Raw genomic sequence first — 451337 nt, 5'->3', positions numbered from 1 at the left:
CAGGTTGGGGATGATCGCGATCGGCAGCTTGAAGTCGATCAGCTGGCTTTCGACCTTGCCGTCACGGCGGAAGGTGACGCGGCCGGCCAGCGACAGGTCACGGTCGAACCAGGGCGCCAGCAGCGCGCCGCCGTACACTTCCACGCCCAGTTGCCAGAAGCCCTGGCGTTGCAGCTCGGGTTGCGGCTTGACGCGCAGGCACGGGCTGTCGGTGTGGGCGCCTACCAGGCGGATACCGCCAATGAGCGGCGAGTGGCGGCCCAGTTTGAAGGCGATGATCGAGGAGTCGTTGCGGGTCAGGTAATAACGCCCGCCGGCGACGGTGGCCCAGGTGTCACGTTCGTCGAGACGCTGGTAACCGGCAGCCTCCAGGCGCATGGCCAGGCTGGCGGTGGCGTGGAAAGGCGTGGGGGAGGACTTGAGGAAGTCGATCAGGCCCTGGTTCAAAGCTTCGCGCATAAGTGGCTCCAGACAGCAGTGGCGCGAGTTTAACGTATTGGTTGGGGATTTGTGTTGCCTGTTTCCCGAGCTTCGCTCGGTCCCACACCGTTCGCGGCAGTAGTGTCAGGTAGGCAAAGCACTTAGCCCTTGGGGTGCGCCAGGGCTAAGCGCTTTGCCTACCTGACACCCATGGCCCGAACGGTGTGGGACCGAGCGAAGCTCGGGAAACAGGCGCTGCGAATCAAAACGGCGCCGGGCACTCGAAGCGCACGCGCTCGCCGGTGGCGGGATGGGTGAAGCTGAGCATGCTGGCATGCAGGCACAGGCGCGGATAGGCCGCCAGGGCCTCTGGGTGCGCGTACAGGCCGTCGCCCAGCAGGGGGTGCCCGATGGACAGCATGTGCACGCGCAACTGGTGTGAGCGGCCGGTGATGGGCGTCAGCTCCACACGGCACCAGTCGCCGCAGCGTTCCAGCACTTTCCAGAAAGTCAGGGCATGTTTGCCTTGCTCATGGTCGACCACGTGGCGCGGCTTGGTGGGCGGGTCGTAGCGCAGCGGCAGGTCGATACTGCCACTGTCCAGCTCCGGCTGGCCCCAGGCCAGGGCGGTGTAGGCCTTTTCGGTTTCGCGGTCGTGAAACTGGCGCGACAGCTCGCGGTGAGTATCAGCGTCGCGGGCCAGCAGGATGATGCCGGACGTTTCCCAATCCAGGCGGTGCACGATGCGCGCCTCGGGGTAGCCGTTTTCCTGCAGGCGGGTGATCAGGCAGTCCTTGTTGTCTTCGGCGCGGCCAGGCACCGAGAGCAGCAGGGTGGGCTTGTTGATCACCAGGATGGCGTCGTCCTGGTGCAGGATGTGGATGTTGGACAGCGGCATTGTGTTTCCTTGGGGGCCGGGGTTGCCCTTTTCCCGAGCTTTGCTCGGTCCCACACCGATCGCGGCAGTTGTGTCAGGGGCGCAAAGCACTTAGCCCCTGGTGCACCACAGATCTGGCTGAGGTGCCTCCAAGGGCTAAGTGCTTTGCCTTCCTGGCACACATGGCCCGAAAGGTGTGGGACCGAGCGAAGCTCGGGAAACAGACACCGCGGTCCTACGCCAAACCTATCGGTCAGGCAGGGTGATATTGAGTTCCAGGATCGAGCAGCTGCCCTGGTTTTCCAGCGCTACCTGCACGTCCTCGTTGCCGATATTGACGTACTTGCGGATCACTTCCACCAGTTCCTTCTGCAAGGCTGGCAAGTAGTCCGGGGTACTGCGCTGGCCGCGCTCGTGCGCCACGATGATCTGTAGACGCTCTTTCGCTACCGACGCGGTATTGACCTTTTTGGAACGAAAGAAGTCAAAAATGCTCATCAGTTACCCCCAAAGAGCCGCTCAAAGAATCCTTTCTTCTGCTGTTCGAGGAAGCGGTGTTCCACGTTCTTGCCCAGCAGACGGTCCACGGCATCGCTGTAGGCCTGACCGGCGTCGCTCTGGTCGTCGAGGATCACCGGCACGCCCTGGTTGGAAGCCTTGAGCACGGCCTGGGACTCGGGAATCACGCCCAGCAGGGTCACCGACAGGATCTCCTTGACGTCTTCCACGCCCAGCATCTCGCCCTTGCTCACGCGCTCGGGATTGTAGCGCGTCAGCAGCAGGTGCTCCTTGATCGGGTCTTCGTTGCGCTCGGCGCGACGCGACTTGCTGGCCAGCAGGCCCAGCATGCGGTCCGAGTCACGTACCGACGACACTTCGGGGTTGGTTACCACGATGGCTTCGTCAGCGAAGTACATGGCCAGGTGGGCGCCGGTCTCGATGCCTGCCGGGGAGTCGCAGACCACGTACTCGAAGGTCTCCTTGAGCTCCATCAGCACCTTTTCCACGCCTTCCTTGGTCAGCGCGTCCTTGTCACGGGTCTGGCTTGCGGCCAGCACGTACAGGTTTTCCAGGCGCTTGTCCTTGATCAGGGCTTGCTGCAGGTTGGCTTCGCCGTTGACCACGTTGACGAAGTCATACACCACGCGGCGTTCGCAGCCCATGATCAGGTCGAGGTTGCGAAGGCCCACGTCGAAGTCGACGATGACGGTCTTGTGGCCGCGCAGGGCCAGGCCGGTACCGATGGCGGCGCTGGTGGTGGTCTTGCCCACACCACCTTTGCCGGATGTAACCACGAGAATCTTGGACAAGGTGTATCACCCCTAATGAAAAAGGATTGCTAGTCCCTGAATGAAAGCATGACTTGTAAACAACCGCAGCCGGCAGGCCGTGGTAATGGCCTTTTGCCGACAAGTTTAAAAGTTGTACGGAAAATGGCGGCAGTATCCGTTAAAGGCGGGTGATGTTCAACACATCACCGGACAAGCTGACTTGTACGCCTGCCCCCCACAAGGGGTCGCGACGCAGGTCTTCCGAGACCTTGTACTGGCCGGCGATGGACAGCAGCTCGGCGCCCAGGTGCTGGCAGAAAATGCGTGCCTTGGTATCGCCCTTGATACCGGCCAGGGCCCGGCCGCGCATTTGGCCGTACACATGGATGTTGCCATCGGCCAGAAGTTCCGCGCCGGAGCTGACCGTGGCCATGACCACAAGGTCACCGCCAGGAGCATAGACCTGTTGGCCACTGCGCACCGGCAGGGTGATGATTTTCGTCGGATTGATGACCGGCGCCGGCGGTTTTTCCGGCGGCTTGGGCGCTTCCAGCTCGATCGGCCGCTCGCGGGCGCCCGACGGCGGCAGCACCGGCAGGTCGATGGCGATGGCGGCCGCGATGTCTTCGATACGGCTGGCGCGGATGGCCAGGGTGCGCAGGCCGTGCTGGCGGCACACGCGCATCAGGCCCGGCAGGTCGACCGCGCCTTCGCTGGCCGGCATTTTGTCCAAAGCCAGCACCAGCGGGGTGTTGCTGAAGAAATTCGGGGCCTGGGCAACCTTGGCCGCCAACTGGCGGTCCAGGCCTTCAAGGTTGTTGCGGGCCAGTTCCAGCACGGTGATGGCGAGCATGCTGCCCTTCAGCTGGAACACGTTTTCCTGGTCTAGCGGTTCGGTCTGGCTCATGGTCGGCAAAAAGGCGCCTTGTAACGAAAAGTGCCGAGACTTATAACGAGAACGCCCGCCAGCCGCAAGCCGGGCGAACCCATGTAGAATGCGCGGCCTTGTTGTCTGTCCGGAATCTGTAATGGATCGCCCGCGTTTTAACCGAACCTTTCTCCACCCGCGTTTCTGGCCATTGCTGCTGGGGCTGGGGCTATTGTGGCTGATCGTGCAGCTGCCGTACCGCGTGCTGCTGGTCATCGGCCGTTTGCTGGGCCTTGGCATGTACCGCATTGCCGGGGAGCGCCGCCGTATTGCGGCGCGAAACCTGGAGCTGTGTTTCCCCGAACTACCGCTCGTCGAAAGAACCCGTTTGCTCAAGGAAAATTTCGTTTCCACCGGCATCGCGTTCTTCGAAATGGCCATGAGCTGGTGGTGGCCAAAGGCCCGCCTGGCGCGGCTTGCGCACATCGAAGGCCTGGAGCATTTGCAGGCTGCGCAGCAGGCCGGCGAGGGTGCCATTCTGATGGCCCTGCACTTCACCACTCTGGAAATCGGCGCCGCGTTGCTCGGCCAGCGTCATACCATCGACGGCATGTACCGCGAGCATGGCAATCCGCTGTTCGACTTCGTCCAGCGCCAGGGCCGCGAGCGGCACAACCTTGATTCCCTGGCGGTGGAGCGCGAGGACGTGCGCGGCATGCTCAAGCTGCTGCGCAAGGGCCGCGCCATCTGGTACGCGCCGGATCAGGACTACGGCGCCAAGCAGGGCATCTTCGTGCCGCTGTTCGGCATCCCTGCGGCGACTGTCACGGCCACCACCAAGTTTGCCCGCCTGGGCAAGGCGCGGGTGATTCCCTTTACCCAGCAGCGGCTGGCCGATGGCAGCGGTTACCGCCTGGTCGTCCACCCGCCGCTGGAAGACTTCCCGGGTGAAAGCGAAGAGGCCGACTGCCTGCGCATCAACCAATGGGTAGAAGCCTCGGTGCGTGAATGCCCCGAGCAGTACCTGTGGGCGCACCGCCGCTTCAAGTCGCGCCCGCCGGGCTCGCCTAAACTCTACGAAAAGCGCCGCCGGTAAGGTTTTTGGTGGGAGCGGGCTCTGCCCGCGAAAAGGCCAATGCGATCTTCAGGCAAGACGCGGCGTTCCTTTCGCGGGCAGAGCCCGCTCCCACAGTAGTGTCATAGTGGTCAAGGGGTGCCCATGCAGGCGATCACAGGACTGATCCTCTCCGGCGGCGGCGCCCGCGCTGCCTACCAGGTGGGCGTGCTGTCGGGCATCGCGCAGTTGCTGCCCGCCGATGCGCCCAATCCCTTCCCCGTGATCGTCGGCACCTCCGCCGGCGCCATCAATGCCGTGACCCTGGCCAGCGGTGCCCAGCACTTCGTTGCCACCGTGCAGCGCCTGGAAGCCTTCTGGCGCAGCTTCGCCAGCCATCAGGTGGTGCGCAGTGACTGGCCTGGCGTGATCCGCCAGGCCAGCCGCTTCATCCGCCATAGCCTGTTGGGCATTGGCGGCAGCGTGCCGGTGGCGCTGGTGGACAGCTCGCCGCTGGGCACACTGCTGCGCGAGCGGCTTGATCTTGGCGGCATCGATGGCGCGCTGGCGGCGGGCGCTTTGCACGCGGTGGCGGTGACCGCCTTCGGCTACAGCTCCGGGCAAGCAGTGACGTTCTATCAGGGCAGCCATGCCATCCAGCCCTGGCTGCGCCACCGCCGCATCGGTGTGCCGACCCCCTTGAGCGTCGAGCATCTGCTAGCCAGCGCCTCCATCCCCTTGCTGTTCCCGCCCGTGCGCCTGGGCGAGGATTTCTATGGGGATGGCGCCATGCGCCAGTCGGCACCCATCAGCCCGGCCCTGCACCTGGGCGCCACGCGGGTGTTGGTGGTGGGCGTCAGCGGCAACCCCCGGGGCCCGGATACCGGGGTGGCGGCGGGCAGCGAGCAGCAGCCCAGCCTGGCGCAGATTGGCGGGCACCTGCTCAACAGCGCGTTTATCGATAGCCTTGAGGATGACCTCGAGCTGCTGCAGCGGCTTAACCAGTTGGGGCGGTTGCTGCCGGCAGACGTCAGCAGTGCGCCCCTGGGGCTGAGCCCGGTGGAGGTCATGGTGGTGTCGCCCAGCCAGCCGCTGGACGAGATCGCGGCGCGGCACAGGCATGAATTGCCACCGGCGTTGCGCCTGTTTCTGCGCGGGCCGGGGGCGACGAAAACCAGTGGGGCGGGGTTGCTGAGTTATCTGCTGTTCGAGGCGGGGTATTGCGGGGAGTTGATTGAGCTGGGGCGGCGGGATGCGTTGGCCAAGAAGGCTGAACTGCTTGCGTTTCTAACGCCAGCGCCAAACCCGTAGCCGCTGCCGCGAGGCTGCGCTGGCCCTTGTGTTCGCTGAAAATCTCAAGTGGACGTGGGGGCCAGCGCAGCCTGCGGCAGCGGCTACAGGGGGTCAGGCAGTCAACCGATCATCGCGAAAATCACGCAGCGCCTGCTCGATCTCTTCGCGGCTGTTCATCACAAACGGCCCGTATTGCACGATCGGTTCGTTCAGCGGCTTGCCGGCCAGCACCAACACCCGAGCGCCATCGGCACTGTCGATCTGTACCTGGCCGCTGTCGGACAGACGCACCAACCGGCTGGCCGAGACGCTGTCGGCAAGCCCGGGCAACTGCACCGCGCCTTCGTACACATACAGCATCACGCGATGCCCCTCAGGCAGGCGCGGGCTGATGCTGGCGCCAGCGGGCAGGTGCAGGTCGAACAGGTGCGGCTCGGTGTGCGGCCGCTCCACCGCACCCACCTGTTGCACCTCGCCGTCGTCGAAGGTGCCGGCAATGGCCACCACGTCGATGCCCGCAGGTGTGGTCAGGCGCGGGATGTCCTCTGGCTGGATGTCCCGGTAGCCGGGGGTGCCGAGTTTGTCCTTGCCCGGCAGGTTCAGCCACAACTGGAAGCCGCGCATCACGCCTTCTTCCTGCTCGGGCATTTCGCTGTGGATGATGCCGCGTGCCGCCGTCATCCATTGCACGCCACCGCCTTGCAGCAGGCCGACGTTGCCCAGGTGATCTTCGTGGCGCATGCGCCCTTCGAGCATGTAGGTGATGGTTTCAAAGCCCCGGTGCGGGTGCGGCGGGAAGCCGGCGATGTATTCGTCGGGGTTGTCCGAACCGAACTCGTCCAGCATCAGGAAAGGGTCGAAGCGCTCGATACCGGGGCCGCCGATGACGCGGGTCAGGCTCACGCCTGCGCCGTCGCTGGTGGCTTGGCCAGCCTGGATACCGATGACTTTGCGAAATTGAGACATTGCACAACTCCTGTAGAAGGGGTGGGAATGGCTCTATTGTTGCGCGGAATAATTCGAACGAATAGCGCTGAATTCGGCTAGTAGCTATCAATAAAATTGATTGCTGCTCTGTGGGAGCGGGTTCTACCCGCGAAAAGAACACCGCGTTTTGTCAGAAACTGCGCGGTGTTCTTTTCGCGGGCAGAGCCCGCTCCCACAGGTTTTAGGCGGTTACTCGGCGATCTGCAGCTTGCGCGATTCGGTGTAGATGTAGCGCACCTTCTCGTACTCGAACGGCGAGTCCAGCGAGCCGTAACGGAAGCTGGTGGTGTAGCGCTTGTCCACCGCACGCAAGGCCCAGATTTCCGGGTGGCGGGTGCTTTCGTGGGACACGTTGAGGAAGTTGATCTGCGACTCGGCACCGTAGTCGAACAGCAGGCCCGTGGTGTCACGCAGGTTCGACGGCCCGAACACCGGCAGCACCAGGTACGGCCCGGCCGGCACGCCGTAGAAGCCCAGGGTCTGGCCGAAGTCTTCGCTCTGGTGCGGCAAGCCCATCAGGGTAGCCGGGTCCCACAGGCCGGCGATGCCGACCGTGGTATTGAGCAGCAGGCGCCCGGTGATCTCCAGCGAGCGCTTGCCCTTGAGCTGCAGCGCACTGTTGACCAGGTTGGGCACATCGCCCAGGTTGCTGAAGAAGTTGCTCACGCCAGTGCGCAAAAAGCCCGGCGTCACGTAGCGGTAGCCATTGACCACCGGCAGGAACACCCACTCATCGAAACGGTAGTTGAAGTGGTAGACCCGGCGGTTCCAGTTCTCGATCGGGTCGTACACGTTCAGCGCCGTCAGGGTGCTGCGCTCGAACTCGCGCTGGTCAAGGCCGGGGTTGAACTTGAGCTGCTTGAGCGGCTGGGTGAAGCCATCCAGGTCCGCGTGAGGGGCGTCGTCGGCATAGGCCGTGCCGGCACACAGCAGTGCGGCGGCCAGGAGTAATGTCTTAGCCACGGAAAAACTCCAGCATGGCGTCGGCGTTGACGCGGTAATTGAGGTTGCCGCAATGGCCACCGTGAGGGTAAACGGTCAGGCGGTCGCCAAAGGTCTTGCGCAAAAAGCCCAGGTCGCCAGGGCCGAGGATGATGTCGTCGGCGTTATGCATCACGGCGATTTTCGGGCTGTCGTGCAGGTAGTCCTTGAGGGCGTACAGGCTCACTTCGTCCACCAGTTGCAGCAGGCTGCCACCGTCGGTGCGGGCACGCCACATCGGGATCACCTGGTCAGTCAGGTAGCAATCGAAGTCACACTGCAGCGCGCGCTTGAAGAACGGCGTCAGGCTGGTGCCCTCGGTGATCGGGAACTTGGGCGGGGTAATCAGCCCGCGGCGATTGATCAGGTCCGAGGTAAAGGCGATGTCGGCCGCCGAGAAGCGGAACGAGGTGCCGATCAGCATGGCCATCTGTTCGTTGGACAGGTGCTGCTTGGACTGCTGGATGTCGTACAGCAGGGCATCGTTGAGGTCGATGTAGCCCTTCTGCTGGAAGTAGCGGGTGAGCTTCTGCAGCACCACTTCGTAGAAGGTGGTGGTGTTGTTGATGCCCTTGGCCTGGGCCTGTACCAGCTTGTCTAGGTTGCTGATGGAGGTGTACAGGTTCACCGGCGGGTTGAGCAGCAGCACTTTCTTGAAGTTGAAACTGCGGCGGGTCTCATCCAGATGGCTGACGAAGGCGGCGTCCAGCGCCCCCAGGCTGTAGCCGGTCAGGTAGTAGTCGGTGACCGGCAGCTTGGGGTTCTGCGCGCGCACGGCCTGCATTACCCGGTACAGGTCTTCGGCGTCTTCCTTGGTCACGCCAGGGGTGGCGAAGCGCGAGGCCGCGCTCATGAAGTCGTAGCTGGTAGGCGACGACAACTGCACCACGTGGTAACCGGCCTGGTAGTACAGCTTTTTCAGGTACTCGGTGAGGCTGCTGGTGTAGGGCGCGCCGGTGCCGGCGATGATGAAAATCAGCGGCGCGGCATGGTCCTGATAGGCCAGGCGGTAGCGCAGCTTTTTCACCGCCCAGAAGTTGTCGGGCAGGGTGAAGTCGCGGTCAGGCCGCAGGTTGAGGGTGCGGTCCTCCTGCTTGATGTCTTCATCGGCCGGCAGTTTGGGGCGCAGGTCTGGCGGGGTCGAGGCGATGGTGGCTTCGAACGGGTTGGTCAACGGGAAGCCGTAAGTGGCAACGTCGACGTCCTTGGCCAACGCTGACGCACTCAAAATGAGGCCGCCTACCAAGGCAGCGAAGCGCAATATTCGAAGCATGACGTGTCCCTAAAAGGCGAAAGCTGAGTGAAGTACGCAGGCTCTGACCACCGCATTGGTGGCAAGTTGCCCAGTATGACTGCTTTTGACACGCAAAATATTGTACGTGCGTGATACACCAACGGACACAATAGCTACATCAACGGTTTTCGCCTTGCATAACCACCGCGTGTGGTTATTCTTGGCGCCGTTTTTCCTTTCCGGAGTGTGTCATGTCCCGCCGTGCGTCGCTGATTGTGCTGTTCGTCCTGGTTGCCCTGAGTCTGGCGGCCAGCTATGGCGTGCGCTACGAGTTGATGGAAGATGCCCGCTGGGTAGGGTTGTGCAGCGACCAGGCGGGCCTGTGGCAATGTCAGTTGCGTTCGGCGCTGGGCTACCTGATTCATTTCCGCATGATTTCCATCGCGGCCCTGGTGGCGGCAGTACTCGGTTTTTTTGTGCCGCGTTGCCTGGGGTGGTGGATTGCCGCGCTGGCCCTGGTGCTCGGCATTCCGGGGCTGGTGTTGTACAGCGCCAGCCTGGCGGTGTTTGCGGTGGTGATTGCCGGGTTGCGGTTGGTCAGGGCTTGAGTCAGGCGGCGTCTGCATCGCGGCCAAGGCCAGCTCCTACGCCGATCTGTGTAGGAGCCGGCCTTGGCCGCGATGAGGCCCGTGCTATCAACGTGAAATTCTGAGGCTGCGCACCATCGCCCACACCATCAACCCGCTGACAATCGCCCAGGCCCACGCCTGCTGGTTCTGCACGCCCTCGATCGCCAGTTGCACCGGTATCCCCACGCCCACGATCGCCGTCAGCAACAGCACCTCAGGCCTGCGCACCGCCACCGGTCGCAACAGGTACACCAGCGCCGGCAATACCAGCGCGGCACTGGGGAAGCTGCGATAACGCGCATCGAACACCAACCCCAGCATCATCACCGCTGCTGCAAAACCGGCCGCCGCCAGCCACCAGCCGCCGCGACGGTCCAGCCAGGCGAACAGGCGCTCGCGCCAGCCTTCACGCTTGGCCAGCGCCAGTACGCCGTAGGCCAGCACGATGAAATTCAGGCCCGCCAGCAGCACCGCCCAGACCCACTCCTCGGCAAACCGCGCATTGATGCGCATCAGTTCGCCCCACGCGCCCAGGCTGCCCGCGCCAGCGGCCGCCAGCAGCGGCAACAACCAAGCACTGCGACGGCCGGCCACGCGGCCGGCGAACGCCAGGGCCGCCAGCCACAGCACCACACCAGCACCCAGCCACTGTGGCCAGAACGGCACGTTGGTCACCGGGCCCTGCAACACGCCCTTATCCTGGCGGTCGGCGTCGAACAGGCCCCAGTAGCCGCCCACGGCGCCTTCGCTGGCGCGCTTCCACGGCTGGTCGAAGGCCTCGATCAGGTTGTAGCGCCAGCCGCGCTGCTCGGCCATGGCCACCACGCCGCGAATGAAGCGCGCTTCGTTGACGCGGCTGGGCAGGGCGGTTTCGCGCTGGCGGCCTTCGCTGGGCCAGCCGGTCTCGCCGATCAGGATGTCCTTGGGGGCGAAGCGCTTGGCGAAGTCGTCATGCACCTCGGCCACGTGGGCCAAGGCCTTGTCGATGCCGCTGGGGTTGTCTTCCCAGTAGGGCAGCAGGTGAATGGTCAGGAAGTCCACCTCCGGCGCCACTTCCGGGTATTGCAGCCAGAAGTCCCAGACATCGGCGTAGGTCACCGGTTGCTTGACCTGGCTTTTCACCTGGCGAATTAGCGTAGCCAGTTGCTTGCCGGTGACTTCCTTGCGCAGAAGGGTCTCGTTACCGACGATCACCGCCGACACCACATCCGGGTTGGCGTTGGCCGCCGCGATCAGCGCCTTGATCTCTTTCTGCGTGTCCACCGGGTTGCTGTTGACCCAGGCGCCGATCATCACCTTCAAACCGTGCTTGCGCGCCAGGGCCGGGATGCCTTCAAGGCCGGTCATGGAATAGGTGCGGATGCATTCAAAGCGCGTGGCCAGCAGGGCAAGGTCCGCGTCCATGCGCTCGGGGCGCAGTTTGAACGGCTGGTCGAACGGCGACTGGTCCTTGTCGAACGGGGTGTACGAGGCGCATTGCAGCTTGTGCGTGGCGCTGGCGGCATCGGGCAGCACCACGGGCTTGCCCAGCCCATACCAGAAACCGGCGAGGGCGAGCAGACCGAGCACACAGGCGAACAAATAGGGCAGCAGGATGGAGCGGGACGTGGCGGGCATTGGCTATTTTCGTCAGGCAACAAAGCCGCGCATGTTACCTGTATTTGGGCCTGGCTTACCCGTTCACCATGCAAAGTTCGAGCAGACGACCGTTGGTCGGTGGCGTTAATGGCAAGGTGATGTCGTTTCTCGCTGCCTCAAGGTCGCAGCCAGAGCAGGATGTTCCCCGCGTGAGGTTGATGATCAGTGGGCACTACAAGGCGATTTGCCAGCGCCGTGCACACGATCGATGCTCGACACCCGTCGAGCGCAGCCTTTTGGGGAAGTCTGGATGAAGATGAAGAAAATCCTGGGAGCGGCCGCCGCTCTGGCACTTGCTGCAAGTTCCACCCTGGCCAGCGCCGATAGCAAACCTACGTTGAGCATCGGCTACGTCGATGGCTGGTCCGACAGCGTCGCCACCACTTACGTGGCCGCCGAGGTGATCAAGCAGAAGCTGGGCTATGACGTGAAACTGATGCCCGTGGCCACCGGCATCATGTGGCAGGGCGTGGCCACCGGCAAGCTGGACGCCATGCTGTCGGCCTGGCTGCCCGTGACCCACGGCGAATACTGGGCCAAGAACAAGGACAAGGTGGTCGACTACGGCCCCAACTTCAAGGACGCCAAAATCGGCCTGATCGTGCCGGAGTATGTGGCCGCCAAGTCGGTGGCAGACCTGAAAACCGACAAGACCTTCAAGGACAAGATCGTCGGCATCGACGCCGGCTCCGGCGTGATGCTCAAGACCGACCAGGCCATCAAGGACTACGACCTGACCGGCTACAAACTGCAGGCCAGCTCCGGTGCCGCCATGACCGCCGAACTGGGCCGCGCCTACGACAAGCATGAATCCATCGCCGTGACCGGCTGGGTGCCGCACTGGATGTTCGCCAAGTGGAAACTGCGCTTCCTGGACGACCCTAAAGGCGTGTACGGCGCCGCCGAGACCGTCAACAGCATCGGCAGCAAGGAACTGAGCGCCAAGGCACCGGAAGTGGCGACTTTCCTGAAACAGTTCCACTGGAACTCGAAGGACGAAATCGGCGAAGTGATGCTGGCCGTGCAGGAAGGGACCAAGCCTGAGGCCGCTGCCAAGGATTGGGTTGCCAAGCACCCGGATCGCGTGGCGGAGTGGACCGCTAAATAATCAATCAACCGTTCTATCCAGCAACTTCCAGAACCGCCGAGGTTAACAGCCTCGGCGGTTTTTTATTGTAACCCGGTATATACGCGAAATACGTGTAGCCGCTGCCGCCAGGCTGCGCTTGCCCTATGCCCCACTGAAAATCCGCAGTGTGCTCAAGGGCCAGCGCAGCCTGGCGGCAGCGGCTACACGTTTTATTTCTGTCATAAGTTAGCTATGCAACTATTCAAACTGGCGAAACAGTAATGTCGATCTAATACTAAGGTCGTCTGGAGGCTGTTGCGCAGCAGCCTAAAGTGGAAGCGTCCCACCCATCTGTGCTGCGAGGATAAAAACAATGAACGACAGCATTTACCTCTCGATTCAAAACAGCCCGCGTTTCAAGGAGCTGGTGCAAAAAAGGGAACGATTCGCCTGGATACTCTCGGCGATCATGCTCGGGCTTTATTCGGCGTTCATCTTATTGATCGCCTACGGTCCACACATACTGGGGGCCAAGTTGTCGCCTGAATCGTCCATCACCTGGGGCATACCCATTGGTGTCGGGCTGATTTTAAGTGCGTTCGTGTTGACCGGTATCTACGTGCGTCGCGCCAACGGCGAATTCGATGACCTGAACAGAGAGATCCTCAAGGAGGCACAACAATGATCAAGCGATTATTGGCCAGCCTTGGCCTCGCGGCGTTCGCCCCCGCCCTGTTCGCGGCCGATGCCATTACCGGCGCGGTGCAGAAACAACCCCTCAACGTCTCCGCCATCATCATGTTCGTGGCGTTCGTGGGCGCCACCCTGTGCATCACGTACTGGGCTTCCAAACGCAACAAGTCGGCGGCCGACTACTACGCGGCGGGCGGGCGCATCACCGGGTTCCAGAACGGCCTGGCCATTGCCGGTGACTACATGTCGGCGGCGTCCTTCCTGGGGATTTCGGCGCTGGTGTTCACCTCCGGCTACGACGGCCTGATTTACTCCATCGGCTTCCTGGTGGGCTGGCCGATCATTCTGTTCCTGATCGCCGAGCGCCTGCGCAACCTGGGCAAATACACCTTTGCCGACGTGGCCTCCTACCGGCTCAAGCAGACCGAGATCCGCACCCTGTCGGCCTGTGGTTCGCTGGTGGTGGTGGCGTTCTACCTGATCGCGCAGATGGTTGGCGCCGGCAAGCTGATCCAGTTGCTGTTCGGCCTGGACTATCACGTGGCCGTGGTGCTGGTGGGTATCCTGATGTGCCTGTACGTGCTGTTTGGCGGCATGCTGGCCACCACTTGGGTGCAGATCATCAAGGCAGTGTTGCTGCTGTCGGGCGCCTCGTTCATGGCGCTGATGGTGATGAAACACGTCAACTTCGACTTCAACGCCCTGTTCTCCGAAGCCATCAAGGTGCACCCCAAAGGCGAGGCCATCATGAGCCCCGGCGGCCTGGTGAAAGACCCGATCTCGGCGTTCTCCCTGGGCTTGGCGTTGATGTTCGGTACCGCAGGCCTGCCGCATATCCTGATGCGCTTCTTCACCGTGTCCGACGCCAAGGAAGCCCGTAAAAGCGTGCTGTATGCCACCGGCTTCATCGGTTACTTCTACATCCTCACCTTCATCATCGGCTTTGGTGCCATCCTGCTGGTCAGCACCAACCCGGCGTTCAAGGACGCAGCGGGCGCGCTGTTGGGCGGCAACAACATGGCGGCGGTGCACCTGGCCGATGCCGTGGGCGGCAGTATCTTCCTGGGCTTCATTTCGGCGGTGGCCTTCGCCACTATCCTGGCCGTGGTTGCCGGGCTGACCCTGGCCGGCGCTTCGGCGGTATCCCACGACCTGTACGCCAGCGTGATCAAGAAGGGCAAGGCCAACGAGAAAGAAGAGATTCGCGTCTCGAAAATCACCACCATCGCCCTGGGTATCCTGGCCATCGGCCTGGGCATCCTGTTCGAGAAGCAAAACATTGCCTTCATGGTGGGCCTGGCATTCTCGATTGCTGCCAGCTGCAACTTCCCGGTGCTGCTGCTTTCCATGTACTGGAAAAAGCTCACTACCCGCGGCGCCATGATCGGCGGCTGGTTGGGGTTGATCAGTGCCGTGGGCCTGATGATTCTTGGCCCGACCATCTGGGTGCAGATCCTGGGGCACGAGAAACCGATCTATCCGTATGAATACCCGGCACTGTTTTCCATGATCATTGCCTTCGTGGGGATCTGGTTCTTCTCCATCACCGATAAATCCAAGGCAGCGGAAAATGAACGGGCGCTGTTCCTGCCACAGTTCGTACGCTCGCAGACTGGCCTGGGCGCCAGTGGTGCCGTGGCTCACTAAGTTGTAATGCGCCAATAACAAAGGCAGCCCTGGGGCTGCCTTTGTTGTTATACGCCTTGGTTATATTCTGCCAAGCAATACCAATATCAGCAGCACTACCAGCACCACGCCGATAATACCGGACGGGCCGTAACCCCAGCTTCTGGAGTGCGGGAACACGGGAAGACCACCGATCAACAGCAGGATGAGGATGACGATAAGTATGGTGCCCATGGCGTTTTCCTTTATTCGACTTTTGGGGTGCAGGCTTTTAGCGTCAGTGAAAAACGTGACGGCTTAATAAGTCCGACTCTGGGCGTCTGAAAAAAGTCCGAAATATTTTTCGACATTTCTGTCATCCCCCAACTCGATGGTGGACACGCACTTATGTAGCAGCGGCCGCCAGGTCGCGTCACAGGCGCCGCGTTGCGCCCGGACGCCGCCTGGCGGCAGCTGCTACGGGGCCGGTGCAGTGGCAGCATTGCGGGCATGCCGATAGCCACTCACCGCTTCATACACCGCCTTGCGCAGCCGGTTAATGCCGCCAATCGGCCGATGCGCCTCTACACCATGCCACGGGTTGAACGACAGGTTGTCGCACATCAGGTTCTGCGCCGGGGTGTCGAAGTCCTGGGGCGGTACGCGGATCATGGCCACGGTCTCGAACGGCGCGTCGCTTTCCTTCCATTCCACGCTGGTGTCCTCGATGGGCATGTACTTGCGTGGGTCCTGGCGCTGGATCTGCAACATGAAGCACGCCGGCTGCTGGTCGGCGGTGAGCTGCTGGTGCAGGGCGGTGCGCAGGAAGTTGGGCAGGTCCTGGTTCTGCTTGGCCACGGTGTAAGGCGGGCAGCTGTTGGGGTCGGGCACCACCCGGAACTTGGCGTTGGCGCTGCCGAACTTGTACGGCGACACCGAGTAGTAGGTGGCCAGGGTCGGGCTCAGCGGCGCCTTGGCCAGGGTGGCCTTGGCGATCAGCAGGTGGCGCAGCTGCCAGCTGCGTGGGTCCAGGCTTGGGAAGAAGGCCATCGCCTGCTTGCCATCGGCCTGGGCGTTGATGTTCTGACGGTACTCGGCCACGTCGCTGACGAAGAAGTTGGCGTGGTTGAACATCACGAAGTCCTGTTCGTGACGATCAGCCTGGTCGGCCATCAACTGCTTGCCGGGCACGTCCAGCAGTTTTATGGCCATGCCGCGGGCGTCCTGCAACTGGTCGAACTGCGGGTAGGCGTTGCCGTTGGACAGGCGAATCCAGGCCTGCCACACCTTGCCGGGCTCGGCGAACACGCCCTGGCGCAGGTCGGCGGTCAGGTTCTGCGGCACGCTGACCTGCGCCGTCACGCAACCGTGGGCCTTGGCGTGGGCGTCGCGCAGGTAGCGGGTAGGCTCGCGGTGCTGGTCGACGATGCGGATGGCGGTCTGGATGATGTCCTGGGTCATGGCCGCCTCGCCGGGCGGGATCTGCTCCTCGGCCGGCACGGGGCCGGAAAATTTCCAGGCGTAGTACGCATAGCCAATGCCCAGCCCCAGGCCACCCAGCACCAGCACGATCAACACCAGCTTGAACAGCCCACGGCCCAGGCGCAGCCACAGGCGGCCGAAGAAGCCCGGCAGGCGTGCGGAATCACTGAACATCATGGCAATTTCTCCTCGAGCGGGCCGCCCAGCACTTTCAGGTACTCGATCAGGGCGCGGCGTTCGTCCGGTTGCAGGTAGCGGCCGATCACGCCACGGCCACGGGGGCCATCGCGGAATTCGTGGCCACTGTTGTGGTTGCCGGTGATGGCGGTGTCGTACAGGAAGCCGGCGTCGAACCGCTCGGTGCGATAGCCCAGGTTGACCGCGTCGTACTCCAGGGTGCCGCGGTAGAAGGTGCGCTGGCGCTCGTCCTGGGGGGACAGCAACTGGTACACGCTGGGCACCGAGCCGTTGTGCAGGAAGGGCGGGGTGGCCCACACGCCGTCCAGTGGCCGGGCCTTGTAGGCCAGCACTTCCAGCACGCCGATCGGCAGGCCGAAGCCGTTGTAGCGGGCCTGATCGGCTTCGCTGATACCTGCGGCCTTGTAGGCATGCCGCTCCACGAACGCGGTGACGTAGGCCAGGCCCTGGGCCACTGACACCTTGGTCAGGTCCAGTGGGCCGGGGTCGGGCTGGATGGTCACGTCAAGGCCCTTCAGGTCCTCGGCCGTCCACTTCAGGCTGCTGACATCGTAGCGGTGGGTGGCGATATTGTTGGCGGCGGTAGGGTCGGTGCCGATGGTTTCCGTGGCTACCAGCACCATCTTGCGCACCGGGCGCCCGCTGCTCTTGTCAGTGGGCGGCACATGGCAACCCGCGCAGTTGGCGGTGAACAAGGCGCGCCCGGCGGCGGCCTTCTGCAGGTCGACCTTGCCGAGGATATCTTCAGGCCAGGCTGGCGGCTTGAGGTGCTGCAGGGTCTCTTCGATGCTGTAGAGATCCTTGATGCGCACGCTGGACGCATAGCGATCGTCGCCCGCCACCGGTTGGCCATGCTCGTCGAGCAGCTTCAGCGTAGCGCCCACCCCCAGCGACTCGCCAACGTTGCGTGCCATGGGCTGCTGCGCCGAGCCGGTCCACTGCACCCAGTCGAAGGTCCAGATGTCCCACAGCTGCGGGTAGTCCACCGGCGCATTGGCCACGCGGTAGTTGGCGGGCGAGATGGCGTCGCCGAAGGTGGCATTGGCGATGCGCCCGAAGGCGTCGGTACGGCCCGGCCCCTCCTGGGTCGGGTAGAGGCCGCGGTGCCAGTCGTTCCAGGCGGTGTGGGCGAAGGTGTCGAGCGAAGCCTTGAACTGTTTGCGCAGGGTGTCCTTGTCGCTGTCGTAGCGCTCGCCCAGCACGCGGTGGGCGAAGCGGCTCCACTTCCAGGGGATGTAATAGGTGGCCGCCAGGCTCGACACCAGCGCCTGGCCGAAACTGCCGCCCTTGAGCGTGGGCACGCTGGAAGGCAGCACGTGCTGGGCGGTGCCGCCATCGATACGCACCGCCTGGCCGTTCACCCGCAGCTCGCCGGTGTGGCAGGCAGCGCAGGTGATGTCCAGGTACTCGGCGTTGTCACCGTCATTGCGGTGGCGGGCGAACCCCACCGGCAGGTTGCCGGGGTTAAGCGCGCTGGGCTGCTGATTGGGCTCGGTCAAAAAACCGAAGCGCGCCAGGTATTCGGGCGCGGCGAAGCGGTCCTGGGAGAAAGGCAGCTCAAGGGCGGTGAACCAGTCGTAGTGCAGGCCCTTGACCTGGGTGCCCTGGGGCGTGAAGTAATAGAGCTGGCGGTCAGCCGTGCTCCACTGGTCCAGGTAGCGCAGGTTCTGCACGGGCTCGTAACGGGGCAGATTGGGGCAGGCGGTGTAGTACAGCACCACGGCCAACACGACGAAAAGGACAAAGAGCAGCACCAGCAGGCTGCGGTAGACAAATCGCACGGCAGACATCCATATCAGGGAAACGATGCCCTTTTATGCCTGATTAAATATACAGTGGCAAGTGGCTATTCACGTACACTTTGTAGTTTTTTTAACACGAAATTTTTCTGCTCCTGGACACCGTAGCCGCTGCCGCCAGGCTGCGCTGGCCCGTGTGCCCGCTGAAAATCTCCAGCGAGGCAAAGGCCCAGCGCAGCCTGCGGCAGCGGCTACATTTTGGTGCGTGCGCTGCAAGGCAGTGCGTCCCTGAAGGCCGCCCTGCACAACCCGCCCCGCAAATAGGGCCCTGCGCCAAGCTGGCGCGCCCTTTGCAACTGCTCAAGCATCCGCAATCAACGTCGATTGCCCCCCATCACGACAAAGGCGCCGTGTTGCCCCCGCTCTCAAGAGCGCGGTGGCAACCGGCGCCTTTTTGTTTTTCCAGGTCGAGGCAGGCCCATGAGCAGTACCACGGTTCGTAGCGTGTGCCCTTATTGCGGTGTTGGCTGCGGCATCATCATGAGTGTCACCGACAACCGCGTTACCAAGGTGACCGGCGACAAGGCCCACCCCACCAATTTCGGCCGCCTGTGTACCAAGGGCAGCAGTTGCCATCAGCCGTTGGCCGACAGCGGGCGCATGGAGCACGCCTACCTGCGCCGCGAACGCCAGCGCGACCCGGCGCGCGTGCCCATGGATCAGGCCATCAGTGCCACGGCCGAGCGACTAAATGCGCTGATCCAGGCGCACGGTCCTGATGCGGTGGCGTTTTACGTCTCGGGGCAGATGTCGCTGGAGGCCCAATACTTGGCCAACAAGCTGGCCAAGGGGTTTATCCGCACCCGCCACATCGAATCCAACTCGCGGCTGTGCATGGCCAGCGCCAGCAGCGGCTACAAGCAGTCGCTGGGGGCGGATGGGCCGCCGGGTTCCTATCAGGATTTTGATCACGCCGACCTGTTTTTCGTCAGCGGCGCGAACATGGCCGATTGTCACCCCATCCTGTTTCTGCGCTTGCTCGACCGGGTCAAGGCGGGGGCGCGGCTGATTGTGGTCGATCCCCGGCGCAGCGCGACTGCCGACAAGGCCGACCTGTTTTTGCAGATCCGTCCCGGCACCGACTTGGCGTTGCTCAACGGCTTGCTGCACCTGCTGCATCGCAATGGCCATGTCGACAACGACTTCATCACCCGCCATACCCAGGGCTGGGCGGCGATGCCGGAATTCCTGGCCGATTACACGCCTGCCATGGTGGCGCAGATCACCGGCCTGGCCGAGGCCGATATTCTCAAGGCCGCCGAGTGGATCGCCCAGGCGCCAAACTGGATGAGCTGCTGGACCATGGGCCTGAACCAGAGCACCCACGGCACCTGGAACACCAACGCCCTGTGCAACCTGCACCTGGCCACCGGCGCCCTGTGCCGGCCCGGCAGCGGGCCGTTCTCGCTGACGGGCCAGCCCAATGCCATGGGTGGTCGCGAAATGGGTTACATGGGGCCGGGCTTGCCGGGGCAGCGCTCGCTGCTGGTGGAGCGTGACCGCGCGTTCGTCGAGCAGCAGTGGCAGTTGCCGCCGGGCACGCTGCGCAGCGACACCGGCGCCGGCACTATCGATATGTTCGAACAGATGCGCGACGGCGCCATCAAGGCCTGCTGGATTATCTGCACCAACCCGGTGGCCAGCGTGCCCAATCGCCAGCGGGTGATCGACGCCCTGCAGGCCGCCGAACTGGTGATCACCCAGGACGCCTACCTCGACACCGAAACCAACCGCTACGCCGACATCCTGCTGCCCGGCGCCCTGTGGGCCGAGGCCGAAGGGGTGATGATCAATTCCGAGCGCAACCTCACGCTGATGCAGAAGGCCGTGGACGCCCCTGGCGATACCTTGCCGGACTGGCAGATCATCGCCCGCGTGGCCTGTGCAATGGGCTTCGAAGCGGCCTTCAGCTACGACAGCGCCGAGGCGGTGTTCGACGAGATCAAAGGCTTCCACAACCCCGACACCGGTTACGACGTGCGCGGCGCCGATTACTCGCGCCTGCGCCAGACACCGCTGCAATGGCCGTGCGAACCCGGCCGTGACGACGACCGCAACCCCGTGCGCTACCTGACGCCTGACGGTCCGCGCTTCCCCACGGATGACGGCCGTGCGCGGTTTTTCCCGCGCCCGCACATGGCCCCCGCCGAGCTGCCCGATGACGACTACCCGCTGGTGCTCAACACTGGCCGGGTGCAGCACCAATGGCACACCCTGACCAAGACCGGCAAGGTCGCCAGCCTCAACAAGCTCAACCCTGGCCCCTTTGTCGAAATCCACCCCGAGGATGCCACGAGCAGGGGCATCGCCGAGCGCGACCAGGTGCGCCTGCAAAGCCGCCGTGGTCATGCCGTGCTGCCCGCACGGCTCAGCGACCGGGTGCTGCCGGGCAACCTGTTCGCGCCGTTCCACTGGAACGACCTGTACGGCGATGACCTGGCCATCAACGCGGTGACCAGCGACGCCATCGACCCGGTGTCCTGGCAGCCGGAATTCAAGTACAGCGCCGTGGCGCTGACCCGCGTCAGCGGCGAACGCATCCCCACCGTCGACCTGCCCACCGAGGAAGCCGTGCCCATGGCCACCGAAGAACTGAGCCGCCTGCTGGGCATAGCGCCCCGTTTCGATGTGCAACTGGGCGCCGATGAGCAGCTGTACATGCAGGGCTACCTCACCGGGTTGGCCAGCGTGTTGGGCAAGGCCAACCAAGGCGTGCCGGTGCTGCCGGCCTCGGCGCCCATCGAAGGGCGCAAGCGTGTACTGATCGATGGCCTGTTGGCAGGGCTGTTTTCCCGCACCGGCGCCAGCGCCCAGGCCGTAGCGCAGAAGCCGCGGCAGTGGGTGCTGTGGGCCTCGCAAACTGGCAACGCCGAGGCACTGGCCGGGCTGTGCGGCGAGCAACTGCGCGGTGCCGGGCTTGAGGTGCAGGTCAGCTGCATGGATGACGTGGAGCTGGCCCAGCTGCAACAGGCCGATAGCGTGTTGATGATCGCCAGTACCTTTGGCGATGGCGATGCCCCCGACAATGGCAGCGGCCTGTGGGCGGCGTTGCAGGGCGACGTGGCGGCGCAGGTGGCCGGGGTTCGCTACGCGGTGCTGGCGCTGGGCGACAGCAGTTACGATCAGTTCTGCGGATTCGGCCGCAAGCTCGACGAGCGCCTGCAACACCTGGGGGCGACGCCGCTGGTGCCACGGGTGGACTGCGAGCCCGATTATCAGCAACCCGCCGAAGGCTGGCTGCAGGCCGTCAGCCGTGCCTTGAGTGCCGAGGCGCCGGTCAAGGCAGCGCCCGACTACACCGCCTACAGCCGCCAGCGCCCGTGCCAGGTGCGCATCAAGCACAACATCCTGCTCAATGGCCCGGGTGCCGAGAAGGAAACCCGCCAGATCGTCTTCAATCTGCAGGACACCGGCCTGGTCTACGAGGCCGGCGACGCCCTGGGCGTGTGGCCCACCAACTGCCTGACCCTGGTTGAAGAACTGCTGGCCACCCTGGGCCTGGACAGCGGCCAGCATGTGCAGGTGCCCGACCAGGGTGAAATGCCCTTGGCCCAGGCGCTGCACAAGCATTTCGAGATCACCCGCATCACGCCGGCGTGGCTCGCGCTGGTGGCCGAACGCAGCGCCAGCGAACGGCTGGCCGAGCTGCTGGCGGCGGACAACAAGCAGGCATTGACCCAGTGGCTATGGGGCCGACAGCTGCTCGACCTGCTGGACGAGTTCCCCGTCGAACTGAGCGTGGACGAACTGCTGGGCCTGCTCAAACCCATGCAGCCGCGCCTGTACTCCATCAGCTCCAGCCCCAAGGCCAACCCCGACGAAGTGCACCTGACCGTCTCCACCGTGCGCTACCGCCACAACGACCGGGCGCGCAGCGGCGTGTGTTCGGCGTTCCTGGCCGACCGCGCCAGCCATGGCCTGGTGTCGATCTTCGTGCAGCCGTCGCGGCATTTCAAAGTACCGGCCGATCCCACCGCGCCAATGATCATGGTAGGGCCAGGCACGGGTGTGGCGCCGTTCCGCGCCTTCCTGCAGGAGCGCCAGGCCAGCGGTGCCACGGGCCCCCACTGGCTGTTGTTCGGTGAGCAGCGCCGGGGCACGGATTTCTACTATCAGCAGCAATTGCTGGCGTGGCGTGAGCAAGGTCATCTGCAGCGCCTGGATACGGCGTTCTCCCGTGATCAGGCGCAGAAGATTTACGTGCAGCAACGCCTGCTGGAGCAGGGGGCCTTGCTGTGGTCATGGCTGGAGCAGGGCGCGCACTTCTATGTGTGTGGCGACGCCAGCCGCATGGCCAAGGATGTGGACGCGGCGCTCAAGGCGGTGATCGCCGAGCACGGCGGCGTGGACGCCGAGGCGTACGTGGCGCAGATGAGCAAGGACAAGCGCTACCTGCGCGATGTGTACTGAAACGAGGCACTCAAGGCCCAAACGCACCAACCTGGCCCCGTAGCCGCTGCCGCCAGGCTGCGCTGGCCCTCGCGTACACCCGCATAATTCAGGTTGGCATACGGGCCAGCGCAGCCTGGCGGCAGCGGCTACGGTTGTATCGCGTGTTGGCATGCAACCTGCTTTGAGACTATCAGCCCACCCGCGTTCAACGGCGATCGCACCCAGGGGCAATACACACAGATACCAGGCAAAGGCGCCTGGAGCTTAACGGCTCCAGGCGTCTTTTTTTTGTTCGAGGAAAAACCGCATGAACGCAATCATGACGATCAAGCCACGCCAGCAACTGATCATCGTCGGCAACGGCATGGTCGGCCACCACTGTGTCGAGCAGCTGATTGAACGCGGGGCCCTGGCGCAGTTCGAGGTGCGGGTGTTCGGCGAAGAGCGGCAGCGCGCCTACGATCGCGTGCACCTGTCCGAGTACTTTGGCGGCAAGGACGCTGAAGCCCTGGCCATGGCCGACGCCAGCTTCTATGGCGAGCACGGCGTGACCCTGCACCTGCACGAAGCGGTGCTGGAGATCGACCGCGACAACCGCCAGGTCGTCACCCGCCAGGGCCGTTATGACTACGACCAACTGGTGCTGGCCACCGGTTCCTATCCCTTCGTGCCACCGATCGCCGGCTCCGAAGGCAACGCGCGACTGGTGTACCGCACCCTCGACGACCTGGACGCCATCCGCGCAGCCGCCGCCAACGCCCGCCGTGGCGTGGTGGTGGGCGGCGGCCTGCTGGGCCTGGAGGCGGCCAACGCGCTCAAGTCCCTGGGCCTGGAAGCGCACGTGGTGGAGTTCGCCCCGCGCCTGATGCCGGTGCAACTGGACAACGAAGGCGGCGCCGCCCTGCGCGCGCAGATTGAAGCCCTGGGCGTGGGCGTGCATGTGTCGCGCGCCACCCAGGCCATCGTGGCGGGCGACGAGTACCGCTACCGCATGAACTTTGACGGCGGCGAGTCCCTGGAAACCGACCTGATCGTGTTCTCCGCCGGCATCCGCCCGCAGGACGCCCTGGGCCGCAGCAGCGGCCTGGAAATCGCCCCGCGTGGCGGTGTGGTGGTGGACGAACTGTGCCGCACCAGCGACCCGGCTATCTTCGCCATCGGCGAATGCGCGTCCTGGAACGGCAGCGTCTTCGGCCTGGTCGCCCCCGGCTACAGCATGGCGCGTAACGTGGCCGCCGAGCTGGCGGGGCAGGGCGGTGCGCTGTTCACCGGCGCCGACATGTCCACCAAGCTCAAGCTGCTGGGTGTGGACGTAGGCTCCATCGGCGACGCCCACGCGGCCACGCCGGGCGCCAAGAGCTATCGCTTCATCGACGAGGCCAACGCCAGTTACCGGCGCCTGGTGGTATCGCCCTGCGGCACCAAGGTGCTGGGCGCCGTGCTGGTGGGCGACAACAGCTATTACGACACCCTGCTGCAATACGTGCAGAACGGCATTGCCCTGCCCAAGGATCCGGCCAGCCTGATTCTGCCGCTCAGCGACGGTGCGCCCACCCTGGGCGCCGACGCCCTGCCCGACAGCGCCACCCTGTGCTCGTGCCACAACGTCACCAAGGGCGCCGTATGCGCCGCCATCGACAGCGGCTGCGGCGACCTGCCCAGCCTCAAGGCGCAGACCAAGGCGTGCACCGGCTGCGGCGGCTGCGCGGCGTTGCTCAAGCAGGTGTTCGAGCACGAACTGGTGGCCCGCGGCGTGGCCGTGGACAAGAGCCTGTGCGAGCACTTCGCCCATACCCGTCAAGAGCTCTACGCCCTGGCCCGCGTCGAGGGCATTCACAGCTTCGACGAGATGCTGGCCAAGCACGGCCGTGGCCAGGTCGGCTGCGACATCTGCAAGCCGACGGTAGGCAACATCCTCGCTTCGTGCTGGAACCAGCCGATCATGGACCCGTCGCTGGCGCCCCTGCAGGATACCAACGACACCTTCATGGCCAACATGCAGAAGAACGGCACCTACTCGGTGGTGCCACGCATCCCCGGCGGCGAGATCACCCCGGACAAGCTGATCGCCATCGGCGCGGTGGCGAAGAAATACGACCTGTACACCAAAATCACCGGCGGCCAGCGCATCGACCTGTTTGGCGCGCAACTGCATGAACTGCCGGACATCTGGGGCGAGTTGATCGACGCCGGCTTCGAGACCGGCCATGCCTACGGCAAGTCCACCCGTACGGTAAAAAGCTGCGTGGGCAGCACCTGGTGCCGCTATGGGGTGCAGGACAGCGTGAAAATGGCGCTGTTCATCGAAGACCGCTACAAGGGCCTGCGCTCGCCGCACAAGCTCAAGTTCGCCGTGTCGGGCTGCACCCGCGAATGCGCCGAGGCACAGAGCAAGGACGTGGGCGTGATCGCCACCGAGAAGGGCTGGAACCTGTACATCAGCGGCAACGGCGGTATGCGCCCGCGCCATGCCGAACTGTTCGCCACCGACCTGGACGATGAAACGCTGATCCGCTACATCGACCGCTTCCTGATGTTCTACATCCGCACCGCCGACAAGCTGCAGCGCACCTCGGTGTGGCGCGAGAGCCTGGAAGGCGGCCTGGATTTCCTCAAGCAGGTGATCATCGACGACAGCCTGGGCCTGGGCGCCGAGCTGGAAGCGCAGATGCAGCACGTGGTCGACCGCTACGAATGCGAATGGGCCAATGCCCTCAAAGACCCCGAAAAACTCAAGCGCTTCCGCACCTTCGTCAACGACCGTCGCGACGACCCCGGGGTGCACTTCGTCAAGGAACGCGGCCAGCGCCGACCTGCCACCCACCATGAACTGAAACTGATCCCGCTCGCCGAGGAGGCCCTGTGATGAACAACGCCAATCAAGCCGTGCATGCCCAGACCTGGCAGCCGGTGTGCCAGCGCCACGACCTTGTCGCCAACAGCGGTGTGGTGGTGTGGCTGGACGGCGCCCAGGTGGCGCTGTTCTACCTGCCGGACGACCCGCAGGGGCGGGTGCTGCATGCCATCGACAACCATGACCCGCGCTCGGGCGCCAATGTGATCGGCCGGGGGATCGTGGGTCAGTTGCAGGGCCAGTTGGTGGTGGCGGCGCCGTTGTACAAGCAGCATTACGCGCTGCTCGATGGCCATTGTCTGGAAGAGCCGGCCGAACGCCTGCGCACCTGGCCGGTGCGCCTGCATGGCGACGAAGTCCAGATCGCCCTGAACTAACCTTGCTTTGTGGGAGACTCCAGGGTGTTGAGCAACCTGTGGGAGCGGGTTCTACCCGCGAAAAGAACACCGCGAAGTATCTGACACATCAAGGTGCTCTCTTCGCGGGCAGAGCCCACTCCCACTACACACTCTGGGCGATGTGGTGTTGCAGGGTGGTGTAACATCAGCGGCATGAACCTCGACACCCGCATCAAATTCCGCCACCTGCTGTGCTTTCTCGAAATTGCCCGCCAGGGCAGTTTCGCCAAGGCCGCCGACGCCGTTGCCATCAGCCAGCCGGCCATCTCCAAGACCCTCAAGGAGCTTGAGGACCTGTTGCAGACACGGCTGTTCGAACGCGACAAAAGCGGCGTCGAGCTGACCCCCGCCGGCGTGCGCTTCATGCGCTACGCCGCGCCCTGCGTGCAGGCCCTGCGCGACGGCGTCAGCACCCTGCGTACCGAAGAACACGCCGCGCCGGTGGTCAAGGTGGGGGTGCTGTCTACCGTCGAAAGCCTGCTGATGCCCGAGGTGCTGTGCCGTTTGAACGAGCGCCACGCGGCGCTGGTGGTGAGCGTGGCCACGGGGCCCGGCGCGCACCTGCTATCGCAACTGCACGTTGGCGAACTGGACCTGGTAATCGGCCGCATGACCGACAGCCCGCAAATCCAGGGCCTGATGTTCGAGCACCTGTACAGCGAAGCCATGACCCTGGTGGTGCGCCCCGGCCACCCGCTGCTGGGGCAGGTGCCCACCGACCGCAGCCGGGTCAACCGCTACCCGCTGGTGCTGCCGCTGGCCGGCACCACCATCCGCAAGCACGCCGACAGCCTGTTCGTGCAGTGCGCCATCGAGCCACCGGCGCAGCGCCTGGAAACCCTGTCGCCCACGCTCAGCCGTCGTTACGTGCTCAGTAGCGATGCCATCTGGGTGGCGCCGCGTGATGCGGTGTTGCTGGATATTCGCGAGCAGGCGCTGTTTGAGCTCGACCTGGGCGTGCGCGAGCCGGGTGGTTCGGTGGGGATCTGCAGCAACGCCTCGCTGGCGTTGTCGTTGCCGGCGCAGTGGTTGTGCGATGTGGTGCGCGAGGTGGCGGCCACCTACCGCGAGGCTTGAGGGTAGTGGTGGCCTTTTCCCGAGCTTCGCTCGGTCCCACACCTTTCGCGGCAGTGGTGTCAATGAAGCAAAGCTCTTAGCCTTTGGTGGCACTGCAGGTCTATCTGTGGTGCCTCCAAGGGCTGAGTGCTTTGCCTGTCTGACACCACTGCCGCGAAAGGTGTGGGACCGAGCGAAGCTCGGGAAGCGGTTTCCTCTTCCAAATGTAAGATTTTGGTAAGGTTTGCCATCATTCAGATGAAACCCTTTAAACACCTGAACTTATCTGTATTTTCCGGCTCTCATGCCGGTAGCCATTGGTCGTGGCCGCCTGATAAGCTCGCGGCTTTACTCGATTGCCCATTTGGCGCATGAACAAGGAAATAGCATGAAACAGCATCGGTTGGCGGCGGCGGTTGCCTTGGTCACTCTGGTACTCGCAGGTTGCGACAATCATTCCAGCGTGGAACTGAAAACCCCGGCGCAAAAAGCTTCCTACGGCATCGGCCTGAACATGGGCAAGAGCCTGGCACAGGAAGGCATGGACGATCTGGACTCCAAGGCCGTCGCCCAAGGCATCGAAGATGCTGTCGGCAAAAAGCCTCAGAAGCTCAAGGACGACGAACTGGTTGAGGCCTTCGCTGCCCTGCAGAAGCGTGCCGAAGAGCGCATGACCAAAATGAATGCCGAAGCCGAAGCTTCGGGCAAGAAATTCCTGGAAGAGAACGGCAAGAAGGAAGGCGTGGTCACTACCGCTTCCGGTCTGCAGTACCAGATCATCAAGAAAGCCGACGGCGCCCAGCCAAAGCCGACTGATGTCGTGACTGTTCACTACGAAGGCAAGCTGACCGACGGCACCGTCTTCGACAGCTCCATCGAGCGCGGTAGCCCGATTGACCTGCCGGTCAGCGGCGTGATCCCGGGTTGGGTCGAAGGTCTGCAACTGATGCACGTTGGCGAGAAGGTCAAGCTGTTCATCCCGGCTGACCTGGCCTACGGTGCCCAGAGCCCAAGCCCGAAAATCCCGGCCAACTCGGTGCTGGTATTCGACCTGGAGCTGCTGGCCATCAAGGACCCGGCCAAGGCCGACCAACAGCCTGCCGCTGCTGACGCCGACAAGGCTGACGCTGCCCAGGAAGACAAGGCTGCTTCGAAGTAATTCGCAGCCCTGTGCACAAAAAACGCCCCGCCTAGCGGGGCGTTTTTTTTTGCCTGGCGCACACGGGTAGCCGCTGCCGCCAGGCTGCGCTGGCCCTCGTGTACACTGCGAATCTCCAGCGAGGCATAGGGCCAGCGCAGCCTGGCGGCAGCGGCTACACATCCGATGAAACTGCAAAGGCTGGATGCAGTCACAGTTGCATGCCCTGCCAACGCAGCCGCGCAAACGATTCACCCAAACCTCTCAAGGTGTGTAAAAAACGCCCGATCTAAGCTCGCGCCTTGCAAAACGTGGCTTTCAGCCAGTAAAACGTCCGCTGTTCACAAGGTTATCCACAATAACTGTGGATAACCCGCCGACCCTGTCTCCCCCGGAGGGGCCATGAAAGCACCCTGGAATTTCGCCCGTTTCCTGCCCTTGGCCGAGCGCGTGCTCAAACGCGGCAAACTGCCGACGCTGATCTTTGCCGTGGTGCGCAAAAGCCAAGGCACCGCTGGCCATTTCAGCGAATTGAAAAGCAACGCCAAGCTGCTTCAGGAATTGTGCCTGGCGTACTGGCGTGGCGAATATCGCCATGTCAATCCGCGCTCGCTGTTGATGATCGTCGCCGGCCTGCTGTATTTCGTCAGCCCCATCGATGCCATCCCCGACTGGATACCCGGCATCGGCCTGCTGGATGACATTGCCGTGCTGGCCTGGGTGGTCAACAGCCTGGAGAAGGAGTTGAACGCCTTCAAAGCCTGGCGCGACAGCCTGCGCCCAGAGCGATTGCGCGTGGTGGAACGCCTGCCAGACACGCCCAAGGCGCTGCAACTTGAACACAACAGCGGCGAACAGCGCGGTTTGTAAGCAAGTTGAAATAGGAAATCCCGTTCCGTCCCGCCTACTGTTACTATATTCGGCATAAGGATTATGCCTACAGATTACATATGGTGATCCTACAGGGGGTTGTAATGGGTGTTCAGGTCATCAGTCGTGACGGCCAGCCGGAATATGCCGTGCTGCCGTGGGAACAATATCAAGCGTTGCTGGCCGCTGCTGGGCAACCGGTCGCCGAGCAGCCCGCCGTGATTCAAGCCGCGCCGGCGCCCGCCAATCAGCCATTGCCGGCATTGTCCAGCCTTGCGCAACTGCGCGAAGCCAAGGGCCTGGCCCTGGACAAGCTGGCGCGTACCGTGGGCATCAGCCCGTCGTACCTGGCCATGATCGAGTCGGGCGAGCGCGAACCCGATGCGGCCATTCGACGAAGCCTGGCATGGGAGCTGGGGGTTCCTGGCTGGGGAGAAGCCTCGTGAGCGTGCGCATCAGCCGCCAGCAGTGGGATGGCCTGCTGAGCGAACTGGACCATGCCCGCCGCCAGCGTCATCTGCTGACCTACCGTGCCCTGCTCGAACGTCTGCAATTGCCTACCCCGGCCATGCAGACCCTGACGGCTGCCCTGGAATACCTGGCCGTCATTGATGCCCGCGCCGAGCAGCCGCTGCGCAGTTCCCTGGTCATCAGCCAGGGGGCCAGCCGCTTGCCGCGTACCGGTTTTTTCGAATGCGTGGAACGGCTGGGGCGGTTCTCCGGCCCCTCCGACGGCGTCGCCGCAGCCTCGTGGCACGCCTCGGAAGTGGTACGGGTGTTCGAGTTTGCTTACCCGGAAGAATGCACATCGTGACACGCACTGTGTGGCTGCTCCGTGTGCGGATCAGCTACTGGGTCGCTCGCCAACTGTTCCACTGGCCCTGGTTCGCCCGCCAGCCCCGCGGCTGGCAGTGGCTGGAGGGGCAGTTCTCGCGCATGGCCAACCTGGGTGACCGCGGTGCCATGGGCTTTTACGGGCACATCCTGATGTTTCGTGGCAAAGGCCTGGCGGCCCGTGACGAGGGGCTGCGCCTGTTGCGCCTGGCGGCGGAGCAGGGCGATGCCAAGGCGGCCTACCAGATGGGCGTGGTCAGCCTGGCGGGCAGCCTGCGTGCCGCGCCTGATGCCGTGGCGGCCGTGCACTGGTGGGAAGCGGCATTGGCGGGCGGCCATCCCCTGGCGGCGTTCAAACTTGCGCAGCTGTACCGTCAGGGCGGCCCTGGCCTGGCGCCAGACCTTGAACGGGCAGCGCACTATCAGCAGATTCAAGGCTGAGCGCATCCAGTACATGGATGCTGTAGCCCGGCACCACCTTGGCCTGGTGCTTGGCCTGGGAGGCCAGCTCGGCCAGCAGGCTAGCGTCCAGCCGCGCGCAGTCCTGCGGGTGCAGGTGCACCACGCCAATCGACAGCGATAACAGCGCAAACTCCTGGCGTTGTCCCTGCCGGTTGTGGGCCACGAAACAACCCTCCTCCAGATGCTCGGCGCGATAGAAGCGCCGGCATTGCGCCTGGAAGTCCTCCAGCAGTTCATTCAAACGTTTGCGCCAGTCGCCCGAGCCCAGCACCAGCATGAAGTCATCGCCACCAATGTGCCCGACGAAATCGCGCGCCGGGTCCACCCGTTCGTTCAGGCACTGGGCCAGGCACAGCAGCACTTCATCGCCACGGCCGTAGCCGTAGATATCGTTGAAGGGTTTGAAACTGTCGATGTCCACGTAGCAAATGGCCGCCTCGCGCCCCTGTTGCAACACCCGCGTCAGGCATTGCTGAATCGGCACGTTGCCCGGCAGCAAGGTCAGCGGGTTGGCGTAGCGAGCCTGCTGAATCTTCATTTCGGTGATCAGCTTGAGCACGTCGATCACCCGGCCCAGGCCCAGGTAGCGGCCGTCCAGGGTGATGATGAAATCTTCCTCCATGCGTTGGCGCGCGCGGCTGGTCAGCAGGCGGCTGACCTGCTGCAGCGACTGGCTGAGCTCCACGGCCAGGTAGTCCTCGCTCATCAGCCGGCTGATGGGCTTGCGCGCGAACAGGTCGGTGGCGTAGGGCTTGAGCAGGGCTTCGGACAGCGAGTGCCGGTGGACGATGCCACAAGGCTGCTGCTGGGCATCCAGCACGGCCAGCGAATGCAGGTTGGCCTGGCTGCGAAACGCCTCCAGCACGGCCGCCGTGGGCATGTCCTGCTGCACGGCCATCTGTTCGATCAGCAGGGCGCTGAGGTCGCTGCCTTCCTCGCCCAGCACCTGGGCGCTGGTGTCGAGCTTGGGCAGCAGGGTGCGGGCGTCGTGGGGCGGTTGCTCCTGCGGGCGGGCCAGCAGGTAGCCCTGCACCAGGTCCACGCCCATTTCGGCCAGCACTGCCAGCTCCTCGGGCAACTCGATGCCTTCGGCAATGACTTGCGCGCGTGAGGCCTTGGCGATCTGCAGGATGGAACCGACGAATTCACGCTTGAGGGCATCCTGATGGATGCCATCGATGAAGTGGCGGTCGATCTTCACGTAGTCCGGGCGCAATTCCGACCACAGGCGCAGGCTGGAGTAGCCGGCGCCCAGGTCGTCCAGGGCGATGGAGAAGCCCATGGCGCGGTAGTGATGCAGGGCGTTGTACAGCAGTTGGAAATCGTCGGTGGGGGTCTGCTCGGTCAGTTCGATGACCACGTCGCTGGGCGGGATGCCATGGGCCTGCAGCAACTTGAGGGTCATGCCGGGCTGGTGGCTGGGTTCCAGCAGCGACTCGGGCGACACGTTGAGGAACAGCTTGCCAACCAGCTTCTGCTCGCTGAAACGTCGGCAGGCGGTTTCGCGGCAGGCGATCTCCAGTTCGCTGAGCCTGCCGGCCTGGCGCGCCACGGCGAACAGGTTGATGGGCGAGTGCAGCGCACTGTTGGAGGGCCCGCGGCTGAGCGCCTCGTACCCCAGGATGCGCCGCTCCGACAGCGAGACGATGGGCTGGAACAGGGTGTGCAGGTTGCCCTGGGCCAGGGTGGTGGCCAATGCGCCCAGCTGTTCGGTGATGGTCATTTCGTTGGCTCACTGGGGCACTGTGGGACCGGGCGAAGCTCGGGAAGGCCGCACCGCATACTTCAGGAGTACCGAGGTGTCTTCTTCCCTGGCTTCGCCAGGTCCCACAAGGCGAAAAAAAGGCTGGGCACCTATTACAGTGCCCAGCCCCTTATTTCACGACAGATGGATGACCATTTGATGACAAATGGCCATCAATTCATCAGTGCTTCGCCACAGCCGAATTCAGCTTCAGGTAGTCCAGCAGGATGCGACCGGTCTCGGCCAGGTAGGCGTCGTCCTCAGGCTTGGTCTTGTCCGGCTCGGCCGCCAGGGCGTCCTCGTCTTCCTTCTTCATTTCCTTGAGCGGCGCTTCACCCTTGGCCTTGCGACGGACGTTTTCCAGCGCCAGTTGCTTGGCCTCGATGTCGGCGTGCTGGGCACGGCGATCGGCTTCGTTGAGGCTGACGGTCTTCTCGTTCATCAGCTTCTCGGCCAGGGCCAGACGGTCGCGGATGTAGATGAACTCGGCATCCTTGTCGGTGCGCGAATCGTGGTCAGCCTTGAGCTGGGCAATGAACGGCTTGAACGGGTCCACCGCAGGCTTGATCGAAGGACGGATGGTGTCCCACGGCATGGCCTCGGGCAGGGCGCTCTCGCCAATTTCCTTGGTGTCGATGATCGACGGGAAGGCCACGTCAGGCAGTACGCCCTGGTGCTGGGTGCTCTGGCCGGACACACGGTAGAACTTGGCCAGGGTCAGCTTCAGTTCGCCATGGTTGAGCGGCTGGATGGTCTGCACGGTGCCCTTGCCGAAGGTCTGGCCGCCGACGATCAACGCACGGTGGTAGTCCTGCATGGCGCCGGCGAAAATCTCCGATGCCGAGGCCGACAGGCGGTTCACCAGCAGCGCCATCGGGCCTTTGTAGAAGGCGCCGGGGTTCTCGTCTTCCAGCACGTCGACACGGCCGTCTGCGTTACGCACCAGCACGGTCGGGCCTTTCTCGATGAACAGGCTGGTCAGTTCGGTGGCTTCCTGCAGCGAGCCGCCGCCGTTGTTGCGCAGGTCGATGACCACGCCGTCAACGTTCTCTTTCTGCAACTCGGTCAGCAGTTTCTTCACATCGCGAGTGGTGGACTTGTAGTTCGGGTCACCGGCACGGAAGGCCTTGAAGTCCAGATAGAAGGCCGGGATGTCGATGACGCCCAGCTTGTAGTCCTTGCCGTTCTCGGTCAGGTGCAGGATGGATTTCTTCGCCGCCTGCTCTTCGAGTTTCACCGCTTCACGGGTGATGGACACGATCTTGCTGGTCTGGTCGTTCGGCGCATTGGTGTGCGGGATCACTTCCAGGCGCACCACGGAGCCCTTGGCGCCGCGGATCAGCTTGACCACTTCGTCCAGGCGCCAGCCCACCACGTCGACCATTTCCTTGTCGCCCTGGGCGACGCCGATGATCTTGTCGGACGGGGCAATCTGCTTGGTCTTGTCGGCAGGGCCGGCAGGTACCAGGCGCACCACCTTGACCTGGTCGTTGTCGCTTTGCAGCACGGCACCGATACCTTCGAGCGACAGGCTCATGTTGATATCGAAGTTTTCCGCGCTGTCGGGCGACAGGTAGTTGGTGTGCGGGTCATACGACTGGGCGAAGGTGTTGATGTACGCCTGGAAGATGTCCTCGCTGCGGGTCTGGTCCAGGCGCGCCAGTTGGTTCTTGTAGCGCTTGGTCAGGGTGTCCTGGATCTGCTTGTTGTCCTTGCCGGCGATCTTCTGGCGCAGGACTTCGTCCATCACGCGCTTGCGCCACAGGTTGTCCAGGTCGGCCTGGGTGGTGATCCACGGGGCGTCCTTGCGGTCCACCGCCAGGGTCTCGTGGCCGGTGAAGTCCATCTTGTCCACGCCCTTGCCCAGTTCAGCCAGGGCGAAGTCCAGACGCGATTTCACCCGGTCCAGGTAGCGCTTGTAGATGGTGAAGCCCGGGTCCAGGTCACCGCTCTTGAGGAAGTCGTCGAACTGCGTCTTCCACTTGTCGAACTCGGTGATGTCACTGGCCAGGAAGTAGCTGCGCGAGGGGTCGAGCAACTTCAGGTAGCTGTCGTAGATGATGACGGAGCGTTTGTCATCCAGCGGCGGCTTGCTGTAGTGGTGGCGTTTGAGCAACTCGACGATGTTGAGGCTGGCGATCACCTCGTCACGGTCAGGCTGAAGGTTATCCCAGCTGTTGGCTGCGAAAGTGCGGGCGGACATCGACAGAGCGCCGAGGCCGATGCACAGTGCAAGGGCGGACGTGGGCAGTAGATGCTTCATGCTGATTCGACGTGGGGACAATTGATCACGCATATTAGACCGTCTTTGAATTCGCCGGTTTCACTGAAACCGGTCGCATAATGCAACAAGCCCGGCACCTACGCACCGGGCTCAGTCATGAGTCAACTATGGAGGCACTGTGAAGGCATTGCAAGGCGTTGAAGGACATGTGGAGTGGGTAGACCATCCGAGCGCGGTTTGCGACGTGGGTCAAGTGAAAATTCGGACAGCTGCCGCGGGCCTCAACCGCGCCGACTTGCTGCAACGTGCCGGGCTGTATCCGCCACCGCCGGGTGCCAGCCACATTCTGGGCCTTGAGTGCGCCGGTGTGATCAGTGAAGTGGGCCCCGGTTCTTCCTGGCAAGTGGGCGACCGGGTGTGCACCCTGCTGGCCGGTGGCGGCATGGCCGAGGAAGTGGTGGTGGACGGTCGTCACGTGCTGCCGGTGCCCGCTGGCCTGTCGCTGATCGAGGCGGCGGCCATCCCCGAGGTGTACGCCACGGTGTGGCTGAACCTGTTCCAGCTGGCTGGCCTGAAGCCCGGTGAAAAAGTGCTGCTGCACGCCGGTGCCAGCGGCATCGGCTCGGCTGCCATCCAGCTGTGCAAGGCGTTTGGCAACCCCACCTGGGTCAGCGTCGGTTCGGCCGAGCGCCTGGCCTACTGCGAAGCCCTGGGCGCCCAGGCGGGCGTGGTACGTGGCGATGGCCTGGAAGCGCTGAACGACTTCGGCCCGTTCGACGTGATCCTGGATCCGGTGGGCGCCAACTACGCCGACCTGAACCTGAAAGTGGCGGCGGTGGATGCGCGTTGGGTACTGATCGGCCTGATGGGCGGTACCAAGGCCAACATCGACCTGGGCAAAGTGCTGGGCAAGCGCGTGCAGATGCTGGGCTCGACCTTGCGCAGCCGCAGCGACCAGTTCAAGGCGGATCTGCTCAGCGACCTGGGTCAGCATGTGTGGCCGCTGTTCGAGGAAGGGCGCTTGAAACCGCAGGTGGCGCGGACCTTCCCGGTGCGTGATGCCGAAGCGGCGTTTGCCGAGTTGGCGACGAACCAGGTGTCGGGCAAGGTGGTGTTGGTCATCGATCCGTCCTTGGTTTAATTCGGGTGTCGTTCTTTTCGCGGGCAGAGCCCGCTCCCACAGATGTCGCGCCTGGCGCTGTCATTGTGGGAGCGGGCTCTGCCCGCGAAGGGCGCAACGCGGTCTACCTCTCGCGCAACGCCTCCGTACGCGCCTTCAACACCGGCTTCAACAGATAATCCAGCACGCTCTTCTCCCCGGTAATGATATCCACCGTCGCCGTCATCCCCGGGATGATCACCAACGGCTTGGCGTCCCCGCCCAAATGGTTTTTATCGGTACGCACCTGAATCAGGTAGAAACTGTTGCCCTTGTCGTCGGTGATGGTGTCGGCGCTGATCAGCTCCAGCTTGGCTTTCAACCCCCCGTAGATGGTGTAGTCATACGCACTGAACTTGACCATCGCCGGCTGCCCCGGGTGCAGGAAGGCCACGTCCTGGGGCCGTACCTTGGCCTCGATCAGCAGGTTGTCTTCCAGCGGCACGATCTCGACCATGTCGCTGCCCGGCTGCACCACGCCGCCGATGGTGTTGACCTTCAGCGTCTTGATGATGCCGCGCACCGGCGACACCACGGTGGTGCGGCTGACGCGGTCGTCAATGGCGATGCTGGTGGCGGTGATTTTCGACAGGTCCGTGCGCTTGGTGTTGAGGTCTTTGGCGGCGTCCGAGCGGAACTGCTGGTTCGACTCGTTCATTTTGCTCTTGATCTCGTTGATCGCCGCCTCTGCCCGCGGAATCGCCAGGGTGGTGGCGTCCATCTGGCCGCGTGCTTCCACGGCGCTGCGCTTGAGGCGCAGGATTTCCACCGGTGAAATCGCCCCGGTGCCCACCAGCGGCGTGGACATGTTCAGTTCCTGTTGCAGCAGCGCCAGGCTGGAACGGTACTGGTCCTGCTTGGAGCGGAACTCGGCCAGCTCCTGGGTTTTCTGCCGCAGTTGTTCATTGAGGGTTTGCTGCTCGCTGGCCAGGCGCCGTTGGCGCGACTGGTAGAAGCCCATCTCATCATTGGCCACTTGCGGGGCCTTGGTGCGTACCTCCTCGGACACCACGAACGGCTTGCCGTCGGTCTCGGCCTGCAGGCGTTCCACCTGGGCCATCAGCGCATAGCGGTCGGCCTCGCTCTCGCCCTTGTTGGACAGAAAACGCGTGTCGTCCAGGCGCAACAGGGTATCGCCCTTGCTCACCACCTGGCCTTCGCGCACGAAGATCTCGGTGACGATACCGCCCTCAAGGTTCTGGATAACCTGGACTTTGCTGGACGGGATGGCCTTGCCTTCGCCCATGGTGACTTCCTGCAGTACGGCAAACTTGGCCCAGATCAGGGCCACCACCAGCAAGGCGGCGCACAGCCACACGGTAATGCGCGTCAGGCGCGGTGAATCCTGCAGCGCAGCGCTGGCAAGTTCGGGCATGAACTCGCTCTCGGCGGTTTTGCCGAAACTGCTGAAATAGCCGCGCAAGCCTTGGGAAGCTGACATCAACAACACTCCTAAACAGGCGTCTGGCCGACACGGCCTTTGCGCAGGGCTTCGATAACCGCTTCCTTCGGACCGTCGGCGACGATGCGGCCGTTGTCCAATACCACCAGGCGGTCAACCAGGCTGAGCATCGAGGTGCGGTGGGTGACCAGCAGCACGGTCTTGCCCACCACCCAGTTGTGCAGGCGCAGGCGCAGGGCGTCTTCGCTGGCGTTGTCCATGTGGCTGGTGGGTTCGTCCAGCACCATGATGGGCGGGTCCAGCAGCAGTGAGCGGGCCAGCAGCACGGCCTGGCGCTGGCCACCGCTGAGCAGTTGGCCGCGCTCGCCCACCGGGCGGTCGAAGCCTTGCGGGTGCTGGCGCGCCAGCTCGGTGACACCGGTCATTTCTGCCACTTCCAGCATGCGCGCGTCGCTGACGTAGCGTGCGCCCATGGTCAGGTTGTCGCGCAGGCTGCCGGCCAGCAGGGGCAGGTCGTGGGCCACGTAGCCGATCTGCTGGCGCAGGTCGGCCACGTCCAGCTGGCGCAGGTCCAGGTTGTCCAACAGCAGCTGGCCTTCCTCGGGTTCGTAGAAACCCATCACCAGCCGCGCCAAGGTGCTTTTGCCCGAGCCGCTGCGGCCGATGATGCCGATGCGTTCGCCCGCCTTCATGCTGAAACTGACATTCGCCAGTGCCGGTGCGTTCTGGTTGGCGTAGCGGAAGGTCACCTGGCTGACCGCCAGGGCGCCTTGCAGCTGCGTGCGTTCCAGTGGGCGCTGGGTGGTGTCGCGCTCTTGCGGCAGGGCCATCAGCGCATCGGTGCTGACCATGGTCAGTTGCGCCTGCTGGTAGCGGGTGATCAGCCCGGCGATCTGGCCCAAGGGCGCCAGCACGCGGCTGCTGAGCATGTAGCTGGCCACCAGGGCGCCGACGCTGAGGTTGCCGGCGATGATGGTGTACACCCCGGCGACAATCACCGCCATGCCGGCGAACTGCTGGATGAACATGGTGCCGTTGGTGGCCAGCGCCGCCAGGTTGCGGGCGTGGCTGTCCAGGCGGGTGAGGGCGCCGTGGGTGGTTTCCCACTGGTACTGGCGTTCGCTCTCGGCGCTGCAGGCCTTGATGCTTTCCAGGCCGCTGAGGGTTTCGATCAGCAGGGCCTGGCGCTGGGCGCCCAGGGTCAGGCTTTTTTGCACGGTGTCGCGCAGTTTGCTCTGGATGATCAGGGCAAAGAGGATGGTCAGCGGGAAGGCGACGATCGGGACCAGCACCAGCCAGCCGCCCAGCAGGCCGATCACCGCCAGCATCAGCACGGCGAAGGGCAGGTCGATGATGCTGGTCAGGGTCACGGCGGTGAGGAATTCACGCAGGCCCTGGAAGTCGTGGATGCTCTGGGCGAAGCCGCCGATGGTGGCTGGCTTGGCTTTCATGGCCATGCCGGTGATGCGCTCGAACAGCGTGGCCGACAGGATCAGGTCGGTCTTCTTGCCGGCGGTGTCCAGCAGGTGCGCACGCAGCACGCGCAGCACCAGTTCAAACAGCGTGCCCACCAGCAGCCCGATCACCAGTACCCACAGCGTCGAGGTGGCCTGGTTGGGCACCACGCGGTCGTAGGTTTGCATCACGAACAGCGGCACCATCAGGCCCAGCAGGTTGATCATCAGGCTGGCCAGGATGGCATCGCTGTACAGCCAGCGCGACAGTTTTAACGTGTCGCGGAACCACGCATGCACCCTGGGCATCAGGGGCTGGCGCAGGTCTTCAAGTTCGTGGCGGGGCCGGGCGAACAGGGCTTCGCCACTGTACTCGGCCGCCAGTTCTTCCAGGCTCACCCACTGCTCGCCGCCCTCGGCCTCGCTGGGCAGGATCAGCGCGCGGCCGTCCTCGCCCAGACGCCGCAGCACGGCGCAACGGCCGCCCTTGAGCATCAGCAGCACCGGCAGGTTGAGCGCCGAGATTGTGCTCAGCTCCCTTCGCAGCAGGCGTGCCGACAGGCTGGCGCGGGCGGCGGCGCGTGGCAGCAACTCGGCGCTCATGCGTTGCTGCGCCAGCGGCAGGCCGGCGCTCAGGCTGGCCCGGCTCACGGCGCAGCCATGGAGTTTGCACAGGATCAGCAAACCATCCAGCAGGGGGTCATCGAAACTCAGGCGCGGGTCCGTTGCCGGCCCCGCAGGTTGCATGCTGGTCACGTGCGGTACTCCAAAGCAAAGGTGCAGTTACCCAAAAGACAGTTACTTCATGTCCGGCAGACGTGCCTGGTTTTTCACTTCCGTCTGGGCAACCGCTTCGTTAGGCAGCACCACGCGTTCTTTTTCCAGCAGCACGCCCATGTTGGCCAGCACGCGGTACATGGAGAACTCTTCGGTGTAGCGCACTTCGGTGTAGCGGCTGCTGGCGGTGTACAGCTCGTTTTCACTGTCCAGCAAGTCGAGCAGGGTACGTTGGCCCAGGCCGAACTGGTCCTGGTAGGCGGCGCGCACCTTGGTGGTGGTCTCGGCGTATTCGCGGGCGTAAGGGGTCTGGGTGCGGGCGTTGTTCATGGCGTTCCAGGCCAGCGACAGGTTCTCGTTGAGCATGCGCAGGGCGTTGTTGCGGATGTCCATGGCCTGGTTGATTTTGTGCGCGTCGGACTGCAGGCGCGCCTTGTCGCTGCCGCCCTTGAACAGGTTGTAGTTCATCACCACGCCGGCGCGCCATTCGTTGTCGCGGCCCTGTTCGCCGGAAATGTTGTTGTTGGCGTCCACCGCCAGTTCCGCGTCAAAACGTGGATAGAACGGCGACTTGGCCACCTCGTACTGGCTCTCGGCAGCGGCGACATCAGCCTGGGCCGACTTCAGGTAGGGGTTGTTGTCGAGCATGCCCTGGCGGGCGGCGACCAGGTCGGCGGGTACTTCGCCACGGATGCTGGGTGGTGCTTCCAGCTCGTCGGGCATGCGCCCCACGGTGCTGTAGAAATTGGCCTCGGCGTCCGACAGGTTGACCTGCGCGGTGTTCAGGTTGTTCTCCGCCAGGGCACGACGGGCGCGGGATTGGTCGACGTCGGCGGTGCTGCCCACGCCGCGCTCGCTGCGCAGGCCGATCTGGTCGTTCACGCGCAGGTGCGCCTGCAGGTTGTTCTTGGCCAGGTTCACCAGTTCCCGCGCCTTCAGCACGTTGAGGTACACCTCGATGGTGCGCAGGGCCTGGGTTTCGGCGGTGCCGCGCAGGTAGTACGCACGCGAGTTGACCACTTGCGAGGTGCGCGCCACTTCGTTGGAGGTGTTGAAACCGTCGAACAGCATCTGGCGCAGGCGCAGTTCGGATTGGGTGTAGTTCAGGGTTTCGGTGTTGCTATTTTCGATGGCCCGGGTAGTGGGGCTGTCGGTGCGCGCCCGCCCGTAGGCGGCCACCAGGTCAACGGTAGGGTAGTAACCCCCGCGCGCGACCTTCTCGTCCTCATCTGCGGACAGGCGGTTGTTCAGATTCGACTGGATTTCGGGGTGGTAGCTGATCGTGCTCTGAATCGCCTCTGTCAGCGTCATGCCGTGGGCTTGGGCGCAAGCCATCGCGATCAAGACCGCGCTGCAGATGGGGGTGTAAACGCGCATGGGGTGAATCTCCCTGGAGTCCTAAGTGGTGCTGCAATCGCCAAAAAAATGGCGAAAATATGGGTCAAACCGTTTCAGGCTTGTAACATGAGAGCTAAGAACATCTTTAGAGAAATCTAAGAACTTTTTGGAATAAAACTTATGCGAAAAAAAACTTATGCAGTGTACAGTTTTCGAGACATTGTTCTCCTCAGGTCGCCCGCATGACCGCTTAAACCCAAGAGTTACGGGCGATGACCAAAAGTTCAACAAAATTTTGCAGCACTGGGCGGGGAAGTAGCGAAGGGGAGAACCGAGAAGGAATTTGGCGACAAAATATTGTCACATGCACTGCCAAACGCCTTCTTGCAACTTCACTGGTACACGATTTCACGGATTCCTTTGATTTGATTAAGGTTTTTCACTGTGAAGCGTTTCCAGGATTAGGTAGGGCCTGACATCTAGCGCCGGGCAGTGCTCCCTTCACCGGGAGCCCTCAGCAGACCACAGCCGGACCACACGCGAAGCCATTAGCACTTTTTCTGCAAAACCCCACGCCCACTGGGCAGATGAGGAGTGCATATGGCCACGTTGATTGGTGTAGTCAGTCAGGTAATCGGACACGTTATTGCGATTGGCGCCGACGGCAGCCGCCGCGAGGTGCATCAGGGCGACCGCCTGTTCGTGGGTGAGCAACTGGACACCGGCGCCGATGGCGCGGTGGCCGTGCACCTGCAGAACGGCAAGGAGCTGACCCTGGGCCGCGGCAGCGAAGTGACCCTCAGCCAGCAGATGCTCAATGGCGACATGGCCCCGCACGTGGCCGTGCAGGAGTCGACCGCGCCCAGCCAGGCCGAGTTGACCGATGTGCAGAAAATCCAGCAAGCCATCGCCGCTGGCGCCGACCCGACCCAAGCCGCCGAAGCCACGGCCGCAGGCCCGGCTGCAGCCGGTACCCCGGGCGGGGGTGGCGAGGCGGGCGGTGGTCACAGCTTCGTGCTGCTGACCGAGACCGCCGGTGTCGTTGACCCGGTGGTGGGCTACCCCACCGCCGGTTTCAACGGCGTGCCGGAGTTCGTCACCCAGGAGGTGGCGCCCCTGACCAACACCAACGCCGCCCTGGTGGCGGTGGACAACGACGTCACCCTCGGCGGCCTGGGCGATGGCGTCAGCGTCAACGAAGCCAACCTGGCCGACGGCTCCAGCCCCTCGGGCTCGGCACTGACCCAATCCGCCAGCTTCACCGTCAGCGCGCCTGACGGCCTGAGCAACCTGACCGTGGGCGGCATCACCGTCATCAACAACGGCAACCTGGTGGGCGTTGGCCAATCGATCACCACCGGCCTGGGCAACACCCTGACCATCACCGGCTACAACCCCACCACCGGCCAGGTCAGCTACACCTACACCCTCACCGGCCCCGACACCCAGCCGGCCGGCGGCGGTGCCAACACCGTCACCGAGAACCTGACGGTCAGCGCCACCGATTCCAACGGCACCAACAGCACCGGCTCGTTCACCGTGACCGTGGTCGACGACGTGCCCCAGGCCGTCAATGACAACCCCACCACGGCCGCCACCGAGCAGAACCTGGTGCTGACCGGCAACGTGCTGACCAACGACATCCAGGGCGCCGACCGCATCGCCATCACCGCGACCAGCGGCCCGATCACCCCCGGCACCTACACCGGCACCTACGGCACCCTGGTGCTGGCCACCGACGGCAGCTACACCTACACCCTCAACGCGGCTGGCCAGGCATTCAACAACCTGCACGGCGGCGGCACGGGCACCGACAGCTTCACCTACACGCTCAACGACGCCGACGGTGACACCAGCACCGCGGTGCTGACGCTCAACGTCAACAACCTCAACGACCCGGTCACCTTCAGCTCCCCCACCGTGGGTGGCCTGAACACCAGCGTCAACGAAGCCAACCTGGAGCTGGGCAGCAACCCCACCTCCACTGCGCTGGCGCAAAACGGCCAGTTCACCGTCAATGCCCCCGATGGCCTGCAAACCCTGACCATCGGCGGTGTGTCCATCGTCACCAACGGTGTGGGCATCAGCTCGCCGGTGAATATCGAGACGCCGCTGGGCATTCTGACCATCAACAGCTATACCCCTGCCACCGGCGTGGTCAGCTACACCTACACCCTGACCCACAACGACGTGCACGCCGACGCCCAGGGCCCCAACACCCTGACCGACACCTTCCAGGTGGTGGCCACCGACACCGACGGCAGCACCGCCACCACGCAACTCACCACCACCATCGTCGACGACGTGCCCCAGGCGGTGAACGACAACCCCACCACGGCCGCCACCGAGCAGAACCTGGTGTTGACTGGCAACGTGTTGACCAACGACACCCAGGGCGCCGACCGCATCTCGATCATCAACAACACCGGCCCGATCAGCCCCGGCACCTACAACGGCACCTACGGCACCCTGGTGCTGGCGGCCGATGGCAGCTACACCTACACCCTCAATGCCAATGGCGATGCGTTCAAGAACCTGCATGGCGGCGGCAGTGACACCGACACGTTCACCTACACCCTCAATGATGCCGACGGCGACACCAGCACCGCGCAACTGACGCTCAATATCAACAACATCAACGACCCGGTGACCATCACCGCGCCGGCGGTGGGCGGGCTGGACACGACGGTCAACGAGGCGAACCTTGATCTGGGCACCACCCCCACCCCTGGGGCACTGACGCAAAGCGGGCAGTTCACCATCACCGCCCCCGACGGCCTGAACAACCTGACCATCGGCGGCGTGAACATCGTCACCAACGGCGTGGGCAATACCGCCCCCGTGATCATCGAGACCGGGCTGGGCACGCTGACCATCAATCCGGTCGACCCTACCACCGGCGTGGTCACGTACAGCTACACCCTGACCCACAACGATGTCCATCCGGACGGGCAGGGCATCAATACGCTGCCCGATACCTTCCAGGTGGTGGCGACCGACACCGACGGCAGCAGTGCCGTCACCCAGATCACCACCACCATCGTCGACGATGTGCCCCAGGCGGTGGACGACAACCCCACCACGGCGGCCACCGAGCAGAACCTGGTGCTGACCGGCGACGTACTGGGCAACGATGTCCAGGGCGCCGACCGCATTTCCATCATCAACAACACCGGGCCGATCAGCCCCGGTACCTTCAACGGCACCTACGGCACCCTGGTGCTGGCGGCCGACGGCACCTACACCTACACCCTCAACGCGGCGGGCCAGGCGTTCTACGACCTGCACGGCGGCGGCAAGGGCGTGGACAGCTTCACCTACACCCTCAACGATGCTGATGGCGACACCAGTACCGCCACGCTGACGTTGCAGATCACCAACCTCAACGACCCGGTGACCATCACCGCGCCGGATGTGGGTGGCCTGAACACTCGCGTCAACGAAGCCAACCTGGAACTGGGCAGCCGTCCGAACGAGGCGGCACTGACCAAGAGCGGCCAGTTCACCATCACGGCGCCCGATGGCCTGCAAAACCTGACCATTGGCGGCGTTGCCATCGTCACCAATGGCGTGGCCAATACCGCCCCCGTGGTCATCGAGACCGGGCTGGGCACGCTGACCGTCGACCCGGTCAACCTCACCACCGGGCTGGTCACCTACAGCTACACCCTGACCCACAACGATGTGCACGCTGACGCCCAGGGCCGCAACACCCTCACCGACACCTTCCAGGTGGTGGCCACCGACACCGATGGCAGCAGCGCGGTCAGCCAGCTCACCACCACCATCGTCGACGACGTACCGCACGCGGTGAACGACCGCCCCACCACGGCTGCCACCGAGCACAATCTGGTGCTGACCGGCAATGTGCTGACCAACGACGTGCAGGGCGCCGACCGCATTTCGATCATCAACAGCACCGGCCCGATCAGCCCTGGCAGCTACACCGGCACCTACGGCACCCTGGTGCTGGCGGCTGACGGCAGCTACACCTATACGCTCGACGCGGCGGGCCAGGCGTTCTACGACCTGCACGGCGGCGGCAAGGGCCTGGACACTTTCACCTACACGCTCAATGACGCCGATGGCGATACCAGCACCGCCACGCTGACGTTGCGAATCACCAACGTCAACGACCCGGTCATCATCACCGCGCCCGACGTTGGCGGCCTGACCACCACCGTCAATGAAGCCAATCTGATCAATGGCAGCAGCCCGGACGCAACCGCCCTGGTGCAGCACGGTCAGTTCACCGTCTCTGCCCCCGACGGCCTGCAAACCCTGACCATCGGCGGTGTCGCCATCGTCACTGGCGGCGTGGGCATCAGCTCGCCGGTCACTATCCCGACCGCGCTGGGCACGCTGACCATCAACAGCTACGTGCCGGCCACCGGCGTGGTCAGCTACACCTACACCCTGACCCATGCCGATACCCACCCTGCAGGGGACGGCACCAACACCATCACTGACAGCTTCACCGTTGTGGCCACTGACACCGACGGCAGCACGGCCACCAGCCAGTTGGTCACCACCATTGTCGACGACGTGCCCCAAGCCGTGGCCGATACCGGCGACGTGGTCGAAGGCGATCACATCACCATCAACGTCATCGGCAACGACAAGGTGGGCGCCGACGGTTCCACCGTGGTCAGCGTGCAGGCCGCTGCCAGCAGCAATGCCACTGCCGTCAGTGGCAGCGCCGGTGTCACCGTCGAGGGTACCTACGGTTCCCTGACCATTAATGATCAGGGCGTGGCCACCTACCAGGCCAATCCCAACTCGGTGAACACCGACGGCAAGACCGACACCTTCACCTACACGATCCGCGACGCGGACGGTGACCTCAGCACCACCACGGTCACCATCACCCTCAGCGATTCGGGCCTGAAGGCCACCGACCTGGGCGGCTTCGTGTTCGAGGCGGCACTGCCCACCGGCACCCACCCCGACTCCACCCTGGAAACCGTCAGCGGCAGCGTGCTGAACGCCGGCAGTGGCGGGGTTGGCGCGCTGACCTACACCCTGGCGGGCGCCGATGCCAACGGCAACGTCACCACCCAGTACGGCACCCTGCACCTGGGCAGCGACGGCACCTACACCTACACCCTGACCAATGCGCCGCACATCGTCGGCCTGGGCACCCTGGACATCTTCACGCTGGTGACCACCGACAGCGTCGGCAACCAGACCCAGAGCCAGATCACCATTGCCATCGTCGACGACCGCCCCGTGGCGGTGAACGACGCCCAATCGGTGATCGAGGGTGGCATCGCCCAGGGCAACGTCCTGGCCAATGACGTGGGCGGCGCCGACGGCATCGCCGGGGTCATCGGGGTCAAGGCGGGCTCCAGCAGCTCCACCGCGATTCTGCACACAGGCGTGGGCAGCGTCATTCAGGGCACCTACGGGCAGTTGGTGATCCAGGCCAATGGCGATGCGGTGTATCACGCCAACCCGGATTCGGCGGCGTACGGCCAAGTCACCGACACGTTCAGCTATACCATCGTCGACAAGGACGGTGACACCAACACGGCCAACATTACGATCACCATCAACGACGCCGGGCTGGTGGCGCACACCCCCGATGGCGTCACCGTGTTCGAAGCGGCGCTGGACACCGTGCAGAACCCTGGCGACCTGGCCCCCGGCACGTCCAACGGCAGCCTGGCGTTCCTGCCGGGCGAGACGGCCAATGGCACCGTGGCAGGTTCGGTCACCGGTGGCGTCGGCGCGCTGAGCTACAGCATTGCCGGCACCGCCGATGCCAACGGCAACGTGCAGGGGCAGTACGGCGTCATTCACATGAACGCCGACGGTACTTACACCTACACCCTCACCAATGCGCCCAAGGTCGAAGGCATCGGCACCACTGAAAGCTTTGCGGTGGTCACCACCGACAGCGCGGGCAACCACGCGGTCAGCCAGTTGACCATCAACATCGTCGACGACAGCCCGATCGCCGTGCATGACGCCATTACCGTGACCGAAGGCCTGTTCGGCACCGGTAATGTGCTGGCCAATGACATTGCCGGCGCCGATGGCTTTGGCAGTGTGGTGGGCGTGAAGGCGGGTTCCAGCGCCAGCACCGACAGCCTGTCGGGCGGCGTGGGCAGCATCATCCAGGGCACCTACGGGCAACTGGTGATCCAGGCCGACGGCTCGTCCATCTACCACGCCAACCCGGACGCAGCCTACAGCGGCACCGTCACCGATACCTTCAGCTACACCGTCGTGGACAAGGACGGTGACACCAGTACCGCCAACATCACCATCACCATCAAGGATGCTGGCCTGCAGGCCTGTGACGTGAATGGCGTGGTGGTGTTCGAAGCCGGTCTGGACACCGTCAAGGACGGCGCTGACCTGGGCGCCAGCACGGTTACCGGCAGCCATGGGGACTGGACACTCGAAACCGCCAGCGGCACCGTGGCCGGCTCGGTAACGGGCGGGGTGGGCACGCTCACCTACAGCATCAACGGCACCGCCGACAGCAGCGGCAACATTCAAGGGCAGTACGGCCTCATCCACATGAACGCCGACGGCACCTACACCTACACCCTGACCAGCGCGCCCAAGGTCGCCGGCATCGGCACCACCGAAAGCTTTGTGGTGTTGACCACCGATAGCGCCGGCAACCACGCGGTCAGCCAGCTGACCATCAACATCGTCGATGACAAACCAGTGGCCGTGCATGACGCCATCACCGTGGGTGAAGGGCAGTATGCACAGGGCAACGTGCTGGCCAACGACGTGGCGGGCGCCGATGGCATCTACCAGGTCATCGGGGTCAAGGCGGGCGCACAGATTCAGCCTGTGGCGGGCAACGTGGGCAGCATCATCGTCGGCACCTATGGCCAACTGGTCATCAACGCCGACGGCAGCAGCGTCTACCACGCCAACCCCAACGCGGCCGCTCACGGCGACGTGGTGGATAAATTCACCTACACGCTGGTCGACAACGACGGCGACATCAGCACCGCCACCGTCTCCATCACGGTGACCGATTCGGGCCTGCACATTGTGCCGGGCACAGGCCCCGGCGTGACCGTGGCCGAAGCCGCCCTGGACCTTACCCAGGATGGCAAGGACCTGGCCGCCGGCACCGTGGTGGGCAGCAACCCTGACTCTACCGCCGAAACCGCCACCGGCTCGGTGGCCGGTTCGATTTCCAGCGGTTCGGGTACCGTCACCTACAGCATCGACGGCGCCACCAACGGCCTCTACACCACGGCCCATGGCGTGATCCAGCTCAACAGCGACGGCACGTTCACCTACACCCTGACCTCGGCGCCCAAGACCGATCCGTCGGCCAACAACGGCACCGATACCACCACCGACACCATCACCTACCGCGGCACCGATGCCCAGGGCAACAGCGTCACCAACCAGTTGGTGATCAACATCACCGACGACGTGCCACAGGCAGGTTCCATCGACCGTGCGGCCATCGCGCCACAGGCAAACACCAACGTGCTGCTGGTGATCGACGTGTCGGGCAGCATGAACGATGCCTCGGGGGTCAACGGCCTGACGCGGCTGGAGCTGGCCAAGCAGTCGATCATCACCCTGCTGAACAAGTACGACGCCGAAGGCGACGTCAAGGTCCAGGTGGTGACGTTCAACAACGCCACACAGACCGAGAGCAATGTGTGGGTCGATGTGGCCACGGCCAAGGCCTACATCGCCGGGCTGACCGCCAGCGGCGGTACCAACTATGACTACGCGCTGACGGCCGCCAAGGCTGCCTTCGCCGCCAATGGCAAGTTGGTGGATGGTCAGAACGTGACTTACTTCTTCTCCGACGGCAACCCGACCCTGTCCGATACCCACCCATCCTCGGGCAATGGCCAGTCCACGTCGCAGACCAACACCAACCTGGGCGATGGCATCGACACCACCGAGGAAGCGGCCTGGACCAAGTTCCTCACCACCAACGACATAAAGGCCTACGCGATTGGCCTGGGCAACGGCGTGGAGGCGCAGTACCTGAACCCCATTGCCTACGACGGCACCACAAACACCAACACCAACGCCGTCGTGGTCACCAACCTCAACGACCTCAACAGCGTGCTCAGCAGCACCGTGCAGAACGTCTCCCTGGCGGGCAGCCTGCTGTCCAACGGCACCTTTGGCGCCGACGGTGGCTTCGTCAAGTCGATCACGGTGGACGGTGTCACCTACACCTATGATCCGAAGGCCAAGTCCGGCGCGGGTGACATGAGCACGGCCGGTGGCACCAGCCACGGCACGTTCGACACCAGCACCAACAGCATCACCGTAACCACCAGCAAAGGCGGCACCGTGGTGGTGGACATGGACAACGGGGCGTACACCTACACCTCCAACGGCGCTACCACCACCTACACCGACAAGGTCACCTTCCAGCTGTCGGACAACGATGGCGACCTGTCCAACCCGGCCAACCTGAGCGTGACGGTAACCCCGAACTCGCCACCGGTGGCGGCTGCCGATCATGTGATCACCAACGTCCTGTCCTCGACCATCATCGTGCCCAGCGAGGCACTGACGGCGAACGACACCGATGCCAACGGTGACCCGCTGACCGTGGCCAACACCGGGTTCGCCACCGGCTGGGGCAAGGGCACGGACTTCACGGCCACCAGCAAGCAGACCATCAGCTTCACTGGCCATGGCAACAACTACAGCAACCAGGCCATCAGCCTCGACCGCAGTTCGTTCCAGGCCACGGCTGCCAGCATGACGGCGGCGTTGCTGGTCACCGGCTACCTGGCCAACGGTAGCAGTGCCAATGCCAATGACTACATCACCGTGCACCTCAAAGCCGGGGAAAGTCTGAGCATCACCGACAACAGCAACAGCCATCTGAACTTGAGCTGGTCGTTGGGCAATGGTCAATCCACCGGCCTGGGTGATGGCGGCACGCTGACGGCGAACACCGAGGGCGACTACACCATCCATGTGGCCCATGCCAGCGGGTATAGCGGCAGCAATGTCGAATACACCCTGGGCATGAACATCAACTACGCCGGCGCTGCCGCGGACGCACCTGACCTGAATGCCACCTACACCGTCAGCGACAACCACGGCGGCAGCGACACCGCGGCCGCGGTGATCAGCTACCAGGCCGGGCATACCCTGACCGGCACCTCGGGCGATGACATCCTGATCGGTGACGACAGCGGCAACACCCTGCTGGGCAAGGGGGGCAATGACTTCATGATCGGCGGTGCCGGCAATGACGTCTTTGATGGCGGCACCGGTATCAACACCGTCAGCTACCACAGCGCCAAGTCGGCGGTAACCGTCGACCTGAGTAACACCGGGGTGCAGGACACGTTGGGTGCCGGGCACGATCAGTTGATCAACATCCAGAACCTGCTGGGTTCCGATTATGCTGACCACCTGACCGGCAACGACCAGGCCAACGTCATCAACGGCGGCCTGGGCAATGACGTGATCAACGGTGGTGGCGGCAACGACACCATCATCGGCGGCCTGGGTGACAACACCCTGACCGGCGGCGCGGGGGCCGATACCTTCCAATACCTGGCGGGCAACTCGGGCCACGACACCATCACCGACTTCACCCTGGGCACCGACAAGCTGGACCTGTCGCAACTGCTGCAAGGCGATGGCGCCACCGCGTCCACGCTGGATGATTACCTGCACTTCAAGGTAACCGGCAGTGGCTCGGGGCTGGTGTCCAGCATCGACGTCAGCACCACCGCGGGTGGTGCAGCCACCCAGACCATCGACCTGAAAGGTGTCGATGTGGCCAGCCACTACGGCGTGACGCCAACAGCGGGGGGCGTGGTGTCGGCGCATGACACGGCGACCATCGTCAGTGGGATGTTGGGGGATCATTCGTTGAAGGTGGATGTGGCTTGATGGGGTGTTGCTGGTAAAAAATCCCGCCTTTTTTGGCGGGATTTTTTTTGTGGGGTGTGTGGTGGGGCATGGAGGTGCATGTCTTGAGTTGTATGGTGTTCTTGAGATCGAGCGCCGCCCGCGCGGCGCTTCGCGGCCGCAGGCCGCTCCTACTGTTTGTTTCGGGCCAGTTTTGTCAGTGGCATCTCCCGGGACCGCTTTGTTCTTTCGCTGCAGATTTGGGTGGATGCCAACAAGGCGGTCCCGGGAGATATCACTGACAAAACTGGCCCGAAACAAACGGTAGGAGCGGCCTGCGGCCGCGAAGCGCCGCGCGGGCGGCGCGCGATCTCATGGGCACCGCAACACTCATGCCTGGCACCTGCACACCCAAAAACCCATGCCTGGCCTTAAGGACCTCAAATCTGCGCAGCAGGCGCCCCAATCAACCGCCCCATCGCCCCATGCAGCCCCAACTCCTTCAACACCTCCAACTCCCCAGCCGTCTCCACCATCTCCGCAATCAACGGCATATCAATGCTGTTGGTCGCTCGGTAGATGGCTTCAATGAACAAGCGCTTGTCGCTCTGCTGGTCGATGGCGCGGATGTAGCTGCCGTCGATTTTCAGGTACGCCAGGCCCAGGTGGGTGAAGTTGCCGATCTGGCTGAAGCGGCCACCAAAATGCTGCAGGCCAAAGCGATAGCCGGTGTCGCGGATAGTCTGGCTTAGGGCTTGTAGCTGATCAGCCGGCGGCAGGTGGTGCTCGTCGGCTTCAAGGGTCAGTAAATGCGCCTGGCCGGGGCTGGCTTTCAGCAGCTCCAGGATCGGCCCCAGGTATTCCTCGCGGCGCAGGGTGGTGCCCGACAGGCTCAGGGCCAGTGGGTGAGGGTGTTCCTGCAGGTATTCCAGGGTGTGTTCCAGCATCGCCAGGTCAAAGCGCGCCGACCAGCCCAGGCGTTCGATCCAGGGCAGGAAGTGCGCGGCCGCCACGGCTTCCCCGGCCGGGTCCAGCAGGCGGGCCAGCACTTTGTGGTGCAGGATCTGCCCAGGCTCGGCACACGGCACCACCGGCTGGAAATACAGCTTGAGCTTGCGCTGTTCCAGGGCTTCGTCGATCCAGGTGCGCCACTGCGCCGGGTTCTGGATGGGCGCGCCGTTGAAATGCGCCAGCACCGCCCAGGGTTGCTGCGGATGGTTCTGCGCCTCGGTCAGCGCCTGGTCCAGGTGCATGTACACCGTGTTCAGCGCCTCGCCCGGCTTGTAGGCGGCCACGCCGATATGCGCCACCGGCGACTGGTCGCTGGCGCCGGTCAGGTAGAAGTTCTGCAACTGGGTAGTGAGGTCTTCCGCCAGGCGTTCAGCGTCCTCGGCACTGAGCGCAGGCGCCAGCAGGCTGAACTCACCACCCCGGTTGCGGGCCGCGATCCAGCGACTGCGGCGTGGGTGCTGCAGCAGTTGGCCCAGAACGGTGCCGATTTCGGCGATCAGGGCGTCGGTGCGCTGGCCACCCAGGCGCTGGTTCAAGCCAGCCAGGTCATGGACCCGCACCATCAACACAAAGCCTTCGCTGTTCTGCTCGGTCACCATCAGCTGGTTGGTGAGTTTGGTGTCGAACAGGCGGCGGTTGGCCAGGCCGGTCAGGCTGTCCTGGTAGGATTCCTCGCGCAGTTTTTCGCTGCGTGCAGCTTCTTCGGCAAACAGCGCCTTGAGCTTTTCCACCATCTGGTTCATCGCCAGCACCACCCGGCGCAGTTCCGGGGTGCGCGGGATGCGCGGCAGGGTCAGGAACTCGCGCTGGCTGATGGCATTGGCCTGGTTAACCATGCTGTCCAGCGGCTGCAGTTGCTTGCGCAGCAGCCAGCCCCCGAACACGGCGCTCAGCAGACCGCACAGGGCCAGCCACGCCAGGCTGCCGATGGCGGTTTCCCACAGTTTGGCCAGGGCGAACTGCGGGTTGCTCAGCACCTCGACGCGCGCGGCCTGCTCCCAGCCGCGCATCACCAGCGCATCGCCGCCCTGGGGTTGCAGGTTGACCATGCGCACGAACCAGCCCGGCACCTCGCCGCTGCCAGGTTCGGCGGCACGTTCAACCAGGGTGCTGTTGTCCGCCAGGTTGACCACGCGGATGTTGGAGAAGTAGCCACTGTCGAAAATCGACGACACCATCAGCTCGACCATGGCCGGGTCGTCCACATGGGGCGCCAGCGACAGCCCCAGCGCCGTGGCCGCGTCCTGGCCATGGGAGCGCAGTTGGCTGAGCAGTTGCTCGCGGGAATTTTCCAGGCCCACGAAAAAACTGCCGCTGAAGGCCACCACCAGGAACAGGCAGATCGCCAGGAACAGTTGCTTGAGTAATGACATCGGGCACTCCTATCCGTCGCCAATGGCAAAGCCTTCGGCTTTCATTTTTTGCAACACGTCCTGCCACCGCGACAACTTCTTGCTGTCACTGGTGCGGGCTTTGGCCGAGGCGCCGGGCATGTACACGCCCTCGGCATTGAAGGCATACACCGGCAGCAGGTCCTTGCGCTGGGACGCGGGCCGGATATCGGGTTTGAGGTTGTCCAGCACCAGCGGGTCGGCGCGATCGGTGGCGTAATAGGTGAGTACCATGTGCGCCTGGTTCAACTCCAGGGCCTTGACGTAGGTAATGCGCAATTTGTCGGCCGACACGCCCAGGCGGCGCAGGCTGAAGTACTTGGCGATGGCGTAGTCCTCGCAGTCCCCGGCACCTTTCCACAAGGCCTCCAGGGGCGTGGCCCAGTAATCTTCCACCTGCCACACGCTCATGTCGTCCCTGAATGCCATCTGCCGGTTGAAGAAGGCGTTGACGATGGCCAGCTTTTCCAGCTCTGGCTTGTCCTCGCTGCTTTGCAGCATTTTGCCCCAGGCTTCCAGGCGCTCGCGCGCCGAGCCCAGCCCGCCGTAGTGCTGGTCAGCCTTGTTGATGATTTGCGCGAAGTCCCACTCGGGCCAGTTGTCGCCCGCCACAGTCAATGACAGGCACAGCACCATCCAGCCACAGCAACGCCACAGCCGGGGCGAAAGCCATCCATGTCGACGCGGGCGGTGGGGCATGCCAAAGGCACTCTGGGGTCAGTCGACAGAGTTTAGGAGATGGCGAACGGACAGCACAGGGGAGGGGGATATATATTTTTGTACAGATACACCTGTAGCCGCTGCCGCCAGGCTGCGCTGGCCCTTGCGTACGCTGGAGATTTCCAGTGAGGCACAGGGCCAGCGCAGCATGGCGGCAGCGGCTACATGGGCTTGAATCAGTGGTGGCGCGGCTTGAGGATGGCCGGCTTCTCGTCCGGTGCGTTGCACAGCAGATACAGCGCGGTCAGCGCCTCGGGGATCTGCACGATCATGTCGTCCTGCAGGTTGGCGTCGGCAGCGATGTCGGCAAACTCCGGTTGTTCGTCGAACAGGCCCGAACCCACCATGATCGGCAGCAGCATTTCGCTGACTTCGTCCTCGGCGGTCTCGAACCAGGCCGCTTCACGCATGAACACGCCTTCCATGAAGCCGATGCACCAGCCGCGCAGCTCGGAATCGTCCGGCTCTTCGCCCAGGTCCAGGTCGCATGGCAGCTCGAATTCCTCGTCGCTGGCCAGCTGGCGGGCGATGTGCGCCTTGAGGGCCACCAGGGTGCCTTCGATCTCTTCGCGCTGGGCGGCATCAGTGTAATGCGGCTCTTCGGCGAACAGGGCGTCGATCCACTCGCGCTCCGGGACTTCCTCGGAACAGATCGACAGGGCGGTCAGATAGCCGTGAGCGGCCACGTAGTCCAGCGCTTCCTCGTGCAGCTCATCGGCGTCGAGGAAGGCTTGCAGGCGGTTCAGTTGCTCAGCGAAGGACATTAAAAGGCTACCTTGAAGAATTTACGATAGTGAATTCTAGGCCTTGTTAGGCCCCCCGCGCCACCCAAGCCTGAAAAACATGGCCTTATCAGTGGTGCCCTGCGCAGGCGAGCGCTCGGGTATAATGCGCCGCTTTGGCCGTTTCACGCCCTGAAGGGTTGCCCTGTGTAAAGGGCGCTTACGCATTTTTGCGTGAAACGCGCGCGATTTTCATCCAGCCTGTGGGCCTGGATGGTTCTGCGATTTTTGGAGTTCTTATGCTCGAACAGGCTCAACGCGTCCTTAAGGACATCTTCGGCTACGACAGTTTTCGGGGTCGCCAGGGTGCCATTATCGAACGCGTGGCCAGCGGTGGCGATGCCCTGGTACTGATGCCCACCGGTGGCGGCAAGTCCTTGTGCTTCCAGGTGCCGGCGCTGCTGCGCCCGGGCCTGGCGGTGGTGGTGTCGCCGCTGATCGCGCTGATGGACGACCAGGTGGCCACCCTTGAAGAGCTGGGCGTGGCCGCCGCCTCGCTGAACTCCACCCTCAGCGCCGAGCAGCAGCGTGAGCTGGCCGGGCGCCTGCGCCGCGGCGAGGTGAAAATGCTCTACCTGGCGCCCGAGCGCCTGGTGCAGCCGCGCATGCTGGATTTCCTGCGCACGCTGGACATCTCGCTGTTCGCCATCGACGAAGCCCACTGTGTGTCGCAATGGGGCCATGACTTCCGTCCCGAATACCTGCAACTGGGGCAACTGGCCGAGCAGTTCCCCCACGTGCCGCGCATCGCCCTGACGGCCACGGCCGACAAGCGCACCCGCGAGGAGATCGTCAACCGCCTGCACCTGCAGGACGCCGAGCGTTTCCTGTCCAGCTTCGACCGGCCGAACATCTTCTACCGCATCGTGCCCAAGGAAAACCCGCGCAAGCAGCTCATGACCTTCCTGGCCGAGCGCCGCGGCAACGCCGGCATCGTCTATTGCCTGTCGCGCAAAAAGGTCGATGAAACCGCCGCCTTCCTGTGCGAGCAAGGCTTCCCGGCGCTGTCCTACCACGCCGGCCTGCCGTCGGACGTGCGTGCCGCCAACCAGAAGCGCTTCCTCAACGAGGAAGGCCTGATCATGGTCGCCACCATCGCCTTCGGCATGGGCATCGACAAGCCCAACGTGCGCTACGTGGCCCACATGGACCTGCCCAAGTCGCTGGAAGCCTACTACCAGGAAACCGGCCGGGGTGGCCGTGACGGCCTGCCCGCCGACGCCTGGATGGCCTACGGCCTGCAGGACGTGCTGATGCTCAAGCAGATGCTGCAAAGCTCCGAAGGCGACGAGCGGCACAAACGCATCGAGCAGCACAAGCTCGACGCCATGCTGGCCCTGTGCGAAGAAACCCGCTGCCGCCGCCAGTCCTTGTTGGCTTACTTCGACGAAGAGCTGCCCAACCCCTGCGGGCACTGCGACAACTGCGTCGACGGCGTGCAAACCTGGGACGCCACCGAGCCGGCCCGCCAGGCCCTGTCGGCCATCTTCCGCACCGGCCAGCGCTACGGCGTGGGCCACCTGGTGGACGTGCTGCTGGGCAAGGACACCGAAAAGGTGCGCAATTTCGGCCACGAGAAACTCTCGGTGTTCGGCGTGGGCAAGGCCCGTACCGAGCACGAATGGCGCTCGCTGTTCCGACAATTGGTGGCGCGTGGCCTGGCCGACATCGACTTGGAAGGCTACGGCGGCCTGCGCCTGAGCGACACCTGCCGGCCGTTATTGCGCGGCGAAGTCACCCTGGAACTGCGCCTGGAGCCAAAACCGGCCAAGGGCAGCACCCCGCGCAGCAGCTCCGGCAGCCCCGCCAGCCAACTGGTGCGTGGTGAAGAGCGCGAACAGTGGGAAGCCCTGCGCACCCTGCGTCGCAAGCTGGCCGAGGAACACAGCGTGCCGCCGTACGTCATCTTCCCCGACTCCACCTTGCTGGAAATGCTGCGCAGCCAGCCCGCCAGCATGGCCGACATGGGCCGTGTCAGCGGCGTGGGCGCGCGCAAGCTGGAGCGCTACGGCGAGGCCTTCCTGGCCGTGCTCAATGGTGGCGAGGAACAGGCGCCACGGGCGGTGGCCGACGTGCGTCACGAATTGATCAGCCTGGCACGCGCCGGCATGACGCCGTTGCAAATCGCCGGCCAGTTGCAGTGCAGCGAGAAGAATGTCTATTCGATGCTGGCCGAGGCCATCGGCCAGCAGCAATTGTCCCTGGAACAGGCCCTGGACCTGCCGGAAGAGTTGATGGGTGAAGTGCAGGACGCGTTCCTGGACGGCGAGGGTGAACTGCCGCCGGTCAGTGAAGTCGCGGGCCTGTTCGCCGGCCGTGTGCCGGAAGGTGTGTTGTACTGTGTCAGGGCTGCCTTGCAGTCCGAGTTTGAAATGTGAGCGGTGTGAAGCTGACATTTGTTTATGACGTCATACAAAAACGTTCCGGCATGAGTATTGCCTCTTGGTGAGGGTCATGATTAGCTCACTAACAATTAGTTTTGTCTTTTAACCATGAGTCGCTTATGCCGTTGACCGATCAACACCGTTTCGGAATGCAACTGGCCCAGATGTCCCGGGGCTGGCGTGCTGAACTGGATCGCCGCCTGGCCGGCCTGGGCCTGTCCCAGGCGCGCTGGCTGGTGCTGCTGCACCTGGCCCGGTTCGAGGAAACCCCCACCCAGCGCGAGCTGGCGCAAAGCGTGGGCGTGGAAGGGCCGACCCTGGCGCGTTTGCTCGACAGCCTGGAAACCCAGGGTCTGGTGCAGCGCCAGGCGGTGCTGGAAGACCGTCGCGCGAAAAAGATCGTGTTGTGCGAACCGGCCTTGCCGCTGATCGAACAGATCGAAACCATTGCCAACGCCTTGCGTGCCGAGTTGTTCGTGGGCGTGGACGAAGAAGAAATGCGCACGTGCATGCGCGTGCATCGCCAGATTCTGGACAACCTCGAGAAGAAATCCTGAGCGCGCAGGTGCCCGGTACTTTGAGAAACGCGGGTTCGCAGTCTATAACCAGAAAGACAGGAAGCAGGTTCCTCAAGGGATTCTCATGCTAGAGCGTTCACGGGCCATGTTCGGGGCCTTTTCCACATCGACCACCACGTGTCTGCTGGTTGCCTGCCTGACCGCCTTTGCCGGCCAGGCGCAGGCCCTGGGCCTGGGTGACATCACCCTGCATTCCTCGCTGGGCCAGCCGCTCAACGCCGATATCGCTTTGGTGGATGCCCAGGGGCTGGCCGCCGCCGACCTGTCGGTGAGCCTGGCCACCGCCGAGGAGTTCGCGCGCGCCGGGGTGGATCGGGCGTTTTTCCTCAACGACCTGCGCTTTACGCCGGTGCTTACGGGGCCGAACAAGTTCATCCACGTGACCAGCAGCAAGGCAGTCACCGAGCCGTATCTGGACTTCCTGGTGCAGCTCAACCGCCCCAGCGGGCAGCTGCTGCGTGAATTCACCGTGCTGATCGATCCGCCGGGTGCCGTCAGCCTGCCGCCAGCGCCCAAGTTCGACGATGCGCCGGTCAGCAGCATCGCCAGTGCCGCCAGCACGGCCGCAACCCCTGTGCCAGCCCCCCGTGCCGCTGCACCCCGCGCGCCAGAGGCCCTGCCGCCCGCTACCCAGAACAAGCGCCTGGAGGTGCAGAAGGGCGACACCCTGTGGAGCATCAGCAAGCGCCTGCAGGCCGCCGGCACCACCACGCCACCCAACACCCTGTCCCGCGAACTGCGGGCGCTGAACCCGGGCAAGCTCAAGGCCGGCCAAAGCCTGTTGCTGCCTGACAGCGCCGTGCTGCCGAGCGCCGCGCCTGCCCCGTCGCCTGCCCAGGTGGCCAGCGCGGCGCCGCCTGCCGTGGCGCCGATCACCGATGCGCCAACTGCCCCGCTGCCCACGACGGACGACCTGGCCCTGCACAAGGACGTCGACGAGCTCAACGGCAAGCTGTTGGCCCTGCAAGCGCAGATGGACAGCAAGGACCAGCAACTGCTGCAGTTGCAGCAGCAACTGGCCCAGGCCCGCACGGCCGGCAAGCCGGCCGCACCGGCAGCCCCTGTTGCCCCTGCAGTGCCCGTGACCCCTGTGGTCGATGACAGCAGCGATATACCGTGGCTGCCGATCCTGGGCGTGGTACTGATCCTGCTGTTGCTGGGCGGGCTGGTCTACAACCGCCGCCGTCAGGCAGAGGCCCTGGTGGCGGCCGAGCCGCCGTTGGCGGTCGATGACGACGTGCTGATCAAACCGGCACAAACCGGCCTTGCACCGGCGCTCGAACTGGCCGGGGAAGAGTCGGGCAGTGCCTCGCCGCGTCGCGACAGTGGCCCGGCCACCGACGCCATGGACGGTGCCAGCATTTACATCGCCTACGGTCGTTTCAACGAAGCCTGCGCCATCCTGCGCGAAGGGCTGCAGAAAGAACCCCAGCGCACCGACCTGCGGTTGCGCCTGCTGGAAGTGCTGGGCCAGCAGGGCGATGTGGCCGGCTTTGCCGAGGAAGAGCGCGCCTTGCTGGCGCAGGATTTCAGCGCCGAGAAAATCGACGCCATTCGCGGTCATTACCCCAAACTGCAGCCCGTACCAGCGCCCGCGCCCGCGCCAGTTGCCGCGCCGGCTGCGGCCGTGGTGGTACCGGCGGCGGTGGCTGCGGTAGCCGCCGTGGCGCCGGCCATTGTCGACAAACCGGCAGCGGTGGACGAGCCGATGGACGACTTCCAGCTCAACCTCGACGACCTGTCCATGGACGCTGACTGGGACCTGGTGAGCCCCTTCGACCCGGCCCCGGCGCGCAAAGGCAGCGAAACACCTGCCGAGGCCGCCGAACCGGTAGATGTGGAGTTCGCCAGCAACCTCAAGGAATTTCCCGACGTGTTCGAGATGCCCGACGAGCAATTCCTCAGCGACTTCGCCGAGGAAGAGTCGCCGGTGGCCGATGACGGCCTGGACGACGCCTTCCTGGACAATTTCGTGGCCGGCGCCGACTTGCCCGAGCTGGATTCGCTGACCGTGGACTTCGACAATCAGGACAGTGCCGAGGAATCGGCGCAGAAGCTGGAGCAGGCGCAAAGCTGCATCGACGAGGGCGACCTGAGCAGTGCCTCAGACCTGCTGCATGAACTGCTGCGCGAAGGCGACGAGGCCTACAAACAGGCCGCCCGCCACATGCTGTCGAAAATCGCGTGAGCCAGCCCATGACCGACACCCCGCGCCCACACGTGGTCATCACCTACTGCACCCAGTGCCAGTGGCTGCTGCGCGCGGCCTGGCTGGCCCAGGAACTGCTCAGCACCTTCGCCGACGACCTGGGCCGCGTCAGCCTGGAACCCGGCACGGGCGGGGTGTTTCGCATCACCTGCGACAACGTGCAGATCTGGGAGCGCAAGGCCGACGGCGGTTTCCCGGAGGCCAAGGTGCTGAAGCAGCGGGTGAGGGATTGCATCGATCCGCAGCGGGATCTGGGGCATAACGATCGCTGAGACTGCGGTGGCTGCTTCCCGAGCTTCGCCCGGTCCCACAGGTCAGGGCCTGCGCACGCTCTAACCTGTGGGACCGGGCGAAGCTCGGGAAAAGGCCACCCCCTCTAAAGCCAAACAGCATCCCACAACACATAATCCCCCGCCCGCTTCACCAACCCCGCCCTTATGGGATTGGCAATCACGTACCGCGCAAGGTGCTTCAGGTTTTCTTCCCTGCGCACAGCCCGGTCATGAAACCCCTTCTGCCACAGGCTTCCAGACCTGCCCAGCGCGGCATTGACCGCCAAAGCCGAACGCGCTTTGACCCGGCAGACCATTTCTGAAAGGTTTCCGCTTACCAGTTCGACCAGCCAGTGGAGATGATCAGGCATCAGGACCCAGGTGATGCTGCGTACGTGACCTCGCTGTTCTTCCAGCATCATTTCACGCACCACTAGCCGCCCGGTGGGCCAGTGGGCAAAGGCGGGTTCCCGCCGGACTGTGCGGGTGGTGATCAGGTAGATGCGGCCGGGTTCTGAAACCCGGCCGATGCGTAGGCGGTTTTCCTGGAAGATTGGCATTCCCTTGCCCTGTCCTGGTGGGGAAGGAATACCTTACCTCGCGTAGCGTTCGTAGGGGCTTTGGATGGTTTTCGGGGTGTGTCTGGCCGCTTCCCGAGCTTCGCCCGGTCCCACAGGTGAGGGCAGGCGCGCACGCCGCCCCTGTGGGACCGGGCGAAGCTCGGGAAACAGCCACCACAGAACCTACTTCTGCCCCACCAACGTATCCACCGCCGGCACCCGCGTTTCGCTCTCCATCTGCGCATCATGCTCCAGCTGATGACTGAACCGCTCCAGCGACCCATGCGCCGGCTTGGCATCACTGGCGAACACCGGTGGGCTGAGGATGTAGGCGGTCAAGATCCGCCCCAACGCCTGCAAGCTGTCGATGTGCGTACGCTCATAGCCATGGGTCGCATCACAACCAAATGCCAACAGCGCCGTGCGGATGTCATGCCCTGCCGTCACCGCCGAATGCGCATCGCTGAAGTAGTAGCGGAACAGGTCGCGGCGCACGGGCAAGTCATTGTCCTGGGCCAGTTTCAGCAGGTGTCGCGACAGGTGGTAGTCATAGGGCCCGCTGGAATCCTGCATGGCCACGCTGACTGCGTGCTCGCTGCTGTGCTGGCCGGGGGCAACGGGGGCGATGTCGATGCCGACGAATTCACTCACGTCCCAAGGCAGCGCGCCGGCCGCGCCGGAGCCGGTTTCTTCGGTGATGGTGAACAGCGGGTGGCAGTCGATGGGCGGTTGCTGGCCGCTTTCCACGATTGCCTTGAGGCTGGCCAGCAGGGCGGCGACGCCGGCCTTGTCGTCCAGGTGGCGGGCGCTGATGTGGCCGCTGTCGGTGAATTCGGGCAGCGGGTCGAAGGCCACGAAGTCGCCAATGTTGACGCCCAGGCTTTCACAGTCGGCGCGGGTGGTGCTGTAGGCGTCCAGGCGCAGTTCCACGTGGTCCCAGCTGACGGGCAGTTGGTCGACGGCGGTGTTGAAGGCGTGCCCGGAGGCCATCAGCGGCAACACGCTGCCGCGGATCACGCCGTTGTCGGTAAACACGCTGACGCGGCTGCCCTCGGCGAAGCGGCTGGACCAGCAGCCCACGGGCGCCAGCGACAGGCGGCCGTTGTCCTGCACGGCGCGCACGCTGGCGCCGATGGTGTCCAGGTGCGCCGACACGGCGCGGTCGGGCGAGCTTTGGCGGCCCTTGAGTGTGGCGCGGATGGTGCCGCGGCGGGTCAGCTCGAAGGGGATGCCCAGCTCTTCCAGGCGCTCGGCCACGTAGCGCACGATGGTGTCGGTGAAGCCGGTGGGGCTGGGGATGGCGAGCATCTCCAGCAGGACTTTTTGCAGGTATTGAGTGTCGGGTTCGGGGATCTTGATGCTCATGGCAACTCCTGTAGCCGCTGCCGCCAGGCTGCGCTGGCCCTTGTGTGCGCTGCTGATGTGCAGTGGGGCACAGGGCCAGCGCAGCCTGCGGCAGCGGCTACGTTAGGTCAGGTGAGGACCTGGCAATGGGGGAACAGCAAGTCGATGAACTTGCGCGCGGTGGGGCGTGGCTCGTGGTTGGCCAGGCCCACGCGTTCGTTGGCTTCGATGAACACGTACTCCGGCTGATCGGCGGCCGGCACCAGCAGGTCCAGGCCAACGACCGGAATGTTCAAGGCCCGTGCCGCCGTGACGGCGGCTTCGGCCAGGGTCGGATGCAGGATGTCGGTGACGTCCTCCAGATGCCCACCGGTGTGCAGGTTGGCAGCGCGGCGCACGGCCAGCACCTGGCTTGCCGGCAGCACGGTGTCGTAATCCACGCCGGCGGCGTGCAGGGTGCGTTGGGTTTCGTGGTCCAGCGGGATGCGGCTTTCGCCCTGGGTAGCGGCCTGGCGTCGACGGCTCTGGGCTTCGATCAGGGCGCCGATGCTGTGCTTGCCGTCGCCGACAACCTGCGCCGGACGGCGAATGGCGGCGGCCACGACTTCGAAGCCGATCACCACGATGCGCAGGTCGGCGCCCTCATGAAAACTCTCCAGCAGCACCCGGCTGTCGAACCGATGGGCGTGCTCGATGGCCTGCTGCACATCGTCAAGGTTGTCCAGGTCCACGGCGACGCCCTGGCCCTGTTCGCCGTCTACCGGCTTGACCACGATGCGCCGGTGCTGCTGCAAAAAGTCCTCGTTGTCATCGGCGCTGCCGGCCAGTTGCTGGGCCGGCAGCTTCAGGCCGGCGGCGCTGAGCACCTTGTGGGTCAGGCTCTTGTCCTGGCACAGGTTCATGCTGATGGCGCTGGTGAGGTCGCACAGCGATTCGCGGCAGCGGATGCGCCGGCCGCGGTGGATCAGGGTGAACAGGCCGGCGTCGGCATCGTCGATCTGCACCTCGATGCCGCGGCTCAGGGCCTCGTCGACGATGATGCGAGCATACGGGTTGAGCTCGGCCTGCGGCCCAGGGCCCAGGAACAGCGTCTGGTTGATGCCGTTCTTGCGCTTGATGGCGAAGGTGGGCAGCGTGCGGAAATCCAGCTTGGCGTAGAGGTTCTTGGCCAGGCGGTTGTCGTGCAGCACCGACAGATCCAGGTAGCTGAGGCCGCGGCTCATGAAGTGCTCGATCAGGTGGCGCACCAGCACCTCACCCACGCCGGGGCGGGTGCAGCGCGGGTCCACGGCCAGGCACCACAGGCTGCTGCCATTCTCGGGGTCGTGAAAGGCCTTCTGGTGGTTCAGGCCCATGACGCTGCCGATCACCTGGCCGCTGTCCTCGTCCTCGGCCAGCCAGTACACCGGGCCGCCCTGGTGGCGCGGGGTCAGGCGGGTGGGGTCGATGGGCAGCATGCGGCGCTTGAGGTACAGCTGGTTGATGGCGTCCCAGTCGGCTTCGCTTTGCGCACGACGGATGCGGAAGCCGCGAAACACCCGCTGCGCCGGGCGGTAGTCAGTGAACCACAGGCGCAGGGTGTCGGAGGGGTCCAGGAACAACTGATGCGGCGCCTGTGCCAGCACTTGCTGCGGCGCGGCCACGTACAGGGCAATGTCGCGTTCGCCCTGTTGTTCGTTCACCAGCTCGGCGGCCAGGCTGGCGGGGTCGGGGAAGGTGTGGCCGATCAGCAGGCGCCCCCAGCCGCAATGCACGGCGTGAGGATGCTGGTCGGGCACGCTGCCGTCCTCGGCAAAGCGTGCCTGCAGGCGCTCGTAGGTCGGCGACTGGCCGCGCAGCAGGCGTTGGTTGTAGGCCGTGGCGTGGGGTTTCATCGGTCAGATTCCTTGTTCGCTCAGCCACAGGTTGAGGGCCGCCAGTTGCCACAGCTTGGAGCCGCGCAGCGGGGTGAGCTGGCCCTGGGGATTGGTCAGTAACTGGTCGAGCATGGCCGGCTTGAACAGGCCACGGTCCTGGCTGGGGTCCAGCAGCAGGTCGCGCACCCAGTTCAGGGTGTTGCCCTGCAGGTGCTTGAGGCCCGGCACCGGGAAGTAGCCTTTCTTGCGGTCGATCACTTCGCTAGGGATGACCAGGCGCGCAGCTTCCTTGAGCACCTGCTTGCCACCGTCCGGCAGCTTGAAGCGTGCCGGCACGCGGGCCGACAATTCCACCAGGCGGTAGTCCAGGAACGGCGTGCGCGCTTCAAGGCCCCAGGCCATGGTCATGTTGTCGACGCGTTTGACCGGGTCGTCCACCAGCATCACCGTGCTGTCCAGGCGCAGGGCCTTGTCCACGGCAGCGTCGGCGCCCGGCTGGGCGAAGTGCTCACGCACGTAATCACCGGCAGCGTCGTTCTGCGTCAGCCAGGCCGGTTGCACGGTGGCGGCATAATCGGCGTAGCTGCGGTCGAAAAACGCTTCGCGGTAGGCCGCGTACGGGTCGCTGGCGCCATCCACCTGCGGGTACCAGTGGTAGCCGGCGAACAGTTCGTCAGCGCCCTGGCCGCTTTGCACTACCTTGCAATGCTTGGCCACTTCCCGCGACAGCAGGTAGAAGGCGATACAGTCATGGCTGACCATGGGCTCGCTCATGGCGCGAAAGGCGGCCGGCAGTTGCTCGATGATCTCGGCTTCGTCGATGCGCAATTGGTGGTGACGGGTGCCGTAGTGCTTGGCGATCAGGTCTGAATACTGGAACTCGTCGCCGCGCTCGCCGCCGGCGTCCTGAAAGCCAATGGAGAAGGTCGACAAGTCTTGCACACCCACTTCGCGCAGCAGGCCCACCAGCAGGCTGGAATCCACGCCGCCCGACAGCAGCACGCCCACGTCCACGGCGGCGCGCTGGCGGATGGCAACCGCTTCGCGGGTACTGTCCAGCACGCGATCGCGCCAGTCTTCCAGGGTCAGGTTGGCTTCGTCGGCGTGGGGGCCGTAGGGCAGGGTCCACCAGGTTTTCTGTTCGGTGTTGCCTTCGGCGTCCACCCGCAGCCAAGTGGCGGGCGGCAGTTTCTCGATGCCGGCCAGCAGCGTGCGTGGCGCAGGCACCACGGCGTGGAAGTTCAGGTAGTGGTTGAGGGCCACCGGGTCGAGCATGGGGCTGATGTCGCCGCCCTTCAGCAGTGCGGGTAGCGCCGAGGCGAAGCGCAGGCGGCTGCCGGTACGCGACAGGTACAGGGGCTTGACGCCCAGGCGATCGCGGGCGATGAACAGACGCTGACTGTCACGCTCCCAGATGGCGAAGGCGAACATGCCGTTGAGCTTGGGCAGCAGCGCTTCACCCCAGGCGTGGTAGCCCTTGAGCAGCACCTCGGTGTCGCCGCCCGAATAGAAGGCATAGCCCAGCGCCTCAAGTTCGGCGCGCAGTTCCGGGAAGTTGTAGATGGCGCCGTTGAAGGCCAGGGACAGGCCCAGTTGCTGATCGATCATGGGCTGCGCCGAGCCGTCGGACAGGTCCATGATTTTCAAGCGCCGATGCCCTAAAGCGATGGGCCCCTGGCTGTGGAAGCCCCAGGCATCCGGGCCACGGGGGGCCAGGTGGTGGGTGATGCGTTCGATGGCGGCGAGGTCCGCCGGTTGATGGTCAAAACGAAGTTCACCTGCTAATCCGCACATAATTCCTTACCGGTTGTTCCGTTGGGGAGGGGCGCCCGGTCCAGGCGCGCTTAAGGAACTGACCGGGGTGGCTTGCAGGAGTTTTAGATCAAAAGGTTATAAAGCGATTTTTTCCGGCCGAAGATTTATGAGGATGGAGCACATTTATTTCTGAGTAATTGTTAATAATCAATCGATTTAGAGCTCTGGCTCCAATCGGATGAGTGGGTGCCAGAAAATCTTGGTCACCAGATAGTGCTGATCTATAGTCGAACTAAGTATTATTGGATCCGATTACTGCCTGGAAAAAACATGCAATGGACCCCGACGTGCCTCGACCGGTTTGCTCCTCATAATTCGGAGGATGCGATCTTTGATTCCGTGCTCTGGGCTGCCCGGGAATTAGGCTATGAGCAATGCAGTATCAATATTTTTGTACACCGGCCGCTGGGTCAAAACAAAGTGTACAAACGCAATAATTACTCTTTGGCCTGGAATTGTTTTTATCGCGATAACCATTGCTCAAAAAACGATCCCATGTTGCAAAAAAGCCTGTTGGCGCAACTGCCGATGTTATGGACGGATGAACTGTTCGAGGCCAACCCCGAGTTGTGGGGGGATTATCAACGACACGGTCTGCGGTACGGCCTGACCCAGGCGGTGCACAGCGGGCGCGGGGCCAGTTGCCTGCTGAGCCTGGCGCGCAGCCAGGATGTAATCAGCACGCAGGAATTCAACGACAAGACCGGCGACGTGCTGTGGTTGACCAACCTGGTGCACAGCGCACTGGTGCCTCGCATCGAAGCTCAAGTGCAGCAGCAGATCGTTGACAGCGTCGCGCAGGCCTCGCTGTCGTCCCGTGAGCTGGAAGTGCTGAAATGGACTGCGATGGGGCTGACATCGGTGGACGTTGGCAAGGTGCTGAAGCTGAGCGAGCGCACGGTCAATTTCCATATCGCGCGTTGCATCGAGAAACTGGGGGTGTGCAACAAGCTGTCGGCGGTGGTGAAGACGGTGTTGTCGGGGTTGATCTGAAGCGCTGTACGGTAGCGGCGACGGTCTTGAAACGGCGTCGTCTGCATCGCGACCAAGGTCGGCTCCTACGCCGTACGGGGTCGTCTGCATTGCTACGCGTGATGCTCGACTCAGTAGCCAGTCATCTCCAGGTACCCCCAACCTCCCCGACTGCCCTCGATGCGCACCGGGCCTTCCCAGTACGGTGGCGTGACCTTCATCCAGGCATCGCGATTCAGCGCATCAAGCCGCACGTCCAGGCCGTGATCGGCAATGCGCAGCTGCCACTGGGTGGGAGCAGCGTGGCCGTCCAGGGTGGAGGAGGCCGTCAGCGGCTTCAGTTCGATCTGTTCGCCGTTCAACGCCTGCCCCTGGCCGTTGGCGCTGATCCAGTTGCCGCTGATGAAGTCGGCGCCGCCTTGCTGGCGCAGGCGGAACAGCATGACCTGGCTGCCGTCGTCCAGGTGCAGGGAAAACCAGTCCCAGCCCTGCTGGTTGGCGGCCAGGGGTTGGCTGCTCCATTCGCGGTCCAGCCAGGCCTGGCCGCTGACGTGCCACTGTCGGCCCTGGGCCGTGAGGTGCCCCTGGGCCTGGTAGAACGGTTGGCTGTAGTACCACGAGGCCTGGCCCTGGAGGGATTTGCGACTGTAGCCGTGATCACCCTGCAACACCAGGGGGCGGTCGGTGCGCAGGGTCAGGTCGTAGGCGAAGTCGCTGCCGTGGGCGGTAAGGTGCAGCTGGCCGAGGTTGTCGCCGCTGTCGCCCGTGGCCTCCAGGCGCCAGTCGTCGATCCAGGCGGCGAACGGCACGGCCTGCACGCCGGCCTGACCGATACCGCCACGGGCCAGGGCCTGGGCGCTGTGCTGAAAATCGATACCAGTGACAGCGGCGTGCGCCAGCCAGATGGTTTTATGGCTCCAGCCCGGGGCTTCGGCGCCAGGTGCCAGGGCACTTCGGAACAGGGTCCACTGGGCACCGAAATGCTCGCCTGTGGTGGCGGTGAGGTTGGCGGTCACATACCACCATTCAATGCGGTAGTCGGGGTGCGGGCCGTGATCGCGGGGGAACACCAACGGCGCACCGGGGCGTACCTGGGTAAAGCCGTCCACCTGCGCGCCCAGGCCGGCGAAGCCTTGGGGCGGCGGCGGTGATGGTGCGTCGCAGCCGGCCAGCAGCAGGCAGGCCACCAGCCAGATTTTAACGTTCATCGGCGAATACCCGCAGCAGGTCGGTGGGGCGACTGCGCAGCAGACGGACCATGGGCCAGGCCGAGGCCAGTGCGGTGGCCAGCAATGCCCAGCCCATCAACATCAGCATCAGCATTGGGAATACCTGCAACGGCAAGCGCCAGCCGAACGCCTGGACATTGACCACGGCCACCAGGCACCAGGCCAGCAGCACGCCCAGGGGCAGCGCCAGTGTCAGGGTAAGCAGGCTCATCAGCCAGGTCTGCGCCAGGTTCAGCACCACCAGTTGCCGCCGGTTGACACCCAGGGCCCACAGTGGCGCGAGCTGGCCCAGGCGGTTGTCGCTTTGGGTCAGCAGGCTGATGAACAGCGCCACGGCGGCCACTGTCAGGGTCAGGCTGTCCAGGGCGCTGGTGGCGCTGAAGGTGCGTTCGAATACCTGCACCGCCCAGCCCTTGAGCTGCGCCTGGTCAACCACGCGGTTGTCCTCCAGATGAAACTGCGCCTGCAAGGCTGCCTTCAGCGCGGGCACGGCGTCGGCTTGCACCCGCAGCGCCAGGCGCGTGGCGGGCTGGCCGGGCCACAGGCGTTGCCAGTGTTGGGCGCTGATCAGCACGTGGCCCTTGGGGTTGCCGTAGTCGGCGTAAATGCCCACCACGGTCAGCGGCGGGCCGGCGACCTGGCCGGGCAGGGTCAACTGGTCGCCCAGGTTCAGGTGCAGGTGGCGGGCCAGTTGCTCGCTGAGCATCAGGCTGTCGCTGCCGAACAGGCGGTCCCACGGGTTGCCGGAAACACCCTGCAGCAGGGGCCAGTGCTCACGGTACAGCGCATCATCGATCACCCCATGCACCTCCACCGGCCAGCCCTGCACGCTGACGTCCTGCTGGTTGCCCGGCAGCACCCGGCTGACCTCGCCACGCTGGGCCAGCCAGGTTTGCAGGTGGGCGGTTTGCGCGGCGTCCATGGGGCGCACGTACAACTCGGCCACCAGACGTTGCTCCAGCCAGTGGCTGAACGTCTGGCGGAAGCCTTCAGTCATGCTCGAAGCGCCGACATTGGTGGCCATCGCCAATAGCAGCGCCATCAGGGCCTGGCTCAGGGCGGGTAGTTGCTGGCGGCAATCGGCCAGGAACCATTGGCCGATCGCCGAACGGGGCCGGGGCAGGGCCAGCAGGCGGTCCAGCAGTACCGGCAGGGCCAGGGCGGCGGCCAGCAGCAGGCACGCCAACAGGGCGAAGCCCGCCGCCAGGCTGTTGCCCAGCAGCACCAGCGCCAGGGCCGCCAGCGCCAGCAGGACGGCGATTGCGCCCTGACGACGCAGCCACTGACGGTGGGCGCCCGCCCAGGCTTGATGCGCGGCCAGTGCCAGCAGCGGCAGACGCGCCGCCCGCCACAGGCTCTGGGCGCCGGCCAGCAGGGCGCCGACCAGGCCCAGGCCGATTGCCCCCAGCCACCAGCCGACACCCAGGCTGAGCTGGTTGCCCACCTCGGCGCCATACAGGCCGCGCAGGCTGGCGGCGACGTCAGGCAGCAGCAAACTGGCCAACAGGTAGCCGCTGACCACGCCGGCGCTGGCGCCGATCAGGGCCAGCAGGACCAGTTCCAGCACCAGCGCACCGATCAGCACGCCCAGGGCCACACCGCAGGCACGCAAGGTGCGCAGCAGGCTGCGGCGTTGCTCCAGGGCCAGGCCGATGGCGGCCTGGGCGATGAACAGTCCCACCACGAAGGCCAGCAGGCCCAGGGCGGAGAGGTTCAGGTGCAGGGCCTCGGTGAGGCGCTGCATATCCTGGCCCGGGTCGCTGTGTTGCCAGCGCAGTTGGTCGCTCAGGTTGGCGGGCAGCTCGCCCTTGAAATCAGCTGGCAGCAGTAGGCGCGACAGTTGTTCGCGGGTGCCAAGCAGGGTTTGGGCATGCCCGATGTCCATCAGCAGCACGCCGGGCGCCATGTCGTTGCGCGCGTGCACGGGGGGCAGGCCGGGCAGGGGGCTGGCAGCCTCGCTCAACCCCAGGCTGGTGAGTGTCTGCCGCGCCACCCAGGTTTGGCCGGGCTCGCCGATGAAGGCGTACAGCTGGTCCTGGGACGGCACCTGGCCGGCCAGCGAGGTATTCGGCGGCAGGCTGAGCGGGTCGATCCCCGTCACTTGCAGGCGCTGGCCGTTGAGGGTGACGCTGCCTTGCAGCACGGGCGACACCGGCCAGCCCTGGCGCCGCAGCTCGACGAACAGTGCCTGCGGCAGGCGTTGCCCCTGGGCGGGGGCAAGGCTGGTCTGCGCCCGTCCACCGATCAGTTCGCTGGCCTGGGCGTAACTGGCGCGGGCCTGGCCGTTGAGGGCTTGCACGCCAATCAGCAGCGCGGTGGCCAGCCACAGCCCGGCCAGCACGCTGGCCAGTTGCACCGGGTGTTTGCGCCAATGGCTGAGCAGGGCGGCCAGGGTCCAGCGCAAGCGGTTCATGTCAGCGCGCCTGCACGTGGCCTGCGTGCAGCACCACCTGGCGTTGCAGGCGTGCGGCAATCGCCGGGCTGTGGGTGACCATCAGCAGGCTGCAGCCCGTGTCGGCCTGTAGTTGCAGCAGCAGGTCCAGCACCTGGGCGCTGGTGTGTTCGTCGAGATTGCCGGTGGGCTCGTCGGCCAGCAACAGCGCCGGGCGCGAAGCCAGGGCACGGCCCAGGGCTACCCGTTGCTGCTGGCCGCCGGAGAGCTGTTCGGGGTAGCGGTCGAGCATCGCGGTCAGGCCCAGGCGTTCGGCCAGTTCGGTGTTCCAGGCCGGGTCATGGCGCCCCGCCAGGCGTGCCTGGAAGGCCAGGTTGTCGGCCACGCTCAGGCTGGTGATGAGGTTGAACTGCTGGAAGATCAGGCCGATGCCGGTGCGGCGCCAGTCGGCCAGTTGGCGCTCGTTGAGGTGTTCCAGCGCCTGGCCGTTCGCTTCGATGTGGCCGCTGTCGACGCGATCCAGGCCGGCTACCAGGTGCAGCAGGGTGCTTTTGCCGCTGCCGGACTCGCCCATCAGGGCCAGGCTCTGGCCCTGGGGCAGGTGCAGGTCGACCCCGGCCAGCACGGGGAGGGGGCCTTGGGGGGTGGGGTAGGATTTGTGGAGTTGGTGGATGGTTAGCATGGGGGCCTGGGTGTTGGGCTTTAGGTTTTTGGTGTTCATGCGATCGCGCGCCGCCCGCGCGGCGCTTCCCGAGCTTCGCTCGGTCCCACATTTGTTTCGGGCCAGTTAGGCCAGTGCCATCGCCTGGTCCGCCTTGTTTGCTCACTGCGGATTTGTGTCGAGCCAACAAGGCGGTCGAGGTGGTCTCACCGACAAAATTGGCCCGAAACAAATGTGGGACCGAGCGAAGCTCGGGAAGCGCCGCGCGGGCGGCGCGCGATCTCAGCAGCACCACCCCACCAACGCCCTACCCCTTGCTCTTAACCAAACTACGCACCCAAAACCGATTCGGATGACAAGCCTCCGCCACCCCCCGCGGCAACGGCAGCGCTTCATCATCCACCCACGCCGCAATCAACTCACCACTCAACGGCGCCGTGATCAGCCCGCGTGAGCCGTGCCCACTGTTCACATACAACCCTTCCAACCACGGACAGGCCACGTCCGGCACCTGCCGGGCATCGCGGCTGAGTATGGCGTAGGCCTGGGAAAACGCCTCGCGGTCGGCCACCGGGCCGACGATGGGCAGGTAGTCCGGGCTGGTGCAGCGGAAGGCGGCGCGGCCTTGCAGTTGCTCAACCGGCAGTTGCCGGGCACCCAGGCGCTGGGTCAGGTCGGCGGAGATTTCCTCCAGCATCGCCAGGTTGCCCTCATGCTCGGCCACGGTCGGCGTCAGGTCTTCGTTGTGGAAGTCGAAGCTGGCGCCCAAGGTGTGCTCGCCCAGGCGGGCGGGGGCTACATAGCCTTCGGCGCACACCACGGTGCCCAGCGTGGCGCTGCCGGGCGTTTGCGCCAGGCGGGTGATTTGCCCGCGGATGCGCTTGAGCGGCAGGTCTGCCGTTTGCGCGGTTTCCCGTACCTGCGCGGCTGTGCACAGTACCGCCACCGGTGCGCTGGCCAGCAGTTGATCGCCGTCCCAGGCTTGCCACTGGCCGTCGACCTTGCGCAGGTCCAGCACATGATGGTGGGTAAGCAAGTGCACGCCAGGCTGGCTGGCCTGCCATTGACACAAGGCCGGCGGGTGCACCCAGCCGCCTTCGGGGTAGTACAGGCCGCCGTTGGCCAGTTCCACGCCCGCGCGGGCCTGGGCGGCGTCGCGGTCCAGCAGGTGCAGCAACTGCGCATCGAAGGCGCCGGCCAGTTGTGCCTGGCGCTGCCCTTCCTTGGCGTCGAAAGCCAGTTGCAGCACGCCGCAGTCATCCCAGTCGCGACCGCGTTGCAGCTGTTCGAGCAGCCGGCGGGTATGGCCAAAGCCGCTGACGATCAATTGCGACAGCGCGGTGCCGTGGGCGGACAGCTTGAGGTACAGCACCCCTTGAGGATTGCCAGACGCTTCCTGGGCCACCTTGGCATGGCGCTCCAGCAGGCTCACCCGCCAACCCCGGGCGGCCAGGCTGGCCGCCGTGGCGCAACCGGCCAGGCCGGCGCCGATCACCAGCGCATGGCGCTCGCCCGCAGGCGGCGTGGGGCGCGCAAACCAGGGTTTGACCGTCGACACCACGGCCTCGGTCGGCCCCTGGAACACTCCGCGCGACACCTCCCATTTCTTGCCGATGCCGGGGATGCGTTTCATCTTGTAGCCCACCGCGATCAAGCCGCGGCGCACCCAGCCGGTGCTGGTGAACGTGCCCAGCGTGGAGCCGGGCGCGGCCAGGCGCGCCAGCTGGGCGAACAGTTCCGGGGTCCACATCTCCGGGTTCTTGGCCGGGGCAAAGCCGTCCAGGAACCAGGCATCGATCTGCGCGTCCAGTTGCGGCAACTGCTCCAGCACGTCGCCAATCATCAGCGTCAGCGTTACGCGGCCGCCGTCGAACACCAGGCGCTGGAAGCCAGGGTGGATGCCCACGTATTGCTGCAGCAGCGGCGTGGTGAAGGTGGCCAGTTCCGGCCACAGGGCCAGGGCGCGGCTGAGGTCGGCGTGGCTGAGCGGGTATTTTTCAACGCTGATGAAATGCAAGCGTGCACTGGGCGCGGCGAGCTGATCGAACAGCTGCCAGGCGCAGAAGAAGTTCAGCCCGGTGCCGAAACCGGTCTCGCCGATCACCAACCGCTGGCCATCGCCCAGGGCGCCAAAGCGCGCGGTCAAGTCGTTTTGATCGATGAACACGTGACGGGTTTCTTCAAGGCCTGAGGCCGCAAAGTAGACATCGCCGTATTGGCGGGAAGTGGGGCGGCCCAGTTCGTCCCAGTCGATCTGGGCGTGCAGTGTTTCGGTGCTCATGTTCGGCTCGACTACAGACAGGGGGTCATGATACCGGTGCGGATGCGCTACCCTCTAGGCCTTATTGGTCAAGGAGTAGCTGCCCATGCTCGAGTCCGCCGAAATCGGTCACGCCATCGACAAGGAAACCTTCGAAGCCCAGGTGCCCGCGCTGCGTGAAGCCCTGCTGGAAGCCCAGAACGAACTCCATGCCCAGGCGCGTTTCCCGGTGATCGTGCTGATCAATGGCATCGAAGGGGCGGGCAAGGGCGAGACGGTCAAGCTGCTCAACGAGTGGATGGACCCGCGGCTGATCGAGGTACGCTCCTTCGACCAGCAGACCGACGAAGAGCTGGCCCGGCCACCGGCCTGGCGCTACTGGCGGCAGTTGCCGGCCAAGGGCAAGATCGGCGTGTTTTTCGGCAACTGGTACAGCCAGATGATCCAGGGCCGCGTGCACCGCGAGTTCAAGGACGCGGTGCTGGACCAGGCCATCAACGGCGCCGAGCGTCTGGAACAAATGCTGTGCGACGAAGGCGCGCTGATCTTCAAATTCTGGTTCCACCTGTCCAAGAAGCAGATGAAGGCACGCCTTAAAGCCCTCAAGGACGACCCGCTGCACAGCTGGCGCATCAGCCCGCTGGACTGGCAGCAATCGGAAACCTACGACCGCTTCGTGCGCTTCGGCGAGCGCGTGCTGCGCCGCACCAGCCGCGAGTATGCGCCGTGGCACATCATCGAAGGCGTGGACCCGTATTACCGCAGCCTTACCGTGGGCAAGCTGCTGCTCGAAGGCCTGCAGGCAGCCCTGAAGGCACCCACCGAGCCGGTGCACCAGAGCGTCGCCCCCCTGGGCCACAGCCTTGACGGCAAGAACCTGCTGGACAGCCTGGACCTGAGCAAACAGCTGAGCAAGGACCACTATCAGCAGCAGTTGGTGGAAGAACAGGCACGCCTGTCCGGCCTGCTGCGCGACAAGCGCATGCGCCGCCACGCTCTGGTAGCTGCGTTTGAAGGCAACGACGCCGCCGGCAAGGGCGGCGCCATTCGCCGCGTGGCCGCCGCCCTCGACCCGCGCCAGTACAACATCGTGCCCATCGCCGCGCCCACCCAGGACGAACTGGCGCAGCCGTACCTGTGGCGTTTCTGGCGGCAGATCCCGGCGCGGGGCAAGTTCACCATCTTTGACCGGTCCTGGTATGGCCGCGTGTTGGTGGAGCGCGTGGAAGGCCTGTGCAGCGATGGCGACTGGATGCGCGCCTATGGTGAAATCAACGATTTCGAGGAGCAACTGAGCAACGCCGGCGTGGTGGTGGTCAAGTTCTGGCTGGCCATCGACAAACAGACCCAGCTGGAACGCTTCCAGGCCCGCGAGGAAGTGCCGTTCAAGCGCTTCAAGATCACCGAGGACGACTGGCGCAACCGCAAGAAGTGGAACCAATACCGCGAGGCCGTGGGCGACATGGTCGACCGCACCAGCACCGAGATCGCGCCCTGGACCCTGATCGAGGCCAACGACAAGCACTGGGCGCGGGTGAAAGTGCTGCGCACCATCAACGAAGCGCTGGAGGCGGCGTTCAAGCGCGACAAAAAATAGGTCGTATGCCGAGCACAAAAGGCTGACAACGCCAATCCCACAGGCCATGGTACGTTGCAACCAACGTGGGAGCGGATTCTACCCGCGAAGCGCCGCGCGGGCGGCGCTCGATCTTAAGAACGCCGCAAACACCCAAGACATGCACCTCTTGAATCCACCGCAACCTCGCGGCCGCTGCCGCCGGGCTGCTACGGGATTGCGGTGGGGCTTAAAGGTGCATGTCGGGAGTTTTATGGCGCTGTTGAGAACGAGCGCCGCCCGCGCGGCGCTTCGCGGGTAGAACCCGCTCCCACGTCTGTTTCGGGCCAGTTATGTCTGGGAGATCACCTTGTCCGCCTTGTTGGTTCGCTTTGGATAGGTGGGTAGCCATAGCCTGCCATCAATCGGCTCGATGATTGTCGCGACACCGCACACCCGCGCCTATGCTGGGGTCATTCCGACAATGACATCAAGGAGGTGCGGCATGCGTGAAGTGGTGATCGTCGACAGCGTGCGGACGGGACTGGCTAAGTCCTTTCGCGGCAAATTCAATCAGACCCGCCCCGATGACCTGGCGGCCCATTGCGTCAATGCGCTGCTGGCGCGCAATGGCATCGACCCGGCCAGTGTCGAGGACTGCATTGTGGGCGCCGCGTCCAACGAGGGCGCCCAGGGTTTCAACATCGGCCGCAACGTGGCGGTGCTGTCGAAACTGGGCACCGGCACCGCCGGCATGACCCTTAACCGGTTCTGCTCCTCGGGCTTGCAGGCCATTGCCATCGCGGCCAACCAGATCGCCTCGGGCTTCAGCGACGTGATCGTCGCCGGCGGCGTGGAGTCCATCAGCCTGACCTTGCGCAGCGTCAACCAGGACCGCTTGCTCAACCCCACCCTGCAGGAAAGCTCGCCGGGCATCTACATGCCCATGGGCCTGACCGCCGAGGTGGTGGCCAAGCGTTACCAGGTCAGCCGCGACGCTCAGGACCAGTACGCGCTGCAAAGCCAGCAGCGCACGGCGCAGGCCCAGGCTGACGGGCGTTTCGATGATGAGATCGTGGCCATGAACACCCGCTACCTGGTGGAAGACAAGGCCACCGGCGAGCAGAAGTGGCTGGACGGCGTGGTCGACCGTGACGACTGCAACCGGCCGGACACCACCCTTGAAAGCCTGGCCAGCCTGAAGCCGGCGTTCAGCGAGGACGGTTCGGTGACGGCGGGTAATGCTTCGCAGCTGTCGGACGGGGCGTCCATGACGCTAGTGATGAGCCTTGAGCGCGCCCAAGCGCTGGGCCTGAAACCGCGCGCCATTTTCCGCGGATTCACCGTGGCCGGGTGCGAGCCGGATGAGATGGGCATCGGCCCGGTGTTCGCGGTGCCCAAGCTGTTGAAGACGGCGGGCGTGGCGGTGCAGGACGTGGACCTGTGGGAACTCAATGAGGCGTTCGCCTCGCAGTGCCTGTACTGCCGGGATCGCCTGGAGATCGACAACGCCAAGTACAACGTTAATGGCGGGTCGATTGCCATCGGCCACCCGTTCGGCATGACCGGGTCGCGGCAGGTGGGGCATATCGTGCGCGAGTTGCAGCGGCAGAAACTGCGCTATGGCGTGGTGACCATGTGCGTGGGCGGTGGGATGGGGGCTGCGGGGTTGTTTGAAGCGGTTTGACCTGCCACACCCCCCGTAGCCGCTGCCGCCAGGCTGCGCTGGCCCTCAGCCCCGCTGGAAATATCCAGGGTTAACGCAGGCCAGCGCAGCCTGGCGGCAGCGGCTACGGATCGCGTTGTTTCAGGCGCGACGCTGCATACGATCGATATACGCCTGAGTCTCCTGCGCCGCCATTTCGCGGGTAGGGTAGGGGCCTTCCTGTGTGTTTTCGCGGGTGGTGAAGAAAAACTCGCCGTTGATCATGATCACCCGGTCACTGCGGTAGTGCACGGTGTCCACCGGGTCTTGCGCACGCTTGCCGAACATGGAAATTCTCCCAGGCTGATTGCAGTTATCTTATCCACTTCGCCGACCCTGGCACCTACCGCCGGTCAGTCCCACGCTACCCCCTGTGGGACCGGGCGAAGCTCGGGAACGGGGCACCGCTGACTTCGCGTGGTGCCTTTCCCGAGCTTCGCCCGGTCCCACAAGAAAAGGGGGGCGGGTCAGCCGCTTTTGCCCGATTCAAGCATGTTCTCCGGGCGAACCCACTGGTCGAATTCGGCGTCGGTAAGGTAGCCCAGATCCAGGGCCGCCTGGCGCAAGGTCAGGTTCTCGCCGTATGCCTTCTTGGCAATCTGCGCGGCCTTGTCGTAGCCGATATGCGGGTTGAGCGCGGTCACCAGCATCAGGCCGCGCTCCAGATGGTCTGCCATCTGCACCGGGTCCGGCTCCAGCCCTGCAATGCAATGCGCCTGGAAGTTGCTGCAGCCATCGGCCAGCAGGCGGATCGACTGCAGCAGGTTATGGATGATCACCGGCTTGTACACGTTCAACTGCAAGTGGCCCTGGCTGGCCGCAAAGCCGATCGCCACGTCATTGCCCAGCACCTGGCAGGCCAGCATCGACAGCGCTTCGCACTGGGTTGGGTTGACCTTGCCGGGCATGATCGAACTGCCCGGCTCGTTGGCCGGCAGCTTCACTTCGGCAAGCCCGGCGCGGGGGCCGGAGCCCAGCAGGCGCAGGTCGTTGGCCAGCTTCATCAGGGCCACGGCCAGGGTCTTGAGGGCGCCACTGAGGGTGGTCAGCGGTTCGTGGCCGGCCAGGGCGGCAAACTTGTTAGGCGCGGTGATAAACGGCAGGCCCGACAGCGCCGCCAGTTCCGCGGCGATGGCCTCGGAAAAGCCGTGCGGGGCGTTAAGCCCGGTGCCCACCGCCGTACCGCCCTGGGCCAGTTCGCACACGGCTGGCAGGGCGGCGCGGATAGCGCGCTGGGCGTAGTCAAGCTGCGCCACGTAGGCCGAGACTTCCTGGCCGAAGGTGATGGGCGTGGCGTCCATCATGTGCGTGCGCCCGGTCTTGACCAGGTGGGTGTGCCGCGCCGACAGCTCGGCCAGCCCGGCCGACAGTTCGGCGATGGCCGGCAGCAGTTGCTGGGTCACCGCCTGGGCGGCGGCGATGCTCATGGCAGTGGGGAAACAGTCGTTGGAGCTCTGCGAGCGGTTGACGTGATCGTTGGGGTGCACCGGCGCCTTGCCGCCACGGCCCTTGCCGGCCAGCTCGTTGGCGCGCCCGGCGATCACCTCGTTGACGTTCATGTTGCTTTGCGTGCCGCTGCCGGTCTGCCACACCACCAGCGGGAACTGGTCGTCATGTTCGCCATCCAGCACCTCATCGGCGGCCTGCTCGATCAACCGGGCAATGTCGGCCGGCAGGTCGCCGTTGCGGTCGTTGACCCGCGCCGCCGCCTTCTTGATCAGCGCCAGGGCGTGCAGCACCGCCAGGGGCATGCGCTGGTCGCCAATGGCGAAGTTGATCAGCGACCGCTGGGTCTGCGCGCCCCAGTAAGCCTGCTCGGGAACTTCGATCGGGCCCAGGCTGTCAGTTTCTGTTCGGCTCATGCGGCGGTCCTCTGCAAGGGTGTGATTCGCAGTTTAGGCTGTGGATCACCTTTCAGGTTCCATCAGGTTTCATCTGCCGACCGTGCGCCGGGGTTGAGCCAACGGCTCGCTTGGGCGCAGAATGTTTGATTCCGGGGTACTACCTCGCCTGCTAACTTAAGGAAACTCGATGACCCGTCTTCGTGCCATCTGTACCGCGGTTGCTCTGGTCTGCGCCAGCGGCCAGGTCTTCGCCGACACCGCCAGCCACAACGCCAGTGCTGAATCGTTCCTGATGATGGCGCACGCCGACAAGCTCGGGACCCCGGTCTACATGCAGGTGCAGCAGATGTTTGCCCAGCGTTTCGAACAGACCAAGGCCCCGGACTCCAAGCGCGCCGTGCTGGAAACCTACCAGGCCAAGGCCAACGCCGCCCTGGACCAGGCCATTGGCTGGAACAAGCTGAAGCCGGACATGGTCAAGCTGTACACCGACACCTTCACCGAGCAGGAGCTCAAGGACCTGGTCAAGTTCTACCAGTCGCCGCTGGGCAAGAAAGTGCTGGAGAAGATGCCGTCGGTCACCCAGCAGTCCGCCCAGATCACCCAGCAGAAGCTGGAAAGCGCCGTGCCGGTGGTCAACAAGCTGCTGTCTGACATGACCAACGAGCTGGCGCCGCCGAAAGCCGCACCCGCCGCACCGGCCAAGAAGCCGTAAGCGGGGCCGCCCATGTCCATGCAGCAACGCATTGAACAGGCGCTGGGTGCCCTGCACCCGGCCCATCTGGATGTGCTCGACGAGAGCCACATGCACAGCCGCGGCCTGGAAACCCACTACAAGGTAGTGCTGGTGACCGAGCAGTTCGTCGGCCTGAGCCGCGTCAAGCGCCAGCAACTGGTCTACGCCACCCTGGGTGAGCTGATGGGGCAGTTCCATGCCCTGGCCCAGCACACCTACACCCCCGACGAGTGGGCACAGGTAGGCGCCGCGCCTGCCTCGCCTACCTGCGCGGGCGGGCATTGATCCAGAGCAATACTTCCTGGGCTGGTTTTTGATAGAATTGGCCCAGAAGTAGCTTCCCTCCATTGAGAGGGGTCTGTGGGAGCGGGCTCTGCCCGCGAAGCGAACACTGCGATGCATCAGGCATTGCAAGGTGTCTTCTTCGCGGGCAGAGCCCGCTCCCACAGTTGTTTTATATATCCAACATCAACCCGGTCCGTCCTTTGCGAGGACAACCACCTGGAGTTTTATCCATGACACAAGCCATTGTCGTGGCGGCACTGTACAAGTTCGTCACCCTGGAAGATTACGTTGACCTGCGCGAGCCTTTGCTCAATGCCATGGTCGACAACGGCATCAAAGGCACCCTGCTGATCGCCGAAGAAGGCATCAACGGCACCGTTTCCGGCACCCGCGAAGGCATCGACGGCCTGCTGGCGTGGCTGCGCAGCGACGCGCGCGCCTGGTGGACATCGACCATAAAGAGTCGTACTGCGACGAGCAGCCGTTCTACCGCACCAAGGTCAAGCTCAAGAAAGAGATCGTGACCCTGGGCGTGCCGGGCGTGGACCCCAACCGCAGTGTCGGCACCTACGTCGACCCCAAGGACTGGAACGCCCTGATCAACGACCCCGAAGTGCTGTTGATCGACACCCGCAACGATTACGAAGTGGCGATCGGCACCTTCGAAGGCGCCATCGACCCCAAGACCACCTCGTTCCGCGAGTTCCCCGACTACATCAAGGCCAACTTCGACCCGGCGGTGCACAAGAAGGTGGCGATGTTCTGCACCGGCGGCATCCGCTGTGAAAAAGCCTCCAGCTATATGCTGAGCGAAGGCTACGGCGAGGTGTTCCACCTCAAGGGCGGCATCCTCAAGTACCTGGAAGAGGTGCCGCAGCAAGAGTCCAAGTGGCAGGGCGACTGCTTTGTGTTCGACAACCGCGTCACCGTGCGTCACGACCTGACCGAAGGCGACTACGACCAGTGCCACGCCTGCCGCACGCCGATCAGCATCGAAGACCGCGCCAGCGAGCACTATGCCCCTGGTATCAGCTGCCCGCACTGCTGGGACAGCCTGAGCGAGAAAACCCGCAAGAGCGCCATCGACCGCCAAAAGCAGATCGAATTGGCCAAGGCGCGCAACCTTCCTCACCCGATAGGCCATAATTACCGCAAAGCCGCTGCCACCCAGGACTGAAGCCATGCAAACACGCCTGCTGTACGTGATGGACCCCATGTGTTCCTGGTGCTGGGGTTTTGCCCCGGTCGCCGAGGCCCTGATCGAGCAGGCGAAAGCAGCCGGCGTAGGCGTGCACCTGGTGATGGGTGGCCTGCGTACCGGTGGCGGGGCGGCGCTGGAATCCTCATTGCGCGCCAGCATCCTGCACCACTGGCACGCGGTGCACGAGGCCACCGGCCAGCCATTCAAGTTCGACGGCGCACTGCCTGACGATTTTGTCTACGACACCGAGCCCGCTTGCCGGGCCGTGGTGGCGGTGCGCAGCCTGGACGAAGGCGCGGCCTGGCAGATGGCCAAGCTGATTCAGCATGCTTTTTACGCTGAAGGCCGCGATGTGACCCAGGTGGCGGTGCTGGTGGAGTTGGCCGAAAAAGCCGGCATCCCGCGCATCGAATTCGCCGCCGCCTTCGACAGCGCCGAACAACTGACCGCCACGGCGGACGACTTCAACTGGGTGCGCGACCTCAACATCGCCGGTTTCCCCACCCTGCTGGCCCAGCGTGGCGGGCAGATGGCCCTGCTGACCAACGGCTACCAGCCGCTGGACGCCTTGGCGCCGCTGTTCGCCCGATGGCTGGAAAGGGCTGCCCATGCTTGACCTGCCCGGGCCGACCGAACTGCCCCTGCGGCCCGAGCCGGTCACCCCTGACCGACTGAGCTGGGCGCACATCCGGCAACTGGCCCTGAGGCACCGCAAGGCCCTGTGGATCGCCAACGGCGTGGCCGTGCTGGCGACGCTGTGCAGCGTGCCTATCCCGTTGCTGTTGCCGCTGCTGGTGGACGAAGTGCTGCTGGGCCATGGCGATACGGCGCTCAAGGTCATGGACCAGGTGCTGCCGGGTGCCTGGCAGAAGGCGGCGGGCTACATCGGCCTGATGCTGCTGGTCACCTTCTGCCTGCGCTGCCTGGCGCTGGTGTTCAACGTGATCCAGGCCCGCTTGTTCGCAGGGTTGGCCAAGGACATCGTCTATCGCCTGCGCATCCGCCTGATCGAGCGGCTCAAGCGCATCTCGCTCAGCGAATACGAAAGCCTGGGCGGCGGCACCGTGACCACGCACCTGGTCACCGACCTCGATACCCTGGACAAATTCGTCGGCGAAACCCTCAGTCGGTTCCTGGTGGCGATGCTGACCCTGGTGGGCACTGCCAGCATCCTGATGTGGATGAACTGGAAGCTGGCGCTGCTGATCCTGTGCTTCAACCCGTTGGTGATCTTCGCCACGGTGCAACTGGGCAAGCGCGTCAAACACCTGAAAAAGCTGGAAAACGACAGCACCGCCCGCTTCACCCAGGCGCTGACCGAAACCCTGGACGCCATCCAGGAAGTGCGCGCCGGCAACCGCCAGGGCTTCTTCCTTGGCCGCCTGGGCCAGCGCGCCCGTGAAGTGCGTGACTTTGCCGTGGCCTCGCAGTGGAAAAGCGACGCCTCGGGAAGGGCCAGTGGTCTGTTGTTTCAGTTCGGCATCGACATCTTCCGCGCGGTGGCCATGCTCACCGTGCTGTTCTCCGACCTGTCCATCGGCCAGATGCTGGCGGTGTTCAGCTACCTGTGGTTCATGATCGGGCCGGTCGAGCAATTGCTCAACTTGCAATACGCCTACTACGCGGCCGGCGGTGCGCTGACGCGCATCAACGAACTGCTGGCGCGCGCCGATGAGCCGCAGTACCCCGGCGGCATCGACCCGTTCCGCAATCGTGACACCGTGGGCATCGAGGTGCGCGACCTGAGCTTCGGCTATGGCGAGGATAAGGTGCTGGAGCACCTGGACTTGTCCATCCTGCCGGGCGAAAAGGTCGCCATTGTCGGCGCCAGCGGCGGTGGCAAAAGCACCCTGGTGCAGTTGCTGCTGGGGCTGTACACCCCGCAAAGCGGCGTGATCCGCTTTGGTGGCTCGACCCAGCAGGAAATCGGCTTGACCACGTTGCGCGAGAACGTGGCGGTGGTGCTGCAACATCCCTCGCTGTTCAACGACACGGTGCGCGCCAACCTGACCATGGGCCGCGAGCGCAGCGACGAGGCCTGCTGGCAGGCGCTGGAGATCGCCCAGCTGGACGCCACCATTCGCACTTTGCCGCAGGGCTTGGATACCGTCGTCGGCCGCTCTGGCGTGCGCCTGTCCGGTGGCCAGCGGCAGCGCCTGGCCATTGCCCGGATGATCCTGGCCCAGCCCAAGGTGGTCATCCTCGACGAAGCCACCTCGGCCCTGGACGCCGCCACCGAATACAACCTGCACCGGGCCATGGCGCAGTTCCTCAGTGGGCGGACCACGTTGGTCATTGCGCATCGGTTGTCGGCGGTGAAGCAGGCGGATCGGGTGCTGGTGTTCGATGGCGGGCGGGTGGCGGAGGATGGCGACCATCAGCAATTGATTGCCGATGGTGGGCTATATGCGCGGTTGTATGGGCACCTGCAGCAGGTGTAGCTCGGCGCCGTGTAGCAGCAACTGGCTTGAAATGGCGTCGCCTGCATCGCGACTAAAGTCGACTCCTACACCGTCCGGGGTAGGACCGGCCTTGGCCGCGATGCAGGCGACGCGGTCCTGTAGCAGCTGCCGAAGGCGGCGTCGCAAGCGGCGCGGTGTATCAGGACGTGCGCGGCGTCAGTGACGCGGCCTGACGGCCGCTGCTACAGGTTGTGCAGACCCAAAAATCATGCTTTGAGAAGGATAGCAATGAGTACATTTGTACCAAACTCAAGGCTAGCCATTCGTTTGGATAGGCCTGTAAAGTGCCGGGCTGAATGAAATGTGATGCCTGATCACCAAGAGCTCTGCATTTGCGCCGTTTTGGCCTAATCTTTGCGGATGTGAGTGGAGTTTTCCTGGGTGGTTGTCTGGCTCTGCTGATGCAAGGGACCTCATGAAGCAAAATCGGACTCTCGAAACGCCGAGATTATTGGGCATCGTCTGGCCATTTATCGCAGTTGTATTGTTTCAGGCATTGTTGGGGTGCATCAGCCTTTACGCGTTGTCGGCCGTGCGGGGCTATGTGGCCGGTGAGAGTCTGTGGTCCAAGGGCCAAAAGGACGCCATCTATTATCTGAACCTGTACGCTGACAGTCGTGACGAGCGTATTTTCGCCAAGTACCAGGCCGCCATCGCCGTGCCACAGGGCAGTCACGACCTGCGCGTGGCCCTGGATCGCCCGGCCCCCGACCTTGTGGCCGCACGCCAGGGCATCCTGCAGGGCGGCAACCACCCCGATGACGTCTCCAGCCTGATCTGGCTGTACCTCAATTTCCGTCACTTCAGCTACCTGGAACGCGCCATCGAGCGCTGGACCGTGGGCGACAGCTACCTGGTGCAGCTGGACTCGGTGGCGCAGCAGATGCACGACGGTATCAGCGCCGGTACCGCCAGCGAAGAAGACATCATGCGCTGGAAGGACCAGATCCTGGCCATCAACGACGGCGTCACGCCGGCGGCCAAGGCCTTCAGTGATGCGCTGGGCGAGGGCTCGCGCTTCCTGTGGCGGCTGCTGATGGTGGTCAACCTCAGCACCGCGGTGTTCCTGATTGCCCTGGCGCTGTGGCGCGTGCACCGTCTGCTGGGCCAGCGCCATGCCTTTGCCAACGCCCTGGAGCTGGAGAAAGAGCGGGCCCAGGTGACCCTGGCGTCCATCGGCGACGGCGTGATCGCCACCGACTTCGAAGGCTGCATCGCCTACATGAACCCGGCTGCCGAGCAGCTCACCCACTGGAATGCCGACCAGGCCGCCGGCCTGCCGCTGGCGTCGCTGTTCAATCTGCTGGACGAGAACGCCGAGAAGGACAGCTTCACGCTGATCGAGCACATTCTGGGTGGTCAGCTGACTGGCGGCAGCGAGCACGCCAAGCTGATCCAGCGCCTGGACGGCAGCACCGTGTCGGTCACCCTGGTGGGCGCGCCGATCCGCACCGAGGGGCGCATCAGTGGTACCGTGCTGGTGCTGCACGACATGACCCAGGAACGCCAGTACATCGCCAACCTGTCGTGGCAGGCCACCCACGACGCCCTGACCGGGCTGGCCAACCGCCGCGAATTCGAATTCCGCCTGGAGCAGGCGCTGGGCAATGTCGGCCGCAGCCAGACCCGCCACTCGCTGATGTTCCTGGACCTGGACCAGTTCAAGCTGGTCAACGACACCTGCGGCCATGCGGCGGGCGATGAACTGCTGCGGCATATCTGCACCCTGCTGCAGTCGGGCCTGCGCGACGGCGACACCCTGGCGCGGCTGGGCGGCGATGAATTCGGCATCCTGCTGGAAAACTGCCCGCCGGACGTGGCCGAGCGCATTGCCGAGAACCTGCGCCAGACCGTGCAGAACCTGCATTTCGTCTGGAAAGGCCGGCCGTTCGTCACCACGGTCAGCCTGGGCGTGGTGCACATCTCCCAGGTGCCCACCACCCTGGAAGCCTCGCTGCGGGCCGCCGACATGGCCTGCTACATGGCCAAGGAGAAGGGCCGCAACCGCGTGCAGATCTACCACGCCGACGACACCGAGCTGTCCATGCGCTTCGGCGAAATGGCCTGGGTGCAGCGCCTGCACATGGCCCTGGAAGAGAACCGCTTCGTGCTGTACGCCCAGGAGATCGCCTCGCTGGGCCGCACCGAGAACGCCGGCGGCCATATCGAGATTCTGTTGCGCCTGTACGATGAAACCGGGCGCATGATCATGCCGGAAAACTTCATTCCGGCCGCCGAGCGCTATGGCCTGATGACCGCCCTGGACCGCTGGGTGGTGCAGAACGTGTTCAAGATCATCCAGCAGTGCATGAGCGAAGGCGCCAAGGGCCCGCTGGCGATTTGCGCCATTAACCTGTCGGGCACCAGCATCGGCGACGAGGCGTTCCTGGAGTACCTGCGCGAGCAATTCCAGCGCTTTGCCATTCCGCCCGAGTTGATTTGCTTCGAAATTACCGAAACGGCAGCTATCTCCAATCTGGGTAGCGCCATTCGCTTCATCAACGAGCTCAAGGGCCTGGGTTGCCGCTTCTCGCTGGACGATTTCTGCGCCGGCATGTCCTCGTTCGCCTACCTCAAGCACCTGCCGGTGGACTTCCTGAAAATCGACGGTAGCTTCGTCAAGGACATGCTCGATGACCCCATCAACCGTGCCATGGTTGAGGTGATCAACCATATCGGTCACGTCATGGGTAAGCAGACCATCGCCGAATTCGTGGAAACCCCCTTGATAGAGCAGGCCTTGCTTGAAATCGGGGTAGATTATGCCCAGGGTTATCTGATAGAACGTCCACAGGTATTCACCTGCGAAAGTCTGCAGCGTCACGAGGTACGGCCGCGGCCCCTGTTGTTCAAGGCGCCCGGCACGTTCCGTTGACGCGTGTAGCTGTGACCGTCACTCCAAAAAGAAGGAATCTGAAAAGTGATCGAGGCGTTCGTCCGTACAGGCCCCCTCATGGAAGCCACCAGTTACCCGCTCTGGGCCCAACAGCTGATCCGTGATTGCAGCGACAGCAAGCGCCGCGTGGTGGAGCATGAGCTGTATCGCAACATGCGCGATGCCACGCTCAGTGCCAAGACCATGCGCCAGTACCTGATTGGCGGCTGGCCGGTGGTAGAGCAGTTTGCCCTGTACATGGCCCAAAGCCTGACCAAGACCCGCTTTGGCCGCAGCCCGGGCGAGGACATGGCGCGCCGCTGGCTGATGCGCAACATTCGCGTGGAACTCAACCATGCCGATTACTGGGTGCACTGGTGCAATGCCCACGGCGTGACCCTGGAAGACCTGCAGAACCAGGATGTGCCTGCAGAGCTTCTGGCGTTGAGCCACTGGTGCTGGCAGAGCACCTCGGCAGACTCGCTGATCGTGGCCATGGCCGCCACCAACTACGCCATCGAAGGTGCCACCGGCGAGTGGGCCGCGGTGGTGTGCGCCAACGACGTGTACGCCAACTCCTTCCCCGAGGAAGGCCGCAAGCGCGCCATGAAGTGGCTGAAGATGCACGCCCAGTACGACGATGCCCACCCATGGGAAGCGCTGGAAATCATCTGCACCCTGGCCGGGCACAACCCCAGCAAGGCGTTGCAGGCCGAAGTGCGCCGCGCGGTGTGCATGAGCTACGACTACATGTACACCTTCCTGGAGCGCTGCCTGGCCCTGGAAACGGAGCAACGCAGCGTGCGTCGCGAGCGCCTGACGGCCGTGGCCGCCCAGCACTGAGGCTAATTACTGGGCGTTGAACGCCTGGCCGTTCACGCCCTGGCTGTCCGGGCCCATCAGGTACAGGTAGACCGGCATGATGGCTTCGGGCAGCGGGTTTTTCTCCGGCGCTTCCGCCGGATACGCCTGGGCGCGCATGCTGGTGCGTGTGGCGCCCGGGTTGATGCTGTTGGCGCGCAACGTGCCCATGCCATCCAGTTCGTCCGCCAGTGTCTGCATCAGGCCTTCGGTGGCAAACTTCGACACCCCATAAGCACCCCAGTAGGCCCGGCCCTTGCGCCCGACGCTGCTGGAGGTGAACACCAGCGAACCATCGTTCGACAGCTTGAGCAGCGGCAGCAGCGTGCTGGTCAGCATGAAGGTGGCGTTGACGTTGATGTGCATCACCCGCATGAAATGCTCGCCCGACAATTGGTCGACGGGGGTGCGCGGGCCGATGATGGAGGCGTTGTGCAGCAAGCCGTCCAGGCGTCCGAATTCGTTCTCGATCATCACAGCCAGTTCGTCGTACTGGTGGGGCAGGGCGGTTTCCAGGTTGAAGGGGATGACCACGGGCTGCGGATGGCCGGCGGCTTCGATCTGGTCATAGACCTGGGTCAGGTTGGCTTCGGTTTTGCCCAGCAGCAGCACGGTGGCGCCGTGGGCGGCGTAGGTCAGGGCGGCGGCAGCGCCGATGCCACGGCCGGCGCCGGTTACCAGAATGACGCGGTCTTTGAGCAGGGCGGGTGGGGCGGTGTAGTCGAACATGGACAAAAGGCTCCCATGGTTAGTGCTATTCGTGGGAGCGGGCTCTGCCCGCGAAAAGGGCGGTGCGTAGCGTCAGGTGGAACGCGGTGTCCTTTTCGCGGGCAGAGCCCGCTCCCACGCATTGATTGGCGGCTGATCAGCAGCTGCACATAGCCTGATCCAGCACCTTGCGCAGCTCCAGCGGGTGATCCACCACCACATCGGCGCCCCAATGGCTGGGGTTGTCGTGCGGGTGGATGTAGCCATAGCGCACGGCAGCGGTGCGTGTGCCGGCGTCACGGCCCGACTCGATGTCGCGCAGGTCATCGCCCACGAACAGCACGCTGGCCGGGTCCAGGTCGAGCATCTTGCACGCCAGGGTCAGCGGCTCGGGGTCCGGCTTGCTGTGGGTGACGTGGTCCGGGCAGATCAGCAGTGCCGAGCGCTCGGCCAGCCCCAGCTGCTGCATGATCGGCTCGGCAAAGCGCACCGGCTTGTTGGTCACCACGCCCCAGCGCAGGCCTGCGCGTTCGATGTCCAGCAGCAGTTCGGCCATGCCGTCGTACAGGCGGCTGTGCACGGCGCAGCCGACCTGGTAGCGCTCCAGGAACTCCAGGCGCAGGGCCTCGAATTCCGGCGCCGAGGGCGACAGCGCGAACGCTGCCGACACCATGGCTTTGGCGCCGCCCGAGACTACGTCGCGAATCAGTTGGTCATCGACGGCCGGCAGGTTGCGTTCGGCCAGCATCGCCTGGCAGATGGCGATGAAGTCCGGCGCCGTGTCCAGCAGGGTGCCGTCCATGTCGAAAAGAACCGCTCTCAAGCGCATCGATCACTCCTCCCGCAGGGTCTGGACCATGTAGTTGACGTCGACGTCGGCGGCCAGCTTGTAGTGCTTGGTCAGCGGGTTGTAGGTCAGGCCGATGATGTCTTTCACCGACAGGCCGGCGGTGCGCGCCCAGGCGCCCAGCTCGGAAGGGCGGATGAATTTCTTGAAGTCGTGGGTGCCACGTGGCATCAGCTTGAGGATGTACTCGGCGCCGATGATCGCGAACAGGTACGACTTGGGGTTGCGGTTGATGGTGGAGAAAAACACCTGGCCGCCGGGTTTGACCATCTTGAAGCAGGCGCGGATGACCGACGACGGGTCCGGCACGTGTTCCAGCATTTCCAGGCAGGTGACCACGTCGAACTGGCCAGGCATCTCTTCGGCCAGTGCTTCGGCGGTGATCTGGCGGTATTCCACCTGCACGCCGGACTCCAGCTGGTGCAGTTGGGCCACGGCCAGCGGCGCTTCGCCCATGTCGATACCGGTGACGGTGGCGCCACGCAGGGCCATGGCCTCGCTGAGGATGCCGCCGCCGCAGCCTACGTCCAGCACTTTCTTGCCGGACAGCTTGGCGCGCTCGTCAATCCAGTTGACGCGCATGGGGTTGATGTCGTGCAGCGGCTTGAACTCGCTTTCGCGGTCCCACCAGCGGTGCGCCAGGGCTTCGAATTTGGCGATTTCGGCGTGGTCGACGTTACTCATGGGGTGTCCTCTGAAACTTGCTTGAATTCGGTGTGTGGCCGGCGGCTTGTGGGCCGCCGTGCGTGTTATTCGTGCCGGGCGCCAATGCGCTGGCCCCAGCGGGCGGCCGTGGCCGCTAGGTCCTGCTCGTCCAGGCGCGTGAGCTGCCGGTTGTCGAGCAGGGCTTTGCCCGCGACCCAGACGTGCTTCACGCAGTCCCGGCCGGTGGCATAAATCAGTTGTGATACCGGATCGTACACCGGTTGCTGCGCCAGCCCCGACAGGTCGAACGCGGTGATGTCCGCCGCCTTGCCCACTTCCAGCGAGCCGATGCAGGCTTCCAGGCCCAGGGCGCGCGCACCGTTGAGCGTAGCCATGCGCAGGGCGCGGTGGGCGTCCAGGGCGGTGGCGTTGCCGGCCACGGCCTTGGCCAGCAGCGCGGCGGTGCGGGTTTCGCCCAGCAGGTCCAGGTCATTGTTGCTGGCCGCGCCGTCCGTGCCGATGGCCACGTTGACCCCGGCCTGCCACAGGCGCTCCACCGGGCAGAAGCCGCTGGCCAGCTTGAGGTTGGACTCGGGGCAGTGCACCACGCTGGTGTTGCTTTCTACCAGCAGGGCCAGGTCGTCGTCGCTGATCTGGGTCATGTGCACCGCTTGCAGCCGCGGCCCCAGCAGGCCCAGGCGGGCCAGACGCGCCAGCGGGCGCTCGCCGCGTTCGGCCACGGCCTGCGCTACCTCGTCGGTGGTTTCGTGCACGTGCATCTGGATGGCTGCGTCCAGTTCGTCGGCCAGCACGCGGATTTTCTCCAGGTTCTCGTCGCCCACGGTATAAGGGGCATGAGGGCCGAAGGCAATGGAGAGGCGCGGATGATGCTTCAGGTCATTGAACAGCTCGACGCCCTGGTGCAAGGCCTCGTCGGCGTTGCGCGCGCCCGGGATGGGGAAATCCAGCACCGGGATGCTGATCTGCGCGCGCATGCCGCTGTGGTGCACGCGCTCGGCGGCGATGCGCGGGTAAAAATACATGTCCGAGAAGCAGGTGATGCCGCCCTGCAGCTGCTCGGCGATGGCCAGGTCGGTGCCGTCGCGCACGAACGCCTCATCCACCCAGCGCCCTTCGGCGGGCCAGATGTGCTCCTTGAGCCAGGTCATCAGCGGCAGGTCGTCCGCCAGGCCGCGGAACAGTGTCATGGCCGCATGGCCGTGGGCGTTGATCAGGCCGGGGGTCAGCAGCATGCCCGGCAGCTCGCGGGTCTCGCTGGCTTGCAGGGTCAAGGCTTCCGTTCGAGGGCCGATGAACACTATATTGCCATCACGAATGCCCAGGCCGTGCTCCCTCAGCACTACCCCGGCCGGCTCCACGGGCACCAGCCAGCTGGGCAGCAGCAACAGGTCAAGGGGCTGGGCGGCGTTGGGCATGGCGGAAAATCCAGTGCTTCGGGACGGTGATGGCGAAGTATACCCGAGCGTCCTGACCGGGGGCTCGCTATAATCGACCGCTTTTGGTGTCGGCTTTCAGATTAGGGGTGGGCAATGCGCAATCGTCTATTGGCAGCAGAGAAAGTGAAGGCCATCGACTGGCGTGACGGTGCCCTGCATCTGCTGGACCAGCGTGCCTTGCCCCACGAAGAAACCTGGCTGGCGTGCACCGACGCGGCTGGCGTCGCCCAGGCCATCACTTCGATGGTGGTGCGCGGCGCGCCGGTCATTGGTATCACCGCCGCCTATGGGCTTTTGCTGGGTGCCCGGCAGCGCCATGCCCAGGGCGGTGACTGGCTGGCGGCGCTGGAGCAGGACTTCACCGTGCTGGCCATGGCACGGCCCACGGCGGTCAACCTGTCCTGGGCGCTGAACCGCATGCGCGAGCGCCTGGAGCGGGTCAAGGACCACGCTGACGTGCTCGACCTGCTGGAAGCTGAAGCACAGGCCATCCACGAAAGCGACCGCGAAGCCAACCTGACCATGGCCCAGCTGGGCGTCGACCTGATCCGTCGCCAGCAGGGCAACCTGCAGACCGTGCTGACCCACTGCAACACCGGCGCCTTGGCCACTGGCGGCTTCGGCACGGCGCTGGGGGTGATTCGCGGTGCCTTTATCGAAGGCATGATCGAGCGCGTCTACGCCGACGAAACCCGGCCGTGGCTGCAAGGCTCGCGCCTGACCGCCTGGGAGCTGGCCAACGAAGGCATCCCGGTTACCGTCAACGCTGATTCGGCTGCCGCGCACCTGATGAAAACCAAGGGCATCACCTGGGTCATCGTCGGCGCCGACCGCATCACCGCCAATGGTGATGTAGCCAACAAGATCGGCACTTACCAGTTGGCGGTTACCGCCATGCACCATGGCGTGCGCTTCATGGTGGTGGCGCCCAGTTCGACCATCGACATGAACCTGGCCAGTGGTGAGGACATTCCCATCGAGGAGCGTGACGGGCGTGAACTGCTGGACGTGGGTGGGCAGCGGGTGGGGGCGGATGTGGATGCTTTCAATCCGGTGTTTGATGTAACGCCGGCGGATTTGATTGATGTGATCGTGACGGAGAAGGGCGTGGTGGAGCGGCCGGATGCGGCGAAGCTGGCGCAGTTGATGTGTCGCAAGCGGTTGCATTGAGATTTGTGGTGTTTGGTTCCCGGGCAGAGCCCGGTCCTACACCGTTCGGGCCATGGGTGTCAGGGACGCAAAGCGCACCGCTTTTGGATGCAACGCAGGAACATCGCCGTAAAGACAAAGGCGGTGCGCTTTGCCTATCTGACACCACTGCCGCGAACGGTGTAGGACCGGGGGGGCGGCCATCCGGCTCTGCCCGGGAACCAAACACCACAAATCCCAACCGTGAACACCTACAACCACATCGCATCCCAAAGCGGATAATCCCCAATTCGGTCCACGATCCCGGCCCTGATCGGATTGGTGATGACGTACCGCGCAATCGCCCTCAAATCATCCTCTCGCCGCACCGCCCGGTCATGAAAGCATTTCTGCCACACGCAGCCACGGTGTCCCAGTGCGGCGTTGACTCGCTTCGCGGAAACGGATTTCACGCGCCGGATGACGGCGGATAGATTGGCTTCCTTTAACTCAAGCAGCCAATGCAAGTGATCGGGCATCACAACCCAGGCGACGCTTCGGACCCTGTCCTCCAGGTGCTCCTGCATCATTATGTGAATAACCAGGCGTCCGATCCTCCAGTCGGTGAAGAAGGGGGTGCGATCATAAGTCGTGGTGGTGATCAGGTAGATGCGGCCGGTTTCCGAAATGCGGCCTCGGCGGAGGTTGCTTTGGTGGTATAGGGGCATGTCCTTTGCCTTTTTTGTCGGTGATTTTTAAGACGTTAGGACAGGGTTTTGCCTCGGGTGTGGGGAATGGTTTCAGGTTGTGATTTGCGGTGGCTGGTTCCCGGGCAGAGCCGGATGGCCGGCCCCCCGGTCCTACACCGGTCGCGGCAGTTGTGTCAGATAGGCAAAGCGCACCGCCTTTGAATGCCACGCAGGTCTATCGCCGTAAGGACAAAGGCGGTGCGCTTTGCATCCCTGATACAACTGCCGCGACCGGTGTAGGACCGGGCTCTGCCCGGGAACCAGACACCGCAAATCCCCAACCACGCCTGCCACCCCAAATCCATCCCCGCAAAACCCCTGAAATCCCCGCAAAAGCCCCTCAGAGCCACCTCAAGCCCGATCACCCGTCAATTAATGGGTTTGCAAGCCTGCCAGGGGATAGGTCCCTGACGGCCTTTGTGGTAACATCCGACGGTTTCCAGGGCCGCCCTTTGTCGCGGCCCCCACTGCGCAGATCCACAGTGTATCTCGTTGATTTGTCGTAAGTCGCCGCAAGGCGGCAAGCTTCGTTCGTCCCATCGGATGTGACGGAGTTTCACCAGAAAAAGGAATCAGGCTTCTCATGGGCGAACTGGCCAAAGAAATCCTCCCGGTCAATATCGAAGACGAGCTGAGACAGTCCTACCTCGACTACGCGATGAGCGTCATCGTCGGGCGTGCACTGCCTGATGCGCGTGATGGCTTGAAGCCCGTGCATCGCCGCGTTCTGTTTGCGATGAGTGAACTGGGTAACGACTGGAACAAGCCGTACAAGAAATCCGCCCGTGTGGTCGGTGACGTGATCGGTAAGTACCACCCCCACGGTGACACCGCGGTCTACGACACCATCGTGCGTATGGCCCAACCCTTCTCCATGCGCTACCTGCTGGTAGACGGCCAGGGCAACTTCGGTTCGGTGGACGGCGACAACGCCGCGGCCATGCGATACACCGAAGTGCGCATGACCAAGCTGGCGCACGAGATTCTCTCGGACCTGCACAAGGAAACCGTGGACTGGGTGCCCAACTACGACGGCACCGAGCTGATCCCGGCGGTGATGCCTACGCGCATCCCGACCTTGCTGGTCAACGGCTCCAGCGGTATTGCCGTGGGCATGGCCACCAACATCCCGCCGCACAACCTGGGCGAGGTCATCGACGGCTGCCTGGCGCTGATCGACAACGCCGACATCACGGTCGATGAGCTGATGCAGTTCATCCCGGGTCCGGACTTCCCGACCGCCGCCATCATCAACGGCCGCGCGGGCATCATCGAGGCGTACCGCACCGGTCGTGGCCGCATTTATATGCGCGCCCGCTCCACTGTCGAAGACATCGACAAGGTCGGCGGCCGCCAGCAGATCGTGGTCACCGAGCTGCCGTACCAGCTGAACAAGGCCCGCCTGATCGAGAAGATCGCCGAGCTGGTGAAAGAGAAGAAGCTGGAAGGCATCACCGAACTGCGCGACGAGTCCGACAAGGACGGCATGCGCATTGTCATCGAGCTGCGTCGCGGTGAAGTGCCGGAGGTGATCCTCAACAACCTCTACGCCCAGACCCAGATGCAGGCGGTGTTCGGTATCAACATCGTCGCCCTGATCGACGGCCGTCCGCGCATCCTCAACCTCAAGGACCTGCTGGAAGCCTTCGTTCGCCACCGCCGCGAAGTGGTTACCCGCCGTACCGTGTTCGAACTGCGCAAGGCGCGCGAGCGTGGTCACATCCTGGAAGGCCAGGCCGTTGCCCTGTCAAACATCGACCCGGTGATCGCCCTGATCAAGGCCTCGCCGACCCCGTCCGAAGCCAAGGAAGCCCTGATCAGCACCGCCTGGGAATCCAGCGCCGTGGTGGCCATGGTGGAAGCGGCCGGTGCCGAGTCCTCGCGTCCAGAGAACCTGGACCCGCAATTCGGCCTGCGTGACGGCAAGTACTGGCTGTCGCCGGAACAGGCCCAGGCCATTCTGGACCTGCGTCTGCACCGCCTGACCGGCCTTGAGCACGAGAAGCTGCTGGCCGAGTACCAGGAGATCCTCAACCAGATCGGCGAGCTGATCCGCATCCTCAACAGCGCCGAGCGCCTGATGGAAGTGATCCGCGAAGAGCTGGAAGTGATCCGCGCCGACTTCGGCGACGTGCGCCGCACCGAGATTCTCGACGCGCGCCTGGACCTGACCCTGGGTGACATGATCCCGGAAGAAGAGCGCGTGGTGACCATCTCCCACGGCGGCTACGCCAAGACCCAGCCACTGGCTGCCTACCAGGCCCAGCGCCGCGGCGGCAAGGGCAAGTCGGCTACCGGCGTGAAGGACGAAGACTACATCGCCCACCTGCTGGTAGCGAACAGCCACACCACCCTGCTGCTGTTCTCCAGCAAAGGCAAGGTGTACTGGCTCAAGACCTACGAGATCCCGGAGGCCTCGCGTGCCGCCCGTGGTCGCCCGCTGGTCAACCTGCTGCCGCTGGACGATGGCGAGTACATCACCACCATGCTGCCGGTAGAGGAATACACCGAAGGTCACTTCATCTTCATGGCCACCGCCAACGGCACCGTGAAGAAGACCCCGCTGGAATCCTTCAGCCGTCAGCGCAGCGTGGGCCTGATCGCCCTGGAGCTGGACGAAGGCGACGTACTGATCAGCGCGGCCATCACCGATGGCGAGCGTGAGGTCATGCTGTTCTCCGACGGCGGCAAGGTTACCCGCTTCAAGGAATCCGACGTACGGGCCATGGGCCGTACCGCCCGTGGTGTGCGTGGCATGCGTCTGCCGGAAGGCCAGAAGCTGATTTCCATGCTGATCCCGGAAGAAGGCAGCCAAATCCTCACCGCTTCCGAGCGTGGCTATGGCAAGCGTACCGCCATCGACGAGTTCCCCGAGTACAAGCGTGGCGGCCAGGGCGTTATCGCCATGGTCAGCAACGAGCGCAACGGCCGTCTGGTCGGGGCTGTACAGGTGCTGGACGGCGAGGAGATCATGCTGATTTCCGACCAGGGCACCCTGGTGCGCACCCGCGTCGACGAAGTCTCCAGCCTGGGCCGTAACACCCAGGGCGTGACGCTGATCAAGCTGGCCAGCGATGAAACGCTGGTAGGCCTTGAGCGCGTGCAGGAGCCATCGGAAGTCGAGGGCGAGGAATTGCTCGAGGGTGAAGAAGGTTTCGAGGCGCCGGTGGAAGGTGTTGAGGCACCGGAAGACGTGGCGGGCGACGACGAGTTGCCGCAGGAATAAATTGTCGTGATGGATCATGGGGGCACTTCGGTGCCCTCAATGATGTTTGGGTGGTGGCCCATTCGCGGACACGGTCCGCTCCTACAGGGGTTGTGTAGGAGCGGACCGTGTCCGCGAATGGGCCACCACCGGTCTAACGAATTCAAGCAGAGCGAGAGTGGATGTGAGCAACCGAGCCTTTAACTTCTGCGCAGGTCCCGCTGCGCTTCCCGAAGCTGTCCTGCAGCGCGCCCAGTCCGAGATGCTGAACTGGCGCGGCAAGGGTCTCTCCGTGATGGAGATGAGCCACCGCAGCGACGACTACGTGGCCATTGCCGAGAAGGCCGAGCAGGATCTGCGTGACCTGCTGTCCATTCCGTCCAACTACAAAGTGCTGTTCCTGCAGGGCGGCGCCAGCCAGCAGTTCGCCGAGATCCCGCTGAACCTGTTGCCCGAAGGCGGCACCGCCGACTACATCGAGACCGGCATCTGGTCGAAAAAGGCCATCGAAGAAGCCCGTCGCTACGGCAACATCAACGTCGCCGCCAGCGCCAAGCCCTACGATTACCTGGCCATCCCTGGCCAGAACGAGTGGAACCTGACCCCAGGCGCCGCCTACGTTCACTACGCCTCCAACGAAACCATCGGCGGTCTGGAATTCGACTGGGTTCCGCAGACCGGTGGCGTGCCGCTGGTGGTGGACATGTCCTCCGACATCCTCTCGCGCCCGATCGACGTGTCGCAGTACGGCATGATCTACGCCGGCGCGCAGAAGAACATCGGCCCAAGCGGCCTGGTGGTCGTGATCATTCGTGAAGACCTGCTGGGCCGCGCCCGCAGCGCCTGCCCGACCATGCTCGACTACAAGATCGCCGCCGACAACGCCTCGATGTACAACACCCCGGCCACTTACTCCTGGTACCTGTCGGGCCTGGTGTTCGAATGGCTGAAAGAGCAGGGTGGCGTCGAGGCCATGGAAGCGCGCAACCGCGCCAAGAAAGACCGTCTGTACGGCTTCATCGACAACAGCGCGTTCTACACCAACCCGATCGCCCACAACGCCCGTTCGTGGATGAACGTGCCGTTCCGCCTGGCCGACGAGCGCCTGGACAAGGCCTTCCTGGCCGGTGCCGACGCCCGTGGCCTGCTGAACCTCAAGGGCCACCGCTCGGTGGGTGGCATGCGCGCCTCCATCTACAACGCCCTGGGCCTGGACGCCGTTGAAGCGCTGGTTGCCTACATGGCCGAGTTCGAGAAGGAAAACGCCTGATGTCCGACCAGGAACTGAAGGCCCTGCGGGTTCGCATCGATGCGCTGGACGAGAAAATTCTCGAACTGATCAGCGATCGTGCCCGCTGCGCCGAAGAAGTCGCCCGCGTGAAAATGGCCTCCCTGGCCGAAGGCGAGGTGCCGGTGTTCTACCGGCCCGACCGTGAAGCCCAGGTGCTCAAGCGCGTCATGGAGCGCAACAAGGGCCCGCTGAGCAACGAAGAGATGGCGCGCTTGTTCCGCGAAGTCATGTCCTCGTGCCTGGCCCTTGAGAACCCACTGAAAGTCGCTTACCTGGGCCCTGAAGGTACCTTCACCCAGGCTGCGGCCATGAAACACTTCGGTCACGCCGTGATCAGCAAACCGATGGCGGCCATCGACGAAGTGTTCCGTGAAGTGGTGGCCGGCGCGGTCAACTTCGGCGTAGTGCCGGTGGAGAACTCCACCGAGGGTGCGGTCAACCACACCCTGGACAGTTTCCTGGAACACGACATGGTCATCTGCGGTGAGGTGGAGTTGCGTATCCACCATCACCTGCTGATCGGCGAAAGCACCAAGACCGATTCCATCACCCGTATTTATTCCCACGCCCAGTCGCTGGCCCAGTGCCGCAAGTGGCTGGACGCCCATTACCCCAACGTCGAGCGCATTGCCGTATCCAGCAATGCCGAGGCGGCCAAGCGGGTCAAGGGCGAGTGGAACTCGGCGGCGATTGCCGGCGACATGGCGGCCAATCTATACGGCCTGCAGCGTCTGGCCGAGAAGATCGAAGACCGTCCGGATAACTCCACCCGGTTCCTGATCATCGGCAACCAGGAAGTACCGCCCACGGGCGATGACAAGACCTCGATCATCGTCTCCATGAGCAACCGTCCTGGTGCGCTGCACGAGCTGCTGGTGCCGTTCCACGACAACGGCATCGACCTGACCCGTATCGAAACCCGCCCGTCACGCAGCGGTAAATGGACCTACGTATTCTTCATTGATTTCGTCGGCCACCACCGTGATCCGCTGATCAAGGGCGTGCTGGAAAAAATCAGTCAGGAAGCCGTGGCACTGAAGGTGCTGGGTTCCTACCCGAAAGCCGTTCTCTGAGGTTTAGTGATGAGTGATTTTCTCGCCCTCGCGCAGTCGGGCGTCCAAAAGCTGTCGCCTTACGTCCCTGGCAAGCCGGTGGATGAGCTGGCCCGCGAGCTGAACCTGGACCCGGCCAACATCGTCAAGCTGGCCAGCAACGAAAACCCGCTGGGTGCCAGCCCCAAGGTGCGTGAAGCCATCGCCAACGAACTGGCCGAGCTGACCCGCTACCCTGATGGCAACGGTTTCGAGCTGAAAACCCAGCTGGCCGAGCGCTGCCGGGTGCAGACCAACCAGGTCACCCTGGGCAACGGTTCCAACGACATCCTCGAACTGGTTGCCCGTGCCTACCTGGCCCCCGGCCAGAACGCGGTGTTCAGCGAGCACGCCTTTGCCGTCTACCCGATCGTGACCCAGGCCGTGGGCGCCGAGTCGCGCGTGGTGCCGGCCAAGGACTGGGGGCACGACCTGCCGGCCATGCTGGCCGCCATCGACGCCAACACCCGCATCGTTTTCATCGCCAACCCCAACAACCCCACCGGCACCTGGTTCAATGCCCAGGCGCTGGGCGACTTCCTGCGCGATGTACCGCAGGACGTGCTGGTGGTGCTGGACGAGGCCTACATCGAATACGCCGTGGGCGGCGAGCTGCCTGACGGCCTCGACTACCTGGCGCAGCATCCCAACCTGCTGGTCTCGCGTACCTTCTCCAAGGCCTACGGCCTGGCGGCGCTACGCGTGGGTTACGCCTTGTCGTCGCCGGTCATCGCCGACGTGCTCAACCGTGTGCGCCAGCCGTTCAACGTCAACAGCCTGGCCCTGGCGGCCGCCTGTGCGGCGCTGAACGATGCCGCCTACCTGGCCAAGAGCCGCGAGCTGAACGAATTCGGCATGCAGCAATTGCAGGAAGGCTGCCGCGAACTGGGCCTGGGCTGGATCCCGTCCAAGGGCAACTTCCTGTGCATCGACCTGGGCCGCGTGGCCGCGCCGGTGTTCCAGGGCCTGTTGCAGGAAGGCGTGATCGTGCGTCCCGTGGCCAACTACGGCATGCCCAACCACCTGCGGGTGACCATTGGCCTGCCTACCGAAAACGCCCGTTTCCTGGAAGCGTTGAGCAAGGTTTTGGCCAGTGCCTGAGTTTACCCCTGTACAGGCGCCGAAGCCGTTGATCGGTCGCCTGGTAGTTGTCGGCCTGGGCCTGATCGGCGGCTCGTTCGCCAAGGGCATCCGTGAAAGTGGTCTGTGTGGCGAAGTGGTTGGCCTGGACCTGGACCCGCAGTCGCGCGTTCTGGCCGTGGAGCTGGGTGTGGTCGACCGCTGCGAGGCGGACCTTGAAGCGGCCATCCAGGGCGCCGACGTGATCCAGTTGGCGGTACCGATCCTGGCCATGGAAAAACTGCTGGGCAAGCTGGCGACGCTCGACCTGGGCGACGCCATCTTGACTGATGTGGGCAGCGCCAAGGGCAACGTGGTGCGGGCTGCGCGCGAGGTGCTGGGTGCGCAAGCGCTGCACAACTTCGTGCCTGGCCACCCCATCGCCGGTTCCGAGCAGAGCGGGGTGGAAGCCTCCAACGCCAAGCTGTTCCAGCGCCACAAGGTCATCCTCACACCGCTGGACGAAACCGCGCCGCGCGCGCTGTCCATCGTCGACGCGCTGTGGCGCGCACTGGGTGCCGATGTCGAGCACATGGCCATCGAGCGCCATGACGAAGTGCTCGCCGCCACCAGCCACTTGCCGCACCTGCTGGCCTTCGGGCTGGTGGACTCGCTGGCCAAACGCAACGAAAACCTGGAAATCTTCCGTTACGCCGCGGGCGGATTCCGTGATTTCACCCGCATTGCCGGCAGTGACCCGGTGATGTGGCACGACATCTTCCTGGCCAACCGCGAGGCAGTGCTGCGCACCCTCGACACCTTCCGCAGCGACCTCGATGCGCTGCGCGATGCGGTGGATGCCGGTGACGGCCAGAAGATGCTCGGTGTGTTTACCCGTGCGCGCATGGCGCGCGAGCACTTCGGCAAGATCCTTGCCCGTCGTGCCTACGTCGACAAGCGCGAAGCCCGTGACCTGAACTTCATCGCGCAACCGGGTGGCAGCGTTTCGGGGCGCATCCGCGTGCCGGGCGACAAGTCCATTTCCCATCGCTCGATCATGCTCGGCTCGCTGGCCGAAGGCACCACCGAGGTGGAAGGCTTCCTGGAAGGCGAGGACGCCCTGGCGACCCTGCAGGCCTTCCGCGACATGGGCGTGGTCATCGAGGGCCCGCATCACGGTCGCCTGACCATTCATGGTGTCGGCCTCAATGGCCTGCAGCCGCCGCCGGGGCCGATCTACGTCGGCAACTCCGGCACCAGCATGCGCCTGTTGGCCGGCCTGCTGTCGGCCCAGCGCTTCGACAGCGTGCTGACCGGCGATGCCTCCCTGTCCAAGCGCCCCATGAGCCGCGTGGCCAAGCCGCTGCGGGACATGGGCGCGCAGATCGACACCGGCGCCGACGGCCTGCCGCCGCTGACCATTCGTGGCGGTCAGGCGCTGAAAGCACTGGACTACACGCTGCCGATGGCCAGTGCCCAGGTCAAATCCAGCCTGCTGTTGGCCGGCCTGTACGCCCAGGGCGAAACCCGCGTCACCGAGCCTGCGCCAACGCGCGATCACACCGAGCGCATGCTGCGCGGCTTCGGCTACCCGGTTGCCAGCCAGGGCGCCACTGCGTCGCTGACCTCGGGCGGCACGCTTACGGCCACGCGTATCGAAGTGCCGGGGGATATTTCATCGGCGGCGTTCTTCCTGGTGGCTGCGTCCATCACCGAAGGCGCCGACCTGGTGCTGGAGCACGTGGGCGTCAATCCCACCCGCACCGGCGTCATCGACATCCTGAAACTGATGGGTGCCGACATCCGCCTGGAAAACCGCCGTGAAGTCGGCGGCGAGCCGGTGGCCGACCTGCACGTGCGCTCGGCGCCGCTCACCGGCATCGACATTCCCGTCGAGCTGGTGCCCCTGGCCATCGACGAATTCCCCGTGCTGTTCGTCGCCGCAGCCTGCGCCCAAGGGCGTACCGTGCTGCGCGGCGCCCAAGAGCTGCGGGTCAAGGAATCGGATCGCATCCAGGTCATGGCCGACGGCCTCAAGGCCCTGGGTGTAAACTGTCAGCCAACCGAGGACGGCATCATCATCGACGGTGGCGCGATGCACGGCGGCGAAGTGCAGGGGCAGGGCGATCATCGCATCGCCATGGCCTTCAGTGTCGCCTCGCTGCGCGCCAGCGCGCCTATCCGCATCCTGGATTGCGCCAACGTCGCCACCTCCTTTCCCAACTTCCTGGCGCTGTGTGGCCAGGTCGGGATCCGTGTAACAGAAGAGGGCAAGTCGTGATTTCCCACGCGCCAGTAATTACCATCGACGGCCCAAGTGGCTCCGGCAAGGGCACCGTGGCCGGCATCCTGGCCAAGCGCCTGGGCTGGAACCTGCTCGACTCGGGCGCCCTGTATCGCCTGCTGGCGTTCAACGCCGGCAACCACGGCGTGGCCCTGGACAACGAAGCCCTGCTCGCGCAGTTGGCCGCTCATCTGGACGTGCAGTTCATCGCCGCCACCGAAGGCCAGCTGCAACGCATCATTCTGGAAGGTGACGAAGTCAGCACCGTCATCCGCACCGAGACCGCCGGTGCCGGCGCCTCGAAAGTGGCGGCGCTGCCGGCCGTGCGCGAAGCCCTGCTGCAGCGCCAGCGCGCCTTCCTGGAAGCCCCGGGCCTGATCGCCGACGGCCGCGACATGGGCACCGTGGTGTTCCCCCAGGCACCGCTGAAAATCTTTTTGACGGCCAGCGCCGAAGAGCGTGCGCGTCGACGTTACTTGCAGTTGAAGGGCAAGGGCGAAGATGTTAGCCTGTCGAGTCTGCTAGATGAGATACGTGCGCGCGATGAGCGTGACACCCAGCGAGCGGTAGCCCCGCTCAAGCCGGCGGCTGACGCCATACAGCTGGATTCCACGGAATTGTCCATCGAGCAGGTGTTGGAACGCATCATGAGCGAAGTCGCAATCCGCGATATCGCCGGGTGACCAGAACGCGTACGGGAAACCAGTCCCTAGCCCTTGCGCCTTCTTTACTATGAACGAACCCGCATTGTCTGGAGTGCGGCTGATGGGCGTTTCTACTGCCCAAATCTACAGGAATTAAAATGAGCGAAAGCTTTGCGGAACTCTTTGAAGAAAGCCTGAAAACCCTCAACCTTCAACCAGGTGCGATCATCACCGGTATCGTTGTCGATATCGACGGTGACTGGGTTACTGTCCACGCCGGTCTGAAATCCGAGGGCGTCATCCCGCTCGAGCAGTTCTACAACGAAGCTGGCGAGCTGACCATCAAGGTCGGTGACGAAGTTCACGTTGCGCTGGACGCGGTCGAAGACGGCTTTGGCGAAACCAAGCTGTCCCGTGAAAAAGCCAAGCGCGCCGAGTGCTGGATTGTTCTGGAAGCAGCTTTCGCCGCCGAGGAAGTGGTCAAGGGCGTTATCAACGGTAAGGTTAAAGGCGGCTTCACTGTCGACGTTAACGGCATCCGTGCGTTCCTGCCTGGTTCCCTGGTTGACGTCCGTCCGGTTCGTGATACCACGCACCTGGAAGGCAAAGAGCTGGAATTCAAGGTCATCAAGCTGGACCAGAAGCGCAACAACGTTGTCGTTTCCCGTCGCAGCGTCCTGGAAGCAGAGAACTCGGCCGAGCGCGAAGCTCTGCTGGAATCCCTGCAGGAAGGCCAGCAAGTCAAAGGTATCGTCAAAAACCTCACCGACTACGGCGCCTTCGTGGACCTGGGCGGCGTGGACGGCCTGCTGCACATCACCGACATGGCCTGGAAGCGCATCAAGCACCCTTCCGAAGTGGTCAACGTTGGCGACGAGATCGACGTCAAGGTTCTGAAGTACGATCGCGAGCGCAACCGCGTTTCCCTGGGCTTCAAGCAACTGGGCGAAGACCCATGGGTTGCTATCAAAGCTCGTTACCCAGAGAACACCCGCGTCATGGCGCGCGTGACCAACCTGACCGACTACGGCTGCTTCGCTGAGCTGGAAGAAGGCGTTGAAGGTCTGGTACACGTTTCCGAAATGGACTGGACCAACAAGAACATCCACCCTTCGAAAGTCGTACAAGTCGGCGACGAAGTGGAAGTCATGGTTCTGGACATCGACGAAGAGCGTCGTCGTATCTCCCTGGGCATCAAGCAGTGCAAGTCGAACCCATGGGAAGACTTCTCTGGCCAGTTCAACAAGGGCGACGAAATCTCCGGCACCATCAAGTCGATCACCGATTTCGGTATCTTCATTGGTCTGGACGGCGGCATCGACGGTCTGGTTCACCTGTCCGACATCTCCTGGAACGAAGCTGGCGAAGAAGCAGTACGCCGCTACAAGAAAGGCGATGAGCTGAACACTGTGATCCTGTCTGTTGATCCAGAGCGTGAGCGCATCTCCCTGGGCATCAAGCAACTGGAAAGCGATCCGTTCTCCAACTACGTTGCTGTCAACGACAAAGGCGCTATCGTTCGCGGTATCGTTAAAGAAGTTGACGCCAAAGGCGCCATCATCACCCTGGCCGACGACATCGAAGCCACTCTGAAAGCTTCCGAAATCAGCCGTGACCGCGTTGAAGACGCGCGTAACGTCCTGAAGGAAGGCGAAGAAGTCGAAGCCAAGATCATCAGCGTTGACCGCAAGTCGCGCGTGATCAACTTGTCCATCAAGTCGAAAGACGTTGAAGACGAGAAAGAAGCAATCCAAAGCCTGCGCGACAAGCCAGCTGCTTCGGACATCGCAACTGGTCCAACCACTCTGGGTGACCTGCTGCGTGCTCAAATGGAAAAGCAGAACTAAGTTCTGACTGACCATTAGAAAAAGGGCGACTTCGGTCGCCCTTTTTTGTGCCCGCGATTTGGCCTGCACCTGTTTGTGGGAGCAAAGCTTGCTCGCGATTGCATCGACGCCGTAGATCCAAAAGACCGCGTTGCCTGCATCGCGGCCAAGGCCGGCTCCTACCCCGCACGGCGTAGGAGCCGACCTTGGTCGCGATGCAGGCAACGCCGTTTCAAGACAGTTGCTGCTACCACAGGCGTCCCACCCAGCAGAAGCCATGGGACCGGGCGAAGCTCAGGAAAAGCCCAACCAACCCCCTAACAAGCCACGCGCCGCACCTACCCCGTGCCTCACGGAAGATCTTCGGGGTTCACCTCTGCCAGCGCAGCCTTCGGCAGCGGCTACAGGCTTGGCCACACCACATTAGAAAAAGGGCGCGATTTTGCCTGTTCCTTTGTGGGAGCAAAGCTTGCTCGCGATTGCATCGACGCCGTAAATCAGAAAGATCGCGTTGCCTGCATCGCGGCCAAGGCCGGCTCCTACCCCCACGGCGTAGGAGCCGACCTTGGTCGCGATGCAGGCAGCGCGGTTTCAAGACAGTTGCTACCACAGGCGCCCCACCCAGCAGAAGCCATCGGGCCGGGCGAGGCTCGGGAAAAGCCCAACCAACCCCCTAACAAGCCATGCGCCTCACCTACCCGTGCCTCACGGAAGATCTTCAGGTACATCCAACCTCACCACCCACCGTAGCCGCTGCCGCCAGGCTGCGCTGGCCCTAAACCCCACTAAAAATCCCCGCGCACCCAAACACCAGCGCAGCCTCCGGCAGCGGCCACACACAACCTCACCACCCACCGTAGCCGCTGCCGCCAAGCTGCGCTGGCCCTAAGCCCCACTGAAAATCCCTCGCGCACACAAAGTCCAGCGCAGCCTCCGACAGCGGCCACACACAACCTCACCACCCACCGTAGCCGCTGCCGCCAGGCTGCGCTGGCCCTAAGCCCCACTGAAAATCCCTCGCGCACCCAAACACCAGCGCAGCCTCCGGCAGCGGCCACACACAACCTCACCACCCACCGTAGCCGCTGCCGCCAGGCTGCGCTGGCCCTAAGCCCCACTGAAAATCCCCCGCACACCCAAACACCAGCGCCGCCTCCGACAGCGGCCAGACACAACCTCACCACCCACCGTAGCCGCTGCCGCCAGGCTGCGCTGGCCCTAAGCCCCCCCTAAAAATCCCCCGCGCACCCAAACACCAGCGCAGCCTTCGACAGCGGCCACACACAACCTCACCACCCACCGTAGCCGCTGCCGCCAGGCTGCGCTGGCCCTAAACCCCACTGCAAATCCCCCGCACACCCAAACACCAGCGCCGCCTCCGACAGCGGCCACACACAACCTCACCACCCACCGTAGCCGCTGCCGCCAGGCTGCGCTGGCCCTAAGCCCCACTAAAAATCCCCCGCGCACACAAACACCAGTGCCGCCTCCGACTGCGGCTACCTGGGCAGCCCAGGCAGTAGCGGCGCACGCTCGCCCATTTTTGAAACACACCCACCCTTGATCCCCTCGCCACCCCTCCCGCACTATCCCAAGGCTTGGCCACACCACCAGGCCTCAGCAGGAAGCAGGCAGACCTCAACAACCTGCCTACCCACATTTCAAGGAGAAACCACCATGCCAACCGGCACCGTCAAATGGTTCAACAACGACAAAGGCTTCGGCTTCATCGCCTCGGAAAGCGGCAAGGATTTATTCGTCCACTACAAAGCCATCAAGACAGACGGCTTCAAAAGCCTCTCAGAGGGCCAAAGGGTCTCCTTTGAAGTGGAGCGCACCCCAAAGGGTGACCAGGCCGTAGACGTGCAGCTCGCGTAACCCCAGCCCCCTATTGACTCACCCATTCAAGCGAGCGGGCCCCAGTGGCCCGCTCTTTTGCGCGGCAGCCGTGCAGGCGGTTTCATTCGGGCTACATTAAACAGTCATATACAACCGCCACCCTGAGCCTCAGCGGGGGAAATCCTTCAGGCTTGCAGAATCTCCAGTTAAATCAGTTGTCTACCCAAAAGAGGGCAAGCGGTAGCCTGAGGGAATGGTTACTGATCGATTCAAGGGCGGCATGAGGGATCGGCAATGAAGGGTGTATGGCTGGGCGTAGCGCTGATGGCATTGGCGGGGTGCGAGGCAACCATGTCGACACACGACATCAGAGGTGTCGCCACCCTCCATATCAACTGCTCTGGCGTCACGTCTTCATGGGACAAATGCTACGAAAAGGCAGAAAGCGCGTGTGGCGTCTCGGGCTACAGCGTGCTGGCCAAAAGCACCGACCTGAAGGACGACACCCCGGATTACCCGTTTGGTATCAATCCTGCAGGCCTGTCCAGCAGAAGCTTGATTGTAAAGTGCCGGCATTCCTGAGGCTCTGCACGTCACGATCTACCGTAAACCTTTGCAACAAGTCAATACATGGGCTGTTCAAATCCTTCCAGCCATGCTAAAACCTTTCAAGCGATTGTCTAGCTTCTTGATAAAGAAGGGAAAAATATGACGAAATCTGAACTGATCGACCGTATTGTCACCCATCAAGGCCTGCTCTCATCCAAGGATGTGGAGCTGGCGATCAAGACCATGCTTGAGCAGATGTCACAGTGCTTGGCCACGGGTGACCGTATCGAAATTCGGGGCTTTGGCAGCTTCTCGCTGCACTACCGCGCACCGCGAGTGGGGCGTAACCCGAAGACTGGGCAGTCGGTCAGCCTGGATGGGAAATTTGTTCCTCATTTCAAGCCGGGGAAGGAATTGCGGGATCGGGTGAATGAGGATGAAGAGCATGAGCATGCTTGAGGTCCGGGCAAAAGGAGCGCGAAGTGCGTAAGGCAAAACAATTGCTGCTGGTGGTCTTGATACTGGCTGTAGTGGGGGTAGCGACTCTCTTCATGCTGGAAAACCAGCAATCGGTAGGCCTGGTTGTGCTGGGCCGTACGGGCCCACAGCTGCCTGTTTCCGTATTGATCATCGTGGCGTTCCTGGCAGGCATGGTGGTAGGGCCCGTATTGGCACTACTGGCTTCCATGCGCCGTCTCAGACCGCCTGTAAAAGTGATTTGATCCCGCCTGTAATGCCCGACTCTGCGCGGGCCAGTAATCCTCAATGACAATCCCCAAACCGCAGGTTGCAGTACTCTTGGCTGCCTACAACGGCATGCAGTGGATCGAAGAGCAGTTAATGTCGATTCAGGCGCAAACAGCTGTCCGCGTCAGTATTTTCATCAGCGTCGATCTCTCCACCGACGATACGTATAACTGGTGCACGCACTATGCGGATGCCCATGACAACGTGCGGGTATTGCCGCAGGTTGGGCGTCTAGGCGGCGCAGGTCGTAACTTCTATCGCCTGCTCAACGACCTGGACCTTACCGGCATCGACTACGTGGCTCTCGCAGACCAGGATGATCGTTGGTTTCCCGACAAGCTCCAGCGCGCCGTCGAACAACTTCAGTTGACCTCAAGCGATGCCTATTCCAGCAACGTCACCGCCTTCTGGCCTGACGGTCGGGAGCAATTGCTGGACAAAGCCCAGCCTCAGGTGGCGTGGGACTATTTGTTCGAAGCTGCGGGGCCGGGCTGTACCTATGTGCTGAGCGCCGAGCTGACTGTGGCCCTGAAGCGGGTGATGCAGGCGCAATGGGAGTTGTTGCAGAGCGTGACGCTGCACGATTGGTTTATCTATGCGTTCGCCCGTAGCCAGGCGTTCAAATGGCACATCGACGCCCGTCCGGGATTGCATTACCGCCAGCACGCCGCTAATCAAGTAGGCGCTAACGTGGGGCTCAAGCCCATGTGGTCGCGCTTCAGCAAAATTCTGGACGGTTGGTGGTTTGAGCAGGTGTTCCTCATTTCGCGCCTGATTGGCCACCCATGGGGCCTTTTGGCTCGACACAGCGTTAACAAGCGCAGGCTATTGCTGAAAATGGCTATACAGAGCCCACATTGCCGTCGGCGGCTACGTGACCGCGTCCTGTTCTGCCTGGTATGTATGATCGCGGCATTCAAAGGACGCTTCCATCCATGAATTCAACCTATGTGCTGGTCACGGGCGCCACGGGCTTTGTGGGTCGCGCAACCGTTGCTGCCCTGAGGCGCGATGAGCACCTGAACGTCATCGAGTGTGTGCGAGGCGCTGGGGGGGCCGGCACCCGATACTTTGACCTGTCGACTCCGTCGGTGCTGCCGGTATTGGATGATGTCGACGTGATCGTCCATACGGCAGCGCGTGTTCATGTCATGAACGAGCGTGCCGTGGACAGCCTGGCAGAGTTTCGCAGAGCCAACGTCGACGCTACTCTTGCGTTGGCCAGGCACGCGGCGGCTGCGGGGGTAAAGCGATTCGTCTATATCAGTTCCATTAAGGTCAATGGTGAGTCGACTGCGCAAGGCCAGTCCTTTTTGGCCGATGACGCACCCGCGCCACAGGATGCCTACGGGCGCTCCAAGCATGAGGCCGAGGAAGGGTTGCGCAAGCTCGCCCAGGCAAGCGCGATGGAGTTCGTCATCATTCGCCCTGTGCTGGTTTACGGGGCGGGGGTGAAGGCCAACTTTTTATCAATGATGCGCTGGGTCCAGCAGGGTGTGCCGTTACCCCTGGGCGCTATCCAAAACCGGCGCAGCATGGTTTATCTGGCAAACCTGGTGAGCCTGATCGAATGCTGTGTTAGCCACCCAGGTGCCGCCAACCAAGTATTTTTGGCAAGCGACGCCCAGCCTGTATCCACATCAGCCTTGTTGGCGATGGTGGCAAATGCCATGGGGCGTCAATCTCGTCTTCTGCCGGTGCCGGTGCGGCTGCTGCAAGTGGTAGCGACCTTGCTGGGAAAAAAAAGCATTGTGCAGAGGCTCGCCGGCTCTTTGCAGGTAGATATTGAAAAGAATCAAACGTTGCTGGGTTGGGCGCCGCCGGTGCGAACCATCGATGGACTGAAGGCGACCGTGGACCACTATATGAGCCAACCCAAAGCATGATCATCTGGATTTGTACTGCTGTACTATTGGCGTCCTGGGCCTTGACCTGGCTTCTGCGCCGGTATGCGCTTGCCCGTAGCTTAATGGATGTCCCCAATGCCAGAAGCTCGCACTCGATCCCCACGCCTCGGGGCGGCGGCGTAGCTATCGTCATTGGTTTTTTGGTGGCAGCTCCCTTGTTGGTGTTGTCAGGCTTGGCTGAAGGCAAGGCCATGTTTGCCTACCTGGGTGGCGGCGCGGCAGTTGCCTTCATTGGCTTTGCCGACGACCACGGGCATATCGCCCCCCGCTGGCGATTGCTTGGCCATTTTCTGGCAGCGGGATGGACCCTGTTTTGGCTGGGTGGCCTAGCTCCGCTGGCTTTGCCGTGGGGTATCGTGGACCTGGGATGGGTGGGGGTGATCCTCGCTCTGGTCTATCTGGTCTGGATGCTCAATCTCTACAACTTCATGGACGGAATTGATGGTCTCGCCAGCGCTGAGGCAATCTGTGTGTGTGCTGGCGCGTGCGCGCTGTATGCGTTAACGGGTCATGCCCAGTTGTTCGGCTTCCCGTTGGTGCTGTGCGCAGCGGTCGCAGGCTTCCTGATCTGGAACTTTCCGCCCGCCAGGATTTTCATGGGGGATGCAGGAAGTGGGTTCCTGGGCTTGATCATCGGCGCATTCGCGCTGGAGGGTGCCAAGCAGGATAGCCATCTGCTATGGAGTTGGTTGATCCTGCTAGGGGTCTTTGTGCTGGATGCGACCTGGACCCTTTTGCATCGGCTGTTACGGGGGGAGAAGGTCTACGAAGCGCACCGCAGCCATGGCTATCAATTTGCCGCCCGCCATTATGGTAGCCATCGTACGGTCACGTTGGGCGTGGTCGTCATCAATCTTTGCTGGTTGCTGCCTATTGCGCTGTGGGTGGCGTCGCAGCCCTCGATGGCGCTAGTGGGAGTGGTCCTGGCTTACGCGCCGCTGTGCGTGTTGGCCTACCGGTTTGGGGCGGGCAGTGCGGAGAGACGATGATGGATCCGCCGCTGGCCTGCCCGAGCGCACAGGGAAATAAAGAACCGGCCTAGGCACAGTCTACACAGTCTACAAATAAGGACGCGTTTGAAGTGTACCCCGGCCAGGTTCAATTTCTGTAGGTGACAAAGTCGTTACGAATAAACTTGGCTGCGCTTTGTCACCTCTTGATGCACCTGCTTTATAGCAGTGCACATCGTAGGCCAATCCAGAAAACCGCGTTTTTCGTAATAAAGCGGCCCTTGATGCGGGCGCTCTTTAAGGCGCTGCCGGTTCACACCCTGCAAGGTTTGAACACCAAAAATAAAATAATGACCACCCACGAATGGAAATAGGCCAATCCAACTCCGCCATTGAGAAGGATAGGACAGGCAGAGTTTTATGTAGCGTAAACGATCTCGCCACCCAATCGATTGCCGCTCAACAGGCCCGTTTTCCGGAAGCGCTGACATGGCGCGAAAAAAAGGACCCGAACAGCGCAGGCCATTATAAAGTGGGTATTGCCAAGCGGTGGCTGAGTGCTCCCGTGCCGCCAGTAACTCAATGACAATGGCATGCACCAGGTCATGGTCAGGATGGCCGCCTTCCCATGCAGGCACAAAACAAGTCTGAATATCCGAATGGTCATCAAGGAAAGCATCAAGCCAGCCTGTAAATACACCAACGTGTCGATGCATTTGGCCATCGGTAATCGATAGTTTTCGCCCGATAAACAGGATATCACCCGTGGCAACACCTAACTTCTGCAGCACTGCCCGCGATTCACGATCTCGCAGGTCAGGGTCGGCAGTGGCGGACCCGTCGGTTACGTAAATGCAGCGAACCCTTCGGCCAGCATTCAATTCCTGCTCGATCTGGTGGAATACCCCAAACTCGTCATCTTGATGAGGCATGAAAAATAAAGAGATAGATCTCATCTAAGTGTTTTCCTGCGATTAAGGTATGTCGATGGTGTCGAGATCGAGAGACTTGATTTTTTTTAAGAAATTATCGTTGTCTTTCGCGTTATCGGTAAGGCATTTATAACCAAAGCTTCGAGGCTCAAAAATAAAGCTCGGCATCTTGATGAAGAAGGCCCCTGGACGATAAGCAGATAATGTTATGACAGCCCCTATATCGGATGAGTACAGCCCATCTCTGCCAAGCAGGTTAACACAGAGTGGTTTTCTCTGGGTGAACCAACCCCCCGTAGGTCGGATGGCTTTCCACAAGCTACTCACCGGAATGGTTTTTCTAAAGAACCGCCACAGCACCGGTATGCCTACGTATAAGTGCAGGTTCCCCTCAAGGGTCCACCCCAGCCCTCTTTCACGTATCTTCCTGATGTTGTTGTTGGGGTAGCCACACACGACCGAGATGCCATCCTCGATAAGTGATTTGTACAATCGCTTGCCAAGAATGATGGACGAGCCTTTTTGAGTGCCGTCGGACATGGTGTCTGTGGAGAGGAAGACGGCGGAGTCGTCGTGGATCAACTTTAAGCCGCAGTAGGCGGCTACCATGATGCCGTCCTTGACCGTGCAACAGATTCTTGAGTCGTTTAGTTGGTATTTTTGAAAAACGCGAGCAGCATTTTCTTCGGAGCCTCCGAAGCATCTTTGGAATAAACCAGTCCATTGCGCAATGAACTCAATGCTGAAGTCGCTGCGACTGGTTATATGAATGCCGTCTTCCAGGAAGTTGCTCATGCCACGTTTCGCTCCGTTTGCAAGCTATCAATGTTTTGACTGCACATAACTGGTGGAATTAGCCTCTTATGCAGGCCTTGGCTATGCACTAACTCGACCAGGTGGAAATATTGCCAGCTCAAGGCTGGCTCAGGCCTCGCCAGCGATGCCGGCGAGGCTTGATTACTAGTTCAAGTCGACTTTGATCGATTGCACCGCGATGGATTTGATATCCCTGCTGGTGACATAGATGTCGCCCTTGGTGCTTCCCAGAGGCACCGGTACCGATTCAGAGAAGCTCAATTTGCTCGTTGAGCAAGGCAGCAGTTTGTAATATACCGGTGGCTTGTCCCAATTGATCTGGGCCACAAAATATCCTGAAGCAGATCCGCAGGTGTATGAAACCGTATAGCGAGCTGCTGCGGCGCCATTCGTTGCAATGGTGGACACTACATTGGGCTGCTCTTCGGCGGTAGCAACAGTCCCGGGGGCCTTTGTCGGCGCCGCTGCAACGACATCAAAAGTCCTTTTGTAGTCAATTGGGATTGGCGATACACGATACAGGACCCATGTGCCGGCCTGATAAACGGGCGTGCCATAGTCGGTCAGGTACTCGTGGATAAGCTCGCGATTGGTTTGCCGGCCGGAGGGTATCAGGCTCCAGGCAACAAAATCGATACCCTCGCTGGCAAACAACGTGGCGGCGTCTGCAGGCGTTTTCAGGTCTGAAAACTTTTGCGCAGTGAGCGGCGAATACCAATTCGGCAAAACAGGGTGCCCATTCAGCGTGGCGCCATAGGGGCTGGCCGAGTCGAACACTACCTTGGAGCGCGGGTTAGCGACATTGATGTAGCTGACCAGGTCCTTTGCGGGCGCGAAAATGGCGACTGCAGCTTGTTTTCCTGCAGCGTTGTACATGCTTTGCAGTGGTGTGACGAAGAACCATGATACGCCGGGCAGCAAATAAAGGTTTATCGCAGCGACGGCGAGCACTACCAATCGCAGGTAACGCTTCGAGCCTGCAGTAACGCCGGATTCGCTGAGAATGAAACCAATCACAACCGAAGCAATCGGAACGATAGGAAACAAATAGCGCCAGTACTGCGTCGCGGCAAACATAATGATGCCGAAGCCGAACGTAACCACGAGCAACGGAAGGTAGACCAAGCGGCGCTTACAGAATAGGCCCAGCAACAAGGCGACAGGGAGAAAAATCAGGTATTGAAAGCCTGCCGTAAAGTTGTTGGCCTCGAAGAACTGGCTCGTCATGAAGAACGTGTTGACATAGCTACTGAGCGAAAAGCCCTTCTGGTAAAGGGGGTCCACGAAGTTGCTGAGTGGATAGAATTCGGATTTGAAAATGGCGTTGTACAGGGGGAACACTGGATTATGAGTGATCCGCCATGCATTTATGTAGGGGTGAAAAGCCACAAAGCACGCAATGCACAGGACCACGCCGATGGATGCTACCGCTTTCTTGTTGAAGCTGACCCGTCCAGGTTTCTCGGTTGTACACATGCGTACCAGCAAGCCAATGACTAGCATGGCTGAAATGACGGCGCCTGGCACCTTTATAGAGCAGGTCAGGGCCGCAGCCACAATGACGCCTAGTACAGCTGGCCAGATGTCGTTTTTTCTTAGCAGGTATATTGATAACGTGCCTGCCGTCACCACCAGCGCCATAAACAGCTCGGTTTGCAACGTCACTAACAGGTTTGCAATGATCGGTGTGCTGCAGAAAAGACTGATAAGCAATAATCTGTCTTTGCGATCGGAGATGAAAAGCTTTGCCAGTTCGTTCAGTGACAGCGCCAGCAATGCAAACAGCGTGACATCAAATGCGCCTCTTGAATCGCTGTCTGCCATCAGTGAGGTGACGGCGTGTAACAGGTCTACGGTAAAGGGTGCAACTGACCAAATCTGGGCCTTGACGTCAAACGAATAGGTGCCGGTGTCTCGAAGCTCGCTCCACATACGCAGGTGGAGCGCGTTGTCGTCATAGCTGATAGATGGAAAAAATGTGTAGCGCGCCACGGTTGTGAAAATGATGATGGCAATAAAGAAATAAAGCCCAGGCATCTGGGTTAACGCGTTGACCTTTCTGGCAATGAGGGCGCGCGCTGCAGCAACAAGGTTCTGCTGAGCCTGGTGCGAAAACAAGCGTAGCAGTGGTGCGCCAATGATGACCCAGTAGATCTCTTGCTTGTTTGCGTGGGTGTGTATGAGGTAGCCAAAGATGGCGACAAAACAACTCGTGCCTAATAATACAGCAGGGGAGGTATAGCGCTGAATGTTTTCTTGTGCGGTCGTGAAACTAAGGATCAGCTGGCCCAGCAGCAGAGAGCTCGTCAGGAATATCAATACGGCAATGAGATTTTCCGTGCCTACGCCTACGGCGATGTAAACAGCGCTGAACAGGACGAGTATCAGTTTGTTGTAGCGAGGGAAGAGCTTGCCCGTCACGATATAGAGAACACTGCAAAGTGCAATCCAGCTGAACGTGTCAATGGCGGTCAGACGGTTCCAGTAAAGTGGAATGCCCCCGTTGAAATTAACGATGGCGAAGAGGACGGCGATCAATCCCCCGGTGAAAAGGGCGGGAATCCCCAGGTCCTTTACCAAGCTTTTATGCAGCATGCGGAATGTCTCTATTTCTACTGGGCAAGCCAAGGCTCATGATTTGACGGCGATGATGATGCCGCCAATGATCATTGCTACGCCGACAAAGTACTGGGGGCTGAATTTTTCTTGAAAAAAGAAATAGCTACCAATGGGAACGACGACAAAAGCCAGTGCCATCAGCGGGTACACTTTTCCAAGCTCTGCTTTTTGCAGCACCCACACCCATCCAATCGTTGTTATACCATACAGCGCGAATGCGCTGCAGAGCGTGATCAGGGTCGTGGGGTCGAAAAAACTTCCGCTTTTGTGCAGAGCGCTGGCGCTGAGTTTGAATAGTATCTGCCCGGCCGCGATACCAAACACGCAAAAAAGCGCTACCAGATAAGTCATTATCAAGGCCCCGTCTGCTTGGTTTTTTTGCGTGTCAGATGGAATGGGCGTTTAGGTACAGAGGCGATGTCATACCCCAGGAAGGCCAGCACGAATTGAGTCCCCAAGATGACAGGCAGTGCCGAGAGCATCACCGTGCCGGCGGGTGTTGGAATGCCTGTAGAGAGTGAAGAGCTCCAGTGGGACAAGCCTATTACGGTCCCGCTTATCATCAGCAAAAGCCCTATGGGCAGCTCAAACGAAGCGAGCGACATGTTTCGGAGGTAATAGCTGTAGAAAATACGCTTGGCAAAGTTACGCAAATGCTTAAGTGCGAACTCACCAATGATTTGCGAAATTTTGAGATTGCTTTCCTCATCACCGTATTTCGCGTCCATGGGGATATCGACGACTACAGCTCGAAGCGTGTTCAGGCGGAACAACATGTCGGTTTCAAAAAAGTATCGACGGCTTATCTTGTCGAAGGGCAAGTGCTTTGCAACGCTTGCATGGACAGCAGTATAGCCGTTGGTGGGGTCGAATAGATCCCAATAGCCTGAGGACAATTTTGTTAGAAATGACAGTGCGGCATTGCCGAAAAGTCGCATTTTCGGCATGGCATGAATTTCTTCAAGGTCATAAAAACGATTGCCCTTGGTGTAGTCCGCTTCGCCGTTGAGAATGGGGTCCACAAAGTCTTGAAGAAGGCCTGGATCCATTTGGCCGTCACCATCAATCTTTACGATAACAGTAGCGCCATCGCGAATGGCGGCACGGTAGCCGGTCATGACGGCCCCACCAACACCCAAGTTTTCCGGATTTCGCAATACCTTGACACGCGGGTCGGTGCAGTTTTCTTCAACGAATTGGCCAGAGCCCACCGGGCAGCAGTCATCGACAACGTATATGGTGTCCACTTCATGGCCGATCTGAGCAATCACCCCCAAAATGTGCTCTTTGACCTTATAACTGGGTATCACCACTGCAATTTTGTCGCTGCTGTCCATTATGCGTCCCGCAATTGGTCATATGGTAAAGCCCGCATAATATAATAGCTCGTCCTTCATATGCAATATCACGGGCATCATGGGCACGAGACGCGTATTAATGGAGGAGTATTTGCTGTGCGGGCGAGGTGCCTCACCCGTGCGGTGCAGGGCATGAGGTGATAGACGGCACACGACGTGCGCCGCCTTTCAGTTATCGGATGTCCAGGTACTTTTCAATCAATTGAGCATTAGCGGTGGCTATTTTCGATGAGAACTCGAACGACAGGTGATGTTGGTCGTAGGTGAAGGGAACTCCATGCTCATCAAAATACTTGCACCCATCAATGTTGCAGAATGTATCTCGCTTGCTCAGGAATAAATATCCGTCATCTTCAGCGTATTTTTTGATGCGCGCTTCAATGTCTCGATTATCTATTACCCAAGGCTCCACCGCTGCATTACTGTACCCGTGCTCGTTGAGGATCTCCGGCAAAGACTTGTTAAGTACAATATAGCCGCCCACCACAATGACCTTCTGAATGCCATGGCTGTGAAGGTAATCAACGTAGGTTTTTAGGTGCTCCGGCGTATACCATCCGAATAGCACATTGATGACGATGTAATCATATTGCTTCAAGTAATCGATGTCGAAACGCTTGACGTTTAGCGCTTTACATTTTTCCCGATCGGGATGGGTAGGGGGCGTAATGCTTTCGATGTCGGCGTAAGGCGGGCAGCCGCCTTGTTCAAGCATAGAGAAGCTCTGCTTTGGATACAGGGCCTGGAATGCATTCAGCGCATCCGCAGCATGACTATCCCCGATAATCAATGCGTTGGTTTTTCCTGGCTCAGGGATATCGCAAGTCGTCCAGCCTTTCGCCGTGCACTCTGTGCGGCGGCCGTCAAAGCGCTTGTCCATGCCGATCTTGATGCGCTCATTGCTGAGCACTACCTTGGAGATCCAGGGGCGCCAGGACCATCCGTTGTTAGCCCACATCGAGGCGCCTGCGTAGCACAGACTGACGGAGAGAATCAGTGTGGTCGCCAGGAATCGCACATTCCTGGTTTTCTGCTTCCTGAAGGGTTTTTCAACCAGAAGGTACATCAGTGCAGCGAGCACCAAGGACAAGGCGACAATCAAAATCTTGTCATGGCGCAACAATTCGGGCGTAGGGAGCAGTAGCTTGTAAAAAACCACGACGGGCCAATGGACCAGGTACAGCGAGTAACTGATCAGACCGATTGCAACGATCGGCCTGTTGTTTATCAGTCGACCGCCCAACGCTGGGTTGTTGGCGTAGATGCACAAAGCGGCGCCCAGGCAAGGCACTAGAGCACTTACGCCCGGGAATACGGTATTTTGGTTGAAGCAAAAGATTGAGTACGCCAGCAATGCCAGGCCTGCGAACAAGAAAGCATTGTCTACTACCGGGGATGCTTTGTTGCGGGCGGGCAGCCATACCAGCGCCGCGCCGATCGAAAACTCGAAAATTCTGAACGGCATCAGAAAAAACACGGCGCTTGGGTGGGCGCGAATTGCAAATTGCGCGGCTATCAAGCTGAGCGCCCCTACAAGCAGAATAAGGGCCTTTCCGGGTGTTTTGCGATTGATCAGTGGGAGCAGAAGCAACGGCCAGAAGATGTAGAACTGCTCCTCTACTGCAAGCGACCAAGTGTGTAACAAGGGCTTCAGGTGGGAGTCAGTATCGAAATAACCCGACTCGGAAAAGAAGAAGATATTGGACACCGAAAGCATGGAGTGCAGCAGGGACGCGCCGTAACTCTGCAACGTCTGCGACGACAATATGCTTACCGCTGCCACGGTGGTCGCGGTGAGCGTAAACAAAAGCGCGGGGAGCAAGCGCCGTGCCCGGCGGATATAAAATCGAGGAAAGTCAATTTTATGATGTTGCGCGATCTCCTGAGACAGGATGCGCGTGATCAAAAAACCACTGATGACGAAAAATATATCGACCCCGACGAACCCGCCTTTGAACAGGCTGATGTCGGCGTGGAACAGCACCACTGCCAGTACTGCAATTGTCCTCAGACCGTCTATATCAGGTCGGTATGAAGATTTTAGATCGGTTTTGCTCATTATGTCCTGAATCCGAAATCATGGCGGTTTTGGAGTTGAAAGGCGGGGTGTCAGGTGCGGCCGTATACATCGTCAAAGCGGACGATATCATCCTCGCCCAGGTAACTGCCCGATTGGACCTCGATCAGTTCAAGGTTCAATTTGCCAGGGTTAGTCAGCCTGTGGACGCAGCCCAGAGGCAGGTAAGTGCTTTGGTTCTCTGCCAACAGGATTTTCTCCCCGTCGCGAGTCACCTCGGCGGTACCGGATACCACAATCCAGTGTTCAGCCCTATGGAAGTGCATTTGTGAGCTCAACGATGCGCCAGGCTTGACGACAATACGTTTTACCTGGAAGCGATCGCCCAGGTCCACCGTGTCATAGCTGCCCCACGGCCGATAGACTTTGCGATGATACAGATGCTCCTTGCGATTGGAGGCGCTCAGGGACTCTATGATTTTCTTGATCTCTTGCACCCGGTCGCGAGCTGCAACCAGTGTCGCATCAGGTGTTGAAATAATGATCAAGTCTTCGATGCCGACAGTAGCGACCAAGTGCTTGTCATGAGCAATGATCAGGTTTTTCTTGCTGTCGTGCGCCAGCACGTCACCTTGGAAGTGATTCGAGTTTTCGTCTTTCTGGGAAATTTCCCACAATGCTGACCAAGAGCCGATATCGTTCCAGCCGCAGTCCATGGGAATAACCACGGCGCTTTCGGTTTTTTCCATCACGGCGTAATCGATGGAAATGTCCTCGCAGGTGGCGAAACTCTCAAGCTCCAGGCGGATAAAGTCCATGTCAGACTTGGCATTTTCAAGGGCGGCGCGTGCCGGGGCCAATAGTGCCGGGGCCAGCAGCGAAACCTGCTCAAGCAGGGCACTTGCCTTGAACATGAAAATACCGGCGTTCCAGTCATAGATGCCTTCATTGACATACTGCTGGGCAGCCTCCAGGCTTGGTTTTTCGAAAAAGGCTTCCACGATAAAAGCGCGTGGGGTCAGATTGCTGCCTCTTTTGATATAGCCAAAACCGGTCTCTGGCCCTGTCGGGGTTATCCCAAAAGTAACCAGCTGACCGTCGTCTACCAGTCCTTGTGCGTCGCTGATTGCTGATACGAACGCTGCGGTATCGCTGACAAGGTGGTCTGCAGGCAATACCAGCAAGCAGGCGTGTGGGTCGATGCTGAGGGCGTGAAGCGCTGCCACTACAATGGCAGGTGCTGTATTTCTGGCCACGGGTTCTAGAAGAATGGCAGTGGCGGGCTGGTCAAGTTCGGTGCGCAGTTGTTCGGCCACGATAAAGCGATGATCGTCGCTGCAAACAATCATGGGTGCGGCTGTGCCTGGTACTTGGTCAGCCACCGAGGCAACCCGGGCAAGCGTTTGCTGGAACAGTGTTTTGGTTTTGTCGGCCAAGGGGAGAAACTGCTTGGGCAAATTCTTGCGAGACAAAGGCCACAAGCGAGTGCCACTGCCCCCGCTGAGAATCAAAGGAATCAACATCGACGGTGCTCCTGCAAAAGGTCAAGGGCCAGGCTGCGAAGTGCAGCCTGGCGTTAGAGGCGAGTCATCGTTTCAACAATGGGGGCCAATTACGTTCCAGACCGTTGTTGTCGAGAAATTGGCCTCGATGAACCGTTGGCCTTCTGCCGAGATCGTTTTCCAGCGTTCATCGTCCTGAAGCAAGCTTTCGATGTGGTCGGCAAAATCCTGGGCTGTTTCCGCAACAGGCATAAAGCTCGAGGTTTGCTCCAGGCCCTGGACCCCAGTTGGGGTGGTTACGCATGGCATGCCGAATTTCATGGCCTCCAGCACCTTGCCTTTCATGCCGCCGCCGAACCTCAAGGGGGCCACAGACACGCGACAGTCCACGTAGTATTGTGCAAGCACTTCATCACTGACATAACCCGTGACCGTGATGTCGTCGCCGTGTAGCGCCTTGATTTCGTCCTTGGGGTTTGAACCAACCATGTAAAGATGCAGGTCTGGCCATTTTGCCTTTACCAGGGGTAGCACTTCCTTGACGAACCAGAGAGCGCCATCGACGTTTGGCAAGTGGGCAAAACCAGCGACGAACAGGATCCCGCGCCGTTGCGCCAGGTTTTCAGCGGGAAAAGCGGGCAGGGTGTCATAAGCGTTCAGCGGCAGTGTCTCGGCTTTGCCGGGAAGCGCGCGCGCAGTCAGCCATTCATTTACATGGGTCGTTTCAAATTCTGACGGGTAAAAAATCGCGTCCGAATGCTCCCACATGAATGTTTCCTGCTGGCGGAATGACTCGATTTCATGTGTGATCGATTGCGCAGGGTTGGTTTTCGCCTGCTCGATCAGGCGTAGGTAGTGGATATCCATGCCATAAAACAGGATGTTGGCAGGCGAGTATTTTCTGATAGTGTCGACATATCCCACCGAGATATGCGGGCGAGCCAAGATAATGGTGTCGAACATTTTTCCGTTCTGAGCAAACCACTCTTCAAACTTGCCGACGTACTCAACCCCGTAGAAAACCTCAACGCCCTGGTCTTGCAGGCGCTGGGTGTATTCAATGTCGTGCCACAAGTTGTCAGGCCAGAATTTGACGGCCAGACCCTTGCCTAGCATGAGCGTAATCAACTGCGAGATTGCCCGCGAGCCAGCATCACGATCAGGCTGTGGAACATAGTGGTCAACCAGCAACACGTGTTTTTTCTGTTGCGAACGCTCACAGGCCATCAGGGGGTGATCACCGTTAGCCAAGTGGAATCGTTGCAGTTCTGTTTTCCAGCGAAACGCGAGCTTCTCCAGATTTTCTACTTGAAAGGCCTTGATGCCACTGCCTGTATCGGTTCCGTGGGAAATCCCTTCATAATGAACAACCATCGATTTGGGCTGGTACACAACCTTGAATCCGGCAGCGCGAACTTTGAAGGCCAGGTCGGTATCTTCGCAGTAGGCGGGCAGGTAATGCTCGTCAAACCGACCCAATTGAACGAACAGGTCTTTGGGGATCATTATCGATGCACCCGAGATGTAGTCCACTTCTCGGGCATAGTTGTATAGGCTACGGTTAGGATTGTCCAAGCGCCCATAATTCCAAGCGCTGGCATCTTTCCAGACGATACCACCGGCTTCCTGCAGTCGCCCATCCGGGTAAACCAGTTTGGAACCCGACAGGCCGCAATTTGGCCACTGCTCGAAGGTTGCCAGCAAGGCGTCAAGCCACCCCGCGGTAACCTCGGTATCATTATTCAGGAAATAAAGGTATTGGCCGCGGGCCAGTGTCGACGCTTTGTTGCACGAGCGCAGGAAGCCCAGGTTCTGTTCGTTCTCAACATAACGAATACCGCTGACGTCAGCTAACTTACCAATTTCTGGGTCTCCCGATGCGTCCTCGATCACCAGAACTTCGAACGGGGCGCTAGGAAGATATTTTGCGATGGAAACCAGGCACGTGAGGGTGTAATCGAGCCTTCCGTAGCTCGGAATAATGATGGTAATAACTGGGTCGGTTGCAGGGTTGAAGCTGATCGAGCGCAGCGCGGCAGCAGTGTCGGCAACGGTCTGGTCGTGGACGAGGTTGGGTAGTGCGGGTGCGTCGATTTGACGCATCATCCACTTGCGTACTGGTTTGGCCAGTAGCCCTACGACCGGCAGACGGCTCAGTTGTGCTGTTCGCAGCATACTGTAAATACGTTGCCAATCGCCCTTGAGCAAACTGCCGATCAATCTGACAGGGCGTGTTAGTTTCCAGGAAGTGGACGAAACGAGCTGGCCAATCTGTTTCTGCAGCTCTTGAGCATGAGCGTTTAACTGCAGTTCCTTGTTATTGAGCTTATCGACAGCATGGGTCAAGTGCTGCTCTTGCTTCTTGAGTTGTGCTATGACTTCCTGGCTTTCCTGGAACTGGGCCCTGGCATCGGCCAAGTGATGTTCGTACTGTCTGAGTATTTCAATGGTTGCTAGGCTTTCTTCAAGCCGGGATTGAGCGCTCTCCAAGTGCAGTTCGTTTTGCTTCAGCTTTTCAATGGTCACTTGGCTTTCCTGAAGCTGCTCCTTGGCGTTAGTCAAGTGCTCCTCATTTTTTTTCAGTTTTTCAATAGTCGCTTCGCTTTCCTGAAGTTGAACCCGGGCACTGATCAAGTGCTGCTCGTTTTGTTTCATTTTTTCAATGGTCACTTGGCTTTCCTGCAGTAACGCCCTAGCTGTGTTCAAGTGCGGTTCGTGCTGTTTCAATTCATCGATGGTGGCGTAGGCATCCCGCAGCTGCGCCCTGGCAGCGTTCAGTTGCTGCCTTAACGAGTCAACTTCAATCGGGCGTGAGTAATTCCAATGCTCCAGGCTCTTGGGCAGGATGCCGTATTTGATGAGCTGCACGGATTGCTCACCAGCCATGTGGCAGATTTCGACCCACAAGTGGGACTTTTTGAGATTGGTGGCATTCAGCGCGGTTTTGACGCTCTCCCAGTGCTTGGCAGAGGCCTCGCGGCCCAGTGCAGATTTCGATGAGCTAAGTTGCTGCTGAATGAGGCCCGATGCGTGTGTCCAGTCAGAGCAAATAAACAGTTCAGGCGCCAGGCCTAAACTTTCAATGAAACCCTTGTATTTGTGTGCTTGAGGGGCATTGGATGGCGTGATGATCACGGCGGGGACGCCATAGGACACGGCTGTCACCAAACCGTGCAAGGAGTTGCCAATATAACCTGAAGAGTTTCCGATCAAATGGGCGCAGGCTTTCAGCGAGATATCACGTTTGATCGCTGAAACCGTACCTTCCTGTAATGCGCTAACGGGGCCCAGGTAAGCGCCTTCTGTCTCTTGCCACAGCATGAGCGGCAACGCTTTGAATGAGATTTTCTCATCCTGGTTGCGCAGGTGCGTCAGGCCGGCATCGACCTCCGCAAGCCGGTTGTGTAAGTCTGCAGTCGAAAAGCACAGTGCATAGTAAGGCTCGTGGGCTTCACAGGCTTCTTTCGCAAGTGGCCACACATCGCTGAGTGCGATGGCGGTATCGGTGACGACCTCGACCGGATGGTGCGTAACACCCAGAAGGTTGGATTTGCTGTATTGGTCGCGGACGCTGAGGTAGTCAACACCTTGCAGGGCGATGGTGGCAGCAGTTTTAAACTCCGGATTGATTGTCCATGGTACGCCAGGGGCACACCAGGCCAGTGGAATATCGAGTCGAGTCGCAAGCAAGGAGCCGCCGATCCACAGGCTGGGGAGCGCCGCCATTTTCAGTTTTGAATCGTGTTGCCATTGTTCCGGCGTCCAAGCCTCGCCTTGGATGATGTCGCCGCCACTGATCAGTACGCCGTCCCAGTCGTTCCGATCGAGTGCTTCTGCGGCGCTGATGATAGTTGGTTGATCGGGCCATGGAGTGCGCTTGGCCGTCGGGGCAACATGGATCAGTTCGAACTCGTCTCCAAGGAAGTGCTGAGCAACAAACGGAAACAGCAGGTCACCATAGCTGTCATGGTCAAAAGCGCCAAAGTGGGCAATGAGTTTTTTCATGGGTGGTTCCCGCGTGCAATGACTTCACTGGAAATGGCGCTGTTCAGGTCGCAAAAACCGACAAATTGCTTTCTGCTCGTGATGTTGATAAGGGTGATGTCATAGAGTCGGTGATGCACAATCAGCTCATCCCTCGCGTACTCGCTACAGCCAATATTCAGTGCGTAGGTCCCCGCACTGAGCGAAAATTTTTGTTTGAATTTTACGGAGATGATATCGCCGGCGTTGCAGGATGGGAGGTCGAACTTTTCAAAAAGAGTATTCGTGCCTGCAAACTCACGGCCCTTCAGGTCAGTCAAAAAATAACCAATGATCGGTGCGGCGCAGGCGGTCTTGAAATGTAGGGTCATGACGACCTCAACCGTTTCCTCGTTGTCGATGGCAGCAATCGGCTGGCCATCATCGTTTAAGATTCCCCAGTCAATGATCGAAACCTGCTCTTCGCCGTAATGAGTATGGTTGGGGCTGATTTCGTAATTACGGTGCAGGTTCCCGGCGTGGGTCACTGGTTCATGGCATGGGTCTGCGGGAGCCGCTATTACGCTTTGGGCTGTCATTAATCTCTTGAACTTTCCGACGATGGTTTTCGCATCGCCCTCATCGACCAGCGTGCCGTGCGAAATGATCATTGCGCGATCGCAGAACTGTACGACGGATGATAGGTCATGAGTCACGAGCAATATGGAGCAGCCAGCCGACTGCATCTCATCAATCCGCTTGAAGCATTTCTGCTGGAAGGCGGCATCGCCAACCGCCAGCGCTTCATCAACGATCAGGATGTCCGGCGTGACGTTAATGGCCACTGCGAATGCCAGTCGCACAATCATGCCGCTTGAATAGGTCTTTACCGACTGGTCGATGAAATGGCCAATGTCGGCGAAGTCGATAATCGCGTCATAACGCTCGTCAATTTCAGATTTGCTCAACCCCAGCACGGCGGCATTCATGTAAACGTTTTCTTTGCCGGTAAACTCCATGTTGAACCCGGAGCCCAGTTCCAGAAGCGCGGCGACCCGGCCATTAACATCTACCGTACCCGAGGTGGGACTTAGCGTGCCACAGATAATCTGCAGAAGCGTCGACTTGCCCGAGCCGTTCTTGCCAAGGATGCCGACGGTTTCCCCTTTGGCAATTCTGAAGTCCATGGGGTTGAGTGCCCAAAATTCAGTGTAATAGGGGCGTGCGGGTTGCCTCAGCTTACTTTTTATAAAGGGGATTACAAACTGCTTCAAGCGATCGCGGGGGGTCGCATATATTTGATAGCATTTGCTGAGGCCCTGTACGTGAATGGCATAGTCATTAGAGGACATCGGCAAACCCTTTTCTAGTCTTTTGGAACCACGCAAACCCAGCCCAGGCAATGATCAAGGCCACGAGGGTGTACATCATAAGTCCTGACCAGTCCGGCAGTTGCCCCCATATGGTGACTGCGCGGGCCTGCTCAATTATGAACGTGAGGGGGCTGAGCATGATAAAAGGCCTGAATTGTTCAGGTAGGGCGGTTACCGGGAAAAATACAGGAGACAAATACATGGTTACCGTTGTCACGATATTGATGAACTGATTCATATCCCGAACAAATACCCCAAGCGAGGCGATGATCCAGGACAACCCCATGCAGAGAATGACGAGAGGGGCTAATACGATCGGCAGAAAAATCGTGGTCCAGTGCAGGCCATTATTAAAGATCACCAGCGCAATCAACAGTACCACGACGCTGGCGGCCAGGTGGAACAGCGCTGACCCCATATTAATAGCCGTCAGCACCTCCAAGGGGAATACAACTTTTTTTACGTAATTGGCGTTGCTGATGATAGTGAGAGAAGCCCGGTTCAGCACTTCGGCAAATAGGCTGTGGACAATCAAGCCCGTGAACAAAATGACCGCAAATTGTGTTTTTGATTCGTCGTTACCAACGCCCCAGCGTGCTTTGAAAATCACGGAAAAGACAAAGGTGTACACCACCAGCATGAACAGGGGATTCAGAAAGGACCACGCCAGCCCCATCATCGACCCTTTATAGCGGCCAACGACTTCGCGGCGGGTCAGTTGACCGATGAGGTTGCGGTTACTCCACAGCGATCTGATCATGGCAGGGAATGTCGTGGGATGCTTGAGATGGGGGTTCACAGGTCGAGCGCCTCATTGTATGTCGTGCATGGGGCGAGGTATGTCGCCGGTATTTCATGCAGGGCGAGCTTGGCAGCAGAGCTTGGCGCTGGGGCAGCGATCATGGTTATTGAACTCTCTGATAATTCGATAGTGTCCGGCACGCTCGTGACCATGCTGTTTTCTTTAGGTGTGTTAATTGGTGCGGCGCAGTCGAGGGCGTCAGCGCGCGCAGGGACACCACCTAGCACCTCGGTCGTGGGTTTTCATCAGTTGGCCGCAATGGCTGGACAGTTAACTGCCAGCAGTAGAGAGAGTATCGCGTTTGCTGTTCCGGATGGTTCATTCCTTGACACTGCGCTTTTCCATGCTAGAAATCAGTCGTGAAGAATACGTATCGCGGCGCTTGCTGCCCAGCGCCAGGGATGCCTCATGGGTACGATGACTGCCGCGCTTTAGGTATGCGACAATTTGCTCCCTACCATACCATGTTTTATGGCTCGGATCGGATCGGCACCGTTAGTTAGCTTGCTTAGATCTTTCGCAGCCAAGTGGCGATCACCAGGCTGATGTTGCCTGAGATCGTCTGGCGGTAGACCTTGGCGCAGTACATCAAGCGCAGGCGCTTAATTAGCGGGCTTTTACGGGCGCGTTCGAACAGGTCAAGAGTGTCACGGCTGGCGGGTGACAGAAAACTCATAGTTCCTTCCAATGCCAGTAGGTTCAAATCGCTCCATTCACGGAAACGTCCCCCGCACATTTTTAGCAGGCGGGCCAAGCGTTGAGTGAAGCTTGAGTTGGCCCCAATCAGGTTCGCGGCATGCTGCCGGTAGTCCATGGTCGGCTTCGCATCGTAAATTGCAACGCCACCACAGCCGGTGACGATGAGATAGGTCATCCAGTCATGGGCGACGATCGTCGCGTTCGGACTGACGGTCAGCAGCATGTTTCGCGCTGTATCGTTGATGAGCATGGTGTTTGCGCCTGCGATGCTCTGCACCAGCGCATTATTGAAGCTTGGAGCTTTTTCGAACAACGGAGAATGGCCAAGCGGTCGCCTGTCCACGTCGACAAGGCGGGTGCGTGAACAGTACAGGGCAGGTGTTTCCTCGGCGGTGCCGCTGAGCGCGGCGAGGCTGCGCTCCAGTTTGTCGTCAAACCAGATATCGTCCTGGTCACTGAACGCGTAGAAATCGGCATTTATTCCCGTGTTCTGGATCAGCGACATGAAGTTGCTGCCGAACCCACGTTGGGGGCCCTTGAATATCTGGACTCGATCACCGCCCAGCGTCGACTGATAGCGTTCAAGGATTGATCCGGTCTCGTCCGTGGATCCGTCGTCCGATACAAAAAGCTTCCAGTGTGGATAGGTTTGCCGGGTAAAAGACTCGAGTTGATCCGTGAGGAAGCGAGCACCGTTGTAGGTGCACAGAAGTATTGCGACCGTTTTTGCGTGTGCGGGCGTTGGCAGATCGTCCTGATCACCCCCCACCTCAGGGGAGGGGGAGATAGCACCCTTGTCCTTCATTTGAATTGTCCCCAGGCAAGCATTACATGAACATGCAGTGAAAAGTGAGATGTGTGGCTTGGTGAAGCGGGTGGTCGGTGCTCATGAGCTGGGCTATTTGAAATTCCTTGCTGTGTGCCTGGATGGGTCCCGTCTTCGGCCATGGATTTTACCTCTCCTTTGGCGATGAGGGGAAACCCCCGGGCAAGGTTTCTGTGTTCAATTGTTGCTTTGGTGTCCTTGGCGTTGGGGGCATGGTGGCATGGTGGCAAGAAAGGGGCATCAGCAGAGACTGGTTGCACATGATAGTGATTTGAGTAGATCGCAGATGAAAATTGAAATAATTGTCAAGAAGGAACCCCCCCCTTAGGTATCGCCTAGGCTCGTATAGCCTGTATAATTCGTTACTCGCCTTAGCGGAAGCCGTCTTCTAGACAGCTTGTCTCCTTGAAGTACCAGCACTCACCTTGGCAGGCCGCGCGGCACTAGGATGATCTGTTAAGCGTTGTGTGCACCTAGGCATTCAAATCGCTCGGTAAGTATGCGCTTTTGACGGTGATGCCCCGGCTGTTTCCTGGGACAGGGCTGCATGTCGTGTTCGCTCCCTTGTACCCAGCGGGGAGTAGGCATCCGGACGCTGCGTTGATGTCAATACTGCGACGTCATTTGTTGCAAACTGGTTTGGCTAAGTTTGGTACGAGCATTATTAACCTTTGGCGTTCGGGCCAAAAAAATGGATTTAGAGGATTCGAATGAAAGCAATTGTTACTGGCATTACAGGTCAAGACGGTGCGTACCTGGCAGAGCTATTGCTGGAGAAGGGTTACACGGTCTACGGCACTTATCGCCGCACCAGCTCTGTCAATTTCTGGCGTATCGAAGACCTTGGCATTGAGTCACACCCTAACCTGCATCTGGTCGAGTACGACTTGACCGACCTATCGGCCGGCATTCGCTTGCTGCAGACCACCGAAGCTGACGAGGTCTACAACCTCGCCGCTCAGAGTTTTGTGGGCGTTTCCTTCGAGCAGCCGCTGACTACCGCCGAAATCACAGGTTTGGGTGCGGTCAACCTTCTGGAGGCCATCCGTATCGTCAACCCCAAGGTCCGCTTCTACCAGGCGTCTACCTCGGAAATGTTCGGCAAGGTCCAGGCCATCCCGCAGGTCGAAAGTACGGCTTTCTACCCGCGGAGCCCTTACGGGGTAGCAAAACTCTACGCTCACTGGATGACCATCAACTACCGTGAATCCTACGGCATATTTGCCACCAGCGGCATCCTATTCAACCATGAATCGCCCCTGCGTGGCCGTGAATTCGTGACCCGCAAGATCACCGACTCGGTCGCCAAGATCAAGTTGGGAATGCTGGACAAGATGGAGCTCGGCAATATGGATGCCAAGCGAGATTGGGGTTTTGCCAAGGAATACGTCGAAGGCATGTGGCGCATGCTTCAGGCCGACGAACCGGATACTTTCGTATTGGCAACCAACCGCACCGAAACTGTCCGTGACTTCGTCACCATGGCTTTCAAGGCAGCCGACATCGAGATTCAGTGGCACGGTGAAGCCGAAGGTGAGCACGCCATCGACAGGGCGACCGGCAAGGTCGTGGTTTCGGTGAATCCGAAGTTCTATCGCCCTACCGAGGTTGAGCTGTTAATCGGTAACCCCGCGAAAGCCAAGGAAATTTTAGGCTGGGAGCCGAAAACTAATCTGGAAGAGCTGTGTCGGATGATGGTAATGGCCGACCTGCGCCGTAATGAAAAAGGATCTTCCTTCTAATGACCACCGCTGGCAAACGTGTACTGATAACAGGGATTCATGGTTTCACCGGGCGCTACATGGCGGCCGAACTTCAAGCCTACGGCTACGAAGTGCTGGGGACGGGTACTCACCCCTCGGCGGAAGCCAATTACCATCAGGTGGACCTGGCGGATGCGTCAGGTCTGAACACGCTGCTGGCAGCGCTTCAACCGGATATTGTTGTGCACCTTGCCGCCTTGGCCTTCGTCGGTCATGGCGCGGCGAACGCTTTCTACCAGGTCAACCTGATTGGCACCCGAAACCTGCTGGAGGCGATCGCCGCTTGCAGAAAGACGCTTGACTGTGTGCTGATCGCCAGCAGCGCCAACGTATACGGCAACGTATCTGAGGGCTTGCTGAATGAAGAGGCTCCTCCAGCCCCTGCCAACGACTATGCGGTAAGCAAGTTGGCCATGGAGTACATGATCAAGCTATGGTATGGGCGACTGCCTATCGTTGTTACGCGCCCGTTCAACTACACGGGAGTGGGGCAGGCCGATAACTTCCTGCTGCCTAAAATTGTTTCTCACTTCCGCCGCAAGGCCGAGAAGATCGAGTTGGGCAACCTTGATGTATGGCGAGATTTCAGCGATGTACGCGCGTTGGTGAAAGCCTACCGCGGCTTGCTTGAGGCGCAGCCTCTGGGTCAGACAGTCAATGTCAGCTCGGGAAAGGCGTGTTCGCTGCGAGAGGTAATCGACAAGTGCAGGGTCATCACCGGGCATCAGCTGCAGGTTGAGGTCAATCCGGCCTTCGTGCGTGCCAACGAAGTGAAAACCCTATGTGGCGACAACGCCAAGCTGCGGGCATTGGTTCCTGGCTGGCAGACACCTGCACTTGAGGAAACCTTGGCATGGATGCTCGCTAAATAATTGAGGCTCAGCCCGCCTTGCGGGCTTAGGGATTTCTGCGTGCCAGCGTTGTTGGTACACCTTTGAGCCTTCGTCAGTACCATCGAAACATCCGGCAATGGCATTGATCTGTTGTGTTGCTGAGCGCTCGTCCCCCTTATGTTTACCCACGCCAACGGCTTACTGCTGCGTCTTCTTGGCCCCGCAGCCACAGCCCGTGTCAGTTTGCGTCCCTGGTTTTCAGCGAGCGCGTCCGTACCGTTCGCGTTGGCAGTGTATCAGTGGAGTGGGGCGGGTTCCTGAATGATAGTATCCTGCTTGAAAAGGGCTTCTCGCTGATGAGTGCTTAATGGCTGCCTCGTCTCGCACCCGCCCACGAGTCAATGTGGGTCGCCGGTAGCGGAAGAAAGGGTAATCTGGCTGCCAAGTATCGCCTCAAAATGCAACAGCGTTTCCAGACAGGACACTAGACCATGAAGGTTGAGAAGATATGGATCGATTTAGTGCATTTTTACTGAGACTACCGCGTCGGGACAAGCGGATCATTCAAGTGGCAACAGACGTTGTGCTTGTCTGGGGTGCGCTGTGGCTCTCCTTCATGGTGCGCCTCGGTATCGAAGACATGTACAACCCGCTGAAGGTACATACCTGGTTGTTCCTGTGTGCTCCGGTGGTAGCCATTCCGCTCTTCATTCGATTTGGGATGTACCGGGCGGTAATGCGTTATTTTGGTAACGATGCCTTGGTCGCCATCGTTAAGGCGGTTAGCCTCTCCTCGTTGCTGCTGGCGGTGGTGGTGTATTGGTACAGCAATCACGAAACCGTCGTCCCTCGCTCTATCGTTTTTAACTACTGGTGGCTGAGTCTGGTGATCATCGGTGGCTTGCGCTTGGCGATGCGCCAATATTTCATGGGTGATTGGTCCAGCTCAGTGAACTACGTACCGTTCCGTACTAAGGACGAGGGCTTGACGAAGGTCGCTATCTATGGCGCTGGAGTGGCTGGTAACCAGTTGCTCGCTGCACTACGCATGGGCCGCTCTATGCGCCCGGTGGCGTTCATTGATGATGACAACGGTATTGCTGACAGCATTATTTCTGGCCTGCAGGTCTTTAAGCCCAGACACATTCAACAAATGATCGATGTCACCGGGGCTCAAGAGTTGCTGTTGGCCCTGCCGTCCACCACGCGCGCGCGCCGCCGAGAAATTCTTGGGTTTCTGGAGGGCTTTCCCCTGCACGTGCGCAGCGTCCCCAACTTTACCGACCTGGCAAGCGGCCGGGTGAAAGTTGACGATATCCAGGAAGTGGACATCGCTGACCTCCTGGGGCGCGACGCTGTGCCCGCACAGGCCGACTTGCTGGCGCACTGTGTCACCGGCCTGGCGGTCATGGTCACCGGTGCAGGCGGCTCAATCGGTTCAGAGTTATGTCGTCAGATTGTTTCCCTGCGGCCCACGCTGTTGGTGCTGTTCGAACACAGTGAATTTAACCTTTACAGCATCATGACCGAGCTTGAGCAGCGTCTGGCTCGCGAGTCATTGCATGTGGAATTGCTGCCGATCCTGGGGTCAGTCCGTCACCCACATAAGCTGCTCGATGTGATGAAAACATGGTGTATCAATACCGTTTATCACGCGGCGGCGTACAAGCATGTACCCATGGTGGAGCATAACGTCGCCGAAGGCGTGCTGAACAATGTTGTAGGGACGTTGAACACCGCCCAAGCCGCTTTGCAGGCAGGCGTTGCGAATTTCGTGCTGATTTCCACGGACAAGGCTGTACGGCCGACGAATGTGATGGGCAGTACCAAGCGCCTTGCCGAGATGACCTTGCAGGCGCTGAGTCGGGAGGTCGCGCCAGTGCTCTATGGTGACCCTGCCAATGTTGCACGCGTTAACAAAACGCGCTTCACGATGGTGCGCTTTGGCAATGTACTCGGCTCCTCGGGCTCGGTCATCCCGCTGTTCCATAAGCAAATCAAATCGGGGGGGCCGTTGACGGTGACGCATCCCAAAATCACTCGCTACTTCATGACCATTCCCGAAGCCGCACAGTTGGTTATACAGGCAGGCTCAATGGGACAGGGGGGGGATGTATTTGTATTGGATATGGGCGAGCCTGTGCGGATCGCGGAGCTGGCAGAAAGAATGATTCATCTGTCCGGGTTGAGCATTCGCTCCGATAAGAACCCACAGGGCGATATTTCGATCGAATTCACTGGGTTGCGCCCTGGTGAAAAGCTGTATGAAGAGTTGCTGATCGGCGACAACGTAGTGGTGACGCGCCACCCAATGATCATGAGTGCTCACGAGGATTTTTTGCACTGGGATCTGCTAAAGGGGCAGTTTGTTGAGTTACTGGCCGCTGTGGATGCCGACGATTACAGCACAGTGCGTGAACTTCTGCGCAAGACGGTGAGTGGCTATGCGCCGGACGGTGAGATTGTTGATCTGATTTATCAGCAGAAGCGGTCAGAGCCATGATGAGGAGGGGGGAATTAGCGTGCTTGCCCATTGGACGCTTTAACGAAGATGTGTGTGACGGCTCCGACTGAAGGTTGTTCGGCCTAGTGCCGCGTACCTGCCACGTTCAAGCTACTTAGGTCTGGTTTCACTATAAATAACCATCGCTCGATCAGAATTGCTGAATAACTTCTGTATATAGTGTAGTGGGTACATCACCGTCTCATTCAGGATGAGCCCCAGTGCTTTGGGGAAGGTAGTCTTCATGGGGACGCCCCGGATCCCTGACTTTCTGGTGCGTTCCTCCATGTCCATGCTGAGCTTTTGAGATTCGTTCTTTCGTACGAGAAAATTTGAAAGCGGAAGCAAGATATTTGACAGGGGGAACGTCAAGCCGGCGACGTGTGATATTTTTAGGCCGTGCTTTTCAAAAACGTCAGAAACGGTTTGTTTTGTATACCTTCTGTAGTGTCCGGCAATTTCGTCCTCGATGCCCCAGTGGTTCAGCGAGCCCGGGACAATTGTTATAATTGTACCCAACGGTCTCAGTGCGGTTTTCGACCTGTTGATAAATGATGCCTCTCGAGCCTCATCAAAGTGTTCCATTACCATGCACGAAATAACTAAGTCGAACGCTGATTCACATTGTTCGCTGAGCCAATCCCCATTGATAAGCGAATACCTGCCGTCGGCTAGCTCAGCTGTAAATCGCTTGCTCAATGCATCGATTGTGGTGGGCTCGAGGTCATAGGCGGTGCCTGTCCAGCCAAGGGCCAACAGCAGGGCAGATATATGCCCGGAGCCGGCACCGATTTCAACAAAACGTCCAGGTTTCAGAAGCAACAGGCGTTCCTTCAGGTACATAAGTTGCAGGATTGTTCCCGGGGGGCGAGCTTCCATACTGTCCTCTGGCGTCGTATAAGTAAAGTTCAAGCGTACCATTCGGGTTCGGTGCGAACAACAGCAGCCGGTCTGCGCGGGAGACGGTCTCCAGTCGGAGGGGTATCGATTACGTCAAAAATCTTCAAAATGGTATTTTTGCGTTGACGGCAGGTAGCCAACGGTTAGTCTATGCACTGCTTTGCAGTGAAGCTGAGCAGTGGAGATTTTTCGAACAATGACGTCACTAAAACTTGCGCAAGAGACATCGACGGCAGCAACACTCTCGCCGGTCAAATACCGACACGATATAGACGGGCTCCGTGCAATAGCCGTGGGTACCGTCGTATTATTCCATGCCTTCCCATCTGCCTTGCGAGGCGGATTCATTGGGGTAGACATATTTTTTGTTATCTCAGGGTTCCTTATATCCTCTATTTTGATCCGAGAGTTGAGCGTCAGCGACTTCTCGATCGGAAGGTTCTACTCAAGGCGAATCGCCAGGATTTTTCCGGCACTCGTAGCGGTCTTGACCGCCTGTCTCGTGTTCGGGTGGCTGGCCCTGCTGAGTGATGAATATACGTCTCTGGCAAAGCATGCACTTGCCGGCGCAGGTTTTGTGTCCAACCTGCTTCTGTGGAGCGAGGCCAGTTACTTCGACGTTGCCTCTGATACCAAGCCGCTACTTCACTTGTGGAGTCTGGGGGTTGAAGAGCAGTTCTACCTGGTATGGCCGCTATTGCTCGCTGCGCTTTGGCGTGTGCGTCTGAAGGTGAGTTTGATGACAGCGATTGGCATAATCATCGCGTTGTCATTAGGCGTGAATTTATACCAATCAACACAGAATCCGACGGCAGATTTCTATTCGCCCCTGACTCGGTTTTGGGAATTGCTGGTCGGTGCGTGGGTTGCCTGCTCTGGGAGTCGCTGGCGTCCGTCAACCGTAACGTCCAACACCATGTCGTGCGCAGGTGTCGCCCTGATAGCTTTAGGTCTGGTGACGATCACCAGCGAGGATGCGTTTCCTGGAGCGCTTGCGTTGCTGCCTGTGTGCGGGGCCGCGTTGCTTATGGGGGCAGGCCCCTACGGGATGGTCAATCGCACGCTACTGTCCAACAGAGTGTTGGTAGGCCTCGGCCTCATCAGCTATCCCCTTTACCTGTGGCATTGGCCGCTGCTCGCGTTTCCTCGAATTCTGGATAGCGCAACTCCGCCGGCTGCCAACCGTGCCGTGTTAGTTGCGGTAGCGGTTGCATTGGCGTGGGCTACATACCGATACATTGAACGCCCAGTCCGCCAGAACAAGGTCGCCAAGGCGACCGTAGTAAAAGGCCTTTGCAGCGCCCTAGTGCTCATTGCGGCCGGAGCCGCTACCATTTTCCTGAACAATGGGTTTGGATCTAGATCCGGTGCCAATCCGGTAGAGCTTTACCCAGGTACATTAGGGAATGAACCCTACCTGGCTTATCTTGGCAAGAACTTCTATCAGTGTTCCGACCAAACGTTAAAGAAAATGGCATCCAAGGATAATAGGTATGGATATCGATGCTTTCAATCCAAACCATCTGGACCAATAGATATGCTTCTTCTTGGGGATAGTCACGCCGAACAACTGCTCCCAGGGGTGGCTGAGCAATTCCAGAGCCTTAACGTGGCGTCATTCCTTCAGCATGAACTTCCTGTGCTCGACTGGAAAGGCTTCGAAGGCGTGTTTCAGTATGTGGCTGCGGATAAAGATATAAAAACGGTTGTGGTGGCTGCCATCTGGGGCACTAAAATAACCCACAACATGGAAGATTTGACTGCGCGACTGACGGCAACCTTTGACGTGTTTAATCGCTCAAATAAAAAAGTGTATGTGTTTGATGACATACCGACCTTTGTTTTTGATCCTCAGAAATGCAAATATGGTCGTCGCTTTGCATCCAGTAATCCTGAATGCTCGTACAGCGTGGCCAGCGGTAAAGGTCCAAGCATGTTCTATATGCAGCCGCTGCAAGCTGCCGTTGCCGCTAATGGGAAGGTGAAGTTCGTTTCGGTACGGAAATATTTTTGCGATGCAATCGTCTGCAGAATGACCGATGGGCAATCAATTCTTTACAGGGATGACAATCACCTCAGCATTTCAGGTTCTAAATACCTCGCCGACAAGCTGGTGCAGGACAAGGTGTTTGATTAGTCCTGCAAGAAGGAGGGCCGGACCCAGGCAGGCAAACGACGAAGCCCGCGATGCGGGCTTGACAATCGAAGTTCGTTTGCAGAATTAGCCACGGGGCAATGGTGCATCGTCACATTGCGTTGCTACGCAACGAACGCTCGAGAATATCAATCACCCGTTGTTGCTGTTCGTGAGTTAGTCCAGTCCATAATGGCAATCGAATCAGGCGTTCCGATTGTTGGTCGGTAACTCTCAACTCCCCATGGGTACGGCCAAACCGACGACCCGCGGGTGAGGAGTGCAGGGGAACATAGTGAAACACCGAATTTATGTTAGCGTGTTTGAAAGCTGACAGCACTACTTGCCGGTCAACCGAAGCTGACAATAGTATGTAGTACATATGCGCGTTATGGATGCAGCCCCTAGGAATAGTGGGGCGCTTGAGTAGCCCTCCAGCCTCAAGAGACTCAAGCGCTTGATGGTAAAAGCCCCAGCTGGCGAGCCGTGACTGAGTGATTTTGTCTGCATCCTCCAATTGAGCCCAAAGAAACGCAGCGGTCAACTCACCCGGCAGGAAGGAAGAGCCAACATCTTGCCAAGTATATTTGTCAATTTCCCCTCGAAAAAACTGACTGCGGTCAGTCCCTTTTTCTCTAATGATCTCAGCGCGCGAGCTATAATCTGGGTTATTGATGAGTAATGCTCCCCCTTCTCCAGAGATGACATTTTTTGTTTCATGAAAACTGTACGTTCCAAGGTCGCCGATGCTACCGAGCGCCCGGCCCTTATAGGTAGCCATGACGCCTTGGGCTGCGTCCTCAATGACCCTTAGGTCATGCTTTCGGGCAATTGCCAGTATGCTATCCATTTCGCACGCGACGCCTGCGTAATGCACAGCCACGATGGCGCGCGTACGCGGGGTAATTGCGGCTTCAATCAACTGTTCGTCAATGTTCAGGGTGTCCTCCCTTATATCGACAAAAACGGGAACACCTCCGCGCAACACGAATGCGTTTGCAGTTGATACGAATGTATAGGAAGGCATGATGATTTCGTCCCCTGGGGCGATATCAAGCAAGAGTGCGGCCATTTCAAGTGCGGCAGTGCAGGAGTGAGTCAGCAATGCTTTGGCGCATTGAGTGCGCTCTTCGAGCCAGCCGTGACACTGTTTTGTGAACGGGCCATCGCCAGCCAGTCGGCCATTGAAGTGAGACTCGGCAATGTAATAGAGCTCTTTGCCCGTCATGTGTGGCCAGTTGAAGGGGATTTTTTGATCTGGCATGTTATCATCTCTGCTCATGTTGAGTTTTATTCAGGTCGGCGAGCCTATATCAGCCTCTGGCGGCAATCACGGTTCCGATGACAATAAGCCCAACACCTAGGCAGCGCTGAAAGGTAAGGGGTTCAAGCAGTAACCAGCTGCTAAGTAAAATGACAACGACAAAGTTCAAACCCATGAATGGATAGGCATGGCTCAGTTCGAATTTGGTCATGGCTGCCATCCATGTCAGCGAAGCAAGAAACCCGGCAAAAAAGCCTGACAAAATGATGGGGTCCAGAAAAAGCAGAAACAGAAATTTCAGTTTTCCCTCGGTATCACTTGGGAATGCACCGTGACTGGAAATCCTGAGCTTCAGTGCCAGCTGTCCGTAGACGGTAAATCCTATAGTTGCAAAAATATAAAAATAATCAACGAGGCGTGGCACTAAATATCCTCCTGCACAGCCAACCCAAAACCTGTAGCGCCGTAGCCGTTGCCGTTATATAGCATGTAGCGTTTCCCATCATGATCTAACACGTAAGGGTACTCAATCATCTGAGAGTCCCATCCCTCATCGGAGACTTCAATATCATCGTGAGTACGAACCCACGCATTCCCATTTCCACTGGCGTTCTCGGCATGACCAATTCGATATGTCTCGCCTGATCCGCTCCGGTATGAGAACCACATTTCCAAGCTGCCGTTGGGATTCCTCACTACTGTGGGCCTTGAAAAGGCTTGTGCAATACCCAAGGTAAAGGGAACGGACAATCCATGCTTTGTCCAGTCATGTCCATTGGCTGATGACGCATACTTAATCACGTGAATCATTTCGCCATTACCACCATCCCATGCATCGGTCGAACCGTACCACATGTGATAGCCCCCGTCTTGGTTATGCATCACCCACGGATACGAAAGACTAATTGGATCAATAACATCCGAAGTCATAAACGGGCCTTGTTGGGCGATAGACAGTGAAAGATCTGGTGTTAAGATCAGGCGCCCAATATCGCCTCTCCAGTGATGCCCAGGGACGTTTTGCCACCCCATAAAGAGCATATAGGTCGTGCCGTCGACTTCGTAGCAATTCCCGATGCTAACACCAGCACCGTAGAAACTCGTCCCATCGCCATGAATGAAAAACGGCTCAGTATGCTCCTTGACGACATCGCGCGTGACGATGTCAATGTCGACGGCGCCTACCGACGAGCGGTTATCTGCATCGCGGCCGCTGTAGAATATGCGATATATATTGCCGCCAATCAGGACGGGTAATGGGTTGGCGGTATGCGTGAGTAATTTAGCCGATCTTCCCAAGGCGGGTGGCTTATACAGCAAGCCAAGTTTCTTCCAGACACGCATCAGATTTTTCTCAGCTTATGGCTTGGAACCTTGGAGCGATCTGTGGCGGAGCCGATGTAGACCCCCGATGGATCGGCGTCCGAGAGTATTAATGTGCCTGCGCCAATGACACATTCAGCGCCAATACATACGTGGTCTCGAATAGTTGCATTGACACCAATAAAACAACGCTCACCAATCTCGACGCCACCCGAGATGACGGCATGGGACGCAATAAAGCAGTGATCATCGATTTTCGAATGGTGCCCGATGTGGTTGCCACTCCAGAGTGTCACATTATTTCCGATATGCACAAAAGGTTGGATCGTATTGTCTTCCAGAATAAAGCAGTTATCCCCGATTACATCGTTGTTGAGAATAGTCGCGCGGGAACTAAGGTAGCTTGCCAGTTTATAGTCTTTTCGTTTCGCTGCGAAATATTTTTCTTGTCTTACTTGGTTGAGTTTTGAATAACTGAAGGCAATAAACATTTCATGGTCACGGGCGGGGTATACTTTATCTACCTCTTCAAATGTGACGACGGGCAGGCCTGAGAACTCCGGCAGGGTATAATGTGATTGATCAACGCAGAAAGCGACCACGTTATATTCAGAGTCGTGCTCGAAATAGTAGTGCGCCACCTGTGCAATATCACCTGCCCCATATATGACCAGTGGTCGCCTCATTATTTTCTCACCAAGATAGTGAACTCGTAGAGGTCGTAATCATGCAGCAGGGCAATGTTTCTTGAAAACGTCCTTTTGCAGAAATCAAACGCCCTCCCGGGGTCAAGATAGAACAGGCCTTCACGCATTTTGTCCGTGTCAGAATAACTAGTCAGGCAGTTAAAGGCGAACCCGTTCCTGCTAAAGCGATTCAGCAGGTTCAGCGTGCTCTCGATGTAGGTCCACCATTCTTCTTCAGTGGCCCCTAAGCGTACATTGAAAATGCCGCTGGCAATTCCATAGTCGGCTACCTCTTGAGGCTCCGCAGCGTGAACAAAGTAGGTATGGGGTGTAGTCGAGTAACGCTCCTTGGCTGCCTGAATCATATCTTCGGAGATGTCGATTCCGTGATAGGTGTAGCCGCGATAGTGCTTGGCCAGGTAGTCCTGAAGGGCGCCATACCCACATCCAAGGTCATTGACGGAGAAGCCGGACTCGCAGGTTATAATTTTAGACAGCTGCTCGAACCTGATGTTTTGGCTTTCTTCGCCATTCCAGTCTACGCCACGGGGGGTCTCCCCGTGAATAGCTAGCTTTTCAGAGTAGTAGGATGCAACATCCTTTATAATAGTGTCCTTCTCCAACATTTGTTCCTCCAAGTGCGTCGCCGCTGGCATTAAGTGTATGGTTAATCAGATTTTTGTCGTGTTTGGAAAAACGCGTCAACTGATTGCGGTTCGACGAACCGGAAACCCAGAATTTCTTGTTGTGCTGCACTAAGGCCGGAGCTATCCAGATTGAGTGGAATGTTGATCTGTTGTTTGAAGTAGGGGATTGTGAAAACATGATTGATTGCGCGGCGTTCCACATCGGTGGTGTTGAAGCCACCTGCGTGATAGGCCATGCAATCCATGATGATGAAAGAACCCGCTGGAGCTTCTATTTGAATGGCATTGTTATGGATATATCGATCCGATGGGAAGTCCGTTGACTTGTGGCTCGCGGGTAATACATAAGTGGCCCCATTTTGGCACGTAAAGTCGTCTACGCAGTAAAGGGCGTTGATGGCCAAAGGTGATGATGAGGTGAAGTGCTGATAAGGCAGGTCGCGATGCCACGCAGCTTGATTATAGGTCTGTTTGGGCGGGTTGATGAGGCCATTTTGCTGGTTTAATATAAATTTTCCGACGATGAGTTTCTCGATAACCGACAGTAATTTCTGGTTGAGTGCAAGGTGCAGGAAGAAAGGCTCTCCATACAGTATGGGGGCCCTGATGGTATTGGCCTCGTCAATTTTGACCAGCGCGTCGAGACCGTAACGTTGAGCGTACTGTTTTCTGGCCTGTGTAAACGTCGCCTGCGCAGATTTAATCTCGTCTATTAAATATCCCGAGTGGAGAATCGCATATCCAAGATTTTTGACCTGTTCAACAACTTCATCGACTGCCGAAGCTACTGAGGTCTTGTGCAATATCCCGTAAGCGGCGATTGGAGGATTATTCATTCCTTTTCCCCTGATGTCTCTGAGCGGTACACCTCGCGAGTGATTGTGTAAGGGCGATTTTTTACTTCAGTAAAAATTTTGGATATGTAGATGCCTTGTATTCCGATGAAGAAAATAATCAGGCCTGAAAAGAGCCAGACGGATGCAATGATCGACGTGTAGCCGTCTGGAGGGCTGGAGATGAAGAGATACCTGAAAACCAAATACACAATATACAACAGGGCGGTGAGTGATATGGCCAGCCCTGAATAGAATGTGAACACTAATGGGAGGCTGCTGAATGATGTTACCGCATTGACTAAATGACTGAATTTTTTGCTCAGAGAGTAAGTAGTTGGACTGGTGGCGTGTTTAACTATCTGGCAAGGCGTCTGCTGGAATCCGGTGATCACCCAAAGACCGCCAATATTAAGTTCGCGCTCTCTGTGCATAAGTAAGGCCTCGACATAGCGTCGAGACATCAAGCGCGCGGTCACGATATTGTCTGATTGATTTACGCCAGTCAGTTTTCGAAATAGCCGATAAAATATTGAGCCCGTTAACTGTTCGAGCCGTCCGCCTTTACGCTTGCCTTGTACACCGTAAACGACATCGCAATTTTCGATTTCGAGCTGCTGTTGAAATTTGACAAGCCATTCAGGTTCTTCTTCGAGATCGCAGTCCAGGAGGAAGACTTGATCTCCGGTCGAATAACTTAAGCCTGTCATCATTGCTTTGTGATGGCCAAAGTTGCGTGAGAGATCTACAACAACGACATGGGGGTCGAGCAGCGCTATGCTTTTGGCCGTCTCAAGGCTGTTGTCGGGGGAACCGTCGTTTACCAGAATTATTTCGTAGCTGTTCCCCGAGTAGTGCGCGGCAGCATCCTTGGCACGACGGCAAAACTCTTCCAGGTATTGAGATGACTGGTACATTGTTGCGACCACGGATAGTTTCATAGTGATTTTGCTCGTTTCACAAAGTCGGATGAGGCTGGGCCGCAGTTGAACAGAAGGTCAAGCACTGACACACCATGGGCGAACTCTCCCCATAATTGGTCGTATATCGGATACCCTTCGTAGCTCATCCATTGTACGGCTACATGGTTGCTCTCGAATAACGACGTGTCCAAGTAATTTTTCGCCGCTGGCCCCGAAAGATATTCAGTGCCTCCCGCAGCCATGCAGATGTCGAGGAGCCGTTCAGACTTGCCATCCGAAAAATCGTAATCCCAAGAGTTTTTAATCGTTGTTTTTATCTTTAGGTAGGCGCAAATAGATTCAATCAGTTGCCGGTTTAACTGAGATAAATGGCTGTACGTCTTCTCGCAGTACAACGGCTCCAACCAGTCCGCAATTTCATAGAAGTATCGGGTGCGCCGGTAGTTTTGATTGAGGGCCTTCCAGTGGTCAAGGCTCCATTTGGTCCCGTCAATTTCGGTGTCTCGAATGGTCTGGTCATATTTGCCTTTAACCTTTACAGGCACCGTCAGCCACTGTACGCCCTGAGGCGTTTTTATCTGATTTCTGTTTCGCCAGTCGCGCCGGGTATACTGCATGTCGTCATAAAGAATAAATTCATCGACCATCGAGATCATGTCGAAATAGCCTTTCCACGGGATGTAGTTCGACTGACTGATTGCAATTTTCTTCATGGCCTGGCCTCCAAGCCTGGGCAGGTGTAGCAGAGTTGTTCTGTCGCTGAGGCGCAGGTGCGCGTATCTGCTGTTAGAGAAGGGAGCAAATTATTGTTCAATTTTAATGTTCCCCACCTCTAGCCTGGAGTAGCCAGCCTGTTGACTAATTTCCAGCTTCCTTTTTCCCGCGCTCATAAACAAAAGAGGAAGGAAAAGCCGCGGTCATCAGGCCAGGTTGAATGTTGATCGACGTGGCGGGTACGCCATCCAGCATTATCTTTACACCCGTGAGCTGATCCTGATTGTCAAATTTAATCCACACTCCGGCCCTGTTATTTGGTTGTGGATTTGGGACGTCTCCCGCTTTGGCCGTTTGCGGGCCCCAAGCAGCAACCTTGAAATTTTCTATCCTCAGCGCGCTAATGATGAATGGCTGACTAAATTGTTGGTGGCGGGGTAACAAAAACTGGGTCAATAAATTACGCGCGCTTGTTTCACGCGAGGTAATCATCAGGGTGGCTGGGTGAAAAGAAGGGTCTGATTCGAAACTTGACACGCAAACATCAGCGCACGTCCACTTGCCGGTTAAATCAAATCCCTGATGCTCGACGCCGACGTCGTAGAAGACGTTCGCGGACACTTGCTTTGAAGAGATGAAGGTGGACTTCCAGCGGGTGTTGTTCAGTTGCTCACTCATTACCGCAACTGGCGTGCCTTGAGGTAGCGCAAAATAGTTCGCAACGATAACGTGCTTGGTAAGCGGAGGTGTGTCCGGAACAAATTGCAGAGGATAATTGAGTACGCTTTTTGAATACTCAGACCAGTAGTTGGTGCCTGTGTAAACGCTCACATCCGGAATGGCACTTACACCAGATGATGTCCAGAACCCCGGGGCAAGATATACATCGTTTTTTAATTCGGGTTGCGTAGACTGGATGTAGTGGACAATATTTTGGAAGGCTTCCCATTTTTGTGCATTCGCCATCATAACTTGCCGATTTACAGTATTATAGATCAGTGTCATTGTCATGAAGAATGCAAGCGTGCAGCTCATCACTGCCAGTACAGGCAGTTTTAAATGCTGCTGGATGCTGTTGTAAGTGTACGCGGCAGCCAAGAAAGTCAGCCCTGAAAGCCCTAGCTGTACATAGAAGCTGGCCAAGTGCCCTTGCAGGTAACCCATGGCCACAATGTATTGATAGTGTGCCGAAGCGGCCAGTATGAAGCAAGGTACCGTGCCCAGAACGGTGCAGATCGCTGCGCAAAACAAGATGCTTTTGGATTTTAGTTTTTGCAGGTAGAGCGCGGAGGCTGCAATGATAAAAAAGGTTGTGAATATAGTGAAAGCTGTGGCTGTATATTGAGTGGCTTGGAAGAGTGTCTGGTAGGTCAGCATTACCGGAATTTCTGGGCCGCCTTGCGCGCTAGCTGACGTCAGGGTCACGCCATTCCACAGTGCCAGCGGGACAAACGCTTTCGTGGTCAGGGTGAAGTAGGTTTTAATCCAACCTACAATATCAAAACCGAAAGAGACCCTCCCATAACTGTCACCACCTGCTTGTCTGTAAATGAGCGAGTAAGCACCATAAATCGCCACTGTCAGCGCCCAGCCTACTACAAATGGAATGCTGGTTTTCAACGTTTTTTTATGAAATAGACTACCGCTGGAGGCCGTGGCAGCCAACAGGAGAAGCGGGTGAAGTATTATGTTGTACTCGGGTCCCCATAGGGAGGTGGTGAACAGGATAGCCGATAGCCAGAGTTTAGTCAGCGTTGGCTCTCGAAGATGGCTCGACAGGAGAGCAGTCGCTATAAAGGCGAAGGCCAGCCCCCAAACGCCCATCACCGAATATGCCTGGGGGATCATGAAATAATAGTGAAGTGGAAACATGAACAGCGTAAATGCCGCGATGGCGAGTGCGCTTTTCACGTTACTGATTTCGGCCAGCATCCAGATCAGGCCAGCATACATGATTCCGAACACGCCAATCCCAATTGCGTCAGCAATCCACGCGTTACCTAAATGATTCATCCATAGGGTGATGGGCATGTTGATGTATGCCTGCAGACGCGCTTGCCTGGCTGCAGTGTGCTGACTAAAATCGATATAGTCGTTCGCAAAGACCCACGAGTGCAGATGATAGAATATGTCGTCGTGATTGGTAAAGCGTAAGCCCACCAGTTGCCATGATACATACAACCCTGCCAAGGCTGTTATCAATGCAACTATCTGCATTTGTCTACTGCATTTTCCAACAGCCATATTATCCCAATACTCCGACGCGTTCATCTGTGGGGGCATGCACGGAGTCCAACGTTGCTGTCCATGCAAGCAGTCACTGGTTTTTTACCGTTGACCAGTGCTATTCCGGTTTTCGGTAACGGCCAAAGCAGTCGAGTCTACCTAAGCTTTAGCCGTTCCGTGTTCCCTGTTTTTCGACGGTAGCTTGCATGATACGTCCCGGCGACAATGCCGAAAAGCTCTATGTTTCTCGTCACTTTGATGTGCAATGACATCTATCGGGGCATGAAAATGCAGAACCCGACCGCACTCAAAAGATGGAAGTTGACCCGGCTCCAGTCCTGGGCAATGGTCCAGATGTGTGAGCTCACTGCAGCCTTGGACGCCCGAATAATCCGGCCCCATCCCCTGCAACATTACCTAACTAAACCGTTCTGGACCTCGCTCAATCCTCGTCTAAGTTGAAGAGGCGGCTCAGGAAAGCCGCATCAATTACCTACCGTTGTTATGGAGCATTACCAATGCGAAATCTCTCCCTTTCGGCCTTGCTGGCTACCCTCCTACTCACCGTATCCGTTGCGGCGACTGCAGCACCTGAGCCCGTCGGACAGCCGCAAGGAACTGCAATCACGCAAAGCGTGAAAACCAACCTCAACAAAGCCGACGCCGATACCCTCCAGCGCGAACTGTCCGGTATTGGTGCCGGCAAGGCCCAGGCGATTGTGGCGCATCGCGATTCCAATGGCGCGTTCACCTCGGTGGATGAGTTGCTCGAAGTGAAAGGCATCGGCAAGTCGCTTCTGGACAAAAATCGCGATCGGTTGACGGTGGAGTAGGGGGAGGCCCGGAAAGGGGCCGGTCTGCTTCCGGCCTTTTGCTTACATCGGTCCGCGCGGTAACGGGGTGGTACAAGGGATAGCAATGTGCCTATATACTTGCTGGTTGCTCTCGCATAGGCTTGGCCTCAAGCCTGAACCACCCTCGCATCTCAGGCTCACCTATCTAGCCGAGTCTTGAATGAAAGCGATCGTCACCGGCATTACAGGTCAGGATGGTGCTTACTTGGCCGAACTGCTATTGGAGAAGGGCTACACCGTTTACGGTGCTTTTCGACGAACCAGTTCGGTAAATTTCTGGCGCATCAATGAACTGAATATCCAGAATCACCCCAACCTGCATCTAGTGGAATACGACCTCACCGACCTGTCGGCCAGCATCCGGCTGCTTCAGTCCACCGGTGCCACGGAAGTGTACAACCTGGCGGCCATGAGTTTTGTCGGCGTGTCCTTCGAACAACCGATCACCACTGGCGAGATGACCGGGCTGGGCGTGGTGAACCTCCTGGAAGCCATCCGCATCGTCAACCCTAAGATTCGTTTCTATCAGGCGTCAACCTCCGAAATGTTCGGCAAGGCGCAAGCTGTGCCGCAAGTCGAGACCACGCCGTTTTACCCGCGTAGCCCCTATGGCGTGGCCAAGCTGTACGCGCACTGGATGACCATCAATTACCGCGAGTCCTACGGGATATTCGCTGCCAGCGGTATTTTGTTCAATCACGAGTCACCGTTGCGCGGGCGCGAGTTTGTGACGCGCAAGATCACTGACGCAGTAGTTCGTATCAAGTTGGGGCTGCTGGATACGCTTGAGCTTGGCAATTTGGACGCGCAACGGGACTGGGGTTATGCCAAGGAATATGTGGAAGGAATGTGGCGCATGCTCCAGGCCAGCGAGCCGGACACCTTCGTGCTTGCAACTCAGCGTACAGAGACAGTGCGTTATTTTGTGACCCTGGCTTTCAAGGCTGTGGACATTGCCATCCGTTGGGTAGGTGACGGCCAGGACGAGCAGGGGGTGGATATCGCTACCGGCAAGGTGGTGGTGGCTATCAATCCAAAATTCCATCGTCCGGCCGAGGTAGATTTACTGGTTGGCAATCCAGCCAAGGCACGAGAAGTACTGGGCTGGCAGGCCAACACTTCGTTGGAAGCACTGTGCCAGATGATGGTGGCAGCAGATCTGCGCCGCCATCAGGCTGGGGGCGTTCACTGATGAGCCTGCCCCGTCGCGCATTGATCACCGGCATTCATGGTTTCACTGGGCGCTACATGGCGGCCGAATTGCGGGCGGCGGGCTATGAGGTGATCGGTACGGGTTCAAGCGCACCGAAGGCGGACGCCAATTACCATCAGGTGGATTTGGGCGACGGTGAAGGGCTGAAGCGGCTGCTTGCCCTGCTTCAGCCGGATATCGTTGTGCACTTGGCGGCGCGTGCTTTCGTGGGGGATGCTGCGGTTGATGCGTTTTATCAGGTGAATGTCATCGGCACGCGGCACCTGCTTGAGGCCATTGCCTGCTGTGGGAAGATCCCGGATCGCATCCTCATTGCCAGCAGCGCCAATGTGTATGGCAATGCACCCTGTGCTGTCATGGATGAACAAACGCCCCCGGCGCCGGCCAACGATTACGCGGTGAGCAAACTGGCGATGGAATACATGGCCAAGCTGTGGCAGCCACGGCTACCGATTGTGATTGCGCGTCCCTTTAACTACACCGGGGTGGGGCAGGCGCCCGCATTTCTGCTGGCTAAAATTGTTGCGCACTTCCTCCAGCGTGCGCCGCGCATCGAGTTGGGCAACCTTGACGTTTGGCGTGACTTTAGTGACGTCAGGGCGGTTGTGCAGGCATACCGGGGATTGCTGGAGGCTCGGCCTCTAGGGCAGACGGTTAATGTTTGTTCAGGGCGCATGCATTCGCTGCGCGAAATCATCGGAATTTGTAGTGCCGCGACGGGGTACCTGCCGCACGTCGAGGTTAATCCGGACCTAATCCGGGCGAATGAAGTGCGTGAGTTGCGTGGCAATAATGCAAAGTTGTTAACACTGTTGCCTACTTGGAAAACCCCGCCCTTGGCGGAGACGCTTCATTGGATGCTTGCGGAGGGGCAACGTCCAGCGACTGATCGCTGAGCATGCAGCGCAGCCTGCGGCAGTGGTCACGCCTGGGATACTCAATTCACTTCCATGCACCCGTCCCTATGCTGCTTAACCAGCGTATACGGCCGCCCCACGGTATCCACAACCCCAGACAAAGCCATGTCCAGCATAGTGACAATCGGCGAAGAGGTGCTGTAGTTCTATTCGTCCGCAGGCTGCGCGCTCAGCACGCAGAAATCGAACATCACCCCGATGTACACCCTGGACCCGGCGCCGCAGTTGGATTTGCTTTTGCTCAGGTAGTCAGTGGTGACGCTGTCATGCCGCAGTACGGTAATGATGCCGCCGCATCCATTCAGCATTCCAGCGGCACAAGTCACAAAGAATAGCTGCATGAGGAACTTCCTGTAATCGTGCCGGATCGGGTACCAATGCGGTGCCCCTGCGTCCCTGGCATCGCTTTCACTAGTCTCCCACCACTGCGTCATACCCCGCCATTGACTCGGTTCTAAGCGCCAAACTGCGCCCCGCCGCTCTGGGCGCCGACTCGCATGACCAGCCCGGAAAAAGCCGCACAGGACATCTGCCAATCTTCAGGGTTCCCATTCAATTGTGAAAAATTGTAAAATGCCACCATCTGTTCAGCTTGTGTTCATCAAACGTCAGGTTTGAACCGAATCACCGGTCTTCAGACGATAGGGGGAGGCTGGTCGCTATATTGGCGGGCTTTTCCGTTTGAGCATGGCGCATTGGTCCTCGTTGGTGATCAGCGCCTTCATATGATGGTGAGTCCACGAAACGCCATCGCTTTTCGTTCCCTGCATGGGGGCAGCCGCCTCACAGCAGATGGTGATCGCCTCAGCAGCGCAGCCGTCGACGATTACTTGGATGTTCATACGCGTTTTAAAAGGAATGGATAGGCGGTACTTATATAAAGGTTGTTGCTTAAATCTTCCGATCCGTTTCGCGGGTTAATGGCCGCGCCCGCATTTCACTTGGGGTTGCGGTTAGGGGAGTGTAACGCCAACTAAACAATGACCGAACCAGGGGGTTAATCAACTTTTCTTGGTTGTATCGGTTTTTTATCTGCTTTTCAATTTTTGATAAGTCTTGAGGCTGAGGAATGAGCACGTCCATCGTAGAAAATGACCAGGCATGGCGAGCCAAAGCCAAGGCTCTGGATCGCTACCGCTGGAAGGTTCTTCGAGCCAACCACAGCTTTTTGGGTTGCTTGCTGCGCGCGGCCAGGGAGTATGCCTGGGATGTCTACCTCGGCGTGCTGGCTCGTCTCGGGGCGCACGCAACGCTCGAGTCTGCATCGCAATCCATCGTGATGCTTCATGGCACGCCCAAAGTACTGGCCATGGGGCGCAAAAAGGGGCTGATCGATTCACTGGTCAACCGCGGTCATGAGGTGGTGGAAGTGGCTATTGCACCCTTGGGGCAAGCGGTACGCGAACGTCTGATCTGTCGTCCGCCGCAGAAGGTACCGCTGCGTTACTACGCCCATGCCGGATACGCCGAATGGTTGTCGCGCAACAGCAACCCACGCTTGATTCTGGGGGATCGCAACGGAAGCCTCGTCAGTCCGTTTCTACGGTTGTCGATGAATGCCCAGGACAAGCGTCTGGTGCATCTGGCTCACGCAACCACGCTGGAAAGCTCGCGACGCCTGGGCATGATTGATTACGACTTTTATCTGCTGTTTGGCGAGAGCTCGTTATCGAAGCTGCGAACGCGGCCTTTGCTGTTTGGCGAGGCCGAGGTTGTGCTCTCCGGTTCCCACTTGGTCGATCACAGCTATGTGATGCCGCCGTCGGTCGCCGATGCAGGCACGGTGTTGATCCTGGGCGTGGGGCCGGACAAGGAGAAGCGCGATGGCTATCTCAAGACTTACGAATTGCTCAAGGCCTGGATTGCTGCCAATCCCCAAGTACCGGTGAGCTTCAAGCCGCATTACCGCAGCAAAGTCGGATTTTGGTTGGAGGCCGGCAAGCAGCTGGCCAATTTGACGGTTACGGCGCCGGATTTGAACCTGGCTGACGCACTGCAAGGGGCGTCGGTTGTTATCAATATCATGTCCAACGCAGCGCTGGAGGCCAGTCTCGCGCAGCGTCCGGTGATGTATGTCAATGCCAGTGGCGACCATGACGTGCTGGAGCAGGCGCGCTTCTTTGGCGGCCTGATTGATACTCAGGACAAGCTCGAAACTCGCCTTGAATGGGTACGTAATAACTACTGCAAGGCTGTTGAGCAGTCGAAAGCATTTGCTGATTACCACCTGGTAGGTGGCGTTGAGGGGTTGGATTCGACAGTGTCGGTAATCGACCGGATTTGGCAAGGAAAGGAAGTTGACTCGCAAGCACTGCGCGGGAACTTTTGATTTGCGTCTTTGTGCTGATGAGTGAAAAAACTTTTGGATAAGAAAATTCATTATTGCTGGTTCGGTGGCAAGCCGCTGCCGCTGGTTGCCCGTCGTTGCATGGCGTCCTGGGCCTACCGGCTACCGGATTATGAGATTGTCCGCTGGGACGAATCGAACTTTGATGTATCCAGCCACCCGTTCACCAAGGCTGCCTATGAGGCAGGCCGCTACGCGTTCGTGGCGGACTACGTGCGCATGTTGGTTCTTAGCCGTGAAGGCGGTGTCTACCTGGACACCGATGTGGAGATGCTGGGCTCCTTTGGCACCTTGATGAACGGCGTGTTCTTCATTGGCCTGGAGTGGGAGACCCGTTACGGTACGTCGGTGATCGGCGCCAATCCCGGACATTGGCTGCCCCAGTGCATGCTTGAGTATTACGACCGTGAAACGTTTGAAGAATCGCGCATGTCGGAGCTCGTGAATGTGAACGAGGTCAGCCGGTTGTTGATGGAGAAGGGCTTTACCGGTGAGAACTGGGAAGAGTTCCGCGATCGTGACCATACCTTGCCTGCTGGCGTTTTTGCGGATCCGCACGGTATTGCCGAGAAGGATACTGTGGCCATTGCGCGCCATCTGTACGCCGGCAGCTGGCGCAAGCGTGGTCGTAAAAGTTTGCTGAGCAAGACATGGCGCTTTCTACGCAAATGCCCGGGCTTAATTGGGCATCAGCTGCAGCTTTACCGCTATCAGGTTGCGATCAAGCTTGGTCGATGAGCCGCGCTTTACCTCGAAACACCTCTCTACACCTATAAAGATGACTGGGTAACCAATACCGATGAAAGTAGTATTCGCCGAAGGTAGTGACAATGTCGGGGACGATCTGAATGCCTGGATCTGGTCTGCACTGACAGGTGATATCCACAGCGAGGGTACTGCTTTGCTTGGGATTGGCACGTTGCTCAATGCCGAGTTTTGTCGACGGCTTGAGGGTGTTCGCAAAATTTGCGTGATGGGCACGGGCGCCGGGTACGGTAAACCTCCTGTCATTGATGAGCGCTGGCATTTTTACAGTGTGCGAGGAATGGGTACTGCGGCTGCGTTGAGCCTGCCGGCCGACCGGGCCGTGGCTGACGCCGCGTATTTGATGGCGACGCTGGATTGGGCGCAGTATCGCGAGGCGCGGTCGAGCGTGGTGGTAGTACCGCATCATCGCTCCCTGCGCTACTTGGATTGGCAGGCGGTGTGTGAGCGGGCAGGTCTGCAGTTTTTGTCGCCACTCACGCCACCTGCCGAGTTTATGAAGGCGCTGACACAGGCCCGTTTGGTGATTACCGAGGCTATGCATGGCGCTATCCTGGCGGATATCGCGCGGGTGCCTTGGACGGGTTTCAGCTTCGGTGGTCAGTTCAACCCTCAGAAGTGGGGCGACTGGGCCGGAATGTTCGACTTGACCCCCGAGATCAGGCCGCTGGGAGGTTTCTACGACCGCACCTTCTTCGGTGCGGACCGACAATTCTGGTACCACGCTTCGAAGAACATCAAAGTCGGCTTGGGGCGCCTGGGTGTGGGGCGGCAGAAGTGGAGAAAGATCACTCCGCCCTCATTGTCCATTCAACAGTCTAAGCGGCAATTGGCGGCGCGGCTGGCGTCACTCTCCCTATTACCCGGTCAGTTGAGCAATGAGCAGGTGTTGAACGCGCGTGTCGATCAGTTGTACCTGCGATTGGCGCAGTTGCGAACTGATCTGGGCTTCGAGAGGGGGGCAAGGCTGTCGGGCGACCCACTGGCGTTTCTGGAGAACTATGCGCCCACTTCTGTGCCTAGTGCCAAGGTCGCGTGACGCCAATAGCCGCCCCCCGCGTCCGGGGGCGGGTGGCAGTGGGGGTGGGCATGTTTTTAAGGTTGGCGAGTCTCGTTCGGGTATGCGGGGCCTGATGCGACGAACCCGGTGACAAATCATTCTTAGGGCCTTGCCCGACGTTATGCGGTGGAACTGATGCTGCGCCCATTCGTGATTTAGTATGATGACCGTAATTCCATGTGTTAGATTGCACTCGTAATGTTATGCGCGATTTGGAGAAAGGTGAGTCATGAGCAACCATAGAATTGTGGTAACCGGCATGGGCGTGGTGTCGCCGTTGGGTACGGGTGTCACGGCTGTATGGCAGCGCCTTTTGGCCGGTCAGTCGGGCCTGCGCGAGTTGCCCGAAGTGGTCGTGGCCGATCTGCCCGCCCGCGTCGGTGGCGTAGTGCAGGGCATCGAGCAAGACCCGCAGGCCGGCTTCGACCCCGACCTGGCCGCGCCACCCAAAGAGCAAAAGAAAATGGACCGCTTCATCCAGTTCGCCCTCGCCGCTGCCCGGCAGGCGCTGGCACAGGCCGGTTGGGCCCCCACCGACGAGCACGCCCGCGAACGCACCGCCACGGTGATCGGTTCCGGCATCGGCGGCTTCGGCACCATCGTCGACGCGGTACGCACCACCGACAGCCGCGGGCCGCGCAAGCTGTCGCCGTTTACCATCCCGGCGTTTCTGGTCAACCTGGCGGCGGGGCACGTGTCCATCCAGCATGGTTTCAAGGGGCCGCTGGGTGCGCCGGTCACGGCCTGCGCCGCAGGGGTGCAGGCCATTGGTGACGCCGCGCGGATGATCCGTGCCGGTGAGGCGGACATTGCGGTGTGCGGCGGCGCCGAGGCGGCGATTGATCGGGTGAGCCTGGGCGGCTTTGCGGCGGCGCGGGCGTTGTCCAGTGGCTTCAATGCCACGCCCAGCAAGGCGTCACGGCCGTTTGATCGTGATCGCGATGGTTTTGTGATGGGCGAGGGCGCTGGGGTGCTGGTGATCGAGACGCTGGAGCACGCCTTGGCGCGGGGTGCTACGCCGTTGGCGGAATTGGTGGGGTATGGCACCAGCGCCGATGCCTACCACCTTACGGCCGGGCCGGAGGATGGCAGTGGGGCGCGGCGGGCCATGACGCAGGCGCTGGCGCAGGCGGGCATCACGCCGGCCCAGGTGCAGCATTTGAATGCCCACGCCACTTCGACGCCGGTGGGTGACAAGGGTGAACTGGCGGCGATTCGGTCGGTATTCGGGGCCGGCAGCGGGCCGGCCATTACCTCCACCAAGTCGGCCACCGGGCACTTGCTGGGCGCGGCAGGTGGGCTGGAGGCGATCTTTACGGTGCTGGCGCTGCGCGATCAGATCGCGCCCGCCACCTTGAACCTTGAGCATCCGGACGAGGCGGCCGAGGGGCTGGATATCGTCAGTGGCCAGGCGCGGCCGATGGCCATGGAGTATGCGCTGTCCAATGGCTTTGGCTTTGGCGGCGTGAATGCCAGCGTGCTGTTCAAGCGCTGGGGGTGAGGGCGCCGGCGCACTGGCTGGCCCACCGCGGCGTCTATGACGCAGCCTTCGGCAGCTGCTACACAACGGCGGCGTCTGCATCGCGGCCAAGGCCGGCTCCTACCACGGACAGCGTAGGAGCCGACCTTGGTCGCGATGCGGGCATCGCTATTTATCCTGACACCACCGCGCACCTGTGGGAGCGGGTTCTACCCGCGAAAAGAACACCGCGAAGTATCTGAACCACCACGGCGTCCTCTTCGCGGGCAGAGCCCGCTCCCACATGAAGACAGTTGCTTTTACAGGACGGCGTCAGCCTGCTGCTTCAGCGCCTTGCGCGCGGTGTCGAGGATGCGCAGCGACAGTTGCGGGTCCTGGACACTGCGCGACAGCAGCAGCGCGCCCACCAGGGTAGAAAGCATGACCACGCTCTGTTCATCCGCGTCGGGGGCGTTATGCAGCGCCGCGGTCAGGCGCGCCAGGCGGTCCTCCACACCTTGGTCGGTAATCGCACTGGGCTGGCCGCGCTGGCCCAGTTCCGCCGCCATGGTGGGCAGCGGGCAGCCGCGCTCCGGGCTGTCGCGGTGGGCGGGGCTCAGGTAGGTGTCGATGAAACTGTGCAGCGGCAGCGGGTTGGCAAACGCCTTTTCGCACACCTCGGTCAATTCCTCGGTAGCCGCCAGCAGCGCGGTTTCCACCAGATCATCCTTGGACTTGAAGTGCGCGTAGAACCCGCCGTGGGTCAGGCCCAATGCTTTCATCAACGGCTGCAGACCAGTGGCGGCAATGCCGTCACGGCGGAAGCGGGCGGCGGCTTCCTTGACGATGCGGTCGTGGGTCTGGGCTTTGTGGTCGGCGGAGTAGCGCACGGGCGGACGGCCTTTTGCGGTTGGATGGTGGGTATCATTTTAACAGATTGTAATGATACGTGCCGGGTGCCGGGGTTGTTGAGGGGGAAAGGGGGCACTATAGTGCGCGGGTCGTTCGGATGGACGACCGAGTTTGGTAGCTCGAAGATGTTAGGCGCTGAGCGTCACCTGGTTACAGGCGGTTTTTTTCGCCTGCGATTTATGGTGGCTGTGCGCAGGGCACTCTCGAGTGCGCCGGATTCCTAACGTCTCGGTCTACCAACCTGCGCACAGCTGCCACCTTGATTTCGTTTGGTAGCGAGGTTGAGGTGGTAAAAACCACTGTTAGGAGATTCACTCAATGGACTACAAAACCCCATCTTCCCGCTACATCCCCCTCAGCAGCACCAACACCCAGCTCCCCGTCGTTCTGATCGACAGCAAAGCCCCGCTCAAAGACCTGCACGCCTTCGCCGACCTGCGTTTCCGCCAGGCCACCCAGTTTCTGGACAGCCTTGCCCACATGCGCCCGGGGGAGGTAGATGATCGTGATTTGAGCGCGATGGCCGCCCAGGCGCATGCGTTGATGCAGGAGGGGTGTGATGTGAATCAGGTGATTGAGCGGCGGTTGGCTCAACAGCCCTGATGAGCTGGCAGACGATGTAAAAAGCTGGCCCCCACCCTGTGGGACCGGGCGAAGCTCGGGAAGGGAGCACTCGAAGTACCGCGTCGATCGCTTCCCGAGCTTCGCCCGGTCCCACAGGGTTGCGCGTTGTTGCGCCATATAGGATTCGGTGCGATGAACAAGCCGCAGCCACCTTCAGCACCGGGCCCGCCGCCGTTGGGGGCGCTCGCTACCTGATACCACGCCTAGGGCATGGCGGGATGATCATCAAACTTGATGAGGCCGTATATCGTCATTGTTTGCGCGTTTGAACACAAGGCGTATGATGCCAATAAACCTAACGGATAGGTTTGTATGCAAATATGTAAATGCAATGGAATTGTGATTTCTGTCCTGACCCGAAACGAACACTGCCCGCCACATGTGCATGCAGGGACTGATCGGTGGGAGGCGCGGCTACTTTTTAGCTTCTGGCATAACGGTGTTCGCTTATGGGACGTTACCCCTTCACGAAATGAACCGCAGCGTGCAATGCTGGAAGCTTTGCGACTGGAGCTTCGCAAAGATGAAAATCTTCATCGCGCGCGGGAGTGTTGGTGGCTGAGCCGGCAGTCGCTCTGCCTGGAAAACCAGCAGTGGGATCTTGATCAGCAAGAGGTTGTGGCCCCAGGTTACAAGCGCCCTCGCGCCCACGGAATTACTGCCTCACGCTACGATGGGCAACGCCGTAGAACGATTCTGCAGTTGGCGGGGCAGGCCGAGCTTCTGGAGATTGAGTTATGACAACAATCAAAGCAAGTGACCGATTTGATCAGCCTATAACCGATGACGTTTTGGTGAAGGCTAAGGAGCGCGGTTACAGACGGCGTCAGTCTGGAATGCACGCGACAAAGGTGCTTTTCCTCGACGAGTTTCGCTCACTGTTGATTGGTTTTGCCGATGACAGCGCGGTGATGTTGCCTGTCGATAAGTATCCCGAATTGGCGTCGCTCACGAGGGGCGAGTTGCGCCGGTTGGAAATTGGGTATGCGGGTAATGCGCTGTGCCTCGAGGCGCGAGACTTACATGTTTCCATCGCAGGTATGGTTGCGGCGAGTCAGCCGTTAATGGACATGGCCGTATCATTGGTAGCGGCCCAGAATGGTAGTCGAAGCACGCCAGCCAAGGCTGACGCATCAAGGGCGAATGGTCAAAAAGGTGGCCGGCCCCGAAAGTCGGCCACCACTGAGCCACGAATCCCGTAGCCGCTGCCGCCAGGCTGCGCTGGTCGGTGTGAACCCTGAACATCTAAAGTGGGGCGCAGGGCCAGCGCAGCCTGCGGCAGCGGCTACAGGAGCACAACTTCAGCGATTCTGCGCATCCTTGGCATCCGCCTCGGCATTGCGCTGCGCCACCTTGCGCCGCTGCTCGTCGGTCAACTCCACCTTGCTGGCGCTGTCGCGCAGCATCATCAGGCCGCCGACGATCGAGCCGATCGCCACCACCAATATCAACCAGGCGTACCAGGGCATGACCACTTCTCCTTGAGCACCGAGCTCGCCGCCCGGCTGGCGGCGAAAGACGTGCTTGTGCTGCATTTGAGCCCAAGCGCCCGGCAGTGGTTCCATTATAGGGCGTTGCCTACAGCCCCGTGAGCATGGCGTCTGCCGGTGCGCTGGCGCGGGCGGCGCCGGTGAGCAGGAAGTACACGAAGCCCACCGCCATGAACGCCAGGAAGATCAGCCCGATCAGCGCGTTGAACCAGGCCATGGCCACCAGGCACACCATCGCCAGCACCAGGGCGATGCCCGGCACGATGGGGTAGCCGGGGGCGCGGAAGCTGCGGGGCAGGTTGGGTTCGCTGCGGCGCAGTTTGAACAGGCTGAGCATGCTCATGATGTACATCACGATGGCGCCGAATACGGCCATGGTGATCATCGCGGCGGTCAGGCTCATGCCGCCCAGGTTGACCAGGCCGTCGCTGTAGATGGCGGCGATGCCCACCACGCCGCCGGCGATGATGGCGCGGTGCGGGGTTTGAAAGCGCGACAGCTTGGCCAGCCCCTTGGGCAGATAACCGGCGCGGGCCAGGGCGAAGCACTGGCGCGAGTAGCCCAGGATGATGCCGTGGAAGCTGGCCACCAGGCCGAACAGGCCGATCCACACCAGCATGTGCAGCCAGCCGCTGCCAGCGCCCACCACGGTTTTCATGGCTTGGGGCAGTGGGTCGTTGATGTTGGCCAGCGCGCGCCAGTCACCCACGCCGCCGGCGAAGAACATCACGCCGATGGCCAGCAGCACCAGGGTGAGGATGCCGCTGATGTAAGCCTTGGGAATGGTGCGCTTGGGGTCTTTGGCTTCTTCGGCGGCCATGGCGGCGCCTTCGATGGCCAGGAAAAACCAGATCGCGAACGGGATGGCGGCGAACATGCCACTCACGGCGCCCAGGCTGAAGGTGCTGTCCCCGGCCCAGCCGTTGGCCACGAAGTTGCTGACGCTGAAGCCCGGCGCCACCACACCCATGAACACCAGCAGTTCGATCACTGCCAGCACGCACACCACCAGTTCGAAGGTGGCGGCCAGTTGCACGCCCAGGATATTCAGCACCATGAACACGATGTAGGCGCCCAGTGCTGCGTGGCGCGGGTCCAGGGCCGGCCATTGCACGTTGAGGTAGGCGCCGATGGCCAGGGCAATCGCCGGTGGCGCGAAGACGAATTCGATCAGCGTCGCCAGCCCGGCGATCAGCCCGCCGGCTTCACCGAAGGCGCGACGGCTGTAGGCGAACGGCCCGCCGGCGTGGGGGATGGCGGTGGTCAGTTCGGTGAAACTGAAGATGAAGCAGGTGTACAGGGTAGCGACCATCAATGAGGTCACCAGAAAACCCAAGGTACCCGCCACGCCCCAGCCGTAGCTCCAGCCAAAATACTCCCCGGAAATCACCAGCCCAACCGCGATGCCCCACAGGTGCAGCGTGCCCAAGGTGGGCTTGAGTTGCGTAGTCATGACGGATTCCTTGTGTGGATTGGAACGTTCGTGCAGGAAGTGTGTGCAGTGGGCGTGCCAGTTGGGTGAAAGAGGTCGTAAAGGGGGGAATGGGGTCGTTGGTGGGATGCTGGGTGGGTTGGGAGTGCCCGTTTTTGGGGCGTCTTGTAGGGCGTGTTCCCGGGCAGAGCCCGGTCCTACACCGTTCGCGGCAGTTGTGTCAGGGATGCAAAGCACACCGCCCTTGGATGCAACGCAGGAGCATCGTCGTAAAAACAGAGGCGGTGCGCTTTGCCTATCTGACACAACTGCCGCGAACGGTGTAGGACCGGGCTCTGCCCGGGAAACAGGCGCCACCGAAGGCAAAATCCGCTACAATACGCGCCGATTTCGACTTGCCCCTGAGAGCCCGCCCATGTCCGCTTGCCAGACTCCCATCATTGTCGCCCTGGATTTCCCTACCCGCGACGCCGCCCTGAAACTGGCTGACCAGCTGGACCCTAAACTGTGCCGCGTTAAAGTGGGCAAGGAACTGTTCACCAGCAGTGCCTCGGGCATCGTCGAAACCCTGAACGACAAGGGTTTCGAAGTGTTCCTGGACCTGAAATTCCACGACATCCCCAACACCACCGCCATGGCGGTGAAGGCGGCGGCCGAGATGGGCGTGTGGATGGTCAACGTGCACTGCTCCGGCGGCCTGCGCATGATGTCGGCCTGCCGCGAAGTGCTGGACCAGCGCACCGGCGCCAAGCCGCTGCTGATCGGCGTGACCGTGCTGACCAGCATGGAGCGTGAAGACCTGGCCGGCATCGGCCTGGACATCGACCCGCAAGAGCAGGTGCTGCGCCTGGCCGGCTTGGCCGCCAAGGCCGGCATGGATGGCCTGGTGTGCTCGGCCCTGGAAGCCCAGGCGCTGAAAGCTGCGCACCCGTCGCTGCAACTGGTAACCCCGGGTATTCGCCCGGCGGGCAGCGCCCAGGACGACCAGCGTCGCATCCTGACCCCGCGCCAGGCGCTGGATGCCGGTTCCGATTACCTGGTGATCGGCCGTCCGATCAGCCAGGCGAAGGATCCGGCGCAGGCGCTGGCTGATGTGGTGGCGCAGTTGCAGGGGTGAGATGTGTGGTGTTTGGTTCCCGGGCAGAGCCCGGTCCTACACCGGTCGCGGCAGTGGTGTCAGGGATGCAAAGCATTCCGCCCTTGGATGCAACGCAGAAACATCGCCGTAAAAACAAAGGCGGTGCGCTTTGCCTATCTGACACCCATGGCCCAACCGGTGTAGGACCGGGCTCTGCCCGGGAACCAGGCACCGCCGACATCAAACCTGCAACACCAACTTGCCAAAATTCTCCCCGCTGAACAGCTTCTGCAGCGTCTCCGGAAACGTCTCCAGCCCCTGCACCACATGCTCCTTGCTTTTGAGCTGTCCCTTGGCCAGCCAGCCGGCGATCTCCTGCCCGGCCGCAGCGAACTTGGCCGCGTGGTCCATCACCACAAACCCTTCCATGCGCGCCCGGTTCACCAGCAGTGACAGGTAATTGGCCGGCCCTTTCACGCCCGTCTTGCTGTTGTACTGGCTGATCGCCCCGCAAATCACCACCCGCGCATGGGGCGCCAGGCGGCTGAGCACGGCGTCGAGGATGTCGCCGCCGACGTTGTCGAAATACACGTCCACGCCCTTGGGGCACTCGCGCTTGAGGCCGGCGGCCACGTCTTCGCTCTTGTAGTCGATGACACCGTCAAAGCCCAACTCATCGATCAGCGACTGGCATTTGTCCTTGCCCCCGGCAATGCCGATCACCCGGCAGCCCTTGATCTTGGCAATCTGCCCGGCCACGCTGCCCACCGCCCCGGCCGCGCCGGAGATCACCACGGTGTCGCCGGCCTTGGGCGCGCCGGTTTCCAGCAGGGCGAAGTAGGCGGTCATGCCGGTCATGCCCAGGGCCGAGAGGTACAACGGCAACGGGGCTAGCTTGGGGTCGATTGTGTAGAAACCCTTGGGCTCGCCCTGGAAGTAGTCCTGCACGCCCAAGGCGCCGTTGACGTAGTCACCCACGGCAAAGGCGGGGTTGTTGGACGCCTCCACCTGGCCCACGCCCAGGGCGCGCATCACCTCGCCAAGGCCTACGGGCGGGATGTAGGACTTGCCTTCGTTCATCCAGCCGCGCATGGCGGGGTCTAGTGACAGGTAATGGTTCTTGACCCGGATCTGGCCGGCTTGCAGCTCGCCCAGGGGCACGGTCTGGAAGGTGAAGTCTTCGCGGCTGGCAGCACCGGAGGGGCGGCGGGCCAGCAGGAATTGGCGGTTGTCTTGGCTCATGGCAGTTACTCGCAAGTGGGCACAGTGGGTTGTTGATAGGCGCCCCCGCGCGGCTGTGCAAGCCTGACCGCTGCGCCGAATACACCGCGATACAGGCCATCTATAGTCCTGCGTGGCGGCGTGCGGCCTTGGCTAGACTGATCCCATTCATGGCTGTTCACAGGGGATCGATTCATGGGCTTGGCATTTTCCGGACAAGTGGCACTGGTGACAGGGGCGGCGGCAGGTATTGGCCGCGCCACCGCCCTGGCGTACGCCGCCGAGGGGCTGAAGGTGATCGTGGTCGACCTGGACAGCGCAGGGGGCGAGGGCACCGTGGCGTTGATCCGCGAGGCCGGTGGCCAGGCGGACTTTTTGCGCTGCGATGTGACCGTGGAAGCCCAGGTGCGCGCGATGATGGACCAGGCGATGGCCTTCCATGGCCGCGTCGACTACGCCTTCAACAACGCCGGCATCGAAATCGAGAACAGCCGCCTGGCTGAAGGCACCGAGGCACAGTTCGACGCCATCATGGGCGTGAACGTCAAGGGCGTGTGGCTGTGCATGAAATACCAGCTGCCGGTGATGCTGGCGCAGGGCGGCGGCGCCATCGTCAACACCGCCTCGGTGGCGGGCGTGGGCGCGGCGCCGAAGATGAGCATTTATGCGGCGTCCAAGCATGCGGTGATCGGCCTGACGCAATCAGCGGCCATTGAGTACGCGAAGAAAAACATCCGCGTGAACGCCGTGTGCCCGGCGGTGATCGACACTGACATGTTCCGCCGCGCCTACGAGGCGGACCCGCGCAAGGCTGAGTTTGCCGCCGCCATGCACCCGGTAGGGCGCGTGGGCAAGGTGGAGGAGGTGGCCAGTGCGGTGCTGTACCTGTGCAGCGATGGCGCAGCCTTCACCACTGGCCATTCCCTGCTGGTAGACGGCGGCGCCACCGCCATCTGACCTGTAGCCGCTGCCGCCAGGCTGCGCTGGCCCCTTTGCTCACTGAAGATCTTCAGGGTTCACCCGGGCCAGCGCAGCCTGGCGGCAGCGGCTACAAAGCGGCGTCGACCTTGCTGATTGCGACATCGGCATAGCTTTTTGCCATTATTCCGACGCCAGGATCTTGTGCCTCGCCCTCCACCATTGCCACTCTCCGATTATCGACCTTGGGGGAGCACGCAATGACTTCGGCCGGCAGTGGACGTTTCGCCAACCTGGGCATGGCGAAAAAGATGGGCCTGGGCTTTGCCCTGGTGTTGCTGCTGACCGCCCTGGTGGCCGCCATCGGGGTGTGGTCGCAGGTCTCCATCAGCCAGCGTTTCGACGGCCTCAAGCGCATGTCCGCGCTCAATGGCGGCCTGCTGCGTGTGCGCCTGCTGGAGCAGGACTTTGCCCTGCACGCCGACCCCAAAACCGCCGACGCCCTGCGCAAGGGCGTTGAAACGCTGGCCGCCAGCGCCGCCGATGTCGAGGGCGTGCAACCGGCGCTGGCCGCCTACCGCAAGGCCTTCGACCAGTTCGTGGACATCAGCCAGGCCAAGGACCTGGCCCTGGACATGGCCAGTTGGTCGGTAAGCACCGTGGCCAATAACCTCGATGTGCTGCAGGCCGGGCTGTCGGACGATGGCACCTATGCGCTCAAGGACAGCAAAGGCGAGAAAGGCAGCGAATTCATCACCCAGGCCAACGAGGTCGCCCAGGTGGCGCGGCTAATGCTGCAGGCCATGGACGCCGCCCGCGTGCGCCTGGACCAGAGCCGCAAAGGCGTGGACGACGACAGTACTACCGGCAAGATCGAACAGGCCGCCGACGCCCTCAAACAGGCCAACGCCCTGAAGGCCGAAGTGCAGGACGCCGGCTATCAGACCGTACTCAACGAGGTCAGCGACCACATCGCCAGTTTCAGCGACAAGCTGGGCGAGTACACCGACCTGCTGGCCAAGGAAAAGGGTGTGTATGCCCAGCTCAAGGCGCGTGCCGACGAGGTGGTCAGCCGTGTCGATCAGGCCGCTGCCGCCCAGGACCAGGCCATGCAGGCCGAACTCAAGAAAAACGAAATGCTCATCATCGGCGCTTCATTGCTCGCGTTGCTGGTGGGTGTCATTGCCGCCTGGGGCATAACACGCTTGATCGTGCGTCCCCTGCGCCGGGTGATCGAACGCGCCCAGCAGATTGCAGCCGGTGACCTGAGTGGCAGCATCCAGGTAGACCGCCGCGACGAGATTGGCCAGTTGCTGGCCGCAATGCAGCAGATGGGCGCAGGCCTGAGCGGTATCGTCAGTGGCCTGCAGGCAGGTATCGAACAGCTGTCTACCTCGGCCCACTCGCTGTCGGCGGTCACCGAGCAGACCAACCTGGAAGTCAGCAGCCAGCAGCAGGAAACCGAGCAGGTGGCCACGGCCATGAACCAGATGACCGCCACCGTGCACGATGTGGCGCGCAACGCCGAACAGGCTGCGCAAGCGGCGCAGACGGCCGACAACACGGTGGACAGCGGCCACCAGGTGGTGCGCCAGAGCCTGCAACGCATCGAACAACTGGCTGGCGCTGCGGACTCGGCCAGCCAGAGCATTGTGCAACTGAGCGACGAAATCCAGAGCATCGGCAGCGTGGTGGCGGTGATCAAGAGCGTGGCCGAACAGACCAATCTGCTGGCGCTCAACGCCGCCATCGAAGCGGCGCGGGCCGGCGAGCAGGGCCGTGGCTTTGCCGTGGTGGCCGACGAAGTGCGCGCCTTGGCCCAGCGCACCCAACAGTCCACGGCCGAGATCGAACGGTTGGTCAGCACCCTGCGCGCCAGTGCCGACTCATCGGTGGCGCAGATCCAGCACAGCGGCGAGCTGGTGAAGCTGGCGGTGGGCGATGCGCTGCAAACCGAAAGTGCGCTGGGCAGCATTGCCAGCGCCGTGTCGCAGATCCAGCAGATGAACCAGCAGATCGCGGCGGCGGCCGAGCAGCAGAGCTCGGTGGCCGAGGAGATCAACCGCAGTGTCACCAGTATTCGCGCCAGCGCCGATCAATCGGCGGTGGCGATGCGGGGGAATGCGGCGTCGAGTATTGAGTTGGCGCAGTTGGGGACTGAGTTGCGGGGGATGGTGGGGCATTTCAGGTTGTAGCGGTTGTCAGGTTTGTCACTGTCAGAGTTGACAGTTGTGGGCAAGTTGAGCTCGCGCTCCAATGGGGCTTCACGCAATTGGAGAAGCTGACATGGGCACTATCGACGCTGTAAAAGCTGGCGAACTTGATCCGAGCTTCGGGGTTAAAGGCAGGTTGGTCTTGCCCGAGGTGTTTTCAGAAGATGTCAGCCACTTGCTGGCTGGGCAGGATGGTGCGTTCTACGTTGCTGGACGTATAAGCCATTGGGATGGGTTCGAATTCCTTTCCAGCGAGTACGTGATCGCAAAATTTGATGCTGAGGGTGTTCAGGACCTGAGCTTTGGCGTTGATGGTGTGGTCGTCGCTAACTTCGATCCCCAGGCGAGTTCCGCCAACTATGCAACGCTGTTCGTGCAGGGTGATCATTTACTGGTTTTGGGCAAAGATGGCACCAACAAGGAGGCGATGTTCGGCGCTGCGCGGTTCACCTTTCAAGGCACACCGGACCGCAACTTCGGAAATAACGGGGCGCTTGCCCTGCGGCTCCAGGATATTGTGGGGGAAACCACAGCAGTACTGCATCCACATGTGTTTTCAGCCGTCGCGGAGGACGGAAAGATGTTGTTGGCCTCCACCTTGCATTATCCTGATAGTTCTTTTCATCCCATTGTTGTGCGCTTGACTCCTGACGGTGCCCTGGATCGATCATGGGACGCCAGGGGTTACAAGGTGATCGTGGTGGAACAGCCTGGCGCTTTTTTTAGCAGGCTGCAAGGTATACACACAGACGGTGACAAGGTTATCGTCAGCGCGAATTACGACGCACAAGGAAATGCCACGGGCGATAAGAACTACATGGCGCGCTTCAATGCAGATGGCTCGATTGACCGAACATTTGGCCTTGACGGGTTGTTTCTTTTTCCACCGGCGTCACTGCCAAGCGCGCAACCTGACACGGCTGGCAGCGAGTTGTTCCCGTTCCCTGTCAGGGTTGAGAAGGCTGAGGACAAAGTATGGCCATTGCTCAGGATTGTGTCCTCGCAGTTTTCTGATCAATCCCCTCATTACTTGGCGACGGGAACCAAGTTCCGCTATACACCGCGTAAATGGGCGGGCCTCATCATCGGGCTTGATCGTGATGGCCAATATGACAGGGAGTTCAACGATGGTAATGCCGTGATCGTGGACCCTGATCCTGAAGGTGCGTATATCAACCAATGTATCCTGCAACCTGGCAGTGAAGGCCTCATTATTGCGGCAGGTTCGCGGGACTGGGGCACTCTCCTTGCGCGATATACACCCGATGGTGCCCTTGATCGGACGTTTGGTGACCAGGGCTATGTGATCATGACGAGAGAGGGCTCGTCATTGCCCATTTTCAGTACCCAGCCCGCCATCATCCGCACTGCGCAGACCCTGCGGCTGTTGATCAATTTCTGGGATGACGAGGGTCGGGTGGTGATCGATGCCTACACGTTGTAGCGTTCAGGTTGCTGCTGCTACCGCAGCGTGCCCCTTTACGCCTTGCGCCAGTTGAGGATCAACAAGGTCAACACCCCGGCCACAATCCCCCAGAAGGCAGAGCCCACCGAGAACAACGTGAACCCCGACGCCGTGACCATAAAGGTAATCAGCGCCGCCTCACGCTCCTTGGGCTCGTTCATGGCAATGCTCAAGCCATTGATGATTGAGCCAAACAGCGCCAACGCGGCAATCGACAGCACCAGTTCCTTGGGCAGCGCGGCAAACAGCGCCGCCAAGGTCGCGCCGAACACCCCGGCAATGCCATAGAACACCCCGCACCACACGGCGGCGGTGTAGCGTTTTTTCGGGTCTTCATGGGCGTGCGGCCCGGTGCAGATGGCGGCGCTGATGGCCGCCAGGTTGATGCCGTGGGAGCCGAACGGGGCCAGCAGCAGCGAGGCAAAACCGGTGACCGAGATCAGCGGCGAGGCCGGCACCTGGTAACCGTCGGCGCGCAGCACGGCGATGCCGGGCATGTTCTGCGAGGTCATGGCCACCACGAACAACGGGATGCCGATGCTGATGGTCGCCGCCAGCGAGAACGACGGCGTGGTCCATACCGGCGTGGCCACTTCCAGGTGGAACTGGCTGAAGTCCAGCAGGCCCATGAAGCCCGACAGCAGAGTACCCAGCACCAGCGCCGACAGCACGGCATAGCGTGGCGATACGCGCTTGACCAGCAAGTAGGTGAAGAACATGCCCAGTACCAGCAGGGTACGGTGCTGCGCGGCGACAAAGATTTCGCTGCCGATCTTGAACAGGATGCCGGCCAGCAGGGCGGCGGCCAAGGAGGAGGGCAGGCGCTTGACCAGACGCTCGAAGCTGCCGGTCAGGCCGCAGATCACTACCAGTACGGCGCAGGTGATGTAGGCGCCGATGGCTTCGCTGTAATTGACGTGGCCAAGGCTTGTGATCAGCAGCGCGGCGCCGGGGGTGGACCAGGCCACGGTGATGGGCGTGCGATAGCGCAGCGACAGGCCGATGCTGCACACCGCCATGCCGATCGACAGCGCCCAGATCCACGAGGAAATCTGCGCGGTGGTGAGGCCGGCGGCCTGGCCGGCCTGGAACATCAGCACCAGGGAACTGGTGTAGCCGGTCATCATCGCGATGAAGCCGGCCACCACGGCGGAGGGGGACGTGTCGGCCAGCGGGCGCAGGTGCGCAGGGGAGGCGTCGGTCATGCTGCAAATCCTTGAGCGGGGTGAGGGCAGGGTTGCAAGCCTAAACCTGCGCCCATGGATTATTGCAGTACAGCAACCGTAACATTTGGCCATACAGTGCAACTGTACCGGAAGTGTCTGAATGACCGCGCTGCCTGCTTCGCGGGCACGGCCCGCTCCTACAGGTCGGCGCATAGCCTGTAGGAGCGGACCGTGTCCGCGAAGCAGGCGACGCGGTCAAAGGGTCTGCCCCAGCGCCGCATTCACCGCCAACCACCCATCCACCGCCTCCGCCCCCGCCTCGGCAAACACCCGCTGCAACAGCTTCACCTGCTCCTTGCGCAACGCCGCCTCGAATTTCACCCCCTCGTCACTCAAGCCCAGCAACCGCTTGCGCTTGTCACTGGCCGGCGCGGTACTGGTCACCAACTGCATTTCCACCAACTGGCGCAGCGGCATGTTCAGCGCCTGCTTGCTCACCCCCAGCTTTTCCAGCAGTTCACTGACCCCAATGTCCGGGTAGCGGGCAATGAAAAACACGATGCGCTGGTGTACTCGGCTCAGCCCCCGGCGCGCGAGCATTTCGTCGGCCTTGGCAGTGAAGGCCTGGTAGCCGTAGAAAAACGCTTCCATCGCCACTTGCTGGGTGGTGGTGTTTTTAAGGTCAAGCATATTGACGTATCCGTGTTCGGCGTCGTAAGTTCGGTCAAGCAGTTTGACGTATTTCCCGATGACTTTGCCAGCGGTGGTCCCATGGCTTTCTCTGAACGTGTCACACGCCTCAAAAGTTCGCTGATCCGCGAGATCCTCGCTGCGGCCCAGCGCCCCGAAGTGATGTCGTTTGCCGGCGGCCTGCCGGCAGAGTCGATGTTGCCAGCCCTGGACTGGGCCGATATGCCCGCCAGCATGGGCCAGTACGGCACCAGCGAGGGCGAGCCCCAGTTGCGCGAATTGCTGGCGGCCGAGGCGCGCGCCCTGGGCCTGGAGTGCCAGGCCAGCCAGGTACTGGTGCTCAGTGGCTCGCAGCAGGCGCTGGACCTGGCCGCCAAGCTCTACATCGACAAGGGCACCGAGGTGGTGGTGGAAGGGCCGACCTACCTGGCGGCGCTGCAAACCTTCCAGCTGTTTGGTGCCGAATGCCTGAGCGTGCCGCTGGCCGCCGACGGCCCGGACATTGCCGCGTTGCGCGCCCGCCTGGCACAGCACGCGCCGGCCTTCGCCTACCTGATCCCGACCTTCCAGAACCCCTCGGGAGTGCGTTACAGCGAGAGCGCCCGCACCCAGGTGGCGGCGTTGCTGGACGAGTTCAAGGTGACGTTGATCGAAGACGAGCCCTACCGCGAACTGACCTACGACGGCGGCATGGCCCAGCCCATCGCCGCCCGCCTGCGCCAGGCCAGCTGGATCTACACCGGCACCGTGTCCAAGACCCTGCTGCCGGGCCTGCGCGTGGGTTACCTGATCGCCAGCCCCGACCTGTTCCCGCATCTGCTGCGGCTGAAACAGGCCGCCGACCTGCACACCAACCGCGTGGGTCAGTGGCAGGCCATGCAATGGTTGGGCACCGACAAATACCGCGACCACCTGGGCCAGCTGCGTGATTTTTACCGTGAGCGTCGCGACGCCATGCAGGCCGTGCTGCAGGAGCATTTCGCCGACCTGGCCGATTGGCACGTGCCGCAGGGCGGCCTATTCTTCTGGCTGACCTTGAAACAGCCGATCGATACCCGCACCTTGTTGGGCCCGGCCATGGCCCAGGATGTCGCGTTCATGCCGGGGGAGCCGTTTTTTGCCGACCCCGACGCCAACCCGGGTTGCCTGCGGTTGAATTTCAGTCACGTTGCCCCGCACCGCCTGCAGGAAGGGTTGTCGCGGTTGGCCCATGTTATCCGCAAGGCGCAGGCCGCACAGACGGCGGCGTAAAGGAGAGGCTCATGTACAAGGTTTACGGCGATTACCGTTCGGGCAACTGCTACAAGGTCAAGCTGATGCTGAGCCTGCTGGGCCTGCCGTATCAGTGGGTGGACATCGACATTCTGCGCGGCGATACCCAGACCCCGGAGTTCCTGGCCAAGAACCCCAACGGCAAGATCCCGGTGCTGGAGCTGGAAGACGGCACCTGCCTGTGGGAATCCAACGCTATTCTCAACTTCCTGGCCGACGGCACGTCCTACCTGCCCAGCGAGCCGCGCCTGCGCACCCAGGTGTTGCAGTGGCAGTTCTTCGAGCAGTACAGCCATGAGCCGTACATTGCCGTGGCGCGCTTCATTCAGTTTTACCTGAACATGCCCGAGGATCGCCTCAAGGAATACGAAGATTGCCAGGTACGTGGCAAGAAGGCGTTGCGGGTGATGGAGCGGCAGTTGCAGCTGACGCCGTTCCTGGTGGGGGACCAGTATTCGATCGCTGACATTGCGCTGTATGCCTACACCCATGTGGCCCATGAGGGTGGCTTTGATTTGTCGGGCTACCCGGGGATCGAGGCGTGGCTCACGCGGGTGGCAGAGCAGCCTGGGCATGTGACCATGCTGGGGTGAGGTGCTGGCCCTATCGCGAGCAAGCTCGGCTCCTACAGGTTCGACGCAATACCTGTAGGAGCCGAGCTTGCTCGCGATGAGGCCCTAAAAGCCGATCACCTTATTAGGCGAACCGCTGCTGCAAATAGGCAATGATCACCTTGGACTCATACATCCAGGTGGTCTGCCCATTTTCTTCGATACGCAGGCAAGGCACCTTGATGCGCCCACCCTCAGCCAGCAACGTCTGACGCGCCTGCTCGTCGTTCTTGGCGTCGCGCAGGGCCACCGGCACGTTGAGTTTGTGCAGCGTGCGGCGGGTCTTGACGCAGAACGGGCAGGCGTGGAACTGGTACAGGCTCAGGCCACGGGCCTGCTGCTCGACATCGGCCTGGGCCTGGGCGCTGCGTTTGCGCTTGGGGCCACGGGTCAGCAGATCGCCGATGACGATCAGTTGGCCAAGGCCCACGCGCAGTGCTTTCATCAACATGTCGGTGTTCTCGGGATCACTTGATCAGGCTGAGGAATTCGCTGCGGGTAGCGGCGTTTTCACGGAATTCGCCGAGCATCACCGAGGTGATCATGGACGAGTTCTGCTTTTCCACGCCACGCATCATCATGCACATGTGCTTGGCTTCGATCACCACGGCAACACCCAGGGCACCGGTCACCTGCTGGATCGCGTCGGCGATCTGGCGGCTGAGGTTTTCCTGGATCTGCAGGCGACGGGCGTACATGTCGACGATGCGCGCAACCTTGGACAGGCCCAGCACTTTGCCGCTCGGGATATAGGCCACGTGGGCCTTGCCGATGAACGGCAGCAGGTGGTGTTCGCACAGCGAGTACAACTCGATGTCCTTGACCAGCACCATTTCGCTGTTGTCGGAGCTGAAGAGGGCACCGTTGGTGACGTCTTCCAGGGTTTGATCATAACCGCGGCAAAGGTACTGCATGGCTTTGGCGGCACGCTTTGGCGTGTCGAGCAGGCCCTCGCGGGAAACGTCCTCGCCGAGTTTGCCGAGAATCGCGGTGTAATGCTGTTCCAGGGACATGGATCTACCTGTGGGAATTTTCGCAAACGCGAAGGGTACGGCGCCAGCCGCGTGGCTGCAAGCGCCAGCTTTATTCGTCGCGGCCTTCAAGCATGGTGCGCTTGAGCATCACATACACCGCGCCAGCGCCACCGTGGCGGGCTTGGCAGGAGGTGAAGCCCAGCACATGGGCATGTTGTCGCAGCCAGGTGTTGACGTGGCTTTTGATCATCGGCCGCTTGCCGTCCAGGCGCACGGCCTTGCCGTGGGTGACGCGCACGCAGCGGATTTCGAACTTCACCGCCTCGGCCAAAAACGCCCAGAGGGTTTCGCGGGCCTTCTCCACGCTCATGCCGTGCAGGTCCAGGCTGCCCTCGAAAGGGATCTGGCCGACCTTGAGCTTACGCATCTGGCTTTCCTGCACGCCGTCGCGGGCCCAGTGCAGGTCGTCTTCAGGGCCGACGTCGATGACGAACTGGTCGGACAGGCCATCCACGGTGGTGGCGTCCTGGCGCACGGTCGCGGCCTGGCGCGCGGTGGCCAGGTGCTTGCGGTCAGTCTTGGGTTTGCCTGTGTCGGCGCGGTCATGCTTGATGGGCTTCACGCCCTGCATTTGGCTTGCGAACAGGGAAAAATCGTCGTCTTGCATGTCAGCCTCCACTACGGAGGCCTAGTTTACGCGAGTCAATCGTGTTTTTTCATCAAGTGCGGTGCCAGGTTCAGCTCGCGGTTGCGCAGCCGGCTCAGGCGGCAGCGGCGCCACAGGCGTACGCCCAGGTACAGCGCCAGCAGGCCGAACACCACCAGCAGGGCGGCGCCGGTCTTGCTGGCGTTCAGGTCGCCCAGGGCGGGCGGGTGGCCCAGCAGGCTGGCAGCGCCGGCCATGGCCAGCAGTACGCCCAGGGCTGCCAGCAGGGCGGCGAAGGCCTGCCCCAGGCGCGAGCCCCAGTTGCGTGGGCCGCGTGGACGCAGGCGGCGAGCGTCAAAACCATCGGATAACTTCATTCCGATTTCCTCAGTGAATATCGGGCCTTCGACTCGCCTGGGGCGCCGGGGTTCCGACACACGGAGCAATTAGGGAAAATGAATGCGTTTATCGGATGGGCGGCCGCACGTCGGGCCGCCTTGGCTCGGCGGTTTCAGACCAGGTCGTCGGTCTGGGCCACGCAGGCAAAGTTGTCGTTCATGGTGGCCATGCCCACTTGCTTGACGGTCGCGGCAGGCACCACGCCATCTTTGTACGGCAGGTCGCGGGTGGCGCAGGCGTCTTCCACCAGGGTGCTGCGGTAACCATAGTCCTTGGCGGCGCGCACGGTGGTGCTGATGCTGGAGTGGGTCATGAAACCGCACACAATCAGGTCGATAGGGCCTTTGTCCTGCAGGGTCTGGTGCAGGGCGGTGTTGTTGAACGCGTTGGGCATGTTCTTTTCGATGATCGGCTCGTCACCTACCGGCTCCAGGCCCGGGATGAACTTGCCGCGATCGCCCTGGGGGTCGAACAGGCCGCCCACGGTACCCAGGTGGCGCACATGCACGATAGGGCGGTGCGCGGCACGGGCAGCCTTGAGCAGACGGGCGATGTTGGCCACCGCCTCATCAATGCCAACCAGGGCCAGAGGGCCTTTGAGGTACTCGCGCTGGGCGTCGATGATCACAAGGCTGGCACGGCTGAGATCGGCAGGGGGATGGCCGCGGCCAGTCAATTGGAACATCGTCTTTGTATCGGACATCGGGGGCTCCTTTGGATAGGGCTTTTGCCACATTGTCCACTGCTTGCGCCCTTCTGTGAATCGCTTCACGCATCTGGCGTGCAGAATCTGGGCGGTAGCCGGGTTCGACGATTGCGCAAAATGCCAGCAAGGCCCCCATTGGCGGGGCTTCGCTGGTAGAATGCGCGGCTGTATTCAAAGGAGTCTGCCGTGATCACTTCCCGCCTGCGCACCCTGCGCGACCACATCCGTTGGGCTGTCAGCCGCTTCCATGGGGAAGACCTGTATTTCGGTCACGGTACCGACAATGCCTGGGACGAAGCCCGCCTGCTGGTGCTGGGTGCCGTGCACCTGCCGTACCAGATCGCCGACAGCTACCTGGACTGCGCGCTGGAAGAAGACGAGATCGCGCACATCCAGGCCCTGCTGCAGCGTCGCATCGAAGACCGCGTGCCGGTGCCGTACCTGCTGAACGAAGCCTGGTTCTGCGGTATGTCGTTCATTGTCGATGAGCGCGTGCTGATCCCGCGTTCGCCCATTGGCGAGCTGATCGAAGACGGCTTCAGCCCATGGCTGGCCAACCCGCCGGCGCGCATCCTGGACCTGTGCACCGGGTCGGGCTGCATCGGCATTGCTTGCGCCGACGTGTTCCCCGAGGCCGAAGTGGCGTTAGCTGACCTGTCGTTCGAAGCGCTGGAAGTGGCCAACCAGAACATTGAGCGCCATGGCGTGGACGACCGTGTGTACACCGTGCAGGGCGACGGCTTCGACGGCCTGCCGGGCCAGCGTTTCGACCTGATCGTGTCCAACCCGCCGTACGTGGACGCCGAAGACTTCGCCGACATGCCGGACGAGTACCAGCACGAGCCGGAGCTGGGCCTGGCCTGCGGTCACGATGGTTTGAACCTGGTGCGGCGCATGCTGGCCGAAGCGGCCGATCACCTGACCGAGAAGGGTTTGCTGATTGTCGAGGTGGGCAACAGCCAGGTGCACGTCGAGGCGTTGTACCCGGAGGTGGACTTCCACTGGCTGGAATTCCAGCGTGGCGGGCATGGGGTGTTCATGTTGAGCGCGGCGCAGTGCCGTGAGCATCAGGCGGTGTTTGCTTCTCGCGTCTGATATTTGCTGGCTGTCCTGGCCTCATCGCGAGCAAGCTTTGCTCCCACAGTGTCAAAGCTACCTACGATGTAGGCCATGACACTGTGGGAGCAAAGCTTGCTCGCGATGAGGCCAGTGGCTCCACCCCACCAATCACCGATGCGTCGCAATCCAGATCAACAACCCCGCCTGAAACACCGCAAACGCCACCAGGCAAGTGATGGTAAAGCGCAGCCCGCTGTCTTCGCGCTTGAACTTGCTGATGCGCTCTTCCTGCTGGCGCATCTTCACTTCCTGCTCTTGCAGGTTCTGTTCGGCCAGTTGCAGCATGTTGGCCGTGTCCAGAATCTCAACCACCTGCACTTTGTCGGCATTCCACAGGGCGATCAGTTCGCCTACCTGTGCATCGCCATAGCTGCCCTTGAGGTGCTGGGCGTCGGTGTAGCTGACGGTCAGGCCCTGGGCCTTGAGTACGTGGTCGCGGCGCAGGCGGGTGTCTTCGCTCAGGGCGTCCTTGCTGGCCAGGGCGGCGCCTTCCACGCGGTAGTGGGCCCATTTGCGCTGGGCCCAGATCACCCCCTGGGCCATCAGGAAGCGGCCCAGGCCGCGGTTCAGCGGTTCCATGCTCAGGCCCGAATCAGGGCCGAAGCTGACGGTGTGGGTGTGGTGGTTGACCCATACATCCAGATGGTTCTGGTCTTTGCGAACCTTTTGCGCGGGCAAGCGGATGTCCATGCGCAGCAGGCTGTAATCGCGGTTATGGCGCTCGGCACGACCGAACTGCACGAAGCGCAAGGGCCGTGCACCGGTGGCGCGGTCCACCGGCAAAGGCACCAGACGCAGCATCTTGAAGTGTTCAGGCACAACGTCCGCCCACGGCAATTCCACCGGTGCGGGGGCCACAGCCTGTTCAGTTTCCACGGCCACTTCGGGTGACTCTGGGGTTAGCGTCTCGGTCATCACGGCGATCCTCTTTCGCGCAGCGCTGCGGGTATCAAAGCGGATACCTGCATCGGCGTATCGGCAGGCCCGGCTGATACTTGCGTGCTAATTTGCGCCAATCAGTGAATCGAGTGGATAAACGTCACCAGGGTGCGCCCCAACGCATCGGCCAGCGGCAGGTTGCGGTCGTTGTAGGAGGCCACCTGGGCCTTGAGGTCGGCAGGCACGATGCGCAGCACGTGGTTCATGCCGTCCACCAGCACCAGCTGGGCATCGGGCTTGGCGGCCTTGAGGGCCTGGGCGTCGGCGACGCTGACCTGGATGTCGTTGCGGCCCTGCACGATCAGCGCCGGCACGTTGACCTTGGCGAAGGCGGCGGCGGGGTCCTGGCGCAGTAGCGACACCAGGTAGGGCTGCACGCTGGGGCGAAAAATCACCTGTAGCGGCGCAGGTACATCGCTGTCGTACTGGCCGGCCTTGAGGCGCTCCAGCAACTGCCCGCTGCGCGCTTCCAGGTCCGGCGGCAGGCGGCCCTTGAGTTGTTCGCGGATGATCTGGTCCAGCGGCCGGCCGCTGCCGGCCAGGGACACCACCGCGTCGGCACCCACGCCGGGCGCGGCCAGGGCGGCGATCAGCGCGCCTTCGCTGTGGCCCAGGATAATCAGCTTGCCCACCCGCGGGTCGGCCTTGAGCTTGCGCGCCCAGGCCTGGGCATCGGCTACGTAGCCTTCCACGCTGAGGTCGCGCTCATCGGGTGCCAGCGCCAGGCCGCTGGCCACGCCGCGTTTGTCGTAGCGCACGCTGGCGATGTCGTTGCGCGCCAGCAGCAGCGCCAGTTTGCGCAGGCTGTCGTTGTTGCCGCCCTGGGGGTTGTTGCCGTTGCGGTCGGTAGGCCCGGAGCCGGCGATGATCAGCACCATGGGCACCGGTTTGTCTGACACCGGCATCTGCAGCGAGCCGTGCAGCACGCCGGTGCCGGTGTCCAGGTCGATGGGGCGCTGGGACACCACGGGGGCGGCCTGCAGCAGCGGGCATACAAGGAAAACGAGGAGGGCAGCAAGGCGTAGCATCATCAAGCCAGTATCCATGGGGTGGCCGTTGGACTTATACCAAGGGCGAAGGTTCGCACATCCAAGGATGAATCAAGGGGCCAGCGTGCGTATACTGCGGGCCTGACTTGATTTTGGCTGAATTCGCGGAGCGTCCTGCATGTCCGGCAATACCTACGGCAAGCTGTTCACTGTCACCACCGCTGGCGAGAGCCATGGCCCGGCGTTGGTCGCCATTGTCGATGGCTGCCCACCGGGCATGGAGCTGTCGCTGCAAGACCTGCAGCGCGACCTTGACCGGCGCAAGCCCGGCACCAGCCGCCACACCACCCAGCGCCAGGAACCGGACGAGGTGGAAATCCTCTCCGGCGTGTTCGAGGGCCGCACCACCGGCTGTGCCATCGGCCTGCTGATCCGCAACACTGACCAGAAGTCCAAGGACTACTCGGCCATCAAGGACCTGTTCCGCCCGGCCCACGCCGATTACACCCTGCACCACAAGTTCGGTGAGCGCGACTACCGTGGCGGCGGCCGCAGCTCGGCACGCGAGACCGCCATGCGCGTGGCCGCTGGCGCCATCGCCAAGAAGTACCTGGCCAGCCAGGGCATCGTCATCCGCGGCTACATGAGCCAGCTGGGCCCCATCGAAATCCCGTTCAAGACCTGGGACAGCGTGGAAGACAACGCCTTCTTCTGCCCCGACCCCGACAAGGTGCCGGAGCTGGAGGCCTACATGGACCAGCTGCGCCGTGACCAGGACTCGGTGGGCGCCAAGATCACCGTGGTTGCCGAGGGCGTGAAACCGGGCCTGGGCGAGCCGATCTTCGACCGCCTGGACGCCGAACTGGCCCACGCGCTGATGAGCATCAACGCGGTGAAGGGCGTGGAGATCGGCGCCGGCTTTGCCTGCGTGTCCCAGCGTGGCACCGAGCACCGTGACGAGATGACCCCGCAAGGCTTCCTCAGCAACAACGCCGGCGGCATCCTGGGTGGCATTTCCTCGGGCCAGCCGATCGTTGCGCACCTGGCGCTCAAACCGACGTCGAGCATCACCACCCCGGGCCGTTCCATCGACATCCATGGCAACCCGGTGGAAGTCATCACCAAGGGCCGTCACGACCCGTGCGTGGGCATCCGCGCCACGCCGATCGCCGAAGCCATGATGGCCATCGTGCTGATGGACCACCTGCTGCGCAACCGCGGCCAGAACGCTGACGTGCGCGTCACCACGCCGGTACTGGGCCAGCTGTAATGTCGCCCGCCCCCGGCGCTGCCGGGGTTCCCTACTGGCGGCTGTCGGGGTTCTACCTGTTCTATTTCGCCTTGCTGGGCGCCACCGCGCCCTTCCTGGCGATGTACTTCGACCACCTGGGCTTTGCCAGCGCGCGCATCGGCGAGCTGGTGGCCATCCCCATGATCATGCGCTGCATCGCCCCCAACCTGTGGGGCTGGCTGGGCGACCGCACGGGGCGGCGCCTGGCCATTGTTCGGTTTGGCGCCATCTGCACCCTGGCCTGTTTCTCACTGATCTTTGTCAGCAAGACCTACGCTTGGCTGGCCATGGTCATGGCCCTGCACGCCTTCTTCTGGCACGCGGTGCTGCCGCAATTCGAGACCATCACCCTGGCCCACCTGCAGGGACAGCCGGCGCGTTACAGCCAGATTCGGCTGTGGGGCTCGATTGGCTTCATTCTCACCGTGGTGATCATGGGGCGGCTGTATGAGTGGTGGAGCCTGGACGTGTACCCGTACGCGCTGGTGACCATCATGGCCGGCATCGTGGTCAGCAGTTTCTGGGTGCCCAACGTGGCCCCTGCGGTGGATGCCCGGCGCGAGGCCGGCGATGGTTTTGTACGGCGCCTGCTGAGCCCGGGCGTGCTGGCCTTCTATGTGTGCGTGGCGCTGATGCAGGTCAGTCACGGCCCTTACTACACCTTCCTCAGTCTGCACCTGGAACACCTGGGCTATAGCCGCGGGGTGATCGGCGTGCTGTGGTCGGTAGGGGTGGTGGCCGAGGTGCTGATGTTCCTGGCCATGAGCCGGATCCTGGGGCGCTTTTCCGTGCGCCGGGTGCTGGCGGTGAGCTTTGTGCTGGCGGCCGTGCGCTGGTGGTTGCTGGGCAGTTTTGCCAATCACCTGGGGCTGCTGATTGTTGCCCAGGTGATGCACGCCGCTACCTTCGGCAGTTTTCACGCCGCTTGCATCCACTTTGTGCAGCGCACCTTCGGCCCTGGCCAGCAAGGCCAGGGCCAGGCGCTGTATGCCGCGCTGGCCGGCACAGGCGGGGCACTGGGCGCCTTGTATTCGGGGTACAGCTGGAACAGCCTGGGGCCCGGCGTGACCTTCGGGCTGGCCAGCCTGGCGGCGCTGGCCGCAGCGGTGATTATGGTTACCCGGGTTCAGGACCGGCAGTCCTGAGCGTGTATTGATTAATAGGAGGTGCCATCGATGAGCATCCTGAGCGTTTACCATTCGGCCACGCCGGACATTCCCAACAAAGTCCTGACCCACCTGGAAGACATCGCCGCCACCCTCGCCGAGCACGGCGTGCGCCTGGAGCGCAGGGCGGCAGAAGCGCCGATCCGGCCGGGGGCCAGCCTTGAGGAAGTAAGCGAGGCGTATCGAGCGCAGATCGATCAGTTGATGACCGAACATGGCTGCCAGACGCTGGAGGTGATCAGCGTGGACAGTGACCACCCGCTGAAGGAACAGCTACGCGCGCGTTTGCTGGATGAGCAGGTCAGCCAGGCGAATGAAGCGCGTTGGTTTGTGGCGGGGCGGGGGTTGCTGACCCTGCATGTCGAGGGTTACGTGTACGCGCTGTTGTGTGAGCGTGGGGACTTGGTCACGGTGCCGGCAGGCATGGGGCATTGGTTTGATATGGGCGAGCAGCCACGGCTGGTGGTTGTTCGCGTGTTTGGCGAGGAAGCTCAGTACAGCGGCTCGCAGATCGCCAGTCTGTTTCCGCGCCTTGACAACTGCTGATCCAGCGACACAAAACCCGTAGCCGCTGCCGCCAGGCTGCGCTGGCCCTTGCGGACGCTGGAAATCTCCAGTGAGGCATGGGGCCAGCGCAGCCTGCGGCAGCGGCTACAGGGTTTGCTTCAGGCCGAGTGATAAGTCGGCAGGGCAAACCGATTCTGGCTCTGCAGGTTATTGATCGCAGGCAGTTCGCTGGCCGCCCCGGCCAGGTCACGGCGAATGGCGCTGATCACCCAGGTCAGTTGCTCACCTGTGTGCAATTGGGCATAGGAGATCGACCGGCGGGTCACTTTGCCTTCGCTGTCACGCAGGGTCAGCAGCACCGCGCCATCAGGGCGTGGCTGGGTGGTGACTTCGTAGCCTGCGAATACGGAAGCGAATTTTTCTTGAATGAAGTTCATGTCAGCTCCTGGCTCTTTGGTTGGCAAACCTGTGAGTAAGGAGTGCAGCGTGCGTGCCAGCTTTGCGAGCATGGCCAAACCCAATGAAACCGGGCACATCAGCGGAAAGGCGAATTTCGGATTCGTGCAATTTGCATGAGTGGTCATTTGTTGCACGGCATTTTGCGCGACGGCTTCAGGGCAAAGCCGGGGGGAGGGCGGGGCGACTTTTCAGGCATCCCTATGGTCTATGACAACAGATTGCCAATTAATTCCCTTGTCCCGCGCCATAGGCAGGTTCTGTTGACCGCCTGTCGCCGGCCCCGGACACTGATCGCCATTAGCCAGCCAGGAGGTTCCCATGACCGATACCCAACAAGCCCGCCAGATGACCCCGGACGAAGCCGCCGAGTTCGCCGCCCAAGTGTTCGACGTGGCCCGCAACGGTGACGCCGACATGCTCGGCCGCCTGCTGGAAAAAGGCCTGCCGGTGAACCTGCGCAACCACAAGGGCGACACCCTGCTGATGCTGGCCGCCTACCACGGCCACCAGGACGCCGTGCGCGTGCTGTTGGCCCACGGCGCCGACCCCGAGATTCGCAACGACAACAATCAGAGCCCGGTGGCCGGTGCCGCGTTCAAGGGTGACCTGGCGGTGGTGCAGCTGCTGATCGAAGGCGGCGCCAGCGTCGAGGGCGCCGGTGGCGACGGTCGCACCGCGCTGATGATGGCGGCCATGTTCAACCGCACCGCCATCGTCGATTACCTGCTGGCCAAGGGCGCCGACCCACATGCCCGCGACGCCAACGGCGCCACCGCCCTGGCTGCTGCACAAACCATGGGCGCCCAGGACACGGCCGCGCAGTTGGCCAAGTTGACGGCCTGATACCCTCGGGGCGCGAATGCGGCTATCCTTTGCGCCCTTTTTTCGTCCGCTGCAGGCTGCCCCCATGAAAGACCAACTGATTGAACTCATCACCAAGATCAGCTCGGGCTGCCTGGCCGACGACGACATCGCGCGCATCGCCGACGAAGCCGCCCAGGCCTACGCCGACCCGGCGGCCTTCCTGGCCGCCAACCCGGACATCAACTACGACGATACCTTCCCCATCGCCCTGGGCGAGTGGGTTGTGGTGGGCAGCCTGCCCGACACCGTGCTGTTCCAGGCCGACACCTGCCAGGACCTGTTCCAGCAGATCACCGATTCGTTTGGCGCCGGTGTGACCTTTAACTTCAAGGCCAAGCAACTCGCCAAGGTCGAGCCGCTGACCGCGATGAACCGCATCCAGGTGCAGATGAGCAGCCTGGCCAAGGAAGATGGCGGGTACACGCTGGTCAACTTCAGCCAGCCGCTGGATGATGAAATGCAGTGCGTGCTGGTGTTCGGCAAGGATGTGGAGCGGGTGCTGGAGCTGTGTGCAGCCCTGAACATTGCGGCGATGCCGTCGCTGGAAGCCATGAAGATCGCTGTTCACCAGTAACCCGTAGCCGCTGCCGCCAGGCTGCGCTGGCCCTCTTTTACACTCAACATTTCAAGTGTACTTCGGGGCCAGCGCAGCCTGGCGGCAGCGGCTACAGGCGGTGCAGGGTCAGTACGGCTAAGCTCTAGTGGGAATCCCTCCACGGAGCATCCCCCATGGGTTCCACCTTCAACGGCCTGGTTGGCCTGATCATTCTGGCCCTGGACATCTGGGCCATCATCAACGTGCTGAAAAGCAGCGCCGAAGTCGGCATGAAAGTGATCTGGGTGCTATTGATCCTGCTGTTGCCGGTATTGGGCCTGATCATCTGGGCCATCGCCGGCCCGCGGGGCAACGTGCGCCTGTAAAATTGTTACGCCGTAATTCGTCAAACGTGTAGCCGCTGCCGCCAGGCTGCGCTGGCCTGCGCGTGCGCTCAACATCTCCAGTGGTGCCTAGGGCCAGCGCAGCCTGCGGCAGCGGCTACAGCGCGTTAAATTAGCTGTGCATCGTTTTTCATCTTGGTGCACCATTTGCGGCCTCGTGTTTCACGACTCCAATAAACTTCCACGGATTCTCTATCGACATGGCCAACACGGACGCCTTGAGTTCGGCGCAGGCGTATCAACGCCGCCAACCGACCGTCAAATCCCACATTGCCTATTCGTTGTTCAGCGGTTTGGCCATCATGGTCCTGCTGAGCCTGCTGCGCCTGGCGTTGCTGGCTTACAACCGGGAAATGATCCTCGACACCCCGGCCTCGACCTTTGTCGAAGCGTTCGTCAACGGCCTGCGTTTCGACCTGCGCCTGACGGTGTATACCCTGATCCCGCTGCTGTTGGCCGTGCTCAGCCCCTGGCTGATGGCCCGCCGCGGCCTGTGGCGCTTCTGGCTCACGGTCACCTCCAGCGTGATGATGTTCCTGGGCCTGATGGAGCTGGACTTCTTCCGTGAGTTCCACCAGCGCCTCAACGGCCTGGTGTTCCAGTACGTCAAGGAAGACCCCAAGACCGTGCTGAGCATGCTCTGGTACGGCTACCCGGTGGTGCGCTACCTGCTGGCCTGGGCCCTGGTGACCTGGCTGCTGAGCCTGGTGTTCAAGGGCATCGACCGCATGACCCGCCCACGCGTGGACTACGTGGCCAGCGGCCGCCGCCCGGTAGCGCCCTGGTACGCCCGTGTGGGCGTGTTCGTGGTAATGCTGCTGATCGCCGTGGTTGCCGCTCGCGGCACCCTGCGCCAAGGCCCGCCGCTGCGCTGGGGCGATGCCTACACCACCGACTCCAACTTTGCTAACCAGCTGGGCCTCAACGGCACCCTGAGCCTGATCGGCGCGGCCAAAAGCAGCTTCTCGGACGAGCGCGACAACATCTGGAAGGCCACCATCCCCGAGGATGAGGCCCAGCAGACCGTGCGCAACATGCTGCTGACCACCAATGACAAGCTGGTAGACGCCGATACCGCTGCCGTGCGCCGTGATTTCACGCCGCCGGCGCAGAACGTGCTGGGTTACAAGAACGTCGTGGTCATCCTGATGGAAAGCTTCGCCGGCCACTCGGTGGGCGCACTGGGTGCACCTGGCAACATCACCCCGTACTTCGACAAACTGGCGAAAGAAGGTCTGCTGTTCGACCATTTCTTCTCCAACGGCACCCATACCCACCAGGGCATGTTCGCCACCATGGGCTGCTTCCCCAACCTGCCAGGCTTTGAATACCTGATGCAGACCCCGGAAGGCGCGCACAAGCTGTCCGGCCTGCCTGAGCTGCTCAGCGCCCGTCAGTTTGACGACGTGTATGTGTACAACGGCGACTTCGCCTGGGACAACCAGTCCGGCTTCTTCGCCAACCAGGGCATGACCACCTTCATCGGCCGTAATGACTTCGTCAATCCGGTGTTCTCCGACCCCACCTGGGGCGTGTCCGACCAGGACATGTTCGACCGTGGCGCCCAGGAACTGGCCAAGCGCGACAAGGCCGGCAAGCCGTTCTATGCCTTGCTGCAAACCCTGTCCAACCACACCCCGTACGCCATCCCGTCGCCGTTGCCGGTGCCGCAGGTGACCGATCGTGGTTCGCTGAACCAGCACCTGACCGCCATGCGTTACTCCGACTGGGCCCTGGGCCAGTTCTTCGAGAAGGCCAAGAAAGAGCCGTACTTCAAGGACACCCTGTTCATCGTCGTCGGCGACCACGGCTTCGGCAACGACCAGCAGATCACCGAAATGGACCTGGGCCGCTTCAACGTGCCCATGCTGATGATCGGTGAAGGCCTGCAAGAGAAGTTCGGTGCGGTCAACCACACCGTCGGCACCCAGATCGACATCGTGCCCACTATCATGGGCCGCCTGGGCGGTGAAACCCGCAACCAGTGCTGGGGCCGCGACCTGCTGAACCTGCCTGAAGGCGACAAGGGCTTTGGCGTGATCAAACCGTCGGGCAACGAGCAGACGGTGGCCATCATCACCGGCGACCGCATTCTGGTTCAGCCCAAGGACATGCCACCACGCATGTTCCGCTTCCAGCTGGGCAGCGACCCGAAAGCCGAGTCCATCACTGATCAGCCTGACCAGGCCGACCTGCTGAACAAGCTCGACGCGTTCATCCAGACGGCCACCAAGAGCCTGTTGGACAACACCGCGGGCGTGGTTGACTCCAAGTAACCTGTAGCCGCTGCCGCCAGGCTGCGCTGGCCCTCATGTACCCTGGACATCTCCAGTAAGGCATAGGGCCAGCGCAGCCTGCGGCAGCGGCTACAGCGTTACCCCGACGGAACGATGCGGCGCAAGGCCGGTCAAGTGAAGTGAGGCTGATGCCTTGCGTTGCAACTCCGTTCTGCCGAGGAGAAATTGATGAAAAAGTGGCAAATCGCTTTTATCGATGAGCACGGCCAGAAGCTGAACCTTGAAATAGACGCCGAGCAACGTCCGGACAAGGAAGAAGCCGCCCGCCACGTGCGCGCCTATTACCGGCCGGTGCTGGAAAAGGCCGACCTCAATGATTTCGACAACCGCGCCGCGGAACCTGCGGCCAAGGCACTCAAGGAACTCAACGCCATGGAAATCGTTTCCGTGACGCAAGTCGCCTGATCTGCATTGCGTGCGCCTGGCCCTCTGGCACAGGCGCTGCCTTCGCGCTACTCTGCAACCGAGGACGGCCATCTGCCTGGCCCGCCCCTTGTCTTGTCAGCTCCATGCTTGTTTCCGGGTGACCCTGCGGTCGCGCATTCCCATTGCAGTTATCTGTCAACGGAGGTCCTGGAAGTACTGAAAGTCTATCCATCAATGATGAGGAGGACGATCCATGAGCACAGCCTATCAAGAAGACATCAGCACCCACGTGCTGCGCCGCATGAAAGAAGGCGGTTTCGACTTTGCCAGCATCCACCCCATCGAGTTTTATGCCGTGTTTCCGGACGAGAAGCGTGCGCGTACGGCGGCGGGAAAGTTTCAGGGCGAATCACTCAATGCCCAGGTCAGTGAACGGGACGATGGGGCCTGGCACCTGGAGTTGAGCAAGGTGATGTACGCCACCTATGGCGGCATCGGCGAGTTCGAGCAGGATTTTGAAGCCGTGATCGAGCCGCTGGGCGGCGAGATAGAAGGGTGGGGCGTGAAACACCAGGTTCAGCGCCTGCAGGCTTAGACAGACAGTGCTGTACACAGCGGCTGGCCCACAAGGCTGGCCGTTTTGGTTTCTGGGTGTTTGTGCTTGAAATGGCGGCGTCTGCATCGCGACCAAGGTCGGCTCCTACGTCGTCCGGTGTAGGAGCCGACCTTGGTCGCGATGCAGGCGACGCGGTCCTCCGGACAACGAAAAAATCTGTGTTGCGCCAGGTTTCTGAAATCATCTCTGTCTATGCTGGTCTTAGCAATAACCTGCTAGGACCGCTTCGCAATGAAGCGTACGGGAACCGGTTGGGCCACGTCATGCACAGGAATGGTGCGTGCCTGATTATCCAATAATCCAACCTGTTGTTTTTTAAGCGTTTCTGCCGCTGGCACGGGCCTTGCGATGGGCTTGGTGTCCGGGTGACAAGGAGTACGGCATGATCCGCACCTTTTATGATGAGATGTACGATGCCGGCGGTATTGTCCGCCCGCATTATCGGGAGTTCGCGCGCTGGCTGGCCGACACCCCCGAAGAGCTCCTGGCCCAGCGGCGCCGGGAAGCCGATCTGCTGTTCCACCGGGCTGGCATCACCTTCACGCTCTATGGCGACGAGCAGGGTACCGAGCGGCTGATCCCTTTCGATACCATCCCGCGCAGCATCCCGGCCAGTGAATGGCGAGTGGTGGAGCGCGGCTGCATCCAGCGCGTGAAGGCGCTGAACATGTTCCTGGCTGACCTGTATCACGACCAGCGCATCATCAAGGCCGGGATCATCCCCGCCGAGCAGGTGCTGGCCAACGAGCAGTACCAGCTGGCGATGCAGGGCCTCAACCTGCACCGCGACATCTACTCGCATATTTCCGGCGTGGACCTGGTGCGTGATGGCGATGGCAGCTATTACGTGCTGGAAGACAACCTGCGCACGCCCAGCGGCGTGAGCTACATGCTCGAAGACCGCAAGATGATGATGCGCCTGTTCCCCGAGCTGTTCGCGGCCCAGCGCATCGCCCCCATCGACCACTACCCGAGCATGCTGCTGGACACCCTGAAAAGCTCCAGCCCCCTGGATAACCCCAGCGTGGTGGTGCTGACGCCTGGGCGGTTCAACAGTGCGTTCTTCGAACACGCCTTCCTGGCGCGTGAGATGGGCGTGGAATTGGTGGAAGGCGCCGACCTGTTCGTGCGCGACGACCGCGTGTTCATGCGCACCACCGATGGCCCCAAGGCGGTGGACGTGATTTACCGTCGCCTGGACGACGCCTTCCTCGACCCGCTGGCGTTCAACCCCGATTCGATGTTGGGTGTGCCGGGGCTGCTGGCGGCCTACCGGTCGGGCAATGTGGTGCTGGCCAACGCCATCGGTACAGGCGTTGCCGACGACAAGTCGGTGTACCCGTATGTCACCGACATGATCCGTTTCTACCTGGACGAAGAGCCGATCCTCAAGAACGTGCCCACCTGGCAATGCCGCAACCCCAGTGAGCTGTCCCACGTGCTGGCCAACCTGCCGGACCTGGTGGTCAAGGAGACCCAGGGCTCGGGCGGCTACGGCATGCTGGTGGGCCCTGCGGCCTCGGCGGCCGAGATCGAAAACTTCCGCGCCCGGCTCAAGGCCCGGCCCCACGCCTATATCGCGCAACCGACGCTGTCATTGTCGACCTGCCCTACCTTCGTCGAAAACGGCATAGCCCCGCGCCATATCGACCTGCGCCCGTTCGTGCTGGCTGGCCGCGAAACCCGTGTGGTACCTGGCGGGCTGACCCGCGTGGCGCTGCGCGAAGGCTCGCTGGTGGTCAACTCGTCACAGGGTGGCGGAACCAAGGACACCTGGGTGGTCGAGGATTAAGGATGCCTGCCAAATGCTGAGTAGAACTGCCTCTGACCTGTATTGGATGTCGCGTTACCTGGAGCGCGCGGAGAACCTGGCGCGCATGCTCGAGGTCAGCTATTCGCTGTCCCTGATGCCCCAGGACGGCCGTGGCGATGGCCTTGAAGAAATGGCCATGCCGCTGTTGATCACCGGCACCCTGGACGATTACCTGGAGCGCCACGGCAAGCTGCACGCCGAGCGCTTGCTGCATTTTTTTGCCCTGGATGCCAGCAACCCGGCCAGCCTCTATAGCTGCCTGGGCGCGGCCCGGGCTTGCGCCCATGCGGTGCGCGGGCGCATCACCGCCGACATGTGGGAAAACATCAACGCCACCTGGCTGGAGATTCGCGGCATTGCCGAGCAGGGCCTGGGCCGTTATGGCCTGAGCCGCTTCTGTGAGTGGATCAAGGAGCGTTCGCACCTGTTCCGCGGTGCCACCTACGGCACCATCATGCGCAACGACGCCTTCCGCTTCATCCGCCTGGGCACGTTTATCGAGCGCGCGGACAACACCCTGCGCCTGGTGGATGCCCGCTACGAAATGTTGGGTGACGAGGCCGAATCGGTGGACGAGGACTCGGCGCGCAGTTATTACCAGTGGAGCGCCTTGCTGCGCGCCCTGTCGTCGTTCGAGGCGTACACCGAGATCTACCGCGACGCACCCTCGGCCCACAACGTGGCGGAGCTGTTGCTGCTGCGCGCCGACGTGCCGCGCTCGCTGCGTGCCTGTACCGAAGAAATCGACCAGATACTGGCCTCGCTGCCCGGCCTCAACGGCCGCCCAGCCCAGAGGCTGGCTGCCGAGCTGGACGCTCGCCTGCGCTACACCGGTATCAGTGAGATCCTGGATGAAGGGCTGCACACCTGGTTGACCGACTTCATCCCGCTGGTGGCCCAGCTGGGTAATGCCATTCACAGTTCTTACCTGGAGGCAGTATGAGACTCTCCATCAGTCACGAGACCGCGTACCACTACGATGATGAAGTGCGTGCCAGCATCCAGTACCTGCGCCTGACGCCCCACGACAGCGAGCGCCAGCACGTGCTGAGCTGGCAGTTGGACTTGCCTCGCCAGGTGCGCGCGCAGTTGGACCCGTTCGGCAATATCCTCCATGTGCTGACCCTGGACGAGCCGCACCACGACATCATCATCGGTGCCCGGGGCCAGGTGGACATCGACGAAACCCGCGAGGCCGAGCACGAATCGCAATCGCCATTGCCGTTCCGTCGCTTCACCCGCCTGACCGAAGCCGACGAGGCCCTGCGCGCCTTTGCGGCCAAGGAGTGCGGGCAGCGTACCGACCGCACGGCGCTGATTGACCTGATGCACGCGCTCAACCAGCACATCACCTACAGCCCGGGTGCCACCGAGGTCGACACCAGCGCGGCGCAGGCTTTCGCGGCCCGTGCCGGGGTGTGCCAGGACCATACCCATGCGTTCCTGGCCTGTGCCCGGAGCCTGGAGGTGCCGGCGCGCTACGTGTCGGGGTACCTGTTCAATGGCGACAGCTCGCACCTGGCCAGTCATGCTTGGGCGGAGGCCTGGGTGGACGGCGCCTGGTACAGTTTTGACGTGACCAACCAGCTGGCGCGGCCGGAGCGGCACCTGAAGCTGGCGGTGGGGCTGGATTACCTGGACGCCTGCCCGGTGCGTGGCATGCGCCGTGGCGGTGGCTTCGAGCAGATGCACGCCAAGGTGCATGTGACGCCGGGGTTGCAGGTGCAGGTTCAGTAACCGCGTCGCCTGCATCGCGCGCAAGCGCGGCTCCTACGCCCGATCGTAGGAGCCGCGCTTGCGCGCGATGAGGACGCCCCGGTCGGTCACCGCTCCCGCCGCCCCGCCATATGCTTCAAATACCCCACCAGCAAATCCAGGTCCGCCTCCGGCAACACCTGCGCACTGAACCCCGGCATCTTCGCTTGCGGCCACTGCCGCAAACTCTGCGGATCGCGGATATAGCGCTTCAAGAATCCGTCGGCAAAATACTCGGTAGGGCTGAACGGAATATTCAAATCCGGCCCAAATTGCGCATCCCCCTGGCCATTGAGCCGATGGCACGCCAAACAGTTTTTCTGGAACAACGCAAAGCCCCGATTGACCGGGTCATCAGGTTTCAGCGCAGGGGCCGGGACCATGGCCGGAAAGCGCTCGGCCACGGACGACAGCTTGCGAATGCGGCTGACCTGGAACGGCCACTGTTCCGGGCTGATGGGGCCTGCAGCGGGGTCGGTCCAGACTAAATAGAAAGGCCCCGCGCTCGGCTTGCCCGCAGCCAGGGGCGGCCACGGGTGGGCAGGGTCTTCGATGGCCAGCCACGCCTGGGGCTTGCCGCTGTTCAGCAGCGGCGCTGCAGCCAGCTCGGCGGCAAAACCGTCCAGCGCCACGGCCTGCAGGTGGTCTGCGGCGCTAACGCCGGGTAACAGCACCTTCAAGGGCACGGCGCGGTAGGTCATGTCACGCTTGTAGGAAACGTCCTGGCGGATACGCAGCGTGCGCACCTGGGGCAGTTTCAGCAATTCGTCGGTGTGCCAGGTACGCGCGCCCTGGCCCACGTCAATGTTCAGCTCGGCTGCCGTGGCCTGTGCGGTCAGCAGCAGGCTGGTCAGCAGAACCAGTATTCTTTTTGGCATAGTCGGAACAGAGCTGCCTTGAGGCCTTCGTAATTGCCGCCGTTGACGATATTCAGGAAGCCGACCTTGCGCAGGGCGGCCTCGGCCTTGTTGGCGTTCTCGTCGGTGTCGCTGTACAGCACCACTGACTGGTTCTTGTCATCCACCACCCGACGCAACTGATACGCCAAAGAGCGCGTATCGATTTCGTTGGACAGGGGGCGGATGGTCATCGACACCTGAAGGGAGTTGTGCACGTTGCCAGCGTTGAAGTCATTGTCGTTGCGGGCATCAAGAATCATGACCCCGTTCTCGATTTCATCCACGGCATGGTCCACATCCACATAGGCATTGGCCTGGGTGCTGACAAGCAGCGCCAGTGAAAGGGGGGCGATCCATCTGCGCATTGGCCAATCTCCAAGGTTTTCACAGGCAAGATTGGCACAGATGCGCAGGGCCCGGTAGCGATGGCTGGCAAATTTTATCAAGCGGGGCTGCTGGCGTCGCTCAGCCAAACAGTCGGGTGAGGTTGGGGAGTATCAACAGTAATGTGGTGATGGCGACGATAATGCCGGCCTGACGTACTTTGTCTTGTTTGAACATGGTTGGCTGCCTTCTTGTTATTCTTCCTTTGCGCCGACTGCGGGCCTGATTGGCCGGGCGAAGACGTGCACCTGTACCGCAAATCGCCCCCAGCCCGGAAAACGTCGAGACACCGAAGCGATAGAGTTAACAGTAGGGCCCACGTAGCACTTGCTTTAGATCCCTTTCATCTGACTTTATCGCGTAACAATCGCAAAACCGTCTAGTAAACAGTGGAACGCCGCAGTCATTCCCATGCTAGAGAGGCTGGTTGCCGTAAAAGTCAGGTTTGGCCGGTTGTGACCGTTCGTCAGGCGCTTTTCATTGGTGCTTCATTAAGCCGGATCAGCGGCGGTGGGCTTGCAAGCCCGGCGCGATTCGCGCAGTCTCAGCGCCGGGCACTGTTGCCTCTAATCGTGTCGGGTACTCTTTCTATGTCGTTACGCATCTGCATCCTGGAAACCGATGTCCTGCGGCCGGAACTGGTCGATCAATATCAGGGCTACGGCCGGATGTTCGAACAGCTGTTCGCGCGCCAGCCTGTGGCTGCGCAGTTCTCCATCTATAACGTGCTCAACGGTCACTACCCGGCCGAGGACGAGGTGTTCGACGCCTACCTGGTGACAGGCAGCAAGGCCGACTCCTTTGGCACCGACCCGTGGATTCAGACGCTCAAGACGTTCCTGCTGGCGCGCTACAAGCGTGGCGACAAGCTGTTGGGCGTATGCTTTGGCCATCAGTTGCTGGCGTTGCTGCTGGGCGGTCGTGCCGAGCGCGCCAGCCAAGGCTGGGGCGTGGGCGTGCACGACTACCAGGTGGATACCCAGGCCGACTGGATGAGCCCGCCGGCCAAGGACCTGGCGCTGCTGATCAGCCACCAGGACCAGGTCACCGCGCTGCCGGAAGGCGCCACGGTGGTGGCCTCCAGCGCGTTCTGCCCGAATGCGGCGTATCACATTGGTGATCAGGTGCTGTGCTTCCAGGGCCACCCGGAGTTCATGCACGACTACTCGCGCGCATTGCTGGACCTGCGGGTGCAGAGCCTGGGTGCCGAGGTGCACGGCAAGGCGGTGGCCAGCCTTGAGCGTGAACACCAGGGCAGCCTGGTGGGGGAGTGGATGATGCGTTTCGTGGCTCAGGGCCGCTGATACGTACCTGCAGTGACGGGCAATCATTGTTTTTTGTGGGAGCGGGCTCTGCCCGCGAAGGGTTCGCTGCGGATTACCTGATGAACCGCGGTGCCCATTCGCGGGCAGAGCCCACTCCCACAGTAGATGGTGTGATCACAACCAGCCTGAGCGCCGGAAGCTGACATACAAGGCGCTACACCCCACCGCAATCGCCCCCAGCACCACAAAATAGCCATACTGCCAATGCAGCTCCGGCATGTTCTCGAAGTTCATCCCGTACACCCCGGCCACCGCCGTGGGCAGCGCCAGTATCGCCGCCCAGGCGGCAAACTTGCGCTGCACGATGCTTTGCCGCGATGACTCCAGCAACATCCCCACCTCGATGGTCTGGCTGGCGATGTCGCGCATGGTGCCCAGGTCCTCCATCTGCCGGGTGACGTGGATTTCCACGTCGCGGAAGTAGGGGCGCATGTTCTTGTCGATAAAGGGGAAGTCCAGCCGCTGCAGCTCTTCGCTGATTTCCACCATGGGCGCCACGTAGCGGCGCAGGCGCAGCAGTTCCCGGCGCAGGCCGTGCAGGCGCTGCACATCGGCCTCGCGCAGACAGTCAGCCAGCACGTTGGCCTCGATCTGTTCGATCTCGGCGTGGATCGCTTCGCTCACCGGCTGGTAGTTCTCGGTGACGAAGTCCAGCAGCGCGTACAACACAAAGTCTTCGCCATGCTCCAGCAGCAATGGCCGTGCCTCGCAGCGCTGGCGCACCAGCGAGTACGACGCCGAATGGCCATTGCGCGCGGTGATCACATAGCCCTTGCCGGCGAAGATATGGGTTTCGATAAACTCCAGCTTGCCTTCCAGGCGCACTGGCGAATAGGTGACGATAAACAGTGCGTCGCCGAAGGTTTCCAGCTTCGGCCGGCTGTGTTTTTCCAGGGCGTCTTCAATGGCCAGTTCGTGCAGGCCGAACTGTTGTTGCAGCTTGGCCAGCTCGGTGGCATTGGGCTGCTCCAGGCCGATCCATACAAAATGCCCGGGCTTCTTGGCCCAGGCCGCGCCTTCATCCAGGCTGATATCAACCACTTTTTTCCCGGCGCTGTACACCGCCGCGGCAACGACTCGACCCATGGTTTGGCTACTTGTTCTGGTGGCAGTGAATGCAGCTTGGTCCCACTGTTGAGAGTCGGCAAGCTGCGCGGGGTTCAGGCGCGTTGTACGTCGCGCTCAAGCTCGTCGATACAGTGCTGCATCTGCTCGCGGCACTGTTGCATCAGCTGGGGGATGTCCTTGCTGGTCAGGCCTTGGGTGGAAATGGCCGGCAGCGAGCGCACGGCCACCTGGCCGGCGCGCCAGCGGTTCAGGCGCATGCTGTGGGCATAGCGGCTGACGCACAACGGCACGATGGGCACGCCAGCGTCGATGGCCATGTGGAAGGCGCCTTTCTTGAACGCCAGCAGGTCTTCGCCCTGGTTGCGCGTGCCCTCGGGGAATACCCAGATTGAGGTGTCGCGCTGCAACGTGCGGGTGGTGGTCTGCAGCGCGCGGCGGGCCTGGTAGGCGTTGCCGCGGTTGACCAGCACATTGCCGCCCAGCCAGAACAGCTGGCCGAACAGCGGCACCCATTTCAGGCTTTTTTTGCCGATGCACACGGTGCGGCGCGGCACCACCTGGCCCAGCACGAACAGGTCATAGTTGGATTGGTGGTTGGCGATGATCACGCAGCCCGGTGGCTGACTGAACAACGGGTCCACCTGGGCATCCAGCGTCAGGCCAAGAATCCGTGTGGCCGGTCGTGAATAGAGGCGGGCGAATACCCGGCTGTTGTCGGGGTGGAAGGGGCGGCACAGGCCGATCAGCAACCCCAGGGCACCGACTGCAATGAAATGCAGCCCCATCAAAATCATGCGAACGATGTAAAGCATCCAGCGACTCACCTTTGGCAGAGCGCTGGAGTTTAAGGGCGGGGTGGCGATTGGATCAATTAACTAAATGGGCCACTGACTGACCGTAACAACGCCTGACGTGGGACCGCGTTGTCTGCATCGCGACTAAAGTCGGCTCCTACACCGTCCCTGGTAGGAGCCGGCCTCGGCCGCGATGGCGTTCGTCCATGCGCTGCTATTAAAGCGGCAGCTCCTGATCGCGAATGATCGCGTCATCCAGCAGCTCCAGCAGCGCCTTGCGCACTTTAAGCTTGGTCTTGCGGTGGGCAAGCATGTTGATCTTCTTCAATTGGTATGCCGCCGCCAGTGCCTGCTCGCGCAACTGTTCGGCGCTGACCACCACATCCAGGAAGCCGGCCTCCACGGCAGACGCGGGCGTAAACATCTCGCCATTGATCACCGAGCGATGAAACGCCGCCTTGCCCAGGCGATCGCGCGCCAGCTCGATACCGGCGTGGTGCATGGTCATGCCGATCTGCACCTCATTCAGTCCGATGCTGAACGGCCCCTCCACACCAATGCGGTAGTCCACCGACAGCAGCAGGAACGCACCCTTGGCCACGGCATGCCCGGTGCAGGCGACAATGACAGGGAAGGGGTGCGACAGCAGGCGACGGGCCAGGGTAGAGCCTGAGGTCACCAGGCCCATGGCCTGCTGCGGGCCGGCGGTCATTACCTTCAAGTCATAGCCGCCGGACAGAATCCCGGGCTGGCCAGTAATGATGACCACGGCCCGATCCTGCTCGGCGCGGTCCAGGGCTGCATTGAAGGCGGCGATCACGTCCGGCGAAATGGCGTTGACCTTGCCGTTGCTCAGCGTCAGCGTGGCGATGCCATCGTCCAGTTGGTAATCGATCAACTCGCTCATGAGGGTGTTCCTTGTTGGATTTGGTGCTGACGTTACTTAGCACGAGCGTTCAGGTAAAGCGCCGTGACTGACTCGGCGGTCACGCCGCGGTTTGCCTGGCCGGTTTGCCCCGGAACGGGGCGATTTTCGCCGGATGGCTTAAACGTATGAAAAATCTGAAAAAAATGTTTGCCATTCAAAAAGCTTTCGACTACATTAGCGCGCCTCGACAGACAGAACATGTTTGAAGAGAAACGGTGAAGTGTCCGAGTGGCTGAAGGAGCACGCCTGGAAAGTGTGTATACAGGAAACTGTATCAAGGGTTCGAATCCCTTCTTCACCGCCATATTCGATACGCAAAAAGCCCCCGGCGACCTCAGGTCCCGGGGGCTTTTTGTTTGTGCCCATATAAAGTCCACCGCACCTGTAACTGCAGCCTGGCATTATGTTACGAGAGATTGATGCAGGATTGATCTTGCGCAGCTCCCGAGCTACGGTCGTTTCCCCACCTGGGAAGGACTATCTAAATGAGAGAATCATTTACGCCATGGGACTCGGCGCAGTACCTGAAAACAGAAGAAGACAGGATTGATTACCTGCAAGCCTGTATTGCAGAAGCCGGCGAAGACCCAGCCTTCATGGCAAAGGCATTGGCTACCATTGCCCGCGCCGTAGCCGCTGCCGAAGGCTGCGCTGGCCCTGATACACACTGAAGATCTGCAGTGCACGGGAAGGCCAGCGCAGCCTGTCGGCAGCGGCTACAAGGTTATTGGGTTTGATAGGCAGGGCGGTTCACGCCCCTTTCTGCAAACGCCCACTCAACTTCGAAAACGTCCGGCTATCCGCCACCGCCGTCAGCTTGCGGCCATCTTTCAAGGTGGCGATGAAGGTGACTTCTTCTTCCTTGCCCCCCAGCCACAGTCCGGCCACCAACCCCAGGGGGCCTGCGACCAATGCGCCGGCCATGCCCCAGCCGATGGCGCCGCCCAGGCTGCGGCTGATTTCGTGGTTGGCGACGGTGATGTCCTTGATGCGGTTGAGGGGGATCCGTTCGCCGGGCGAAGGGTGGTTGGCAGTCTTGAGCGTGAGCGATCCATTGCTGTACTCGCCTTCACACTGCAAGAAATCGCCCGCTTTTATTGTCAGTCTCATCGTGGGATTTCCAGGTTGAATGCATGATTTCCAAACCTTCGGAATAGCCTATTCCCGGCGCAAGTCAATGTCGGCTGACGAGTTGCTAGCGGTGTGGGCGCGAGTTGTTTCATGGATGAGCCAGATCATCAGGGCCAGGGCGCTGATGAGTGCGCCCGCGCAAACGATCCCCTGCCAGCCGAAGTGGTCGTATAGCTGAGCGCCCAAGGTTGAGCCCAGGGCGCCGCCGATGAAATAGCAGGTGATGTAGCCTGCATTGAGCCGGTTGCGGGCCTGGGGTCGCACGGCGTAGACGGCGTTCTGGTTGCTGACGTGGACCAGTTGCACGGCCAGGTCCAGCACCAGCACGCCCAGCAGCAGCGCCCCCAGCGATTGTTCGGCAAAGGCCAGCGGCAGCCAGGCGGCCAGCAGTGCCCCTAGGCCCACCAGCGTGGCCAGGCTGCCCTTGCCGCGATCAGCCAGGCGCCCCGCGGCGCTGGCCGCCAGCGCGCCTGCCGCCCCTGCCAGCCCGAACAGGCCGATGGTCGCATCGCCGTACCCATAGGGAGGGGCCGACAGCACGAACGCCAATGGCGTCCAGAACAGCCCAAACAGGCAGAAGCTCAGCAGCCCCAGCAGGGCACGCAAGCGCAGCACGGGCTCTTCGACAAACAGCGTCAGCACCGAGGCCAGCAATTGCGGGTAGCGCAGCCCGGCCGATTGCTGACGCCGCGGTAGCGAAAGCGCCAGTGCCAGCGCGCAGAGCGCCAGTAGCATCGCAGCCAACAGATAAATAGCCCGCCACCCCGCCAGGGAGGACACCAGCCCGGCAGCCGTCCGCGCCAGCAGGATGCCCAGCAGCAGCCCGCTCATCAGCGTGCCCACCACGCGCCCGCGATGTTCGGGGTTGGCGAGGCTGGCGGCCATGGGCACCAGTACCTGGGCAACCACTGAAAACAGCCCGGTGATGGCTGTGCCCAGCAACAGCAGCGGCAGGTTGGGCGCAAAAGCGCTGAGCAGCAGGCCGGCGGCGCTGAGCAATGTCATGCCGACGATGAGGCGACGTTGCTCCAGCAGATCGCCCAGCGGCACCAGCAGGAACAGGCCGGCGCCGTAGCTCAGCTGCGCGGTGATGACGATGCTGCCGGCGCTGGCGGTGTCCAGCCCCAATTGGCCGGCGATGGTGTGCAGCAACGGCTGGGCGTAATAGTTGCTCGCTACCGTAAGGCCGGTGGCGATGGCCATCAGCAGGATCAGGGCGCGGCTGAGCGCGGGTTCACGAGAGGCGGGCATGGCAGTGGTCCCAGGTGGCTGGTCGATGGCGCCAGTATCCGGATGGCTTATCCATGACACCAATGTATTGTTGTCATCGACAGGATCGTGAAATGAGATGGCTGGCATGAACCTCAAGCAGATCGAATACGCCTTGGCCGTGGCTGAGGAGGGCAGTTTCACGCGGGCAGCAGAGCGCTGTCATACGGTGCAATCGGCGCTCAGCCATCAGGTGGCGCGGCTGGAGCGGCACCTGGGCGCGCAGTTGTTCGAGCGCACCTCGCGGCGGGTCACCCTGACCCCGGCAGGCGAAGCATTTGTGCGCAGCGCCCGCACGGCGCTGGACGCGGCCCGGCAGATTGGCGATGAGGTGGCGGCCGCCTGCGGGCAGGTGCGCGGGCGGTTGAGCCTGGGGATGATTTCGTCACTGACCGGGTTGGACCTGGTGGAAGGCATCGCAGCGTTTCATCGCCAGTACAGCCAAGTGGATGTGCGCCTGAGCGTGGGCCGCAGCGAGTGGCTGCTGGAAGAGGTGCGCGAGCGGCGCATGGACGTTGCCCTGATCGGCGTGTGGCCGGGTGAGGCGGTGCAGGGGGTGGCGCTACGTACGGTCGCCGATGAGGAACTGGTGGCCGTCGTTCATCCCGAGCATGCCTTGGCCGGTTTGACGCAATTGCGTCTGGCACAACTGGCCGATGAGCCGCTGGTGGATTTCGCCGCCGGCAGTGGCGCCCGCCGTCAGACCGATGAAGCATTTGCGGCCGCCCACGTGGTGCATCGGGTGCAGTTTGAAATCAGTGAGATCCGTCTGGTAGAGCAGTTCGTCCAGCGTGGATTGGCGGTAGGGCTGGTGCCGGCCGCCGTGGCGCGGGACTTCCAAGGCGTGGTGACGATGCCGGTCAGTGATGCGCCGCGGCGCCGTCTGTACGCCATCTGGTCGAACACCCCGACGCCGGCCGCCCAGGCCTTTGTCGCGATGCTCGAACAGACCCTGGACGATCAGGCGCCGAAGCCACCGTCGATGGTCAGGCTGGCGCCGGTGATGTAGCCCGCTTCCGGGCCGGCCAGGTAGCTGACGAAACCGGCGATCTCGTCGGCGTGGCCGTAGCGTTTCACCGCCATGAAACCCATCAGGCTGTCGGCGAAATCGCTGTCGGCGGGGTTCATGTCAGTGTCCACCGGGCCTGGCTGCACGTTATTGACGGTGATGCCCCGTGGCCCCAGGTCGCGAGCCAGGCCTTTGACCAGGCCGACCAAGGCCGACTTGCTCATGGCGTACGCGCCGCCGCCCTCGAAGGGCATGCGCTCGGCGTTGGTGCTGCCGATGTTGATGATGCGTCCGCCGTCGCCCATGTGCTTGGCCGCGGCCTGGGTGGCGATGAACACGCTGCGCACGTTGATGGCGTAGGTGCGATCGAAGTCTTCCAGGGTGAACTCGGCCAGCGGCGCAATGGCCAGGACGCCGGCGTTGTTGACCAGGATATCCAGGCGCCCGAAGCTTTCCACGGCGTGTTCGACGGCGGCGCGGATGGCCTCGGCGTCGGCGCTGTCGGCTTTGATGGCCAGGGCTTTGCCGCCTTCGTTGTTGATGCTGTCGGCCAGTGCCTGGGCAGGGCCCTGGGAGCTGACGTAGGTAAAGGCCACTGCGGCGCCTTCGGCAGCCAGGCGTTTGACGATGGCGGCGCCGATGCCGCGTGAGCCGCCCTGTACCAGGGCCACTTTACCGCTGAGTTTCAGTTGATTCGACATGGTGATGCTCCAAGTGCGCCAGGGCGGGATGCCGTGGTTGATGGGGCTAAGTATCGACCTGTGATTATGCTGCCGGTAGACCATGGTTGAGATAGGCTGTGTAAACCAACGGTATCGAATCCCAGCCATGGAAACCTTCAGCAGCATAGAGTGTTTTGTCCGCAGCGCCGAAGCCGGCAGTTTTGCCGAAGCGGCGCGGCGCCTGAGCCTGACCCCGGCGGCCGTGGGCAAGAATGTCGCCCGGCTGGAAGCGCGCATGGGCGTGCGGCTGTTTTTGCGCAGCACCCGGCGGTTGACGCTGACCGAGGCAGGCCAGCGCTTTTTGGCTGAGGTCAGTGCCAGCTTTGGCGTGATTCAGAACGCGGTGGCCAACCTGGCCGGTGCCCAGGGCCAGCCGGCGGGTACCTTGCGGGTGAGCATGGGCACCGTATTTGGTCGCCTGTACGTGGTGCCGCTGCTGGGGGAGTTCCTGCGGCGCTATCCCGATATTTCACCTGACTGGCATTTCGATAACCGGCAGGTGGACCTGATCGGCCAAGGCTTCGATGCCGCCATTGGCGGCGGCTTCGAGCTGCCCCAGGGCGTGGTGGCGCGCAAGCTGACGCCGGCACATCGGGTGCTGGTGGCCTCGGCCGGGTATTTGCAGCAGCGGGGGCCGGTAGTGACGCCGGACGATCTGGAGCGCCAGGACGGCATCCTGATCCGTTCGCCGCAGACGGGGCGGGTGCGCAGTTGGCCGCTGACCGGACGCAATCAGGGGCAGGCCGAGCTACGCTTGCCGGCGCGCATGACCCTCAGTGATTCAGACGCAGCCTGTGTGGCGGCGCAGCAGGGCTTGGGGATTGCCCTGGTGAGCCTGCCGTTTGCCGTCCCGTATCTGCAGGCGGGCAGCCTGCAGCGGGTGCTGCCGGACTGGTATGTGGATGATGGGCATATCTGGCTGTATTACGCCGAGCACAAGCTGTTGCCGGGCAAGACGCGGGCGTTTATCGATTTTCTGATGGAGCAGTTCGAGGTGCAGGATTTGGCGGGGCGGTTTACGGCGTGAGGTGGCCCGCTGCGGTTTCGTAGCCGCTGCCGCCAGGCTGCGCTGGCCCCTGCGTACACCGGGGATCTCCAGCGGGGCATAGGGCCAGCGCAGCCTGGCGGCAGCGGCTACAGAGGCGTCGGTCAGACTACCTGCGTCACCGCATACACCTGCCGCACCCCGGCCACCACGATGCTCACTTCATCATCCTCGAACTTGCCCAACAGGCTTTGCCCCAGCGGCGAGCGCGGGGTGATGACCGTGACCAGGCATCCACCCAGCGTGATCTTCAATCCCGCCGCCTCGGGCCCCAGGAACAGCCATTGCACCTGCCCGTTTTCAGCTTCAAGGCAGACCAACGACCCCACCTGAATCCCACGCTGCTCATCGTAATCACGCAAGGCCAACTGTTGATAAAGCCCCAGCGCCTGGCGGATTTCCTCCATGCGCCGCGCCTGGCCGGTGGCCAGGTAGGACGCTTCCAGCCCCAGGGTGTCGTACTTGTTCTCGGCGACGTTCTCTTCGTGCGTGGCGGTTTCGTAGGCGGTCTGGGCCGCACGCTGCAGCACGTCGAAATCTTCGGTCAGGCGGTCGACGATCAGCTGGCGCAGGGCGTGCTTGTCCATGTCAGTTGCAGAACTTGAGTACATTGGTGCGGCTCTTGTCGGTCGGGGCGGTGCGGTCCTGTTGCAGCCAGAACTGGCACTTGGGGTCTTGATTGTGGTTCTGCACCTCGCCCTGGCTCTGTTCCTGGCGGCGCAGGTTGTCCTTGTACTGATCGAACATGGCCGAGCTGTCATCGGGTGCTTTCATGGCCGGTGGTGGCGGCGCGGGCGTGGTGATGGGCAGCGGCGCATTGAAGAACACCTTGTAGCCCAGCCAGGTGGTCAGGGCGATGGCCAGGAAACCCAGCCAGATGCCCAGGGCAATGCAGCCCACCAGTTGCGCGGGGTTGAGGGTAACCAGCAGTTGGCGATGGTTGGGGCGGTAGGGCATGACGGCCTCCTGGCGGCGTGGGCAGGTTGATGATTGTCTCACGAGTGTGGCCGCTGTCGGCGAATTTGCCTCTACAATGGCCGCCTTTGCCTGGAGGGCGGTGATGGAAGCGGACATGAAAGCCTCCTGGGACATTTTTTGCTGTGTGGTCGACAACTACGGCGATATCGGGGTGACCTGGCGCCTGGCGCGGCAGTTGGTAGCCGAACATCAAGTACCGGTGCGGCTGTGGGTCGACGACCTGAAATCCTTCGAACGCCTATGGCCGGCCGTGCAGCCGACCTTGGCCAGCCAGTGGCAGGAAGGCGTGGAAATTTGCCAATGGCCCACCGAGTGGCCGCAGGTCACGGCCGCCGATGTGGTGATCGAGGCCTTTGGTTGCAAACTGCCCGCGCCTTACCGTGAGGCCATGGCCGCGCGGCCAGTGCCGGCACTGTGGCTCAACCTTGAGTACCTGAGTGCCGAAGGCTGGGTGTCGGGGTGTCACGGGTTGCCGTCGCCGCAACCGGACCGTTTGCAGAAATACTTTTTCTTCCCAGGCTTCGCCGAGAAGACCGGCGGCCTGCTGCGTGAGTTTGGGCTGATTGATCGTCGCCGTGCCTTCCAGGCGGACGCCGAGGCGCAACGGGCGTTTCTGGCGACGCTGGGGGTCACCGCCGTGCCGGGCGCGCGATTGATCTCCCTGTTCGCCTACGAGAATGCCAGCCTGGCGGAGTGGCTGGACGTGCTGGCGGCCGATGTTGTGCCCACTCAGGTGTTGGTACCCCGTGGCCGTGTGCTGGGCGACGTGCAGGCGTGGCTGGGCGTAGACGCGTTGCAGGAAGGCACCGTTCATCAGCGCGGCGCCTTGTCGGTGCAGGTGGTGCCGTTCGTCCGTCAGGACCAGTACGACCTGCTGCTGTGGTGCTGCGACTTCAATGCCGTGCGCGGCGAGGACTCGTTCGTGCGTGCGCAGTGGAGTGGCCGGCCTCTGTTGTGGCACATCTATGAGCAGGAAGAGTACGCCCACTGGGAAAAACTGGAGGCCTTCCTGGCGCTCTATATCGAGGGTGCAAGCCCGCAGGCCGGCCAGGCACTGACCGATCTGTGGCGCGCCTGGAACCAGGGCAAGGGCATGGCCCAGGCCTGGCGCCAGGTGCTTGCGCACTGGGATGAACTGGACGCCAACGCCGAGCGCTGGTGCGCCCGACAGGCCGCTCAGCCTGATCTTGCGACGGCGCTGGTACAGTTTTACCGAAATTGGATATGATACGCGGCCTAGATTTTTGTAAATCCATCCAAATTCGGATATTCGCAATGAAAACTGGTAAAGAACTCAAACCCGGTACCGTGATCCGTATCGACAACGACCCATGGCTGGTTCAGAAAGCTGAATTCACCAAGTCGGGCCGTAACAGCGCGATCATGAAGACCAAGCTGAAGAACCTGCTGACCGGCTACAAGACTGAAACCGTCTACAGCGCCGACGACAAGCTGGACGACGTGATCCTGGATCGCAAAGAAGCCACCCTGTCCTTCATCAGCGGTGACTCCTACACGTTCATGGACACCACTGACTACACCATGTACGAGCTGAACGCCGAAGACATCGAATCGGTTCTGCCATTCGTTGAAGAAGGCATGACTGACGTCTGCGAAGCTGTGTTCTTCGAAGGCCGCCTGGTTTCCGTAGAGCTGCCAACCACCATCGTGCGTCAGGTTGACTACACCGAAGGTTCGGCTCGTGGCGACACTTCCGGCAAGGTCATGAAGCCTGCCAAACTGAAGAACGGCACCGAGCTGAGCGTTGCTGACTTCATCGAAATCGGCGACATGATCGAGATCGATACCCGCGAAGGCGGTTCTTACAAAGGTCGCGCCAAGTAATTCTGGCCCTTCCTGCGTAACAAAAAGCCCGACCATGAGTCGGGCTTTTTTGTGCCTTGTAGCCGCTGCCGCCAGGCTGCGCTGGCCCTCGTTAACCCTGTAAATCTCCAGTGGGGCACAGGGCCAGCGCAGCCTTCGGCAGCGGCTACGGGTCACACCGATAGGTGCAGGCGTACGTCAACATTGCCGCGGGTAGCGTTGGAGTACGGGCACACCAGGTGCGCTGCATCCACCAGCGCCTGGGCGTCAGCCTGTTCCAGGCCCGGCAGGCTGATGCGCAGGTCGATGTCCAGGCCGAAACCACCGGGGATCTGGCCAATGCCCACTTCGGCAGTGATCTGCGTGTCTGCGGGCAGGGCGCGCTTGGCTTGGCCGGCGACGAATTTCAGCGCGCCGATGAAGCAGGCCGAGTAACCCGCGGCAAACAGCTGCTCAGGGTTGGTGGCTTCGCCGCCCGCGCCGCCCAAAGCCTTGGGGGTGGCCAGTTTCACATCGAGAATATTGTCGCTGGAAACGGCGCGGCCATCACGACCACCGGTGGCGGTTACGGTTGCGGTGTAGAGAGTTTGCATGGTGACACCTCGAAGACTGTGGGGGGAATGTCTGGGTACGGAATTAGATTAATGCGCTAATAGTTTGCGCGCAAGATAAATATTCGAGGCCTTCGACAGACGGTACGTTTGTAGCCGCTGCCGCCAGGCTGCGCTGGCCCTCAGGTGCACTGGAAATTTTCAGTAAGGCATCGGGCCAGCGCAGCCTGCGGCAGCGGCTACAGGGTTGTGCAGGGGAATCAGAGGCTTTCGTGCAGGTTGCCGCGCAGTTCCAGCAGTTCCACTTGCAGCTTTTTCAGGCGCTCCACCGAGCCGCCCGTGGCCGCCAGGATGCAGCCTGGAATGGTCTTGGCCTTCTCCCGCAGCGCCCGCCCACGATCCGTCAACTCGACAATCACCACGCGCTCGTCCTCACGGCTGCGCGTGCGGCTAAGCAGCCCCTCAGCCCCCAGGCGCTTGAGCAGCGGGGTCAGCGAGCCCGGGTCGGTCAGCAAGCGGGTACTGATTTCGCCCACCGTCAGACCATCCTTTTCCCACAGCACCATCATGGTCAGGTATTGCGGGTAGGTGAGGTCCAGCGCCTGCAGCAGGGGCTTGTAGACCTTGGTCATCAGCAGCGAGGTGGAATACAGGGCAAAGCACAATTGGCTGTCGAGCAGCAGATCGTCGCAATGGCCTTCGGCAGCGCTGGAAGTGGGGCGGTCGGCGTTCATGCTGATCCTTGATTCAATGAAGCGGGCGAATTTAGCGTCGAGGTGTTTAACGCGCCAGCTAATTCATCATGGCCGTGGACTCGGCTTCTTGAAAGGTTTGAGCGCAGCACTGCGTCCAGAGTTCGTTAAATTACAACTTGAAGCCTTCGGCGATGTGCTCGGCCAGGCATTCGGTGATCGGGTTCCGGGTGCTGTCGTTGCGCAGCAGCATCACGCTGGCCATGGGCAACTGCGGCAGGCCCTCGGCTTCACCCAGGATGCGCATGTCCGGGGTGATCAGGCTTTGCAGTTGCGCGGTCACGGCCAGGCCGGCACTGACCACGGCCATGATCGCCGCAAGGCTGGGGCTGGTGTACGCCACGCGATAAGCCTTTTGCCGGGCGTCCAGGGCGTTGCAGGCCCAGATCCGGCAAAAACAGTCGGTGTTGAACATTGCCAGCGGCATGGGGTTTTGCTCGTGGGGCGTGAAGCCTTGGGCCTGGGCCCAGACAAAACGCTCGTGGCGCAGCATCTGGCCGATCTCGCTGCCCGGTTCGCGGGTGACGATGGTCAGGTCCAGGTCCTGGCGCTGCATCAACTGTTTCGAGCTCTCGCAATGCACTTCCACCTGCACCAGCGGGTAGGCCTGGGCGAACTGCGACAGGATGCCGGGCAGAAAGCGCATGGCGTAATCGTCCGGCGTGCCGATGCGCACGGTGCCCACCATGTGCGGTTGGCGCAGGGTGGTGAACACTTCGCTGTGCAGCTTGAGGATGCGTCGCGCGTAGCCCAGCAGAATCTGGCCTTCGGCAGTGAGGCGCACCTGGCGGCCGTCGCGCTCGAACAGCTGGCGCTGAAGAATGTCATCCTCCAGCCGCTTCATCTGCATGCTGACCGCTGACTGGGTACGGTTGACCCGCTCACCGGCCTTGGTGAAACCGCCTTCGTCGGCGATGGCCACGAACGTGCGCAACACCTCCGAGTCGATGCTCTGGTACTGGGACATTTCATCAATCTCCGAGATGTGAAGCATAAGAAACATTCGTTGGATTGATCATAGGCCTGGCGCGAGACTGAGTCATCCCCAACTGGAGGGTCGGATGATGAAAGGTCAAAAAGGTTACGTGCTGGTGGTTCGGGTGCCGTTTCACGGTGTGTCGCTCAAAGGCCTGTGGCAGCGTGTGCAGCGCTGGCGGCAGCTGGCCTGGGAGCGGCGCCAGCTGGCGGCGATGAGTGATGACATGCTCAAGGACATCGGTATGTCGCGGGCTGATGTCAGCGAAGAGGTCGAGCGGCCGTTCTGGGATGATCCGCTGAAGAAATGAACGGTGGCGAGGCGCCAGCGCCGGGGCTAGTGTAGGGCAGGTTCACAAGGAGTCGTGCATGCCCCAGTCACTGTCCATTGCCCAGGCGCGGCGCCTTGCGCTGGCGGCCCAGGGTTTCGCCCCTCGGCCACGGCGCTCCGCCCTGGTCACCGGCCATCTGTTGCAGATGGTGCAACGCCTTGGCGTGTTGCAGATCGACTCGGTGAACGCGGTGGTGCGTTCCCATTACCTGCCGTTGTTTTCCCGTTTGGGCGACTACCCGCGGGCCATGCTCGATGACATGGCCTGGGGGCGCGGCCGCCAGCGCAAGCTGTTCGAATACTGGGGGCATGAAGCCTCGCTGCTGCCGCTGGAGCTGTACCCGGCGATGGTCTGGCGCATGGCCAGGGCGGCGCAGGGCAAGGGCATCTACAAGGAGCTGGCGCGCTTTGGGCAGGAGCAGAAGCCGGTGCTGGCGCGGGTGCTGGACGCGGTGCGCGAACAAGGCGCGCTGGGTGCCGGCAGCCTGTCGACGCGCCAGGTGCGCGCCGGCCCCTGGTGGGACTGGAGCGCGGAGAAGCATGCGCTGGAGTGGCTGTTTGCGGCCGGGCACGTGACGGTGGCGGGGCGCCGTGGTTTCGAGCGCCTGTATGACTTGCCTGAGCGAGTGATCCCTGCGGCGGTGCTGGCCAAGCCGGTGCCCAGCCTGGCGCAGTCGCAGCGCGATCTGCTGTTGCACGCTGCCACGGCCTTGGGTGTTGCCACCGAAAAAGACCTGCGCGATTACTTCCGGCTGGACCCCGGCGATGCCCGCGCCCGGCTGGCCGAGCTGGTGGAGGACCGGCAGTTGCAACGCTGTGAGGTCGAAGGCTGGTCGCAACCGGCCTACACCCTGCGCCAGGTGCGCATCCCCCGGCAGGTGACAGCCAGTGCCTTGCTGTCACCGTTCGATTCGCTGGTGTGGGAACGCGATCGCACCGAGCGCCTGTTCGATTTTCGCTATCGGCTGGAAATGTATACGCCTGCGCACAAGCGGGTGTATGGGTATTACGTGCTGCCGTTTTTGCACAATGAGCGGATTGTGGCGCGGGTGGATGTGCGGGCGGCGCGGGCTAGCGGTGAGCTGCGGGTGCTGGCGGTGCATGAGGAGCAGGGCTGGCTGGATGAAGACGCCCTGGTTGCCTTGGCTGAGCAGTTGCAGGCGATGGCAGGGTGGTTGGGGTTGGGGGCGGTGGTGTTGGAGTGTCCCCGCTACCCGCAACTCCTGTAGCCGCTGCCGCCAGGCTGCGCTGGCCCCATGCCTCGCTGGAAGTCTCCAGTGTAAACAAGGGCCAGCGCAGCCTGGCGGCAGCGGCTACAGTCAGCGGCGGACTTGCTTGAGGGTTTCGGCAATCATGAACGCCAACTCAAGCGACTGATCGGCATTCATCCGCGGATCGCAATGGGTGTGGTAACGATCCGACAACCCATCCTCGGTAATCGGCCGCGCGCCACCGATGCACTCGGTCACGTTCTGCCCGGTCATCTCGATATGAATGCCGCCCGCGTAGCTGCCCTCCGCCTGGTGCACCTGGAAGAACTGCTTCACCTCACTGAGTATCTGCGCAAAATCACGGGTCTTGTAACCGCTGCTGGCCTTAATGGTGTTGCCATGCATCGGGTCCGAGCTCCACAGCACCTGCCGCCCTTCGGCCTGCACCGCGCGGATCAGCTGCGGCAGATGATCGCCCACTTTGCCGGCGCCCATGCGCGCGATCAGGTTCAGGCGCCCGGGGTCGTTGTCCGGGTTGAGGATGTCGATCAGGCGAATCAGGTCCTCGGGTTTCATGCTCGGGCCGACCTTGACGCCGATGGGGTTGTGCACCCCGCGCAGGAACTCCACGTGGGCGCCGTCGAGCTGGCGGGTGCGGTCGCCGATCCACAGCATGTGCGCCGAGCAGTCGTAGTAGTCGTTGGTCAGGCTGTCGCGGCGCACGAAGGCTTCTTCGTAGTTGAGCAGCAGCGCTTCGTGGGCGGTGAAGAAGCTGGTTTCGCGCAGTTGCGGCGAGCTGTCCATGCCGCAGGCGCGCATGAACGCCAGGGTTTCGTCGATGCGGTCGGCCAGCTGGTGGTATTTCTCGGACAGTGCCGAGTTGGCGATAAAGTCCAGGTTCCACTTGTGCACCTGATGCAGGTCGGCAAAGCCGCCCTGGGCGAAGGCGCGCAGCAGGTTCAGCGAGGCGGTGGACTGGTGGTAGGCCTGCAGCAGGCGCTCGGGGTCGGGGGCGCGGCTTTTTTCGTCGAAGCCGATGCCGTTGACGATGTCGCCGCGGTAGGCGGGCAGGGTGACGCCGTCCTGGGTCTCGTCATTGCCGGAGCGCGGCTTGGCAAACTGCCCGGCCATGCGCCCCACCTTGACCACGGGGCAGCCGGCGGCGAAGGTCATGACAATCGCCATCTGCAACAGCACCTTGAAGGTGTCGCGGATCTTCGCAGCGGAAAACTCGGCGAAGCTTTCCGCGCAGTCGCCGCCCTGCAGCAGGAAGGCCCGGCCCTGGGTGACTTCGGCGAACTGGCGACGCAACTCGCGCGCCTCGCCGGCGAACACCAATGGCGGGTAACTGGCCAGGCTCTGTTCCACCCGGGCCAGGTGGTCGGCGTCGGGGTAGGCGGGTTGTTGCTGGATGGGCAGGGCCCGCCAGCTGTCGGGGCTCCAGGGGTGGTTCATGACAGGCTCTTTTTTGTAGTTGTTGATGGGTGACCCGATGGTACCACCAGCGCCGCCCATGCACTGTAGCCGCTGCCGCAGGCTGCGCTGGCCCTATGCCCCCACTGAAGATCTTGAGCGTATGCACGGGCCAGCGCAGCCTGCCGGCAGCGGCTACGGTGTGTTGTGGCGCAATTGATGCGACAATCGCTTTTTTTCAGGCTTGATGAGCGCCCGTGGTGCAAGACAACGAACCCGAAGTACCCCGCGAGCGCGTTGAGCGTCTGCTGGCCGAAGTGCATGATCAGTTCGGCATGATTCGCGTGCTGGAGGTGGAGGATTACCGCTTCCTGGAATTTGGCGATGCCATCGAGCAGAGCTGCGTGTTTACCGCCGACCCCAGCTGGCTGGAGTACGACTACACGCGGGCCATGCTGATTGGCGCGCTGTGCCACGAACAGCCCGAAAGCGCCCTGTTCCTGGGCCTGGGCGCCGGCACGCTGACCCAGGCGTGCCTCAAGTTCCTGCCGTTGGAAGACGTCGAAGCCATCGAGCTGCGGCCGGATGTGCCGCGCCTGGCCATCGAATACCTGGGCCTGGACGATGATCCGCGTCTCTATATACGCACCGGCGACGCCTTGGAACTGCTGCCAACTGCAGAACCTGCCGACCTGATCTTCGTCGACCTCTATACCGACCATGGTCCCGGCGTGGGCCACCTGGCCTGGCGCTTCCTGGAAGACTGCCAGAAACGCCTGAACCCGGGTGGCTGGCTGGTCATCAACCAGTGGGCGGGCGATGACGGCAAGCCATTGGGCGCCGCCTTGCTGCGTGGCCTGTATCATCGTCATTACTGGGAACTGCCGGTGACCGAGGGCAACGTCATCCTGATCATCCCGGCCGACCTGGACCAGCAACTGGATCTGGAAGCACTCAAGGCCCGCGCCGACGAACTGATGCCGCGCCTGGGCTACTCGTTGCAGGCGTTGATCGGGCAACTGCGCCCCGCTTCCTGAATCACTGGCCCGTGAAGTGCCCGGGGCGGCGCTCCTTCAGGGACGCCAACCCCTCGCGGGCATCGTCGCTGGCGAACAGCCGCTGGGTATGCCCCGGCAACGCGGCGACGCTGGCGGCTTCACCCTCCTGCACGGCCTGGCGTGCCGACGCCAGCGTGGCGGCAACGCCCAGCGGCGCCTGGGCGGCAATGCGCTCGGCCAGGTGGATGGCGTTGGGCAGCAGGTCCTCGCTGGCCATCACTTCCTGCACCAGTCCCAGCCGCAGGGCTTCGTGGGCATCGAACTCGTCCCCCGTCAGCAGCCAGCGCATGGCGTTGCCCCAACCGGCCACCCGGGGCAGGCGCACGGTGGCACCGCCGAACGGCAGCAGGCCGCGCTGCACCTCCATCTGGGCAAAACGGGTATTGCTGGCGCACAGGTTGATGTCGGCGGCCAGCATCAGTTCGATGCCCACGGTCAGGCAGTAACCCTGGGCTGCCACGATCAATGGCTTGCTGAGGGTAGGGCCCATGCCCACGCGCCAGGGGTCCAGGCCGCCGGCCGGCAATTGCCAGCCCTGGGCGAAGGTGGGGCCGACGGCTTCCAGATCCAGGCCGCCGGTGAAATGCTCGCCATGGCCAAACAGCACCGCCACCCGGGCAGCCGGTTCGCGCTCGAACTCGCCGTAGGCCAGGCTCAATTGCTCAAGCAGGGACAGATCGAAAGCATTGCGCTTGGCGCTGCGATCCAGGCCAATCAGCATGACGGCGCCGCGCAACTCGCGGCTGACGTGGCCAGGGCAGGGTGGGCTCATCTCGGCATCCTCGGGTGGCAAAGGGTGAAACGATTAAGCCTGGGCGCCAGGCGCGCGGGTCAGTAGCAAAATAGACCTGTCGCCGAGGTTGCGCAAAGCCTGTGACAATCGTGGGTTCAACGGTCTGGAAACGATAAAAAACTCTCACGTGCACGCCGATTTCAGGTATAGTGCGCGCCGGTCTTTAATCAGGCCACGTCTAGGTAGCGCAATCCCCCGAAGACAACTTCGACTGCACGTCCGTTCCGCGGACTCTCCCTGACGATTCTTTTTTTTCATTCAATCGTTTTCGCAAATCCCCGCCGACAAAGCTGCCAGGGTGACTCTCGAGTCTTACAAGGCATGTGCAGCTTTGGAGCATGGGTCTTTGCGGATGCACTTAGAGGCAGACCCATGACCCAGGAAACCGGCGGCTTCGCCGCTCTCGGACTTAACCCGAATATTGTTGCAGCCGTCATCGCGACTGGCTACGAAGAGCCGTCGGCTATTCAGCAGCAATCGATCCCAATCATCCTGGAAGGTCATGACATGATCGGCCAGGCGCAGACTGGTACCGGTAAAACCGCTGCCTTCGCACTGCCGATTCTGAATCGCATCGACCCGAGCAAGCGCGAGCCGCAAGCCCTGATCCTGGCGCCAACCCGTGAGTTGGCGCTGCAAGTAGCCACTGCTTTCGAAACCTATGCCAAGCAAATGCCTGGCGTAACCGTAGTGGCCGTGTACGGCGGTGCCCCGATGGGCCCGCAACTGAAAGCAATCCGCAACGGCGCGCAAATCGTCGTGGCAACCCCTGGCCGTCTGTGCGACCACCTGCGTCGCGACGAGAAAGTGCTGGCGACCGTGAACCACCTGGTTCTGGACGAAGCCGACGAAATGCTCAAGCTGGGCTTCATGGACGACCTGGAAGTCATCTTCAAGGCCATGCCTGAGTCGCGTCAGACCGTACTGTTCTCGGCTACCCTGCCGCAGTCCATCCGTGCGATCGCCGAGCGCCACCTGAAAGACCCGAAACACGTCAAGATCCAGAGCAAGACCCAGACCGTTACCGCGATCGAGCAGGCTCACCTGCTGGTTCACGCTGACCAGAAGACTTCCGCTGTCCTGCGCCTGCTGGAAGTGGAAGAGTTCGACGCCCTGATCGCATTCGTGCGTACCAAGCAAGCCACCCTGGACCTGGCCAGCGCCCTGGAAGCCAAAGGCTACAAGGCTGCCGCCCTGAACGGCGACATTGCCCAGAACCAGCGTGAGCGCGTCATCGACTCGCTGAAAGACGGCCGTCTGGACATCGTCGTCGCTACCGACGTCGCTGCCCGTGGTCTGGACGTACCGCGCATCACTCACGTGTTCAACGTTGACATGCCGTACGACCCAGAGTCCTACGTTCACCGTATCGGCCGTACTGGCCGTGCCGGTCGCGAAGGCCGTGCCCTGCTGCTGGTGACTCCGCGCGAGCGCCGCATGCTGCAAGTGATCGAGCGTGTAACCGGTCAGAAGGTTGCCGAAGTTCGCCTGCCGAACGCCCAGGCCGTTCTTGATGCCCGCATCAAGAAGCTGACCAACAGCCTGGCGCCGCTGGTTGGCGATGCAGAGGTCACCCACGGTGACCTGCTGGACCGTCTGACCGCCGACATCGGCTGCACCCCGCGTGCCCTGGCTGCAGCCCTGCTGCGCAAGGCTACCAACGGTCAGGCGCTGACCCTGGAAGCGGTAGAGCGCGAGCAGCCACTGGTTCCGACCAGCGCGCCGCGTGAGCGTACCACCGGTGATCGTCCTGAGCGTGGTGATCGCGAGCGTCGCGCGCCAATGCCTCTGGGTGAAGGCCGTGCTCGCTGCCGTACCGCCCTGGGTGCTCGCGACGGTATCGCCGCGAAGAACCTGCTGGGTGCCATCCTCAACGAAGGCGGCCTGGCCCGCGAAGCGATCGGCCGTATCCAGGTACGTGACAGCTTCAGCCTGGTCGAACTGCCCGAGGAAGGTCTGGAGAAGCTGCTGGCCAAGCTCAAGGACACTCGCGTTGCCGGTAAGCAGCTGAAGCTGCGCCGTTATCGCGAAGACTGATCCTGCCTTGCGGCTGATCTGAAATAAAAAATCCCCGGCCTGTGCCGGGGATTTTTTTTGCCTGTAGCCGCTGCCGCAGGCTGCGCTGGCCCTGATCCACACTGAACATCTCCAGCGGGGCACAGGGCCAGCGCAGCCTGCGGCAGCGGCTACGAATGATCCGGGTTAATCGAACCGATAAATATCCATCCCCAGCGCCCCCAGCGCCCAACCCGCATGGGCCAGCCCAAAGGTATCCCCCGCCCCGCGGGCAAAATACAGCGGCAGCAAATGCTCATCGCTGGGATGGTTCTTCGCCGCAAACGGCGCCTGCTGACGATAGTCGAATAGCGCCTGCTGATCATCGGCCTGCAACTTCTCCAGCATCCAGTCACGGAACGCCTGCGCCCACGGCGTGGCGTGTTCAGGCCCGGCGTGCCAGTCCAGCTCGCGCAGGTTGTGGGTGATGCTGCCCGAACCAATCAGCAGAATGCCTTGCGCGCGCAACCCTGCCAGTGCCTCGCCCACCAAATGCTGCAACTGCGGGCCCAGGCGGCTGGGCAGCGACACCTGCACCACCGGGATGTCGGCCGCCGGATACATCAGCGACAGGGGCACCCAGGCGCCATGGTCGAACGGCCGTTGCGGGTCAAGGTGTGCGGGCAGGCCGGCATCGGTCAGGCGCTGGGCAATCTCGGCCGCCAAGGCGGGATCACCCGGCGCCGGGTATTGCACGGCAAACAGCTCGGCAGGGAAGCCGCCGAAGTCATGCCAGGTTTCCGGGGCGGGGCTGCTGGCCACCAGCAGCTCGCGGCTTTCCCAGTGCGCCGAGACCAGCACGATGGCCTTGGGGCGCGGCAGCTCGGCCGCCAGCCTGGCCAGCGCCGGGCCGCTGGCGCCAGGCTGCAGGGCGAGCATGGGCGAACCGTGGGAGATGAACAGGCTAGGCAGCATGATTGAGGTCCTGAGCGTTAAGATGGGATTATCTTCGGCCACTGATTGATCTAAATCTAATATAAGTTTTAGTGCCATTTGATCGATATTTTCGGGAGTGTCCATGCAGGCGGATTTTTGGCAGGAGCGCTGGCAGCGTAATCAGATCGGGTTCCATCAAGCGGCGGTCAACCCTTATCTGCAGCGTCATTGGCCAGTGCTGGCGCCGGGCAGTCGGGTGCTGGTGCCGTTGTGTGGCAAGAGCCTGGACCTGGTGTGGCTGGCGGGGCAGGGCTTGCACGTGTTGGGTGTCGAGCTGGCGACGCAGGCGGTGGAGGCCTTCTTTGCCGAACAGGGCCTGCAGCCTGCGGTTGTTCGCCGTGGCGCTTTCGACTGTTACTCGGCGGGCGCGCTGGAGGTGTGGTGCGGTGACTTTTTCGCGCTGACGGCTGACGACGTCGTAGGCTGCACGGCGCTGTATGACCGTGCGGCGATGATCGCCTTGCCGCCCGAGATGCGCCAGCGTTATGTGCGCCATCTCACGGCCATCCTGCCAGCCGGTTGTGCCGGCTTGCTGATAACCCTGGATTACGATCAGAGCGTGCTGCCCGGGCCACCGTTTTCGGTGCCGGATGAAGAGGTGAGGGCGTTGTGGGGTGGAGAGTGGCAGGTCGATCAGGTGGAGTGCCGAGACATTCTCGATGAGGGCGGCAAGTTTGTCAGCGCCGGCGCCACGCGCCTGGAAGAGCGCGCCTACCGGTTGAAGCTGTAGCCGCTGCCGCAGGCTGCGCTGGCCCTTGTGTACGCTGGAGATCTCCAGTGAAGCAGGGGGGCAGCGCAGCCTGGCGGCAGCGGCTACGGGTGCTGTTAGCCGCGGCGGCGCAGGGCCTCGATGCGGTCTTCCAGCGGCGGGTGGCTCATCAGCAGGCCTGCCAGGCCATGCTTCAGGCCGCCATTGATACCGAAGGCGGTGAGGGTGTCGGGCATGTGCACCGGCACGCCCTGTTCGGAGCGCAGGCGTTGCAGCGCGCCGATCATGGCGCCGGTACCGGCCAGGCGAGCGCCGGCTTCGTCGGCACGGAATTCGCGCTTGCGCGAGAACCACATGACGATGACGCTGGCCAGGATGCCCAGCACCAGTTCGGCTACGATGGTTGCGATGTAATACGCGATGCCCTGGCCTTCTTCATTCTTGAAGATGACCTTGTCGACGAAGTTGCCGATGATGCGCGCAAAGAACATCACGAAGGTGTTCACCACGCCTTGCACTAGCGCCAGGGTGACCATGTCGCCGTTGGCCACGTGACCGATCTCGTGGGCCAGCACCGCTTTCACCTCGTCGGGCGAGAAGCGTTCCAGCAAGCCCTGGCTGACGGCCACCAGGGCGTCATTCTTGTTCCAGCCGGTGGCGAAGGCGTTGGCCTCGTAGGCTGGGAAGATACCCACTTCGGGCATCTTGATGCCGGCTTCGCGGGACAGTTGCTCAACGGTCGCCATCAGCCACTGCTCGTGGCGGGTGCGTGGCTGGCTGATGATTTGCGTGCTGGTGCTCATCTTCGCCATCCATTTGGAGATGAACAGCGAGAACAGCGAGCCGGCAAAGCCGAATACCGCGCAGAAGACCAGCAGCTGCTGGAGGTTCAGATCCACGCCGTTGGCCGCCATGAACCCGTTGAAGCCGAAAAGGCTCAGGGTGATGCTGGCAATCAGCACGACCGCAAGGTTGGTGGCAAGGAACAGCAAGATGCGCATCATGGTTGTTACGTACTCCTGACGGAAGAAATTGTCGCGATGTCCGGTATATAAGGTGCGAGCACTGCCGATTCAACAGGGCGACTATTTCAAAAAGTGTCACAACCATGATTCTAGACAGCAGGTCGCTACCGCCGTGGGGTGGCGGGATCAGTGGTTGTCGACAGAAGTGTTACCAGACATGTAGCCGCTGCCGCAGGCTGCGCTGGCCCCTGTGGTCGCTGGAGATCTCCAGGGAGGTTTGGGCCAGCGCAGCTGGCGGCAGCGGCTACAGGGATTACTGCTTGTAGTTCTTCAGGAAGCCGCCGATGCGGCCGATGGCCTGTTCCAGGTCATCCACCCGCGGCAGGGTCACGACGCGGAAGTGGTCCGGGTGCGGCCAGTTGAACGCGGTGCCTTGCACCACCAGCAGTTTTTCCGACAGCAGCAAGTCCAGCACGAACTTCTCGTCGTTGTGGATCTTGCAGACCTTGGGGTCGATGCGCGGGAAGGCATACAGCGCGCCCATGGGCTTCACGCAGCTCACGCCCGGAATGTCGTTGAGCAGCTCCCAGGTGCGGTTGCGCTGCTCCAGCAGGCGGCCGTTGGGCAGTACCAGGTCGTTGATGCTCTGGTAGCCGCCCAGCGCGGTCTGGATGGCGTGCTGGCTCGGCACGTTGGCACACAGGCGCATGTTGGCCAGGATGTCGATGCCTTCGATGTAGCTCTGGGCATTGTGCTTGGGCCCGGAAATGGCGATCCAGCCCGAGCGGAAACCGGCCACGCGGTACGACTTGGACAGGCCGTTGAAGGTCAGGCACAGCAGGTCGGGGGCCAGGGAGGCGGTGCACACGTGCACGGCGTCATCGTAGAGGATCTTGTCGTAGATCTCGTCGGAGAACACCACCAGGTTGTGCTGGCGGGCGATTTCCAGCATGCCCTGCAGCACTTCCTTCGAATACACGGCACCGGTCGGGTTGTTCGGGTTGATGATCACCATGGCCTTGGTGTTGGGGGTGATCTTGGCCTTGATGTCGTCCAGGTCAGGCCACCAGTTGGCCTGCTCGTCGCACAGGTAGTGCACGGCGTGGCCGCCGGCCAGGCTCACCGAGGCGGTCCACAGTGGGTAGTCGGGTGCCGGTACCAGCACTTCGTCGCCGTTGTTGAGCAGGGCCTGCAGGGCCATCACGATCAGCTCGGACACACCGTTGCCCAGGTAGATGTCCTCGATGCCGATGCCTTCCACCTGCTTTTGCTGGTAGTACTGCATCACGGCCTTGCGGGCGCTGAACAGGCCTTTGGAGTCGCTGTAGCCTTGTGCGGTAGGCAGGTTGCGGATCACGTCCTGGAGGATTTCCTCCGGCGCCTCGAAGCCAAAGGGGGCCGGGTTGCCGATGTTCAGCTTGAGGATGCGGTGGCCTTCCTCTTCCAGGCGTTTGGCGTGCTTGAGCACCGGCCCGCGAATGTCATAGCAGACGTTGGCGAGCTTGTTCGATTTGCTGACCTGCATGATGGAATCCCAAGGAAAAAAGTGCCGCGAGATGGCGCGGTGAAAATGAAATTGAATGCGCCTGGCGTGGGTGACAGACTGGGGTCTGAACAAGGCGCAATCATACGTGCCACCCGATCCCCGGAAAAGGGACAGATCGGGGTTTTTCAGCTGCCGAGGTAACCCGATGACCAAGTTCACCAAGACTGAAGAAGAATGGAAGGCGATGCTCGACCCCGAGCAGTACAACGTCTGCCGTCTCAAGGCCACCGAACGGCCCTTCACGGGCAAGTACAACAGCACCAAGACCGATGGTGTGTACCATTGCGTGTGCTGTAATGCCGCGCTGTTCGATTCGACCACCAAGTTCGATTCCGGTTGCGGTTGGCCCAGCTTTTACGCGCCGATCGAAGACAGCGCCATGATCGAGATCCGTGACACCACCCACGGCATGATCCGCACCGAAGTGACCTGCGCCCAGTGCGACGCCCACCTGGGTCACGTGTTCCCGGACGGCCCGCCGCCGACGGGGCTGCGCTACTGCATCAACTCGGTGTGCCTGGACCTGGTACCCCGCGAGTAGCCTAATCCCCTACACCCGATGGGCTGGCTCTGACGCCATCGCGACTAAAGTCGGCTCCTACGCGATCCGTGGTAGGAGCCGACCTTGGTCGCGATGCAGGCGGCGCGGTTTGAGGGCGGATCCGGTAGTGGTTTTGTGATGTAGATTGTGTGCAATTCAATTGCGCGCTATGCTTTTGGTTCACCCACGGAGGACCTGCCATGAGCGACGCCTTGCTGAATATCCCCTGCACCACCATCACCGGTCAGCAGAAGACCCTGGCCGACTTCAAGGGCAAGGCCATTCTGGTGGTCAATACCGCCAGCAAATGCGGCTTCACGCCCCAATACAAGGGCCTGGAGCAGCTGTGGCAGGACTACAAGGATCAGGGGCTGGTAGTGCTGGGCTTCCCCTGCAACCAGTTCGGCCATCAGGAGCCGGGCAATGAAGGTGAGATTTCGCAGTTCTGCGAGCTCAATTTCGGCGTGACCTTCCCGCTGTTCAAGAAAATCGACGTCAACGGTGGCGATGCTCATCCGCTGTTCGTGCAACTGAAAAAGCGTGCGCCGGGCCTCTTGGGCTCCCAGGGCATCAAGTGGAACTTCACCAAGTTCCTGATCGGCAAGGACGGCAAGCTGGTCAAGCGCTTCGGCCCCACCACCAAACCTGCGGCCCTGGACGGCGAGATCAAAGCGTTGCTCAAATGACCGGCCTGCTGCTGGATGACCAGTTGTGTTTCAAGCTGTACGCCGCGTCGCGGGCAGTCACCCGTGGCTATAAGCCGATGCTCGATGAGCTGGGCCTGACGTACCCGCAATACTTGGCCATGCTGGTGCTGTGGGAATGGCAGGCGACAGCGCCCGAACAGCCTACGGTCAAGGCCCTGGGCGAGCGGCTGATGCTGGACTCGGGCACCCTGACGCCCTTGCTCAAGCGTATCGAGCAGTTGGGGCTGGTGGTGCGTCGCCGGGCTGTGCATGACGAGCGCGAAGTGCACCTCAGCCTAAGCCCGCAGGGCCTGGCGTTGCGCGACCAGGCGGCGGTGTTGCGCGAGCGCTTGATCTGCGCCAGCGGGCTGGATCTCAATCAGTTGCAACCCCTGCAGCAGGGTTTGGAGCATCTGCTGGCGCAGCTCACGGCACGAGCGTGACCGGTATCCAGTGATCGATGAGCGTGATCAGTTCTTCGCGACGGAAGGGTTTGGCCAGGTAGTCGCTCATGCCTGCCGCCCGGCAGCGCTCACGCTCCTCGGGCATGGCGTTGGCGGTCAGGGCGACGATCGGCAGTTGTGGCCAGCGGCCACTCTGGCGAATGCGTCGGCTGGCCTCGTAGCCATCCATGACCGGCATGTTGCAGTCCATCAGCACCAGATCGTATTCCTTGTCTTCCAGTGCGGCCAATGCCTCGCCGCCATGCGCCGCTACCGTCACATCGCAGCCCAGCTTGCCCAGCATGCCCTTGGCCACCAACTGGTTGACCGGGTTGTCTTCCACCAGCAGGATCCGCGCCCGGCGTTGCGGTGACTCACCGCGTTCCAGGGCCTGCTGCGGGTTGGGCTCATCACCCATCAGGGTGCGTCGCAGTGTCTGGTACAGGGCGTTGCGCGCCAGGGGGCGGGCCTGCTGCTGAAGGGGGCTGAGGGCGGTGGCCTGCTCGGTGGGCAGGAAGTTGCCGTAGGCGGTCACCAGCAGGATCGGTGCGGTGATGGCAGGGCGCAGGCCGAACAGGCAATCCAGGCAGTCGGTGATCAACAGGTCGGGGTCGAGGCCCTCCAGCGGCGCGTCGGTGCTCAACCGCTGATAGTCCAGGCCCCAGGTGGGCAGCAGATTTTCCAGCAGCTCAGCCAGGCCGCTGCTGGCGGGGCTGATGGCGATCACCTTGCCCCTGAGCGGCGGCGGGGCGATGGCCGGGGTGTGGGTCAGCAGCGGCAGGTCAGCGCTGAAGCGGCTGCCGAAACCGGCCTCGGAGCTGATGCTGAGGCGGCCTTGCATGGCTTCGCACAGATTGTTGGTCAGGGCCAGGCCCAGGCCGGTGCCGCCGTACTGGCGGGTAATGCCGGCGCCAGCCTGGGTGAACGGCTGGAAGATCTTGACCTGCGCTTCCTGGGCGATGCCGATGCCGGTGTCGCATACCTCGATGCTGACGCCGCCGGGGTAGGTGCTCAGGCGCACGTCCACGCGGCCGAAACGGGTGAATTTCAGGGCGTTGGACAGCAGGTTGCTGACGATCTGGCGCACCCGTGTAGGGTCGCCCAGCACCATGGCGGGGAAGGTGGGTGCGATCAGGCAGGCCAGTTCCACGCTGGGCGCAGCGTTCTGCGACAGCAGGTTGGCGGTGTCTTCCACCAGGGCGCCGAGGTCGAACGGGATGCGTTCAAGCTCAAGCTGGCCTGCGTCGAATTTCGACAGGTCGAGGATATCGTTCAACAGTTCCACCAGCACTTTGCCCGAGTCGTGGGCAATGGACAGTTGCTGGCGCTGTTCGGCGGTCAGCGGGCTGTCCAGGGACAGGGCGATCATGCCCAGCAAGCCATTGAGCGGCGTGCGGATCTCGTGGCTCATGTTGGCCAGGAAGGCGGCACGGGCCTGGGCCATGTCCAGGGCGGTGCGCCGGGCGTTTTCCAGTTCTTCGTTGGACAGGCTGAGGCGGATGTTGCTGGCCTTGAGTTCGGTGGTGCGCGCCGAAACGATGTTCTCCAGTTCGGCCAGGTACTCGGTCAGGCGGTTTTCAGCAGCGCGGCGCTGCTGGATCTCGGTGCTCATGCTGACGAATTGCTGGTTGGCGGCGCGCACCAGCACGCCGATCTCGTCATGTTCGTGGCCGGGCGGGTACTCCAGCTTGGTCGGTTTGCCGGCATGGGGGTTGGAGTTGCTCAGCGCGCTGATCACCCGCACCAGCGGCTGGGTGAGCATGGTGTAGAACATGGCAAGCATGATCCCGGCCAGTAGCAGGGTGCGCAGGAAGCCGGACACCAGGGTGATCTCGGCGCGCTTGAGAAAGCGCATGCCGAAGGCGAACGTGTCGACATCCAGGTGCAGGGTGCCCAGGCGTTCACTGGGCATGTGGCTGAGCAGCAGCGGGTCATCATAGGTACGCCGCTCGCCGAAGAGGAAATCGCTGATCACCCGGTAGCGGCTTTCGGTGCGCGGCCGGCTGACATTGGCCAGCACGGTATTATTGTTGTCGGACAGGCGCGCTCCGACGATGGATTCGGAATGCAGCAGGCCGGCGGTCAGCTCCTTGGCCAACTCGCTGTCAATGTTGTAGGCGATGCGTGAGGCCGGGTTGTGGCTGATTTCCAGCAGCGAGACCATCTCGCGGTTGATGGCCTGGTCAACGTTGGCATAATCGATGCCGATCTGCACAATGCTCAGCAATGTCCCGATAATGAATCCGACCACGACTGTCAGTCGAGCCTGCTTGTATGACAGACGGTGGGTAAACTTTATATCCATATAGTCCGGGCCGGTGTTCCATTTGGTGCGCGCTGGGCAAGCATAGCCGATGTGATGCGCTGTTCGTTGGGGGCGTGTCACTATATCGACAGCGCGCAGGCGCCTTTTACTTTGAAATGGCGTGAAGGAGAAGAGATGGACGCGCGATTGGACGCTTTTGCGCAGCGCGCCGAGTCGGTGCTGGCGCGGCCGGAGCCTCTGTTGCCGGCCATTCGCGCCGCTCGTTGGGCCACCGGCCGCGGTAACCGCAACGGCCTGTGTGCCTACCAATTTGCCCGTTACTGGGTGGGTCTCAAATTACTGGAGCAACCGCAATGATCGATTTGAACAGCACCGGCCAGGGCCTCGAAGGCTACGCGATGCTGACGGCGCAACTGGAATCGCTGCTTGCCGATGAGCGTGACTTCATCGCCAACGCCTCGCAGTTCTCGGCGTTCCTCTACAACTACGTGGATGACCTGAATTGGGCCGGCTTCTATATCAACCGCAATGAAGAGTTGGTGCTGGGCCCGTTCCAGGGCCAGGTGGCCTGCGTGCGCATTCCGTTTTCCAAGGGCGTGTGCGGTGCGGCAGCCGCCACCCGACAAACCCAGCGCGTGGAAGACGTGCATGCGTTTCCCGGCCACATTGCCTGTGACAGTGCGTCGAACAGCGAGTTGGTGATTCCGTTGGTCAAGGAAGGGCGCCTGATTGGCGTGCTGGACCTGGACAGCCCCAAGCTTGCGCGCTTCAGTGAAGTGGATCAGGCGGGGATGGAGAAGATGGTGGAGATTTTCCTGCGTTCCACCGATTGCTGAGTTCCGTGTAGCAGCAACTGTATTGACACCGCGTCGCCTGCATCGCGACTAAAGTCGGCTCCTACACCGACCGTGGTAGGAGCCGGCCTTGGCCGCGATACAGACGACGCGGTCCTGTGACGCGGCCTTGCGGCCGCTGCTATAAGGATCGGGGTTTGCCGATCAATCGTAGATAACCTTCTTCTTCCATTCGGGCTCGACTTCCTTCAGCCCTTCGGTCAACTCGTTGTGGTCGTCTTCGCTCGGTGCGGTACTGTCCAGCACCTGGGCATTGGCCCGGCCCAGCAGCTTCTCCATGTACTTGAGCTGTTCCTGGTACACCGCCGGCTCCGGCTGCTTGCGCAAATACTGCACGCCGCGTTCGAACGCCAACCGCGCCTGGCCTGGCTGCTCAGCCTGCAGCGCCGCTTGGCCCAGGTTATTGAAGAACTCGATATGCAACAGCACCAGGATATGGCGAATCTCGCGGATCCAGTGCTTGGCCTCGTTGGCTGGCAGAAAACCGTCCTGGGCGGCGCGGGTGACCTGGGCGTGCAAGGCTTCCAGCAGAAAGCGTACGTCCTTGGCTTTCACCTCGGTCTGGATCGGCACCGGCGCGTTGGTGACCTTGATGCCTTCGCCCTTGGCGATTTCGGCTTCCAGTTCCACCAGGCGTGCCTTCACCGCCGCATTGCTTTTGTCCTGGGACAGGATGCGCTGGTTGAGGTTGAGCTCCAGGCGCGTCAGCAACAGTTTCAGCGCAGGGGTCATCAGTTGCCCTGGAAAGGTTTCGGTGATTTCGCCGCAGCGGCGCAAGCGGTCGGCCAGCTCGTGCTTGAGCTTGGTCTTTTCCAGCTTGTTGTTCTCCACCACATTGTTCAGGTAACCGATGGCGATCAAAATAACGATGCCCGCTACTATAAGCAGGGTGATCAGAAGTGGTGTCACCGTGTAAGCCTCGTCGGGTTGTCTTCCATTTGAGTGTAGTGGCTTCGCCTCAGGCCGGATAGTAGCGATTGCCCCGCAGGGCAGCCGCACTGGGCCTGACAGCGCCGCTCCAGTCAGGTTATCGGCAGGGAAGTCATTGATTTAAATAAATTTATCATTGGGGGTTGACGACTTCTCAAACCACCCCTAGAATGCGCGCCACTTGCAGCGTAAAGCACACAGCGAAACGCAGCAGGGAGTGAAGTTGTAGTGTGTCCCCTTCGTCTAGTGGCCTAGGACACCGCCCTTTCACGGCGGTAACAGGGGTTCGAGTCCCCTAGGGGACGCCAATGCGGGAATAGCTCAGTTGGTAGAGCACGACCTTGCCAAGGTCGGGGTCGCGAGTTCGAGTCTCGTTTCCCGCTCCATTTTTAAACGGTCTTGCTTTCGGGCGAGGCTGAGTGAAACCAGAACCAAGTCTTCGGATGCGGATCTGGGCACCGAAACACACACCATGTGTTCCGGGCAGCGTGTCCCCTTCGTCTAGTGGCCTAGGACACCGCCCTTTCACGGCGGTAACAGGGGTTCGAGTCCCCTAGGGGACGCCATTTGCGGGAATAGCTCAGTTGGTAGAGCACGACCTTGCCAAGGTCGGGGTCGCGAGTTCGAGTCTCGTTTCCCGCTCCATATTCATCAAGAACGCCGCTCATTGAGCGGCGTTTTTGTTTGTGCTGAAAAAAAGCTGCACTGCTCCCGACATCCGCCACCAACAGATGCCGCCGACCCTGTAGCCGCTGCCGCCAGGCTGCGCTGGCCTGTGTGAACGCTAAAAATTTCCAGCGAGGCATGGGGCCAGCGCAGCCTGGCGGCAGCGGCTACGGAATTGCGGTGGGGCCTGGGGGTGCATGCCTTGATTGTTTTGGTGCTCTCGAGATCGAGCGCCGCCCGCGCGGCGCTTCCTGAGCAAGCCGGATGGCCGGCCCCCCGGTCCAACATTGGTTGCAACGTACCATGGCCTGATGGATAGGCGTTGTCTGCCTTGTTTGCCCGCTTTAGGTGGGTAGGGGACGATGATTTTGGTAAGTACGTAAAAAATCTCACTTTTTTTGAAAAAAGCACTTGCCAAGAAGCTCAAATAGCTTCAAAATCTGCCCCATCGAAACGTTGATAAACATTAACGATTTCAACAAGATAGCTGCTACACGAAGTTGTCTTCTGCGGGAATAGCTCAGTTGGTAGAGCACGACCTTGCCAAGGTCGGGGTCGCGAGTTCGAGTCTCGTTTCCCGCTCCAAATTAAATCAAGAACGCCGCTCATTGAGCGGCGTTTTTGTTTGTCTCGAGAAAAGCGAGCATAAAAAAACCGCTCAGTGAGCGGTTTTTTCGTTTAGCGCGCAATCAATGCTTGCTGCTGTCCTGCAGCGACATCGCCAGCAATTGCTTTTCCTGATTCCAGTCGAACGGTTCTTCGTTCTCTTCAGCCTCGAAACGACGCTCTTCCAAAGCCTGGTACAGGTCGATTTCTTCATCGGGCATGTAGTGCAGGCAGTCGCCGCCAAAGAACCACAGCAGGTCGCGCGGGATCAGGTGGGCGATTTGCGGGTAGCGCTGGATGATCTGGCACATCAGGTCCTGGCCCAGGTAGGCGCTGGCGACCGGGTCGATGGGCAACTCCAGGCGCAGTTCGTCGTAGCGTTCCAGAAAGAGGTCGTGGCTCTCTTCGGGTACCTGTTCGGCTTCACCCAGGGCGACCAGGATGCCGCGCAGGTGATCGAGCAGCACAAGCTGGTGGTCGATGTAAGGGGTGGCCATGTTGAAGGTCCTCTTGAGCAAAACGGGCGCGGGAGTATACGCGCCCGGGATCAAGTGTGTCATCGCACGTGGCCTTCGCTGGCCTTTAGCTCGTCCTTGTCGAAGTCATCCACGTCGATCACTTTGCGTCGTGCGGCCTCGGCCTTGCGCAGAGTCTCGGCTTCGCCGGCCTGCAGTACACCGGCTTCCAGCCCAGCGTCGATCAGGGTTTGCTCGGGGGCAGGGGTGAACTGGCCGGCCTTGAAGGCACTGTGCAGTTTCTTCTGCAATGGATGGCTGACGCTCAATAGGTCGCAGGCAACCTGCAGGGCGCCCACCGGATCATCCGCGTCTTGCGGGCGGTAGCAACCGGCTAGCAGTTCTTCCAAGGCAGGATCGCCTTTCGCACGGCCAATCACGCCAGCCACTTCGGCATCCAGGCGGTCGGAGGGGCCGGTGTGGCGGCGACCGAAGGGGAACACCACCACGCGCATCAGGCAGCCCAGGATGCGACTGGGGAAGTTTTTCAGCAATTCGTCCAGCGCTCGCTCGGCCTGGCCCAGGCTTTCCTCCATGGCCCAGTGCAGCAGGGGGCGCAAGTGCTCGGGTGAACTCAAGTCGTGGTAGCGCTTGAGCGCCGCCGAGCCCAGGTACAGGTTGCTCAGTACATCACCCAGGCGGGCGGACAGGCGTTCACGCCGTTTCAGCTCGCCGCCCAGCAGCATCATGCTCAGGTCGGCCAGCAGGGCGAAGGCGGCGGCCTGCCGGTTCAGGGCGCGGAAATAGCCCTGGCTGACGGCATCGCCCGGTGCGTGTTCGAATCGCCCCAGCCCCAGGTTGAGCACGAAGGTGCTGGCGGCGTTGCTGATGGCGAAACCGATGTGCTTGAGCAGCAGGGCGTCGAATTCCAGCAGTGCACGGTCCTTGTCTTCGCGGGCGGCCAGGGCCATCTCCTTGAGGACGAACGGATGGCAGCGAATGGCGCCTTGGCCGAAAATCATCAGGTTGCGTGAAAGAATGTTGGCGCCTTCCACCGTGATGAAGATCGGCGCGCCTTGCCAGTTGCGGCCCAGGTAGTTGTTGGGCCCCATGATGATGCCCTTGCCGCCGTGCACGTCCATGGCGTGGCTGATGCACTCGCGGCCACGCTCGGTGAGGTGGTATTTGAGGATGGCCGACAGCACCGAGGGCTTCTCCCCCAGGTCCACGGCATTGGCAGTGAGCATGCGCGCCGCGTCCATCATCCAGGCGTTGCCGCCGATGCGGGCCATGGCGGCTTGAATGCCTTCGAAGGCCGACAGTGGCACGTTGAATTGTTCGCGCACCTGGGTGTACTGGCCGGTCACCAGGCTGGTGTACTTGGCCGCGCCGGTCCCTACCGCCGGCAGGGATATCGAGCGGCCCACCGACAGGCAATTCATCAGCATCATCCAGCCCTTGCCGAGCATGGCCTGGCCGCCGATCAGGTAGTCCAGTGGCACGAACACGTCTTTGCCCGAGTTGGGCCCGTTCATGAACGCTGCGCCCAGGGGCAGGTGGCGACGGCCAATGGTGACGCCGGGGGTGTCGGTGGGGATCAGCGCCAGGGTGATGCCCAGGTCTTCTTCCTCGCCCAGCAGGTGGTCGGGGTCATAGGCCTTGAAGGCCAGGCCCAGCAAGGTGGCGACCGGGCCCAGGGTGATGTAGCGCTTCTCCCAGTTCAGGCGCAGGCCGATGACTTCTTCACCCTGCCATTGGCCTTTGCAGATGACGCCGGTGTCGGGCATGGCCCCGGCGTCCGAGCCCGCCAGCGGGCCGGTGAGGGCGAAGCAGGGGATATCGTCACCGCGCGCCAGACGAGGCAGGTAGTGATTGCGCTGTTCATCGGTGCCGTAGTGCAGCAGCAGTTCGGCCGGGCCCAGGGAGTTGGGCACCATTACCGTGGAGGCCAGATCGCCGCTGCGGGTGGCCAGTTTCATGGCCACCTGCGAGTGCGCGTAGGCAGAGAAACCCTTGCCGCCGAATTCCTTGGGAATGATCAGGGCGAAGAAGCCGTGTTCCTTTATATGCGCCCAGGCCGCGGGCGGCAGGTCCAGGTCCTGGCCGATCTGCCAGTCACTGACCATGGCGCACAGTTCTTCGGTAGGGCCGTCGATGAAGGCCTGCTCCTCGGCGGTCAGTTGCGCCTTGGGGTAGTCCAGCAGTGTGTTCCAGTCGGGGCGGCCGCTGAACAGCTGGCCATCCCACCACACGGTACCGGCGTCGATGGCTTCGCGCTCGGTCTGCGACATGGGCGGCAGGGTGCGCTGGAACCAGCGGAACAAGGGGGCGGTGAACAGCTTGCGGCGCAGATCGGGCAATAGCAGGGGCAGGGCGCCTGCCGCCAGCAGTATCCAGAAGATCGCCAGCAGCCAGCCTGGGGCACGGCTGAACATGCCCATGGCCAGCAAGTAGACGGCAATGATGCCCAGGGCGGGCAGGGGCGCCATGCGCCGATGGGCCAGCCAGGCACTGCTGACGATCAGTACCACGATCCACAACAACAGCATATTCAGTCCTCCATGATGACAAACGCGGCGCACTGCAACAGCGTAGACCGCTTGCCAGAGTAGTGACCCCGGTGCGGGCGGGGAGTTCGCACACCGTAGCCGCTGCTGCAGGCTGCGCTGGCCCTGATGGACACTGGAGGTTTTCACTGGGGCGCAGGGCCAGCGCAGCCTGGGGGCAGCGGCTACGGGATTGTTGTGTGATGTGATTGAAAAAAAACCAGGCAGCAGCGCGCGCCGATTCCTGACCAAGTAGTAGACTTCTCCCACAATCCCGTCAGGAGACTCATGATGCTCAAGGTGTGGGGGCGAACGAATTCGTCCAACGTGCGCAAGGTGCTGTGGTGCGCTGAAGAACTGCAGGTGCCGTACGAATCCATCAATGCCGGCGGCGCCTTCGGCCTGGTCAACGAACCGGCGTATCGCAGCAAAAACCCCAACGGTCGTGTCCCCATGGTCGAGGACGGCGAGCTGGTGTTGTGGGAATCCAATGCCATCGTGCGCTACCTGTGCGCGCAATACGGCGCCGAGGCGGGCTGGTACCCGGCTGACGCGGCCACGCGGGCGCAGGCCGACAAGTGGATGGACTGGACCACCTCGTCCCTGGCCGACCCTTTCAAGCCGCTGTTCTGGGGCGTGTTGCGCACCCCTGCCGAGCAGCAGGACTGGGTGCAGATCAATGCCGCCCTCAAGGCTGTGGTCGAGGTGCTGGCCGTGGCCGATCAGGCCCTGGCGCACCAGCCCTACTTGTCCGGCAGTGAACTGGGTATGGGTGATATCCCGCTGGGCTGCTTTGTCTACGCCTGGTTCGAAATGCCCATCGAGCGGCCGCCGATGCCGCATCTGTACGCCTGGTACCAGCGTCTGCAAAGCCGTCCGGCGTATCGCAAGGCGGTCATGACCGCGTTGACCTGATAAGTAATATCGATATCCATCACTGTACATGTGCGCCGAGTGACAGCACCATTGGTCATGCCCGGCGCACCTTGTGGTGCACCCAGGCGTCTTTATTTAGGTTTATCGACCCTTCCTTTTTATTACTTGGTGCATGGTTTATCTATGAGTTCTGCTCTGTCCATCCGGCAGCTGACCAAGACCTACGGCAACGGTTTCCAGGCCCTCAAGGGCATTGACCTGGACGTGGCCGAAGGCGATTTCTTCGCCTTGCTGGGCCCCAACGGGGCCGGCAAGTCCACCACCATCGGCATTCTCTCCACCCTGGTGAACAAGACCAGCGGCACGGTGAATATCTTCGGTCACGACCTGGACCGCGACCCGGCGGCACTCAAGCGCTCCATCGGCGTGGTGCCCCAGGAATTCAATTTCAACCAGTTCGAGAAGACCTTCGACATCGTCGTCACCCAGGCGGGCTACTACGGTATTCCACCGCGCCTGGCCAAGGAGCGTGCCGAGCAATACCTGACGCAACTGGGTCTGTGGGACAAGCGTGACGTGCCGTCGCGTTCGCTGTCGGGCGGCATGAAGCGTCGGCTGATGATTGCCCGTGCGTTGATTCACAACCCGCGCCTGCTGATTCTCGACGAGCCCACCGCCGGCGTGGACATCGAACTGCGTCGCTCGATGTGGAGCTTCCTCACCGAGCTCAACGAGCAAGGCACCACCATTATCCTCACCACCCACTACCTGGAAGAGGCTGAGCAGCTGTGCCGCAACATCGGCATCATCGATCACGGCACCATCGTCGAGAACACCAGCATGCGCAAGCTGCTGGGCACCCTGCACGTGGAAACCTTCCTGCTGGACCTTGCAGCTGACTTGGCCCAGCCCCCGATTCTGGACGGCTACCCGTGCCGGCTGGTCGACGGCCACACGCTGGAAGTGCAGGTGGACAAGCAAGTGGGCATTACCTCGCTGTTCGGCCAACTGGCCCAGCAGCACATTGATGTGCTGAGCCTGCGCAACAAAACCAACCGCCTGGAGGAGCTGTTCGTTTCCCTGGTCGAGAAAAACCTGGCGAAGGTGGCCGTATGAGTTTCGAAGTCAAAGCCAACTGGGTGGCGCTCAACACCATCGTCTACCGCGAAGTGCGCCGCTTCATGCGCATCTGGCCGCAGACCCTGCTGCCCCCGGCCATCACCATGGTCCTGTACTTCGTGATCTTCGGTAACCTGATCGGCCGGCAGATCGGCGGCATGGGTGGCTTCAGCTACATGGAGTACATCGTGCCGGGGCTGATCATGATGTCGGTGATTACCAACTCCTACGGCAACGTGGTATCGAGCTTCTTCGGCAGCAAGTTCCAGCGCTCCATTGAAGAGCTGATGGTATCGCCGGTGTCGCCGCACATCATTCTTACCGGCTACGTGATCGGTGGCGTGTTGCGCGGCTTGATGGTGGGCATCATCGTGACCTTGCTGTCTTTGTTCTTCACTCATCTGCAGGTGCATCACCTGGGCATTACCCTGCTGGTGGTGTTGCTGACGGCAACGATTTTTTCGCTGCTGGGCTTCATCAACGCCGTGTTTGCGCGCAATTTCGACGATATCTCTATTATCCCGACCTTCGTGCTGACCCCGCTGACTTACCTGGGCGGCGTGTTCTACTCGATTACCCTGCTGCCGCCGTTCTGGCAGACCGTGTCGCTGGCCAACCCGGTGCTGCACATGGTCAATGCTTTCCGCTACGGCATTCTGGGGGTGTCGGATATCCGGATCAGTGTGGCGGTTGCCTTCATGGTCATTGCTACCATCGTGCTGTACATCGGCTGCGCTCGCTTGCTGGTCAGCGGCCGCGGGATGCGTTCGTGATGTTGTAAATTTCCCTGCACGTACGCTGTGGGGGATTCGATGGTGATGAACAACCTGTGGGAGCGGGTTCTACCCGCGAAAAGAACACCGTGAAGTATCTGAAACACCACGGCGCTCTCTTCGCGGGCAGAGCCCGCTCCCACAGTGTGAGTCATCGGCGAGCATTCCGGTGCCGGTGCCGGTGCCGGCGCCGCCACTGGCGCGCCACCCACCAGCGCCAATACCCCTGGGTAGCCACATACCCCAGCGCCCCCATCACCACCCCCGTCACCACTGACCCCAGCAAAAATGGCTGCCACAACGTGGCCAGCTGCCCGCTCACCCATTCCCAACTCAAATCATCAGGCAAGGTGCGCGGCGGTGTGCCCATCAGCCAGGCACCCACCTGGTAGGTGACGTAGAACACCGGCGCCATGGTCAGCGGGTTGGTCAGCCATACCAGGGCCACGGCGATCGCCAGGTTGCCGCGCACCAACGCCGCCAGCAGGGCGGCCACCAGCATTTGCAGCGGGATGGGCAGGAAGGCGGCGAACAGCCCCACGGCCATCGCTCGCGATACGCCGTGGCGGTTGAGGTGCCATAGATTGGGGTCGTGCAGCAGGCGCCCGAGAAAGCGTAAGGACTTGTGTCGGCGCAACAGCTCGGGGTCGGGCATGTAGCGTTTGAACAGGCTGCGCGGCATGCGGGTTCTCGTGAGGGAATCGGTGGTGGTGGCGGCAGTATGCCTGCGATTGCCTGACAGCCAGGTTCAGACTTTGTGACAAATATTTAGCGGCGTTCATTGCCCTTTGCGCGGATGCTGGCGGGCCCATGACTCAAGGATGAGTGTATGCGCACCGCGATGCTGGCCCTGGCGGCTGGCCTGATCACCCTGCGCTTTTTGCCTGCATTGCCCGGGACAGGGCTGTTGCTGGCGATTCTGGCTGCAGCTGTCGGCTTGTTATGCCTGCGCTGGGTACGCGTGGGTTTGCTGATGCTGGGGTTGGCCTGGGCCTGCATTCAGGGTCAACGCGCCCTGGACGACCGTTTGTCGCATGAGCTCGATGGTCAGACCCTGTGGCTGGAAGGGCGGGTGACCGGCCTGCCGGACAATCAGGGTGGTTCGGTGCGGTTCGAGCTCAGCGACCCAGCGTCGCGGCGTCATGACCTGCCGCGTACCCTGCGCCTCTCCTGGTTCAATGGGCCTGAGGTGAACAGCGGCGAGCATTGGCGGCTGGCAGTGACGCTCAAGCGGCCTCGCGGTGTGGTCAACCCTGCCGGACTGGATGCCGAAGCCTGGCTGCTGGCCCGCGGCATTGGCGCCACGGGCAGCGTCAAGGACGGTCAGCGGCTGACGGCGGCGCAAGGCGCCTGGCGCGACACCTTGCGCCAGCGCCTGATGGCCGTCGATGCCCAGGGCTATCACGGGGTGCTGACCGCCTTGGTGCTGGGCGATGGCTCGGCCATCAGCCGCGAGCAGTGGGAGGTGCTGCAGGCAACCGGTACGGTGCACCTGTTGGTGATTTCCGGTACGCACATCGGTCTGCTCGCTGGGCTGATCTACGGGTTGGTGGCGGGCCTGGCGCGCTTGGGATTATGGCCCCGGGCGCTACCCTGGCTGCCATGGGCTTGTGCGCTGGCCTTCGCTGCGGCCTGTGCCTACGGCCTGTTGGCCGGCATGCAGGTGCCGGTGCGAAGGGCATTGATCATGCTGGGGCTGGTGCTGCTATGGCGCCTGCGCTTTCGTCACCTGGGGGTGTGGTTGCCGTTGCTGGCGGCGTTGAACGCGGTGCTGTTGATCAACCCGCTGGTCAGCCTGCTGCCCGGTTTCTGGCTGTCGTTCGCGGCAGTGGCGGTGCTGATGCTGGTGTTTTCCGGCCGCTTGGGTGCCTGGCCGTGGTGGCGCGCCTGGACACGCGCACAGTGGCTGATGGCCGTGGGCCTGTTGCCAGCGTTGCTGGCGCTGGGGCTGCCGATCAGTTTGAGTGGGCCTCTGGCCAACCTGTTGGCGGTGCCTTGGGTCAGTATTGCCGTGTTGCCCGCGGCCTTGCTCGGCACGTTGCTACTGCCGCTGCCTTGGCTGGGCGAGGGCCTGCTGTGGCTGGTGGGCGGCTTGTTGGGCTGGCTGTTCGACGGGCTGGGCTGGCTGGCCGCCTGGTTGCCGGCGTGGGTGCCGCCCACCTTGTCTTGGGGCCTTTGGTTGCTGGTGGCCATCGGCGTGCTGTTGGTGTTGTTGCCCAGTGGTGTGCCCTTGCGGCCGCTAGGCTGGCCGATGGTACTGCTGGCAGCGCTGCCGGGGCAGGCGTCGCCGCCCCATGGGCAAGCGCAGGTCATGCAGTTGGACGTAGGGCAGGGGCTGGCGGTGGTGGTGCGCACCCGTCAGCACACGCTGCTGTACGACGCAGGCCCGCGCACGCCGGGGCAGGATGCGGGCGAGCGCATCGTGCTGCCCAATCTGCGCGGGCAGGGGCTGCGCCGGCTGGACCTGATGCTGATCAGCCATGTCCATCTGGATCACTCCGGCGGCGCCCCGGCGGTGATGCGCGGCTTGCCGGTCGGGGCGGTCTGGAGCGGGGAGGCGGATCAGCTCCCGGCGTCCCTGGGCGCACTGCCTTGTGAATCCGGTCGGCAGTGGCAGTGGGATGGCGTGAATTTCACCGTGTGGCGTTGGGCCGATGCGCGGGAGAGCAACCCGTCGTCCTGCGTCCTGCTGGTGGAGGCCAATGGTGAACGCCTGCTGCTGGGCGGCGATATCGATGCGGCCGCCGAACGTGCGCTGATTGCCAGCGGCCTGGATCTGCGCGCTCACTGGTTGCAATCACCTCACCACGGCAGCCGCACGTCCTCGTCCCAGGCCCTGCTGAACGCCATGCAGCCAAAGGGGGCGTTGGTGTCGCGGGGTTATGGCAACTCATTTGGCCATCCTCATCCCCAGGTGCTGGCGCGGTATCGGGCGCAAGGCATCAAGGTGCATGACAATGCGCTGCACGGCGCCTTGCACCTGCGTCTGGGGCGTTTCGAGGGGGTGGTGGGCGAGCGCGAGCGGCGACGCTTCTGGCGTGACCCGACATGACGGTCTACGACCCGTAGCCCCCCTATGTTAGAGTGGCGGACTTTTTCGAGGGGGTCCTTACTGTGTGGGAATTGGTCAAATCCGGCGGCTGGATGATGTTGCCGATCATTCTGAGTTCCATCGCTGCCCTGGGCATCACCGCCGAGCGCCTGTGGACCTTGCGCGCCAGCCGCGTGACGCCGCCGCACCTGCTGGGTCAGGTATGGCGCTGGATCCGTGACAAACAGCTGGACAAGGAAAAACTCAAAGAGCTGCGCGCCGATTCGCCCCTGGGTGAAATCCTGGCCGCCGGCCTTGCCAACTCGCGCCACGGTCGCGAAATCATGAAGGAATGCATCGAAGAGGCCGCGGCCCGCGTCATTCATGAAATGGAGCGCTACATCAGCACCCTGGGCACCATCGCTGCCATGGCGCCGCTGCTGGGCCTGCTGGGCACCGTGCTGGGCATGATCGAGATTTTCAGCTCGTTCATGGGCACTAACATGGCCACTAACCCTGCGGTATTGGCCGGCGGTATTTCCAAGGCGCTGGTGACCACGGCGTCGGGTTTGATCGTGGGTATCCCGGCGGTGTTCTTCCATCGTTTCCTGCAACGTCGCATCGACGAACTGGTGGTGGGCATGGAACAGGAAGCGATCAAGCTGGTGGAAATGGTGCAGGGTGACCGCGAGGTCGATCTGGCCGAGGACAAAGCGTGAAATTCCGCCGCAAGCAACGAGAGCAGATCGACATCAACCTGGTGTCGCTGATCGACGTGGTGTTCGTGCTGCTGCTGTTTTTCGTGGTAACCACCACCTTCACCAAGCAGACCCAGCTGCGCGTCGACCTGCCGGAAGCCGTCAGCGGCAGCCCCGAGCAGGACGCCGGCAAGACCCTGGACATAGCGATCAGCGCCGACGGCGTCTACTCGGTGAACAACAAGCTGTTGCCCAAGAGTGACCTGAGCACCCTGATGGATGCCCTGCAGGCTGAATCGGCCGGCGACACCAAGCTGCCGCTGTCCATCAGTGCCGATGGCAAAACCCCGCACCAGGCGGTCATTACCGCCATGGACGCGGCGGGCAAGCTGGGCTTCAGCCATCTGAGCATGACCACTGTCGAGGCGCAGGCGAACAACTGATGGCGCTGACCGATCGCTTGTTGGCGGCCTGGTACGCCGGGCACCCGGCGCTGGCGCTGCTGCGCCCGCTGGAGTGCCTGTACCGCCGCGTGGTGCAGGGCAAGCGCCAGCGCTTCCTGCGTGGCGAGGGCACTATTTACCGGTCGCCCGTGCCGGTGGTGGTGGTCGGTAATGTCACCGTGGGTGGCACCGGCAAGACCCCGATGATTCTCTGGTTGATCGAGCACTGCCAGCGCCAGGGCCTGAAGGTGGGCGTGGTCAGCCGTGGCTATGGCGCCAAGCCGCCGCAGTTGCCCTGGCGGGTATTGCCCGATCAAGCCGCCAGCGAGGCGGGCGACGAGCCACTGCTGATCGTGCAGCGCACCGGCGTGCCGCTGATGATCGACCCCGACCGCAGTCGCGCCGTGCAGGCGCTGATCGAGGCCCAGCCGCTGGACCTGATCCTGTCCGACGACGGCATGCAGCATTACCGCCTGGCCCGTGATATGGAATTGGTGCTGATCGACGCCGCCCGCGGCCTGGGCAACCGCCGTTGCCTGCCGGCCGGCCCCCTGCGCGAGCCGGTGGAACGCCTGCAATCGGTGGACGCGGTGCTGTTCAACGGTGCTGCCGGTGACAGCGATGAGGGCTTTGCCTTCACCCTGCAGCCTACCGCGCTGATCAACGTGCGCACCGGCGAGCGCCGCGGTCTGGACCTGTTCCCGCCTGGCCAGGCCATGCACGCGGTGGCCGGTATCGGCAACCCGCAACGTTTCTTCAATACCCTGCAGGCGCTACACTGGCGCCCACAGGCCCACGCCTTCGCCGACCATGCCCAATACAGCCTGGCGGCCCTGACGTTTTCACCGTCGCTGCCGCTGGTCATGACCGAGAAGGACGCCGTCAAATGCCGCGCCTTCGCCCGTGATGACTGGTGGTACCTGGCGGTCGACGCGCGGCCTTCGCCGGCGTTCGTCACCTGGTTGGACGGCCGCTTGCCGGCGTTGCTGGCGCGCGCCTGACCCTATTCGCTTCCACGCTGCATCTTTGCCAAGGACCCATCATGGACACCAAACTGCTCGATATCCTCGCCTGCCCGATCTGCAAGGGCCCGCTGAAACTCAGCGCCGACAAGACCGAGCTGATCAGCAAAGGCGCCGGCCTTGCCTACCCGATTCGCGACGGCATCCCGGTGATGCTGGAAAGCGAAGCACGCACCCTGACCGACGAGGAGCGTCTGGATAAATGAGCCAGGCCTTTACCGTTGTCATTCCGGCGCGTTTTTCCTCCACGCGCCTGCCGGGCAAGCCCCTGCAACTGATCGCCGGCAAGCCGATGGTCCAGCACGTGTGGGAGCAGGCTTGCAAAAGCAGCGCCGAGCGCGTGGTGGTGGCCACCGACGATCAGCGTATCGTCGAGGCGTGTCAGGCATTCGGCGCCCAGGTGCTGCTGACCCGCGCCGATCACGAGTCGGGCACTGACCGCCTGGCCGAAGTGGCCCAGGCGTTGGGCCTGGCCGCCGATGCCATCGTGGTCAATGTGCAGGGTGACGAGCCGCTGATCCCGCCGTCGGTGATCGATCAAGTGGCGGCCAACCTGGCCGCTCACGCCGAAGCCGGCATGGCTACCCTGGCCGAGCCAATCGAAGATGTGGAGTCGTTGTTCAATCCCAACGTGGTCAAGGTGGTCAGCGACCTCAATGGCCTGGCGCTGACCTTCAGCCGCGCCACGCTGCCGTGGGCGCGCGACCAGTTCGCTTCTGATCGTGACACGCTGCCTGCTGGCGTGCCGTTCCGTCGTCATATCGGCATCTACGCCTACCGTGCCGGCTTCCTGCAGGACTTCGTGGCCTGGGGCCCGTGCTGGCTGGAAGAGACCGAGCGCCTGGAGCAACTGCGTGCCTTGTGGCACGGCGTGCGCATCCACGTGGCAGATGCGATAGAGCCGCCACCGGCCGGCGTCGACACCCCGCAGGACCTTGAGCGCGTCAAGCGCTTGCTGGAGGCCTGATGCGGGTTCTGTTCGTGTGCCTGGGTAATATCTGCCGCTCGCCCACCGCCGAGGGCGTGCTGCGCCATCAATTGCGCGCAGCCGGGCTGGCGGATCAGATTGAAGTGGCATCAGCCGGCACGGGCGACTGGCATGTGGGCAAGCCCCCGGACAGTCGCACCCGTGCGGCTGCGCTGCGGCGCGGTTACGACCTGTCGGCCCAGCGGGCGCAGCAGGTCAGCGCGGCAGATTTCGGCCGTTATGACCTGATCCTGGCCATGGACGAAAGCAACCTGGGCAACCTCAAGCGCCTGCAACCTGCAGGTGCTCGTGCTGAACTGGACCTGTTCCTGCGTCGGTACGACGGCGCGGTGGATGAAGTGCCGGATCCTTATTACGGCGGTGAGCAGGGTTTCGAGCAGGTTCTGGACCTGATTGAGCAGGCGTGCCACGGCCTGGTGATTGAATTGAAGGGGCGGCTATGAGCCTGCAGATTCGCGAGCGGGTGTCACTCAAGCCGTTCAACACCTTTGGCATTGACGTAAAGGCGCGCTGGTTCGTCGACGTCAGTGATGATGACCAAGTGCGCGAGGCCCTGGCTTGGTCTCGTGAGCATCAGGTGCCTGTGCTGCCTATCGGTGGTGGCAGCAACCTGTTGCTGACCGGTGATCTGGAACTGTTGGTGATGCGCATGGCCAGCCTGGGCGTGCGGGTGCTGGCGGACGACGGTCAAGCAGTGGTGGTCGAGGCCCAGGCCGGTGAGCCGTGGCACCCGTTTGTCCAGCAGACGCTGGGGATGGGGTTGGCCGGGTTGGAAAACCTCAGCCTGATCCCCGGTACCGTCGGCGCGGCGCCGATGCAGAACATCGGCGCCTATGGTGTCGAGATCAAGGACGTGTTCCACGGGTTGACCGCACTGGACCGCGAAACCGGTGAGCTGCGCGACTTCAGTTTGCAGGAGTGCGCCTTTGGCTACCGCGACAGCCTGTTCAAGCGTGAGCCTGGGCGTTGGTTGATTCTGCGGGTGCGCTTCAATCTGACGCGTACGGCGCATCTTCACCTCGACTACGGGCCGGTGCGTCAGCGCCTGGCCGAGCAGGGCATTGAAGTGCCTACGCCTGCGGATGTCAGTGCGGCCATTTGCAGTATTCGGCGAGAAAAACTGCCGGATCCCGCCGAGTTGGGCAATGCCGGCAGCTTCTTCAAGAACCCGGTGGTGTCGGCTGGGGTGGCCGAGCGGATCAAGGCTGAGCATGCTGACCTGGTCGGCTACCCACAGGCTGATGGTCAGGTGAAATTGGCGGCCGGCTGGTTGATCGAGCGGGCAGGGTGGAAGGGCTTTCGTGACGGCGATGCCGGCGTGCATCGTTTGCAGTCGCTGGTGCTGGTCAACTACGGATCGGCGACGGGTGCGCAATTGCATGCCTTGGCCATGCGTATCCAGGCGGACATTCTGCAGCGCTTTGGTGTGGCGTTGGAGATGGAGCCCAATCTCTACTGAGCCTGGTGTTGAGCAACCTGTGGGAGCGGGTTCTACCCGCGAAAAGAACACCGCGAAGTACCTGAAACACCGCGGCGCTCTTTTCGCGGGCAGAGCCCGCTCCCACGGTGCAAGGCCTTGCACTTGTGGTTGGCTAGTGTGCACCGCCACAAGACAGTTGCTGCTACAGACTGCTCTATAAAAAAGCCCCCGCTGCATCGCTGCAGCGGGGGCTTTTTCATGCCTTCACGATCAGACGAACGGCTTGTGCTCGTGCTGTTCTTCTACGGCGCGGGGCTGGTGCTCGATGACCGGCTCAGCTTCTGCAGCCAGGGCAGCAGCGGCTGCTGCGGCTTCGGCTTCACGCTTGCGGCGACGCACTTCACGTGGGTCGTTCGGGGCGCGGCCGTTGCTGGTCAGGGCGACAGCTGGCGCTTCAACCACTTCAGGCTTGGCTTCGACCACTGGCTCGGCAACCACTTCAGGCGCTGCCTCTACAACCGGCTCAACCGCAGGGGCTGGCTCGACTGGAGCGGCTTCGACCACGGGCGCAGGGGCAGCTTCTTCAACGACTTCGGCTTTTACCGGCTCAGGGGCTGGTTCAGGCTGGATGTCGACCACTGGCGCAGCCGCTTCCTCGAACGACTTCGGTGCAGGCGCTTCAAACACTGGCGCTGGCTGCTCGACCACCGGGGCGGCGAACACTTCAGGCTCAGGCTGAGCTTCGACAACCGGAGCAGCTTCGACGACCGGCGCGGCTTCCACCACTGGGGTCACTTCCACTGGCGCTTCAGCCTCGATCACTGGCGTCACGACAACCGGCTGGTCGGCGACCACTTCAGCGTGCACGGCTGGGGCTTCGATGTGCTCTGCCGGGGCAGGAGCAGCTTCGACAACCGGTGCGGTTTCAACCACTTCAGGGGCGGCTTCGTGCACGGTCGCAGTGGCGCGCTCGGCCTGAACGGCGGCTTCGGCTTCGGCAGGGGCGCTGATCACGCTGCTGGCGACGGCGGCGGTCACAGCCAGGCCGGCAGCCAGTTCGGTGCCCGATGGCTCCTGACCTTCTTCCTGACCTTCCTGACCTTCTTCGCTGCCTTCAACCACGTTGCCGTTGGCATCGCGTTGACGCTCACGACGGTTGCTGCGGCGACGCTGACCACGGGAGCGACGACGAGGACGCTCGCCATCGGCGCCTTCCAGGTTTTCGTCCTGCAGCAGTTCTTCGTTCGGCAGCGCTTCGTCAGCGGTGGCGGCGACGGTTTCGTTTTCGTTCTCGACCTGCTCCGGACGTGGGGTGCGAGGTGCACGCTCTTCGCGTGGTGCACGTTCCTCACGTGGGGCGCGTTCTTCACGCGGGGCACGTTCTTCACGAGGTGCACGCTCTTCGCGCGGTGCACGTTCCTCACGCGGCGCACGCTCTTCACGTGGTGCGTTCTCGTCGCGCAGCACGCGTTCTTCACGCGGTGCACGCGGCGCACGTTCTTCACGCGGCGCACGCTCTTCGCGAGGGGCGCGCTCAGGACGCTCTTCGCGCACGGCCGGGGCTACGGCATCCAGCGGCTCGCGCAGTTCGCGGACCGGACGGTCTTCGCGGCTGCGGCGATCTTCACGCGGGGCGCGTGGCTCACGTGGAGGGCGTGGGGCACGTTCTTCACGGGCGGCCGGAGCGTCTTCGCGGGCTTCACGTGGGGCGCGCTCTTCACGCGGTGCACGTTCTTCGCGCGGCTTGCGCTCTTCGTCGCGACGGCCGTTGCGGTTGCGGCTTTGCTGACGACCGTTGCGGCGCTCTTCATTGCGCTGCGGGCGCTCTGGAGTGGCTGGCTTCTCGACCACAACCGGGGCGGCTGGCTCTTCCTTGGTGGCGAATAGGCTGACCAGCGACTTCACCAGGCCTTTGAACAGGCTTGGCTCTGGCACGACTGGAGCCGGGGCTGCAACCGGGGCAGGGGCGGCCACTTCGGTCGGCACCGGTGCCGAAGCGCGGGCCGGGGCGGTCTTGACCGCGGCTTCCTGGCGAACCAGGGTGCGGGTAGCGGCCACTGGCTGGACTTCTTCGACTTCGGCAGCGGCGATCTCGTAGCTCGACTGGGCGCTTTGCGCTTCCGGGCTATCGTCACGCAGGCGCTGTACTTCGAAGTGCGGGGTTTCCAGGTGATCGTTCGGCAGGATAACGATGCGAGCACGGGTGCGCAGTTCGATCTTGGTGATCGAGTTGCGTTTTTCGTTCAGCAGGAACGCAGCGACCGGGATCGGCACTTGGGCACGCACCTCGGCGGTACGGTCCTTCAGGGCTTCTTCTTCGATCAGGCGCAGGATGGCCAGCGACAGCGATTCGACGTCACGGATGATGCCGGTACCGTTGCAGCGTGGGCAGACGATGCCGCTGCTCTCGCCCAGGGACGGACGCAGGCGCTGACGGGACATTTCCAACAGACCAAAGCGCGAAATGCGGCCGATCTGCACGCGGGCACGGTCGGCTTCCAGGCATTCGCGGACTTTTTCTTCCACGGCGCGCTGGTTCTTGGCCGGGGTCATGTCGATGAAGTCGATCACGATCAGGCCGCCGATGTCACGCAGGCGCAGCTGGCGAGCGATCTCTTCGGCCGCTTCCAGGTTGGTCTGCAGGGCGGTTTCTTCGATGTCGCTGCCTTTGGTGGCGCGCGCCGAGTTGATGTCGATGGACACCAGGGCTTCGGTCGGGTCGATCACGATCGAGCCGCCGGACGGCAGTTCGACCACGCGCTGGAAGGCGGTTTCGATCTGGCTTTCGATCTGGAAGCGGTTGAACAGCGGCACGCTGTCTTCGTACAGCTTGATCTTGCTGGCGTACTGCGGCATCACCTGGCGGATGAAGGTCAGGGCTTCTTCCTGGGCTTCGATGCTGTCGATCAGCACTTCGCCGATGTCCTGGCGCAGGTAATCGCGGATGGCGCGGATGATCACGTTGCTTTCCTGGTAGATCAGGAAAGGCGCGGAACGGTCCAGGGAAGCTTCCTTGATCGCGGTCCACAGTTGCAGCAGGTAGTCCAGGTCCCACTGCATCTCTTCGCTGCTGCGGCCAAGGCCTGCAGTGCGCACGATCAGGCCCATGTCGGCCGGGGCCACCAGGCCGTTCAGCGCTTCACGCAGTTCGTTGCGCTCTTCGCCTTCGATGCGGCGCGAGATGCCGCCGGCACGCGGGTTGTTGGGCATCAGTACGAGGTAGCGACCGGCCAGGCTGATGAAGGTGGTCAGGGCAGCGCCCTTGTTGCCACGTTCTTCTTTCTCGACCTGCACGATGACTTCCTGGCCTTCGCTCAGGACGTCCTTGATGTTGACGCGGCCTTCGGGGGATTTCTTGAAGTATTCGCGGGAGATTTCTTTCAGCGGCAGGAAGCCATGACGCTCGGAGCCGAAGTCGACGAAGGCGGCTTCCAGGCTCGGTTCGATGCGAGTGATCCGGCCCTTGTAGATGTTGGCCTTCTTCTGCTCGCGGGCGCCGGACTCGATGTCCAGGTCGTAGAGGCGTTGGCCGTCTACCAGTGCAACGCGCAACTCTTCGGGTTGGGTTGCGTTAATCAGCATTCTTTTCATGTAGTACCGTCGGTTTCCGGGCTGCCGGAAACGGCGTTCGGCACACACGACTTCTCACGGTCGGTGTCAGGTGCGTCAGCAGCGGCGGGGCCACTGCAGTGTCCAGCGAGGTCCATCCAACGGGGATGAAGTCGCGACGACGCTTCCTGCTTGCTGTGGTGTCAAAAGCACTCAGTCAGGAGGAGGAATCAATTGCCTTGCGTGGACGCCCGTAAGCGTCTTGATCAAGCCCGGGTCCTGTCGTGAGGCGCCTGTGGCAGTTCTCGACATGACGCGATGCTACACGGTCCGACGATTGTGCATCTCCACCCTACACGTATCCCTGATAATTCGGGTGCTGCCGCGCGCTGAATCCGCAACGGGTTGGCATTTATCGCAAGCACCGACGAGGTGCTCGCGCCTTTATGGCTAAGGCTTTGTGTTTCCGAAGCATTCGCCGATACCGGATGACAACGACCGCGTGGGATGGGAGTGGCATCGAAAAAAAACTGAAAATGAGTGCAAAAACACCGCTCTTTTTGGCTTTCTCTCGGTCTTCTCACATCTGCGCCGGTTACGTTGCGTACCACCCGTAATCAAGCAAAAACCCCGTCGGACGGCCTCGCGTCCTCATGAATTGCGTAGGCAAGGGCCGGTCTACTACCGCATATCCACTTGCCCGCCACTTTTGGCGGCGTTCGCGACTATAGCAGTAATCATTAAGTGCTTCAAATCCATAAAAAATTGTTATTATGGGGAAATGACGACTACAACCCCTCCAACCTCCGGCGTCCAGCTGCTCGAGGTTGCGCCGGAATATGCCGGCCAACGCATCGATAATTTCCTCATCACCGCGCTCAAGGGTGTGCCGAAAACCTTGGTCTACCGCATCCTTCGCAAGGGCGAAGTGCGCGTGAACAAGGGCCGGATCAAACCCGAATACAAGCTGCAGGCCGGGGACATCATCCGTATTCCACCCGTGCGCCTGCCCGAGCGCGACGAGCCGGTGCCGCTGGCACAAGGCCTGTTGCAGCGCCTGGAAGCCTCCATCGTGTTCGAGGACAAGGCCCTGCTGGTCATCAACAAGCCGGCCGGCATTGCCGTGCACGGTGGCAGCGGCCTGAACTATGGCGTGATCGAGGCTTTCCGCCAGTTGCGCCCCGATACCAAGGAGCTGGAGTTGGTGCACCGCCTGGACCGCGACACCTCCGGGCTGCTGATGATCGCCAAGAAGCGCAGCATGCTGCGCCACCTGCACGCCGCCCTGCGTGGCGATGGCGTCGACAAGCGCTACATGGCCCTGGTGCGTGGGCGCTGGGACACGGCGCGCAAGCAGGTCAATGCGCCGTTGCAGAAGAGCAACCTGCGCTCCGGCGAGCGCATGGTCGAGATCGACGAGGAAGGCAAGGAGGCCCTGACCCTGTTCAAGGTGCTGCGCCGCTTCGGTGACTACGCCACCATGGTCGAGGCGCGCCCGATTACCGGTCGTACCCACCAGATCCGCGTACATACCCTGCATGCCGGGCACTGCATTGCCGGTGACAGCAAATACGGCGACGAAGAGTTCAGCCGCGAAATCCGCGACCTGGGCGGCAAGCGCCTGTTCCTGCACGCCTATGCGTTGAATGTGCCGCTGCCCGATGGCGGTGTGCTGAAGCTGGAAGCGCCGGTGGACGAAATGTGGGCCAAGACCGTGGAGCGCCTCGCCAGTGCGCCGTGACTACGACCTGCTGATCTTTGACTGGGACGGCACCTTGTCCGACTCCATTGGTCGGATTGTCGAGGCCATGAAAGTGGCAGCGCGGGTGGCCGGTTATGCCGAGCGCGATGATGATGCGATCAAAGGCATCATCGGGCTGGCACTGCCTGAGGCAATTCTTACGCTGTATCCGGAAATGGATGACAGCCAGGTTGTCGCTTTTCGTCAACACTATGCCGATTGCTACATGGCCATGGACGCCGAACCCTCGGCGCTGTTCCCGGGCGTGGTCGAGTCGCTGGCGGCTTTCCGTGCGGCGGGCTACCGTCTGGCGGTGGCCACTGGCAAGGCGCGTCGCGGGCTGGATCGGGTGTTGAAGGCGCATGGCTGGGAGGCGTATTTCGATATCACCCGTGCTGCCGACGAAACCCGCAGCAAGCCGCATCCGTTGATGCTGGAGGAGATCCTTGCCCATTGCCAGGTGCCGCGTGAGCGCGCGCTGATGGTGGGGGATGCCTCCTTCGATCTGCTGATGGCGCGCAATGCCGGTATGGATGCGGTGGCCGTCGGTTACGGTGCGATGCCGCTGGAAAGCCTGAAAGTGCACGAACCGGTGCTGGCCATTGAGCATTTCACGCAATTGCAGGTATGGCTGGACGGTTCGGCGAATTGAATTTTTCCGTAGGGAGCTGAACGATGTCTGATGAATGGAAAGCGCCCGACGCCGAAAAGCGTGGTGATGATAAAAGCTGGCAGTTGCTGGAAAGGACGTTGCAGGCCAACGTGATCGAGCATCGGCGCACCCGCCGCTGGGGGATCTTCTTCAAGTCGCTGACCTTCATCTACCTGTTCCTGGCCCTGGCGGCCTTCACGCCGTTGCTGGACATGGAGAAGAGCGCTGCGCGTGGCTCCCATTACACCGCGCTGATCGAAGTGCGTGGCGTGATCGCCGACCAGGAGGCGGCCAGCGCCGACAACCTGATCGGCAGCCTGCGCGCCGCGTTCGAAGATTCCAAGGTCAAGGCCGTGGTGCTGCGCATCAACAGCCCTGGCGGCAGCCCGGTGCAGGCTGGTTACGTGGTTGATGAGATTCACCGCCTGCGCAAAGAGCATCCGGACACCAAGCTGTATGCCGTGATCAGTGACCTGGGTGCTTCGGGTGCCTATTACATCGCCAGTGCCGCCGACCAGATCTACGCCGACAAGGCCAGCCTGGTGGGTTCCATCGGTGTGACGGCGGCCGGTTACGGTTTTGTCGGCACCATGGAGAAGCTGGGTGTGGAGCGTCGTGCCTACACCTCGGGCGAGCACAAGTCGTTCCTCGACCCGTTCCAGCCGGCCAAGCCGGAAGAAACGCAGTTCTGGCAGGGTGTGCTGGATACCACGCACAACCAGTTCATCAATGTGGTGAAGCAGGGGCGTGGTGACCGTCTGAAGGTCAAGGAGCACCCTGAGTTGTTCTCCGGCCTGATCTGGTCGGGCGAGCAGGCGTTGCAGCTGGGCTTGATCGATGGACTGGGCAATTCCAGCTACGTGGCCCGTGAAATCGTGGGCGAGAAAGAGCTGGTTGATTTTACCGTCGAGGATTCGGCGCTGGACCGCTTCTCCAAGAAGCTGGGCGCCAGCGTGGCCGAGAAGCTGGCGTTGTATATGGGCTTTAATGGTCCGTCGTTGCGCTGAAATCGGCGTCGCTCGCTTCCCGAGCTTCGCCCGGTCCCACATTGGATATTCGACATGTGGGACCGGGCGAAGCTCGGGAAAGCGATCTCAGGGCACCTGTACCCCCTCCTGCAACAACATATCCACCAACCTGATCAACGGCAGCCCCACCAGGCTCGTCGCATCCGGCCCGTGGGTGCTCTTGAACAAGCTCACCCCCAAACCCTCCGCCTTGAAGCTGCCTGCGCAGTCATACGGCTGCTCGGCCTGCAGATAGCGCTGGATGGTCGCCAGGTCCAGCTCGCGCATCTGCACTGTGAACGGCACGCAATCCACCTGGCGCTGCCCTGTGGCGCTGTTGAGCAGCGCCAGGCCCGTCAGGAAGGTCACGCTGGTGCCGCTGGCCTCCAGCAGTTGCGTGCAGGCCCTGTCGAAGGTGTGTGGCTTGCCCAGGATCTGCTCGCCCAGCACCGCCACCTGGTCGGAGCCAATGATAAGATGGTCGGGATAGCTGGCGGCCAAGGCGCGGGCCTTCTGCTCGGCCAGGCGCTTGACCAGGGTTTCGGCGGGCTCATCCGCCAGTCGGCTTTCGTCGATGTCGGGGCTGGCGCAGGTGAAGGAAAGGCGCAGGCGGCCCAGCAATTCCCGGCGATAGGGCGAGCTTGAGGCTAGAAGCAAGGGCAACATGACGGTCTCCTGTAGATGAATGGTCATTCTATCATTGGCTTAGCGCCGAATTTCCTTTGACAGGGGAGGGGGTCGTCCCTAGAATGCTGCGCCTATGTTGAATGACCCGATTCCACCTCACGTTGACCCGCGCAAATTGGCCGATCGTGGCGTAACCCTTGAAGGTTCGCTGCCATTATCCGATTTGGAGAGACTCTGCGACCCGCTTTCCGATAACCTCGGTACGGTGCAGGTTAAATTCGTTTTCGAACGAGACGAGCGAAAGGCAGTGGTTATCCACAGCCATCTCGACGTCGAAGTCAAGATGGTATGCCAGCGTTGTCTTGAGCTGGTCACCCTGCCGATCCACAGCGAAAGCAGTTATGCTGTGGTGAAAGAGGGTGCAAATACCCAGTCGTTACCGAAAGGTTATGACGTGCTGGAACTGGGCGAAGATCCTTTGGATCTTCAGGCACTGATCGAGGAGGAGCTTTTGCTCGCCTTGCCCATTGTGCCTGCTCATCATCCGGAAGAATGCCAGCAGCCGGCGGGCGCAGATGAGCCCGAACCGAGCGAGGACGAGGTAACGCGGTCCAACCCGTTCAGTGTATTGGCGCAGTTAAAGCGTGACCCAAACGTTTAGGAGTTAATCAATTATGGCTGTTCAGCAGAACAAAAAATCCCGCTCTGCCCGTGACATGCGCCGTTCGCACGACGCCCTGTCGGCTAGCACCCTGTCGGTCGAAAAGACCACCGGTGAAGTACACCTGCGCCACCACGTTTCGCCAGAAGGCGTATACCGTGGCCGTAAAGTGATCGACAAGGGCGCTGACGAGTAATCCTTGTCCGCTCAAGTCATCGCGATTGACGCAATGGGCGGGGACTTCGGTCCCCGCAGCATTGTCCAGGCCAGCCTTGCTTGCCTGTCTGCGACCCCCTCGCTGTACCTGACCCTCGTCGGTCACCCTCTACTCCTTGAAGAATTGATCGCCAGCCAACCCGGTGTGGATCGCGCGCGCCTGCAGATTGCTGCGGCCAGCGAAGTCATCGGTATGGATGAGCGGCCGTCCCAGGCATTGCGTGGCAAGCCGGATTCTTCCATGCGCGTGGCGCTGGAGTTGTTGCGTGATGGCAAGGTGCAGGCTTGCGTCAGTGCCGGCAACACCGGGGCGCTGATGGCCTTGTCGCGCTACATCCTCAAGACCTTGCCCGGCATCGACCGGCCAGCGATGGTGGCTGCCATTCCGACCCAGACCGGCTACTGCCAGTTGCTGGATCTGGGCGCCAATGTCGATTGCAGTGCCGAACACCTGTTCCAGTTCGCCGTGATGGGCTCGGTGGCGGCGCAGGCGCTGGGCGTGGCTCGTCCGCGGGTAGCGCTGCTCAACGTCGGCACCGAGGACATCAAGGGCAACCAGCAGGTCAAGCTGGCGGCCAGCCTGTTGCAGGGTGCGCGTGGGCTTAACTACATCGGCTTCGTCGAGGGTGATGGGGTGTACCGCGGCGAGGCGGATGTGGTGGTGTGCGACGGTTTTGTCGGCAATATCCTGCTTAAATCCAGCGAAGGCCTGGCGACCATGATCAGTGCGCGCATCGAAGCGTTGTTCAAGGGCAGCATGGCCTCGCGCGCCGTGGGCGCCCTGGCCATGCCGTTGCTCAAGCGCCTGCAGGCCGACCTGGCGCCGGCGCGCCACAACGGCGCCAGTTTCCTGGGCTTGCAGGGCATTGTCGTGAAAAGTCATGGTTCGGCGGGGGTGCAGGGCTTCCAGAGCGCCATTTCCCGTGCGTTGATCGAAATTCAGGAAAACCTTCCGCAGCGCCTGCACGGGCGGCTGGAAGATCTGTTGCTTTAGGCATATCCGCCAAGGAATGCTTAAATGTGACCACCCGGTTCTATCTGTCATCCAACTGTCAGTTTCTTGCGTTCAACTTCGGTTGCACGTCAATTCTCCGACGAACAAGATCAATAAGGGCTTGTTAAATGTCTGCATCCCTCGCATTTGTCTTTCCAGGGCAAGGTTCCCAGTCCCTGGGCATGCTCGCCGAGCTGGGCGCCCAGTACCCGCTGGTGCTGGATACGTTCAAGGAAGCTTCCGACGCGCTGGGTTACGACCTGTGGGCGTTGATTCAGCAAGGTCCGGTCGAAAGCCTCAACCAGACTGACAAGACGCAGCCTGCCATCCTGGCAGCCTCGGTGGCCCTGTGGCGCCTGTGGCTGGCCGAAGGTGGCGAGCGCCCGGCATTTGTCGCCGGCCACAGCCTGGGCGAGTACAGCGCCCTGGTGGCCGCTGGCTGCCTGAGCCTGGCTGACGCGGTCAAGCTGGTGGAGCGTCGCGGCCAACTGATGCAAGAGGCCGTGCCGGCCGGTCAGGGCGCCATGGCGGCGATCCTGGGCCTGGACGATGCCGTCGTGGTCAATGCCTGCGCCGAAGCGGCCCAGGGCGACGTGGTCAGCGCGGTGAACTTCAACTCCCCGGGCCAGGTGGTGATTGCCGGCTCCGCGGCTGCCGTGGAGCGTGCCATCGAGCTGCTCAAGGCCGCCGGTGCCAAGCGCGCCCTGCCGCTGCCGGTCAGCGTGCCGTCGCACTGCGCGCTGATGAAGCCTGCTGCCGAGCGCTTCGCCGAGTCGATCAATGCCATTGACTGGCAGGCCCCGCAGATCCCTGTGGTGCAGAACGTCAGCGCCGCCGTGCCTGCAGACCTGGACACCCTCAAGCGCGATCTGCTGGAGCAGCTGTACAAGCCGGTGCGTTGGGTCGAGTCGGTCCAATTCCTGGCGGCCAACGGCGCGCCGCGCCTGGTCGAATGCGGCCCGGGCAAGGTCCTGGCCGGCCTGAACAAGCGCTGCGCCGAGGGCGTGAGCACTGAAAACCTGAATACCCCAGACGTCTTCGCTGCCGCTGTTGCGGCGGCGAAGGCCTGAAACTAGGAGAAGCCTGCATGAGCCTGCAAGGTAAAGTTGCACTGGTTACCGGCGCCAGCCGTGGCATTGGCCAGGCTATCGCCCTGGAACTGGGCCGCATGGGCGCTACCGTCATCGGTACCGCCACATCGGCCTCGGGTGCCGAGCGCATCGCCGCCACCCTCAAGGAAAACGGCGTGCAGGGCACCGGCCTCGAGCTGAACGTGACCAGCGACGAATCCGTCGCTGCTGTCCTGGCGGCCATCACCGAGCAGTTCGGCGCGCCGACCATTCTGGTCAACAACGCTGGCATCACCCGCGACAATTTGATGCTGCGCATGAAAGATGATGAGTGGCATGATGTCATCGACACCAACCTCAACAGCCTCTACCGGCTGTCCAAGGGTGTGCTGCGCGGCATGACCAAGGCGCGTTGGGGTCGTATCATCAGCATTGGTTCGGTTGTCGGTGCCATGGGCAACGTCGGCCAAGTGAACTACGCTGCTGCCAAGGCGGGCCTTGAGGGCTTCAGCCGTGCGCTGGCCCGTGAAGTGGGCTCGCGTGCAATCACGGTCAACTCGGTGGCCCCAGGCTTCATCGACACCGACATGACCCGTGAGCTGCCTGAAGCACAGCGTGAAGCCTTGCAGACCCAGATCCCTCTGGGTCGCCTGGGCCAGGCCGAAGAAATCGCGAAAGTGGTGGCTTTCCTGGCCTCGGAAGGTGCAGCCTACGTCACCGGTGCTACTATCCCGGTCAACGGCGGCATGTACATGTAAGTGAAATGTGACGGATTGCTTCAAAAAAATGTCATACGTGTCGTTCAAAATCCGTTATAAAGCTGCATCCAAATTCTAGGTAGCGGGTGAGTGTGATCAGGAGCCGACGCTTTCAGCTTGAAATGCCGAAGTCTTCCTATAAACTTGCACACTGGCCAGCTGCCTGACTTATGTCCATTAGGAGTGAAAACAAGGTATGAGCACCATCGAAGAACGCGTCAAGAAAATCGTCGCCGAGCAACTGGGCGTTAAAGAAGAAGAAGTCGTGAACACTGCTTCCTTCGTTGAAGATCTGGGTGCCGATTCCCTTGACACCGTTGAGCTGGTGATGGCTCTGGAAGAGGAATTCGAGACCGAAATCCCTGACGAAGAAGCTGAGAAGATCACTACTGTTCAAGCCGCTATCGATTACGTCACCAGCCACCAGGCTTAAGACTTTGTAATCGCAGCTTCTTGTCATGGAAAAACCGCACTGCCTTTGCTGGCGTGCGGTTTTTTCTTTAGATGAGATGTAAAGGTTGTTCCTAGAATAAGGAGAGCGCTGTGTCGCGTAGACGCGTCGTGGTCACCGGTATGGGTATGCTGTCGCCACTGGGCACGGACGTGCCGAGCAGTTGGCAGGGCATTCTGGCTGGCCGCAGTGGCATTGGTCTGATCGAGCATACCGACCTTTCTGCCTACTCCACCCGTTTTGGCGGCTCGGTCAAAGGCTTCAACGTCGAGGAGTACCTGTCGGTCAAGGAAGCCCGCAAGCTCGACCTGTTCATTCAGTACGGCCTGGCGGCCGGTTTTCAGGCGGTGCGTAACGCCGGCCTGGAAGTGACCGATGCCAACCGTGAGCGCATTGGCGTGGCCATGGGCTCGGGTATCGGCGGTCTGACCAACATCGAGGAAACCTGCCAGATCCTGCACGCCTCCGGGCCGCGTCGGATTTCGCCGTTCTTCGTGCCGGGTTCGATCATCAACATGATTTCCGGTTTCCTGTCCATCCACCTGGGTGTGCAGGGGCCTAACTATGCCATCGCAACGGCGTGCACCACGGGCACCCATTGCATCGGCATGGCTGCGCGCAACATTGCCTACGGCGAAGCTGACGTGATGATTGCCGGTGGCGCCGAGATGGCCGCCTGCGGCCTGGGCATGGGTGGCTTCGGCGCATCCCGTGCACTGTCCACGCGCAATGACGAACCGACCCGGGCCAGCCGCCCGTGGGACAAGGGGCGTGATGGCTTCGTGCTGTCCGACGGTGCCGGCGCGCTGGTGCTCGAAGAGCTGGAGCACGCCAAGGCACGTGGTGCGACCATTTATGCCGAGCTGGTTGGTTTTGGCATGAGCGGCGACGCCTACCACATGACCTCGCCACCTGAAGACGGTGCCGGTGCTGCGCGTTGCATCACCAATGCACTGCGCGATGCCGGCGTCAACGCCGACCAGGTGCAGTACATCAACGCCCACGGCACCTCGACGCCGGCCGGCGACCTGGCGGAAGCCTCGGCCATCAAGTCGGTGTTCGGCGATCACGCCTACCAGCTGGCGGTCAGTTCCACCAAGTCCATGACCGGTCACCTGCTGGGTGCTGCCGGCGCGGTTGAGGCGATCTTCAGCGTGCTGGCCATCAACAGCCAGGTGGCGCCGCCCACCATCAACCTGGAAGAGCCTGACGAAGGCTGCGACCTGGACTTCGTGCCGCATCATGCGCGTGAAATGCCGATCGATGTGGTGCTGTCCAACTCGTTCGGTTTCGGTGGCACCAACGGCTCGCTGGTGTTCCGTCGGTTCCACGGTTGATGCTCAGCTGGGTCGACGGCGTCGCGGCGGATACGTTGGGCGTGAAGAGCCGTGGCCTGGCCTACGGCGATGGGGTGTTCGAGACCATCGCCGTCAAGGCTGGCCAGTTGTCACTGGCGGCCCGGCACCTGCAACGTCTGCAGGAAGGCTGCAAGCGCCTGGCCATCAACCTCGACGCGGTACTGGTCGAGGCTGAGCTGCAGGCCTGCGCGCGCCAGCTGGGCGACGGTGTGCTCAAGCTCATCGTTACCCGTGGCGACAGCCAGCGTGGCTATGCCGCCGACCCGCTGGCGCCTGCGCGCCGCCTGATCCAGGGCAACCCGCCTGCTGCTTACCCTGCCGCCCATGGCGAGCAGGGTGTGCGCCTGTTCGAATGCACCACGCGCCTGGCCGAGCAACCGCTGCTGGCCGGTCTCAAGCACCTCAACCGCCTGGAGCAGGTGCTGGCCCGTGCGGAGTGGAACAGCCCGGAGTTCGCCGAAGGATTGATGCGCGATGTTTCAGGGCGGCTGATCGAAGGCGTGTTCAGCAACCTGTTTTTGGTGCGTGAAGGTCAACTGCTGACCCCTGACCTCAGCCGCTGTGGCGTGGCCGGGGTGATGCGTGCCGAGCTGCTGGCACAGGCGGCCGCGCTGGGCATGGCCGTGCAGATACGCGACCTGTGGCTGGACGATCTGCAGCAAGCCGACGAAGTTTTCATCTGCAATAGTGTTTATGGAATCTGGCCGGTGCGCGCTTTTGCGTCACTGAACTGGCCGCCGGGCCCTCTCACCCGTAAACTGCAGAGCCTTGCCCGCGCACTACTGGATGTGTGATTCGTGAGACGTAAATTCTTGGTGCTGCTGGAAACGCTGGTAATTCTGGCAGGCCTGACCCTGGGCTATGCCGCCTGGAAAGTGCATAGCGCACTGGACCAAACCCTTAATGTCGCCCAGGAGGAACTCCTGGACGTACCGTCCGGTTCCACCCCCACCGGCACCTTCAACCGCATGCAGGCCAAAGGCACGCTGCGCGATGCATTCTGGCTGCGGGTCCACTGGCGCTTCAACCTGGCCGGTCAACCGCTGCACAGCGGTGAATACCGCCTCACACCAGGCATGACCCTCAAGGACTTGCTGGGCGTGTGGCAGCGCGGTGAAGTGGTGCAATACAGCCTGACCCTGGTCGAGGGCTGGAACTTCCGCCAGGTGCGTGCGGCCCTCGACAAGCAGGAAAAGCTCAAGCACACCCTGGCCGGCCTGAGCGACGCCGAGGTCATGGCCCGCCTGGGTCACGATGGCGTGTTCCCCGAAGGTCGGTTCTTCCCCGATACCTACAAGTACGTGCGTGGCATGAGCGACGCCGACCTGCTGGGCCAGGCCTATAGCCGCCTGGACGAAGTGCTGGCCAAGGAGTGGACCGACCGTGCCCCGGACGCGCCCTATGACCAGCCTTACCAGGCACTGATCATGGCCTCGCTGGTAGAGAAGGAAACCGGCGTGCCCCAGGAGCGTGCCGAAATCGCCGGCGTGTTCGTGCGTCGCCTGGCTACCGGCATGCTGCTGCAGACCGACCCCACGGTGATCTACGGTATGGGCGAGCGCTACACCGGCAAGCTGACTCGCGCCGACCTGCACGAAGCCACGCCCTACAACACCTACACCAATGCCGGCCTGCCGCCCACGCCGATCGCCATGGTGGGCCGTGAGGCCATCCATGCCGCGCTGAACCCGGCCAGCGGCAGCAGCCTGTATTTCGTTGCCCGCGGCGACGGCAGCCATGTGTTCTCCGATGACCTGGAAGAGCACAACAATGCCGTGCGCGAGTTCCAGCTCAAGCGTCGTGCCGACTACCGCTCCAGTCCCGCGCCCATCCCTGCGCCGGCCCAGGAGCCTGGCGCCGAGCCTGCCGCCGTGCCACCGGCCAGCCCTGACACAGCGACGGACCCCAGCGGCGACGCCCCCCAAGATTCGAAAAAGGACAGCCAGTGACCGGTTTATTCATCACCCTTGAAGGGCCCGAAGGCGCGGGCAAGAGCACCAACCGCGAATACCTGGCCCAGCACCTGCGTGCGGCCGGGCTGGATGTGGTGCTGACCCGCGAGCCTGGCGGCACGCCGCTGGCCGAGCGCATCCGCGAACTGCTGCTGGCCCCCAGCGACGAAGCCATGCACGCCGACACCGAGCTGTTGCTGGTGTTCGCCGCCCGTGCCCAGCACCTGAGCGAAGTGATTCGCCCGGCGTTGGCGCGTGGCGCCGTGGTCCTGTGTGACCGGTTCACTGACGCAACGTACGCCTATCAAGGCGGCGGCCGCGGCCTGAGCCGGGCGCGTATCGCCAGCCTGGAAAGCTTCGTGCAGGGCGACCTGCGCCCCGACCTGACGCTGGTGTTCGACCTGCCGGTGGAAGTGGGCCTGGCCCGCGCCACCGCCCGTGGCCGCCTGGACCGTTTCGAGCAGGAAGGCCGTGCCTTCTTCGAGGCCGTGCGCAACACCTACCTTGAGCGCGCCGCCGCCGCGCCTGAGCGCTACACCCTGGTCAACGCCGCGCTGACCCTGGCCCAAGTCCAGCAGCAACTGGACAGCCTGCTGCCCGGCATTGAGGCGCGCGCCCGTGGCTGAGGCCTACCCGTGGCAGGACAGCCTCTGGCAGCACCTGGCCGGCCGTAACCAGCACGCTCACGCCTACCTGCTGCATGGCCCCCAGGGCATCGGCAAGCGCGCCCTGGCCGAGCGCCTGATGGCGCTGCTGCTGTGTCAGCAGCCCGCGGGCCTGGCCGCGTGTGGGCAGTGCAAGTCCTGCCACCTGCTGGCCGCGGGCAGCCACCCTGACAATTACATCCTGGAACCTGAAGAGGCCGACAAGGCGATCAAGGTCGACCAGGTGCGCGACCTGGTCAGTTTCGTGGTGCAGACCGCGCAGCTGGGCGGGCGCAAGGTGATCCTGATCGAGCCGGTGGAGTCGATGAACATCAACGCCGCCAACGCCTTGCTCAAAAGCCTTGAAGAGCCGTCGGGCAACACCGTGTTGCTGCTGGTCAGCCACCAGCCCAGCCGCTTGCTGCCCACCATCAAGAGCCGTTGCGTGCAGCAGGCCTGCCCGCTGCCCAGCCGGGCCATGAGCCTGGAGTGGCTGGCCGGTGCCTTGCCCGATTGCACGCCTGAGCAGCGCGAAGAACTGCTGACCCTGGCCGCCGGCTCGCCGCTGGTCGCCGTCAGGCTGCAAGCCCAGGGCGTGACCGAACAGCGCGCGCTGGTGGTCGATGGCGTCAAGAAGCTGCTCAAGCAACAGGCCTCGCCCACGCAACTGGCCGAGGGCTGGAACGCCATTCCGCTGTTGCTGCTGTTCGACTGGTTCTGCGACTGGTCCAACCTGATCCTGCGCTATCAGTTGACGCAGGACGAGGAGGGGTTAGGCTTGGGGGATATGCGCAAGGTGGTTCAGTACCTGGCGCAGAAGAGCGGGCAGGGCAAGGTCCTCACCGTTCAGGACTGGATTCTGGCCCAGCGCCAGAAGGTGCTGTCCAAGGCCAACCTCAACCGGGTGTTGTTGCTCGAAGCCTTGCTGGTGTCGTGGGCAGGTTTGCCCGGCCAGGCATGAAGAGCGTAGTGGGGCCCGCAGCGGCGGGCCTTCGGAAGTAGGCGCAATCGAGGAATACCAATGAATCAGCCAGTCAGTCCCGGCCCGCGCAACGGCATCCTGTCCCTGACCATCAAGGACAAATCGGTGCTGTACGCCGCCTACATGCCATTTATCAAGAACGGCGGGCTGTTCATCCCCACCACCAAGAGCTACAAGCTGGGCGATGAACTGTTCATGCTGCTCAACCTGATGGACGAGCCGGAAAAGATCCCGGTGGCCGGCCGTGTGGCCTGGATCACCCCCAAGGGCGCCCAGGGCAACCGTGCCGCCGGTGTCGGCGTGCAATTCAACGACGGTGACAACACCGCCCGCAACAAGATCGAAACCTACCTGGCCGGCGCCATCAAGTCCGACCGCCCCACTCACACGATGTAAGTCTGCTCATGCCCATGCTTGTCGATTCCCACTGCCACCTCGATCGTCTGGACCTGGCCCAGCACGACGGTTCCCTCGATGCCGCCCTGCAGGCAGCCCGTGACCGCGGGGTGGGGCACTTCCTGTGCATCGGCGTCAGCGCCGACAACGCCGGTGCCGTCAAGGCGGTGGCCGAACGCTACGCCGACGTCGACTGCTCGGTCGGTATTCACCCGCTGGACCTCAAACCTGGCGAGGCGCCCGCCTTGCAGTGGCTGCTGGACGAGCTGGATCACCCGCGCGTGGTGGCCATCGGCGAGACCGGCCTGGACTACCACTACGAGCCCGAAGCGGCCGAGTTGCAGCAGGCCTCGTTCCGCCTGCACCTGGAAGCGGCGAAGGTCACTGGCAAGCCGGTGATCATCCACACCCGTGGTGCCCGTGCCGATACCCTCGACCTGCTGCGCGATGCGCAACTGCCCCAGGCTGGCGTGCTGCACTGCTTCACCGAAGACTGGGACATGGCCAAGGCTGCCCTGGACATGGGTTATTACATTTCCCTGTCGGGCATCGTCACCTTCCGCAACGCCGACGCCCTGCGCGACGTGGCGCGCCAGGTGCCGGCCGATCGCCTGCTGGTGGAAACCGATTCGCCGTACTTGGCGCCAATCCCGCATCGTGGCAAGCCCAACCTGCCGCAGTACGTGCGCGAAGTCGCCGAGTTTCTGGCGCTGGTGCGTGGCGAGTCCTACGAGCAGTTGGCCGAGCAGACCACCGCCAACTTCAAGCGGTTGTTTCCGCTGGCGCACGTCCAACCCTGACGCCCTGCCATACACCGTAGCCGCTGCCGATAGGCCGCGCTGGCCCAGTGCCTCGCCGAGAATCTGCGGTGGACCCTAGGGCCAGCGCAGCCTGACGGCAGCGGCTACAGGAACGCCGGGCAAAAAAAACCCGGGTTCTGGGGGGTGAATCCGGGTTAAGACCATTAGGAGTAATACAAAGGCGAACGGTCCCTGGCCACCTTTATCGGCGTGTCACTTGGGGGGTATGAGCGCGCCGACACTTGAAGTATTGGCTACCTTTTGTACAACGCCACTGTCGATTGAGCATTTTTTAAACAGATTTGGAATACGCCCGCGTCCATTGAGTGCTCTTGGCAAGGTCGAACGGCAAAGCGTCAAAAACTTGATGGGGATTTGTACCGGCACGTGTCCACAAACAGGCTTATCGTTGGAACTTCCGTGCAATTTGCTGCAAGTTAGGCATAATACCGGGCTTCGATTTTGATCCAGTTCATCTTATGCAGAAAGAACCTCGTAAGGTCCGTGAATTTCGTCGCCGCGAGCAAGAGATCCTCGATACCGCGCTCAAGCTGTTTCTCGAACAAGGTGAAGACAGCGTCACCGTCGAGATGATCGCGGATGCCGTAGGCATCGGCAAAGGCACGATCTACAAGCACTTCAAGTCCAAGGCGGAGATCTACCTGCGCCTGATGCTCGACTACGAGCGCGATTTGAACGAACTGCTGCATTCGGCCGATGTCGATCGCGACAAGGAAGCCCTGTCGCGCGCCTACTTCGAATTCCGCATGCGCGACCCCCAGCGCTATCGCCTGTTCGACCGCCTGGAAGAGAAGGTGGTCAAGGGCAACCAGGTGCCGGAGATGGTCGAGGAGTTGCACAAGATCCGCGCCTCCAACTTCGACCGCCTGACCCTGCTGATCAAGGGTCGCATCAGCGAAGGCAAGCTCGAAGACGTGCCACCGTACTTCCACTACTGCGCCTCCTGGGCCCTGGTACACGGCGCCGTGGCGCTGTACCACTCGCCGTTCTGGAGCAACGTGCTGGAAGATCAGGAAGGCTTCTTCCAGTTCCTGATGGACATCGGCGTGCGCATGGGCAACAAGCGCAAGCGCGACAGCGAACCCTCCGCCTGACCTGCCTTGCTTTGGTTGGGTTCACTTCTGTGGGAGCGGGCTCTGCCCGCGAAAAGAATACGGCGAACTTCCAGATGTACTGCGCCATCCTTTTCGCGGGCAGAGCCCGCTCCCACGGGGGGCGCGTATACTTATTCCGATGGGGGCTTGCCAAATCCTGACTTTTCGGTCAGATTTTCGCAGTCCGCTTCCCCATGCCGGAGTCATCATGATCGTCGATCGTCAAGGCAGGCGTTTTCGCAATCTGCGCGTCAGCCTGACGGCCGCCTGCAACTACGCCTGCACCTACTGCGTACCGGACGGCAAGCGCCTCGTCGCCGCCCAGGATGAACTGTCGGCGGCAACCCTGGTGCGAGGCGTGGCTTATCTGATGGAAGCCGCCGGTATCGAGCGCTTGCGCGTTACCGGTGGCGAGCCCCTGGTCAGTCCCAAACTCGACGATTTCCTGCGTGGCGTAGCCGGTCTGGGGCTGAGCGACATCAGCCTGACCACCAACGGCCAACTGCTCTCGCGAAAACTGCCGCTGCTACTGGAAACCGGCATCTGTCGCATCAACGTCTCCCTCGATACCCTGGACCCGGACGCCTTCCGCAGCATCGCTCGTGGCGGCGACCTGCGCACCGTGCTCGATGGCCTTGAGCGGGCGAGGGCGGCGGGGTTGAAGGTCAAGATCAACATGGTGCCGCTGCGCGGGCGCAACATTGATCAGGTGGTGCCGTTGCTCGGCTACTGCCTGGACCGCGGCTTCGAGCTGCGTTTCATTGAATTGATGCGCATGGGTCACCTGGCCAGCGATGCCAATGCCTTTCACGCCCAGTTCATCAGCCTGGCACAATTGCTTGCGCTGATCGGTGAGCACCATGAATACCAGCAGGCCAGTGCGCCGGTAGACGCCACGGCCATCCGCTACCAAGTACCGGGGCGTGGTTATTTTGGCGTGATCGCCAACGAGAGCGTACCGTTCTGCCGCACCTGTTCACGCCTGCGCCTGTCGTCCACCGGCTGGCTGCATGGTTGCCTGTCATCCAGCAACCGTCACTACGTCGGTGACCTGCTGGACAAGCCCCGCCACCAGGCCTTGCCGGCCCTGCAGGGCTTGCTGGTCAAGGCCTTGGGCGACAAGCAGGCCGTGGCTTTTTCCGGCGGCGCCACGGTGATGAAGATCATCGGCGGCTGAAGGGGTCAGACTGGCGCAAAAGCTGCATCACGCGGCTATTCGCCGGTTTTCCGTCACCGGCCTCTGGAGGAAAGATGCGTAGCCTGATCTTGTCGCTCGCGCTGTTGGCGCTGAGCGGCTGCATGAGTGTCAGTGACATGGGGCAAGTCACCCACGATCAATTGAGCGATGCCGGTGTGCTGAACCACAGCAATACCCGTCGCCTGAATAATTTTCGCCTGCAGCCTGACTCGTTCATCTACATCGGCCAAGGTGCCTTTGCCCCACCGGGCAGCGCCTACCCCAAGCCTAACGTAGTGGCCGAGGCGGCCTTCAACGGCTTTATCGACTACTTCCCCATGGTGCGCCGTGCCCGCACGCCGCTGGGTCTTGAGCAGGCCCTGGGCGAGGCGCGCAGCGCAGGTGCCAGCTACCTGCTATACACCCGTTTTGCCAACGCTGACGACCGCATCGGCAACTCCGATGAGTGGGCCGACCAGGAAGCCGTCGACCGCCTGGGCGTGGACAACGGCACCATCCAGGTGATGCTGATCGAAACCAACACCCGCTACCTGATCGACAGCGCCACCATCCGCATGCGTGGCGGCCTGCTGAGTATCCACAACCAGAAGCCGGAAGATTTGCTAGAGCCGCCGCTGGAGGATTACGCTCGTATGCTGTTGGGCATGAGTCGCCCGTAACGGTATACAGGAGCAAGGCATGAGCGGTGCAGGCAAGGCCAATGATCTGCTGGCGCAGATCCCCAGCAGCGGCAAGGGCCTGCCGCCCGTGCACCTGTGGAACCCCGACTTTTGCGGCCACATCGACATGCGCATCGCCCGGGACGGCACCTGGTACTACCTGGGCACGCCGATCGGGCGCAAGCCGATGGTGCGGTTGTTCTCCACTATCCTGCGTCGTGATGGCGATGACTATGTGCTGGTCACGCCGGTGGAAATGGTCGGGATCACCGTTGATGACGCGCCCTTTGTCGCGGTGACCCTGGAGGTTGAAGGGCAGGGCGAGGACCAGGTGCTGCGCTTCGTCACCAACGTCGAGGACAGTGTCGTGGCGGATGCCGAGCATCCGCTGCGCGTCGAGATCGATCCTGTTACCCAGGAGCCATCGCCTTACGTGTTGGTGCGCAGCAACCTCGAAGCGCTGGTCCATCGCAATGTGTTCTACCAGCTGGTTGAACTGGCTACCGTGTGCGAAGTCGACGGCCAGCGCTGGCTGGGTGTGTGGAGCAGCGGCCAGTTCTTCCCAATCGGCCTGGAGCCCTAGCGCATCGCCGTCGTAGCCGCTGCCGCCAGGCTGCGCGGGCCCTGTGCCTCACTGCAGACCTTCAGGGTTGGCGCCGGCCAGCGCAGCCTGGCGGCAGCGGCTACACCATTGGCCACCCCATCTTCCCGTCCATTGGCACTGTAGCCGCCCCGCAAACGCGCCTATCTTCACCTCATCCCCCAAGAGGCCACGAAGATGAACATCCGCATCCTGCTAGCCACCGCCCTGCTGTCCACCAGCGCCTTCGCCCACGACAACGTGCATATCCTGCAACAACAAACCCCACCCAACGCCCCCGGCCAGCAAGCGATCATGCTCACCGTCGACTACGCCCCCGGCCAAGCCTCCGACGCCCATAGTCACCCTGGTTCGGTGATGGCTTATGTGCTGGAAGGCAGCGTGGTATCGCAGTTGAAGGGCGAGGCGCCTGTGACCTACAAGCAAGGGCAGTATTGGTATGAGCCAGCGGGCACGGTGCACCTGGTGTCGCGCAACGCCAGCAAGACCAAGCCGGCGAAGCTGCTGGTGTGGGTGTTGAAAGGCGAGTCGCAGCAGGTGTTGGAGCCTTACAACCAGTAATGGAATTTGACTGACGAAGGCTGCGCTTCCCCCCGAATATTGGCGCCATTTCGGGGGGAGACTTTCATGAGGAAATTCGCGTTTGTCAGTGAGGCGGCGGCCCGCGAGTACAAGGCCCTGCCTGAACATGTTCAGGATGAATTTGGCAAGGATCTCCGTCGAATCCAGTACGGCGATCAGTCAGCGCTGGTCAGCAAGCCGTTGGCGGGCACTGTGGGTCCCGGGGCGCTGGAATTGGTGCTCAACGGCAGTCCGGCCTACCGATGCGTCTACATCGTAAAGTTTGCCGACACGCTATTCGTGCTGCATTCCTTCATCAAAACCACGAATCGGACGGACCGCCGTGCCATGGCTGTGGCGCAATCGCGCTTGAAGGAGCTGATGTGCTTGTTGCGTGAGAGCCGCGTCAGTTCCCAGTGACCTGTGAAATAACTATCTGTGGCTGAGTCTGGTTGCCGTCTGCTGCCATCGTAAAGTGAGTCCGAAAACCCAGCTTGTCGAGCATGTCCATCATCGAATCGACGGTGAATTTTTCGATTTTGCCGTTGGCCAGCTCCGAAATGCGCGATTGCGTGACGTCGAGGCGGGTCGCGGCCTCGGTTTGGTTGAGTTTCATTTTCTTGAGGCAGTCGGTGATGAAGATGGACAGGTCCATCTTCAAGGCCATTTTACTGGCAGTTTCTTCGTCGTGGGTGACGTGGAAAGGGCTGTCGTAGTATTTGAGCGTCATGGCGCGGCACCAGAGTTATCTAAAATTTTAGATAATGTACTTCGACAGTCGTGCTCAGCGCAACCTTGGCTTTGTTGATGGGGTGGCTGAAAATGTTGCACAACGCTAGCGCGATGAAGGTGCGGTATTGATGATACGCCCCCGTCTAAGGGCCGTTCGGGCTGCCCAAACTTCCTCCTTGAGGTCACTTTCATCGATGGTCAGCGATTTGCCGTCGACATGAGCGAAGATTTGAAAGTGTATGCGCGAACTGTAGCCGTTGCCGTAGGTTGGTCCGTTGTATTGCCGGCGGGATATATCGGGGGCGTTGCCTCGCGAGGAGGGGGCCTGAAGCAGGGTCGGTGATCGCGATTTTTCACTGCCCCAGAAACGACAAAACCCCTCTAGAAGAGGGGTTTTGCTAAATTTTGGCTCCACGACCTGGACTCGAACCAGGGACCCAATGATTAACAGTCATTTGCTCTACCAACTGAGCTATCGCGGAATCTGGTGCCTATGTTACTGATTCAAAAGGAGAAGTCAACCCTTTCGTTAACTTCTCCCGCTGAATGGCATCACAGCACCGCAACGATCGCCTTGATCACACGATCAATGTTGCTTTGGTTCAGCGCGGCCACGCAGATGCGGCCGGTGTCCAGTGCGTAGATGCCGAAGTCGCTGCGCAGGCGCTGGGCCTGGGCAGCGGTTAGGCCCGAGTAGGAGAACATGCCGCGCTGCTGGCCGACGAAACCGAAGTCGCGGTTGGCACCGGCAGCGGCCAGGCCTTCGACCATCTGGTTGCGCATGCCGCGGATGCGCAGGCGCATTTCGGCCAGTTCGGCTTCCCACTGGGCGCGCAGCTCAGGGCTGTTGAGCACGGTGGCGACGATCATGGCGCCGTGGGTAGGCGGGTTGGAGTAGTTGGTGCGGATCACACGCTTGACCTGGGACAGCACGCGGGTGCTTTCTTCCTTGGACTCGGTGACGATCGACAGGGCGCCCACACGCTCGCCGTACAGCGAGAACGACTTGGAGAACGAGCTGGAAACGAAGAAGGTCAGGCCCGACTCGGCGAACAGGCGCACGGCGGCGGCATCTTCGTCGATGCCGTCACCGAAGCCCTGGTAGGCCATGTCCAGGAACGGTACGTGGCCCTTGGCCTTGACGGTTTCCAGCACTTTTTTCCAGTCTTCCGGGGTCAGGTCGACGCCGGTCGGGTTGTGGCAGCAGGCGTGCAGCACAACGATCGAACCGTTGGGCAGGGCGTTCAGGTCTTCGAACAGGCCGGCACGGTTGACGCCGTTGGTGGCCGCGTCGTAGTAGCGGTAGTTCTGCACCGGGAAGCCGGCGGTTTCGAACAGGGCGCGGTGGTTTTCCCAGCTTGGGTCGCTGATGGCAACCACGGCGTTGGGCGAGAGCTGCTTGAGGAAGTCAGCACCGATTTTCAGTGCGCCGGTGCCGCCAACGGCCTGCACGGTCACTACGCGGCCTTCGGCCAGCAGGGGCGACTGGGCGCCGAACAGCAGTTTCTGCACGGCCTGGTCGTAGGCCGCGATGCCGTCGATCGGCAGGTAGCCGCGGGCAGCATGCTGGGCAACGCGTGCGGTCTCGGCTTCGACAACGGCGCGCAACAGGGGAATTCGCCCTTGTTCGTCACTGTAAACGCCCACGCCCAAGTTGATCTTGTCGGTGCGGGTGTCGGCGTTGAACGCTTCGTTCAGGCCCAGGATAGGATCGCGGGGTGCCAATTCGACAGCAGAAAACAGGCTCATTTTTACCGTAGCTCTGATTGGAGGGTAATGGGGGGTACACCACTCCAAAAATGCACTAGAGCGGTGCACAAACGGGGAGTCAGTATAAAGATCCTTGCTGTCACCTGCGACAGGTTGCAGCACCTTTTGCCGCCTATTTGCGCTTTTTTTTACCACCGTTAGTCATTTCAAACACGGCGCGGTCCAAACTCCGTGTAGGCAATGTCTTGAAAGCGGCGCCGAAAGACGCCACTTGGGGTATAAGTACTGTCTATAAATACAGGCGCGTTTTCGCCCCTGTGGTCGTTTTCATCCGTAGGCGTTTTCCTACCGGTGACCCAAGAGGTTCGTCATGTCCGAGTTCCAGCTCGTCACCCGTTTCCAGCCCGCCGGCGACCAGCCCGAGGCCATTCGCCTGATGGTGGAAGGTATCGAGGCGGGCCTTGCGCACCAGACCTTGCTCGGCGTGACGGGCTCGGGCAAGACTTTCAGCATCGCCAACGTGATCAGCCAGGTGCAGCGGCCAACCCTGGTGCTGGCGCCCAACAAGACCCTGGCGGCGCAGTTGTACGGCGAATTCAAGGCGTTTTTCCCCAATAACGCCGTGGAATATTTCGTTTCCTACTACGACTACTACCAACCCGAAGCCTACGTGCCGTCCTCGGACACCTTCATCGAGAAGGACTCGTCCATCAACGACCACATCGAGCAGATGCGGCTGTCGGCCACCAAGGCGCTGCTGGAGCGCAAGGACGCCATCATCGTCACCACGGTGTCGTGCATCTACGGCCTGGGCAGCCCCGAGACGTACTTGAAGATGGTGCTGCACGTGGACCGCGGCGACAAACTCGACCAGCGTGCGCTGCTGCGCCGCCTGGCTGACCTGCAGTACACGCGCAACGAGATGGATTTTGCCCGTGCCACCTTCCGTGTGCGCGGCGACGTGATCGATGTGTACCCGGCCGAATCGGACCTGGAAGCCATCCGTATCGAGCTGTTCGACGACGAAGTGGAGAGCCTATCGGCGTTCGATCCGCTGACCGGCGAGGTGATCCGCAAGCTGCCGCGCTTCACCTTCTACCCCAAGAGCCACTACGTGACGCCGCGCGAAACGCTGCTGGACGCGATGGAGGGCATCAAGGAGGAGTTGAAGGAGCGCCTGGACTACCTTCGCGACAACAACAAGCTGGTCGAGGCGCAGCGCCTGGAGCAGCGCACCCGCTTTGACCTGGAGATGATCCTGGAGCTGGGCTACTGCAACGGCATCGAAAACTACTCGCGCTACCTGTCGGGCCGCCCGGCGGGTGCGCCGCCGCCCACCTTGTATGACTACCTGCCACCGGATGCGCTGCTGGTGATCGACGAATCCCACGTCAGCGTTCCCCAGGTGGGGGCGATGTACAAGGGCGACCGCTCGCGCAAGGAAACCCTGGTGGAGTACGGCTTCCGCCTGCCATCGGCGCTGGACAACCGACCCATGCGTTTTGACGAGTGGGAAGGGGTGAGCCCGCAGACCATCTTCGTCTCGGCCACGCCAGGCAAATACGAAGAAGAGCATGCTGGCCGTGTGATCGAACAGGTTGTGCGCCCCACCGGCCTGGTTGATCCGCTGGTCGAGGTGCGGCCGGCGCTGACTCAGGTGGACGACTTGTTGTCGGAGATCCGCAAGCAGGTGGCCATCGAGGAGCGCGTGCTGGTCACGGTGCTGACCAAGCGCATGGCCGAAGACCTCACCGATTACTTGGCCGACCATGATGTGAAGGTGCGCTACCTGCACTCGGATATTGATACCGTGGAGCGGGTGGAAATTATCCGCGACCTGCGGTTGGGTACCTTTGATGTATTGGTGGGCATCAACCTGCTGCGCGAGGGGTTGGACATGCCCGAGGTGTCGCTGGTGGCGATCCTTGATGCTGACAAGGAAGGCTTCCTGCGTTCGGACCGCTCGTTGATTCAGACGATTGGCCGGGCGGCACGTAACCTCAATGGCCGGGCAATCCTGTACGCCGACCGCATGACCGGATCGATGGAGCGCGCGATTGGTGAGACCGAGCGTCGTCGCGAGAAGCAGGTGGCCTTCAACGAGGCCAACGGCATCACGCCCCAGGGTGTGGTCAAGGACGTGGCCGACATCATGGAAGGCGCCACCGTCCCCGGTTCGCGCAGCAAGAAGCGCAAAGGCATGGCCAAGGCCGCGGAAGAAAACGCCAAGTACGAAAACGAACTGCGCTCGCCGAGCGAGATCACCAAGCGCATCCGTCAGCTGGAAGAAAAAATGTACCAGCTGGCCCGCGACCTGGAGTTCGAAGCGGCGGCGCAGATGCGCGACGAAATTGCCAAACTGCGCGAGCGCTTGCTGAACGTCTAGCCCTTTAGCCGCTGCGGTTGTCTGTGGGACCGGGCGAAGCTCGGGAAGCAGGCGACGCGGTATCCAGTTTGGCCCGTTCCCGAGCTACGCCCGGTCCCACAGGTTCAGCCCCGCTGGAAATCTCCAGTGTCCACACGGGCCAGCGCAGCCTTCGGCAGCGGCTACGCGTACTGCGGTTGTCTGTGGGACCGGGCGAAGCTCGGGAAGCGGACGACGCGGTATCCAAGTTGGCCCGTTCCCGAGCTACGCCAGGTCCCGCAGGATCCGCTCTGTAGCCGCTGCCGCCAGGCTGCGCTGGCCCTCAGCCCCGCTGGAAATCTCCAGTGTCCACAAGGCCCAGCGCAGCCTTCGGCAGCGGCTACGCATGCTGCGTTGTCTGTGGGACCGGGCGAAGCTCGGGAAGCAGGCGGCGCGGTATCCAAGTTGGCCCATTCCCGAGCTACGCCCGGTCCCACAGGTTCAGCCCCGCTGGAAATCTCCAGTGTCCACAAGGCCCAGCGCAGCCTTCGGCAGCGGCTACGCATGCTGCGTTGTCTGTGGGACCGGGCGAAGCTCGGGAAGCAGGCGACGCGGTATCCAGTTTGGCCCGTTCCCGAGCTACGCCCGGTCCCACAGGTTCAGCCCTGCTGGAAATCTCCGGTGTCCACACGGGCCCGCGCAGCCTTCGGCAGCGGCTACAGGCCTGTGCATCAACCCCGCGGGGTGATGTCACGCTCCACCGGCTCGGGATCCGCATCAAACCCCTGCGGGTACTTGCCCTTCAAATTCCACGCAAAGGCAATGATCTCGGCAATGGTGCGGTACAGCGCCTCGGGGATACTGTCGCCCAATTCCAACCGCGCCAGCAGCTTCACCAGCTCGGCGTTCTCGTAGATCGGCACTTCATATTCCCGCGCTATGGCCAGAATGGCTTCGGCCAGTTCGTCATCACCCTTGGCGGTCAGTGTCGGTGCCTGTTGGCCGTCGTAGGTCAGGGCGATGGCCTGGCGGGGAGGGGTGTGGTTCATGCGGTTTCGTCCACCCAGCGTTGTTCCAGTTGCGTGCGCGGCCCCTGGGGCGGGGTGCCCTGGTGGCAGTGCAGTTCGGTGACGGCCAGGCCCTGGGCCAGCAGGCGTTCGCGCAGGTTGCCCAGTTGGCTGTCGATCAGCTGCGCGGTGGCCGGCCATTGCGCCCACAGCTGGCCGCTGAGGCTGCCACGCAGCAGTTGTGCCTGGATTTGCAATGGGCCCAGCGGGTCAAGGTCGAAAGCCAGTTCCACGCGCCACAGCGGGTCGCGCTGTTCGGGCGGCTGTTCGGCCTGCTGGCGCGGTTCGTTGGGTTCGTCCTCGCGCTGCACGCGCACTTGCAAGGGCACGATGTCCTGCTGATTGCGCATGGGGATTTCCAACTGCCAGGTGGTCAGGATCTTGCCGTCATCGCTCATGCCGCTCTGTTCCAGGCTGGACAACTGGTGGCTCTGCAGGCGCGACACGGCGGCGGAGGCCAGGCGCAGCAAGTGCTCCAGATCATTCTCGCCATCGAAACTGCCCAGCAGCCGCGCCGGCAGCGGAAACCCGTTGGCCGGCTTCTCGCCGACCTGGCCCAAGGTGCCGAGCGCACTGCGCACATAGCCGGGCAGCGCGTTAGCCAGCGCCTTGGCGGCATCGGCCGGATTGAACGGGGCGTTGCCGGGCAGGTTGGGCAAGATCTGCGCCACCAGGCGCAGCAGGCTGCTTTTAAGATCGTCCGGCAGCGCGCCCCCCTGGGGCGTGGCCAGTTGCGCCTCCAGGAACAGGCCGCTGGCATTCAGCGCCTGGGCCACGCCGCGGGCGTCGGTCAACTGGCGGATGTCCGGCAGGCTGGCCAGCAGGCGGTTGGCGCTGGCGCGCAGGTCGTCACCCACCTCGCTGCTGTCCCCCAGGTTTTGCAGGGTCGCCAACAGGCCTTCCAGCGAACCTTGACGGCTTTGTTGAGCCTGTAATTGCTGGTTTACGGCCAGTTGTTCGAGGCGGCCGCTCAAAGGCACGAAGGCCAGGCTTTGCGAGCCCTGCACCTGGGCGCTGAGCAAACTGCCCAGGCGCAGCGGCCCGGGGCTGTCGATTTCCAGGGTACTGCCGGCCATGGCGGTGTTCATCAGGGTGACCAGCGAGCGGTAAGTGCCCAGCTGCGGCTGCAACTGGCTGCTGATCACCTTGCCCTGCACCAGGGTGCCCACCGGCAGTTGCTGGGTATCGAGTTGGGTCAAGGTGGCGACGCTGTTGCTCTTGGCCTGCTGCACCGTCACGGCCAGGTTGCCGGAGGCCAGTTGCGTCACGGTCACCTGGGTGCCCTGGGTCAGCGGCTGTTTGCTGGTGGCCTGCACGGTGGCCTGTTCGCCGCTGCTGGTTATCAGCGACAGCACCACCTGGAAAGTCTGGCCAGTACCGCCTTTACTCGACAGCACCTGGCCGCTGGCGCTGTCACCGACATCCAGCAGGCTGGTCAGCGGCGTCAGCACTTTCAGTACGTCGCCACTGCTGGCCGCAGTGCGCAAGGCGCCGGGGCTGGACAGCAGCGAGGAAAGACCGGCGATGTCACTTGTCATGGGAACCTGGCCTGTGGAAATTGCCATGATGGCAGTAGGGGGCGATATGTATAATGCGGCACCAACTTTTTCAAAGTCTGTATACAGTGTGCGCTGCTGAAGGTGTCAGCTTTGCAAAAAATGCGCCGTTGCCAGTTTAACGGCAACGGCGGCGCGCACTTGAACCGCAGCTGTACCCTTCATCCGATTGATAAGGCCATCGATTGACTCTTCCTCTCCAAGCCCAGGCACTGGCGTGCGAGCGCGACTGGCGGATGCTGTTCGAGCACCTCGAACTGTCCGTCGGGGCCGGTGACATGGTGCAGATCAGCGGCCCCAACGGCAGCGGCAAGACCAGCCTGCTGCGCTTGCTTGCCGGTTTGATGCAACCCACTGCCGGTCAGGTGCTGCTGGGCGGCAAGCCGTTGCAAGGCCAGGGCGCACAACTGCTGTGGATCGGCCACGCCGCCGGTATCAAGGACGTGCTCACCGCCGAAGAGAACCTGACCTGGCTGTGCGCCCTGCATCACCACGCCGACCGCGATGCCATCTGGCGGGCGCTGGAGGCCGTGGGCCTGCGCGGTTTCGAGGATGTGCCGTGCCACACCCTGTCCGCCGGCCAGCAGCGCCGCGTGGCCCTGGCGCGGCTTTACCTGCCCGCGCCGCCGCTGTGGATGCTAGACGAGCCCTTCACTGCCCTCGACAAGCAGGGCGTTGCGCAGCTGGAGGCCCATCTGGCCGCCCACTGCGAACAGGGCGGCATGGTGGTGCTGACCACGCACCACACGCTGACGGTAAAACCGGCCGGCTACCGCGAACTCGATCTGGCAGGGTGGGCAGCATGAGCGGCGTATTCATCACCCTGCTCAAGCGCGAGGCCCGCCTGCTGGTGCGTCGTCCTGCGGAGTTGATCAACCCACTGGTATTCTTTGCCATCGTCATCGCCCTGTTCCCGCTGGCCGTGGGCCCGGAAGCGCAGTTGCTGCGCACGCTGTCGCCGGGGCTGGTATGGGTGGCGGCGCTGTTGTCGGTGCTGTTGTCGCTGGATGGGCTGTTTCGCAGCGATTTCGAGGACGGCTCACTCGAACAATGGGTACTGTCACCCCATCCGCTGCCCCTGCTGGTGCTGGCTAAAGTATTGGCGCACTGGGCGTTTTCCGGGCTGTCACTGGTGCTGCTGTCGCCGCTGCTGGCGTTGATGCTGGGTTTGCCGGTCGCCTGCCTGCCAGTGCTGCTAGCCTCTTTATTGCTGGGCACGCCCGTGCTCAGCCTGTTGGGCGCCGTGGGCGCCGCGCTGACGGTGGGCCTCAAACGTGGTGGGCTGCTGCTGGCGCTGGTGATTCTGCCGTTGTACATCCCGGTCTTGATCCTTGGCAGCGGCGCTTTGCAAGCGGCGCTGCAAGGCATGCCGAGCGCCGGTTACCTGCTGTGGCTGGGTAGCCTGACCGCACTCGCGGTTACTTTGACACCCTTTGCGATAGCCGCTGGCCTGAAGATCAGCGTCGGCGAATAATGAAGCCGGCCTCCAAGAGGGCCGGCACGTTTCAGGATGCACCGTGATGAATAGCAGCGTGATCAGTTGGACATGGTTTCACAAACTTGGCTCGCCGAAGTGGTTCTACGGCATCAGCGGCCGCCTGCTGCCCTGGCTCAGCGTGGCCGCCGCCGTGCTGTTGGCCATCGGCGTGGTCTGGGGCCTGGCCTTCGCGCCCCAGGACTACCAGCAGGGCAATAGTTTCCGCATCATCTATATCCACGTGCCGGCCGCCATGCTGGCGCAGTCCTGCTACGTGATGATCGCCATCGCCGGCCTGGTGGGGCTGGTGTGGAAGATGAAAATCGCCGACATCGCCTTGCAATGCGGGGCGCGCATCGGCGCCTGGATGACCGCCCTGGCGCTGCTCACCGGCTCCATCTGGGGCAAGCCCACCTGGGGCACGTTCTGGGTGTGGGATGCGCGGCTGACCTCAATGCTGATCCTGCTGTTCCTCTACGTGGGCCTGATTGCCCTGGGCCATGCCATCAGCAACCGCGACAGCGCCGCCAAGGCCTGCGCGGTGCTGGCGCTGGTGGGCGTGGTGAACATCCCGATCATCAAGTACTCGGTGCAGTGGTGGAGCACCCTGCACCAGGGCGCCACCTTCAGCCTGACCAAAAAACCGGACATGCCGCCGGAAATGTGGCTGCCGCTGCTGTTTACCGCGCTGGGATTCTATTGCTTCTTCGGCGCCGTGCTGCTGATGCGCATGCGCCTGGAAGTGCTCAAGCGCGAAGCCCGCAGCAGCTGGGCCAAGGCTGAAGTGGCGCAGGCGCTGGAGGGTCGAGTATGAATTTCGCTTCATTCGGCGATTTTCTCGCCATGGGCCATCATGGTGCCTACGTCTGGTCGGCCTACGGCATCTGCCTGGTGGTGCTGGTGAACAACATCGCCGCGCCCGTGCTGGCGCGTCGACGCTATTTGCAGGAAGAGGCGCGCCGTCTGCGCCGGGAGAAAGGCAAGTGAATCCGCTGCGCAAGAAACGTCTGTTGATCATCGTCGGCCTGCTGGTGGGCCTGGGCGTGGCCGTGGGCCTGGCCCTGAGCGCGCTGCAACAGAACATCAACCTGTTCTACACCCCCACCCAGATCGCCAACGGCGAAGCGCCGGTTGACACCCGCATCCGTGCCGGCGGCATGGTGGAGAAGGGCTCGCTGGTGCGTTCGGCCGACTCGCTGGACGTGCGCTTCGTGGTCACCGACTTCAACAAGAACGTCACCATCAGCTACCGCGGCATCCTCCCGGACCTGTTCCGCGAAGGGCAGGGCATCGTTGCCCTGGGCAAGCTGGACGCCAATGGCGTGGTAGTGGCCGATCAGATCCTGGCCAAGCACGACGAGAAATACATGCCGCCGGAAGTCACCAAGGCGCTCAAGGACAGCGGCCAGTCGGCCGCAAACCCGGCTGCCGCGCCCGGCAAGGAAGGTTGAACCGATGATTCCCGAACTCGGCCATCTGGCCATGATCCTGGCCCTGTGCTTCGCCCTGGTGCAGGCCACCGTCCCGCTGTTCGGCGCCTGGCGCGGCGACCGGCAATGGATGGCCCTGGCCCAGCCAGCGGCCTGGGGGCAGTTCTTTTTCCTGGTGTTTGCCTTTGGCAGCCTGACCTACAGCTTCATGACCGATGACTTTTCGGTCGGCTACGTGGCCAACAACTCCAACAGCGCCTTGCCCTGGTACTACAAGTTCAGCGCCGTGTGGGGCGCCCACGAAGGCTCGCTGCTGCTGTGGGCGCTGATCCTGGGCGGCTGGACCTTTGCCGTGTCGGTGTTCTCGCGGCAACTGCCGCAAGTGATGCTGGCCCGCGTGCTGGCGGTGATGGGCATGATCAGCACCGGCTTTTTGCTGTTCCTGATCCTGACCTCCAACCCGTTCTCGCGCATCCTGCCCCAGGTGCCGTCGAACGGCGCCGACCTCAATCCCTTGCTGCAGGACCCCGGCCTGATCATCCACCCGCCGATGTTGTACATGGGCTACGTGGGTTTTTCGGTGGCCTTCGCCTTCGCCATCGCCGCCTTGCTGGGCGGCCGTCTGGATGCGGCCTGGGCGCGCTGGTCGCGGCCGTGGACCATCGTCGCCTGGAGTTTCCTGGGCTTCGGTATCACCTTGGGCTCCTGGTGGGCCTACTACGAATTGGGCTGGGGCGGCTGGTGGTTCTGGGACCCGGTGGAAAACGCCTCGTTCATGCCGTGGCTGGTGGGTACTGCGCTGATTCACTCGCTGGCCGTCACGGAAAAGCGTGGCGTGTTCAAAAGCTGGACCGTGCTGCTGGCCATCGCGGCCTTCTCGCTGAGCCTGCTGGGCACCTTCCTGGTCCGTTCCGGCGTGCTGACGTCGGTGCACGCGTTCGCCTCGGACCCGGCGCGTGGCGTATTCATCCTGATCTTCCTGCTGTGCGTGGTCGGCGGCTCGCTGACCCTGTTCGCCCTGCGCGCCCCGGTGGTCAAGAGCCACGTGGGCTTTGGCCTGTGGTCGCGCGAAACGCTGCTGCTGGGCAATAACCTGGTGCTGGTGGTGGCCGCCTCGATGATCCTGCTGGGCACCCTGTACCCGCTGGTGCTGGACGCCATCAGCGGCGCCAAACTGTCGGTGGGCCCGCCGTATTTCAACGCGCTGTTCGTGCCGCTGATGGGCATCCTCATGGTGGTGATGGCCGTGGGCGTGCTGGTGCGCTGGAAAGACACCCCACTGCAATGGCTGCGCGGCATGCTCACCCCGGTGCTGATCGGCGCCGCGGTGCTGGCGCCGGTCGGCGGCCTGCTGGTGGACAATTTCGACTGGGCCATCCTCACCGTGTTCGCCCTGGCGGCCTGGGTGCTGCTGGCCGGCGTGCGCGACCTGTTCGACAAGACTCGCCACAAAGGCCTGCTCAAGGGCGCCCGTGGCCTGACCCGCAGTTACTGGGGCATGCACCTGGCCCACCTGGGCATGGCCGTGTGCGCCCTGGGTGTGGTGCTGTCGAGCAGCCACAGCGCCCAGCGCGACCTGCGCATGGCGCCGGGCGATGCCGTGGACCTGGCCGGTTACCACTTCATTTTCGACGGCGCCCAGCACTACCGCGGCCCTAACTTCACGGCGGACCGCGGCACCCTGCGCGTCAGCAAGGATGGCAAGGACGTGACCGTGCTGTACCCGGAAAAGCGCCTGTACACCGTGCAGCAGTCGATGATGACCGAGGCCGGTATTGATGGCGGTTTCACCCGCGACTTGTACGTGGCCCTCGGCGAGCCGTTGCAGAACGGTGCCTGGGCGGTGCGCGTGCACGTCAAGCCGTTCGTGCGCTGGATCTGGTTCGGCGGCCTGCTGACCGCCCTGGGCGGTGCGCTGGCGGCGATGGACCGTCGTTATCGGGTCAAAGTACGCGCCAAGGTGCGTGATGTGTTGGGTCTGGAAGGAGCAGCGGCATGAAGCGCTGGATGTTGTTGGTGCCGCTGGCACTGTTCTTGGTGGTGGCGGTGTTCCTCTACCGTGGCCTGTACCTGGACCCCTCGGAGCTGCCGTCGGCCATGATCGGCAAGCCGTTCCCGGCGTTCGCGCTGCCGTCGGTGCAGGACGGCAAGCCGCTGACCGAAGCTGACCTCAAAGGCAAGCCGGCGCTGGTCAACGTCTGGGGCACCTGGTGCATTTCCTGTCGGGTCGAGCACCCGGTGCTGACCAAACTGGCCCAGCAGGGCGTGGTGATCTACGGCGTCAACTACAAGGACGACAATGCCGCCGCGCTGAAGTGGCTGCAGGATTTCCACAACCCCTACCAGATCAACATCAACGACGAGCAGGGCGGCCTGGGCCTGAACCTGGGCGTGTACGGCGCGCCGGAAACCTTCCTGATCGACGCCAAGGGCGTGATCCGCTTCAAGCACGTGGGCGTGATCGACGACACCGTGTGGCGCGAGCAACTGGCCAGCCAGTACCAGGCGTTGGTCGACGAGGCCCGCCCATGAAGCGTTGGCTTGCCGCCGCCGGCCTGGCGCTGGGCCTGTGTGGCGTGGCCCAGGCGGCCATCGACACCTACCAGTTTGCCAATGACGCCGAGCGTGATCGCTACCGCGAGCTGACCCAAGAGCTGCGCTGCCCCAAATGCCAGAACCAGGACATCGCCGACTCCAACGCGCCGATTGCCGCCGACCTGCGCCGGGAAATCTTCCGCATGCTGGGCGAGGGCAAGAACAACCAGCAGATTGTCGAGTTCATGGTCGACCGCTACGGTGAGTTCGTGCGCTACAAGCCGGCACTCACCGCCCGCACCTGGCTGCTGTGGTTCGGCCCGGGCCTGTTGCTGGTGGCGGGCGTGGGCGTGATCCTGCTGATCGTGCGCCGCCGTAAACACAGCGGCCCCGACGCCGAGCCCCAGCTGTCCCCCGAAGAGCGCGCGCGCCTCGCCACCTTGTTGGATAAAGACCACCCATGATTGATTTCTGGCTTGCCACCGGGCTGCTGCTACTGGTTGCCCTGGGCTTTCTGCTGATCCCGGTTGTGCGCGGCCGTCGCGTGCAGCGTGAAGAAGACCGTACCGCCCTGAACGTGGCGCTGTATCAGGAGCGCATCGCCGAACTGGCAGCGCAACAGCGCGAAGGTGTGCTCAGCGCCGAGCAACTGGAGGCCGGCCGCGCCGAAGCCGCCCGTGAATTGCTGGCCGACACCGAAGGTGCCGATCAGGGCCGCGTGTCGCGCCTGGGCCGGCCGCTGCCGTTGTTGGCGGCCGTGCTGGTGCCGGTGCTGGGTTTGGGCCTGTATTTGCATTTTGGTGCCAGCGACAAGGTCGAACTGACCCGCGAATTCGCCACGCCGCCCAAGTCCATGGAAGAGATGACCCACCGCCTGGAACGCGCCGTCGCCGCCCAGCCGGAGTCGGCCGAAGGCCTGTTCTTCCTTGGGCGCACGTACATGTCGCAAAACCGCCCGGCCGATGCCGCGCGGTTGTTCCAGCAGACCCTGGCCGTGGCCGGGCGCCAGCCTGAAGTACTGGGGCAATTGGCCCAGGCTCAATACTTCGCCAGCAACAAGCAGTGGTCGCCCGAGATCCAGGCGCTGACCGACGAAGCTTTGAAGGCCGACCCCAAGGAAGTCACCAGCTTGGGCCTGCGCGGCATCGCTGCCTTTGAAGGCCAGCGCTATCAGGAAGCCGTGGACTACTGGCAGCGCCTGCTGGCCCTGTTGCCGGCCGGTGATCCGTCGCGCACAGCGCTGGAGGGGGGCATCAAACGTGCTGCCGACAAGCTGACTTCCGGCGGCGGCCAGTTGGCAGCGGCCCCGGCTGAGAAAGCCGCGGCGCTGCTCAAGGTGCATGTCGACCTGGGCGCCGAGCTCAAGGCCAAGGTGCAGCCCGGCGACAGCGTGTTCATCTTCGCCCGCGCCTCGTCCGGCCCGCCCATGCCGTTGGCGGTCAAGCGCCTGACCGTGGCGGACCTGCCCGCCAGTGTCGAGCTCAGCGACAACGACGCGATGATGCCGCAACTGAAACTGTCGAACTTTCCCGAGGTCCAATTGGTGGCGCGCATCTCCCGTGCCGGCCAACCGACCAAGGGCGAATGGGTAGGGCGCAGCCAGCCCCTGGCCAGCGACACCACCGCGCCACAAAACCTGACCATCGACAGCCCGGATCTCTGATCATGCACGCCATTGCTCGTGTTTCCTTGTTAACCCTGGCGCTGGGCCTGAGTGCCTGCGCGGTTCAGCACCCGCAGCCTCGCACCACTGCGCCAACCATTCCGTCGTTGCCGCAGACCTCGCCGAGCTCGCCCAATACCACGTTGCCGGTGACCCCGAGCAAGCCTTCGACCAAGCCTGCACCGCGCACCTCGGCCAGCTTCGCGCCGCCACCGGGCGGTGCCAGCCATTGGGAGCCGAAACTGGGCGTGTACGTGCTCGACGGCCAGGCAAACACCTACTACCGCCAGCGCACTTATTACCGCTGGGACGGCGGCAGCTGGACCTGGTCCACCAGCCTCAACGGCCCATGGCAGTCGACCGACACCGGCGGCGTGCCGCCGGGGTTGGGGCGGTTGCACGCGCAGTAATTCAGCCACCCCTCGATGCATCGTCGAGCCTCCAAGGCTAAAACCTCGATCCATCAGGCCATGGTACGTTGCAACAAATGTGGGACCGGGCTCTGCCCGGGAAGCGCCGCGCGGGCGGCGCTCGATCTCACGGCCACCATCCCCCCCAAGGCGTACACCCCGTAGCCGCTGCCGCCAGGCTGCGCTGGCCCTCTGCCTCGCTCAACATCTCCAGGGCCCACACCGGCCAGCGCAGCCTGGCGGCAGCGGCTACAGCTCGTTTAATCGCCAATCAAACCAAGAATTTGTAAGAAAAGTTACCCCTCGAAGTAGGGCTTTTCGGAAAATTCGCCCCGCCTCGATATTCCCTTTCTCTCTCCCGCCAGACTTGGCACTCTGACCCCTGACCTACATCTGCCGGTCACTACCAACCCCTTCTTTTTTCAATCTTAGGAAACTTCCTACAGATTACGGCTGGGCGCTGGAAAACAATAAGACTTCAGGGAGATCATTCATATGCGTACTACTTCATCAAGGGCACCCGTGTGCCTGGCGCCGGCCCGTGCCGGCTATACCTTGGCCGGCCTGCTGCCGATGCTGGCCTGTTTGCCCGCCGAAGCGGTTGAGTTCAGCTTTCTGGAAGATGAACTCAATGGTTCATTTGATACCACCTTGTCATATGGCCAACTGTGGCGGGTACAAGGCCGGGATAAAAACAACGACGATATCAACGCCAACGACGGCAACCGTAACTTCGATACGGGGTTGGTTTCGTCGGTCTACAAGTTCACCAGCGAACTGGAAGCCTCGTATAAGAATTACGGATTGTTTCTGCGGGCGTCGGGCTTCTATGACAGTCGCATCATGGACGGGCATACCGATTACAACCGCAATAACCACCCCTCCCAGCCGGGCCAGAACTTTCCCAACGACGGCCGCTTCAGCCGTGCTACCCGTGACGCAGCCGGTAGCGACGTGCAAATCCTCGACGCCTATGTGCGTGGTGACTGGGAAGTGGGCGGCCTGCCGGTGGCCGGGCGCCTGGGCCGGCAGGTGTTCAACTGGGGCGAGGGGGTGTTCTACCGCGGCGGTGTGAACGCCACCAACCCGCTGGACGCCTCCAAGTTCCGCCTGCCCGGTGCCGAACTCAAGGAAGTGCTGATGCCGGTCGAGGCCATCAACTTCAGTGTCGGCCTCAGCGACAACCTGTCGATGGAAACCTTCTACCAGTTCAACTGGAAGGAAACCGCCATCGACCCGGTGGGCACCTATTTCGCCGACACCGACCTGTTCGCCAAGGGCGGCCACACGGCCTACGCGCCGGTACCGGCGTTGAGGGCGGTCAGCCCGCTGTACCAGGGGCTCAGCGCCCTGGGCGTGGGGGGGCTGCAGGGTGGCGGCAGCATCGACCGCTTCGGCAACCTCAAAGCGGCCAAGATCGGGCCCGACATCAATGCCCGTGATGACGGCCAGTTCGGCGTGGCGTTCCGCTACACCGCCGAGCAATTGAACAATACCGAGTTCGGTTTCTACTTCGTCAATTACCACAGCAAGGAGCCGACCATTCATGCCGACCTGGGTGCTTACAAGGGCCTGGATATCGCGCAGATCACCGCAGGCGCGACGCCAGCGATCCAGCAGCAGATGGCTGCGCAAATGCAGATCAGCCGTGAGCAACTGCAAGCGATCCTGGCAGCAGACCCGACCGGCCAGGTCGCCCAAGCCTACAACCAGACCCTGAAACAGGCCGTCGCCGGCGTTGCGGCCCTGGACGTGTCCAATCAAGTGCGCGGCCGCCGTGAGTACGCGGAAGACGTCCGCATGTTCGGCATGAGCTTCAACACCCGGCTGGGTGAAGCTGCACTGTTCGGCGAACTGGCCTTCCGGCCCAACATGCCCATCGGCATGGCCACGCCCAGTGATTTGCTGGGCGACTTGCTTGCACAGGCCCCGCAGTTGGCGGCGGGGCAGATGGTGAATATCGGCGGGCAAATGGTGCGTCGTGGTGACGAGATCAGCAGCAGCGAACGCGTGCGCATGTTCAACGCATCGCTCGGCACGCTCTACAACTTCGGCCCGCGCCTGGGCTTCGACGGCCTGAATGCGATTGCCGAGGTCGCCTCCGAGCACCTGCGTGGCAGCAGCCTGCAATACACCGCCTTCGATGGCACCCGCCGCTACTACGCCAGCCGCGCCAACGCCGGTTACGCCAACGGTTTTGGCCGCGACAGCCAGATTACCGCGGACGCCTACGGCGCCACCCTGATGCTGATCGGCACCTGGAACAACCTGGTGGGCGGCGTCAACGTCTCGCCATTCGTCACCTACAAGGATGACTTCAAGGGCAACTCGCACCAAAGCGGCAACTTCATCGAGGGCCGCAAGGCGTACTCGGTGGGCCTCAAGGCCAGCTACCAGAACCGCCTGGACGGCGAACTGCAATACACCGAGTTCTATGGCGGTGGCCGCAACAACGCCACCCGCGACCGCGACAACCTGGGTTTCAACGTCAAATACTCGTTTTAAGGAAGACGCATGCTCAATCCTCTGAAGCTGTCTGGCGCCTTCGTGCTGCTGTCCCTGTTCATGACCCCGGTGCAAGCCGCCGACCCCGCCGGCGGCACCCAACTGGGCACCACCCTGACGCCGCTGGGCGCCCAGCAGGCCGGCAACGCCGCCGGCACTATCCCGGCCTGGACCGGCGGGCTGCTGACACCGCCTGCCGGTTATGCAGGTTCGGGCCACCATCACATCGACCCGTACCCGGCCGACAAGCCGCTGTTCACCATCACCGCCGCCAACCTTGCACGTTATCGCCAGCACCTGTCGCCCGGCCAGGTGGCCCTGTTCGAGGCGTACCCGGAAAGCTTCCGCATGCCGGTCTACACCACCCGGCGCAGCGGCGCGGCGCCCCAGTGGCTGTATGACAACACCCGGCACAACGCCGCCAATGCCGTGCTGTCGCCCGATGGCAATGGTTTCAGCGGTGCCCAGGGTGGCATTCCGTTCCCTATCCCCAGCAGTGGTGTCGAAGCCTTGTGGAACCACATCGCCCGTTACCGGGGCATCTACGTAGAGCGTCGCGCCGCCGAAGTGGCGGTGCAGCGCAACGGCAGCTACGTGCCCATCGTCTCGCGCCAGCAGGGCCTGTTCCGCTTCTACGATCCGCAACCCGCCGCCGACTCGGCCGACAACATCCTGTTCTACTACATGAACCAGATCCGCAGCCCGGCGCGCCTGGCCGGTGGCGTGGTGCTGGTGCACGAAACCCTGGACCAGGTGCGCGAACCGCGCCAGGCCTGGGCCTACAACGCCGGCCAACGGCGGGTGCGGCGTGCGCCCACCCTGGCCTACGACACCCCCATCGGCACCGCCGACGGCCTGCGCACCGCCGACGACACCGACCTGTTCAACGGCTCGCCCGACCGCTATGACTGGCAACTGGTGGGCAAGCAGGAACTCTACATCCCCTACAACAACTACCGCCTGGGCCAGCCCTCGGTGAAATACGCCGACCTGCTCAAGCCGGGCCACCTCAACCCGGACCTGCTGCGCTATGAACTGCATCGCGTGTGGGTGGTGGAGGGCACCCTCAAGAAAGGCCAGCGGCACCTGTACGCCAAGCGTCGGCTGTACCTGGACGAAGACAGCTGGCAGGCCGCCGTGGTGGACCAGTACGATGGCCGGGGCGAGCTGTGGCGCGTGTCGATGGGCTACCTGAAGAACTTCTACGAGCTGCCCACCACCTGGTCGGCGCTGGACGTATTCCACGACCTGCAGGCGCGGCGCTACAGCGTCCAGGGCCTGGACAGCGAAGAGGCCAGCACCGTGGACTTCAGCCGGCCGATCCCGTCGGCCTCGGAGTTCGGCCCGGCGGCGTTGCGCCGCCTGGGCACCCGATAACGGCGGATGATGGCCGCATATTCAGCCTTGCCACCGGGCGGCGGCCCGCGTGGCCTGGCGGTGGGGCGCGCAGGGCTCTGGCCTGCAGGTGCGCGGCCTTCTGCTAGGGTTCAGGGGGCGTGGTGCGGCCAGGCTGGCGCGGCAAAGATCGCGTCGCACGCGTTGTCAGTCCGATTCAAGGCTGGCTAGGATAGGGCAGCTTTCGGGGAGCTCTGGCCTGCAGGTTTCACGCAGCCACAGCGCCCCAGGCCCCAATCCAGGCTGGTCCAATAACAATAAGGGGAGTGCTCTATGAGCGAGCCGGTCAGGCGTGGCATGAAGCCCGCCGCAGGGAAGGGCGCAGCGCGCCCCTGGATGGCGCTGTCACTGGCGCTGGGCATTGCTCTGGTTGGCACGTCGGGCCCTGTCGGGGCTGCCGACCCCGTACCCGATGCCCAGGTATGGTCCATCGAGTCGGCCAAGGCGGTACGCGGCCTGATACTGGACGTGGTGGCTGCCGGCCCGCGGCTGGTGGCAGTCGGGGATCGCGGCCACATTCTATTGTCCGATGACCATGGCAAAAGCTGGACCCAGGCCAAGGTACCCAGCCGCCAGTTGCTCACCGCCGTGTTCTTTGTCGACGCGCAGCATGGCTGGGCCGTCGGCCACGACGCGCAGATTCTGGTCAGCAGCGATGCCGGCGCTACCTGGAACAAGCAGTTCGAAGACTTGAAGCGCCAGGCGCCACTGCTGGACCTGTGGTTCAAGGACGCCAGCACCGGCTTCGCCGTGGGCGCCTACGGTGCACTGCTCACCACCACCGACGGCGGCCAGCACTGGAAGGACGTCAGCGACCGCATCGACAACCCCGAGCAATTCCACTTCAACGCCATTGCGGCGGTGAAGGATGCCGGCCTGTTCATCGTCGGCGAGCAGGGCAGCCTGTTCCGCTCCCGCGACGATGGCCAAAGCTGGGAGAAAATCCAGGGCCCCTACGAGGGCTCGCTGTTCGGCCTGCTGCCCACGGGCGAGCCGCAAACCCTGCTGATCTACGGCCTGCGCGGCAACCTGTTCCGCTCCACCGACTTTGGCGACACCTGGGCCCAGGTGCCGCTGCAAGGCCCACGCGGCCCGCTGGAATTCGCCCTGTCTGGCGCTACCCGCCTGGACGACGGCAGCCTGGTATTGGTGGGCAACAGCGGCACCGTGCTGCGCAGCAATGACGACGGCAAGACCTTCAGCCTGTTCAACCGCCCCGATCGCCTCTCGCTCTCGGCCGTGACCGCCGGTGCCAACGGCACCCTGATTATCGCCGGCCAAGGCGGCGTGCGCATGACCGCCGCCACCGGTGCCGACCTCGGCCAGCAGGTGGGCCAACAATGACCATCCGGGAGCCGATTTCCATGAGCAGTCACCATCAGGACAAGGCCACGTTCCTCGAACGCCTGATCTTCAACAACCGCCCCGCGGTGATCTTCCTCTGCGTGCTGGTCAGCGTGTTTCTGTTCTGGCAGGCCACGCAGATCCGCCCGTCCACCAGCTTTGAAAAGATGATCCCGCTCAAGCATCCGTTTATCGAGCGCATGATCGAACACCGCAACGACCTGGCCAACCTGGGCAATACCGTGCGCATCTCGGTGGAGGCGGTGAACGGCGACATCTTCAACAAGGACTACATGGAGACCCTGCGGCAGATCAACGACGAGGCCTTCTACATCCCCGGTGTCGACCGCTCGGGCATGAAGTCGCTGTGGAGCCCCAGCGTTCGCTGGACCGAGGTGACCGAAGAGGGCTTTGCCGGCGGCGAGGTGATCCCGCAGAGCTACAACGGCTCGGCTGACAGCCTTGAGCTTTTGCGCAGCAACATCCTCAAGTCCGGCCAGGTGGGCCGGTTGGTGGCCAACGATTTCAAGTCGAGCATCGTCGAGATCCCGTTGCTGGAATCCTACCCTGACCCGGCTGACCAAGGCCGCCTGCTCAAGCTCGACTATCAGCAGTTTTCCCACAGCCTGGAAGAAAAGATCCGCGACAAGTTCCAGGCCCAGAACCCCAACGTCAAAGTGCACATCGTCGGCTTCGCCAAGAAGGTTGGCGACCTGATCGACGGGCTGATCATGGTGGTGATGTTCTTCGGCATCGCCTTCGTGATTACCTTGGTGCTGCTGTATTTCTTCACCAATTGCATCCGTAGCACCATTGCCGTGCTCAGCACCACACTGGTGGCGGTGGTGTGGCAGTTGGGCCTGATGCATGCGTTCGGTTTCGGCCTGGACCCCTACTCGATGCTGGTGCCGTTTTTGATCTTCGCCATCGGCATCTCCCACGGCGTGCAGAAAATCAACGGCATCGCCCTGCAGTCCAGTGATGCCGACAATGCCCTGACCGCGGCGCGGCGAACCTTTCGCCAGCTGTTCCTGCCGGGCATGATCGCGATTCTGGCCGACGCGGTGGGCTTCATTACCCTGCTGATCATCGACATCGGCGTGATCCGCGAGCTGGCCATTGGTGCCTCAATCGGCGTGGCGGTGATCGTCTTCACCAACCTGATCCTGCTGCCGGTCGCGATTTCCTACGTGGGCATCAGCAAACGCGCCATCGAGCGCAGCAAGAAGGACGCGGTGCGCGAGCATCCGTTCTGGCGCGCGCTGTCGAACTTTGCCAACCCCAAGGTGGCGCGCGTGTCGGTGGTACTGGCGCTGATCGCCTTGGGCGGAGGCCTGTGGTACGGCCACAACCTGAAGATCGGCGACCTCGACCAAGGCGCGCCGGAGCTACGCCCCGACTCGCGTTACAACCGCGACAACCAGTTCATCATCGACCATTACGCCACCAGCTCAGACGTGCTGGTGGTGATGGTGCAGACGGCCGCCGAAGGCTGCTCGCGCTATGAAACCATGCAGCCCATCGACGATTTGATGTGGCAGTTGGACAACACCGCCGGGGTGCAGTCGACCATCTCGCTGGTCACCGTCAGCAAGCAGGTGATCAAGGGCATGAACGAAGGCAACCTGAAATGGGAAAGCCTGTCGCGCAACCCCGAAGTGCTGAACAGCTCGGTGGCGCGGGCCGATGGCCTGTTCAACGGCAACTGCTCGCTGGCGCCGGTGCTGGTGTTCCTCAACGACCACAAGGCGGAAACGCTGGATCGGGCGGTGACGGTGATCAAGCAGTTTGCGGCCACCCATGACAAGGATGGCCTGCAGTTCCAGCTGGCGGCCGGTAACGCCGGTATCGAAGCGGCCACCAACGAGGTGATCAAACAGGCTGAACTGACCATCCTGATCCTGGTGTACATCTGCGTGGCGGTGATGTGTTTGATCACCTTCCGCTCATTCGCCGCAACGTTGTGCATCGTGCTGCCGCTGGTGCTGACCTCGGTGCTGGGCAACGCGCTGATGGCGTTCATGGGCATTGGCGTGAAGGTGGCGACCTTGCCGGTGGTGGCGTTGGGGGTGGGGATTGGCGTGGACTACGGCATCTACATCTACAGCCGCCTGGAAAGCTTCCTGCGCGCGGGGCTGCCGGTGCAGGAAGCCTATTACCAGACGCTGAAATCCACTGGCAAGGCCGTGTTGTTCACCGGCCTGTGCCTGGCGATTGGTGTGTGCACCTGGATCTTCTCGGCCATCAAGTTCCAGGCCGACATGGGTCTGATGCTGACCTTCATGCTGCTGTGGAACATGTTCGGCGCGCTGTGGCTGCTGCCGGCGCTGGCGCGGTTCCTGATCAAACCGGAGAAAATGGCCGGCAAGCAGGGCGGCTCGTTGTTCGCCCACTAACCCCCGCCGACCTCCCCTGTGGGACCGGGCGAAGCTCGGGAAAAGCACGACGCGGTGTGCCTGATACACCGCGCCGCCTGCATCGCGGCCAAGGCCGGCTCCTACCACGGTCGGCGTAGGAGCCGACTTTAGTCGCGATGCAGACGACGCGTTCTCAAGGCAATAGCGGCTCCAAGGCGAGTTACAACGCCAACTCCGACCCCAACACCATCCCCAGCGCGTTGCGCGCATCATCCAACTGCACCAACGTCGCCTGCCGCGCCGCCAGCGCATCGCGGTTCTCGATGGCCGTCAAAATCGCCTTGTGCCGCGGCATCGCCAATTCATGCAGATTGGGCCGCTGGTTGGAATGCTTCAACGCCTCGCGCAACGCCAATGCCAGCATGTTGCATAAGTGCGCCAGCAAATCATTGTGGGTAGCCTCGGCAATACGGCTATGGAAATCCAGGTCCGGCTGCAGCAACGCCTCAGGCGTCGGCGCCGCCTCCATGCGCTGGTAAGCCTCGGCAATCGAGGCCACCTCTTCCGGTGTCGCATGCTGCGCCGCGAGGGCCGCCGCCGCCGGTTCGATGATCGCCCGCACACTGGTCAGCACCGCGAAGAACTCGTTCTGCGGGCTGCTCTGCATCAGCCAATGCAACACATCCGGGTCAAGCAAATGCCACTCGCGCCGGGCCTTCACTACGGTACCCACCCGCGGCTTGGAGTACACCAGCCCCTTGGCCACCAGCACCCGTGTGGCTTCACGCAGCACTGGCCGGCTGACCGCATATTCCTCGCACAACAATGCCTCGGCAGGCAGCTTGTCATCGGGTTTCAGCCGCCCGGAAACGATCTGCATGCCGATGTCCTGGACGATGCGCGCGTGCATGCTCTTGCGGTCGGAGGGTTTGCGGTAATCCATGGGGGGCGGGTGGGTCCTGAGCGATGGGTAGGGCGATCATAGCATTGTGCGAGATCGGCCGTAGCCGCTGCCGCCAGGCTGCGCTGGCCCCCAACCACACTGAAGATCTCCAGTGTGCACAAGGGCCAGCGCAGCCTGGCGGCAGCGGCTACAAGGGCTTAGTGCGAGTGCCTTGGCACCTCCGCCCCGCGGCAGCCGACCAGGAAGTCGAAGTCGCAGCCCTGGTCTGCCTGCATCACATGGTCCACATACAGCTGCCGATACCCACCGGCCAGCAGGTTGTGCACCGGCGCTTGCCAGTCAGCCAAACGCGCCGCCAACTCCGCATCGCTGATGTCCAGGTGCAAGCGCCCGGTGCTGCAGTCCAGCTCGATGTAGTCACCTTCCTTCACCGCCGCCAACGGGCCACCCGCGGCCGCTTCGGGCGCCACGTGCAACACCACGGTGCCGTAGGCGGTGCCGCTCATGCGGGCGTCGGAAATGCGCACCATGTCGGTCACGCCCTGGGCCAGCAATTTCGCCGGCAGGCCCATGTTGCCGACTTCGGCCATGCCCGGGTAACCCTTGGGGCCGCAGTTTTTCATCACCAGGATGGAGTCGGCGTCCACGTCCAGTTCCGGGTCGTTGATGCGCGCCTTGTATTGGTCGAAGTTCTCGAACACCACGGCGCGGCCGCGGTGTTTCATCAGTGCTGGCGTTGCGGCCGAGGGCTTGAGTACCGCGCCCAATGGCGCCAGGTTGCCGCGCAGCACGCAGATGCCGCCGTCGGCCACCAGCGGGTTGTCGATGGCGCGGATCACTTCGTCGTCGCCGTAGATGGGCGAGTTGCGCACGTTGTCCCATAGGCTCTTGCCGTTGACGGTCAGGGCCTCGGGGTTGGGGATCAGGTTGTTTTCGCCCAGGCGACGCAGCACGGCGGGCAGGCCGCCGGCGTAGTAGAACTCTTCCATCAGGAAGCGGCCCGAAGGCTGCAGGTCGACCAGGGTAGGGGTACCGCGGCCGATGCGGGTCCAGTCGTCCAGCTCCAGGTCCACGCCGATGCGGCCGGCGATGGCCTTCAGGTGAATGACCGCGTTGGTAGAGCCGCCGATGGCCGCGTTGACGCGGATGGCGTTTTCGAAGGCTTCGCGGGTGAGGATCTTCGACAGGCGCAGGTCTTCCTTGACCATCTCCACGGCGCGCATGCCCGACATGTGCGCCAGCACATAGCGGCGCGAATCCACCGCCGGGATGGCGGCGTTGTGCGGCAGCGAGGTGCCCAGGGCTTCGGCCATGCAGGCCATGGTCGAGGCCGTGCCCATGGTGTTGCAGGTACCGGCCGAGCGCGACATGCCGGCTTCGGCGGAAAGGAATTCATCCAGGCTGATCTGCCCGGCCTTCAGCGATTCGTGCATCTGCCAGACGATGGTGCCGGCGCCGATGTCGCGGCCCTTGTGCTTGCCGTTGAGCATCGGCCCGCCGGTGACGACGATGGCCGGCACGTCGCAGCTGGCCGCGCCCATCAACAGGGCGGGGGTGGTCTTGTCACAGCCGGTCAGCAGCACCACGCCGTCGATGGGGTTGCCGCGGATGGCTTCTTCCACGTCCATGCTGGCCAGGTTGCGGGTGAGCATGGCGGTGGGGCGCAGGTTGGACTCGCCGTTGGAGAACACCGGGAACTCCACCGGGAAGCCGCCCGCCTCCAGCACGCCACGCTTGACGTGCTCGGCGATGGTGCGGAAGTGCGCGTTGCACGGGGTCAGCTCGGACCAGGTGTTGCAGATGCCGATAATCGGCTTGCCATGGAACTGATGGTCGGCGATGCCCTGGTTCTTCATCCAGCTGCGGTACATGAAGCCGTTCTTGTCGGCGGTGCCGAACCACTGGGCCGAACGCAGGGTAGGTTTCTTATCAGACATGTGGGCTTCTCTTATTGTAAGACTTAATGGCGGCGCTTTTGGATAAAATAGGCCTAAAAAACCGGCTTGTGAAGTCGTTGTCGGTTAAATAGTAATACTATATAGTCATTCGCAACGGAGGACGGCTGGCCGCTGAAAGCGCCTGCACGATCCCCATCCATAACAAGAACAATTGGAGACCGTTGCCATGGGCGAAGAGCTGCGCCTGATCCGGCGTATTACCCTCAAGCTGATTCCCTTCCTGATCCTGCTGTACCTGGTGGCTTACGTGGACCGCTCTGCAGTGGGCTTCGCCAAACTGCACATGGGCACTGACGTGGGCATCGGCGATGCGGCCTACGGCATGGGCGCCGGGCTGTTTTTCATTGGCTACTTCCTGCTGGAAATCCCCAGCAACCTGCTGCTGACCCGCTTCGGCGCGCGGCGCTGGTTTGCGCGCATCATGATCACCTGGGGCGCCATCACCATCGGCATGGCCTTCGTGCAGGGGCCCAACAGCTTCTACGTGATGCGCTTTCTGCTGGGCGCGGCGGAGGCGGGCTTCTTCCCCGGCGTGCTGTACTACATCACCCAGTGGTTCCCGGTGCGCCACCGCGGCAAGATCCTCGGCCTGTTCATCCTCTCCCAACCCATCGCCATGATGATCACCGGCCCCGTGTCCGGCGGCCTGCTGGGCATGGACGGGGTGTTGGGCCTGCACGGTTGGCAGTGGCTGTTCATCGCCATCGGCACGCCGGCCATTCTGCTGACCTGGCCGGTGCTGCGCTGGCTGCCGGATGGCCCGGCGCAGGTGAAATGGATGACCGAGGTAGAGAAGGGCTGGCTGACCAGCGAGCTGAAAAAGGACCTCGACACCTACGGCCAGACCCGCCATGGCAACCCGCTGCACGCGCTGAAGGATTTCCGCGTGCTGTTGCTGGCGCTGTTCTACCTGCCGGTGACCCTGAGCATTTACGGCCTGGGCCTGTGGCTGCCGACGTTGATCAAGCAGTTCGGCGGCAGCGACCTGGTGACCGGCTTCGTGTCGTCGGTGCCTTATGTGTTCGGCATCGTCGGCCTGCTGATCGTGCCGCGCAGTTCCGACCGTTTCAATGACCGCTATGGCCACCTGGCCGTGCTCTACGTGCTGGGCGCCGCCGGGCTGTTCTTCAGCGCCTGGCTGACGGTGCCGGTGCTGCAACTGGCGGCGCTGAGCCTGGTGGCGTTCTCGCTATTCTCGTGCACGGCGGTGTTCTGGACCCTGCCGGGCCGCTTCTTCGCTGGCGCCAGTGCGGCGGCCGGGATCGCCCTGATCAACTCGGTGGGCAACCTGGGCGGCTACATCGGCCCCTTCGTCATCGGTGCGCTCAAGGAGTACACCGGCAACCTGGCCAGCGGCCTGTATTTCCTCACGGCCGTGATGCTGTTCGGCCTGGTCTTGACTGGCGTGGTCTATCGCCTGCTGGAGCGCCGCCATGCGCTGCCGGCCGAGCAGTTCGCCGCCAGTGCCCGCAGCGCGCAGCCCAGCGCGCGAACCTGAATACACAAGGGAGCATCACCATGCGTCTAGTGCAATTTAAGTTGAACGATGGCCAGCGCCGTGTCGGCCTGGTGGACAGCGACCGCGTGCACGAAGTGCGCGGCGCCCACAGCGTGCGCGAGCTGGCGCTGGCCGCCATCGAGGCGGGCATCGGCCTGGCCCGCCATGTCGATGACCTGGGCTTGGGGCAGCATCATGATTACCAGCAACTGCTGAGCGAGGCGCGCATCCTGCCGCCGCTGGACCACCCGGACCCGGCGCACATGCTGATCACCGGCACCGGCCTGACCCACCTGGGCAGCGCCGCCACCCGCGACAAGATGCACCAGCAGGTGGGCGACGAAGCGGCCGTCACCGACAGCATGAAAATCTTCAAGTGGGGCCTGGAGGGCGGCAAGCCCGCAGCCGGCCAGGCCGGGGTGCAGCCCGAATGGTTCTACAAGGGCGACGGCGGTATCGTCGTGGCGCCCGGTGGCGAGTTTCCGGTGCCGCCGTTTGCCGAAGACGCCGGTGAGGAGCCCGAGCTGGGCGGCCTGTATGTCATCGGTCACGACGGCAAGCCCTATCGCCTGGGTTTCGCCCTGGGCAACGAGTTCTCCGACCATGTGATGGAGCGCAAGAACTACCTGTACCTGGCCCATTCCAAACTGCGCAATTGCTCCTACGGGCCGGAACTGCGGGTAGGTGAGCTGCCTGCGCACCTGGCCGGCACCAGCCGTATCTGGCGCAACGGTGAGGTGCTGTGGGAGAAGGAATTTCTCAGCGGCGAAGCCAACATGTGCCACAGCTTCGAAAACCTGGAATACCACCACTTCAAGTACGCGCAGTTCCTGCGCCCGGGTGATGTGCACATTCATTTCTTCGGCACCGCCACCTTGTCTTTTGCCGATGGCATCAGCACCCAGGTGGGCGACCGTTTCGAGATCAGCCTGGATGAATTCGGCGCGCCGCTGAGCAATCACGTCGGCAGCGCTGAAGCGGTGTTTGCGCCCGGCAGCATCGGCAAACTGTGAGGAGGCCCCATGATTCGTGGACATAACTACATCGGTGGTCGGCGCAGTGCCAAGGGCACCGTCATCGTCAAGAGCGTCGACGCCAGCACGGGCGCCGAACTGCCGTTCGATTTCCATCAGGCGACCGAGGCGGAAGTGAGCGCGGCGGCCACGGCGGCCCAGGCGGCGTACCCTGCTTATCGACGCTTGAGCAGCGAGCGCCGGGCGCAGTTTCTTGATGCCATTGCTGATGAACTGGATGCGTTGGGTGATGATTTCGTTGCCCTGGTGACCCAGGAAACCGCGTTGCCCGCCGCCCGTATCCAAGGTGAGCGCGGTCGCACCAGCGGGCAGATGCGTCTGTTCGCCAAGGTGCTGCGCCGGGGCGATTTCTACGGCGCGCGCATCGACCGTGCGCTGCCTGATCGTGCGCCGCTGCCGCGCCCCGACTTGCGCCAGTACCGCATCGGCGTCGGCCCGGTGGCGGTGTTCGGCGCCAGTAACTTTCCGCTGGCGTTCTCTACCGCCGGCGGCGATACGGCTGCCGCGCTGGCGGCTGGCTGCCCGGTGGTATTCAAGGCCCACAGCGGCCACATGGCCACCGCCGAACGCGTGGCCGACGCGATTATTCGCGCCGCCGAGCGCACCGAGATGCCGGCCGGGGTGTTCAACATGATCTACGGCGCCGGGGTAGGGGAGGCGCTGGTCAAGCACCCGGCCATCCAGGCCGTGGGCTTTACCGGCTCGCTCAAGGGCGGCCGGGCGCTATGCGACATGGCGGCGGCGCGGGCGCAACCGATTCCGGTGTTTGCCGAGATGTCCAGCATCAACCCGGTGATCGTGCTGCCCCAGGCGCTGGAATTGCGTGGCGAAACCATCGCCCGTGAATTGACTGCATCGGTGGTGCAGGGCTGCGGGCAGTTCTGCACCAATCCGGGGTTGGTGATTGGCTTGCGTTCGCCCGGTTTCAGCGTGTTCATCCAGCAACTGGCGGCGGCCTTGGGCGCCCAACCGGCGCAGACCATGCTCAATGCCGGCACCTTGCGCAGTTATGCCAAGGGGTTGGAGGGGCTGAAGGGGCATGCCGGCATTCGTCATTTGGCCGGCAGCACACAGCAGGGTGCACAGGCGCAGCCGCAGCTGTTCCAGGCGGATGTGCAACTGCTGTTGAACGGGGATGAGGTGTTGCAGGAAGAGGTGTTCGGGCCGACGACCATCGTGGTCGAAGTCGAGGATCAGTACCAACTGCAGGCAGCGGTAGCGGCGCTTCATGGCCAGCTGACCGCGACGTTGATCGGCGAGCCGGCGGACTTGCGGCATCACGTCGAATTGACCGCGCTGCTGGAGCAGAAGGTGGGGCGGATTCTGCTCAATGGCTATCCCACCGGCGTCGAGGTCTGCGAAGCCATGGTGCACGGCGGGCCTTACCCGGCGACGTCGGATTCGCGTGGCACTTCGGTGGGCACCCTGGCCATCGACCGCTTTCTGCGGCCGGTGTGTTTCCAGAACTACCCGGACGAGTTGCTGCCTGAGGCGCTGCGCGACGCCAACCCGCTGGGCATTACCCGCCTGGTGGATGGCCAGCCAAGCCGCGCCGCGCTCTGATGCATGCCCCGTAGCCGCTGCCGCCAGGCTGCGCTGGCCCGTGTGAACCCTGAAGATCTCCAGTGGGGCAGGGGGCCAGCGCAGCCTGGCGGCAGCGGCTACGGGGCGCGCGGGTAACACCACAACAATAAAAGAGGTGTGAAATGGCCACGCAATCCGCTGCACTGGGCACCACCGCCACCGGCGAACTTTCGGAAGACGCGCTGTACCGCAAGGTCAACTGGCGCATCGTGCCGCTGTTCATTCTGTGCTTCCTGTTCGCCTACCTGGACCGCGTCAACATCAGCTTCGCCAAGCTGGAGATGCAGGGCGACCTGGGCTTCAGTGACACCGTCTACGGCTTGGGCGCCAGCCTGTTTTTCGTCGGCTATTTCCTGTTCGAAGTGCCCAGCAACATGCTGCTGCACAGGATCGGCGCGCGCGTGTGGATTGCGCGGATCATGATCACCTGGGGCATCACCTCGGCCTGCATGATGCTGGTGCAGAGCGAGTTCTGGTTCTACACCCTGCGCTTTCTGATCGGGGTGATGGAGGCCGGCTTTGTGCCCGGCGTGCTGTACTTCTTCACCCAGTGGTACCCGGCCGGACGGCGGGCGCGGGTGAACGGTTATTTCAAAAGCTCGATCTGCCTGTGCGGCGTGGTCGGCGGGCCACTGGCCGGTTTGATCCTGGGTACGTTGGACGGTGCCCACGGGTTGGCAGGCTGGCAGTGGCTGTTCCTGCTGGAGGCCGTGCCGTCGGTGATCCTCGGCTTTGTGGTGCTGTGGTTTGTCAGCGACCGCATCGAGGGGGCCAAGTGGCTCAGCACCCGTGAGAAACAGCTGATGCTCGAGCGCATGGCGCAAGAGCCGTCCAGCCCGGCATCCCAGTCCATGGGCGGGTTGTGGAAACACCCCACCACTTACGTCATGTCAGCCATCTACTTGTGCCTGGTGATGGCCCTGACCGGCCTGCTGTTCTGGATGCCGCAGTTGATCCGCAGCGCCGGGGTGGCCGACAGCCTGCACATTGGCCTGCTGACCACGGTGCCCTACATCGGCGCGGCGGCGTTCAACCTGCTGATGGGTATCAGCTCTGACCGGCACGGCGAGCGGCGCTGGCACATGGCGAGCTGCGCGCTGCTGTGCGCGGTCGGTTACCTGGTGTGCGCCGTGTTTGCAGGGCAATTGCTGCCGCTGATGCTGGGCCTGTGCCTGATCATGGCCGGCCTGATCGCCTGGATGCCGATCTTCTGGACCATCCCGCCACGCTTCCTCAGCGGCATGGCGGCCGCCGCCGGGATTGCGCTGATCAACTCATTGGGGCAGCTGGGTGGCGTGATCGCCCCCTACATGATCGGCCGCATCAAGGACCTCACCGGCGTCGCCACCCCCGCGCTGTATGTGCTGAGCGTCATCAGCCTGCTGGCCGCGGCCTTGATCCTGTGGGCCATACCGCGGCGTTATTACGCACGCCAGGGTGCGACAGTTTGAAGCGGAAACCGGTTTCAACTTGGCCGATTTGGCATATCATAGGCGCCTATCCAACATTTCGTGAAAGATGGTCATGACCGGCCTTATAGAACAACTAGAAACAAGCGGCATGCTGCTGATCAATGATCTGCATGCCTTTGATTTTGTCCTGGACGCGGGCGAACTGCGTATCGAATGCATGGATGGCCGCGAGCTCAAGCGCTGGCGCTTCAGCGCCGAGCAACTGGCGGCGGCGAGCTTCGACGATGCGCAACAGTCCTGGGGAATCAGCAACGACACTGGCAGCTATCAACTAGTCTGCCTCAGTGGTTTCTCCGCAACTGACGAGGATGACGAGCAGGAATAATCCTTCCTGCCCGCCAACTTCTGAACATGATCGGGGTCTTCTTTGATCAGGACCCGTCGAGGATAAAACTATAATGAAACGCCATTTCCTGCCCCTGCTGCTCGCCAGCGGAATCAGTGTGCTGTCTTCCCACGCCATGGCCGCCAGCGGCTATGACCTGTTGGTCGGCACCTACACCAACGCCGCCAGCGAAGGTATCTACCGCTACCACTTCGACAGCGCCACCGGCCAGATCAGCGCCAAGCCGCTGCAAGTGACCAAGACCGAGAACCCATCCTGGCTGACCATCAGCAAGGACCAGAAACACCTGTTCGCGGTAAACGAGAACGGCCCGGATTCGGCCCACGACAAAGTGGGCAAGGTCAGCGCCTTCAAGATCGACCCGAAAACCCGCGACCTGACCCTGATCAACCAGGTGGAAACCAAGGGTGAAGACCCGACGTTCTCAAGCCTGGCCAAGGGTGAGAAGCACCTGTTCGTGGCCAACTACTCCGTGCACCCGGACCCCAACGGCAGCCTGTCGGTGTTCGGCGTGGGCGCTGACGGCACCCTGAGCCAGCTGGTTCAGCAGGAAAGCCACGACGCGGCCTCCAAGGTGGTTGCCGAGCGCCAGGCCAGCGACCACGTGCACTCGGTAGTCTCCAGCCCCGACGGCCGTTTCGTCTACGTGCAAGACCTGGGCGCCGATCAGGTGTTTGTCTACCACTATGACGCCGCCAACAAGGCCAAGCCGCTGACCGCCGCCTCGCCAGCCTCGGTGCAACTGCCACCGGGCAGCGGCCCGCGCCACCTGCTGTTCAGCGCTGACGGCAAGCACGCTTACCTGACCACCGAAATGAGCGGCCAAGTCTTCGTGTTCGACGTCAAAGCCGGCAACCTGGTGCAGAAGCAGGTCGTCAACCTGGCAGCCGCCGATGCCGATGCCGCCCACAAGGCGACCGCTGCACTGCACTTCTCGGCTGACGGCAAGTTCTTCTACGTCACCAACCGCGGCCAGGCCAGCGAGATCCTGGTATTTGGCATCGACAAGGCCAGCGGTGAGTTGAAAGAAGTACAGCGTCGCTCGGTGGAAGGCATCGAACCGCGCGAGTTCACCCTCGACCCAAGCGGCAAGTTCGTGGTGATCGCCAACCAGAAGAGCAATCAGCTTGTAGTGGTCAAGCGTGACCCGGCCACGGGCAAGCTGGGCGACACGGTGCAGAAGCTGGACGTCGATTCGCCGTCCGATGTGAAATTCCTGCGTTGATACCCAGAACCCCCGCCGATGCGGGGGTTTTTCATGGTGCCTGACCCCTCCGCTGATCCCGTAGCCGCTGCCGCCAGGCTGCGCTGGCCCATGCATGCGCTGAAAATCTTCAGGGTTTACGCGGGCCAGCGCAGCCTGGCGGCAGCGGCTACAGTGCAGGGGCGACCAGCGGAACCGTGCCTTTCCCCTGCACCATCTACCCTCCCTGTTCGGCGTGCGCGGTTTGCGCAGGCGCAATGGAGATGGCAGCATGGCTTTGTTTACCCTCAAAGACGGCACCGAGATCTATTACAAGGACTGGGGTACCGGTCAGCCCATCGTGTTCCACCACGGCTGGCCGCTGAGCGCGGACGACTGGGACGCGCAACTGCTGTTCTTCCTGCATCAGGGCTACCGCGTCATCGCCCACGACCGCCGTGGCCACGGCCGCTCCACGCAAACTGCCACCGGCAACGAGATGGACACCTACGCCGCTGATGTGGCGCAGCTGGCCGCGCACCTGGACCTGAAAAACGCCATTCACGTTGGCCACTCCACCGGCGGGGGCGAGGTGGCCCGCTACGTGGCCCGGCATGGCGCGGGGAGGGTGGCCAAGGCCGTGCTGATTGGCGCGGTGCCGCCGATCATGGTCAAGTCGCCCAGCAACCCTGGCGGCCTGCCGCTGGAAGTATTCGACGGCTTCCGCGCGGCGCTGGCGGCCAACCGCTCGCAGTTCTACAAGGAAGTGCCGGTGCCGTTCTACGGCTACAACCGCGAAGGCGCCGAGGTGTCGGAAGGGGTGAAGGACAATTGGTGGCGGCAGGGCATGATGGGCGGGACCAAAGCCCATTACGATTGCATCAAGGCCTTCTCGGAAACCGACTTTACCGAAGACCTGAAGCAGATCAGCGTGCCGGTGCTGGTGATGCATGGCGACGATGACCAGATCGTGCCCATCGCCGACTCCGCCGAACTGTCCATCAAACTGCTGGCCCACGGCACTTTGAAGGTCTACAAGGGCTATCCTCACGGCATGTGCACCACCCACGCGGACGTCATCAACAAAGACCTGCTGGCGTTCATCAAAGGCTGATATAGCCGCTGCCGCCAGGCTGCGCTGGCCGGTGTCAACCCCGCAAATCTCCAGCGGGGGTGAGGGCCAGCGCAGCCTGACGGCAGCGGCTACAAGCAAGCATCTGTTTTTAAACAAAAAATATTTGCCTTAGGGCTTCCCAGGTTGGGGTTTAGGTGTTAAATTGCGCGCCTACCCAACGAGCACAGCAACAAACGGCTCGTCGCAACACCTACAGGGGCGTCGCCAAGCGGTAAGGCAGCAGGTTTTGATCCTGCCATGCGTTGGTTCGAATCCAGCCGCCCCTGCCATTTTCTCTTTATCCGTATAGTTTTTTATTTTCCTCGGTGCGTCGGCATTCGGGGGATTTTGCGTTCCTGGCTTTCAGGCTGGAGCGTAGTTTGCCATGCGCACGTCGCCCATAGTCTGGTTTACAGGTGGATAAGTTTACAAGTTGACAGTGGTGTCTAGCGGGGCTAGCCTTTGCTCACTTCTTGTTGAGTTCAGGGACGCGCGCCATGGGCAACACTAGCACCCACACCAGTCGGATAAGTCATTCGTTCGAAGCTGCCAAGGCATTGCTGATGAAGGAGTTCGAAGCACTTATCCTGAGTAGCTCCGAGTCCGCGGTTATTGAGGCGGCAAAGCTCAAGGGTGAAAAGGCGATCTCCATCATTCTGAAAAAGCCTGCGAAGCCTCTGAGCATTCAGGCGCGAAATGAGATCGCCTTGGCGCAAATGAAGGCTAACGCCCTGACCAGCTTCAATGAGGCCTATGACTCGCTTGAAGCCAGTGACGTGTGCGCCATCCTGGGGGTGACAAAGCAGGCTCTCAGCAAGAAGACCAAGACGGGTAGCGTAATCGCGTACAGCCATAATCGACGTCGGTATTACCCGGATTTCCAGTTTTCCAACAACAAGGAAAAGCCCGCCATTGGCAGGCTGGTCAAGCAGTTGGGTATCGATCCTGCAGATGAGTCCCAAGTCAATTTGCTGGTCCTCTTTCTGGCGCAGGCAATGGACTTTTCGGACCCCGGTTCGCCCGCCAACTGGCAGCCGCGGTACAGGTTGGTCGAGCATCAAGTGGCATTTGAGATCATACTGCGCGACTTTCAAAACCGCTTGGAAATGGGGCGTTGACTTCGCCTCACACAACATTCACCTTCAGTCGAAGAAGCAGTTCCAGCGCTGTGGTATTGCCAGGCAGCATCACGCTTGCGACCGGTAATGTGCTGACGGCTCTTAACTGCGTGCTGCGCCTCTCAAACAGAACAAGGTTGTGGCCCTCCATCGAGAGCGCCCTGCCATAGGCGACAGAGCTGTAAATCAGCCCATCGATTTCGCTATCGCTTCTCATGCAGATACCGCTCAAATGCTGGGAGGAAGTACCCTGATTCACCTTGGCCTCGGGCTTGGGTGATGGCGCCGAGCTTCCCGCCGAGGTAGCTGGATAGCCTTTGCACATCGACCAATTTCAGGGGGGGGCAGGGGAGTTGGTGGAGGATAGGTATCTCTCTGTGGGTGAACAACCCGATAAAGGTGAGCAAGTGTTGCTGGGCGAGGCGAATGACATCCGCCGTGGTCCAAACAGCACGGCGAGGCAATATCAATCCCGGTGATATTTGCTACTGCCGCAATGAATTTCTACCGCAAGCCCCCCAGGCGTAAGTTTGACCCATGGCCTCACCGGCCCAAGCCAAACCACCGTCTTCGAGGTAACCGCCATGAACTTCAATCTTTTCTCCGTGATCGCCGCTTCTGCCGTTTCCGCTACCGTGGCCCTGCCAGCCCACGCCAGCACCCAGATCCAGGAACACAAGTCGACCGTCAACACCTACACCCAGCAGTACCTGCAGAAAAGCGCCAACTTCTACGCAGCGCTGGACCACAAGGTTCAACACTGAGCAGCCCTGAGTGCACCCGCCCGACACGCGGCGGGTTGCTGTTGAAGGCTGGGCTACAATCTAAAAAGTCGATCACCGTCATTGATCTTTGTCACTGGTATTCGACCCCGCGATCCCCGATGCTGTCCGCCTGAATTGTTCGCCACGGAGCCTCTATCATGGCCAGTGCTATCCTTTCTTCTGCCCGTCAGGGCGCCTACCTGGCCATCGGCTTGTATGTGGCGGTGATGATTGCGGCAACCGTTGCTACGCAGTTTGTGGTCGGCAGCTGAGCCGTCGTTCGGCAGTGGAATCAGCGGTGGTCGCATCGCGACTAAAGTCGGCTCCTACGCCGTCCGTGGTATCCGTGGTAGGAGCCGACTTTAGTCGCGATGCAGGCAACGCGGTTTTGATTCGGTCGGCGTCAGGCCGGGCGGGCCATGATGGACGTGAACAGCTCCGACTCGATGATGGTCTCGATCCAGGCGCGTACGCGCGGATAGGGTGCCTGCCCGAACCAGTCCAGGTCCACGCCGCGGAACTGGCGGATGAAGGGGGCGATGGCGATATCGGCCAGCCCCCGTTGTTCGCCACCTAGCCAAGGGGCTGCAGCCAGCCGCGACTCAAGGATCTGCAGAAATTCGCAACCCTGATCCCGGTAATAGGCCATGGGCTGTTCGGGATAACGGTCAGCATAGTTGTAGCGGTTGAGCGCCTGCTTGAACACGCCATCGTTAACGATGATCAGGTCCTCGCCATCCGCCGCCAGCCAACCCTCCGGGTCATTGCACGCCAACGCCCAGCGCATGATATCCAGGCTCTCGTCGATCACCCGGTCCTGCAGCACCAACACCGGCACGGTGCCCTTGGGCGACGCGGCCAGCATCTCGGCTGGCTTGGCTTTCAGGCTTACCTCATGAATCTGCACCGGCACGCCGCTGTAGCGCAGCGCCATACGCGCCCGCATGGCGTAGGGGCAGCGGCGGAACGAGTACAGAATCATCCCACCACCTCGACATCACTCAAGCCGTTGCCCTGGCGCTTGACCTGGATCTGCACCGGGATGCGCTCGTGCATTTCCTGCACGTGGGAGATCACCGCTACCTTGCGGCCTTGGGCCTGCAGGCCGTCGAGGGCGTCCATGGCCAGTTGCAGGGACTCGGGGTCCAGGCTGCCGAAGCCTTCGTCGATGAACAGTGATTCGATGCGCAGGGTGCTCGACGCCATGGACGCCAGGCCCAAGGCCAGGGCCAGCGAGACCAGGAAGGTTTCGCCGCCGGACAGCGAGTGCACCGAGCGCAGTTCATCGCCCATTTCGGTGTCCAGCACCAGCAGGCCCAGCATGCTGCCGCCGCGCTTGAGGCGGTAGCGGCGCACCAGTTGGCGCAGTTGGGCGTTGGCGTGATGCACCAGCAGGTCGAGGTTGTAAGCCTGGGCCAGCTTGCGGAATTTTTCCCCTTCGGCCGAACCGATCAGGGCGGCCAGGCGGCCCCAGCGTTGGAACTCGGCGTAGGCCTGTTCGATGCGCGTTTGAAGTTGCCCGTGGGCGCTCAGGCGGCGCTGGTCTTCGACCTGCTGGGCGCGCAGTTCGGCGCAGGCTTCTTCGCAAGCGGTGCACTGTTGTTGAGTGACGAGCAGGGTGGCATCCAGTTCTTCCAGCGCCGGGGCGCCGTTGGCGTGCGCCTGGTGCGCCTGCCAGCGTTGCTCGCGTTCCTGCAGCAGCACACGCGCTTGCTCAACGGCCTTGTCGGCGTTGTTGAGTTGCTGGCGCATGGCGCTGATTTGCGGGTCGTCGATGGCCAGCAGGGCTGCCAGCCCTTCATCGTCCAGCTGCGGATGCTGTTGGCGCCAGGCCTTCAAACTGGCGTCGAGGCTCGACAGGCTTTCGCTCAGTTGCTGCTGGCGTTGTTCGGCGGCCTTGAGTTCGCTGGCCAGTTGCACGGCTTCATTGTCGGCGGCTTGCAGTTGCGCGGCCGCCGTGCTTTCGCTGACGCGGGCTTGTTGCACGGCCTGCTCAAGCGCCGTTTGCCATGTGGCGGCATCAGGGTGCGTGCCGAGCACGGCGTGCAGCCGCTCGCTGACGGCCTGGCGTTGCTGGCTGAACTGCGCCAGACCTTCGCCCTGGGCGGCGGCGGCCTGCTCGCGACCTTGTTGCCGCAGGCGTTCTTCGCCCAGGCGCTGGCGACGTTCTTCGTGCTCGTGCTGTTCCTCGCGTTGCTCTTCAAGTTGCTGCAGGCGCTGGCTGACGCTGCTGTCCAGAGCCATGAAGGTGGCCGAAGGCGTGTGCTGCAAAGCCTCCAGTTCGCTGGCCGGTAGCACGCCCGCGAAGGCGTGCAGCTCTTCGTCCAGGCGTTGCTGGTCGTTAAGCAGGTGCTGGCTTTGTTCGGCCAGCAGGCGGCTGGCTTCCTGGCTGGCGTGCTGGGCTTGCTGAAGGGATTGCTGCTGGGCGCCGGCTTGCTGTTGCAACTTGAGCAAGGCCGACTGCTGCTGTTCCTCTGCAAGGATGCGCTGGGCGGCGCTGTGCTGTTCTTTCTCCAGCCATGCAGCCGGTTGTTGTGCACTGGCCAGCGCGTCATTCAACGGATGTGCGTGGAGCAACGGCTGCACGGCATCGAGTTGCGCTTGCAACTGCTCTTCCTGCTGTTTGAGCTGCGTTTGCTGGTCGCGCAGGGCCACCACTTCCACGCGCAGCTCGGCCAGGCGCGCTGCCAGTTTTTCCACCACCAGCCGGGCGCTGCGTTCTTCGCTGTCATCGTGACCGGCCAGTGCCTGCAACAACGCTTCGGGCTGATGCCAGGGATGTTCGGCGCTGCCGCATACGGGGCAGGGTTGGTCATCCTGCAACTGTGCGCGCAGTTCTTCGACACTGGCACTGCGGGCCAGGCGTTGCCGGTTAAGCAGGGCGACGGTCAGGTCCAGCTGCTGCACGGCGGTGTCGTGTTCGCCCTTGAGTTGCAGGCCTTCGCGAGTGCGCGCTTCGCGCTGCTCGGTGGCCACGCGGACCTGTTCGCGCAGGGCCTGTTGGCGCTCCTGCAGTTCCTGCTGGCGCTGCCAGTGGCGCTGCAGGTCCTCGACACTGCGCAGGTGCTGACGGCTTTCCTGCAGTTGATGGGTCAGCGCAGCCAGGCGGTCGGCCAGTTCATGCGGCGCGCACTGGGCGTTCTGGTACAGCGCATCCAGTGCCTGTTGGCGCTCGGCCAATTGTGCCTGGCTGGCGCTGGCGCGCTGCTGCAGTGCCGGCAGTTCTTCGCGGCCTTTGAGCAGTCGGGCGCTGAGGGTCAGCGCCTGTTGCAGGCGCGGGCGCCACACGGCCCAGGCATCGGCCAGCGGGGCCAGGGCGGCGCTGTGGTGCAACTGCGCGGCAATTTGTTCAAGGCGCGTGGTGCTGGCCTGCTGGCCTTGTTCCAATTGTTCGATGACGGCGCGGCCTTGGTCGCGGGCCTGCTCTGCACCGTGCAGGGCCTGTTGCAGGGGCGCGGCCTGTTCGTCCAGGCGGGCCAGGTGGCTTTGCTCATCGAAGGCTTGGCGCAGGGCGGGCGCTGCGTCGGCTTGGGCGGCGAGGGCGGCTGCAAGCGCGGCATGGGCGTGTCCGCGGGCCTGTTGGAGCTGGCCTTGACGGGTGTGCAGTTGATCACCGGCCTGCTGATGTTCGGTGATGCGCGCGGCCAGCGGTTGCAGCTCGGCGGTGAGCTCCGCCTGGCGGCTGAACAGGTGACGTTGTGGCGCCAGGGTGTCCAGGCGTACCAAGGTGTCGCGCTTGTCGCTCAAGGCGTGAGCGTGCGACTCGGCCCGCTGCAACTGTTCGCTGGCAGCCTGTTGCTCGCTGTGCAGGCGCTGACCTTCCACGTGCCACTGGCGCTGCTGTTCGAGCTGTTTGAGGCGTGCCTGTTCACTGCGCAGTGCGCCTAGCGCGTCGGTGTAGCGCTGGTCCAGCGCCTCGCGTTCTTCGATCGGCAGCGGTGCGATGCCGCCGGCCTGGTCCTGCAATTGACGATGGGCATCGCGGGCATCCCGGCTTTTCTCGAAAGCGCGCTTGCCCAGGCGTGTGTACAGCGCGGTGTCGGTGAGCTTCTCCAGCAGTTCGCTGCGCTCGTTGTCGTCGGCCTTGAGGAAGGCGCTGAACTCGCTCTGGGCCAGCAGCACGGCGCGGGTGAACTGTTCGAAGTTCAGCCCCAGGCAGCCTTCGAGCAGGGTTTTGTATTCGCCTTTCTGGCTGGCCAGCAGTTGATCGTTGTCCAGGTCGCGCAGGCTCTGGCGGCTGTTCTGCAGTTTGCCGCCGGCCTTGTCGCGGGCGCGGTTGGCTTCCCAGCGGGCGCGGTAGCGGCGGCCGTCGATGCCCACGAAGTCGACTTCGGCAAAGCCGGCACCGGTGCCACGGCGCAGCAGGGTACGCGGGTCGCCCGTGTTGATCTCGCCATCGGCGTCGGGCACCTTGGCGTCGCGGCCGGTGCGCGCCAGGCGCGGCACGGCGCCGAACAGCGCCAGGCACAGGGCGTCGAGCAGGGTGCTTTTGCCGGCCCCGGTAGGGCCGGTGATGGCGAACAGGCCGGCGCTGGCCAAGGGTTCGGCAGTGAAGTCCAGCTCGAACGGCCCTGCCAGCGAGGCAAGGTTTTTCAGGCGGATGGCGAGGATCTTCATGGCTGTTCTCCTTCCAGCTGCACTTCCTGCAACAGCAGCGCGAAGTCATCCAGGGTGGCACTGTCCACCTCGTTGCCGTAGCTGTCCTGCCAGGCGCGGCTGAACAGTTCCTGGGGGCTGAGCTGGTCCAGCTCGATCAGCGGCGTGTCGCCGTCATCGGCGCCGCGGCTGCCGGCGTATTCGGCACCGATGCGCACCAGGCGCACGGCCTTGTTCTGCAGGGCGGTTTCAATCTGCTGGCGCAGGTCGGGCTGGGGTTCGTCCAGTACCACCCGCACTTCCAGCCAAGGCTGGTGCGTGAGGTCGGCCAGCAGGTCGGCGTCCGGCAGCTCGGCCAGTTGCGTCAGCACCTCGGCCAGCGGTGCCGGGCCCAGGCGCACCAGGTCCACGGCGCGGGGCACCCGCAGCGGTTCGACGCTGAGCAGTTGCTCGCCCTCGCAGCGCACCTCGAGGATCTGGTGCGGGTAGTCGATCTCGGAGAACGACAGCGGGATCGGCGAGCCGCTGTAGCGGATGCGCGATTCGCCGTTGACCTGCTGCGGCTTGTGCAGATGGCCCAGGGCGACGTAGCTGATGGCTTCGCCGAACAGGCTGGCCGGCAGGGCCTCGGCGCTGCCGATGATCAGGCTGCGCTCGGAGTCCACCGACACCGAACCGCCGGCCATGTGCGCATGGCTGATGGCGATCAGCGCCTGGCCCGGCTGGCGCTTGGCTTCGGCAGCGGCGATCAGCCGTTCGTGCACATGGGCGATGCCCTTGATGTAGTCGTCACCCAGGGTAGCGCCCGTCACTTCGGCCGGACGCAGGAAAGGCAGGGCCAGGCACCAGGCCGCCACGGCGCCGCTGGCGTCGGGCAGCGGGATCAGCAGGCGCTCGCTGTCCAGTTGGCCGTCATCCAGCCACACCACGCGGCCCAGCGCGTGGGTGCGCAGGCGGCGCATCAGCGGCGCTGGCAGCTCGATGCGCGAGCCGGAGTCGTGGTTGCCGGCGATCATCACGATGGTCAGCTGCGGCTGTTGCTCGTGGGCGTTGACGATGAAGTCGTACAGGCGTTCCTGGGCTTTGACCGGCGGGTTGACCGTGTCGAAGATGTCGCCGGCGATCAGCAGCACATCAGGCTGGCGCTCGCCCAGGCGGGCCAGCAGCCAGGTCAGGAAGCAGGCGTGCTCATGGTCGCGGTCCTGGCCGTGCAGGCTTTGGCCCAGGTGCCAGTCGGAGGTGTGGAACAGGTGCATCGAGAATTCCTTGGCAAGCCCCCACCCAGGGGGTGGGGCTGGCTATTTGGGGTAGAGCGGCGGCAGCGCGCCGTTTTCGCCGACCGGCGCCTGCACCGCTTCGCTGGCCGGGATGGTGCCAATGGCGCGCCACAGTTCCTGGCCTTGCCAGTGCTGGCCGGTTTCGCTGTAGAGGGCGCCGTTGAGGCCGTCCAGGGCATCGGACAGCGGCACAAAGCGGGCGGCCATGTCGGCCAGGGTTTCGGGTTGTTGGCGCGCCCAGGCGTCCAGCGCCTGGCGGGTGGCCTGGGGGTCGTTGGCCAGGCATGCGCGCTTGAGATCGTCCAGCAGCGAACGTGGGCTGGGCCCGGTCTGTGCGGCGCGGGCCACCGCTGGCTGCGAGCGCGCGCGCCACCACAGCACGAAGCCGGCCAGGGTGGTCAGCGCCAGCATCAGGGTGCTCAGTTGCCACGGCCATACCAGCGGCGCCGCGCCGTTGCTGACGGCCGGGGTGTCGACGGCCAGCGTCGGGTTCTGCGCCACCTGCAAGGTGCGGGCGGGCAGGCTGGTGTGGTCCAGGTGGTCTTCCAGGGTGTTCCACCAGGTCACTTCGATGCTTGGCACTTCGATGGCGCCGTCACGGGCCGGGACCAGAGCCTCGCGCTCGTCACGGTTGCCGACCACGCCACGTTCGTTGACCTGGTTGTTCAGTTGCGGCTCGTCGGGGTAGCGGCGCAGGGCGATGTTGTCGGTGCCGGGCAGCGGCGGCAGCTGTGCCGAGGACAGGCCTTCGGCCTTGACGCTGAGGGTGCGGGTGAGTGAATCACCCACTTGCAGATGGTCGGGCTCGGGGTTCCAGCTGTCGCTCAGCTCCAGGCTGCGGGCCGGCAGCCACGGCGTGTCGTTGGGGTAGCTGGCCGGTTTGGGCTTGACCGTCAGGTTCATCACCGAGGACGTGACGTGCACCATCTTGCCCGGGTGCGGCGTGCTGTTGTCCTGCCCGGCGGGTGCCGGTTCGACCTCGGTGGCGCTGAAGGTCAGGGCGGGGATCTGCAGGCTGCCGCTGTGCTGCGGGAAAATCGCATAGCGGGTTTCGATCACGCCGTGGCGGATGCCGTTGATGAGTTTCTCGTAGGTACGCGTGTCGCCCACCGGCTCGATGCGTGCGTCGGCCAGCTGCAACGGCGTGAGGTTGCTGTCGTCGTACAGCGCCACCGAGTGGTAGACGCGCACGGTCAGCACGGCCTGGGCCTGCACGTAGACGCTGTTGGCGTCCAGGCTGGCCTCGATCGACACCGGCGCTTCGGTGTTGGCGTCCGGCGCTTGGCTGGCCTGCACTTGCAAGGCGATGGGTTCGCTGCGCAGGTCGCCGATCTGCAGCGCCGGGATCTGCATGGTGCCGGCCTGGCGCGGTGCCAGGGTGATCAGCCAGCGGGTGGTGGCCTGGCTGTCGGCGCCCAGGGTACGCAGTTGGTTGACCTGGCGGGTGTCACGCACATCGAAGTCGGCGTTCAAAGCGCTGAGGTCCGGCTTGCCGAACTGGGTCACGTCGGTGGTTTCCAGGGTCAGCACCAGGGTCTCGCCCACGGCCAGGCTGGCGCGGTCGACGCTGGCGGTCAGCACGGCGGCGTGGGCCTGGGTGGCCAGGAAGGCGACCAGCAGGGTAAGGGGCAGCACGCGTGTGCGACTCATCGGGTCTTTTCCTGATGTTGTTGCTGTTCATACCAGAATTTGCGCCGCAGCAGCTCCGCCGGATTATCGGGGATCTGCCGCAGCCATTGTTCCAGCGCCTGGCGCTGTTCGTCGGTCAGGTCGCCATCGGTGGGCGGCGGCGGGGCGAAAATCGGTGCCTGGTCGTCGGGCGTCTGGCTGCTGGCGGCTGCGCTGTCCGTGTCGCTGGCCGACGGGTTGTTGCTGTTGGCGTTGGTCTGCGACTGCGGCGGCGTGGTCGGCGGCGAGGTGGCGGTTTGCTGCGCTTGTTGGGCCTGCTGCGCGGCGGCGTCGGACTGGGCGTTCTGTGGCGGCGTGGCCGCGTTGTTGTGGGTGTTGGCCGCGTCGCGGGCAGCTTGGGCCGCGGCGTCGGCGGCGGCCTGGGCCTTGCGCCGCTGTTCGTTGAGCAATTGCTCTACCACGGCTTTGTTGCGCAGGGCCGGGCCCAGGTCGGCCTGGCGCTCCAGGGCCTGGTCGTAGGCGTCCAGCGCTGCTTCCAGCTCGCCGCTCATGGCCAGGGCGTTGCCGCGGTTGTAGTGGTCCTGGGCCTCGTTGCCTTCGGCGAAGTGCTGGGCGGCGCCAGCGTAGTCACCGGCACGGTACAAGGCGATGCCTTGCCATTGCGGGTCTTGAAAATGCTGGGCGGCCTCGGCGGGACGGCCCCGTTGCAGCAGGTGCTGGCCTTGCTGGTCGGGGCGCAGCCACAGGTCGTCCCAGGTGCCGGCAAAACTGTGCTGGGGCAGGTACAGCAGCAACGGCAGGCAGAACAGCCAGCCCCGGCGCCCGGCGCAGGCCGCCAACAACAGCAGGGGCAGCAGCAGCCAGTAACCCTGGTCGGCCCAGCTGTCCAGCTGCACGGTCTGACCGTTGCTGCGCAGGCTCAAGGGGCCATCCAGCAAGCCGAGTTCGCCCAGGTCGTCGTCTTCCAGGTGGGCCTGGCGGTACAGCCCGCCAACTTCGCCGGCGAAAGTCTTGAGGCCGATGTTGTCCAGGCGCGGCAGCAGGATCGCCCCTTGGGCGTCCTTGAGGTATTCACCCTGCTCGTCGCGCACGGGCGCGCCTTCGCGGGTGCCGATGCCCAGCATCAACAGGCGCGGGGCGTCACGGCCCAGGCGCTGGATGATGCCGTCGCGCTCGGCGTCGCTCAATGATGAGCCGATCAGCAGCAGGCGACCCTGGCCCAGGCCGGCCTGGTGCAGCAGGGTCAGGGCCTTCTCAACCGCCAGGTCGGCGCGATGGCCGCTTTGCGGCATGATCGCGGGTTTTACCGCGTCCAGCAGGTTGCGGCTGGTGGCCAGGTCGTCGGACAGCGGCACCAGTACGTGGGCGGAGCCGGCGTAGACGATGATCGCCGTCTGGGAATCGCGTCGCGCCTGCAAAAGGTCCAGCAGCTTGCGCTTGGCCTGCTCCAGGCGGGTGGGCGCCACGTCGGTGGCGAGCATGTCCGGGGTCAGCTCCAGCATCACCACCAACGGGTCGGCGGGTTTCTGCGTGGTCTGCTCCACGCGCTGCCAACTGGGGCCCAGCAGCGCCAGGGTGGCCAGCAGCCAGGCCAGGCCCAAGGCAATCCACGGTGTTTTGGTGCCGCGCCGGTGGGCGCCGCTCAGCAAGGTGGCGTGGAACGCCTGGGGCAGCAGCAGTTGCCAGCGGCCCAGGCGTTTTTCCCGGTGCCAGACTTTCCACAGCAGCCAGCCCAGCAGTGGCAGCAACGCCAGCCAGCCGGGGCGGAACCAGTGAGGCCAGAGGTCCATCATCGGCGCCTCCGCAGGCGCAGGCGCTTGAGGCGCTCGCGCCAATCGCTGGTGGGCGGCAGGAACGTGCGGCGCTGGGTCAGGCGCTGCCAGGGTGCATCCGGCCATTGCTCGCGCGCCACCAGCAGCAGACTGAACAGCAGCGCGGCGGCCAGGGGCCAGCTGTACAGCGCTTGCACCGGGCGGGCCTGGGTAGGTTGCTGCGTCACCGGTTCCAGGCGATCCAAGGTAGCGCCGATGGATTTCAGTTCGTTGCCGTCGCGGGCGCGGAAGTATTGACCGCCGGTCAGGCGGGCGATTTCGGTCAGGCTGGCTTCGTCCAGGTCCATGCTGGCGTTGATGCCCAGGGTGCCCAGCGCGCCGTCCTCGGACGGGTCGGCGCCGATGCCGATGGTGTAGATCTTCACGTGTTCTTCAGCGGCCAGTTTGGCGGCCGTCAGCGGGTGAATCTCGCCACCGTTGTTGGCGCCGTCGGTGACCAGGATCAGCACGCGGCTTTGGGCCGGGCGCAGGCGCAGGCGCTTGAGGCCCAGGCCGATGGCGTCGCCGATGGCGGTGTTCTTGCCGGCAATGCCGATGCGCGCCTCGTCCAGCCAGGTGCGCACGGTGTGCCGGTCAAAGGTCAGCGGCGCCTGCAGGTAGGCCTGGCTGCCGAACAGGATCAGGCCCACGCGGTCGCCCTTGCGGTGTTCCAAAAAGTCGCCCAGCAGGCGTTTGACCGCGGTCAGGCGGCTGACGTCTTCGTCGTCCCAGTGCATGTCGGGGTAGTCCATGGAGCCGGAGACATCCACTGCCACCAGCAAATCGCGGCCGCTGGCGGCAATCGGCAGCGGCTGGCCCAGCCATTGCGGGCGCGCGGCGGCGCCCAGCAGCAACAGCCACAGCAAAATCAGCGGGGCCTGCTGGCGCCAGCTGGGCAGGCTGATACGCGCACGGCGGCGCGACAGCCCCTCCAGCTCATCCAGAAAAGTGATCTTCAGCGACGGCTCGCCACTGTCGGCCACCGGCAGCAGCACGCGCATCAGCCAAGGCAGGGGCGCGAGGAGAAAGATCCACGGCCAGGCGAACTCAAACATGTTTGCGGATCCAGGTCTCGATCGACTGGTTCAGGCCGATGATGGCCTTGTCGTCGAGTTTGCATTCGGGCTTGTAGCCGCCTTCCACCAGGATCATCCAGCGCGTCAGGCCCGCAGCGGGGCAGCGGTTGTCGAGGAAGGCCAGCCACTGGCGGCCGTTGAGCGTGTGGCTGTGGGCGTTGGGGTAATGGTTGCGGCACAGGCGCTTGAGCAGGGCGTTGATCTGCTGCAGCCAGGCGCCGGCCGGGGCGCCGTCGTAGGGTTTGGGCAGGCGCGCCAGTTCGGCCAGGGCTTCCAGGCGCATGGGGTCCAATGGCTGTTCGATGGGCGCGGCCGGTTTGCGCCGCGGCAGAAAACGGCGCAGGCGCCACAGGCCATAGCCCAGTACCGGCAACAGGGCCAGCAGCACCCACCAGCCAGGCGCCGGCGGCCACAGGCCGGGCGGTGGCGGGGTGATCAGTGGTTGCAGTTCGTCCAGGCTGCTCATTGGCTTTTGCCTGGTTTGTGCGGGTTCAGGTAGGCGCGCAGTTGCTCGATCATCTCGCTTTGCGTGCTCAGGGAAATCATCAGCACCCGCAGCTTCTGCGCCAGGCGTTCCCAGCGCGCAATGCGGGCTTCGCCCTGGGCACGGTAGGCCTGGCGCAGGTCGGGGTTGAGGGTATCCAGTTCCAGCTGGGCGCCGCGTTGGGCAAAGCGCAGCAAGCCGGCGGCGGGCAGGGCGTGGTCCAGCGGGTCGGACAGCGGCAACAGCAACAGGTCGCAGTGGCGCGACAGCAGGCTCAACTGTTGTTCGGCGGCATCGCTCAAGGCGCGCTCGTCACAGATGATGAACGCCAGGCTGCCGGGGCGCAGCACCTCGCGGGCGCGGCGCAGGGCCATGCTCAGGGCTTCGTCGTCATGGGGGCTGTCGGGGTGCAGCGAGTGGTTGACCCGCACCAGGCGATTGAGCAGTTGCAGCAGGCTTTGCTTGCTGCGCCGCGGTTTGACCTCGTAGAACTCGCCGCCGCCGTACACCAGGCCGCCGATGCGGTCGTTGTGGCCCAGGGCGGCCCAGCCGATCAGCGCGGCGGCCTGGGCGGCCAGCACTGACTTGAACATCAGCCCCGAACCGAAGAACAGTCGCTGGCTCTGTTCCACCAGGATGTAGATAGGCCGCTCGCGCTCCTCGTGGAACAGCTTGGTGTGCGGCTCCTGGGTGCGCGCAGTCACGCGCCAGTCGATGCTGCGCACGTCGTCGCCCGCCTGGTACACGCGCACCTGGTCAAAATCCACACCGCGCCCGCGCAGCTTGGAGTGGTGCAGGCCGATCAGCGGGCTGCGCTGGCCAGGGGTGGAAAACAGCTGCACCTCGCGCACGCGGTGACGCATCTCGATCAGCTCGGCAAGGCTGACACGAATCCCGGGCGCGGGCTGCTGGGGGTTGGACATGCTGGTCAAGCGACGGCGACGACGTCGAGAATGCGCTGGATCACCCGATCCTGATCGATACCGGCGGCTTCCGCCTCGAAGGACAGGATGATGCGGTGGCGCAGCACGTCGAACAGCACCGCCTGGATATCCTCGGGGCTGACGAAATCACGCCCGGCTAGCCAGGCGTGGGCCCGCGCGCAGCGGTCCAGGGCGATGGAGCCGCGCGGGCTGGCGCCGTAGGCGATCCACTCGGCCATTTCCGGGTCGAATTTGCTCGGCGTGCGCGTGGCCATCACCAGCTGCACCAGGTATTCCTCCACGGCGTCGGCCATGTACAGCCCGAGGATTTCCTTGCGCGCGGCAAAAATGGCCTGCTGGCTGACGCGGCGCTCCGGCTTGGTCTCGCCATTGAGCGCCTCGCCGCGGGCCTGCTGCAGGATGCGTCGCTCGACCGCGGCATCCGGAAAGCCGATTTTCACGTGCATCAGGAAGCGGTCCAGCTGCGCCTCGGGCAGCGGGTAGGTGCCTTCCTGCTCGATGGGGTTCTGGGTGGCCATGACCAGGAACAGCGGCGACAGCTCGTAGGTGCTGCGGCCGACGCTGACCTGGCGCTCGGCCATGGCTTCCAGCAGCGCCGACTGCACTTTGGCCGGGGCGCGGTTGATCTCGTCGGCGAGCACCAGGTTATGGAAAATCGGGCCCTGCTGGAACACGAAGCTGCCGGTTTCTGGGCGATAGATCTCGGTGCCGGTGATGTCGGCGGGCAGCAGGTCGGGGGTGAACTGGATGCGGTGGAACTGTGCTTCGATGCCTTCCGCCAGTTCCTTGATGGCCTTGGTCTTGGCCAGCCCAGGTGCGCCTTCGACCAGCATGTGGCCGTCAGCCAGCAGCACGATCAGCAGGCGGTCGATCAGTTTTTCCTGGCCGAGGATCTGGGTGGAGAGAAAGGTTCGCAGCGCGATCAGCGCTTCACGATGTTCCATCGATGAAGGTTCCTGGAGAAGGTGACCGGGTACGCCAAGATAACGCCCGGGCCGGGGGCATTACTTTAATCTATCCGGGCCTTGCAGGACTAACGCTGACAGCAAATTCTTTACGGTTTGCGGTGGGATCGACAGCCTGGATCGCGTCGCCTGCATCGCGGCCAAGGCCGGCTCCTACCACGGACGGCGTAGGAGCCGACTTTAGTCGCGATGCAGACGACGCGGTTTCAAGGCGAGGCGGGGCAGCGCACGCCGCATCAAGGCTTGCTGGTAGTGCTCGACGGGCTGTCGGGCTTGGTGTTGCTGTTGCCCATGGAGCTGCCTTCCGGGTTGCCGCCCACCGGTTTGATCGGTTGGCTGCCGGCGGGCATGTTGGGCGCAGCCGAACCATCGGTGTTGCCGTTTTGCATGCGTGTGCCGGTGCCGCTGGGCACGCCTATCTCCGCAGGCGTGGTGCCGATGGCGCCGTTGGGGTTGGCCGGGTTGGTGGGGCCGGTGCTGTCATCGGCGTAAGCGCCTGCGCTTAGCAGGGTGGTCAGGGCCAGGGCGGCCCAGCGAGAGGTATTCATGAACAGTCTCCTTTTCATGATCGCTACAGGCGTTGGGCCATGGCGCTGCGCCCATGGTGCCCACGGGCCGACCAGCGGTTGACGGTGCTGGGCCGGGCGCGCTATGTTTCAAGGCATGAACCCATTCCCGTCGCAGCCAGCCATGAGCATTATTATTACCGCCATTCCTCATCTGGCGGGCTAGCTGCTGCACCCAAACCCGCCCTTGTGGCGGGTTTTTCCTGAACGTCACAGGGCTCCGATCACCGCACCGGAGACGCCCCATGAGTGACACCGACACCGCCCAGCTGGCCTATTACGCCCGCAAGACCCTGGAAGCCAAGGTCTATGACCTGGCCATCGAGACGCCCCTGCAAGTGGCCGCGGCGCTGTCCTTGCGCCTGGGCAACCGTATCCTGCTCAAGCGCGAAGACCTGCAACCCACTTACTCCTTCAAGATCCGTGGCGCCTGCAACAAGCTGGCGCAGTTGACGGCGGCCGAGCGCGCGGCGGGCGTGGTCACCGCTTCAGCGGGCAACCACGCCCAGGGCGTGGCGCTGGCGGCGCGGGGAGCTGGGCATCAAGGCAACCATCGTGATGCCGCAAACCACCCCGCAGTTGAAGATCGACGGCGTGCTGTCGCGCGGCGGCAACGCCGTGCTGCACGGCGCCGCCTTCCCCCAGGCCCTGGCCCACGCGCTGGAGTTGGCCAAGGACGGCATGACCTTCGTGCCGCCCTTCGATGACCCGGACGTGATCGCCGGGCAGGGCACCGTGGCCATGGAGATACTGCGCCAGCAACCCGACCAGCTGGACGCCATCTTCGTCCCGGTGGGCGGTGGTGGGCTGATCGCCGGCATCGCCGCCTACGTCAAATACCTGCGTCCGCAGATCCGTGTCATCGGTGTCGAGTCCGAGGGTTCCAATTGCTTGCAGGCGGCCATGGCGGCGGGGGAACGGGTGGTGCTGGGCCAGGTGGACACCTTCGCCGACGGCGTGGCGGTGGCGCAGATCGGTGCCCATTGCTTCGACATCTGTCGGCGCTGGGTGGATGAGGTGATCACGGTGAGCAATGACGAACTGGGGGCGGCGATCAAGGATATCTACGATGACACGCGGTCCATCACCGAGCCGTCGGGGGCGCTGGCGGTGGCGGGGATCAAGCGGTACGTGGCCACACGAGGGGTGCGCGGGCAGACGCTGGTAGCGATCGATTCGGGGGCGAACGTGAATTTTGATCGGCTGGGGGATTTTGCCGAGCGGGCGATGCGGTGTGGTGGGCAGGTGGTTTTGGGGTGAACCTTTCCCGAGCTTCGCTCGGTCCCACACCTGTCGCGGCAGTGGTGCCAGTGAGGCAAAGCTTTTAGCCTTTGGTGGCACCGCAGTTAGACCTGCGTTGCCTCCAAGAGCTAAGTGCTTTGCCTCACTGACACCACTGCCGCGACAGGTGTGGGACCGAGCAAAGCTCGGGAAGCGGCCACCGCGATCACACGACCAGCGACAACAACATGATAAACGCCAACGCCACCACGGACAGGATGGTTTCCATCATGCTCCAGGTCTTGAAGGTTTCCGCCACGGTCATGTTGAAGTACTGCTTCACCAGCCAGAAACCCGCGTCGTTCACGTGGGACAGGATCACCGAACCGGCACCGGCAGCCAACACCAGCAGCTCACGCGGCACGCCCGGAATCAGGTCCACCACCGGCGCAACAATACCGGCACCGGTAATGGTGGCCACGGTCGCCGAACCGGTAGCGATACGAATCACCGCCGCCACCAGCCAGGCCAGCAGAATCGGCGACACATGGGCCTGCACGGCCATTTCACCAATCACGTTGCCCACGCCGGTGTCCACCAGCATCTGCTTGAAGCCGCCACCGGCGCCCACGATCAGAATGATCGCCGCGGTCGGTGCCAGGCTCTGGTCCAGCAGCTTCATGATTTTGGCGCGGTCAAAACCACGGGCAAAACCGAAGGTGTAGAAGGCCAGCAGCAGGGCGGCCAGCAGGGCGGTGATCGGGTGACCGATCAGGTCCATCCACTGACGGAAGATGTGGTCAGCCGGCACGAACACGTCGGCGAAGGTTTTCAGCAGCATCAGGAACACCGGCAGCAGCACGGTGATCAGGGTCACGCTGAAGCTGGGCAGGTTTTCGTGCTGCGATTCCTTGGCGATCTGGTCCATCAGTTCGGTGGACGGGTTGCCCGGCACGTACTTGGAGATGAAGCTGCCGAACAGCGGGCCGGCGATGACGGCCGTCGGCAGGCCGACGATCAGGCCGTAGAAAATGGTCTTGCCGATGTCAGCCTTGAAGATGCCGATGGCCAGCAGCGGGCCCGGGTGCGGCGGCACCAGGCCGTGGACCACGGACAGGCCGGCCAGCAGCGGGATACCGATCTTGACCAGCGACACGCCCGAACGCCGGGCCACGATGAACACCAGCGGGATCAGCAGCACGAAGCCGATTTCGAAGAACAGCGGGATGCCCACCAGGAAGGCCGAGCACATCATGGCCCAGTGCACTTTCTGTTTGCCGAAGGCGCGGATTAACGTTTGCGCGATCTGGTCAGCACCGCCCGAATCCGCCATCAGCTTGCCCAGCATGGTGCCCAGGGCCAGTACGATGCCGACGAAGCCCAGCACGCCGCCGAAGCCGTCCTGGAAGGATTTCATCACCTTGGCCACCGGCATGCCGGACGTCAGCCCCAGGAAACCTGCGGCGATGGTCAGCGCCACGAAGGGGTGGATCTTGAATTTGGTGATCAGCAGTACCAGGCCGACGATGGTAATCAGCGCGTCGAGCAGCAGGTAGGTGTTAGTCGGTAGACCCAGCATCGGGGTATGCCTCTTCTTGTTGTGGTCGGAGCAATACTAGTTGAGGTAGCGCTGTCTTGTGCGGGCTCATAAAATCAGGCCGACTGCGACAGCGAGTCGTCTTGGTTGTGCAGCCAGGCGTCGACCTTGTCGGCCAGGGTGGCGATGGGCAGCGTCGCGTCCAGTGGCAGGGTCAACACTTCGCCGCGGGGCGATTCCAGGGTGGCGAACTGGCTGTCGATCAGGCTGGCCGGCATGAAATGGCCCGGGCGGTGAGAAACGCGGTCAGCTGCTTCCTCGCGGGTCAATTCCAGGAACACAAAGCCCAGGTTAGGCACGGCCGCGCGCAATTTGTCGCGATACGCCAGTTTCAGCGCCGAACAGGTCAGGATCGCGCGCTCGCCGCTGGCCACGCACGCACTCATTTCCTCGCCGAGGCGGGTCAGCCAGCCGGCGCGGTCATCGTCGTTGAGGGGGATACCAGCAGACATTTTTTCGATATTGGCGGCAGGGTGGAACACGTCACCTTCAATCAGGCGACCTCCGCTACGGTGACAGATGGCATCGCCGACGCTGCTCTTGCCGCAGCCCGCAACACCCATCACCACGATCGCGGAAAGAGGGAAAACCATCGGTATCTCCTGCAGGAACAGCGCGTGCAGGGGATCCTTGGAAGGCTACCCCGGCGGCAACTGCGCCCTGATCTTATTGATATGTTTTGAGCAGCCCTTGCTCGGGGAGTTGCACACGATGAAATAATTTCATCATTGCCCTGTGCTAAAGACAGCGCTACCTTAGCCGCCACCCCTATTAATGGCAAGTCGAAAACAATAAGAACCATGACCCGCACCGGCTCCCGCACTACCGGTCGCCCGACGCTTTCCGAGGTCGCACGGCTGTCCGGCGTTTCTCCCATTACGGCTTCCCGCGCCCTGCGAGGCGTGACCACCGTGGCCCCTGAACTGGCCATGAAAGTGCACGAAGCCGCTCTGCAACTGGGTTACGTGGCCAACCCGGCCGCCCGCGCGCTGGCCTCGGCGCAGAGCCAGTCCATTGTGGTGTTGATCCCGTCGCTGTCCAACCAGCTGTTCATCGACACCTTGGAAGCCATTCATGATGTGATGCGCCCACGGGGCCTGGAAGTGCTGATCGGCAACTCCCACTACGACATTCATGAAGAAGAAAACCTGATCCGCAACTACCTGGCCTACCAGCCCAGGGGCATGCTGCTGACCGGTTTCGAGCGCACCGAGGCCTCGCGGCGCATGCTGGCGGCCAGCGGCGTGCCGCGGGTGCACATGATGGAACTGGATGCCACGCCGGGGATTGCCTCGGTGGGCTTTTCCCAGGAACAGGCCGGCGCCGTGGCCGCCCGCCACTTGCTCAGCCGTGGCCGCAAGCGTCTGGCTTACATTGCCGCGCAGCTCGACCCACGGGTATTGCAGCGTGGCGATGGCTTCCGCCAGGCGTTGCAGGCGGCGGGGTGTTTCGACCCGGCGCTGCAATTGATGGCGCCGACGCCGTCGTCCATTGGCCTGGGCGGTGAGCTATTCAACGACCTGTTGCGCCGGCATCCGGACGTCGACGGTATCTTCTTCTGCAACGACGACCTGGCCCAGGGCGCGATCCTTGAAGCTTCGCGTCAGGGCTTGAAGATTCCCGAGCAGGTGGCGATGGTCGGCTTCAACGACCTGCCTGCCTCGGCGCACCTGGTGCCACGCCTCACCTCCATCCGCACACCGCGCGCGGCCATTGGCCGCCAGGCAGCGCATTTGCTGCTGGGCTTGCTGGACGGCAAGCCAGCGGCGCAGGCCACCCAGGACCTGGGTTTTGAGCTGGTGGTGCGTGAAAGCTGAGGCAAACCCCGTAGCCGCTGCCGCCAGGCTGCGCTGGCCTGTGTGAACCCTGAAGATTGACAGCGAGGCTCAGGGCCAGCGCAGCCTGGCGGCAGCGGCTACAGAGGTGGCCTGATGGCGCTTTGCTTGCAAGGCCGCGCGCGCTGACTATGCTCTGCTGTTGAACCACCCGCACAGGGAATGTCGCGCCCGCAATCTCCCCCCCAAAGCCCCATTCCATTCGTCGTGCCCCGAAGTGCGTTGTTTCTGCCATTAACAGTCACGTGACGCTTGAGGTCTTCGAACCATGTTTGACTCCCACCGCAAAGCTGATCTGGCGGAAATCGCTCGCCTGACCCAAGAGCTGGAACACGCCCATGCACGCCTGGCCGCGATCAGTCGATCAATGGCCATGATCGAATTCAGCCCCGAAGGGCTGATCCTCGACGCCAACGCCAACTTCTGCAAAACCATGGGCTATGCCGTGGACGAGATCCGCGGCAAGCATCACCGACTGTTCTGCGAAGACGGTTTTCACAAAAGCGAGGAATACCAGCGCATGTGGCAGGCGCTGCAGCGCGGCGAGGCCTTGAGCGGCACCTTCGAGCGCCTGGACAAAAACAAGCGCGAAGTGTGGCTGGAGGCCAGTTACATGCCGGTATTGGGCCCCAACCGTGAAGTGCGCAGCGTGATCAAGGTGGCCGCCGATATTTCCGATCGAGTCCATGACGAGCATGAAAGCGAGAGCAAACTCAAGGCGATCGGGCGTTCCATGGCGGTGATCGAATTCAGCCCGGACGGCCGGGTGATCACCGCCAATGACAACTTCCTGCAAGCCATGCACTACTCGCTCAATGAGGTGGTGGGCCAGCATCACAGCCTGTTCTGCACCCGCACCGAGGCCGAGTCACCGAACTATAAGTCCTTCTGGGCTTCGTTGAATCGCGGCGAATATCACTCGCACCGTTTCGAACGGGTCGACAAGCATGGCCGGGTGGTGTTTCTGGAAGCGTCCTACAACCCGATTTTCGACCCCCATGGGCGGCTATATAAAGTCGTGAAGTTCGCCAGCGATATTACCTCGCAGATCAACACCCAGCAGTCGGCAGCCGAGGCGGCCCATGCCACTTCGGTGCAGAACGACGCCTGCGCGCAGAAGGGTTCCAGCGTTGTGCGGCAGACGGTGGACGTGATCCGCGAGATCTCCAACGACCTCAACGAGGCGGCGCGCAGCATCGATGCGGTGAACAAGCAATCGGAAAGCATCGGCAAGATCGTGCAGACCATTCGCGGCATTGCCGACCAGACCAACCTGTTGGCCCTCAATGCTGCCATCGAAGCGGCCCGCGCTGGCGAGCATGGGCGTGGGTTCGCCGTGGTGGCCGATGAGGTGCGCACCCTGGCGGCGCGCACCAGCCAGGCCACGGTGGAGATTGTCGACGTGGTGCGGCAGAACCAGAATCTGTCCCTGAGCGCGGTGGCCAGCATGCAGTCCAGCCTGAGCCGCACGGGCTTGGGGGTGGAACTGGCCAATGAGGCGGGGGAAGTGATTCTGGAAATTCAGGAAGGGTCGCGGCATGTGGTGGATGCGATCAGTCAGATCAACTCCACGTTGCAACTGCACTGACGCCTGCTAGGTAGGCGGCGGTCGGGCCGACGTCATCGCGACTAAAGTCGGCTCCTACGCGGACGGCGTAGGAGCCGACTTTAGTCGCGATGCAGGCACCGCGCTTCCAAGCCAAGTGCCGCTATGGGGTTCGCGGTGTAGTGGGGGGCACAGGCCACGCCGGCATCTCGCCGCGCACGCCCTCATACCATTTGCCCATCTGCAGCAGCCATTCATCTGCAAACCGCGGCCCCACCATCTGCAATCCCACCGGCATGCCCGCGTCGGTAAACCCGCAGTTGATCGACAACGCCGGTTGCTCGCCCATGTTCCACGGCAGGGTAAACACAATGTGCTCGAACGGTTTGCGCGGGTCATTGCCGGGCGACGGCCAGTCGGCCGGGAAGGCGTCGACCTGGTTGGTGGGGCACAGCAGCAGGTCCACTTCATCGAACACGGCGGCGGCGCGGCGGCGCATTTCGAAGGTCTGGTTGAACCCCTGCACGGCGTCCACGGCGCTCAAGTCGGCGGCAGGCGCTGCCCACTCACGGATGTAAGGCAGCACTTTTTCGAAACGCTCGCCGCTCAAGGCACTGAGTTCGGCCCACTGCCGTGCCCGCCAGAACCGGTCCATGCCATCGAGCAAGGTGCGGTCCATCAATGGCGCGACGCTTTGCAAGCGAGCGCCATGGGCCTGGAACAGTTTGGCGGCGGCCTCCACCAATGCGCAGGTGCGTGCCGACGGGCTAAACCCCACGCCGGGGTCCAGCAGCAACCCCACCCGCAAGCCGCGCAGCGACGGCGGCGCCAGTTTCCAGTCCAGCGCCTGGGGCATCAGGCTGGTGGCGTCGCGGCTGTCGGGCAGGGACAGGTAGCGCATCAGCAGGGCGCAGTCATCCAGGGTGCGGGTCATCGGCCCGGCGCAGCGGCCGGTGTAGTACGGGTCGATGGGGATGCGTCCCAGGGTCGGCTTGAAGCCCACCAATCCGCACCAGCCAGCCGGCAGGCGTACCGAGCCGCCGATGTCGGTGCCCACGTGCAAGGGCCCGTAACCGGCTGCCGCCGCGGCCGCAGCGCCGGAACTGGAGCCACCGGTGTTATTGGCCAGGTTCCAGGGGTTGCGAGTGACGCCATGGAAGCTGGACAGCCCCGAGGACAGCATGCCGAAGTCCGGCACTGTGGTTTTGCCCAGCACGATGGCCCCGGCCTCGCGCAGGCGCGCGGCGGGAGGGGCGTCTTGAGTCGCGGGTTGCAGCACGGTGGCGGCGCTGCCCATGGGGATGGGCTGGCCTTGGGTAGCGATCAGCTCCTTCAGGGTTACCGGCACGCCATCCAGCGGCCCGCGCGGCAAGCCCCGCGCCCAGCGCTCGGTGGCGCCGCGGGCCTGCTCCATGATGCCTTGCGGGTCGAAGTCCCACAGCGCGTTGATGTGCGGTTCCCAGTGACCGATGTGATCCACCAGATGCTGGTAGTACTCCAGCGGTGACAACGTCTTGCTGGCGAATTGAGTCAGCAGTTGCGCTGCCGGCAGATCATGCAGATCGCTCATCACCCTCACTCCCTGAACGTGGCGTTGCAGCAAGCGTAGCCCAACCCCGTAGCCGCTGCCGACAGGCTGCGCTGGCCCTCATTCGCACTGCGGATGTTCAGCGTACTCGGGGGCCAGCGCAGCCTGGCGGCAGCGGCTACGGGTCAGTGGGCGATGTTTTCCAGGGCCAGGTTGCGGGTTTTCGGGCCGAAGCCGCCAATGGTCAGGGTCACGATCAGCATGCTGCTGACAATAAATGCCAACACCCCTGGCGTGCCGAAGTGTTCCAGGAAAAAGCCGATCATCAGGCTGCTGAACACTGTCGACAACCGGCTGAACGAGTAACAGAAGCCCACCGCCCGCGCGCGGATGTGCGTGGGGAACATCTCGCTTTGATACGAGTGGTAGCTGAAGGTCAGCCAGGCGTTGCAGAAAGTGATCATCACCCCGCACACAATCAGCCCCGCCGCGCTGGTCTGGAAAGCGAACAGGGTACCGAACAGCATGGTGCCCAGGGCCGAGCCGACGATCTGCCATTTGTTCTCGAAGCGGTTGGCGATGCGCACGAACAGCAGCGGCCCCAGCGGGTAGGCCAGGGTGATGACAAAGGCGTAGCCCAGGCTGTGGGTAATGCTCACGCCCTGGCCCGACAGCAGTGCCGGCAGCCAATTGCCGAAGCCGAAGAAGCCGATGGCCTGGAAGATATTGAACACGATCAGCATCAGCGCACGGCGGCGGTAGGGCGGCTGCCAGATGTCGCGGAAGTGCCCTTGGGCCTCGACCGGCACGGTTTCCAGTTGCGGTTCGGGCAACGCTTGGCCATGGTCGCGCGTGCAGCGCGCTTCGATGGGGGCGAGGATGGCTTCGGCTTCATCGAAGCGCCCGTGCTGGGCCAGCCAGCGCGGCGACTCGGGCAGGCGCGAGCGCAACCACCAGATGATCAGCGCGAACAGCGCACTGGCCAACACCACCCAGCGCCAGCCGGACACGCCCAGCGGCGCCTGGGGCACCAGCCACCAGGACATCAATGCCACGGCCGGCACCGACAGAAACTGCACGAAAAAGGCAAAGGCGAACGCTGAGCTGCGCATGCGCTTGGGCACCAGCTCCGACAGGTAGGCGTCGATGGTCACCAACTCGATGCCCAAGCCGATACCCACGAAGAACCGGCACACAATCAGCCCCAACGCGCTGCTTTGCAGCCCCATGACCACGGTGGCCACGGTGTACCAGATCAGCGCGAAGGTGAAGATGGCCCGGCGGCCGAAGCGGTCGGCGATAGGGCTGAGCAGGCTGGCGCCGAAAAACAGGCCCAGGAAGGTGGCGGCAGCGAACGCAGCCTGGTCGGACAGGCCGAACACACCCTGGTTGCCTGCAGCGAAGATGCCGTCGCGGATCAGACCGGGGCTGATGTAGGCGGTTTGGAACAGGTCGTACAGCTCGAAAAATCCGCCGATCGACAGCAGCGCCACCAGCTTCCACAGCGTCGCCACGGCGGGCAGGCGGTCGATACGCGCCGAGATCAGGGTGGCGCGGTCGGGGGAGGTGAGGGTGGACATGGGCAGGCATCCGAGCGGGTGGAGCGGGGATGATACTGATTGTTGCGAGGTGGGTGGTTGCTAGTTTCTTGTTGCTTTCGATGAATATCGGACTTTTATTGCTGTTGTTGTGGTCAGGATGGTGTGTATAGCCAGTTAGGGCCTCTCGCGAGCAAGCTTTGCTCCCACAGTGTTGAACCGGCCGCGGTGGACGGCTTGGCACTGGGTAACCTGTAGCAGCGGCCGTCAGGCCGCGTCACTGACGCCGCGCACTGTCTGATCCGCCGCGCCGCCTGTGACGCAGCCTTCGGCAGCTGCTACAGAGGTGCGGCGTACGCTGTGGGAGCAAAGCTTGCTCGCGAGAGGCCCTTACAGGCACCCCAAAGCCAGGCTATTCGTCGCTATCGGGCAACTGATTAAGGTACTTGCTGCGGTCGGGCGTAAAGGTCACCACCATTCCCGTGCGGGTGCACGTCAATGTGGTCTCACGGTCGGCATGCACGCACAGGTCCTCGCCGCGCAAGCCCTGCCACTGCGCCAGGTACTTCAGCGCACCAAATTTCTCCTTCTTTTTCAGCGCCCGGCTGACGCCGCCTTTCCAGCCCAGCACCGGCAGTTCGCCGGCGCGGCATTGCTCCACCAGGGTGGGCATTTTATCGGCGCGTTCACGGCCTATTTCCCAGCAGCGGATCAGGCCTTGGTCTGGGCCCTGCCAGGTTTGCTCCCAGGTCATTTTGGCGCGCACGGGGATATTTATTTCACGGGTTACCAGCATGTTCGGGGCTTTTCCTTGAGCGCTTGAATTTTATGGATCCAAAAATATCTCAAACGATAGTCACAATGCCACCATGCTGAGCAATCAAATGCGAAGCCTGTCACCGATCGCCGGTGGAGCCAGGCGACAAGCTATATCGTTATGCATTAACGATATTTAAATTTCGGTTCTTATGCCTATAGAGTTTGCTCATCACCTACTCGTACTCAATAGCCAGAGCCGGAGCCCAGCATGTCCGCCTTATCTTTCGCCCCCCTGCCGTCCCAGACCTTCGAAGTCCGCCCCCTGCAAGGCCTGGTGGGCGCCGAGATCGTTGGCCTGGACTTGAGCCGGCCGCTCAACGACGAAGACTTCGCCCGCGTGCATCGTGCGCATCTGGACTACCACTTGGTGGTGTTCCGCGACCAGCGCATCACCCCGCAACAGCAGATCGATTTCAGCCGCCGCTTCGGCGTGCTGCAGATCCACGTGCTCAAGCAGTTCCTGCTGGCCAACCACCCGGAAATCCTCATCGTCTCCAACATCGTCGAGAACGGCCAGCCGGTCGGCCTGGGCGATGCCGGCAAATACTGGCACTCGGACCTGTCCTACAAGGAACTGCCGAGCCTGGGTTCCATGCTGTACGCCCAAGAGCTGCCGAGCGAAGGCGGCGACACCCTGTTCGCCGACATGCACCGCGCCTGGGACAGCCTGCCGCAACACTTGCAGGATGCCGTGCAGGGCAAGCAAGCCGTGCACTCGTACACCGCCCGCTACAGCGAGGGCAAGAACGCCGCCAACTGGCGCCCGACCCTGACCGCCGAGCAGCTGGCCCAGGTGGTGACCGTTAGCCATCCGGTGGTGCGCACCCACCCTGAGAACGGCCGCAAGGCGCTGTTCGTCAGCGAAGGTTTCACCACGCACATCGTCGGCCTGCCGGAAGACGAGAGCCGCGACATCCTCAACCAGCTGTACGCCCACAGCGTGCGTCCGGAGAACGTCTACCGCCACCAGTGGCAGGCCCACGACATGGTGTTCTGGGACAACCGTTCGCTGATCCACCTGGCTGCCGGCACCCCCGAGCACCTGCGCCGCAAGCTGCACCGCACCACTATCCAGGGCGATGCGCCGTTCTGATCCGGGAGTCACCATGAACGCTGTACTGCAAGGCCACACGGCCAGCGATGTATTACCTGCGCACGCAGGCCATCAGGCGACCCCTGAAGTCCTGCTGCAAGTGAACAACGTCAGTCTCGAATACCGCACCCCCGAACGCGTGGTGCGGGCCACCCATCAGGTCAGTTTCGAAGTGGATCGCAGCGATCGCTTCGTGCTGCTGGGCCCGTCGGGCTGCGGCAAGTCGACCCTGCTCAAGGCGGTGGCCGGCTTTATCAAGCCCAGCGAGGGCGAGATCCGCCTGGGTGGCGCGACCGTCACCGAGCCGGGCCCGGACCGCATTGTGGTGTTCCAGGAATTCGACCAGTTGCCCGCGTGGAAAACCGTGCTGGAGAACGTCATGTTCCCGCTGCTGGCCTCGCGCACCCTCAAGCGTAAGGAAGCCGAGGAGCGGGCGCGCCATTACCTGGAAAAGGTCGGCCTCAGCGCCTTCGCCAACGCCTACCCGCACACCCTGTCCGGCGGTATGAAGGCCCGTGTGGCCATTGCCCGCGCGCTGGCCATGCAGCCCAAGATCCTGCTGATGGACGAGCCCTTCGCCGCCCTCGACGCCTTGACCCGGCGCAAGATGCAGGAAGAGCTGCTGGAGCTGTGGGACGAGGTGCGTTTCACTTTGCTGTTCGTCACCCACTCCATCGAGGAGGCGCTGGTGGTGGGCAACCGCATCCTGTTGCTGTCGCCGCACCCGGGCCGGGTGCGCGCTGAAATCAACAGCCACGAATATGATTTGCAGAGCCTCGGCGGCGTGGCCTTCCAGGCCAGTGCCCAGCGGATTCACCGGTTGCTGTTCGACGAGGCCCAGGGCCCGGTCGAGCAGGACCTGGGTTTCCACGACATCCGCATCGCCTACTGACACCGGAGCCTTGCCATGAGCCTGCAATCGCCTGTGCGCGCCGAATACGAAATCGAGCTTGAACCCTTCACCCAGGCGGCGCTGACCCGGGACATTTCCCTGACCCAGCGCATCTGGCAACAGGGCTGGGTGCGCAAGACCGTGATCATGATCGCCCTGGCGCTGATCTGGGAAATCGCCGCGCGCATCCAGAACAACGACCTGCTGCTGCCCAGCTTCCTGCAGACCGCCCATGCCTTCATTGACGGTATCGCCACCGGCGAGCTGCTGGGCAAGGTGTGGATCTCGCTGACCGTACTGATCAAGGGCTACCTGATCGGCATCGTCCTGGCCTTTGGCCTGACCACGCTGGCGGTGTCGACCCAACTGGGGCGCGACCTGCTCAGCACCCTGACCGCCATGTTCAACCCGCTGCCAGCCATCGCGTTGCTGCCGCTGTCGCTGCTGTGGTTCGGCCTGGGCGACAACAGCCTGATCTTCGTGCTGGTGCACTCGGTGCTGTGGGCGCTGGCGCTCAATACTTACTCGGGCTTCCTGGCCGTCTCGGAAACCCAGCGCATGGCCGGCCGCAACTACGGCCTGCGTGGCCTGCGGTTTGTCTGGTACATCCTGATCCCGGCCGCGCTGCCGTCGATCCTGGCGGGCCTGAAGATTGGCTGGGCGTTCGCCTGGCGCACCCTGATCGCCGCTGAGTTGGTGTTCGGTGCCTCGTCCGGCAAGGGCGGCCTGGGCTGGTACATCTTCCAGAACCGCAACGAGCTGTACACCGACAAGGTCTTTGCCGGCCTGGCTGCCGTGATCATCATCGGCCTGCTGGTGGAAAACCTGCTGTTCAACACCTTCGAGCGCCTGACCATCAAGAAATGGGGCATGCAGCGCTGATACGCCACTCTCTCCACTAAATACGTGAGCATTCAAATGGCCAAGTTATCCCGCCTTTCCATCGCCCTGGGGCTTATCGGTGCCGTGCTCGGCACCAGCGCCCACGCCGAAGGCAAGATCAGCATCGCCCAGCAGTTCGGCATCGGTTACCTGATCCTCGACGTGGTGCGCGACCAGCACCTGATCGAGAAGCACGGCAAGGCCGAAGGCATCGACATCACCGTGGACTGGAACAGCATCTCCGGCGCCACCGCCATGAACGAAGCGCTGTTGGCCGGCGCCCTGGACGTGGTATCGGCCGGCGTGCCGCCGATGCTGACCATCTGGGACCGCACCAAGGGCCGCCAGAACGTCAAGGCCATCGCCTCGCTGGGCTCGATGCCCAACTACCTGCTGACCAACAACCCCGCCATCAAGACCCTGAAAGACTTCACCGACAAGGACCGCATCGCCGTGCCGGCCGCCGGCGTCGGCTTCCAGTCACGCACCCTGCAGATCGAAACCGCCAAGGTGTTCGGCGACGCCGACTTCAAGCGCTTCGACAACTACTCGGTAAGCATCCCGCACCCTGACGCCACCTCGGCGCTGATCGCCGGCAGCTCGGAAATCACCGCGCACTTCTCCAGCCCGCCGTTCCAGTACCAGGAACTGGAAAACCCGAAAGTGCACAAGGTGCTCAGCTCGTACGACGTACTGGGTGGCCAGGCGACGTTCAACGTGCTGTACACCACGCAGAAATTCCACGACGAGAATCCCAAGACCTACAAGGCCTTCTACGACGCGTTGGCTGAAGCGTCGCAGTACATCAAGGCGAACAAGACCGAGGCGGCGAAGACCTATATCCGGGTGGAGCAGTCGAAGTTGCCTTTGGAACTGGTGGAGAAAATCGTCAATGACCCGGAGATCGACTTCACCATCGTGCCGCAGCGTACTGGGGTGTATGCCGATAAATTGAATGAGCTGGGCGTGTTGAAGAACAAGGCCGCCAGTTGGAAGGATTTCTTCTTTGAAGAGGCGCATGGTGGCGCTGGTAGCTGAGTGCTCACGCTGATTGTGGTTTGAATGGGTGGGAGCGGGCTCTGCCCGCGAAGCATACGCCGCAGTGCATCAGACAGTGCGCGGTGACTTCTTCGCGGGCAGAGCCCGCTCCCACAAAGCCCCCCCCGCGCCAGGGCGACCATTGAATTTTCTGCGCAAAATCCAGTATCAGATCTGTTCCTCGCTCCAGCCCTCCTTGGCCTTCAATGAGTTAATCCTGTGGAGGAGGCAAGGATGCCCATCTACCAATCTCAAAAACTGCGCCGGTACCGTTCTTCCGAATGCGGCCGACCCTATCTGCTGACCACTGCCACGCAGGGCAGACTGCCCGTTTTCTCTGATCTGTGGCTGGGTCGAATTCTTGTCATGCAGATGCGTGAGGCGCAGCAACAAGGCCTTGTCCAGTCGCTTGCCTGGGTGATCATGCCTGATCATCTGCACTGGCTGGTCGAGCTCAGGCAGGGTTCGTTGGATGGACTCATGCGTCAGGTGAAATCGAAGTCCACCAAGGCGATTAACCGTCGTATCGGCAGAAGCGGCGCGCTGTGGCAGTCAGGGTTTCATGACCGGGCGTTGAGGCGGGAGGAGGATATGAAGGCTGTGGCGCGGTATATCGTTGCCAATCCTTTGCGCGCGGGCCTGGCCAGGAATATTGAAGATTATTCGTTGTGGGATGCTTGTTGGGTTTGAGGGGGATTGGGTTGGCTTGGTGCAGTGTTGTGGGTGACAGGTGCATGGCTGGGGGTAGTGTTGTGGGTGACAGGTGCATGGCTTGGTTTTTGTGTTGCTCTTGAGATTGAGCGCCGCCCGCGCGGCGCTTCGCGGGCAGAGCCCGCTCCCACGTTTGTTTCGGGCCAGTTATGCCTGTGCCATCTCCTTTTGAGCCTTGTTTGTTCAGTGGAGATCTGCAGTGAAAAAACAAAGCGGACGAGGTGGTAGCACAGACAAAATTGGCCCGAAATAAATTGTGGGAGCGGGCTTGCGCGTGAGGCGGCGAAGCGCCGTGCGGACGGCGCTCGATCTCAAGGGCGCTGCAAAATCATCGCCATGCACCTGTCAGCCTTGATGCACCCTGCAGCCAACCCTGTAGCCGCTGCCGCAGGCTGCGCTGGCCCTCATTTACGCTGGAGGTCTCCAACGAGGCATAGGGCCAGCGCAGCCTGGCGGCAGCGGCTACGCGGTTGTGTGTATCAGGACGTGAATCAGGACTTGGCGGGCTGCCACCCACCCCCCAACGCAACCATCAACCCCACACTCGCCTGCAACCTGCGCGTCTGCACATCCTGCAACTTGCGCTGGGCATCCAGCGCCGCCGTCTGCGCCGTCACCACGTCCAGGTAATTCACCGCACCCGCTTCATAGCTGTTCATCGCCAACGTCTGCGATTGCGTCGCCGCATCCACCGCCGCCTGCTGGTCCGCTGCTTCCTGCTTCAAGTCACGCAGCTGCGAGAGGTTGTCTTCCACCTCGCGCAGGGCCTTCAGCACACTGCCACGATAATGCGCGCTGGCTTCGGCGAACTCGGCCTTGGCCTGGTTCTCGGCACCGGTCAGGCGGCCGCCGGTGAAGATCGGCAGGTTGACCACCGGGCCAATCGCCCAGAAGCGGTTGGTGGCGCTGAGCACGTTGCCCACGCCCATGTCCTGGCCACCGAAGTAGCCGCTCAGGCTGAAGTCGGGGTAGAACGCGGCCTTGGCCACACCGATGTTGGCGTTGGCGGCAAACACCCGGCGTTCGGCGGCGGCGATGTCAGGGCGGCGTTGCAGCAGGGTGCTGGGCAGCTCGGCTGGCACGTCGGGCAGGGCCGGGAATTTGGCGATGGTGGCCAGTTTGAAGGTGGTCGCCGGCTGGCCCACCAGCTCGCCGATGGCGTGCTCGGTGAGGTTGCGCTGGTTGATCACGTCGTCCAGTTGCGCCTGGGCCTGGGCCAGTTCGCTTTGGGCGCGGGTCATGTCCAGTTCGCTGGCGATCTGGCCTTCGTAGCGGTCGCGGGTCAGGTTGAGGGCCTGGGTGTAGTCGTCCAGCGAGGTTTTCAGAATGGCCTGCTGGGCGTCCAGCCCGGCCAGGGTCAGGTACAGGTTGCTGAGCTGGCGTTGCAGGCTCTGGCGGGCCACTTCCAGGTCGTCGGCCGAAGCCTGGGCCTGGGCGTCGCCGGCGGCCACGCGGTTGCGTACCTTGCCCCAGAAGTCCAGGTCCCAGTTCAGGGTGAAGGCCGCGGTGTTGGTGTTGTACACGTTGGGCTGGTCGCTGCCGCGCAGCGGTTTGTTCTCGGACTGGCGCTGGCGCACGCTGGAGCCGGTGGCGCCGATTTCCGGGAACAGGCCGCCATGCAGCTGGCTGGCGTAGGCCTGGGCAGCATCGAAATGCGCCAGGGCTGCGGCCAGGTCAGGGTTGGCGCTGATCAGTTTGCCTTGCAGGTCGTTGAGCTGTGGGTCGTTGTACAACGACCACCATTGTTGCGGCACCTTGTCGGCCGGCTTGGCGGCCTGCCACGGGCCACTGTAATGCAGCGGAATCGGTGCGTCCGGCACTTTGTAGGTCGGCGCCAGCGAGCAGCCCTGGAGCACCAGGGCCATCGCCGCTACCAGGCGGTTAAGCTTTAGGGGCATGGGTGCCTCCTGCCTCGGCCAGTTTCACCGGGTCGTTCTCGCGCAGGGAGTCCGGCGGGTTGTCGATGACCTGGTCGGTAGGGGCCAGGCCCTGGTCGATGAACAGGGTGGCGCCCAGGTCCATGCCGATGTGCACGTTGCGCAGGTGCACGTGGTTCTGCGCATCGACTACGGCCACCTGGGTACCGGCGGCGCGGAAGATCAGCGCGCTGCCCGGAATGCTCACGCCCTGGCTGCCGGCGGGCACCTTGAGGGTGACTTCGGTGTAGTCACCTGCCAGCAACGCGCCCTTGGGGTTGTCGGCGACGAACTGGGCCAGCATGGTGCCGGACTTGGCGTCCACGGCGTTGGAGTTGCCCACTAACTGCGCGTCGAACTGCTCGCCCGGGTGCTCCGGCACGGTCAGGGTCACGTGCATGCCTGTTTGCACGGCGGCGGCGTAGTTCTGCGGCACGGGCACGTAGAGGCGCAGGCGGTGGGTGTCGGCGACTTCGAACAGGTCCGGACCCGAATCGGCGTCGGCCTTGATCAACTGGCCAACGTCGGTGTTACGGGCGGTCACGGTACCGTCGAACGGCGCGCGCAGGGTCTTGTAGTTGGACAGGTCGGTCAGCCGCGCAAAATCGGCGCGGGCTGCCTCTACGTTAGCCTTGGCGGCGTCGGCGTTGGCGACTTTTTCGTCCACTTCCTGTTGCGAGACCGAGTGCGTGCTCAGCAGGTGCTGCCAGCGCGCGGCGCTGGTCTGGGCCAGTTTTTCGTCGGCCTGTTGCTGCAGCAGGTGGGCACGGGCCTGGGCCAGTTGTTGGTCCAGGTCCGGGCTGTCGATTTCGGCCAGCACTTGGCCGGCTTTCACCGGGGTACCGATGTCGGCTTTCCAGTCCTTCAGGTAGCCGCTGACCCGGGCGTGGATCGACGCCTGGCTCCAGGCCTGCAGGTGCGCGGGCAGCACCAGGGTGTCGCCGGTGGTGTTGTGGATGGGCTGGAACACGCTGACGATCGGCATCGACTGGGCTTCGGTCCAGGTCGAAACGTTGTCATCGTGACGGGTCCGGGCGGCCAGGCCGCCGGCCACCAGCACGGCAGCCAAGGTCAGGCCGCCGACGCCGAGCACCATCAGGCGCTTGCGCGAAGGCTTCTTTGCGATGGTCGGTAGGGAATCAGACGACATGGGACGTTTCTCCAACGGAAAGCTTGGTGGTGCGGCGTCCATGCACAAGGCTGAACACCACCGGAACGAAGAGCAGGGTGGCCGTGGTGGCCAGGATCAGGCCGCCGATGACGGCGCGACCCAGTGGGGCGTTCTGTTCCTGGGAAATGGCCAGCGGCAGCATGCCGATGATCATCGCCAGGGCGGTCATGCACACCGGGCGGAAGCGGGTGAAGCCGGCTTCCATGGCGGCCAGCAGGGCGTCGCCGTGCACGTCCAGGCGTTCTCGACAGAAACTCACCACTAGGATGGAGTTGGCGGTGGCCACACCCATGCACAGGATGGCCCCGGTCAACGCCGGTACCGATAGCGAGGTGCCGGACAGGAACAGTATCCAGACGATGCCCGCCAGTGCCGCCGGCAGGGCGGTGATGATCACGAACGGGTCGAGCCAGGATTGGAAGTTGACCACGATCAGCAGGTAGATCAGCACCACGGCGCCCAGCAGGCCCAGGGACAGACCGCTGAAGGCCTCATGCAAGGCGTCGATCTGGCCGTGCAGGGTGATGGTGGCGCCCTTCGGACGGTGGGGTGCGGCCAGGTCGATGGCTTTCTGGATGTCGCTGGCGACGCCGCCCAGGTCCCGACCTTGGACGTTGGCGTAGATGTCCAGGGTTGGCTGGATGTTGTAGTGGGTGACCACCGCCGGGGTGTCGACGCGGTGGATGGTGGCCAGGCCGCCGAGGATCTGCGATTGGCCGTTGGCGCCGGTCACCGGCAGGGCTTCGAGTTCCGGCATGCTGTCGAGGCGGTACTGCGGGGTGGCCGCGACGATCGAGTAGCTGATGCCGTTTTTCGGGTTCAGCCAGTAAAGTGGCGATACCTGCGAGCTGCCGGCCAGCGAAGCCACCATGGAGTTGGTCACGTCACGCTCGGTAATGCCCAGGCCATTGGCGCGTTCACGGTTCACGTCCACTTGCAGGGTCGGGTAGCCGTTGGACTGCTGAATGCGCAGGTCGGCGATGCCGCGTACATGCTTGAGGGCGCGTTGCAGTTCCAGGGCGTAGGCGTGGTTGGCGTCGTTGTCGGGGCCGGAGATTTTCACGTCCAGGGGCGCCGGGGCACCGAAGTTGAGAATCTCGCTGCTGATGTCAGCCGGCAGGAACGAGAAGGTGCTGCCCGGGAAGCTTTCTGGCAGTACTTCACGCAGTTTTTTCACGTAGTCGGCGGTCGGCTTGTGGCCTTCCTTCAGGGTGACGGAGATATCGCCGTCCTGCGGGCCGGTGGTACCGCTGGCGCTGTAGGCCATGTCGATACCGCTGAGCGGGATACCAATGTTGTCGATCACGGTGTCCAGCTCGTTGGCCGGCACCACTTGACGGATGCGCGCTTCGATACGGTCGAAGGCGGCGGCGCTTTCCTCGATACGGGTACCCACCGGCAGGCTGACGTGCAGCGACATGGCGCCGGCGTCAGTGGCCGGGAAGAAGTCTTCACCCAGGGTTGGCAGCAGGGCGAAGGACGCCAGCACGCAGACCATGAAGCCGATCAGGAAGCGCTTGCGGTTTTCCAGGGCCAGGGTGAGCACACCGTGGTAGCTGTCACGCACGTTGCTGAAGCGCTTCTCGAAGCCCTGCTGGAAGTTGAGCAGGCCTTGCACGAACGCGCCGTGCTTGGGTTTGTGCTGGTCGCCTTCGTGGTGGTTAAGCAGGGCGTTGTCCGGATGACGACCTTCACCTTCCTCGACCACGTGGGGCTTGAGCAGGAACATCGCCAGGGTCGGCACCAGGGTACGCGACAGGATGAACGAGGAGGCCATGGCGAAAATCACCGCCAGCGCCATGGGGCGGAACAGGTAGCCGGCAATGCCTTGCAGCATGAACATCGGCACGAACACGATGCAGATACACAGCAGGGACACGAAGGCCGGGCCCACGATCTGCTTGGCGCCGTCGAGGATGGCGTCTTTCACCTGCTTGCCTTGCTCAAGGTGCCAGTTGATGTTCTCGATGGTCACCGTGGCATCGTCCACCAGGATACCAACGGCCAGCGCCAGGCCCCCGAGCGTCATTACGTTGAGGGTCTGGCCGCTGACCGCCAGCAGGGCGATCGCCGACAGTACCGCCAGGGGAATCGAGGCGGCGATGATGATGGTCGAGCGCCAGCTGCCCAGGAACAGCAGGATCATGGCACTGGTCAGCAGGGCGGCGATGATGCCTTCGCGGGCCACGCTGCCCACCGATTCCTTCACGAACACCGAGGCGTCGCCCAGCATCGAGGTTTTCAGCGACGGCGGCAGGGTTTCGTTGATCAACGGGAACATGTCGCGAATGCTTTGCACAATCGACAGGGTGGAGATGTTGCCGTTTTTCAGGGCCGGCATCAGTACCGCGCGACGGCCGTCCACCCGCACGATGTTGGTCTGCGGCGGCGAGCCGTCACGCACGTGGGCCACCTGGCCAACGGTGATCACCGCGCCGTCCACCGTCTTGATCGGCAGGTCGTTGAGCTGCGAGATGGCGTCCGGGCTGTTGTTGAGTAGCACGGTGTATTCATCGCTGCCCAGCTTGGCGGTACCCACCGGCACGATCTGGTTCTGCGCGGCCAGGGCGTTGCTCACGTCCTGCGCCGACAGGCCCTTGGCGGCCAGCGCCTGCGGGTCTAGGTCGAGGGTGATCTGACGCTGCTTGCCACCCATGGGGGTCGGCATGGCCAGGCCCGGTACGGCGGAAAGCGGCAGGCGGATGGAGTTCTGCACCAGGTCACGGATACGCGCTTCGGACAGGGTGGGGCTGGAGAACGCCATCTGCAGGATCGGCACCGTGGAGGCGCTGTAGTTGAGGATCAGCGGCGGGGTGATGCCCGGTGGCATCTGCTTGAGCACGGTTTGCGACACCGCGGTCACCTGGGCGTTGGCGGTACGGATGTCCACGCCCGGCTGGAAGAAGATCTTCACGATGCCCATGCCCGGCAGCGATTGCGACTCGATGTGCTCGATGTCGTTCACCGTGGTACTGAGCGAGCGCTCGTAGGTGTAGATCACCCGGCCGGCCATCGCGTCCGGCGACAGGCCGGTGTACGACCACACCACGGCAATCACGGGGATGCCGATGTCGGGGAACACGTCGGTAGGGGTCCGCATCGCGGACAGGGGCCCGATGATGCAGATGAATATCGCCAACACGATAAACGTGTACGGCTTGAGCAATGCGGTCTTTACCAGCCCTAGCATGCCAGGAACCTCCAAAGGGTTTGCGTATGCTGGCAAGTCTTGCTGGCGGCACCTAACACAACGCTTTCACGAAGGTGAAAGATGTTTTAAGGCGCAACTGAAATTCGTTTCACGGTGATTCATTGGTGTTGAAAGAGGGGCGCCACCACACTTTGCATCGATCGAAAACGACTTGCCATGGCAGGCCAACGTCCAACACCTTTGAGGAATACCCCATGAATGCGAAAACGCTAATGCTGGTGCCCATGCTTGGGCTGGTTGGCCTGTTGTCGGCCTGCGCCGGCCCCATGCCGCAGCCCAACCCGAACGATGCCTGGGTGGGCTTGAAAGAAGAAACCCAGAACTCGATGCTGGCGGAACAAGTGGATGGCAAGAACCTGAAAGATGGCCGTTACTTCCAGGTCAAGCCCGGCGAGCACAAGCTTGAAGTGCTGCTGTACGAAGAAAGCACCGCCCAGCAGGACGACCAGACTTGCCGCGCAACCATTGATTACAAGGGCTTCAAGCAGGGCAAGCATTACACCCTGGTGGAGAGCAGCCTGGGCGACACCAACCTGCGTGCTGATCTTAAGAACGATCAGGGCAAGACTGTCGCCTCGACCGATAACTTTGATTGCATGTCGGGCTGAGAGTGACGCGGTGAATCAAGGCCCTGGCACTGCGGTGTGAAGGGCCTTTTTTGTGGTTCATGCAGAAGAATGTAAGGACATGCCCACACCGCTTTGATGTCGACTACATAAGGCAGACAACTCCGGCCTCACAGGCGCTGGCACGGTGCAATACATGTAGCTGCCGTAGGCGGCGTCTGATCCATGCTGCTGTAGCCGCTGCCGCCAGGCTGCGCTGGCCCGTGTGAACCTTGAAAATCTTCAGTGAGGCTCAGGGCCAGCGCAGCCTGGCGGCAGCGGCTACAGAGCCCCAGGTACCAGCAACTGTCTTGAAATGGCGTCGAGTGCATCGCGACCAAGGTCGGCTCCTACGCCGTACGTGGTAGGAGCCGGCCTTGGCCGCGATGCAAACGACGCCGTCCTGTAGCTGCCGTAGGCGGCGTCTGGTCCATGCCGCTGTAGCCGCTGCCGCCAGGCTGCGCTGGCCCGTGTGAACCCTGAAAATCTTCAGTGAGGCTCAGGGCCAGCGCAGCCTGGCGGCAGCGGCTACAGAGCCTCATGTACCAGCAACTGTCTTGAAATGGCGTCGTTTGCATCGCGACCAAGGTCGGCTCCTACGCCGTACGTGGTAGGAGCCGGCCTTGGCCGCGATGCAAACGACGCCGTCCTGTAACTGCCGTGGGCGGCGTCTGGTCCATGCTGCTGTAGCCGCTGCCGCCAGGCTGCGCTGGCCCGTGTGAACCCTGAAAATCTTCAGTGAGGCTCAGGGCCAGCGCAGCCTGGCGGCAGCGGCTACAGAGCCTCATGTACCAGCAACTGTCTTGAAATGGCGTCGTTTGCATCGCGACCAAGGTCGGCTCCTACGCCGTACGTGGTAGGAGCCGGCCTTGGCCGCGATGCAAACGACGCCGTCCTGTAACTGCCGTAGGCGGCGTCTGGTCCATGCCGCTGTAGCCGCTGCCGCCAGGCTGCGCTGGCCCGTGTGAACCCTGAAAATCTTCAGTGAGGCTCAGGGCCAGCGCAGCCTGGCGGCAGCGGCTACATTTGCTGCAAGTGCCATGGCGCTGCCTGTTTCCCGCCCCATTGCGAACTGGCGCAACGCGTTGCAGTCGGATTTACTGGTACCCTGATAGGGTCAATGTATTTCCGACTGCCAGGTGCCAATGGACCGCTACGCCCCCCACCAGTGGCTGCCCCACGAAAAACCGAGCCTGCCCGGTTCGCCGTCCACGCCCCTGCATCCCACGCCCAAGCGCGTGGCGTTTGCGCTGGTGGGCCTGCTGGTGGCGATTACCGGCGGGCTAGGCAATGCGCTGGTCACGGCCAACCTGCAGTTTCTGCAAGGCGCCCTGGGCGCCACCCAGGCGGAAATGGCCTGGCTGCCCGCCGCCTACGTCATGACCAACATCTCCATGAACCTGGTGCTGGTCAAATTCCGCCAGCAGTTCGGCCTGCGTGCCTTCACCGAAGTGTTCCTGGTGCTCTACGCCCTAGTCACCTTCGCCCACCTGTTCGTCAACGACCTCAACTCGGCCATCGCCGTGCGTGCCGCCCACGGTATGGTCGGTGCGGCGCTGAGCTCCCTGGGCCTGTATTACATGATCCAGGCGCTGCCGGCAAAATGGCGGCTCAAGGCGCTGGTGCTGGGGCTGGGCACCTCGCAATTGGCGCTGCCCTTGGCCCGGGTGTTCTCCGAAGACCTGCTGCAAATCGCCGAATGGCGCGGCTTGTATCTGTTCGAGCTGGGTCTGGCGCTGACCGCCCTGGGCTGCGTGTTCATGCTCAAACTGCCGCCCGGCGACCGCTTCAAAACCTTTGAACCGCTGGACTTCCTGACCTTCGGCATCCTGGCCACCGGCTTCGCCCTGCTGTGCGCCGTGCTGTCCCTGGGACGTATCGACTGGTGGCTGTCGGCGCCGTGGATCGGCTGGGCCTCGGCAGGGGCCATCGTGCTGATTTTCACGGGCCTGGCCATCGAGCACAACCGCAGCAACCCCATGCTGATGACCCGCTGGCTGGGCAGCGGCGTGGCCATCCGCCTGGCGCTGGGGGTGATCCTGATTCGCATGGTGGCGTCGGAGCAGTCCACCGGCGCCGTCGGTTTTCTGCAGGCCCTGAACATGAGCCAGGAGCAGATGCGCAGCCTGTACTTCGTGATGCTGGTGGGCGCTATCGCCGGCCTTGCCGTCAGCGCCTGGACCATCCGCCCCGAGCACCTGTTCATGCCACTGATCGTGTCGCTGGCGCTGATGGCCACCGGCAGCTACATGGACTCGTTTTCCAACAACCTGACGCGGCCCTGGAACATGTATTTCAGTCAGTTCCTGCTGGCGTTCGGCGGCACGTTCTTCGTTGGCCCGACCATGGCGTTGGGCACCCGCAACGTCATCACCAACCCGCGCAACCTGATCAGCTTCTCGGTGTTGTTCGGCATCTGCAACAACCTGGGCAGCCTGGCCGGCGCGGCGTTGCTGGGCACCTACCAGATCGTGCGGGAGAAATTCCATTCCAGCATCATTGTCGAACAGCTGACCCTGCTCGACCCCCGCGTCGTCGCGCGGGTGCAGAGCTCGGCGGCCAGCTACGCTTCCGCCGTGGCGGACCCAGCGGCGCGGACCAAACTGGGGTACCAGGCGTTGTCCACCGCGGCCACCCGCGAGGCCAACGTGCTGGCCTACAACGACGTATTCATGTTCATTTGCGTGGTGGCAGTACTGACCATGCTCTGGATTTTCATTCGCAGCCTGTGGCTGCTGACCACCACCCAGGCCGCGCCGCCGGCGCCGCCTCCCGTACCTGCCAGCGGCGCGCCCCATCCATGACCGAACCGACCACCACGACTACCAACGCCATCGCTTCCACCCCCGAAGGCGTGGCCCCACCCGCCACGGCGCCGCGCTCGCTGCGCGTGCGGGTGATCTCTTCGCTGATGTTCGCCAGCGTCGCCATTGTCGGCGTGCTGATCGTGCTCTACGCCTGGGAGCTGCCGCCGTTCAGCAGCAAGGTGCAGAGCACCGAAAACGCCCTGGTGCGCGGCCAGACCACCATCATCGGCCCGCAACTGGCCGGTTACGTATTCGAAGTGCCGGTGCAGGACTTCCAGTTCGTGAAGGCCGGCGACCTGCTGGTACGCCTGGACGACCGCATCTATAAACAGAAGGTCGACCAATCCCTGGCCCAGCTGGAACAGGCCAAGGCCACCCTGGCCAACAACCTGCAGCAGCGTCGCAGCGCCGAAGCCACCATTGCCCAGCGCCAGGCGGCCATCGGCGACAGCGATGCCCAGGCGCAGAAAAGCGCCGCCGACCTGCGCCGCAATCAGGACCTGATCAGCGACGGCTCGGTGTCCAAAAGCCAGCTGGACGTGACCCGCGCCGCCAACGCCGCGGCCATCGCCAGCCTGGCCCAGGCCAAGGCCGCGCTGGAAATCTCCAAACAGGACCTGCAGACCGTCATCGTCAACCGCGCCTCCCTGGAAGCCAGCGTCAGCAATGCCGAAGCCGCCGTGGAACTGGCGCGCATCGACTACGCCAACACCCGCATCACCGCGCCGCGCGACGGCCAACTGGGCCAGATCAGCGTGCGCCTGGGCGCCTATGTCAGCTCCGGTGCGCAACTGATGGCGCTGGTGCCCGACAACCTCTGGGTCATCGCCAACATGAAGGAAACCCAGATGGCTGACGTGCGCGTGGGCCAGCCGGCCACCTTCACGGTCGATGCCCTCAACCACCTGAAGCTGCGCGGGCATGTGCAGCGTATCTCGCCGGCCACGGGGTCGGAGTTCAGCCTGTTGCAGGCGGACAACGCCACGGGCAACTTTGTGAAGATTGCCCAGCGCATACCGGTGCGCATCACGGTGGACAAGGACCAGCCGGAGGCGCAGCGGTTGCGGCCGGGGATGTCGGTGGTGGTGAGTATTGATACAGGGTATGTGGTGGAGGATGACCGTGGGGTGCCGGAGCGGGGGGAGGAGGATTGAGGGGGTGGGGCGACGCCCCGATACGTTCACCAGGCAACCAGGACTTTCCCGGCAAGGACTGCTTCATGATCGAATTCAACGTTGGCGACTGGGTACTTGCCCTCATTACCCGCTGGTTCTGGAGTGCCGTGCTCGTCACGTTCATTGTGCTATGGCTTGTTACCCGCTCGCGTCTTAATGCAATCCGCAAGCATCTGAGCGGCCTGTCCATCCCCAACGGCTATGGCGCCGATGCTTTGCAGAGAGTGGTAATGGTGCTGCGTGATCCGCTACCGCACGTGCTGGACGGCAGCGTGCCTGCCCGGCAGATCATCGGGTTTCCGAAAACCTTGCGGCTTTGGATAGTGCTGCCCAGCGAAGTGTTTTTCTATTTGGCACTGGGACTTATGCTTACGCCAGTGCTGAGCCTGTTCTCCGAAAGCTGGCAAGCCGATAGCACTGAGCAGGAGCGCTTGGTGGTGGGGGCGATGGGCATTTGCGCTTTAGGATTCGGGGCCGGAATGGCCCTCTATACGATATTCAGCTGGCGCTGCGTCGAGCGTCTGGAGCATACCGTGGGCGGGCCGACCATGGTGGAGCAGCACCGCGCTATCAGTGGGGACTCGCTGATGGGGCGCCAGCGTCGCATGGCGTTGATCAGTACGCTGCTGAAAGATCAAAAAGCAGGGCTGAGGTTGCCTCACCTGACCAGCAGCAGCCCTTGGCTGGTGTCGAGCGCTTGGCGCCTGGCAGTGATCGTGCCGGGCCGGCTGGCACGCCTTACTGCCGGCATCTACTTTCTGTTGTGGGCGTTGCTGTTTATGTGAGTCCCTGCGCGTAGCCGATGCCGCCAGGCTGCGCGAGCCCTGGACCCACCGCAAATCTGCAGCGTATCGAGGGGCCAGCGCAGCCTGGCGGCAGCGGCTACAGGCGTGTGCAGCTGGGTGTGCCAGAACCTCAGCGCACCATGCACGGCTTCTTGTTATCGAACTTCCACCCCGAAATCAGGAACTGCATCGCCACGCTGTCATCGCGCGCGCCCAGGCCCATGCCTTTGTACAGTTCATGGGCCTTGGCCACGGCGTCCATGTCGATGTCCACGCCCAGGCCCGGCTTGGCCGGGACCTTCACGTAGCCGCCTTCGATCTGCAGCGGGGCCTTGGTCAGGCGCTGGCCGTCCTGCCAGATCCAGTGGGTGTCGATGGCGGTGATGTCGCCGGGGGCGGCGGCGGCCACCTGGGTGAACATGGCCAGGGAGATGTCGAAGTGGTTGTTGGAGTGCGAGCCCCAGGTCAGGCCCCATTCGTTGCACATCTGCGCCACGCGCACCGAGCCCTGCATGGTCCAGAAGTGCGGGTCGGCGAGGGGGATGTCCACCGATTGCAACTGGATGGCGTGGCCCATTTCGCGCCAGTCGGTGGCGATCATGTTGGTGGCGGTGGGCAGGCCCGTGGCGCGGCGGAATTCGGCCATCACTTCGCGGCCCGAGTAGCCGTTTTCAGCGCCGCACGGGTCTTCGGCGTAGGCCAGCACCTTGTGCTGGTCGCGGCACAGGGCGATGGCTTCTTTCAGCGACCAGGCGCCATTGGGGTCCAGGGTGATGCGCGCGTCGGGGAAGCGTTCGGCCAGGGCGGTGACGGCTTCGATTTCTTCTTCGCCGCGCAGTACGCCGCCCTTGAGCTTGAAGTCGTTGAAACCGTACTTGGCCTTGGCAGCTTCGGCCAGGCGCACCACGGCTTCGGGGGTCATGGCCTTTTCGTGACGCAGGCGGCTCCAGTCGTCGCTGGCATCGGGTTCGCTGCGGTAGGCCAGGTTGGTGGCGCTGCGGTCACCGACGTAGAACAGATAGCCGAGCATTTTCACGGCGTCGCGTTGCTGGCCTTCACCCAGCAGGGCGGCCACCGGCACTTCCAGGAACTGGCCCAGCAGGTCGAGCAGGGCGGCCTCCATGGCGGTGACGGCGTGGATGGTGATGCGCAGGTCGAAGGTCTGCAGGCCGCGGCCGGCGGCGTCGCGGGCGGCGAAGGTGCTGCGTATCTGGTTGAGCACGCGCTGGTACTGGCCGATGGGCTGGCCTACCACCAGGCTGCGGGCGTCTTCCAGGGTTTCGCGGATGCGTTCGCCGCCGGGTACTTCGCCCACGCCGACGTTGCCGCTGCTGTCGGTGAGGATGACGATGTTGCGGGTGAAGTACGGGCCGTGGGCGCCGCTGAGGTTCATCAGCATGCTGTCGTGGCCGGCCACGGGGATCACTTGAAGCTGGGTGACGACGGGGGTGCGTTGGCTGCTCATGTCGGGTTCCTTGTCAGAGGGAAGTCAGTGTGCTTTGCCCAGGGCGGTGCCGTGCAGGGGCGCGCTGGGGGTGGCAGTCGGGGCTTTGGGCTGGGTGCGGGCGAAGAACACCAGCACCGCGGCCAGGATCGAGGTGGCGGTCAGGCCGTACAGGCCGCCCTGGATGGAGCCGGTGCTCTGTTCCAACAGGCCGAAGGTGGCCGGGGCAACGAAGCCGCCCAGGTTGCCCAGGGAGTTGATCAGGGCGATCACAGCGGCGGCGATGCGCACGTCCAGGTAGGCCTGGGGGATCGGCCAGAACAGCGACGAGGCCGACTTGAAGCCGATGGCAGCGAAGCACACGGCGACAAAGGCAAAGACCGGCCCGCCCGTGGTGGACAGGAACATGCCGGCGGCAGCGATCAGCAGCGCGGTGGCGACCCAGGCCTGCTGGAAGCGGAATTTGCCCGACAGCGCGGCGAAGCCGTACATGGCGATGATCGAGATCAGCCAGGGGATGGAGTTGAACAGGCCCACCTGCATGTCGCTGAGGTCGCCCATCTTTTTGATGATGCTGGGCAGCCAGAAGGTGGCGGCGTAGATGGTCAGTTGAATGCAGAAGTACAGCACGCAGAAGATCAGGATCTGACCGTCCTTGAGCAGCTTGCCCAAGGTGGGCTTGATGATGTGCAAGGCGTCGCGGTCTTTCTGTTCCTGGTCGATGGCGTCGACCAGTGCGTCTTGTTCCGGGCGGCTCAGCCATTTGGCGTCATGGGGCTTGGAGTCCAGCCAGAACCACACGAAGAAGCCCAGCAAAACCGACACCATGCCTTCGATGGCGAACATCCACTGCCAGCCTTTGAGGCCCAGGCCGTCGAGTTGCAGCAGTGCGCCGGACAGCGGCCCGGAGATCAGCGAGGCGGCGGCCGAGCCGCTGAGGAAGATGGCGATGGCCTTGCCGCGTTCAGCGCCGGGCAACCAGCGGGTGAAGTAGTAGAGCACGCCGGGGAAGAAGCCGGCTTCGGCGACGCCCAGCAGCACCCGCAGGATGTAGAACTGGGTCTCGTTCTGCACGAAGGCCATCATCGTGGCGACGATGCCCCAGGTGAACATGATGCGCGTCAGCCACACGCGGGCGCCGACTTTTTGCAGCAGGATGTTGGAAGGCACTTCGAACAGCGCGTAACCGATGAAGAACAACCCGGCGCCCAGGCCATAGGCCGCCGCACCGATGCCCAGGTCGTGCTCCATGTGCGTGCGCACAAAGCCGATGTTGACCCGGTCGATGTAGTTGACGATGAACATCAGGACGAAAAGCGGCAGTACATGGCGCTTCACTTTGCTGACGGCGCGTGCCAGCAGCGGATCGCCGTCGAGGACGGCTGAGGACTGCGTTGAATTGGTCACAATTCAAAATCTCCCACTGATTATTTTTATGCGGGTAGGGGCAGGTGGTTACCTGTTGCCAGTCATCGTACAAGTCGAGTTCATTTGAAGCAATGGGTTTTAGTGGAATGAGTTGATCTAAGCATGACGATCAACGCAGCAGGACCGATCTAAAAATACACCTGTAGCCGCTGCCGCCAGGCTGCGCTGGCCGGGGTGGTCGCTGCAGATCTCCAGTGAAGGACAGGGCCAGCGCAGCCTGGCGGCAGCGGCTACAGGCGTGCTTGTATGATGTGTTTATCAATCGTGGTGTGGCGCTTTGCCACACAGTGATGGCGTTTTGAAATTGATCTGGATCAATTCTCGCCAAAGGGGCGGCGACAAGAATGGCGCACCTCCACCGAGTAGCCCTCATGACCGGTCATTTCGACTTTCTGAAGAAACCGCTGGGCAAGGAAATCGCCCTGATTCTGGTGATCAAGCTGGTACTGCTGGTGGGGATCCGTCTGGTGTGGTTCGGCCCGGCGGCAGACGTCAAGGACGACGGCACGAATGTCAGCCGACATCTGTTCGGCACCCCCTCCGCCCCCCTTGAGAAGAGTCCGAAATGATTTCCGAATCAGTCGTCGACCTATCCCGGCTGCAGTTCGCAATGACCGCGCTGTATCACTTCCTGTTCGTGCCCCTGACCATCGGCATGACCTTCCTGCTGGCCATCATGGAGTCCGTCTACGTGATGACGGGCAAGCAGGTGTACAAGGACATGACCCGCTTCTGGGGCAAACTGTTCGGCATCAACTTTGCCCTGGGCGTTACCACCGGGCTGACCATGGAGTTCCAGTTCGGCACCAACTGGGCCTACTACAGCCACTACGTGGGCGACATCTTCGGTGCGCCGCTGGCCATCGAAGGCATGATGGCGTTCTTCCTGGAGTCGACCTTCATTGGCCTGTTCTTCTTCGGCTGGGACCGCCTAAGCCGGGTGCAGCATTTGAGCGTCACCTGGCTGGTGGCAATCGGCTCGAACCTGTCGGCGCTGTGGATTCTGATCGCCAACGGCTGGATGCAGAACCCGGTGGGTGCCGAATTCAACTTCGTCACCATGCGCATGGAACTGGCCACCTTCAGCCAGTTGCTGCTCAACCCGGTGGCGCAGGTGAAGTTCGTGCACACGGTGGCGGCGGGTTACGTCACCGGCGCGATCTTTGTGCTGGCGATTTCCAGCTGGTACCTGCTCAAGGGGCGCGACATCGGCTTTGCCCGCCGCTCGTTCGCCATTGCTGCAGCGTTCGGCCTGGCCTCGGTGCTGTCGGTGATCGTGCTGGGTGACGAGTCCGGCTACGAGATCGGCGACGTGCAGAAAACCAAGCTGGCCGCCATCGAGGCCGAGTGGGACACCGAGCCGGCCCCGGCGTCGTTTACCCTGTTCGGCTTGCCCAACCAGGCCGAGCAGCGCACCGACTACGCGGTGAAGATCCCCTATGTGATGGGCATCATCGCCACCCGTTCGGTGGACAAGCAGGTCACCGGTATCAAGGACCTGGTCAGCGACCACGAAGTGCGTATCCGCAAGGGCATGCTCGCCTACCAGGCGCTGGGTCGCCTGCGTGCTGGCGATCACAGCGACCAGGCCCTGGCCGACTTCAATGCCGTGAAGAAAGACCTGGGCTACGGCCTACTGCTGAAGAAATACACCGACAAGGTGGTCGATGCCAGCGATGAGCAGATCAAGCAGGCGGCGCTGGATTCCATCCCCGGCGTGGCCTCGATTTTCTGGACGTTCCGCCTGATGGTGCTCAGCGGCTTCCTGATGCTGATGCTGTTGGTGTGCGCCTTCTGGGCCTCGGCGCGCAAGAACGAAACCCGCAAGCGCTGGCTGCTGCGCTGGGCGGTGTTGAGCCTGCCGCTGCCGTGGGTGGGGACGCAGACCGGTTGGTACGTGGCCGAGCATGGGCGCCAGCCCTGGTCGATCGGTGAGGTGCTGCCCGTGCATTTGTCGGCGTCCAGCCTGTCGTCGGCGGACGTGTGGGCCTCGCTGCTGGCGCTGGTGGCGTTCTACAGCGTGCTGCTGGTGATCGAGATGTACCTGATGATCAAGTTCGCCCGCCTGGGGCCGAGCAGCCTGCACACCGGCCGCTACCACTTCGAGCGCGATGGCCACGCCGTTGCTGACAAAAAACAGCACGGCGCCGAGCTGACCCTGATTAAAGGAGCCCACTGATGTTCGACTACGAAAACCTCAAGCTGATCTGGTGGGTGCTGGTGGGGGTGTTGCTGATCGGCTTCGCCCTGACTGATGGCTTCGACCTGGGCGCGGCGGCACTGATGCCGTTCGTGGGCCGCAACGACAATGAGCGTCGCGTGGTGATCAACACCATCGCGCCGCACTGGGACGGCAACCAGGTGTGGCTGATCACTGCTGGCGGTGCGCTGTTTGCGGCGTGGCCGCTGGTGTATTCGGCGGCGTTCTCCGGGTTGTACTGGGCACTGCTGCTGGTGCTGTTTGCGCTGTTCGTGCGGCCGGTGGGTTTCGATTACCGCAGCAAGCTGGAAAACACCCGCTGGCGCCAAAGCTGGGACTGGGCGCTGTTTGTCGGCGCGCTGGTGCCGTCGCTGGTGTTTGGCGTGGCCTTCGGCAACTTGCTGCTGGGCCTGCCGTTCCAGTTCGATGACAGCCTGCGCAGCAGTTATCACGGCTCGTTCTGGCAACTGCTGAGCCCCTTCGGCCTGGTGGCCGGGGTGGTCAGCCTGAGCATGCTGACCCTGCACGGCGGCACCTGGCTGATGATGCGGACCGAGGGCGCCATCGGCCAGCGTGCGCGGTTGGCGTCGCTGTTGCTCGCATTGGTGTACCTGTTGGCGTTCCTGGGCGCCGGCGCATGGTTGGAGCTGGGCGATATCCAGGGGCTGTCGATTACCTCCAGTTTCGACCCCAATGCCGCGCTCAACCCGCTGGCCAAGACTGTGGAGGCGGGCAACCACGGGTGGCTGGGCAACTATGTGCGCTATCCGTTGACTGGCATCGCACCGCTGCTGGGTGTGTTCGGCGGTGTGCTGGCCTTGCTGGCGTCGTTGGCCGGCAAACCGCGTTCGGCCTTCCTGGGCAGCAGCCTGGCCATCGTCGGTACGCTGTGCACCGCAGGCTTTGCGCTGTTCCCCTTCGTCATGCCGTCCAGCCTCGACCCGGCGTCGAGCCTGACTGTGTGGGACGCGGTGTCCAGCCACACCACGCTGATCATCATGCTGGTGGCGGCGACGATCTTCGTGCCGCTGATCCTGTGCTACACGCTGTGGTGCTACGCAAAGATGTGGGGCAAGGTCACCACCGCGCACATCGACAGCAACCCCCACAGCCTTTACTGAGGAGTGACCGACATGTGGTATTTCGCCTGGATATTGGGTGTGTTGCTGGCCTGCAGCTTCGGCATCATCAACGCCTTGTGGCTGGAAGCCAGCGGCTCGCTGGACGAGGAGGGCGCGGGTGAACGCTGAAGCCATGGGGGCGCTGCGGCGCCCCGGCAGCCGCTGGGTGTCGTTGGCGCTGGTGCTGCCGTTGAGCCTGATTTTGCTGGTGCACCCGGTGTTGCTGCTGGATGGACGCGGGCAGTACAGCCATGGGCTGTTGATGCTGATGTTGTGGGGCATTGCGGCGGGGTACGTGCATGGGGTGGGGTTTGACCCGCGGGCGTGGTGCTGGCGGGTGGTGTTTCATCCGTTGGTGGCCTGGTCATTGATGATCCTCGGATACGCCACCCTGTAGCCGCTGCCGCGAGGCTGCGCTGGCCCCATGCCTCACTGCAGATCTTCAGGGGTCACGCTGGCCAGCGCAGCCTGGCGGCAGCGGCTACAGGTGTGTAGGGGGCTGTTGGTGGTAAGCTGGTTCATGACCCTTTCTGGCGGAACCCGTTGGCATGCACGACCCAATCAACGCCCCCACGCGCAAGCGCGCCACCAGCCTGGCCCATGACCTGGTCGAGGCGCTGCGCCAGCAGATTCTGCTGGGGCAGTTCCGCCCCGGCGACAAGCTGCCGTCCGAGCCTACCATCGTGCGCGAGCACGGCGTCAGCCGCACGGTGGTGCGCGAGGCCATCTCCAAATTGCAGGCCTCGGGCCTGGTGGAAACCCGTCACGGCATCGGCACCTTCGTGCTGGAGCGTGAGTCGCAACTGGGCTTGCGCCTGAGCCTGGACACCGCGGCCAGTGTGCGCGGCATTCTCGAATTGCGCATGGGCCTGGAGGTGCAGGCCGTGGCCCTGGCGGCCGTGCGCCGCAGCGACGATCAGCTGCAACGCATGCGTCAGGCACTGGCCGATTACCAGGCCTCCCTGGCCAATAACGACAGCTGCGTGGAAGAGGACAAGCGCTTCCACCAGTTGATCGCCGAGGCCACGGGCAACACCTATTTCACCGAGATCATGCAGCACCTGGGCGACACGATGATTCCGCGTACACGGGTTACGGGTGATGAGCGCGGGGATGCCGATTTTGCGCGGCTGGGCTACCTGGCGAACCAGGAGCATGAGGCCATTCTCAATGCCATCCGCAAGCAGGACCCGGATGCGGCGCGGGCGGCGATGGTGTTGCACCTGACCAACAGCCGGGATCGTTTTTCCGGGGGGTGAATCGGTGGCGCCTGCTTCCCGAGCTTCGCCCGGTCCCACAAGCGGATAGCGCGTTCCGCTTGTGGGACCGGGCGAAGCTCGGGAAGCAGACGACGCGGATTTACTGCCAACCGAAGCGGCGGATATAGAAACGCTTCATCGCCTGGGTCAACGCCACATACGCCACCAGAATCAGCGGCAAAAACGCAAAGTACAGCGGCGGCAGCGCCTGCAGTTTGAAGTAGTGCGCCAGCGGCCCCATCGGCAGGAAGATGCCGATCGCCATGATCACCCCGGTCATCACCATCAACGGCATGGCTGCGCGGCTTTGCAAGAACGGCACTTTCGGTGTGCGGATCATGTGCACCACCAGGGTCTGGGTCAGCAGCCCGACGATGAACCAGCCCGACTGGAACAGGGTCTGGTGCTCAGGGCTATTGGCGCCGAACACGTACCACATCAGGGCGAAGGTGGTGATGTCGAACACCGAGCTGATCGGCCCGAAGAACAGCATGAAACGCCCCACCTCCGCGGGCTGCCAGCGCTGCGGTTTCAGCAGCATCTCGTCGTCGACGTTGTCGAACGGCACAGCGATCTGCGAAATGTCGTACAGCAGATTCTGCACCAGCAGGTGCATCGGCAGCATCGGCAGGAACGGGATGAACGCACTGGCCACCAGCACCGAGAAGACGTTGCCGAAGTTGGAGCTGGCGGTCATCTTGATGTACTTGAGCATGTTGGCGAAGGTGCGACGGCCTTCCAACACGCCTTCTTCCAGCACCATCAAACTCTTTTCCAGCAGGATGATGTCGGCCGCCTCCTTGGCGATGTCCACGGCGCTGTCCACCGAAATACCGATATCGGCAGTGCGCAGGGCGGGGGCGTCGTTGATGCCGTCGCCCATGAAGCCAACCACGTGGCCGTTGGCCTTGAGCAGGCGCACGATGCGTTCCTTGTGCGCAGGTGTCAGTTTGGCGAACACGTTGGTGGTTTCCACGGCCACGGCCAGTTGCGCGTCGCTCATGTCCTCGATGTCGTTGCCCATCAGCTGGCCTTGCTGGGCCAGGCCCACTTCGCGGCAGATCTTGGCGGTGACCAATTCGTTGTCGCCAGTCAGCACCTTTACCGCTACGCCGTGTTCGGCCAGGGCCTTGAGCGCGGGCGCGGTGCTTTCCTTGGGCGGGTCGAGGAAGGCCACGTAGCCGATCAGGGTAAGTTCGCGTTCGTCGTTGAGGCCGTAGGTGTCCTGGGTTGGCGGGCGCTCGCTGGCGGCCACGCCTACCACGCGCAGGCCTTCGGCGTTGAGCTCGGCGGTCACGTGGCGGATGCGTTCCAGCAGGGTCTCGTCCAGCGGTTCCACCTGGTCGCCGTGGCGCACCTGGTGGCACACCGACAGAATCTCTTCCACGGCGCCTTTGCAGATCAGCACGTGGTGCTGGTCGTGCTCGGCCACCACCACCGACATGCGCCGACGATTGAAGTCGAACGGAATCTCATCGACCTTGCGGAAGGCAGTGGCCACCTGCAGGTCGCGCTGCACTTCCACGTGCTCCAGCACGGCCACGTCCAGCAGGTTTTTCAGGCCCGTCTGGTAGTAGCTGTTGAGGTAGGCCATCTCCAGCACTTCATCCGATTCCTGGCCCCACACGTCCACGTGGCGCGCCAGGAAAATCTTGTCCTGGGTCAGGGTGCCGGTCTTGTCGGTGCACAGCACGTCCATGGCGCCGAAGTTCTGGATGGCGTCCAGGCGCTTGACGATGACCTTCTTGCGCGACAGGAACACCGCGCCCTTGGCCAGGGTCGAGGTGACGATCATCGGCAGCATTTCCGGGGTCAGGCCCACGGCGATGGACAGCGCGAACAGCACCGCTTGCATCCAGTCACCCTTGGTGAAACCGTTGATGAACAGCACCAGCGGCGCCATCACCAGCATGAAGCGGATCAGCAGCCAGCTGATCTTGTTGACGCCGCTCTGGAACGCTGTCGGCGCGCGGTCGGTGGCGCTGACGCGCTGGGCCAGGGCGCCGAAATAGGTGCCGTTACCGGTGGCGACCACCACGGCAGTGGCGGCACCCGACACCACGTTGGTGCCCATGAACAGAATGTTGTCCAGCTCCAGGGGGTTGCGTGTGGCCGGGTCGCGCAGTTGCACGAATTTTTCCACCGGCATGGATTCACCGGTCATGGCCGCCTGGCTGACGAACAGGTCCTTGGCGCTCAGCAGGCGGCAATCGGCGGGGATCATGTCACCGGCGCTGAAGATCAGCACATCGCCGGGCACCAGTTGCTTGATCGGCAGCTCTACGCGCATGTGCCCATCGGCATTGCGCCGGCGCACGGTGGCGGTGTTGCTGACCATGGCCTTGAGGGCGTCGGCGGCCTTGTTGGAGCGCGCTTCCTGCCAGAAGCGCAGCAGGGTGGACAGCACCACCATGCTGCCGATCACCAAGGTGGCTTTCATGTCTTCGGTGACGAAGGAGACGACGGCCAGCAGGGTCAGCAGCAGGTTGAACGGGTTTTTGTAGCACTGCCACAGGTGCACGTGCCAGGCCAGTGGCTGCTCGTGTTCCACCTCGTTGAGGCCCACGCGGGCGCAGATGTCCTGGGCCTGGGCTTCGCTCAGGCCATCGGCGTGGCTGCCCAGGCGTTCGAGCAGGGCCTGGCTGTCACCGCCCGCGGCCGCTACCAGGCTGTGGGCCAGGGTAGGGGGTATCTCGCGGCTGACGTTGGCGTCATTGAGGGTTTCGAACAAGGCCAGGCGGCGGAAGTGCCGGGCGATGTGGCGGGTTCGCAGGAAACCTGCGAAGAACTCTTTGAGCAGGGTGACATTCATGGCGCTGCTTTCCCCAGGTGGCAGTGGAGAGACCATCGCGCAGGCACGTGCGCTGTCCTGGCTGCAGTGTTGCAGGCCGGGGCAGGGGGAGTCTGTGGAGAAGGGAAGGCTGCGGCAGCCCGCAATGGGGTGCCGGCAGGATTGCCGTCTCTCGCGTCAAGGCGAGACACGGCAGGGAAACTGCGCGTTATCTCGCCGAGAAAATGCCGGTATCGATGACCGGCCGACTACTGTCGCTCGAACAAGTGCCCACGTGGGGTCTCCGCGGTGATTGAAAACGCGCGCAGCATACGCTTGGGGTTTGTGGGGGACAATAGCCAGCGGGCCATCATGAGGGAAGTTTCATTTTCGCCGCCAACACACCCGTAGCCGCTGCCGCAGGCTGCGCTGGCCCTATGCCTCACTGAAGATCTTCAGGGTTTACACCGGCCAGCGCAGCCTGTCGGCAGCGGCTACATGACTACGCCTCGAGTTCCAGGGCAAACAGTTCAGCCAAGGTCTGACGACGACGAATCAGCTTTACCTGATCCCCATCCAGCAGCACTTCCGGAATCAACGGACGGCTGTTGTAGTTCGACGACATCGACGCCCCATAGGCCCCGGTGGTGTGGATCACCAACAGATCGCCCACTTCGGCGCGCGGCAGCAGGCGCGGCGCCACCAGGCCACCTTCGTGCTGGGTGAACACATCACCCGATTCGCACAGCGGTCCCGCCACCACGCTAGGCTGCAACGCCCCGGTGCGCGGCTGACCATCGCGGTCCAGCAGGGTAAAACCGTGATAGCTGCCGTACATCGACGGGCGCATCAGGTCATTGAAGCCGGCGTCCACCAGCACGAAATGCTGGCTGCCCATGTCCTTCACCGCGCGCACTTCGGTGACCAGCGTGCCCGACTCGGCCACCAGGAAACGCCCCGGCTCGATCTCCAGGCGCACCGGGTGGCCCAGGTGGGCCTGCACGCGCTGGCGGGCGCTGTTCCAGATGGCCGCGTAGCGCTCGGTGTCCACCGGCTGCTGGTCATCCTTGTAGGGCACCGACAGCCCGCCGCCGGCCGAGATGGCCTCCAGGTCGTGGCCCATGCCGATCACCGCGTCGGCCATGGCCGTGCACACTTCTTCCAGGTGCGCATAGTCCACGCCAGAGCCGATGTGCATGTGCAGGCCCACCAGTTGCAGGTCGTACTGGCGCACCACGGCCATGGCTTCACCCAGCTGGCTGTGCCAGATGCCGTGCTTGCTGTTCTCGCCGCCGGTGTTGGTTTTCTGGCTGTGGCCGTGGCCAAAGCCTGGGTTCAAACGGATCCAGACACGGTGGCCGGGGTGCTGCTGGCCCAGTTGGCGCAGCATGTCGATGCTGCCGCAGTTGACCTCCACGTCCAGCTCGATGATACGGGCCAGCGTCGGGCGGTCCAGCAGGTCGCAGGTGAACACCACGCCGGCCGGCTCGCCTTGCGGGCTGAAACCGGCCAGCAGGGCGCGTTCGATCTCGCCCAGCGACACCGCGTCCACCTGCACGCCTTGTTCGCGCATCAGCTTGAGCACGTGCACGTTGGAGCAGGCTTTCTGGGCGAAGCGGATCACGTCGAAGCCCTGCAGTTGGCTGATGCGCTGGCGGATGATGGCCGCGTCATAGGTCCAGAAGGGGGTGGCGTGTTGCTGAACGAGGGGCAGGATGCGATCGAACATGGTCGTGTGGCCGTGAGGTTGGACAGGTGGCCATCATGCGCAAATCGAGGCATTCAATAAAATATCTGTTTTTTCTTGAGCCATTCAGTTCTGATATGGGCTGAATTTGTCTGCGAGGCTGTGTATGGACATCTCCCTGCGTCATATCGAAGTGTTTCGCGCCGTGATGAACGCCGGCAGCGTGACCGGTGCCGCGCAATTGCTGTTCAGCTCCCAGCCCACGGTCAGCCGCGAGCTGGCGAGGCTGGAGAGCCTGCTGGGCATGGCGCTGTTTGTGCGTGAGCGAGGCCGGCTGACGCCCACGGCCCAGGGATTGATGCTGTTCGAGGAAGTGCAACGCGCTTATGTGGGCCTGGAGCAGATCGCCAGCGTCGCCGATTCCATCCGCCGCTTCGACCAGGGCCAGCTGAACATCACCTGCCTGCCCATGTTTGCCCAAGTGCTGCTGCCGGCCGCGTGCCAGGCGTTCAATCGTGAGTACCCAGGTGTGGCAGTGAGCATCACCGCGCAGGAGTCGCCGGCGCTGGAGGAATCGCTCAGCGGCCAGCGCTTCGACCTGGGCCTGATCGAAAGCCGGCATCCGCCACGGGGCACGCGGGGTTTCGAGCTGTTCTGTGCGGACATGGTGGCGGTGCTGCCGCCGGGGCATGCCCTGGCCGGCAAGGCGCGGCTGGAATTGATCGACTTCGATGGCCAGGCTTTCATCAACCTGTCGGGGCTGGACCTGTACCGCAAGATGCTGGATGAGCAGTTCCGCCGCGCCAACGTGCAGCGCCTGGCGGTGATCGAGACCAGCACCGCCGCGTCGGTGTGCGCCATGGTGCGTCAGGGCCTGGGGGTGGCCATCGTCAACCCGCTGACCGCGCTGGATGAATCTGCCCGAGGCCTGGTGTTGCGGCCCTTGGCGGTAGCGGCGCCGTTCAGCGTCAGCCTGATCCGGCCGCAATACCGGCCTGCGTCGGTGCTGGTAGAGGCGTTCACCGAGTGCCTGAAGACCGAAGCGGCCCGGCTGAGTACTGCCCTGTAGCCGCTGCCGCCAGGCTGCGCTGGCCCTGTGCCTCGCTAAAGATCTTCAGTGCACATGATGGCCAGCGCAGCCTGGCGGCAGCGGCTACAGGGCCGTGACCGCGGCGTAGCCGTTACAGATCAGCCAACGCCTCACGCAGGTTCACATCCGGCGCGCTTTGTTCATTGAGGTCAAGCTGGCCTTCCAGGTCCACCAGGTGATGCAACATCGCGTGGATGGCGCTTTCGCTGCTGCCGGACTGCAGCGCGTCAAGAATCGCCTGGTGGTCGTCACAGCGGCACGACGGCGTGTCCAGGCGCTGGTACAGCGACACGATCAGCGAGCTGCGCACGATCAGGTTGCCCAGCATTTCGCGAAGCAAACGATTGCCACACAGATCGCCCAGCATCAGGTGGAATTCGCTGCGCACCCGCACGGTTTCGCGACGGTCGCCGCTGGCCGAGGCCTGGCGTTCGGCGTCCATCTGCGCTTTGATCAGGTCGGCATTGGCGGCCAGCACCTCGGGGGTAACGCCCTCGACGATCGCGCGCTCGATGGCGCGGCGGGCGGCGAACACTTCCCGGGCCTCCTGGGCCGTGGGCTGGGAGACGATGGCGCCGCGGTTGGTCTCGATGGTGACGATGTGCTGCATGGCCAGGCGTTGCAGGGCCACCTGCACGTGGTTGCGGTTGGCTTGCAGGGTGTCGACGATCTGCGCCTCTACCAGCCGCGTGCCAGGCCGCAGGCGTTGCTGGGCAATGGCGCGCGACAGCACGTCGACGATGCGGGTGACTTCCAGCTGTTTGGCGGTGACGGTGACAGAAACCATATTTCCTCGAACGGTGTGCCCATGCAGAGCCTGGGTGCAATGGGGCCGCATTATCCGCCAGCGAGGCGGGCCTTGAAAAGGTCGGCAGCGGCCCGCGAGGGGGGAAATGTCGCAATCAAACCATTGCAAGATGCTGCTTGCGACGGGGCGGTGGGCAGGCCTGGTCCAGCTTTTCGAGGTCTTCGCTATCCAATTGGATGCTGGCCGCAGCGGCATTCTGCCGTACGTGGTCGGGGTGCACGGCCTTGGGAATGGCGATCACCCCGTCCTGGCGCAGCGCCCAGGCCAGGCACGCCTGGGCGGCGGTGATGCCGTGCTTGTCGGCAATGCCCTGGACAGTGGCGTGGCGCAACAGCTTGCCGCCCTGGGCGATGGGGCAGTAGGCCATGGTCGGCAAATTGCGCTGGCGGCTCCAGGGCAGCAGGTCGAATTCGATGCCGCGCGCCTCCGGGTTGTACAGCACCTGGTTGGTGGCGCAACGCGGGTCGTCCAGTTCTTCCAGGTCGTCGACGTCGAAATTGGACACGCCCCAGCGGCCGATCTTGCCCTGTTCGCGCAGGCGCTCGAAGGCTTCCACAGTCTCGGCCAGCGGGTACTGGCCGCGCCAGTGCAGCAGGTACAGGTCGATGTGCTCGGTGCCCAGGCGCTTGAGGCTACGCTCGCAAGCGGCCACCACGCCGTTGCGGCTGGCGTTGTGCGGGTACACCTTGCTGACCAGGAACACCTGGTCGCGGCGCCCGGCGATGGCCTGGCCCACCACCTGTTCGGCGCCGCCTTCGCCATACATCTCGGCGGTGTCGATCAGGTTCAGACCCAGCTCGATGCCTTGCTGTAGCGCGGCCACTTCCTGGCGCTTGGCGCTGGGGTCTTCGCCCATGCGCCAGGTGCCCTGGCCGATGATGGAGACGGCGGTGTCTGCGAGTGGATGATGGCGCATGGCTACTCCCTGAAACATGGATGGCTTATAGTCGGACCTTGGCAAGGACTTTACATTCAACATAAGGAGAAGGCATGGGCCGCCAGCTTGTCGTCTGCCTGGACGGCACCAACAATCGCTTCAGCCTTCAACCCACGAATATCCTGCGCTTGATGCGCTGCGTGTCGAGCGACCCTGCGCAGGTCATGTCCTATTACGACCAGGGTGTGGGCACCTTTGGCCTGCGCGAAACCCTGTTCGAATGGCAGAAATTGCCTTCGCGGCTGTGCGGCCTGGCGTTCGGCTGGGGCCTGAAACGCACGGTGGGCGGTGCCTATCGCTTTTTGGCCAAGCACTACCGCGACGGCGACCAGATCTACTTGTTCGGTTTTTCCCGTGGCGCCTACGCGGTGCGCGCGCTGGCGGCGCTGATCGACGCCATCGGCCTGGTGCCGGGGCACGAATCGCACCTGTTCGATTATGCCTGGTCGATGTTGCAGGCGCGCAATGGGCGGGGCCAACCTGAATTTCAGCTGCAGGATGCCTTCAAGGCTACCTTTGGCCGTCCGGTGAAGGTGCACATGCTCGGGCTGTTCGACACCGTGAAGTCGGTGGGCTGGGTATACGACCCGCTGGTGCTGCCGTACACCGCCAGCAACGCGATGGTTGCGCATGTGCGCCATGCGCTGTCGATTGACGAGCGCCGCTGTTTCTTCCGGCCCAACCTGTGGCTCAAGCGCCCGGGGCAGGGTACCGATGTTCAACAGGTGTGGTTTGCAGGCGTGCACAGCGACGTGGGCGGAGGCTACCCGGTGGCGGAAAGCGGCGCGGCGCTGACGGCCTTGCGCTGGATGCTGGGCGAGGCGCGGGCGCTGGGGTTGGCGCTGGATGAGCAGGGTTGCGAGCGTGAACTGCACGCGGCGCAGCAGCCTGGCACCCTGCATGACTCCATGACCTGGCGCTGGAAAATCGCTGAATGGCTGCCGCGACGGGCCTGGAGCTTCACGTTGCACAAGCGCGTGTTCACCATCGGCAGCATGCCGCCGTTCGGCCAGCCGCGGCCGCGGTATATCGCCGAAGGGGCGGTGTTGCATCGCTCGGTGGTGCAGCGGATGGACGGTGGGGGGTATCAGCCGGGGAATCTGCCGCGGCAGTACAGCGTGGCCGATGATGGGCCTCTGCACAACGCCGCCATGGCACTGGGCCCGTGCCTCGCTGTAGATCTCCCGGGTTCACACCGGCCAGCGCAGCCTGGCGGCAGCGGCTACGGGATGCGTGCGGACTCGATGAGCACGTCCTGCAGCGCTTGTGCGGCGGCCGACAGTTTGTGATCGGCCAGGCGCATCAGGCCGATGCGCCGTTCGATGCGCGGCTCATCCAGGGCCACGCAGCGTGCGCCCAGCTCTTCCATCTGCGCGATGCACAGCGATGGCACCGCGCTGACCCCCAGCCCGCTGGCCACCATGCGGCCCACGGTGCTCAGTTGATGACTTTCGAACGCCACCGACAGCTTGCCGTGCACCGCGGCCAGGTCCTGCTCCAGCATCAGGCGCACGGCCGAGGGTCGTTGCAGGGTGACGAAATCTTCCTGCAACAGCTCTTTCCAGCTGATCTGTTCGCGCTGGGCCAAGGGTGAGTCTGCCGGCACCACCGCGACGAAGCGATCCAGATAGAACGGCGTGAACACCAGCGAGCTGGTCGATTCAGGCTCAAAGCCAATCCCCAGCTCTACCCGCCGATGGCGCACCATCTCCAGCACCTGCTCGTTGATCACGTCATGCACGGCCACGTTGACCCGTGGGTGGCGGTCGCGAAAGGTTTTCAGCGCCGCCGGCAGTAGGTTGCCCGCGAAAGAGGGCATGGCAGCGATCGACACCTTGCCGGTCTGCAAGGTGAAGTGCTGTCGCAGCAGTTCTTCGGCATTGTCCCAGTCGGCCAGCAACTGCCGCGCCAGGGGCAGCAGGGTTTCGCCCTCCGGCGTCAGTGCCACGCTGCGGGTGGTGCGGACCAGCAAAGGGCCGCCCAGATCGTCTTCCAAGGCCTTGATGGTCAGGCTCAGCGCCGGCTGCGACAGGTGCAGGCGCTCGCCCGCCTGGGCAAAGCTCAGGGCCTGGGCCACGGCCAGGAACGCGCGAAGCTGCTTGACGTTCATTTGCAAACCCAATCAATCCTTCAGAAAAACAAAATTAACAAATAACTCCATTGGCGAGAAGATGGGCTGAACACGCTCCTGGGCTAAGCTGGCTTAAGCCCGATAATGACAAAAAGGCGGATCGACATGGCAGGACTCGACAAGCGCGTGGCAACCTGGGAAGAGGCCCTGGCGGGCCTGACCGACAACATGACCGTGCTGTCCGGGGGCTTCGGCCTGTGTGGCATCCCGGAAAACCTCATCGCCCAGATCAAGCGCATGGGTGTGCGCGGCCTGACGGTGGTGTCCAACAACTGCGGCGTCGACGGCTTCGGCCTGGGCGTGCTGCTGGAAGACCGGCAGATCCGCAAGATGATCGCGTCCTACGTCGGCGAAAACGCCCTGTTCGAGCGTCAGTTGCTCGATGGTGAACTGGAAGTGGAACTCACCCCCCAAGGCACCCTGGCCGAGAAAATGCGCGCCGGCGGTGCGGGCATCCCGGCGTTCTACACCGCCACCGGCTACGGCACCCCGGTGGCTGAAGGCAAGGAAGTGCGCGAATTCAACGGCCGCAAGTACATCCTGGAAGAAGCCATCACCGGCGACTTCGCCATCGTCAAAGGCTGGAAGGCCGACCATTTTGGCAACGTCATCTACCGCCACACCGCGCAAAACTTCAACCCGCTGGCCGCCGCCGCCGGCAAGATCACCGTGGTGGAAGTGGAAGAGATCGTCGCCCCCGGCGAACTGCCGCCCAGCCAGATCCACACCCCCGGCATCTACGTGGACCGGGTGATCCTCGGCACCTTCGAAAAGCGCATCGAAAAGCGCACCGTAAAGGCTTAAGGCCCGGCCCAGAACAACAAGAGGTTTTGCACATGGCACTGACCCGCGAACAAATGGCCCAGCGTGTGGCCCGCGAACTCAAGGATGGCTACTACGTGAACCTGGGCATCGGCATCCCGACCCTGGTGGCCAACTACGTCCCCGACGACATCGACGTGATGCTGCAATCGGAAAACGGCCTGCTGGGCATGGGCGAGTTTCCCACTGAAGAAACCCTGGACGCCGACATGATCAACGCCGGCAAGCAGACCGTGACGGCCCGTGCGGGCGCGTCGATTTTCAACTCCGCCGAATCCTTTGCAATGATCCGTGGCGGCCACGTCGACCTGACCGTGCTGGGTGCTTTCGAGGTGGACGTGCAGGGCAACATCGCCTCGTGGATGATCCCCGGCAAGCTGGTCAAGGGCATGGGCGGGGCGATGGACCTGGTGGCGGGCGCCGACAACATCATCGTCACCATGACCCATGCGTCCAAGGACGGTGAGTCCAAGCTGCTGCCCCAGTGCAGCCTGCCGCTGACGGGCGCGGGGTGCATCCGCAAGGTGTTGACTGATCTTGCGTACCTGGAGATTGAAAATGGCGCTTTCATTCTGCGGGAGCGGGCGCCAGGGATCAGCGTTGAGGAGATCGTCGCCAAGACGGCTGGCAAGCTGATCGTGCCGGATGATGTGATCGAAATGACTTTCTGACTACCACCACGTACCCGTAGCCGCTGCCGCAGGCTGCGCGGGCCCTCGTGTTCACTGGATATCTGCAGTGGGCACAAGGGCCAGCGCAGCCTGCGGCAGCGGCTACAGTGTTTTGCAGCACCCTACAATAAAGACAATAAAAGGTAATACCCGCATGTCCGCACACCTTGAAGAGAGCCGCTACGCCCGGTTCGCCCTGCGTTGTTCCAACTGGGCCGAGCGCTGGTTCCCCGATTCCTGGGTATTCGCCGCCGTCGCCGTGATCGTCGTGGCGCTGGCCGCCATGGCCATGGGCGCCAAGCCCACCGACACCGCCACCGCGTTCGGCGACGGCTTCTGGAGCCTCATTCCGTTCACCATGCAGATGGCCTTCGTGGTGATTGGCGGCTACGTCGTCGCCAGCTCGCCGCCGGCCGTCAAACTCATCGACCGCCTGGCCCGCTTGCCGAAAAACGGTCGCTCGGCCGTGGCCTGGGTGGCCTTGATTTCCATGGTCGCCTCATTGCTGAACTGGGGCCTGTCGCTGGTGTTCGGCGGGCTGCTGGTGCGTGCCTTGGCGCGGCGCACCGATTTGAAAATGGACTACCGCGCGGCCGGAGCCGCCGCTTACCTTGGCTTGGGCGCCGTGTGGGCGCTGGGCCTGTCGTCTTCGGCCGCGCAGCTGCAAGCCAACCCGGCCAGCCTGCCGCCATCGATCCTGGCCATCACCGGCGTGATTCCGTTTACCCAGACCATTTTCCTGTGGCAATCGGGGGTGATGCTCGCCGCCCTGGTCGTGGTCTCGCTGGTAATCGCCTACGCCACCGCCCCCGGCGCCAACAGCGCCCGCGACGCCGAGGCCTGCGGCATCGACCCTGCCTTCAACCTGCCGCCCCAGGCCCCGCGCACCCGTCCGGGCGAATGGCTGGAACACAGCCCGTTGCTGACCCTGCTGCTGGTGGCCCTGGCTGCGGGCTGGCTGTATCACGAGTTCTCCACCAAGCCTGCGATCACCGCCATTTCCGGGCTCAACACCTACAACTTCCTGTTCATCATGCTGGGCGCATTGCTGCACTGGCGACCACGCAGCTTCCTCGACGCAGTGGCGCGGGCGGTGCCCACCACCACGGGCGTACTGATCCAGTTCCCGCTGTATGGCTCCATCGCCGCCATCCTCACCACCGTCAAGGGCGGTGAAGGGCAGACGTTGGCCCATCACATCTCCAGTTTCTTCGTACAGATCGCTTCCCACGACACCTACGCCTTGCTGATGGGCGTGTACTCGGCGGTGCTGGGTTTCTTCATCCCCTCGGGCGGTGGCAAGTGGATCATCGAAGCGCCCTACGTGATGCAGGTGGCCAACGACCTCAAGTACCACCTGGGCTGGGCGGTGCAGATCTACAACGCGGCCGAGGCGCTGCCCAACCTGATCAATCCGTTCTACATGCTGCCGCTGCTCGGGGTGCTGGGGTTGAAGGCGCGGGATTTGATCGGTTTCAGCTTTGTGCAACTGCTGGTGCATGTGCCGCTGGTGCTGTTCCTGTTGTGGGCGCTGGGTACCACGTTGCAGTATGTGCCACCGGTAATGCCCTGACAGGACTTCAGCATGCGGCCGTCCACCTCCCGATTCTGGCGTGACCCTGCGCTGCCTTTCATCGAGGCGCGCGATGTGGTGGATGGCCGGACCATCAGCCATGGTCTGCATGCCCATGACACCTTCTCCATCGGTGCGATCACGGACGGCACCAGCACTTACCTGAACGGCACCACGACGCGGCGGGTTGCTGTGGGCGATGTTGTATTGATGAACCCGGGTGAGGTGCACGCCTGCAACCCCATCGACGATCAGCCGTGGGCCTACCGCATGGTGTTCGTCGACGCCGGTTGGCTCGCGGCCTTGCAACGCGAAGTGGGCGTGGGCGATGGCGAGCGGCTGTGGCCGCTGGCGCAGCGATACTGTGCAGACACTCGGGTGTTCGTCGGTCTCAATGAGCTGTATGAAACCTTGGTGGATGCGGCGCTTGCTGTCGATTCCAAGCAGGCGGCGGCGCGCGCATTCTTCAAGGATGTTCTCGATATCGTCGGCACGCATCCCGCAGCCGCCGAGGGCATGGAGCCTGTGACGCGGGCGGCCGCGTACATGCGGGCCGAGTACGCGCGGCCCTTGAAGCTTGATGAAGTCTGCGCGGCGGTGCAGTTGTCTCCCTCTTATCTGATCCGCGCCTTTAAGCAGCGCTTCGGCATGACGCCTCATGCGTACTTGATGGATTGCCGTCTGCGGGCCGCCCGGGCCGCTTTGCGCCAGGGGCGGGACATAGCCGATGCGGCGTTGAGCGCAGGGTTTGCCGACCAGGCGCACTTGCAACGGATGTTCAAACGCCAGCTGGCCGCTACCCCGGGGCACTATCGTGGTCAGCCGGTGACCAGATAGGCCGCGCAACCTACCAGTGACAACGCCAGTATCCGATTGAACAGGCGCACCCCGGCAGGGTGTTGCAGGTGGCCGCGCACCACGCTGCCCATCCAGGCCCAGCAGCCGATTGAAACAAAGCAGACCACGAAGTAGATCGATGCAAATAGCCAGAGGTGGCCCCGGTCACCATCGGCGGCAAACGCGCCCATGCCCGCCACGCTGGCCAGCCAGGCTTTGGGGTTGAGCCATTGCATCAGTGCGCCGCCTGTCAGGGAGGGCGGGCGAGGGCGGTCGCTACTGTCGAGTTGACCGTTATCTGCAGCCAGTCGCCAGGCCAGGTACAGCAGGAACAGCACGCCTGCCCACTGCAGGGCTCGGGTCAAGCCTGGGTACAGCGCCAGTACCTCGTGCAAGCCCAGGCCGCACGGTAACAGCAACAGGATGAACCCCAGTGTGGCACCGCCGACATGGGCCAGGCTGGCCACCAGGCCATACCGGGCGCCGGCGTTGAGGGCGACCAGATTGACAGGGCCGGGGCTGATGGAGGCGGCCAGCGCAAAGGTGGCCATGGAGAGGGCGAGTTGCATGGGCAGTACCTGTGTAGAGGGAGTTGGCCCCCAAGGTACGATGCAGGCTTGCGCGGGTATTGAATGAAATGACCCTGTAGCCGCTGCCGTCAGGCTGCGCTGGCCCCATGCCACGCTGACGATCTGCAGCGTACATCGGGGCCAGCGCAGCCTGGCGGCAGCGGCTACACCGTTCGTGATCGAGGAATCAGACGATCACCCCTCGCGATCAAAGGCATACGCCCGCTGCACATGCGCCACCCGCGTGATGCACCGCTGATACCACTGCGCACGCCCGGTATTGCGCGCATCGGTATGCTCGGCATGCTCCTTCCACGCCAGGATCGCCGCCTCGCTCTGCCAATACGACACGGTAATCCCCAAACCATCCTCGCCCCGCGCCGACTCCACCCCCAGAAACCCCGGCTGGGCGCTGGCCAGGTCAACCATGCGTTGCGCGACTTCGCCGTAACCTGCGTCGATGTCGGTGCGCGTGGAGGTGAATATCACCGCGTAATACGGCGGCTTGGGTGTGTTGGCGAACATGTTCAGGCGCTCCGGCGGGCAGCGTGCAGCAAGGCGGTCAGCAGGGGCGGCACACGGCCTTCAAGGGCGGCGCGTTCGGGTTGGAACAGTGTGGCGACGAAGAAGGGGTGGCCTTCCAGCTGCACTGCACGCACATCGCCCGCAGCGTCCGTGGCGCAGGTGCGCAGCGGGCCGGACAGCAGCGCCTCGGCGAACTCGGGGTTGAGGCCATAGTTGCAGTGGTAGCCTTCCTCGATGGTCAGCCCTTCGTAAGCCTGGGCAATCAGGGTGCCGGGTATCAGCTGCAAGCCGCCGCGCACTTCCACCATGGAGCAACTGAGCGGGCTGATAATGGCCCGGGCGGCTTCGGGGAAGTTCTCGCCATGCTCGGCGTCGGCCCAGCCCAGCACATTACGTGCGTATTCCAGCAAGGCATGTTGAAAGCCTGCGCACGTGCCGAGGAAGGGGATGCGCTGCTCGCGGGCATGGCGGATGGCGGCAAGGGCACCTTCCAGCGACCGATAAGGGCTGCCCGGCATGCACCAGATGGCGTCGAAGGGTTGGGCCAGGGCGGCGGCGTCGATTTGATCGGTGGACAGGCAGCGTGCCTCAACGCTGAGCCCCAGCGCACGCCCGGCCAGGGGCAGGGCGGCCTGGATGGCGCGGTGGGCGGTGATGGAGGCGTCGAAATCGCCAATCAGGGCAATCTGCAGCGGGCGGGTAGGGGACATGGCGGTCGTTCCTTCAGTGAGCCTTGTCGGCAAGATGATGGCCACTATAAGCTGGCGCCCGCGCAATCAATATTGGCATTTCGGCAAAGTATCCGTGCATACATGCAATATCGCATCAGCCACCACGACCTTGACCTGATCCTCGCCCTGGTGCGGGGCCGCTCGCTGGCGCGCGCGTCACGATTGCTGGCGGTGGACGTGTCCACGGTGTTCCGCGCCATTCGCCGATTGGAGTCGGCGCTGGGCCAGTCGCTGTTCGAGAAAAACCGCGGCGGCTACCTGCCCACCGCGCTGGCGGTCAGCCTGGCCGCCCAGGCTGAACAGGCGGAACAGGCCTTGCAGGTGGCGCAGGTCAGTGTCGAGCAGGGCGGCGAAGTGGTCAGCGGCACCGTGCGCCTGACCTGTACCGACGCTGTGCTGCAACACGTGCTGCTGCCGGCCCTGGCGCAGTTCATGCCCAACTACCCGGCGCTGGCGCTGGAACTGACCACCAGCAACGACTTCGCCAACCTGAGCCGCCGCGACGCCGATATCGCCCTGCGCCTGACCCAGGCACCGCCTGAACATCTGGTGGGCAGCCGTCTGGGCACCGTTCATTATCGGGTATGTGCCAGTCCGGCTTATCTGGCGGGGCTGATCACCCACGACCTGGCGCTGATGAACTGGATCGCCGCCGATGATTTCATTCCCGACCACCCTGGTGTGGCCTGGCGCCGCGAGCAGTTGCCGGGGGTGACGCCGCTGTACCGCGCAAGCTCCATGCTGGCCGTGGCGCAGATGGTGCGGGCGGGGATGGGCGTGGCGGTGCTGCCGCAGTTTCTGGTGGGGGAGTTGACGGTGCTGGGCGAGCCGCTGGCGGGGCATGACAGTGCGCTGTGGGTACTGACCCGGCCTGATTGCCGGTCGGTACGGTCGGTGGTGACGTTGTTCAACGAACTGCGCACGGCGGTTCACTTGCAACCCCTGTAGCCACTGCCGCCAGGCTGCGCTGGCCCTGTGCCTCGCTGGAAATCCCAGGTGTACTCAGGGGCCAGCGCAGCCTGGCGGCAGCGGCTACGGAGGCATCAACGGCGCTCGCGCTCGTAATTGTCCAGGGTATCACTGGCAATCAGTCGCCCCAGCTCAATCAGCTCCGGCGCCTTGTAGAACTCGAAAAACCGACACACCCGCTTGGGCACGTTGATCAGAATATCCGGTGGGTACCCGGCAATCTTGTACTGCGCCAATGACGTCTGCATCACCTCGAAACTCTGGTTGATCAGGTCCAGCAGCGACGCCGGCCCCACGTTATCCAGAATGATGGAACCGGTGGCCGAGCTGGGCGCGCCATCTTTCTCGGGGGCCGCCGCCGGCTGCTGCGCGTCGGGCGCGGCAGCGTCGGCCAGCCAGGGATTGGGCAGTATCGCCGCGGCCGGCTTCAGGGTTTCCTGCTCCAGCTGCAACAACGCCTCGGCCTGGCGACGACGGAACGGCAAGTGCGAGCCCAACGAACTGAGCAACGAATTGAAGCGCATCTTGAACGCCGCCGGCCGTTCGATCACCGGCAACTGATACTGTTTCTGGTTGGTGGAGTTGAGGTTGACGGCAATGATCAGGTCACAGTGGCTGGACACCACCGGCACGATCGGCAAGGGGTTCAGAATGCCGCCATCCACTAGCATGCGGTTGCCCTGAATCACCGGCGTAAACAAACTGGGAATGGCTGCCGAGGCGCGCATGGCCTGGTGCAGGCAGCCTTCCTGGAACCAGATTTCCTGCTGGTTGGTCAGGTCGGTGGCCACCGCCGTGTAGGGAATGCGCAGGTCCTCGATGTTCAGTTCACCGACAATCTTGCGGATCTGCCCGAACACCTTCTCGCCGCGAATGGCCCCCAGGCGAAAACTAACGTCCACCAGGCGCAGCACGTCCAGGTAGTCCAGGCTCTCGATCCAGTTACGGTATTCGTCCAGCTTGCCAGCGGCGTAAATCCCGCCCACCACGGCCCCCATCGAACACCCCGCCACACAGGCGATTTCATACCCCCGGCGCTCGATTTCCTCGATCACGCCAATGTGCGCATACCCCCGGGCGCCGCCGGAGCCCAGTACCAGTGCGACGCGTTTTTTCATGCTTGTGCCTCCCGGAGCAGTGGCGGTGGTGGGTGGGTTCACAATGCGCCATTGGGTGGGGGTGGGACAAGGGTGTGTAGGGGGATTCTAATGGTGGCGCAGGAAAATTCTGAAAAGGGTGGCGGAGTATACCAAGCAAACGCTTTTACCCCTGCAAAGACGGGGTTTGCTGGCTGGTGTGGGTTGCCCAACCTGAAATTGCCGGGGTTGTACGTCCCCCTGGCATTCTCTAGTCTGCTTCTCGCCGCAACGTATTGCGGTCAGGTTTGACGGCCTGTTCATCCTTCTGAAGAAAGCAGTAACCCCTGTTGCGTGCCCGCGATTCCGTTCGCCTGGGCAAACCACAATGGTTGCTGTACGCGAGGCACGTTTGCGTGCGCCGGGTGTTCTTCAGAGGTCGGCCTGTCAACCCGCGTACAGCTCCATTTTTCACATGGAGAGATTTGAATGAATGTGTGCGATACCCCTTGTACCCACCACGTCCCCTTCGGCAAATCCGAACAGGACGGACAGTTTCTGTTCGCCGTCCAGCCCGGCATCCCCTTGCTCGAAGCCCTCGAACAAGCCGCCTTGGCGATGCAATGCGCGACGGCGATACATGAGGAACTGGCCATGGGCGACTTCCCCGATGACCGCCGCCTGCGATGGGCGGCCGTCCGGTTGGGGGAGTGGAGTTCGGCGTTGGTGGATGCTGCTGTCCAAGGGCTGACAGCCGAAAGATTTGATTCCCTCGGTTAATCTGCTGCCTTCAGATTGGGCTGGCCCTCTGCAGATCGGAGGGCCTGTGACACCATCAGTTGCGTATATGAACGACTGAAAAAAAGCCGCCTGATAGGCGGCTTGAATTTCCACTGGCGCTGGCGGAATTCAACCGGCGAGACGCCTGGCAGGTTCCAGTTGCTTGTCGCCAGTCGCAGCAACCTTCAGGAAGTGCTTCTGATTTTCAGATAGCTCGCCTGCAAGCCTGCGAGCCTCAGCCTGGAACCGGGCAATCATCATGGCCTTCGGTTCATGCTTGGTCTTTTTCATAGGCACCTCTTGCGCCTTGGTGGATTGGGCGATGGTATTGCCGCGCTATGTCGATGGCAAGGCACCCATCAGCGTTGAGCTTGAACCCTAGCTGCTGATACTTCGACAGCGCGTCCTTTGCAGGGTCTTGCACCTCGATCACGCTTAACCCCAGCATCCGTGCATTCAGATTCATGCGGATCCACCGCCGGGCGCAAAGGGCTGGCAACGCTGCTCCCACAGGCCATGGCACGTTGCAACCACTGTAGGAGCCGGGTTTACCCGCGATGCGCCGCGCGGGCGGCGCTCGATCTCAAGGGCACTATAAAAACATCGGCTGGCCCATGGCGGCCGTGATGTGATCCCCCGCCGGAACCTTCGAAGCAATCCGATGTGCCCGTCATGGAATTGCATGAAGGCGTAAAGGTGCATGTCTGTAGTTTTATGGCGCCCTTGAGATCGCGCGCCGCCCGCGCGGCGCTTCCCGGCCAGAGGCCGGTCCTACTTTTTTGCAACGTGCCATGGCCTGTCGGATTGAGTTGCCCGCCTTGTGGGCTCGACATCAGTCCCGCGGGAGGCCCAACATTCTGCGATCCCCCTAGTCCTCAAGGGTACGCTGCAGATCTTCAGCGGGGCACAGGGCCAGCGCAGCCTGCGGCAGCGGCTACAGATTCATGCAGATCCAACGTCGGGCGCACAGGGCTGGCAACGCCGCTCCCACAGGCCATGGCACGTTGCAACCAATGTAGGAGCCGGGTTTACCCGCGATGCGCCGCGCGGGCGGCGCTCGATCCCAAGGGCACTACAAAAACATCGGCGGGCCCATGGCGGCCGTGATGCGCCCCCCCCGCCGGAACCTTCGAAGCATTCCGATGTGCCCGTCATGGAATTGCATGAAGGCGTAAAGGTGCATGTCTGTAGTTTTATGGCGCCCTTGAGATCGCGCGCCGCCCGCGCGGCGCTTCCCGAGCTTCGCCCGGTCCCACATCTGTTTCGGGCCAGTTATGTCTGCGGCATCACCTGATCCGCCTTGTGTGTTAGACATCAGTCCCGCGGGATGCCCAACATTCTGCGATCCCCCCTAGCCCCCAAGGCCCTGCTACGCTACTTTCACGGCACTTTTCCCCTGACTCACCGTCTGAGTCAGCACATAACATTGTATTGCCTTGAGGTGTCACCCCATGAAAGCCTGGATCTGCCTGCCGTTGTTTGCATTGGTTCTGACAGGTTGTGCCGGTAAGACGGCGTATCGCGACACGTGTGCCACGCAGTTGGATGCGGCCTGGCATGAGCTGGACCTGGCCAAGGCCGAAGGCTTTGCCGGTACCGTGAGTTATTCCAAGGCGCTGTCGCTGTTGACCGGCGCCAAGACCCAGCAGCAGTTCGAAGCGTTCGACGGCTGCTCGCAGAAGGCCGAGAAGGCGCGGTTCTATATCAAGGAATCGCGCGCCGGCCGTTGATCCGCGCGACTGTGGGACCGGGCGAAGCTCGGGAAGGGAGCGCTGCGTACTCCCTTTGAATGGCGCTGCCCCCTTCCCGAGCTTCGCCCGGTCCCACAAGGTTTTCAGTTGGTTGACATGGAGGAGTTGCCCGATGCACAGCCAGTTGTCCGCCTGCCTGGAAGCCGTCAATGAAGTGCTGTTGGGCAAGCAACACCAGGTGCGCCTGGCGCTGACCTGCCTGATTGCCGGCGGCCACCTGTTGATCGAGGACTTGCCCGGCATGGGCAAGACCACCTTGAGCCACACCCTGGCCAAGGTCATGGGCCTGCGCTTTCAGCGCATCCAATTCACTTCCGACCTGCTGCCCAGCGATATCCTCGGCACCTCGGTGTTCGACAAGGACAGTGGGCAGTTCGTATTCCACCCAGGCCCGATCTTCGCCGAGCTGGTGCTGGCCGACGAGATCAATCGCGCTACCCCCAAAAGCCAGAGTGCGCTGCTCGAAGCCATGGAGGAGGGGCAGGTGACCATCGAGGGCGCCACGCGGCCCCTGCCGCAGCCTTTTTTTGTGATTGCCACGCAGAACCCCACCAGTCAGGGCGGCACCTTTGCCTTGCCCGAGTCGCAGCTGGACCGTTTCCTGATGCGCCTGTCTTTGGGCTACCCGGCCAAGGCGGCGGAAAAGGCGTTGCTGCTGGGCGAGGCCCGGCGCGACTTGCTGCCGCGCATGGCGGCGGTGCTCGACCATGAAGAGCTGGCCATGCTGCAACAGCACGCTCGCGAGGTGCGCGTCAGCGATGCCTTGGTGGATTATGTGCTGCGGCTGGTGGAGGCTACCCGCACCCAGCCACAGTTTGCCTGGGGCCTGTCGCCCCGGGCCAGCCTGGCGCTGCTGGCGGCGGCGCGGGCCTGGGCGTTGCTGCTGGGCCGTGATTACGTGATTCCCGAGGATGTGCAAGCGGTGCTGCCGTCGGTGGTCAGCCACCGTCTGCGCGAGCGTGCCGACCCCACAGGCCAGGGCGGCGGGGCACTGGTGCAGTGGTTGCTCAAAGAGGTGGCCGCGCTGTGATCGCCAGCCTGCGCCAGGGCTGGCGGCGTTGGCAGGAGCGCCGCGCCCCACCGGCGGCGCAGGTACAGTTGGGGCAGCGGCAGATCTACATCATGCCCGACCAGAGTGGCGCCGCATTTGCCGTGGTGTTGCTGCTGATTCTGCTGGCGGCCATCAATTACCAGAACAGCATGGCCTACGCCCTGGTGTTCCTGTTGGGGTCGGTGTTTGTGGTGGCGATATTGCACACCTTCCGCAACCTCAGCGGCCTGCGCGTGAGTGCCGCCGGCACCCCGGCGGTATTTGCCGGCGAGCATGCCCGGTACGTGCTGCGCCTGGAAAGCCAGCGCCGTGAACATCAGGCCATCGCCGTAGGCTGGACCCCCAGCGACCTGCAAAGCGTCGACATTGCGGCCCACACGGCCCTGGAAGTGGAGCTCAACCTGCCTACCCACAGCCGCGGCTGGCTGCCGGCGCCGCGGGTGCGTCTGCAAAGCACCTTCCCCCTGGGTGTGCTGCGCGCCTGGAGTTACTGCAACCTCGACCAGCGCGTGCTGGTGTACCCACGCCCGCTGGAAGGCGAGCTACCGGTAATGGTCGACGCCAGCGAAAACATCGAAGGCGAAGGCCAGCGCGTGGCCGGCCAGGGCGTGGACGATTACCAGGGGCTCAAGAGTTATCAGCCGGGCGACTCCTGGCGACGCCTGCACTGGAAAGCCTATTCGCGCGGCGCGCAGTTGCTGGTCAAGGAGTTCGCCGACCTGCGCGGGCGTGACCTGTGCCTGGACTTCATGGCCCTGGGCGGGGACCTGGAGCAGCGCCTGTCGCGCTTGTGCCACTGGGTGCTGGAGTTGTCCCGCCAGGATCGACCGTTCGCCTTGCGCCTGCCAGGCCTCTACCTGCCGGTGGACAGCAGCGATGGTCATCGCGAGGCCTGCCTGCGCGCCCTGGCGCTGTACGGGCAGGCGTCATGAGCCTGGCACCGGGCATTCCGCGCATCAGCCTGTTGTGGCTGCTGTTGGCCCAGTGTCTGGTGATTGTGCCGTTCTGGACCCACGTGCCCCTGTGGATGGTCGGCCTGTGGCTGGGCTGCACCTTGTGGCGCGTGCAGATTTTTCGCATGCGCGCAGCGTTCCCCGGCCTGGTGCTGAAGATCGGCATGGTGGTGGCCACGGCGGCGGGGGTGTTCCTGTCGCGCGGGGCTTTGATTGGCCTGGACGCGGCAGCGGCGCTGCTGGTGGCCACCTTCATGCTCAAGGTCGTGGAAATGCGCACGTTGCGCGACGCGCGGGTGCTGATTTACCTGGGCTTCTTCTGTGTGGTGGTGGCCTACCTCTACGACGCCAGCCTGCCGTGGGCGTTGTACAGCCTGCTGCCGGTGACGGCGTTGGTCACCGCCATGATCGGCCTGCAACAGACGCGCCTGGTGGCCCGGCCCGTGGCTACCTTGCGCCTGGCGCTGAGCATCCTGGCCCAGGCGCTGCCGCTGATGTTGCTGTTTTTTGTCTTCTTCCCGCGCATGGAACCGCTGTGGTCGCTGCCCATTCCCAGCGGCAAGGCGCAGACAGGCCTGGCCGAAAGCATGACCCCCGGCGATGTCGCGGAGCTGGGGCGTTCGGCGGAGCTGGTGATGCAGGTCAGTTTCGATGGGCCGATCCCGCCGCGCCAATCGCTGTACTGGCGCGCGTTCACCCTCGAGCGCTTCGATGGCGCGCGCTGGAGCCAGTCGGAGTTGGCGCGCGGCCTGCCAGTCACCAGTTGGCAACCCGTGGGGCCTGAGCTTCGCTATCGCATTATCCAGCAGCCCGGCGGCGGCCAGCGTTGGCTGTATGGCCTGGACGTGGCCCATAGCGATCTGCCTGGCGTGCGGCAGATGGCTGATTACCGTTTGATGCGCATGCAGCCGCTGGATCGTGCGTTGATGTACAGCGTCATCTCGTCCCCGCAGGTGATTCGCGAACCGCAGTTGCCCGAATCGATCCGGCGCCAGGATCTGCGCCTGCCCGACAAGGGCGACCCGCGCAGCCGGCAATGGGCGCAGCAACTGCATGACCGCTACCCACAGCCAGACGCCCTGGTGCAGGCGCTGCTGCAGCACTTTCGCAACGAGGACTATCATTACACCCTCAAGCCGCCGGCTTTGGGCGCCGACAGTATCGATGGCTTCCTGTTCGACAGCCGCCGGGGCTTCTGCGCCCACTATGCCGGGGCCATGACCTTTGTGCTGCGCGCGGCCGGCATCCCGGCGCGCATGGTGGTGGGTTACCAAGGCGGCGAGCTGAACCCGGCCGGGCAATACCTGACCCTGCGCCAGTTCGATGCCCATGCGTGGGTTGAGTATTGGCAGGCCGGGCAGGGCTGGCGCAGCGTCGACCCGACGGCGGCGGTGTCGCCGTTGCGTATCGATGCCGGGCCGGAGGAAGCGCTGGCGGCCGATGAAGAGTTCCTCGGCGATGCGCCGTTTTCGCCCCTGCGCTTGCGCCATTTCGCCTGGGCCAACGACCTGCGCCTGGGCTGGGATAACTTGAACTATGGGTGGCAGCGCTGGGTGCTGGATTATCAGGCAGCGCAGCAATTGGACTTCCTCAATCGTTGGTTCAAGGGTCTGGCCGGTTCGATGTTGCCGGTGGGCTTGATGCTGGTCATGCTGGTATTGGCGGTGGTGCTGCTAAAGCCCTGGCAGCGTACGGCCGATAGTCAGTTGCAGCTTTACCAGGGGTTCGAGAAACTGCTGGCTCGCCATGGCCTGGTACGTGATACCGGCGAAGGTGCGCAGGCCTTCGCGCAACGGGCCGCGCGTCAGCTGGTCAGTCAGGCGGCGGCCATCGAAGCCTTCAGTCACACGTTCATTGGCCAGCGCTACGGCGGCCAGCCAGCGGACCTGCGGTTACTGCGTCAACAATTCAAGGCGGTGCGCGCCAGCCTCAATGCCGTGCACCGCGTGGCGGTTCGGGAGTCGTTGTAATGTCGAAAATGCTCGATGAAGTGATCGCCCACCTGCTGGGCGTCGAAGTACGGCTGATGGCCTGCCAGGCCCGGTTGCAGGCGCAGACCGACCCGGAAGCGCTGCATGACCTGCGCACCACGGTGCGCCGCCTGCGCAGCCTGATCCGCCCGCTGCGTGGCTTGCCCGGCGTGGATCAACTCGAAGAGGCGGCGCGCGGGGTGGGGCAGTTGACCACGCCGTACCGTGATCGCGAAGTGCTGGCCGCGCACCTGCGCAAGCGCGGTCATGATGACCTGGCGGCGGCCCGCGAGGCGCAGCTGCGTGGGGTGTTCCCCCAGGTGGCGGACAGCGCCGAATTGAAGCGGCTGGTGCGCATCCTCGACGGCTTCCCGCGTTTTGCCCGGGCTGCCGCGCGGCAGAAGCTGATTGGCGATTTGCCCCGGCAGATCAAAAAGCGCCTGGCCAAACAGTGGCGCCAGCTGGAGGACGCCCTCAAGGACCCGGGGCACGACCGCCACCGCCTGCGCCTGCTGATCAAGCGCGCCCGCTATGGCGCCGAAGCCTACCCGTCGCTGGACAAGGCCGACGCGGCGCTGCTCAAGCAACTCAAGCGGGCACAAGGTGCGCTGGGCGACTGGCATGACAATTGGCAGTGGCTGTTGCAGGTCGAGAAAGAGCCTGACCTGCTGCCGTGCCTGCAGCAATGGCAGGCCGGCTTGATCAAGGGCGAGCAGCGCAGCGACCGGGCGCTGGACAAACTGCTGGGTGCCATGGGGCGATAAGCCGCTCAATTGGCCGAAACAGGGCCTGATCCGGCCAACGTGGCTGGTTAACATTCACCCTTTGCGAGCCATCCCGAGGTAGCCATGAAATTTGCCGAACTGCTGAGTGCCGTGCGTGAACATCCTCAGGCCGTGACCCTGCCTGCGGAGTGGGCCCAGGGCCGCGCCGGTTATGGCGGGCTGATGGCCGCGCTGCTGTTCGAGGCCCTGCAGGCCAAGGTGGGCAAAGGCCAGCCGGTGCGCTCGCTGGCGATTACCTTTGTGGCGCCGGCGCCACTGCTGGCGCCGATCAGCTTCCAGGTGGAGGTGCTGCGCGAGGGCAAGTCAGTGGTGACGCTGCTGGGCCGCGCGGTGGCCGAGGGTGGCACCGTCACCCTGATGCAGGCCAGCTTCGGCGCGCCGCGTGAGTCGATGATCGACGTGCCGGCCGAGCCTGCGGTGGCGCTCAAGCCGCTGGCTGAATCCACGCCATTGCCTTACATCCAGGGCGTGACCCCGGAATACATCCGTCATCTGGACTTGCGCTGGGGCATTGGTGGCTTGCCGTTCACCGGTACCCCGGGGCGGCAGATGGGCGGCTGGGTGCGCCTGCGCGACGAGCCGGGTGCCGAGCCGCTGACCGAAGCTCATCTGTTGGCCTTGGTGGATGCCTGGCCGCCGGCAGTGTTGCCGCACCTGAACAAGCCGGCGCCGGGCAGCAGCCTGAGCTGGACCATCGAATTTGTGCAGCCGCTGGCGCAGTTGACCACGCAGGACTGGTGCCGCTATTGCGCGACCATCGAGCATGCGCGCGATGGCTATGGGCATGCAGGGGCGATGTTGTGGACGGCGGAAGGGGAGTTGATGGCCATCAGTCGGCAGACGGTGACGGTGTTTGGTTAATCCGTGATACCGCGTCGCTGTCATCGCGACCAAGGTCGGCTCCTACGCCGTTCGTGTATAGGAGCCGATCTTGGTCGCGATAAGGACGACGCCGTCTTTACGCCTTGCGCAGCCGCAAACCGGCCATCACGCCGATCACCCCAACCGCCACCGGCGCAAAGCTTGCGCCCACCAGCCCCGACACAATCAGCACGCCACCCAGGGCAATCAGCGGCAAGCCGATCAGCTCACCCGTGTGGTCGGCGTTGTTCTGCCAGTGGAAGCTTGGTATGTGGGGCAGGTACTTGCTCATGATGCGCTCCTCGAATGCGTGTGTTGCTTGCGTAAGGTAAGCGTAGTGCGCGGCGAGGACGGGCGCGAATGAGGGTTGGCTATTGGCCTGATAGCTGTAGCCTGGCGGCAGCGGCTACGGGTTACAGGCGCAATTGGCCGATGGCGCGGTTCAGCTCGGTCGCCAAACTGGCCAGGTCAGTACTGGTGGTCGCCGACTCCACCGTCTGCTGCACGGTGTTCTCGGTCACATCACGAATGCTCACCACCGCCCGGTTCATTTCCTCAGCCACCTGACTTTGCTGCTCGGCCGCCACGGCGATCTGCGTGTTGCTTTCGCGCATCTGCGCCACCGCACCGGTGATCTGCGCCAGGGCGGCGCCAGCCTCGCGTGCTTGTTGCACGCAGTCGTCGGCCTTGAACGAGCTTTCCTGCATGAAGTCCACGGCGTCACGGGTACCCGCCTGCAAAGCGGTGACCATGGTGGTGATTTCGTCGGTGGAGGTCTGCACGCGCCTGGCCAGGTTGCGCACCTCGTCGGCGACCACCGCGAAGCCTCGCCCCATTTCCCCGGCGCGGGCGGCTTCGATGGCGGCGTTGAGGGCCAGCAGGTTGGTCTGTTCGGCGATGCTGTGGATCACCCCGACCACGCCGTTGATTTTCTGGCTGTCCTCGGCCAGGCGCTGGATCATTTCGGCGGTCTGCTGCACACCGCTGGACAGGCCCGCGATGGACACCTGCACGCGGTCCACCACTTGCTGGCCGCTGCCGGCCAGGGTGTCGGCGCTTTGCGACAGGTCGCGGGTGGCGCCGGCGTGCTGGGCGATGTGATGCACGGTGGCGGTCATTTCGTTGATGGCGGTGGCGGCCTGATCGGTCTCGCTTTGCTGGCCGAGCATGCCGTGGCGTACCTGGCCCATGCTGCTGGCCAAGCGCGCAGCGCCTTCGTCCAGCTGCGCGGCGGTGCGCGCCACGGTGCCCACCACGCGCTGGTAGCCGGCCTGCATGGCGTTGAAGGCCACGGCCATCTGGCCCACCTCATCGGCACCGGCCACGGGCACCCGGGCCGACAGGTCGCCGGTTTTCTCCACGTGCAGAATCACGTCCTTGAGGGCGTTGAGCTGGGTCAGCAGGAAGCGGATCAGCAGTTGCGAGGCGCCGAGCATGGCCAGCATCAGCACCAGCACCGCGCCGGCGTACTGGGCGAAACGCTCTTCCAGCACTTGGCCGAAGTCCGGGCCGATGGCACCGGGAGACAACGCCTGCAGGTCGGCCACGCGGCCCAGTTGCTCCAGGTGGATGGCGTACAGCACCAGCAGCAGGGTGGTGACGAAGGCGACCGCGTTCACGGCCCAGAATTTGTATTTGAGCGAGATGTTGCTAAGCCAGGTACCCATGGATGGAGGTCTTCTCTGAATTCGCGGAGCAATTAAGGCAAGGTGCCATCATTGTTCCAGAAGACCATTACATCAATGTTGATCTGGATCAAGCCGGCGTCGGCAGGCCGAAAAACGCACGCGCGCACGCGGTGGTGTGGGCGGCCAGGTCCTCGGGGCTTTCGCGGCGGTGGCGAGCCACCTCGTTGAGCACTTCGGGCAGGTAGGCCGGCTCGTTGCGACCGTTTTTCGGCTTGGGCCGCAGGGTACGCGGCAGCAGGTACGGCGCATCGCTTTCCAGCATCAGGCGGCCACGGGGGATGTTGCCGACCAGCGGGTGCAGGTGGGTGCCGCGGCGCTCGTCGCAGATCCAGCCGGTGATGCCGATGTGCAGGTCCATGTCCAGGTAGCTGAAAAGTGCCTTCTGCTCGCCGGTGAAGCAGTGCACCACGGCGGCGGGCAGGCGGTCGCGGAAGTCCTTGAGGATGTCCAGCAGGCGCACGCTGGCGTCGCGCTCGTGCAGGAACACCGGGCGCTGCAACTCCACGGCCAGGGCCAGGTGCTGCTCCAGCACTTTTTCCTGTTGCGGGCGGGGCGAGAAGTCGCGGTTGAAGTCCAGGCCGCATTCACCCACCGCGCGTACCCGCGGCTGGGCCAGCAAATCACGCAACTGACGTTCGGTATCGGCGGTCCAGTCGCTGGCGTGGTGGGGGTGGATGCCGGCGGTGGAGAACAACCGCGTGGCGCTCTCATCCCATTGTTCGCAAAGGCTTAATGACTGTTCGCTGCACGCAATATCGGTGCCGGTCAGCACCAGTTGGCAGACGTTCGCAGCGTAGGCGCGTTCCAGAACTGCCTGGTGTTTTGCGTCAAAGCTGGCGTTGGTCAGGTTGACGCCAATGTCGATGAGTTGCATGGTGTGCTACCTCGGGCCGCGGGCCGGACAGCATAACAGAGCGTGCGAAAGAAGATTAAAGCCAAGAACTTCAAGACGTTATCGTGGTCTCTTGAGGTCGAATCTGAGCCAGGCCGGAGAGCCGATGACGCGTCCCTCACTGTTGACCCTGTTGATGCTGATGTTGCTGGCGCCCCTGCCGGCCGTGGCGCGTGTGGCCGGGCCGCTGCAAGTGGTGCAGCCTGGCAAGGTTCGCGACCTGGCTGACATCCGCCACAGCCGCGTGTTGCGCGTGCTGGTCAACCAGAGCCGCAACAGCTCCGGCGAGGTGCAGGGCCAGGACATCGGCGTCGAGTACCACCGCTTGCGCGCCTTCGAGCGCTACCTCAATGGCCACGCCGATAACGGCCAGGCCATCCAGTTGAAAATCATCCCGCGGCCCAAGGAGCAATTGATCGGCGCCTTGCAGCGCGGCGATGGCGACCTGGTAGCGCCCGGCGAGCTGATTGACCTGCCGGCCACCGACCTGGTCAGCGCCAGCGACCCGATCATCAATGACGTGCCGTTGGTGCTGGTGGGCGCCCGTGGCGCGCGGCGTTATAGCCGCGTGGAGCAACTGGCCGGCAAGACGGTCATCCTGCCGGCGGGCAGCGCAGCGGGCGATGCCTTGCACGCCGCCAACCAGGTGTTGGCCCAACGCAAGCTGGCGCCGATCAAGATCGAATGGGCCGACCCCAGCCTGGGCGTGGAGGACGTGCTGGAGATGGTGCAGGCTGGCATCTACCCCATGACCGTCGTCGAGCGGCCCATTGCCCAGCGCTGGTCCAAGGTGATGCCCAAGCTGATGGTGCAGCAGGGCGTGCGCTTCAAGGCCTCGCAACAGCTGACCTGGTACGTGCGTCGCGATGCCTCGATGCTGCACGCCAGCATCGATCGTTTCCTCAAGACCTATCACGCGCCTGCCGATCAGGACGCCGCGTTCACCAAGGTGTACCGCCGCCTTTACCAGGTGCACAACCCGTTGGCGCGCAGCGACCGCCAGCGCCTGGAGAAGCTGCGTCCGGTGCTGCAGCGCTATGGCAGGGAGCAGGGTATCGACTGGCTGAACCTGGCGGCGCTGGCGTTCAAGGAATCGCAGCTCAACCCGTCGGTGAAAGGCAGTGGTGGTGCCACCGGCCTGCTGCAGATCACCCCTTCGGCCGCGCAGCGGGTGGGGGTGGGCAACATCCAGCAGTTGGACAATAACGTGCAGGCCGCTGCCCGCTACCTGGCCATGATCCGCAAAAAGTTCTTCGCCAGCAGCAAGCTCAACGAGCGTGAGCGCATGGCCTTTGTGCTGGCCGCTTACAACATCGGCCCTGAGCGCGTGCAAGCCATGCGCGCCGAGGCTCGCCGCCGTGGGCTGAACCCCAACCAGTGGTTCTTCCAGGTGGAGCGCGTGGCCATGGAGCAGGTGGGCATGGGGCCGGTGAGTTACGTCAATAGCGTGAACAAATACTACCTGGCGTATGACCGCGAGCGTGACAGCCTGGAGCCAGGCGGCCGGCGCATCGCCTCCAACCCCTGATTACCCCATTCCGTAGCCGCTGCCGCCAGGCTGCGCTGGCCTGTGTGAACCCTGGAGATCTAAAGGGAGGCATAGGGCCAGCGCAGCCTGGCGGCAGCGGCTACGGTTATGCATTTAATATCGATTAATTCGATTTGTGTAGTCGGTTTTTTGCGATTTTCTTATTTGATAGATTGATTAATATGGCGCCCATCAACTCCTACACAACACTTCTCGCAAGGAACACGCCATGAACGCTTCGATCAAACGCATCCTCTCCACCAACGCTGGCCTGGGCTTCACCGTGCTGCGCATTCTGGTCGGTATCATCTTCGTCGCCCACGGCGGCCAGAAACTCTTCGGCCTGTTCGGCGGCTACGGCCTGGAAGGCACCGGCCAGTGGATGGAAAGCATCGGCATCCACCCAGGCTACTGGATGGCCCTGCTGGCCGGTAGCGGCGAATTCTTCGGCGGCCTGGCCCTGGTCCTCGGCCTGCTGGTACGCCCCGCCTCGCTGGTGCTGATTGTGACCCTGATCGTCGCCATCCTCAGCGTGCATATCCACAACGGTCTGTTCATGGCCAACAACGGTTACGAGTTCGCCCTGGCACTGCTGGCCGGCACCATCGCCACCTTGCTGGAAGGCGCAGGCAAACTGTCCTTCGACCGCCTGATCAGCCGCGCTTGATACCACCTGTAGCCGCTGCCGCCAGGCTGCGCTGGCCCCTGTGAACCCTGGAGATCTCCAGTGGGGCATAGGGGCCAGCGCAGCCTGGCGGCAGCGGCTACAGGGCATAGCTGTCAATCAATGGCCTGAATACCCTCCCTATTGACCCTTCCACGCATTGCCCCCGCCGCCACGCTTGCGGACAATCCCCCAAGGATTCATCCACGAGCCACCGCCATGCCGCAGCCCATCTTCTTTGCCCACGCCAACGGCTTCCCGTCCGGAACCTACCGCAAACTCTTCGCCGAACTGGCCCCTGACTACGCGGTGAGCCACTTGCCCGTGCACGGCCACGACCCGCGCTTTCCGGTGTCGGACAACTGGCCGGCGCTAATTGCCGAGCTGGTGCACCACCTTGAGCAACAGAACGAGCCCGTGTGGGGCGTAGGTCATTCCTTTGGTGGCCTGCTGCACTTGTACGCCGCCTTGCAGCGTCCAGACTTGTACCGAGGCGTGGTGATGCTCGACTCGCCCGCGCTGACCCTGGCCGACCAGTGGCTGATTCGCGCGGCCAAACGTTTCGGCTTTATCGATCGATTGACCCCCGCCGGTCGTACATTGGGCCGCCGCGAGGCATTCCCCGACCGCGAGGCGGCACGGGCCTACTTCGCCGGCAAGTCGCTGTTCCGTGATTTCGATCCTGATTGCTTCGACGCGTACCTGGAACACGGCCTGCACGGCGATGAACTGGGCCTGCGCCTGCGCTTTGACCCGGCCACCGAAATCGACATCTACCGCAGCGTGCCCCATGTACGTCCGGCCAGCACCCGTCAGTTGCGCGTGCCGCTGGCACTGGTGCATGGCGCGGACAGCCGTGTGGTGCTGGCCCATCACGCGCGCAGTGTGCAGCGCCTGCGCCAGGGCGAAACCCACCGGGTGGCGGGCGGGCACATGTTCCCGTTGGAGCAGCCCATGGCCACGGCGCGGTTGCTCAAGGCTATTTTCAGCCGCTGGCAAGTGGCCCGGGGAGCCTGCGCATGAGCCATGAGGTAGAAGAGTTGCGCCTGGCCCTGCCGCACATCGAACTGGCCGCCCACGTGTTCGGCCCGGTCGACGGGCGCCCGGTGATTGCCCTGCATGGCTGGCTGGACAACGCCAACAGCTTCGCGCGGCTGGCGCCACAGTTGGAGGGTTTGCGCATTGTGGCGCTGGACATGGCCGGGCATGGCCTGTCGCAGCATCGGCCGGTGGGGGCGGGGTATTCGCTGTATGACTATGCCCACGACGTGCTGCAAGTGGCCGAGCAACTGGGCTGGCAGCGCTTTTCGTTGCTGGGGCATTCGCTGGGCGCCATTGTCTCGGTGGTGCTGGCGGGGGCGCTGCCCGAGCGGATCGAGCGCCTGGCCTTGATTGATGCGGTGCTGCCACCGGGCTCGCCGGGGCCCAGTACCGCCGAGCGTTTCGGCCAGGCATTGATGGAACAGGTAGCCTTGCCGGGCAAGCGCAAGTCGGTGTACGCCGACTTCGACCGCGGCGTGCAGGCGCGGATGAAGGGCATGGTAGCCGTCAGCCGCGACGCCGCCGAGCTGCTGGCCCAACGCGGCCTGATGCCGGTGCCGGGCGGCTACAGTTGGCGCAGCGACAGCCGCCTGACGCTGCCCACGCCCCTGCGCATGAGCGAGGAACAGGGCTGGTCCTTCGTGCAACGCATCGCTTGCCCGGCCCACTTGGTGGTGGCGCAGGACGGCATGCTGGCCAAGCACGCAGGGCTGCTTAACCAGCTACCCTTCAGCCATGAAACCTTGCCCGGTGGCCATCACCTGCACCTGAACGACAAGGAAGGCGCGGCGCTTGTAGCAAGCTGTTTCAATCGCTTCTTCGCCATGCCTTGACTTGCAGCGGGCAAGTGTCGAGGCTTGGCGGGCTCATCAAGGAGCCGGGTTGAACAGGGAAACAGCCATGAACCACCTCTACACCCACGCGGCGATCGCGCAATGAAGGCACGTCTAGCGTTGCTGCTGCTCACCTGGGGCACCGCCGTGATGGCGGCCGACCTGGCCAACGTGGCGTCCCCGACCGATGCCCAGGTGGTCGACCAGAAACCGGCCGCCGAAGCCGAACGCATCTACCCGCTGGGCTCGGTGCGCAAGATCAGCAACCAGCTGCGCATGGACGCCCAGGTCAGCGGCCGCGGCCAGGTCAGCTCGGTGACCTACGAGCTGGCGGCCGGCACCTCGGCCACCGAGGCCCTCAACGCCGCCCGCCAGGGCCTGCAGGATCAGGGCAGCCAGGTGCTGTTCTGGTGCGTGGCCCGTGATTGCGGCGAGTCGAGCCTGTGGGCCAACGACATCTTCGCCAACGCCAAGCTGGTAGGCGCCGATGAACAGCAAAGCGTCATCCTGCTGCGCCACGCCGAATCAGGCCAGGACACGCTGGTCGCGCTGTACGCCATCAACCGCGGCGGCCGCCGGGCCTACCTGCATGTGGAGCAATTCATCCCCGCCAGCCCATTGGGCAGTGTGTTGCCTACCCCGGCCACGCTGCTGCGTGAGCTGCGCAGCACCGGCCGCCTGGACTATCCGGACCTGGGTACGGCGCCGCCGCCCGCACCCTGGGTGGCATTGCTGGCGCGCAGCCTGAATCAGGACAGCACCTTGCGCGTGACCCTGGCTGGCCCCGCCGCCGAAGACTGGCGCCAGGCGCTGGTGGCCCAGGGCGTGCGGGCTGCGCGGCTGGAACTGGGTGATCCGGCCAAGTCTGGCCTGCACATCGATCTGATCCGCTAGGGAGTGGCCTGCGCTTGATACTCAACAATGATCGACTGCTGGTGCAGATCATCCTGCTGGTGCTGCTGGGCGCCTGCCTGTGGGTGCTGGCGCCGTTCATCTCGGCCCTGCTGTGGGGCGCGATCCTGGCGTATGCCAGCTGGCCGCTGATGCGTTTGCTGACGCGCTGGTTGCACGGGCGCGAAACCCTGGCCGCCAGCATCCTTACCCTGGGCTGGATTTTGCTGGTGATCCTGCCGCTGGTGTGGCTGGGTTTCAACCTGGCCGACCACATCCGTGACGCCATCGCTTTTGTCCGTGACGTGCAGGTCGATGGCCTGCCGGCAGCGCCCGACTGGCTGGCCGGGCTGCCGCTGGTGGGGCCACGGCTGGCCACGTGGTGGGACACCCTGGACCAGCAGGGGGCGGCGCTGATGACCAGCGTCAAACCGTACCTGGGGCAAGTCGGCAACTGGCTGCTGGCGCGCAGCGCGCAGATCGGCGGCGGCATCCTGGAGCTGACCCTGAGCCTGGTGTTCGTGTTTTTCTTCTACCGCGACGGCCCGCGCCTGGCGGCGTTCGTATTGCGCTTGCTGGAACGGTTGGTGGGCGAGCGCGCCGAGTATTACCTGGAGCTGGTGGCGGGCACGGTGCAGCGGGTGGTCAATGGTGTGATCGGTACGGCAGCGGCGCAGGCGGTGCTGGCGCTGATCGGCTTCCTGATTGCCGGCATCCCGGGGGCGTTGGTGCTGGGCATCGTCACCTTCCTGCTCAGCCTGATTCCCATGGGGCCGCCGCTGGCCTGGATACCGGCGACGGCGTGGCTGGTGTGGAAGGGCGAGTACGGCATGGCGGTGTTTCTGGGTATCTGGGGCACGTTCATCATCAGCGGCGTGGACAACGTACTCAAGCCCTACCTGATCAGCCGCGGCGGTGACCTGCCGCTGGTGATCGTCTTGCTGGGGGTGTTCGGCGGCCTGCTGGCCTTCGGTTTCATCGGCCTGTTCATCGGCCCGACGCTGTTGGCCATCGGCTATAGCCTGCTGCTGGACTGGACGCGCACCGCGCACGCGGCGCCCAAGGCCTGAGACGGGCAGTCTTGCGACTGCCCGCGGCGTAAAGGTCAGGCGGCTACGCTGAGCTGACTGCCTACGGTTTGTTGCACGTCGGTACCGTACTGCTTGGTCAGGGCGGCGATCATCTTGTTCAACGCCGCAGCGGTATCGCTGTCGGTGTTGCTCGATGTGCTGTCCTGGTTGCCCGACGACTGCAGGGCGGCGGCCAGTTCTTGCGCGCTGACGGTGCCATCCTGGTTGGTGTCCAGGTCGCTGAACACCTGGGCGGCGGTGCTGCTGCTGGATGACGAACTGCTCGACGACGAGCTGGTAGCGCTCAGGGCGCTGCTCAGTTCGGTCTCGCTGATGCTGCCGTCGTCGTCGCTGTCCAGGGCGGTGAATAGGTCATCGCTGGACACGCTGGCAGGCGGAGGTGGCGGTGGTGGCTGCATGGCTGCGGCCAGTTCGTCCTTGCTGACGCTGCCGTCGCCATCGGTGTCCAGCGCCGAGAACAGCTCGCTGCTGTCGTCGGTGGTGTCACCGGCGGCGGTCAGGGCGCTGCTCAGCTCATCGCTGCTGATCGAACCGCTGCCGTCGCTGTCGATGGCGCTGAGCAGGTCGTCGACCGCATCAGTGCTGGGTGCGCCGTCCTGAGTGGGCGGTGGTGGCGGTTGCAGGGCCGCCATCTCGTCCAGGGTCAGGCCGTCGTCGGAGTCGCTGTCCAGGCTGCTGAAATTCTTGCTCAGGCTGACCAGGATACCGCCGTCGTTGGTGGTGCCACTGCTCGAACTGTTGGAAATCGCCGTCTTCAGCTCATCGCTGCTGACCTCGCCGTTGCCGTCGGTGTCGAGGCTGGCGAACAGCTCTTCCTGGAACTTCTTGAGTTGCGCACTGCTGGTGGAACTGCTCGAGCTGGTGTAGCTCGAGTAAAGGCTGCTGCTTACGCCGCTTATTGATGTCATTGGGTGTGCTCCCCTGTTGTATGCCGGTTACAAACCACCGGCGTGTAAAGAATCTATCCAGGGGATGTCGAGAGTGTGTGGGGTTTGTAAGGGGTGGGACATGCGGGTGGGGGTTTATAGCGAAAGCGTAGATTCGTTTGGTGGGGTTATTGCGGGTGGTTGGGTGCATGCCATGAGATTTGCATCAAGGCCACCATCGAGCGCCGCCCGCGCGGCGCTTCGCGGGCAGAGCCCGCTCCCACGTTTGTTTCGGGCCAATTATGGCAGTGCCACCGACTCGTCCGCTTTGTTTGCCCGCTGCAGATCTGTGTTGGTACCACTAGGCGCACCACCAATCCACAGCGGGGCACGTTGCAACCAACGTGGGAGCGGGCTCTGCCCGCGAAGCGCCGCGCGGGCGGCGCGCGATCTCAAGAACGCCAAAAACCTCAAGGCAGGCACCTGTATGCCCCACCCAAATCCTCAGCGGGGAAGGCGGATGACGGCGGTCAGGCCACCGCCCGGGGTTTCTTCCAGGCTCAACTGGCCACCCAGACGCTGACACGCCTCACGCGCAATGGTCATCCCCAACCCAACCCCACCCGAGTTGCGATTGCGCGACCCTTCCAACCGAAAGAACGGCTCAAACACCGCCTCGCGCTTGTCGGCACTGATCCCGGGCCCGTGGTCAATCACCCGGATGGTCACCGAGTCGCGCGTATCCTGAATATCCACCAACGTAGCCCCGCCATAACGCAAGGCATTGTCCATCAGGTTACTGATGCAGGAGCGCAACGCCATCGGCTGCACCTGCAACGGCGCACAGGTGCCTTCGGCGCGGATCGCTGCGCCATGGTCCTGGGCGTTTTCGACCAGCGATTCCACCAACGCTTGCAGGTCATACCATTGCAGGGCTTCGCTGGTGCGCTGTTCGTGCAGGTAGGTCAGGGTGGCGTCGAGCATGCCGATCATGTCGTCCAGGTCCTGGCGCATCTGGCCCTGCAGCTTCTCGTTGTCGATCTGCTCCAGGCGCAGCTTGAGGCGCGACAGCGGGGTGCGCAGGTCGTGGGACACGGCGCCGAGCATGCGCGCGCGTTGCTGCACCTGCTCGCGGATACGCTGCTGCATGCGGTTGAAGGTGTGCGCTACCTGGCGAGCTTCCAGCGGGCCGGTCTCTTCCAGGGGCGGGGCGTCGAGGTTTTCGCTCAGCCGCTCGGCGGCTTCACTGAAGCGCCGGATCGGCCGCGACAGGGCCTTGGCGCCGAACCAGGCAGCCACCACCAGGGTGATCAGCTGGAACATCAGCGGCACCACCGGTCCGCCGAACAACGGCGGCGGGGGACGATGCTCTTCGTCCTGCAGTTCCCGGGCGCCGAACTGCGCCAGGGCTTCAGGTGAAGGGTGGGGGCCTAGCTCGGCACGGCGTTCTTCCATGCGTTCGCGATGCGGCGGCGGTGGGAAGCCGTACTGCTGGAACCACAGGAAGGCCAGCAGGTGGGCGAAGATGATGGCAATCAATGACACGCCGAACAGGCGGGCGAACAGCGTATCAGGGCTGCGCATCAACCAATGTCTCTCGCATCGAACAGGTAGCCTTCGCCACGCACGGTCTTGATCAGTTGCGGCGCTTTAGGGTCATCGCCCAGCTTCTGGCGCAGGCGCGATACCAGCAGGTCGATGCTGCGGTCGAACGCTTCGATGGAGCGGCCGCGGGCGGCGTCCAGCAGTTGTTCGCGGCTGAGCACGCGGCGCGGGCGCTCCAGGAATACCCACAGCAGGCGGAATTCGGCGTTGGACAGCGGCACCACCAGGCCATCGGAGGAGATCAGCTGACGCAGCACGCTGTTCAGGCGCCAGTTGTCGAAACGCACGTTGGCGCGCTGCTCGGTGCGGTCATCGCGCACGCGGCGCAGGATGGTCTGGATGCGTGCAACCAGTTCGCGCGGCTCGAACGGCTTGGCCATGTAGTCGTCGGCGCCCAGTTCCAGGCCGATGATACGGTCGGTAGGCTCGCAACGCGCAGTCAGCATCAGGATCGGGATGTCGGATTCGGCACGCAGCCAGCGGCACAGCGACAGGCCGTCTTCGCCCGGCAGCATCAGGTCCAGCACCACCACGTCGAAGTTTTCTTCCAGCAGCGCCTGGCGCATGCCTTCCCCGTCGCTGACGCCCAGCGCCAGAATCCCGAAGCGTGCCAGGTAATCGATCAGCAGTTCGCGAATCGGCACATCGTCATCCACGATCAGGGCACGGGTGTTCCAGCGTTTGTCATCGTCGCCGACGAGGGTCTTGCTGGCATCGCTGAGGGGGAGCGGGGTGTTCTGCATGCTTGCGTTCATCTGCCTGGTATTGCTGCCAGCCGCGGCGTGGGGGCCGCGTCGTTACCACCAAGGGTAAGCGTTCGCCCGGCGGGCTGGAAGTCATGTTCGGATTGGGAGCGGCGAGCGAGGGTCACTCGTGGGCGTGTCGCTGGCATGTCTGGAATGTATCAAGCCCGATACAATTGGCTACCTGCTTCCCGTTATCGATGTGGCGATGGCTCTGCATCGGCATTCTTTACGAAAACTTTATAGCTGTCTGCGGCCATTAGTCTCGTTCCTTTACGGCCTTGTTTCCGACAATACCGACCAACGGCGTAGCATTGGCTGCCCTGCGGATCTGCAGCGGGCTTGAGGGCCAGCGCAGCCTGGCGGCAGCGGCTACGGGCATTGGTAGCCGCTGCCGCCAGGCTGCGCTGGCCCCAGAGTTCACTGGAGATGCCCAGCGAGGTCAAGCCGCTACTGGTTCATTGAGGAGAAAGGCCATGAACGTTCTGGATGGGGTGGCACTGCTGCTGGCGGCAGGCCTGTTTGTGTATCTCACTGTGGCGCTGCTGCGCGCCGATCGCAATTAGGAGCCGCCATGCACAGCTATGACTACGGGCTGCTGTTGGCCTTCTTCGCCCTGGTGCTGATCCCGGCACCGCTGCTGGGCCGTTTCTACTACAAGGTCATGGAAGGCCAGCGCACCTGGCTCAGCCCCGTGCTGGGCCCGGTGGAGCGCGGCTGTTATCGCCTGTCCGGGGTGGACCCGGCGCAGGAGCAAAGCTGGCAACGCTACACCCTGGCTATGCTGGCCTTCAACCTGGCCGGCTTCGTGCTGCTGATGGGCGTGCTGCTGTTTCAGCAGTACCTGCCGGCCAACCCGCAACACCTGCCTGGCATGGAATGGACCCTGGCCTTTAATACGGCGGTGAGTTTCGTCACCAACACCAACTGGCAGGCCTACAGCGGCGAGGCGTCGCTGAGCTACTTCAGCCAGATGGTCGGCCTGACCGTGCAGAACTTCGTCAGCGCCGCTACCGGCCTGGCCGTGCTGGTGGCGCTGTGCCGCGGCATCGGCCGGCGTTCGGCGCGTACCCTGGGCAACTTCTGGGTCGACATGACCCGGGCCACCCTCTATGGCCTGCTGCCGTTGTGCCTGCTGCTGGCGCTGATGCTGGTGTGGCAGGGCGTACCGCAGACCTTCATGCACTACGTCGACGCGTTGACCGTGCAGGGCGCCGACCAGGTGATCCCACTGGGCCCGGCAGCCAGCCAGATCGCCATCAAGCAGTTGGGCACCAACGGCGGCGGCTTCTTCGGCGTCAACTCCGCGCACCCGTTCGAGAACCCCACCGCGCTGAGTAACCTGCTGGAAGTGGTGTCGATCATCCTGATCCCGGTGGCGCTGGTGTTCACCTTCGGCCATTACGTGAAGGACATGCGCCAGAGCCGGGCGATCATCGCCTGCATGTTCGCCCTGTTCCTGATCGGTGGCGGCGTGGCCCTCTACAGCGAGTTCCAGGCCAACCCGGCGTTGCAGAACGGCCAGGTCGAGCAGACTGCGCCGATGGAAGGCAAGGAAGCACGCTTCGGCACCACCGCCACGGCGCTGTGGGCGGTGACCACCACGGCCGCCTCCAACGGCTCGGTCAACGCCATGCATGACAGCCTCAACCCGCTGACCGGCATGGTGGCGCTGGTGAACATGATGGTCGGCGAGGTGATCTTCGGCGGCGTCGGCGCGGGGCTCTACGGCATGTTGCTCAACGTGCTGACGGCGGTGTTCCTGGCCGGGCTGATGATTGGCCGTACGCCGGAGTACCTGGGCAAGAAAATCCAGGCCACCGAGGTGAAGCTGCTGGTGGTGACCCTGCTGGTGATGCCGATTGGCGTGCTGGTATTGGGCGCCATCGCCGCCAGCCTCGCCGGGCCTGCCTCGGCGGTCAGCAACCCTGGCCCCCACGGCTTCAGCCAACTGCTGTACGCCTACACCTCGGCCAGCGCCAACAATGGCTCGGCGTTCGGCGGCTTCAGCGCCAACACCGCGTTCCACAACCTGATGCTGGGCCTGGGCATGTTGATCGGCCGCTTCGGTTACATCCTGCCGATCCTAGCGCTGGCCGGCAGCCTGGCGATGAAAAAGTCGGCACCGGTGGGCGGCAATAGCTTTCCCACCCACGGCCCGCTGTTCGTCACGCTGCTGACGGTGACCATCCTGCTGGTGGGCGGCTTGACCTTCCTGCCGACCCTGGCCCTGGGGCCGATTGCCGAACAACTGAGTCTGGGTTTCTGAGGACACGACCATGAACATGCCAATTCCTTTAGCTAAACCTGCGGCCACCACTACCCAGAAAACCGCGTTCGCCGCCCTGTGGCGCCCGGCGCTGGTGCAGGCGTTCGTCAAGCTCGACCCGCGCCAGTTGCAACGCGCCCCGGTGATGCTGGTGGTGGAACTGACCGCCATCCTCACCACGGTGCTGTGTTTCGTGCCCGAGGCGGGGGTGAGCACTGCGGTGGCGGTGCAGATCGCCCTGTGGCTGTGGTTCACCGTGCTGTTCGCCAACTTCGCCGAAGCCTTGGCCGAGGGCCGTGGCAAGGCCCGCGCCGACAGCCTCAAGGCTGGCAGCCAAGGCCTGACGGCGCGCCGTCGCGACGCCGGCGGGCAGTTCCAGAACGTGGCCGCCAGCAGCTTGCGCAAGGGCGATGTGGTGCGCGTCGAAGCCGGCGAGATGATCCCCGGGGACGGCGAGGTCATCGAGGGCATCGCCGCGGTCAACGAAGCGGCCATCACCGGTGAATCCGCACCCGTGATTCGTGAGTCCGGCGGCGACCGCTCCGCCGTCACCGGCAACACCCGGCTGGTGTCCGACTGGCTGCTGGTGAAAATCACCGCCAACCCCGGCGAGTCGACCCTGGACCGCATGATCGCCTTGGTGGAGGGCGCCAAACGCCAGAAAACCCCCAACGAGATCGCCCTCGACATCCTGCTGATCGGCCTGACCCTGATCTTCCTGCTGGTGGTGGTCACCCTGCAGCCCTTCGCCCACTTCGCCAACGGCAGCCTGCCGCTGGTGTTTCTGGTGGCGCTGCTGGTGACCCTGATCCCCACCACCATCGGTGGCCTGCTGTCGGCCATCGGCATCGCCGGCATGGACCGCCTGGTGCGTCTGAACGTGATCGCCAAGTCTGGCCGCGCCGTGGAGGCGGCCGGTGACGTGCACGTGTTGCTGCTGGACAAGACCGGCACCATCACCTTCGGCAACCGTCGCTGCACCGCGCTGTACGCGGCCCCCGGCGTCACCGCCAAGGAGCTGGCCGAAGGCGCATTGCTGGCCTCGCTGGCCGACGACACCGCCGAAGGCAAGTCCATCGTCGAGTTCCTGCGCCAGTTGCACAGCCTGCCCGAGCCCGCCGCCAGCGAATTGGTGGCCGTGCCCTTCAGCGCTGAAACGCGCCTGAGCGGTGTCGACCATGGCGGGCGCATTTACCGCAAGGGCGCCGTGGATTCGCTGCTGGCCTTCGTCGGCATGCAACGCCTGGAAATGCCACCCGTGCTGGCCCGCGAAGTGGACAAGATCGCCCAGAGCGGCGGCACCCCGCTGCTGGTGTGCCGCGACCAGCGCCTGCTGGGCGCCATCCACCTCAAGGACGTGGTCAAGCCCGGCATTCGCGAGCGCTTCGATGAACTGCGCAAACTGGGCATCCGCACCGTGATGGTCACCGGCGACAACCCGCTGACTGCTGCCGCCATCGCCGCCGAGGCCGGTGTCGACGACGTGCTGGCCGAAGCCACCCCGGAAAAGAAACTGGCACGCATCCGCCAGGAGCAGGACGACGGCCGCCTGGTGGCCATGTGCGGGGACGGCGCCAACGACGCCCCCGCCCTGGCCCAGGCCGACGTGGGCATGGCCATGAACGACGGTACCCAGGCGGCGCGCGAGGCGGCCAACATGGTCGACCTGGACAGCGACCCTACCAAGCTGCTGGACGTGGTGCAGATCGGCAAGGAGCTGCTGGTGACCCGTGGTGCGCTGACCACCTTCTCCATTGCCAACGACGTGGCCAAGTATTTCGCCATCCTGCCGGCACTGTTCGCCGCCATCTATCCGCAGTTGGGGGTGTTGAACGTGATGCACCTGGCCAGCCCGCAAAGCGCGATCCTCTCGGCGATCGTGTTCAACGCGCTGATCATTGTGGTGCTGATCCCGCTGGCGTTGCGTGGCGTACGGGTGCAGGCGGCCAGTGCTGCCCATCTGCTGCGCCGCAACCTGTTGATCTATGGCCTGGGCGGCATTGTGGTGCCCTTTGTCGGCATCAAGCTGATCGATGTACTGCTGACCTCCCTGCACCTGGTATGAGGAATTGATGATGTCGACTTATTTGCGTCCAGCCGTGAGCTTGCTGGTAGTGATGACCCTGATCACCGGGGTGGCCTACCCGCTGGCGGTGACGGCGGTGGCCCAGGTGGCCTTTCCCGAGCAGGCCAATGGCAGCCTGGTGCGTGACGAGGGTGGCAAGGTGCGCGGTTCCAGCCTGATCGCGCAGAATTTCACGGGTGACGCGTGGTTCCATCCACGGCCGTCGGCGGGGGACTTTGCCACGGTGTCCAGCAGCGCCAGCAACCTGGCGCCCAGCAACCCGGCGTTGGCCAGCCGCATCAAGGACGATGCTGCCAAGCTGTACGTGGACGGGCAGGGGCCGGTGCCGCTGGCGCTGCTGACCACCTCGGGCAGCGGGCTGGACCCGCACTTGCCGCCCGCGGCGGCTTACTATCAGGTGACGCGGGTGGCCCAGGCGCGGCAGTTGCCGGTTGCCGCTGTGCAGCAACTGGTGGCCGAGCACACTGAGCGCTCGCTGTTCGGGCCGCCGGTGGTCAATGTGCTGGCTTTGAACCTGGCGCTGGATCGGCTACCTTCAGCGCATTGATCGCCCGCCCCCCTGCGGCGCCTGCATCGCGGCCAAGGCCGGCTCCTACACGGACGGCGTAGGAGCCGACCTTGGTCGCGATACAGTCGCCGCAGATCTCAACCTCTCACGAGTACCTGTCATGAGCGATGCCTTGCGCGCCGACGCGCTGCTGGCCCAACTCCCCCGCGAAGGCCGCGGCCGCCTGAAGGTGTTCCTCGGCGCCGCCCCCGGCGTGGGCAAGACCTACGCCATGCTGCAAGCCGCCCACGCCCAGTTGCGCCAAGGCGTGCGGGTGGTTGCCGGCGTGGTGGAAACCCACGGCCGCGCCGAAACCGAAGCCCTGCTGGGCGGCCTGGTGCAACAGGCCTTGGTGCGCTGCCAGTACCGGGGCGTCACCCTGGAGGAGATGGACCTCGACGGCCTGCTGCACGCCGCCCCGCAACTGGTGCTGGTGGACGAACTGGCCCACAGCAACGCCCCCGGCAGCCGCCACGCCAAGCGTTGGCAGGATATTCAGGAACTGGTGTCGGCCGGTATCGATGTGTACACCACGGTCAACGTCCAGCACCTGGAAAGCCTCAACGACCAGGTGCTGGACATCACCGGCGTGCAGGTGCGCGAAACCCTGCCCGACTGGGTGCTGCAGGAAGCCGACGAACTGGTGCTGATCGACCTGCCGCCGCGCGAACTGCTGGAGCGCCTGCGCGATGGCAAGGTGTACGTGCCGGAGCAGGCGCGGGCGGCCATCGAAGCGTTCTTCACCCAGACCAACCTCAACGCCTTGCGCGAACTGGCCATGCAGACCGCGGCCGCGCAGGTCGACGCCGACCTGGCCCAGGGTTACCGGCGCATGGGCCAGGCAGCCCCGGCGCTGCGCGGTCGGCTGCTGGTGGGCATCGATGGCGATGCCCAGGCTGAGCGCCTGGTGCGTCACGCCAGCCGCGTGGCGCAGCGCCGCCATCTGCCGTGGAGCGTGGTGCACGTGGACACCGGCAGGGCTCGTGACGAGGGCAGCCGCCAACATTTGCAGAACGCCCAGCAACTGGCCGAGCGCCTGGGTGGCGAGGTGGTGGTGCTGCGCGCAGGCGAGGTGGCGAAGACCCTGATCCAGCACGCCGCCGAGCGTCGCGCCAGCCTGGTGCTGGTGGGCCAGTCGCGGGCGCTGTGGTACCGGCGCTGGCTGGGCGGTGGCCTGGGCCCGCGTTTGCTGCGCGACACCCATGGCCTGGAAATCAATGTGCTGGACCGCGACGAAGCACGGCCGTTGCCCCGCGCCCACGGCAGCGATGAATGGGTGTGGTTCGACTACCTGCTGGCGCTGTTCGCCACCATCGCCGCCAGCGGCCTGGCCTCGGCGGTGGCCAGCGTGCTGGCGTTGCCCAATATCTCGCTGGTGTTCCTGGCGGCCGTGCTGCTGGTGGCGGTGCGCAGCAGCCTGGGGCCGGCGCTGGTGTGTGCGGCGCTGTCGTTCCTGGCCTATGACTTCCTGTTCATCCCACCGACTTTTTCGCTGACCATCTACCGCGAGGAGGACGTGCTGACCCTGCTGTTCTTCCTGTTGATGGCGGCCCTGACCGGCAACCTGGCCGCCCGCCAGCGCCGTCAGTTGCAGGCCTTGCGCGACACCCAGGAAGAGACCAGCGAACTGCTCGATCTGTCGCGCAAGCTCACCGCCGCCACCGACCGCCAGGCCGTGCTCAGTGCGGCCGCCCAGCACTTGCACGGCTGGCGCGAGTTGCAGGTGTGTGTCCTGGAGCGTGACGGCGAGTTGGGCTGGAAAGACCCCGGCGGCCATCCGGCGGCCCTGAGCGATACCGAACGGGCGGCCGCCGATTGGGCCTGGCAGCATGACCAGCCCGCTGGCATGGGCACCGGCACCTTGCCGTCGGGGCGCTGGTGGTGGTTGCCGGTGTCCATGCAGGACGGGCCGCTGGCCATGCTCGGTGCTCGCGATCGCGAGGGGCGAACCTTGAGCCCCCAGCGCCGCCGCTTGCTGGCCGCCCTCAGCCAGCCCTTGGCCCAGGCGCTGGCGCGGGCGCAATTGGCCCAGGACCTGGAGGCCGCGCGCCTGCACGGCGAAACCGAGCAGCTGCGCAGCGCCTTGCTGGCGTCGGTGTCCCATGACCTGCGCACGCCGCTGACGGCCATGCGCGGCAGTATCGACAGCCTGCTGGCCTTGGGTGAGGCCATCCCCCGGGCCGACCGCCAGGAATTGCTGGAAGGGACCCGCGATGAAGCCGAACGCCTGGACCGCTACATCCAGAACCTGCTGGACATGACCCGTCTGGGCCATGGTGCGTTGAAGCTGGCGCGTGATTGGGTGGCGCCGGCCGACATCGTCGGCAGCGCCCTGAACCGCCTGCGGGCGGTGCTGGCGCCATTGCAGGTGGTGGTGGAGGTGCCGACACCGTTGCCCTTGCTGTATGTACACGCCGCGCTGATCGAACAGGCACTGGTCAACGTGCTGGAAAACGCTGCTCGCTTTTCGCCGCCGTATGGCCGGTTACTGATCGCCGCAGCCGTCGACGGTGAGGAACTGAGTTTTTCGGTCAGCGATCAAGGCCCCGGCATCCCGCCAGCCGAGCGCGAGAAAATCTTCGACATGTTCTACACCGCCGCCCGTGGCGACCGGGGCGGGCAGGGCACCGGCCTGGGCCTGGCGATCTGCCAGGGCATGATCGGCGCCCACGGCGGCCGTATCCTGGTGGGTGAAGGCCTGGATGGTCAGGGCACCTGCATCACTCTATGCTTGCCGGTGCACACCCAACCTGGCCTGGAAAGTGAAGCCTGAACATGAGTCAAACCGCGACCCTGCTGGTGATCGACGACGAACCGCAGATCCGCAAATTCCTGCGCATCAGCCTGGCGTCCCAGGGCTATAAAGTGCTGGAGGCCGGCACCGGTGCCGAGGGCCTGAGCCAGGCGGCGCTGGGCCGTCCCGACTTGGTGGTGCTGGACCTGGGCCTGCCCGACATGGACGGCCAACAGGTGCTGCGCGAGTTGCGCGAATGGACCCAGGTGCCGGTGCTGGTGCTGTCGGTGCGCGCCAGCGAGATCCAGAAGGTCGAGGCGCTGGACAACGGTGCCAACGACTACGTGACCAAGCCGTTCGGCATCCAGGAGTTTCTGGCACGGGTGCGGGCGTTGCTGCGTCAGGTGGGCAGCGCGCAGGCGCCTGCCGCGCCGGTGAGCATTGATGGTTTAGTGATCGACCTGGGCCTGCGTCGCGTGACCTTGCACGGGGCCGAGGTGGCGCTGACCCGCAAGGAGTACGCGGTGGTGGCGCAGTTGGCGCGCTACCCGGGGCGGGTGATTACCCAGCAGCAGCTGTTGAAGGATATCTGGGGGCCGACCCATGTGGAGGACAGCCATTATTTGCGGATTGTGGTGGGGCATGTGCGGCAGAAGTTCGGCGACGACCCCACGGCGCCGCGCTTTATCATCACTGAGCCGGGGGTAGGGTATCGGCTCCACACCGTTTGACCGCGTTGCCCTTTTCCCGAGCTTCGCTCGGTCCCACACCTATCGCGGCAGTTGAGTCAATGAGGCAAAGCTTTTAGCCTTTGGAGGCACAGCAGGATTACAGGCTAGCGCTAAAAGCTGAGTGCTTTGCCCTACTGACACAACTGCCGCGAAAGGTGTGGGACCGAGCGAAGCTCGGGAAAAGGACGCAGCCAGACTCAAGGCATACTGCGGATTCGCCTGCGCGCACTGCGCATCAAGCGCACCAGCAACATCGCCGCCGCGCACGTCAGCCCCACGATCAACCCCTGCCACAATCCGCTTGGCCCGGCTGGTGCGCCCAGCCAGTCGGTCAGCCCCAGCAGGTAACCCACCGGCAAGCCAATCCCCCAGTACGCGAACAACGTCAGCAGCATGGTTACCCGCGTGTCCTGATAACCGCGCAACGCCCCGGCCGCCGTCACCTGGATGGCGTCCGAGAACTGAAACAGCGCCGCGTACACAATCAGCATCGAGGCAATGTGCAGCACCGCCGGGTCAGCGGTGTAGATCTGCGCAATGTGCTCGCGCCCCAGGTACATCAGGCTCGCCGAGAAAAACGCGTAGGCCAGTGCCGTGGCCATGCCGATACCTGCCGCAAAGCGCGCCTCGCGCGGCAACCCGCGACCCAGGGCCTGGCCGACGCGGATGGTGACGGCCATGCCCAGCGAAAACGGGATCATGAACACCATGGAACTGATGCTCAGGGCAATCTGGTGCCCGGCCACCACGGTGGAACCCAGGCTGCCGATCAGCAGGGCGATGACGGCGAATATGCTCGACTCGGCGAACACCGCGATCCCGATCGGCAGGCCAATGCCCAGCAGGCGCTTGATCACCGGCCACTGTGGCCACTCAAAGCGGCCGAACAGATCGGCGGCGCGGTAGGCCGGCGCCCAGCGCACCCAGCCGGCCATGCCCAGCAGCATCATCCACATCACGCTGGCCGTGGCCCAGCCGCAACCCACGCCGCCCATGGCCGGCACGCCGAGGTGGCCGTAGATGAACACGTAATTGAGCGGGATATTCAGCGCCAGGCCGCACAGGCCCAGCACCATGCTTGGCCGGGTGCGCCCCATGCCGTCGCTGCAGCAGCGCAGCACGTGGTACAGCGCCACCGATGGCAGGCCGGTGCCGATGCCGCGCAAATAGCCCATGCACGGGGCGATCAGTTCCGGGTCGACCTTCATCAGGTGCAGCACCGGCTCTGCGTTGAACAGCAACAGGCTGGCGCCAAGGCCTGCGGCCAGGGCCAGCCACAGCGCCTGGCGCACCAGCGGGCCGATCTCGTGCGGGGTGCCGGCGCCGTGGCGCTGGGCGACCTTGGGCGTGGTGGCCAGCAAAATACCGGTCATCAGCAAAAACACCGGTACCCAGATGGAGTTGCCCAGCGCTACCGCCGCCAAATCGCGTGGCCCCACGCGGCCGGCCATCACGGCGTCGACGAAGCCCATGGCCGTGTGCGCCAGTTGCGCAATGATGATCGGGCCCGCCAGGGCCAGCAGCGTGCGCAGTTCAAGGCGCACCCGGGCAGGGCGGGTCAGGGGGAGGGTCACATCGGTTGCAGCTGCGGTCACGGGGCGTAGTCCACTGGTGGGCGCGGAAAACCGCCCATTCTACGCTTTGACGCACAAGTCAGGAAACACCCGCCATGTGTTTCGTGACGGCGCGCCCGGCTGCGCCTAAACTGCCGCCCATAATGGGGAGCTTGCCATGCTGATAGTCGCTGACGAAAACATTCCACTGCTTGAAGAATTCTTTGCCGGGTTCGGTGAAATCCGCCGTGTGCATGGGCGCAAGGTCGACGCCGAAGCGGTGCGAGACGCCGATGTGCTACTGGTGCGCTCGATCACCCAGGTCAATCGTGAACTGCTGGCGGGCAGCAATGTGCGCTTTGTCGGCACTTGCACCATTGGCACCGACCACCTGGACCTGGACTATTTCACCGAGGCTGGCATCCGCTGGTCCAGCGCCCCCGGCTGTAATGCCCGTGGCGTGGTGGACTACGTGCTGAGCGCGCTGGTGACCCTGGCCGAGCTTGAAGGCGTGCCGCTGGCGCACCGCACCTACGGCGTGGTCGGTGCCGGTCAGGTCGGCTCGCGCTTGATTCGCGTGCTGCGTGACCTGGGCTGGGACGTGAAGGTCTGCGATCCTGTACGCCAGGCCGCTGAAGGCGGCGATTACGTGAGCCTGGACACCATCATCCAGGAGTGCGACGTGATCAGCCTGCATACGCCACTCAACAAGGGCGGCAGCCACCCCACCTGGCACCTGCTGGACGCCGAACGCCTGGCGCGGGTAAAGCCGGGCACCTGGCTGATCAACGCCGCCCGCGGGCCGGTGATCGACAACCTGGCGCTCAAGGACCTGTTGATCGAACGCGAAGACGTGCAGGCCGTGCTGGACGTGTGGGAGCACGAGCCTAGCGTTGACGGCGAACTGGCCGACCTGTGCGTACTGGCCACGCCGCACATTGCCGGCTACAGCCTGGACGGCCGCCAGCGTGGCACCGCGCAGATCTACCAAGCCTACTGCGCCTTCCGTGGCGAGCCGCCGGTGGTGCAACTGGCCAACCTGCTGCCGCCGCGCTGGCTGTCGGAAGTGGCCCTGGGCGGCTTGGCCGACCCGGCGCTGGCCATGGCCATGCTGTGCCGCGCGGTATACGACCCACGCCAGGACGACGCCAACTTCCGCCGCAGCCTGACCGACAACGACAGCCAGCAGCGCCAGGCCTTCGATGCCCTGCGCAAGCAATACCCCACCTCGCGCCGCGAGATCGAAGGGCTGCGGGTGCGCATGGACGGCTATTCGCCGGACCTGCGCCGGCTGGTGGCGGCGCTGGGGTGCGAGTTGGTGTAACCCGTACCCGCTGCCGCCAGGCTGCGCTGGCCCTTGTGTCCGCTGAGGATCTTCGGTGAGGCACACGGCCAGCGCAGCCTTCGGCAGCGGCTACAGATGTATCCGGCGGCCTGTAGCCGCTGCCGCCAGGCTGCGCTGGCCCTTGTGTACGCCGGAGATCTTGGGTGAGGTACAGGGCCAGCGCAGCCTTCGGCAGCGGCTACCGGGCACCCAAAGAAAAACCCGGCCAATCAGCCGGGTTCAGGGTGTGCTGCGGGACGTCAGTCTTGTTTGGCAGGTGCAGGTTTGACCAGACGTTTTTCCAGTTCCTGACAGGCGTCCTGGATCATGTCTTCGGTGATAGGGATCTCGTGTCCCTTGGCATCGATAATGGAGCCGCCTACCGCCTGGTGCGGTTGGTTGCGGCATACTTCCACGGTTTGATTACTGCTGCTTTGCAAGCCCATGGCCCGTCTCCTCATCAGGTGTGTGCTCAGACTAGGGCCGCCAGATGACTGCGTCGTGACAACTCCCTTTGTCCTCTGGCGACGCTTTCAGTCCACCAGAAAGTGGCGTGATTGGCCAGCGCGGGCTTAGACCAAAAGCGTCTAGCGCCTGCGCCCAGCCCTCCTAATAAGCTGACTGCGCTGGGTTTAGGGAGTTCCTGCGTCGACAGGTAATGATGCCCAGCAGCGACACACCCAGGGCCAGGCACAGCGTACTGGTAGCCTCGGCGCGGTGCTCGGGGGTGAACAGCAGCACGGCCAGCGCCGCGCAGATGAACACGATCACCGCATAGGTGGCCCAGGGGAACAACCACATCTTGAAGGTCAGCGCATCGCCATGAAGACGACGCATGCGCAGTTGCGAGATGGCAATCGCCAGGTACACCAGCAACGCCACTGCACCAGAGCTTGAAAGCAGGAAGTCGAACAGGCTGGCCGGGGCGAAGTGGTTGAGCGCGGCGATGAAGGCGCCGACTGCGGCGGTAGCCAGTACGGCGCGGCGCGGCACGCCATTGGCGGAGGTCTTCGCCGCGCCCTTGGGCGCATCACCCCGGCGCGCCAGGGAATACAGCATGCGCGAAGCGATGTAGATCGAGGAGTTCATGCAGCTGGTCACGGCCACCAGCACCACCAGGTCAACCAGCAGCTTGGCGTGGGGCACCTGCAGCAATTCCAGGGCGCGCTGGTAGGAGCCGACGCTGGCCAGCGCCGGGTCGTTCCACGGCACCACGCTGATCACCACCAGGATCGACAGCAGATAGAACACGCCGATGCGCCAGATCACCGAGCGGGTGGCCTTGGCGATGTTGCGTGAAGGTTCGCCCGACTCGGCGGCGGCAATGGTCACCGATTCGGTGCCGATGAAGCTGAACATAATGGTGATGAACGCACCTACCACGGCGCTCATGCCGTTGGGGGCGAAGCCGCCGTGGTCGTTCATCAGGTTGATCAGGCCCGCGCCCTGGTGCAACGGTAGCCAGCCCATCAACGCTGCTGCGCCGAAGCCAATGAACAGGACGATGGCGGTCACTTTGAGCAGTGCGAACCAGAATTCGAACTCGCCGTACTTTTCCACCCCGAACAGGTTGGTGATGCTCAGCAAAACCACGGACGCCAGGGCAATGACCCAGGTGTCGATAAAGGGAAACCACTGGTTGAGGATATGCCCGGCCGCCAGCGCCTCGATCGGTATTACCAGCACCCAGAACCACCAGTACAGCCAGCCGATGGTGAAACCGGCCCAGGGCCCGATGGCTTTTTCGGCGTAGGTGGAGAAGGAGCCGGTGTCGGGATTGGCCACGGCCATCTCGCCCAGCATGCGCATCACCAGCACCACCAGGGTGCCGGCGGCCAGGTAGGCGAGGATGACGGCGGGGCCGCAGGCGGCAATGGCGTGGCCCGAGCCGACGAACAGGCCGGCGCCGATGATACCGGCAATGGACAACATGGTGACGTGGCGCGGCTTGAAGCCGTTGGACAGCTGTCCGCCGCCTTGGTCGTGGAGGCTCGTCATACTCTGCTCGTGTAGTAAGGGTTATAGGGGGCAGAGAAGAGGCAGTGACACCTTGGGCGTATGGAGATCAATAGAACCGTGCCTCTACGCGTATTGTTATTGGGATCAGGCGTTTCACGGGCACCACCTTATCCCGGAGGTTGCCGGGGCAGGTGACTCAGGTGCGCCACGCGGCTTTCAAGAAACGACATGGCGGGTGTCGAGTGATGGCAAATTAAAGGCAAAAAAAAGCCCGCGATGGGGAGCGGGCTGGGGAATACAAAGAATCACAAAGGAGTGGGGTTACCGTACGCCGCCAGGTGTGAAAACTTCGTGAATAAGAATTGTTTCAAAGTGTAAAGACTGGCGCGCCGCAACAGATCGCGTTGGCAGGGGCAGCGGGTGTAGGCTTGCTGCACCTTCGTTGCCACGGCCCGCCCATGATCCGGTTGCTTTCCTCTCGCCAGCGTCGCGCCCTGCGCCTGGCCATGCATTTCCTTGGTCCCTATCGCTGGCGTGCGCTGGCAGCCCTGCTGGCACTGGTGGTCACCGCCGGCATTACTTTGTCCATGGGCCAGGGCATTCGCCTGCTGGTGGACCAAGGCTTTCTGACGCAGTCACCGGCCTTGCTCAACCGCTCCATCGCCGTGTTCATGCTGCTGGTGATGGCGTTGGCGGTGGGCACTTTCGTGCGCTTCTACCTGGTGTCGTGGATTGGCGAGCGCTGCGTGGCCGACATTCGCCAGCAGGTGTTCGACCACCTGGTCTACCTGCACCCCGGTTTCTACGAGAACAACCGCAGCTCCGAGATACAGTCCCGGCTGACCGCCGACACCACGTTGCTGCAATCGGTGATTGGTTCGTCGCTGTCGCTGTTCCTGCGCAATGCGTTGATGGTCATCGGCGGCATCGTGCTGCTGTTTGTCACCAACCCCAAGCTCACCAGTATCGTGGTGATCGCGTTGCCGCTGGTGCTGGCGCCGATCCTGGTGTTCGGGCGCCGGGTGCGCGGCCTGTCACGTCAAAGCCAGGACCGCATCGCCGATGTGGGCAGCTATGTGGCCGAGACCCTCAACCAGATCAAGACCGTGCAGGCCTACAACCACCAGGCCGAGGATCAGCGGCGCTTCGGTGTCACCGTGGAGCAGGCGTTCGAGACGGCGCGCAAGCGTATTGTCCAGCGAGCCTGGCTGATTACCCTGGTGATCGTGCTGGTGCTGGGCGCCGTGGGCGTGATGCTGTGGGTGGGCGGCATGGACGTGATTGCCGGGCGCATTTCCGGCGGCGAGCTGGCGGCGTTCGTGTTCTATAGCCTGATCGTGGGCAGCGCCTTTGGCACCCTCAGCGAAGTGCTGGGCGAGTTGCAGCGCGCCGCCGGGGCGGCCGAGCGTATCGGCGAGCTGCTGCAGGCCAGCAGCGAGATCCGCGCCCCGGCCAGCGGCTTGCAGGTATTGCCGGCGCCGGTCAGCGGCCGGCTGGCGCTTGAACAGGTGCTGTTTGCCTACCCCTCGCGCCCGCAGCAGCCGGCCATTAACGGCCTGGACCTGGTGATCGAGGCGGGCGAGACCCTGGCGCTGGTGGGGCCTTCGGGTGCAGGCAAGTCGACGCTGTTCGATTTGTTGCTGCGCTTCTACGACCCGCAGCAGGGCCGCATCCTGATCGAGGGCGTGGACCTGCGCCAGCTCGACCCCATCGACCTGCGCCGTCACTTCGCCCTGGTGTCGCAAACCCCGGCGCTGTTTTTCGGCACCGTGGAGGACAACCTGCGCTACGGCCTGGCCGATGCCAGTTTCGAACAGGTGCAGCAGGCCGCGCGCATTGCTCACGCCCATGACTTTATCGAGCAGTTGCCCCAGGGCTATCAGACGCACCTGGGCGAGGCGGGGTTGGGGCTGTCGGGGGGGCAGCGGCAGCGCCTGGCAATTGCCCGGGCGTTATTGGTGGATGCACCGATATTGCTGCTGGACGAAGCCACCAGCGCGCTGGATGCGCAGAGTGAACACCTGATTCAGCAGGCCTTGCCCACCTTGATGCAGGGGCGCACGACACTGGTGATTGCGCACCGCCTGGCGACGGTACAGAACGCCGACCGCATTGCGGTGATCGAGCAGGGCAGGGTGGTGGCGGTGGGTACGCATCGGCAGTTGATTGCCGGGAATGCGTTGTATGCGCGGTTGGCGGCGTTGCAGTTCAATGCGGTTGTGGAGGCCTGAAGTGCGGCGGCGGCCTTATCGCGGCCAAGGCCGGCTCCTACAGCGTTCGGTGTAGGAGCCGGCCTTGGCCGCGATAAGGCGACGCGATCAGCGGTATTCGCAGAGGTAGGCGGTTTCCACTTCCACTTTCAGCTGGAACTTGCTGTTGGCCGGTACGTTGAAGCGGCTGCCGCCTTCGAAGGTTTCCCATTCGATGCTGTCAGGCAGCTTGACGATCAGCTTGCCGGTGACCACGTGCATGATTTCTTTCTGTGCGGTGCCGAACTCGTATTCGCCCGGGGCCATGACGCCGATGGTGGCAGGGCCTTCCTTCATTTCGAAAGCAATCGACTTCACGGTGCCGTCGAAGTATTCGTTGACTTTAAACATGGGCGAATCCTCAGGATAGGGTCAAAAGGGGTCGCCAGTATGCCCAAGCCCGCAGGGCGGTGCACGCGCTTTTAACCGTCTAGTTAGGCAGGCTCAGCGGCAGCAGCCGCGCGGTGTTGCGCGCATCTTCCAGGGCGCGGTGCTGCTGGCCGTTGAAGTTCAGCCCGGCCAGTTGCAACGCGCCATTGAGGCCCAGCGGCCGTTGCAGCTTGCGCGCCTTGGCAAAGCGCTGCTTGAGGTTGGTGTGCGGCACGTCGGCCAGCAGGCTGTGCAACTGGTGTTGCTGCCAACTGAGCAGCAGTTGCTGGCGATCATAGTCGCCCCAACTGACCCAGCCCTGCAGGTTGGCCTGATGGTGCGTGAGCCAGCGCTCGAATTGCGGCCACACCTCGGTCAAGGGTGCTGCCGCATCGATGTTGGCCTGGGTGATGTGCGTCAGTTGCCGGCAGAAGGGCGTCAGGCACGGCCGACGCTGTGGCCGCACGAAACGCTGGAAGTGATCCACCTCGCGCCCTTCGCGCGTGACCAGGCTGGCGCCGATTTCGATGATTTCCATTTCCGCGACCGGCCAGCCCCCCTCATCTGTGGTGGCTTCCAGATCGATGACCAGCCAATGCGGCATAGCAGGCTCCAGTGCGCTGTGCTCATTCTGGCTAGAGCGTAGCCAAGTGCAAAGAGTTCCGATATCCCCCTGGAATTGCCCAAGCGCTTGCTTGGGCCGCCGGCAAGGCCTAAATTGCACGCGCAGCTATTGGACGGTGGTGGGAGGCAATCGACGTGGACGAGCACAAGGCCCGGGAAGTCATGCAGCAACTGGTCGCCAGCGGGCAACTGACCGACCCTGACAGCCCGCGCGGCCAGCTGCTGCAGACGGCCGCGCATCTGTTTCGCAGCAAGGGCTTTGATCGCACCACCGTGCGCGACCTGGCGGCGGCGGTAGGCATTCAGTCGGGCAGCATTTTCCATCACTTCAAAAGCAAGGATGAGATCCTGCGCTCGGTGATGGAGCAGACCATGCTGTACAACACCGCGCTGATGCGTGCCGAGCTGGCCCAGGCCCATGGCGTGCGCGAGCGCGTGCTGGCGCTGATCCGCTGCGAGCTGCAGTCGATCATGGGCGGTACCGGCGAGGCCATGGCGGTGCTGGTGTATGAATGGCGCTCGTTGTCCGCCGACGGTCAGGCCCAGGTGCGGGCGCTGCGCGATCTGTACGAACAGCTGTGGCTGCAGGTGCTGGGGGAGGCGCGGGACGCGGGCCTGATCAGTGGCGATGTGGCCATCACCCGCCGTTTCCTGACCGGGGCGCTGTCGTGGACCACCACCTGGTACAAGCCCCAGGGCAGCCTGAGTCTTGAGCAGTTGGCCGACCAGGCGTTGAAGCTGTTGCTCAAGGAGCCGTAAGGCAAAGTTTGCGGTTGTCGAAACAGGCGCAAACGCCTAATTTATGAGGATCCAATGCCCTCCGCCCCCGAGGTACCTATCTTGACTGGGACACGCCCGCGCCACCTTGCGCGGTTATTGCTATGGGCAGGCCTGGGCCTGACGTCCTTGCAGGCCATGGCCGCGCAGGAAGTGCGGGTGGGGGCGGCGCACTTCCCGCCGTACACCGTACGGCCCGAGACCGGCGCCGACACAGGGTTGTTGCCGCAGCTGGTGCAAGACCTCAACGCCGTGCAGACGCAATACCATTTCGTGCTGGTACCCACCTCCATTCCCCGTCGCTACCGTGATTTCCAGGACGGTCGCATCGACATGGCGATCTTCGAGAACCCCGAGTGGGGGTGGGAGAAAATCGAGCACGTGAGCGTCGACATGGGGCTGGAGGATGCCGAGATTTTTGTCGCCAAGCGCGGCGATCATCGCGACCAGACGTTCTTTGCCGACCTGACCGGCAAGCGCCTGGCCCTGTTCAGCGGTTACCACTACGCCTTTGCCGATTTCAACGCTGACCCGCAGTTTCTCACCGAGCACTACGGCGCCACGCTGACCTATTCCCACGACAGCAACCTGATGATGGTGCTGCGCGACCGGGCCGACATCGCCCTGGTGACGCGCTCCTATCTGTACGATTACCTGAATCGCAACCCGGGTGTGGCCAAGGAACTGCTGATTTCCGATCGCATCGATCAGCTGTACCACCACTACGCGCTGCTGCGCCCGCAGTCGCCCATCACTGGCCAGGCGTTTGAGCAGTTGCTGCAGCAGCTGCGCGACAACGGTGAGATGTTCAAGGTGTTTGACCCTTACAAGATTGCCGTGCGGCCGCTGCCCGAGCAGCCGGTGGTGGCGCATGCGGTGCCACAGGGTTAGGCGCTACCCGTAGATCGCGTCGGCTTCATCGCGGCCAAGGCCGGCTCCTACCACTTACGGCGTAGGCGCAAGCTTGGCCGCGTTGCAGACGACGCCATTTCACGCCACCAGCAAATCCCCCGACGCGCGGCGGCAATGCACCTGCGCGTCGCGAATCATGAAGTTGACCAGCGTGGGCGATACGCCCAATTCCATGGCCAGCACCCGCTGCGGTACGCCATGCAGGCGGTACATCTCGAAGGCGTAGCGGGTACGCGAGGGCAGCTCGCCCAGGGCGTGCTCCACCTGGTCCAGCGTGACCTGATTGAGGTGGGTGCCCTGGGGTGTGGCGCCGTCGATGATCTGCTGCAGGTCGGCGTCTTCGTGGCTGCAGTAGCGCCGTTCCAGCGCCTGCTTGCGGTAGTGATCGATGGCCAGGTTGCGCACCACGCGCAACAGGTAGCCCATCTGCTCCTTGAGCGAGGAAGTGATGGAGGGGGCGGACTGCAAACGAAAAAATGCATCCTGCACGACGTCTTCGCCACGCGAGTGGCAGCCGGTGATACGTGCAGCGATATTGACCAGCAGGGTGCGGTGGTCGATGAAGGCTTGCAGCAGGGACCTGTCACCGGTCGTTGTGAGTCGTTGTTCCATCGTGGACATCACCTTGTTGCCGATTGGTGTGCGCAAGGGCTGGGTAATCACCGTGCGCGAAAGGCATCAAGCTAATATTAATGATAATCGTTGTCAAATGAGATATTAATGTAATTGGCCTGTGCGCAGGCGTCAGGGCGCAGGGAAGACCTTCATGGCGTCGGCCAGGGTGGCTGGCGACAATTCACCCAGGTGGCTGCCCAGCAGCCGGCCGTCGTGGCTGTAGAACAGCGTGGTGGGCAGGGCGACGGAGCGCACGTGGCGGCCCCATTGGCTGCCGGTGTCGTAGGCGATCTGCTGCGGGTCCAGGCCTGCGGTGGCAATGAAATTGCTGACGTCCTGGGGCGCCTCGCCCTGATTGATGAAGACAAATCGCACATCAGCCCGTCGCGCCTGGGCCTGCAGCAGCGCGGGTATTTCCCGGCGGCACGGTGGGCACCAACTGGCCCAGAGGTTGACTACCAGCGGACGTGGGTCATTGCCCGGCAGCGACATACTGCGCCCCTGGGCATCCTGCAAGGCCGCCTGCGGCAAGGTCGGGTTGTCCTGCTGCTGATGGTTGATCAGCCCGGCACCGCCCCACACCGCCAGCCCGCTGGCCAGGGCTGCAGCCAGCGGTACGCGCAGGGCGCGCCGCCGCCAGCCTTGCCACAGGCTGGCCGCCATCAGCGTCAGCAGCCCTGGGGCCAGCGTGAAACCGCCATCGCGCAGGTCGATGACCTGCCAGGGGTTGTCCAGGTACTCGTGCGCATAGCGGGCCACAAACCCCAGTCGCGAAGCCACGAGGGCCAGCAGGAACAGGCCGAAGATCAGGTTCTCCGGGCTGCCGATGCCCCGGCGCCTGGCCAGCCAGCCGCCGACGGCTACCGCCACGGCCAGCGCGCCCAGCAGTACCAGGTGATCGACGGCCAAGGCGAAGGGGCCGATGCCAATGCTCAACATGAGAACGTCCTGTAGAAGGTCAAGCGTGCACTGTGCCGCCCCTGGGTTAAATGGCCGTTAAGTACATAGCTACCGCCTGGCGGCCGGCCCGCCATTCCACCATGGCAGACTTTTCCCCGGAGTGGAGCGCCACATGGACTACCAGACACAAAACATGGATGTATTGCTGGCGGACGCCCAGCGCCTGGTCGATGAATTCCCCGACCTTTACCTGCTGGCCACCGAACAGGCGCGCCAGCTACTGGCCAGACACGGCGCCGGCAAGGTCGATCCCGAAAAAGTATGGTGGCATCGTTTCGACAATGCCGTCAGCGACCCTGCCAGTTTCACCGGCTGGGTCCACTATGGCCACCCCGCGCAATCCTTGACCCTGGTGGAGTTGGTGCTGGAGCGGTTTCGCGCCACCGACCAGGACAACCTCGACCTGCTGGACCAGATGGGTGGGCTGTACATCGATGGCCCCGAGCACGGCTTCTATCATGGGGGTAACCAGGTGCCCGTGCTGGCGCGCGATCTGGCGACCGATTTCTGGGCCGTGGATTTCGCCGGTGCCTACCGGCAGCGCTTGCAAAGCTTCTGGAGCCGCAATGGCCGTGAACATGCGCGGCTGGCCCGGGTGGCGTTCCTGGCCAGCCTGGGCGGCGCCTTGCGCAGTGGCCAGCTCAGTACAGGGGCGGGTGAATTGGCGCGCCAGGGGCTTATGTCGGCCTTTGACGGCACCCCGGATGTTGCCCGCCTGGCGCGGCCGTCGACGCCGCAGGCAGGGATCAGTGTACGGCTGCTGACGGTTGACGGTTACGTCGCCCGGGACATCGTGCGGGTGTCCAACGCCCAAGGGCGGCAGGTGCTGTACATCCCGGGTGATGCCCAGCCCTTGCACGGGTTCGATAGCCCGCAGAGCCTTTATCGCTGGCTGGCCGACCAGGCCGCGCAGCCCCATCGGCGAGCATTGCTGGCCACCCATTTCAGCGTCTTCAACGCCGCCAGTGATCCGGCGTTGGCACCCTTGCGGGCCACCTTGCTGCGCATGGCCGACGACCGCCAGGGGCTGCTGCTGGGGCTGATCGAGCAGGGCGGTACCGCGATTGTCCGCGATCCTTTTGAGTACCTGAGTGCTCAGGCCAAGGCGCAGATGATTGAACAATCCTCGACCTTGCTGGTGGACAACGCGCAGTTGCGCAAGCAGATGTGGATCGGCTACCTGGGGGCGTTCATCAGCCTGGGCAGTGCCTTCGCCCCGCTGGGCTGGCCGGTGGCGCTGACCCTGGTGGGCGCAAGCGTGACGTCGATGGTGCTCAATATTCAGCAGGCGGTGGTGGCCCGTACCGCCCAGGAGCGGCGCCAGGCGATACTCGCCGCGATCGGCAATGGCATCAACGCCGTGTTCAACCTGTTGTTCATCGCCCTGGATGCAGCGCCCGACCCTGAAGAAGGCGCCATCGCGCCCACGGCCCCGGAACCTGCCGAGGACGGTATCGAGGTGGCGCCCTTGCAGCCCACCCTCCCGCCCAGGCCCCAGACAACGTTCAACAGCCTGGGCCTGATGGAGCGACGCAATCTGCCCCGGGTATTCAAGCCCCAATCATTCCCCCGCGGCAGCGACCCCACGCGCGCCCTGAAAAAGGGTTTCGCCGCAACGCGCCGCTTTGATCAGGCGCAACCAATGCTCGACGGCCCGCTGTTGCAGACTTTCGCCACGCGCCTGGGGGCGCTGCAATACGCCAAGGTGGCCTTCGATGGTCCGTTCGTGGTGTATGAAATCGATGCCTATGGCCTGGCGGCGGTGTCCTTGCGCGAAAACCTGGCGTACAACACCGCCGTGGTGCTGGAGCGTGAAGGCTACCCGTCCGATTTCGTCACGCAGCGTCTGGCGCTGGGGCAGGCGCTGGACGATTTTGCCAACGACGGCTGGGCGTTCGACGAGGTGCATCTGCAGCTCGAAGGCTTGCACCCCAGCCGAATCAATCTGCTGCCTGCGGCCGAACTGGAACCCCAGACCCAGGCGCTCACGGCCTGGTCACAGCCCGGCACCGACGGTGGGGTGTTGAAGGGCGTGCGGGTGCGCCAGCCCGAAGGCGGGCAGGCGGTCACCCAGTACAGCCTCAGCGTGGCCGAAGTGCCGCAGCGGGTGCGTTATGATCCTTTTCGGGACTGTTGGCGCGACGACGTCGGCCACGCCTGGCGTCATGATCCCGCCCTTGGCGGCTTTGCCGTGGTGGCTGACCCGGCGGCGCAGCCGTTGCTGAGCGCCAGCGCCTCGGCCGCGCGCCTGAAGGAGTTGGGGATCGAGGTCGACGTGCCGTTCCAGCTGGCTTCGCCCGACATGACGGGTGCCCAACCCATCCCGCGGTTGATCCACAGTTTCTGGCTGGGCCGGCACATGCCGCGCGGCATGGTCAAGCGGGTGCTGGCCAATGCCCACGAGGCCGCACAAGGGTCGACCCCTTTCCAGACCCGCCTGTACCTGTCGATTGCCGACGCAGATGAGCTCAAACTCACCCTGGAGCGTTTGGGGCAACAGCCCACAGGCCTGACGGTATTGAGCCTTGAAGACAGCGAGTTTTTTCAGGCTTTTCGCCAGGGTCGCTACTACGAACACTTCCTGGCGGCCAGCCGTGGGGACGGTGCCAACCTGGCCAGTGCGGTGGATGTGCTGCGCTACGCGGTGCTGGATCACAGTGGCGGCCTGTACATGGACGTGGACGACGCCATCCTGGCCACCACGGCCCGGCCATTTTCCTCCCAGCCTTTGCAGGTGAAGCCCGGCGAATTGTTGCTCAATGCCCCGGTCCGCCATCGCACGCTGGGCATGGTGGTGGATTTCAATAACAGCAATTTTGGTTCCCTGCCCAATAATCCGGTGTTGCGGCACATGTCGGAACTGTCCTGGCAGCGCTTCAAGGCCAGTCCCGAGCTGTACCGGTTCCGTCCCTATGAGTACATCAACACCCCCCGACAGATGCAGGCCTATGCCGCGAAGATCAGCCGTACCACCGGCCCCGGGCTGTTCAACGAGGTCATCGCCCGGGAGCTGCCGGCCATGCGCAACTTCCGCAACCTCAACCGTCTGGCGCTGGGCGAGGTCTACCTGGCGAAGAAGGTCCAGGACCAGTTGCTGCAGCAATTGCAGCGGCTGTTCCAGCAGTATTGCCCGCTGGCAGGGTTGATTCGTATCGGCGCCACGGGCAGTTGGATGCATACCCGATAGAAAGCCACCCGGCGCGGGGGCGGCCACGGCATAATCGGCGCTTAATCCGCAGGCGCCACCATGGCGTTTTTTCAAGATGAGGGGCAGCGATGCACGTTTTACTGTGCGAGGACGACGAGTTGATCGCCTGTGGCATCGTCGCCGGCCTGCAAGCCCAGGGCCTGACGGTGGACCGGGTGGCCACGGCTTCGGCCGCCCGCGCCCTGTTGCAGGCGGCTCATTTCGACGTGATGGTGCTGGACCTGGGCCTGCCCGATGAAGACGGGCTGGCCCTGCTGCACGGGTTGCGCCAGCAGGGCGAGCTGCTGCCCGTGCTGGTGTTGACCGCGCGCGACACGGTCACCGACCGCGTGGCCGGGCTGGAAGCGGGCGCCGATGATTACCTGCTCAAGCCGTTCGACCTGCGTGAATTGAGCGCCCGCCTGCACACCCTGGTGCGGCGGGTGGCCGGGCGCGCCGTGAACACCATCGATCATGGTCCGCTGCGCTACGACCCGAGCAGCCGCCAGGCGTGGCTGGCGGGCCAACCGGTGGACCTGTCGCGGCGTGAGCAGGCATTGCTGCAGGCGCTGTTGCACAGCCGCGGCCGGGTGCTGTCCAGCGATCAGCTCAAGGACAGCGTCTACGGATTCTCCGACGAGGTGGAGAGCAATGCCCTGAACGTGCATATCCATCACCTGCGCCGCAAGCTGGGCAACGACATCGTGCAGACTGTGCGCGGGTTGGGCTATCGCCTGGGCCAGGCGCAGTCATGAGCCTGCGTCTGCGCCTGAGCCTGATCCTGGGGCTGGCTTTCCTGCTGGTGTGGTCGCTGGCCGCGGCCTGGATGTTCCGCGACCTGCGCCACCAGATGATGTTCTCCCTGGACCAGCGCCTGGTGGCGTCGGCGCGCATGGTGGCGGGGCTGGTGGACCAACTGCCGCCCCTGGCCAGCCAGGGCGAGGGCAAGCGCTTCAGTGCCGACCAGTTGAGCATCCCCGACGGCATGGCCTGCCAGGTCAGCTCGCTGCGTGGCGAAATCCTGGCCCGCAGCCATGGCGCCAACGACCAACTGGACGACCAGAGCGGCGGCTTTCATGACCAGATGATCGACGGCGGCAGTTGGCGCAGCTTCACCCTGATGCACGGCGATGTACGCATCACCACCGCCGACCGCCATGAAGAGCGTGAGGCACTGAATTATTCGATCCTGCTGGCCGCTTCGGTGCCAGTGCTGATGGCCTTGCTCGGCAGCCTGGCGGTGTTGTGGCTGTGCGTGGGGCTGGGCCTGGCGCCGTTGAACCGCATTCGCGACGCCCTGACCCGGCGCAGCGCCGACTCCCTGGAGCCGCTGCAGGTGCAGGCCATGCCCCGCGAGCTGCAACCGCTGCTGGACAGCCAGAACCAGCTGTTCCTGCGCATTGGCCAGACCCTGGAGCGCGAGCGGCGCCTGACCGGCGACGCCGCCCATGAATTGCGCAGCCCGCTGACGGCCATCAAGACCCACCTGCAAGTGGCCCGCATGACCCAGGGTGGGGCCCGCGAAACCGCCCTGGAGCATGCCGAGGCCGGCGCCGACCGGCTGCACCGCACCCTTGAACAACTGTTGCTGCTGGCACGGGTGGAAGGCAGCCTGTCGTTTGACGACGGTTGCGCCTGCACGGTCGGGCAGGTGGCGCGCCTGGCGGTGCAGGATGCCAGCGCCGCCGATCGCCATCGCATTGTGCTGCAACTGCCGGCGGCGCTCGCCGAGGCGCGCCTGCAGATGCCTTCGGCCCTGGCGGTGGCTGCGCTGCGCAACTTGCTGGATAACGCCTTGCGCCACAGCCCTGCGGAACAGCAGGTGGAGTTGAGCGCAAGTGATGCAGGCGCTTCGGCGTGCTTTTTGGTACGCGACCACGGGCCTGGCATCGCGGACGCCGACCTGCCCAACCTGACCCAGCGGTTCTGGCGCAGCCCGCACAGTGTCGGTTGCGGCCTGGGCCTGGCGATCGTGCATGCCATCGTCCAGCGCTGCGGCTGCAGCCTGGCGTTCGACAGCCGCCCGGACGGCCTGCGGGTCAGCCTGCGGGTGCCGCTACACGTGGTGTAACTATTCAGGGCTCGCCCGGGGGCCGGTTCCGGGGGTAGGGTGACGGCCTGCCCCTGGACTGGAGAACGAGCATGGACCCGCTCATTGCCATCGATCCGCCCGCACCCGGCGATGCCGGTATCGTCAGCCGCATTCTGGAGCGCTCGATTCGCGCCGGCTGCGCGCTGGACCACCGCAACAATCCCTGTCTGATCGAGGCCTGGCTGCGCCACAAGCGCTGCGATGACGTAGGCCGCTGGCTGCTCGACGATGCCTTGCACCTGCGCCTGGGCCGGCTGGAAGGCAAGCCGGCCGGGGTGGCCCTGGCCTTGGCCAGCGGTGAGATCTGCCTGTGCTACGTGCTGCCGGAGCATTTTCGTCGCGGCGTGGGGCGGGCGCTGATGGCGGACATGGAAGCCGTCCTGTGCCGCCAGGGGCACCGCCGGGCCATGCTGTACAGCACGCGCACCGCCGCAGGCTTTCATCGCCACTTGGGGTATCGCCAGACCGGCCGGCCCATGGGGCTCTACGGATTGCTGCTGGTGCCCATGGACAAGGTGCTGGTGCCGCGGGAGGGGGACTGCGATGACGGGCTGGCCAAACGTGCCTGAGAATTATTATAATTTGCGAGATCGCTATATGCCATCATCCGCTCCTTAACCGTAACCACGGAATGTCGGTAACCATGACACGGCCCGGTGCAGTGCTGGAAAACTATTATCGGGAGTTGGTCGGGTTCCTCAGCGCACGCCTGGGCAACCGCCACGTCGCTGAAGACGTCGCCCACGATGCCTATGTGCGGGTGCTCGAGCGGCGGGCTGGCACTGAGATAGCCCATCCGCGGGCGTTTCTCTACCGCACCGCGTTGAACCTGGTGATCGATGGTCATCGACGCAGCACGCTGCGCCAGGCCGAACCGCTGGAAGTACTGGATGACGGGGAGCGGCCAACTGAGCCAGCCCTGCAACAAATGATGGACCACGGCCAGCGCCTGGACCTGATGCGCCAGGCCCTGGATGAATTGCCCCCGCTGTGCCGGGACAGCTTTCTGCTGCGCAAGCTCGACGGCCTTTCTCATCAGCAAATTGCCGAGCAGTTGAATATTTCCCGTGCGCTGGTGGAAAAGCACATCGTCAATGCCATGAAGCATTGTCGCGTGCGCATGCGTGAGTGGGAAAACCAGTAGGCTGCTCACTAACTTGTCCGATCATCGGTTTGGCGCCGTAAAACCCGTGCCCTGCTTGATTTCGCCGCTCATCGGGAAGAGTATCGAAGCTGACTTCACGGGATGCCGGCTGTTGTGTGGCGGCTCACGGGTCAGGGATGCCCTTGGCGCTAAGGCGCAGGTCACCGACCATGATCAACAAAGCGTTGCGAATTCTGATTGCCGACGAGCACCCCAGCCAGTTGATGCACGTCGAACGCATGCTCAACCACATGGGCTATTACCGCATCGCGCCGGTGCAGTCCTTTGAGGCCTTGTTGGCGCTGGTGCAGAGTGCCGTGGAGCCCTTCGACCTGCTGATTGCCAACACCGAAATGGCCGTGCGTGCCGGTGTAGACCTGCCGCGCCTGTGCAAGGGCAGCCCGCAGGTGCATCACGCCTTGCTGTATGAAAACGAAACCGTGCCAGTGCCCGAGCTGCTGCCCCAGCAGCGCGAGTCGATCAACGTGTGCCTGACGCGGTTGCCCGACAGCGAAGCGCTCAAGACGTTGATGGACATCGTCGACATGCCCACCGACCTGATCGAGCAGCCGGTGACGGTGGTCAGCCAGCGGCGACCGAATCGCAAACGTCCGGCCTTGAAGGAGGCGGCGTTTTTGCGGCACTAGGCGCATCCACCCAGCAGCACCCGTAGCCGCTGCCGCACGCTGCGCGGGCCTTGTGTTTGCCTGGAGATTTTCAGCGTTCACGCAGGCCCAGCAGCACCCGTAGCCGCTGCCGCAGGCTGCGCTGGCCCTGTGTTTGCCAAGAGATTTTCAGGGTTCACGCAGGCCAGCGCAGCCTGGCGGCAGCGGCTACAAGGTGTGCGCTGCTCCGTAGCAGCGGCCGCCAGGTCGCGTGACAGTGCGCCGTACCTTGCCACACCGCCCGGCCCAGTTTGCTATCCTCTGCGCCTTTGGCAGGCGCCAGCATAGGCGCCGCTCCCCTTATGTGGATATTTCATGACTGCCAACAGCACCCAAGGCCAGCGACTGCTGTCGCGCGCCGACCACAAGACCCTCGGCCTGGCAGCCCTGGGCGGCGCGCTGGAAATCTATGATTTCATCATTTTCGTGTTCTTCGCCCTGACCCTCAGCCAACTGTTCTTCCCGCCGCAAATGCCCGAGTGGCTGCGCCTGCTGCAAAGCTTCGGCATCTTCGTCACCGGCTACCTGGCGCGCCCGTTGGGCGGCATCCTGATGGCGCATTTCGCCGACCACCTGGGGCGCAAGAAAGTCTTCAGCCTCAGCATCCTGATGATGGCGCTGCCGTGCCTGCTGATCGGGGTGATGCCTACCTACGAGCATATTGGTTACGCGGCGCCGCTGATCCTGCTGGCCCTGCGCATATTGCAAGGCGCGGCGGTAGGGGGCGAGGTGCCCAGTGCCTGGGTGTTCGTGGCCGAGCATGCGCCGGCCCATCGCCGCGGTTACGCGCTGGGCTTTCTGCAGGCCGGCCTGACCTTCGGCTATCTGATCGGCGCGCTGACCGCCACGGCCCTGGCGCAGCTGTTCACGCCGCAGGAAATCCTCGATTACGCCTGGCGCCTGCCGTTCCTGCTGGGCGGTGTGTTCGGCGTCATCGGTGTATGGCTGCGCCGCTGGCTGAGCGAAACGCCGGTGTTCCTGGCCTTGCGCGAACGCCGCGAAGGCCTGGTCGAACTGCCCCTCAAGGCCGTGCTGCGCGACTATCGCCACGCGCTGCTGCCGGCGGTGATCCTGACCTGCGTGCTGACCTCGGCGGTGGTGGTGCTGGTGGTCATCACCCCCACCGTGATGCAGAAACTGTTCGGGCTCACGGCCAGTCACACGTTCGCGCTCAGCAGCCTGGGGATTGTCTTCCTCAACATCGGCTGCGTGCTGGCCGGGCTGCTGGTCGACCGCATCGGTGCCTGGCGCGCGTTGATCGTCTACAGCCTGCTGATGCCCCTGGGCATCGCCGCCCTGTACGCCAACCTGATCGGCGGCTGGGGCCTGCCGGGCCTGGGCTACGCGCTGGCGGGCCTGGCCTGTGGCGTGGTGGGGGTAGTGCCGTCGGTGATGGTGGGGCTGTTCCCGGCGAAGATTCGCGTGTCGGGCATCTCGTTCACCTACAACATTGCCTATGCCCTATGGGCCAGTGTCACGCCCCTGGCGCTGATTGCCGCCATGCCCTGGAGCCCGTGGGTGTGCGTGGGCTTCAGTGCGGTGATGGGGGTGGTGGGGTTGGCGACGGCGCTGGTGTTTGCGGGGCGTGGGGTGTTGCAAGTCGAACAGGCAGGGGCATGCGGGTGAGCCTTGCGGGGCGCACCGACGTTTACGCTACCGCCAGGCGGGTAATCACCGGCAACTGCTTGCGCTGCGCTTGCCACAAGTCATAGGCAGCCTGTTCGGCAAGGTACATGCGGGCGCTGCCAAGGCCCGCCATCTCCAGACGCAGTGCCAGGTCAGCCGATAGCGCGGCGCGGCCGTTCAGGACCGTGGACAACTGCCCACGGGAGTAGCCCAGGTGCTGAGCCAGCGCAGTTACCGTCATGCCGAGGGCGGGCAGAACATCTTCGCGAAGCGCTTCCCCCGGGTGGGGCGGATTGAACATGACCATTAGTGTCGTGCCTCTAATCAGTGGTAGTCCAGGTAGTCGACCAGTTCGATGTCGGTGCCATCAAAACGATAGATCACCCGCCAATTGCCCGAGACGCTGACAGACCAGTAACCGAGCCGATCCCCGCGCAAGGCGTGCAGACGGTTGCCTGGGCGATTCATGTCCTCGGGCACCATGGCCCTGTCCAGCGCAGACAATATCCGCCTAAGCCTGGCTACATGGTCCGGACGAACTCCTTTGGTCACCCCGGTCAGGTACAGGGCCTTTAATCCTTTATGCCGAAAGCTCTTGATCATGCCGCAACTGTAAGGTTTCACCTTACAGGTCGACAAGGCAAAGTGTAAGGCAAGACATTACAGCTGGCAATGCGGATATATCCCTATATGTGGGATGATTATTTATATGTTGAGATTTTTATCTCTCCCAGTCTATAGTCCCCACCATCAACTCCACGTCCTCACTCTCAAAAAACAATTCAGGTGAAGCGATGCAGGCGCATTTGATCGCGCTCGATTGGGGGACTACCTCCCTGCGAGCCTATAAACTCGGCCACCACGGCCAGGTGCTGGACCAGCGTTCGCTGGCCTGCGGCATCATGCAGTTGCCTTCCACGCCCCGGGACATCGCCGGGCATTTTTGCAGCAACGGTTTCGAACTGGCCCTTGACGACGCCTGCGGCGATTGGCTGGCTGCCGAACCGCATCTGCCCTTGATCGCCTGTGGCATGGTCGGCAGCGCCCAGGGCTGGCGCGAGGCGGCCTACTGTCCGACGCCAGCACGGGTTGCCGACCTGGGCGCCAGTCTGCAGACGGTGCAGACCCTGCGCGGCACGCCGCTGCATATCGTCCCCGGGGTGATCCAGCATTCGCGCCTGCCCAACGTGATGCGCGGCGAAGAGACCCAGGTGCTGGGCCTGCTGCAAGGTTTGCCAGCGCACACGCGCCAGGACAGCTTGCTGATCGGCCTGCCCGGCAGCCACAGCAAGTGGGTCAGCGTGGTCGATGGCTGCATCCGCCAATTCGACACTTTCATGACCGGCGAGGTCTACGCCGCCCTTTGCGCCCATACCATTCTCGGTCGTACCCAGCAGCCCAGCGACGTGTTCGACGAGGCCGCGTTCGTGCGCGGTGTCGAGGTGGCGCTGTCGGCCGATGCCGACATTGGCGTGCTGTCCACGCTGTTCAGCGCCCGCACCCTGGGCCTGACCGGCCAGTTGAGCGGGGCGCAACAACCTGACTATTTGTCCGGCCTGATGATCGGCCACGAACTGCGCGCCCTCGCCGAGGTGTCGCGGGCCCGGCTTGCCGGCGGTGAATTGCCCGAAGTGGTGCTGATCGGCAGCGCCGCCCTGTGCCAGCGCTATTGGCTGGCGCTGGGCCTGTGCGGATTCGCCCAGGTCAGCATCGCCGAACAGGCCACCGAACGCGGATTATGGAGCCTGGCCGTGGCGGCCGGGCTGCTCGCCCCACAGTCAGAAGAGGTTTGACATGCTCCAGCAAGCGCTCGCCGCCAACGGCCTGATCGCCATTTTGCGCGGCCTTCGTCCCGAAGAAGCCCAGGCCATCGGTCAGGTGCTGTATGACCAGGGCTTCCGGGTCATCGAGGTACCGCTCAACTCCCCCAGCCCCTTTGACAGCATCCGCATTCTGCGCGACAGCCTGCCCGCCGATTGCCTGATCGGCGCCGGCACGGTGCTGACCGTCGAACAGGTGCAGCAAGTCAAGGCGGCGGGCGGGCAGTTGATCGTCATGCCCCACAGCGATGCCAAGGTACTGCGCGCCGCCAAGGCCGCCGGGCTGTACCTGTCGCCCGGCGTGGTCACGCCCACTGAAGCCTTCGCGGCCTTGGAGGAGGGCGCTGATGCCCTGAAGCTGTTCCCCGCCGAAATGCTCAACCCCGGTGTGGTCAAGGCCCTACTGGCGGTGTTGCCCAAGGGCACGGCGCTGATCCCGGTGGGCGGCATCACCCCCGACAACATGGCGCCGTTCGTCGAGGCCGGGGTTCAGGGTTTCGGCCTGGGCTCGGGCCTGTTCAAGCCGGGCATGAGCCCCGCCGACGTCGCCGCCCGGGCACAGGCCTACGTGGCCGCCTGGAAGCACCTGCACTGATTGTTGTGACTACGAACATCGACAAGAGAGACAAACGATGAAAATCACTAAATTGACCACCTTTATCGTCCCGCCGCGCTGGTGTTTCCTTAAGGTTGAAACCGACGAGGGCGTTACCGGCTGGGGTGAACCGGTGGTCGAGGGCCGCGCCCACACCGTGGCCGCTGCCGTTGAGGAATTGTCCGACTACCTGATCGGCAAAGACCCACGCAACATCGAGGACATCTGGACCGTGCTCTACCGTGGTGGTTTCTACCGTGGCGGCGCGATCCACATGAGCGCCCTGGCCGGTATCGACCAGGCGCTGTGGGACATCAAGGGCAAGGCCCTGGGCGTGTCGGTCAGCGATCTGCTGGGCGGCCAGGTGCGCGATCGTATTCGCGTGTATTCGTGGATCGGCGGTGACCGTCCCGCCGACACCGCCAAGGCGGCCAAGGACGCGGTGGAGCGTGGTTTTACCGCGGTGAAGATGAATGGCACCGAGGAGCTGCAGTTCCTCGACACCTTCGACAAGGTCGACCTGTGCCTGGCCAACGTCGCTGCGGTGCGCGATGCCGTCGGCCCTAACGTGGGCATCGGCGTCGACTTCCACGGCCGGGTGCACAAGCCCATGGCCAAGGTGCTGATGAAGGAGTTGGACCCCTACAAACTGATGTTCATCGAAGAACCGGTGCTGAGCGAAAACTACGAAGCCCTCAAGGAGCTGGCGCCGCTGACCAGCACGCCGATTGCCCTGGGCGAGCGGCTGTTTTCGCGCTGGGACTTCAAGCGTGTGCTCAGCGAAGGCTACGTCGACATCATCCAGCCGGACGCTTCTCACGCCGGCGGTATCACCGAAACCCGCAAGATCGCCAACATGGCCGAGGCCTACGACGTGGCGCTGGCGCTGCACTGCCCGCTGGGCCCGATCGCCCTGGCGGCGTGCCTGCAACTGGACGCGGCCTGCTACAACGCGTTTATCCAGGAGCAGAGCCTGGGTATCCACTACAACGAAAGCAACGACCTTCTGGACTACGTCAAGCACCCCGAGGTGTTCGACTACGACAACGGCTTCGTCAAGATCCCCAACGGCCCGGGCCTGGGTATCGAGATCAACGAGGAGTACGTCAAGGAGCGCGCGGCCGTGGGCCACCGCTGGCGCAACCCGATCTGGCGCCACGCCGACGGCAGCTTCGCCGAGTGGTGATAGGTGCGACCCCTCTGTAGCCGCTGCCGCCAGGCTGCGCTGGCCCTATGCCTCCCTGAAGGTTTCCCAGTGCACTCAAGGGCCAGCGCAGCCTGGCGGCAGCGGCTACAGGGACGTAAACAATTATAAGAACGAGGCATGCCCCCCATGCACACCCAGACCTTCCCCGCGCAGGCGACCCTGGCCACGCCCAGCCGCAAGCGCTTCTTCATCATGGTGCTGCTGTTCATCACTGTGGTCATCAACTACCTGGACCGCAGCAACCTGTCCATCGCCGCCCCGGCGCTGACCAGCGACCTGGGCATCGACCCGGTGCACGTGGGCTTGGTGTTCTCGGCCTTCGGCTGGACCTATGCGGCCATGCAAATTCCCGGCGGCTGGCTGGTGGATCGGGTGCCGCCGCGCATCCTCTACAGCGTGGCGCTGGCGCTGTGGTCGCTGGCCACGGTAATGCTCGGCTTTGCTGGCAGCTTCATCGCCCTGTTCGTGCTGCGCATGGCCGTTGGTGCCCTGGAAGCCCCGGCTTACCCGATCAACAGTCGGGTAGTCACCACCTGGTTCCCCGAACGTGAGCGTGCCACCGCCATTGGTTTCTACACCTCGGGGCAGTTCGTTGGCCTGGCGTTTCTGACCCCGGTGCTGGCGTGGCTGCAGCATGCCTTCGGCTGGCACATGGTGTTCGTCGCCACCGGCGTGCTGGGCATCGTCTGGGCCTTGGTGTGGTACGCCGTGTACCGCGAACCGCGCGACTTCAAGGGCGCCAACGCCAGCGAGATCGAGCTGATCAGCGAAGGCGGCGGGCTGGTGGACATGCAGACATCGGCCAAGGCAGCGAAACCCGGATTCAGCTGGACCGACCTGGGCATCGTGCTCAGCAAGCGCAAACTCTGGGGCATCTACCTGGGCCAGTACTGCCTGAACTCCACCCTGTGGTTCTTCCTGACCTGGTTCCCCACCTACCTGGTCAAATACCGCGGCATGGACTTCATCAAGTCCGGCCTGCTGGCCTCGTTGCCATTTCTGGCGGCGTTCGTCGGCGTGCTGTGCTCAGGTTTTTTCTCTGACTGGCTGATCCGTCGGGGTGCCAGCATCGGGCTGGCGCGCAAGCTGCCGATCATCGGCGGGCTGCTGATCAGCACCAGTATCATCGGCGCCAATTACGTGGACTCCACCGCGCTGGTCATCGCCTGCCTGGCCGTGGCGTTCTTCGGCAACGGCCTGGCGTCGATCACCTGGTCATTGGTGTCGACCCTGGCACCGGCACGCCTGCTGGGCCTGACCGGAGGGGTGTTCAACTTCATCGGCAACCTGTCGGCCATCACCACGCCCATCGCCATCGGCTTTCTGGCCAGCGGCGAGTCGTTCGCGCCGGCCATCACCTACATCGCCGTCATGGCCTTGCTGGGGGCGCTGTCCTACATCGTGCTGGTGGGCAAGGTGGAACGCATCCCGCTGTGACTGGCACCGGCGCGGGCGGGCGCACATAATGCGCCTGCCTCACCGTTTACAATGCCGTTTTGAACACAGGAACGCCCATGCAGGACGACGTTACCCCGCAGGCCAAAGACGCCGCCCCCGCCGGCACACAAACCCTGTTGCGCGGCCTGGCCGTGATCCAGGCAGTGGCCGATGGCGCCCGCGACCTCAAGGAAATCGCCCGCCAGGTCGGTACCACCCGCAGCACCACCCACCGCCTGGCCAGCGCGCTGGTGGACGAACGCTACCTGCGCGTGCTGCCCCAGGTCGGTTATCTACTGGGCCCCAAACTGATCGAGCTGGGCTTCCAGGCCCGCGAAGAAGTGCCCCTGGTGATGCTCGCCACCCCCTACCTGGACGAACTGTCGCGCCTGACCGGCGACACCATCCACCTGGCCATCCGCGACGGCGACGACGTGCTTTACCTGCACAAGAACCCCGGCCGCAATGGCCCGGAAATGCGCTCGCGGGTGGGCCATCGCATGCCCCTGGCGCGCACCGGCATCGGCAAGGCCCTGCTGCTGGACGCCTCGCCGGCCGAGTGGCACCACCTGTACGAAATCAGCCTGCCGGCTGCCGGCCACAACGCCCTGTGGCCCAACCACCCGGAGCAGACCTGGGAACAGGTGCATGCACGCATGCAGGCGTATGTGCAGGGCGGCTACGCCTTCGACCTGGAAGACAACGAACCGTCGATTCGCTGCGTGGCGGCGCCGATCCGCGACGCCAGCAAGCGCATCGTGGCGGCGATCAGCGTGGCCAGTACGGTGCCGTACATGTCGCTGGAGAAGATGGAGTCGCTGGTGCCGGTGGTGCAACGGGCGGCGGCTGGGATATCGGCGGAGGTGGGGGGTTAGGCTTCGGTCTGGCCGCAGATTCTGCGCCGGGCAAACAAGGCAGGCAACTCGGTAGAACAGGCCATGGTACGTTGCAACAAATGTAGGAGCCGGCCTTGGCCGCGATGCGCCGCGCGGGCGGCGCGCGGTCTTAAGAGCGCCACAACATTATCGGCTAGCACCTGGTGGCCATGACGCGATTCCCAGAAGGGTTTTCGGGTTTTATTGGAAGGCTACGATCGGACACTGCATGATGCCCCCCAGATGCTAGCCGATGATTGTGCGGCGTTCTCGCGATCGAGCTGATGCGACACCGATATACCTACCTTTCAGGTAGCCGGTCATCCTGCCGAAAATAATCCATGGAATGGGGATCAATACAGACATGCAAGTGAGTTGAAGCAGGAGCCGGTAGGGTGCTACCTCGACAGTATTCACGCCGAGCCCTTGAAGTGCCACCTGCACTATGTTGCCGAACGCTTGCCAAGCGTCAGGCACGAAGTGGGATATCAGAGCAGATAGCGTCAGTGCCACCAATATGCAGGTCAGGCCAAGTTTTGCCACCCGTAGATACAGCAGTTGACCGTCGTACCGATGTAGGCGGGAGAAGTAGTAGGGGTGGCTCATGCACACCAGATATCCGCTGACCAGAATTGGCAATATCAGTAATAGCCCCATCTCAGCCGTGCTTTTTGATGATGCGGTCGGTCATTGCCTGGGCCTGTTGATAGCTTTCAGATGCGTAGATTTCTTCAATGTCTACCTTGAGCATGCTTTGGCCGACCAGGCGCAGGCTATGGGGCCCGCCCTTGGCTTTCATGTAGGTGTCTTTTTCATCAAGAATCCCGAGAAACTTCAATAACGTTACGATCGACATGGCCAACCCTCCTGTCCACCCAGTTTCCCATTCTGGTGCAGGTGTGGCTAAGCGTTTGTGCAGTGGCTTGGTTTCTGTATGTGTCGGGCATTCACAGACTCAGAAATCCCTTTTTCGCTCTCTGATTTGCGAAACGTCCTACATACCTAGCTCGATCCAGTCGCTAGTCTCGCTACCGCACTGCCAATCAGTGCCCGGTGTCGAAGCCGGTACCTCATCAAAACGACGCGTGTGCACCCACATGAGTATGGTGGATGCTAACCTCGCATTGGCTACGCTTTATGGTGGGCCGTACGGTGCGAGCCCATTCGGCTTCCGTTTTGACTGAAGGGCCCGACTTCGAACACCGTGCGGTTCGCCACCTATGTTTTTCGAAGGACAGGGTGGCGATAGGGTTATTCAAAACGGAGGTTTACATGAGTAGGGATTTCAATCAGTTGCCACAAGGCAATTTCCGAGATGCAGTCGAGTCTTCCACCTTTGCGGTGGCCGACGAGATCAAAACGGTCACCCATCCGTTCGGTGCCTGTAGCACGGATGAAAAAGCTTTTTTTTGTGTTCAGGAAGGGTTGGCCTGGGAGGACACGCTGGTACAGGTGTCGCTGTTGCTCAAGTGCGCAGAAGAGACGGCCTACGAAATGTGCGATGGTCCTGACCGGTCTCAGCGTGGCCTGCTCTGGTCGACTTTGCACTCCATTGAAGGGGCCAAAGGGCTGGTGGATGCTCTGTTGAATGGCGCTTCGCGCGCAGACCGATTCTGCGGTTCCAGCACCCGGTAATATTGCCAGCAGCATGTAGCCGCTGGCGCCAGGCTGCGTTGGTTGGTGTGAACCCTGCAAATCTTCAGAGAGGCACAGGCCAGCGCAGCCTGGCGGCAGCGGCTACGCGTCAATCAGCTCGATGTACTGGGACTGGCCACCACCGGTGGCACCGATCAGCCAGCCCCATTCGAATGCCAGGGTGGTGCGGCCCGCATTGTCGACACCGACCACGCCACGCGACCACCCTGCCAGCAATTCATTGTCCTGGGTCAGGCAGTGATACAGCAGCTCAATGGTGTCTGGCCCGGTGACGCGACCGACCACCTGCCCGCTGCGAATCTTCCCGCCGGCGTAGCTGCCAGTGATCAAGGCGTCATGCACTAAATAGTGAAACACGGTACTGGCGTCAGCATGACCCTCGGGGTTTGCCGTGGTCACGAATCGACGGTTGTGCAGTCGTGCATGCATGGGGTTCGCAGTCCTTTACGGTGGGGGAGTGGTGTCACGCCATCGGCGGCAGGCGCCGTTTCACGGGGCTTTTCTTGATGATCGCGGTGTTGGTTTCCGCGTAGGCGTTCAAATCATCGAGCACGGTGTCCAGTTCTTCGATGCTGCGCACATGCAGGCGGGCGATGAAGCAATCGTCGCCGGTGACTTTGTCGCATTCGGTGAACTGCGGGATCTGCTGGATCTGCCGCTCCACCACGTGCAACTGGCCCGGCAGCGGGCGGATGCGCACGATGGCCTGCAGCTGATAGCCGAAGGCCTTGGGGTCGACTTCAACGGTATAGCCCTTGAGCACGCCGCGCTCTTCCAGTTTGCGCAGGCGTTCGGCGACGCTGGGGGCGGAAAGGCCGGTGAGTTGCGCCAGGGCCTTGAGGGAGCGACGCGAGTCTTCCATCAGGGCGCTGATCAGGCGTTGGTCGATGTCGTCGGTCATGAACAGCTCCTAAGGCAAAAACACCGGGATGCCTTGATAGTAAAGCCCAATGCTTGAATTCGCCTTCTTTTCTTCATGGAAAGCGCCGCGCGGCCCCGAGCATAATAATCGCCATTGAAGAAGGAGATTTCCAATGGACAAATCACTGCATCGTGGCTCGCTGGAAATGATCGCGGCCATGTTGATTTCCGGCACCATCGGCTGGCTGGTGATGCTCTCGGGGCAGCCGGTGTTGGACGTGGTGTTCTGGCGCTGCGTGTTCGGCGCCTTGACGCTGCTGGCGATCTGCGCGGCGATGGGCTTTCTGCGGCCGAGGTTGCTGACTCGCACCACCTTTTTGCTGGCGGTGCTCAGCGGCGTGGCGATTGTGGGTAACTGGCTGCTGCTGTTTGGCTCGTATTCGCGGGCGTCGATTGCCATCGGCACGGCGGTGTACAACGTGCAGCCGTTTATTCTGGTGGGGCTTGGGGCGCTGTTTCTGGGTGAGAAGATCACTGTGCAGAAGCTGTTCTGGCTGGCGGTGTCGTTCGCCGGGATGCTGGCGATTGTCAGCGCCCATGGCGGGCAGGGTGGCGATGATTATCTGATGGGTATCGTGATGGCGCTGGGGGCGGCGGCGCTCTATGCCATCGCCGCGCTGATCATCAAGCGCCTGAGTGGCGTGCCGCCGCACCTGATCGCGTTGGTGCAGGTCACTACGGGCGTGTTGCTGTTGGCGCCTTTGGCGCAGGTGTCGGCGTTTCCCCAGCAGGTGCAGGGCTGGGGTTCGTTGCTGACCCTGGGCATGGTGCATACGGGGTTGATGTATGTGCTGCTGTATGGCGCCATTCAGAAATTGCCGACGGCGCTGACCGGGGCGTTGAGCTTTATCTACCCGATTGTGGCGATTTTCGTGGATTGGTTTGCGTTTGGGCATCGGTTGGATGCGTTGCAGTGGGTGGGCGTGGTGGCGATTCTGATCGCTGCTGCCGGCATGCAGCAGGGGTGGGGCGTACGCCGCCGCACCCTGCAACCTGGCACGTAGGCGCTGCCGCCAGGCTGCGCTGGGCCTGACGTCCACTGAAAACCTGCAGCGAGGCACAGGGCCAGCGCAGCCTGGCGGCAGCGGCTACGATGTGCGAGTCAGCTCATCATCAAATCAAGGTTCTGCACCGCCGCGCCCGCAGCCCCCTTGCCCAGGTTATCGAACACCGCCGCCAGCAACACCTGCTGCCCATGCTCGAAGACCATCAAGCGCAAATCATCCGTGCCATTCATGCCCTGCGGGTCCAAGTGCGTAAGCGCCTTGCTGTCCGCCAGCGGCATCACTTGCACGTGACGCTGCCCCGCGTAGTGATCCGCCAGGCAGGTGTGCAGCTGCGCGCCCGTCATCCCCGGTGCCAGCAGGTGCAGTTGCACAGGGATGGTCAGCACGATGCCCTGGCGAAACGCGCCATACGCCGGCACGAACAGCGGGCGATGCGCCAGGCCGCTGTGCCCGGCGATTTCCGGCACGTGCTTGTGGGTCAGCCCCAGGCCATACAGTTGGAAGGCTGGCGCCGCCACGGCGTTCTCGCCTTCGTACTCATCCACCCCGGCGCGGCCCTTGCCGGAATACCCCGACACGGCGTTGATGCTGATCGGGTAATCGGCTGGCACCAGACCGGCCTGCACCAGTGGGTGCAGCAGACCGATGGCGCCGGTGGGGTAGCAGCCAGGGTTGCTCACGCGTTTGGCCGTCGCAATGGCGCTGGATTGTGCCGCGCCCATTTCCGCAAAACCATAGGTCCACTCGGCATGGGTACGGTGGGCAGAACTGGCGTCAATCACCCGCACCGCCGGGTTGTGAATGCTGGCCACGGCCTCGCGCGCTGCGTCATCGGGCAGGCACAGGACGGCGATGTCGCAAGCGTTGATGGCCTCGGCGCGGTGCTGCGGGTCTTTGCGATAGCGCGGGTCCAGGCGCAGCAGTTGCAGGTCAGCGCGGTGGCGCAGGCGTTGGTGAATCTGCAGGCCGGTGGTGCCTTGGTCGCCATCGATGAAGATCAGGGGAGTGGTCATGCCGGGGTGCTCGCAAGAAGTGACTGCCCCTATCTTCATTCCACGGGTAGCATAGGGAAAGTTGAATTTGGCAATGATAATGTTCAGTTTTCCTGAAGGTGTGGCTCAATGCGTGAAATCAGTCTGGACCGCCTGCGTACGCTGGTGACCATTGCCGACCTGGGCTCGTTCGCTGAAGCTGCGCGCAGGCTCAACCTGGCGCCGCCCACGGTCAGCCTGCACATTGCCGAGCTTGAGGAACGGGTGGGCGGCGCCTTGTTGTCGCGCACCCGGGGGCAGGTATTGCCGACCGCCATTGGCGAGACCCTGGTGGAGCGCGGGCGGCGTTTGCTGTTGGACGCCCAGCAGGCCCTGGAGGACGTGCAGCGCCAGGTGCAGGGCCTGGCGGGGCGCGTGCGCCTGGGCGCCTCAACAGGGGCCATCGCGCAGTTGCTGCCCCAGGCGCTGGAAACCCTGGGTCAACGCCATCCCGGCATCGACGTGCAGGTGGCGGTATTGACCTCCCAGGAAACCTTGCGCCAATTGACGGCGGGTACCCTGGACATCGGCCTCATCGCTTTGCCACAGCTGCCGGTCAAGGGGGTGGAGATCCAACCGTGGCGGCTTGATCCGGTGATGGCCTTCCTGCCCGCCCGCTGGGAGGTGCCCGAGGTAGTGACCCCGGCGTGGCTGGCCGAGCAGCCGCTGATTCTCAACGACAGCACTACACGCCTTTCACGTCTGACCAGCGAATGGTTTGCCAGCGAGGGTCAGCAACCCACGCCGCGCATCCAGCTCAATTACAACGACGCCATCAAGAGCTTGGTGGCGGCCGGCTATGGTGCCACGCTGCTGCCCCATGAGGCGTCCACGCCGCTGCCTGACGCACGCATCGTGATGCGGCCGTTGAAGCCTGCGTTATCGCGACAGTTGGGCATCGTTCATCGCGCCGGTGAGGTCGAACGGTCGACCCGGCATGTGCTGGATGTGTTGTGGGCGTTGCGGGTGGAGTAGGGCGTTGCCGGTCAGGCGACCTTGGCGATGTTGCGGGCCACGCCGCGCAGGTCGGTCACCGAGGCCGCCAGGCCGTTGAGGTGGCGTTCGATGAAGTCGATATCGGCCGAGTTGTCGGCGTAGGTGGAATGGCGCAGGAATAACGCGTGCCCCTGAAGCATCCGCGATAGCGCTTCAAGGTGGGCGGCGGTGTGTTCAAGGTCACCCTGAATGGTGCCCAGGCGCTCGATCTGCATGGTAATGACTCCGATACTGAAGGCTGTGATCTGCTCACTGCCCTGATGCCTGTTTTATCGGCATGAGGGCGGCGAACTCCAGCAAAATCGGGTATCTGAAGCATTTCGGCGCTGTATGGTATTTGACAATAATGGTGTCACAGCGCCATGTATTGGTGGTCCGCGTTAATCCGCGTCGCCTGCATCGCGACCAAGGTCGGCTCCTACCTCGCGATGCAGGTGACGAAGATCCAGACATTACATATTCGGGTAGGTCGGCCCGCCCGAGCCTTCCGGGGTTACCCAGGTGATGTTCTGCGAAGGGTCCTTGATGTCGCAGGTCTTGCAGTGCACGCAGTTCTGGGCGTTGATCTGGAAACGCTTCTCGCCGTCTTCCTGGGTGATGACTTCGTACACGCCCGCCGGGCAGTAACGCTGGGCCGGTTCATCGTAGAGCGGCAGGTTGGTGCCGATCGGGATGCTCGGGTCTTTCAGCTTCAGGTGGCAGGGTTGTTCCTCTTCATGGTTGGTGCTGGAGAGGAATACCGAGCTCAGCTTGTCGAAGCTCAGCTTGCCGTCGGGCTTGGGGTACTCGATCTTCTTCGAGTCCTTGGCCAGCTTCAGGCAGGCGTAGTCCGGCTTGGTGTCGTGCAGGGTGAACGGAATCTTGCCGCCGAAGATGTTCTGGTCGATGTAGTTGAATGCACCGCCCAGCACCGCGCCAAACTTGTGGATGGCCGGGCCGAAGTTACGGCTGGCGAACAGTTCCTCGTACAGCCAGCTGGCCTTGAACGAATCCACGTAACCGGTCAGCAGGTCGCCGCCCTCGGCACCGCCCAGCAGCTTTTCGGCCACTGCATCGGCCGCCAGCATGCCGGATTTCATCGCGGTGTGGCTGCCCTTGATCTTGGCGAAGTTGAGCGTGCCCAGGTCACAGCCGATCAGCGCGCCGCCGTTGAAGATCATCTTGGGCAGCGAGTTCAGGCCGCCCTTGCAGATGGCGCGGGCGCCGTAGCTGATGCGCTTGCCGCCTTCCAGGTACTGGCTGATCACCGGGTGATGCTTGAGGCGCTGGAATTCGTCGAACGGCGACAGGTACGGGTTGCTGTAGGACAGGTCGACGATCAGACCCACCACCACCTGATTGTTTTCCAGGTGATAGAGGAAGGAGCCGCCAGTGTTCTCGGTGCCCATGATATCCATCGGCCAGCCCGCGGTATGGACGACCAGGCCCTGCTCATGCTTTGCCGGGTCGACTTCCCAGATTTCCTTCAAACCAATGCCGTAGTGCTGGGCATCGGCATCGCTGTCCAGGTTGTAGCGCTTGATCAGCTGCTTGCCGATGTGGCCGCGGCAGCCTTCGGCGAACAGGGTGTACTTGCCACGCAGTTCCATGCCCGGGGTGTACATGCCTTCCTTGGGGTTGCCTTCACGGTCCACGCCCATGTCGCCGGTAAGGATGCCGCGCACGGCGCCGTTTTCGTCGATCAGCGCTTCCTGGGCGGCAAAGCCTGGGTACACTTCCACGCCAAGGTTCTCGGCCTGCTGGGCCAGCCAACGGCACAGGTTGCCCAGGGAGATGATGTAGTTGCCTTCGTTGTGCATGGTCTTGGGCACGAAGGCACCCGGCACCTTGCTGGCGCTGTCGGCGTTTTTCAGCACGTAGATGTCATCGCGCTTGACCGGCGTGTTCAGCGGCGCGCCCAGCTCTTTCCAATCGGGAAACAGCTCGTTCAGCGCGCGGGGTTCGAACACCGCGCCGGAGAGAATGTGGGCGCCTACCTCGGAGCCTTTTTCCACCACGCAGACGCTGATTTCCTGGCCCGCTTCAGCAGCTTTCTGCTTCAGGCGGCAGGCGGCGGACAGGCCGGCGGGGCCGGCCCCGACGATGACCACGTCGAATTCCATGTATTCGCGTTCCACAGGTTCTCTCCTACTCAAGGCTCACAGTTTTTCTAATGGCGTTGCGCTTTTTCTGTCGTGGGGTGCGGTGCAGGGGCACCTGGGGTCACACGACAGGGCAATCTCGTTGGCCGCGCATTATATCTACACCACTGGCGGGGTCCAATACAAACGTTTGTTTGAATTTGCCCCAGGCCAGTAAAATCGCTGGGGGCAGGTGCATGACCGGGCGGTTCCGGTTGTTGACCGGTCCGGGCGTAGCGGTCAAGATACGGTCGGTTTTGCATTTGCCGCAGGTTGCCCTGAGGCTGCAAGAGCATCTCTAAAAGCCAGGCCCGCGCCGCGCAGGCATGCCGTTGCCCCAATTGTGGTCGAGTTTACACGTCGCCACCGCCGATGACTGCCCGGTTTTGCCGCTAAGTCGTTGAATTGCAGGGTTCCAGGCTAAATAAGGCGCGTTCGCCGTCGTTTTTAAAGGTGCCCTTGTGCCCACTGAGCATCGCCTGGCCTTGCCCGGGCGACATTCTTTTCACCGGAGAGTAACGAGGAATCCATGAAGGTTCTTGTAGCTGTCAAACGAGTGGTCGACTACAACGTCAAGGTCCGTGTCAAAGCGGACAACTCTGGCGTCGATCTCGCCAACGTCAAGATGTCCATGAACCCCTTCTGCGAAATCGCCGTGGAAGAGGCTGTGCGTCTGAAAGAGAAGGGCGTTGCGTCCGAAATCGTCGTCGTCACCATCGGCCCGAGCACCGCGCAGGAACAACTGCGTACCGCCCTGGCCCTGGGCGCTGACCGCGCCGTGCTGGTGGAAGTCGCCGAAGAACTGAACTCCCTGGCCGTGGCCAAGCTGCTCAAGGCCGTTGTCGACAAGGAACAGCCACAGCTGGTGATCCTGGGCAAACAGGCCATCGACAGCGACAACAACCAGACCGGCCAGATGCTGGCGGCACTGACCGGTTTCGGCCAGGGCACCTTCGCCTCCAAGGTGGAAGTGGCTGGCGACAAGGTCAATGTCACCCGCGAAATCGACGGCGGCCTGCAGACCGTTGCGCTGAACCTGCCAGCCATCGTCACCACCGACCTGCGTCTGAACGAGCCTCGTTACGCCTCGCTGCCTAACATCATGAAGGCCAAGAAGAAGCCGCTGGAAACCGTTACCCCGGACGCCCTGGGTGTTTCCGTTGCTTCCACCAACAAGACCATCAAGGTTGAAGCCCCGGCTGCTCGCAGCGCTGGCATCAAGGTCAAGTCGGTTGCAGAACTGGTCGAGAAACTGAAAAACGAAGCGAAGGTAATCTAAATGACTATCCTGGTTATCGCTGAACACGAGAATGGTGCTGTAGCCCCGGCTACCCTGAACACCGTCGCAGCTGCCGCGAAAATCGGTGGTGATGTGCACGTGCTGGTTGCCGGCCAGGGCGTTGGTGCCGTGGCTGAAGCTGCCGCCAAGATTGCTGACGTGGCGAAAGTGCTGGTGGCCGACAACGCTGCCTACGCGCACTTCCTGCCGGAAAACGTTGCGCCGCTGGTGGTTGAACTGGCTTCGGCCTACAGCCACGTGCTGGCCCCTGCTACGTCCAATGGCAAAAACGTGCTGCCGCGCGTTGCTGCCCAGCTGGACGTGGACCAGATCTCCGAGATCATCTCGGTGGAATCGGCCGACACCTTCAAGCGTCCGATCTACGCCGGCAACGCCATTGCCACCGTGCAATCGAGCGCTGCCATCAAGGTCATCACCGTGCGCGCCACCGGCTTCGACGCCGTTGCCGCCGAAGGTGGCTCGGCTGCCATCGAAGCCGTGGGCGCTGCTCACGACGCAGGCAAATCGGCGTTCGTCGGCGAGGAGCTGGCCAAGTCCGACCGCCCTGAGCTGACCGCTGCCAAGATCGTCGTTTCCGGCGGCCGCGGCATGCAGAACGGCGACAACTTCAAGCACCTGTACGCCCTGGCCGACAAGCTGGGCGCCGCCGTGGGTGCCTCGCGCGCCGCCGTGGACGCAGGCTTCGTGCCCAACGACATGCAGGTCGGCCAGACCGGCAAGATCGTTGCGCCACAGCTGTACATCGCCGTCGGCATCTCCGGCGCGATCCAGCACCTGGCGGGCATGAAGGACTCCAAAGTGATCGTTGCGATCAACAAGGACGAAGAGGCGCCGATCTTCCAGGTGGCCGACTACGGCCTGGTGGCTGACCTGTTCGAAGCAGTACCAGAGCTGGAAAAGCTGGTCTGATCCAGCCGCTTCACTTATAAAAGAGCCCGGTCTTGTGACCGGGCTTTTTTATGCGAACTACTTTTTGCGTAGCCGCTGCCGCCAGGCTGCGCTGGCCCTGTGCCTCGCTGAATATTTTCAGTGGATTCCAGGGCCAGCGCAGCCTTCGGCAGCGGCTACGGGTATGTGCAAAGGATGAATCATGAAGCGACCCCTGCTGTTGGGCGCCTGGGCGCTGGCCATGTTGCTGCCCACCCTGGCCAGTGCCGCTGGCACCTGCGAGCGTCTGATTGCCACCGGCAGCCCGGATGCCCAGCCATTCTCCTGGCGCGACCCGGATGACCCCGCCCACCTGATCGGCGCCAATGTCGACCAGCTAAAGCGCATCGGCGACGAACTGGGCATCAAGATCGACGTGCTGTACAGCGGCCGGCGCTCCCAGGCCCTGGACGAGGTGCGCAGCGGGCGCATGGACCTGTTGGTGGATGCACCGATGTCGGTCGAGCAATTGGAAACCCTGGACTACATCCACCCGCGCATCGCCCTCAACGACTACTTGGTGTGGACCCGTACCGCGTCGCCGCTGGTGTACCACACGGTGGGCGATCTGCACGGTCATGCCGGCGTAGTGTCGGCGCGGGCACGGCTGGGGGCGTCGTTCAAGCGCTTTGCCGATGAGAACCTGAGGCTGGCGCCTGCCGAGTCGCTGACAGTGGCGTTCCAGCAGTTGATGCTGGGCAAGGCCGAATACCTGGTGGCCGGACGCTACGCCGGGCAGGCCGTGTCCCAGAGCCTGGGGCTGGGCAATGACGTGGTGGCCCACGAGACACCGCTGGACCGCCCGGGGCTGTACCTGGCCTTGTCACACAATTCGGCCTGCAATGACCCCTGGCTGCGCGGACAGTTGGCGAAAAAGATGACAGAATTGCCCGCGTCCGGCCAAGCCGAGGCGGTATTGCAACGCAATGTCGAACGTTGGAAGGCGCGCTTGCAGCAACCGGTCGCACCGCAAACGCCAAGCGCCCCAAAACAGTAGGGATCCCGTGTGAGAATTCAAGTTTCAATCGCCGTTGCTGCGCTGCTGGCCCTGGCCGGCTGCGCCAGTGACCCGGCCCCCACCGAGCAACTGCGCCTGACCGAACAGGCCGTGGACCAGGCCCGCGCTGTCGGTGCCAACGACGATGTCGCCGAAATGAAGCTGGCCAGCGACAAGCTGACCGCCGCCCAGGCTGCCAATGGCGCCCAGGGCTATCGTCAGGCGCGGCTGCTGGCCGAGCAGGCCGAGCTGGACGCGCGCCTGGCCGAAGCCCGGGTGCTGACCGAAAAAAGCCAGGAGCAGTTGACCCAGGTAAACACGCGAATCGTGCGCCTGCACAAACAGTTGGGGGAGGCGCAATGAGCCGTTTTTCGCAGATAGGCAGCGGTTTGATCGCCGTGGGCTGCCTGGGCCTGTTCGGTTGTGCCGGCCACTCGACTTCATCGGTAACCTTGCAGCAGGCCAGCGCCAGCTACCAGAAGGTCAAGGATGATGCCGACGTACTGCGCAGCGCGCCGCGGGACGTGATCCGCGCCGGTGAATCGCTGTCGCGTGCCGAGCGCCTGGCCAATTACTGGGGCAGCGGCGACGACGTGGCCCAGTACGCCTACCTCAGCCAGCGTTACAGCGAGATTGCCCGCGAACACACGCAACTGGCGCTGAACAAGGAAAAACTGACGCGTCTGGACCTTGAGCGTCAGCGCCTGCAGCTGGCCTTGCGTGAGTCCAAGCTCAACAGTGTGCAGCAGCAGGGCAAGGCGCTGGAGGAACAGTTCGTCAACATGGCCACCACCGAGACCGATCGTGGTCTGGTGCTGACCCTGGGTGATGTGCTGTTCGACAGCGGCGAGGCGGAGCTCAAACCGTCGGCCAATCGCATGGTCCTCAAGCTGGTGCAGTTCCTGCAATTGAACCCCAAGCGCGTAGTGCGCATCGAGGGTTATACCGATAACACCGGTGACAGCGACTTCAACCTGGACCTGTCCAAGGACCGGGCGCAGACAGTTGCCGACACCCTGGTGGACCTGGGCATCGATGAGAAGCGTATCCAGGTGCAGGGGTATGGTGACCAATACCCGGTTGAGGCCAATGCCTCGGAGCGGGGCAGGGCGATGAATCGCCGTGTGGAAATCGTGTTCTCTGATGAGAAAGGCGTGCTCGGCGCCGCTCGATAGTTCGTAGCCGCTGCCGCCAGGCTGCGCCGGCCCCTCCGTACGCTGGAAATCTTCAGGGTGATGGAGGGACAGCGCAGCCTGACGGCAGCGGCTACAGTTATTGCGGCACAATCCCCTCGCATTCGCGCAACTGTCCCCGTACACTTTTCAACTGTTCCGGTACTGACAATAATATCGCCTGATCAGTCGAGAAGCCCGCCATGACCAGCCTTCTGCTCTACCAGCGCATCGCCCAGCAACTGGCGGACGATATTCGCCGTGGCGTGTATCAGCCCGGGGAGCGGGTGCCGTCGGTGCGCAAGATGAGTTCGCAGCTCAACGTGAGCCATGCCACGGTGCTGCAGGCGTACGCCAACCTCGAAGATCAGGGGCTGATCCGTGCCCGGCCGCAGTCGGGTTACTACGTGCACCAGACACCGGCCTTGACTGCGCCCACGCCGGATATCGCCCGGGTCGAGCGGCCAGGGTTGGTCACGCGCGCCAGTATTATCCAGCAGGTGCTGGTGGAGTCCCGGCGCGAAGGGGTGTTCCCCCTGGGGGCAGCGGTGCCCCATGTGGATTACCTGCCCGTGCGCGCGCTCCATCAGCAGATTGCCAAGGTCACGCGCTTCCATAGCCCGCGGGCGTTCAGCTACATGTTCAGCCCGGGTTTCGAGCCGCTGCGCCGTCAGGTAGCGATCCGCATGCGCGATGCCGGCGTCGTCGTTGATCCTTCTGAAGTGGTCATCACCCATGGCTGCGTGGACGCGCTGCAAATGTCCCTGCGGGTGCTGACCCGTCCCGGCGACCTGATCGCGGCGGAGTCGCCCACTTACTATGGTCTGCTGCAGTTGGCCGATCTACTGGGCCTGAAGGTGATCGAAATTCCCAGCGACCCTTCCACCGGCATCAGCCTGGAAGCCTTGCAACTGGCCGCCAACCAATGGTCGATCAAGGCCCTGGTGCTCACGCCGCGCCTGAGCAATCCACTGGGCGGCACCATGCCCGAGGAGCGCATGAAGCAATTGTTGCGCCTGGCCTCGGATTTCGATATCCAGATCGTGGAAGACGATATCTACGGCGAGCTGATGTTCGACCAGGGCAAGACCAAGGCCCTCAAGGCCTATGATCGTCTGGGGCACGTGGTGTATTGCTCCAGCTTTTCCAAGACATTGTCGCCCGGTGTGCGCATCGGTTGGATGATTGCCGGCAAATACCAGGCGGAGATTCAGCGCCTGCAAACCTTCAGTACCCACTCGGCGTGCAGCGTTACCCAGATGGGCATCGCCAGTTACCTGGAAAATGGTGGGTATGACCGCCATCTGCGGTTCATTCGCCAGGAATACCGCAAAAACCTGAGTGCTTACCAGTTGGCGGTGCAGCAGTTCTTTCCCGAGGGCACGCAGATTACCCGTCCGTTGGGTGGCTTTATCCTGTGGGTCAGCCTGCCGGGGCGGGTGAATACCCAGGAGCTGCACGTGCGAGCGCTGGAGCAGGGCATCAGCATCGCGCCGGGCCTGATCTTTAGTAACACCGAGCAGTTCAACCACTGTATTCGCCTCAACTGCGGTATCCCGTGGAACAAGGAAGCGGAGCGAGTGCTGATGACATTGGGCTTGTTGGCGGGGCAATTGTGTCAAGAAGTGGCAGGCGGCCACTTTTACTAAGGATTTACCTTCCCGGGCGGTTCAGGGGGCTTGCCAGCCAGGCCTCTAACGGGGAGCATAGAGGCTTGTACTGCCATCTCTGCCTGTGTCTATGAATGCCTTGCGCTGTATCGGAATGCTCGTGCTGTGCCTGGGGTCTGGCATGGCCTGTTCTCAATCGCTGCCGCTGAACGCTTCGCCGCTGTTGGTCGCCCAGGCCGACAGCAGTGCCGTGCCTGCGAAAAAGGCGGCCAAGGCGGCCCCGGCTGCCAAAAAGGTCGCCCCTGCCAAGAAGAAGCCTGCGGCGAGCGCGACCAAGGCGGTCAAGATGAAGCCGGTGGCCAGCAAGAGCAAAAGCCGCAAGGAGGCTGATGCGGTGGCCGTAGACCTGCCCAAGGCAAAGATCGATCTGACCTTGCCCAAGGCGATGGTCAACAACCTGGAGCCGCAGAAAAAGATTGATGCGGCGGCCCCTGCCCGTGAAAAGACGCTGCTGCCATCCTACTTCGATGAGAAAAAATCCGAAGACTTCCAGCTTAACGGCCGTCTGTTGAGCAACGAAATGCAGCTGCCGCGGCGCAACGACAGCAACCGGGAAGTCGAAGGCGCAGCGCTGGATTTCGAGTTCAAACAGTAATCGGACGGGCGGTTGGCAGTATCGCCCTGTCGATTTTCGTCTTGAAACAATTTCAAACACCTGTTTAAGCGGTTACTATCCCCCTACATCCACTCGTCGTCCGATTGAGGTTTACGCCTGTCATGAAGTGCCGTGAAGGCTGCGGCGCCTGCTGCATTGCCCCTTCCATTTCCTCGCCCATTCCTGGCATGCCCAATGGCAAGCCGGCTGGTGAGCGCTGCGTGCAGCTGGATGCTGACAACCTGTGTCAGCTGTTCGGTCGCCCGGAGCGCCCTGCGGTGTGCGGTGGCTTCCAGGCTGACCCGGAGGTGTGCGGGGAAACCAATGCCCAGGCCATACAGTTGCTGGGTTGGTGGGAGCAGATGACATCTGTGGCGTAGCCGGGGCGAGGAGGGTGGTGTGCCTCCTGGACAATAAGGAAGAAAACTATGGGTTCGCTGCATCGTTTGGCTGTTGCATGTAGTTTGACGGCGCTGGTTGCCACTGCGGCGCAGGCCGAGGATTGGCAAACGGCCAAGGACGAAGACGGCATCAAGGTGTCGCTCAGCGTGGTGCCAGGTTCTGATTACAAGGCTTACCGTGGTGTGACCGTGATCAAGGCGCCGCTGGCCAAGATCCAGGCCTTGCAGGAAGACGTGGCGGGCGCCTGTGCCTGGATTCATGAGTGCAAGGCGCAGAAACTGCTCAAGAACGAGGGTGATCAGAGCTGGACCTACACCCAGTTCAACACGCCGTGGCCAGTGACCCCGCGTGATTCGATCTTGCATGTGACGTCGGTGCATGGTGCCGATGGCAGCCTCACCCGTAACCTGGAAGAGGTGCCTACCTACCTGCCGGCCGAGAAGGGCTTTGTTCGTGTTGCCCAGGTGCAGGGGTTCTGGAAGCTGGTGCCCAAGGGGGCGGACAGCACCGAGGTGACTTACCAGGTGCACACTGAGCCGGGTGGTAGCGTGCCGTCGTTTGTGGCGAACAAGTTTGTGGTGGATGCACCGTTCAACACCCTCAAGGCGCTGCGCGCCAAGGCTGAGCAGTAGCACACTCTGCGTTGCCCGTACGCGTACTTGTACGCGTACGCTTCTCTCTACTTCTGTAGCCGCTGCCGCCAGGCTGCGCTGGCCGGCCCATCCAAAGCAAGTCCCCAGCCAGGCAGCTTTTGCTTCCGTGAGGCCTTTGATCTTGATTGTATGCCCCGTTAGAGCCCAGGTCCGACCGGAGACGTCGATCAAGCGGCCTTCAGCGTAGCTGAAGGAGACGGAACCGGAGGCGCTTCTATTCCGGGCCGTCGTCCGCTTGATCGACGTCGTAGGGAGGGGACCCGTAGCGCAGCGTAGGGACCGGGCTCGGGGCTGAGAATTTTTGGTTACTTTTTTTTCGACTGAAAAAAGTGACCCGCCGTAAGGGCGGAAAGGTGATTCAGCATCACCCTCGATAATGGATATGCTCACGATCTGCGGATCCCGCTTTTTCGTTCGCGGGCATATCCATTGCTGCGGGTGCGGCCACCGGCGGTTCCGGCCTTACGCCGGGTCACTTTTTTCAGTCGAAAAAAAAGTAACCAAAAATTCTCGCCCCAGCTCGGCCCCTACGCTGCGCTTCGGGTCCCCTCCCTCCGGCGTCGCCCACGCGGCTAAACGGCACCCGCTATAGAAGCGGGCGGGCTGCCGTTTCCTTCGGCTGCGCCGAAGGGCCCTGCGGGCAGCCGCGTGGGCAACGCCTCCAGTCGGGCCTGAGCTTAACGGGGCCAAGATCAAGATCAAGATCAAAAGCAAGATCAAAAGCAAGATCAAAAGCCAAAGCAGCAGCAACAGCCAGATCACAAGCCAAAAGCCAAAGCTGGGGAGGGATCAGGTGCTCGGATGGAGTCGGCAATAAAAAAGGCTGCCCGAGGGCAGCCTTTTTTCGTTTTCAGCCAGTGGCTTACTTGCGATCTTCCAGCTTGCTCACATCACGCGAGTCATAACCGGTATACAGCTGACGCGGACGCCCGATCTTGTACGGGCTGGACAGCATTTCCTTCCAGTGCGAAATCCAGCCCACGGTACGTGCCAGGGCAAAGATCACGGTAAACATGCTGGTAGGAATGCCGATCGCCTTGAGGATAATCCCCGAGTAGAAGTCGACGTTCGGGTACAGCGAGCGCTCGATGAAGTACGGATCGGTCAGCGCGATCTCTTCCAGGCGCATGGCCAGTTGCAGTTGCGGGTCGTCCTTGATGCCCAGCTCTTTCAGGACTTCGTCGCAGGTCTGCTTCATCACGGTGGCGCGCGGGTCGCGGTTCTTGTAAACCCGGTGACCGAAGCCCATCAGCTTGAACGGATCGTTCTTGTCCTTGGCCTTGGCGATGAAGGTGTCGATGTTGGACACATCGCCGATTTCATCAAGCATGGTCAGCACGGCTTCGTTCGCACCGCCGTGGGCAGGGCCCCACAGTGCGGCGATGCCGGCGGCGATACAGGCGAACGGGTTGGCGCCCGAGGAGCCCGCCAGGCGCACGGTGGACGTCGAGGCGTTTTGCTCGTGGTCGGCGTGCAGGATGAAGATGCGGTCCATGGCCTTGGCCAGGATTGGACTGATCGGTTTGATCTCGCACGGGGTGTTGAACATCATGTGCAGGAAGTTTTCCGCGTACGACAGGTCGTTGCGCGGGTACATCATGGGTTGGCCCATGGAGTACTTGTACACCATCGCTGCCAGGGTCGGCATCTTGGCGACCAGGCGCACGGCGGAAATCTCGCGGTGCTGCGGGTTATTGATGTCCAGCGAGTCATGGTAGAACGCGGACAGGGCGCCGACCACGCCGCACATCACGGCCATGGGGTGGGCGTCGCGGCGGAAGCCGTTGAAGAAGGTCTTCAACTGCTCGTGCACCATGGTGTGGTTCTTCACGGTGCTGACGAACTGGGCCTTCTGCTCTGCAGTCGGCAGTTCGCCGTTGAGCAGCAGGTAGCAGGTTTCCAGGTAGTCGGATTTCTCGGCCAGCTGCTCGATCGGGTAGCCCCGGTGCAGCAGGATGCCTTTGTCGCCATCGATATAGGTGATCTTCGACTCGCACGAGGCGGTCGACATGAAGCCTGGGTCGAAAGTGAAGCGGCCGGTGGAAGTCAGGCTTCTCACGTCGATAACATCGGGACCAACGGTGCCGGTTAAAATCGGCAGCTCGACGGGGGCTGCGCCCTCGATGATCAACTGCGCTTTTTTGTCAGCCATGTGGCCTCCTATTAATGCTTGAAATCATCAGACAGACCCCCCACGCAGGGCCCGCACCACTATAGTGAGATAAATCCGAATGTCAATTTGCTTAAAGTCAGGCTGTACAAGGCTTTTAGCGCTGTTTTTCTTCGCTTATCCCTGCCATTTACGCCTTTTTTTCATATAGCGCAATCCGCCCTTTCGGGTAGGTCTGCGCGTTGTCATTAGTATCCTAACTGTCTATACTCGGCAGCCGACCGTCAGGGGCTTTTCAGCCCGTTTCCGCTGGCGTCGTCACTCCCTGGGTGGTGGGTACCTGACCAGTACACTTCCCGACAACTTGCCCTGCTTGCTAGGGGCTCTTCAGTGTGAAAAAAAGCCGTGAATAGCCAACGACCTGTAAACCTAGACCTAAGGACCATCAAACTCCCCATAACCGGCGTAACGTCGTTCCTTCATCGCGTATCGGGCATCATTCTGTTCGTGGGCATCGGCTTCATGCTTTATGCATTGGGCAAATCCCTGGGTTCCGAAGAAGGCTTCGCGTCCGTGAAGGACACCTTGACCAGCCCTCTGGCCAAGTTCGTTGCATGGGGTCTTTTGTCCTCCCTGCTGTATCACCTGGTGGCCGGTGTGCGCCATCTGATCATGGATGCCGGTATTGGTGAGACGCTGGAAGGCGGTCGCCGTGGCTCCAAAATCATCATCGCCGTTTCCGTGGTGCTGATCGTTCTGGCAGGAGTTTGGATATGGTAACCAGCGTTACGAATCTTTCGCGTTCGGGCCTCTACGACTGGATGGCACAGCGTGTGTCGGCGGTTGTTCTCGCGGCTTATTTCATTTTCCTGATCGGATACCTCGTTGCGCATCCAGGCATTGGCTACGACCAATGGCATGCGCTGTTCGCCCACAACGCCATGCGCATCTTCAGCCTTCTGGCGCTGGTGGCCCTCAGTGCTCACGCCTGGGTCGGCATGTGGACGATCGCGACCGACTACCTGACGCCGATGGCGCTGGGCAAGGCCGCGACAGCAGTGCGTTTCCTGTTCCAGGCAGTATGCGGCGTAGCAATGTTCGCGTACTTCGTCTGGGGTGTGCAGATTCTTTGGGGTATCTGATTCATGGCTAGCATCAATTCAATGACTTTCGACGCCATCATCATCGGTGGTGGTGGCGCCGGCATGCGCGCTGCGCTGCAACTGGCACAGGGTGGTCACAAGACTGCCGTGGTCACCAAGGTGTTCCCGACCCGTTCGCACACCGTATCGGCCCAGGGTGGCATCACCTGCGCCATCGCTTCCGCCGACCCGAACGATGACTGGCGCTGGCACATGTACGATACCGTCAAGGGCTCCGACTACATCGGTGACCAGGACGCTATCGAATACATGTGTTCCGTAGGCCCGGAAGCCGTGTTCGAACTGGAGCACATGGGTCTGCCGTTCTCCCGTACCGAGCAGGGCCGCATCTACCAGCGTCCGTTCGGTGGTCAGTCCAAGGACTTCGGTAAAGGTGGTCAGGCTGCCCGTACCTGCGCCGCAGCCGACCGTACCGGTCACGCGTTGCTGCACACCCTGTACCAGGCCAACCTGAAGGCCGGCACCGTATTCCTCAACGAATACTACGCTGTGGACCTGGTGAAGAACTCCGAAGGCGCCTTCGTCGGCGTGATCGCGATCTGCATCGAAACCGGCGAAACCTCGTACATCCGTGCTGACGCCACCGTACTGGCTACCGGCGGTGCCGGTCGTATCTACTCGTCCACCACCAACGCCCTGATCAACACCGGCGACGGCGTGGGCATGGCCCTGCGTGCCGGCGTGCCGGTGCAGGACATCGAGATGTGGCAGTTCCACCCAACCGGCATCGCCGGCGCCGGTGTACTGGTTACAGAAGGTTGCCGTGGTGAAGGTGGTTACCTGATCAACAAGCACGGCGAGCGTTTCATGGAGCGTTATGCGCCTAACGCCAAAGACCTGGCTGGTCGTGACGTGGTTGCCCGCTCGATGGTTAAAGAGATCATCGCCGGCAACGGTTGCGGCCCTGATGGCGACCACGTGATGCTCAAGCTCGACCACCTGGGCGAGGAAGTGCTGCACAGCCGCCTGCCTGGTATCTGCGAGCTGTCCAAGACCTTTGCTCACGTTGACCCGGTCGTTGCGCCAGTTCCAGTGGTCCCAACCTGCCACTACATGATGGGCGGCATCGCCACCAACATTCATGGTCAGGCCATTACCCAGAACGCCGAAGGCGAAGACACCATCATCCCTGGCCTGTTCGCAGTGGGTGAAGTGGCCTGCGTATCGGTTCACGGTGCCAACCGCCTGGGCGGCAACTCGCTGCTCGACCTGGTGGTATTCGGTCGCGCCGCCGGTCTGCACCTGGAGCAGGCCCTGAGCGAAGGCGTTGAATACGCCCGTGCCAGCGACACCGACATCGAAGTGGCCCTGGCCCGCTTGAACGGCCTGAACACCCGCACTACCGGCGAAGACGTGGCAACCCTGCGTAAAGAGCTGCAACAGTGCATGCAGAACTACTTCGGTGTGTTCCGTACCGGCGAATACATGCAGAAAGGTATCGCCCAGCTGGCGACCCTGCGCGAGCGTATCGCCAACGTCAAGATCAACGACAAGAGCCAGGGTTTCAACACTGCTCGAATCGAAGCCCTTGAGCTGCAGAACCTGCTGGAAGTGGCTGAAGCCACTGCGATCGCCGCCGAGCATCGCAAAGAGTCCCGCGGCGCTCACGCCCGTGAAGACTTTGAGGATCGCGACGACGAAAACTGGCTGTGCCACACCCTGTACTTCCCGGGTGAGAAACGCGTCGCCAAGCGCGCTGTGAACTTCTCGCCGAAAACCGTTCCGACTTTCGAACCTAAAGTCCGGACTTACTAAGGGTGGCCGCCATGTTGCAAGTCAGTGTTTATCGCTACAACCCCGACGTGGATACCGCGCCGGCCATGCAGACCTTCCAGGTCGATACCGGCGGCAAGGACCTGATGGTCCTGGACGTTCTGGCGCTGATCAAGGAACAGGACGAGGGTTTCTCCTACCGTCGCTCCTGCCGCGAGGGCGTTTGCGGCTCCGACGGTATGAACATCAACGGCAAGAACGGCCTGGCGTGCATCACGCCGCTGTCCGCTGTCGTAAAAGGTAACAAACTGGTCATTCGTCCACTGCCTGGTCTGCCGGTAATCCGTGACCTGGTCGTCGATATGAGCATCTTCTACAAGCAGTACGAGAAGGTGAAGCCATTCCTGCAGAACGATACTCCGGCCCCGGCCATCGAGCGTCTGCAGTCGCCTGAAGAGCGCGAGAAGCTGGACGGTCTGTACGAGTGCATTCTGTGCGCTTGCTGCTCGACTTCCTGCCCGTCCTTCTGGTGGAACCCTGACAAGTTCCTGGGCCCTGCTGCGCTGCTGCAAGCCTATCGTTTCCTGGCTGACAGCCGTGACACCAAGACCAACGAGCGTCTGGCGTCCCTGGATGACCCGTTCAGCGTATTCCGCTGCCGGGGTATCATGAACTGCGTGAACGTTTGCCCCAAGGGTCTGAACCCTACCAAGGCGATCGGCCACGTACGTAACATGCTGCTGCAAAGCGGCGTCTGATTCGCCTGTTGTAACGTAAACCTCCGGGGTGCGGGTCTTCTTCAACCCGCACTTCGGTGACAACCAAAGCATGGCCCACAAGGCTGTCGCTTTTAATTTTGAAGCAATGAGACCAGCAGGGGCATCCGGGCTGGTACCCGGACTACTTGCGTGATACTAGGTGGCTTGTTGTAGTCGCTGCTCGGACTTATTCAAGATGCCAGGCGTCAACGCCGGTGGAGTCCCCAAACGAGGGTGACCAAGCATGCAAGAAAGCGTGATGCAGCGCATGTGGAGCAGTGCCTACCTTTCCGGTGGTAACGCTGCCTATGTGGAAGAGCTCTACGAACTCTACCTGCACGACCCTAACGCTGTGCCAGAAGAGTGGCGCACCTACTTCCAGAAGCTGCCGGCCGATGGCGGCGCAGCTACCGATGTTTCGCACTCTACAATTCGCGATCATTTCGTGTTGCTGGCTAAAAACCAGCGCCGCGCCCAACCGGTTTCCGCCGGTAGCGTGAGCAGCGAGCATGAGAAGAAGCAAGTTGAAGTGCTGCGATTGATCCAGGCCTACCGCATGCGCGGCCATCAGGCGGCCCAGCTGGACCCGCTGGGGCTGTGGCAGCGACCTGCACCGGCAGACCTGTCAATCAATCATTACGGCATGACCAATGCCGATCTTGATACTACTTTCCGTGCCGGCGACCTGTTCATCGGCAAAGAGGAAGCGAGCCTACGCGAAATTCTCGAAGCGTTGCAGCAGACATATTGTCGCACCATCGGCTCCGAGTTCACGCACATCGTCGATTCCGAGCAACGCCAGTGGTTCCAGCAGCGTCTGGAAAGCGTACGCGGCCGTCCGGTGTTTTCCGCTGAAATCAAGGGCCATGTGCTCGAGCGCGTCACCGCGGCGGAAGGTCTGGAGAAGTACCTGGGCACCAAATACCCAGGCACCAAGCGCTTCGGTCTGGAAGGCGGCGAAAGCCTGATTCCGATGCTCGACGAGATGATCCAGCGTTCCGGTTCCTACGGCACCAAGGAAGTCGTGATCGGCATGGCCCACCGTGGCCGTCTGAACGTGCTGGTGAACACCTTCGGCAAGAACCCGCGCGAGCTGTTCGACGAGTTCGAAGGCAAGAAGAAGGTCGAGCTGGGCTCCGGTGACGTGAAGTATCACCAGGGCTTCTCCTCCAACGTGATGACCCCGGGCGGCGAAGTCCACCTGGCCATGGCGTTCAACCCCTCCCACCTGGAAATCGTTTCCCCGGTGGTCGAAGGGTCGGTGCGTGCCCGTCAAGACCGTCGCAACGACGCGGTCGGCGACAAGGTACTGCCGATTTCCATCCACGGTGACGCGGCATTTGCCGGTCAGGGCGTGGTGCTGGAAACCTTCCAGATGTCGCAGACCCGCGGTTTCAAGACCGGCGGTACCGTGCACATCGTGATCAACAACCAGGTTGGTTTCACCATCAGCAACCCGCGCGACTCGCGTTCCACCGAGTACGCCACCGACGTTGCCAAGATGATCCAGGCGCCGATCCTGCACGTGAACGGCGATGATCCGGAGGCTGTGCTGTTCGTCACGCAGCTGGCCGTCGATTACCGCATGCAGTTCAAGCGCGACATCGTCATTGACCTGGTGTGCTACCGCCGTCGCGGCCACAACGAGGCCGACGAGCCAAGCGGCACCCAGCCGCTGATGTACCAGCAGATCGCCAAGCAGCGCACCACCCGTGAGCTGTACGCCGAGCGTCTGATCCAGGGCGGCACCCTCAACGCCGACGCCGTGCAGGCGCAGGTGGACGAGTACCGCAATGCGCTGGACAACGGTCTGCACGTGGTGAAAAGCCTGGTCAAGGAGCCGAACAAGGAACTGTTCGTGGACTGGCGTCCTTACCTGGGCCACGCCTGGACGGCGCGTCACGACACCCGCTTCGACCTCAAGACCCTGCAGGAACTGTCCGCCAAGCTGCTGGAGATTCCGGAAGGCTTCGTGGTTCAGCGTCAGGTTGCCAAGATCTACGAAGACCGCCAGAAGATGCAGGCCGGTGGCTTGCCGATCAACTGGGGCTACGCCGAAACCATGGCCTACGCCACCCTGGCCTTCGAAGGCCACCCGGTGCGCATGACCGGCCAGGACATCGGTCGCGGCACGTTCTCGCACCGTCACGCGGTACTGCACAACCAGAAGGATGCTTCCACTTATATCCCTCTGCAAAACCTGTATGCCGGCCAGCCACGTTTCGACCTGTACGATTCGTTCCTGTCCGAAGAAGCGGTACTGGCGTTCGAATACGGCTACTCCACCACCTCGCCAAACGCGCTGGTGATCTGGGAAGCCCAGTTCGGCGACTTCGCCAACGGTGCGCAAGTGGTGATCGACCAGTTCATCACCAGCGGCGAGCACAAGTGGGGCCGTCTGTGCGGTCTGACCATGCTGCTGCCACACGGTTACGAAGGGCAGGGGCCTGAGCACTCCTCGGCGCGTCTGGAGCGTTACCTGCAGCTGTGCGCCGAGCACAACATTCAGGTGTGTGTACCGACCACGCCGGCTCAGATCTACCACCTGCTGCGCCGTCAGGTCATTCGCCCGCTGCGCAAGCCGCTGGTCGTGCTGACCCCTAAATCGCTGCTGCGTCACAAGCTGGCGGTCTCGACCCTGGAAGATCTGGCCGAAGGCTCCTTCCAGACCGTGATTCCGGAAATCGACGTGCTCGAGCCGGCCAAGGTCAAGCGCCTGATCCTGTGCAGCGGCAAGGTCTACTATGACCTGCTGGAAAAACGCCGCGCCGAAGGCCGTGATGACATCGCGATCGTGCGTCTGGAGCAGCTGTACCCGTTCCCTGAAGACGACCTGATGGAGACGCTTGCCCCGTACACCAACCTCGAGCACGTGGTGTGGTGTCAGGAAGAGCCGATGAACCAGGGCGCCTGGTACAGCAGCCAGCACCACATGCGTCGCAGCTTCAACAACCACAAGAAGGGCCTGGTCCTGGAATACGCCGGTCGCGATGCTTCGGCCGCGCCAGCCTGTGGTTACGCTTCGATGCACGCCGAGCAGCAGGAAAAACTGCTGCAAGACGCCTTTACCGTTTGATGCCATCGCGCACAAGAAACCGAATTTAAGGAACCACTGATAATGGCTATCGAGATCAAAGCCCCTACTTTCCCGGAATCGGTTGCCGATGGCACCGTTGCCACCTGGCACAAACAACCGGGCGAAGCCGTCAAGCGCGACGAGCTGATTGTCGACATCGAAACCGACAAAGTAGTGCTGGAAGTACTCGCCACCGCTGACGGCGTACTGGGCGCCATCGTCAAGGGCGAGGGCGAAACCGTCCTGTCCGACGAAGTACTGGGCTCCATCGTTGAAGGCGGCGCCGCTGCCGCCGCTCCAGCTGCCGCGCCTGCCGCTGCTGCTGCCCCTGCTGCTGCCGCCGCTGGCGACGAAGACGCCATCGGCGCTCCGGCTGCCCGCAAGCTGGCCGAAGAGAACGGCATTGCCCTGAGCAGCATCAAGGGCACTGGCAAGGACGGCCGCGTGACCAAGGAAGACGTGGTTGCCGCCATCGAAGCCAAGAAGTCCGCACCGGCCGCCGCGCCAGCTGCCAAGCCTGCCGCTGCCGCTGCTGCCGCCCCTGTGCTGGCCGCCGGTGATCGCGTTGAAAAACGCGTGCCGATGACCCGCCTGCGTGCCAAGGTTGCCGAGCGTCTGGTCGAAGCCCAGTCGAACATGGCCATGCTGACCACCTTCAACGAAGTCGACATGACCGAAGTCATGGCCCTGCGTTCGAAGTACAAGGATCTGTTCGAGAAGTCCCACAACGGCGTGCGCCTGGGCTTCATGTCGTTCTTCGTCAAGGCTGCCACCGAAGCGCTGAAACGCTTCCCGGCTGTCAACGCCTCGATCGACGGCGCCGACATCGTTTACCACGGCTACGCTGACGTCGGCGTTGCCGTGTCCAGCGACCGTGGCCTGGTGGTGCCGGTACTGCGCAACGCCGAGCTGATGAGCCTGGCCGAGATCGAAGGCGGCATCGCCACCTTCGGCAAGAAGGCGCGCGACGGCAAGCTGTCGATGGAAGAAATGACCGGTGGTACCTTCACCATCACCAACGGCGGTACCTTCGGTTCGATGATGTCGACCCCGATCGTCAACCCGCCTCAGGCCGCTATCCTGGGCATGCACAACATTCTCCAGCGTCCGATGGCCGTCAACGGTCAAGTCGTGATCCGCCCGATGATGTATCTGGCACTGTCCTACGACCACCGCCTGATCGACGGTAAAGAAGCCGTTACCTTCCTGGTGACCATCAAGAACCTGCTCGAAGATCCGGCGCGTCTGCTGCTGGACATCTGACAAAGCAGCCGAAAGCTGTAAGCTACGAGCCTCAAGCCGTCCGCGGCGGGGCTCTGGCCTGCAGCTTGCGGCTTGAAGCTTGAAGCTAATAGGAAGCTATTTATGACTCAGAAATTCGACGTGGTAGTGATTGGTGCGGGCCCTGGCGGCTACGTGGCCGCCATCAAGGCAGCACAGCTTGGTCTTTCGACTGCCTGCATCGAGAAGTACACCGACAAGGAAGGCAAACTGGCCCTGGGCGGTACCTGCCTGAACGTCGGCTGCATTCCTTCCAAGGCGCTGCTGGACAGCTCCTGGAAATTCCACGAAGCCCAGGACGGTTTCGCCATCCACGGTATCGGCCACAGCGGCGTGACCATGGACGTGCCAGCGATGGTCGGCCGCAAGGCCAACATCGTCAAAGGCCTGACCTCCGGCGTATCCACCCTGTTCAAGGCCAATGGCGTCACTTCGATCCAGGGCCACGGCAAACTGCTGGCTGGCAAGAAAGTCGAAGTCACCAAGCCTGACGGCAGCACCGAAGTCATCGAAGCCGAGAACATCATTCTGGCTTCGGGCTCGCGCCCAATCGACATTCCGCCGGCCCCGGTCGACAACAATGTCATCGTCGACTCCACCGGCGCCCTGGAATTCCAGGCCGTGCCGAAGCGTCTGGGCGTGATCGGCGCTGGCGTGATCGGTCTGGAGCTGGGTTCGGTATGGTCGCGCCTGGGCGCTGAAGTCACCGTGCTCGAAGCCCTGGACACCTTCCTGATCGCAGCCGACGCTGCTGTCTCGAAAGAAGCCTACAAGACCCTGACCAAGCAAGGTCTGGACATCAAGCTGGGCGCTCGCGTCACCGGTTCCAAGGTAAACGGCGAAGAAGTCGTGGTGACCTACACCGACGCCAACGGCGAACAGAACATCACGTTCGACAAGCTGATCGTGGCCGTGGGCCGTCGCCCTGTGACCACCGACCTGCTGGCGGCTGACAGCGGCGTGAACATCGACGAGCGCGGCTTCATTTTCGTCGACGATCACTGCACCACCAGCGTGCCTGGCGTGTACGCCATCGGCGACGTGGTACGTGGCATGATGCTGGCCCACAAGGCCTCGGAAGAGGGCATCATGGTGGTTGAGCGCATCAAGGGTCACAAGACCCAGATGAACTACGACCTGATCCCGTCGGTTATCTACACCCACCCGGAAATTGCATGGGTCGGTAAAACCGAACAGGCCTTGAAGGCTGAAGGCGTTGAAGTTAACGTGGGCACCTTCCCGTTCGCCGCCAGTGGCCGTGCCATGGCAGCAAACGATACCGGCGGTTTTGTAAAAGTTATCGCTGATGCCAAGACTGACCGCGTACTGGGTGTGCATGTAATCGGCCCAAGCGCAGCAGAACTGGTTCAGCAAGGCGCAATCGGCATGGAATTCGGCACTAGCGCCGAAGACCTGGGGATGATGGTTTTCTCCCACCCGACTCTGTCTGAAGCACTGCATGAAGCAGCGCTGGCGGTGAATGGCGGCGCCATTCACATTGCCAACCGTAAAAAGCGTTAAGTGAAACAATAAGAAACCACGACGGCCCGCCCGTCGTGAGTCTTGCGTGCACGACTCACCGCGGAAAGTTCGTCGGACTCACCCCGCAGGCCAACAGGGACCACGCATCCTTGAACGCCTGCGAGCAGCAGTCACAGGTGGCGCGGCACTCCACAGAGAGCGCAGCGCCGAAGCGCAGTACCTAACGAAGACGGTAATAAGCATGAATCTTCACGAGTATCAGGGTAAGCAGCTGTTCGCTGAATACGGCCTGCCAGTATCCAAGGGTTACGCGGTAGACACCCCGGAAGCAGCAGCAGAAGCTTGCGAGAAAATCGGCGGGACCGAATGGGTCGTCAAGGCTCAGGTCCACGCAGGTGGTCGCGGTAAAGCGGGCGGCGTCAAGCTGGTTCGCAGCAAAGAAGACGCCAAGGCCTTCGCACAGCAGTGGCTGGGCAAGCGTCTGGTGACTTACCAGACTGATGCCAATGGCCAGCCTGTTACCAAGATCCTGGTTGAATCCTGCACCGATATCGCCAAAGAGCTGTATCTGGGCGCAGTGGTTGACCGTTCCAGCCGTCGTATCGTGTTCATGGCCTCCACCGAAGGTGGCGTCGACATCGAGAAGATCGCTCACGACACTCCTGAAAAGATTCTGAAAGCTACCATCGACCCACTGGTCGGCGCACAGCCGTTCCAGGGTCGCGACCTGGCGTTCCAGCTGGGTCTGGAAGGCAAGCAGGTTGCCCAGTTCGCCAAGATCTTCGTTGGCCTGGCCAAGCTGTTCCAGGACCACGACCTGGCCCTGCTGGAAGTCAACCCGCTGGTGATCAAGGCTGACGGCGATCTGCATTGCCTGGACGCCAAGATCAACATCGACGCCAACGCCATGTACCGTCAGCCAAAACTGAAGACGTTCCATGACCCGTCGCAAGATGACGCCCGTGAAGCTCACGCTGCCAAGTTCGAACTGAACTACGTGGCACTGGAAGGCAACATCGGCTGCATGGTCAACGGTGCCGGCCTGGCCATGGGTACCATGGACATCGTCAACCTGCACGGCGGCAAGCCTGCCAACTTCCTGGACGTGGGCGGCGGCGCTACCAAAGAGCGCGTGACCGAAGCGTTCAAGATCATCCTGTCCGACTCCAACGTCGCCGCAGTACTGGTCAACATCTTCGGCGGCATCGTTCGCTGCGACATGATTGCCGAAGGCATCATTGGCGCCGTGAAAGAAGTCGGCGTGAAAATCCCGGTTGTTGTTCGCCTTGAAGGCAACAACGCTGACCTGGGCGCCAAAGTACTGGCAGAAAGCGGTCTGAACATCATCGCTGCCACCAGCCTGACCGACGCTGCTCAACAAGTCGTTAAAGCTGCGGAGGGCAAGTAATGAGCGTCCTGATCAATAAAGATACCAAAGTCATCTGCCAGGGCTTCACCGGCTCGCAGGGTACTTTCCACTCCGAACAAGCCATCGCCTATGGCACCAAGATGGTTGGCGGCGTGACCCCGGGCAAAGGCGGTACCACTCACCTGGACCTGCCGGTGTTCAACACCGTTGCCGAGGCTGTCAAAGCCACCGGCGCTACTGCCAGCGTGATCTACGTTCCGGCTCCGTTCTGCAAGGATTCCATCCTTGAAGCGGCGTTCGGCGGCATCAAGCTGATCATCTGCATCACCGAAGGCATTCCTACCCTGGACATGCTGGATGCCAAGGTCAAGTGCGACGAGCTGGGTGTTACCCTGATCGGCCCGAACTGCCCAGGCGTCATCACTCCGGGCGAGTGCAAGATCGGCATCATGCCAGGTCACATCCACTTGCCAGGCAAGGTAGGCATCGTGTCGCGTTCCGGCACCCTGACCTACGAAGCCGTGAAGCAGACCACCGACGCCGGCTTCGGCCAGTCGACCTGCGTCGGCATCGGCGGTGACCCGATCCCGGGCTCCAACTTCATCGACATCCTGAAGCTGTTCCAGGAAGACCCGAAGACCGAGGCGATCGTGATGATCGGCGAGATCGGCGGTTCGGCTGAAGAAGAAGCGGCTGCCTACATCAAGGCCAACGTGACCAAGCCGGTCGTGTCCTACATCGCTGGTGTGACTGCCCCTCCAGGCAAGCGCATGGGCCACGCAGGCGCAATCATCTCCGGCGGCAAGGGCACTGCAGACGAGAAGTTCGCAGCCCTGCAAGACGCCGGTGTGAAAACCGTGCGTTCGCTGGCTGACATCGGCAAGGCCCTGGCCGAGCTGACTGGCTGGGAAATCAAAAAGGCCTGAGCCTTTTCTGATTAGCTGAGCCAACAAAGGCCACCTTCGGGTGGCCTTTGTCGTTTCTGGCGATCCACGCAGACACCGCGTTGCCTGCATCGCGGCCAAGGCCGGCTCCTACACCATCTGTGTAGGAGCCGGCCTTGGGCGCGATAGCGTCAGTGCGGTCAGGTGAATCGTTTCGCCTTCTGAAATCGGCAAAAAATGTCTGCCGTGCGACATTACCGCGCGTTCATCGGACGGTACGTGCAATAACAGTGCGTTTATCGCCCGAATCCGATACGCTACCCGCCATCTTTGCGATGTGCCCCCAAAAGGGGTGTTCGCACGCTGCAAGGGCCTGGCTTATCCAGCCTGGCCGCATTTCCCTGACCCAGGGGGAAATCCCTCTCTAAATTCCGATTCAGTAGTGTGGATTCCTTAATGAAAGTGTTGAAAGGCCAGGACATCCTGGCACTTGGTTTCATGACGTTCGCGTTGTTCGTTGGCGCTGGCAACATCATCTTCCCGCCGATCGTCGGCCTGCAGGCAGGCCCGCACGCGTGGATGGCCGCCTTCGGCTTCCTCATCACCGCAGTGGGTCTGCCGGTGGTGACCGTTGTCGCCCTGGCCAAGGTCGGCGGTGGCATGGACGCGCTCAGCAGCCCGATCGGCAAGGTTGCCGGCGGTTTGCTGGCGGCTGTCAGCTACCTGGCCGTAGGCCCGCTGTTCGCCACCCCGCGCACGGCCACCGTGTCGTTCGAAGTGGGCCTGGCGCCGCTGACCGGCGACAGCCCGGCTGCGCTGTTCTGCTACAGCCTGGTGTACTTCATCGTCGTACTGGCGGTGTCGATGTACCCCGGCAAGCTGCTAGACACCGTGGGCCGCTTCCTGGCACCGTTGAAGATCATCGCCCTGGCCGCGCTCGGCATTGCCGCGTTCATGCTGCCCGCCGGCCCCGTGGGTGACGCGCAACCGGCCTACCAGGCCGCGCCGTTCTCCAATGGTTTCATCAACGGCTACCTGACCATGGACACCCTGGGTGCCCTGGTATTCGGCATCGTCATCGTCAACGCCATCCGCTCGCGCGGCGTGGAGTCGCCGAAGCTGATCACGCGCTACGCCATCATCGCCGGCCTGATCGCCGGTGTCGGCCTGGCGCTGGTGTACGTCAGCCTGTTCCGCCTGGGTGAAGGCAGCCACATCATCGCCGCCGACGCCACCAATGGCGCCATGGTGTTGCATGCCTACGTGCAGCACACCTTCGGCTCCCTGGGCAGCGGTTTCCTGGCCGTGCTGATCTCGCTGGCGTGCCTGGTGACGGCCGTGGGCCTGACCTGTGCCTGCGCCGAGTACTTCAGCAAGTGCCTGCCGCTGTCGTACAAGACTTTGGTTGTCATGCTGGCCGGCTTCTCGCTGCTGGTGTCCAACCTGGGCCTGACCAAGCTGATTGCCTTCTCGATCCCGGTGCTGACGGCCATCTACCCGCCGTGCATCGCCCTGGTGGCGCTGAGCTTCTGCAAAGAGTTCTTCCGCTCGCCGACTCGCGTGTTTGCGCCGGTGATGGGGGTTTCGCTGGTGTTTGGTTTGGTTGATGCCCTGAAGGGTGCTGGCTTCACTGAGCAACTGCCATCTGCGCTGGCCAACCTGCCGCTGAGCGATCAGGGCCTGGCGTGGCTGGTGCCATCGGTGGTCACCCTGGTGGCTGCCGTGGCTTACGACCGCCTGGCGGGCAAGGCTAGCGAAGCCGTCGCCTGACGCGTCACTGCTTGCTGGCGGCCACAAGCCGCCACGGCACATCGAAATGCCCTGCATCGACGGATGCAGGGCATTTTTTATGCGCGCCACATTCTCCCTCTGTTGTGGGACCGGGCGAAGCTCGGGAAGAGGCCCGGAAGGTCAACCGAGGTGCTCCCTTCCCGAGCTTCGCCCGGTCCCACAGTGGTGTGGTTCGCCTGCCGTGCTATACCCCGTGTAGTCAATTCTATGGAGTAAGCCCCCATGAGCATCCCGTTCTGGTGCATTTTCATCGCCGCGCTGCTGATTTACATCGCCCGCATCCCCGTGACCAAGGCGATGAAAGAGCAGGGTGGCTACGACAATCATAATCCCCGCGTCCAGCAGGCCCGTCTTACGGGTATCGGGGCGCGGTCGCTGGCGGCCCATCAGAACAGTTTCGAGGCGTTTATTCTGTTCGCGGTAGGCGTGTTGATGGCCCATACCACTCAGACCCAGGGCTGGTTCGTGGACCTGCTGGCCATCGTGTTTATTATTGCGCGGGTGATTTATCTGTACCTGTACCTGAACGACAAGGCATCGTTGCGTTCATTGGTGTGGGTAGTGGGGCTGGCATGTTCGCTGTTGTTGATGCTGACGCCGGTGTATCGCTATTGGGTATTGTCGACTATTCAATAGCGTTTATTTGACGCACACAAAAAAGCCCGGCAATTGGCCGGGCTTTTTCTTGTGCGTCAACCGCCAATCAGTTCTTGGCAGGTTCGCTCGGGGTAGTCGCCTGAGGTGCTGGAGTTTGCACGTTGGAAGCGCCGTCGGTGTTCTCTTTCGCACGTTCCTGGTTGGCTTCGGCGTTGGATTTGGCAGCTTCGGCGTTTTCTTTAGCGGCGTCGTTCATTTTATCCTGAGCGTCGTCCATCTTCTGTTGCGCCTGTTCGGCGTGTTGCTGCGCATCCTGGGCTTTGTCCTCGGATTTCTTGTCGCAGGCAGCGAGGCCCAGGGAAGCGGCCAGCATCAGGGCATAAGCTAAAGTTTTACGCATGGGGTGTTTCTCCTTATTGAAGATATCTACCCCTTCGAGCACGGACTCACAACTTAAGTTCCATGGTTGTGCACGATATATAAGTGTTGGATCCATATAGACTTTTTGTTCGCGGTGTGCTGATCCGAAAAATAATAATCAAGGCCTTGTTCCCATGACCGAAACGCCGTTGTTACAACAAGCCCGTCGGTTTATCAGTGCCTTGCCGCATTGCCAGATCATCGGCCTGAGTGTTCATGCCATCGACCACCAGGGCGTGACCCTGGTGTTGCCTTATTCCCCCGCCATTGTCGGCAACCCGCAAACGGGCGTGATACATGGCGGGGCGGTCACGACGCTGATGGATACCACCTGTGGCATCGCAACCTTGTGCGTGTTGCCGCAGTTCGAAGTGTGCCCCACGCTGGACTTGCGCATCGACTACATCCACCCGGCCCAGGCGCACAAGGCCATCTATGGCTACGCCCAGTGCTACCGGGTAACGCGTGACGTGATCTTTACCCGTGGCTATGCCTATCAGGACAGCGCCCAGCAGCCCATCGCCCAGGTGGTGGGCACGTTCATGCGCCTGGGCAAGGCCGTCAAGGGCAGTGCGGCCTTCGCCGGTGCGCTGGGAGGCCAGCCATGATCGATCAGGCCCTGCGCGAGCGGCTGCGGGTGGCCCATGCCGATAATGATTACGCGCCGCTGTTGGCGTTGATCCCCTACGCCACGCTGATCGGTATCCAGTGCCGGCGGGAGGAAGAGGGCGTGCTGTTCATTCTGCCGGCCAATCGCGGAAACATTGGTAACCCTTTGTTACCAGCGATCCATGGTGGCGTCATCGCAGGCTTCATGGAGCTGGCGGCGGCGCTGCAACTGATCCTGTTCACCGAAACCGGCCAGGTGCCGAAAATCATCGATTTCTCCATTGATTACCTGCGTGCCGGGCTGTACCGCGACACCTTCGCCCGCTGCCAATTGTGGCGCCAGGGGCGGCGGGTGACCAACGTGGCGATCACGGCCTGGCAGGCCGATCCGCACGAGCCAATCGCCACCGCCAGGGCGCATTTCAAGATTGATGAAAGCCCTGCCCCTTGAAATCATTCCGGGTGCCCCCATCTCGTTGTCATCCCGCCGCAAATGCGCTTGAGCCCGCGGCCTGTGCCATCTGATTGGAGTTTGATGACCATGAGTGTGGAAACTCAAAAAGAAACCCTGGGCTTCCAGACCGAGGTGAAGCAACTGCTGCACCTCATGATCCATTCGCTGTATTCCAACAAGGAAATTTTCCTTCGCGAATTGATCTCCAACGCATCCGACGCTGTCGACAAGCTGCGCTTTGAAGCGCTGTCCAAGCCCGACCTGCTGGAAGGCGGCGCCGAGCTGAAAATCCGTGTCAGCTTCGACAAGGCGGCCAACACCGTCACCCTCGAAGACAACGGCATCGGCATGAACCGTGACGACGTGATCACCCACCTGGGTACCATCGCCAAGTCCGGCACCGCTGACTTCATGAAAAACCTGACCGGTGATCAGAAGAAAGACTCGCACCTGATTGGCCAGTTCGGCGTGGGCTTCTACTCCGCGTTCATCGTTGCCGACCAGGTTGACGTGTACAGCCGTCGCGCCGGCACTGCCGCCAGCGAAGGTGTGCACTGGTCGTCCAAGGGCGAAGGCGAGTTCGAAGTCGCGACCATCGACAAGGCCGAGCGCGGCACCCGCATCGTGCTGCACCTCAAGGCGGCCGAATCCGAGTTCGCCGATGGCTGGCGCCTGCGCAACATCATCAAGAAGTACTCCGACCACATCGCCCTGCCGATCGAGCTGCCTAAAGAACAGGCCGCTGCCGAGGGTGAAGAGCAGCCTGCCGCCGAATGGGAAACCGTCAACCGCGCCAGCGCCCTGTGGACCCGTCCGCGCACCGAGGTGAAGGACGAGGAATACCAGGAGTTCTACAAGCACATTGCCCACGATCACGAGAACCCGCTGAGCTGGAGCCACAACAAGGTTGAAGGCAAGCTGGAGTACAACTCGCTGCTGTACGTGCCGGCCCGCGCACCGTTCGATCTGTACCAGCGTGAAGCGCCACGCGGCCTGAAGCTGTACGTGCAGCGCGTGTTCGTGATGGACCAGGCCGAATCGTTCCTGCCCCTGTACCTGCGCTTCATCAAGGGTGTGGTCGATTCCAACGACCTGTCGCTGAACGTGTCGCGGGAAATCCTGCAGAAAGACCCGATCATCGACTCCATGAAGACCGCTCTGACCAAGCGCGTGCTGGACATGCTGGAGAAGTTGGCCAAGAACGAGCCTGAGCAGTACAAGGGCTTCTGGAAAAACTTCGGCCAGGTCATCAAGGAAGGCCCGGCGGAAGACTTCGCCAACAAGGAAAAGATCGCCGGCCTGCTGCGCTTCGCGTCCACCCACGACGACAGCGGCGAGCAAAGCGTGTCCCTGGCCGACTACCTGGCCCGCGCCAAGGAAGGTCAGGACAAGGTCTACTTCCTCACCGGCGAAAGCTACGCGCAGGTCAAGAACAGCCCGCACCTGGAAGTCTTCCGCAAGAAAGGCATCGAAGTGCTGCTGCTGACCGATCGCATCGACGAGTGGCTGATGAGCTACCTGACCGACTTCGACGGCAAGGGCTTCGTTGACGTGGCCCGTGGCGACCTGGACCTGGGCAAGCTGGATTCGGAAGAAGACAAGAAAGCCCAGGAAGAAGTGGCCAAGGACAAGGAAGGCCTGATCGAGCGCCTGAAAACCGCGCTGGGCGACAGCGTCAGCGAAGTGCGCGTGTCGCACCGCCTGACCGACTCGCCGGCCATTCTGGCCATCGGTGAGCAGGACCTGGGCCTGCAAATGCGCCAGATCCTGGAAGCCAGCGGCCAGAAGGTGCCGGATTCCAAGCCAATCTTCGAGTTCAACCCAAGCCATCCACTGATCGAGAAGCTGGATCACGAGCAGAGCGAAGACCGTTTCGCCGACTTCTCGCACATCCTCTTCGATCAGGCAGCCCTGGCTGCCGGTGACAGCCTGAAGGACCCGGCCGCCTACGTGCGCCGCCTGAACAAGCTGCTGGTCGAACTGTCCGTTTAAACTGTTGCAGCAAAAACCCGCTTCGGCGGGTTTTTGCGTTTAAGTCCTACTCTCTTTGTATTGGGGAAATGTCATGACTGTTACCGTTCAATCCGTTGTCTATCAGATCGATGGCAAGCCTTATGAAAGCCGTCTGGTGTACGACGCCGCTGTGGTTTCCCCACGTCCAGGCCTGGTGATGGCGCCTAACTGGGTGGGCGTGAGCGAGGGCGCCGAGCGTATTGCTCAGTCCGTCGCGGCCCAAGGTTATGTGGTGCTGCTGGCCGACGTGTATGGCCAGGCCCTGCGCCCGAAGGGTAACGAGGAGTGCCTGGCGGCCATGTTGCCTCTCAAGAACGACCGTGCTGAAGTGCGCAAGCGCATGTTGGCGGCGCTCGAGCAGTTGCAGGCGCAAACCGTTGCGGCGGTGGACAATGATCAACTGGCGGTGTTCGGTTTCTGCTTCGGTGGCAGCAATGCCCTGGAACTGGCCCGCACCGGCGCGCCACTGAAAGCCGCCGTGTCGTTCCACGGTACCCTGGACACCCCGAACCCGGCCGATGGCAAGAACATTGTCGGCAAGGTACTGGTGCTGCACGGTGCCAGCGACCCATTGGTGCCGAAGGAGCAACTGCCGGCGTTCGAAGAAGAAATGAACGCAGCCGGTGTGGATTGGCAGCTGACCAGCTACGGCGGCGCGTACCACTCGTTCACCGACGTGGAAGCCAACAACCCGGGCGTGCAGATGTACAACAAGGTGGTGGCTGATCGTGCCTTCACCGCCATGCACAACCTGCTGCAAGAAGTGTTCAAGCCAGCGGTCTAAGCCCTGTAGCCGCTGCCGCCAGGCTGCGCTGGCCCTACGCCTCACTGGAGATATCCAGTGTTCACAAGGGCCAGCGCAGCCTTCGGCAGCGGCTACGCGATGGTGCAGGTCAGGGCAATTCGATCCGCTCGGATTCGCCCGGCACCGTTGGCCAATCCCCCGCGGCCCATTTCGCCCGCGCCTGGTCGATCAGCACCACGTCGCTGGCAACGAAGTTCCAGTTCATCCGCCGTGGCCCATCCAGGGGCGCGCCACCGATCAGCACCAGGTGGCAATCGGTCTGCGCCACCAGCGTCGGTGTCTCACCGGGTTCAAGCACCAGCAGCGTCAACGGCTGTACCGCCTCGTCCTCCAGTTGCACCTCGCCCTCCAGCACATACACCGCCCGTTCCTGATGCTCGTCAGGAATCAGCAGCGTGCTGCCTGCCACCATGTGCACGTCGGCGTACAGCGTGGGAGAAAGCACCGGTACCGGTGCGACCAGGCAGAAGCCCTCGCCGGCGATCAGGCGAATGCGGACGCCCAGGGCGTCGCTCACGGGCAGATCGCGTGCAAAGTGATGGCTGTAGTGGCTCTCGCCCTGCTCGTGGCTCACAGGCGATGCCAGCCATATCTGCAGGCCATGCAGGCGTGATCCGCGGGCGCGCAGATCCTCGGGTGTGCGCTCGACATGGGCAATGGCCTTGCCGGCGGTCATCCAGCTGACCTCTCCGGGCGCCACGCGCTGGTCGCTGCCCAGGCTGTCCTTGTGCAGCAGTTCGCCTTCGAACAGGTAGGTCAGGGTCGACAGGCCGATGTGCGGGTGTTGGCGAATATTCACGCCCTCGCCCGGGGCGTAGGTGGTGGCGAGCATGTGATCGAAAAACACGAATGGGCCTACCGCTCGGCATTGCCGCGATGGCAGTGGCCGCAGGATCGGTTGGCCTTCGAGATCTTCGGCGGGTGGGCGAATCACCAGGTGCGGCATGACAGGCTCCGTTACTGGCTGAAGGCGCCTTCGGCCAGGGTGGTGGTGATGGAAATCTCGGTGCTGGTCATCAGCTTGTGCACGGGGCAGCGGTCGGCCACGCGGTGCAGTTCGGCGCGTTGCTCGGCGGTGAGCACGCCCTTGAGGGTCAGCACTACGTTGATCCCATACTGGCCTTTCTGCTCCTGGCTGTCATCGCGTTGCACGTCCACCGACACGCCGGTCAGCGGGATGCCTTTTTTCTGCGCGTAGTATTTCAGCGTCAGGGCCTTGCAGGCGCCCAGGGCGGCGTCGAAATAATCGTGAGGGGAGGGCGCTGAATCGTCGCCACCCAAGGCTTTGGGCAGGTCGGTAAACAGGGCGTGGTCGTCGATCTGCAGGCTGTGGCGGAAGCTGTCGGCGGATTCGGTGTTGAGCGTGATGGGCATGGGGCGGTCCTTGTGCATGATCGCCCAACTGTAGACCTTGTCGCCCGGACATGCTGGTACGTTTGTGCTGGGGGCAACGAATTATGTGGGAGCGGGTTCTACCCGCGAAAAGAGCGCCGCGGTTTTTTCGTGACTGCGCGGTGTGGCTTTCGCGGGTAGAACCCGCTCCCACGGGGCGCGATGATGCAGGCCAAAAAAAACGGCACCCGAAGGTGCCGTTTTTTTCAGCAAGGGAATGAGCCCTTACTTGCCCTGCCAGCGCTTGAGCACCAGCGTGGCGTTGGTGCCACCGAAACCGAAGCTGTTGCTCATCACGGTGTCGATCTTGGCGTTTTCCTGCGTTTGGCGCAGTACTGGCATGTCGGCAACGGCTGGGTCCAGTTCGTCGATGTTGGCGGAACCGGCAATGAAGTTGCCTTCCATCATCAGCATGCAGTAGATCGCTTCGTGAACGCCAGCGGCGCCCAGGGAGTGACCCGACAGGCTCTTGGTGGAGCTGATGGCCGGTGCCTTGTCGCCGAACACTTCACGCACACCTTTCATTTCCGCGACGTCGCCGACCGGAGTCGAGGTGCCGTGGGTGTTCAGGTAGTCGATCGGGGTGTCAACGGTGGACAGTGCCTGCTGCATGCAGCGGATGGCACCTTCGCCGCTCGGGGCAACCATGTCGTAGCCGTCGGAAGTGGCGCCGTAACCGACGATTTCCGCGTAGATCTTGGCGCCACGGGCCAGGGCGTGCTCCAGCTCCTCGACCACCACCATGCCGCCACCGCCGGCGATGACGAAGCCATCACGGTCGTTGTCGTAGGCGCGCGAGGCCTTTTCAGGGGTGTCGTTGCGCTTGCTGGACAGGGCGCCCATGGCGTCGAACAGGAACGACTGGCTCCAGTGCTCTTCTTCACCGCCACCGGCGAAGACGATGTCCTGCTTGCCCATCTGGATCTGCTCCAGCGCGGTACCGATGCAGTGGGCACTGGTGGCGCAGGCAGAAGCGATGGAGTAGTTCAGGCCCTTGATTTTGAAAGGCGTGGCCAGGCAGGCGGAAACCGTGCTGCTCATGGTGCGGGTTACGCGGTATGGACCAACGCGCTTCACGCCTTTTTCGCGCAGGATGTCCAGCGCTTCCATCTGGTTGAGGGTCGACGCGCCGCCGGAGCCGGCGATCAGGCCGGTACGCGGGTTGGAGACCATCTCGTCGGTCAGGCCCGAATCCTTGATCGCGTCAGCCATGGCCAGGTAGGCGTAGGCAGCGGCGTGACCCACGAAACGAAACACCTTGCGGTCGATCAGTTCTTCGAGGTTGAGGTCGATGGAGCCGGAAACCTGGCTGCGCAGACCCATTTCGGCATATTCCGGGTTGAAGCGGATGCCAGGGCGGCTTGCACGCAGGTTTGCGGTGACGGTGTCTTTGTCATTGCCCAAGCAGGAAACAATGCCCAGACCAGTGATAACGACGCGGCGCATGCGGATAACCCTTAGAAATTTTCGGTGGATGTGAACACGCCGACACGAAGGCCTTCGGCGGTGTAGATCTCTTTGCCGTCAACGCTGACAGAACCGTCGGCGATGGCCAGGTTCAGCTTGCCCTTGAGGACGCGCTTGATCTGAATGTTGTACGTGACCTTGCTGGCGGTTGGCAGCACCTGGCCGAAGAATTTCACTTCGCCCGAACCCAGTGCGCGGCCGCGGCCCGGCAGACCCTGCCAGCCCAGGAAGAAGCCGACCAGTTGCCACATGGCGTCAAGGCCCAGGCAGCCAGGCATCACCGGATCACCTTCGAAATGGCAGGCGAAGAACCACAGGTCCGGGTTGATATCCAGCTCGGCGACCAATTCACCTTTGCCGTACTTGCCGCCTTCGTTGCTGATATGGGTAATGCGATCCACCATCAGCATGTTGCCGGCGGGCAATTGCGCGTTACCTGGGCCGAACATCTCGCCGCGGCTGCAGCTCAGTAGTTCTTCCCGAGTAAAGGCGTGTTGTTTGGTCATGCGAGCTCCTCAATAGTCCCGTGTGGCAATGGGGCAAAATTCTCCCGGCCGTGCCAAAGCGAATGCGCCTTTGGCAGGGCAGCCTAACCATAGACTATTGCGTTGTAGTGAAAGTCACAGCGTCAGGGACAAAGAAGTACACCTGTGCACTGAAATTTTTTATCCAGGCAGTTCATTTTGCCTGACATAACGTCTAAGACTGCCGCACTTTAGCATTTAGCGCCAGCCCCGGCTGCCCTGACGGCGCATTTAGGACGCCAGCCAGCGCTGCAATACCTGCTCCAGATCGGTGCGTTTGAAGGGTTTGGCCAGGTAGTCGTTCATGCCCGCGTTGAGGCAGGCTTCGCGATCGCCCAGCAGGGCATTGGCGGTCAGGGCAATGATGGGCACGTGGCCGTGCTCGGGCATCTGGCGGATGCGCCGGGTGGCTTCGTAACCGTCGACGATTGGCAGTCGGCAGTCCATCAGCACCGCGTCGAACGGCTGGTTGGCCATCTCGTGGATGGCCTGGGCGCCGTCGCCCACCACGCACACCACAAAGCCCAGGCTGCGCAGCATGGCCTCGATTACGGTCTGGTTGACCGGGTTGTCTTCCACCAGCAGCACGCGCTTGCCAAGGCCTTGGGCATCGCCGCCCAGGCGTGCCTCGCGCAGCGGTGCATGGGCCCGCTGGCTCAGGGCCAGGGGGATTTCCAGGGTAAACAGCGAACCGCGGCCTTCCTCGCTTTCTGCCAGCAAGGTGCCGCCCATGCGCTCGGCCAGGGTGCGGGCAATGGGCAGGCCCAGGCCGGTGCCACCGTAGCGCCGCGAGATGCTGCTGTCGGCCTGCTGGAAGGCCACGAACATGTGTTCCAGGCGCTCGGCGCTGATGCCGATGCCGGTGTCGCGCACGGTGCAGGTCAGCCAGATCAGCTGGTGGTCCAGCACCTGCCACTGGGCGTCGAGTTGCACGCTGCCGACCTCGGTGAACTTGATGGCGTTGCCGATCAGGTTCACCAGGATCTGGCGTATGCGCGTCGGATCGCCCTCGACCTGCAACTGCTCGAAGCCCTGCGGCAGGTTGACGGTCAAGGCCAGGCCGCGCTTCTGGGCGTTGTGATGGAACGCCTGGGCGCAACTGGCCACCAGTTCGCCCAGGTTGAAGGGGATGTGCTCGAGCTCCAGGGCCGCGCGTTCGATGCGCGAGAAGTCGAGGATGTCATTGATCACCTTGAGCAAGTGTTCGGTGGACTGGGTGGCCAGCGCGGCGTACTCGATCTGCTCATCGGTCATGGTGGTGGTTTCGAGCAGTTGCAGCATGCCCAGCACGCCGTTCATGGGGGTGCGCAGCTCATGGCTCATCATGGCCAGGAAGTCGGACTTGGCGCTGTTGGCGCGCTCGGCCTGTTCACGGGTGTTGATCAGTTGTTCGATGGCTTGCTGTTGCTCGCGGCCGGCCTTGTCCAGGCCCTTGGCCAGGTTGTTGATGTGCTGCGCCAGGTTGCCCAGTTCGGCGTCGTCGACCACTGGCAGGGGCGACTTGAAGTCACCTTCCTGAATGGCCTTGACCGCCAGCCCCATTTCACTGATGGGGCGCGCCAGGCTCAGGGCCAGGCGGCGCGCCAGCAGAAAACTGAACAGCAACGCAAACAGCGCCAGCACCGCGGCCTTGAGCAGTATCTCCTGCTGGCGCTGGTTGAAGGCGTCGTTGGACATGCCCACGATCACCCGACCCACGCAGTCGGGCTGGCCCACGCGCAGGAAATCGCCATTGTCCAGGTCGGCCGCCAGGGCGGCACGTTGCAGGCGAATGCTGGCCTGGAACACCTGCACCCTGACGGTGCGGTCCAGCTGTGCACCGGGCTTCTCGACGTACAGCAACACGTGGTCGTTGCTGTCCTGCACTTCCAGGAAGCGCACATGGGGAATTTCCAGGGTGGCGCGCAGCAGGCTGTCGAGCACCGTGGTGTTGTGGCTGATCACCCCGAACTCGGCGGCCGGGGCCAGCTGGTTGGCGATCAGTTGACCGGTGTGGGTCATTTCCTCGCGCAGGTCATGGATGCGCACGAAGGTGAAGAAGCCGGTCAGCAGCAACGTCAGCAACAGGGCAGGGCCCAGGCAAATGACCTGGGTGCGGCTATGGATGTCCCAGCTCGGGCGCCATTTCATCGGGTGCAATCTCGCACGGTGCGGCCTTGGGGCTTGAAATAGCCGGGCATTTTAACCGGCTGCGGCTACATTTCCAGTCGTGGATGCGCCATCCACATGTCTTGGCACAAGGCTTTGGTGCGCGGGACTGGCCCCGGCGCGTGTGCTCCGTATAATGCAGGCGTTGCCACTTTCTCTGGTTTTGATGGATTGGATATGACTGAACAGCAGCCTGTTGCAGTGCTGGGGGGCGGAAGCTTCGGGACCGCCGTGGCCAACCTGCTGGCCGAGAATGGCCATGCGGTGCGCCAATGGATGCGTGACCCCGAGCAGGCCGAGGCAATCCGCACCCAGCGCGAAAATCCGCGCTACCTCAAAGGCATCAAGATTCATGGCAACGTCGAGCCGGTCACCGACTTGCTCGCCACCCTCAGTGGCAGCCAGCTGATTTTCGTGGCCTTGCCGTCCAGTGCGCTGCGCAGCGTGCTGGCGCCCCATGCCGGGTTGCTGGCCGGGCGCATGCTGGTCAGCCTGACCAAGGGCATTGAGGCCCAGACGTTCAAGCTGATGAGCGAGATCCTCAGCGACATCGCCCCCGATGCGCGCATCGGCGTGCTGTCGGGGCCCAACCTGGCTCGCGAGGTGGCCGAGCACGCCCTGACCGCCACCGTGGTGGCCAGCGAGGACGAGGCCCTGTGCGAGCAGGTGCAGGCCGCATTGCACGGCCCCACGTTCCGCGTCTACGCCAGCGCCGACCGTTTCGGCGTGGAGCTGGGCGGGGCGCTGAAGAACGTCTACGCAATCATCGCCGGCATGGCCGTGGCACTGGGCATGGGCGAGAACACCAAGAGCATGCTGATCACTCGTGCGCTGGCCGAGATGACCCGCTTCGCCGTCAGCCAGGGTGCCAACCCCATGACCTTCCTGGGCCTGGCCGGGGTAGGCGACCTGATCGTCACCTGCTCCTCGCCCAAGAGCCGCAACTACCAGGTGGGTTTCGCCCTGGGCCAAGGCCTGAGCCTGGAAGATGCGGTCACCCGGCTGGGCGAGGTGGCCGAGGGTGTCAACACGCTCAAGGTGCTCAAGGCCAAGGCCCAGGAGCTCAAGGTGTACATGCCGCTGGTGGATGGGCTGCACGCCATCCTGTTCGAGGGGCGTACCCTGGCCCAGGTCATCGAACGGCTGATGCGCGCCGAGCCCAAGACCGACGTCGACTTCATTTCCACCAGTGGTTTCAACTGATTGTGCAGGAGCAAAGGACATGAGTGATTCGCCCCTCAAGCCCAGCCAGGAATCGATCCTGCTGCGGGTGCTGTGGATGGTGCTGTACGTGCTGGTGTGGCAGGTGGCGCAACTGCTGCTGGGCGCCGTGGTGTTGATCCAGCTGATCTATCGCCTGATCTACGGCGCGCCCAACCTGGCACTGATGAACTTCGGTGACAGCCTGAGCCAGTTCATGGCGCAGATCGGCCGCTTCGGCAGCTTCCACACCGAGCAGAAGCCCTGGCCGTTCGCCGACTGGCCTGCCGCCCGTGCTGCCGAGGGCGAGGCGCCGCACAGCGTGCCGCCAGCACCGCACCCGGCCCGTGACGAGGAACCGAAGCTGTGAAGCTATGGATTCTGCGCCACGGCGAGGCCCAGGGCCACGCGGCCCGCGACAGCCTGCGCGAGCTGACTGATCACGGGCGCGAAGAAGTACTGCGCAGCGCTGCGCACCTGTTGGGTCAGCCTGTGGCTGCGCTGTATGCGAGCCCCTACGTGCGTGCCCAGCAGACCGCCGGCATCGTCCACGAGGCGTTGGGGCTGGCGCAGCCCATCGTCACCGTGCCGTGGCTGACGCCTGAAAGCGACCCGCAGGACGTTATCGGCCACCTGGACAAGCTTGGCCTGGACAACGTGTTGCTGGTCAGTCACCAGCCGCTGGTGGGCGCATTGGTGGGCCTGCTGGAAAGCGGCCATCTGAAAAGTCCGCGCGGCATGAACACCGCAAGCCTGGCGGTGCTGGAAGGCGATTGGCCGCTGGCCGGCCTGATGAACGTGCAGGCGGTGCATCATCCCTGACCCAGGGTGCTGGAACGGCCAAATGCCAGCCTGAACAGGCTGCCGCGCTTGCAACCGGCGTAGAGGCTAAAAGATAGTGGGGCGGTCGATTGTGGCCGCCCCACTGCGTTTGAGCAGCCTGTGGGCGCTGAATTTCTGGAAAAAAGGACCTATCCCATGAGCCTGTGGCGCATTCAACCCAACCTCGAGCAGTTCAACAAGGCGCAGAAAAATACCATCGGCGAGGTGCTCGACATCCGCTTCGAAGCCGTCGATGACGATTCCCTGACGGCCAGCATGGCGGTGGATCATCGCACCCACCAGCCCTATGGCCTGTTGCACGGCGGCGCCTCGGTGGTGCTGGCCGAAACCATCGGCTCCATGGCCAGTTACCTGTGCATCGACTCCAGCACGCATTACTGCGTGGGCATCGAGGTCAACGCCAACCACGTCCGTGGCGTGCGCAGCG

At 62.6% G+C, this 451337-nt stretch carries 403 protein-coding genes, 8 tRNA genes and 6 pseudogenes (2 of these 417 running past the window's edge); 253 read left to right on the top strand and 164 right to left on the bottom strand.

Annotation, left to right across the window (positions count from 1 at the left end; genetic code table 11):
- The 5 genes from ACZ9GA_RS21295 to minC all read right to left on the bottom strand — a co-directional run.
- On the bottom strand, positions 1–459 hold the start of the coding sequence (locus ACZ9GA_RS21295) for a M18 family aminopeptidase (protein WP_457360877.1). It extends 831 nt beyond the left edge of the window; 459 of the gene's 1290 nt are visible here — the first part of the coding sequence; its start codon is at positions 457–459; its stop codon lies off the left edge, out of view.
- Positions 460–682: 223 nt separating this feature from the next.
- On the bottom strand, positions 683–1318 hold the full coding sequence (locus ACZ9GA_RS21290) for an RluA family pseudouridine synthase (RefSeq protein ID WP_457360878.1): 636 nt from the start codon (positions 1316–1318) through the stop codon (positions 683–685).
- A gap of 225 nt (positions 1319–1543) precedes the next feature.
- Positions 1544–1795 (bottom strand): cell division topological specificity factor MinE, encoded by a 252-nt coding sequence (gene minE / locus ACZ9GA_RS21285; RefSeq protein WP_008366588.1) that lies wholly within the window; start codon positions 1793–1795, stop codon positions 1544–1546.
- The gene (gene minD / locus ACZ9GA_RS21280) at positions 1795–2607 is read right to left on the bottom strand and encodes a septum site-determining protein MinD (protein WP_457360879.1); all 813 of its coding nucleotides are present in this window, start codon (positions 2605–2607) and stop codon (positions 1795–1797) included. The genes minE and minD overlap by 1 nt, the downstream gene beginning before the upstream one ends.
- Before the next feature lie 139 nt (positions 2608–2746).
- Positions 2747–3475, bottom strand: a complete 729-nt coding sequence (minC, locus tag ACZ9GA_RS21275; protein WP_457360880.1) for a septum site-determining protein MinC — start codon at positions 3473–3475, stop codon at positions 2747–2749.
- A 121-nt stretch (positions 3476–3596) separates the two neighbouring features.
- On the opposite strand from minC, the gene ACZ9GA_RS21270 reads away from it, so the two are divergent.
- Entirely contained in the window at positions 3597–4532 is a 936-nt protein-coding gene (locus ACZ9GA_RS21270) for a lipid A biosynthesis lauroyl acyltransferase (RefSeq protein WP_457360881.1), read from the top strand.
- Positions 4533–4655: 123 nt separating this feature from the next.
- Entirely contained in the window at positions 4656–5801 is a 1146-nt protein-coding gene (locus ACZ9GA_RS21265; RefSeq protein ID WP_457360882.1) for a patatin-like phospholipase family protein, read from the top strand.
- A gap of 93 nt (positions 5802–5894) precedes the next feature.
- On the opposite strand, the gene ACZ9GA_RS21260 is transcribed toward ACZ9GA_RS21265, so the two are convergent.
- The 3 genes from ACZ9GA_RS21260 to ACZ9GA_RS21250 form a co-directional block, all read right to left on the bottom strand.
- Positions 5895–6749, bottom strand: a complete 855-nt coding sequence (locus ACZ9GA_RS21260; RefSeq protein WP_457360883.1) for a pirin family protein — start codon at positions 6747–6749, stop codon at positions 5895–5897.
- Positions 6750–6959: 210 nt separating this feature from the next.
- Positions 6960–7733 (bottom strand): MlaA family lipoprotein, encoded by a 774-nt coding sequence (locus ACZ9GA_RS21255; protein ID WP_457360884.1) that lies wholly within the window; start codon positions 7731–7733, stop codon positions 6960–6962.
- Positions 7726–9024: a serine/threonine protein kinase gene (locus ACZ9GA_RS21250; protein WP_457360885.1), complete on the bottom strand. Its 1299-nt coding sequence runs from the start codon at positions 9022–9024 to the stop codon at positions 7726–7728. Before ACZ9GA_RS21250 ends, ACZ9GA_RS21255 begins: the two co-directional genes overlap by 8 nt.
- A 212-nt stretch (positions 9025–9236) precedes the next feature.
- Between ACZ9GA_RS21250 and ACZ9GA_RS21245 the strand changes: the two genes are divergently transcribed.
- Entirely contained in the window at positions 9237–9593 is a 357-nt protein-coding gene (locus tag ACZ9GA_RS21245) for a hypothetical protein (protein WP_457360886.1), read from the top strand.
- Between the two features lie 87 nt (positions 9594–9680).
- Here the strand turns inward: ACZ9GA_RS21245 and ACZ9GA_RS21240 are convergent, their stop codons facing one another.
- Positions 9681–11231, bottom strand: a complete 1551-nt coding sequence (locus tag ACZ9GA_RS21240; RefSeq protein ID WP_457360887.1) for a glycoside hydrolase family 17 protein — start codon at positions 11229–11231, stop codon at positions 9681–9683.
- A gap of 271 nt (positions 11232–11502) precedes the next feature.
- On the opposite strand from ACZ9GA_RS21240, the gene ACZ9GA_RS21235 reads away from it, so the two are divergent.
- The 3 genes from ACZ9GA_RS21235 to ACZ9GA_RS21225 all read left to right on the top strand — a co-directional run bounded on the left by ACZ9GA_RS21235 (position 11503) and on the right by ACZ9GA_RS21225 (position 14661).
- Complete coding sequence (locus ACZ9GA_RS21235; protein ID WP_457360888.1) at positions 11503–12360, top strand: glycine betaine ABC transporter substrate-binding protein; 858 nt, start codon at positions 11503–11505, stop codon at positions 12358–12360.
- 334 nt (positions 12361–12694) lie between these two features.
- Positions 12695–13006 (top strand): DUF485 domain-containing protein, encoded by a 312-nt coding sequence (locus ACZ9GA_RS21230; protein WP_457360889.1) that lies wholly within the window; start codon positions 12695–12697, stop codon positions 13004–13006.
- Entirely contained in the window at positions 13003–14661 is a 1659-nt protein-coding gene (locus tag ACZ9GA_RS21225) for a cation acetate symporter (RefSeq protein ID WP_457360890.1), read from the top strand. Before ACZ9GA_RS21230 ends, ACZ9GA_RS21225 begins: the two co-directional genes overlap by 4 nt.
- 60 nt (positions 14662–14721) lie before the next feature.
- On the opposite strand, the gene ACZ9GA_RS21220 is transcribed toward ACZ9GA_RS21225, so the two are convergent.
- From ACZ9GA_RS21220 to ACZ9GA_RS21210, 3 genes are all read right to left on the bottom strand, one after another.
- Positions 14722–14874 (bottom strand): DUF3309 family protein, encoded by a 153-nt coding sequence (locus tag ACZ9GA_RS21220; RefSeq protein WP_008366615.1) that lies wholly within the window; start codon positions 14872–14874, stop codon positions 14722–14724.
- A 222-nt stretch (positions 14875–15096) separates the two neighbouring features.
- Positions 15097–16278, bottom strand: a complete 1182-nt coding sequence (locus ACZ9GA_RS21215) for a catalase family protein (protein WP_457360891.1) — start codon at positions 16276–16278, stop codon at positions 15097–15099.
- Positions 16275–18080 carry a di-heme-cytochrome C peroxidase gene (locus ACZ9GA_RS21210; protein WP_457360892.1) on the bottom strand — a complete coding sequence of 602 codons (1806 nt, stop codon included), beginning with the start codon at positions 18078–18080 and terminating at the stop codon, positions 16275–16277. Before ACZ9GA_RS21210 ends, ACZ9GA_RS21215 begins: the two co-directional genes overlap by 4 nt.
- A gap of 438 nt (positions 18081–18518) precedes the next feature.
- Between ACZ9GA_RS21210 and ACZ9GA_RS21205 the strand changes: the two genes are divergently transcribed.
- From ACZ9GA_RS21205 to ACZ9GA_RS21165, 9 genes are all read left to right on the top strand, one after another.
- Positions 18519–22508 carry a bifunctional nitrate reductase/sulfite reductase flavoprotein subunit alpha gene (locus tag ACZ9GA_RS21205; protein WP_457360893.1) on the top strand — a complete coding sequence of 1330 codons (3990 nt, stop codon included), beginning with the start codon at positions 18519–18521 and terminating at the stop codon, positions 22506–22508.
- 289 nt (positions 22509–22797) lie between these two features.
- Positions 22798–25356, top strand: a complete 2559-nt coding sequence (gene nirB, locus ACZ9GA_RS21200) for a nitrite reductase large subunit NirB (protein WP_457360894.1) — start codon at positions 22798–22800, stop codon at positions 25354–25356.
- Positions 25356–25721: a nitrite reductase small subunit NirD gene (nirD, locus tag ACZ9GA_RS21195; RefSeq protein ID WP_457360895.1), complete on the top strand. Its 366-nt coding sequence runs from the start codon at positions 25356–25358 to the stop codon at positions 25719–25721. Before nirB ends, nirD begins: the two co-directional genes overlap by 1 nt.
- A 174-nt stretch (positions 25722–25895) precedes the next feature.
- Positions 25896–26819 carry a pca operon transcription factor PcaQ gene (gene pcaQ / locus ACZ9GA_RS21190; RefSeq protein ID WP_455921316.1) on the top strand — a complete coding sequence of 308 codons (924 nt, stop codon included), beginning with the start codon at positions 25896–25898 and terminating at the stop codon, positions 26817–26819.
- Positions 26820–27186: 367 nt separating this feature from the next.
- The gene (locus tag ACZ9GA_RS21185; RefSeq protein ID WP_457360896.1) at positions 27187–27957 is read left to right on the top strand and encodes an FKBP-type peptidyl-prolyl cis-trans isomerase; all 771 of its coding nucleotides are present in this window, start codon (positions 27187–27189) and stop codon (positions 27955–27957) included.
- 381 nt (positions 27958–28338) lie between these two features.
- The gene (locus tag ACZ9GA_RS21180) at positions 28339–28806 is read left to right on the top strand and encodes a YkvA family protein (RefSeq protein ID WP_457360897.1); all 468 of its coding nucleotides are present in this window, start codon (positions 28339–28341) and stop codon (positions 28804–28806) included.
- Positions 28807–28910: 104 nt separating this feature from the next.
- Positions 28911–29252 carry a helix-turn-helix domain-containing protein gene (locus tag ACZ9GA_RS21175; RefSeq protein ID WP_457360898.1) on the top strand — a complete coding sequence of 114 codons (342 nt, stop codon included), beginning with the start codon at positions 28911–28913 and terminating at the stop codon, positions 29250–29252.
- A complete protein-coding gene (locus ACZ9GA_RS21170; protein ID WP_457360899.1) occupies positions 29249–29620 on the top strand; it encodes a hypothetical protein in 372 nt (123 codons plus the stop codon). Before ACZ9GA_RS21175 ends, ACZ9GA_RS21170 begins: the two co-directional genes overlap by 4 nt.
- The gene (locus tag ACZ9GA_RS21165; protein ID WP_457360900.1) at positions 29617–30081 is read left to right on the top strand and encodes a tetratricopeptide repeat protein; all 465 of its coding nucleotides are present in this window, start codon (positions 29617–29619) and stop codon (positions 30079–30081) included. Before ACZ9GA_RS21170 ends, ACZ9GA_RS21165 begins: the two co-directional genes overlap by 4 nt.
- Here the strand turns inward: ACZ9GA_RS21165 and ACZ9GA_RS21160 are convergent.
- Both ACZ9GA_RS21160 and ACZ9GA_RS21155 read right to left on the bottom strand, forming a co-directional pair.
- A complete protein-coding gene (locus ACZ9GA_RS21160) occupies positions 29993–31825 on the bottom strand; it encodes a bifunctional diguanylate cyclase/phosphodiesterase (protein WP_457360901.1) in 1833 nt (610 codons plus the stop codon). The two genes, ACZ9GA_RS21165 and ACZ9GA_RS21160, sit on opposite strands and share 89 nt — an antisense overlap.
- A 202-nt stretch (positions 31826–32027) precedes the next feature.
- On the bottom strand, positions 32028–34109 hold the full coding sequence (locus ACZ9GA_RS21155) for a carboxy terminal-processing peptidase (RefSeq protein ID WP_457360902.1): 2082 nt from the start codon (positions 34107–34109) through the stop codon (positions 32028–32030).
- A 139-nt stretch (positions 34110–34248) separates the two neighbouring features.
- Between ACZ9GA_RS21155 and ACZ9GA_RS21150 the strand changes: the two genes are divergently transcribed.
- Complete coding sequence (locus tag ACZ9GA_RS21150) at positions 34249–35211, top strand: zinc-binding dehydrogenase (protein WP_027977315.1); 963 nt, start codon at positions 34249–34251, stop codon at positions 35209–35211.
- Positions 35212–35314: 103 nt separating this feature from the next.
- On the opposite strand, the gene ACZ9GA_RS21145 is transcribed toward ACZ9GA_RS21150, so the two are convergent.
- The 3 genes from ACZ9GA_RS21145 to ACZ9GA_RS21135 are packed head-to-tail and all read right to left on the bottom strand — an operon-like array spanning position 35315 to position 40239.
- Positions 35315–36670, bottom strand: coding sequence for an HlyD family type I secretion periplasmic adaptor subunit (locus ACZ9GA_RS21145; RefSeq protein ID WP_457360903.1), 1356 nt, complete (start codon positions 36668–36670; stop codon positions 35315–35317).
- A gap of 11 nt (positions 36671–36681) precedes the next feature.
- On the bottom strand, positions 36682–38841 hold the full coding sequence (locus ACZ9GA_RS21140; RefSeq protein WP_457360904.1) for a type I secretion system permease/ATPase: 2160 nt from the start codon (positions 38839–38841) through the stop codon (positions 36682–36684).
- A gap of 42 nt (positions 38842–38883) precedes the next feature.
- On the bottom strand, positions 38884–40239 hold the full coding sequence (locus ACZ9GA_RS21135) for a TolC family outer membrane protein (protein ID WP_457360905.1): 1356 nt from the start codon (positions 40237–40239) through the stop codon (positions 38884–38886).
- Positions 40240–40800: 561 nt separating this feature from the next.
- On the opposite strand from ACZ9GA_RS21135, the gene ACZ9GA_RS21130 reads away from it, so the two are divergent.
- A complete protein-coding gene (locus ACZ9GA_RS21130; RefSeq protein ID WP_457360906.1) occupies positions 40801–50070 on the top strand; it encodes a retention module-containing protein in 9270 nt (3089 codons plus the stop codon).
- A gap of 398 nt (positions 50071–50468) precedes the next feature.
- Here the strand turns inward: ACZ9GA_RS21130 and lapD are convergent, their stop codons facing one another.
- The 3 genes from lapD to ACZ9GA_RS21115 all read right to left on the bottom strand — a co-directional run bounded on the left by lapD (position 50469) and on the right by ACZ9GA_RS21115 (position 53914).
- Positions 50469–52412, bottom strand: coding sequence for a cyclic di-GMP receptor LapD (gene lapD / locus ACZ9GA_RS21125; protein WP_457360907.1), 1944 nt, complete (start codon positions 52410–52412; stop codon positions 50469–50471).
- Positions 52413–52421: 9 nt separating this feature from the next.
- Positions 52422–53129 (bottom strand): cysteine protease LapG, encoded by a 708-nt coding sequence (gene lapG / locus ACZ9GA_RS21120; RefSeq protein ID WP_457360908.1) that lies wholly within the window; start codon positions 53127–53129, stop codon positions 52422–52424.
- Between the two features lie 197 nt (positions 53130–53326).
- Positions 53327–53914 carry a UPF0149 family protein gene (locus ACZ9GA_RS21115; protein ID WP_027977321.1) on the bottom strand — a complete coding sequence of 196 codons (588 nt, stop codon included), beginning with the start codon at positions 53912–53914 and terminating at the stop codon, positions 53327–53329.
- Between the two features lie 257 nt (positions 53915–54171).
- On the opposite strand from ACZ9GA_RS21115, the gene recQ reads away from it, so the two are divergent.
- The 4 genes from recQ to ACZ9GA_RS21095 all read left to right on the top strand — a co-directional run bounded on the left by recQ (position 54172) and on the right by ACZ9GA_RS21095 (position 59375).
- A complete protein-coding gene (gene recQ, locus ACZ9GA_RS21110) occupies positions 54172–56310 on the top strand; it encodes a DNA helicase RecQ (protein WP_457360909.1) in 2139 nt (712 codons plus the stop codon).
- A gap of 125 nt (positions 56311–56435) precedes the next feature.
- Positions 56436–56873 carry a MarR family transcriptional regulator gene (locus ACZ9GA_RS21105; protein WP_455921300.1) on the top strand — a complete coding sequence of 146 codons (438 nt, stop codon included), beginning with the start codon at positions 56436–56438 and terminating at the stop codon, positions 56871–56873.
- 85 nt (positions 56874–56958) lie between these two features.
- Positions 56959–59082, top strand: coding sequence for a FimV/HubP family polar landmark protein (locus ACZ9GA_RS21100; RefSeq protein ID WP_457360910.1), 2124 nt, complete (start codon positions 56959–56961; stop codon positions 59080–59082).
- Positions 59083–59090: 8 nt separating this feature from the next.
- Positions 59091–59375, top strand: coding sequence for an Rdx family protein (locus ACZ9GA_RS21095; protein ID WP_457360911.1), 285 nt, complete (start codon positions 59091–59093; stop codon positions 59373–59375).
- Positions 59376–59479: 104 nt separating this feature from the next.
- Here ACZ9GA_RS21095 and ACZ9GA_RS21090 read toward each other — a convergent pair whose 3' ends face one another.
- The 4 genes from ACZ9GA_RS21090 to ACZ9GA_RS21075 all read right to left on the bottom strand — a co-directional run bounded on the left by ACZ9GA_RS21090 (position 59480) and on the right by ACZ9GA_RS21075 (position 64929).
- Positions 59480–59935: an REP-associated tyrosine transposase gene (locus ACZ9GA_RS21090; protein ID WP_457360912.1), complete on the bottom strand. Its 456-nt coding sequence runs from the start codon at positions 59933–59935 to the stop codon at positions 59480–59482.
- 183 nt (positions 59936–60118) lie between these two features.
- Positions 60119–61300: an osmoprotectant NAGGN system M42 family peptidase gene (locus ACZ9GA_RS21085; RefSeq protein WP_457360913.1), complete on the bottom strand. Its 1182-nt coding sequence runs from the start codon at positions 61298–61300 to the stop codon at positions 60119–60121.
- Positions 61301–61407: 107 nt separating this feature from the next.
- Entirely contained in the window at positions 61408–63153 is a 1746-nt protein-coding gene (ngg, locus tag ACZ9GA_RS21080) for an N-acetylglutaminylglutamine synthetase (RefSeq protein WP_457360914.1), read from the bottom strand.
- Between the two features lie 3 nt (positions 63154–63156).
- Positions 63157–64929: an N-acetylglutaminylglutamine amidotransferase gene (locus tag ACZ9GA_RS21075; RefSeq protein WP_457360915.1), complete on the bottom strand. Its 1773-nt coding sequence runs from the start codon at positions 64927–64929 to the stop codon at positions 63157–63159.
- Positions 64930–65220: 291 nt separating this feature from the next.
- Between ACZ9GA_RS21075 and ACZ9GA_RS21070 the strand changes: the two genes are divergently transcribed.
- Positions 65221–65943, top strand: a complete 723-nt coding sequence (locus ACZ9GA_RS21070; protein WP_457360916.1) for an autoinducer binding domain-containing protein — start codon at positions 65221–65223, stop codon at positions 65941–65943.
- Positions 65944–66053: 110 nt separating this feature from the next.
- On the opposite strand, the gene ACZ9GA_RS21065 is transcribed toward ACZ9GA_RS21070, so the two are convergent.
- The 4 genes from ACZ9GA_RS21065 to mnmC form a co-directional block, all read right to left on the bottom strand.
- Positions 66054–67130 carry a lipocalin-like domain-containing protein gene (locus ACZ9GA_RS21065; protein ID WP_457360917.1) on the bottom strand — a complete coding sequence of 359 codons (1077 nt, stop codon included), beginning with the start codon at positions 67128–67130 and terminating at the stop codon, positions 66054–66056.
- Positions 67120–69564 carry an FtsX-like permease family protein gene (locus ACZ9GA_RS21060; protein WP_457360918.1) on the bottom strand — a complete coding sequence of 815 codons (2445 nt, stop codon included), beginning with the start codon at positions 69562–69564 and terminating at the stop codon, positions 67120–67122. Before ACZ9GA_RS21060 ends, ACZ9GA_RS21065 begins: the two co-directional genes overlap by 11 nt.
- A gap of 1 nt (position 69565) precedes the next feature.
- Entirely contained in the window at positions 69566–70225 is a 660-nt protein-coding gene (locus ACZ9GA_RS21055; protein WP_457363679.1) for an ABC transporter ATP-binding protein, read from the bottom strand.
- A gap of 286 nt (positions 70226–70511) precedes the next feature.
- On the bottom strand, positions 70512–72485 hold the full coding sequence (gene mnmC, locus ACZ9GA_RS21050) for a bifunctional tRNA (5-methylaminomethyl-2-thiouridine)(34)-methyltransferase MnmC2/FAD-dependent 5-carboxymethylaminomethyl-2-thiouridine(34) oxidoreductase MnmC1 (protein WP_457360919.1): 1974 nt from the start codon (positions 72483–72485) through the stop codon (positions 70512–70514).
- An 85-nt stretch (positions 72486–72570) separates the two neighbouring features.
- Between mnmC and pap the strand changes: the two genes are divergently transcribed.
- Together pap and ACZ9GA_RS21040 are read left to right on the top strand one after the other, a co-directional pair.
- A complete protein-coding gene (gene pap, locus ACZ9GA_RS21045; RefSeq protein WP_457360920.1) occupies positions 72571–74061 on the top strand; it encodes a polyphosphate:AMP phosphotransferase in 1491 nt (496 codons plus the stop codon).
- A gap of 463 nt (positions 74062–74524) precedes the next feature.
- Complete coding sequence (locus tag ACZ9GA_RS21040; protein ID WP_457360921.1) at positions 74525–75706, top strand: thiolase family protein; 1182 nt, start codon at positions 74525–74527, stop codon at positions 75704–75706.
- Positions 75707–75826: 120 nt separating this feature from the next.
- Here the strand turns inward: ACZ9GA_RS21040 and ACZ9GA_RS21035 are convergent, their stop codons facing one another.
- Positions 75827–76012, bottom strand: a complete 186-nt coding sequence (locus ACZ9GA_RS21035) for a DUF6316 family protein (protein WP_457360922.1) — start codon at positions 76010–76012, stop codon at positions 75827–75829.
- A 179-nt stretch (positions 76013–76191) separates the two neighbouring features.
- Positions 76192–77586, bottom strand: a complete 1395-nt coding sequence (locus ACZ9GA_RS21030; protein WP_457360923.1) for a class II fumarate hydratase — start codon at positions 77584–77586, stop codon at positions 76192–76194.
- A 169-nt stretch (positions 77587–77755) separates the two neighbouring features.
- Between ACZ9GA_RS21030 and ACZ9GA_RS21025 the strand changes: the two genes are divergently transcribed.
- From ACZ9GA_RS21025 to ACZ9GA_RS20995, 7 genes and pseudogenes are all read left to right on the top strand, one after another.
- Positions 77756–78283 (top strand): DUF2059 domain-containing protein, encoded by a 528-nt coding sequence (locus tag ACZ9GA_RS21025; RefSeq protein ID WP_457360924.1) that lies wholly within the window; start codon positions 77756–77758, stop codon positions 78281–78283.
- Positions 78284–78295: 12 nt separating this feature from the next.
- Positions 78296–78589, top strand: coding sequence for a BolA family protein (locus ACZ9GA_RS21020; RefSeq protein ID WP_457360925.1), 294 nt, complete (start codon positions 78296–78298; stop codon positions 78587–78589).
- A gap of 230 nt (positions 78590–78819) precedes the next feature.
- Positions 78820–79766 (top strand): annotated as a pseudogene (gene trhO, locus ACZ9GA_RS21015) (oxygen-dependent tRNA uridine(34) hydroxylase TrhO).
- Between the two features lie 4 nt (positions 79767–79770).
- The gene (locus ACZ9GA_RS21010) at positions 79771–80406 is read left to right on the top strand and encodes a DsbA family protein (protein WP_455921282.1); all 636 of its coding nucleotides are present in this window, start codon (positions 79771–79773) and stop codon (positions 80404–80406) included.
- Positions 80399–82231, top strand: coding sequence for an ABC transporter ATP-binding protein (locus ACZ9GA_RS21005; protein WP_457360927.1), 1833 nt, complete (start codon positions 80399–80401; stop codon positions 82229–82231). Before ACZ9GA_RS21010 ends, ACZ9GA_RS21005 begins: the two co-directional genes overlap by 8 nt.
- Positions 82232–82667: 436 nt before the next feature.
- On the top strand, positions 82668–85127 hold the full coding sequence (locus ACZ9GA_RS21000; RefSeq protein ID WP_457360928.1) for an EAL domain-containing protein: 2460 nt from the start codon (positions 82668–82670) through the stop codon (positions 85125–85127).
- 45 nt (positions 85128–85172) lie between these two features.
- Entirely contained in the window at positions 85173–85970 is a 798-nt protein-coding gene (locus tag ACZ9GA_RS20995; protein WP_457360929.1) for a TenA family transcriptional regulator, read from the top strand.
- A 6-nt stretch (positions 85971–85976) separates the two neighbouring features.
- On the opposite strand, the gene ACZ9GA_RS20990 is transcribed toward ACZ9GA_RS20995, so the two are convergent.
- The 4 genes from ACZ9GA_RS20990 to ACZ9GA_RS20975 all read right to left on the bottom strand — a co-directional run bounded on the left by ACZ9GA_RS20990 (position 85977) and on the right by ACZ9GA_RS20975 (position 89624).
- Entirely contained in the window at positions 85977–86717 is a 741-nt protein-coding gene (locus ACZ9GA_RS20990; protein WP_457360930.1) for a YciK family oxidoreductase, read from the bottom strand.
- Between the two features lie 136 nt (positions 86718–86853).
- Positions 86854–87525 (bottom strand): N-acetylmuramic acid 6-phosphate phosphatase MupP, encoded by a 672-nt coding sequence (gene mupP / locus ACZ9GA_RS20985; protein ID WP_457360931.1) that lies wholly within the window; start codon positions 87523–87525, stop codon positions 86854–86856.
- A 3-nt stretch (positions 87526–87528) separates the two neighbouring features.
- The gene (ubiG, locus tag ACZ9GA_RS20980) at positions 87529–88227 is read right to left on the bottom strand and encodes a bifunctional 2-polyprenyl-6-hydroxyphenol methylase/3-demethylubiquinol 3-O-methyltransferase UbiG (protein ID WP_027977347.1); all 699 of its coding nucleotides are present in this window, start codon (positions 88225–88227) and stop codon (positions 87529–87531) included.
- A 65-nt stretch (positions 88228–88292) separates the two neighbouring features.
- On the bottom strand, positions 88293–89624 hold the full coding sequence (locus ACZ9GA_RS20975) for a TRZ/ATZ family hydrolase (protein WP_457360932.1): 1332 nt from the start codon (positions 89622–89624) through the stop codon (positions 88293–88295).
- A gap of 114 nt (positions 89625–89738) precedes the next feature.
- Between ACZ9GA_RS20975 and mtnA the strand changes: the two genes are divergently transcribed.
- Entirely contained in the window at positions 89739–90815 is a 1077-nt protein-coding gene (gene mtnA, locus ACZ9GA_RS20970) for an S-methyl-5-thioribose-1-phosphate isomerase (RefSeq protein ID WP_457360933.1), read from the top strand.
- 230 nt (positions 90816–91045) lie between these two features.
- Here the strand turns inward: mtnA and ACZ9GA_RS20965 are convergent, their stop codons facing one another.
- Entirely contained in the window at positions 91046–91501 is a 456-nt protein-coding gene (locus ACZ9GA_RS20965; RefSeq protein WP_457360934.1) for an REP-associated tyrosine transposase, read from the bottom strand.
- 604 nt (positions 91502–92105) lie between these two features.
- Here ACZ9GA_RS20965 and gyrA point away from each other — a divergent pair.
- From gyrA to ACZ9GA_RS20895, 14 genes are all read left to right on the top strand, one after another.
- Entirely contained in the window at positions 92106–94748 is a 2643-nt protein-coding gene (gene gyrA, locus ACZ9GA_RS20960) for a DNA gyrase subunit A (RefSeq protein ID WP_457360935.1), read from the top strand.
- 163 nt (positions 94749–94911) lie between these two features.
- Entirely contained in the window at positions 94912–95997 is a 1086-nt protein-coding gene (gene serC / locus ACZ9GA_RS20955; protein ID WP_476226715.1) for a 3-phosphoserine/phosphohydroxythreonine transaminase, read from the top strand.
- A complete protein-coding gene (gene pheA, locus ACZ9GA_RS20950) occupies positions 95997–97091 on the top strand; it encodes a prephenate dehydratase (RefSeq protein WP_457360936.1) in 1095 nt (364 codons plus the stop codon). Before serC ends, pheA begins: the two co-directional genes overlap by 1 nt.
- A gap of 9 nt (positions 97092–97100) precedes the next feature.
- Positions 97101–98210 carry a histidinol-phosphate transaminase gene (gene hisC / locus ACZ9GA_RS20945; protein WP_457360937.1) on the top strand — a complete coding sequence of 370 codons (1110 nt, stop codon included), beginning with the start codon at positions 97101–97103 and terminating at the stop codon, positions 98208–98210.
- Between the two features lie 28 nt (positions 98211–98238).
- Positions 98239–100449, top strand: coding sequence for a bifunctional prephenate dehydrogenase/3-phosphoshikimate 1-carboxyvinyltransferase (locus ACZ9GA_RS20940; RefSeq protein WP_457363680.1), 2211 nt, complete (start codon positions 98239–98241; stop codon positions 100447–100449).
- A complete protein-coding gene (cmk, locus tag ACZ9GA_RS20935) occupies positions 100446–101135 on the top strand; it encodes a (d)CMP kinase (protein WP_457360938.1) in 690 nt (229 codons plus the stop codon). Before ACZ9GA_RS20940 ends, cmk begins: the two co-directional genes overlap by 4 nt.
- Positions 101136–101254: 119 nt before the next feature.
- Entirely contained in the window at positions 101255–102943 is a 1689-nt protein-coding gene (gene rpsA / locus ACZ9GA_RS20930) for a 30S ribosomal protein S1 (RefSeq protein WP_008370720.1), read from the top strand.
- A gap of 1656 nt (positions 102944–104599) precedes the next feature.
- The gene (locus ACZ9GA_RS20925; protein ID WP_457360939.1) at positions 104600–104800 is read left to right on the top strand and encodes a cold-shock protein; all 201 of its coding nucleotides are present in this window, start codon (positions 104600–104602) and stop codon (positions 104798–104800) included.
- Between the two features lie 255 nt (positions 104801–105055).
- Positions 105056–105343 carry a hypothetical protein gene (locus ACZ9GA_RS20920; protein WP_457360940.1) on the top strand — a complete coding sequence of 96 codons (288 nt, stop codon included), beginning with the start codon at positions 105056–105058 and terminating at the stop codon, positions 105341–105343.
- A gap of 126 nt (positions 105344–105469) precedes the next feature.
- A complete protein-coding gene (gene ihfB / locus ACZ9GA_RS20915) occupies positions 105470–105769 on the top strand; it encodes an integration host factor subunit beta (protein WP_008370717.1) in 300 nt (99 codons plus the stop codon).
- A 23-nt stretch (positions 105770–105792) separates the two neighbouring features.
- Positions 105793–106032 carry a DUF1049 domain-containing protein gene (locus tag ACZ9GA_RS20910; protein WP_457360941.1) on the top strand — a complete coding sequence of 80 codons (240 nt, stop codon included), beginning with the start codon at positions 105793–105795 and terminating at the stop codon, positions 106030–106032.
- A 43-nt stretch (positions 106033–106075) separates the two neighbouring features.
- Entirely contained in the window at positions 106076–106996 is a 921-nt protein-coding gene (locus ACZ9GA_RS20905) for a glycosyltransferase (protein ID WP_457360942.1), read from the top strand.
- Positions 106993–107943, top strand: coding sequence for an NAD-dependent epimerase/dehydratase family protein (locus tag ACZ9GA_RS20900; protein ID WP_457360943.1), 951 nt, complete (start codon positions 106993–106995; stop codon positions 107941–107943). Before ACZ9GA_RS20905 ends, ACZ9GA_RS20900 begins: the two co-directional genes overlap by 4 nt.
- Complete coding sequence (locus ACZ9GA_RS20895) at positions 107940–108953, top strand: MraY family glycosyltransferase (RefSeq protein WP_457360944.1); 1014 nt, start codon at positions 107940–107942, stop codon at positions 108951–108953. Before ACZ9GA_RS20900 ends, ACZ9GA_RS20895 begins: the two co-directional genes overlap by 4 nt.
- A 134-nt stretch (positions 108954–109087) precedes the next feature.
- Here the strand turns inward: ACZ9GA_RS20895 and ACZ9GA_RS20890 are convergent, their stop codons facing one another.
- The 10 genes from ACZ9GA_RS20890 to ACZ9GA_RS20845 all read right to left on the bottom strand — a co-directional run bounded on the left by ACZ9GA_RS20890 (position 109088) and on the right by ACZ9GA_RS20845 (position 124293).
- A complete protein-coding gene (locus ACZ9GA_RS20890) occupies positions 109088–109870 on the bottom strand; it encodes a PIG-L deacetylase family protein (protein ID WP_457360945.1) in 783 nt (260 codons plus the stop codon).
- 18 nt (positions 109871–109888) lie between these two features.
- Positions 109889–110641 carry a hypothetical protein gene (locus tag ACZ9GA_RS20885; protein WP_457360946.1) on the bottom strand — a complete coding sequence of 251 codons (753 nt, stop codon included), beginning with the start codon at positions 110639–110641 and terminating at the stop codon, positions 109889–109891.
- 165 nt (positions 110642–110806) lie between these two features.
- Positions 110807–113257, bottom strand: a complete 2451-nt coding sequence (locus ACZ9GA_RS20880) for a hypothetical protein (RefSeq protein WP_457360947.1) — start codon at positions 113255–113257, stop codon at positions 110807–110809.
- A gap of 36 nt (positions 113258–113293) precedes the next feature.
- A complete protein-coding gene (locus tag ACZ9GA_RS20875; RefSeq protein ID WP_457360948.1) occupies positions 113294–113632 on the bottom strand; it encodes a DMT family transporter in 339 nt (112 codons plus the stop codon).
- A 2-nt stretch (positions 113633–113634) separates the two neighbouring features.
- Positions 113635–114618, bottom strand: a complete 984-nt coding sequence (locus tag ACZ9GA_RS20870; RefSeq protein WP_457360949.1) for a glycosyltransferase family 2 protein — start codon at positions 114616–114618, stop codon at positions 113635–113637.
- A 193-nt stretch (positions 114619–114811) separates the two neighbouring features.
- Positions 114812–116698 (bottom strand): acyltransferase family protein, encoded by a 1887-nt coding sequence (locus ACZ9GA_RS20865; protein WP_457360950.1) that lies wholly within the window; start codon positions 116696–116698, stop codon positions 114812–114814.
- 50 nt (positions 116699–116748) lie between these two features.
- Positions 116749–118179 (bottom strand): mannose-1-phosphate guanylyltransferase/mannose-6-phosphate isomerase, encoded by a 1431-nt coding sequence (locus tag ACZ9GA_RS20860; RefSeq protein WP_457360951.1) that lies wholly within the window; start codon positions 118177–118179, stop codon positions 116749–116751.
- A 72-nt stretch (positions 118180–118251) separates the two neighbouring features.
- Positions 118252–122163 (bottom strand): glycosyltransferase, encoded by a 3912-nt coding sequence (locus tag ACZ9GA_RS20855; protein WP_457360952.1) that lies wholly within the window; start codon positions 122161–122163, stop codon positions 118252–118254.
- On the bottom strand, positions 122160–123473 hold the full coding sequence (locus ACZ9GA_RS20850; protein WP_457360953.1) for an ABC transporter ATP-binding protein: 1314 nt from the start codon (positions 123471–123473) through the stop codon (positions 122160–122162). Before ACZ9GA_RS20850 ends, ACZ9GA_RS20855 begins: the two co-directional genes overlap by 4 nt.
- On the bottom strand, positions 123463–124293 hold the full coding sequence (locus tag ACZ9GA_RS20845) for an ABC transporter permease (protein WP_457360954.1): 831 nt from the start codon (positions 124291–124293) through the stop codon (positions 123463–123465). The genes ACZ9GA_RS20850 and ACZ9GA_RS20845 overlap by 11 nt, the downstream gene beginning before the upstream one ends.
- Before the next feature lie 102 nt (positions 124294–124395).
- On the opposite strand from ACZ9GA_RS20845, the gene ACZ9GA_RS20840 reads away from it, so the two are divergent.
- Entirely contained in the window at positions 124396–124659 is a 264-nt protein-coding gene (locus ACZ9GA_RS20840) for a hypothetical protein (protein WP_457360955.1), read from the top strand.
- Positions 124660–124804: 145 nt separating this feature from the next.
- On the opposite strand, the gene ACZ9GA_RS20835 is transcribed toward ACZ9GA_RS20840, so the two are convergent.
- Entirely contained in the window at positions 124805–125800 is a 996-nt protein-coding gene (locus ACZ9GA_RS20835) for a glycosyltransferase family 2 protein (protein WP_457360956.1), read from the bottom strand.
- Between the two features lie 731 nt (positions 125801–126531).
- Here ACZ9GA_RS20835 and gmd (ACZ9GA_RS20830) point away from each other — a divergent pair.
- From gmd (ACZ9GA_RS20830) to ACZ9GA_RS20820, 3 genes are all read left to right on the top strand, one after another.
- On the top strand, positions 126532–127563 hold the full coding sequence (gmd, locus tag ACZ9GA_RS20830) for a GDP-mannose 4,6-dehydratase (protein ID WP_457360957.1): 1032 nt from the start codon (positions 126532–126534) through the stop codon (positions 127561–127563).
- Positions 127563–128456: a GDP-mannose 4,6-dehydratase gene (locus tag ACZ9GA_RS20825; protein WP_457360958.1), complete on the top strand. Its 894-nt coding sequence runs from the start codon at positions 127563–127565 to the stop codon at positions 128454–128456. Before gmd (ACZ9GA_RS20830) ends, ACZ9GA_RS20825 begins: the two co-directional genes overlap by 1 nt.
- A 469-nt stretch (positions 128457–128925) precedes the next feature.
- Positions 128926–130920, top strand: a complete 1995-nt coding sequence (locus ACZ9GA_RS20820) for a polysaccharide biosynthesis protein (RefSeq protein ID WP_457360959.1) — start codon at positions 128926–128928, stop codon at positions 130918–130920.
- Between the two features lie 111 nt (positions 130921–131031).
- On the opposite strand, the gene ACZ9GA_RS20815 is transcribed toward ACZ9GA_RS20820, so the two are convergent.
- Positions 131032–131799, bottom strand: coding sequence for a class I SAM-dependent methyltransferase (locus ACZ9GA_RS20815; RefSeq protein WP_457360960.1), 768 nt, complete (start codon positions 131797–131799; stop codon positions 131032–131034).
- Between the two features lie 217 nt (positions 131800–132016).
- Between ACZ9GA_RS20815 and ACZ9GA_RS20810 the strand changes: the two genes are divergently transcribed.
- The gene (locus tag ACZ9GA_RS20810) at positions 132017–133957 is read left to right on the top strand and encodes an acyltransferase family protein (RefSeq protein ID WP_457360961.1); all 1941 of its coding nucleotides are present in this window, start codon (positions 132017–132019) and stop codon (positions 133955–133957) included.
- 109 nt (positions 133958–134066) lie between these two features.
- Here ACZ9GA_RS20810 and rffA read toward each other — a convergent pair whose 3' ends face one another.
- From rffA to ACZ9GA_RS20765, 9 genes are all read right to left on the bottom strand, one after another.
- Complete coding sequence (gene rffA / locus ACZ9GA_RS20805) at positions 134067–135218, bottom strand: dTDP-4-amino-4,6-dideoxygalactose transaminase (RefSeq protein WP_457360962.1); 1152 nt, start codon at positions 135216–135218, stop codon at positions 134067–134069.
- 49 nt (positions 135219–135267) lie between these two features.
- On the bottom strand, positions 135268–135642 hold the full coding sequence (locus ACZ9GA_RS20800) for an EamA family transporter (RefSeq protein ID WP_457360963.1): 375 nt from the start codon (positions 135640–135642) through the stop codon (positions 135268–135270).
- A complete protein-coding gene (locus ACZ9GA_RS20795) occupies positions 135642–136562 on the bottom strand; it encodes a glycoside hydrolase family protein (RefSeq protein WP_457360964.1) in 921 nt (306 codons plus the stop codon). Before ACZ9GA_RS20795 ends, ACZ9GA_RS20800 begins: the two co-directional genes overlap by 1 nt.
- A complete protein-coding gene (locus ACZ9GA_RS20790; RefSeq protein WP_457360965.1) occupies positions 136562–137227 on the bottom strand; it encodes an acetyltransferase in 666 nt (221 codons plus the stop codon). The genes ACZ9GA_RS20795 and ACZ9GA_RS20790 overlap by 1 nt, the downstream gene beginning before the upstream one ends.
- On the bottom strand, positions 137227–137853 hold the full coding sequence (locus tag ACZ9GA_RS20785; RefSeq protein WP_457360966.1) for a class I SAM-dependent methyltransferase: 627 nt from the start codon (positions 137851–137853) through the stop codon (positions 137227–137229). The genes ACZ9GA_RS20790 and ACZ9GA_RS20785 overlap by 1 nt, the downstream gene beginning before the upstream one ends.
- 41 nt (positions 137854–137894) lie before the next feature.
- The gene (locus ACZ9GA_RS20780) at positions 137895–138710 is read right to left on the bottom strand and encodes a phytanoyl-CoA dioxygenase family protein (protein ID WP_457360967.1); all 816 of its coding nucleotides are present in this window, start codon (positions 138708–138710) and stop codon (positions 137895–137897) included.
- Positions 138707–139648: a glycosyltransferase family 2 protein gene (locus ACZ9GA_RS20775; protein WP_457360968.1), complete on the bottom strand. Its 942-nt coding sequence runs from the start codon at positions 139646–139648 to the stop codon at positions 138707–138709. Before ACZ9GA_RS20775 ends, ACZ9GA_RS20780 begins: the two co-directional genes overlap by 4 nt.
- Positions 139645–140343: a WbqC family protein gene (locus ACZ9GA_RS20770; protein ID WP_457360969.1), complete on the bottom strand. Its 699-nt coding sequence runs from the start codon at positions 140341–140343 to the stop codon at positions 139645–139647. The genes ACZ9GA_RS20775 and ACZ9GA_RS20770 overlap by 4 nt, the downstream gene beginning before the upstream one ends.
- A 145-nt stretch (positions 140344–140488) precedes the next feature.
- On the bottom strand, positions 140489–142627 hold the full coding sequence (locus ACZ9GA_RS20765; protein ID WP_476226698.1) for a hypothetical protein: 2139 nt from the start codon (positions 142625–142627) through the stop codon (positions 140489–140491).
- Positions 142628–143088: 461 nt separating this feature from the next.
- On the opposite strand from ACZ9GA_RS20765, the gene ACZ9GA_RS20760 reads away from it, so the two are divergent.
- From ACZ9GA_RS20760 to ACZ9GA_RS20750, 3 genes are all read left to right on the top strand, one after another.
- On the top strand, positions 143089–143403 hold the full coding sequence (locus tag ACZ9GA_RS20760; protein WP_457360971.1) for a ComEA family DNA-binding protein: 315 nt from the start codon (positions 143089–143091) through the stop codon (positions 143401–143403).
- A gap of 181 nt (positions 143404–143584) precedes the next feature.
- The gene (gene gmd, locus ACZ9GA_RS20755) at positions 143585–144616 is read left to right on the top strand and encodes a GDP-mannose 4,6-dehydratase (RefSeq protein ID WP_457360972.1); all 1032 of its coding nucleotides are present in this window, start codon (positions 143585–143587) and stop codon (positions 144614–144616) included.
- Positions 144616–145533 (top strand): GDP-mannose 4,6-dehydratase, encoded by a 918-nt coding sequence (locus tag ACZ9GA_RS20750; protein WP_457360973.1) that lies wholly within the window; start codon positions 144616–144618, stop codon positions 145531–145533. Before gmd (ACZ9GA_RS20755) ends, ACZ9GA_RS20750 begins: the two co-directional genes overlap by 1 nt.
- A gap of 41 nt (positions 145534–145574) precedes the next feature.
- Here the strand turns inward: ACZ9GA_RS20750 and ACZ9GA_RS20745 are convergent, their stop codons facing one another.
- Both ACZ9GA_RS20745 and ACZ9GA_RS20740 read right to left on the bottom strand, forming a co-directional pair.
- Positions 145575–145679 (bottom strand): YceK/YidQ family lipoprotein, encoded by a 105-nt coding sequence (locus ACZ9GA_RS20745; RefSeq protein WP_457363681.1) that lies wholly within the window; start codon positions 145677–145679, stop codon positions 145575–145577.
- Positions 145680–145700: 21 nt separating this feature from the next.
- The gene (locus tag ACZ9GA_RS20740) at positions 145701–145895 is read right to left on the bottom strand and encodes a hypothetical protein (protein ID WP_457360974.1); all 195 of its coding nucleotides are present in this window, start codon (positions 145893–145895) and stop codon (positions 145701–145703) included.
- Positions 145896–146623: 728 nt separating this feature from the next.
- Here ACZ9GA_RS20740 and ACZ9GA_RS20735 point away from each other — a divergent pair.
- From ACZ9GA_RS20735 to fabF (ACZ9GA_RS20720), 4 genes are all read left to right on the top strand, one after another.
- Positions 146624–147883, top strand: a complete 1260-nt coding sequence (locus ACZ9GA_RS20735) for a capsule biosynthesis protein (RefSeq protein WP_457360975.1) — start codon at positions 146624–146626, stop codon at positions 147881–147883.
- A 21-nt stretch (positions 147884–147904) separates the two neighbouring features.
- On the top strand, positions 147905–148639 hold the full coding sequence (locus ACZ9GA_RS20730) for a glycosyltransferase family 32 protein (protein WP_457360976.1): 735 nt from the start codon (positions 147905–147907) through the stop codon (positions 148637–148639).
- A gap of 61 nt (positions 148640–148700) precedes the next feature.
- The gene (locus tag ACZ9GA_RS20725) at positions 148701–149705 is read left to right on the top strand and encodes a polysaccharide pyruvyl transferase family protein (protein ID WP_457360977.1); all 1005 of its coding nucleotides are present in this window, start codon (positions 148701–148703) and stop codon (positions 149703–149705) included.
- A gap of 250 nt (positions 149706–149955) precedes the next feature.
- Positions 149956–151227, top strand: a complete 1272-nt coding sequence (fabF, locus tag ACZ9GA_RS20720) for a beta-ketoacyl-ACP synthase II (protein WP_457360978.1) — start codon at positions 149956–149958, stop codon at positions 151225–151227.
- A 278-nt stretch (positions 151228–151505) separates the two neighbouring features.
- On the opposite strand, the gene ACZ9GA_RS20715 is transcribed toward fabF (ACZ9GA_RS20720), so the two are convergent.
- A complete protein-coding gene (locus tag ACZ9GA_RS20715) occupies positions 151506–152075 on the bottom strand; it encodes a TetR/AcrR family transcriptional regulator (protein ID WP_457360979.1) in 570 nt (189 codons plus the stop codon).
- Between the two features lie 340 nt (positions 152076–152415).
- Here ACZ9GA_RS20715 and ACZ9GA_RS20710 point away from each other — a divergent pair, with 340 nt between their 5' ends.
- The 3 genes from ACZ9GA_RS20710 to ACZ9GA_RS20700 all read left to right on the top strand — a co-directional run bounded on the left by ACZ9GA_RS20710 (position 152416) and on the right by ACZ9GA_RS20700 (position 153923).
- Positions 152416–152700: a hypothetical protein gene (locus ACZ9GA_RS20710; protein WP_457360980.1), complete on the top strand. Its 285-nt coding sequence runs from the start codon at positions 152416–152418 to the stop codon at positions 152698–152700.
- Positions 152701–153210: 510 nt separating this feature from the next.
- Entirely contained in the window at positions 153211–153462 is a 252-nt protein-coding gene (locus tag ACZ9GA_RS20705; protein ID WP_457360981.1) for a hypothetical protein, read from the top strand.
- Positions 153459–153923 carry a DUF2442 domain-containing protein gene (locus tag ACZ9GA_RS20700; RefSeq protein WP_457360982.1) on the top strand — a complete coding sequence of 155 codons (465 nt, stop codon included), beginning with the start codon at positions 153459–153461 and terminating at the stop codon, positions 153921–153923. Before ACZ9GA_RS20705 ends, ACZ9GA_RS20700 begins: the two co-directional genes overlap by 4 nt.
- Positions 153924–154022: 99 nt before the next feature.
- Here ACZ9GA_RS20700 and ACZ9GA_RS20695 read toward each other — a convergent pair whose 3' ends face one another.
- Together ACZ9GA_RS20695 and eat are read right to left on the bottom strand one after the other, a co-directional pair.
- Complete coding sequence (locus tag ACZ9GA_RS20695; RefSeq protein ID WP_081719091.1) at positions 154023–154190, bottom strand: DUF2897 family protein; 168 nt, start codon at positions 154188–154190, stop codon at positions 154023–154025.
- Between the two features lie 109 nt (positions 154191–154299).
- Positions 154300–155664 carry an ethanolamine permease gene (eat, locus tag ACZ9GA_RS20690; RefSeq protein WP_457360983.1) on the bottom strand — a complete coding sequence of 455 codons (1365 nt, stop codon included), beginning with the start codon at positions 155662–155664 and terminating at the stop codon, positions 154300–154302.
- A gap of 394 nt (positions 155665–156058) precedes the next feature.
- Here eat and pyrF point away from each other — a divergent pair, with 394 nt between their 5' ends.
- The gene (gene pyrF, locus ACZ9GA_RS20685; RefSeq protein WP_457360984.1) at positions 156059–156760 is read left to right on the top strand and encodes an orotidine-5'-phosphate decarboxylase; all 702 of its coding nucleotides are present in this window, start codon (positions 156059–156061) and stop codon (positions 156758–156760) included.
- A 201-nt stretch (positions 156761–156961) separates the two neighbouring features.
- Here pyrF and ACZ9GA_RS20680 read toward each other — a convergent pair whose 3' ends face one another.
- A complete protein-coding gene (locus tag ACZ9GA_RS20680; protein ID WP_457360985.1) occupies positions 156962–157963 on the bottom strand; it encodes an NADP-dependent oxidoreductase in 1002 nt (333 codons plus the stop codon).
- Positions 157964–158137: 174 nt separating this feature from the next.
- On the opposite strand from ACZ9GA_RS20680, the gene ACZ9GA_RS20675 reads away from it, so the two are divergent.
- The 4 genes and pseudogenes from ACZ9GA_RS20675 to ACZ9GA_RS20660 all read left to right on the top strand — a co-directional run bounded on the left by ACZ9GA_RS20675 (position 158138) and on the right by ACZ9GA_RS20660 (position 162517).
- Entirely contained in the window at positions 158138–158899 is a 762-nt protein-coding gene (locus ACZ9GA_RS20675; protein ID WP_457360986.1) for an SDR family oxidoreductase, read from the top strand.
- A gap of 221 nt (positions 158900–159120) precedes the next feature.
- A pseudogene (locus tag ACZ9GA_RS20670) lies at positions 159121–160146 on the top strand (HAMP domain-containing protein); the annotation flags it as partial.
- 36 nt (positions 160147–160182) lie between these two features.
- Positions 160183–161055, top strand: coding sequence for a methyl-accepting chemotaxis protein (locus ACZ9GA_RS20665; RefSeq protein WP_476227650.1), 873 nt, complete (start codon positions 160183–160185; stop codon positions 161053–161055).
- Positions 161056–161146: 91 nt separating this feature from the next.
- Positions 161147–162517, top strand: a complete 1371-nt coding sequence (locus tag ACZ9GA_RS20660) for a hypothetical protein (protein WP_457360987.1) — start codon at positions 161147–161149, stop codon at positions 162515–162517.
- A 35-nt stretch (positions 162518–162552) separates the two neighbouring features.
- Here the strand turns inward: ACZ9GA_RS20660 and ACZ9GA_RS20655 are convergent, their stop codons facing one another.
- Together ACZ9GA_RS20655 and ACZ9GA_RS20650 are read right to left on the bottom strand one after the other, a co-directional pair.
- Entirely contained in the window at positions 162553–163743 is a 1191-nt protein-coding gene (locus tag ACZ9GA_RS20655) for a benzoate/H(+) symporter BenE family transporter (protein WP_027977389.1), read from the bottom strand.
- A 216-nt stretch (positions 163744–163959) separates the two neighbouring features.
- Positions 163960–164394, bottom strand: coding sequence for a MarR family winged helix-turn-helix transcriptional regulator (locus ACZ9GA_RS20650; RefSeq protein WP_027977390.1), 435 nt, complete (start codon positions 164392–164394; stop codon positions 163960–163962).
- A gap of 81 nt (positions 164395–164475) precedes the next feature.
- Between ACZ9GA_RS20650 and ACZ9GA_RS20645 the strand changes: the two genes are divergently transcribed.
- On the top strand, positions 164476–165645 hold the full coding sequence (locus ACZ9GA_RS20645) for an aminotransferase-like domain-containing protein (RefSeq protein WP_457360988.1): 1170 nt from the start codon (positions 164476–164478) through the stop codon (positions 165643–165645).
- A gap of 11 nt (positions 165646–165656) precedes the next feature.
- Positions 165657–166259, top strand: a complete 603-nt coding sequence (locus ACZ9GA_RS20640; RefSeq protein WP_457360989.1) for a glutathione S-transferase family protein — start codon at positions 165657–165659, stop codon at positions 166257–166259.
- Positions 166260–166362: 103 nt separating this feature from the next.
- Here ACZ9GA_RS20640 and ACZ9GA_RS20635 read toward each other — a convergent pair whose 3' ends face one another.
- The 5 genes from ACZ9GA_RS20635 to ACZ9GA_RS20615 form a co-directional block, all read right to left on the bottom strand.
- Positions 166363–166728, bottom strand: a complete 366-nt coding sequence (locus ACZ9GA_RS20635; RefSeq protein WP_027977393.1) for a glutaredoxin family protein — start codon at positions 166726–166728, stop codon at positions 166363–166365.
- A gap of 16 nt (positions 166729–166744) precedes the next feature.
- Positions 166745–167290 (bottom strand): GTP cyclohydrolase I FolE, encoded by a 546-nt coding sequence (folE, locus tag ACZ9GA_RS20630; protein WP_027977394.1) that lies wholly within the window; start codon positions 167288–167290, stop codon positions 166745–166747.
- Positions 167291–167360: 70 nt separating this feature from the next.
- The gene (locus ACZ9GA_RS20625; RefSeq protein WP_027977395.1) at positions 167361–167918 is read right to left on the bottom strand and encodes a Smr/MutS family protein; all 558 of its coding nucleotides are present in this window, start codon (positions 167916–167918) and stop codon (positions 167361–167363) included.
- A gap of 35 nt (positions 167919–167953) precedes the next feature.
- The gene (locus ACZ9GA_RS20620) at positions 167954–168274 is read right to left on the bottom strand and encodes a hypothetical protein (protein WP_027977396.1); all 321 of its coding nucleotides are present in this window, start codon (positions 168272–168274) and stop codon (positions 167954–167956) included.
- A 134-nt stretch (positions 168275–168408) separates the two neighbouring features.
- Positions 168409–168999, bottom strand: a complete 591-nt coding sequence (locus ACZ9GA_RS20615; RefSeq protein WP_457360990.1) for a cysteine hydrolase family protein — start codon at positions 168997–168999, stop codon at positions 168409–168411.
- A 189-nt stretch (positions 169000–169188) separates the two neighbouring features.
- Between ACZ9GA_RS20615 and prmB the strand changes: the two genes are divergently transcribed.
- Positions 169189–170097, top strand: a complete 909-nt coding sequence (gene prmB / locus ACZ9GA_RS20610; protein ID WP_457360991.1) for a 50S ribosomal protein L3 N(5)-glutamine methyltransferase — start codon at positions 169189–169191, stop codon at positions 170095–170097.
- Positions 170098–170229: 132 nt separating this feature from the next.
- On the opposite strand, the gene ACZ9GA_RS20605 is transcribed toward prmB, so the two are convergent.
- Positions 170230–171036, bottom strand: a complete 807-nt coding sequence (locus tag ACZ9GA_RS20605) for a hypothetical protein (RefSeq protein ID WP_457360992.1) — start codon at positions 171034–171036, stop codon at positions 170230–170232.
- A 101-nt stretch (positions 171037–171137) separates the two neighbouring features.
- A complete protein-coding gene (locus ACZ9GA_RS20600) occupies positions 171138–172091 on the bottom strand; it encodes an alpha/beta hydrolase (protein ID WP_457360993.1) in 954 nt (317 codons plus the stop codon).
- 136 nt (positions 172092–172227) lie between these two features.
- Here ACZ9GA_RS20600 and aroC point away from each other — a divergent pair, with 136 nt between their 5' ends.
- Genes aroC through ACZ9GA_RS20585 form a run of 3 tightly spaced genes read left to right on the top strand, consistent with a single transcriptional unit; the run spans position 172228 to position 175052 of the window.
- Positions 172228–173319: a chorismate synthase gene (aroC, locus tag ACZ9GA_RS20595; protein WP_457360994.1), complete on the top strand. Its 1092-nt coding sequence runs from the start codon at positions 172228–172230 to the stop codon at positions 173317–173319.
- Positions 173319–174485, top strand: coding sequence for an MFS transporter (locus ACZ9GA_RS20590; protein WP_457360995.1), 1167 nt, complete (start codon positions 173319–173321; stop codon positions 174483–174485). Before aroC ends, ACZ9GA_RS20590 begins: the two co-directional genes overlap by 1 nt.
- Positions 174486–174515: 30 nt before the next feature.
- Positions 174516–175052 (top strand): acireductone dioxygenase, encoded by a 537-nt coding sequence (locus ACZ9GA_RS20585; protein ID WP_457360996.1) that lies wholly within the window; start codon positions 174516–174518, stop codon positions 175050–175052.
- Between the two features lie 119 nt (positions 175053–175171).
- On the opposite strand, the gene ACZ9GA_RS20580 is transcribed toward ACZ9GA_RS20585, so the two are convergent.
- The gene (locus tag ACZ9GA_RS20580; RefSeq protein ID WP_455921555.1) at positions 175172–175450 is read right to left on the bottom strand and encodes a DUF3509 domain-containing protein; all 279 of its coding nucleotides are present in this window, start codon (positions 175448–175450) and stop codon (positions 175172–175174) included.
- A gap of 340 nt (positions 175451–175790) precedes the next feature.
- Between ACZ9GA_RS20580 and ACZ9GA_RS20575 the strand changes: the two genes are divergently transcribed.
- The 9 genes from ACZ9GA_RS20575 to ACZ9GA_RS20535 all read left to right on the top strand — a co-directional run bounded on the left by ACZ9GA_RS20575 (position 175791) and on the right by ACZ9GA_RS20535 (position 184104).
- On the top strand, positions 175791–176315 hold the full coding sequence (locus ACZ9GA_RS20575; RefSeq protein WP_457360997.1) for an ankyrin repeat domain-containing protein: 525 nt from the start codon (positions 175791–175793) through the stop codon (positions 176313–176315).
- 64 nt (positions 176316–176379) lie between these two features.
- Positions 176380–176910: a hypothetical protein gene (locus ACZ9GA_RS20570; protein ID WP_457360998.1), complete on the top strand. Its 531-nt coding sequence runs from the start codon at positions 176380–176382 to the stop codon at positions 176908–176910.
- 155 nt (positions 176911–177065) lie between these two features.
- Positions 177066–177257, top strand: a complete 192-nt coding sequence (locus tag ACZ9GA_RS20565; protein WP_455921552.1) for a PLDc N-terminal domain-containing protein — start codon at positions 177066–177068, stop codon at positions 177255–177257.
- Positions 177258–177475: 218 nt separating this feature from the next.
- Positions 177476–179551, top strand: a complete 2076-nt coding sequence (locus ACZ9GA_RS20560) for an LTA synthase family protein (RefSeq protein ID WP_457360999.1) — start codon at positions 177476–177478, stop codon at positions 179549–179551.
- Positions 179552–179740: 189 nt separating this feature from the next.
- Positions 179741–179977: a hypothetical protein gene (locus tag ACZ9GA_RS20555; RefSeq protein ID WP_027977409.1), complete on the top strand. Its 237-nt coding sequence runs from the start codon at positions 179741–179743 to the stop codon at positions 179975–179977.
- Positions 179978–180191: 214 nt separating this feature from the next.
- Positions 180192–180533 carry a ribonuclease E inhibitor RraB gene (locus tag ACZ9GA_RS20550; protein ID WP_457361000.1) on the top strand — a complete coding sequence of 114 codons (342 nt, stop codon included), beginning with the start codon at positions 180192–180194 and terminating at the stop codon, positions 180531–180533.
- Positions 180534–180936: 403 nt separating this feature from the next.
- Positions 180937–182346, top strand: a complete 1410-nt coding sequence (locus ACZ9GA_RS20545; protein ID WP_457361001.1) for a circularly permuted type 2 ATP-grasp protein — start codon at positions 180937–180939, stop codon at positions 182344–182346.
- Between the two features lie 13 nt (positions 182347–182359).
- Positions 182360–183310: an alpha-E domain-containing protein gene (locus ACZ9GA_RS20540; RefSeq protein WP_457361002.1), complete on the top strand. Its 951-nt coding sequence runs from the start codon at positions 182360–182362 to the stop codon at positions 183308–183310.
- Positions 183307–184104, top strand: coding sequence for a transglutaminase family protein (locus ACZ9GA_RS20535; protein ID WP_457361003.1), 798 nt, complete (start codon positions 183307–183309; stop codon positions 184102–184104). Before ACZ9GA_RS20540 ends, ACZ9GA_RS20535 begins: the two co-directional genes overlap by 4 nt.
- An 86-nt stretch (positions 184105–184190) precedes the next feature.
- Here ACZ9GA_RS20535 and ACZ9GA_RS20530 read toward each other — a convergent pair whose 3' ends face one another.
- Complete coding sequence (locus ACZ9GA_RS20530) at positions 184191–185000, bottom strand: c-type cytochrome (protein WP_457361004.1); 810 nt, start codon at positions 184998–185000, stop codon at positions 184191–184193.
- On the bottom strand, positions 184973–185386 hold the full coding sequence (locus tag ACZ9GA_RS20525; RefSeq protein ID WP_457361005.1) for a rhodanese-like domain-containing protein: 414 nt from the start codon (positions 185384–185386) through the stop codon (positions 184973–184975). The genes ACZ9GA_RS20530 and ACZ9GA_RS20525 overlap by 28 nt, the downstream gene beginning before the upstream one ends.
- A 609-nt stretch (positions 185387–185995) precedes the next feature.
- Between ACZ9GA_RS20525 and ACZ9GA_RS20520 the strand changes: the two genes are divergently transcribed.
- Positions 185996–186709, top strand: coding sequence for an amidotransferase (locus ACZ9GA_RS20520; RefSeq protein ID WP_457361006.1), 714 nt, complete (start codon positions 185996–185998; stop codon positions 186707–186709).
- Between the two features lie 135 nt (positions 186710–186844).
- Here ACZ9GA_RS20520 and ACZ9GA_RS20515 read toward each other — a convergent pair whose 3' ends face one another.
- From ACZ9GA_RS20515 to ACZ9GA_RS20505, 3 genes are all read right to left on the bottom strand, one after another.
- Positions 186845–187816 (bottom strand): magnesium and cobalt transport protein CorA, encoded by a 972-nt coding sequence (locus ACZ9GA_RS20515; RefSeq protein WP_457361007.1) that lies wholly within the window; start codon positions 187814–187816, stop codon positions 186845–186847.
- A gap of 74 nt (positions 187817–187890) precedes the next feature.
- Entirely contained in the window at positions 187891–188610 is a 720-nt protein-coding gene (locus ACZ9GA_RS20510; protein ID WP_457361008.1) for a lysophospholipid acyltransferase family protein, read from the bottom strand.
- 199 nt (positions 188611–188809) lie between these two features.
- Positions 188810–189499, bottom strand: a complete 690-nt coding sequence (locus tag ACZ9GA_RS20505; RefSeq protein ID WP_457361009.1) for a crotonase/enoyl-CoA hydratase family protein — start codon at positions 189497–189499, stop codon at positions 188810–188812.
- 235 nt (positions 189500–189734) lie between these two features.
- On the opposite strand from ACZ9GA_RS20505, the gene ACZ9GA_RS20500 reads away from it, so the two are divergent.
- Both ACZ9GA_RS20500 and ACZ9GA_RS20495 read left to right on the top strand, forming a co-directional pair.
- Positions 189735–189824: transfer RNA gene (locus tag ACZ9GA_RS20500), tRNA-Ser, on the top strand.
- A 181-nt stretch (positions 189825–190005) separates the two neighbouring features.
- Complete coding sequence (locus ACZ9GA_RS20495) at positions 190006–190191, top strand: helix-turn-helix domain-containing transcriptional regulator (RefSeq protein WP_457361010.1); 186 nt, start codon at positions 190006–190008, stop codon at positions 190189–190191.
- A gap of 79 nt (positions 190192–190270) precedes the next feature.
- Here ACZ9GA_RS20495 and ACZ9GA_RS20490 read toward each other — a convergent pair whose 3' ends face one another.
- Positions 190271–190630, bottom strand: a complete 360-nt coding sequence (locus tag ACZ9GA_RS20490; RefSeq protein ID WP_457361011.1) for a hypothetical protein — start codon at positions 190628–190630, stop codon at positions 190271–190273.
- Positions 190631–190678: 48 nt separating this feature from the next.
- Complete coding sequence (locus ACZ9GA_RS20485) at positions 190679–191902, bottom strand: MFS transporter (protein WP_457361012.1); 1224 nt, start codon at positions 191900–191902, stop codon at positions 190679–190681.
- Between the two features lie 106 nt (positions 191903–192008).
- Between ACZ9GA_RS20485 and ACZ9GA_RS20480 the strand changes: the two genes are divergently transcribed.
- Positions 192009–192929, top strand: coding sequence for a LysR family transcriptional regulator (locus tag ACZ9GA_RS20480; protein ID WP_457361013.1), 921 nt, complete (start codon positions 192009–192011; stop codon positions 192927–192929).
- Here the strand turns inward: ACZ9GA_RS20480 and ACZ9GA_RS20475 are convergent.
- Positions 192881–193630, bottom strand: coding sequence for a 3-oxoacyl-ACP reductase family protein (locus ACZ9GA_RS20475; protein WP_457361014.1), 750 nt, complete (start codon positions 193628–193630; stop codon positions 192881–192883). The genes ACZ9GA_RS20480 and ACZ9GA_RS20475 overlap by 49 nt on opposite strands.
- A gap of 127 nt (positions 193631–193757) precedes the next feature.
- Between ACZ9GA_RS20475 and ACZ9GA_RS20470 the strand changes: the two genes are divergently transcribed.
- A complete protein-coding gene (locus ACZ9GA_RS20470) occupies positions 193758–194678 on the top strand; it encodes a LysR family transcriptional regulator (protein WP_457361015.1) in 921 nt (306 codons plus the stop codon).
- Between the two features lie 122 nt (positions 194679–194800).
- Here the strand turns inward: ACZ9GA_RS20470 and ACZ9GA_RS20465 are convergent, their stop codons facing one another.
- Both ACZ9GA_RS20465 and ACZ9GA_RS20460 read right to left on the bottom strand, forming a co-directional pair.
- Positions 194801–195283, bottom strand: a complete 483-nt coding sequence (locus ACZ9GA_RS20465; protein WP_457363683.1) for a GreA/GreB family elongation factor — start codon at positions 195281–195283, stop codon at positions 194801–194803.
- A 1-nt stretch (position 195284) separates the two neighbouring features.
- Positions 195285–195653, bottom strand: coding sequence for a hypothetical protein (locus tag ACZ9GA_RS20460; protein WP_457361016.1), 369 nt, complete (start codon positions 195651–195653; stop codon positions 195285–195287).
- A 115-nt stretch (positions 195654–195768) separates the two neighbouring features.
- On the opposite strand from ACZ9GA_RS20460, the gene earP reads away from it, so the two are divergent.
- Together earP and ACZ9GA_RS20450 are read left to right on the top strand one after the other, a co-directional pair.
- A complete protein-coding gene (gene earP, locus ACZ9GA_RS20455; RefSeq protein WP_457361017.1) occupies positions 195769–196902 on the top strand; it encodes an elongation factor P maturation arginine rhamnosyltransferase EarP in 1134 nt (377 codons plus the stop codon).
- 47 nt (positions 196903–196949) lie between these two features.
- Entirely contained in the window at positions 196950–197519 is a 570-nt protein-coding gene (locus tag ACZ9GA_RS20450; protein ID WP_027977430.1) for an elongation factor P, read from the top strand.
- A gap of 152 nt (positions 197520–197671) precedes the next feature.
- Here ACZ9GA_RS20450 and ACZ9GA_RS20445 read toward each other — a convergent pair whose 3' ends face one another.
- The 3 genes from ACZ9GA_RS20445 to ACZ9GA_RS20435 all read right to left on the bottom strand — a co-directional run bounded on the left by ACZ9GA_RS20445 (position 197672) and on the right by ACZ9GA_RS20435 (position 199804).
- On the bottom strand, positions 197672–198091 hold the full coding sequence (locus tag ACZ9GA_RS20445; RefSeq protein WP_457361018.1) for an organic hydroperoxide resistance protein: 420 nt from the start codon (positions 198089–198091) through the stop codon (positions 197672–197674).
- 218 nt (positions 198092–198309) lie between these two features.
- Complete coding sequence (locus tag ACZ9GA_RS20440; RefSeq protein ID WP_457361019.1) at positions 198310–198783, bottom strand: MarR family winged helix-turn-helix transcriptional regulator; 474 nt, start codon at positions 198781–198783, stop codon at positions 198310–198312.
- Between the two features lie 130 nt (positions 198784–198913).
- Positions 198914–199804: a LysR substrate-binding domain-containing protein gene (locus ACZ9GA_RS20435; protein WP_457361020.1), complete on the bottom strand. Its 891-nt coding sequence runs from the start codon at positions 199802–199804 to the stop codon at positions 198914–198916.
- A gap of 61 nt (positions 199805–199865) precedes the next feature.
- On the opposite strand from ACZ9GA_RS20435, the gene ACZ9GA_RS20430 reads away from it, so the two are divergent.
- Positions 199866–200087, top strand: coding sequence for a DUF1127 domain-containing protein (locus ACZ9GA_RS20430; RefSeq protein WP_457361021.1), 222 nt, complete (start codon positions 199866–199868; stop codon positions 200085–200087).
- A 58-nt stretch (positions 200088–200145) separates the two neighbouring features.
- Positions 200146–201336: a winged helix-turn-helix domain-containing protein gene (locus tag ACZ9GA_RS20425; protein ID WP_457361022.1), complete on the top strand. Its 1191-nt coding sequence runs from the start codon at positions 200146–200148 to the stop codon at positions 201334–201336.
- Positions 201337–201426: 90 nt separating this feature from the next.
- On the opposite strand, the gene ACZ9GA_RS20420 is transcribed toward ACZ9GA_RS20425, so the two are convergent.
- Entirely contained in the window at positions 201427–202773 is a 1347-nt protein-coding gene (locus tag ACZ9GA_RS20420) for a class II 3-deoxy-7-phosphoheptulonate synthase (protein ID WP_457361023.1), read from the bottom strand.
- A gap of 293 nt (positions 202774–203066) precedes the next feature.
- Here ACZ9GA_RS20420 and ACZ9GA_RS20415 point away from each other — a divergent pair, with 293 nt between their 5' ends.
- Positions 203067–203768 (top strand): spermidine synthase, encoded by a 702-nt coding sequence (locus tag ACZ9GA_RS20415; RefSeq protein WP_051373529.1) that lies wholly within the window; start codon positions 203067–203069, stop codon positions 203766–203768.
- Between the two features lies 1 nt (position 203769).
- Here ACZ9GA_RS20415 and ACZ9GA_RS20410 read toward each other — a convergent pair whose 3' ends face one another.
- Complete coding sequence (locus ACZ9GA_RS20410) at positions 203770–204561, bottom strand: crotonase/enoyl-CoA hydratase family protein (RefSeq protein ID WP_457361024.1); 792 nt, start codon at positions 204559–204561, stop codon at positions 203770–203772.
- A gap of 393 nt (positions 204562–204954) precedes the next feature.
- Between ACZ9GA_RS20410 and ACZ9GA_RS20405 the strand changes: the two genes are divergently transcribed.
- A complete protein-coding gene (locus ACZ9GA_RS20405) occupies positions 204955–206619 on the top strand; it encodes a DEAD/DEAH box helicase (RefSeq protein ID WP_476226669.1) in 1665 nt (554 codons plus the stop codon).
- A 165-nt stretch (positions 206620–206784) separates the two neighbouring features.
- Here the strand turns inward: ACZ9GA_RS20405 and ACZ9GA_RS20400 are convergent, their stop codons facing one another.
- A complete protein-coding gene (locus ACZ9GA_RS20400; protein ID WP_457361025.1) occupies positions 206785–207552 on the bottom strand; it encodes a DODA-type extradiol aromatic ring-opening family dioxygenase in 768 nt (255 codons plus the stop codon).
- Between the two features lie 103 nt (positions 207553–207655).
- Between ACZ9GA_RS20400 and ACZ9GA_RS20395 the strand changes: the two genes are divergently transcribed.
- A complete protein-coding gene (locus tag ACZ9GA_RS20395; RefSeq protein WP_457361026.1) occupies positions 207656–208303 on the top strand; it encodes a thiopurine S-methyltransferase in 648 nt (215 codons plus the stop codon).
- A 95-nt stretch (positions 208304–208398) separates the two neighbouring features.
- Here the strand turns inward: ACZ9GA_RS20395 and htpX are convergent, their stop codons facing one another.
- Together htpX and ACZ9GA_RS20385 are read right to left on the bottom strand one after the other, a co-directional pair.
- Positions 208399–209286, bottom strand: a complete 888-nt coding sequence (gene htpX, locus ACZ9GA_RS20390; RefSeq protein ID WP_457361027.1) for a protease HtpX — start codon at positions 209284–209286, stop codon at positions 208399–208401.
- A gap of 274 nt (positions 209287–209560) precedes the next feature.
- Positions 209561–210772 carry a pyridoxal phosphate-dependent aminotransferase gene (locus ACZ9GA_RS20385; protein ID WP_457361028.1) on the bottom strand — a complete coding sequence of 404 codons (1212 nt, stop codon included), beginning with the start codon at positions 210770–210772 and terminating at the stop codon, positions 209561–209563.
- A gap of 166 nt (positions 210773–210938) precedes the next feature.
- Between ACZ9GA_RS20385 and msrB the strand changes: the two genes are divergently transcribed.
- The 3 genes from msrB (at position 210939) to ACZ9GA_RS20370 (ending at position 212463) form a co-directional block, all read left to right on the top strand.
- Positions 210939–211334: a peptide-methionine (R)-S-oxide reductase MsrB gene (gene msrB, locus ACZ9GA_RS20380; RefSeq protein WP_457361029.1), complete on the top strand. Its 396-nt coding sequence runs from the start codon at positions 210939–210941 to the stop codon at positions 211332–211334.
- Between the two features lie 200 nt (positions 211335–211534).
- Positions 211535–212020, top strand: coding sequence for a glutathione peroxidase (locus ACZ9GA_RS20375; protein ID WP_457361030.1), 486 nt, complete (start codon positions 211535–211537; stop codon positions 212018–212020).
- Positions 212017–212463 carry a MarR family winged helix-turn-helix transcriptional regulator gene (locus ACZ9GA_RS20370; RefSeq protein WP_027977445.1) on the top strand — a complete coding sequence of 149 codons (447 nt, stop codon included), beginning with the start codon at positions 212017–212019 and terminating at the stop codon, positions 212461–212463. Before ACZ9GA_RS20375 ends, ACZ9GA_RS20370 begins: the two co-directional genes overlap by 4 nt.
- Here ACZ9GA_RS20370 and ACZ9GA_RS20365 read toward each other — a convergent pair.
- Positions 212447–214768, bottom strand: coding sequence for a response regulator (locus ACZ9GA_RS20365; RefSeq protein WP_457361031.1), 2322 nt, complete (start codon positions 214766–214768; stop codon positions 212447–212449). The two genes, ACZ9GA_RS20370 and ACZ9GA_RS20365, sit on opposite strands and share 17 nt — an antisense overlap.
- Positions 214769–214984: 216 nt before the next feature.
- On the opposite strand from ACZ9GA_RS20365, the pseudogene ACZ9GA_RS20360 reads away from it, so the two are divergent.
- Positions 214985–215086 (top strand): annotated as a pseudogene (locus ACZ9GA_RS20360) (AAA family ATPase); the annotation flags it as partial.
- The gene (locus ACZ9GA_RS20355; RefSeq protein WP_457361032.1) at positions 215083–215565 is read left to right on the top strand and encodes a GAF domain-containing protein; all 483 of its coding nucleotides are present in this window, start codon (positions 215083–215085) and stop codon (positions 215563–215565) included. The pseudogene ACZ9GA_RS20360 and the gene ACZ9GA_RS20355, both read left to right, overlap by 4 nt.
- A 162-nt stretch (positions 215566–215727) precedes the next feature.
- On the opposite strand, the gene ACZ9GA_RS20350 is transcribed toward ACZ9GA_RS20355, so the two are convergent.
- Positions 215728–216492, bottom strand: a complete 765-nt coding sequence (locus ACZ9GA_RS20350) for a hypothetical protein (RefSeq protein WP_457361033.1) — start codon at positions 216490–216492, stop codon at positions 215728–215730.
- A 253-nt stretch (positions 216493–216745) separates the two neighbouring features.
- On the opposite strand from ACZ9GA_RS20350, the gene ACZ9GA_RS20345 reads away from it, so the two are divergent.
- The 5 genes from ACZ9GA_RS20345 to ACZ9GA_RS20325 all read left to right on the top strand — a co-directional run bounded on the left by ACZ9GA_RS20345 (position 216746) and on the right by ACZ9GA_RS20325 (position 217764).
- A tRNA-Glu gene (locus ACZ9GA_RS20345) sits at positions 216746–216821 on the top strand.
- Positions 216822–216823: 2 nt separating this feature from the next.
- A tRNA-Gly gene (locus ACZ9GA_RS20340) sits at positions 216824–216899 on the top strand.
- A 104-nt stretch (positions 216900–217003) separates the two neighbouring features.
- Positions 217004–217079, top strand: a tRNA-Glu gene (locus ACZ9GA_RS20335).
- A 3-nt stretch (positions 217080–217082) separates the two neighbouring features.
- Positions 217083–217158, top strand: a tRNA-Gly gene (locus ACZ9GA_RS20330).
- A 530-nt stretch (positions 217159–217688) separates the two neighbouring features.
- Positions 217689–217764 (top strand) — tRNA-Gly (locus tag ACZ9GA_RS20325).
- A 104-nt stretch (positions 217765–217868) separates the two neighbouring features.
- Here ACZ9GA_RS20325 and ACZ9GA_RS20320 read toward each other — a convergent pair.
- Together ACZ9GA_RS20320 and ACZ9GA_RS20315 are read right to left on the bottom strand one after the other, a co-directional pair.
- Positions 217869–218282 (bottom strand): PA2817 family protein, encoded by a 414-nt coding sequence (locus ACZ9GA_RS20320; RefSeq protein WP_457361034.1) that lies wholly within the window; start codon positions 218280–218282, stop codon positions 217869–217871.
- Between the two features lie 59 nt (positions 218283–218341).
- Positions 218342–220789 carry an acyl-CoA dehydrogenase gene (locus tag ACZ9GA_RS20315; protein WP_457361035.1) on the bottom strand — a complete coding sequence of 816 codons (2448 nt, stop codon included), beginning with the start codon at positions 220787–220789 and terminating at the stop codon, positions 218342–218344.
- Between the two features lie 288 nt (positions 220790–221077).
- Between ACZ9GA_RS20315 and ACZ9GA_RS20310 the strand changes: the two genes are divergently transcribed.
- The 3 genes from ACZ9GA_RS20310 to ACZ9GA_RS20300 all read left to right on the top strand — a co-directional run bounded on the left by ACZ9GA_RS20310 (position 221078) and on the right by ACZ9GA_RS20300 (position 223554).
- Entirely contained in the window at positions 221078–221701 is a 624-nt protein-coding gene (locus ACZ9GA_RS20310; RefSeq protein ID WP_457363684.1) for a glutathione S-transferase family protein, read from the top strand.
- Between the two features lie 144 nt (positions 221702–221845).
- Positions 221846–222778 (top strand): ABC transporter ATP-binding protein, encoded by a 933-nt coding sequence (locus ACZ9GA_RS20305; RefSeq protein ID WP_457361036.1) that lies wholly within the window; start codon positions 221846–221848, stop codon positions 222776–222778.
- Positions 222775–223554: an ABC transporter permease gene (locus ACZ9GA_RS20300; RefSeq protein WP_027977454.1), complete on the top strand. Its 780-nt coding sequence runs from the start codon at positions 222775–222777 to the stop codon at positions 223552–223554. The genes ACZ9GA_RS20305 and ACZ9GA_RS20300 overlap by 4 nt, the downstream gene beginning before the upstream one ends.
- Before the next feature lie 151 nt (positions 223555–223705).
- Here ACZ9GA_RS20300 and ACZ9GA_RS20295 read toward each other — a convergent pair whose 3' ends face one another.
- Positions 223706–224236, bottom strand: coding sequence for a DUF2062 domain-containing protein (locus ACZ9GA_RS20295; RefSeq protein ID WP_457361037.1), 531 nt, complete (start codon positions 224234–224236; stop codon positions 223706–223708).
- Between the two features lie 147 nt (positions 224237–224383).
- Between ACZ9GA_RS20295 and ACZ9GA_RS20290 the strand changes: the two genes are divergently transcribed.
- The 8 genes from ACZ9GA_RS20290 to murB all read left to right on the top strand — a co-directional run bounded on the left by ACZ9GA_RS20290 (position 224384) and on the right by murB (position 231195).
- A complete protein-coding gene (locus ACZ9GA_RS20290; protein ID WP_457361038.1) occupies positions 224384–226606 on the top strand; it encodes a DNA internalization-related competence protein ComEC/Rec2 in 2223 nt (740 codons plus the stop codon).
- A 62-nt stretch (positions 226607–226668) separates the two neighbouring features.
- Positions 226669–227304, top strand: a complete 636-nt coding sequence (locus ACZ9GA_RS20285; protein WP_027977457.1) for a MotA/TolQ/ExbB proton channel family protein — start codon at positions 226669–226671, stop codon at positions 227302–227304.
- Positions 227301–227726, top strand: coding sequence for an ExbD/TolR family protein (locus ACZ9GA_RS20280; RefSeq protein ID WP_455921489.1), 426 nt, complete (start codon positions 227301–227303; stop codon positions 227724–227726). Before ACZ9GA_RS20285 ends, ACZ9GA_RS20280 begins: the two co-directional genes overlap by 4 nt.
- Positions 227726–228727 (top strand): tetraacyldisaccharide 4'-kinase, encoded by a 1002-nt coding sequence (gene lpxK / locus ACZ9GA_RS20275; protein WP_457361039.1) that lies wholly within the window; start codon positions 227726–227728, stop codon positions 228725–228727. The genes ACZ9GA_RS20280 and lpxK overlap by 1 nt, the downstream gene beginning before the upstream one ends.
- A 41-nt stretch (positions 228728–228768) precedes the next feature.
- Positions 228769–228954: a Trm112 family protein gene (locus ACZ9GA_RS20270; RefSeq protein WP_027977460.1), complete on the top strand. Its 186-nt coding sequence runs from the start codon at positions 228769–228771 to the stop codon at positions 228952–228954.
- Positions 228951–229715: a 3-deoxy-manno-octulosonate cytidylyltransferase gene (kdsB, locus tag ACZ9GA_RS20265; RefSeq protein ID WP_457361040.1), complete on the top strand. Its 765-nt coding sequence runs from the start codon at positions 228951–228953 to the stop codon at positions 229713–229715. Before ACZ9GA_RS20270 ends, kdsB begins: the two co-directional genes overlap by 4 nt.
- Complete coding sequence (locus tag ACZ9GA_RS20260; protein ID WP_027977462.1) at positions 229715–230179, top strand: low molecular weight protein-tyrosine-phosphatase; 465 nt, start codon at positions 229715–229717, stop codon at positions 230177–230179. The genes kdsB and ACZ9GA_RS20260 overlap by 1 nt, the downstream gene beginning before the upstream one ends.
- Entirely contained in the window at positions 230176–231195 is a 1020-nt protein-coding gene (gene murB, locus ACZ9GA_RS20255; protein WP_457361041.1) for a UDP-N-acetylmuramate dehydrogenase, read from the top strand. The genes ACZ9GA_RS20260 and murB overlap by 4 nt, the downstream gene beginning before the upstream one ends.
- A gap of 231 nt (positions 231196–231426) precedes the next feature.
- On the opposite strand, the gene rne is transcribed toward murB, so the two are convergent.
- On the bottom strand, positions 231427–234747 hold the full coding sequence (rne, locus tag ACZ9GA_RS20250) for a ribonuclease E (protein WP_457361042.1): 3321 nt from the start codon (positions 234745–234747) through the stop codon (positions 231427–231429).
- Between the two features lie 739 nt (positions 234748–235486).
- On the opposite strand from rne, the gene rluC reads away from it, so the two are divergent.
- The 3 genes from rluC to sppA are packed head-to-tail and all read left to right on the top strand — an operon-like array spanning position 235487 to position 238105.
- Positions 235487–236446, top strand: a complete 960-nt coding sequence (gene rluC, locus ACZ9GA_RS20245) for a 23S rRNA pseudouridine(955/2504/2580) synthase RluC (RefSeq protein ID WP_457361043.1) — start codon at positions 235487–235489, stop codon at positions 236444–236446.
- A complete protein-coding gene (locus ACZ9GA_RS20240) occupies positions 236436–237098 on the top strand; it encodes an HAD-IA family hydrolase (RefSeq protein ID WP_457361044.1) in 663 nt (220 codons plus the stop codon). The genes rluC and ACZ9GA_RS20240 overlap by 11 nt, the downstream gene beginning before the upstream one ends.
- A gap of 23 nt (positions 237099–237121) precedes the next feature.
- Complete coding sequence (gene sppA, locus ACZ9GA_RS20235; RefSeq protein ID WP_457361045.1) at positions 237122–238105, top strand: signal peptide peptidase SppA; 984 nt, start codon at positions 237122–237124, stop codon at positions 238103–238105.
- Positions 238106–238192: 87 nt separating this feature from the next.
- Here sppA and ACZ9GA_RS20230 read toward each other — a convergent pair whose 3' ends face one another.
- Positions 238193–238771 (bottom strand): Maf family protein, encoded by a 579-nt coding sequence (locus ACZ9GA_RS20230; RefSeq protein ID WP_457361046.1) that lies wholly within the window; start codon positions 238769–238771, stop codon positions 238193–238195.
- Positions 238772–238865: 94 nt separating this feature from the next.
- Between ACZ9GA_RS20230 and ACZ9GA_RS20225 the strand changes: the two genes are divergently transcribed.
- The 19 genes from ACZ9GA_RS20225 to ACZ9GA_RS20135 all read left to right on the top strand — a co-directional run bounded on the left by ACZ9GA_RS20225 (position 238866) and on the right by ACZ9GA_RS20135 (position 253568).
- Positions 238866–239393, top strand: a complete 528-nt coding sequence (locus ACZ9GA_RS20225) for a YceD family protein (protein ID WP_027977468.1) — start codon at positions 238866–238868, stop codon at positions 239391–239393.
- A gap of 13 nt (positions 239394–239406) precedes the next feature.
- A complete protein-coding gene (gene rpmF / locus ACZ9GA_RS20220; protein ID WP_008375086.1) occupies positions 239407–239589 on the top strand; it encodes a 50S ribosomal protein L32 in 183 nt (60 codons plus the stop codon).
- A gap of 3 nt (positions 239590–239592) precedes the next feature.
- Positions 239593–240603 carry a phosphate acyltransferase PlsX gene (gene plsX / locus ACZ9GA_RS20215; RefSeq protein WP_457361047.1) on the top strand — a complete coding sequence of 337 codons (1011 nt, stop codon included), beginning with the start codon at positions 239593–239595 and terminating at the stop codon, positions 240601–240603.
- 128 nt (positions 240604–240731) lie between these two features.
- A complete protein-coding gene (gene fabD, locus ACZ9GA_RS20210; protein ID WP_457361048.1) occupies positions 240732–241673 on the top strand; it encodes an ACP S-malonyltransferase in 942 nt (313 codons plus the stop codon).
- A gap of 17 nt (positions 241674–241690) precedes the next feature.
- Positions 241691–242431, top strand: coding sequence for a 3-oxoacyl-ACP reductase FabG (gene fabG / locus ACZ9GA_RS20205; protein WP_027977471.1), 741 nt, complete (start codon positions 241691–241693; stop codon positions 242429–242431).
- 196 nt (positions 242432–242627) lie between these two features.
- Positions 242628–242864: an acyl carrier protein gene (gene acpP, locus ACZ9GA_RS20200; protein WP_003175607.1), complete on the top strand. Its 237-nt coding sequence runs from the start codon at positions 242628–242630 to the stop codon at positions 242862–242864.
- Positions 242865–242974: 110 nt separating this feature from the next.
- Complete coding sequence (gene fabF / locus ACZ9GA_RS20195; protein WP_457361049.1) at positions 242975–244219, top strand: beta-ketoacyl-ACP synthase II; 1245 nt, start codon at positions 242975–242977, stop codon at positions 244217–244219.
- Positions 244219–245034: an aminodeoxychorismate lyase gene (gene pabC / locus ACZ9GA_RS20190; RefSeq protein ID WP_457361050.1), complete on the top strand. Its 816-nt coding sequence runs from the start codon at positions 244219–244221 to the stop codon at positions 245032–245034. Before fabF (ACZ9GA_RS20195) ends, pabC begins: the two co-directional genes overlap by 1 nt.
- 3 nt (positions 245035–245037) lie before the next feature.
- The gene (gene mltG / locus ACZ9GA_RS20185) at positions 245038–246189 is read left to right on the top strand and encodes an endolytic transglycosylase MltG (protein WP_457361051.1); all 1152 of its coding nucleotides are present in this window, start codon (positions 245038–245040) and stop codon (positions 246187–246189) included.
- Positions 246186–246818, top strand: coding sequence for a dTMP kinase (gene tmk, locus ACZ9GA_RS20180; RefSeq protein WP_457361052.1), 633 nt, complete (start codon positions 246186–246188; stop codon positions 246816–246818). Before mltG ends, tmk begins: the two co-directional genes overlap by 4 nt.
- On the top strand, positions 246811–247797 hold the full coding sequence (locus tag ACZ9GA_RS20175) for a DNA polymerase III subunit delta' (protein ID WP_457361053.1): 987 nt from the start codon (positions 246811–246813) through the stop codon (positions 247795–247797). The genes tmk and ACZ9GA_RS20175 overlap by 8 nt, the downstream gene beginning before the upstream one ends.
- A 60-nt stretch (positions 247798–247857) precedes the next feature.
- Entirely contained in the window at positions 247858–248214 is a 357-nt protein-coding gene (locus ACZ9GA_RS20170; RefSeq protein WP_027977476.1) for a PilZ domain-containing protein, read from the top strand.
- A 14-nt stretch (positions 248215–248228) separates the two neighbouring features.
- Positions 248229–249014: a TatD family hydrolase gene (locus tag ACZ9GA_RS20165; RefSeq protein ID WP_457363685.1), complete on the top strand. Its 786-nt coding sequence runs from the start codon at positions 248229–248231 to the stop codon at positions 249012–249014.
- Positions 249015–249493: 479 nt separating this feature from the next.
- Positions 249494–250129: a TetR/AcrR family transcriptional regulator gene (locus ACZ9GA_RS20160; protein ID WP_027977478.1), complete on the top strand. Its 636-nt coding sequence runs from the start codon at positions 249494–249496 to the stop codon at positions 250127–250129.
- 208 nt (positions 250130–250337) lie between these two features.
- A complete protein-coding gene (locus tag ACZ9GA_RS20155; RefSeq protein ID WP_457361054.1) occupies positions 250338–251306 on the top strand; it encodes a GTP 3',8-cyclase MoaA in 969 nt (322 codons plus the stop codon).
- A 74-nt stretch (positions 251307–251380) separates the two neighbouring features.
- Positions 251381–251986, top strand: coding sequence for a DUF4823 domain-containing protein (locus ACZ9GA_RS20150; RefSeq protein WP_457361055.1), 606 nt, complete (start codon positions 251381–251383; stop codon positions 251984–251986).
- 19 nt (positions 251987–252005) lie between these two features.
- Complete coding sequence (locus ACZ9GA_RS20145) at positions 252006–252569, top strand: DUF1285 domain-containing protein (protein ID WP_457361056.1); 564 nt, start codon at positions 252006–252008, stop codon at positions 252567–252569.
- A gap of 195 nt (positions 252570–252764) precedes the next feature.
- Positions 252765–253148, top strand: coding sequence for a cupin domain-containing protein (locus ACZ9GA_RS20140; protein ID WP_457361057.1), 384 nt, complete (start codon positions 252765–252767; stop codon positions 253146–253148).
- Between the two features lie 66 nt (positions 253149–253214).
- Positions 253215–253568, top strand: a complete 354-nt coding sequence (locus tag ACZ9GA_RS20135) for a type II toxin-antitoxin system RelE/ParE family toxin (RefSeq protein ID WP_457361058.1) — start codon at positions 253215–253217, stop codon at positions 253566–253568.
- Here the strand turns inward: ACZ9GA_RS20135 and ACZ9GA_RS20130 are convergent.
- The 3 genes from ACZ9GA_RS20130 to ACZ9GA_RS20120 all read right to left on the bottom strand — a co-directional run bounded on the left by ACZ9GA_RS20130 (position 253555) and on the right by ACZ9GA_RS20120 (position 255629).
- On the bottom strand, positions 253555–253878 hold the full coding sequence (locus tag ACZ9GA_RS20130; RefSeq protein ID WP_457361059.1) for a helix-turn-helix domain-containing protein: 324 nt from the start codon (positions 253876–253878) through the stop codon (positions 253555–253557). The genes ACZ9GA_RS20135 and ACZ9GA_RS20130 overlap by 14 nt on opposite strands.
- Positions 253879–254286: 408 nt before the next feature.
- Positions 254287–254362 (bottom strand) — tRNA-Asn (locus tag ACZ9GA_RS20125).
- Positions 254363–254432: 70 nt separating this feature from the next.
- Positions 254433–255629 carry an amino acid aminotransferase gene (locus tag ACZ9GA_RS20120; protein ID WP_457361060.1) on the bottom strand — a complete coding sequence of 399 codons (1197 nt, stop codon included), beginning with the start codon at positions 255627–255629 and terminating at the stop codon, positions 254433–254435.
- A gap of 331 nt (positions 255630–255960) precedes the next feature.
- Here ACZ9GA_RS20120 and uvrB point away from each other — a divergent pair, with 331 nt between their 5' ends.
- A complete protein-coding gene (gene uvrB / locus ACZ9GA_RS20115) occupies positions 255961–257976 on the top strand; it encodes an excinuclease ABC subunit UvrB (protein ID WP_457361061.1) in 2016 nt (671 codons plus the stop codon).
- A 689-nt stretch (positions 257977–258665) separates the two neighbouring features.
- Here the strand turns inward: uvrB and ACZ9GA_RS20110 are convergent.
- Positions 258666–258983: an EscU/YscU/HrcU family type III secretion system export apparatus switch protein gene (locus ACZ9GA_RS20110; RefSeq protein ID WP_457361062.1), complete on the bottom strand. Its 318-nt coding sequence runs from the start codon at positions 258981–258983 to the stop codon at positions 258666–258668.
- Positions 258980–260539, bottom strand: coding sequence for a flagellar hook-length control protein FliK (gene fliK / locus ACZ9GA_RS20105; RefSeq protein WP_457361063.1), 1560 nt, complete (start codon positions 260537–260539; stop codon positions 258980–258982). The genes ACZ9GA_RS20110 and fliK overlap by 4 nt, the downstream gene beginning before the upstream one ends.
- A gap of 254 nt (positions 260540–260793) precedes the next feature.
- Between fliK and ccmA the strand changes: the two genes are divergently transcribed.
- The 14 genes from ccmA to ACZ9GA_RS20035 all read left to right on the top strand — a co-directional run bounded on the left by ccmA (position 260794) and on the right by ACZ9GA_RS20035 (position 275712).
- The gene (gene ccmA / locus ACZ9GA_RS20100) at positions 260794–261363 is read left to right on the top strand and encodes a cytochrome c biogenesis heme-transporting ATPase CcmA (protein ID WP_457363686.1); all 570 of its coding nucleotides are present in this window, start codon (positions 260794–260796) and stop codon (positions 261361–261363) included.
- Positions 261360–262031, top strand: coding sequence for a heme exporter protein CcmB (ccmB, locus tag ACZ9GA_RS20095; RefSeq protein WP_457361064.1), 672 nt, complete (start codon positions 261360–261362; stop codon positions 262029–262031). Before ccmA ends, ccmB begins: the two co-directional genes overlap by 4 nt.
- A 58-nt stretch (positions 262032–262089) precedes the next feature.
- Positions 262090–262848, top strand: a complete 759-nt coding sequence (locus ACZ9GA_RS20090; RefSeq protein ID WP_457363687.1) for a heme ABC transporter permease — start codon at positions 262090–262092, stop codon at positions 262846–262848.
- Entirely contained in the window at positions 262845–263021 is a 177-nt protein-coding gene (ccmD, locus tag ACZ9GA_RS20085) for a heme exporter protein CcmD (protein ID WP_457361065.1), read from the top strand. The genes ACZ9GA_RS20090 and ccmD overlap by 4 nt, the downstream gene beginning before the upstream one ends.
- A complete protein-coding gene (ccmE, locus tag ACZ9GA_RS20080) occupies positions 263018–263485 on the top strand; it encodes a cytochrome c maturation protein CcmE (RefSeq protein WP_457361066.1) in 468 nt (155 codons plus the stop codon). The genes ccmD and ccmE overlap by 4 nt, the downstream gene beginning before the upstream one ends.
- A 4-nt stretch (positions 263486–263489) precedes the next feature.
- Positions 263490–265463, top strand: a complete 1974-nt coding sequence (locus ACZ9GA_RS20075) for a heme lyase CcmF/NrfE family subunit (protein WP_457361067.1) — start codon at positions 263490–263492, stop codon at positions 265461–265463.
- Positions 265460–265996, top strand: coding sequence for a DsbE family thiol:disulfide interchange protein (locus tag ACZ9GA_RS20070; protein WP_455921454.1), 537 nt, complete (start codon positions 265460–265462; stop codon positions 265994–265996). Before ACZ9GA_RS20075 ends, ACZ9GA_RS20070 begins: the two co-directional genes overlap by 4 nt.
- A complete protein-coding gene (locus tag ACZ9GA_RS20065; protein WP_457361068.1) occupies positions 265993–266463 on the top strand; it encodes a cytochrome c-type biogenesis protein in 471 nt (156 codons plus the stop codon). Before ACZ9GA_RS20070 ends, ACZ9GA_RS20065 begins: the two co-directional genes overlap by 4 nt.
- Complete coding sequence (ccmI, locus tag ACZ9GA_RS20060; protein WP_457361069.1) at positions 266460–267662, top strand: c-type cytochrome biogenesis protein CcmI; 1203 nt, start codon at positions 266460–266462, stop codon at positions 267660–267662. Before ACZ9GA_RS20065 ends, ccmI begins: the two co-directional genes overlap by 4 nt.
- 2 nt (positions 267663–267664) lie before the next feature.
- Positions 267665–268072, top strand: a complete 408-nt coding sequence (locus tag ACZ9GA_RS20055; RefSeq protein WP_457361070.1) for a hypothetical protein — start codon at positions 267665–267667, stop codon at positions 268070–268072.
- A gap of 495 nt (positions 268073–268567) precedes the next feature.
- Entirely contained in the window at positions 268568–270577 is a 2010-nt protein-coding gene (locus ACZ9GA_RS20050; protein ID WP_476226642.1) for a DUF1302 domain-containing protein, read from the top strand.
- A gap of 9 nt (positions 270578–270586) precedes the next feature.
- Entirely contained in the window at positions 270587–271954 is a 1368-nt protein-coding gene (locus ACZ9GA_RS20045; protein ID WP_457361071.1) for a DUF1329 domain-containing protein, read from the top strand.
- A 291-nt stretch (positions 271955–272245) separates the two neighbouring features.
- Positions 272246–273316 carry a WD40/YVTN/BNR-like repeat-containing protein gene (locus ACZ9GA_RS20040; protein WP_457361072.1) on the top strand — a complete coding sequence of 357 codons (1071 nt, stop codon included), beginning with the start codon at positions 272246–272248 and terminating at the stop codon, positions 273314–273316.
- A gap of 20 nt (positions 273317–273336) precedes the next feature.
- Positions 273337–275712 carry an efflux RND transporter permease subunit gene (locus ACZ9GA_RS20035; protein ID WP_457361073.1) on the top strand — a complete coding sequence of 792 codons (2376 nt, stop codon included), beginning with the start codon at positions 273337–273339 and terminating at the stop codon, positions 275710–275712.
- Positions 275713–275893: 181 nt separating this feature from the next.
- On the opposite strand, the gene ACZ9GA_RS20030 is transcribed toward ACZ9GA_RS20035, so the two are convergent.
- The gene (locus ACZ9GA_RS20030) at positions 275894–276616 is read right to left on the bottom strand and encodes a FadR/GntR family transcriptional regulator (RefSeq protein ID WP_027977502.1); all 723 of its coding nucleotides are present in this window, start codon (positions 276614–276616) and stop codon (positions 275894–275896) included.
- Between the two features lie 158 nt (positions 276617–276774).
- Positions 276775–278514: an IlvD/Edd family dehydratase gene (locus tag ACZ9GA_RS20025; protein ID WP_457361074.1), complete on the bottom strand. Its 1740-nt coding sequence runs from the start codon at positions 278512–278514 to the stop codon at positions 276775–276777.
- A 187-nt stretch (positions 278515–278701) separates the two neighbouring features.
- Here ACZ9GA_RS20025 and ACZ9GA_RS20020 point away from each other — a divergent pair, with 187 nt between their 5' ends.
- From ACZ9GA_RS20020 to ACZ9GA_RS19975, 10 genes are all read left to right on the top strand, one after another.
- On the top strand, positions 278702–280033 hold the full coding sequence (locus ACZ9GA_RS20020; RefSeq protein WP_457361075.1) for an MFS transporter: 1332 nt from the start codon (positions 278702–278704) through the stop codon (positions 280031–280033).
- A gap of 20 nt (positions 280034–280053) precedes the next feature.
- A complete protein-coding gene (gene araD1 / locus ACZ9GA_RS20015) occupies positions 280054–281046 on the top strand; it encodes an AraD1 family protein (protein ID WP_457361076.1) in 993 nt (330 codons plus the stop codon).
- Between the two features lie 9 nt (positions 281047–281055).
- Positions 281056–282630 carry an aldehyde dehydrogenase (NADP(+)) gene (locus tag ACZ9GA_RS20010; RefSeq protein WP_457361077.1) on the top strand — a complete coding sequence of 525 codons (1575 nt, stop codon included), beginning with the start codon at positions 281056–281058 and terminating at the stop codon, positions 282628–282630.
- Between the two features lie 143 nt (positions 282631–282773).
- Positions 282774–284102, top strand: a complete 1329-nt coding sequence (locus ACZ9GA_RS20005; protein WP_457361078.1) for an MFS transporter — start codon at positions 282774–282776, stop codon at positions 284100–284102.
- Between the two features lie 73 nt (positions 284103–284175).
- The gene (locus ACZ9GA_RS20000; RefSeq protein ID WP_457361079.1) at positions 284176–284448 is read left to right on the top strand and encodes a DUF5629 family protein; all 273 of its coding nucleotides are present in this window, start codon (positions 284176–284178) and stop codon (positions 284446–284448) included.
- A gap of 73 nt (positions 284449–284521) precedes the next feature.
- Complete coding sequence (locus tag ACZ9GA_RS19995) at positions 284522–285694, top strand: lactonase family protein (protein ID WP_457361080.1); 1173 nt, start codon at positions 284522–284524, stop codon at positions 285692–285694.
- A gap of 250 nt (positions 285695–285944) precedes the next feature.
- Entirely contained in the window at positions 285945–286766 is an 822-nt protein-coding gene (locus ACZ9GA_RS19990; protein WP_455921439.1) for an alpha/beta fold hydrolase, read from the top strand.
- Between the two features lie 215 nt (positions 286767–286981).
- Positions 286982–287056, top strand: a tRNA-Gln gene (locus tag ACZ9GA_RS19985).
- A gap of 207 nt (positions 287057–287263) precedes the next feature.
- Entirely contained in the window at positions 287264–287884 is a 621-nt protein-coding gene (locus ACZ9GA_RS19980) for a hypothetical protein (RefSeq protein ID WP_457361081.1), read from the top strand.
- Positions 287885–288468: 584 nt separating this feature from the next.
- Positions 288469–288648 (top strand): hypothetical protein, encoded by a 180-nt coding sequence (locus ACZ9GA_RS19975; RefSeq protein ID WP_457361082.1) that lies wholly within the window; start codon positions 288469–288471, stop codon positions 288646–288648.
- Positions 288649–289051: 403 nt separating this feature from the next.
- On the opposite strand, the gene ACZ9GA_RS19970 is transcribed toward ACZ9GA_RS19975, so the two are convergent.
- The 10 genes from ACZ9GA_RS19970 to ACZ9GA_RS19925 all read right to left on the bottom strand — a co-directional run bounded on the left by ACZ9GA_RS19970 (position 289052) and on the right by ACZ9GA_RS19925 (position 301978).
- Entirely contained in the window at positions 289052–289630 is a 579-nt protein-coding gene (locus ACZ9GA_RS19970) for a glutathione S-transferase (RefSeq protein ID WP_457361083.1), read from the bottom strand.
- Complete coding sequence (locus ACZ9GA_RS19965) at positions 289627–293265, bottom strand: AAA family ATPase (protein ID WP_457361084.1); 3639 nt, start codon at positions 293263–293265, stop codon at positions 289627–289629. Before ACZ9GA_RS19965 ends, ACZ9GA_RS19970 begins: the two co-directional genes overlap by 4 nt.
- Entirely contained in the window at positions 293262–294500 is a 1239-nt protein-coding gene (locus ACZ9GA_RS19960) for an exonuclease SbcCD subunit D C-terminal domain-containing protein (protein WP_457361085.1), read from the bottom strand. Before ACZ9GA_RS19960 ends, ACZ9GA_RS19965 begins: the two co-directional genes overlap by 4 nt.
- A gap of 42 nt (positions 294501–294542) precedes the next feature.
- Positions 294543–296171, bottom strand: coding sequence for a BatD family protein (locus ACZ9GA_RS19955; RefSeq protein WP_457361086.1), 1629 nt, complete (start codon positions 296169–296171; stop codon positions 294543–294545).
- Entirely contained in the window at positions 296168–297943 is a 1776-nt protein-coding gene (locus ACZ9GA_RS19950) for a VWA domain-containing protein (protein ID WP_457361087.1), read from the bottom strand. Before ACZ9GA_RS19950 ends, ACZ9GA_RS19955 begins: the two co-directional genes overlap by 4 nt.
- A complete protein-coding gene (locus ACZ9GA_RS19945; RefSeq protein WP_457361088.1) occupies positions 297940–299016 on the bottom strand; it encodes a vWA domain-containing protein in 1077 nt (358 codons plus the stop codon). The genes ACZ9GA_RS19950 and ACZ9GA_RS19945 overlap by 4 nt, the downstream gene beginning before the upstream one ends.
- On the bottom strand, positions 299009–299503 hold the full coding sequence (locus ACZ9GA_RS19940) for a DUF4381 domain-containing protein (protein WP_457361089.1): 495 nt from the start codon (positions 299501–299503) through the stop codon (positions 299009–299011). Before ACZ9GA_RS19940 ends, ACZ9GA_RS19945 begins: the two co-directional genes overlap by 8 nt.
- Positions 299500–300444 carry a DUF58 domain-containing protein gene (locus ACZ9GA_RS19935; protein ID WP_457361090.1) on the bottom strand — a complete coding sequence of 315 codons (945 nt, stop codon included), beginning with the start codon at positions 300442–300444 and terminating at the stop codon, positions 299500–299502. Before ACZ9GA_RS19935 ends, ACZ9GA_RS19940 begins: the two co-directional genes overlap by 4 nt.
- Before the next feature lie 5 nt (positions 300445–300449).
- A complete protein-coding gene (locus tag ACZ9GA_RS19930; RefSeq protein ID WP_027977521.1) occupies positions 300450–301409 on the bottom strand; it encodes an AAA family ATPase in 960 nt (319 codons plus the stop codon).
- Between the two features lie 257 nt (positions 301410–301666).
- Positions 301667–301978: a hypothetical protein gene (locus ACZ9GA_RS19925; RefSeq protein ID WP_457361091.1), complete on the bottom strand. Its 312-nt coding sequence runs from the start codon at positions 301976–301978 to the stop codon at positions 301667–301669.
- A 241-nt stretch (positions 301979–302219) separates the two neighbouring features.
- Here ACZ9GA_RS19925 and ilvA point away from each other — a divergent pair.
- A pseudogene (gene ilvA / locus ACZ9GA_RS19920) lies at positions 302220–303223 on the top strand (threonine ammonia-lyase, biosynthetic); the annotation flags it as partial.
- A gap of 220 nt (positions 303224–303443) precedes the next feature.
- On the opposite strand, the gene ACZ9GA_RS19915 reads toward ilvA, so the two are convergent.
- Positions 303444–304796: a GntP family permease gene (locus ACZ9GA_RS19915; RefSeq protein WP_027977523.1), complete on the bottom strand. Its 1353-nt coding sequence runs from the start codon at positions 304794–304796 to the stop codon at positions 303444–303446.
- A 74-nt stretch (positions 304797–304870) separates the two neighbouring features.
- Positions 304871–305407, bottom strand: a complete 537-nt coding sequence (locus tag ACZ9GA_RS19910; protein WP_027977524.1) for a gluconokinase — start codon at positions 305405–305407, stop codon at positions 304871–304873.
- A gap of 207 nt (positions 305408–305614) precedes the next feature.
- Here ACZ9GA_RS19910 and gntR point away from each other — a divergent pair, with 207 nt between their 5' ends.
- The 3 genes and pseudogenes from gntR to ACZ9GA_RS19895 all read left to right on the top strand — a co-directional run.
- Entirely contained in the window at positions 305615–306631 is a 1017-nt protein-coding gene (gene gntR, locus ACZ9GA_RS19905; RefSeq protein ID WP_455921426.1) for an HTH-type transcriptional regulator GntR, read from the top strand.
- A 286-nt stretch (positions 306632–306917) separates the two neighbouring features.
- A pseudogene (locus tag ACZ9GA_RS19900) lies at positions 306918–307700 on the top strand (PAS domain-containing protein); the annotation flags it as partial.
- A gap of 183 nt (positions 307701–307883) precedes the next feature.
- Positions 307884–308237, top strand: a pseudogene (locus ACZ9GA_RS19895) (methyl-accepting chemotaxis protein); the annotation flags it as partial.
- A 121-nt stretch (positions 308238–308358) separates the two neighbouring features.
- On the opposite strand, the gene ACZ9GA_RS19890 reads toward ACZ9GA_RS19895, so the two are convergent.
- The 3 genes from ACZ9GA_RS19890 to ACZ9GA_RS19880 form a co-directional block, all read right to left on the bottom strand.
- The gene (locus tag ACZ9GA_RS19890; RefSeq protein WP_457361092.1) at positions 308359–309765 is read right to left on the bottom strand and encodes an amidase; all 1407 of its coding nucleotides are present in this window, start codon (positions 309763–309765) and stop codon (positions 308359–308361) included.
- Between the two features lie 143 nt (positions 309766–309908).
- The gene (locus ACZ9GA_RS19885) at positions 309909–311303 is read right to left on the bottom strand and encodes an MFS transporter (protein ID WP_457361093.1); all 1395 of its coding nucleotides are present in this window, start codon (positions 311301–311303) and stop codon (positions 309909–309911) included.
- A 370-nt stretch (positions 311304–311673) separates the two neighbouring features.
- Positions 311674–312057, bottom strand: coding sequence for a hypothetical protein (locus tag ACZ9GA_RS19880; RefSeq protein WP_457361094.1), 384 nt, complete (start codon positions 312055–312057; stop codon positions 311674–311676).
- A 231-nt stretch (positions 312058–312288) separates the two neighbouring features.
- On the opposite strand from ACZ9GA_RS19880, the gene ACZ9GA_RS19875 reads away from it, so the two are divergent.
- From ACZ9GA_RS19875 to ACZ9GA_RS19855, 5 genes are all read left to right on the top strand, one after another.
- The gene (locus ACZ9GA_RS19875) at positions 312289–313173 is read left to right on the top strand and encodes a TauD/TfdA dioxygenase family protein (RefSeq protein ID WP_457361095.1); all 885 of its coding nucleotides are present in this window, start codon (positions 312289–312291) and stop codon (positions 313171–313173) included.
- A gap of 13 nt (positions 313174–313186) precedes the next feature.
- Entirely contained in the window at positions 313187–314065 is an 879-nt protein-coding gene (locus ACZ9GA_RS19870) for an ABC transporter ATP-binding protein (RefSeq protein WP_457361096.1), read from the top strand.
- A gap of 15 nt (positions 314066–314080) precedes the next feature.
- Positions 314081–314947: an ABC transporter permease gene (locus ACZ9GA_RS19865; protein ID WP_457361097.1), complete on the top strand. Its 867-nt coding sequence runs from the start codon at positions 314081–314083 to the stop codon at positions 314945–314947.
- A gap of 36 nt (positions 314948–314983) precedes the next feature.
- Positions 314984–315985, top strand: a complete 1002-nt coding sequence (locus ACZ9GA_RS19860) for an ABC transporter substrate-binding protein (RefSeq protein WP_457361098.1) — start codon at positions 314984–314986, stop codon at positions 315983–315985.
- A 234-nt stretch (positions 315986–316219) separates the two neighbouring features.
- Entirely contained in the window at positions 316220–316675 is a 456-nt protein-coding gene (locus ACZ9GA_RS19855; RefSeq protein ID WP_457361099.1) for an REP-associated tyrosine transposase, read from the top strand.
- 512 nt (positions 316676–317187) lie between these two features.
- Here the strand turns inward: ACZ9GA_RS19855 and ACZ9GA_RS19850 are convergent.
- Genes ACZ9GA_RS19850 through ACZ9GA_RS19840 form a run of 3 tightly spaced genes read right to left on the bottom strand, consistent with a single transcriptional unit; the run spans position 317188 to position 322973 of the window.
- A complete protein-coding gene (locus ACZ9GA_RS19850; protein ID WP_457361100.1) occupies positions 317188–318594 on the bottom strand; it encodes an efflux transporter outer membrane subunit in 1407 nt (468 codons plus the stop codon).
- The gene (locus tag ACZ9GA_RS19845; protein ID WP_457361101.1) at positions 318578–319762 is read right to left on the bottom strand and encodes an efflux RND transporter periplasmic adaptor subunit; all 1185 of its coding nucleotides are present in this window, start codon (positions 319760–319762) and stop codon (positions 318578–318580) included. The genes ACZ9GA_RS19850 and ACZ9GA_RS19845 overlap by 17 nt, the downstream gene beginning before the upstream one ends.
- Positions 319752–322973, bottom strand: a complete 3222-nt coding sequence (locus ACZ9GA_RS19840) for an efflux RND transporter permease subunit (protein ID WP_457361102.1) — start codon at positions 322971–322973, stop codon at positions 319752–319754. The genes ACZ9GA_RS19845 and ACZ9GA_RS19840 overlap by 11 nt, the downstream gene beginning before the upstream one ends.
- A 215-nt stretch (positions 322974–323188) precedes the next feature.
- On the opposite strand from ACZ9GA_RS19840, the gene ACZ9GA_RS19835 reads away from it, so the two are divergent.
- The 4 genes from ACZ9GA_RS19835 to ACZ9GA_RS19820 all read left to right on the top strand — a co-directional run bounded on the left by ACZ9GA_RS19835 (position 323189) and on the right by ACZ9GA_RS19820 (position 328366).
- On the top strand, positions 323189–323602 hold the full coding sequence (locus ACZ9GA_RS19835; RefSeq protein WP_455921414.1) for a PA0061/PA0062 family lipoprotein: 414 nt from the start codon (positions 323189–323191) through the stop codon (positions 323600–323602).
- 1142 nt (positions 323603–324744) lie between these two features.
- Positions 324745–326403, top strand: coding sequence for an MFS transporter (locus tag ACZ9GA_RS19830; protein ID WP_457361103.1), 1659 nt, complete (start codon positions 324745–324747; stop codon positions 326401–326403).
- Positions 326400–327560, top strand: coding sequence for an HlyD family secretion protein (locus ACZ9GA_RS19825; protein WP_457361104.1), 1161 nt, complete (start codon positions 326400–326402; stop codon positions 327558–327560). The genes ACZ9GA_RS19830 and ACZ9GA_RS19825 overlap by 4 nt, the downstream gene beginning before the upstream one ends.
- A gap of 65 nt (positions 327561–327625) precedes the next feature.
- Entirely contained in the window at positions 327626–328366 is a 741-nt protein-coding gene (locus ACZ9GA_RS19820; RefSeq protein ID WP_457361105.1) for a hypothetical protein, read from the top strand.
- 130 nt (positions 328367–328496) lie between these two features.
- Here the strand turns inward: ACZ9GA_RS19820 and gudD are convergent, their stop codons facing one another.
- Complete coding sequence (gudD, locus tag ACZ9GA_RS19815; RefSeq protein WP_457361106.1) at positions 328497–329831, bottom strand: glucarate dehydratase; 1335 nt, start codon at positions 329829–329831, stop codon at positions 328497–328499.
- A 24-nt stretch (positions 329832–329855) separates the two neighbouring features.
- Positions 329856–331217, bottom strand: coding sequence for an MFS transporter (locus tag ACZ9GA_RS19810; protein WP_457361107.1), 1362 nt, complete (start codon positions 331215–331217; stop codon positions 329856–329858).
- 392 nt (positions 331218–331609) lie between these two features.
- Here ACZ9GA_RS19810 and cydP point away from each other — a divergent pair, with 392 nt between their 5' ends.
- The 6 genes from cydP to ACZ9GA_RS19780 all read left to right on the top strand — a co-directional run bounded on the left by cydP (position 331610) and on the right by ACZ9GA_RS19780 (position 335818).
- Positions 331610–331807, top strand: coding sequence for a cytochrome oxidase putative small subunit CydP (gene cydP, locus ACZ9GA_RS19805; protein ID WP_027978620.1), 198 nt, complete (start codon positions 331610–331612; stop codon positions 331805–331807).
- Positions 331804–333417, top strand: coding sequence for a cytochrome ubiquinol oxidase subunit I (locus ACZ9GA_RS19800; protein ID WP_457361108.1), 1614 nt, complete (start codon positions 331804–331806; stop codon positions 333415–333417). The genes cydP and ACZ9GA_RS19800 overlap by 4 nt, the downstream gene beginning before the upstream one ends.
- A complete protein-coding gene (gene cydB / locus ACZ9GA_RS19795) occupies positions 333417–334559 on the top strand; it encodes a cytochrome d ubiquinol oxidase subunit II (protein ID WP_457361109.1) in 1143 nt (380 codons plus the stop codon). The genes ACZ9GA_RS19800 and cydB overlap by 1 nt, the downstream gene beginning before the upstream one ends.
- 12 nt (positions 334560–334571) lie before the next feature.
- The gene (gene cydX / locus ACZ9GA_RS19790) at positions 334572–334688 is read left to right on the top strand and encodes a cytochrome bd-I oxidase subunit CydX (protein ID WP_455924820.1); all 117 of its coding nucleotides are present in this window, start codon (positions 334572–334574) and stop codon (positions 334686–334688) included.
- Positions 334678–334956, top strand: coding sequence for a cyd operon YbgE family protein (locus ACZ9GA_RS19785; RefSeq protein WP_457361110.1), 279 nt, complete (start codon positions 334678–334680; stop codon positions 334954–334956). Before cydX ends, ACZ9GA_RS19785 begins: the two co-directional genes overlap by 11 nt.
- 151 nt (positions 334957–335107) lie before the next feature.
- Positions 335108–335818 (top strand): FadR/GntR family transcriptional regulator, encoded by a 711-nt coding sequence (locus ACZ9GA_RS19780; RefSeq protein ID WP_457361111.1) that lies wholly within the window; start codon positions 335108–335110, stop codon positions 335816–335818.
- Between the two features lie 100 nt (positions 335819–335918).
- Here the strand turns inward: ACZ9GA_RS19780 and mgtA are convergent, their stop codons facing one another.
- Positions 335919–338630, bottom strand: a complete 2712-nt coding sequence (mgtA, locus tag ACZ9GA_RS19775) for a magnesium-translocating P-type ATPase (protein ID WP_457361112.1) — start codon at positions 338628–338630, stop codon at positions 335919–335921.
- A gap of 460 nt (positions 338631–339090) precedes the next feature.
- Positions 339091–340317 carry a diaminopimelate decarboxylase gene (gene lysA / locus ACZ9GA_RS19770; RefSeq protein WP_457361113.1) on the bottom strand — a complete coding sequence of 409 codons (1227 nt, stop codon included), beginning with the start codon at positions 340315–340317 and terminating at the stop codon, positions 339091–339093.
- Positions 340318–340441: 124 nt separating this feature from the next.
- Between lysA and ACZ9GA_RS19765 the strand changes: the two genes are divergently transcribed.
- The gene (locus tag ACZ9GA_RS19765) at positions 340442–341344 is read left to right on the top strand and encodes a LysR family transcriptional regulator (protein ID WP_457361114.1); all 903 of its coding nucleotides are present in this window, start codon (positions 340442–340444) and stop codon (positions 341342–341344) included.
- Between the two features lie 112 nt (positions 341345–341456).
- Here ACZ9GA_RS19765 and ACZ9GA_RS19760 read toward each other — a convergent pair whose 3' ends face one another.
- Both ACZ9GA_RS19760 and ACZ9GA_RS19755 read right to left on the bottom strand, forming a co-directional pair.
- On the bottom strand, positions 341457–342152 hold the full coding sequence (locus ACZ9GA_RS19760; RefSeq protein ID WP_457361115.1) for a GntR family transcriptional regulator: 696 nt from the start codon (positions 342150–342152) through the stop codon (positions 341457–341459).
- 115 nt (positions 342153–342267) lie between these two features.
- Positions 342268–343089, bottom strand: a complete 822-nt coding sequence (locus ACZ9GA_RS19755) for an aldo/keto reductase (RefSeq protein ID WP_457361116.1) — start codon at positions 343087–343089, stop codon at positions 342268–342270.
- Positions 343090–343163: 74 nt separating this feature from the next.
- Here ACZ9GA_RS19755 and ACZ9GA_RS19750 point away from each other — a divergent pair, with 74 nt between their 5' ends.
- On the top strand, positions 343164–344399 hold the full coding sequence (locus ACZ9GA_RS19750) for a DUF2235 domain-containing protein (protein WP_457361117.1): 1236 nt from the start codon (positions 343164–343166) through the stop codon (positions 344397–344399).
- On the opposite strand, the gene ACZ9GA_RS19745 is transcribed toward ACZ9GA_RS19750, so the two are convergent.
- Positions 344333–345220, bottom strand: coding sequence for a LysR family transcriptional regulator (locus ACZ9GA_RS19745; protein ID WP_457361118.1), 888 nt, complete (start codon positions 345218–345220; stop codon positions 344333–344335). The two genes, ACZ9GA_RS19750 and ACZ9GA_RS19745, sit on opposite strands and share 67 nt — an antisense overlap.
- Before the next feature lie 126 nt (positions 345221–345346).
- Here ACZ9GA_RS19745 and ACZ9GA_RS19740 point away from each other — a divergent pair, with 126 nt between their 5' ends.
- The 4 genes from ACZ9GA_RS19740 (at position 345347) to ACZ9GA_RS19725 (ending at position 349144) form a co-directional block, all read left to right on the top strand.
- Positions 345347–346045, top strand: coding sequence for a CoA transferase subunit A (locus tag ACZ9GA_RS19740; protein WP_027978608.1), 699 nt, complete (start codon positions 345347–345349; stop codon positions 346043–346045).
- Positions 346046–346077: 32 nt separating this feature from the next.
- Complete coding sequence (locus ACZ9GA_RS19735) at positions 346078–346734, top strand: CoA transferase subunit B (RefSeq protein ID WP_027978607.1); 657 nt, start codon at positions 346078–346080, stop codon at positions 346732–346734.
- A gap of 154 nt (positions 346735–346888) precedes the next feature.
- Entirely contained in the window at positions 346889–348307 is a 1419-nt protein-coding gene (locus ACZ9GA_RS19730; RefSeq protein ID WP_457361119.1) for a short-chain fatty acid transporter, read from the top strand.
- A 12-nt stretch (positions 348308–348319) separates the two neighbouring features.
- Positions 348320–349144: an AraC family transcriptional regulator gene (locus ACZ9GA_RS19725; RefSeq protein ID WP_457361120.1), complete on the top strand. Its 825-nt coding sequence runs from the start codon at positions 348320–348322 to the stop codon at positions 349142–349144.
- On the opposite strand, the gene ACZ9GA_RS19720 is transcribed toward ACZ9GA_RS19725, so the two are convergent.
- The 3 genes from ACZ9GA_RS19720 to ACZ9GA_RS19710 form a co-directional block, all read right to left on the bottom strand.
- Positions 349126–349713 carry a LysE family translocator gene (locus ACZ9GA_RS19720; protein WP_457361121.1) on the bottom strand — a complete coding sequence of 196 codons (588 nt, stop codon included), beginning with the start codon at positions 349711–349713 and terminating at the stop codon, positions 349126–349128. The two genes, ACZ9GA_RS19725 and ACZ9GA_RS19720, sit on opposite strands and share 19 nt — an antisense overlap.
- Before the next feature lie 195 nt (positions 349714–349908).
- Positions 349909–350238, bottom strand: a complete 330-nt coding sequence (locus ACZ9GA_RS19715; protein WP_457361122.1) for an antibiotic biosynthesis monooxygenase family protein — start codon at positions 350236–350238, stop codon at positions 349909–349911.
- A gap of 2 nt (positions 350239–350240) precedes the next feature.
- Complete coding sequence (locus ACZ9GA_RS19710) at positions 350241–350948, bottom strand: CTP synthase C-terminal region-related (seleno)protein (protein ID WP_457361123.1); 708 nt, start codon at positions 350946–350948, stop codon at positions 350241–350243.
- Positions 350949–351050: 102 nt separating this feature from the next.
- Between ACZ9GA_RS19710 and ACZ9GA_RS19705 the strand changes: the two genes are divergently transcribed.
- Positions 351051–351917 carry a LysR family transcriptional regulator gene (locus tag ACZ9GA_RS19705; protein WP_457361124.1) on the top strand — a complete coding sequence of 289 codons (867 nt, stop codon included), beginning with the start codon at positions 351051–351053 and terminating at the stop codon, positions 351915–351917.
- 95 nt (positions 351918–352012) lie between these two features.
- Here ACZ9GA_RS19705 and ACZ9GA_RS19700 read toward each other — a convergent pair whose 3' ends face one another.
- Positions 352013–353056: a patatin-like phospholipase family protein gene (locus ACZ9GA_RS19700; protein WP_457361125.1), complete on the bottom strand. Its 1044-nt coding sequence runs from the start codon at positions 353054–353056 to the stop codon at positions 352013–352015.
- Positions 353057–353503: 447 nt separating this feature from the next.
- Between ACZ9GA_RS19700 and ACZ9GA_RS19695 the strand changes: the two genes are divergently transcribed.
- Complete coding sequence (locus ACZ9GA_RS19695; RefSeq protein WP_051373621.1) at positions 353504–353794, top strand: DUF3077 domain-containing protein; 291 nt, start codon at positions 353504–353506, stop codon at positions 353792–353794.
- A gap of 129 nt (positions 353795–353923) precedes the next feature.
- Here ACZ9GA_RS19695 and ACZ9GA_RS19690 read toward each other — a convergent pair whose 3' ends face one another.
- Positions 353924–354085 (bottom strand): hypothetical protein, encoded by a 162-nt coding sequence (locus ACZ9GA_RS19690; protein WP_457361126.1) that lies wholly within the window; start codon positions 354083–354085, stop codon positions 353924–353926.
- Positions 354066–354260 carry a hypothetical protein gene (locus ACZ9GA_RS19685; RefSeq protein ID WP_457361127.1) on the bottom strand — a complete coding sequence of 65 codons (195 nt, stop codon included), beginning with the start codon at positions 354258–354260 and terminating at the stop codon, positions 354066–354068. The genes ACZ9GA_RS19690 and ACZ9GA_RS19685 overlap by 20 nt, the downstream gene beginning before the upstream one ends.
- Before the next feature lie 985 nt (positions 354261–355245).
- Here ACZ9GA_RS19685 and ACZ9GA_RS19680 point away from each other — a divergent pair.
- The 6 genes from ACZ9GA_RS19680 to ACZ9GA_RS19655 all read left to right on the top strand — a co-directional run bounded on the left by ACZ9GA_RS19680 (position 355246) and on the right by ACZ9GA_RS19655 (position 361165).
- Positions 355246–355524, top strand: coding sequence for a hypothetical protein (locus ACZ9GA_RS19680; protein ID WP_457361128.1), 279 nt, complete (start codon positions 355246–355248; stop codon positions 355522–355524).
- Between the two features lie 133 nt (positions 355525–355657).
- A complete protein-coding gene (locus ACZ9GA_RS19675) occupies positions 355658–356575 on the top strand; it encodes an AAA family ATPase (protein ID WP_457361129.1) in 918 nt (305 codons plus the stop codon).
- On the top strand, positions 356572–357528 hold the full coding sequence (locus ACZ9GA_RS19670) for a DUF58 domain-containing protein (protein WP_457361130.1): 957 nt from the start codon (positions 356572–356574) through the stop codon (positions 357526–357528). The genes ACZ9GA_RS19675 and ACZ9GA_RS19670 overlap by 4 nt, the downstream gene beginning before the upstream one ends.
- Positions 357525–359519: a transglutaminase TgpA family protein gene (locus ACZ9GA_RS19665; protein ID WP_457361131.1), complete on the top strand. Its 1995-nt coding sequence runs from the start codon at positions 357525–357527 to the stop codon at positions 359517–359519. Before ACZ9GA_RS19670 ends, ACZ9GA_RS19665 begins: the two co-directional genes overlap by 4 nt.
- Positions 359519–360283: a CHAD domain-containing protein gene (locus ACZ9GA_RS19660; protein ID WP_457361132.1), complete on the top strand. Its 765-nt coding sequence runs from the start codon at positions 359519–359521 to the stop codon at positions 360281–360283. The genes ACZ9GA_RS19665 and ACZ9GA_RS19660 overlap by 1 nt, the downstream gene beginning before the upstream one ends.
- Before the next feature lie 84 nt (positions 360284–360367).
- Positions 360368–361165, top strand: a complete 798-nt coding sequence (locus tag ACZ9GA_RS19655) for an acyl-CoA thioesterase (RefSeq protein WP_457361133.1) — start codon at positions 360368–360370, stop codon at positions 361163–361165.
- 97 nt (positions 361166–361262) lie between these two features.
- Here the strand turns inward: ACZ9GA_RS19655 and ACZ9GA_RS19650 are convergent, their stop codons facing one another.
- From ACZ9GA_RS19650 to ACZ9GA_RS19640, 3 genes are all read right to left on the bottom strand, one after another.
- Positions 361263–361457: a terminase gene (locus tag ACZ9GA_RS19650; protein WP_457361134.1), complete on the bottom strand. Its 195-nt coding sequence runs from the start codon at positions 361455–361457 to the stop codon at positions 361263–361265.
- A gap of 121 nt (positions 361458–361578) precedes the next feature.
- Entirely contained in the window at positions 361579–362832 is a 1254-nt protein-coding gene (locus ACZ9GA_RS19645; RefSeq protein ID WP_457361135.1) for a methyl-accepting chemotaxis protein, read from the bottom strand.
- 88 nt (positions 362833–362920) lie between these two features.
- Complete coding sequence (locus tag ACZ9GA_RS19640; protein ID WP_457361136.1) at positions 362921–363727, bottom strand: TatD family hydrolase; 807 nt, start codon at positions 363725–363727, stop codon at positions 362921–362923.
- A 124-nt stretch (positions 363728–363851) separates the two neighbouring features.
- Here ACZ9GA_RS19640 and ACZ9GA_RS19635 point away from each other — a divergent pair, with 124 nt between their 5' ends.
- The 6 genes from ACZ9GA_RS19635 to ACZ9GA_RS19610 all read left to right on the top strand — a co-directional run bounded on the left by ACZ9GA_RS19635 (position 363852) and on the right by ACZ9GA_RS19610 (position 369772).
- On the top strand, positions 363852–365273 hold the full coding sequence (locus ACZ9GA_RS19635) for an MltF family protein (RefSeq protein WP_457361137.1): 1422 nt from the start codon (positions 363852–363854) through the stop codon (positions 365271–365273).
- Positions 365274–365502: 229 nt separating this feature from the next.
- Positions 365503–365940, top strand: coding sequence for a DoxX family protein (locus ACZ9GA_RS19630; RefSeq protein ID WP_027978591.1), 438 nt, complete (start codon positions 365503–365505; stop codon positions 365938–365940).
- Positions 365941–366156: 216 nt separating this feature from the next.
- The gene (locus ACZ9GA_RS19625; RefSeq protein ID WP_457361138.1) at positions 366157–366960 is read left to right on the top strand and encodes an alpha/beta fold hydrolase; all 804 of its coding nucleotides are present in this window, start codon (positions 366157–366159) and stop codon (positions 366958–366960) included.
- Entirely contained in the window at positions 366957–367811 is an 855-nt protein-coding gene (locus ACZ9GA_RS19620; RefSeq protein ID WP_457361139.1) for an alpha/beta hydrolase, read from the top strand. The genes ACZ9GA_RS19625 and ACZ9GA_RS19620 overlap by 4 nt, the downstream gene beginning before the upstream one ends.
- A gap of 102 nt (positions 367812–367913) precedes the next feature.
- Positions 367914–368705, top strand: coding sequence for a DUF4892 domain-containing protein (locus ACZ9GA_RS19615; protein ID WP_457361140.1), 792 nt, complete (start codon positions 367914–367916; stop codon positions 368703–368705).
- Positions 368706–368722: 17 nt separating this feature from the next.
- Positions 368723–369772: an AI-2E family transporter gene (locus ACZ9GA_RS19610; protein WP_457363688.1), complete on the top strand. Its 1050-nt coding sequence runs from the start codon at positions 368723–368725 to the stop codon at positions 369770–369772.
- A 35-nt stretch (positions 369773–369807) separates the two neighbouring features.
- Here ACZ9GA_RS19610 and xopAW read toward each other — a convergent pair whose 3' ends face one another.
- From xopAW to ACZ9GA_RS19595, 3 genes are all read right to left on the bottom strand, one after another.
- Positions 369808–370701: a XopAW family type III secretion system calcium-binding effector gene (gene xopAW / locus ACZ9GA_RS19605; protein ID WP_457361141.1), complete on the bottom strand. Its 894-nt coding sequence runs from the start codon at positions 370699–370701 to the stop codon at positions 369808–369810.
- Between the two features lie 462 nt (positions 370702–371163).
- Positions 371164–372243: a sensor histidine kinase gene (locus ACZ9GA_RS19600; protein ID WP_457361142.1), complete on the bottom strand. Its 1080-nt coding sequence runs from the start codon at positions 372241–372243 to the stop codon at positions 371164–371166.
- A complete protein-coding gene (locus ACZ9GA_RS19595) occupies positions 372243–373007 on the bottom strand; it encodes a response regulator (RefSeq protein ID WP_027978584.1) in 765 nt (254 codons plus the stop codon). Before ACZ9GA_RS19595 ends, ACZ9GA_RS19600 begins: the two co-directional genes overlap by 1 nt.
- A gap of 476 nt (positions 373008–373483) precedes the next feature.
- Here ACZ9GA_RS19595 and kdpF point away from each other — a divergent pair, with 476 nt between their 5' ends.
- The 6 genes from kdpF (at position 373484) to ACZ9GA_RS19565 (ending at position 381374) form a co-directional block, all read left to right on the top strand.
- Complete coding sequence (gene kdpF, locus ACZ9GA_RS19590) at positions 373484–373573, top strand: K(+)-transporting ATPase subunit F (protein ID WP_043301264.1); 90 nt, start codon at positions 373484–373486, stop codon at positions 373571–373573.
- An 8-nt stretch (positions 373574–373581) separates the two neighbouring features.
- Complete coding sequence (kdpA, locus tag ACZ9GA_RS19585; protein WP_457361143.1) at positions 373582–375276, top strand: potassium-transporting ATPase subunit KdpA; 1695 nt, start codon at positions 373582–373584, stop codon at positions 375274–375276.
- 10 nt (positions 375277–375286) lie between these two features.
- Positions 375287–377341, top strand: a complete 2055-nt coding sequence (kdpB, locus tag ACZ9GA_RS19580; RefSeq protein ID WP_457361144.1) for a potassium-transporting ATPase subunit KdpB — start codon at positions 375287–375289, stop codon at positions 377339–377341.
- A gap of 10 nt (positions 377342–377351) precedes the next feature.
- Complete coding sequence (gene kdpC / locus ACZ9GA_RS19575; RefSeq protein ID WP_457361145.1) at positions 377352–377909, top strand: potassium-transporting ATPase subunit KdpC; 558 nt, start codon at positions 377352–377354, stop codon at positions 377907–377909.
- Positions 377910–378030: 121 nt separating this feature from the next.
- Positions 378031–380682 (top strand): DUF4118 domain-containing protein, encoded by a 2652-nt coding sequence (locus tag ACZ9GA_RS19570; protein ID WP_457361146.1) that lies wholly within the window; start codon positions 378031–378033, stop codon positions 380680–380682.
- A gap of 2 nt (positions 380683–380684) precedes the next feature.
- Positions 380685–381374 carry a response regulator gene (locus ACZ9GA_RS19565; protein WP_457361147.1) on the top strand — a complete coding sequence of 230 codons (690 nt, stop codon included), beginning with the start codon at positions 380685–380687 and terminating at the stop codon, positions 381372–381374.
- A 197-nt stretch (positions 381375–381571) separates the two neighbouring features.
- On the opposite strand, the gene ACZ9GA_RS19560 is transcribed toward ACZ9GA_RS19565, so the two are convergent.
- Complete coding sequence (locus ACZ9GA_RS19560) at positions 381572–382969, bottom strand: MATE family efflux transporter (protein WP_457361148.1); 1398 nt, start codon at positions 382967–382969, stop codon at positions 381572–381574.
- Positions 382970–383105: 136 nt separating this feature from the next.
- Here ACZ9GA_RS19560 and pdxB point away from each other — a divergent pair, with 136 nt between their 5' ends.
- A complete protein-coding gene (pdxB, locus tag ACZ9GA_RS19555; protein WP_457361149.1) occupies positions 383106–384251 on the top strand; it encodes a 4-phosphoerythronate dehydrogenase PdxB in 1146 nt (381 codons plus the stop codon).
- 260 nt (positions 384252–384511) lie between these two features.
- On the opposite strand, the gene ACZ9GA_RS19550 is transcribed toward pdxB, so the two are convergent.
- Together ACZ9GA_RS19550 and ACZ9GA_RS19545 are read right to left on the bottom strand one after the other, a co-directional pair.
- Positions 384512–384697, bottom strand: coding sequence for a PA1571 family protein (locus tag ACZ9GA_RS19550; RefSeq protein ID WP_457361150.1), 186 nt, complete (start codon positions 384695–384697; stop codon positions 384512–384514).
- Positions 384698–384860: 163 nt separating this feature from the next.
- Positions 384861–386249: an amino acid permease gene (locus ACZ9GA_RS19545; protein WP_457361151.1), complete on the bottom strand. Its 1389-nt coding sequence runs from the start codon at positions 386247–386249 to the stop codon at positions 384861–384863.
- Between the two features lie 419 nt (positions 386250–386668).
- Here ACZ9GA_RS19545 and ACZ9GA_RS19540 point away from each other — a divergent pair, with 419 nt between their 5' ends.
- Positions 386669–388441 (top strand): ABC transporter transmembrane domain-containing protein, encoded by a 1773-nt coding sequence (locus ACZ9GA_RS19540; RefSeq protein ID WP_457361152.1) that lies wholly within the window; start codon positions 386669–386671, stop codon positions 388439–388441.
- Between the two features lie 87 nt (positions 388442–388528).
- Here ACZ9GA_RS19540 and ppnP read toward each other — a convergent pair whose 3' ends face one another.
- Together ppnP and ACZ9GA_RS19530 are read right to left on the bottom strand one after the other, a co-directional pair.
- The gene (gene ppnP / locus ACZ9GA_RS19535) at positions 388529–388810 is read right to left on the bottom strand and encodes a pyrimidine/purine nucleoside phosphorylase (protein ID WP_027978573.1); all 282 of its coding nucleotides are present in this window, start codon (positions 388808–388810) and stop codon (positions 388529–388531) included.
- Between the two features lie 79 nt (positions 388811–388889).
- Positions 388890–389432 (bottom strand): 3'-5' exonuclease, encoded by a 543-nt coding sequence (locus tag ACZ9GA_RS19530; RefSeq protein ID WP_457361153.1) that lies wholly within the window; start codon positions 389430–389432, stop codon positions 388890–388892.
- A gap of 155 nt (positions 389433–389587) precedes the next feature.
- On the opposite strand from ACZ9GA_RS19530, the gene ACZ9GA_RS19525 reads away from it, so the two are divergent.
- Together ACZ9GA_RS19525 and ACZ9GA_RS19520 are read left to right on the top strand one after the other, a co-directional pair.
- Positions 389588–390211: a TetR/AcrR family transcriptional regulator gene (locus tag ACZ9GA_RS19525; protein ID WP_457361154.1), complete on the top strand. Its 624-nt coding sequence runs from the start codon at positions 389588–389590 to the stop codon at positions 390209–390211.
- Positions 390212–390367: 156 nt separating this feature from the next.
- Positions 390368–391120, top strand: coding sequence for a substrate-binding periplasmic protein (locus tag ACZ9GA_RS19520; protein ID WP_457363689.1), 753 nt, complete (start codon positions 390368–390370; stop codon positions 391118–391120).
- 99 nt (positions 391121–391219) lie between these two features.
- On the opposite strand, the gene ACZ9GA_RS19515 is transcribed toward ACZ9GA_RS19520, so the two are convergent.
- Both ACZ9GA_RS19515 and ACZ9GA_RS19510 read right to left on the bottom strand, forming a co-directional pair.
- The gene (locus ACZ9GA_RS19515; protein WP_457361155.1) at positions 391220–391753 is read right to left on the bottom strand and encodes an RNA polymerase factor sigma-70; all 534 of its coding nucleotides are present in this window, start codon (positions 391751–391753) and stop codon (positions 391220–391222) included.
- Between the two features lie 132 nt (positions 391754–391885).
- Positions 391886–392695 carry a prolipoprotein diacylglyceryl transferase family protein gene (locus tag ACZ9GA_RS19510; protein ID WP_457361156.1) on the bottom strand — a complete coding sequence of 270 codons (810 nt, stop codon included), beginning with the start codon at positions 392693–392695 and terminating at the stop codon, positions 391886–391888.
- A 133-nt stretch (positions 392696–392828) separates the two neighbouring features.
- Here ACZ9GA_RS19510 and ACZ9GA_RS19505 point away from each other — a divergent pair, with 133 nt between their 5' ends.
- From ACZ9GA_RS19505 to ACZ9GA_RS19475, 7 genes are all read left to right on the top strand, one after another.
- A complete protein-coding gene (locus tag ACZ9GA_RS19505; protein WP_457361157.1) occupies positions 392829–395903 on the top strand; it encodes a dermonecrotic toxin domain-containing protein in 3075 nt (1024 codons plus the stop codon).
- 89 nt (positions 395904–395992) lie between these two features.
- Entirely contained in the window at positions 395993–396658 is a 666-nt protein-coding gene (locus ACZ9GA_RS19500) for a response regulator (RefSeq protein ID WP_457361158.1), read from the top strand.
- Positions 396655–397974 (top strand): ATP-binding protein, encoded by a 1320-nt coding sequence (locus ACZ9GA_RS19495; protein WP_457361159.1) that lies wholly within the window; start codon positions 396655–396657, stop codon positions 397972–397974. Before ACZ9GA_RS19500 ends, ACZ9GA_RS19495 begins: the two co-directional genes overlap by 4 nt.
- Before the next feature lie 71 nt (positions 397975–398045).
- Positions 398046–398564 carry a GNAT family N-acetyltransferase gene (locus ACZ9GA_RS19490; RefSeq protein WP_457361160.1) on the top strand — a complete coding sequence of 173 codons (519 nt, stop codon included), beginning with the start codon at positions 398046–398048 and terminating at the stop codon, positions 398562–398564.
- Positions 398565–398638: 74 nt separating this feature from the next.
- On the top strand, positions 398639–399139 hold the full coding sequence (locus tag ACZ9GA_RS19485) for a sigma-70 family RNA polymerase sigma factor (protein ID WP_457361161.1): 501 nt from the start codon (positions 398639–398641) through the stop codon (positions 399137–399139).
- A 170-nt stretch (positions 399140–399309) separates the two neighbouring features.
- Positions 399310–399786, top strand: coding sequence for an ANTAR domain-containing protein (locus ACZ9GA_RS19480; protein ID WP_457361162.1), 477 nt, complete (start codon positions 399310–399312; stop codon positions 399784–399786).
- Between the two features lie 333 nt (positions 399787–400119).
- On the top strand, positions 400120–401430 hold the full coding sequence (locus tag ACZ9GA_RS19475; protein WP_457361163.1) for an MFS transporter: 1311 nt from the start codon (positions 400120–400122) through the stop codon (positions 401428–401430).
- Positions 401431–401452: 22 nt separating this feature from the next.
- Here ACZ9GA_RS19475 and ACZ9GA_RS19470 read toward each other — a convergent pair whose 3' ends face one another.
- Positions 401453–401737, bottom strand: coding sequence for a HigA family addiction module antitoxin (locus ACZ9GA_RS19470; protein WP_457361164.1), 285 nt, complete (start codon positions 401735–401737; stop codon positions 401453–401455).
- Positions 401738–401754: 17 nt separating this feature from the next.
- Entirely contained in the window at positions 401755–402033 is a 279-nt protein-coding gene (locus ACZ9GA_RS19465) for a type II toxin-antitoxin system RelE/ParE family toxin (RefSeq protein ID WP_457361165.1), read from the bottom strand.
- Between the two features lie 191 nt (positions 402034–402224).
- Between ACZ9GA_RS19465 and ACZ9GA_RS19460 the strand changes: the two genes are divergently transcribed.
- The 5 genes from ACZ9GA_RS19460 to ACZ9GA_RS19440 all read left to right on the top strand — a co-directional run bounded on the left by ACZ9GA_RS19460 (position 402225) and on the right by ACZ9GA_RS19440 (position 407364).
- On the top strand, positions 402225–403223 hold the full coding sequence (locus ACZ9GA_RS19460) for a 2-dehydro-3-deoxygalactonokinase (protein ID WP_457361166.1): 999 nt from the start codon (positions 402225–402227) through the stop codon (positions 403221–403223).
- A 1-nt stretch (position 403224) separates the two neighbouring features.
- Entirely contained in the window at positions 403225–403845 is a 621-nt protein-coding gene (locus tag ACZ9GA_RS19455) for a 2-dehydro-3-deoxy-6-phosphogalactonate aldolase (protein WP_457361167.1), read from the top strand.
- A 37-nt stretch (positions 403846–403882) separates the two neighbouring features.
- On the top strand, positions 403883–405031 hold the full coding sequence (dgoD, locus tag ACZ9GA_RS19450) for a galactonate dehydratase (RefSeq protein WP_455924769.1): 1149 nt from the start codon (positions 403883–403885) through the stop codon (positions 405029–405031).
- A 147-nt stretch (positions 405032–405178) separates the two neighbouring features.
- Complete coding sequence (locus ACZ9GA_RS19445; RefSeq protein WP_457363690.1) at positions 405179–406489, top strand: MFS transporter; 1311 nt, start codon at positions 405179–405181, stop codon at positions 406487–406489.
- A gap of 77 nt (positions 406490–406566) precedes the next feature.
- The gene (locus ACZ9GA_RS19440) at positions 406567–407364 is read left to right on the top strand and encodes an IclR family transcriptional regulator (protein WP_457361168.1); all 798 of its coding nucleotides are present in this window, start codon (positions 406567–406569) and stop codon (positions 407362–407364) included.
- A 246-nt stretch (positions 407365–407610) separates the two neighbouring features.
- Here the strand turns inward: ACZ9GA_RS19440 and ACZ9GA_RS19435 are convergent, their stop codons facing one another.
- Positions 407611–407970 (bottom strand): hypothetical protein, encoded by a 360-nt coding sequence (locus ACZ9GA_RS19435; RefSeq protein ID WP_457361169.1) that lies wholly within the window; start codon positions 407968–407970, stop codon positions 407611–407613.
- Between the two features lie 52 nt (positions 407971–408022).
- A complete protein-coding gene (locus ACZ9GA_RS19430) occupies positions 408023–408220 on the bottom strand; it encodes a hypothetical protein (RefSeq protein ID WP_457361170.1) in 198 nt (65 codons plus the stop codon).
- A gap of 416 nt (positions 408221–408636) precedes the next feature.
- Between ACZ9GA_RS19430 and ACZ9GA_RS19425 the strand changes: the two genes are divergently transcribed.
- On the top strand, positions 408637–408999 hold the full coding sequence (locus tag ACZ9GA_RS19425) for a hypothetical protein (RefSeq protein ID WP_457361171.1): 363 nt from the start codon (positions 408637–408639) through the stop codon (positions 408997–408999).
- A gap of 102 nt (positions 409000–409101) precedes the next feature.
- On the opposite strand, the gene ACZ9GA_RS19420 is transcribed toward ACZ9GA_RS19425, so the two are convergent.
- Complete coding sequence (locus ACZ9GA_RS19420; protein WP_457361172.1) at positions 409102–409449, bottom strand: avidin-fold protein; 348 nt, start codon at positions 409447–409449, stop codon at positions 409102–409104.
- Positions 409450–409483: 34 nt separating this feature from the next.
- Positions 409484–409921 (bottom strand): Lrp/AsnC family transcriptional regulator, encoded by a 438-nt coding sequence (locus ACZ9GA_RS19415; RefSeq protein ID WP_027978553.1) that lies wholly within the window; start codon positions 409919–409921, stop codon positions 409484–409486.
- Positions 409922–410054: 133 nt separating this feature from the next.
- Between ACZ9GA_RS19415 and ACZ9GA_RS19410 the strand changes: the two genes are divergently transcribed.
- Positions 410055–410945, top strand: a complete 891-nt coding sequence (locus ACZ9GA_RS19410; RefSeq protein ID WP_457361173.1) for a DMT family transporter — start codon at positions 410055–410057, stop codon at positions 410943–410945.
- A 98-nt stretch (positions 410946–411043) separates the two neighbouring features.
- On the opposite strand, the gene argC is transcribed toward ACZ9GA_RS19410, so the two are convergent.
- Positions 411044–411961, bottom strand: a complete 918-nt coding sequence (gene argC, locus ACZ9GA_RS19405) for an N-acetyl-gamma-glutamyl-phosphate reductase (RefSeq protein WP_457361174.1) — start codon at positions 411959–411961, stop codon at positions 411044–411046.
- 108 nt (positions 411962–412069) lie between these two features.
- Between argC and ACZ9GA_RS19400 the strand changes: the two genes are divergently transcribed.
- On the top strand, positions 412070–412954 hold the full coding sequence (locus ACZ9GA_RS19400; RefSeq protein ID WP_457361175.1) for a LysR family transcriptional regulator: 885 nt from the start codon (positions 412070–412072) through the stop codon (positions 412952–412954).
- An 11-nt stretch (positions 412955–412965) separates the two neighbouring features.
- Here the strand turns inward: ACZ9GA_RS19400 and ACZ9GA_RS19395 are convergent, their stop codons facing one another.
- Together ACZ9GA_RS19395 and ACZ9GA_RS19390 are read right to left on the bottom strand one after the other, a co-directional pair.
- Positions 412966–413190, bottom strand: a complete 225-nt coding sequence (locus ACZ9GA_RS19395; RefSeq protein WP_457361176.1) for a hypothetical protein — start codon at positions 413188–413190, stop codon at positions 412966–412968.
- A 237-nt stretch (positions 413191–413427) separates the two neighbouring features.
- Entirely contained in the window at positions 413428–415092 is a 1665-nt protein-coding gene (locus tag ACZ9GA_RS19390) for an electron transfer flavoprotein-ubiquinone oxidoreductase (protein WP_457361177.1), read from the bottom strand.
- Between the two features lie 532 nt (positions 415093–415624).
- Here ACZ9GA_RS19390 and ACZ9GA_RS19385 point away from each other — a divergent pair.
- From ACZ9GA_RS19385 to ACZ9GA_RS19345, 9 genes are all read left to right on the top strand, one after another.
- A complete protein-coding gene (locus ACZ9GA_RS19385) occupies positions 415625–416374 on the top strand; it encodes an electron transfer flavoprotein subunit beta/FixA family protein (protein ID WP_457361178.1) in 750 nt (249 codons plus the stop codon).
- Positions 416375–417304 carry an electron transfer flavoprotein subunit alpha/FixB family protein gene (locus ACZ9GA_RS19380; protein WP_457361179.1) on the top strand — a complete coding sequence of 310 codons (930 nt, stop codon included), beginning with the start codon at positions 416375–416377 and terminating at the stop codon, positions 417302–417304.
- A 181-nt stretch (positions 417305–417485) separates the two neighbouring features.
- The gene (locus ACZ9GA_RS19375) at positions 417486–418319 is read left to right on the top strand and encodes a substrate-binding periplasmic protein (protein WP_457361180.1); all 834 of its coding nucleotides are present in this window, start codon (positions 417486–417488) and stop codon (positions 418317–418319) included.
- A gap of 9 nt (positions 418320–418328) precedes the next feature.
- Positions 418329–418682 carry a DUF4398 domain-containing protein gene (locus ACZ9GA_RS19370; protein ID WP_457361181.1) on the top strand — a complete coding sequence of 118 codons (354 nt, stop codon included), beginning with the start codon at positions 418329–418331 and terminating at the stop codon, positions 418680–418682.
- Positions 418679–419494 carry an OmpA family protein gene (locus ACZ9GA_RS19365; RefSeq protein WP_457361182.1) on the top strand — a complete coding sequence of 272 codons (816 nt, stop codon included), beginning with the start codon at positions 418679–418681 and terminating at the stop codon, positions 419492–419494. Before ACZ9GA_RS19370 ends, ACZ9GA_RS19365 begins: the two co-directional genes overlap by 4 nt.
- A 200-nt stretch (positions 419495–419694) precedes the next feature.
- Positions 419695–421140, top strand: a complete 1446-nt coding sequence (locus ACZ9GA_RS19360; protein WP_457361183.1) for an aminotransferase-like domain-containing protein — start codon at positions 419695–419697, stop codon at positions 421138–421140.
- A 142-nt stretch (positions 421141–421282) separates the two neighbouring features.
- Positions 421283–421756, top strand: a complete 474-nt coding sequence (locus ACZ9GA_RS19355; protein WP_457361184.1) for a translation initiation factor 2 — start codon at positions 421283–421285, stop codon at positions 421754–421756.
- Between the two features lie 122 nt (positions 421757–421878).
- A complete protein-coding gene (locus ACZ9GA_RS19350) occupies positions 421879–422136 on the top strand; it encodes a YkgJ family cysteine cluster protein (protein ID WP_455924782.1) in 258 nt (85 codons plus the stop codon).
- A gap of 48 nt (positions 422137–422184) precedes the next feature.
- Positions 422185–422790, top strand: coding sequence for an START domain-containing protein (locus ACZ9GA_RS19345; RefSeq protein ID WP_457361185.1), 606 nt, complete (start codon positions 422185–422187; stop codon positions 422788–422790).
- 883 nt (positions 422791–423673) lie between these two features.
- Here ACZ9GA_RS19345 and gltA read toward each other — a convergent pair.
- On the bottom strand, positions 423674–424963 hold the full coding sequence (gene gltA, locus ACZ9GA_RS19340) for a citrate synthase (protein ID WP_457361186.1): 1290 nt from the start codon (positions 424961–424963) through the stop codon (positions 423674–423676).
- 363 nt (positions 424964–425326) lie between these two features.
- On the opposite strand from gltA, the gene sdhC reads away from it, so the two are divergent.
- The 11 genes from sdhC to ACZ9GA_RS19285 all read left to right on the top strand — a co-directional run bounded on the left by sdhC (position 425327) and on the right by ACZ9GA_RS19285 (position 439074).
- Positions 425327–425701, top strand: coding sequence for a succinate dehydrogenase, cytochrome b556 subunit (gene sdhC / locus ACZ9GA_RS19335; protein ID WP_027978537.1), 375 nt, complete (start codon positions 425327–425329; stop codon positions 425699–425701).
- Positions 425695–426063: a succinate dehydrogenase, hydrophobic membrane anchor protein gene (gene sdhD, locus ACZ9GA_RS19330; protein ID WP_027978536.1), complete on the top strand. Its 369-nt coding sequence runs from the start codon at positions 425695–425697 to the stop codon at positions 426061–426063. Before sdhC ends, sdhD begins: the two co-directional genes overlap by 7 nt.
- Before the next feature lie 3 nt (positions 426064–426066).
- Positions 426067–427839 carry a succinate dehydrogenase flavoprotein subunit gene (sdhA, locus tag ACZ9GA_RS19325; protein ID WP_455926124.1) on the top strand — a complete coding sequence of 591 codons (1773 nt, stop codon included), beginning with the start codon at positions 426067–426069 and terminating at the stop codon, positions 427837–427839.
- 11 nt (positions 427840–427850) lie between these two features.
- Complete coding sequence (locus ACZ9GA_RS19320) at positions 427851–428555, top strand: succinate dehydrogenase iron-sulfur subunit (RefSeq protein ID WP_027978534.1); 705 nt, start codon at positions 427851–427853, stop codon at positions 428553–428555.
- 244 nt (positions 428556–428799) lie between these two features.
- Complete coding sequence (locus tag ACZ9GA_RS19315) at positions 428800–431631, top strand: 2-oxoglutarate dehydrogenase E1 component (protein WP_457361187.1); 2832 nt, start codon at positions 428800–428802, stop codon at positions 431629–431631.
- Between the two features lie 42 nt (positions 431632–431673).
- A complete protein-coding gene (odhB, locus tag ACZ9GA_RS19310) occupies positions 431674–432894 on the top strand; it encodes a 2-oxoglutarate dehydrogenase complex dihydrolipoyllysine-residue succinyltransferase (RefSeq protein WP_457361188.1) in 1221 nt (406 codons plus the stop codon).
- A 102-nt stretch (positions 432895–432996) separates the two neighbouring features.
- Entirely contained in the window at positions 432997–434433 is a 1437-nt protein-coding gene (gene lpdA / locus ACZ9GA_RS19305) for a dihydrolipoyl dehydrogenase (protein ID WP_457361189.1), read from the top strand.
- 202 nt (positions 434434–434635) lie between these two features.
- Positions 434636–435802, top strand: coding sequence for an ADP-forming succinate--CoA ligase subunit beta (gene sucC, locus ACZ9GA_RS19300; protein WP_008372085.1), 1167 nt, complete (start codon positions 434636–434638; stop codon positions 435800–435802).
- Positions 435802–436689, top strand: coding sequence for a succinate--CoA ligase subunit alpha (gene sucD, locus ACZ9GA_RS19295; protein WP_027978530.1), 888 nt, complete (start codon positions 435802–435804; stop codon positions 436687–436689). The genes sucC and sucD overlap by 1 nt, the downstream gene beginning before the upstream one ends.
- Before the next feature lie 414 nt (positions 436690–437103).
- Positions 437104–438417 (top strand): branched-chain amino acid transport system II carrier protein, encoded by a 1314-nt coding sequence (gene brnQ / locus ACZ9GA_RS19290; protein WP_457361190.1) that lies wholly within the window; start codon positions 437104–437106, stop codon positions 438415–438417.
- Between the two features lie 243 nt (positions 438418–438660).
- Positions 438661–439074, top strand: a complete 414-nt coding sequence (locus ACZ9GA_RS19285) for an MAPEG family protein (RefSeq protein ID WP_457361191.1) — start codon at positions 438661–438663, stop codon at positions 439072–439074.
- A 67-nt stretch (positions 439075–439141) separates the two neighbouring features.
- Here ACZ9GA_RS19285 and ACZ9GA_RS19280 read toward each other — a convergent pair whose 3' ends face one another.
- Positions 439142–439435 (bottom strand): hypothetical protein, encoded by a 294-nt coding sequence (locus tag ACZ9GA_RS19280; protein WP_455926117.1) that lies wholly within the window; start codon positions 439433–439435, stop codon positions 439142–439144.
- Positions 439436–439589: 154 nt separating this feature from the next.
- Between ACZ9GA_RS19280 and ACZ9GA_RS19275 the strand changes: the two genes are divergently transcribed.
- From ACZ9GA_RS19275 to ACZ9GA_RS19260, 4 genes are all read left to right on the top strand, one after another.
- Positions 439590–440063 carry a PaaI family thioesterase gene (locus ACZ9GA_RS19275; protein ID WP_457361192.1) on the top strand — a complete coding sequence of 158 codons (474 nt, stop codon included), beginning with the start codon at positions 439590–439592 and terminating at the stop codon, positions 440061–440063.
- Positions 440060–440515: a PaaI family thioesterase gene (locus ACZ9GA_RS19270; RefSeq protein ID WP_457361193.1), complete on the top strand. Its 456-nt coding sequence runs from the start codon at positions 440060–440062 to the stop codon at positions 440513–440515. The genes ACZ9GA_RS19275 and ACZ9GA_RS19270 overlap by 4 nt, the downstream gene beginning before the upstream one ends.
- Before the next feature lie 90 nt (positions 440516–440605).
- Positions 440606–442510 carry a molecular chaperone HtpG gene (htpG, locus tag ACZ9GA_RS19265; protein WP_457361194.1) on the top strand — a complete coding sequence of 635 codons (1905 nt, stop codon included), beginning with the start codon at positions 440606–440608 and terminating at the stop codon, positions 442508–442510.
- Positions 442511–442583: 73 nt separating this feature from the next.
- Positions 442584–443315: a dienelactone hydrolase family protein gene (locus ACZ9GA_RS19260; protein ID WP_457361195.1), complete on the top strand. Its 732-nt coding sequence runs from the start codon at positions 442584–442586 to the stop codon at positions 443313–443315.
- Between the two features lie 109 nt (positions 443316–443424).
- On the opposite strand, the gene ACZ9GA_RS19255 is transcribed toward ACZ9GA_RS19260, so the two are convergent.
- From ACZ9GA_RS19255 to ACZ9GA_RS19235, 5 genes are all read right to left on the bottom strand, one after another.
- Positions 443425–444282, bottom strand: coding sequence for a pirin family protein (locus ACZ9GA_RS19255; protein WP_457361196.1), 858 nt, complete (start codon positions 444280–444282; stop codon positions 443425–443427).
- An 11-nt stretch (positions 444283–444293) separates the two neighbouring features.
- Positions 444294–444710 carry an OsmC family protein gene (locus tag ACZ9GA_RS19250; protein ID WP_457361197.1) on the bottom strand — a complete coding sequence of 139 codons (417 nt, stop codon included), beginning with the start codon at positions 444708–444710 and terminating at the stop codon, positions 444294–444296.
- Positions 444711–444953: 243 nt separating this feature from the next.
- Positions 444954–446174 carry a beta-ketoacyl-ACP synthase I gene (gene fabB, locus ACZ9GA_RS19245; protein WP_457361198.1) on the bottom strand — a complete coding sequence of 407 codons (1221 nt, stop codon included), beginning with the start codon at positions 446172–446174 and terminating at the stop codon, positions 444954–444956.
- A gap of 11 nt (positions 446175–446185) precedes the next feature.
- Positions 446186–446701 (bottom strand): 3-hydroxyacyl-[acyl-carrier-protein] dehydratase FabA, encoded by a 516-nt coding sequence (gene fabA / locus ACZ9GA_RS19240; protein WP_457361199.1) that lies wholly within the window; start codon positions 446699–446701, stop codon positions 446186–446188.
- Positions 446702–446950: 249 nt separating this feature from the next.
- Entirely contained in the window at positions 446951–448849 is a 1899-nt protein-coding gene (locus ACZ9GA_RS19235) for a response regulator (protein ID WP_457361200.1), read from the bottom strand.
- A gap of 195 nt (positions 448850–449044) precedes the next feature.
- On the opposite strand from ACZ9GA_RS19235, the gene ACZ9GA_RS19230 reads away from it, so the two are divergent.
- From ACZ9GA_RS19230 to ACZ9GA_RS19215, 4 genes are all read left to right on the top strand, one after another.
- Positions 449045–450070, top strand: coding sequence for an NAD(P)H-dependent glycerol-3-phosphate dehydrogenase (locus ACZ9GA_RS19230; RefSeq protein ID WP_457361201.1), 1026 nt, complete (start codon positions 449045–449047; stop codon positions 450068–450070).
- Positions 450071–450089: 19 nt separating this feature from the next.
- Positions 450090–450437 (top strand): DUF4389 domain-containing protein, encoded by a 348-nt coding sequence (locus tag ACZ9GA_RS19225; protein WP_455926106.1) that lies wholly within the window; start codon positions 450090–450092, stop codon positions 450435–450437.
- Entirely contained in the window at positions 450434–450889 is a 456-nt protein-coding gene (gene sixA / locus ACZ9GA_RS19220; protein WP_457361202.1) for a phosphohistidine phosphatase SixA, read from the top strand. The genes ACZ9GA_RS19225 and sixA overlap by 4 nt, the downstream gene beginning before the upstream one ends.
- Positions 450890–451045: 156 nt before the next feature.
- Positions 451046–451337, top strand: the 5' portion of a protein-coding gene (locus ACZ9GA_RS19215; RefSeq protein ID WP_455926104.1) for a hotdog fold thioesterase. 152 nt of this gene lie beyond the right edge of the window; only the first 292 of its 444 coding nucleotides appear in the window; it begins with the start codon at positions 451046–451048; the stop codon falls past the right edge of the window.

The sequence above is a fragment of the Pseudomonas sp. TE3644 genome (assembly GCF_056278815.1).
Note: the sequence above shows the minus strand (reverse complement) of the source record. Positions and strands in the feature narration are given on the sequence as shown.

Bases quoted from the DNA above. Each gene is read 5' to 3' on its own strand.
- ACZ9GA_RS21290 (WP_457360878.1), bottom strand. From the start codon at position 1,318: ATGCCGCTGTCCAACATCCACATCCTGCACCAGGACGACGCCATCCTG.
- minE (WP_008366588.1), bottom strand. From the start codon at position 1,795: ATGAGCATTTTTGACTTCTTTCGTTCCAAAAAGGTCAATACCGCGTCG.
- minC (WP_457360880.1), bottom strand. From the start codon at position 3,475: ATGAGCCAGACCGAACCGCTAGACCAGGAAAACGTGTTCCAGCTGAAG.
- ACZ9GA_RS21270 (WP_457360881.1), top strand. From the start codon at position 3,597: ATGGATCGCCCGCGTTTTAACCGAACCTTTCTCCACCCGCGTTTCTGG.
- ACZ9GA_RS21265 (WP_457360882.1), top strand. From the start codon at position 4,656: ATGCAGGCGATCACAGGACTGATCCTCTCCGGCGGCGGCGCCCGCGCT.
- ACZ9GA_RS21260 (WP_457360883.1), bottom strand. From the start codon at position 6,749: ATGTCTCAATTTCGCAAAGTCATCGGTATCCAGGCTGGCCAAGCCACC.
- ACZ9GA_RS21250 (WP_457360885.1), bottom strand. From the start codon at position 9,024: ATGCTTCGAATATTGCGCTTCGCTGCCTTGGTAGGCGGCCTCATTTTG.
- ACZ9GA_RS21245 (WP_457360886.1), top strand. From the start codon at position 9,237: ATGTCCCGCCGTGCGTCGCTGATTGTGCTGTTCGTCCTGGTTGCCCTG.
- ACZ9GA_RS21240 (WP_457360887.1), bottom strand. From the start codon at position 11,231: ATGCCCGCCACGTCCCGCTCCATCCTGCTGCCCTATTTGTTCGCCTGT.
- ACZ9GA_RS21235 (WP_457360888.1), top strand. From the start codon at position 11,503: ATGAAGATGAAGAAAATCCTGGGAGCGGCCGCCGCTCTGGCACTTGCT.
- ACZ9GA_RS21230 (WP_457360889.1), top strand. From the start codon at position 12,695: ATGAACGACAGCATTTACCTCTCGATTCAAAACAGCCCGCGTTTCAAG.
- ACZ9GA_RS21225 (WP_457360890.1), top strand. From the start codon at position 13,003: ATGATCAAGCGATTATTGGCCAGCCTTGGCCTCGCGGCGTTCGCCCCC.
- ACZ9GA_RS21220 (WP_008366615.1), bottom strand. From the start codon at position 14,874: ATGGGCACCATACTTATCGTCATCCTCATCCTGCTGTTGATCGGTGGT.
- ACZ9GA_RS21215 (WP_457360891.1), bottom strand. From the start codon at position 16,278: ATGATGTTCAGTGATTCCGCACGCCTGCCGGGCTTCTTCGGCCGCCTG.
- ACZ9GA_RS21205 (WP_457360893.1), top strand. From the start codon at position 18,519: ATGAGCAGTACCACGGTTCGTAGCGTGTGCCCTTATTGCGGTGTTGGC.
- nirB (WP_457360894.1), top strand. From the start codon at position 22,798: ATGAACGCAATCATGACGATCAAGCCACGCCAGCAACTGATCATCGTC.
- nirD (WP_457360895.1), top strand. From the start codon at position 25,356: ATGAACAACGCCAATCAAGCCGTGCATGCCCAGACCTGGCAGCCGGTG.
- pcaQ (WP_455921316.1), top strand. From the start codon at position 25,896: ATGAACCTCGACACCCGCATCAAATTCCGCCACCTGCTGTGCTTTCTC.
- ACZ9GA_RS21185 (WP_457360896.1), top strand. From the start codon at position 27,187: ATGAAACAGCATCGGTTGGCGGCGGCGGTTGCCTTGGTCACTCTGGTA.
- ACZ9GA_RS21180 (WP_457360897.1), top strand. From the start codon at position 28,339: ATGAAAGCACCCTGGAATTTCGCCCGTTTCCTGCCCTTGGCCGAGCGC.
- ACZ9GA_RS21175 (WP_457360898.1), top strand. From the start codon at position 28,911: ATGGGTGTTCAGGTCATCAGTCGTGACGGCCAGCCGGAATATGCCGTG.
- ACZ9GA_RS21160 (WP_457360901.1), bottom strand. From the start codon at position 31,825: ATGACCATCACCGAACAGCTGGGCGCATTGGCCACCACCCTGGCCCAG.
- ACZ9GA_RS21155 (WP_457360902.1), bottom strand. From the start codon at position 34,109: ATGAAGCATCTACTGCCCACGTCCGCCCTTGCACTGTGCATCGGCCTC.
- ACZ9GA_RS21145 (WP_457360903.1), bottom strand. From the start codon at position 36,670: ATGTCAGCTTCCCAAGGCTTGCGCGGCTATTTCAGCAGTTTCGGCAAA.
- ACZ9GA_RS21135 (WP_457360905.1), bottom strand. From the start codon at position 40,239: ATGCGCGTTTACACCCCCATCTGCAGCGCGGTCTTGATCGCGATGGCT.
- ACZ9GA_RS21130 (WP_457360906.1), top strand. From the start codon at position 40,801: ATGGCCACGTTGATTGGTGTAGTCAGTCAGGTAATCGGACACGTTATT.
- lapD (WP_457360907.1), bottom strand. From the start codon at position 52,412: ATGTCATTACTCAAGCAACTGTTCCTGGCGATCTGCCTGTTCCTGGTG.
- lapG (WP_457360908.1), bottom strand. From the start codon at position 53,129: ATGCCCCACCGCCCGCGTCGACATGGATGGCTTTCGCCCCGGCTGTGG.
- ACZ9GA_RS21115 (WP_027977321.1), bottom strand. From the start codon at position 53,914: ATGTCCTTCGCTGAGCAACTGAACCGCCTGCAAGCCTTCCTCGACGCC.
- recQ (WP_457360909.1), top strand. From the start codon at position 54,172: ATGCTCGAACAGGCTCAACGCGTCCTTAAGGACATCTTCGGCTACGAC.
- ACZ9GA_RS21105 (WP_455921300.1), top strand. From the start codon at position 56,436: ATGCCGTTGACCGATCAACACCGTTTCGGAATGCAACTGGCCCAGATG.
- ACZ9GA_RS21100 (WP_457360910.1), top strand. From the start codon at position 56,959: ATGCTAGAGCGTTCACGGGCCATGTTCGGGGCCTTTTCCACATCGACC.
- ACZ9GA_RS21095 (WP_457360911.1), top strand. From the start codon at position 59,091: ATGACCGACACCCCGCGCCCACACGTGGTCATCACCTACTGCACCCAG.
- ACZ9GA_RS21090 (WP_457360912.1), bottom strand. From the start codon at position 59,935: ATGCCAATCTTCCAGGAAAACCGCCTACGCATCGGCCGGGTTTCAGAA.
- ACZ9GA_RS21085 (WP_457360913.1), bottom strand. From the start codon at position 61,300: ATGAGCATCAAGATCCCCGAACCCGACACTCAATACCTGCAAAAAGTC.
- ngg (WP_457360914.1), bottom strand. From the start codon at position 63,153: ATGAAACCCCACGCCACGGCCTACAACCAACGCCTGCTGCGCGGCCAG.
- ACZ9GA_RS21075 (WP_457360915.1), bottom strand. From the start codon at position 64,929: ATGTGCGGATTAGCAGGTGAACTTCGTTTTGACCATCAACCGGCGGAC.
- ACZ9GA_RS21070 (WP_457360916.1), top strand. From the start codon at position 65,221: ATGCAATGGACCCCGACGTGCCTCGACCGGTTTGCTCCTCATAATTCG.
- ACZ9GA_RS21065 (WP_457360917.1), bottom strand. From the start codon at position 67,130: ATGAACGTTAAAATCTGGCTGGTGGCCTGCCTGCTGCTGGCCGGCTGC.
- ACZ9GA_RS21060 (WP_457360918.1), bottom strand. From the start codon at position 69,564: ATGAACCGCTTGCGCTGGACCCTGGCCGCCCTGCTCAGCCATTGGCGC.
- ACZ9GA_RS21055 (WP_457363679.1), bottom strand. From the start codon at position 70,225: ATGCTAACCATCCACCAACTCCACAAATCCTACCCCACCCCCCAAGGC.
- mnmC (WP_457360919.1), bottom strand. From the start codon at position 72,485: ATGAGCACCGAAACACTGCACGCCCAGATCGACTGGGACGAACTGGGC.
- pap (WP_457360920.1), top strand. From the start codon at position 72,571: ATGCTCGAGTCCGCCGAAATCGGTCACGCCATCGACAAGGAAACCTTC.
- ACZ9GA_RS21040 (WP_457360921.1), top strand. From the start codon at position 74,525: ATGCGTGAAGTGGTGATCGTCGACAGCGTGCGGACGGGACTGGCTAAG.
- ACZ9GA_RS21035 (WP_457360922.1), bottom strand. From the start codon at position 76,012: ATGTTCGGCAAGCGTGCGCAAGACCCGGTGGACACCGTGCACTACCGC.
- ACZ9GA_RS21030 (WP_457360923.1), bottom strand. From the start codon at position 77,586: ATGAGCCGAACAGAAACTGACAGCCTGGGCCCGATCGAAGTTCCCGAG.
- ACZ9GA_RS21025 (WP_457360924.1), top strand. From the start codon at position 77,756: ATGACCCGTCTTCGTGCCATCTGTACCGCGGTTGCTCTGGTCTGCGCC.
- ACZ9GA_RS21020 (WP_457360925.1), top strand. From the start codon at position 78,296: ATGTCCATGCAGCAACGCATTGAACAGGCGCTGGGTGCCCTGCACCCG.
- ACZ9GA_RS21010 (WP_455921282.1), top strand. From the start codon at position 79,771: ATGCAAACACGCCTGCTGTACGTGATGGACCCCATGTGTTCCTGGTGC.
- ACZ9GA_RS21005 (WP_457360927.1), top strand. From the start codon at position 80,399: ATGCTTGACCTGCCCGGGCCGACCGAACTGCCCCTGCGGCCCGAGCCG.
- ACZ9GA_RS21000 (WP_457360928.1), top strand. From the start codon at position 82,668: ATGAAGCAAAATCGGACTCTCGAAACGCCGAGATTATTGGGCATCGTC.
- ACZ9GA_RS20990 (WP_457360930.1), bottom strand. From the start codon at position 86,717: ATGTTCGACTACACCGCCCCACCCGCCCTGCTCAAAGACCGCGTCATT.
- mupP (WP_457360931.1), bottom strand. From the start codon at position 87,525: ATGCGCTTGAGAGCGGTTCTTTTCGACATGGACGGCACCCTGCTGGAC.
- ubiG (WP_027977347.1), bottom strand. From the start codon at position 88,227: ATGAGTAACGTCGACCACGCCGAAATCGCCAAATTCGAAGCCCTGGCG.
- ACZ9GA_RS20975 (WP_457360932.1), bottom strand. From the start codon at position 89,624: ATGCCCAACGCCGCCCAGCCCCTTGACCTGTTGCTGCTGCCCAGCTGG.
- mtnA (WP_457360933.1), top strand. From the start codon at position 89,739: ATGCGCAATCGTCTATTGGCAGCAGAGAAAGTGAAGGCCATCGACTGG.
- ACZ9GA_RS20965 (WP_457360934.1), bottom strand. From the start codon at position 91,501: ATGCCCCTATACCACCAAAGCAACCTCCGCCGAGGCCGCATTTCGGAA.
- gyrA (WP_457360935.1), top strand. From the start codon at position 92,106: ATGGGCGAACTGGCCAAAGAAATCCTCCCGGTCAATATCGAAGACGAG.
- pheA (WP_457360936.1), top strand. From the start codon at position 95,997: ATGTCCGACCAGGAACTGAAGGCCCTGCGGGTTCGCATCGATGCGCTG.
- hisC (WP_457360937.1), top strand. From the start codon at position 97,101: ATGAGTGATTTTCTCGCCCTCGCGCAGTCGGGCGTCCAAAAGCTGTCG.
- rpsA (WP_008370720.1), top strand. From the start codon at position 101,255: ATGAGCGAAAGCTTTGCGGAACTCTTTGAAGAAAGCCTGAAAACCCTC.
- ACZ9GA_RS20925 (WP_457360939.1), top strand. From the start codon at position 104,600: ATGCCAACCGGCACCGTCAAATGGTTCAACAACGACAAAGGCTTCGGC.
- ACZ9GA_RS20920 (WP_457360940.1), top strand. From the start codon at position 105,056: ATGAAGGGTGTATGGCTGGGCGTAGCGCTGATGGCATTGGCGGGGTGC.
- ihfB (WP_008370717.1), top strand. From the start codon at position 105,470: ATGACGAAATCTGAACTGATCGACCGTATTGTCACCCATCAAGGCCTG.
- ACZ9GA_RS20905 (WP_457360942.1), top strand. From the start codon at position 106,076: ATGACAATCCCCAAACCGCAGGTTGCAGTACTCTTGGCTGCCTACAAC.
- ACZ9GA_RS20900 (WP_457360943.1), top strand. From the start codon at position 106,993: ATGAATTCAACCTATGTGCTGGTCACGGGCGCCACGGGCTTTGTGGGT.
- ACZ9GA_RS20895 (WP_457360944.1), top strand. From the start codon at position 107,940: ATGATCATCTGGATTTGTACTGCTGTACTATTGGCGTCCTGGGCCTTG.
- ACZ9GA_RS20890 (WP_457360945.1), bottom strand. From the start codon at position 109,870: ATGAGATCTATCTCTTTATTTTTCATGCCTCATCAAGATGACGAGTTT.
- ACZ9GA_RS20885 (WP_457360946.1), bottom strand. From the start codon at position 110,641: ATGAGCAACTTCCTGGAAGACGGCATTCATATAACCAGTCGCAGCGAC.
- ACZ9GA_RS20880 (WP_457360947.1), bottom strand. From the start codon at position 113,257: ATGCTGCATAAAAGCTTGGTAAAGGACCTGGGGATTCCCGCCCTTTTC.
- ACZ9GA_RS20875 (WP_457360948.1), bottom strand. From the start codon at position 113,632: ATGACTTATCTGGTAGCGCTTTTTTGCGTGTTTGGTATCGCGGCCGGG.
- ACZ9GA_RS20870 (WP_457360949.1), bottom strand. From the start codon at position 114,618: ATGGACAGCAGCGACAAAATTGCAGTGGTGATACCCAGTTATAAGGTC.
- ACZ9GA_RS20865 (WP_457360950.1), bottom strand. From the start codon at position 116,698: ATGAGCAAAACCGATCTAAAATCTTCATACCGACCTGATATAGACGGT.
- ACZ9GA_RS20860 (WP_457360951.1), bottom strand. From the start codon at position 118,179: ATGTTGATTCCTTTGATTCTCAGCGGGGGCAGTGGCACTCGCTTGTGG.
- ACZ9GA_RS20855 (WP_457360952.1), bottom strand. From the start codon at position 122,163: ATGAAAAAACTCATTGCCCACTTTGGCGCTTTTGACCATGACAGCTAT.
- ACZ9GA_RS20850 (WP_457360953.1), bottom strand. From the start codon at position 123,473: ATGTCCTCTAATGACTATGCCATTCACGTACAGGGCCTCAGCAAATGC.
- ACZ9GA_RS20840 (WP_457360955.1), top strand. From the start codon at position 124,396: ATGGTTATTGAACTCTCTGATAATTCGATAGTGTCCGGCACGCTCGTG.
- ACZ9GA_RS20835 (WP_457360956.1), bottom strand. From the start codon at position 125,800: ATGAAGGACAAGGGTGCTATCTCCCCCTCCCCTGAGGTGGGGGGTGAT.
- gmd (WP_457360957.1), top strand. From the start codon at position 126,532: ATGAAAGCAATTGTTACTGGCATTACAGGTCAAGACGGTGCGTACCTG.
- ACZ9GA_RS20825 (WP_457360958.1), top strand. From the start codon at position 127,563: ATGACCACCGCTGGCAAACGTGTACTGATAACAGGGATTCATGGTTTC.
- ACZ9GA_RS20820 (WP_457360959.1), top strand. From the start codon at position 128,926: ATGGATCGATTTAGTGCATTTTTACTGAGACTACCGCGTCGGGACAAG.
- ACZ9GA_RS20815 (WP_457360960.1), bottom strand. From the start codon at position 131,799: ATGGAAGCTCGCCCCCCGGGAACAATCCTGCAACTTATGTACCTGAAG.
- ACZ9GA_RS20810 (WP_457360961.1), top strand. From the start codon at position 132,017: ATGACGTCACTAAAACTTGCGCAAGAGACATCGACGGCAGCAACACTC.
- rffA (WP_457360962.1), bottom strand. From the start codon at position 135,218: ATGCCAGATCAAAAAATCCCCTTCAACTGGCCACACATGACGGGCAAA.
- ACZ9GA_RS20795 (WP_457360964.1), bottom strand. From the start codon at position 136,562: ATGCGTGTCTGGAAGAAACTTGGCTTGCTGTATAAGCCACCCGCCTTG.
- ACZ9GA_RS20790 (WP_457360965.1), bottom strand. From the start codon at position 137,227: ATGAGGCGACCACTGGTCATATATGGGGCAGGTGATATTGCACAGGTG.
- ACZ9GA_RS20785 (WP_457360966.1), bottom strand. From the start codon at position 137,853: ATGTTGGAGAAGGACACTATTATAAAGGATGTTGCATCCTACTACTCT.
- ACZ9GA_RS20780 (WP_457360967.1), bottom strand. From the start codon at position 138,710: ATGAATAATCCTCCAATCGCCGCTTACGGGATATTGCACAAGACCTCA.
- ACZ9GA_RS20775 (WP_457360968.1), bottom strand. From the start codon at position 139,648: ATGAAACTATCCGTGGTCGCAACAATGTACCAGTCATCTCAATACCTG.
- ACZ9GA_RS20770 (WP_457360969.1), bottom strand. From the start codon at position 140,343: ATGAAGAAAATTGCAATCAGTCAGTCGAACTACATCCCGTGGAAAGGC.
- ACZ9GA_RS20765 (WP_476226698.1), bottom strand. From the start codon at position 142,627: ATGCCCCCACAGATGAACGCGTCGGAGTATTGGGATAATATGGCTGTT.
- ACZ9GA_RS20760 (WP_457360971.1), top strand. From the start codon at position 143,089: ATGCGAAATCTCTCCCTTTCGGCCTTGCTGGCTACCCTCCTACTCACC.
- gmd (WP_457360972.1), top strand. From the start codon at position 143,585: ATGAAAGCGATCGTCACCGGCATTACAGGTCAGGATGGTGCTTACTTG.
- ACZ9GA_RS20750 (WP_457360973.1), top strand. From the start codon at position 144,616: ATGAGCCTGCCCCGTCGCGCATTGATCACCGGCATTCATGGTTTCACT.
- ACZ9GA_RS20740 (WP_457360974.1), bottom strand. From the start codon at position 145,895: ATGCAGCTATTCTTTGTGACTTGTGCCGCTGGAATGCTGAATGGATGC.
- ACZ9GA_RS20735 (WP_457360975.1), top strand. From the start codon at position 146,624: ATGAGCACGTCCATCGTAGAAAATGACCAGGCATGGCGAGCCAAAGCC.
- ACZ9GA_RS20725 (WP_457360977.1), top strand. From the start codon at position 148,701: ATGAAAGTAGTATTCGCCGAAGGTAGTGACAATGTCGGGGACGATCTG.
- fabF (WP_457360978.1), top strand. From the start codon at position 149,956: ATGAGCAACCATAGAATTGTGGTAACCGGCATGGGCGTGGTGTCGCCG.
- ACZ9GA_RS20710 (WP_457360980.1), top strand. From the start codon at position 152,416: ATGGACTACAAAACCCCATCTTCCCGCTACATCCCCCTCAGCAGCACC.
- ACZ9GA_RS20705 (WP_457360981.1), top strand. From the start codon at position 153,211: ATGCTGGAAGCTTTGCGACTGGAGCTTCGCAAAGATGAAAATCTTCAT.
- ACZ9GA_RS20700 (WP_457360982.1), top strand. From the start codon at position 153,459: ATGACAACAATCAAAGCAAGTGACCGATTTGATCAGCCTATAACCGAT.
- ACZ9GA_RS20695 (WP_081719091.1), bottom strand. From the start codon at position 154,190: ATGCCCTGGTACGCCTGGTTGATATTGGTGGTGGCGATCGGCTCGATC.
- eat (WP_457360983.1), bottom strand. From the start codon at position 155,664: ATGACTACGCAACTCAAGCCCACCTTGGGCACGCTGCACCTGTGGGGC.
- pyrF (WP_457360984.1), top strand. From the start codon at position 156,059: ATGTCCGCTTGCCAGACTCCCATCATTGTCGCCCTGGATTTCCCTACC.
- ACZ9GA_RS20680 (WP_457360985.1), bottom strand. From the start codon at position 157,963: ATGAGCCAAGACAACCGCCAATTCCTGCTGGCCCGCCGCCCCTCCGGT.
- ACZ9GA_RS20675 (WP_457360986.1), top strand. From the start codon at position 158,138: ATGGGCTTGGCATTTTCCGGACAAGTGGCACTGGTGACAGGGGCGGCG.
- ACZ9GA_RS20665 (WP_476227650.1), top strand. From the start codon at position 160,183: ATGCAGCAGATGGGCGCAGGCCTGAGCGGTATCGTCAGTGGCCTGCAG.
- ACZ9GA_RS20660 (WP_457360987.1), top strand. From the start codon at position 161,147: ATGGGCACTATCGACGCTGTAAAAGCTGGCGAACTTGATCCGAGCTTC.
- ACZ9GA_RS20655 (WP_027977389.1), bottom strand. From the start codon at position 163,743: ATGACCGACGCCTCCCCTGCGCACCTGCGCCCGCTGGCCGACACGTCC.
- ACZ9GA_RS20650 (WP_027977390.1), bottom strand. From the start codon at position 164,394: ATGCTTGACCTTAAAAACACCACCACCCAGCAAGTGGCGATGGAAGCG.
- ACZ9GA_RS20645 (WP_457360988.1), top strand. From the start codon at position 164,476: ATGGCTTTCTCTGAACGTGTCACACGCCTCAAAAGTTCGCTGATCCGC.
- ACZ9GA_RS20640 (WP_457360989.1), top strand. From the start codon at position 165,657: ATGTACAAGGTTTACGGCGATTACCGTTCGGGCAACTGCTACAAGGTC.
- ACZ9GA_RS20635 (WP_027977393.1), bottom strand. From the start codon at position 166,728: ATGTTGATGAAAGCACTGCGCGTGGGCCTTGGCCAACTGATCGTCATC.
- folE (WP_027977394.1), bottom strand. From the start codon at position 167,290: ATGTCCCTGGAACAGCATTACACCGCGATTCTCGGCAAACTCGGCGAG.
- ACZ9GA_RS20625 (WP_027977395.1), bottom strand. From the start codon at position 167,918: ATGCAAGACGACGATTTTTCCCTGTTCGCAAGCCAAATGCAGGGCGTG.
- ACZ9GA_RS20620 (WP_027977396.1), bottom strand. From the start codon at position 168,274: ATGAAGTTATCCGATGGTTTTGACGCTCGCCGCCTGCGTCCACGCGGC.
- ACZ9GA_RS20615 (WP_457360990.1), bottom strand. From the start codon at position 168,999: ATGTCCGATACAAAGACGATGTTCCAATTGACTGGCCGCGGCCATCCC.
- ACZ9GA_RS20605 (WP_457360992.1), bottom strand. From the start codon at position 171,036: ATGACCGAGACGCTAACCCCAGAGTCACCCGAAGTGGCCGTGGAAACT.
- ACZ9GA_RS20600 (WP_457360993.1), bottom strand. From the start codon at position 172,091: ATGATGCTACGCCTTGCTGCCCTCCTCGTTTTCCTTGTATGCCCGCTG.
- aroC (WP_457360994.1), top strand. From the start codon at position 172,228: ATGTCCGGCAATACCTACGGCAAGCTGTTCACTGTCACCACCGCTGGC.
- ACZ9GA_RS20590 (WP_457360995.1), top strand. From the start codon at position 173,319: ATGTCGCCCGCCCCCGGCGCTGCCGGGGTTCCCTACTGGCGGCTGTCG.
- ACZ9GA_RS20585 (WP_457360996.1), top strand. From the start codon at position 174,516: ATGAGCATCCTGAGCGTTTACCATTCGGCCACGCCGGACATTCCCAAC.
- ACZ9GA_RS20580 (WP_455921555.1), bottom strand. From the start codon at position 175,450: ATGAACTTCATTCAAGAAAAATTCGCTTCCGTATTCGCAGGCTACGAA.
- ACZ9GA_RS20575 (WP_457360997.1), top strand. From the start codon at position 175,791: ATGACCGATACCCAACAAGCCCGCCAGATGACCCCGGACGAAGCCGCC.
- ACZ9GA_RS20570 (WP_457360998.1), top strand. From the start codon at position 176,380: ATGAAAGACCAACTGATTGAACTCATCACCAAGATCAGCTCGGGCTGC.
- ACZ9GA_RS20565 (WP_455921552.1), top strand. From the start codon at position 177,066: ATGGGTTCCACCTTCAACGGCCTGGTTGGCCTGATCATTCTGGCCCTG.
- ACZ9GA_RS20560 (WP_457360999.1), top strand. From the start codon at position 177,476: ATGGCCAACACGGACGCCTTGAGTTCGGCGCAGGCGTATCAACGCCGC.
- ACZ9GA_RS20555 (WP_027977409.1), top strand. From the start codon at position 179,741: ATGAAAAAGTGGCAAATCGCTTTTATCGATGAGCACGGCCAGAAGCTG.
- ACZ9GA_RS20550 (WP_457361000.1), top strand. From the start codon at position 180,192: ATGAGCACAGCCTATCAAGAAGACATCAGCACCCACGTGCTGCGCCGC.
- ACZ9GA_RS20545 (WP_457361001.1), top strand. From the start codon at position 180,937: ATGATCCGCACCTTTTATGATGAGATGTACGATGCCGGCGGTATTGTC.
- ACZ9GA_RS20540 (WP_457361002.1), top strand. From the start codon at position 182,360: ATGCTGAGTAGAACTGCCTCTGACCTGTATTGGATGTCGCGTTACCTG.
- ACZ9GA_RS20535 (WP_457361003.1), top strand. From the start codon at position 183,307: ATGAGACTCTCCATCAGTCACGAGACCGCGTACCACTACGATGATGAA.
- ACZ9GA_RS20530 (WP_457361004.1), bottom strand. From the start codon at position 185,000: ATGCCAAAAAGAATACTGGTTCTGCTGACCAGCCTGCTGCTGACCGCA.
- ACZ9GA_RS20525 (WP_457361005.1), bottom strand. From the start codon at position 185,386: ATGCGCAGATGGATCGCCCCCCTTTCACTGGCGCTGCTTGTCAGCACC.
- ACZ9GA_RS20520 (WP_457361006.1), top strand. From the start codon at position 185,996: ATGTCGTTACGCATCTGCATCCTGGAAACCGATGTCCTGCGGCCGGAA.
- ACZ9GA_RS20515 (WP_457361007.1), bottom strand. From the start codon at position 187,816: ATGGGTCGAGTCGTTGCCGCGGCGGTGTACAGCGCCGGGAAAAAAGTG.
- ACZ9GA_RS20510 (WP_457361008.1), bottom strand. From the start codon at position 188,610: ATGCTTTACATCGTTCGCATGATTTTGATGGGGCTGCATTTCATTGCA.
- ACZ9GA_RS20505 (WP_457361009.1), bottom strand. From the start codon at position 189,499: ATGAGCGAGTTGATCGATTACCAACTGGACGATGGCATCGCCACGCTG.
- ACZ9GA_RS20495 (WP_457361010.1), top strand. From the start codon at position 190,006: ATGAGAGAATCATTTACGCCATGGGACTCGGCGCAGTACCTGAAAACA.
- ACZ9GA_RS20490 (WP_457361011.1), bottom strand. From the start codon at position 190,630: ATGAGACTGACAATAAAAGCGGGCGATTTCTTGCAGTGTGAAGGCGAG.
- ACZ9GA_RS20485 (WP_457361012.1), bottom strand. From the start codon at position 191,902: ATGCCCGCCTCTCGTGAACCCGCGCTCAGCCGCGCCCTGATCCTGCTG.
- ACZ9GA_RS20480 (WP_457361013.1), top strand. From the start codon at position 192,009: ATGAACCTCAAGCAGATCGAATACGCCTTGGCCGTGGCTGAGGAGGGC.
- ACZ9GA_RS20475 (WP_457361014.1), bottom strand. From the start codon at position 193,630: ATGTCGAATCAACTGAAACTCAGCGGTAAAGTGGCCCTGGTACAGGGC.
- ACZ9GA_RS20470 (WP_457361015.1), top strand. From the start codon at position 193,758: ATGGAAACCTTCAGCAGCATAGAGTGTTTTGTCCGCAGCGCCGAAGCC.
- ACZ9GA_RS20465 (WP_457363683.1), bottom strand. From the start codon at position 195,283: ATGGACAAGCACGCCCTGCGCCAGCTGATCGTCGACCGCCTGACCGAA.
- ACZ9GA_RS20460 (WP_457361016.1), bottom strand. From the start codon at position 195,653: ATGCCCTACCGCCCCAACCATCGCCAACTGCTGGTTACCCTCAACCCC.
- earP (WP_457361017.1), top strand. From the start codon at position 195,769: ATGAAAGCCTCCTGGGACATTTTTTGCTGTGTGGTCGACAACTACGGC.
- ACZ9GA_RS20450 (WP_027977430.1), top strand. From the start codon at position 196,950: ATGAAAACTGGTAAAGAACTCAAACCCGGTACCGTGATCCGTATCGAC.
- ACZ9GA_RS20445 (WP_457361018.1), bottom strand. From the start codon at position 198,091: ATGCAAACTCTCTACACCGCAACCGTAACCGCCACCGGTGGTCGTGAT.
- ACZ9GA_RS20440 (WP_457361019.1), bottom strand. From the start codon at position 198,783: ATGAACGCCGACCGCCCCACTTCCAGCGCTGCCGAAGGCCATTGCGAC.
- ACZ9GA_RS20435 (WP_457361020.1), bottom strand. From the start codon at position 199,804: ATGTTTCTTATGCTTCACATCTCGGAGATTGATGAAATGTCCCAGTAC.
- ACZ9GA_RS20430 (WP_457361021.1), top strand. From the start codon at position 199,866: ATGAAAGGTCAAAAAGGTTACGTGCTGGTGGTTCGGGTGCCGTTTCAC.
- ACZ9GA_RS20425 (WP_457361022.1), top strand. From the start codon at position 200,146: ATGCCCCAGTCACTGTCCATTGCCCAGGCGCGGCGCCTTGCGCTGGCG.
- ACZ9GA_RS20420 (WP_457361023.1), bottom strand. From the start codon at position 202,773: ATGAACCACCCCTGGAGCCCCGACAGCTGGCGGGCCCTGCCCATCCAG.
- ACZ9GA_RS20415 (WP_051373529.1), top strand. From the start codon at position 203,067: ATGATTCGCGTGCTGGAGGTGGAGGATTACCGCTTCCTGGAATTTGGC.
- ACZ9GA_RS20410 (WP_457361024.1), bottom strand. From the start codon at position 204,561: ATGAGCCCACCCTGCCCTGGCCACGTCAGCCGCGAGTTGCGCGGCGCC.
- ACZ9GA_RS20405 (WP_476226669.1), top strand. From the start codon at position 204,955: ATGACCCAGGAAACCGGCGGCTTCGCCGCTCTCGGACTTAACCCGAAT.
- ACZ9GA_RS20400 (WP_457361025.1), bottom strand. From the start codon at position 207,552: ATGCTGCCTAGCCTGTTCATCTCCCACGGTTCGCCCATGCTCGCCCTG.
- ACZ9GA_RS20395 (WP_457361026.1), top strand. From the start codon at position 207,656: ATGCAGGCGGATTTTTGGCAGGAGCGCTGGCAGCGTAATCAGATCGGG.
- htpX (WP_457361027.1), bottom strand. From the start codon at position 209,286: ATGATGCGCATCTTGCTGTTCCTTGCCACCAACCTTGCGGTCGTGCTG.
- ACZ9GA_RS20385 (WP_457361028.1), bottom strand. From the start codon at position 210,772: ATGCAGGTCAGCAAATCGAACAAGCTCGCCAACGTCTGCTATGACATT.
- msrB (WP_457361029.1), top strand. From the start codon at position 210,939: ATGACCAAGTTCACCAAGACTGAAGAAGAATGGAAGGCGATGCTCGAC.
- ACZ9GA_RS20375 (WP_457361030.1), top strand. From the start codon at position 211,535: ATGAGCGACGCCTTGCTGAATATCCCCTGCACCACCATCACCGGTCAG.
- ACZ9GA_RS20370 (WP_027977445.1), top strand. From the start codon at position 212,017: ATGACCGGCCTGCTGCTGGATGACCAGTTGTGTTTCAAGCTGTACGCC.
- ACZ9GA_RS20365 (WP_457361031.1), bottom strand. From the start codon at position 214,768: ATGGATATAAAGTTTACCCACCGTCTGTCATACAAGCAGGCTCGACTG.
- ACZ9GA_RS20355 (WP_457361032.1), top strand. From the start codon at position 215,083: ATGATCGATTTGAACAGCACCGGCCAGGGCCTCGAAGGCTACGCGATG.
- ACZ9GA_RS20320 (WP_457361034.1), bottom strand. From the start codon at position 218,282: ATGGCCACCCCTTACATCGACCACCAGCTTGTGCTGCTCGATCACCTG.
- ACZ9GA_RS20315 (WP_457361035.1), bottom strand. From the start codon at position 220,789: ATGCTGTTGTTGTGGATCGTGGTACTGATCGTCAGCAGTGCCTGGCTG.
- ACZ9GA_RS20310 (WP_457363684.1), top strand. From the start codon at position 221,078: ATGCTCAAGGTGTGGGGGCGAACGAATTCGTCCAACGTGCGCAAGGTG.
- ACZ9GA_RS20305 (WP_457361036.1), top strand. From the start codon at position 221,846: ATGAGTTCTGCTCTGTCCATCCGGCAGCTGACCAAGACCTACGGCAAC.
- ACZ9GA_RS20300 (WP_027977454.1), top strand. From the start codon at position 222,775: ATGAGTTTCGAAGTCAAAGCCAACTGGGTGGCGCTCAACACCATCGTC.
- ACZ9GA_RS20295 (WP_457361037.1), bottom strand. From the start codon at position 224,236: ATGCCGCGCAGCCTGTTCAAACGCTACATGCCCGACCCCGAGCTGTTG.
- ACZ9GA_RS20290 (WP_457361038.1), top strand. From the start codon at position 224,384: ATGCGCACCGCGATGCTGGCCCTGGCGGCTGGCCTGATCACCCTGCGC.
- lpxK (WP_457361039.1), top strand. From the start codon at position 227,726: ATGGCGCTGACCGATCGCTTGTTGGCGGCCTGGTACGCCGGGCACCCG.
- ACZ9GA_RS20270 (WP_027977460.1), top strand. From the start codon at position 228,769: ATGGACACCAAACTGCTCGATATCCTCGCCTGCCCGATCTGCAAGGGC.
- kdsB (WP_457361040.1), top strand. From the start codon at position 228,951: ATGAGCCAGGCCTTTACCGTTGTCATTCCGGCGCGTTTTTCCTCCACG.
- ACZ9GA_RS20260 (WP_027977462.1), top strand. From the start codon at position 229,715: ATGCGGGTTCTGTTCGTGTGCCTGGGTAATATCTGCCGCTCGCCCACC.
- murB (WP_457361041.1), top strand. From the start codon at position 230,176: ATGAGCCTGCAGATTCGCGAGCGGGTGTCACTCAAGCCGTTCAACACC.
- rne (WP_457361042.1), bottom strand. From the start codon at position 234,747: ATGAAAAGAATGCTGATTAACGCAACCCAACCCGAAGAGTTGCGCGTT.
- rluC (WP_457361043.1), top strand. From the start codon at position 235,487: ATGACGACTACAACCCCTCCAACCTCCGGCGTCCAGCTGCTCGAGGTT.
- sppA (WP_457361045.1), top strand. From the start codon at position 237,122: ATGTCTGATGAATGGAAAGCGCCCGACGCCGAAAAGCGTGGTGATGAT.
- ACZ9GA_RS20230 (WP_457361046.1), bottom strand. From the start codon at position 238,771: ATGTTGCCCTTGCTTCTAGCCTCAAGCTCGCCCTATCGCCGGGAATTG.
- ACZ9GA_RS20225 (WP_027977468.1), top strand. From the start codon at position 238,866: ATGTTGAATGACCCGATTCCACCTCACGTTGACCCGCGCAAATTGGCC.
- rpmF (WP_008375086.1), top strand. From the start codon at position 239,407: ATGGCTGTTCAGCAGAACAAAAAATCCCGCTCTGCCCGTGACATGCGC.
- fabD (WP_457361048.1), top strand. From the start codon at position 240,732: ATGTCTGCATCCCTCGCATTTGTCTTTCCAGGGCAAGGTTCCCAGTCC.
- fabG (WP_027977471.1), top strand. From the start codon at position 241,691: ATGAGCCTGCAAGGTAAAGTTGCACTGGTTACCGGCGCCAGCCGTGGC.
- acpP (WP_003175607.1), top strand. From the start codon at position 242,628: ATGAGCACCATCGAAGAACGCGTCAAGAAAATCGTCGCCGAGCAACTG.
- pabC (WP_457361050.1), top strand. From the start codon at position 244,219: ATGCTCAGCTGGGTCGACGGCGTCGCGGCGGATACGTTGGGCGTGAAG.
- ACZ9GA_RS20170 (WP_027977476.1), top strand. From the start codon at position 247,858: ATGAATCAGCCAGTCAGTCCCGGCCCGCGCAACGGCATCCTGTCCCTG.
- ACZ9GA_RS20165 (WP_457363685.1), top strand. From the start codon at position 248,229: ATGCTTGTCGATTCCCACTGCCACCTCGATCGTCTGGACCTGGCCCAG.
- ACZ9GA_RS20160 (WP_027977478.1), top strand. From the start codon at position 249,494: ATGCAGAAAGAACCTCGTAAGGTCCGTGAATTTCGTCGCCGCGAGCAA.
- ACZ9GA_RS20155 (WP_457361054.1), top strand. From the start codon at position 250,338: ATGATCGTCGATCGTCAAGGCAGGCGTTTTCGCAATCTGCGCGTCAGC.
- ACZ9GA_RS20150 (WP_457361055.1), top strand. From the start codon at position 251,381: ATGCGTAGCCTGATCTTGTCGCTCGCGCTGTTGGCGCTGAGCGGCTGC.
- ACZ9GA_RS20145 (WP_457361056.1), top strand. From the start codon at position 252,006: ATGAGCGGTGCAGGCAAGGCCAATGATCTGCTGGCGCAGATCCCCAGC.
- ACZ9GA_RS20140 (WP_457361057.1), top strand. From the start codon at position 252,765: ATGAACATCCGCATCCTGCTAGCCACCGCCCTGCTGTCCACCAGCGCC.
- ACZ9GA_RS20135 (WP_457361058.1), top strand. From the start codon at position 253,215: ATGAGGAAATTCGCGTTTGTCAGTGAGGCGGCGGCCCGCGAGTACAAG.
- ACZ9GA_RS20130 (WP_457361059.1), bottom strand. From the start codon at position 253,878: ATGACGCTCAAATACTACGACAGCCCTTTCCACGTCACCCACGACGAA.
- ACZ9GA_RS20120 (WP_457361060.1), bottom strand. From the start codon at position 255,629: ATGAGCCTGTTTTCTGCTGTCGAATTGGCACCCCGCGATCCTATCCTG.
- uvrB (WP_457361061.1), top strand. From the start codon at position 255,961: ATGTCCGAGTTCCAGCTCGTCACCCGTTTCCAGCCCGCCGGCGACCAG.
- ACZ9GA_RS20110 (WP_457361062.1), bottom strand. From the start codon at position 258,983: ATGAACCACACCCCTCCCCGCCAGGCCATCGCCCTGACCTACGACGGC.
- fliK (WP_457361063.1), bottom strand. From the start codon at position 260,539: ATGACAAGTGACATCGCCGGTCTTTCCTCGCTGCTGTCCAGCCCCGGC.
- ccmA (WP_457363686.1), top strand. From the start codon at position 260,794: ATGCTGTTCGAGCACCTCGAACTGTCCGTCGGGGCCGGTGACATGGTG.
- ccmB (WP_457361064.1), top strand. From the start codon at position 261,360: ATGAGCGGCGTATTCATCACCCTGCTCAAGCGCGAGGCCCGCCTGCTG.
- ccmD (WP_457361065.1), top strand. From the start codon at position 262,845: ATGAATTTCGCTTCATTCGGCGATTTTCTCGCCATGGGCCATCATGGT.
- ACZ9GA_RS20075 (WP_457361067.1), top strand. From the start codon at position 263,490: ATGATTCCCGAACTCGGCCATCTGGCCATGATCCTGGCCCTGTGCTTC.
- ACZ9GA_RS20070 (WP_455921454.1), top strand. From the start codon at position 265,460: ATGAAGCGCTGGATGTTGTTGGTGCCGCTGGCACTGTTCTTGGTGGTG.
- ACZ9GA_RS20065 (WP_457361068.1), top strand. From the start codon at position 265,993: ATGAAGCGTTGGCTTGCCGCCGCCGGCCTGGCGCTGGGCCTGTGTGGC.
- ccmI (WP_457361069.1), top strand. From the start codon at position 266,460: ATGATTGATTTCTGGCTTGCCACCGGGCTGCTGCTACTGGTTGCCCTG.
- ACZ9GA_RS20055 (WP_457361070.1), top strand. From the start codon at position 267,665: ATGCACGCCATTGCTCGTGTTTCCTTGTTAACCCTGGCGCTGGGCCTG.
- ACZ9GA_RS20050 (WP_476226642.1), top strand. From the start codon at position 268,568: ATGCGTACTACTTCATCAAGGGCACCCGTGTGCCTGGCGCCGGCCCGT.
- ACZ9GA_RS20045 (WP_457361071.1), top strand. From the start codon at position 270,587: ATGCTCAATCCTCTGAAGCTGTCTGGCGCCTTCGTGCTGCTGTCCCTG.
- ACZ9GA_RS20040 (WP_457361072.1), top strand. From the start codon at position 272,246: ATGAGCGAGCCGGTCAGGCGTGGCATGAAGCCCGCCGCAGGGAAGGGC.
- ACZ9GA_RS20035 (WP_457361073.1), top strand. From the start codon at position 273,337: ATGAGCAGTCACCATCAGGACAAGGCCACGTTCCTCGAACGCCTGATC.
- ACZ9GA_RS20030 (WP_027977502.1), bottom strand. From the start codon at position 276,616: ATGGATTACCGCAAACCCTCCGACCGCAAGAGCATGCACGCGCGCATC.
- ACZ9GA_RS20025 (WP_457361074.1), bottom strand. From the start codon at position 278,514: ATGTCTGATAAGAAACCTACCCTGCGTTCGGCCCAGTGGTTCGGCACC.
- ACZ9GA_RS20020 (WP_457361075.1), top strand. From the start codon at position 278,702: ATGGGCGAAGAGCTGCGCCTGATCCGGCGTATTACCCTCAAGCTGATT.
- araD1 (WP_457361076.1), top strand. From the start codon at position 280,054: ATGCGTCTAGTGCAATTTAAGTTGAACGATGGCCAGCGCCGTGTCGGC.
- ACZ9GA_RS20010 (WP_457361077.1), top strand. From the start codon at position 281,056: ATGATTCGTGGACATAACTACATCGGTGGTCGGCGCAGTGCCAAGGGC.
- ACZ9GA_RS20005 (WP_457361078.1), top strand. From the start codon at position 282,774: ATGGCCACGCAATCCGCTGCACTGGGCACCACCGCCACCGGCGAACTT.
- ACZ9GA_RS20000 (WP_457361079.1), top strand. From the start codon at position 284,176: ATGACCGGCCTTATAGAACAACTAGAAACAAGCGGCATGCTGCTGATC.
- ACZ9GA_RS19995 (WP_457361080.1), top strand. From the start codon at position 284,522: ATGAAACGCCATTTCCTGCCCCTGCTGCTCGCCAGCGGAATCAGTGTG.
- ACZ9GA_RS19990 (WP_455921439.1), top strand. From the start codon at position 285,945: ATGGCTTTGTTTACCCTCAAAGACGGCACCGAGATCTATTACAAGGAC.
- ACZ9GA_RS19980 (WP_457361081.1), top strand. From the start codon at position 287,264: ATGGGCAACACTAGCACCCACACCAGTCGGATAAGTCATTCGTTCGAA.
- ACZ9GA_RS19975 (WP_457361082.1), top strand. From the start codon at position 288,469: ATGAACTTCAATCTTTTCTCCGTGATCGCCGCTTCTGCCGTTTCCGCT.
- ACZ9GA_RS19970 (WP_457361083.1), bottom strand. From the start codon at position 289,630: ATGATTCTGTACTCGTTCCGCCGCTGCCCCTACGCCATGCGGGCGCGT.
- ACZ9GA_RS19965 (WP_457361084.1), bottom strand. From the start codon at position 293,265: ATGAAGATCCTCGCCATCCGCCTGAAAAACCTTGCCTCGCTGGCAGGG.
- ACZ9GA_RS19960 (WP_457361085.1), bottom strand. From the start codon at position 294,500: ATGCACCTGTTCCACACCTCCGACTGGCACCTGGGCCAAAGCCTGCAC.
- ACZ9GA_RS19955 (WP_457361086.1), bottom strand. From the start codon at position 296,171: ATGAGTCGCACACGCGTGCTGCCCCTTACCCTGCTGGTCGCCTTCCTG.
- ACZ9GA_RS19950 (WP_457361087.1), bottom strand. From the start codon at position 297,943: ATGATGGACCTCTGGCCTCACTGGTTCCGCCCCGGCTGGCTGGCGTTG.
- ACZ9GA_RS19945 (WP_457361088.1), bottom strand. From the start codon at position 299,016: ATGTTTGAGTTCGCCTGGCCGTGGATCTTTCTCCTCGCGCCCCTGCCT.
- ACZ9GA_RS19940 (WP_457361089.1), bottom strand. From the start codon at position 299,503: ATGAGCAGCCTGGACGAACTGCAACCACTGATCACCCCGCCACCGCCC.
- ACZ9GA_RS19935 (WP_457361090.1), bottom strand. From the start codon at position 300,444: ATGTCCAACCCCCAGCAGCCCGCGCCCGGGATTCGTGTCAGCCTTGCC.
- ACZ9GA_RS19930 (WP_027977521.1), bottom strand. From the start codon at position 301,409: ATGGAACATCGTGAAGCGCTGATCGCGCTGCGAACCTTTCTCTCCACC.
- ACZ9GA_RS19925 (WP_457361091.1), bottom strand. From the start codon at position 301,978: ATGAATACCTCTCGCTGGGCCGCCCTGGCCCTGACCACCCTGCTAAGC.
- ACZ9GA_RS19915 (WP_027977523.1), bottom strand. From the start codon at position 304,796: ATGCTGGGTCTACCGACTAACACCTACCTGCTGCTCGACGCGCTGATT.
- ACZ9GA_RS19910 (WP_027977524.1), bottom strand. From the start codon at position 305,407: ATGGTTTTCCCTCTTTCCGCGATCGTGGTGATGGGTGTTGCGGGCTGC.
- gntR (WP_455921426.1), top strand. From the start codon at position 305,615: ATGACCCGCACCGGCTCCCGCACTACCGGTCGCCCGACGCTTTCCGAG.
- ACZ9GA_RS19890 (WP_457361092.1), bottom strand. From the start codon at position 309,765: ATGAGCGATCTGCATGATCTGCCGGCAGCGCAACTGCTGACTCAATTC.
- ACZ9GA_RS19885 (WP_457361093.1), bottom strand. From the start codon at position 311,303: ATGTCCACCCTCACCTCCCCCGACCGCGCCACCCTGATCTCGGCGCGT.
- ACZ9GA_RS19880 (WP_457361094.1), bottom strand. From the start codon at position 312,057: ATGCTGGTAACCCGTGAAATAAATATCCCCGTGCGCGCCAAAATGACC.
- ACZ9GA_RS19875 (WP_457361095.1), top strand. From the start codon at position 312,289: ATGTCCGCCTTATCTTTCGCCCCCCTGCCGTCCCAGACCTTCGAAGTC.
- ACZ9GA_RS19870 (WP_457361096.1), top strand. From the start codon at position 313,187: ATGAACGCTGTACTGCAAGGCCACACGGCCAGCGATGTATTACCTGCG.
- ACZ9GA_RS19865 (WP_457361097.1), top strand. From the start codon at position 314,081: ATGAGCCTGCAATCGCCTGTGCGCGCCGAATACGAAATCGAGCTTGAA.
- ACZ9GA_RS19860 (WP_457361098.1), top strand. From the start codon at position 314,984: ATGGCCAAGTTATCCCGCCTTTCCATCGCCCTGGGGCTTATCGGTGCC.
- ACZ9GA_RS19855 (WP_457361099.1), top strand. From the start codon at position 316,220: ATGCCCATCTACCAATCTCAAAAACTGCGCCGGTACCGTTCTTCCGAA.
- ACZ9GA_RS19850 (WP_457361100.1), bottom strand. From the start codon at position 318,594: ATGCCCCTAAAGCTTAACCGCCTGGTAGCGGCGATGGCCCTGGTGCTC.
- ACZ9GA_RS19845 (WP_457361101.1), bottom strand. From the start codon at position 319,762: ATGTCGTCTGATTCCCTACCGACCATCGCAAAGAAGCCTTCGCGCAAG.
- ACZ9GA_RS19840 (WP_457361102.1), bottom strand. From the start codon at position 322,973: ATGCTAGGGCTGGTAAAGACCGCATTGCTCAAGCCGTACACGTTTATC.
- ACZ9GA_RS19835 (WP_455921414.1), top strand. From the start codon at position 323,189: ATGAATGCGAAAACGCTAATGCTGGTGCCCATGCTTGGGCTGGTTGGC.
- ACZ9GA_RS19830 (WP_457361103.1), top strand. From the start codon at position 324,745: ATGGACCGCTACGCCCCCCACCAGTGGCTGCCCCACGAAAAACCGAGC.
- ACZ9GA_RS19825 (WP_457361104.1), top strand. From the start codon at position 326,400: ATGACCGAACCGACCACCACGACTACCAACGCCATCGCTTCCACCCCC.
- ACZ9GA_RS19820 (WP_457361105.1), top strand. From the start codon at position 327,626: ATGATCGAATTCAACGTTGGCGACTGGGTACTTGCCCTCATTACCCGC.
- gudD (WP_457361106.1), bottom strand. From the start codon at position 329,831: ATGAGCAGCCAACGCACCCCCGTCGTCACCCAGCTTCAAGTGATCCCC.
- cydP (WP_027978620.1), top strand. From the start codon at position 331,610: ATGACCGGTCATTTCGACTTTCTGAAGAAACCGCTGGGCAAGGAAATC.
- ACZ9GA_RS19800 (WP_457361108.1), top strand. From the start codon at position 331,804: ATGATTTCCGAATCAGTCGTCGACCTATCCCGGCTGCAGTTCGCAATG.
- cydB (WP_457361109.1), top strand. From the start codon at position 333,417: ATGTTCGACTACGAAAACCTCAAGCTGATCTGGTGGGTGCTGGTGGGG.
- cydX (WP_455924820.1), top strand. From the start codon at position 334,572: ATGTGGTATTTCGCCTGGATATTGGGTGTGTTGCTGGCCTGCAGCTTC.
- ACZ9GA_RS19780 (WP_457361111.1), top strand. From the start codon at position 335,108: ATGCACGACCCAATCAACGCCCCCACGCGCAAGCGCGCCACCAGCCTG.
- mgtA (WP_457361112.1), bottom strand. From the start codon at position 338,630: ATGAATGTCACCCTGCTCAAAGAGTTCTTCGCAGGTTTCCTGCGAACC.
- lysA (WP_457361113.1), bottom strand. From the start codon at position 340,317: ATGTTCGATCGCATCCTGCCCCTCGTTCAGCAACACGCCACCCCCTTC.
- ACZ9GA_RS19765 (WP_457361114.1), top strand. From the start codon at position 340,442: ATGGACATCTCCCTGCGTCATATCGAAGTGTTTCGCGCCGTGATGAAC.
- ACZ9GA_RS19760 (WP_457361115.1), bottom strand. From the start codon at position 342,152: ATGGTTTCTGTCACCGTCACCGCCAAACAGCTGGAAGTCACCCGCATC.
- ACZ9GA_RS19755 (WP_457361116.1), bottom strand. From the start codon at position 343,089: ATGCGCCATCATCCACTCGCAGACACCGCCGTCTCCATCATCGGCCAG.
- ACZ9GA_RS19750 (WP_457361117.1), top strand. From the start codon at position 343,164: ATGGGCCGCCAGCTTGTCGTCTGCCTGGACGGCACCAACAATCGCTTC.
- ACZ9GA_RS19745 (WP_457361118.1), bottom strand. From the start codon at position 345,220: ATGAACGTCAAGCAGCTTCGCGCGTTCCTGGCCGTGGCCCAGGCCCTG.
- ACZ9GA_RS19740 (WP_027978608.1), top strand. From the start codon at position 345,347: ATGGCAGGACTCGACAAGCGCGTGGCAACCTGGGAAGAGGCCCTGGCG.
- ACZ9GA_RS19735 (WP_027978607.1), top strand. From the start codon at position 346,078: ATGGCACTGACCCGCGAACAAATGGCCCAGCGTGTGGCCCGCGAACTC.
- ACZ9GA_RS19730 (WP_457361119.1), top strand. From the start codon at position 346,889: ATGTCCGCACACCTTGAAGAGAGCCGCTACGCCCGGTTCGCCCTGCGT.
- ACZ9GA_RS19725 (WP_457361120.1), top strand. From the start codon at position 348,320: ATGCGGCCGTCCACCTCCCGATTCTGGCGTGACCCTGCGCTGCCTTTC.
- ACZ9GA_RS19720 (WP_457361121.1), bottom strand. From the start codon at position 349,713: ATGCAACTCGCCCTCTCCATGGCCACCTTTGCGCTGGCCGCCTCCATC.
- ACZ9GA_RS19715 (WP_457361122.1), bottom strand. From the start codon at position 350,238: ATGTTCGCCAACACACCCAAGCCGCCGTATTACGCGGTGATATTCACC.
- ACZ9GA_RS19710 (WP_457361123.1), bottom strand. From the start codon at position 350,948: ATGTCCCCTACCCGCCCGCTGCAGATTGCCCTGATTGGCGATTTCGAC.
- ACZ9GA_RS19705 (WP_457361124.1), top strand. From the start codon at position 351,051: ATGCAATATCGCATCAGCCACCACGACCTTGACCTGATCCTCGCCCTG.
- ACZ9GA_RS19700 (WP_457361125.1), bottom strand. From the start codon at position 353,056: ATGAAAAAACGCGTCGCACTGGTACTGGGCTCCGGCGGCGCCCGGGGG.
- ACZ9GA_RS19695 (WP_051373621.1), top strand. From the start codon at position 353,504: ATGAATGTGTGCGATACCCCTTGTACCCACCACGTCCCCTTCGGCAAA.
- ACZ9GA_RS19690 (WP_457361126.1), bottom strand. From the start codon at position 354,085: ATGAAAAAGACCAAGCATGAACCGAAGGCCATGATGATTGCCCGGTTC.
- ACZ9GA_RS19685 (WP_457361127.1), bottom strand. From the start codon at position 354,260: ATGAATCTGAATGCACGGATGCTGGGGTTAAGCGTGATCGAGGTGCAA.
- ACZ9GA_RS19680 (WP_457361128.1), top strand. From the start codon at position 355,246: ATGAAAGCCTGGATCTGCCTGCCGTTGTTTGCATTGGTTCTGACAGGT.
- ACZ9GA_RS19675 (WP_457361129.1), top strand. From the start codon at position 355,658: ATGCACAGCCAGTTGTCCGCCTGCCTGGAAGCCGTCAATGAAGTGCTG.
- ACZ9GA_RS19665 (WP_457361131.1), top strand. From the start codon at position 357,525: ATGAGCCTGGCACCGGGCATTCCGCGCATCAGCCTGTTGTGGCTGCTG.
- ACZ9GA_RS19660 (WP_457361132.1), top strand. From the start codon at position 359,519: ATGTCGAAAATGCTCGATGAAGTGATCGCCCACCTGCTGGGCGTCGAA.
- ACZ9GA_RS19655 (WP_457361133.1), top strand. From the start codon at position 360,368: ATGAAATTTGCCGAACTGCTGAGTGCCGTGCGTGAACATCCTCAGGCC.
- ACZ9GA_RS19650 (WP_457361134.1), bottom strand. From the start codon at position 361,457: ATGAGCAAGTACCTGCCCCACATACCAAGCTTCCACTGGCAGAACAAC.
- ACZ9GA_RS19645 (WP_457361135.1), bottom strand. From the start codon at position 362,832: ATGGGTACCTGGCTTAGCAACATCTCGCTCAAATACAAATTCTGGGCC.
- ACZ9GA_RS19640 (WP_457361136.1), bottom strand. From the start codon at position 363,727: ATGCAACTCATCGACATTGGCGTCAACCTGACCAACGCCAGCTTTGAC.
- ACZ9GA_RS19635 (WP_457361137.1), top strand. From the start codon at position 363,852: ATGACGCGTCCCTCACTGTTGACCCTGTTGATGCTGATGTTGCTGGCG.
- ACZ9GA_RS19630 (WP_027978591.1), top strand. From the start codon at position 365,503: ATGAACGCTTCGATCAAACGCATCCTCTCCACCAACGCTGGCCTGGGC.
- ACZ9GA_RS19625 (WP_457361138.1), top strand. From the start codon at position 366,157: ATGCCGCAGCCCATCTTCTTTGCCCACGCCAACGGCTTCCCGTCCGGA.
- ACZ9GA_RS19620 (WP_457361139.1), top strand. From the start codon at position 366,957: ATGAGCCATGAGGTAGAAGAGTTGCGCCTGGCCCTGCCGCACATCGAA.
- ACZ9GA_RS19615 (WP_457361140.1), top strand. From the start codon at position 367,914: ATGAAGGCACGTCTAGCGTTGCTGCTGCTCACCTGGGGCACCGCCGTG.
- xopAW (WP_457361141.1), bottom strand. From the start codon at position 370,701: ATGACATCAATAAGCGGCGTAAGCAGCAGCCTTTACTCGAGCTACACC.
- ACZ9GA_RS19600 (WP_457361142.1), bottom strand. From the start codon at position 372,243: ATGCGCAGCCCTGATACGCTGTTCGCCCGCCTGTTCGGCGTGTCATTG.
- ACZ9GA_RS19595 (WP_027978584.1), bottom strand. From the start codon at position 373,007: ATGCAGAACACCCCGCTCCCCCTCAGCGATGCCAGCAAGACCCTCGTC.
- kdpF (WP_043301264.1), top strand. From the start codon at position 373,484: ATGAACGTTCTGGATGGGGTGGCACTGCTGCTGGCGGCAGGCCTGTTT.
- kdpA (WP_457361143.1), top strand. From the start codon at position 373,582: ATGCACAGCTATGACTACGGGCTGCTGTTGGCCTTCTTCGCCCTGGTG.
- kdpB (WP_457361144.1), top strand. From the start codon at position 375,287: ATGAACATGCCAATTCCTTTAGCTAAACCTGCGGCCACCACTACCCAG.
- kdpC (WP_457361145.1), top strand. From the start codon at position 377,352: ATGTCGACTTATTTGCGTCCAGCCGTGAGCTTGCTGGTAGTGATGACC.
- ACZ9GA_RS19570 (WP_457361146.1), top strand. From the start codon at position 378,031: ATGAGCGATGCCTTGCGCGCCGACGCGCTGCTGGCCCAACTCCCCCGC.
- ACZ9GA_RS19565 (WP_457361147.1), top strand. From the start codon at position 380,685: ATGAGTCAAACCGCGACCCTGCTGGTGATCGACGACGAACCGCAGATC.
- pdxB (WP_457361149.1), top strand. From the start codon at position 383,106: ATGCTGATAGTCGCTGACGAAAACATTCCACTGCTTGAAGAATTCTTT.
- ACZ9GA_RS19550 (WP_457361150.1), bottom strand. From the start codon at position 384,697: ATGGGCTTGCAAAGCAGCAGTAATCAAACCGTGGAAGTATGCCGCAAC.
- ACZ9GA_RS19545 (WP_457361151.1), bottom strand. From the start codon at position 386,249: ATGACGAGCCTCCACGACCAAGGCGGCGGACAGCTGTCCAACGGCTTC.
- ACZ9GA_RS19540 (WP_457361152.1), top strand. From the start codon at position 386,669: ATGATCCGGTTGCTTTCCTCTCGCCAGCGTCGCGCCCTGCGCCTGGCC.
- ppnP (WP_027978573.1), bottom strand. From the start codon at position 388,810: ATGTTTAAAGTCAACGAATACTTCGACGGCACCGTGAAGTCGATTGCT.
- ACZ9GA_RS19530 (WP_457361153.1), bottom strand. From the start codon at position 389,432: ATGCCGCATTGGCTGGTCATCGATCTGGAAGCCACCACAGATGAGGGG.
- ACZ9GA_RS19520 (WP_457363689.1), top strand. From the start codon at position 390,368: ATGGCCGCGCAGGAAGTGCGGGTGGGGGCGGCGCACTTCCCGCCGTAC.
- ACZ9GA_RS19515 (WP_457361155.1), bottom strand. From the start codon at position 391,753: ATGGAACAACGACTCACAACGACCGGTGACAGGTCCCTGCTGCAAGCC.
- ACZ9GA_RS19510 (WP_457361156.1), bottom strand. From the start codon at position 392,695: ATGTTGAGCATTGGCATCGGCCCCTTCGCCTTGGCCGTCGATCACCTG.
- ACZ9GA_RS19505 (WP_457361157.1), top strand. From the start codon at position 392,829: ATGGACTACCAGACACAAAACATGGATGTATTGCTGGCGGACGCCCAG.
- ACZ9GA_RS19500 (WP_457361158.1), top strand. From the start codon at position 395,993: ATGCACGTTTTACTGTGCGAGGACGACGAGTTGATCGCCTGTGGCATC.
- ACZ9GA_RS19495 (WP_457361159.1), top strand. From the start codon at position 396,655: ATGAGCCTGCGTCTGCGCCTGAGCCTGATCCTGGGGCTGGCTTTCCTG.
- ACZ9GA_RS19490 (WP_457361160.1), top strand. From the start codon at position 398,046: ATGGACCCGCTCATTGCCATCGATCCGCCCGCACCCGGCGATGCCGGT.
- ACZ9GA_RS19485 (WP_457361161.1), top strand. From the start codon at position 398,639: ATGACACGGCCCGGTGCAGTGCTGGAAAACTATTATCGGGAGTTGGTC.
- ACZ9GA_RS19480 (WP_457361162.1), top strand. From the start codon at position 399,310: ATGATCAACAAAGCGTTGCGAATTCTGATTGCCGACGAGCACCCCAGC.
- ACZ9GA_RS19475 (WP_457361163.1), top strand. From the start codon at position 400,120: ATGACTGCCAACAGCACCCAAGGCCAGCGACTGCTGTCGCGCGCCGAC.
- ACZ9GA_RS19470 (WP_457361164.1), bottom strand. From the start codon at position 401,737: ATGGTCATGTTCAATCCGCCCCACCCGGGGGAAGCGCTTCGCGAAGAT.
- ACZ9GA_RS19465 (WP_457361165.1), bottom strand. From the start codon at position 402,033: ATGATCAAGAGCTTTCGGCATAAAGGATTAAAGGCCCTGTACCTGACC.
- ACZ9GA_RS19460 (WP_457361166.1), top strand. From the start codon at position 402,225: ATGCAGGCGCATTTGATCGCGCTCGATTGGGGGACTACCTCCCTGCGA.
- ACZ9GA_RS19455 (WP_457361167.1), top strand. From the start codon at position 403,225: ATGCTCCAGCAAGCGCTCGCCGCCAACGGCCTGATCGCCATTTTGCGC.
- dgoD (WP_455924769.1), top strand. From the start codon at position 403,883: ATGAAAATCACTAAATTGACCACCTTTATCGTCCCGCCGCGCTGGTGT.
- ACZ9GA_RS19445 (WP_457363690.1), top strand. From the start codon at position 405,179: ATGCACACCCAGACCTTCCCCGCGCAGGCGACCCTGGCCACGCCCAGC.
- ACZ9GA_RS19440 (WP_457361168.1), top strand. From the start codon at position 406,567: ATGCAGGACGACGTTACCCCGCAGGCCAAAGACGCCGCCCCCGCCGGC.
- ACZ9GA_RS19435 (WP_457361169.1), bottom strand. From the start codon at position 407,970: ATGAGCCACCCCTACTACTTCTCCCGCCTACATCGGTACGACGGTCAA.
- ACZ9GA_RS19430 (WP_457361170.1), bottom strand. From the start codon at position 408,220: ATGTCGATCGTAACGTTATTGAAGTTTCTCGGGATTCTTGATGAAAAA.
- ACZ9GA_RS19425 (WP_457361171.1), top strand. From the start codon at position 408,637: ATGAGTAGGGATTTCAATCAGTTGCCACAAGGCAATTTCCGAGATGCA.
- ACZ9GA_RS19420 (WP_457361172.1), bottom strand. From the start codon at position 409,449: ATGCATGCACGACTGCACAACCGTCGATTCGTGACCACGGCAAACCCC.
- ACZ9GA_RS19415 (WP_027978553.1), bottom strand. From the start codon at position 409,921: ATGACCGACGACATCGACCAACGCCTGATCAGCGCCCTGATGGAAGAC.
- ACZ9GA_RS19410 (WP_457361173.1), top strand. From the start codon at position 410,055: ATGGACAAATCACTGCATCGTGGCTCGCTGGAAATGATCGCGGCCATG.
- argC (WP_457361174.1), bottom strand. From the start codon at position 411,961: ATGACCACTCCCCTGATCTTCATCGATGGCGACCAAGGCACCACCGGC.
- ACZ9GA_RS19400 (WP_457361175.1), top strand. From the start codon at position 412,070: ATGCGTGAAATCAGTCTGGACCGCCTGCGTACGCTGGTGACCATTGCC.
- ACZ9GA_RS19395 (WP_457361176.1), bottom strand. From the start codon at position 413,190: ATGCAGATCGAGCGCCTGGGCACCATTCAGGGTGACCTTGAACACACC.
- ACZ9GA_RS19385 (WP_457361178.1), top strand. From the start codon at position 415,625: ATGAAGGTTCTTGTAGCTGTCAAACGAGTGGTCGACTACAACGTCAAG.
- ACZ9GA_RS19380 (WP_457361179.1), top strand. From the start codon at position 416,375: ATGACTATCCTGGTTATCGCTGAACACGAGAATGGTGCTGTAGCCCCG.
- ACZ9GA_RS19375 (WP_457361180.1), top strand. From the start codon at position 417,486: ATGAAGCGACCCCTGCTGTTGGGCGCCTGGGCGCTGGCCATGTTGCTG.
- ACZ9GA_RS19365 (WP_457361182.1), top strand. From the start codon at position 418,679: ATGAGCCGTTTTTCGCAGATAGGCAGCGGTTTGATCGCCGTGGGCTGC.
- ACZ9GA_RS19360 (WP_457361183.1), top strand. From the start codon at position 419,695: ATGACCAGCCTTCTGCTCTACCAGCGCATCGCCCAGCAACTGGCGGAC.
- ACZ9GA_RS19355 (WP_457361184.1), top strand. From the start codon at position 421,283: ATGGCCTGTTCTCAATCGCTGCCGCTGAACGCTTCGCCGCTGTTGGTC.
- ACZ9GA_RS19350 (WP_455924782.1), top strand. From the start codon at position 421,879: ATGAAGTGCCGTGAAGGCTGCGGCGCCTGCTGCATTGCCCCTTCCATT.
- ACZ9GA_RS19345 (WP_457361185.1), top strand. From the start codon at position 422,185: ATGGGTTCGCTGCATCGTTTGGCTGTTGCATGTAGTTTGACGGCGCTG.
- gltA (WP_457361186.1), bottom strand. From the start codon at position 424,963: ATGGCTGACAAAAAAGCGCAGTTGATCATCGAGGGCGCAGCCCCCGTC.
- sdhD (WP_027978536.1), top strand. From the start codon at position 425,695: ATGGTAACCAGCGTTACGAATCTTTCGCGTTCGGGCCTCTACGACTGG.
- sdhA (WP_455926124.1), top strand. From the start codon at position 426,067: ATGGCTAGCATCAATTCAATGACTTTCGACGCCATCATCATCGGTGGT.
- ACZ9GA_RS19320 (WP_027978534.1), top strand. From the start codon at position 427,851: ATGTTGCAAGTCAGTGTTTATCGCTACAACCCCGACGTGGATACCGCG.
- ACZ9GA_RS19315 (WP_457361187.1), top strand. From the start codon at position 428,800: ATGCAAGAAAGCGTGATGCAGCGCATGTGGAGCAGTGCCTACCTTTCC.
- odhB (WP_457361188.1), top strand. From the start codon at position 431,674: ATGGCTATCGAGATCAAAGCCCCTACTTTCCCGGAATCGGTTGCCGAT.
- lpdA (WP_457361189.1), top strand. From the start codon at position 432,997: ATGACTCAGAAATTCGACGTGGTAGTGATTGGTGCGGGCCCTGGCGGC.
- sucC (WP_008372085.1), top strand. From the start codon at position 434,636: ATGAATCTTCACGAGTATCAGGGTAAGCAGCTGTTCGCTGAATACGGC.
- sucD (WP_027978530.1), top strand. From the start codon at position 435,802: ATGAGCGTCCTGATCAATAAAGATACCAAAGTCATCTGCCAGGGCTTC.
- brnQ (WP_457361190.1), top strand. From the start codon at position 437,104: ATGAAAGTGTTGAAAGGCCAGGACATCCTGGCACTTGGTTTCATGACG.
- ACZ9GA_RS19285 (WP_457361191.1), top strand. From the start codon at position 438,661: ATGAGCATCCCGTTCTGGTGCATTTTCATCGCCGCGCTGCTGATTTAC.
- ACZ9GA_RS19280 (WP_455926117.1), bottom strand. From the start codon at position 439,435: ATGCGTAAAACTTTAGCTTATGCCCTGATGCTGGCCGCTTCCCTGGGC.
- ACZ9GA_RS19275 (WP_457361192.1), top strand. From the start codon at position 439,590: ATGACCGAAACGCCGTTGTTACAACAAGCCCGTCGGTTTATCAGTGCC.
- ACZ9GA_RS19270 (WP_457361193.1), top strand. From the start codon at position 440,060: ATGATCGATCAGGCCCTGCGCGAGCGGCTGCGGGTGGCCCATGCCGAT.
- htpG (WP_457361194.1), top strand. From the start codon at position 440,606: ATGAGTGTGGAAACTCAAAAAGAAACCCTGGGCTTCCAGACCGAGGTG.
- ACZ9GA_RS19260 (WP_457361195.1), top strand. From the start codon at position 442,584: ATGACTGTTACCGTTCAATCCGTTGTCTATCAGATCGATGGCAAGCCT.
- ACZ9GA_RS19255 (WP_457361196.1), bottom strand. From the start codon at position 444,282: ATGCCGCACCTGGTGATTCGCCCACCCGCCGAAGATCTCGAAGGCCAA.
- ACZ9GA_RS19250 (WP_457361197.1), bottom strand. From the start codon at position 444,710: ATGCCCATCACGCTCAACACCGAATCCGCCGACAGCTTCCGCCACAGC.
- fabB (WP_457361198.1), bottom strand. From the start codon at position 446,174: ATGCGCCGCGTCGTTATCACTGGTCTGGGCATTGTTTCCTGCTTGGGC.
- fabA (WP_457361199.1), bottom strand. From the start codon at position 446,701: ATGACCAAACAACACGCCTTTACTCGGGAAGAACTACTGAGCTGCAGC.
- ACZ9GA_RS19235 (WP_457361200.1), bottom strand. From the start codon at position 448,849: ATGAAATGGCGCCCGAGCTGGGACATCCATAGCCGCACCCAGGTCATT.
- ACZ9GA_RS19230 (WP_457361201.1), top strand. From the start codon at position 449,045: ATGACTGAACAGCAGCCTGTTGCAGTGCTGGGGGGCGGAAGCTTCGGG.
- ACZ9GA_RS19225 (WP_455926106.1), top strand. From the start codon at position 450,090: ATGAGTGATTCGCCCCTCAAGCCCAGCCAGGAATCGATCCTGCTGCGG.